Origin of the sequence: Aeromicrobium sp. JJY06 (genome assembly GCF_044069275.1) — a bacterium.
Taxonomy (GTDB): domain Bacteria; phylum Actinomycetota; class Actinomycetes; order Propionibacteriales; family Nocardioidaceae; genus Aeromicrobium; species Aeromicrobium tamlense.
This window is the reverse complement of the sequence record NZ_JBIMRD010000001.1, coordinates 553221-1002344: the sequence shown is the minus strand read 5'-3', so window position 1 is coordinate 1002344 and position 449124 is coordinate 553221. Positions and strand designations below refer to the sequence as shown.

Genomic DNA, 449124 nt, shown 5'->3' with positions numbered 1-449124 from the left:
TGGAGCGCCCCGAGCGCATCAGCCTGATCGACACCGAGACGGCGAAGCTGCGCCTCGTGGACCTCGGCACCAGCTACACGTTCCGGTCGCTCGGCCGCGGCCCGGCGGGCGAGGCGCTCGTGCTGGGCACGGACGGCGCCCTGCACGTGATCGACCCCGTGACGGGCAAGGTCGCCGACCGCATCGTCGTGATCGACCCGTGGCAGGAGCCCCTCGACTGGCAGCGTCCGCGGCCGACCCTCGAGGTCGACGGCGACACCGCGTGGATCACCGAGCCCGGCGCGTCCACGGTGCACGAGGTCGACCTCGCCGCCGGCCGGGTCACCCGCAGCGTCGAGCTGCCCGGCGTCCCGAACGAGATCGTCTCGGCCGGCGCGCACTGACGCGGGCCCCTTGAGTGAGCGGTCAGCTGTCAACCCTTCCCGGGGAGACCCGGTGCGTCATCAACGTCATGCGGTGGTGATGAGGTTGACGGCTGACCGCTTGGCCAGAATCCACAGGGGGGCAAGGGCTGAGCTCGCTGTCCACAGGGAATCGCCGGACCCGCGGCTGAGGGTCCTCGCCGCGACAGCGTGGAACGGTGCCTCGACCACCCGAGATCCCCGACCTGGCTCGCCGCGGACCGTTCAGCCGAGAACAGGCGCGCTCCGCCGGGGTCAGCGACCGTCGCCTGCAGGGCAGGCACTTCGAGCGACTCCATCCCGGCGTGTGGCGGTGGACGGGGTACGAGATGACGCCGCTCGACTGGCAGACGGCAGCGGCGCTCGCGATGCCGGACGGAGCGGCGCTGAGTCACGTGAGTCGGATCCAGCGGACGGGTCTGGACGTCGGACCTGTTCGACCGGTGCGCTTCACGATCGTCGGCGACCATCACCTCACGGTGACGGGGACCTTTCTGCACCGGACGGCGGTCATGCCACCGCGTGACGACGTCGGGGTGACGCCCGCGGCGGCGTTCGTCCAGTGCTGCGCCTCGATGAGGCTGCTCGACCTCATCGTGATCGGCGACCACCTGCTGCGTGAGGAGCTCGCGACGGTCGGCGAGATCGTGGACGTCTGCCGACTTCATCCGTGGCGGCCCGGCGCGAGCCAGGCGCCTGCCGTCCTCCCGTGGCTCCATGAACGGGCCTGGTCGCCGAAGGAGTCCGAGCTCCGCGCGTACGTCCACGCAGCGGGTCTGCCGCGACCGGAGGTGAACGCCGACGTCCTCGCCCTCGACGGGAGTCGGCTGGGCATCGGCGATCTGTGGTTCCCCCAGTGGCGTGTGGTGGCCGAGTACGAGGGTCGGCAGCACGCCGAGGACCCTCATCAGTTCCGCAAGGACATCGACCGCTACGCCGGATTCCGGGACAACGACGTCGCCTACGTCCAGATCACGGCTGCCATGACGGCCAACCCGGCGGGAGCCATGCAGCGGCTCTTCGCCGCGCTCGCTCGCAACGGGTACACCGGCCCGCCACCGACGTTCGCCGAGCGGTGGGGCTCCCTCTTTCGAACGATCCCTGGTGGGCGGTGAGCCATCAACCGCATGGGTGACCTATGCGGTTGACAGCTCACCGCCACCCGCGCGGAAGGGTTGACAGCTCACCGCTCCGGAGGCTCACCAGGAGGCGTGCAGCGGGCGGCCCTCGTCGTAGCCGGCGCTGGACTGCAGGCCCACGGTGGCGCGGTCGGCGAACTCGGCCAGCGTGCGGGCGCCGGCGTAGGTGAACGAGGAGCGGACGCCGGCGGTGATCTGGTCGACCAGGTCCTCCACGCCGGGGCGCTCGGGGTCGAGGTACATGCGCGAGGTGGAGATGCCCTCCTCGAACAGCGCCATGCGAGCGCGCTCGAAGCCGGCGGCGTCGCGGGTGCGGTTGGCCACGGCGCGCGAGGACGCCATGCCGAACGACTCCTTGTACTCGCGGCCGTCGGCGCCGAACTTCAGGTCGCCGGGGCTCTCGTGCGTGCCGGCGAACCACGAGCCGATCATGACGCTGCCGGCACCGGCGGCCAGCGCCAGCGCCACGTCGCGCGGCCAGCGGACGCCGCCGTCGGCCCACACGTGGGCGCCCAGCTCGGCGGCCGCCTCGGAGGCCTCGAGCACGGCCGAGAACTGCGGCCGGCCCACGCCGGTCATCATGCGGGTCGTGCACATCGCGCCGGGGCCCACGCCCACCTTGGCGATGTCGGCGCCGGCGGCGACGAGGTCGCGTACGCCCTCCGCCGACACCACGTTGCCCGCCGAGATCGGCAGGCGGCGACCCGTGGCGGCCTCGTGCGCGTCGCGGACCTCGCGCACGACCGGCAGCGCGTCGAACATCTTGGCCTGGTGACCGTGCGCGGTGTCGACGACGAGGACGTCGACGCCGATCTCGATGAGGGCCTGGGCCTTGCCCTTGACGTCGCCGTTGATGCCGATGGCACCGCCGACGACGAGGTGGCCGTCGGGATCGGTGGCGGGCGTGTAGATCGTGGAGCGCAGCGCGCCCTTGCGGGTGAGCACCCCGGCCAGCGCACCGCCGTCGACGACGGGGGCGAACGGCACGTGCTGCTCCGAGAGCAGGTTGAACATCTCGCGCACGTCGCCACCGGCGGGCAGGACGAACGGATCGGTCAGCATGACCTCACGGACCTGCGCGAAGCGGTCGATCTCGTGCGCCTGGTGCGGCGTGAAGATGCCGACGACCTTCAGCTCGGGACCGTGCAGCGACTCGACGACCACGGCGCCGCCGTGGGCGCGCTTCGGCACGAGGCTGAGCGCCTCGCCGACCGTCATGTTCGGGGTCAGCACGACGGGAGTGTCGTAGACCGGATGCGCGGCCTTCACGCGGGCGACCGTGTCGGCGACGATGTCGAGCGGGATGTCCTGCGGGAGGATCGCGATGCCGCCGCGGCGGGCGACGGTCTCGGCCATCCGGCGACCCGAGACGGCCGTCATGTTGGACACCACCAGCGGCAGGGTGGCACCGGTGCCGTCGCTCGTGGACAGGTCGACGTCGAAGCGCGACGCGACGTCCGAGCGTCCGGGGACCATGAAGACGTCGTTGTACGTCAGGTCGTGGCTGGGCTGCAGATCGTTGAGGAACCTCACCGGTCAAGTCTACGGATCGTCAGTCGACCGTGGTGGGAGTGAATTTCGGGACCCGCAGCGTCACCTTCGTGCCGAGGCCCGGCGCGGTCTCCACGACGAGGCCGTGGTCGTTGCCGTAGACGGTGCGCAGCCGCTCGTCCACGTTGGCCAGGCCCACCGACGGCGAGCTCGTGCGGCCCGCCAGTGCGGCCCGGACGGTCTCGGGGTCGGAGCCCACGCCGTCGTCCTCGATCGAGATGAGGCACTCGGTGCCGGCGTCCTCCGCGATCACCGTGAGCGTGCCGGGGCCGGGCTTGCGCTCCAGTCCGTGGCGCACCGCGTTCTCCACGAGCGGCTGCACGGTGAGGAAGGGGACGGTCAGGCTCAGCACCTCGGGCGCGACGCGGGTGACGACCCGCAGCCGGTCGCCGAAGCGCGCCTTCTCCAGCACGAGGTAGCGCTCGATCGACCGCAGCTCCTCGGCGAGCGTCGTGTAGTCGCCGTGCTGGCGGAAGGAGTAGCGCGTGAAGTCGGCGAACTCGAGCAGCAGCTCGCGGGCGCGCTCGGGGTCGGTGCGGACGAACGACGCGATCGCGCCGAGGGAGTTGTAGATGAAGTGGGGCGAGATCTGCGCCCGCAGGGCCCGCAGCTCGGCCTCCATGAGCGCGGTGCGCGAGGCCGAGAGCTCGGCGAGCTCGAGCTGGCTCGAGACCCAACCCGCGACCTCGGTGGCGGTGCGCGCGAGGCCCGCCGACGCGCTCTCGTCGACCACCACGATGCTGCCGACGACCCGGCCCTCCACCGAGAGCGGCGCGACGATGACGCGGTTCGAGGCCTGGGTGCGGCCGTGCTCGAGGGCGACCGCGACGAGCTCGGCCGTGTGCTCGGTCTCGTCCGTGCCGGCCCAGCCGAGAGGCCCGTGCGTGTCGGTGATGCCCACCGTCGGCGCGCCGATCAGCTGTCGCAGGTGGGGAAGGGCCTGCCGGACGCTCTCGGCGTCGAGGCCCGACCGCAGGGCCGGGGCGGCCAGCGCGGCGGTGTGCAGCGTCTCGTACGTGGCGCGGTCCTCGGCCGAGCCGAGACTGCGGCGGCGGCTCAGCAGCACCCAGCGCGTCAACAGGGCCAGCGCCACCAGCACGGCGACGACCGCCAGCGCGATCGCGGCGTCGAGGGGACCCACGTCAGTCCAGCGAGAGCAGGATCGCGTCCGGCGGATCGGGCTCGCCGGCCAGCGCGGACTTGTCGACGACGGCGCGGACGCAGCGCGTCTCGTGCCGCAGCCGGAGCTTCGCGGCGCCGGAGGCGTACTCGCGCCACAGGTCGTGCACGGCGCCGAGCGCGGACTCGGGCACCGAGGGACGCCGGGTCTGCTCGGCGAAGCGCAGCAGGTGCGGCAGGTCGAGCTCCTCCCACGCGTTGAAGACCTCGACCTCGGGCGGGCCGAACAGGCCGGAGGCCGAGAAGGTGTCGACGGCCGGCTCGGGCGCGTCGCGGTCGCCGGTGATCGTGCGCAACCGGCGCATCCACGGGATCGAGTCGTCGTAGCGACGGCTCATGCTGGACAGCAGTCCGCCGGGCACCAGGACGCGCGCGTACTCGGCCAGCGCGGCCGGCGACTCCTCGAGGAACGGCGTGATGACGACGTCGAAGGTGTTCGAGCGCAGCGGCAGCCGGTCGCCGCCGGAGCGGATGTAGGAGAGGTCGGGGTTGCGGACCTGCTCGACGTCGTCGCCGATGACCGTGACGTCGTGACCCTGCTCGGCCAGCTCGTACGCCAGGCCGCCGTCGCCGAGGTGCAGCACCGTGGCGAGGCGGTCGCCCACCATCCACTTGGCGGCGCGCGCAGCGGGGATGACGTCCACGCTCCGAGGCTACCGCCGGTCAGCCCGTGGCCCCGGAGGTGCGCTGGGTACGCTGCCTGCGTGTCCGATCCGTTCATCGCAGCCGCCTCCCTCGAGGGCGTTCCGTCGGCGTTCCGCGCCGCCCGCGACGGGATGGACGCCGTCCTGCGCGACCGCGGCCTGCGCCGCAGCACGCCCGACGACACGGCGCGCTCGCTGCTGATCGGCGCCTGGGCCACGGCCACGCTCGAGGGCTCCGAGATCGACCTCGACGAGCTGTCCTCGGGCGGCGGCGACGCCACCGCGCGGGCGGCGGTCCGGCTCTCCACCGAGCTGCTCGGCCTGCTGCCCACGTGGCAGCGGTCGCCGGTGCAGGCGATGGCGCGGATGCACGCGCTGGCGGCCGCGGGCTCGGCCCCCGACGACGACCTCGGCCGTCCCGTGAACCCCACCGGCACCGCCCGACTGACCCAGCTGGCGAAGCTGCTCGGCGCAAAGACCGAGGCGCCGGCCATGGTCGTGGCGGCGCTCGTGCACGCCGAGATCGCCTCCGCGGGGGCGTTCGTCTCGCACAACGGCGTGGTGGGGCGCGCGGCCGAGCGGCTCGTCCTGCTGGCGCGTGGCGTCGATCCCGCCTCGGTCACCGTGCCCGAGGCCGGCCACGTCGCCGCGGCGCCCGACTACTTCGCTGCACTCGAGGCCTACGGGACCGAGGAGACCGGCGTCCACCGCTGGCTGCTGTACGCCGCCGAGGCGTTCACGCGGGGCGCCGAGGCCTCGCCGCTGTCCTCGCGCTGAGCCGGCCGGCCCCGGCACAGGACGACGGCGTCGGGGCGGGCCCGACGCCGTCGTGGAAGTCCGCACCTTCAGCTACCAAGCGTGCCTTCGTCAATCATCGCCTCGGGTCCGGCGTCGTGAGACGGCGGTTGTCCCGTCTGCGATTGCCCTGTGGGACGGGAGATCGCCGCGTGGGTACCGGGGTGCGGACTGCTCTGGAGTTCTGGCTCCAGCGTGCCTCACGCGGCCTGGAACCACAAGGGTGAAGGGGGTTGTCAGGCGGGTCGCGACGTGCGGCGACGCACGGCCGCGGTGATCCCGAGCGCCAGCAGCGAGGCCGACGCCGCGATGCCGCCGAGAGCCATCGCCTTGCCCGTGGTGGACTCCGGCACGAGCCGCGAGCGCAGCGCCGTGGGTCGCTCGAACGTGAGGATCGGCCAACCCTCCTCGGTGGCCCGACGGCGCAGTCCCTTGTCGGGATTGACCGCGAACGGGTGGCCCACCGCCTCGAGCATCGGGATGTCGGTCTCGGAGTCGGAGTAGCCGAAGCTGCGCTCCAGGTCGTAGCCTTCGAGCTCGGCCAGCTCGCGCATCGCGGTGACCTTGTTCGGGCCGTAGGAGTAGTGCAGGACGCGGCCCGAGTAGCGACCGTCGACCTCCTCGAGGCGGGTGGCGATGGCGTGCGTCGCGCCGAGCATCTCGGCGATCGGCTCGACCATCTCGGTGCCGGAGGCCGACACGATGATGACGTCGTGGCCCGACTCGCGGTGCTCCTCGATGAGGTCGAGGGCCTCGGAGTAGACGAGCGGCTCGATCACGTCGTGCAGGGCCTCGCGCACGATCTGGCGCACGGTGACGGCGTCCCATCCGGTGACCATGGCGCTGATCTCGTCGCGCATCTTCTCGAGCATGTCGTGGTCGGCGCCGCCGGTGCTGAACACGAGCTGGGCGTAGGCGCTGCGCAGGACGGCGCGGCGGCTGAGCAGACCCTCGGCGAAGAGGGACTTGCTGAAGGCAAGCGTGCTGGACCTCGCGATGATGGTCTTGTCGAGGTCGAAGAAGGCGGCGGGGCGTCCCGCGGGAGTCGCCATGTCCTCCAGCGTAGGCGGTCCGCACCGACAGTCGGGGACATTCGTCCACACGCCTACGTCACACCCGTCGCGCCGTCCACAGGCTCGGCGCGACCCCTGTCGGTGCGTCTCGCACCTCGCGAGGGTGGGGGCATGGACCCACGCCCGCTCTCCTCAGTACCCCTGGTGGTCACCCGCGACGCGTCCTTCGCCGAGAGCGCCCGGCGCTGGTGCGCGGCGTCGTCCGTGCTGGTCGACTCCCGCAGTCTCGACGCGCTGCTGGCCGTCGACCTTCCGCGGCGCGACGAGGTGGTCGTGGTGGCGCCCGACCCGCGCGAGGCCTGGCGATCGGCACTCGACCTCGGGGCGCGTGACGTGCTGTCGGCCGACGAGGACGCCGCGATCGTCGGGGCGCTCGTGCGGGCCCTCGACGGCTCGGGCGAGGCGTGCGCGATCACCATCGTCGGTGCGTGCGGAGGTGTCGGAGCCTCCACGCTGGCGGCCGCCGCGGCGGGCCTGGCCGCCCGGCGCGACCTCGCGCCCGTCCTCGTCGACGGCGATCCGCTGGGCGGGGGACTCGATCTCGTCACGGGCGCCGAGGCCGTGGACGGCTCGCGCTGGAACGACCTCGACGGCGCCGTCGGTCACGTCGGCGCCGCCGAGCTGGTGGAGAGCCTGCCGGTGCACCGCGGGATCGCGCTGGTGTCCTTCGGGCGGTCCGGACGTCCGGTGCACGGCAGCGCACCCGTGATCGGCGCGGCGATGCGCGGCTTCGACGTGGTCGTGGCCGACGTGCCGCGCCACCTGGACGACCTCGGGCGCGAGCTGGTCTCCCGCTCGGTCCTCACGGTGGTCGTCGTGCCGCGGCGGCTGCGCGGGGTGGTCGCGGCGAGGGCCCTCGTCGAACGGCTGGGCTCGTGGTCCGGCTCGATCGCACTCGTCACGCGGTCGACGCCGTCGGGGATGCCCACGGCGGCTGTGGGGCGCGAGCTCGGGCTGCCGGTCCTGGCCGATGTCGGCTCCTCGCGACGCTTGGCGGCCGACCTCGAGCACGGCCTCGGCCCCTTGCGCGCACGGTCCGTGGTCGGCGCGGCGCGACGGGTGCTCGACACGGTCGGCCTGCGGTGACGGCCGTCCGTGCCGAGGTCGTCGAGCGGGTCCGACGACGATTGGCCGCGTCCGGTTCCGAGCCCACGCCGCACTCGGTCGCCGAGGCGCTGCGAGCCGAGGAGCAGCTGTGGGGCACCACCACGGTGCTCGCCATCGTCGAGCAGCTGCGCAGCGAGGTGCTGGGGGCCGGCGTCCTCCAGCCACTGCTCGACCTGCCGGGCGTCACCGACGTCCTGGTCAACGGTGCCGAGGGGGTCTACGTCGACGAAGGCGACGGCCTCGTGCCCCGGCCCGAGGTCGGCTTCGCCGACGAGGCCACCGTGCGACGGCTGGCCCAGCGCCTCGCGGCCACCGCGGGACGCCGGCTCGACGATGCATCACCGTGGGTCGACGGCCGTCTCGCCGACGGCACCCGGCTCCACGCCGTGCTCTCGCCGGTCGCCCGCACGGGCACCGCGATCTCCCTGCGCGTGCCGCCGCGACGGGCGATGACCCTGGCCGAGCTGGAGGCGGGAGGGTCCGTCGCACCGGCGATGGGCGCTGCGCTCCGGGACCTCGTCGCGGCCCGTCGCAGCTTCCTCGTCACCGGTGGCACCGGCTCGGGCAAGACCACCGTCCTCGCCGCGCTGCTGCATCTCGTCCCGGAGCCCGAGCGGATCGTCGTGGTCGAGGACTCCGACGAGCTGCGGCCTCGGCACCCGCACGTCGTCGGTCTCGTCGCCCGCCCGCCCAACGTGGAGGGTGCCGGAGCGGTGGGACTGCGCGACCTCGTGCGCCAGGCGCTGCGCATGCGTCCCGACCGGATCGTGGTGGGCGAGGTGCGTGGGGCCGAGGTGGTCGACCTGCTGGCCGCCCTCAACACCGGTCACGAGGGTGGCTGCGGCACCGTGCACGCCAACGCGCCGGACGACGTCCCCGCGCGAATGGAGGCACTCGGCATCGCCGCCGGCCTCACCCGCGACGCGGTCCACGCCCAGGTCGCGGCGGGCCTCGACGCCGTCGTGCACGTCGTGCGCCACGCCGACGGGGTGCGCGAGGTCGCGGCGCTCGCCGATGTCGCGGCCGATGCGTCCGGCCGGCTCGTCGTGCGGCCTCGGCTCGAGGTCCGCCGCGGCCGGGTCGTCGAGCCGTGAGGGAGGCGGCGGCCCTGCTGGGCGTGGCCGCCGTGCTGGTCTGGCGACCGCCCTGGAGCTGGATCCGCGTGCGGGTCCACCCCGTCACCTGGCCGCGGCCGGGGCGCCGCGAGCTCGTCCCGGCCGCCGTGCTCGCGTCCGGTGCGTCCCTGACGGTGCTGCCGGCCGCGCCGACGATCCTCGCCTGGACCGCGGCGGGGGTCGCGGTCGCCGCCGCCGTGCGCTGGCAGCGCGCCCGCGGGCGTCGGCGTCGGCTCGTGGTCCGCGACGAGTGCCAGGTGGTCATCGACGGACTCGTCGGCGAGCTCCGCAGCGGGGTGCCGCCGACCACCGCGCTTCAGCGGCTGGAGCTGGAGGCGCCCGTCCTTCGCGCCGCCGCGACCGCCGCGGCCACCGGCGGCGACGTGGCGACCGCGCTGCTCGAGCTGGGTCGCCGTCCGGGTGCCGAGGCCCTGAGGGGCGTGGGTCAGGCCTGGGCGGTCTCGCAGTCGTGCGGCGTGGCGCTCGTCGACACCCTCGAGCGTGTCCGCGAGGCCGCACGGGAGGACCGCGAGCTCGAGCGCGAGCTGGCCGCGGGCGTCGCCCCGGCCCGGGCCACCGCACTGCTGGTGATCGCGATGCCGCCCCTCGGACTCGGCTTGGGGACGGGCCTCGGGGTGGATCCGCTGGACGTCGTCCTCACCACCGTTCCCGGGGCCGCGTGCGTCGCCCTTGGCGTCGCCTTCGCGGTCGCGGGCGTGCTGTGGATCGAAGGGATCGCCGACCGACTCGAGGCGGGCGAATGATCGCGGGTCTGCTCGCTGCGGCAGCCGTCCTCGTGGCTCGCCCGGGGTACGCTCGGCGACGCCTCCGGAGGCTGAGGCGGACGACGACGCCCCGGCGCCTGGATCGGGCACTGCTCGTCGCGGCGTGCGCGCCGGTGGGCGGCTGGCTGCTGTTCGGCGCCATCGGCCTCGTGGTGGGCGCGGCGGCCGCACCGTTCGTCCACCGCCAGGCCGGCCGCTGGGAGTCGTCGCGCGACGTCAGACGGCGGGTCCAGCTGGTGCGGGGCGCGCCGCTCGCGCTCGACCTCGTCGCTGCGGTCCTCGAGGCAGGCCGCTCGCCGCACGAGGCGGTCCTGGCGGTCGCGGCACACGCGCCCGACCCGATCGGCCCCGAGCTCCAGGCGGTCGCCCTCCGCGTGCGCCTCGCCGCCGATCCGGCGACGGCGTGGAGGTCACTCGACGGCGACGTCCTCGAGCCGATCGGCCGCGCGTTCGCGCGGGCCGAGAGCTCCGGCGCCGCGATCGTCCCGCTGATCCGCGACACCGCCGACGACCTGCGCCGGGTCGACCGCGCGCAGCGGCGCGAGACGGTCGGTCGCGTCGGGGTCCGCACCACCGTGCCGATGGGCTTGTGCCTGCTGCCGGCCTTCGTGCTGGTGGGCGTCGCTCCCACGGTGATCGCGGTCGTGGGATCGGTCCGGATGTGACTCGTCCCCAGCCCGGCGCGCCGCGACGGGAGATCTCCACAGGCTTCCGCGAGGACCGCAGATCAGGGCGCCGGATCGCCATCTTCGGGTGTCACATCATCCGTTGGAAGGACACCCATGAAGTTGATCGCCACCCTGCGCCGCGTCGCCGACCGTGCCGACGAGCTCGGCATGAGCACCTCCGAGTACGCCGTGGGCACGCTCGGTGCCTGCACCATCGGCGGCGTGCTGGTGAAGATCGGCCAGTCCGACTGGTTCGGCGGCCTCGTCCGGGACGTGCTCGGCCGGATCCCCGACCTGCTGCCGTTCTGATCGCCCGCCGCGGCACCCGGGGCAGCCGGGTGCCGCGGCCCCACCCGAGGAGTCACGCCATGAAGAAGCTGAGTCGAGCCGAGCCGGGCCAGGTCACCGCCGAGTACGCCGTCGGTGGTGTCGCCGCCGTCACGGTCGCCGGGGCGATCCTCGGCGGTCCGGGCTCCGTGATGGGCCGGTGGGTCCTCGATCTCGTCACCGACCTCGTCGCCCGGGCGTTCACGACCACGCTGCCCGATCTGTTCCGGTGGCCGGGGTGAGGCGAGGTGAGCGGGGGATGGTCGCCGCCGAGACCGTGGTCGTCCTGCCGTTCGTCGTGCTGGTCGCGTGCGTGCTGGTCTGGGTGGTGTCGCTCGGCGTCGCCCAGATGCGCGTCGCCGACGCGTCGCGCGAGGCAGCCCGACTGCTGGCGCGGGGTCAGTCGACCGCAGAGGCGCGCGCGGCGGTCCGTGAGGCCGTGCCGGGCGCGCGCATGCGGGTGAGCCGCGAGGGCGACCGGGCCGGGGTCACCGTCCGCTACCGGGCGCGGCTGCCGCTCGTGCCGCGGGTCCACCTCGACCTGTCCAGCCGCTCGGTGGCGGTCGTCGAATGAGGAGCGCGGAGCGGGGATCGGCCACGGTGCAGGCCGCGGCGGTCGTCGCGCTGCTGAGCCTCGTCGCCTTCGTCTGCCTGCAGGTCGCGCTGGCGGTGTCGCTGCGCGAGCGGGCGGCGGCGGCCGCCGACCTCGCGGCGCTCGCGGCCTCGCGCGCCAGCGTGGAGGGGGCGGACCCCTGTGGGGTGGCGCGCCGGGTGGCCGGCGACAACGGTGCGCGCCTGCGGGACTGCCGGATGGACGCCGACGTCGCCACGGTCACGGCGCGCGCGGTGGGCCCGCGCTGGTCGATCGGCCGATGGGCCGCCGACCAGCGGGCCCGGGCCGCCCCCACCTGGTACCTCGAGTGAGGCGGCGGGGGCGGACGGGTTCAGCTCTTCGCGGACTTGTCGATGATCGCGTCGTCGCCGTCGACGACGGGACCGGTGGGATCGTCGGACGGGGCCTCCTCCACCACGAGGGCGAAGTCCTCGCCGTGGCGGTCGACACCGGCCAGCACCGCGCCCTCGACCAGGCTCTGGCCGAGGTCCTCGCGGACGATGATCGGGTCGGTGCTCAGGTCGCGGTAGAGCGACACGCACAGGACGACCATCACGCCCAGGAACGGCAGCGCAGCGACGATCGTCAGGGCCTGCAGCCCTTCGAGTGCGACGGGGTCGTCGGGATCGGCGATGAGCAGCATGATCGCCGCCACGGCCCCGGTCAACCCGCCCCAGAAGATCACCAGCCAGGTCTTCGGCTCGATCGAGCCACGCTGGGACAGGGTGCCCATGACGAGGGAGGCCGCGTCGGCGCCGGAGACGAAGAAGATGCCGACGAGGAGCATCACCACCACGGTCGTGACCGCGGGGATCGGGTACTGCTGCAGGAGGTCGAACAGCGCGTAGTTCGAGTCGACGGTGGTCTCGCCGCCCGAGATCGCCTCGGCCTCGCTGATGCCGGAGCCGCCGAAGATCGCGAACCAGACCAGGCTGACCATGCTCGGGACCAGCAGCACTCCGGTGACGAACTGACGGATCGTGCGGCCACGGCTGATGCGCGCGATGAACATGCCGACGAACGGCGTCCACGACACCCACCACGCCCAGTAGAAGATCGTCCAGGCGCCGAGCCAGTCGGCGACGGAGCCGCCTCGGGCATCGGTGCGTCCCGCCATCTGCGGGAGGTACTCCACGTAGTCCGCGATCGCCGTGGGCAGGAGGTTCAGCATCAGCAGGGTCGGGCCCGCGATGAAGACGAAGGCGGCCAGCACGAGCGCGAGCACCATGTTGATGTTCGAGAGCCACTGGATGCCGCGCGCGACGCCGGACACCGCCGACAGGATGAACAGGATCGTGAGGGTCACGATGATGAGGACGAGCAGGAGCTCGCCGACCGATTCGACCCAGCCGTTGTGCTCCAGGCCGGCGCCGATCTGCAGGGCGCCCAGGCCGAGCGACGCGGCCGAGCCGAACAGGGTGGCGAAGATGGCCATGATGTCGATGGCCTTGCCGATCGGTCCCTCCACCCGTCGACGTCCGAGGATCCTGGTGAAGACGGCCGAGATCAGCTGCGGCCGTCCCAGACGGAAGGTGCCGTAGCCGATCGCCAGGCCCACCACGGCGTAGATGGCCCACGGGTGCAAGGTCCAGTGGAACAGCGTCTGCGCCATCGCGGCCTGGACGGCCTCGTCGGTGGCCGCGTCGGCGGTGTTGGGCGGCGGTGCGAGGTAGAACGTCAGCGGCTCGGCGACGCCCCAGAACATCAGGCCGATGCCCATGCCCGCGCTGAACATCATCGCGATCCAGGAGGCGGTGCGGAACTCGGGCTTCTCGCCGTCACGCCCGAGCGGGATCTTGCCGTAGCGGCTCGCGGCCACCCAGATCGCGAAGACGACGAAGCCGGTGGTGGCCAGGACGAACAGCCAGCCGGTGTACTCGATCACCCACGACTGGGCCTCCGAGGCACGTGCGCCGAGGGAGGCTTGGTCGAGGATTCCCCAGAGGATGACCATGAGGGCCAGAGCGGCTGCGACCCCGAAGACGACCTTGTCGAGTCTCCCTTCTGGGCGTGGTTCCAGCTCGGGCTCGAATGCGTCGGCGGGTCGGTCGGTGCCGATGGCCATCGGAGAAATCACCTCGGGTCTCTGGTGTGTCTGTGGTTGCAAACCTTTCAACTCTCGCACCGTCGTCCCGGAATGGCCAATCGAACGGAGCCCGGAAACCCGGGGGAAACGGCTCGATCAGGCGGGTGCGGACGCCAGCACGGCGTCCAGCAGCAGCACCGCTCCGGCCTTGTCGAGCGGGTGGTTCCCGTTGCCGCACTTGGGCGAGACCACGCAGGACGGGCACCCGTCGCGGCACGAGCACTCGGCGATCGTGTGGCGCGTCATCCGCAGCCACGTGGCCATCTGCTCGTACCCGCGCTCGGCGAACCCGGCACCGCCGGCGTGGCCGTCGTGGACGAACACCGTGAGCTTCCCGGTGTCGGGATGCAGGGCGGTCGAGAGGCCGCCGATGTCCCACCGGTCGCACGTCGCCAGCAGCGGCAGGATGCCGATCGCGGCGTGCTCGGCGGCGTGCGCGGCACCGGGCAGCGCCTCGGGGTCCATCAGGCCGGTGGCGACGTCGGTGTCGAGGGTCCACCACACGGCCGCGGTGGGCAGCGTGCGCTCGGGCAGGTCGAGTGGCTCCTCGCCGATCACGCGGCCCGTGCTGCGGTCGCGGATCTGGTAGCCGATGACCTGGCTGGCCACCTCGACGTCACCGAAGGCGACCGTGGCGGGGCCCCACGTCACTCGGCGGCGCTCCTCGACGACGGTGACGGCCGTGGCCGAGCGTGCGCTGGTGGTGTGGTGCACGTCGGCACGGCGCACCACCGCCGCACCGTGGTCGGGGTCGTAGGACTCGACGAGGTGGTCCTCGCCGCGATGCACGTAGATCGCGCCCTCGTGGACCTCGGCGTCGGCGGATCCGGCGTCCACCGTGCCGACGAGACGCCCCGTGGTGCCCTCGACGATCTGCACGGGGTGGCCGCCGGCGGAGCGGATGTCGGCGAGGTCGGCCGCGCGCTCGCGGCTGGTCCAGAACCAGCCGGCCGCGCGGCGGCGGAGCATCCCCGCGGCCTCCAGCGCGGCGACGCCCTCGGCCGCGCGGGGGCCGAACGGGCCGAAGTCGGCCTCGGTGAGCGGCAGCTCCTGGGCCGCTGCCGCGAGGTGCGGGCCCAGCACGTAGGGGTTCTCCGGGTCGAACACGGTGGCCTCGACCGGCGCGCCGAGCACCGCCTCGGGATGGTGCACGAGGAACGAGTCGAGCGGGTCGTCGCGCGCGATCATCACGCCCACGCTGTCGATCCCGGCTCGCCCCGCGCGACCCCACTGCTGCCACAGGGCGGCCCGGGTGCCGGGGAACCCCACCGTCACCACGGCGTCGAGGCCCGCGATGTCGATGCCCAGCTCGAGCGCGTTCGTGCTGGCCAGACCGAGCAGGTCGCCGGAGCGCAGTCGCGCCTCCAGCTCGCGCCGCTCCTCGGGCAGGTAGCCGCCGCGGTAGGTGGCGACGCGCCCGGCCAGCTCCGGATCGACCTCGGCCAGCGCCCGCGACGTGCCCATCGCCAGCTGCTCGGCGCCGCGTCGCGAGCGGACGAAGACGAGGGTGCGGGTGCCGCCCACGACGAAGTCGGTGAGCAGGTCCGAGGCCTCGGAGCCGGCCGAGCGGCGCACCTCCACGCCGTCGCGCGCGGCCTGCAGCGGTGGCTGCCAGAACGCCACGGTGCGCGCCGCGTGGGGCGAGGCGTCCTCGGTGACCGCCGTGACCGGCGCCCCGATCAGCCGCTGGGCCGACGCGGCCGGCTCGGCCACCGTGGCCGACGACAGCACGAAGAGCGGATCGGCCCCGTAGTGCGCGCAGATCCGCCGCAGCCGTCGCAGGATCAGCGCCACGTGGGCGCCGAAGACGCCGCGGTAGTGGTGGCACTCGTCGATCACGACCACCCGCAGACCGGCCAGCAGGCGCGCCCACCGGTCGTGCTGCGGAAGGATCGTGCGGTGCAGGATGTCGGGATTCGCCAGCACCCAGTTCGCGTGGTCGCGCGCCCACGCCCGCTCCTCGCGGCTGTTGTCGCCGTCGACCGTGGCCGGGCGCAGGCCGGGCACGCCGGTGGGCAGCCGCCGCAGCTGGTCGGCGGCCAGGGCCTTGGTGGGCGCGAGGTAGAGCACCGACGGCCGCCGGGCGCCGGAGAGGCCGGACCCGCCGCGTCCCTCGCGCAGCGACTGCAGCGCGGCCGCCTGGTAGACGAGTGACTTGCCCGAGGCGGTGCCGGTGGCCACCACGACGTGCCGTCGGTCGTGCAGCGCCGCGAGCGCCTCGGCCTGGTGCCCCCACAGCACGTCGGCGCCCTCGGCCGCGAACAGCTCGCGGACCTCGGGGTCGATCCACTCGGGCCACGGCTCCACCACGGGCTCGACGGCGGGGTGGTGCTGCACGTGCACGAGTCGCTCCGCGTGGCGCGCGAGAACGGGGTGCAGGGGCATGGGGGAAGTCTCCCCCACTGCCCTGACGGCGCCGCGCGTGCGTTCAGGTGGGAAGACGTGCCGCCGGATGATTGAATTCGGACATGGACCTCACGCTCACCGAACGGGAGTCACCCCCGTTCCACGTGGTCGAGGTCGCGGGGGAGATCGATGTCTACACCGCGCCACGCCTACGTGAAGTCGTCGTCGGCGCGATCGACGACGGACACACCCGCCTGGTGATCGACATCGAGAACGTCGCCTTCCTCGACTCGACGGGCCTCGGCGTGCTCGTCGGGGCGCTGAAGCGCGTGCGGGCCGACAACGGCTCCCTCGACATCATCTGCACGAGCGAGCGGCTCCTGCGCATCTTCGCGATCACCGGTCTCGACAAGGTCTTCGGCCTGCACACCTCGATCGACGAGCTGGTCTCCTGACCGTGGCGACCCCCGACGTCGGCAGGCTCCGGGAGGCGATCGACGGCTTCACCGTCGACGCGGTGCACGGGGTCCTCGGCGACGCGGCGTGGCGCGCGCTGGCCCGCAACGAGACCGTGCCCGGGCTGCGCGCCACCGCCGATGGCTCGACCCTCTCGACGCTCATCCGGCTCTTCCAGCTGCAGGCCGCGGTGCCCCGTGCGAGCGCCGAGGCGGCCTTCGGCGACGCGTGGGAGACCGCGCTCGCGCTGGGCCTGGTCGAGCTCGACGGCGACGAGGCGCGGGCGCTGCTCGACCTGCGTCCCTACGGCGACGAGACGCACGACTGGTGGGTCGTGTGCGACCTGACCCCGGGCCTGGACGGCCGTGAGAACCCGCGCGACCCCTCGTACGTGCTGGGCATCAGCGAGGCCTCCTCGTCGCTCGCCCAGCTCACGGTGCGGCCGCAGGTGGATCGCGCGCTCGACCTCGGCACGGGCTGCGGCGTGCAGGCCCTGCACCTCGCCACCCACTCGCGTGACGTGGTCGCCACCGACGTCAACCGGCGCGCCACCGACCTCACCCGGCTCACCGCGGCGATCAACGGCGTCGACCTCGACGTCCGCGAGGGCAGCCTCTTCGAGCCCGTCGCGGGGGAGCGGTTCGACCTCATCTCCACCAACCCGCCATTCGTCGTCTCGCCGCCCGAGGGCGACCGCCTCGTCTACCGCGAGACGGGCTTCCCCGGCGACGACGTCGTGCGCCGCATCGTCACGCAGGCGCCCGACCACCTGAACGACGGCGGCTGGTGCCAGGTGCTCGCCGCGTGGATCCACGAGGACGGCGTCCCGTGGCAGGAGCGGCTCGCGTCGTGGATCGAGCCCACGGGGATGGACGCGTGGGTCGTGCAGCGCGAGCGGGTCGACCTGCCCGAGTACGCCGAGATGTGGCTCGCCGACGCCGGACTGCGGCACGCGCCCGGTCACCTCGAGCGCTACGACCGCTGGCTCTCGTGGTTCGCCGAGCAGCGCATCGAGGCCATGGGCTTCGGCTGGATCACCCTGCGAAAGGCCGGCCGCGCGACGCCTCAGGTGAGGATCGAGGAGTGGACCGGTCCCGTGGCACAGCCGGTGAGCTCCGAGTTCGCCGCCTGGGCCGGCCGCACGGACGCGCTCGACACGGGTGACCTGCTCGACCGCGCGTGGCGGGTGGGCGACGACGTCGTCCAGGAGACGGCGGGCCCCGTGGGCGCGCCCGACCCGGCCATCATCCGCGCCGTGCGGATGGGTGGCCTGCGCCCCACGCGCCAGCTCGACACGATCGAGGCGGGACTCGTCTCGGCCAGCGACGGCGACCTCACGGCGGGCCAGCTGCTCGACGCGATCGCCCAGCTGCTCGAGCAGGACGCCGCCGAGGTGCGCCGGACCTACGAGCCCGCGGTGCGCGAGCTCGTGGCCGACGGCTTCCTCGTCTAGCTACTCGGCCCGCACGGGCACGGGCCGGCGCTGACCGCCCAGCGACACGAGCGCGATGGCGACTGCGATCCCGCCTCCGGCCGCGAAGCCCGCCGCCGCGCCCCACTGGTCGATCGCGGCGCCGATGACCGGCGCGCCGGCGGCACCGCCGACCGTGAAGGCCGTGGCCTGCCAGCCCATCGCCTCGCCGCGACGGGACTCGTCGGTGAGCTTGGCGATGTACTCGCTGCACGCGGTCATGATCGGCGCGCACAGCAGCCCGGCGGGGATCGACGCGAGCGCCAGCGTCCACGGCGCGTGCGCGATGCCGACCGGCATCGTCAGCAGGCCCATCGCCAGCAGCAGGTAGGTGGGCCGGATCGACGCCGGGCGCGCTCCGTAGATGAGACCGCCGACCAGCGACGACAGGCCCCAGCCGAGGTACACGACGCCGACGAGCCCGACCGCGTCGAGCTCGCGCAGCACGGCGATGATCCCGAGGTCGGTCGACATCAGGGCCACCATCGCGCCGCCCGACACGAGGAAGAGGAACATCAGGTCGCGCGTGACCCAGTCGAAGCCGCGGGTCCGCTCGGCCGGGGCCTGGCCCTCGCTGCGGGTGGGCGGGTCGAGCCACCACAGGATGAGCAGCCCGAGCGCGACGGTGAAGCCCACCGCGAGCAGCGCGATCTCCGGCGAGGCGGCCACCACCAGCACGCCCGCAGCGGCCGGGCCGATGATGAACGAGGCCTCCGCGATGACCGAGTCCAGCGCGAAGGCGCTGCGGTGGTGGCTCGACGGCAGGTTCGCCGCCAGCGACACCCGCACGATGGAGTGCACGGGCGCGATGAACAGGCCCATGACGAACGCCAGCGGGAGCAGCCACAGGTAGGTCGCGGTGGCGGCGAGCGGGTAGACGACGAAGAGGACCGCGATCGAGGGGATCAGCGCGCGCCGCACGCCGAGTCCGTCGATCATCCGGCCGCGCCAGGGTGCACCGAGACCCGCGCCGATGGTCTCCACGGCGGCGATGATCCCGGCCTCGCCGTAGGAGGCGTCGAGCCCCTCGACGACCAGCAGGGTCAGCACGAGCGGGACCGCCATCATGGGGATTCGGGCGAGGAACGCCGCGATGTACAGCGGCACGGTTCCGGGTGACCGGAGCACCTGTCCGTAGGTCACCTTCTCCACTCGCCGGATTCTTCCACGGCTGACACCTGTGAGAAAAATGGTTGACAGGAGGCGCTACGGTGGGCCTCCATCGGCCTCTCTCCCCAACAGGCCCCCTCGGAGGAACCCAACGTGACATCACTGGTGATCGTCGAGTCGCCCAACAAGGTGCGCAGCATCGCGGCGTACCTCGGCGACGGCTACGTCGTGTCCTCCTCGGTGGGCCACATCCGCGACCTGCCGCAGGGCGCCGACCAGATCCCCGCGAAGTACAAGGGGGAGTCGTGGGCGCGTCTCGGCGTCGACATCGACAACCGGTTCGAGCCGGTCTACGTCGTCCCGGCCGAGAAGAAGAAGCAGATCGCCGAGCTGAAGAAGCTGCTCAAGGAGGCCGACGAGCTCGTGCTCGCGACCGATGAGGACCGCGAGGGCGAGGCCATCGCGTGGCACCTCTTCGACGAGCTGAAGCCGAAGGTCCCGGTCAAGCGCATCGCCTTCAACGAGATCACCAAGGAGGCGATCCAGCGCGCGATCGCCAACCCCCGCGACATCGACCAGGACCTCGTCGACGCGCAGGAGACCCGCCGCATCCTCGACCGCCTCTACGGCTACGAGATCAGCCCGGTCCTGTGGAAGAAGGTCATGAGCGGCCTGTCCGCCGGCCGCGTGCAGTCGGTGGCCACCCGCCTGGTCGTCGAGCGCGAGCGCGAGCGGATGGCCTTCCGCACCGCGTCGTACTGGGATCTCGAGGCCACGTTCGGCTGCGATCTCGAGCCCTCGCGCTTCCCGGCCAAGCTCGCCACGGTCGACGGCAAGCGCGTCGCCTCGGGCTCGAACTTCGACAGCAGCGGCTCCCTCAAGGGCAACGTCGTCCACCTCGACGAGCCGGCCGCGCAGGCGCTGTCCACCGCGCTCGAGGGCCGCGAGTTCACCGTGCGCTCGGTCGAGTCCAAGCCGTACACGCGTCGCCCCTACGCGCCGTTCCGCACCACCACGCTGCAGCAGGAGGGCTCGCGCAAGCACGGCTTCGGCGCCCAGCGCACGATGTCGATCGCCCAGAAGCTGTACGAGGGCGGCTACATCACCTACATGCGCACCGACTCGGTCACGCTGTCGCAGACCGCGCTGACTGCCGCGCGCTCGCAGGTCAAGGAGCTCTACGGCGCCGACTACCTGCCCGACAAGCCGCGGGTCTACAGCTCCAAGGTGAAGAACGCCCAGGAGGCGCACGAGGCGATCCGCCCCGCCGGCGAGACGTTCCGCACCCCCCAGCAGACCGGCCTGTCCGGCGACGAGCTCAAGCTCTACGAGCTGATCTGGAAGCGCACGATCGCCTCGCAGATGGCCGACGCGAAGGGCAACTCGGTCTCGATCCGCATCGGCGCGGCCACCGAGAACGGCCAGGACGTCGAGTTCGGCGCCTCGGGCCGCACCATCACGTTCCACGGCTTCCTCAAGGCGTACGTCGAGTCCACCGAGGACCCCGACGCCGAGGGCGACGACCAGCAGACCAAGCTGCCGAACCTCTCCGAGGGCGACGTCGTCACCGCGGTCGAGCTGGCCGCCGCCGGCCACCAGACCAAGCCGCCGGCGCGCTACACCGAGGCCTCGCTCATCAAGGAGCTGGAGGACCGCGAGATCGGTCGTCCCTCCACCTACGCCTCGATCGTCAACACGATCCAGAACCGCGGCTACGTCTACAAGAAGGGCACGGCGCTCGTGCCGGCCTGGGTCGCGTTCAGCGTGATCCGCCTGATGGAGCAGCACTTCCCGCGGCTCGTGCAGTACGAGTTCACCGCCGAGCTCGAGGGCGTCCTCGACGAGATCTCCCACGGTCGCGAGAACCGCGTCGCCGTCCTCGAGGGCTTCTGGTCCGGTGAGGGCGAGACCGACACCGGCCTCAAGCGCCTCGTCGACAACCTGCCCGAGATCGACGCCCGCGGCCTGGCCACGTTCGAGCTCGGCGAGGGCATCGCCGTGCGCGTCGGCCGCTACGGCCCTTACGTCGAGGGCCCGCCCATGGTCCCGGCCAAGGACGGCGGCGAGCAGCCCACCCGCGCCAACGTGCCCGAGGACCTGCCGCCGGACGAGCTCACGCTCGAGAAGGCCAAGGAGCTCCTCGCCACGCCCGCCGGCATGGAGAAGGTGCTCGGCACCCACCCCGAGACCGGCCTCGAGATCGTCGCGAAGAACGGCCGCTACGGCCCCTACGTCACCGAGTCCCTGCCCGAGGACGCCAAGAAGGGCGCCAAGCCCCGCACGGCGAGCCTGTTCAAGTCGATGGACCTCGACTCGATCGGCCTCGACGACGCGGTCCGCCTGCTGACGCTCCCGCGCGTCGTCGGCACCGACGTCGACGGCACCGAGATCACGGCGCAGAACGGCCGCTACGGGCCGTACCTCAAGAAGGGCACCGACTCGCGCTCGCTGGAGTCCGAGGAGCAGCTGCTCACGATCACCGAGGAGCAGGCGCGGGCGATCTACTCCCAGCCCAAGACCTACGGTCGTCGCGCTGCCGCCGCCCCGCTGAAGGAGCTCGGCGAGGACCCCACCAGCGGCAAGCCGATCGTCGCGAAGGACGGCCGCTTCGGCGCCTACGTCACCGACGGCGAGTACAACGCCACGCTGCGCAAGGACGACGACATCGAGACGCTGACGCACGAGCGCGCCGTCGAGCTGCTCGCCGAGCGCCGCGCGAAGGGGCCCGCGAAGAAGGGCGCCAAGAAGACAGCGAAGAAGGCCACCAAGAAGACGGCGGCCAAGAAGACCACCGCGAAGAAGGCCACGACCAAGAAGTCGGCCGCCAAGAAGTCCTGAGCCCGCCCCTGCGGAGGTCTCGCCCACGACCGCGTTCGTGCCCTACGGTGTAGGAACCCTTCGCAGTGGGACGGAGCACTCATGACCGAGGCACCCGAGTACACGATGGCCCAGCGGCTGGGCGCCGAGGCGCTCGGCACGTTCTGGCTGGTCTTCGGCGGCTGCGGCACGGCGATCTTCGCCGCCACCGCGATCCCCGTCGACGCGCAGATGGCGGTCGGGGTGGGCTGGCTGGGCGTCGCCCTCGCCTTCGGCCTCACCGTGCTGACCGGCGCGTACGCGTTCGGTCCGGTGTCGGGCGGGCACTTCAACCCGGCGGTCTCGGTGGGCCTCGCGGTCGCGAAGCGGTTCGCGTGGCGCGACCTGCCCGGCTACGTCGCGGCGCAGGTCGTCGGCGCCACGCTGGCCGGTGCGGTGCTGCTGATCATCGCGCGCGGGATCGAGGGCGGCTTCGACCCGGTCGAGACCGGCTTCGCCACCAACGGCTACGGCGACCGCTCGCCGATGGGCTACAGCCTCGCGTCGGTGGCGCTCATCGAGGTCGTGCTGACGGCGGTGTTCCTCTTCGTCATCCTCGGCACCACCGCGAAGCGCGCCGCGGTGGGCTTCGCGGGCCTGTCGATCGGTCTCGCGCTGACCCTGATCCACCTCATCAGCATCCCGGTGTCGAACACCTCGGTGAACCCGGCGCGCTCGCTGGGCGTCGCCTGGTTCGCCGGCGGCGACGCGATGATGCAGGTCTGGGTGTTCATCCTCGCGCCGGTGGTCGGCGCCGCGATCGCCGGCTTCTCGCACGACTTCCTGCTCGGCCGCGACCGCGATCCCGTCGCGTAGATCGCATCGTCCACAGGCGTGCTCGGCCGTGCGCGCCGGTGTCGGGCGCGCCGACTAGGCTCGCCCCATGCAGCCATCGGACGACCCCCTCGTCACCGAGGTCGGCGTCTTCGTCGCGTTCGAGGGCGGCGAGGGCTCGGGCAAGTCCACCCAGTCGCGACTGCTCGCGTCCTGGGTCGAGTCGCGCGGGCACACCGCGCTGCTCACGCGTGAGCCCGGCGGCACCGAGGTCGGCGCGCGGCTGCGCTCGATCCTCCTCGACCCGGCCACCGGCGACCTGTCACCGCGCACCGAGGCGCTCATCTACGCCGCCGACAAGGCCGAGCACGTCGACACGATGATCCTGCCGGCGCTCGCCGACGGCTCGGTCGTCATCACCGACCGCTACGTCGACTCCACGCTGGCCTACCAAGGCGCCGGGCGGGCCCTGCACGTCGGCGAGCTCGAACCGCTCGCCCGCTGGGCCACCGCCGACCTGCGCCCGCACCTCACCGTGGTCCTCGACGTCGACCCGCGCGTGGGCCTGGCCCGCGCGGGCGAGCCCGACCGCATCGAGGGCGAGCCGATCGAGTTCCACGACCGCGTCCGCCGGCACTTCCTCGACCTCGCCGACGCCGACCCCGAGCACTACGTCGTCCTCGACGCCGACGAGGCGCCCGAGGCGATTCACGAGCGCGTCCGTGCCGCGGTCCTGCCGTGGCTCCCGCAGGCGCGAGGGGCGCAGGCATGACCGCTCCCGTCTGGGACGAGCTCGTCGGCCAGGACGACGTCGTCGCCACGCTCGGGTCGGCCGTCGCCGGGCAGATGACCCACGCGTGGCTGTTCACCGGGCCGCCCGGCTCGGGTCGCTCCAACGCCGCCGTCGCGTTCGCCACCGCCCTGCAGTGCGAGCAGGGCGGCTGCACGACGTGCCACTCGTGCGTCACCGCCGCCGCGGGCAGCCACCCCGACATCGCCGTCATCAACACCGACGGCCTCAGCATCGGCGTCGACGCCGCACGCGACGCGGTCCGCCGCTCGGCCCTGCACCCGTCGATGGGGCGCTACCAGATCCTCGTGGTCGAGGACGCCGACCGCCTCACCGACCAGGCCGCCAACGCGCTGCTCAAGTCGATCGAGGAGCCCGCGCCCGGCACGGTCTGGCTGCTGTGCGCGCCAGCCGTCGAGGACGTCATCATGACGATCCGCTCGCGGTGTCGACCCGTTTTGCTGCGCACGCCGCCCGCCGCGGCCATCGCGCGGCTGCTGCACGAGCGCGACGGGATCGAGCTCGACGTCGCGCAGCGCGCCGCGGCCGCGGCCCAAGGGCACATCGGCCGCGCCCGCGGGCTGGCCCGCGACCCCGAGGCCCGTCGTCGTCGCGCCGAGATCCTCGCGCTGCCGGTCGGCCTGCGCGGACTCGGCGACTGCCTGCGCGCCGCGCAGCGGATCGACCAGGAGGCCACCGCCCGCGCCAAGGAGCGCTGCGACGTGCTCGACGCGCGCGAGCTGGGCAACCTGCAGGAGTCGTGGGGCGTCGAGGAACGGGGCCGCCGTCCGGCGGGCTACGCCGGCGCTCTCTCGTCGCTCACCAAGGAGCAGGAGCGCCGTCGCAAGCGCATGGCGCGCGACGCGATCGACGGCGTGCTGCTCGACCTCCTGTCGTTCCAGCGCGACGTGCTGGCGCAGCAGCTGGGCACCGGGGCGGCCGCCATCAATGCCGACGTCGCCGACGACATCGCCACGATGGCCGCCCGCTCCACGCCCGAGGGCACGCTCGCCTCGATCGACGCGATCGTCGGCTGCCGCGAGGCGCTCCAGGCCAACGCCGCGCCCCAGCTGGCGCTCGAGCACATGATGTCGAGGTTCCTCGGATGAAGCGCGTCACCGTCATCGCCCTGGTCTCGCTGCTGGTGGTCGCGCTGGTCGCCGGCGCCGTCAGCGCGCTCTTCCTCGTCGACCGGCCCGCGCCCGACCCCGAGCCCACCGGCGAGACGGCTCCGGCCGGCCTCGAGCGCTTCTACGACCAGGACGTCACGTGGCGCGACTGCCGTGACGACCGCTGCACCACGATCGAGGTGCCGGTCGACTACGAGGATCCCGACGGTGAGACCCTCCAGCTGGCCGTCCGCCGCGTCCCCGCCACCGGCAAGGGCGGGAAGGCGATCTTCGTCAACCCGGGAGGGCCGGGTGGATCCGCGGTCGGCTTCGTCGGCTACCTCGCCAGCGAGCTGCCCGACGACCTGCGCCGCACGCACGACGTGATCGGCATCGACCCGCGCGGCGTCGGCGAGAGCACCCCGCTGGAGTGCCTGTCCGACGAGCGGTTCGACGCGTTCATCGACACCGACCCCGATCCCGACGATGCCGACGGCGTCGCCGCGCTGACCCGGTCGGTGAAGGAGATGGGCACGGCCTGCCGCGAGAACTCCGGCGCCCTCGCCGAGCACGTCTCCACCGAGGAGGCCGCGCGCGACCACGACATCGCCCGCGCCGTGCTCGGCCAGGACGAGATGCGCTGGTTCGGCTTCTCCTACGGCACCCAGCTGGGCGCCACGTACGCCGACCTCTTCCCCGAGAAGGTCGACAAGATGGTGCTCGACGGCGCCGTCGACGTCACCCTCGACGCCGAGGGCCAGGGCCTGGGCCAGGCCACCGGCTTCCAGCAGGCGCTCGAGGCCTACCTCGCGTCCTGCATCGAGGGCGAGGCCTGCCCCGTGGGCGACTCGGTCCAGGAGGGCATGGACACGATCACCGCGCTCATGGCCAAGCTCAGCGACACCCCGCTGAAGGCGCCGGGCGGCCGTGAGCTCACCGAGGGCCGTGCCTTCTACGGCATCGCCGTGGCGCTGTACTCGGAGGAGTCCTGGCCGTACCTGACCACTGCGCTGCGCGGCCTCGTCAAGGGCGACCCGTCGGTCATGCTCGTCCTGAGCGACACGTACTTCGAGCGCGACCAGGACGGCTCCTTCGACAACAACTCCGGACAGGTCATCTATGCGGTCAACTGCCTCGACTCCGACGGCGCGCCCGACGCCGCGCAGACGCAGGACCTCATCCCGAAGTTCCGCGCGGTCTCGCCCGTGTTCGGCGCCGCGCTGGGCTGGGGCGTCATGGCCTGCCACGACTGGCCGATCAAGGGCGAGCACCCGCAGGAGGACGTCACCGCCGAGGGTGCGCCGCCGATCCTCGTCGTCGGCACCACGCGCGATCCCGCCACGCCGTACGAGTGGTCCGAGGCGATGGCCGAGCAGCTGGAATCCGGCGTCCTGCTCACCCGCGAGGGCGACGGCCACACGGCCTACACCTCGGGCAACGAGTGCATCCGCGACGCCGTCGACGCCTACTTCGGCGACGGCACGGTGCCGAAGGACGGCACCGTCTGCGAGGAGTGACCTGCCGGAAGCGCTGGGCGTGACGTTCGCGGGGAGAAATGCGGTGATCAAGCCCGCAAACGTCACTGCCAGGGCTCAGTCGCGGATGGCCTCGTGGTGCCGGATGACCTCGCTGATGATGAAGTTCAGGAACTTCTCCGCGAACGCGGGGTCGAGGTCGGCCTCGAGCGCCTTCTCGCGCAGCCGCTCGATCTGCCTGGCCTCGCGGGCGGGATCGGCGGGCGGCAGGTCGTGCTCGGCCTTCAGCCGGCCGACCCGCTTGGTGCACTTGAAGCGCTCCGCCAGGAGGTGAACGAGCGCCGCGTCGATGTTGTCGATGCTGGCGCGGATGTCGTCGAGCTCTGCCTGGGTCGGTGCGTCCACGCGGCCGATCATACGGACCGCCCCCGGGTTTTCCGCGTGCTGGCTCGACCCGGTATAGTTCACACTTGGTTCGGCGGGCGATCCTCGCCGAATCGCGCCGCCTTAGCTCAGTCGGTAGAGCATCTCACTCGTAATGAGAAGGTCGTCGGTTCGATTCCGACAGGCGGCTCCACGGAAAACGGCCATGCGACTAGCGTCCATGCTTGTTCCCTTCGCTGGAATCCTGCTCCGAGGCTACTCCTGCTCGCTCCCAACTATGCGACTTCGCGGGAGTTGCAGAAGCGCGGCCTTCGTTGCAGAAGCCCCCCGAGAGGATCGATGGGCTGGCAGACTTTTCGCCGTGCTTCTTTCCTTTGTGGACGAGTCGAATCACGGCGACTTTCACGGGTTCGCTGCGCTCGTTGCTGGTGCTGAAGCGACGCGGTCGATCACAAATCGTCTGAACTCGATCATGCTGCAGGTCAGCGTGGACTTCGGTATCCCTAAGAAGACGGAGATTCACGCTCACCCGGTGTTCCACGGGAAGGAAGCATGGAGTGCGCTCGGTGCTCGGGCCCGGGTCGGTCTCTTCGAGAAGGTGCTGGATGCGGTCGTCACGGAAGACATGCACATCGTTCTTCGATCGGTGAGTGAATCGCGACTCCGAGCCAGACAGTCGCAGGAGAACTACCCTGTGCAGTTTCCTCCGGAGCAGGTCTGCTTCCAGCACATCCTTCAGCGAGTGAATGGCATCGCGGCCAGGGAACGCACCTACGCGCTGATGATCGCTGACGAGCGCGGGGATCGCGAGCGACACCGGGACCGGTTTGCCACCTATCAGACTCAGGGAACGCCCGGCGTCTACATGCACACGACGCTTCCGAAACTCCTCGACACTGTTCACTTTGCACCTAGCCACCATTCGAGGATGCTTCAGGCGGTAGACGTTCTGGCCTTCGTATACAGACGACGTCAGACGGTTACCGAATCCGACCCGCGGGCGGCAGCCGCGATGGACCGTTTGTGGTCGAAGATCACCGCGACCGGGAGACTTTACGACTGCGGGCAGTGGCCGTAGATGCACGACAGCCCCGCTCGCGCGGGGCTGAAGGCGGTGCGGGCGGCACGACGTGCGGCCTGCAATCGAGACACTAGCACTGACCGCCGTCAAGAACTGGATCGCCGAAGAAGCCCGCCTGTGGCGTCTCACGGATGCCCCTCGTCTTCCCCGTGCTCCTTCGCGATAACCGTTGGTCGCTCCAGTCGAGCGACTCCCACGCGGTCAGCATCGGTTCCCAAGAACGTCACGTACATGTTCGTCGTCGTGATGTCCGCGTGACCAGCCCACTCCTTCGCCGTCGACACCGGCACGCCCGAGGCCAGCCACAGGCATACGGCAGTGTGCCGGAGGTCGTACAGCCGCCGCCCTTCGCTGAACTCATCCCACCCCGACGACGCTCGGAATCGATTGGCGTGAAGTGACCCGCCGCGATCAGTCGTCACGAGCAGGTCGTCCGGGTCTTTGCCCTCGGCCATGGCACGCACAATCTCAGCCACGTGCGACGGCACCGGAATGAATCGACTCTTGCCCGTCTTGGTCACCTTGACCTCGTGACCCTCAGGGCGGGCCCGCTCGACGCGCAGGCCGAACACGGGAACCTCGACCACGTCACGCACCCGCAGCTCGCGCGCCTCAGACGGACGCAGCCCGGTCCAACCCAGCAGAAGAACGATCTGCGCCAGCCGCACTCCACCACGCTCGGCCACCTTCGCCGCCACCTCGAGAAGTTCACGCTCACCGAGAGGACGCGGTTGCTTCGCCGGTTCGACCCGGCGCGGGACGCGAATGTTCTTGACCGGGTTCGATCCGATCGCACGGCACTCGACCACGAGCCACTCGAAGAACGCCGAGAGAGACGCACGACGACGCACGACCGAGTCCCGCCCGACCTGCTCGCCCCAGTCCCGCAGAAGCCGGGACACGTGCCCCGGAGTCACGTCCCGCACGATCACCCGACCGAACCACGGCGGGATCGCGTTCACGAGCAACTTGTCGGACACAAGCGTCTTGGGAGCAACCCGCCCCCGCCGCAGATCCAGCCACTGACTCAGCAGCGTGCGGACGTCAATTCGAGCCATTCCGGAATCGAGCCCACCGACCACGAGCGCCCGCCGTTGCTCGGCCTCCCACGTCTTCGCCTCGCGCAGCGTCGGGAACGTTCGCTCACCGGCGTAACCGTCGCGGCCAACCACGACGCGAGCGGTGAAGGTCACTCGTCCGTTCTTGCGGACGTTTCGACGGATGCTCATGACCGGTCCTTCACGAGCCCGGCGTCGGCAGCGCAGTAGCCGCACAACTCGCGCCCGAAGGGATCGACCCATCGGAACTGTTCGTTGAAGCCGTCGGCGTCCCAGCACGGACCGCCGCAGTGGTCACACGAGCGGTGCCCCAGCGCGGCGCAGGTCGGGCAGTCAGGCGCGCCCATCACGCGACTCCGTACTCTCGCCGCTTCACGGAGACTCTGTCCGCGAACGACACCCCGCGCACCCGCTCATCCCGCGCGACGAACGCGGGCAACTTCTCCCGAAATTCGGCTTCGTTACGGGCTCCGATGAGTGCCGCGAGCGATGACATGAATCCGATCGCCCCCGGCGTCAACTTGCGCAGGTCGCCCCGCAACTGCCCGGAACGCACCAACTCGTGACCAATTGCCGAGTCCCCGAACGTCGCCGCCTGGACGACCTCCCACACCGGGGAGACAGGCCACCGAGAGCGATTCGAATCCTCAGTCGGCACCCGCAGCGTCAGCCACTCGCCCGACAACTTCACCCACAGCCGGCCAGCAGCATCGAGCACCTCCTCAGGCGACGAGAGGCCCACGTCCTTGAGGTACGCACGATTGATCTCGAACTCCACCCGCCAGACCTGCTCACCCCGCCGGTACTCCGGCCCCCAGACGTCGGGCCACCAGTCCGTGCCCTTCGCCGCCGTCTCCTTCGTCTTGTCGTAGAGCCGCGCCAAGACCGGCTTGCCCGATCCGAAGTAGAGCGTTTCGAGGTCGTCGCCGTCCTCGAAGGTCTTGCGTCGCTTGCCCTTGCACACGAAATCCCACCGGGTCTCAGCGAACAGGTCGAGACCATGGAAGTCAGCGAACAGATCGACTCGCGACACCTTCCAGTCCACGACGAGCCCCATCGTCTCGACCACGTCGTAGACCCACGCCAATACGCCGCGCGCACCGACAGCATGGAGGAACTCGGCACGAGGCTGCACCCGGATATCAGGGAACGCCTCGCCCGACGACACAAGTCCGATCAGTGCACGTCCGGGGGCGTCGAGGCGGAACCGGTAGTTGTCCCAGCCGCCCCAGCCGACCGTGAACTCATGCGCACCCAACGCGACCGGATCGGCTGTGCCGCCGGAGCCACGCAGGGATGCCGAGCGATCACGCTCAGCAGCCAGCAGTTCCATCAGGTCGGACGGGATAGCCGCCGCGCCAGTCAGATAGAGAGCATCAATGCCCGACGCAAGCCGGGTCACGGAATCAGGAAAAGTCATTGTCAGCACCGAGAATCAGGAGAACGGAAACGGAAGGAACTGCCACTTGATCCGCGGCGGCAACTGCCTCTGTACGGATGCGCTGTTCTCCCGCCGCCATCGTTGGGCGATTCACGGGGCGCTGATGCAGGAATAGTAGACGGTCGACACCGTCCCGCAGGTGAAAAGCCCGCATGTATTCGTAGGGTCCTGTGTTACAAGCACCGGCCCCTACGAGCGCGGGCCGTTCGAGCGTCTCGGGCAGCGACCAGCGGTGCCCCGCGCGGTCGCGGGGGCCGCGTGCTCGGGGCTCCGCCGCCGTGCGCGCGCGTCCCCAGCGGCCCGTGCGGGGCGTCCGGTGCACCATTGCGCGAAGAGCGGCGAGGCAGCATCGCATGTCCAGAACAGGGCCCTCGGTCACTGAATGGCGCCCCTCCACCCATCCGGCGCAATTGCCCTGGGGGAGCCGTCGGCGCGACGTGAGCGCCGGATGCGCGGAGCCTCTGCGCCACCCCCCGAGCAACCAATCAGCGCCCGAGGGCCCACCCCGCAACCGACCGGGGTCCGTGGCTGAGGTCGGAGGCCCGAACGCCACTCGCACTACTCCCGCGCTACTCCGCTCCTGCCAATGACGGCGGAGTCGAACTTCTCCGTAACCCGAATCTCGGCGAGCCGACCCCGGCAAATACGACCCGACGCCGCTCGTAATGAGAAGGTCGTCGGTTCGATTCCGACAGGCGGCTCCACCAGAAGTTCCCCTCGGAGCGCGGAATCCCGCAGTCGCAGGATTCCGCGCTCTCGTCGTCTCCGGGCCGCTCAGGCCGTGCGGAGGTAGCGCTCGGTGATGCGGGACTGGACGAAGGTGGTCACCGGTCCGCCGAGTCTGGCCGGCAGTGTCGCGTGGCGGGAGAACGCCGTGATCGCCACCACCACGTCGCCGGACTCGTGCATCTCGACGACGAACGACTCCTCGCCGGACTCCGGGTGTCCCGGCAGGGTGCCGTAGGCGAAGCCCTGCCGACTCGGCTCGTGGATCACGTGGACCACGCGCACCGGCGCGTCCATCCCGAGCGGTCCCCATCCGACGCGCAGCACCGCGACCGCTCCCTCGACGACGCTCGGGCTGGACGCACGGACGCCTAGCCCCGCCCGGCGGTGCAGGTCCCAGCCGAGGACCGCGCGCGCGGCCTCCTCGAAGCGCTCCCGGCCGCGGCCGATGACGCGCCGCCGGGTCAGGGTCCGGTAGCCGCGGGGCAGGTCAGCGAGGGTCGCTCCGACGTCCGGGTACGTGAGCGCGGCCGTCGACAGCGCGCGGAGGTCCGTCCGGTCACGACGCATGGGGACAGGGTGGCACGGTCGAGCGGCTCGGCGGTCCACCTCGCGTATCGGCCGGGTGTGCCGCTGGTCCTTCCGGAGGGTTTCCGGACCAGAACATGAGACCCTCCTCACGTTCGCTCAGGCAGGCCCTGTAGGTTGGGCACATCGCTTCGTGCGCTTCGGCCGAAGCGGTGGCCGGAGCAGCACCGGCCTCTCGCCGCCCCGGCCCCCACATCGGAGGGTTGGGGCGGTCCTCTGTCTCAGCTGAAGACGCCGAACTCCTTGATCGAGTAGCCGTAGCGGGTGGCGCGCTCCACGCCCTGCATCCGCACGAACCGCGCGGACTGGGGCTGCTGAAACGTCACGGTGTCCAGACCGCCGTTGCCGTTGCCGACGATGGCGGCGTCGCGCCAGCGCTGGCCGTCGAGCGAGGTCTGCACGCGGTACTGGCGCGCGTAGGCGCTCTCCCACTCGATCGTCACCTTGCGGACCTGGCGCGGCGCGAGGAGCTCCACCTGGAACCACGCGTCGTCCTGGCCGTACTTGCTGGCCCAGCGCGTGGACAGCTTGCCGTCGACCGCGCGCCCCGGCTTGAGGTCGGTGAGCAGGCTCCACTCGGTGGAGCTCGCCGTGGCGATGGCACCCGTGGCGAGGTTGGCGCCCGGGGCGAAGTCCCTCGTCGCGCCCCACGTGCGCAGGTACGACTCGGAGCCGGCGGCGAGGTCGTCGACGATCTCGGACCCGGCCAGCGTGCGCAGGCTCTCGATCCAGTCCGGGACCAGACCGTAGTGCGGGACGCCCTCGTCGTTGTAGTCCCACGTGCGCTCGCCGGTGACCTGGCGGTCGAGGACCGTGCCGTCGCGCGCCGTGAACGGGTACTGGATCTTGCCGGACTCCTCCGGCGGGGCGGCGGTGCCGCCGAAGCCGTTCATGTCCGTGCCGTAGCCGTAGCCGACTCCGTACTTCTCGCGGACGGGCTTCGTCTCGCGCCACTGGGTGACGAACTCGCTCGCGGCGTGGCCGTACTGCGTGGCGAAGCCGCCCAGGGCGTAGAGGCGGTCCATGTAGTCGTTGGACAGCCAGTCGTGCGTGGACAGCGCGCCCGGGTAGGCCTCGGCCTCGAGGATGTCGAGCGCGCGGCCCGCGGCCTTGGCGCTCATGTGGTCCAGCTCGACCATCATGTTGCGCTTGATGAGGCCGCGCAGGGCGTACTCACCGAGCTCGGTCAGGCCGCGCGGGTTGCAGTGCGGGCCCTTCGGGTAGATCGGCAGCACGGCGGGCAGGCCCGGGACGCTGGCGATCTCGGGCGGCAGCACGCCGCCGATCACGGTGTTGTCGGCGACCTCGCCCTCCTTGCAGGTCTTGGGGTTCCACCACGTGCCGGTGGTGAGGAACTGGCCGGCGTTCACGAGCAGGCCGGCGGTCTCCTCGTCGTAGCGCACGCCGCACAGGGCGTTGTCGAACTTGTGGCACAGGAACATGCTCGAGACGCCCTTGGCCTTGAGCTCGTCGAGTCCCTTGTCGATGTCGGCCTTGGTGCACTGGGGCGCGCCGAGCACCTGCTTGCAGTTGAACGGCTCGGACACCTCGACGCCCAGGACGACCGCGAGCTTGCCCTGGGCGACGACGTCGCGCGCCTGCTTCGGGCTGGTGACGACGCGGTACCAGCCCTTGCCGGCGCCGCCGTACTGCTTGTCGATGAACGACTGGAGGTCGTAGGTGGCCTGGATCTGGCGTCGGACCGTGTCCATGTCGTTGCAGTTGTACTTGTTCGGCCCGGCGATCACGCCGAGGATCGGGCACAGGCCGGGGTTCGACACCATGTCGTTGACCATGATCCGCTGGCCGCCGCGCCACGCCCGCTCGACCCACTTGTAGTACATCTGCTGGTGCGTGAACGACGAGTAGGTGGGCCAGTCCTTGAACGTGGGCCAGCCGACGGTGTCGTGAGGGTCGAGGGGCCCGCGGCCGGCGCCGGAGTTCGTCAGGTTCTCCAGGAGCGAGACGCCGTGACGATCGCAGTCCTTGAGCGCGTCGGCGATGCCCTTCTCGCTGTACGTCGAGCCGCACACCGCGTTCCCGCCCATGCCGAGGTCCATGAACATGTGCGTGTGGGCGTCGATGTAGCCGGTGACCTCGCCGGCGGCGTTCGTGCCGCCCGAGGGCTCGCCGGTGGCGTTGACCTCGGACTCGGGGCTCGGTGTCGAGGTGGCGACCCACCATCCCGACTCGGCCGAGGCGCCGGCTCCCGCGGTGATCACCACCAGGGCGCCGAGCAGGGCCACCAGGATCGCCTTGAGCTGTCGTGACACGAGAGTCCCCCTCCGAGAGTGTCGTTGGCGTGACTCTAGGTGTGATCGGGGACACATGCAAACAGGAGTTGCACCGCGGGATCAGCGGGCTCGCAGGCGTGCGAGCCGCGTGACGGCCTCGTCGAGGACGGTCTCGCGCTTGCAGAACGCCCAGCGCACGAGCGTGCGTCCGGGGTTGGATCCGTCCGGGCGGTCGTCGTGGAACACCTGGTGCGGGATCGCGACGACGCCGGCGCGGCGGGGCAGCTCGCGGCAGAACTCCAGGCCGTCGTCGAAGCCCAGCGGCGCCACGTCGGTGGTGGCGAAGTAGGTGCCCTCGGGGACGAAGACGTCGAGTCCGAGGTCAGCGAGCCCGGCGCACAACAGGTCGCGCTTGTGCCGGAGGTCGTCGCGCAGCGCGACGTAGAACGCGTCGGGCAGGTCGAGCGCCGCGGCGACGGCGGGCTGGAACGGCGTGCCCGACGTGTAGGTCAGGAACTGCTTGGCGCCCATGAGCGCGTCGACGAGGTCGGCGGGTCCCGTGGCCCAGCCGACCTTCCAGCCCGTGAAGGAGAAGGTCTTGCCCGCGCTGCTGATCGTGAGGGTGCGCTCGGCCATGCCGGGCAGCGTCGCGATCGGCACGTGCGGCGTGGCGAAGCTCAGGTGCTCGTAGACCTCGTCGGAGATGACGACGAGGTCGTGCTCGATCGCGACCTCCGCGACGGCGGTCAGCTCCTCGCGCGTGAGCACCGCCCCGGTCGGGTTGTGCGGCGAGTTCAGCACGATCGCGGTGGTGCGCGGCGTGACGGCGGCGCGCAGCTCGTCGACCGGCAGTCGGAAGTCGGGCGCGCGCAGCGTGACGGCGCGGTGACGGGCGCCGACCATCTGGATCATCGCGCGGTACGAGTCGTAAAAGGGCTCCAGCACGAGGACGTCGTCGCCCGGGTTCACCAGGCCGAGCAGTGCCGCCGCGACGGCCTCGGTCGCGCCGGTCGTCACGACGACCTCGCGCCCGGGGTCGAGCTCGATGCCGTGGAATCGCTGCTGGTGACGCGCGATCGCCTCGCGCAGCAGCGGGATGCCGATGCCGGCGACGTACTGGTTGGGGCCGTCGGTGATCGCGGCGCGCGCGGCCTCCTTGACGACCTCGGGCCCGTCCTGGTCGGGGAAGCCCTGGCCGAGGTTGATCGCTCCGGTCTCGACCGCGAGCGCGCTCATCTCCGCGAAGATCGTGGTGCCGATGCCGTCGAGACGAGCGCTGCGCCTGCTCACGGCTCGACCCTAGCCGGGACGGCGGAGGAGGGAGGGGGGAGAAATAGGTCGGCCCGCCGTTCTCGGGGGGTGAAACGGCGGACCGACGGCAGATTCAGCGGCTCAAGAGCTCCCCGAACCTGCAACGCCAGAATACATGCGGGCACCTGACGGCGGTTGAAAATGATCAGATTCCTCATCGAGATCTCAGGCTGCCGCGCGGACGACGTGGTGCGCACCCGACAATGGGGAGGTGTCCGCCACTCCGACCCGCTCGCTCGCCTCGCGCCTCATGCTCGTCGCGGGCGTCGTCCTGCTGCTCGCCGGTGTGGGGATCCTGGGCTGGGTCGGCTGGCAGTACTTCGGCACCAACGTCGTCGCCCAGCGCGAGCACGAGCGCATCCGCGGCGAGATCTCCGAGGCCTGGAAGGCGGAGGAGGACCCGGTCACCGGCGCCGGCCTGCTGCGGGTGCCGCGGTTCGGTGCCGACTTCGAGGTGCCGATCCTCGACGGCGACGACGACGCCACCCTCGCGAAGGGGGTCGGTCGCGACACCGACGGCGCGCTGCCCGGCGAGGTCGGCAACCTCGTGCTCTCGGGCCACCGCGTGACGCACGGCGAGCCCTTCCGCGACTTCCTCAAGCTGCGCGCCGGCGACGAGGTCGTCGTCGAGACCCGCACGCACGTCTTCACCTACGAGCTGCGCCAGGACGGCGACCGGATCCGCGTGCCCTTCACGACCTCGTGGCCGCTGTGGCCCGTGCCCGACCCCGAGGCCGAGGGCGAGGAGGCCACCGAGGCCGTCGTCACCGTCGTGACCTGCTCCGAGCTCTTCCGCACCGACGACCGCAACGTCGTCGTCGGCGACCTCGTCTCCTCCGAGCGCAAGCCCGGCGCGTGACAGTTTCCCCGGTTAAGTGGGGAAACTGTCACTTCACGAGGTTCGCAAACCTCGTGAAGTGACAGAAAACCCACTTAACCGGGGAAACTGCGGGCGCCCTACGCTGGGCGGGTGCACGACTACCAGCGCCGGTTCATCGAGTTCGCCCTCGAGCACGAGGTGCTGCGGTTCGGGGAGTTCACCCTGAAGTCGGGGCGGACCTCGCCGTACTTCTTCAACGCGGGCGCGTTCGACACCGGGTCGCGGCTGGCGGCGCTGGGCGGCTTCTACGCCGACGCGATCGCCGGCGCGGGTCTGGAGTTCGACGTCCTGCTCGGTCCCGCCTACAAGGGCATCCCGCTCGCCGCCGCCACCGCGGTGCAGCTGGCCGACGCGCACGACCGCGACGTGCCGTGGTGCTTCAACCGCAAGGAGGCGAAGGACCACGGCGAGGGCGGCCTGTTCGTCGGCGCCGAGCCGCGCGGTCGCCTGCTGGTCATCGACGACGTCATCACCGCGGGCACCGCGATCCGCGAGGTCATCGCGCTGGTCGACCGCCTCGACGCCGAGGTCGCGGGCGTCATCGTCGCCGTCGACCGCCGCGAGCGCGGCACGGGCGAGCTCTCCGCCATCCAGGAGGTCGAGCGCGACCACGGCATCACCGTGACCTCCATCGTCAGCTTCGACGACATCATCGAGTACCTGGAGGAGACCGGCCGGCACGCCGAGCACCTCCCCGCGGTGCGCGCGTACCGCGAGCAGTACGGGGTGGCGTGACCGTCGGCCCGTGGGTGGGCCCGTGGCCCGACGACCCGCGGCTGGACCCCGACCTGCTGCGCGAGGGCGACACCCGCAACGTCGTCGACCGGTACCGCTACTGGACCGTGGAGGCGATCGTCGCCGACCTCGACCTGCGGCGGCACCGGCTGCACGTGGCCATCGAGAACTGGCAGCACGACTTCAACATCGGCTCGATCGTGCGCACCGCGAACGCGTTCAACGTGGGCGGCGTGCACATCATCGGCAAGCGCCGCTGGAACCGCCGCGGCGCGATGGTCACCGACCGCTACGTGCACGTGTACCACCACGAGGACGTCCCCGCGTTCGTCGCGTGGGCGCAGCAGGCGGGGGTCGCGGTGGTGGGCGTCGACAACCTGCCCGGCGCCGTCCCGCTCGAGACCACGTCGCTGCCGCTGGACGCCGTCCTCGTCTTCGGCCAGGAGGGCCCGGGCCTCACCGACGAGGCCGCGCAGGCGTGTGAGCAGATGGTCGCGATCGCCCAGTTCGGCTCGACGCGATCGATCAACGCGGGGGCCGCGGCGGCGATCACGATGCACGCCTGGATCCGTGAGCATGCCGACCTCGCGTCGGTGGAATACTGACCGCAACACGAGTTCCCACAGGAGGACCCATGCCCGTCGCCACTCCCGAGGTCTACGCCGAGATGCTGGACAAGGCGAAGAACGACTCCTTCGCGTACCCCGCGATCAACGTCTCGTCCTCCCAGACGCTGAACGCCGCCCTGGCCGGCTTCGCCGAGGCCGGCAGCGACGGCATCATCCAGGTCTCCACCGGCGGCGCCGAGTACTTCTCCGGCCCCACCGTCAAGGACATGGTCTCGGGCTCGCTGGCCTTCGCCGCGTTCGCGCAGGAGGTCGCCAAGAAGTACCCGATCAACGTCGCGCTGCACACCGACCACTGCCCCAAGGACAAGCTCGACGGCTTCGTCCGGCCGCTGCTCGACGCCTCCGCCGAGCGCGTGAAGGGCGGCGGCCTGCCGTACTTCCAGTCGCACATGTGGGACGGCTCGGCCGTGCCGCTGGCCGAGAACCTCGAGATCGCGCAGGAGCTGCTCGCCAAGGCGCACGCCGCGCACATCATCCTCGAGGTCGAGATCGGCGTCGTCGGCGGCGAGGAGGACGGCGTCGAGGCCGAGATCAACGACAAGCTCTACACCTCGCCCGAGGACGCGATCGCCACCGTGGAGGCCCTCGGCCTGGGCGAGAACGGCCGTTACCTCACGGCGCTGACCTTCGGCAACGTCCACGGCGTCTACAAGCCGGGCAACGTCAAGCTGCGCCCCGAGGTCCTCAAGGCCGCGCAGGAGGCCGTCGCCGCGAAGTTCGGCAAGGACCGCGCGTTCGACTTCGTGTTCCACGGCGGCTCGGGCTCGCTGCCCGAGGAGATCAGCGCGGCCGTCGACTACGGCGTCGTGAAGATGAACGTCGACACCGACACGCAGTACGCGTTCACCCGCCCGGTCGTGGGCCACATGTTCCAGAACTACGACGGCGTCCTGAAGGTCGACGGCGAGGTCGGCAACAAGAAGGCCTACGACCCGCGCGCCTGGGGCAAGGCCGCCGAGGCCGGCATGGCGGCGCGCGTCGTCGAGGCCTGCCAGAACCTGCGCAGCGCCGGCACGCACTGAGGCACCGAGCACCGACGGCGGGGACGAGGGATCGTCCCCGCCGTCGTCGCGTCCACGGGGTCTCGGTGACCGGGAACCGGACGTCCGGACCGCCTCCGGGAGCCCGACTCCCACTAGGGTCGAGGCAGGAGTCCGGGCAGCCTCGCCCGCGTGACGAAGGGAAACCCATGGCCAAGATCGTCCTCACCGGCGTCGACAACACCGCCCCCGCGGCCGCCGCGGCCCGCAAGGCCGCCGAGTTGGCTGCCGGACTCGGTGCCCGCCTGCACGTCCTGTCGGCGTACGGGAAGAACTTCGAGGCCGAGCGCATCGAGGTCGGCTCCGAGGAGATCCTCATCACGAACGAGCAGACGGCCAAGGACGTCGCCGGCGACGTCTTCAGCCAGATCCGCAAGGACTTCCCCGGCCTCGAGGTGACGTACGGCGCCGGCGAGGGCAAGCCGGCCGACGCGCTCGTGCGCGCCGCCGAGGAGCTCGACGCCGACGTCATCGTCGTGGGCAACAAGCGCGTCCAGGGCCTGACCCGCGTGCTCGGCAGCATCGCGCGCGACGTCGCCGCGCACGCTCCGTGCGACGTCTACATCGCGCACACGCACCAGCGGTAGCGGTCGGACCGCCGGTCTAGGCTGGCTCACCATGACCAACCTTCTGGGAGAACCGCCCGAGACGCTGCTGCCCGAGGACCCGGGCACGGCCCTGCTGGCCGAGGGCGCCGAGGCCGACGAGGTCGCCTCGCGCCACCCCGACTCGGTCGCCGCGTGGGCCCGCCTGGCCGACGCCGCGCTCGCCGACGGCCGCGACCTCGAGGGCTACGCGTTCGCGCGCACGGCCTACCACCGCTCCCTCGACTCGCTGCGCCGCAACGGCTGGCGCGGTCACGGCCCGGTGCCGTGGACGCACGAGGCGAACCGTGGCTTCCTGCACGCCCTGGCCGTCCTGGCCACCGCCAGCGAGCGGCTCGGTGACGACGCCGAGGCGCACCGCTGCCGCGAGTTCCTGCGCGAGTCCAGCCGCGAGGGCTACGAGGCGCTCGTCGGCTGACTCAGGCCGGCAGCCGCATCGCGAGGCCGTCGGCGAGCATCCGCCAGCCGTGCTCCGAGCGCGGATCGGTGAGCTCGCCGTCGGTCGTGCAGCGCACGGCGTCGCCGGTCACGCGCACCGACGTCGCCCGCGTGTAGTGCACGAAGTCGGCGTTCGGGTGCGTGCCGCGACGCAGGTGCAGCGCGTACGCGATCCGCTGCGGCAGCCGGGCGGCGAACGCCACGGCCACGTCCATCAGGCCGTCGTCGACCACGGCCTTCGGCAGCAGCTCGCCGCCGCCGCCCACGAAGCGGCCGTTGCCCACGGCCACCTGGGCCACCCGGCCGCTGAGCGTGCGGTCGTCGATCGTGACGCGCACGTCGGCGCTCGGGGTGAACAAGGTCGAGATCGCGCCCAGCACGTAGGCCAGGGGCCCGAGGGCGGGCTTCACCGGCTCGGCCCGGGCCGCGGCCTCCGCGCCGATGCCCACGTGCGCGGCGTTCACCACCACCGTGCCGGTGGAGTCCAGGACCAGGTCGATCGAGCGCACCGAGCCGGCGGCCAGGTCACGCGCGGCGTCGACGGGGTCCTCGGCCAGCTGCAGGGTGCGGGCGAAGTCGTTGCCCGTGCCCAGCGGCACCAGGCCCACGGGCGTGCCCGGCAGCCGACCCGCGTCGTGCAGCGCCTGGACCACGGCGTGCAGGCTGCCGTCGCCGCCCATCGAGACGACGAGGTCGACGTCCGGGTGCTCGGCCAGCGTGCGCGCCAGGTGGTCGGGATCCTCGGTGGCGACGTGCTCCACCTCGGCGGCCTCGCGCAGGATCTCGAGGACCTGGGCGATCACCGCCTCGTCGGAGGATCCCGCTTGGGCATTGCTGACCGCCAGCCAGGAGTTCACGGGCTCGACGTTAGCGCGTGAGGGCCCCGCGCAGGAGGTTCGAGGCGTACGTGAAGAACGCGTCGACGTTCGCCACGGCCGTGGGGGTCTGCGGGACGCTGCACATCACGTAGAGCTCGGTCGGCGTGCGGTTGATCCAGACGTTGACGTTGTCGTCGTACCCCTGGCCGGTCGTGCCGTGGAACCGGTCCTGGGCCCACTTCTCCTGGCCGGGGATCATCCGGCCGTCGAGGTAGGAGACGATCGCGGGCCGGTGGGTGTCCTCGAGCGAGAACCCGAAGGCCTCCTGGACGACCTCCATGACGCGCAGGGCGGGCACCGGCTCGCACACTCGCGCGTCGCGGAACTTCTGGCGCACGTCGCGCGCGACGTCGAACAGCGTGGCCTCGGGGGCGACCGGGATGTGGATCGGCAGGACGTTGATCATCCAGCCCATCGTCGGGAGCGTCTCGGGGGTGTGGCGCGTCGCGACGGGGTTGAAGAAGCGGTAGGCGCTCGCGCCGGCGAGGTCGCGTGCGGCCAGCGCGAACGCGGCGTAGACGACGGACGGGAACGTGGCCGACTCCTCCTTCGCGATCGCCTCGAGCCGGTCGCACTCGGCCGCCGTGAGGATGTCGTAGTCCATCGGGACGAGCCAGAACCGCTCGCCCTCGGCGATGCCGAGATCCATCGGGAAGCCGTCCTTGGCGCCGGCGCCGTCCATCGCGTAGTCGGCCCAGAACTGCATCGACGGGTGGTCGATGCCGTACTGCTGCGCGTCGGCGCGCTCCTCCTGCGCGTACGTCATGTAGCCCTTCACGGGAGGCATCTCGACCTGCTCGTCGCCGATCTCGTTGGCGTACAGCTGCGAGAGCTCCATGTAGGCGAGCAGGACGCTGAAGCCGTCGCCGTAGCAGTGGTCGAACCCGCAGAAGATCGTGGACCGGTCCTCGCCCGAGACTCCGGCGATCGCATAGCCGAAGTTGTCGATCGGGTCGACGGCGTCGCTGAAGTGCTTGAGCAGGACCTGGTTGACCTCGTCGCCCGCGTGCGACCCGAGCGGGGTCAGGCTGAGCGTCAGGCCCTCGGGCGCGATCGCGTGGCGGGTCAGCTCGCCGTCGGGATCGGCGGGGTCGTCCTTGAAGGTGCCCCACATGACCTCGTGCCGGCGGACCCACGCGGTGGCGGCGCGGTGCAGGGCGTCGACGTCGAGCGGGCCCTGGACGTCGAAGCACAGGCCCAGCCAGTTGGCGTCGGCCGAGCCCACCCGCTCCATGGCGCGTCGGAGCCGCAGGTGCTGGTCCTGCATGTAGGACGGCCGGTGCTCGTTCGCCGGGGCGGCGGCGAGCGCGGCGGCGGACTCCTCGGACGGGCGGAGGAGGAAGACGTCACCGTCGATGGTGTCGAGCTCCTCGATGCGGGTCATTCTCATGTCAGTGCCTCCATCGGGTCGTTGACCTCGCGCGTGACCGCCACCATCTGGTCGCGCATCCGGTTCATCACGCGGTCGAGCCATTCGGTGCAGGGCGGGGTGTCGGGGCTGCGGTGCAGCAGCTCGGTGCCGTAGGGCATCGAGTTGATCCACAGGTGCATCTCGTCACTGGGCTCGACCTCGCCGAGGAACACGGTGGAGTCCATCTCCTCCCAGCCGTCCCGGCCGGGGCAGTGGCGTGAGTCCAGGAACGACACGACCGCCGCGGGGCGCATCGTGGTGCCGAGGAGGTGGTTGGCCAGGGGCAGCGGGATCGTCTCGGCGGTGCGACCGAACTGCCACGCCTCGGCCGTGCGCCGCACGAGCTCGATCAGCGGCAGGTCGCGGCCGAGATCCACCGTCATCGGCACGATGCCCGAGAACCAGCCGATGGCCTGGTGCCACTCGGGGCGGTTGCGGTTGTGCGTGGACATCAGCACCGTGAGTCGTTCGTCGTCCTCCTCCGCGACCATGGCGCGCAGCAGCACGGCGGTGAACGCCAGGGCGGGTGGCACGTCGTGCCGGTCGCACCAGCGGTGGAACGCCCGGCTCAGCCGGGGGCCCGCGAAGGTGGGGTACCGCATCCGGTGCTGGATCCGGTCGCCGCGCCGGACGCCGGTGGCGCGCGGCAGGCCGGGCAGGTCGCCCGTGGCATCGGCCGCGCGGCGCCAGGGCTCGAGGGCCGGGCTGTCGGGGCTGATCGCGTCCTGGAGGGCGCGCTGCTCGACGGCGAAGTCGACGTAGCTGCCCACGGGGGCGGGCAAGGGCGCGTGGTTCAGCTCGGCCTCGAGGTGGTGCTTGAGCTCGCCCATCGTCAGGTAGGCGCTGTAGCCGTCGAAGGTCACGTGGTCGAAGGCGGCGAACACCGTGATGTCGCCGTTCGCGTCGGTGACGCTGACGACCGTGGCGGCGGGCCACGACAGCGGACCCGTGCGGTCGTCGAGCTCGGCCATGACCGCGTCGAACGCCTCGCCCGGGTCGGCATGGTGGCCGAGGTGGCGCGGCTGGAAGCCGATCAGCTCCGCGTCGATGATGCGTCGCTCGTAGCTGCCGTCGTCGCGGCGCACGAACATGCAGCGCAGGCTCTCGTGGCGGGCGCAGTAGCGGCGCAGCGTGCCCGCCAGGGAGGTGAGGTCGGCGCCGTGGAGGGTGGCGCGCAGGCCGATCCAGGGGTTGACCTCGTCGTCCACGGGGCGCGGGAGGCCGGCGACGTCGAGGCGCCGCTGCTGGTCGGGAGTGACCGGGCGGGGGTCGGGCGCGGCGGTCGCGAACGCCCGCAGCGTGGAGGACCGCGGCACCCAGAGGTGGACGTCTCCCGCGGGGACGAGGGTCAGGCGATGGGGGTGCAAGAGGGTTCCTCCTTCGAGTGCCGCGGGTCCGGGGGAGTCCCAATGCAACTCACCGTTACACGTGCAGTTACAGGAAGGCTACGGCACGTTCCAGTGATGTCCATCACTCCGCCTGAACTGGTGCGAATGTCTCCTTTTCGCCGTCCTTCCACGCCCGGCGACGAGCGCCGGTGGCTCCCACGCGGCGGGTTCTCGATAGGATTGACGAGCACGAGCCCCCGTAGCGGGGCTTTCCGTCTGGTGGAGGGGTGGCATTCCATGCCCGCAGTCGTGATCGTCGGAGCCCAGTGGGGTGACGAGGGCAAGGGCAAGGCAACGGACCTCCTGGGCAGCCGCGTCGACTACGTCGTGAAGTTCAACGGCGGCAACAACGCCGGCCACACCGTCGTCATCGGCGACGAGAAGTACGCCCTGCACCTGCTGCCCAGCGGCATCCTGACGCCCGGCTGCGTCCCGGTGATCGGCAACGGCGTCGTCATCGACCTCGACGTCCTGTTCCAGGAGATCGACGGCCTCAACGAGCGCGGCATCGACACGTCGCGCCTGCTGGTCAGCGCGAACGCGCACCTCATCGCCGACTACAACCGCACGCTCGACAAGGTCAACGAGCGCTTCCTCGGCAGCCGCAAGATCGGCACGACCGGCCGCGGCATCGGCCCCACCTACGCCGACAAGATGAACCGCCTCGGCATCCGCGTGCAGGACCTCTTCGACGAGAAGATCCTCCAGGCGAAGGTCGAGGGCGCGCTCGACCTCAAGAACCAGATCCTCACCAAGGTCTACAACCGCCGCGCGGTCGACGCCGACGAGATCGTCGAGTCGCTGCTGGGCCACGTCGACCGCCTGCGTCCGTACGTCGCCGACACCGCGCTCGTGCTGCACGAGGCGCTGCGCGACGACAAGACCGTGCTGCTCGAGGCCGGCCAGGCCACGCTGCTCGACGTCGACCACGGCACCTACCCGTTCGTCACCAGCTCGTCGGCCACCACGGGCGGCGCGTGCACGGGCTCGGGCATCGCCCCCACCGACATCACGCGCGTGATCGGCATCGTCAAGGCCTACGCCACCCGCGTGGGCGAGGGCCCGTTCCCCACCGAGCTGTTCGACGCCGACGGCGACCGCCTGCGCGAGAACGGCGGCGAGTTCGGCACCACGACCGGTCGCCCCCGTCGCTGCGGCTGGTACGACGCCCCGGTGGCGCGCTATGCCGCGCGCATCAACGGCGTCACCGACTTCGTGATGACCAAGCTCGACGTCCTCACCGGCTGGGAGCAGATCCCCGTGTGCGTGGCGTACGAGGTCGACGGCGAGCGCGTCGACGAGATGCCGATGACCCAGACGGGCTTCCACCACGCCAAGCCGATCTACGAGTTCTTCCCCGGCTGGACCGAGGACATCAGCGGTGCCCGCGAGCTGTCCGACCTGCCCGCGAACGCGCAGTCGTACGTGCGCGAGATCGAGGCGATGAGCGGTTCGCGCATCAGCGCCGTCGGCGTCGGTCCCGACCGCGAGGAGACGGTCGTCCTGCACGACCTGCTCTAGGATCTTCGAAGCACATTCACGGGGGAGACGGTGTGAGCGACGAGCAGAGGTACGAGTGGCGGTCCCACCGCCGGTCGTCATGGGGTCCGGTGCGCCTGGTGCGCCGCGCGGACGCGATCGAGGCCACGGTGGGCGACGCGACGGTGGCCCTCGACCTGACCGATCGACGCACCGCCGCCGAGCGGCAGGCGAACCCGTTCCGCGACGCCTACGACGACGGGGTCCCCGTGACGCTGAACGGCGAGCGCGTCGCCACGATCACCACCGAGGGGAAGCGCAGCGGCCTCGGACGGCGCCAGCGTCTCGCGGTCACCGGAGACCAGCGGTTCGCGCTCCCCGGCATGCAGCTCACCCACCGCGGCCTGCCGAAGCTGCTCACGCTGCGCAGCGAGGCCGGCGTGCTGGTCGCCTCGCGCCGGTGGGCCTCGCCGCTCAACATGGCCGTCGTCGAATGGTCGTTCGTGCGCGAGCACGACCTCGTCCCCCCGCGCGTGGCCGGCGGCACCCGCCCCGAGCACGTCGCGCTGTGGTTCGCCGTGAAGGAGGAGGTCACGCTATGACCGTCGAGATGGACTACGACAAGCTCACGCTGTCGGCCACCCGCGCGGAGGAGCTGGCGTCCAAGATCCGCACCAACGCCGCGTCCGCGCGCTCCGCCAGCCCGGTCGCGCTGCCGAGCCTGGAGAACATCGAGGCCAAGGCGACGTTCCTCGACGACGCGGCCGAGAAGCTCAACGGCCTGGCCGACATCGCGCTGCTGCTCGACGAGTCGGGCGAGGGCAAGGTCACGATGTCGCTCAGCGCCATCAACGACACCCTCAACGACCTGCTGGGGGAGTACCTCGGCGCCGAGTTCGGCAACATCTTCGGCAACGACGACGACTTCCCGCTCATCTCCATCGCCTCGGCGCTGGGCAAGATGAAGAAGATGGCCACGGGCGTCGCGCCCATCTTCCAGACCGGCCTCGTCGGCCGCAACATGCTGACCCGCATGGCCAACGCCGGCGGGCGCACGGGCGAGTGGGCGCGCTGGATGCTCTCGGGCGGCGGGCGCCACGCGGCCCCGCCCACCGCGCTGCTGAACAAGCTGCCCAAGTGGGCCGGACCGGGCACCCGCTTCCCGACCGCCGGCTGGGCCGACCCGCTGAGCCGCAACCCCGGAGGCCTGGGCCTCATGCGCGGCCTCGGCATCGTGGGTGGCGTCTACAGCACCGCCGTCGGCGTCAACAACCTGATCCAGCAGGGCAACCCGATCGACGCCTTCGAGCGCGAGGGCGCCGGCTACGTGGCCGACGTGGCCGAGACCGCCTTCAGCGCCTCCACCACGGCGTTCCTCATCGCGCCCAACCCGGTCACCGGCGCCATCGCCGTGGGCACCGGCCTGGTCTGGGCCGGCGCCGAGGTGGTGGACCACTGGGACGAGATCAGCGACGGCGCCTCGAAGGCCTGGGACACCGTCACCGACGGCGACACCTGGAAGGACGTCGGCGACAAGCTGACGTTCTGGGACTGACATGAACGACACCCCTGCGAACGCTGGAGCCACCGTGACGAGACTCGACGAGACCTTCCTGCAGCTCACCGTCGGCTACGACGACCTCATCAAGCTGGCCGAGGTGCACGCCGGCCGCGTGGCCCCGGCCGACGCGCCCACCCGCCTGCGCCAGGAGGGCCTCGTGACCTCCGCGGGCGTCCACCCCACGGCCGCGAGCCTGGTCGAGGTCGCGGTGGGTCCCGCGCGCAGCATCGTCGTCGAGCGCTTCGACGGCGCCACCCTCTCGCCCCTGTTCATCGGCTGGATGCCCGACGGCCGCGCCACCACGAGCGCGCCCGACACCGAGGGCGCCGTCGTCGTCACCGCCACCGAGCTCGGCCTGCTGCGCGACCAGCTGCGCCAGTGGCTGGCGATCTTCGACCGCGAGGTCCCGGCCGAGCGACCCACGGTCACGACGAACACCACCGTCATCGACGCGGCCATGACGCTCGAGGGCGTCGACCCCAGCGGCGACGCCGACCTCGACCCGGTCCTCGAGGGCTGGCGTCTGGCCTGGCGCGCCACCGGCAACTGGGCCGAGCGCGACGTCGATGCCACCGTCACGGTCGTCGACGCCGGTCCGCAGGGCTGGTACCGGGTCGAGCACGCCCCGCGCACGGGCACCGAGGAGGTCGAGGTCACCCTCGCGCCGCTGACGCTCGACGAGGTCGTCAGCGCCCTCGGCGACGTCGTCACGGGTCGCGGGTCCCGGGGGGCCGATGACTGACGTCCTTCCTCCGGCCGACCTGGTCTCGCGGCAGCAGGCGGCGCGCTTCACGCGGCTCCTGCGCGTGCTGGAGCGCCAGCACCGGCGCCCCGAGGCGATGGCGGGGTTCTTCGCGGCCATCGGCGCGGGCGGCGTCGTCTCGGCGCTGGCCACGATCGCGTTCGGACCACACCGCGAGGACATCACCGACTGGGACCGCCTGCCCGACCTGCTGCGCGACGGCCTGCACGCCGCCGCGTCGTGGCCCGAGTTCGACGCCGAGGGCTTCGGCGCCGACCTGGCCGAGCTGCTGCGCGAGGACGACGAGGCCCGGCGCGGCACGGTCTCGGCCGTCACGAGCTTCCTGCTCGCCTCGGGCCGCTACGACGAGCGCCTGCTGGCCGGCTGGACCCGCGCCTTCGACGACCTCGCACTGCCGGCGCCGCCGCCGCTGACGTGGTCCTCGTTCCTCACCGGCACCGACGGCCCGCGCCCGTGGGACGCGCTCGTGGCGTTCGCGCGCGAGATCGCCGCCGACATCACGCCATCCTGATCGATGCGGGAGCCCATGCGCACCGGCGATAGGCTCGACGGGTGAAGGTTCTCGTCATCGGCACCGGCGGCCGCGAGCACGCCCTGTCCCTGGCCCTCTCCCGCGACCCGCAGGTCACCGAGGTCCACGCCGCCCCGGGCAACCCGGGCATGGCCGACATCGCCACCCTGCACCCCGTCGACCCGCTCGACGGCGCCGCCGTGGCCGACCTCGCCACCCGCATCGGCGCCGGGCTCGTCGTCGTCGGACCCGAGGCCCCGCTCGTCGCGGGCGTCGCCGACGCGGTGCGCGATGCGGGCATCGCCTGCTTCGGTCCCAGCGCCGATGCCGCGCAGCTCGAGGGCTCGAAGGCGTTCGCGAAGCAGGTCATGGCCGCCGCCGAGGTGCCCACCGCGATGGCGCGCGTGTGTGAGACGCCCGAGCAGGTCGCCGACGCGCTCGACACCTTCGGCCCGCCCTACGTCGTCAAGGACGATGCCCTCGCGGCCGGCAAGGGCGTCGTCGTCACCGAGGACCGCCAGGCGGCCTACGACCACGGCGTCTCGTGCGATCGCGTCGTGATCGAGGAGTACCTCGACGGTCCCGAGGTGTCGCTGTTCGCGATCACCGACGGCTCCACCGTGCTGCCGCTGCAGCCGGCGCAGGACTTCAAGCGCGCCCTCGACGACGACGAGGGACCGAACACCGGCGGCATGGGTGCGTACACCCCGCTCGACTGGGCGCCCGACGACCTCGTGAGCGACGTGACCCAGCGGGTCCTGCTGCCCACCGTCAAGGAGATGGCCGCGCGCGGCACCCCGTTCCAGGGGCTGCTCTACGCCGGCCTCGCGCTCACCAGCCGCGGCACGCGCGTGGTCGAGTTCAACGCCCGCTTCGGCGACCCCGAGACCCAGGCGCTGCTGTCGCTGCTGAGGACGCCGCTGTCGGCGCTCCTGCACGGCGCCGCCACGGGCACGCTCGCCGAGGTCGGGCTGCCGCAGTGGCGCGACGGCGCCGCGCTCACCGTGGTGATCGCCTCGGAGCACTACCCCGAGTCGCCCGTCACCGGCGACCGCATCGAGGGACTCGACGAGGCCAACGCGGTCGAGGGGGTCGACGTGATCCACGCTGGCACGAAGATCGACGAGGACGGCAACCTGGTCACGGCCGGTGGCCGCGTGCTGTCGGTGACGGCCGTCGGCGACGACCTCGACCAGGCCCGGGCCCGCGCGTACGAGGCCGTCGACCTCATCCGCATCCGCGGGGCGCACCACCGGCGCGACATCGCGGCGAACCTGCCCGGCTGAGTCCCCGCCGACGCCACAGCGCGGTTCCGTCAGTCGGAGGGCCCTCGGCGGGCTGATCCGTCACCTGGGCGTGCGGTCGGACCGGCAACCCGTATTCTGGCCGCATGTACGCGTCGTCGCAGTCCCTGCCTGAGCTCCCCGAGGTCGACCTCGCGCTCGTGCACGCCCTGCAGGTCGCTCCCCGGGCCCCGTGGAGCGCCATCGGCCGCACGATCGGCGTCGACCCCGCCACCGCCGCCCGTCGCTGGGACCGTCTGGTCGCCGAGCGACTGGCCTGGTTCGTGGTGCGTCCCAGCGCCGAGCAGCTGGCGCCCGACCGCGATGCCGTGGTCCTCAAGCTGACCTGCCGTCCCGGTACCGACGTCCGGGTCGCCGAGCAGATCGCCCAGGCGGAGGAGGTCTACTCCGTCGACCTGCTGGCCGGCAAGGACGATGTCGCCATCATCCTCATCGGCCGCGGACTGGGTCAGATGCGGCAGGCGGTCGACACCTTCGTGGGCGACGATCCCGACATCGTCGGCACGCGCGCCTCGTTCATCGCCGGAGTGCACCGCGAGGACGCGCAGTGGCGACTCGGCGCGCTCAGCCCCGAGCAGGTCAGCGGGCTCGACCGCCGTGGCGACGGCACCGTCACGCCGCCCGACGCCGAGGTGCTCGCCCAGCTCACCGAGATCCTCATCGAGGACCCCCGCATGAGCGTGGCCGACATCGGGCGCCGGCTCGACCGTCCCGAGCCCACCGCGCGCCGCCTGCTGGAGCGGGCGCTGCGCTCGCGCGCGATCCGGCTGGGCTGCGACGTCGTGGCCTCCGCGGGCGGTGCGGGACGCGGCGTGATCCTCGAGGCCGAGGCGGACGACCCGCGCACGGCGGGCGACGTGATCGGCGACCTGCCCTGCGTCGTGCGGTGCGCGGCCGTCGTGGGCGCGTCCAACCTCGCGCTGGTGGTGCGGTTCAACGCCCTCGCCGAGCTGTTCGAGTTCGAGGGCACGGCAGCGGAGCGCGTGCCGGGATGGCGGGTCACCGACCGCGCCACGATCGTGCGCAGCGTCAAGCGTCAGGGCAAGCTGCTCGACGACGAGGGCCGCGTCCTGCTCTCCACGCCCTGACCGCGGACTGCGACAATGGGCCGGTGACCACTCCGAACGTCCTCGCCTCCCGCTACGCCTCCGCCGAGCTGGCCCGCATCTGGTCGCCCGAGCACAAGATCGTCCTCGAGCGGCAGCTGTGGATCGCGGTGCTGAAGGCCCAGCGCGACCTCGGGGTGGAGACCCCCGAAGGCGTCATCGAGGCGCACGAGGCCGTCGTCGACCAGGTCGACCTCGACTCGATCGCCGCGCGCGAGCGCGTCACCCGCCACGACGTCAAGGCGCGCATCGAGGAGTTCGCCGCGCTGGCCGGCAGCGAGCACATCCACAAGGGCATGACCTCGCGCGACCTCACCGAGAACGTCGAGCAGCTGCAGGTGCGCGCGTCGCTCGAGCTGGTGCGCGACCGCGCCGTCGCCGCGCTGGCTCGCCTCGGTCGCCTCGCGGGCGAGCACGCCGAGCTCGTCATGGCCGGTCGCAGCCACAACGTGGCCGCCCAGGCCACCACGCTGGGCAAGCGCTTCGCCACCACCGCCGACGAGCTGCTGGTGGGGATCGAGCGCGTCGAGCAGCTGATCGCGCGCTACCCGCTGCGCGGCATCAAGGGCCCGGTCGGCACCGGCCAGGACATGCTCGACCTCCTCGGCGGCGACGAGGCGAAGCTCGCCGACCTCGAGCAGCGCGTGGCCGCCCACCTCGGCTTCGAGCGCACCTTCACGAGCGTCGGCCAGGTCTACCCGCGCTCGCTGGACTTCGACGCGGTCAGCGCGCTCGTGCAGCTGGTCGCCGCGCCGTCGAGCCTGGCCCTCACGATCCGCCTCATGGCGGGCAACGAGCTGGTCACCGAGGGCTTCAAGCCCGGCCAGGTCGGCTCCTCGGCGATGCCGCACAAGATGAACACCCGCTCATGCGAGCGCGTCAACGGGCTGGCGGTCGTCCTGCGCGGCTACGCGTCGATGGTCGGCGAGCTCTCGGGCGACCAGTGGAACGAGGGCGACGTGTCGTGCTCGGTCGTGCGTCGCGTGGCGCTGCCCGACGCGTTCTACGCCGCCGACGGCCTGTTCGAGACCTTCCTGACCGTGCTCGACGAGTTCGGCGCCTTCCCGGCCGTGGTCCAGCGCGAGCTCGACCGGTACCTGCCGTTCCTGGCCACCACCAAGGTCCTCATGGCCGCGGTGCGCCACGGCGTCGGCCGCGAGTCGGCCCACGAGGCCATCAAGGAGCACGCGGTCGCCGTCGCGCTGGAGATGCGCGAGCAGGGCACGGCCGACAACGACCTCTTCGACCGCCTTGCCGCGGACGAGCGGCTCGGCCTCACGGCCGACGACCTGCAGCGCCTCGTCGCCGAGCCACTGGCCTTCACCGGCGCGGCCGTCTCGCAGGTCCAGCAGGTGCTCACGCAGGTCGAGGCCGTCCTGCAGCGCCACCCCGACGCCGCGGCCTACGCGCCCGGCGCCATCCTCTGACCCTCGCGTGACGAGATCTGCTCCAATTTCTACCTTTCAGCAGGTCTGAAACGTAGAAGAGGGAGCACATCTCGGGACGGGCGGTCAGGCGAGCCAGGCCAGGACCGCGGGGCCGGGGTGCTCGGCCCACGTGGCCGTGAGGATGCCCGAGGCCTCGGCGGGCGCGTGGGCGTCGACGACCCGCGCGACGTGCAGCTCGCCGTGGCCCGAGCCGCTGCCGTGCACGGCCGCGGTGAACCGGCGGCGCGGGATCGGCTCGCCCTCGGGCGTCAGCATCGTCACCTCGCCGCGACCCTCACGGATCACGGCGGCCGCCTCGGCGAGGTAGACCGGGTCGGTCGCGCCGTCGTAGACCCAGCGGCGACCCAGCGCCGAGTGGTCCATCTCGCCCACGAGCTCGGCGCCCTCGAGCGGGGCGGAGCGGTAGGTCAGCGGCACGTGCACGATGTCGTCGCCCACGGGGAGCAGGAACGACTCGATGCCGACCTCGCCCTCGGGGTCGTCGAAGCGGAAGTTCGCCTGAAAGGCGGGCACCTCCGCGCCCTGCGGCCACCAGTCGCGGCTCGGCAGCCAGGCTTCCAGCAGCTCGGCCTTGGTGGGGTTCAGCTCGGATCCGGGATGCACGACGCCCATGGCGTCATCGTGCCACGGGTCGGACGCTGGCGGCAGCCACGACGGCCGCCACGACCGAGAGGAGGGCGGCGCCGACGATCGGGGCGAGGTCGTTGAGGCCGTAGAGACCGGCGCCCAGCACCGGCCCGATCACATAGGTGAGACCCACGGTCGCCGAGAGCTGGCCCGCGACCGCGGCGTGCTCCGACGGCTCGACGACGAGCGTGGCGCCGGCGTTGTAGCCAGGGACGGCGAGCCCGAGTCCGGCCGCGATGACCATGAGGGCCGGCAGCAGCACGCCGAGCGTGGTGGCGACGATCGCGAGTGCGTAGCCGGCCGCGGCGACGAGGCTGCCGATCACGATGAGCGCGCGCGGCCCGCCGGGGACGCGGGGTGCGACGACGGCCTGCGTGAGGGCGAAGCCGATGCCGATCGCGACGCCCGCGACGGCGACGACGCCCGCGGTCTCGCTGTTCGTGAGGCCGAGGCGGTCCTGCACGAGGAAGCCGAGGATGATCTCGACGAGCGCCAGGCCGAGGAAGAGCGCGGCGCCCGCCGCGAGGTAGGGCAGCACACGCGGGTCGCCGAAGCCGAGTCGCTCGCGCTCGGGGCGCTCCTGCCGCTCGGGCGCGGGCAGCAGCCACACGGCGACGAGGGTCGCCCCGACGAGGACGGGCGCGAGGTGCACCGGCATCAGCAGCCCGCCGATCGCCGCGAGGCCGCCGATGGCGGGACCCACGACGAGCGAGATGCCCTGCACCGCTCCGAACGCGCCCATCGCCTGCGTGCGCGCGGTGGCGCCGTCGCTCGTGGAGGCGAGATAGGTCAGCGCCGCGACGGGGACGGCGGCGAAGCCGACGCCGTAGAGCACGCCCCGGGTGAGGGCGAACGCCGAGAGCACGAGCCACCGCGGCAGCTCCTGCCGGACGGCGACCTCGGTCATCACGGCGAAGCCAGCCGCACCGATCGTGGCGACCAGCAGGCCGCGCACGAGGACCGCGTGGACGCCGACCCGGTCGACCTCGCGACCCCACCACGGACCGGTCAGCACGAGCATCGCCGCGGACAGCGTCATGACGGCGCCGAGGTCGACCTCGCCGAGCCCGACCAGCCGGGTGACGGGCGCCAGCACCGGGACGAGCATCCCCTGGGCGCTGTAGACCACGAGGGCCGACACGAGCAGCGTCGTGGTCGTGGTCCGGGTCGATGGCACCGGCACAGCCTGCCACGGAAACGCGCCGACGGGCAGGCCACTAGCCTGATCCCATGCCGCTGGAGATTCCCGGAGCCACCCACCTGCACTCGGGCAAGGTCCGCGACCTGTACACGTACGGCGACCACCTGCTGATGGTCGCGTCGGACCGGGTCAGCGCCTACGACTTCCTGCTCGAGCCGGGGATCCCCGACAAGGGCGAGATCCTCACCCGGATGAGCCTGTGGTGGTTCGACCAGCTGGCCGACCTCGTGCCGCACCACGTCGTCAGCACCGACGTGCCCGACGAGGTGGCCGGCCGCGCGCTGGTCGTCGAGCGGCTCGACATGTTCCCGGTCGAGTGCGTCGCCCGCGGCTACCTCACCGGCTCGGGCCTGGCCGACTACCGCGAGACCGGCGCCGTGTGCGGCATCCCGCTGCCCGACGGGCTCGTCGACGGCTCGCGCCTCGACACCGCGATCTTCACCCCGGCCACGAAGGCCGATCTCGGCGAGCACGACGAGAACGTCTCGTTCGAGGCGGTCGTGGAGACCGTCGGCGCCGAGATGGCCGAGCGGCTGCGCGACCTCACCCTGGCCGTCTACGGCCGTGCCGAGGAGATCGCCCGTGAGCGCGGCATCATCCTGGCCGACACCAAGCTCGAGTTCGGCGCCCGTCCCGACGGCACGATCGTGCTGGCCGACGAGGTGCTCACGCCCGACTCGTCGCGCTTCTGGCCCGCCGACCGCTACGTGCCCGGCCAGGCGCAGCCCAGCTACGACAAGCAGTTCGTCCGCGACTGGCTGACGTCGGAGGAGTCCGGCTGGGACCGCGCGTCCGACACGCCCCCGCCGCGGCTGCCCGACGAGATCGTGGAGCGCACGCGCGACCGCTACATCGAGGCCTACGAGCGACTCACCGGCCTCACCTGGTGAGTCGCCGGTCGCCTCAGCCCAGGTACCAGGTGGTGACGGCGGCGGCGGCGAAGGCCACGGTCATCAGCAGGGCGACGAGCCAGGGCGGCACGGCCGTGCGCGTCGGATCCTCGCTCGACTCGAGCGCCTCGGCCAGCGCGGCCGCCGACGCCGGACGGCCCTCGCGCCGCACGGACAGCGCGGCGGCGACGACCGCGTCGACCCGCGGGCCGGCTCCGGTCGGCTCCAGCCGGTCGTTGGCGGTCCGTCCGAGCGGACCGTCGAACGGCAGCCGGCCGGCGATCAGCTCGTGCGCGAGGACCCCGAGGGCGTAGACGTCGGTGCGCGCGTCCAGCGGCTGCCCGTACGCCTGCTCGGGTGCCATGTAGGCGGGCGTTCCGGTGGTGACGGTGATCCCGCTCGCCTCGGCCAGTCGCTTCGCACTCCCGAGGTCGCTGATGAGGACCTCGTCGTCGCCGCTCACCAGCAGGTTGGAGGGCTTGACGTCGCGGTGCAGGACGTCGTGGTCGTGCAGCGCCTGCACGGCCCGGCACGCCGCCACGACCCACGCCACGGCGTCGTCGGTGCCGAGATCGCCGACCCGGTCGGCCAGCGTCCCGCCGGGCACGAAGTCCATCACGAAGTACGGCCGGTCGTCCTGGACGCCGACGTCGTGGACCCGCACGACGAGACGGTCGTGGATGCGGCGCAGCAGCCGGGCCTCCTCGAGGAATCGCTCGCGGACGTCGGGGTGGTGGGCCCAGTTGTCGGCCAGCACCTTCACCGCCACCGTGACGTCCAGATCGGGGTCGTGGCCGCGCCACACCGTCGCGAAGGCGCCGACCCCCTGCACGGAGTCGAGCCGGTAACGTCCGATCTGTCGCATCGTGACCAGTATCGGTGGGGAGGCCGGATGGACGTGCACCACGCCCTGGTCGCGCGCGCCCGCGCCGGCGATCGGGCGGCGCTCGAGGACCTGCTCGGACAGGTCCGACCCCTCGTGCAGCGGCGCTGCCGACGCGTCCTGCCCTACCCCCAGGACGCGGAGGAGGCCGCCCAGGACGCCCTGCTCACGATCGCCACGCGGCTCGACACCTGGGCGGCCCGGGGCTCGTTCGAGGCCTGGGCCGCGATGGTGGCGACCAACCAGGCGCGGATGACGTACCGGACGCTGAAGCGGCGATCCTTCGAGCGAGGCCTCGACGCGGCGCCGGAGACGGCCGACCCGGCGCGCACCAGCGTCGTCGCCGGCACGCGGCTCGACCTCCTCGACGCGATCGAGGCGCTCGAGGAGCGCCACCCCGAGACGGTGGAGGCACTCGTCCTGCGCGACCTCGGGGGACTGCCGTACGACGAGATCGCGACGATCCTCGGCGTCGCGCTCGGCACGGTGAAGGCGCGGATCCACACGGCGCGGCGCTTCGTCCGGGCGCAGCTCACGGCCGGTGCCGATGCGTGACAACTTTCCGTGCCCCGGCGGCATCAGGAGGGTGAGACCGTCACGGAGGCGGTCGGTGAGGACACCATGAACCGCAGCATCGCAGCATCCCTCGTCGCCGCCAGCGTGATCGCCGGCGTCGGCGCCGGCTTCGCCGCCCGCCAGCTGGACGGAGGATCGGCGTCGGCCGCCGACCCCGGCACCACCGTCACGTCGTCGCCCGCCCCGACGGCCACGTCCCCCGAGCCGAGCGCCACGGAGGATCCCGATCTCGCGGCGGCCCGCGCCGACCGGACGGGGCCCTCCTGGTCTCCCGCCGACCCGGTCGACGCCGAGGGACGCCCGATCACGGTGGGCGACGTGGTTCCCGGTGCGATCGAGCCGATCCGGGTCGGCACGCCGGTCGACGAGGCGATCGCGACCGGGCTGATCGAGCGGGACGACAGTGGACTGGTCTGCGAGGGCACCCGGTACCGCTGGACCGGCGACCTCGGCGACGGGTTCGACGTGCAGGTCCGGCAGGACGGCACGATCGCCACGCTGGGCCTGTTCAAGGACGGGGCCGAGACGGCGAAGGGCATCTCGGTGGGCAACAGCTATGGAGGCCTGCGCCGGGCCTACGGCGGGGCGCTGTCGGAGCCGGAGGAGGCCGGCTACTCGCAGACCGGCGCGTTCGTCCGTGAGGACACGCGCTGGATCGGCTTCCTCTTCGACGAGGCTCCGGACCGTCTCACGGACTCCTCGCGGATCACGATGGTCGAGGTCACCGACGGCAACCAGCCTGACCTGATGCGCGACGGCTGCTGAGTCGTCGGGAGGGGGTGTGGTCGCGACGCTTTGCTACAGGGGTCGCGGCACACTTTGTGCCGCGGTCGTTGGTTACAGTGACGATGTAACTGAGGCCACACCCCCCGAAAGAAGGCACCGTGACCAACCTCGCCGCGATCCTCGACGACACGACCGCGAAGTACCCCGAGCGCACCGCCATCGTCTTCGGTGACACGCGCCTGAACTACGCGCAGGTCAACGGCGCCGCCAACCAGGTCGCCAACCTGCTCGTCTCGCGGGGGATCAAGCCCGGCGACAAGGTCGCGATCTCGATCCCGAACCTGCCCTACTTCACGATCGCCTACTTCGGCATCCTCAAGGCCGGTGCCGTGGTCGTCCCGCTGAACGTCCTGCTGTCCGAGCGCGAGGTCGCCTACCACCTCGACGACTCCGGCGCCGTCGCCTTCATCGCCTTCGAGGGCACCCCCGACCTGCCGATCGGCGACCGCGCCTGGGCCGGCTTCAACGAGGTCGAGGCGTGCAAGGAGTTCTTCCTCATCAAGCTCGACTCGGCCGCGCCCGAGCCGATGGAGCCGCCGGAGTTCTACGGCCCGCTCGTGGCCCAGCAGTCGCCGGAGTTCACCACGGTCGAGCGCGACGACGACGACACCGCCGTGATCCTCTACACGTCGGGCACCACCGGACAGCCCAAGGGCGCCGAGCTGATGCACCGCAACCTGCGCGCCAACGCCGCCCTCGGCACCTCGCTGTTCGGCGCCGACGAGAACGACCCGGACACGTACCTCGCGGTGCTGCCGCTGTTCCACATCTTCGGCCAGACCGTCATCCAGAACGGCGCGTTCCTCTACGGCGGCACGGTCGTCTACCTGCCACGGTTCGAGCCCGAGGCCGCCCTGGCGCTCCTGCTGAAGGAGAAGATCACGTTCTTCGCCGGCGTGCCCACGATGTACTGGGGCCTGCTGCAGGCGCTCGCCGCGTCCGACGGCAGCATCGACGTCGAGGCCATCGCCAAGACCATCCGCACGGCGGCCGCCGGTGGCGCCGCGCTCCCGGCCGACATCCACCGTCAGTTCGAGGAGAAGTTCGGCATCGTCATCCAGGAGGGCTACGGCCTCTCCGAGACCTCGCCCGTCGCCTCGTTCGGCGTCCGCGGCGAGGAGGTCCGCGTGGGCTCCATCGGCCGTCCGGTCGAGGGCGTCGAGATGAAGCTCATCAACGACGACTGGAGCGACGTGCCGCACGACCCGGAGGCGATCGGCGAGATCGCGATCAAGGGTCACGGCATCATGAAGGGCTACTACAACCGCCCCGCCGCCACGGCCGAGGCGATCCAGGGCGAGTGGTTCCGCACGGGCGACCTCGCCCGCAAGGACGACGACGGCTACTACTACATCGTCGACCGCAGCAAGGACATGATCATCCGCGGCGGCTACAACGTCTACCCGCGTGAGCTCGAGGAGGTGCTGATGACGCACCCGGCGGTCTCGCTGGTCGCCGTCATCGGCGTCCCGCACGAGTCGCACGGCGAGGAGATCAAGGCGGTCGTGGTCAAGAACGCCGACGATCCCACCACCGAGGCCGAGCTGCGCGAGTGGGCCAAGGGTCAGTTCGCCCAGTACAAGTACCCGCGCATCGTGGAGTTCCGCGACGCGCTGCCGATGACCGCGACGGGCAAGATCCTCAAGCGCGAGATCGACTGACGCCGACACGACAGGGGCCCGCGGCCGGTGGTTGCGTGCCCCTGCTCTGTCGTGGGTGGGCGTGTCTCAGGCGCGGCGGCCCAGGGCGCGGTAGGTCCAGCCGGCGGCGCGCCAGCGGTCGGGGTCGACCGCGTTGCGCCCGTCGAGCAGCGCCCGGCGGTGCACCAGCGCGCCGACGGCCTCGGGATCGAGCTCGCGGTACTCGCGCCACTCGGTGAGCAGCAGGACGAGGTCGGCGCCGGTGAGCGCCTCCTCGGTGTCCTCCACGTAGAGCAGGTTCGGGTAGGACGACTTCGCGTTGCCCAGCGCGGCCGGGTCGGTGACGCGCACGTTCGCGCCCTGCAGCCGCAGCTGCTCGGCCACGTTGAGGGCGGGGGAGTCGCGGATGTCGTCGCTGTCGGGCTTGAACGAGGCGCCCAGCACCGCGACGGTGCGGCCCATGAGCGAGCCCCCGCACTCCTCGCGGGCGAGGTCGACCATGCGCACGCGGCGGCGGGTGTTGATCGCGTCGACCTCGGCCAGGAAGCTGAGGGTCTGGTCGGCGCCGAGCTCGCCGGCGCGCGCCATGAACGCGCGGATGTCCTTCGGCAGGCAGCCGCCGCCGAAGCCGAGGCCGGCGTTGAGGAACTTGCGCCCGATGCGGTCGTCGAGGCCGATCGCGTCGGCCAGCGCGGTGACGTCGGCGTCGGTGCGCTCGCACAGCTCGGCCATCGCGTTGATGAACGAGATCTTCGTGGCCAGGAACGAGTTCGCGGCGACCTTGACCAGCTGCGCGGTGGCCGGGTCCATCGTGAGGCGAGGCGTGCCCTCGGCGAGGATCGCGGCGTAGACCTCGTCGAGCAGCGCGGTGGCGCGCTCGCCGGCCTCGCCGTCGGGAACGCCGTAGACCAGACGGTCGGGGTGCAGCGTGTCCTTGACCGCGAAGCCCTCCCGCAGGAACTCGGGGTTCCACACGAGCATCGCGTCGGGCCGGACCTCGGCCAGCTGCGCCGCGAGCCGCTCGGCCGTGCCGACGGGCACGGTGGACTTGCCGGCGACGAGCGCGCCGGGCGCGATGACCTCCAGCAGGCTCGTGAACGCGCCGTCGACGTAGGCCAGGTCGGCCGCGTACTCGCCGCGCTTCTGCGGCGTGCCGACACACAGGAAGTGCACCTGCGCGTCGGCGACGTCGGCGAAGTCCGTGGTGAACGACAGCCGGCCGCTGGCCAGGGTGCGCTCGAGCAGCTCGGGCAGGTTCGGCTCGAAGAACGGGGCACGCCCGGCGGACAGGCTCTCGATCTTGGCCAGGTCGGTGTCGACGCCGACGACCTCGTGGCCCAGCTCCGCCATGCTCGCGGCGTGGACGGCGCCGAGGTAGCCACAGCCGATGACGCTGATCTTCATACCCGACACCGTAGCGACTGCGCGGCGGGACCGGGCCCGAAGAGACGAACGTCGCCGTCGGCCCGGCACGCATGGTGCGCAAGGGAAAACCGAGTGTGGGAAGGTCGTTCCCATGACGGTCGACATCACGCACAACGCGGCGGAGCAGCAGTACGAGATCGCGGTCGACGGCGAGCGCGCCGGCTTCACCGAGGCTCGTGAGGAGGGCGACGTCGTCGTCTTCCCGCACACGATCATCGACGAGCGCTTCGAGGGCCAGGGCCTGGCCAGCCAGCTCGTGACCTTCGCGCTCGACGACGTGCGGGCGCGCGGCAAGAAGGCCCGCATCCACTGCAGCTACATCAAGCGGTTCGTCGAGAAGCACCCCGAGTACCAGGATCTGCGGGTCGAGTGACCCAGGTCCTGCGGCGCCGGCTCACGCTGCTGGGGCCGGCGTTCGTCGCTGCCATCGCGTACGTCGATCCCGGCAACGTCGCCACGAACCTCACGGCCGGCGCGCAGTTCGGCTACACCCTCGTCTGGGTGATCGTGCTGGCCAACCTCATGGCCGTGCTCATCCAGTACCTCTCGGCCAAGCTCGGCCTGGTCACCTGCCGCTCGCTGGCGGGCCAGGTGGGCGACCGTCTGGGCGTCCGCGCGCGCTTCGCGTACTGGATGCAGGCCGAGGGGATCGCGATCGCCACCGACCTCGCCGAGGTCATCGGCGGCGCGATCGCGTTCCACCTGCTGTTCGGCGTGCCGTTGCCGCTCGGCGCGCTGCTGACCGCCCTGGTCGCGATGCTGGTGCTCGCGATCGGCGACCACCGTGGCCAGGGCGCGCTCGAGCGCGTCATCGTCGGCTTCCTGCTGCTGATCGCGGTGGGCTTCCTGGCCGGCCTCGTCGTCGGCCCGCCCGCCGCTGGCGAGGTCGTGCAGGGACTGGTGCCGCGGTTCGACGGTGCCGAGAGCGTGCTGCTGGCCTCGGGCATCGTCGGCGCCACCGTCATGCCGCACGCGGTCTACCTGCACTCGAGCCTCACGGCCGACCGTCTGGGCGTCCGGGGCGAGAGCTCGTCGGTGCGCGACCTGCTGGCCGCCACCCGGATCGACGTCGTGCTGGCGCTGATCCTCGCCGGCATGCTCAACCTCGGCCTGCTGCTCATGGCCGCGGCGAACCTGCAGGGCCTGCCCGGCACCGATACGATCGCCGGCGCGCACGAGCTCATCACGAGCGAGATCGGCGCGGGCGTGGCGCTGCTGTTCGCGGTCGCGCTGCTGGGCTCGGGCATCTCGTCGACCTCGGTCGGCAGCGCCGCGGGCGCCGAGGTCATGCGCGCCCTGACGCCGTGGTCGCTCAAGCCGGTCACCCGGCGCCTCATCACGCTCGTGCCGGCCGTGATCGTCCTGCTGCTCGGGATCGACCCCACGCGGGCCCTCGTGGTCTCGCAGGTCGTCCTGTCGATGGGCATCCCGTTCGCCGTCGTGCCGCTGGTCTGGCTGACCTCGCGGCACGCCATCATGGGCGAGTTCGTGAACCGGCGGCTCACCACCGTGCTCGCGACGCTCGCGGCCGCGGCGATCGTGGCGCTCAACCTGGTGCTGCTGTGGCTGACGTTCGTCGGCTGATCCTCGTACGCTGACGTCATGCCCGAGATGCCCGAGGTGGAGGCCCTCGTCCACTGGCTGCAGGCCCAGCTCGAGGGCGCGGTCGTGGTCGAGATCGAGCCGGCGTCGTTCGCGGTGCTCAAGACCTACGACCCGCCCGTGTCGTCGTTCGCGGGGCTCACCGTCAGCGGCGTCACGCGGCACGGCAAGTTCATCGACATCGACGTCGACGGGCTGCACCTCGTGATCCACCTGGCCAAGGCGGGCTGGCTGCGCTGGTCGGACCACTTCGGCGACAGCCGGGTCAAGATGGGTGGCCCGCTCGCCCTGCGGTTCCGCGTCGACCGGGGCTCGGGCCCGCACGAGGGCTTCGACCTCACCGAGGCCGGCACCCGCAAGGGCCTGGCTGTCTACGCCGTGCGGGACCCGCACGAGGTGCCCGGGATCGAGCGGCTCGGTCCCGACCCGCTCGCGCCGGGCTTCGAGCTGCGGCCGCTGCTGCAGCGCCGGATGCAGGTCAAGCGGCTGCTGCGCGACCAGACCGTGGTGGCGGGCATCGGCAACGCCTACAGCGACGAGATCCTGCACGCCGCGCGGCTCTCGCCCTTCGCGATCGCCGAGAAGCTCGAAGACGACGAGATCGCTCGCCTGGAGGAGGCGGTCACCTCGGTGCTCACCGAGGCCGTCGCGGCGGCCGACGGCAAGCCCGCGGCCGACCTCAAGGACGCCAAGCGCGAGCGGATGCGCGTGCACGGCCGGGCGGGCCAGACGTGCGAGGTCTGCGGCGACACGGTGGCCGAGGTGGTCTTCGCCGACTCCTCGCTGCAGTACTGCCCCACGTGCCAGACCGGCGGCACGATCCTCAAGGACCGCTCCACCTCGAAGTTCCTGAAGTAGCCGGACAGGCGAAGGGGCGAGAGCCTCGCGGCCCTCGCCCCTGCGTCACGCTGCGGGTGGCGTCACTTCTTGACGGTGACGACGACCTTCACCTTGGCGCTGCCGCCGTAGCCGTCGCGGACGGTCACGTAGAACGCCGTCTTGCCCTTGAAGCCCTTCTTCGGGACGAACGTGAACTTCGGGCCCTTGCCCCTGACCTTGCCGGCCTTCTTGCTGACCTTGCCGACCTTGTAGGTCAGGCGGTCGCCGTCGGCGTCACGGGCGCGCAGCACGAAGGCCTTGGCCTTCTTCTGCTTCGTGACGACCTTGACCGTCTTCTTGCTGACGACCGGTGCACGGTTGGGGACCTTGATCGAGCCGAGGGCCAGGTTGGACGGGCCGGTGCACGTGAGGCTCGACGGGACCGTGGACTCGTCGGCGCGGTAGATCGTGGCCGCGATCGTGAACGACTTCGGCACGCCGAGCGCGACGGTGTGCTTGGTGTTCGCGGGCGCCTTGATCGCCGGGACCGTGCCGGTGGCCGGGATGGTCCACTTGTCGCCGACGTTCTGCGGGACCGGGGTCCGCGGGGCGGCCAGGCTCGGGATCCGCACCGCGGTGCTGCGACCACCGGTGGTCAGGGTGAGCGAGGCGTCGGTGCTGGCGCCGGCGGCCTCGCGGCCCTGCAGCAGGCCGGCCGTGGCGGCGCGGAGGTCCTCGGGGAGCGTCAGCGTGATGTTCACGGGACGAGCCGGGATCGTCTGGCCGGCGCGGACCGAGGTGGGCACGGTGGTGGAGATGGCCACGCCGAGGTTGTGCCGACCGAGGTCGAGCGGGCCCGCGGTGACGCCGCAGTTGTAGGTGAACGTCTTCGACAGTCGGACGTCGGCGGCGTTCGCCGTGCCGGCGCCGGCCATCGTCAGCGCGCCGGCCATGCCGGCGATCAGCGTGGCGGAGAGGGGCACGGCCAGACGGCGTGCCACAGCAGGAGTACGGGTCACGATGAGCCTTTCGGAAGGACGAGCTCCGTGCGGGTGGGAGTGCACGGAACGGAACGGTGGTGCGTCATCGTAACAAGGTTTTAACTGTGAGTTAAGCCACTATTTTCACGGCCTCTCCACCCGCCCGAGTTTTGCTCCGTTTTCGACCTTTCAACCGGCTTGAAAGGTCGAGAACGGAGCAAAACTCGGGGCCTGCGGGGGTGCTCCCTAGGCTGGAGGCATGGGCATCGGCAGGACGGGACGACGGGTGAACGCGGCGGTCGGAGGCTTCGCGTCGCGGGTGGACGGCCAGACCGAGGTCGCGGCGGCGCGTGCGGCGCAGGCGCTGCGACTCGGCGTGCGGCTGCTGCGCTGGCCCAGCCTCGGGATCATGGTGGTGTCGTGGCCGTTCCTGGTGGGCCTGGCGATCGTCAGCCTCCTGGCCGACGACACCTGGCTGACCGTCGTCGCCGGCCTGATCGCGCTCGTCGGCGCCGCTCTCTCGGGGGCGTTCGCGTGGCGGCGCTCGCGCAGCATCGCGGCCGTCGAGGACGAGCAGCAGCTCGCCACCGAGCTCGGCATCGCCGTCGCGATGAGCGACGACGTGGGCGAGGCGCGCCTCGTGCTGGGCCAGCTGGCCGGCACCGCCGGCGGCCCGCGCGTGTTCTCGCGGCTCAAGGCGCTGGGGCGGGGCTTCGGCCTCGGTCCGGGTGTCCTCCAGGACGCGGCCGACCTGCCCCGCGCCCGCTGGTTCTTCCCGCCGAAGGTCGGCACGACGGTGACGCTCTTCTTCGGCGTGCTCTGGCTCGTGCCCGTCTCGTTCGTCAGCTGCCTGCTGCTCGCCATCGCGCTCGCCGCCCGCTGATCCCGCGCCACTCGCGACCCCGGTTTGCCACTCGGCGTCAGGGGGTGCGGCGGCGCAGGGTGAGCGAGGCCAGCGCGACCGAGCCGACGGCGAACCCGATCAGCACGACCAGGTCGGTGACCCGCTCCGAGGCCGCCTCGCCGGCCGCGAGGGAGGAGAACGCGTCGGTCGCGTAGGTCAGCGGCATGACGACCGCGAGCCACTGCAGCACCTCGGGCATCGCGTCCACCGGCACGAGCAGTCCGCACACGAGGATCTGCGGGATGATCACGAGCGGCATGAACTGCACGGCCTGGAACTCGGTGCGCGCGAACGCCGACGCCAGCAGCCCGAGCGCCGTGCCCACGACGGACCCCAGGATCGCGAAGACCAACGCCTCCCACGGCCGGTCGAGGCCGAGGTCCAGCAGCCACTGCGCCACCACGAGGCTGATCGCCGACTGCGCCAGCGCGACCAGACCGAACGCGACGCCGTAGCCGCCGATCAGCTCGCCGCGCCGCAGCGGCGTCGTCAGCAGCCGCTCGAGCGTCCCGGAGATCCGCTCGCGCACCATCGTCACGCTGGTGATGAGGAACATCAGGATGAAGGGGAACAGCGCCAGCATCTGCGGACCGACCCGCGCGAACACCTGCGGCTGCTGGTCGAACACGTAGCGGAACAGCGCCAGCAGGATCGACGGCAGGAACAGCAGCATGACGATGCTGCGGGGGTCGTGCCGCAGCTGCGCCAGCACCCGCTGGGCCGTGGCGGTCGCGCCCGTCACGCGGCACCCCCCTCGGCCAGGGCGAGGAAGGCCGACTCGATGTCGGCCGTCCCGGTCGCGGCGCGCAGCCCGGCGGGGGAGTCCTGCGCGATCATCCGGCCCTCGCGCATGAGCAGCACGACGTCGCACCGGTCGGCCTCGTCCATGACGTGGCTCGAGACCAGCAGGGTCACGCCCGACTCGGCCAGCCCGCCGAACAGCCGCCACAGGTCGCGCCGCAGGACGGGGTCGAGGCCGACGGTGGGCTCGTCGAGCAGGCACACCTCGGGCTCGGCGATCAGCGCCGCCGCCAGCGAGACCCGTGCCCGCTGCCCGCCCGAGAGCTCGCGGGTCAGGCTCCCGCGCTGCGCGCCGAGGTCGACGGCGGACAGCACCGCCTCCACGCGGTCACGTCCCACCGCGGACAGTCGTGCGAAGTAGGAGAGGTTCTGCTCGACGGTGAGGTCGGGATAGACCGAGCTCGCCTGGGTCATGTAGGCCACGCGCCGCCGGTTCACGGCCGAGCCGGCCGGCTCGCCGAGCACCGTCACCGAACCCGACCTCACCACCTGGACGCCGGCGATGGCCCGGATGAGCGTGGACTTGCCGCAGCCGCTCGGTCCGAGCAGCCCGGTGACGCGGCCGCGCAGGATCTCGAGGTCGAGGCCGTCCAGCACGGTGCGGCCGCCGCGCTCGACGACGAGTCCGCTCACCTCCACCGCGGGCGTGGTCATGCTCCGACGATGGCACCGGACCGCGCCGCGCACCAGCACCCACGCGGACCGATGCGCCCGGCGGGCCGGGCAGGACGGGCCGATAGGCTGGGTCGCGTGTCGCGCGACGTCGAACTCACCGTGGTCGAGGGCGGCAACGCCCTCTCCGCCTTCCGAGCCCAGGCCCTGCTGACCCGTCTGCAGGAGGTGGCCCCCGGGCTGACCGGCGTCCGCGCCCGGCACGTGCACTGGGTGGCCAGCGAGCGTCCCCTCGACGTGGCCACCACCGACACCGTCACGCGGATCCTCGACTACGGCGATCCGGTGCAGGACGGCCCTGACGGCACCCTGGTGGTGGTCGGACCGCGCCTCGGCACGATCTCGCCGTGGTCGAGCAAGGCCACCGACATCGTCCACAACTGCGGGCTGGACGTCCGCCGCGTCGAGCGGGTCACCGAGTACACGCTCGAGGGTGGCCGGCCGAGCCCCGATCAGCTCGCCGCGTGCGCCGACGTGCTGCACGACCGGATGACCGAGACCGCCCTGTACTCCCGCGAGGCCGCGGCCGAGCTCTTCGACGAGCGCGAGGCCGAGCCGATGCAGCGGATCGACGTGCTCGGCGGCGGCCGGGAGGCCCTCGAGCGGGCCGACGCCGAGTTCGGCCTGGCACTGTCGCCCGACGAGATCGACTACCTCGTCGACGCCTTCGTCGGCCTCGACCGCAACCCCACCGACGTCGAGCTGATGATGTTCGCCCAGGCGAACTCCGAGCACTGCCGCCACAAGATCTTCAACGCCGACTTCGTGGTCGACGGCGAGCCGCAGGACCGCTCGCTGTTCGCGATGATCCGCCACACCGAGGCGCTCCACGGCGCCGGCACGATCGTGGCCTACAAGGACAACGCCTCGATCATGGAGGGTGGCCCGGCCACGCGCTGGCTCCCCGAGTCGGCCGACCGACCCAGCCGCTACGCGCCGCGCGACGGCGACGTGCACGTGCTGATGAAGGTCGAGACGCACAACCACCCGACCGCGATCTCGCCCTTCCCGGGCGCCGCGACCGGTGCCGGCGGCGAGATCCGCGACGAGGGCGCCACGGGCCGCGGCTCGCAGCCGAAGGCGGGCCTGACCGGCTTCGTCGTGTCGAACCTGCACCTGCCCGGCACCGACGAGCCGTGGGAGACCGAGCAGTTCGGCCGCCCCGCGCACATCGCGAGCCCGCTCGACATCATGACCGAGGGTCCGATCGGCGCCGCCGCGTTCAACAACGAGTTCGGTCGCCCGGGCCTCGGCGGCTTCTTCCGCGTCTACGAGCAGACGGTCGACGGCGTCCGTCGCGGCTATCACAAGCCGATCATGAGCGCGGGCGGCCTCGGCTCGATCAGCGCCGAGATGACCGAGAAGATCCAGTTCCCGGCGGGCACGCTGCTGGTCCAGCTGGGCGGCCCCGGCATGCGCATCGGCATGGGCGGCGGCGCGGCGTCCTCCAAGGCCGCGGGCGCGAACGCCGCCGAGCTGGACTTCGACTCCGTCCAGCGCGGCAACCCCGAGATCGAGCGACGCGCGCAGGAGGTCATCAACCACTGCTGGTCGCTCGGCGAGGCGAACCCGATCCTGTCGATCCACGACGTGGGCGCGGGCGGCCTGTCCAACGCGTTCCCCGAGCTCGTGGACGACGCCGGCGTCGGCGCCACGTTCGAGCTGGGCTCCGTGCCGCTCGAGGAGAGTGGCCTGGCGCCCAAGGAGGCGTGGTGCAACGAGAGCCAGGAGCGCTACGTCCTGGCGATCGCGCCCGAGTCCCTGGGGCGGTTCGCCGCGCTCGCCGACCGTGAGCGCTGCCCGTTCGCCGTCGTGGGCGTGGCCCGCGACGACGCCCAGCTCGTGCTGGCGCCGGTCGATCCCGAGGACGAGGTCCCGATCGACATGCCGCTCGAGGTGCTGCTCGGCAAGCCCCCGAAGATGACGCGCGACGTCACCCGCGTCGCGCGCGCCTCCGACGAGCTCGACCTCGCCGACGTCGACGCGCGCGAGGTCGCGTACGACGTGCTGCGCCACCCGTCGGTGGCCTCGAAGCGCTTCCTCGTCACGATCGGCGACCGCACGGTCGGCGGCCTGACGCACCGCGACCAGATGGTCGGCCCGTGGCAGGTGCCCGTCTCCGACGTCGCGGTCACCCTGTCGGACCACGTCGGCTTCGCCGGCGAGGCGATGGCCAGCGGCGAGCGCACCCCGCTGGCGTCGGTCGACGCGCCGGCCTCCGGCCGGATGGCCGTGGGCGAGGCGATCACCAACCTGCTGGCCGCGCCGATCCACCTGCCGGGCGTCAAGCTCTCGTGCAACTGGATGGCCGCGTGCGGCGAGGACGGCGAGGACGCCGCCCTCTACGACACCGTGCACGCCGTGGCGATGGAGCTGTGCCCCGCGCTGGGCATCTCCGTCCCCGTCGGCAAGGACTCGCTGTCCATGCGCACGCGCTGGACCGAGGAGGACGGCACCGAGAAGCAGGTCATCGCGCCGGTCTCACTCGTCGTCACCGCGTTCGCGGCGCTGCCCGACGTGCGCGGCACCGCGACCCCCGAGCTGCCCGCCGGCGCGGCGCTGCTGCTCGCCGACCTCGGCGCCGGGGCGAACCGCCTCGGCGGCTCGATGCTGGCCCAGGTGCGCGGCGAGTTCGGCGGCACCGTCCCCGACCTCGACGACCCCGCCCGCCTCGTGTCGCTGGTCGACGGCGTCAACGCGCTGCGCGACGCCGGCCTGCTGCTGGCGTACCACGACCGCTCCGACGGCGGCCTGTGGGCGGCCGTGTGCGAGATGGCGTTCGCGGGCGGCGTGGGCGCCGACCTCGACGTCGCCGACCTCGCCGCGCTGTTCACCGAGGAGCTCGGCGCGGTGCTGGCCGTGCCCGCCGACCGCGCCGACGAGGCCCTCGCGCTGCTCGCCGAGCACGGCCTCGAGGACCTCGTGCGCCCAGTGGGCGCCTCCACCGAGGACCGCCACGTGCGCGTCCCGGCGCTCGGTCTCGACGAGCCGCTCCAGGGTCTGGCCCAGGCGTGGGACGAGGTCTCGTGGCGGATCTCGCGCCTGCGCGACAACCCGGAGTGCGCCGACGCCGAGCACGCCGCGATCGGTGCCGACGTCCCCGCGCTCACGGTCGCGCCGACGTTCGACCCCACCGACGACGTGGCCGCGCCCTACCTCGTCGGCCGGGCCCGCCCGAAGGTCGCGATCCTGCGCGAGCAGGGCGTGAACTCGCACGTCGAGACCGCGTTCGGCTTCGACCGCGCCGGCTTCGAGACCTACGACGTGCACATGACCGACCTGCAGTCCGGGCGCTTCGACCTCGCCGACGTGGTCGGCCTGGCCGCGTGTGGCGGGTTCTCCTACGGCGACACGCTCGGCGCCGGCGAGGGCTGGGCGCGCTCGGTGCTGTTCAACCCGGCGCTGACGGACGCGTTCGCCTCGTTCTTCGCCCGACCGGACACGTTCGGCATCGGCATCTGCAACGGCTGCCAGATGTTCGCGTCGCTCGCCGACATCATCCCCGGCGCCGACGCCTGGCCGCGCTTCACCCGCAACGCCTCCGAGCAGTACGAGGCGCGCCTGTCGCTCGTCGAGGTGCTCGACTCGCCGTCGATCTTCTTCTCCGGCATGGCCGGCTCGAAGGTGCCGATCGCGGTGGCGCACGGCGAGGGCTTCGCGAACTTCTCGGCCCGGGGCGACGCTGCCACCGTGCACCGCGCGGCCCGCTTCGTCGACGTGGACGGGCAGGTTGCGAGCGCGTACCCGGCCAACCCGAACGGGTCCCCGGACGGCCTCACCGCGGTCACGACGCCCGACGGCCGGTTCACCGCGATGATGCCGCACGCCGAGCGCGTCCAGCGCAACGTGCAGCTGTCCTGGACCTCGGGCGACGTGTCCGCCGAGAGCCCCTGGCTGCGCATGTTCCGCAACGCCCGCGTGTGGGTCGACTGACCCCCGGAACCGGGGTGTGGGCGTAGTCCGAACGGGCGGTTTTCCGTCCGGGACTTCGGTTACCGGCGCGTACCCGCGTACTCTCGGTATGTGGCCCTGTACCCCCCCGGCGAGCGCACGAGCGAGCCGCTCGACGATCGGCTGCGCGACGATGCCGCGCTGGCCGAGATCGAGCTGACCTCGCGGCTCATGATCGCGGCGTCGGGAGCCACCTCGCCACTGACCCAGTCGGAGATCGACGGCCTCCTGGGCGTCGACCCCGAAGCCTGACCGCCCTCGGTTGGCGGCGGCACTCGCCCAGCACCTACCATGGGCAGAGTCTGCCCGCCACATGCCGAGGAGTACCCGCGTGCGTTTTCGCATCCGACCGGTCGAGGCTTCGTTCTACGACCTCTTCACCGAGATGGCCAACCACTTGGTCACCGGCGCCGGGATCGTCGCCAGGGTCCTGGACCCCGAGGCCGACAAGACCGCACTCGCCGCGCAGATGAACGACGCCGAGCATGCCGCGGACGACACCACGCACGCGATCATCAAGCTCGTGAACAGCACGTTCATCACGCCGTTCGACCGTGAGGACATCTACGCGCTGGCCAGCGGCCTCGACGACGTCATGGACTACATGGAGGAGGTCGTCGACAGCGCGGCCCTCTACGGCGTCACGGAGTTCCCCGACGCCTTCGCGGCGCAGGTGCAGGTGCTCCAGCGCGCCTCCAACCTCACGGCCGAGGCCATGCCGCGGCTGCGCACGATGAAGGACCTCGACGAGTTCTGGATCGAGATCAACCGCCTCGAGAACGAGGGCGACCGGAACCACCGCCGCATGCTCGCTGACCTGTTCGACGGCAACTACAAGGCCATGCAGGTGCTGAAGCTCAAGGACATCGTCGAGGCCGTGGAGGCCGCGATCGACGCCCTCGAGTCGGTCGCCAACACGGTCGAGCAGATCGCCGTCAAGGAGTCCTGAGTGGACCTGGTCACGGTCATGGTGGTCACGGTCGTCGTGATCGCCCTCGTGTTCGACTACACGAACGGCTTCCACGACGCCGCCAACGCGATCGCCACCTCGGTGTCGACGCGGGCGCTGACCCCGCGGGTCGCGCTGGCGATGGCCGCCGTCCTGAACTTCGTCGGCGCCTGGCTGGGCGTCGAGGTCGCCAAGACGATCCAGGGGATCATCGACATCGACGGGGTCACCAGTCTGACCGACGCCGACCGGGCCCATGCGCTGACGATCGTGCTGGCGGCCCTGATCGGTGCCATCACCTGGAACCTCATCACCTGGTACTTCGGCATCCCGTCGTCGTCCTCGCACGCCCTCATCGGCGGCATCGTCGGCGCCGGCATCGCCTCGTCCACCGTGGTCCACTGGGACACGCTGGTCGACAAGGTCGCGATCCCGATGGTGCTGAGCCCCGCGCTGGGCTTCTTCCTGGCGTTCGGGCTGATGACCGCGATCATGTGGATCTTCCGTCGTGCCAAGCCCACGCGGGTCAACCGCGGCTTCCGCCACGCGCAGACCGTCTCGGCCGCCGGCATGGCGCTCGGCCACGGCCTGCAGGACGCCCAGAAGACGATGGGCATCATCGTGCTGGCGCTCGTCGCCGGCGGCTTCCACACCGGTGACGACGTGCCCCTGTGGGTCATCGTCGCGGCCGCCAGCGCGATCGCCGCGGGCACCTACTCGGGCGGCTGGCGCATCATGCGCACGCTCGGCCGCCGCATCATCGAGCTCGACCCGCCGAAGGGCTTCGCCGCCGAGGCCACTGCGGCCAGCGTCCTCTACGTGATGGCGATCGGCCTGCACGCGCCGGTCTCGACCACCCACACGATCACGTCGGCGATCATGGGCTCGGGCGCCACCAAGCGCTTCAGCGCCGTCCGCTGGGGCGTCGCGAAGAACATCGTCGTGGCCTGGGTCGTCACCATGCCCGCCGCCGCGGCCGTCGCCGCCGCGTTCTACTTCCTCGCGCGCCCCTTCCTCCCGTAAGAGGTGGTCGCTCAGCCGAACCGGCCCTGGATGTAGGCCTCGGTGGCCGGGTCGTCGGGGTTGGCGAACATCTTCTCGGTCGGGCCCAGCTCGACGAGGCGGCCCGGCTGGCCGACGCCCGCGAGGTTGAAGAAGGCCGTCTGGTCCGAGACGCGGGCGGCCTGCTGCATGTTGTGGGTGACGATCACGATCGTGTAGTCGTTCTTGAGCTCGTGGATGAGGTCCTCGATGACGCTCGTGGAGATCGGGTCGAGCGCCGAGCAGGGCTCGTCCATGAGCAGCACCTCGGGCTCCACGGCCACCGCGCGCGCGATGCACAGGCGCTGCTGCTGACCGCCGGAGAGGCCCGAGCCGGGTCGGTCGAGGCGGTCCTTGACCTCGGCCCAGAGCCCGGCGCGGCGCAGCGAGCGCTCCACGATGTCGTCGGCCTCGGACTTCTTCATCCGCTTGCTGTTGAGTCGCTGGCCCGCGAGCACGTTCTCCGAGATGGACATCGTCGGGAACGGGTTGGGCCGCTGGAACACCATGCCGATCTTGCGGCGGACGTTCACCGGGTCCATGTCCGAGGCGTAGAGGTCCTGGCCGTCGACCAGTACCTTGCCCTCCACGCGGGCGCCGCGGATGACCTCGTGCATGCGGTTCAGCGACCGCAGGAACGTGGACTTGCCGCAGCCCGAGGGGCCGATGAACGCGGTGACCGCGCGGGCGGGGACGGCGATGTTCACGCCCTCGACGGCGAGGAAGTCGCCGTAGTAGATGTTCAGGTCCGAGACGTCGATGCTCTTGGCCATGGGGTTTCCTTCCGGGTGGTTCAGCGCTCGCCCTGGGGCGAGAAGAAGTGGGAGACGAGGCGGGCGACGAGGTTCAGCAGCATCACGATGATCAGCAGCACGAGAGCGGCGCCCCAGGCGCGCTCGATGCTCGGCTCCGGCGGCACGCCGGGCTGCATGATGGAGGAGTAGGTGAAGACGGGCAGGGTCGCCATGCGCCCGTCGAACAGGTTGAAGTTGACCGAGTCGGTCGCGCCGGCGATCACCAGCAGCGGAGCGGTCTCGCCGATCACGCGGGCGATGGCCAGCGTGATGCCGGTGACGATGCCCGCCAGGGCGGTGGGCAGCACGACCTTGACGATCGTGCGCCACTTCGGCACGCCCAACGCGTAGGACGCCTCGCGCAGCTCGTTCGGGACGAGCTTGAGCATCTCCTCGCAGGAGCGGACGACGACCGGGATCATCAGCACCGACAGCGCGACCGCGCCGCCGATGCCCATGCGCACGCCGTCGCCGAAGAACACCACGAAGAGCGCGTAGGCGAACAGGCCGGCGACGATCGACGGGATGCCCGTCATGACGTCGACGAGGAAGCGGATCCACGTCGACAGGCGGCTGTCATCGCCGTACTCGATGAGGTAGATCGCCGTGAAGAGGCCGATCGGCACCGAGATGACGGTGGCGCCCGCGGTGATCAGCAGGGTGCCGACGATCGCGTGGTAGATGCCGCCGCCCTCGCCGACCACGTTGCGCATCGAGTAGGTGAAGAACTCCGAGCTCAGGACCGGCAGGCCCTTCTCGAGCACGCTCCACATGATGCTGCCGAGCGGGATGAGCGCGAGGCCGAAGGCCGACGCCACGAGCAGGGTCACGAGCCGGTCGACGGCCTTGCGGCGGCCCTCGACGAGGCGCGACCAGAGCGGGACGACCCAGGCGAGCGCGTAGCCCAGGACGGCGAGGCGCAGGTCGGTGAAGAGGCCGGCGACGACGAGGACGACGGCGAGCACGTGGATGGCCCGCGGTGCCGCCGCGGGCAGGCTGCGCGTGCGCAGGGAGTCCGCGAGGTCGTCCTGCTGCGGGGGAGGGGTGAGGGTCGTGGTCATGTCAGTTCGCTCCGGAGAATTCCTTGTTGCGGGCGACGATGGCGCGGGCGGCGAAGTTGACCGCGAAGGTGATGATGAACAGCACCAGGCCGGTCGCGATCAGCGCGTTGACCGTGAGGCCGCTGGCCTCGGGGAACGACTGCGCGATGTTCGCGGCGATCGTGTTGGGGTTGCCCGAGCTGATGACGTTGAAGGTGACGACGCCCGAGGCGCTCAGCACCATCGCGACGGCCATCGTCTCGCCGAGCGCTCGGCCCAGGGCCAGCATCGCCGCCGAGACCATGCCCGAGCGGGCGTAGGGGAAGACGGCCATCTTCGTCATCTCCCAGCGCGTGGCGCCGAGGGCGAGCGCGGCCTCCTCGTGCAGGCGCGGGGTCTGCAGGAAGATCTCGCGGCAGATCGCCGTCATGATCGGCAGCACCATGATCGCGAGCACGAGGGCGGCGGTCAGGATCGTGCGCCCCGTGGCCGAGGCGGGCCCGGCGAACAGCGGGATGAAGCCGAGGTTCTCCTCGAGCCAGACGTACAGCGGCTGGATCGCCGACGACAACGTGATGATGCCCCACGTGCCGTAGACGACGCTGGGCACGGCGGCCAGCAGGTCGATGAGGTAGCCGATCGGCTGGGCCAGGCGGCGCGGCGCGTAGTGCGAGATGAACAGCGCGACGCCGATCGCGACGGGGGTCGCGATGACGAGCGCGATCGTGGCCGCCCACAGCGTGCCGAAGACCAGGGGTCCGACGTACTGCAGGAAGCCCTCGCCGCTCTTGACCTCGTCGGGGGAGGCGGTGATGCCGGGGATGCCCTCGGCGGTCAGGAAGATCGCCACGCCGGCGAGCGTCGCCAGGATGACGACGGCCGCCCCGAGGGAGATGCCGCGGAAGACGCGGTCCCCGGGGCGGGTGGCCGCTCGCGGTTCGGTGGAAGTGCTCACGTGTGTCCTTGTCGGAGTTCGTCTGCTGCGCATGACCCGGGCGAGGGGTGCGGCCCTCGCCCGGACCAAGCGCATCAGCCGATCGTGTCGATGGCCGTCTTGACCTTGGCGGCGAAGTCGTCCGAGAGCGGGGCCGAGCCGGCGGCCTCGGCGGAGGCGTTCTGGCCCTCGGAGCCGGCGACGTAGGTCAGCCACTCCTTGACGAGCTCGGCCTCGGTGGCGTCCTCGTACTTCTGGCAGGCGATCTGGTACGAGACCAGGACGATCGGGTAGACGCCCGCGGCCTCGGTCTTGCGGTCGATCTCCAGGGCGAGGTCGGTGGCGGCGCGGCCCTCGACCTGCGTGGCGGCGTCGAGGACCTTGGCGGCGGCCTCGGGGGTCGGCGCGACGAACTCCTCGCCGACCTTGACCGCGACGGTGCTCAGCTCGCCGGCCTGGCTGGCGTCGGCGTAGCCGATCGTGCCCTGGCCGCCGGAGACGGCCTGGATCACGCCGGAGGTCTGCTGGGCGGCCTCGCCACCCTTGACCGGCCACTCCTCGACCTCACCGTGCGTCCAGGAGCCCTCGGAGGCGGCGTCCAGGTAGGCGGTGAAGTTCTCGGTGGTGCCCGAGGCGTCGCCGCGGTGGACGGGCGTGATGGTCGAGTCGGGCAGCTCGGCGTCCGGGTTGTCCGCCGCGATGGCCTTGTCGTTCCACTTCGTGACGTCGCCCGCGAAGATCGCGCCGATGGTCTGCGGCGAGAGCTGCAGGTCGTCGACGCCGTCCAGGTTGTAGACGACCGCGACGGGGCTGACGTAGACCGGGACGGTCACGACGTCGGAGCCGCAGCGGTCCTTGGCGGCCGCCACCTCCTCGTCGTCGAGGAAGGCGTCGGAGCCGGCGAAGGAGACGCCGCCCGCGATGAACTGCTCACGACCGCCGCCGGAGCCGATGGCGTCGTAGTTGACGGTGACATCCGCGTTGGCGGTCTGGAAGCCCTGCTTCCACGCGTTGACGGCGGACTGCTGCGAGCTCGCGCCGGCGCCGTTGAGGGTGCCGCTGAGCGAGCTCTCGGAGGAGTCGTCGGCCGAGGCGCTCTCGTTGGCGGCGCCGCAGGCGGACAGGCTGAACAACAGCGCGGAACCCGCCGCGGTGGCGGCCAGGGTGCGCATGGACTTGCGGTTCACTGTGTTCCCTCTCATGGAGCGTGTGTGTGAGGCGATCGCCCCGAACACCGTCACGCTAGGAATCGCAGGTGTATCGAACCTGCGGCGAGGGTGAACGACAGGTGAACTCAGGCGGAAGGCTGGGTGTGCGCGACGGCGTTCCGGCCCGTCACACCAGCTCGGACGCCAGCACCCGTCCCTTGCGGTGATGGATCACCAGGGCGTGCCCGGGCGACAGCACCGGACCGTCGATGCCCAAGGCCGTGTAGACGTCGCGCAGCGTCGGGCGGTGTGTGCAGGCGACCGTGGGGCGCTTCGTGCCGAGGAGTCCCTCGACGGCCCGCTCGACCTTCGCGGCCGAGGCGCCCTCGACGAGCCGGTCGTCGAGCTCGAGCAGCTCGTCGGTGGCGCCGACGTAGGGGTCCACGGTCTGCACGGTGCGGGTGGCGGGGCTGCTGACGATGCGCCGGGCGCCGAACGCGGTGAGCACCGGGACGAGCTCCTTGGCGCGGTCGTGGCCGGCGGGGGCGAGCGGCCGGTCGAGGTCGCCGCCGTCCCACGCGTCGCGCCCGACCGCCTTCGCGTGTCGCAGCACCACGAGCGTGCGCGCCTTGTGCGACTTGCGCGCCACGAGGTCCTCGAAGGCCTCCAGCAGGCGGCGGTCGTGCTCGTAGGTCAGCTTCTTGCGCGCGGCGCGGGGCGAGAGCCAGCGCACCTGGTCGACCTCGCGGTTGGGACGGAAGTCGGTCTCGTCGTCGACGGTGCGGGCGATCCAGTAGGCGACCTGCTTGAGCCCGCCGCGGACGCGGTAGGTCACCTCGGGCAGCGGGTGCACGAGGCGCACCCGGTAGCCGGTCTCCTCGGCGATCTCGCGCACCGCCGTGACGGGCAGCGGCTCGTCGGGATCGGTCTTGCCCTTGGGGAAGGTCCAGTCGTCGTAGCCGGGGCGGTGCACGAGCAGCACCTCGAGGCCGCCGGATCCCTTCGGGCCGGCCTTGCGCCACACGATGCCGCCCGCGGCGGTGATGACCTTGCTCGCCATGGTGACAGTGTGCGCCCTCAGGCCCGGGACCGACGAGAGCGTGCCCGGTCGATGAGCATCTCCTGGACGTTCGCCCCGGGCATCCTGGTCCAGGCGCCGTCGGCGCCCAGGTGCCACGAGAGCGTCTCGTCGGACGCCATCGTGTCGAGGAGGTCGGCCAGCTGGTCGCCGTGGGCGGCCGAAGGCACCCGCACGAGCACCTCGACGCGACGGTCGAGGTTGCGGTGCATGAGGTCGGACGAGCCGATCCACACCTCGCGGTCGTCGCCGGCGCCGAAGACGAACACCCGGCTGTGCTCGAGGAAGCGGCCCAGGATGCTGCGCACCCGGATGTTCTCGGACAGGCCCGGCACGCCGGGTCGCAGCGCGCAGATGCCGCGGATGATGAGGTCGATCCCGACGCCCGCGCGGGACGCCTCGTAGAGCTTGTCGATGATGGCCTCGTCGACGAGTGAGTTCAGCTTGATCGCGATGTGCGCCGGCTTGCCGGCGCGCTGCTTGTCGATCTCGCCGTCGATCCGCTCGATGAGGCCCGAGCGCAGCTCGCGCGGGGCGACCAGCAGCGAGTCGTAGTCGCTGGAGACCGCGAAGCCCGAGAGGCTGTTGAAGAGCTCGGTGAGGTCGTGCGTGATCTCGCGGTTGGAGGTCAGCAGGCCGAAGTCCTCGTAGTGCCGCGCGGTCTTCGGGTTGTAGTTGCCGGTGCCGATGTGGGCGTAGCGGCGCAGCCCGTCGGGCTCGTCGCGGATCACCAACGCCAGCTTGCAGTGGGTCTTGAGCCCCACGAGGCCGTAGACGACGTGGCAGCCGGCGCGCTCGAGCTTGCGGGCCCAGCGGATGTTCGCCTGCTCGTCGAAGCGCGCCTTGATCTCCACGAGGACCAGCACCTGCTTGCCCGAGCGGGCGGCGTCGACGAGCGAGTCGATGATCGGCGAGTCGCCCGACGTGCGGTAGAGCGTCTGCTTGATCGCGAGCACGTGCGGGTCGGCCGCGGCCTGCTCGATGAAGCGCTGCACGCTCGTGGCGAACGAGTCGTAGGGGTGGTGCACCAGCACGTCGCGCTTGCGCAGCGCGCTGAACATGTCGGCGGGGCTCGCGGTCTCGACCTCGGCCAGGTGCTCGTGGGTGCCGGGCACGAACGGCGGGAACTTCAGGTCGGGGCGGTCGTTGTCGGCGATCTCGTTGAGGCTGCGCAGGTCGAGCGGACCCCGCAGGCGGAAGACCTCCTCGTCCGAGACGCCCAGCTCGCTGACCAGCAGCTCGAGCACGGCGTCGGACATGGTCTCGTCGACCTCGAGCCGCACGGGCGGGCCGAAGCGGCGCCGCAGCAGCTCCTTCTCGAGGGCCTTCAGCAGGTTCTCGGCGTCGTCCTCCTCGACCTCGAGGTCCTCGTTGCGGGTGACGCGGAACGTGTGCTGGTCGATGATCTCCATGCCCGGGAAGAGGCTGTCGAGGTTCGCCGCGATGACGTCCTCGAGCGCCACGTAGCGGCCGTCGGAGGCCTTGATCCAACGCTGGATGACCGGCGGCACCTTCACGCGGGCGAAGTGCTCCTTGCCGGTGCGCGGATTGCGCATGACCAGCGCGATGTTCAGCGAGAGGCCGGAGATGTAGGGGAACGGGTGCGCGGGGTCGACCGCCAGCGGCGTCAGGACCGGGAACACGCGGTGGTGGTAGAACTCGGTGATCGTGCCGCGCTCCTCGTCGGTGAGCTCGTGCCAGCGCAGCAGGCAGATCCCCTCGTCGGTCAGCGCGGGCATGATCGCGTCGTGCAGGAGGTTGGCCTGGCGCTCCATCAGCACGCGACTGGCCTGCAGGCTCGAGCTGAGCACGTCGCGCGGGTTGAGGCCGCTGGCCGAGGGCACCGCCACGCCGGCGGCGATGCGCCGCTTTAGGCCGGCGATGCGCACCATGAAGAACTCGTCGAGGTTGCTGCCGAAGATGGCCAGGAACCGGGCTCGCTCCAGCAGTGGGAGCGTCTCGACCTCGGCGAGCTCCAGCACGCGGGCGTTGAACGCGATCCACGACAGCTCGCGGTCGAGGAAGCGGTCGTCGGGCAGCGCACCGTCGGTGGCGTCGTAGGGCGGATCGACGTCGAACTCGTCGGGGGACGAGGCGAGGGGCTCAGGGACCGTCAGGTCGGTGGTCTCCATGGACTCACCCTGCCACGGTCAGGTGAAGAGCAGGTGAACTCAGCCGAGCGCCCGCACCACCAGGTAGGCGCCACCGGCGAGGAGCGCCCACAGGGGGATCGAGAGCAGGACGAGCAGGGACATGGAGCGGCGGAACCCGGGGCGTGCCACCGGGGTCTCGCCCAGGGGCGCGGCCAGGTTGGGCTGAGGCTCGCTCTGGTCGACCTTGAACGCTTTCGCAGTGCCCATCGACTTTCCTCTCGTCGTGTACGAGACGTGGTGTCGTCCTCTCCATGATGCGCCATCCGGCAAGCAATTGCTCGCTTTGTGTCACAGAAGTGACGCGTGAGGCTGCTACGTTCGCGTCCATGAGCGTGTCAGGACGGGTTCGCAGGGCCGCCGTCGCCGCCGTCGGCGCGGCTCCCCGACCCGTGAAGCGGGCCATGTTCGGGGCGCCACGGCGCCACGGCGACCAGGTGCTGCACCCCGACATGCAGGCGCTGCTGGCGCTCATGCGGCTGGAGGCCCCCGACCCGGCCTCGACGCCCATCAGCCGCCAGCGTCGCGACCTCGCCCGCGCCGACCGCCTGCTCGGCGGCACCCAGCCGATCGGCGCCGTGACCGAGCGCCAGATCGCAGGTCCCGCCGGCCCGATCCGGCTGCGGTTCTACACGCCACGCGACCTGGTCGGCCCGTCGCCGGCCCTCGTCTGGCTGCACGGCGGCGGCTTCACGCTCGGCGACCTCGAGAGCCACGACGCCCTGTGCCGGTTCGTGGCGGAGCATGCGATGGTGCGCGTCGTCGCGGTCGACTACCGGCTGGCGCCCGAGCATCCGTTCCCGTCGGCGGTCCAGGACTGCGTCGCCGCGTGGACCTGGGTGTGCGAGAACGCCTCCGCGCTGGCGATCGACGCCGACCGGATCGCGGTGGGCGGCGACAGCGCCGGCGGCAACCTCGCCACCGTGGTGGCGCAGGAGATGGTGCGCTCCGGCGGACCCGTGCCGCGCCTCCAGCTGCTGGTCTACCCCGTCACCGACTTCACGACGATCCGCCAGAGCCGGCGCGACTTCGGCCGTGGCTACTTCCTCACCGAGGACCTCATGGAGGAGTTCACCGGCGCGTACCTCGTGCGCGACGAGGACCGCACCGACCCGCGGATCTCGCCGATCCGCGGCGACCTGCACGACCTGCCGCCGGCCCACGTGGTGACCGCGGCGTTCGACCCGCTGCGCGACGAGGGCGAGGCGTACGCCGAGGCGCTCCGCGAGGCCGGGGTCGGCGTCTCGCTCGTGCGCGAGCCGGGACTCATCCACGGCTTCGCCACGATGGTCGGCTTCGGCACGGCCGCGCCCGCGGCGGTGCGCCGCTTCGCGGCCGAGCTGCAGCGCGGCCTGGTCTGAGTCAGGCGCGCGCGGCGTACAGGACGTCTCGCGCCTTCTCGGTGAACCCGAGGCCGCGGTAGACGGCCAGGGCCGGGTCGTTGTCGCCCTCGACGTAGAGGTCGATCGCGGACACGCCCCGGCTCCACAGGTGGCGCAGGCCGATCGCGGTGAGCGCCTTGCCCAGTCCGCCGCCGTGCGCCGCGGGGTCGACGCCCACGACGTAGACCTCGCCCACGCCGTCCTCGACCTTGGTCCAGTGGAAGCCGACGACCTCATCGTCGCGCTCGGCCACGAACAGTCCCGCGGGGTCGAACCACTCCTGCGCGCGGCGGCGGTCGAAGCCGGCACGATCCATCGCGCCCTGCTCGGGGTGCGAGGCGAACGCGCGCCCGTTGACCGCGACGATCGCGTCGGCGTCCTCCTCGCGGAAGGAGCGCAGCGTGACGCCGGCCGGCGTCACGACCTCGGGCACGACCGCCTCGGCCGTGGTCAGGACGAGCAGCGTGCGCTCGGCGTGCAGGCCCGCGGCGGCGGCGAGCGCCTGCGCGCCGGGCAGGTCGCCGTGCGCCCAGAACCGGGTCTCGCCGCGCTCGACGAGGTCGTCGACGAGGGCTCGCCCGCGGCCCTGGCGCCGGTAGCGCGGGTGCACGACGAACTCGACGGGCGCGTCACCGACCGCGACCGCCCCGACGACCTCGTCGTAGCGCTCCAGCCGCAGCGGGCTGCCGTCGCGCAGCGCGATCGTGGTGGCCTCGTTGAACGGGGCGACGCCGTCGGCCTCGAGGGCGGACTCGGCCAGGTCCAGAAGGGTCATGGGCGTCCTCGCAGCTCTCGCAGGTGGTGGGCGACCTCGGCCGCGAGGGCGCGGGCGAAGGCCTCGGGATCGTCGCCCTCCGGCTCGGGCACCAGGTGGTGCACCGCGCCCGACTCGTACAGGTCGAACGCGCTGATCCGCTGCTCGGTGGCCAGCTGGGCGGCATGGTCGACGTCGCCGAAGACGATCGCGCTGGCGCCCTCGGGCGGCAGCGGCGACAGCCACGAGTTCTCTGCGGCGATCGTGCGCGAGGCGGGCAGCAGCGCGAGCGCCCCGCCGCCGCAGCCCTGGCCCAGCAGCACCGACACCGAGGGCACCCGCATCGTCGACATCGAGCTGATGCAGCGGGCGATCTCCCCGGCGATGGCGCCCTGCTCGGCGTCGGGCGAGAGCTCGGCGCCCGGGGTGTCGATGAACGACACGAGCGGCAGGCCCAGCTCGTTCGCCAGCTTCATGCCGCGGCGCGCCTCGCGCAGGGCCGCGGGGCCCATCGGCTTGATCCGGCTCTGGGTGGTGCGGTCCTGGCCGATCACGATGCACGGCTCGCCGTCGATGCGGGCCAGGGCGACGATCATCGCGGCGTCGCGCTCGCCGCGCTCGGTGCCCTGGAGCCGGATGATCTCGTCGGTGCCCCAGCGCAGCACCTCGCGGACGCCGGGACGGTCGGGCGTGCGGGTCAGCAGGACCGAGTCCCACGCGTCGTGGCGGCGCTCGGTGGCCGCGGGTCGTCGCTCGCGGCTGGACTCGCCGGGCGGGTCGATGAGGATCGACAGCGCCGTGTCGACCATGAACGGCAGCTCCTCGGGCATGACGACGGCGTCGATGATGCCGCGGTTCGCGAGGTTGTCCGAGGTCTGGATGCCGGGCGGGAACGGCGCGCCGTTGAGCAGCTCGTAGACCTTGGGGCCGAGGAAGCCGATGAGGGCGCCCGGCTCGGCGATCGTGATGTGGCCCAGCGAGCCCCACGACGCGAAGACGCCGCCGGTCGTGGGGTGGCGCAGGTAGATCAGGTACGGCAGGCCGGCGGCCTTGTGGTCCATGAGGGCGCGCGAGATGTCGACCATCCGGACGAACGCGGGCGTGCCCTCCTGCATGCGCGTGCCGCCCGAGGCGGTGGTGGCCAGCACGGGGATGCCCTCGGCGGTGGCGCGGCGCACCGCTCGCACGATGCGCTCGGCGGCCACCTGCCCGATCGAGCCGGCGAGGAACTTGAACTCGTTGACGAGCACCGCGACGGGCCGGCCGCGCATCAGGGCGCGCCCGGTGATCACCGACTCGTCGGTGCCGGCACGCTCGGCCGCGGCCAGCAGATCGGTGCGGTACGGCTCGGGGTGCACGGTGTGGTCCACGGGCTCGTCCCACGACTCCCACGAGTCGGGGTCGAGGACGAGGTCGATCAGCTCACGAGCGGTCAGGCGGGACACGGCACCCAGTATGGCCGGGATCGGGGGAGTCGACCGACCGCGAGGGGCGCGGCGGACCACTACAGTGACGGCCGTGTCCACCTTTCACGCCATCATTCCCGCTGGCGGGGCCGGGACGCGACTGTGGCCGCTGTCGCGGAAGGCGCGCCCGAAGTTCCTGCTCGACCTCGAGGGGACCGGGCGCACGCTGATCCAGCAGACGTGGGACCGGATGCTCCCGCTCGCCTCGCCGGAGCACGTGCACGTGGTGTCCGGAGCGGCCCACGCCGGCGCCATCGCGGCCCAGCTGCCCGAGCTGGTGAACCTGCTGCTCGAGCCGTCGCCGCGCGACTCGATGCCCGCCATCGGCCTGGCCGCCGCGATCATCGAGCGCGCCGATCCCGACGCGGTCGTGGGCTCGTTCGCCGCCGACCACCGCATCCCCGACCCCGACCGGTTCGCCGACGCCGTGCGCGAGGCGATCGCGGTGGCCGAGCAGGGCTACGTCGTCACGATCGGCATCGAGCCGACCGAGCCGTCCACGGCGTTCGGCTACATCGCCGCGGGCGAGTCGCTCGAGGACTTCGCGTCGGCACGCGCCGTGCGCACGTTCGTCGAGAAGCCCGACGAGGAGACCGCGCGCGGCTACCTGGCCTCGGGCGACTTCGTGTGGAACGCCGGGATGTTCGTCGCGCGCGCCTCGGTGCTGCTCGACTCGCTCGCGCGCTTCCAGCCCGACCTCGCGGCGGGCCTGCGCGCCATCGCGGCCGCGTGGGGCAGCCCGGCGTTCGTCGCCGAGCTGGAGCGCACCTGGCCCACCCTCACCACGATCGCGATCGACCACGCCGTGGCCGAGCCCGTCGCCGCCGAGGGCGGGATGGCCGTGGTGCCCGCCACCTTCGGCTGGGACGACCTCGGCGACTTCGCCTCGATCGCGCCGCTCGGGTCCTCGCCCGACGTGCTGTGGGTCGACGCCGACGGCGTGGCCCGCGGGCAGGACGGCGTGCAGATCGCCGTGCTCGGCGTGCGGAACGTGGCGGTCGTCCAGACCGACGACGCCGTGCTCGTGCTCGACCTCGCGCAGTCGCAGCGCGTGAAGGAGATCGTCGCGCAGCTGCCCGGACTCGACCGCGACGACCTGCTCTAGGAGGCGACGATGGCGCGATGGCCGCGGCAGGTCTACGGGACGGGCTCGGACCCCGACCCGCGGTTCACGCTGGCGAACGAGCGCACGTTCCTGGCCTGGATCCGCACGTCGGGCGCGCTGTTCGCGCTCGCGCTGGCGCTCGAGGTGCTCGACCTTGCCCTCACGCCGTGGGTCCGGGACGTGATCGTCGTGCTGCTGGCCGCAGGCTCGCTCTGGGGCGCCGTCGGCTCGTGGCTGAGCTGGGCGCGCACCGAGCGCGCGCTGCGCACGGACATGTCCCTCCCCGGTGGCGGGCCCTACCTCGTGCTCGCGGCCTTCCTCGTGCTCGCGGTCGCGCTGTTCCTGATCGACGTGGCGGTCATCCGGGGCTTCGGGTCGTGACCGAGCACCGCGAGCCCACCGAGCGCACGGTCCTGGCCTGGCAGCGCACGCTGCTCAGCCTCGTCGTGATGCTCGTGGTGACGGCGCGGATCGCGCTGGAGGGCGACCGGGCGTGGACGTTCGTGCTCGCGTCCGTCGCGGCGGTGCTGATGCTCGTGCTCTTCGTGCCCCTGCACCTGAGGTCACGACGCCTGCCGGAGCAGGCCCTGGTCCTGCGCGACGGCAAGGCGCCCTTGCTGCTCGCCGCCTCGCTCGCGCTGCCGGCCGCCGCCCTGCTGCTGCAGGTGGCCCTGCGCTGACCGAGATCTGCTCCATCTTCGACGTTTGGAACGGCGTGAAAGGTCGAAGATGGAGCACATCTCGGTATGGGCGGTCAGGGGATCGCGCGCACGGGCCGGTGGCCCACCAGGTCCTTGAGCTCGGAGTCGGGAGTGCCCGGCCCGGGCAGGTAGATCTGTGCGACCTCGCCGGTGCCCACGAGGGTCAGGTCGCCGTCCTCCGCGTCGGTGTAGACCGTCTCGCCGCGGCTGAGCGCCATCTTCTCGCCCTGCGCGTTGAGCAGCTGCACCGCGCCGCCGATGCACATGACGATCGAGTGGCTCGCCGCGATGATCGAGACGCCGTCGGGGTCGGCCGGCGAGACCTGCGTGACCGCGAGCGCGAACTCCTCGACCTCGGGGTGGTAGACCTCGGTCGAGAACGACGGGTAGCCCGGCTCGACGCGCGCGACGCGGGCCATGCCGGCCTCGAGGCAGCGGATCAGGCCCTCGGGGTCGAGCGCCTTGCGGGTGAGGCCCGCGCGCATGACGTTGTCGGAGTTCGCCATGGCCTCCAGGCACAGGCCCGACAGGTGCGCGTGGATGACGCCGGTGCCCAGGAACATCGCCTCGCCCGGCTGCAGCGTGAAGCGGTTGAGCAGCAGCGACACCACGATGCCGACGTCGTCGGGGTGGTGGCGGGCGATCATCGCGGCGGTGCTGTAGGCCCGCTTGATGTCGACGCCGTCGTGGACGAGCGCCTTGCACTGGATGACGACCTGGGCGATCTCCGCCGGCGGCGGGGGAGCGATCAGCAGGTTCTCCAGGACGCGAACGATCCCCTTGAAGCCCGTCTTGGCGCGCAGGGTCGCCGAGGCGGCGTTGATCGTGGGAGTGTCCAGCTGGGCGAACACGCGCAGGATCTCGGCGGTGGGCCGGAAGCCGACGAGGGTGTCGAACGTGCTGAGCGCGTAGACCATCTCGGGCTTGTGGTTCGGGTCCTTGAACACGCGCTGCGGGGAGTCGAGCGGGACGCCCGCGGCCTCCTCGCGCGCGAACCCCTCACGCGCCTCGGCCTGCCCGGGGTGCACCTGGATCGACAGCGGCTGCTCGGCCGCGAGGATCTTGAGCATGAACGGGACCTCGCCGGCGATGTCGGACAGCGGTCGCAAACCCTCGGCCGTCTCGACCTGCGAGGGGGCCAGCGGATGGGTGCCGAGCCACATCTCGGCGACCGGCTCGCCGGACACCGTCCGCCCCAGGAAACGCGGAATGTCGCTCGTGGAGCCCCAGTCGTACGCCTGGGTCATGTTGTGCAGACGGCGCATGTACTCAACAGTAGACTCCCTCGCGTGTCCGGACCCCGACTCGTCGCGTTCGATCTCGACGACACGCTCGCCCCGTCGAAGTGCGCGATCCCCGCGCCCATCGGCGAGCTGCTGATCCGGCTCGCCGAGCGGGTCGAGGTGGCGATCATCTCTGGCGGCCAGCTGGAGCAGTTCCGCAAGCAGGTCGTCGAGCAGCTGCCGCCGGCGCCCGCCGAGGTCCTCGAGCGGATCCACCTGCTGCCCACGTGCGGCACGCAGTACTACCGGCTGCGCGGCGAGGAGATCGTCACCGTCTACGCCCACCGGCTGACCGAGGACGAGCGCGACCGCGCCCTCGCCGCCGTCGAGCAGGAGGCGAGGCGGCTCGGCCTGTGGGAGTCGCAGACGTGGGGCGACATCCTGGAGGACCGCGGCTCGCAGATCACGTTCTCGGCGCTGGGCCAGAAGGCGCCCATCGACGCGAAGATGGCGTGGGACCCCGACGGTCGCAAGAAGGGCGCCCTGCGCGACGCCGTGGCGGCCGTGCTGCCCGACCTCGAGGTGCGCTCGGGCGGCTCGACCTCGGTGGACATCACCCACCGTGGCATCGACAAGGCCTACGGGATGCGGCAGCTGGCCGACGCCACCGGCATCGGCCTGGACGCCATGCTCTTCGTGGGCGACCGCCTCGACCCCGAGGGCAACGACTACCCGGTGCTCGCGCTCGGCGTCGAGTGCCACGCGGTCGAGGGCTGGCAGGACACCGTGGACTACCTCGAGGGCCTCATCCCCACCCTCGGCTGACGCCCGCTCGCGCTCCGCGTGAGCCAGATGTGTAGCGGTATCCACCCTTTTTCCGGTGCTTGACGCCGAAAATGGTGGACAGCGCTACAGATCTCGTTCGCCGGAGGCGAAGGTCAGGCGGAGCCGCCGGAGGCGAACGCTACGAGGAGGTCAGGCGCGGCCGGCGACCTGGCGGCGGGCCGACTCCTGGCGCTCGGCGGCGCGGTCCGCGGCGGCCTCGCCGGGCTCGCGGCGCGAGACGAAGCGGTAGCCGACGTTGCGGACGGTGCCGATGAGGGTCTCGTTCTCGGGGCCGAGCTTGGCGCGGAGACGACGCACGTGGACGTCGACGGTGCGGGTGCCGCCGAAGTAGTCGTAGCCCCACACCTCCTGCAAGAGCTGCTGGCGGGTGAACACGCGGCCGGGGTGCTGGGCGAGGAACTTCAGGAGCTCGAACTCCTTGAAGGTGAGGTCGAGGACGCGGCTGTCGAGCTTGGCCGTGTAGGTGACGTCGTCGACCACGAGGCCGCTGGCGCTGATGATGTGGCTGTCGTCCTCGGACTTGTCGCCGTCGGCGGCGACGCGGCCCATGCTCAGGCGCAGGCGGGCCTCGAGCTCGGCGGGGCCGGCGGTGGTGAGGATGACGTCGTCCATGCCCCAGTCGGCGGCGGCGACGGTGAGGCCGCCCTCGGTGAGGATGAGGATGAGCGGGCACTCGATGCCCGTCGTGCGCAGGACGCGGGTGAGGCTGCGGACCTGGGCGAGGTCATGGCGTCCGTCGACCAGGACGGCGTCGCACTGGGGCGCGTCGATGAGCGCGCTGGCCTCGGCGGGGAGGATCTTCACGTGGTGGGGGAGCAGCGCCAGTGACGGCAGCACCTCGACGGACGACTGGGTGCTCTTCGTCAGCAGCAGCAGGTGGGACACGGTCGGATGGCCTCCTATACACGTCGAGGCCCCGACGAACGAACCGCGTTCATCGAAGCCTCATTGCCCTGTCGACCATACTTCATGTGATGTGCCCGTGACGAGAGGTGCCGCGGGAATGCGAACCACGTCACATCGTTGACACATGGTGGACCGATCCAGGAGGAGAGCCGATGACCGGAGTGCAGGTGCTGCTGCTGGCCGTCGTGGTCGCAGGCGTCGGCGCGGCCGTCATGCGCTGGAAGAACGGCCGGTTCGCCACGACCACGACACGGGACGACGCCGAGCGGCTCGGCCCGGACGACCTCGGCGCCCCGCTCGGCGAGCGCGCCACGCTGGTCCAGTTCTCCAGTGCCTTCTGCGCCCCGTGCCGGGCGACGCGCCAGGTCCTGGGGCAGGTCACGGGTCTGGTGCCGGGCGTGACCGCCGTGGAGATCGACGCCGAGGCCGAGCTCGACCTCGTCCGCCGGCTCGGGGTGCTGCGCACGCCCACCGTGCTGGTGCTCGACGCGGGTGGCCGGATCGTCGAGCGGGCCTCCGGGGCGCCCACGCGCGACCAGGTGCTCGTGGCGCTCGACCGGGCGATCTCCGCCTGACCGTCTCTCATTGTGGACGTTCGTCTCACATGGCGGGATGTGGGCGCAGGGCGACGGGGTCGTGCCCCTACGCTGGAGGCATGTTCACGACACACCTGACCCGACGACGCGCGGTGGACAACTGCCGCACGCGCTCGGCGCTGTGTCGTCTGCGCTGACTCCCTCACCCGCACTGTCAGCCCTCACTCCTGTTCGGAGCACCCCGTCATGTCCCACGACACCCCCGTCGTCGATCCTCGCGCGCTGCGCTTCACCGCCGCCGTGACCAGCCTGGTCCTGGCGCTGGTGCTCGTGGCGCCCTCGCCCGTGCGCGAGGTGCTGCTCGGCGTCCAGGTGGCGATCTTCGCGCTGGGAGCGTTCGTCTCGCTGTCGGCCTCGCCGTGGGCGTGGCTGTTCCGCACCGTCGTGCGACCCCGCATCGGCGCGCCGCAGCGCACCGAGGACGCGCGCCCGCCGCGCTTCGCCCAGACCGTCGGCCTGGTGTTCACCGCGATCGGCCTGCTGGCCCTCGTGGCCGGACTCACCACGGTCGGCCTCGTCGCCGTGGGCCTGGCCTTCGTCGCCGCCCTGCTCAACGCCACCACGGGCTTCTGCCTGGGCTGCGAGCTCTACCTGACCACCCGACGCCTCGCCGGCCAGACGGCCTGAGGCCCCAGACCACCGCACGACTCCACCACTTCGCAGAGGAAAAGGAAGCACCATGAGCCGCGAGACCGCACTCGTCACCGCCGACTGGGTCGAGGACCACCTGAACGACGACGGCGTCGTCCTGATCGAGGTCGACGAGGACGTCGAGGCCTACGACAAGGGCCACATCCCCGGCGCGATCAAGCTGGACTGGAAGAAGGACCTGCAGGACGGCGTCCGTCACGACTTCGTCAGCAAGGAGCGCCTGGAGCAGCTGCTGAGCGAGAAGGGCGTGTCCAACGACGACACGGTCGTCTTCTACGGCGGCAACAACAACTGGTTCGCCGCGTACGCCTACTGGTACCTCACGTACTACGGCCACCAGAACCTGCGCCTGCTCGACGGCGGCCGCAAGAAGTGGGAGCTCGACAGCCGCGAGCTGACCGACGAGGTCCCCTCGCGCGCCGCCACCACCTACACCGCGCAGGAGCCGAACGAGGACATCCGCGCCTACCGCGACGAGGTCGTCGAGGCCATCGGCACGAAGAACCTCATCGACGTGCGCAGCCCCGACGAGTTCGCCGGCCGCCTGCTCGCCCCCGCGCACCTGCCGCAGGAGGCCGCGCAGATCGGTGGCCACATCCCCACCGCCGGCAACGTGCCGTGGAGCAAGGCCGCGAACGACGACGGCACCTTCCGCAAGGACGAGGAGCTGCAGTCGCTGTACGCAGACGCCGGCCTCGACCAGGGCAAGGACACCATCGCCTACTGCCGCATCGGCGAGCGCAGCTCGCACACGTGGTTCGTGCTCAGCGAGATCCTGGGCTACTCCAACGTCAAGAACTACGACGGCTCGTGGAGCGAGTACGGCTCGCTGCGCGGCGTGCCGGTCGCCGTCGGTGACGAGCCCGGGGAGGCCTGAGATGTGCGGAGCGATCAAGGGCGGGCCCAGCCTCGAGGGCGTCGACGTCGCGAACCAGGCCGTGATCCAGGGTGTCGTGCTGCGGGGCGAGCAGCCCGTGGGCAACGCCTACGTGCGCCTGCTCGACCGCAACGGTGAGTTCACCGCCGAGGTGCCCACCTCGGCCACGGGCCAGTTCCGGTTCTTCGCCGCGCCGGGCAACTGGACGCTGCGCACGCTCGCGCCGCGCGCCGAGGTCGTCGACTCGCAGGTCGTCGCCGCCAAGGGCTCGGTCGCCGAGGTGGCCGTCGCCATCTGAGCCAGACCGCACGAGGGCCCCGGGAGCGATCTCCCGGGGCCCTCGTCGTGCGTCCGGGGGTCGCCGAGGAGGTCCGTTCCGAGCGGTTCCGGCACGGGGAGGAACCGGTGCCGAACCGAGGATCGAGTGGGGATCTCGTGTGGAGATTCCGTGGATCTGGCCTCCGTAGCGTTCTTCTTGTCAACCCAGACGGGCCGCAGAGAGCGGCTCGAACAGCCAGGAGAAGAACATGCGCACCAAGAAGATCCTCGTCCCGCTCGCCACCCTGCTCGCCGCCGGCGCCATCGCCGTGGGCTCGGGTGCCACCTTCAGCTCGACCTCGGGCAACACGATCAGCGCCGCCACGTCGGGCACCCTGACGCAGAGCAACTCCAAGGCCGGCAAGGCCGTCTTCTCGCTGGACAACCTGAAGCCGGGCGACACGCTCAACGGCTCGCTCAAGCTCACGAACACCGGCTCGCTCGCCGCCGCCTTCTCCCTGACCGAGGTCTCCTCGACCAACGGCTTCGACGGCGAGAACCTCAAGCTCGTCATCAAGAACACGACGAAGAACACCACGGTCTACACCGGCACCTTCGGCGGCCTGGCCGACGGCACCAAGAACGCCCTCGGCACGTGGGCCCCGGGCGAGGCGAACGACTACACCTTCACGGTCACGCTCGACCAGGCCGCGCCCAACACGCAGCAGGGCAAGTCCGCGACCGCCACGTACACGTGGGACGCCGTCCAGCTGGACGGGACCACCACCAACCAGTGAGACCCCGCTCCGGGGAACTGGGTTGACGGCAGGGCGTCTCTCGGGCGCCCTGCCACCCCGGACCGGAGCACGCAGCACCCCCTCGATCCCCCCACCGACCGTCCCCAGGAGTTCCGATGAAGCACCTCACCCGCGCCGCCCGGCTGCTCGGGCGTGGAGTCTCCACGCTGGTCCTGGTCGCGGTCACCCTCGCCAGCATCGCGTACATCGCGCCCAGCCTCTTCGGCTTCGAGCGCTACGTGATCACCGGCGGCTCGATGTCCGGCACGTTCGAGAAGGGCTCGATCGCCTTCGAGCGCCCCGTGCCCGTGGCCGACCTCGCCGTCGGCGACGTCATCACCTACCTCCCGCCGGCCGACAGCGGCGTCGGCACGCTCGTGACGCACCGCATCACCGGGATCGAGCCGGCCGAGAACGGCGCCCGCCTCTTCACGACGCAGGGCGACGCCAACCCCGACCCCGACCCGTGGCAGTTCAGCCTGGTCGAGGGCACCCAGCCCGTCGTCGAGCACACCGTGCCGCACGTCGGCTACGTCTTCATGGCCCTGGCCGACCGCGAGACCCGCATGATGGTGATCGGCCTGCCGGCCGCCGCCATCGCGCTCCTCGCCCTGGTCGAGCTGGGCCGCGCCCTGCGTCCGCGCCGCGAGGAGGCCCCCGAGGCCGCGGACGCCCCCGTTGCCGCACCGACCGGGACCCTCCCCACTCCCGTCCCGGTGCTGGCACCGACGCTGCCGGTCGTCCCCGGCCGCCGCGTCGCCGTCTGACCGTCCCCGGTCAGGCGCCCCAGAAGTGTGGAGCTTCTGGGGAACTCGTGTGGATCAGCCGTGGAGCGACGCTCCGTAGCGTTGAGGACATGGACCAGAACACCCAGTCAGGAGAGTCGATGCGCACGTCCCCCGCGCGCCGTTCCCTCGGTCTGCTGGCAGTCCTGGCCCTCCTGTCCGTTGCTGCGCTCGTCGCTCCCGGCTTCTCCTCGGCCGCCTTCACCTCCACCACCGACAGCACCGCCACCGTCACGGCCTCGCCCGACTGGACGCCGCCCACGGTCACGGTCACGTCCCCCGGCACCGCGGTGCAGGGCACGGTCACCGTCGCCGCCGAGGCCTCGGACTCCGGTCTGGGCGTCAAGGACGTCACCCTCGAGTACAGCGTGGTCGGATCGGGTACCTGGACCGCGATGTGCACCGACACGACGGCCCCGTACTCCTGCGCGTGGAACACCGCCGCGCTCGCGGACGGCCGCTACGACCTGCGTGCGCGTGCCACCGACCTCGCCGGCTACGAGACGACCTCGGACGCGGTCCGCACGGCCGTGGCCAACAAGCTCCTCGTCGTCATGAACGACCCGGGCGACACCGTGCGCGGCACGGTCCAGCTCTCGGCCGCCGCGTTCAACACGGGCAGCCTGAGCCACACCGTCCGCATCCAGTACCGCCTCGCCGGAGCGTCCACGTGGTCCACCGCGTGCTCGAACCTGGCCGCCCCCTACACGTGCTCGTGGAGCTCCGCGGCCGTCACGTCCGGCGACTACGAGTTCCGTGCCGTGCTCACCGCCGGCACCACCACGACGACCTCCGAGATCGTCACGGACGTCACCGTCGACAACGTCGCCCCCACCGTGACGATGACCGACCCCGGCTCGCCGCTCAGCGGCACGCGCACCTTCGCCGCCACGGCCGCGGACGCTCACTCCGGCGTGGCCACGGTGGAGATCCAGTACGCCGCGTCGGGCACGTCCACGTGGAAGTCGCTCTGCACGGTCGAGGCCGAGCCGTGGTCCTGCCGCGCCGCCACGAACGACCTCGCCAACGGCACCTACTCCTTCCGTGCGATCGCCACCGACGAGGCCGGCAACGCCACCACGTCCGCCGCCGTCGCGAACCGCGTCGTCGACAACACCGTCTCCTCGGTCTCGCTCAACGACCCGGGCGTCCTGCTGAGCCGTACGGCCACGCTGTCGGCGGTCGCCAGCTCCACGGCCGGCGTGACCTCGGTGCGGATCCAGTACGCCCCCACCGGCGGCTCGACCTGGACCGACGTCTGCACCGACACGACCTCGCCGTACTCCTGCACGTGGGACACCACGAAGGTCGCCAGCGCGGTCTACGACCTGCGCGCGGTCCTGCTGGACGGCTCGGGCCGCACCACGATCTCGGCCCTGGAGACGGTCCCGGTCGACAACAGCCCGCTCGCCGGCGCCGACGTCCAGACCACCAACGGATCGGGCAGCATCGCGGGTCAGCCGGGTGCCAACGACACCGTCACGTTCACCTACACCGCGCAGGTCAACCCCGCGTCGATCATGGCCGGCTGGAACGGGACGAGCACGAACGTCCAGGTCCGCCTGCGCGACGGCAACGTGCCGGCCCTGCTGCGCGGCAGCAAGGGCGACACGCTCGACGTCATGAACGGCAGCACGGTGCTCGGCCTGGGCTCGGTGAACCTCAAGGGCGACTACGTCCGGTTCCTGCGCACCGTCAGCATCAACGCGACGATGACGGCCGGCACGGTCACCGTGAACGGGCTCGAGCGCACGGTCGTCACGCTCAAGCTGGGCACGTTCGCCAGCGGCAAGGCCGGCGACCTCAAGACCAGCACCACCGCGGCGGCCATGGTCTGGACGCCGAGCAGCGCGGCCACCGACCTCTCGGGCAACCGATGCTCCACCACCAACGTCACCGAGACCGGCACCGCCGACAAGGACTTCTGAGATGCGACGACTCCGCACCACCGCCTCCCGCTGGGCCGCGGTCGCGTGCCTGGCCATCGCGCTGATCTACCTGGTCCGGGTGGTCGACGCGCCCTCGGCGGCCTACCTGCTGGGCGAGATCGTCATGGGCGTGCTCGGGGTGGCGGCCGCCGTGAAGATGTGGCTGCACAACTGCTTCGAGTCCCACCTCGCGGCCGGCGCCCTCGTGGCCGCCACGTCCGGTGGCACCCTGCTGGCCGTCACGGCGGGGCTGCCGGGAGGCGGTGCGTCGGGCCTGACCCCGACCCGCGTCGCGCTGCTGGCGCTGAGCGCGGCGGTCGTGGTGCTGCTGGTGCAGGACGGTCGGGTGAGACGGGAGCATGCTCGTCGGGCGCGACGGCCGTATGCTCGGTGAGCGTGGCCACCCGTGTGCTGGTCGTCGAGGACGACGACAAGATCGCCCCGCCCCTCGTCCGCACGCTGGAGCGTGAGGGCTACGACGTCGAGCGCGTCGCGGAGGGCCTCGCGGCCGTCGACCGCATCGCCGTCGGGGACGTCGAGCTCGTGCTGCTCGACCTCGGCCTGCCGGACATCGACGGGCTCGAGGTCTGCCGTCGTGCCCGCGAGGGCGGGTACCACGGCGGCATCATCATCCTGACCGCCCGCGACGGCGAGCTCGACCGCGTCGTGGGTCTCGACGTGGGCGCCGACGACTACCTCGCGAAGCCGTTCGCGCTGGCCGAGCTGCTGGCTCGCGCGCGGGCGCTGCTGCGCCGCAGTGCCGCTCCGGTCGCGGCCGAGGCTGCGGCGCCCGCCGCCCCCGCCAGCTCCGGGCTCCGCGTCGACACCGCCGCGCGACGCACGTGGGTGGGCGGCGCCGAGGTCTCGATGACGTCCAAGGAGTTCGACGTCCTCGTCCTGCTCGACGAGGTGCGCGGCGCCGTCGTCACCCGCGAGCGCCTCACGAACGAGGTGTGGGACGAGAACTGGTTCGGCTCGACGAAGATGGTCGACGCGACGGTGGGCCGCCTGCGGCAGAAGCTCGAGGAGGCCGGCGCGCCGGTGCAGATCGCCAACGTGCGCGGCGTCGGATTCCGGCTGGAGGACCAGCCCGGTGCGTGAGCGGCTGATCGTGGCGCTGGTGGGCATGACCGCGGCGATGCTCGCGCTCTACGGCATTCCGCGCGCGTACATGCTCGCCGACCTCGTGACCACCTACGAGGAGCGCAAGATCGAGCGGGCTGCGGACCAGCTGGCCGTGGTGGTCGACGAGCGACGCAAGAACGAGTCGCCCGTCGACGAGGCGTTCCTCGGCGGCTTCCTCAGCGAGGCCGAGACGCTGACCTACGAGCCGGACGACGGCCCCACGGTCGTGGCGGGCCCGACGCCCGACCCGGCCGACGACATCGTCGAGGAGCGCGCCCTGGCCGACGGCGGCACGCTGACGCTCTCGCGGTCGCGCGACCTCATCGACCGACGGATCTCCGAGGCCCTCGTCCCGCTCATCCTCATCGGCCTGAGCCTGACCGTCGTCGCCGCGGGATTCGGCTACGTGCTGGCGCGCCGGCTCTCGCGCCCCTTCGGCGAGCTGGCCGAGGCCGCCGACCGGCTCGGCACCGGACGCTTCGACGTCGACCCGCCGCACTACTCGATCCCGGAGGCCGAGGCGATCGGCGACGCCCTGCGCAGCAGCTCGAAGCGGCTCGGCGAGCTCGTCCGGCGTGAGCGCGAGTTCGCCTCGAACGCCTCGCACCAGCTGCGCACCCCGATCACGGCGCTGCGGCTCGAGCTCGAGGACCTCGCGCTGTGGCCGCAGACGCCGCCCGAGGTGGCCGACGAGCTCAACCGCTACCTGCCCGAGCTCGACCGCCTCAGCAGCGCGATCGACGAGCTGCTGGGCCTGGCCCGTGGCCTGCGCCTGGGCGACGCCGTGGACGTCGACCTCAACGAGCTGGTGGCCGACGTGGTCGAGCGCTGGCAGCCGCAGGTGGAGGCCCTCGGTCACGACGTCAACCACGACGACCGCGGCCCCGTGCCGGCGCGGGTCGTCCCCGGCCCGGTCGTGCAGATCCTCGACGTGCTCATCGAGAACGCCGCGAGCCACGGCGTCGGCCCCATCACGGTGTCGGCCCGCGACGCGGGCGCGTACGTCGAGATCGTCGTCGGCGACAGCGGTCGCCGCACGTTCGGGAACGAGATCTTCAGCCGCGGCACCAGCCGCAAGGACGGCGACACCGGCGGCCTCGGCCTGACGATCGCGGCCGACCTCGCCACCACGATGGGCGGCTACCTCAAGCTGACCGAGGACGAGCTCACGACGTTCGAGCTCATGCTGCCCGGCCGCAACGACTGACCCTCAGGGCAGGTGGCGCCGCTCAGGTCAGGTCGCGGTAGTGGTCGAGCAGGCGCGAGAGGACGCCCAGCGCGTCCTGCATCTCCTCGATGTGCCCGGGATCGAGCACCCGCAGCATCTCCTTGAGGCCCGTCGTCGAGATGCCCTTCGTGCGGGGCAGGTACTCCACGCGGCACAGGTCGGACAGGTCGTCGAACTTGCCCGTCCAGTCGTCGCCCATCACGAACAGGTCGACGCCGTGCTCGACGATGTCGCTGCGCTTCTGCTCCCACGACTCCTCCGGCAGCACCTGGTCGACGCCCTTGATCGCACCGACGATCGCGGCCCGGTCGGCGTAGGGCACCACGGTGCTCTTGCCCTTGCCGGCGTTGAAGTCGTCGGTGGAGACCCCCACGACGAGCCGGTCGCCCATCGAGGAGAGGCGCTCCAGCAGCCGCAGGTGGCCGATGTGGAAGAGGTCGAAGGTTCCGTACGTCAGGACGGTCGTCACGCGATCAGGATACGGACCGGCCGGGCGCGGGGCGGCCGACCGGCGCGCGTCGGCGTCGGCGGCTACGGTCGGGGCATGACCTCGTGGCAGGATCCGGACGCCGTCTCGCTCATGCTCGACGACCTCGAGACGTGGGCCGTGGTGGGCTTGTCGACCAACACCTCGCGCACCGCGTACTCGATCGCGCAGCTGCTGCAGCGGCGGGGCAAGCGCATCGTGCCGATCCATCCCGACGCGCCCACGGTGCTGGGGGAGCAGGGCTACGCCACGCTCGCCGACGTGCCGTTCCCGATCGACGTGGTCGACGTGTTCCGCCGCTCCGAGGACGCCGGGCCGTTCGCCGCCCAGGCCGTCGAGGTCGGCGCCAAGGCCGTGTGGTTCCAGCTGGGCGTCGTCGACGAGACGGCGTTCGAGCGCACGATCGCGGCGGGCGTGCCGATGGTGATGGACACCTGCCCGGCGATCGAGTGGAACCGCCGAGCCCGCTAGCTCAGTTGACGTCCTCGGGGTCCGGCAGGACGTCGTCGGGGTACTTCTCGAGGTACTGGGCCATCCGGTCGCGGCTCAGTGCGGTGAACAGCTCGCTCATCTTGTCCTCCTGGAGGACGACGATGCTGCCGTAGGTGGGATCGGTGTCGGTGCCCTGCACCGGAGCCGTCATGAAGGTGACGTCGTCGGTGCGGACGCCGCGCAGCGACACCGCCAGCTTGGCCATCGCGGTGCCCGACCAGCCCTCGTCCACCGTGAGGTTCTCGGTGAGCGCGGTGACGGTCCGGGTGAGTCGCGTCGGGCTGGTGGTGACGCCCGAGCTGAGCATCTTGCCCATCAGCGAGCGCATGAAGTTCTGCTGGCGCTTGATGCGGTCGAAGTCGCCGCCGACGAGGCCGTAGCGGGTGCGCACGTATGCGAGGGCCTTCTTGCCCTCGAGCGTCTGCGTGCCGGCGTCCCACTGCACCTTCTGCTTGGGGTCGTAGAACGACTGGGGGATCGTCACCTCGACGCCGCCGACGGCCGACGAGAGGTCCTTGAAGCCCTCCCAGTCGATGATCGCCAGGTGGTCCATCTTCAGGCCGGTGAGGTTCTCCACCGTGTTGATCGCGCCGAGCGGGCCGCCGGCGCTGAACGCGGCGTTGATCTTCTCCGAGTGGGTCGTCTTGCCGTTCTCGTCGTAGATCGGCACGAACGAGTCGCGCGGCAGCGAGACGAGGTAGACCTTCTTCCGGTCGGCCGGGATGTGCACGACCATGAGCGTGTCGCTGCGGTACTTGCCGTTGGGCCAGTCGCCCGACGCGGCGTCCTCGGAGATCGTGGTGTTCTTCGACTGCCCCTCCTGCGGCTCGCCCTTGTCCGAGCCGAGCAGCAGGATGTTGAGCGCGCGACCCTCGTCGGGGTCGGGCTCGCTCTGGGGGTTCAGCTTCACGGTCTCGACGTCGTCGAGCTTGCGCTTGAGGTTGAAGGCGTAGGCGGCGCCGCCGACCAGCGGCAGCAGCACGATGAGCACGACCGACCAGACGACCATCGGATGGCGCTGGCGGAAGGAACGACGGTTCGACGCTCGCGATCCGGGTCGCCGGGTCGCGTCGGGGGCGTCGGTCACCGCATCCTCCTCATCGTCGTCGCATCAACCTTTCCAGTATGACGGGGGTTGCTGAGAGGGCCCTCAGGAATCCAGCACGATCGTCACGGGTCCGTCGTTGACCAGCTCGACCGCCATGTCGGCGCCGAAGATCCCGCGCGCCACGGGCACCCCCGCACGCTCGACCGCGTCGCAGAACGTCTCGTAGAGCGGCTCGGCCACGGGTCCCGGTGCGGCTGCGCCCCACGAGGGACGGCGGCCCTTGCGGGTGTCGGCGTAGAGCGTGAACTGGCTGATCGCCAGCACGCCGCCGCCCGTCTCGTCGACGGACTGCTCGCCGGCCATGATCCGCAGCCGCACGACCTTGGCGGCGAGACGCTCGGCGTCGGTGGCCGTGTCCTCGTGCGTGACCCCCAGCAGCACCACCAGTCCCGCACCGTCGAGGCGACCGACGACCTGCTCGTCGACCCGGACCTCGGCCCGGCTGACCCGCTGCACCACCGCACGCATGGCAGGAGCGTAGCGGCGACTTCTGCGGCGGCCGATAGCATGGAACCCATGGCCTTCGAGATCCCGAGTGACCTGCACCCCGACCTCATGCCGGTCGCGTGGCTGCTGGGGACCTGGCACGGCAACGGCCGCGGCGAGTACCCCACGATCGAGGCGTTCGGCTTCGAGCAGGACGTGGCGTTCGCGCACGACGGACGGCCGTTCCTGCACTACTTCAGCCGCACCTGGATCACCGACGATGCCGGCGAGCGCGTCCGCCCCGGCGCGCTCGAGACCGGCTTCCTGCGCCCGTCCGGCGAGGGCAAGCTTGAACTCGTGCTCGCGCACCCCACCGGCTACGCCGAGATCTGGTACGGCGAGGTCGAGGGCGCCCGCATCACGCTGGCCACCGACGTCGTGGCCCGCACCGTCACCGCCAAGGAGTACACCGCGGGACAGCGGATGTACGGACTCGTCGAGGGAGCGCTGATGTACGCCTACGACATGGCCGCCGAGGGCCAGCCGATGCAGTCCCACCTGTGGGGGAAGCTCGAGCGTGTCTAGCCCGCTGCTGGACCGGCCGGGCGCGGTCGAGGCCGAGGGCCTCGACGCGGGCGTCGCGGCGCACTACGGCTCCACCTTCGCCGCCGAGCAGCGCACGCTGCTCTCGGGCGACGGCTTCGTCGACCTCTCCCACCGCGACGTCCTGCGGATCACCGGTCCCGACCGGCTGACGTGGCTGCACTCGCTCACCACGCAGTTCCTGGAGGGGCTCGAGGCGGGCCGCTGGACCGACGTCCTGCTGCTCTCGCCGCAGGGCCGCATCGAGCACGACTTCACCGGCGTCGACGACGGCGAGACCTTCTGGGCGCACACCGAGCCCGGCGCGGGCGAGGCGCTCGTGCAGTTCCTCGACCGCATGCGCTTCATGTCGCGGGTCGAGGTCGTCGCGGTGGACGACCGCTTCGTCATCGGGCGCTGGGCCGACGGACTGGTCACCGAGCTCGTCCCCGACCTGTCCGCCGTCCCCGGCACGCCCGTGGGCGTGCTGGCGTGGGAGGCGCTGCGGATCGCCGCCGGGCGTCCCCGGTTCGGCTCCGACACCGACGACCGCACGATCCCCAACGAGGTCGGCCTGCTCGGCTCGGCCGTGCACCTCGACAAGGGCTGCTACCGGGGCCAGGAGACGGTCGCCCGCGTCCACAACCTCGGCCGGCCGCCCCGCCGGCTCACCCTGCTGCACCTCGACGGCTCCGTCGACCACCTCCCGGCGCACGGCACCGACGTCGTCCACGACGGCAAGGTCGTGGGTCAGGTCGGGAGCGCGGCGCGCCACCACGAGCTCGGGCCCATCGCGCTCGCACTGATCAAGCGGAACACCCCGGTCGACGTCACCCTCCTCGCCGACGGCGTCGCCGCCGCCCAGGAGTCCGTCGTCGACCCCGACGCAGGCCTGCACGTGCGGGCCGGATTGAACCTGTGATGACTGACGAAGCCTCCTTCGACGACCTCGGCCTCGACGACACGCTCGTCGCCGTGGTGCGCAGCCTCGGCTACGAGACCCCCAGCCCGATCCAGGCGCAGGCGATCCCCGCGCTGATCAAGGGCGGCGACGTCGTCGGCCTGGCCCAGACCGGCACCGGCAAGACGGCCGCCTTCGCGCTGCCGATGATCCAGCGCCTCGACCCGGGCTCGCCCAAGACCCAGGCCCTCGTGCTCGCGCCCACCCGCGAGCTGGCGCTGCAGGTCAGCGAGGCCATCTCCAGCTACTCGGCCGGGTCGAACCTCAAGGTCCTGCCGGTCTACGGCGGCCAGAGCTACGGCGCCCAGCTGCAGGGGCTCAAGCGCGGCGCGCAGGTCGTGGTGGGCACGCCCGGTCGCGTCATCGACCACCTCGACCGCGGCTCGCTCGACCTGTCGCACCTCGAGATGCTGGTGCTCGACGAGGCCGACGAGATGCTCAACATGGGCTTCGCCGAGGACGTCGAGCGCATCCTGGCCGACACGCCCGAGTACAAGCAGGTCGCGCTCTTCTCGGCCACCATGCCGCCGGCGATCCGCCGCCTGGCCAAGCGCTACCTGCACGACCCGCAGGACATCAGCACCCCGCAGGCCACGCGCAGCACCACCAACGTGCGCCAGCGCTGGATGCCGGTCTCGCACCACAACAAGCTCGACGCCCTGACGCGCGTGCTCGAGGTCGAGCAGGGCGACGGCATGATCATCTTCGTCCGCACGAAGCAGGCCACCGAGGAGCTCGCCGAGAAGCTGCGCAGCCGCGGCTACACGGCGGCCGCCCTGAACGGCGACCTCGTCCAGGCCCAGCGAGAGCGCACCGTCGGCGCGCTGAAGAGCGGCGCGATCGACATCGTGGTGGCCACCGACGTCGCCGCGCGCGGCCTCGACGTCGAGCGCATCACGCACGTGGTCAACTACGACATCCCGCACGACCCCGAGGCCTACGTGCACCGCATCGGCCGCACGGGCCGCGCCGGCCGCTCGGGCGACGCGATCGTCTTCGTCACCCCGCGCGAGCGCCGCATGCTCGAGTCCCTCGAGCGCGTCTCGGGTCGGCCCGTGGAGCAGATGCCGGTGCCGACCCCCGACGAGGTCAACGCCCGCCGTGCCGACCGCTTCGCCGGCTCGATCACGAACGCCATGGGCGACCCCCAGTTCAGCGTCTACCGCGGGCTCGTCGAGCAGTACGCGCAGGAGCACGACGTCGACATGACCGAGATCGCCGCGGCGCTCGCGGTGATGAGCCAGGACGACAAGGAGTTCTTCCTGCGTCCCGACCCGCCGCAGGAGAAGCGGGCCCCGCGCGAGCGCTCCGAGCGCACGCCGCGTCCGAGCTCCGACGGCCTGGCGCCCTACCGCATCGCGGTGGGCAAGCGGCACAAGATCCGCCCCTCGATGGTCGTCGGCGCGCTGGCGAACGAGGGCGGGCTGAAGCGGTCGGACTTCGGCAAGATCACGATCGGCATGGAGCACACGATCGTCGAGCTGCCGGCCGACCTGCCCGAGGCCGTGTTCGACGCGCTGTCCGGCACCCGGATCTCCGGTCGCAAGATCGACATCCAGCCCGACACGGGACGTCCGGGCGGCGATCGCAAGCGCCCGCCGTCGAAGTCGTACGCGAAGGGCTCGGGCAAGTCGTACGACAAGCCCAAGTCCTACGACAAGTCGAAGTCCTCCGGCGACAAGGACCGCAAGCCCCGCCACAAGAAGAGCTGAGGCCGGCGGGCGTGGGTCAGGAGACCTGCGCCCGCACCATCAGCGGGTGATGGTCCGAGGGCAGCGGTGCCACGAAGCGGCCGCCGGACATCTTGCCCACGTTGGCCCACTGGTGGACGCGCGAGCGGCCGGGGCGCACCCAGACCTTGTCCACGTGGTCGCCCCACGTCACGCCGACGATCGGCTGCGTGGACCACCGCGGGTTGGCGGTGTTGAAGTGCTGGCGCGACACCTTGAGCGCCTGCTCGTAGGCGTCGTAGAAGCCGTTGGCCTGCATCACGGTCTCGAGGCGGCTGTTGCCGGCGCGGCTGCGGTTGGTGTTGAAGTCGCCCAGCAGCACGACCGGCAGGTGGTGCAGGCGCTTGCCCCACCACGCCAGCTGGTTGCCCAGGTCGGTGAAGATCTGCGAGGTCTGGCGGGCGCGGACCGCGGCGTTGGAGCCGCCCTCGTCGACCTTGAGGTGGATGCCGACGAACACGACCGCCTGGCCGCTGGCCTTGTGGCGCAGCACCGACCAGGGCGCGTCCTTGCCCTCGGGCTCGGCCACCCCGTCGAGCGGCAGGATGCACGGCTCGACGCGGACCGGATCGCCCTCGTCGTCGCGGACGACCTTGCCGGTGCGGGGGTCGGTCTCCAGCGGGCACTCGGCCGACTGCTGGGTGGCGGAGAGCCGCTGCGTGACCTGCTCGAACGCGGCCGTGCGGTAGAAGATGCGGTTGTCCTTGCCGCCGAGCGTCTCGGTGTAGCCGGGGATCACGGCGTTCTTCCAGCGGCTGGCCTCCTGGACGGCCAGGACGTCGGGCCTGAGCCGCAGCACCTCGTTCACGACGAGCGGCTGGCGCGTCTCCCACTTGCTGCACGCGTTCGAGCAGACGTTGTAGCTCATGAGGCGATAGACGGGGTGGCGCTTCGACCACAGCTTCGCGGTGGCGGCGGGCGTCACGCGGGCGATGCGCGCCGAGCGCTTGCCCGCCTTCGAGCCGTTCACGGCGCGGACCTGGATCCAGTAGGTGCGGTTGCGCTTGAGCTTCGTGATGGTGGCCTTGCGCGACTTCACGGTGACGCGCGGCTTCTTGGCCTTGGCCACGCCGGCACGGCTGCCGGCGACGAAGACCTGGTACTTCTTGGCGCGCGTGGCCTTCGGCCACGAGATCGAGATCTTGGCGTACTTCTTGCCCGACGAGTCGTAGGGGGCGGCCCCGGTGACCGACACCAGCCCGACCGCGCCGGGCTTCTTGGAGGCCGCCTCGGCGGGGGTGCCGAGGATGGCGGCGGTCAGGACGGCGACCACCGCACAGGCCAGCAGACGAAGACGCATGGGCACGAGGGTAACTCGCCAGAGTCACATCAGTCACATCGTTTTCGCCGAAACGACGGGACCCGGGGTCAGTCGACGAGGCGGGGCGAGATGTCCGGGTCGAGCTCGGCGGGCACCGTGACGATCGCCGTGGGCTCCTTGACGAGCTCCTCCTCCTCGCGTGGGAGGGCGACGGTGGCGGCGATCATGTTGTGGTCGGAGAGCCACGGGCCGACGTAGGTGGTGCCGTTCAGGTTGGCGAACTGGCGCCAGGACGGGACCGCCCAGTCGTCGGAGACGTAGACGTGGTCGACGTGGTCGGCGGACATGATCGCCTTGTCACCGCGACGGCTGCCGGTGTTGACCTGGGCGTTCTCGGTCTCCTCGGCGACCTCGACCGAGTCGCGCAGGCCGTTCGCCCGCACGATCGGACCGACGGTGTCGCCGCGGCGGTGGGTGCCGGAGTTGAAGTCGCCCGCCATCACCACGGGGTCGCCGTCGGGGTTCACCGAGGCGAGGCTGCCCATGAGCGAGCGCATCTCGTCGGCGCGCTTGCCGGTGGCGTTGTGCCCGCTGAGCAGGTGCACGCTGACCACGACGAACGGCCGTTCGGTCTCCTGGTCGACCAGGCGGGCCCAGGTGGCCCAGCGGCCGTGGCCGATCGACCAGCGGCCGCCGGCGAGCTGCTCGAACTTCTGCGACGAGTAGAGGATGTAGCGCGAGTTGCCGCCGCCCTCGGCCATCACGAGCTCGTTCGGGCCGCCGCTGAAGGCGGCGCGGGTGGTGGGGCCGACGCGCTGGCCGCCGGCCTCCTGCAGGGTCATGATGTCGACCTTCGAGGCGTGCACCTGCGCGGCCTGGTCGCCCACGCGGCCGCCGAAGCCCTTGCAGGCCTCGGCGCAGATGTTCCACGAGCCGATCGAGAACTCCGACGCCACGGGCGGCGTGGTGATCTTCGTGGGCGGGCCGAACTCGCTCACGCCGGCGTCGCCGACGGCACGGACCCGCACGTAGTAGGTCTGCTCGGGCTTGAGCGAGGAGGTGGCGAACGCGGTGCCGCCCTTCGCGAGCCGGCGCACCTTGGTGGGGAGCTGGTTGCGCTTCTTGGACACGGCCACGTCGTAGGTGGTGGCGTAGTCCGCCTTGCGCCACTTCACGACCGCGCCGTCGGGCGCGGTGGCCTTGACCTTCGGCTTGCGCGGCACGTCGGGGAGCAGGGTGACGGTTCCCTCGACCGCGAGCTCGGTGGCGCCCTGGTCGACGGCCTCGACGCGGTAGCTCACGCGACCCTTCGGATCGGCCGCCTTCGGTGCGGGCAGCACGGCCTGCGGCTCGCTGGTGAGGATCGTGCGGTCGGGCCGGGCGAGGTCGTCGCCGAGGCTGACGCGGTACTGGGTCCCGTTGCCGGCCCACGCCAGCGAGACGGCACTCGGGTCGACGTCGACCGACGTGACCTTGAGGTACGGCGTCTCGAGCCCGGCGAACGCGACCACGGGACCGTTCCCCTCGGGATCGGTGGTGGCGGCCAGGAGTCCGGCGGCGGCGGTCAGCACCAAGCCCGCGCCGACGAGGCACGAGGTTCGGAAAAGACCGGGCACGAGGGCATCTTACGGGGTCCCGACGACCAGCCTCGCGACGACGGGATTGTGGTCGGACGGGAAGGGCATCGCGTACTCGCGGCCGTTCGTGGTCTCGATGAAGTTCGCGGGCATCGACCACGCCTCGACGGTGATTCCGGCGACCGGGACGAAGATCGCGTCGACGTGGTGACCGTTCGACTTGGGCACCGGAACTCCGCCGTTGGCGCTGTTCAGCTCGGCGTTCGACACCTGCGCCGCGCGGTCGAGGGAGTTGACGATCCCGTGCCGGGCGAAGCGCTGCTGGGGCGCGTCGAAGCCGCCCGGGTAGTTGCTCTGGTTGGCGTTCGACTCGTTGGAGTTGAAGTCACCGCCCCAGACCACGGGCAGGCGGTGGGGGTTGATCGCGTTGACCTTCGAGATGAGGCGCGCGGTCTGCTGCAGGCGCAGCTGGTCGCGGGCGGCGCCCTTGTGCGGCTCGAGGTGCGAGTTCGTGACGATGAACGCCGTGCCGGTGCGGCGGTCGCGCAGCAGGTTCCAGGTGGCGTAGCGCCCCGTCTTCGAGTCCAGTGTGAGGCCGCCCCCGTCGAGCGAGGTGAAGCGGGAGGACTTGAAGTAGATCGTCTTCGCGCTCTTGTAGGCGCCCTTGCGGAAGCCGGGCAGCTGCGTGTGGAACGCGGTCTTGGTGGCCGACTCCTGCGTCAGCACGATGTCGGGCGAGGCCGAGCGGACCACCGCGCCGGCGAGCGGCTTGCGCACCGACCACTTCGGCACGTTGCGCAGGAACCAGGCGCCGCTGTCGGAGGTGCGGCACTTGTCCTCTCCGCAGAGGTTGTAGGTCGCGACGGTGGCGCGGCTCGCGACGGCGGTCAGCTTGGTGCGGGTGGCCGGGCCCCACGGGCCCTTGACCGCGCCGTTGACGCCACGGACGCGGGCGAAGTAGGTCATGCCGCCGTTGAGGCCGGTGACCTTGGCGCCGAAGCCGCGGCGGCTGGCCGTGATGACCTGGCCGCGGAACGAGCGGTTGGTGGACAGCTGGACCTGGTAGCTGGAGGCGCTGGTGGCGCGGTTCCAGCGGAAGGTCAGGTAGTGCCCCTGGCCGCCGGTGACGCGGTGCGTCGGGCCCTTGCCGACCTTGAGGTTGGCCTTCTTCCAGCGGGTGGACGGGCCTTGGCGCTTCCCGCGGTAGGAGGTGAGGCGGTAGTAGAAGTCGGTGCCGGAGTTCGGGCGCAGCTTGCGGAAGGTCACCCCGGTCTTGCGGGTCGTGACCTTGCGGATGCACGACGTGGCGCGCGGGGAGGTCTTCACGCAGATCGCCACCTTCGTCGCCCGCGCGGGGCGCTTCCAGCGGATCGTCAGGGTGGAGGTGTAGGTCTTGGCGCGGACGACCGAGACCTTGGCGGGCTTCTTCGGGGCGGCCTCGGCGGCGGTGGAGGGGGCCAGCAGGAGGGTGCCGGTGACGGCGAGGGCGAGCAGGGCGCGCCGGAGCAGCGTGAAGTTCATGGAGATCTGACGGGTGTGAGAGAGGGAGGTGCGCCACCCGAGGGCACATCGGCCACCACAGGCTAACCCGAGTCACTCCCGTTTCTCGCATCGCGCCGTTCGTGTCCGGTGCATCACACTTGCTTGCATTCGCTAACTTTTGCAAGCACGCTGGAGTCATGGGGAAGTTGAACATGCCAGATGCCGTCGGCTCGGCCGTCGGGTCGCTCGGCGAGTACCTGCGTGACCAGCGGACCCAGGCGCAGATGTCACTGCGACAGCTGGCCGAGCTCGCGGACGTCTCGAATCCGTACCTCAGCCAGATCGAGCGTGGCCTGCGCAAACCGTCCGCCGAGGTGCTGCAGCAGATCGCGAAGGCACTGAGGATCTCGGCCGAGTCGCTCTACGTCCGTGCCGGCATCCTCGATGCCGAGCGCGCCGGGGAGACCTCGGTCGAGGACGCCATCGACCGCGACCCGCGGTTGACCGCGCGCCAGAAGTCGGCGCTGCGGGACATCTACCGTTCGTTCGTCGGAACAGCAGACCTCGAGGAGAGCTCATGAGCATCACCGACACCATCAACGCCCAGATCAAGTCCATCCTGGACGACATCGCCGCCCTGCCGTCGAGCGTCAAGGGCTTCGACGTCGCCACCCTGCAGAAGAAGGCCGAGACCCTCGCGCAGACCGCGCTCGGCTCCGCCACCGCCGCGTACTCCGACCTCGTGAAGAAGAGCGACGACCTGCGCACCCTGGCCAAGGGCCTGACCATCGACGACGTGAAGACGGCCGCCGACGACCTCGCCGCGCGCGCCGAGGTGTTCGTGTCCGAGCTCCGCGGCAAGGTCGAGGACGTCAAGGTCGACGACCTCAAGACCGCCGTCGACGACTTCCGCGAGAAGGCCGACGACCTGGTCGACGACCTCAAGGGCAAGGCCGAGGAGATCATCGACGAGCTCACCGCCAAGGCCGAGGACCTCACCGGCAAGGCCGCCGAGGCCGTCGAGGACGCCACCGAGTCCGCCGGCGCCGCTGCCGCCTCGTTCGCCAGCTCGGCCCGCATCCGCAAGGCCACCGCTCCCGCGTCGTCGGCCAAGCCGGCCGCCGCGAAGAAGAGCCCGGCGAAGTCCACCGCGACCAAGAAGTCGTCGTCAGCCGCCCAGACGGCCGCGAAGAAGGAGACGGCCGCCTCGAAGCCGACCACCGCCAAGAAGGCCCCGGCCAAGAAGGCGACCGGCTCGGGCACCGCCGCGAAGAAGACCGCGGCCAAGAAGACGACCGCGACCAAGAAGACCGCCGCGAAGAAGTCGGCTCCCGCCACGAAGACGGCGGCCAAGAAGACGGCCACGGGCACGTCCAGCACCGCCAAGAAGGCGCCGGCGAAGAAGTCGTCGACCACGTCGAACGGCTCGGGGACCTCCGCGTCCTGACGCCTGCATCCCACGGAATCAGCGGTGGGCACCACCTCAGGGTGGTGCCCACCGTAGTCTTCCCCCCATGGAATTGGCTCTCGTGACCCCGGCGATCTGGTGGCTGCTGCTGTGCACGAAGGTCTTCGCCCTGGTCGACTGCGTCCGCCGCAAGCCCTACGACTTCGAGATGGCCGGCACGCTGCCGAAGAACGTGTGGCTGATCATCCTGCCGCTGGCGATCTTCGTCGACATCATCTGGCGCAACCCCATCGGCATCCTGCCGCTGGCCGGCACGGTGGCCGCGCTCGTCTACCTCGCGCAGACGCGGGGCTCGGGCTACTGACCCTCGCCCCGCGCGCCGTCAGAGCCGGCTGGCGTGCAGCCGTGCCTTGCGGAACCCGTCGAACGCCTCCCAGGCGGTGACCAGTCCCACGCCGACCGCGATGCCCCGCAGGACCGTGTCGACGATCTCGGCGTCCCAGTCGAGGTGGGCGACCAGCTCGGGGTTGACGATCGACCCGTCGAGCAGCAGGACGATGGTGGGGATCGCGAACAGCAGCGCGAGGCCGAGGTTCGCCCAGGCCGCCGCCCACGTGTAGCCGGCGCGGTGGATCCACACGAGATGCACGAGCTCCAGTGCGAGCGTCACCAGGACGAGTGGCAGGTACCAGCTCCACAGCTCCGGGTCCGCCATCGGGATCCGCTCGCCGTCGTCGAAGAACGGCGAGCCGACGTGCTGCCAGATGAGCATCGCGGCGAACGCCGGCAGGAAGATCAGCCCGGCCACGAGGTCGGCGGTGCCCGTGCCGGTGTCGGGTTCGGGCAGCTGGTCGACCGACCAGGTCTCGACGCCGTCGATCGAGGTGCCCATCCAGTCCAGTACCGCGAACACGAGCGTGGTCCAGAAGACCAGGTGCACGACCATCTCGAGCAGCGTCCAGACGCCGCCGCCGATGATCGACCCGATCGAGTCGCCGTCGAAGGCTCCGACGATCACGGTGACGGCGGTGACGAGCGGGGCGACGATGGCGACGAGGATCGTCATGAGGCGCAGCCACGGGAAGAACAGGCGCGGTCCGATGAGCGCGGGCTCGCGGCCCGTGTAGTCGACCGCGACGCGCAGCGGGTCGCCGAGCTCCTCGAGCGTCTCGCGCTCGGCCTGCTCGCCGCCTCCGCGCGCGGCGACCGTGTCGCCGATGCGCTCGCGCAGCTCGGCGGCGACCTCCTCCTTCGTGCGTCCGGGCAGCCAGCGCGTGGCGGCGTGGACGTAGCGGTCGGTGAGCGTGGTGGTCATGCGGTTCCTCCGGTGGTGAGCCGCCCCAGGGCGGTGTCGATCTCGTGCCAGTCGGCCAGGAGAGCGGCGGCGAGCCGCTCGCCCTCGATGCTCGTGCGGTAGAACTTCCGCGGTCGCGCCTCCTCGGTGTTCCACTCGCTGGTGAGCAGGCCCTGCTTCTCGAGGCGCCGCAGCAGCGGGTAGAGGGTGTTGCCGTCCACGGCGATGCCGGCAGCGGCCAGCGACTCGAGCAGGCCGTAGCCGTACCCGGGCTCGCGCAGGCTCAGCAGCGAGGCCAGCACCACGGTTCCGCGGCGCAGCTCCTGCAGGTGTTGCTGGGTCAGCTCGTCCATGCGTCACACCATAGTGTGCGACGCACACTATGCGCAAGACGCACAGTTTGGTCCGCAAGCGTCGGTTTCCCCGGGAAACCGACGAACCCCTCCCCGGCGAGGCCGGAGAGGGGTTCGGAGGAGGCGCGGAGCGCCTACTTGCGCTTGCGGGCGGTGCGGGCGCGCTCGCCCGCGTCGAGGATCACCTTGCGGATGCGCACGTTGCTCGGCGTGACCTCGACACACTCGTCCTCGCGGCAGAACTCCAGGCACTGCTCGAGCGAGAGCTTCTTCGGCGGGATGACCTTCTCGAAGTTGTCCGAGGTGGCCGAGCGGATGTTGGTCTGCTTCTTCTCCTTGGTGATGTTGACGTCCATGTCGTCGTCACGGGAGTTCTCGCCGACGATCATGCCCTCGTAGACCTCGGTGGAGGGCTCGACGAACAGCGTGCCGCGCTCCTGCAGGTTGGTCATCGCGAAGGAGGTGACGGCGCCGGCGCGGTCGGCCACGAGCGAGCCCGAGGGGCGCGTCGAGATCTCGCCGAACCAGGGCTCGTAGCCCTCGGAGATGTGGTGGGCGATGCCGGTGCCGCGGGTGTCGGTGAGGAACTCGGTGCGGAAGCCGATCAGGCCGCGCGCCGGGACCAGGAACTCCATGCGGACCCAGCCGGTGCCGTGGTTGACCATCTGCTCCATGCGGCCCTTGCGCACGGCGAGCAGCTGGGTGATCGTGCCGAGGTACTCCTCGGGCGCGTCGATCGTCAGGCGCTCGACGGGCTCGTGCAGCTTGCCGTCGATCTCGCGGGTGACGACCTGCGGCTTGCCGACGGTGAGCTCGTAGCCCTCGCGGCGCATCTGCTCGACGAGGATCGCCAGCGCGAGCTCGCCGCGGCCCTGGACCTCCCACGCGTCGGGGCGGTCGGTGGGCAGCACGCGGATCGAGACGTTGCCGATGAGCTCGGCGTCGAGGCGGTCCTTGACGAGGCGGGCGGTGACCTTGGTGCCCTTCTCGCGGCCGGCGAGCGGCGACGTGTTGGTGCCGATGGTCATCGAGATCGCGGGCTCGTCGACGTGGATGAGCGGCAGCGCGATGGGGTTCTCGGGGTCGGCCAGCGTCTCGCCGATGTTGATCTCGCTGATGCCCGCGATGGCGACGATGTCGCCGGGGCCCGCGGACTCACCGGGCTTGCGGTCGAGCGCCTCGGTGACGAGCAGCTCGGTGATCTTGACCCGCTCGACCGAGCCGTCGCGCTTCATCCACGCGACCTGCTGGCCCTTCTTGAGCTCGCCCTCCTCGACGCGCACGAGCGCGAGGCGGCCCAGGAAGGGGGAGGAGTCGAGGTTCGTGACGTGCGCCTGCAGCGGCGCGCCCTCGGTGTACTTGGGGGCGGGAACGTGCTCCATGATCGTCTGGAACAGCGGGATCAGGTTGTCGCCGTCGGGCAGCGTGCCGTCCTCGGGCTTCTCCAGCGAGGCGACGCCGGCCTTGCCGGAGGCGTAGACGACGGGGAAGTCCAGCGCGTCGTCGGCGGCGTCCTCGGGCAGCAGGTCCATGAAGAGGTCGTAGGTCTCGTCGACGACCTCGGCGATGCGGGCGTCGGGTCGGTCGACCTTGTTGACCACGAGGATGACCGGCATCTTCGCCAGCAGCGCCTTGCGCAGCACGAAGCGGGTCTGGGGGAGCGGGCCCTCGGAGGCGTCGACCAGCAGCACGACCGCGTCGACCATCGACAGGCCGCGCTCGACCTCGCCACCGAAGTCGGCGTGGCCGGGGGTGTCGATGATGTTGATGGTGACGGTCTTGCCGGGGATGTCCTCGGTGCCGGGTCCGGAGTACTTCACGGCGGTGTTCTTCGCGAGGATCGTGATGCCCTTCTCGCGCTCGAGATCACCCGAGTCCATGACCCGTTCGGTCACTTCCTGGTGCTCGGCGTAGGCGCCCTGCTGCTGGAGCATCGCGTCGACGAGAGTGGTCTTGCCGTGGTCGACGTGGGCGACGATGGCGACATTGCGCAGATCAGAGCGTGTAGGCACTCGCCCAATCCTACGGCAGTGCGGGAAACTCCTTGTCCACGCGGGGCGTAACGAAGGTCACGGTTCCGCAATAGTTGCATGTGCGTTAGTATTTCCCGGTCATGACCCAGTCACCCCATGCCTGCGCGTTCGAAGCCGTCCGAGGATTCCTCGGGCGGGTGTTCACGACGGCCGAGGGCGAGTCGCTGGAGTCCGTGGCGGGACTCGACCTGTCGTTCACCCAGGCGCGACTCTCGTTCGTGCTCGCCCACTACGAGCACCCCGTCGCCATCGGTGACCTGGCCGAGTCGGTCGGGCTCTCGCCGGCGGCCGCGGGGCGGAACATCCAGCAGCTGGTGCGCAAGAAGCTCGTCGTGCGCACCGAGAACCCCGAGGACCGGCGGGTCAAGCTCGTCACCCTCACCGACCGTGGACGCAGCCTGGCGCAGAGCCACCTGAAGTCCAAGGAGGACGCCGTGCGCACGCTGCTCGGCACCCTCGACACCGATCAGTGCCTCGCGCTCGTCGAGGCCCTCAAGCCCCTTGCGAAAGAAGAATCAGATGTCAGCCAGTCCTCCTGAAGGAGTCACCGACGACGACCGGATCACTCCGGAGATCCTCAAGGTCGCCGGCGTGGTCGTGCTCGGCGCGATCATGTCGATCCTCGACGTCACCGTCGTCAACGTCGCCCTGCCGACGTTCCAGACCGAGCTGTCCACCGACGGCGAGCCGCTCAAGTACGCGACCGTCGCCTGGACCGCCACCGCCTACATGCTGGCCCTCGCGGCCGTCATCCCGCTGACGGGCTGGGCGGCCGACCGCTTCGGCACCAAGCGCCTCTACATGACCGCGATCGCGCTGTTCACCCTCGGCTCGGTGCTGTGCGCCGCGGCCTGGAACATCGAGTCGCTCATCGCCTTCCGCGTCCTGCAGGGACTCGGCGGCGGCATGCTCATGCCGCTGGGCATGACGATCATGACCCGCGCCGCGGGCCCGCACCGCATGGGCCGCCTCATGGCGATCCTGGGCATCCCGATGCTGCTGGGCCCGATCCTCGGCCCGATCATCGGCGGCATCCTCATCGACGCCGCGTCGTGGCACTGGGTGTTCCTCATCAACCTGCCCATCGGCATCATCGGCCTGGTCTACGCCGCGCGCGTGCTGCCCAAGGACGCCCCCGAGCCCAGCGAGTCCCTCGACGTCATCGGCATGCTGCTGATGTCGCCGGGCCTGGCGCTGCTGCTCTACGGCATCTCGTCCATCCCGGGCGAGGGCACCGCCATGGCGACCAAGGTGATCGTCCCCACCGTCATCGGCGTGCTGCTCATCGGCGCGTTCGTGGTGTGGTCGTTCCGCCCGAAGCACCCGCTGCTCGACCTGCGCCTGCTCGGCAACCGCAACCTGCGCGTGTCGCTCATCGTGATGTTCCTGTTCGCCGGCGCCTTCTTCGGCGCGCTGCTGCTGGTGCCCACGTACTTCCAGCAGGTCCACGGCGAGTCGGTCATGATGGCCGGCATCCTGGTGGCCCCGCAGGGCATCGGCGCGATGCTGACGATGCCGATCGCCGGCTCGCTCGTCGACCGGGTCCCGGTCGGCCGGATCGTCCCGTTCGGCTTCGCCGGCATCCTGATCGGCATGTTCGGCGTCGCGCAGAGCACCGAGCCCAGCACGCCGTACTGGCAGATCATCGCCTGGCTGTTCGTCATGGGCCTGGGCATGGGCGCCACGATGATGCCGATCTTCACGTCGGCGCTCAAGACGCTCACCTCGCACGAGGTCGCCCGCGGCTCGACGCTGCTCAACGTCGTGCAGCAGGTCGCCAGCGCCTCGGGCATCGCGGTCATCTCGGTCGTCCTGACCAACGGCATGCAGAAGGGCTCGATCATCCCGGGCTCGGAGGCGCTGCCGGGCGTCGACGAGGGCCTCACGCCCGCGCAGCTGGCCGCCGCGTCGCACACCGAGCAGGGCTCGCAGCTGGTCCAGATGCTCGGCGTCTCGCCCGAGCAGCTGCAGGCCGGGTTCAACGACCTGGCCCACGCGTTCGAGCAGTCCTACTGGGTCGCCTTCGCGGTGCTCCTGGTGACGCTGATCCCGGTCGCGTTCCTGCCGCGCAAGAGCGAGCCCGTGAAGCTGCTCGACGACCAGGGTCACCCCCCGGTCGTCATGCACTGACGGTCACTCCCGCACGACGGCCCACCCGGCTCCCGGGTGGGCCGTCGTCGTTCCCCGTGCGATCCCGCGGAGGACTACGCTTCAGCCGTGCCCGCCCTCGACCAGCTGCTCGCCTTCGCGCTCGCCTCGCTCGTGCTGATCCTCATCCCCGGTCCCAGTGTCCTGTTCGTGATCGGGCGATCGCTCGCGCACGGGCGTCGCGCCGGCATCCTCAGCGTGCTGGGCAACGGGCTCGGCGGGCTGCCGGTGGTCCTGGCGGTCTCGCTGGGCCTCGGCGCGATCGTGGCCGGCTCGGCGGTGCTGTTCACGATCGTGAAGGTGCTGGGCGCCGGCTACCTCGTCTACCTCGGCGTGCAGGCGATGCGCCACGCCTCGATCGCGGTCACCGCCGAGGTCGACGGCCCCGAGGAGTCGCCGTGGCGCGCCCTGGGGGAGGGGTTCGTGGTCGGCGCGACCAACCCCAAGACCATCGTCTTCTTCGTCGCCGTGCTGCCGCAGTTCGTGAGCTTCGAGTCCGGTGCCATCGGCTCGCAGATGGCCGTGCTCGGCGTGCTCTTCCTGCTCATCGCGATCGTGTGCGACTCGGGCTGGGCGCTGCTGGCCGGAACTGCGCGCCAGTGGTTCACGGGCTCGCCGCGGCGGCTGGCGGCCGTGCGGCGCTCCGGCGGCGCGATGCTGGTGGGCCTCGGCGGCATCCTGCTGACCACCAGCCGCACCTGAGTCAGCGGCGACCGCGCTGGAGCGCGTCCCACACCGCCTGGTCGGCGGTCTGGTAGGTCGGCAGTCCGACCGACTTGCGGTAGGTGCGCACGGCCGTGGTCGTGCGGGCGTCGTAGATGCCCGTCACGTCCACCTTCTGGCCCGCGGCCCGCAGTGACCGCTGCAGGCGGTGCACCGGCTCGCCGACCTTGCCCCGCTTGAGCGCGATCGGCGTCTTGCCGCGCGACAGCAGGGCCGTCCACACCGGTCGCGAGGCCGTGGAGGTCTGCGACCAGCCCAGCGACGCCCGGTAGGAGTTCACGGCCCTGGTCGTGCGGGCGTTCCAGCGACCGGTGACGGTGGCGCCATGGCCGGCGCGCTTGAGCAGGCACTGGAGCAGCTTCACGTCGCCGCCGCGCGAGCCCGCCTTCAGCGTGCGGTAGCGGTTGAGGGTGGGCTTGATGCCGCACACCTTCTGCTCCTTCTTGGCCTTCGAGCCGCCGCCCACGGTGAGGACGTTCTTGTCGATCAGCACCTTGCGTCCGCGGTAGGAGACGGTGACGTTGTTGTGGTACTGGTGCAGGCGGTCGCGCTTCCAGAACGTGTTCTGCAGGTAGGGGCGCCCGTTCGTGTTCGCCTTCCTGTTCGTCCAGGCGAACCACATCTGGTCGGGGAAGTCGAAGGTCTTCGAGCCGGCGTGACGCACCTCGTCGACGGCCTGGATCGCGGCGGACGCGCTGGAGTAGAGGCCGACCTTGTAGCCGCGCTGGTGCACCCGCTGGACGAACGCGTCGATGAAGCTCAGCACCGCGGCGTTGCAGCGTCGGTTGGCGCGGTCGTACCACTCGATGTCGAGGTAGACCGCGTTCTTCTTGGCGAAGCCGTAACGGGCCGCGGCGCGCACGGCCTCGTCGGCGTCGGCGCGCGCCTGGGCGCGGGCCTTCCCGCGGTCGTACGCCATGCGCTCCTTCGGGGACTTCGAGTCGAAGCAGGGCGCCTGGTAGCCGACGTGGATCGGCAGGAACAGCCAGCCGCGCGACGCCTGCCGCTGGACCCACGCGGGGCTCAGGTAGGGCTGCTTCGACTCGTCGCAGTAGCGCGAGTTGCCCGAGGTGTAGATGCCGACCACGGTGTACGGCGAGGCCACGTTCCACGCGTCCATGACGTCGTTCGAGGGGGCCACGCAGGTGTCGAAGGCGTAGCCGCCGAATCGCTTCGGCGAGCTCGGCTTCGCGGCGTGGGCGGGCGCCGCGAGCAGCGAGGCGGTGAGCAGCAGGCCGAGCACGACGGTGAGCCGGCGGGCGACCTGGAGGACGGTGGAGCGCATCGTTCCAGCGTAGGTCGATGCGACGCGGGCGTCGACACGCTTGCTGGAGAAAGCGAGAATCCCCGGTCGGTGACCGGGGATCTCGAGGCGGTGGCCAGGGCCGGGGTCGAACCGGCGACCTTCCGCTTTTCAGGCGGACGCTCGTACCAACTGAGCTACCTGGCCGTGCTCCGTGGAGCGACGTTCACCCTACCGCACGGCCGCCGCGCCGCCGAAATCGCCTCCGGCTGCGTATCAGCAGCGACGTCGGGTGCTCTCCGGTCGTGGGTGGCCGCGCCCGCGCGTGCCGCCCGCCGTCGCACCGCAGTCCCGAGAGAGAAGGCAGATGTCCCCCACCCCCTTGCTGCTGCCGGGCCAGGCCGCCGCGCCCGAAGGCCCCGCCGACATGACCATGATGTACGTCCTGCACCACGCGTTCCGGCGCGACCTGCGGGACTTCACCCGCGCCGCCGCGCACACCGCCACCGACGACACCCCGCGCTGGGTCCTGCTCGCCGAGCGCTGGTCGCTGTTCACGCACGAGCTGCACCAGCACCACACCAAGGAGGACGAGATCCTCTGGCCGCTGCTGCTCGAGCGCGTGCGCGCCGCCTCCGACGCCGAGTCCGAGCGCGTCCTGCACGAGATGGAGGCCGAGCACGCGGTCCTCGACCCGCTGCTGACCGCGGCGTCCGCCGCACTCGAGCGGCTCTCGGCCGGTGGCGACGTGCGGGCCCACGACCTGCTGTCCGACTCGCTGGAGGAGCTCGGCGAGGCGCTGGACCAGCACCTGGGTCACGAGGAGAGCGCGGCCATCCCGATCCTGCACCGCTACGTCGGCGGCAGCGAGTGGGAGGAGCTCGAGCGGACCCGGTTCCGGCCGAAGCAGTCGCTCGCGCAGGCGCGGCAGTTCGTGCCGTGGGCGCTCAAAGGTCTGCCGGCCGACGCGGAGCACCGGGTGCTGAACCTCGGCGGTCCCGCGCTGCGCATCATCAACGCCCTCGGGCGCCGGAGGTTCCAGGCGCAGGAGGCGGCGGCGTTCGGGGGCCGCCTGAGGCGCCCGACATGAGAGGAGCCCCGCCCTTACGGGCGGGGCTCTCAGCACTGGCGACCCCGACGGGACTCGAACCCGCGACCTCCGCCGTGACAGGGCGGCGCGCTAACCAACTGCGCCACGGGGCCTTGTGCGTTGCGGTTTCAACCGCGACCGCAAGACTACCCGACGGTTCTGCGAGTCTCCAAAACGGGGGTGGTCAGAACGTGACGATCCATGGCTCGCGGCTGATCTCCCGGGGGTCCAGCTCGGCGAGCAGGGCCTCGGGCGACCGTGCCGCGACGCCCAGGGACGTGCCGATCAGGTCCCAGGCGTGCTCGGGGGAGAGGTCGCGCAGGGTCACGTCGCCGTCGCGCTTGGCCAGGCGCCGGCCGTCGGCGTTGAGGGCCAGCGGGACGTGCGCATAGGCCGGCGCGGGGGCGCCCAGCTCGTGCGTCAGGTAGGCCTGCGCGGGGGCGGCGTCGAGGAGGTCGTCGCCCCGGACGACCTGGTCGACGTCCTGGTCGGCGTCGTCGACCACGACGGCGAGGTTGTAGGCATGGGCGCCGTCGCCGCGTCGCAGGACGAGATCGTCGACGTGGCCCTCGATCTCGCCGTGCAGCTCGTCGCGGATCGTCCACGTGCGCTCGCGGGCGCGCAGCCGGATCGCGGGGGAGCGCTCGGCGCGGCGCGCCTCGCGCTCGCTCTCGGTGAGGTCGCGGCATGTGCCGGGGTACGAGCCGGGCGGGCCATGCGGCGCGCTGACGGCCTCGGCGATCTCGCGGCGCGTGCAGAAGCACTCGAAGGTCAGCCCGGCCGCGGTGAGGCGCTCGAGCGCGGCGGCGTAGAGAGGGTCGCGCTCGGACTGGCGGACGACCGGGCCGTCCCAGGTCAGCCCGAGGGCGGCGAGGTCGGCCAGCTGGCTGGCCTCGAACTCGGCCCGCGAGCGCTGGCGGTCGAGATCCTCGACCCGCAGGAGGAACGGGCGCCCGTCGGCGCGTGCGAACAGCCACGCGAGGATCGCCGTGCGCAGGTTCCCCAGGTGCAGGTCGCCCGACGGCGACGGAGCGAAGCGGCCGGCCACGCTCCCGACCCTAGTGACCCTTCGGTAGCCCGGCGCACCAACCACTAGAGTCGCTGCCGTGACATCCCACGGCGCCGAGCCCGAAGACTTCATGGAGCTGGCCGCGCGCCGGCGCATGTCGTTCCAGCGCAGCCCGGCGGCCGTCAGCCCGCGCGGTCTCTTCGACGACGTCGAGCCGGCGGGGCGCTTCCGCTTCCTCGTGGCCGCCGTCGTGGCGTTTTCCGGCCGGGGCTTCCACGCCACGACGACCCGCGACATCGCGACCGTGGCCGAGGCGAGCCCCGCGAGCCTCTACACGTACTACGACACCAAGTCCGAGCTGCTCCACGAGATGTCGGCGATCACCTTCCGCTACGTGATCGACATGCTGCGCGAGATCGTCGACCGCGGCGCCCCGCCCGTGGAGACGATCTCGGTGATCGTGCGCGAGTACCTGCGGTTCCACGCCGAGGAGAAGATCGTCGTCCTCGTGGTCAACCGCGACTACCGCGCGCTCGGCCTGAGCCAGCTCGCCGAGCTGCTCGGGATGGCCGACGAGATCCACCAGATCGTCGAGTCCGTGGTCCGGGCCGGCATCGAGCAGGGCGACTTCAGCGTGCCCGACGTGCACACCGCGACGCGGGCGGTGCTGCGCCTCGCCGATGTGTCCCCGTGGTTCAACGAGCGCTCGTCACGCACGATCGACGAGCTGGCCGACCACCACGTCGGGCTGATCCTGCAGATGCTGGGGCACGTCAGCGCGGACTGACGATGCTGAGGCCTCCGTCGAGCGGGATCACGGTGCCGGTGAGGAAGGAGCCTCCCGGAGCCGCCAGCAGGATGGCCAGCGCTGCCGCGTCGTCGGGTCGCCCGATGCGGCCCAGGGGCGCGGCCCCCTCGAACTCGTCGCGCGACTCGGCCAGCACCGCCGCCATCATCTTGGACTCGAACGGTCCGGGGGCGATCGCGTTGACCGTGATGTTCCGCGGGCCGAGCTCGACGGCCAGCACGCGGGTGAGGTGGTGCAGCGCCGCCTTCGACGCCGTATAGGAATAGGTGGAGAGGGTCGGGACGCGCAGGCCGTCGATCGACCCGATGTTGACGATCCGCGAGGGAGCGTTCGGCGTGGCCGATGCCTCGAGCAGGGGCGCCAGCTCGCGGACGAGGAAGAACGGCGACTTGAGGTTGAGGTCGACCACCTTGTCCCACGCCGCGGAGTCGAACTCCTCCAGCGGAGCGCCCCACGTGGCGCCGGCGTTGTTCACCAGCACGTCGAGCCGTCCGGCGCCGCCGGCGAACTCGGAGGCGAACGTGGCACAGCCGCCCTCGCTCGAGAGGTCGGCGACCCAGGGTCGCAGGCCTGCCGCGCGCAGCTCCTCGACGTCGAGGCGCCGCGAGACCACGTGCACCTCGGCGCCCGCGGCCGCGAACCCGTCGGCGATCATCCGGCCGATGCCGCGCCCGCCGCCCGTCACCAGCACGGTGCGGCCGGCGACGTCGAACAGTCCGCTCACGCGGTCACCTCCGTGAGGGCCGGGCCGGCCGGCGCGAGGGCCTCGGCAAGACGCTCGCGGTAGAGCTCGATGTTGCGCAGCTTGATGTCCTCGTAGCCGCGGACGAGGTCGGGCAGCGTCGCGATGGCGGCCGCGCGCTCGACGCCCAGCTCGGGCAGGTCACGCGAGATCCGCCCGACGAGCTCGACGTACTCCTCGCGCAGCTGCCGCTCGGCGCGGCGCACCTTCGCCATGCCGAACGGATCGAGCGCGGTGCCCCGCAGGCGACGCATCGCGTAGAGCGCGCGGAAGGCCGGCTTGAACCAGGCGCCCAGCGCGATCTTGCGCTTCATGCCCAGCGCCCGCAGCATCGGCGGGTGCAGGCGGTACTGCGCCTTCGCGCCCGGGCCGAACTCCGCCTCGAGGGCCGCGTCGAGCGACGGGTCGATCGACAGGCGCGCGACCTCGTACTCGTCCTTGTACGCCATCACCTTGTGCAGGTGCTGCGCCACGGCGAGCGTCAGCTCGCTCGACCCGGGAGCCGTCGCGGCCTCCCGCTCGCGCACCTGCCCGACCACCTCGACGTAGCGGCGGGCGTAGGCCAGGCTCTGGTAGGACTCGAGGTCGGCCGCGCGCGACGTGACCAGCTCGGTGTCGGCGGCGCCCTCGGCGAAGCCTGCCTGCGCGACGAGCGAGCGGACCCGGTCGGAGACCGGCGCCAGCGCCGACGTCTCGGGGGCCTCGGCGGTCAGGTCGCTCAGCAGCGCCGCGCGGTCCGCGACGAACTGGCGACCACGGCGGAACGCCTGCACATTGCGCTCCACGGCCACGCCGTTCAGCTCGAGCGCCGTCTCGATGCTGGCCGCCCGGACCGGCAGGGCGCCGGCCTGGTGGGCCACGCCCAGCAGGAAGATGTTCGCGAACTGGTCGTCGTCGAACAGGTCGAGCGTCATCGCCCGGGCGTCGACGAAGCGGCTCTCGCTCTCGCGGGTCACCTGCTGGATGCGGCCGACCGTGCTCTCGGCCTCGGGGAACGAGACCGTCGTGTCGGTGACCATGGCGCCCGTCGGGACCTCGGCGGTCGAGACGATCGCGACGGTGCGCTCCTCGTGGGCGACCCCGAGGTAGGAGTCCTGCGCGGCGACGAGGACGTCGCAGCCGAGGTACAGGTCGGCCTGGCCGGACGCGATCTTGTTCGCACGGTCGACCGGGGTGGTGCTGAGCTTGACGTCCGAGACGACGGCGCCGCCCTTCTGGGCCAGGCCGGTCTGGTCGAGTCCGCGGACGAAGCGCCCGTCGATCTGCGCCGCGGTCGCGACGATCTGCGAGACCGTGACGACGCCCGTGCCGCCGATGCCGGTGATGCGCATCTCGAACGCGTCCGCCGAGACGACCGGCTCGGGCTCGGGGAGCACGTCCGCCGAGAGCGCGGGGACCACGCGCTTGGCCTTCGCCCCGCCCGGGGTGACGGTGAGGAAGGAGGGGCAGTCGCCGTCGAGGCAGGACAGGTCGATGTTGCAGGAGGCCTGGTGGATCTTGGTCTTGCGACCAAGCTCCGTGCTCACGGGCTGCACCGAGAGGCAGTTGGACTTGTCGCCGCAGTCGCCGCAGCCCTCGCAGACGCGCTGGTTGATGAACGCGCGCGTCGGGGGCGCCTCGACGATCTTGCGCTTGCGCTTGCGACGCAGCTCGGTGGCGCACTCCTGGTCGTTGACGAGGACGGTGACGCCGGGGGTGCGGCTGAACTCCTCCTGCGTGCGCATGAGCTCGTCGCGGTGGCGGACGTCGACGCCCTTCGGCAGCCGGCGGCGCCGGTAGCGGCGAGGCTCCTCGGTGGTGATGACGACCTTGGCCACGCCCTCGGCGAGCAGCTCCTCCACGATCTCGTCGACCGTCATGAGGCCGACGGCCTCCTGGCCGCCGGTCATCGCGACGGCGGAGTTGTAGAGGAGCTTGTAGGTGATGTTGGCGCCCGAGGCCACGGCCGCGCGGATCGCGAGCGAGCCGGAGTGGTGGAACGTGCCGTCGCCCATGTTCTGGAAGAGGTGGCCGCTCTCGACGAACGGGGACATGCCGATCCAGGTGGCGCCCTCGCCGCCCATCTGCGTCATCCCGATGACGTCGCCGACGCGCTCCTCCGGCATGAGCGAGACCATGCCCGAGCAGCCGATGCCGGCGCCGACGAGCGAGCCCTCGGGCACCTTGGTGGACCGGTTGTGGGGGCAGCCCGAGCAGAAGTAGGGCGTGCGGTTCGCCGTCAGCAGCGGCAGCTGGATGCGGGCCCGGCGTCGCGGACGGGTCGTGAGCTCGACCTCGACCTCGGGCAGCGAGACGTGCTCGGCCAGCCGCGCCCGCAGGACGTCGGCGATGATCTCGGGGGTCAGGTCGGCGTCCGCACGGAACAGCGGCAGGCCGGTCAGCGTGCGCTTGCCGCTGACGGACGGCGCCTCGAGGTGGCCGTAGAGGATCTCCTTGAGGGCCGACTCGACGAACGAGCGCTTCTCCTCGACGACGATGACCTCGCACAGGCCGATCGCGAAGTCCTTGATCTGCTCCGGGTCGAGCGGGTGCACGGCGCCGAGCTTGAGCAGCCGGATGCCGCTCGCCTCGAGGTCCTCGTCGTCGAGGCCGAGCCCCGCGAGCGCCTGGCGGACGTCGTAGTAGGTCCCGCCGGCCGCGACGATGCCGACGACGGCACCGTCCCCGGCGCCCTCGACCCGGTTGATGTCGTTGGCCACGATGTAGCGCCGGGCCAGCTCGATCCGCTCGGTGAACAGGCTGCGCTCGAGCTCGGCCAGCGTCGGCTGGAGGAAGCGCGCGCTGACGGTGTGGGTGAAGTCCCGACCCGCGATGCGGCGCGAGGGGATGACGGGAGCGAAGTCGGAGGACACGGTCGTGCTGGCGGTGCCGTCGGCGACGTTCGTCGCGATCTTGAGGCCGGTCCACAGGCCGCTGAAGCGCGACATCATCACGGCATGCAGGCCCAGCCGGAGGCACTCGGCCGGGTCGGCAGGCACGAGCACGGGCATGCCCAGCTCGGCGATCGCGATCTCGCTCGAGCTGGGGACGGTGGAGGACTTGGCGATCGAGTCGTCGCCGACGATGGCGACGGCGCCGCCCTCGTGGTGGGCGCCGCCGAGGTTCGCGTGGCGGAGTGCGTCGGAGGCCCGGTCGAGACCCGGCGCCTTGCCGTACCAGTACCCGACGATTCCGTCGTTGATCCGGTCCGTGGCGTTGCCGGCGAGCTGGCTGCCCTGGACGATGTTCGCCGCGAGCTCCTCGTTGAGTCCCGGCTTGAACTGGACGTCGGCGGCGTCGAGCAGCTGCTGCTGACGCGAGAGCTCGAGGTCGTAGCCGGCGAGCGGAGATCCCTCGTAGCCGGACACCAGCCCGGCGGTTCGACGACCCTCGCGACGGTCGAAGCGCGCGACGTCCAGCGGGAGGCGCACGAGCGCCTGCAAGCCGGACATGAAGACGGTTCCGTCCTCGACCGTGTAGCGATCCGAGAGCTTCATCGACGACCTCCTGTGACGTGGATCTCTGATTCAATCGGACCTGACTCGTGATATCACCGGTCAGAAGCACCAAATCCCGGCCAGAACGGGCTGGTCTTTGGTGGATTCCACAAAGGAGGGTCATGGACGACCACGAGAAGCGCCTCGCGACGGCCCTGTGCGCCCGGGTGGCGGCCGACCTCGACGAGCTGGGACCGCGCATCACGCGCAGCATCCGGCTCGCCCAGCCCGAGTACTCGCTCGTGCCCCTGGACGACCACGTCGAGCACGTCACCGAGCAGCAGCGGCTGCTGCTGATCGCGCTCGGGCGGCACGAGGTCGTGAGCGGCAGCCAGCGGGCACGCGCCGCGGACCTCGGCCGGCTGCGGGCCACCCAGGGCGTGAGCGTCGCGACCGTCATCGGGGCGTACCACGTGGGCAACCGCGAGCTGTGGCAGAACCTCGTCGCCTACGCGGACGAGGAGACCTCCTGCCTGCCGGGACTGGCGACGCTGCTGTGGCGCTCGATCGAGGTGATGACGGCCGAGATCGTCGCGGCCTACGAGACCACGGCCCGGGCGCGCCAGACCCACGCCCTGTCGCTGCGGCAGCGGCTCGTCGAGCTGCTCCAGCGCGACGAGCTGGCGGCCGAGGCGCACGACGTGGCCGTCACGCTCGGGCTCGACCCGGCCGGCGCGTTCGTCGGGGCGTGGGTCGGCCTCGAGGACGACCCGCTGGCGCAGGCCGCGAGCCTGACCTCCGGCCTGCGACGGGGCACGGCCTTCGCGGTCGGTCACCCTGCGGGCGTCCAGGTCCTGGCCCAGGGCTGCAGCGCCGACGAGCTCGAGCTCGCGATCCGCGCGGCGGAGCCCGACGTCCGGCTCGGGGTGGGTCTCGAGCGCGCCGGGCTCGAGGGCGCTCGCGACTCGTTGCTCGACGCCCGGCTGTGTCTCGAGATCGCCACCGACGCCCAGCCCACGCGCCGGTTCGAGGAGGACTGGCTGAGGGCGACGATCCGGTCCCAGGCCGACCGCCTGGACCCCATCGTGCGGGGGCTGCGGGACGTCGTCGAAGCCAATCCGCACCTCGTCGAGACGTTGGATGTGTACGTTGACACCGGCTTCTCGATCGCCGACACGGCGCGGGTCCTGCACCTGCATCCGAACAGCGTCGCGTACCGCTTGGACCGGTGGAATCGTCTCACTGGTTGGGACGCAAAGACCTTCCGAGGGCTGTCGCAGTCGTTGCTCGCCGCAGTGTTGTAACTAATTTTCCCTGCAATCTCGGCTTTTTACATTGCGGAAACGCAATGTTGACTAAGCGCTCGCTTGTGCCCCGCTATCTTCGGGTGTCATAGTGCTGCTCCTGTGATGGATGTCACGTGGAGCCGAGGTAGGGAGTCGAGCGCATGACCCAATCCGAATTCGATGTGATCGTCGTCGGCGGCGGGATCGCCGGCGTGTCGATCGCCAGCGAGCTGTCGAGCGACCGGTCGGTCTGCCTCGTCGAGATGGAGTCCTCGCTGGCCTTCCACACGACCGGCCGATCGGCCGCGACGTTCCTGGAGACCTACGGCGGACCGAACATCCGCGCGCTCACCACGGGCAGCCGCGAGTTCCTCACGAAGCCCCCCGCGGAGTTCGAGCAGATCCTCATGACGCCCCGGCCGCTGCTGCAGTTCGCGAAGCAGGGTCGCGAGAGCGTGATCGAGGAGCTGCACCGCGACGTGCTGCCCCTGGTCCCCGATGCCGAGCTGGTCGACGAGGCGCGGATGATGCAGCTGTTCCCGCTGCTGCGACCGGGCTTCTCGAACGTCGGCATGTACGAGCCCGGCGCCATGGAGCTCGACGTCCTGGCGATCCACGGCGGCTACGTCCGGACGGCTCGCCAGAACGGCGCCGAGATCCACAAGGGCGCCAAGGTCGAGCGCATCGAGCGCGAGGACGACGGCCGCTGGTCGGTCACCACGAGCGACGGGGAGACCCGGCGCGCGCCGCTGGTGGTCAACGCCGCCGGAGCCTGGGCAGACGTCGTGGCCGAGGCGGCCGGCGTGCGCCAGATCGGGCTGCGACCGCTGCTGCGGACGATCTTCATGGTCTCCTCGCCCGGCGGCGCCGGCACGAAGGACCTGCCCATCCTGGGCGACATCGACCAGGCGTTCTACGTCAAGCCGGAGGGGGAGCAGTTCCTGTGCTCGCCGGCCGACGAGACCCCCAGCGAGCCGAAGGACGCCAAGCCCGACTCGCTCGAGATCTCGCGGGCGATCGACGAGGTCAACGACGCGACCACGATCGGCGTGAAGGGCGTCTCCACCTCGTGGGGCGGCCTGCGCAGCTTCGTCCCCGACCGCAACTTCGTGGTCGGCGAGGACCCCGAGGCCGCCGGCTTCTTCTGGTTCGCCGGACAGGGTGGCTACGGCATCCAGACCGCGCCCGCGACGGCCCGCCTCGGCGCGGCGCTGGCCCGCGGGGAGCAGGCGCCCCAGGACCTGCTCGACCGTGGCCTCGACCCGCTCGCGCTCGTCCCGCACCGTCCCGGCATGCTCGTCGACGCAGGGCACTGAGGCCGCCATGGAGCTCCTGCAGCAGATCATCAACGGTCTGACCATCGGCAGCACGTACGCCCTCGTGGCGATCGGATTCTCGGTCGTCTACGGCGCGCTCGGGCTGGTCAACTTCGCCCACGGCGACATCCTCATGGCCGGCGCGTTCTCGACGTACGGGCTCTACACGCTCGGCGTCCCGCTGCCCCTGGCGTGCCTCGGCGGCATCGTCGTCGGCAGCCTGCTGGCGGTCGCGGTGGAGGAGGTCGCGGTACGGCCGGTCCTCACCCAGCATCTGCTCATCCCCATGATGACCACGCTCGGCGCCGGACTCATCATCCGGAACATCGTCGAGCGCATCTGGGGCAACGGCACGCTGCCGTTCCCGTCGTTCACCGGCGGCGGCTACGTCCACATCGGCGACCTGCAGATCTCGAAGTCGGCGGTGGTCACGCTGGTCGTGGCGTTCGTCGCGATGTTCGCCTTCCTGGCGTTCCTGAAGTTCACCAAGGCGGGCTTCGCGATCCGCGCGGTCGCGCAGGACATGACGGCCGCCCGCCTCATGGGCGTGCCGGTCAACCGCACGATCGCCGTCGTCTACCTGACCGGTGGCGCGATGGGCGTCGTCGGCGGCCTGCTCTACGCGAACACGCTCGAGGTCGTCTACCTCGGCATGGGCTTCGCGGTGCTGCTCAAGGGCTTCGCGGCCGCGATCGTCGGCGGCATCGGCAACCTGCAGGGCGCCATGATCGGCGGCCTGGTCATCGGCGTGCTGGAGTCCACCGTCGGCCCCGCGACCGGCTCCTACCGCGACGCGGTGGCGTTCGTCCTGCTGATCGCGATCCTCCTCGTCCGTCCCACCGGCCTGCTCGGTGCCCGCATCCAGGAGCGTGTCTGATGCTGCAGGTACTCCCCAAGAAGCTCCTCTGGGCCATCGGCGCGATCGCGCTGGTCGCCGCGGTCCTGCTGCCGAATCTCGTCGAGCCGTACACGGTGCGCGTCGCCGCGCTGATCCTCGTGTTCACGGTGTTCGCCACGGGTCTCAACATCATCCTCGGGTTCACCGGTCTGCTGAGCTTCGGCCACGCCGCCGTCTTCGGCGTCGGCGCCTACGTCTCGGCGCGGCTCCTGCTCGACACCGGCATGCCGCTGCTGCTCGTCATGGTCGCGGCCACCGTCGGGGCGGGCGTGGTGGGACTGCTGGTCGGCCTCACCTCATGGCGCGCGGGCGGCGACTACCTCGCCCTCGTGACGCTCGGCGTCGGCCAGATCTTCTACCTGTTCCTCATCAACGAGAAGGACCTGACGGGCGGCGCGACCGGCCTCCCGGGCATCCCCGCCGGCAACTTCTTCGGCTGGGACCTGGCGCCGCTGGAGAACACGTACCTGTTCATCCTCGCGGTCACCGTCGTCGTGATGGGCTTCGCCTGGGTCCTGGGACGGTCGTACTTCGGCCGGGCCATGCTCGCGGTGCGCGAGGACGAGATCATCGCCCGCGCCCACGGGATCAACGTGCCGCTGACCAAGGTCCTGTCGTTCGGCATCGGCAGCGCGATCGCCGGTCTCGCCGGCGTGCTGCAGGTGCTGCTGCTGGGCTTCGTCGGACCCGCGACGTTCAAGGTCGACCAGTCGATCCTCGTGGTCGAGATCGTCCTGATCGGCGGCATGGCCACGACGATCGGCCCGCTGCTCGGCTCGATCCTCGTCATCGGCTCGACCGAGTACCTGCGAGCCCTGGCCGACTACCGCTCGGCCGTGTTCGGCGTGCTGATGCTCGTGATCCTGCTCTGGCGTCCGGGCGGTCTCGCCCAGATCTTCGGGCTGAGCTCGCGGACGCCCAACGCGGTCCGGCTGCCCTTCATCGGGAGGATCGGCCGCCGCAAGGGCGCGCCGGCTGCGACGCCCGCGGCGGACGAGATCGAGGACGAGCACGAGAAGGAGGAGGTCAGCCGATGAGCACGACCCTGCTGAAGGCGACCGACGTCGGCTGCCGGTTCGGAGGCGTCATCGCCCTCGACCGTGTCGACTTCGAGGTCGCCGAGAACGAGATCGTCGGCCTGATCGGGCCGAACGGATCGGGCAAGACCACCCTGCTGAACGTGCTCTCGGGCATCTACAAGCCCACGTCCGGCTCGCTCACGATCGGCGGCAACGACGTCCGCTGGCCGTCCTCGCGGATCCTGAGCAAGCGGTACAAGCTGGCGCGGACGTTCCAGAACATCCGCCTGGCGCCCGGGCTCACCGTGCGGGACAACGTCCTCATCGGGATGCACTCGACGTTCCACTGGTACGACGCGCTGCGCCGTGGCAGGTCGTCCCGTGAGGCGTCGGCCCGCCAGGCCGCCGACGAGATCCTCGAGTTCGTCGGGATCGCGGACAAGGCCGACCACATCGCCACGGACCTCAGCTACGGCGACCAGCGCCGCGTGGAGATCTCGCGGGCGCTGGCGACCTCGCCGAAGCTGCTCCTGCTCGATGAGCCGGCTGCCGGCATGAACCCGCGCGAGGCCGCGTCGCTCGTGACCCTGATCCGCCAGATCCACGCCCAGCGAGACCTCTCGATCGTGGTCATCGAGCACAACATGAACGTCGTCATGAACACGGCGTCACGGGTCATGGTGCTCGACGCCGGACTCTGCATCGCCCACGGCGACCCGAAGACCGTGAGCTCCGACGAGCAGGTGCTCGAGGCGTATCTGGGAAAGAGGTTCCGCAATGCCTGACCTGCTGCTGCAAGCCAAGGACCTGTGCGTCCAGTACGGACCCGTCACCGCCCTCGACGGCGTCTCGATCGAGGTCAACCGCGGCGAGATCGTCGCGCTGGTCGGTGCGAACGGCGCCGGCAAGTCCACGCTGCTCAAGACGCTCTCAGGCCTGCTGCGGCCCGTGGCCGGGGAGGCCTCGTTCGACGGGACCGACCTCGCGCGCACCCCGGCGCACCGGATCGTCTCGGCCGGACTCGTGCACGTCCCGGAGGGCCGCCACGTGTTCCCCCGGTTCACGCTGCGCGAGAACCTCATGGCGGGCGCGTACACGGGCGACTTCCGCGCCGCGGCGAAGCGCGCCGACGAGATCATCGCGTCGACGCCGATCCTGGCGCGCCGCGCCGGCAGCACGGCCGGGCAGCTCTCCGGCGGCGAGCAGCAGTGGCTCGTCGTGGAGCGCGCGCTCATGGCGAATCCGACGATGATCATGCTCGACGAGCCGTCGATGGGCCTGTCGCCCGTGCTCGCCGACCAGATCCTCGAGCTCGTGAGCCAGCTGCGCGACCGCGGCGTCACGGTGCTGCTGGTCGAGCAGAACGCGCTCGGCGCGATGGAGATCGCCGACCGCGTCTACGCGCTCGGCTCGGGCTCGATCCTCTACTCCGGCACGTCCGAGGAGCTGCGCCACAACGAGCACTTCGCCGACCAGTTCCTGGGAGTCGTCTCGGCCGACGCCGAGGCGGCTGCCGCCACCAACCCCCCGCAAGAGAAGTAGGAGCAACACATGTTCAGCAAGCGCGTGGCCCTGGCCGCCGCACTCAGCACGGCCCTCCTGGCCAGTGCGTGTGGCGGCGGCTCCGGCAGCAGTGACTCCGACACCGTCGTCCTGGCGGTCGCCGGACCCATGACCGGCGACAGCGCCGAGTACGGCCAGCAGCAGCTGGCGGGCATCCAACTGGCCGTCGACCAGTACACCGAGGGCGGCGGCATCCCCGAGGGTCCGCTGAAGGGCAAGAAGATCAAGGTCGTCAAGTACGACGACGCGGGCGACCCGAACCAGGCCGCGTCGGTCGCGCAGAAGATCTGTGACGACACCGAGGTCATCGGCGTCTTCGGCCACGTCAACTCCTCCGCGACCCTGGCGGCCGAGCCGATCTACGAGCGCTGCGGCGTCCCGCTGATCGTCAGCTACTCCTCGAACCCCGAGATCACGGCCGAGCTGCACGAGAACCTGTTCCGCACGCTCGTCGACGACGCCAAGCTGGGCGCCGAGATGGCCAGCTTCGCCGCGGGCGAGCTGAAGGGCAAGAACGTCGGCGTCATCTCGTCGGACGACGACTACGGCGTCGGCCTGAAGGAGAACTTCGAGCCCGCCGCCGAGGAGCTCGGCCTCACGGTCGCCAAGAGCCTGGTCACCACGACCGGTCAGAAGGACTTCACCCCGCAGCTGACCGAGCTGAAGAACGCCGGCATCGACAGCCTCGTCCTGCTGAACCTCTACACGGACGCCGCGCTGCAGATCAAGCAGGCGAAGGCCCTCGGACTGGACGTGCCGATCCTGGTCACGGCCAGCGCCAACAACCCCGAGCTGGTCAACATCGCCGGTGCCGAGGCCGCCGAGGGCACGTACGTCTCGGCGATCTTCGACCCGGGCAGCAGCAACGAGGGCACCCAGGCGTTCGTCAAGGCGTTCAGCGACGCCAATGGTCGCGAGCCCAGCGAGGGCGCGGCCGTGGCCTACGACTCCGCGTGGGTCGTCTTCCGGGCCTTCGACGAGGGCGCGAAGGACCGCGAGTCGCTGATCAGCACGATCGACGGCATCGAGTCCTTCGACCTGCCGATCGTCGGGGAGTTCGTCTTCAACGACAAGCACGAGCCCACGGTCACGCCCGGCAAGCCCTCGCAGTCGCTGCTGCAGGTGCAGGGCGGCGAGATCAAGACGCGCCCCGGCGCGTGAGTCCCGGTCCGGCGGGTGCGGACTCCGCGCCCGCCGGGCACCACTTCCCCACCATCGCGGCGGCCGTCCGGTCGTGGCAGCAACTCCCAACCAACGAAAACCAGGAGTGACATGTCGAGGAAACAGCTGATGCTGGCCGCGCTGGCCGGTGGAGCGCTCATGCTGAGCGCCTGTGGGGGCGGTGACGAGGCCGGTGACAAGGACACGATCGTCGTGGCCGTCGCAGGACCGATGACCGGAGAGAACGCGATCTACGGCAAGAACCAGCTCGCGGGCGTCCAGTTCGCGGCGAAGCAGATCAACGACGCGGGCGGCGTCGAGTCCGGCCCGCTCAAGGGCGCGAAGATCGAGGTCAAGTCGTTCGACGACGTGGCCGACCCGAACCAGGGCGCCTCGGTGGCGCAGAAGATCTGCGACGACGACGACATCATGGCCGTCTTCGGGCACAGCAACTCGTCCGTGACCCTCGCGGCGATGCCGATCTACGAGCGCTGCGGCATCCCGCTGTTCGTCAGCTACTCGTCGAACCCGGAGATCACGGCCGAGCTGCACGAGAACCTCTTCCGCACGCTCATCGACGACGCCTCCATGGGTGCCGAGATGGCGTACCAGGCGGGTCGGGAGATCGGCGCCGAGAAGGTCGGCCTGATCGCCTCGGACGACGACTACGGCACCGGACTCGTGGAGTCCTTCGAGGAGACCGCGCCCGACGCGGGCCTCGAGGTGGTCGACTCGATCGCCACGACCACCGGACAGAAGGACTTCACGCCCCAGCTGACCACGCTGCGCAACCAGGGCGTCGACACGATCGTCCTGCTGAACACGTACACGGACGCCGCCCTGCAGATCAAGCAGGCCGACGCCCTGGGCTGGGACGACGTGAAGATCCTCGTCACGGCCGGCTCCAACACCCCCGAGCTGGTCAAGATCGCCGGCAAGGACGCCGTCGAGGGCGTGCTCGTGAACGCGGTCTTCGACCCGAACTCCTCGTCGGAGGGCGTGAAGTCCTTCGTGGACGCGTACTCCGCGGACAACGGCGAGGCGCCCGGTGAGGCCAACGCGGTCGCCTACGACTCGTTCTTCGTCTTCCTCGACGGGCTCGAGAACGGTGGCGAGGACCGCGAGTCGCTGATCTCGCAGGTCGCCGACACCGAGTCGTTCGAGCTGCCGATCCGCGGCACGTTCCGCTTCGACGAGAACCAGGGTGCGGCGGTCGACCCGGACTCCCCGGCGACGGCGCTGCTGGAGATCCAGGACGGCGCGTTCGCCTCGTTCACCCCGTGACCGGTCGGGGCGCCCCGCCCCTTCACGGGGCGCCCCGACCCTCCCGCCCACCCCCCTCACGTCTCGTCCTGCCAGGAGCTCCTCATGACCGATCCCCTCAAGAAGATGTCCGACTGGGCCGCCGGCCTGCGCTGGGAGGACGTCCCGAGCGCCGTCCGCGAGCGGGCCGCCGACGCCCTGAGTGACACCGTCTCGACGATGGTCGGGGGAGCCGTGACCGGCTCGGCCGGCATCGCCGCGAAGGTCACCGGCCGCACCGCGGGCCCGTCCCCGGTCGTCGGCCGCGGCCAGGGCTCGTCGCCCACCATGGCCGCCTTCGCCAACGGCGTCGCGGCCAGTGCCCTGGACTTCGACGACGGCCACTACCTGGCCGGCGCGATCCACCCCGGGTCGGTCATCGTGCCCGCCGTGCTCGCGGCGGCGACGAGCGGCACCACCGTGGCGGAGGCGCTCACGGCGCAGGTCGTCGGCTACGAGATCGGCCTGCGGGCCGCGCACCTGCTGTGGCCCAAGCACGACGGCGACCACTACCACTGCACGGGCTGCGCGGGCGCGATCGGCGCCGCCGCCGCGGCCGCCAAGGTCTCCGGAGCCGACGCCGACGAGATCGAGCGCGCCGTGAAGATCGGCTGGCTGCACGCCCCGATGGCCACGTTCGGCTCGCCCATGGTGAAGGAGTCGATCGGCTGGGGCGCCGCCACCGGCGTCATGGCCGCCGAGCTCGCGGCCGCCGGCTTCATGAGCCTGCCGGAGGGCTACGCGCTCGCCGACAACGACGTGCTCCCCGCGACCCCGTTCCACCAGCCCGGGGCGGCCGAGGACCCGTTCGTCACGAGCATCGGCGAGGTCTACGAGACGGGCAACACCTACTTCAAGTCGTTCGCGGCCTGCCGCTACACGCACGCCGCCGCCGCGGGCTTCCGCGGACTGCTCGCCGAGCACGCGATCACGCCCGAGCGGATCGCACGGGTGCGCGTGGGGACCCACCAGGCCGCCACGTTCCTCGACGAGCTCCGTCCCGGCACGATCGACTCCGCGCAGTACAGCTTCCCGTTCGTGCTGGCCTCGATCGCGCTGCACGGCGCCGCCGGTGCGGCCGAGATGGACGAGTCCGTCCTCGCCGAGCCCGAGCGGCTCGACCTCGCCTCGCGGGTCGTCCTCGAGCACGACGCCGACCTCGACCAGCACTACCCGGCGCGCTACCCGAGCCGCGTCACGATCGAGACCACCGACGGCGCCAGCGTCGACGGCGTCTTCCTCGACGCCCCGGGCGATCCCGGCACCGACTTCGGTCGCGCCGAGCTGCAGGAGAAGTGGCGTCTGCTGCTGACGCCGGCGCTGGGGGAGCAGTCCGACCGGGTCCTGGCGGGACTGCGGGACGACGACGCGCTCGTCCTCGACGCCTCGGCCCCTGCGTGGGAGGCATGGGCATGACGTCCGCCCACCTGCGCTCCCTCGTCGAGCCGCTGCGGCTCGGTCCGGTCACGCTGCGGAACCGCATCGTCGTCACGGCCCACGCGACGCACAACATCGACACCGAGCACCTGCCCAACGACGACGACGTCGCGTACTTCGCCGAGCGGGCGAAGGGCGGCGCGGCGATGGTCTCGATGGGCACGACCGCCGTGCACCCGAGCTCGCCCACGCCCTACGGGATCTACCACAACTTCGACGACCGGATCGTCGAGCGCTACGAGCGTCTCTCGGAGGCCGTGCACGCCCACGGCGCCGTGATCGTGCCCCAGCTGGGGCACATGGGCGGGCGCACCGACGGCGGCGACGGCGGCGTCTGGGCGCCTTCGGGATTCTCGCACCACCTCTACGGCTCGGTCCCGCGCGAGATGACGCGGCGCCAGGTCGACGAGATCGTCGAGGCCTTCGCCAGCGCGGCCGAGCGGGCCGTGCGCGGTGGGATGGACGGCGTCGAGATCGCCGTGGGTCACGGCCAGCTGGTCAACCTGTTCCTCTCGCCCCTGACGAACCGCCGCACCGACGAGTACGGCGGCAGCGACGAGGCGCGCTTCCTCTTCTGCCGGCGCGTGCTCGAGGCGGTGCGCGAGCGGATCGGCGGCGCCCTGCTGATGGTGCGCGTCAACGGGTCGGACGAGACCGAGGGGTCGCTGGACACCGCCGCCTGGCTCGACATCGACCAGCGGATCGACGAGCTCGGCATCGTCGACGGGATGAACGTCTCGGCGAACTTCAACGGCTCGGTCATCCCCACGATGGCGGTGCGCCGCGGCTGCTACCTGCACTACGCGCGTGCCGTGCGCGAGCGCGTCGGCCTGCCGGTCGGCGCGGTCGGGCGGATCACGGATCCCGCGATGGCCGCCGCGGCGATCGAGGCCGGCGACGCCGACTTCGTGGGCATGACGCGCGCCCACATCGCGGACCCCCACCTCGTCACGAAGATGCTCGAGGGGCGCGAGGACGAGATCCGGCCCTGCATCGGCTGCATCCAGATGTGCCAGGGCGAGCTGGGCCGTCACCGCAACGTGAAGTGCGTCTACAACCCCGTCACGGGACGCGAGCGCTTCCTCGGCGACATCGAGACCACGACCGCGCCCACCTCGCGCCGCGTCGTGGTGGTCGGCGGCGGGCCCGCCGGACTCGAGACGGCGCGGGTCAGCGCCCTGCGCGGGCACGACGTCACGCTGTTCGACGAGCGTCCCGACACCGGCGGCACCGTGAGGATCGCCGCGCGCACCGAGGGTCGCGACGGGCTGGTCGACGCCGTCGACTGGCTGGGCAACGAGGTCCGCCGCCTCGGCGTGGACCTGCGCCTGCGCCGGACCGCCGAGGGTCGCGACATCGCGGCGCTCGACCCCGACATCGTGGTCCTGGCCACCGGCGCTGCCGAGACCCTGCCGCAGTGGGCGGCGCGCGACCACCGGCGCCTCGTCGCCGCGGCCGACGTCGTCTCGGGGCACCCGGTCCTCTCGGGCCGAGTCGTCGTGGTGGACGAGCACCACCGCACCAACGCGATGTCGGCGGCCCTCGTCGCCGCGCGCGCCGGCTGCGAGGTGACCTTCGTGACCGCCACGCCGGGTCCCGCCGAGCTCGTGGAGCCCGAGGTCCGCGACGACTTCCTGACGCTCATGCACGAGGCCGGCATCGCGATCCGCTGCTCCACCAAGGTCACGGAGTTCGACCCGGACGGGCCGCGGCTGCTGTGCCACCACGGCGGCGACGAGGCGCTGACCTACCGCCACACCGACGACCACGGACGGCCGGTCGTCCGCCCCTCCGAGGTCGTCGAGCTCGAGGCCGACTGGGTCGTCCACACCTGGACCGAGCCGCGCTCCGAGCTGTTCGACGAGCTGCCCGACGACGTCACCGTGCACGCGGTCGGCGACGTCATGAACCCCCACCGCATCGAAGGTGCGGTCCACGCGGCCTTCCGACTCGCCGCGACCTTCTGACCTACCGAAAGGAACCACCCATGGCCACCTACCCCCTCCGCGCGAGCGTCAAGGCCGGCTCGCTGCTCTTCGTGTCCGGCCAGCTCGGCATCGTCGACGGCGCGCTCGTCGACGGCGCCAGCGACCAGACCGACCGCGCGCTGGCCAACTTCGAGGCCGTCGTGCGCGAGCACGGCGCCACGCTGGCCGACGTCGTGAAGACCACCGTCTTCATGTCGTCGATGGAGCACTACGCCGACATGAACGAGGTGTACGCGCGCTGGTTCCCGACCGACCCGCCGGCTCGCTCGGCCTTCGCGGTCCAGGAGCTGCCCCTCGGCGGTCTCGTCGAGATCGAGGGTGTCGTCCAGCTGCCGGAGGACCGATGACGACTCCCGTCGCCGTCGTCACCGGGGGCTCGCGCGGCATCGGTCGCGCGTTCGTGCTGGAGTGCGCGCGCCGCGACTACGCGGTCGTGCTCACCCACCGCGGGCGTGGCACCGACGCCGAGGAGACCGTGCGCGCGGTGGAGGAGATCGGCGGTCGTGCGGTCGCCGTCGTCGCCGACGTCACGACGGACGAGGGCGTCGCCGCCGTGAAGTCGGCCGCCGGCGACCTCGGTGCCGTGTCGCTGCTGGTGAACAACGCCGGCATCCTCGCGCACGGCGAGCTCGGCGAGACCACCGACGAGCTGTGGGACGACGCGTTCGCGATCCACGTGAAGGCGCCCATGAAGCTGACCCGGGCGCTGCGCGACGACCTCGCGGCGACCGGGGGAGCCGTGCTCAACCTGTCCTCGACCGGTGGTGTCGTGGGCTCGGTCCACGGCGTCTCCTACGGAGCGTCGAAGGCGGCGGTCATCGGGCTGACGAAGACCCTCGCCCGCGAGCTCGCCCCGCACGTGCGGGTCAACGCCGTGGCGCCCGGCCCGGTCGCCACCGACATGTACGCCTCGATCCCGGCCGACGAGCAGACCGCGGTGGAGGACGAGACCCCGCTCAAGCGGATCGCCGACCCCGCGGAGATCGCCCGCACCGGCCTCGACGTGAGCTCCTGGCCGAACGTCACGGGGCAGGTCATCGTCTCCGACGGTGGACGCGTCATGTGATCCCGTCACACCCTGAACATCACCCACATCTTCGAAAGGACCCTTCAATGGGACAGACACCCGGCAACGACGCGACCAAGGTCGGCACCGCCATCATCGGCGGCGGCATCGTCGGTGTCACGCTCGCCTTCTACCTGGCCGAGCTCGGTGAGAAGGACATCGTCGTGCTCGAGGGTCGCGAGCTGGCCAGCGGATGCACGGGCGGGTCGCTCGGTGGCGTGCGCCAGCAGTTCAGCACGGCGACGGAGATCGAGCTGGCCATCCGTGGCCGCCGGTTCTGGCAGACGTTCGAGGACGTCTTCGATCAGCCGTGCCAGTACCACCAGGACGGCTACCTCATGCTGACCGGCCGCGAGGAGCTCTTCGCGAAGCTCGCCGAGGCGGCCAAGACGCAGGCGACGCACGGCGCGCCGAACGTCGAGATGCTCACCGCGCGGGACCTCAAGGAGGTCGTGCCGTGGCTCGGCACCGACGGCCTCGTCGGCGGCTGCTGGACCCCCGAGGACGGCCGCGTCAACCCGACCGACGGCGTCTACGGCGTGGCCGCGGCCGCGCGCCGGCTCGGCGTGAAGATCCGCGAGCGCTTCGAGGTCGCCGACCTCACGCAGGTCGAGGGCGGCTGGCTCATCGCCGGGCCCGAGCCCGTCGTGGCGGAGCGCGTCGTCGTGGCCAGCGGCCTGGGGTCGCCCAAGCTCCTGGCGAAGTTCGGCCTCGACATGGACATCTTCCCGATGTGGGTGCACTACGGCTTCACGACGCCCGTCCTGGGCGACCAGCGCCTGCCGCTGACGATCGACCTCGAGACCGGCTGGTGCGTGGAGCGCGAGCAGGACGGCGCCATGGTGACGATCCTGAGCTCCACCCTGCCGGAGCGCTACGGCGTCAGCGACATGCTGGCCGAGTTCGCCGAGGCGTCCGAGACGCGCGCCCCGATCTTCGCCGAGGTCGGCATCCGCAGCACGATCAGCGCGGCCGCCGACGCGACCGGCGGCGACGGCCACCCGTTCATCGGCGAGGTCGAGTCGGGCCTGTGGACCATCACGGGCTTCGACGGCCACGGGACGATGATGGGCCCCGCCGCGTCGCAGCTGCTGGCCAAGCTCATGCTCGGCATGCCCGACCCGGTGCTGGACGTGAAGGCGTTCGACCCGCACCGCACGGCCACCGAGAACCTCGAGTGGCTGCGGGCGGCGCGCAAGTGAGCCGTCCGGTCGCGATCGTCACCGCGGCGAGCAGCGGCATCGGCGCGGGGATCGCCCGCACGCTGGCGTCGTCGCACGACCTCGTGCTGTTCGCCCGCTCCGAAGCCGTCGTCGAGCTTGCCAACGAGCTCGGAGCGGTCGCCGTGCGTGGCTCGCTGACGGACGCGGCCGACCGCGAGCACCTCGTGGCCACGACGATCGAGCGGTTCGGCCGCATCGACGCCGTGGCCGTGAACTCCGGCCACCCGCCGAAGGGCGACCTGCTGGAGCTCACCGACGAGGACTGGAGCACCGGCTTCGAGCTGCTGTTCACGAGCGTCGTCGACCTGGCCCGGCTGGTCACGCCGCACATGCAGGCGGCCGGTCGTGGAGCCTGGGCCGTGGTGACGAGCTACGCCTCGCTCCTGCCCGAGCCGGCGATGCCCGTCTCGAGCGTCGTCCGCGCGGCGGTGCAGAGCTGGGTGAAGCTCTACGCCACGCGGGTCGCGGCCGACGGCATCCGCGCCAACTGCGTCCTGCCGGGCTTCGTGCAGACCCACCCGGTCGACCGGGAGCGCCTGGCCACGATCCCGCAGCGTCGCTACGCCCAGCCCGACGAGATCGGCACGGTCGTGCGCTTCCTGCTCTCGGACGAGGCGTCGTTCGTCACCGGCCAGAACCATGTCGTCGACGGCGGCATGATCCCCCTTCCCTGAACCCGAGGAGCCTCCATGTCCCACCCCGTCCGCCTGGCGCCCTTCAACGCCGACTTCACCGCCCAGAACGGGCCGATCGACATCGAGCGCCGTTCGATGCCGAACGGCCTGTCCGAGCTGTCCGCCGGCATCGTGCGGTTCCCCGACGGAGGCCGCTCCGAGCCGTGGACCCTGCCGTACGAGGAGGCGTTCTACGTCATCGACGGCGAGCTCTCGCTGCACGTCGGCGACGAGACGATCGTGGTGCCGGCCGGCGAGGTCGTGACGCTCGAGAAGGGCTGCACGGTCGAGTACGAGGGCACGCCCGGGACGAACGCGTTCTTCTGCCTCGTGCCGGCCAACTGGCTGGAGACGATGGAGTCGTGATCGCGCTGACGGGCGCGTCGGGCAAGACCGGGCGCGACCTCGCGGCCCTGCTCGCGGAGCGCGGGATCGCGCACGTGCGGCTCTCGAGCCGCCCTGGCTGCGGCGACCGGGTCTTCGACTGGACCGACCGCGCCACGTGGGGTGCGGCCCTCGAGGGCGTCGGCTCTCTGTACCTGGTCAAGCCGCCCCACGGCACGGGCATGGCCGAGCTCGTCGCCGACCTGCTCGCGTCCGCGCCCGCGATCCGGCGCGTCGTCCTCCTCTCGGAGATGGGGCGGGGCGACAAGCCGGACGCCGACCCGGACCGAGCGGTCGAGCGCGTCCTGGAGCGGTGGGACGGCGAGTGGACGCTGCTGCGACCGAGCTGGTTCTTCCAGAACTTCTCGGCGGGCGGCGGCTTCCGCGCCGGCGTCGTCGACGGCACGATCGCGCTGCCCACCGGGGACGCGCCCGTGTCGTGGCTCGACACGCGCGACATCGCCGAGGCGGCGCTCGTGGCCCTCACCGAGGACGGCCACTGCTGCCGCGGCTACACGCTCACGGGTCCGGAGTCCTTCGGCGTGCCCGAGCTGGCCCGCCGGATCGGTGTGGTCACGGGACGCATCGTGGAGGCGGCCGACCCGCTGCGCGTCGAGGAGCTCGCGACGACCTACGACGACGGCACGGAGCGCGGCTCCTACTACGCCGAGCTGCTGGTCGACGTGCGCGAGGGGCGGTACGCCGACATCACGACGGACCTCGAGGACCTGACCGGACGCGCGCCCCGCACGTTCGACGACTTCGTGCGCGAGCACGCCGACGACTGGAAGTGAGAGGACGACGATGACGGTCTACGAAGCGCGCAAGGGCCAGGTGTCCTACGGCTACACGATCGGGATGCTGAGCGCCGAGTGGCACATCGCGTTCCCGCCCGGCGACATCGGCAACGCCTCGACGTTCGACTTCCCGATCCGCTACCTCGGCATCGAGGGCATGGACGGCTCGGCCGTCCTCAACGGCGCCGACCCGGACTCGACGGGTCGCGTCGTGGAGGCCGCCCTGCGGCTGCAGGACGAGGGCGTCCGCGCGATCACCAGCAACTGCGGCTTCATGGCGGCCTACCAGCCGGCCGTCGCCGAGGCGCTCGACATCCCGGTGTTCCTGTCGAGCCTGCAGCAGCTGCCGATGCTGACGACGATGCTGGGCTCGCACCGCAGGCTCGCGCTCGTCACCGCGAACGGCGCCAACATGACCCCCACCCTGCTGGAGGCCGCGGGCTTCACCGACCTCGACAGGCTGCACATCGTGGGCATGGAGGAGTACGAGCACTTCGTCGACGCGATCTTCCGCGAGAACGGCACGCTCGACACCGAGATCATGGAGCGCGACGTCGTCGACGCCGCCGTGCGCGCCACCCGCGAGGCGCCGATCGGCGGCATCTTCCTGGAGTGCAGCGACCTCCCGCCGTACACCTCCGCCGTGCATCGTGCGACGGGCCTGCCAGTGTGGGACTGGACCCAGTTCATCCGGTACGTCCACGCCGCGGTCGCCCCGCGGCCGTACACCGGCACCTTCTGACCATCGATTCGACCGCAACGTCCGAGGAGACACCCATGACCGAGACCACCTTCAAGGCCTACCGGGTCGACGCGCCCAAGCAGCCCGCCGAGCTGGTGACCTCGAACCGCGACGAGCTGACCGGCGGCGACCTGCTCGTCCGTGTCACGCACTCGTCGCTCAACTACAAGGACGGCCTCGCGATCCTGGGCAAGCCCGGCGTCGTGCGCTCGTTCCCGATGACCTGCGGGATCGACCTGGCCGGCGAGGTCGTCGAGGGCGGCGGGGACTTCGCCGAGGGCGACCAGGTCGTGCTCACCGGCGCGGAGCTGTCGGAGACCAAGGCCGGCGGCTACTCGCAGTACCAGCGGATCGAGTCGGACTCGGTCGTCGCCACCCCCGCCGGCCTCGGCCCGTGGGGCGCCATGGCCGTCGGCACCGGAGGCCTGACGGCGATGCTGTGCGTCCTGCGCCTGGAGGCCGCGGGCGTGACGCCCGAGGACGGCCCGGTCCTGGTGACCGGCGCGACGGGCGGCGTCGGCAGCTTCGCGGTGTCCACCCTCGCGCGCCTCGGCTACGAGGTCCACGCCGCGACGGGCAAGGACAGCGAGCACCAGTACCTCACGGACCTCGGTGCGTCGGAGATCATCGCGCGCGACGAGCTCTCGGGCGACCCGCGGCCGCTCGCGAAGGAGCGCTGGGCCGCTGCTGTCGACAGCGTCGGCGGCACCACGCTGGCCAACGTGCTCTCGCAGATCCGCTACGGCGGCGCGGTGGCCGCGTGCGGACTCGCCGGCGGCCACGGCCTGCCCGCCACCGTCATGCCGTTCATCCTGCGCAACGTCGCGCTGCTCGGCGTCGACAGCGTGCATGCGCCGCTCGAGGCGCGGAAGCAGGCGTGGTCGCGCCTCGACGAGCTGTTCTCCGAGGAGGACCTGCGCGCCGTGGCGGTGGACGCGGCCTTCACCGACCTGCCCGCGCTGAGCGAGAAGATCCTCTCGGGCGGCATCCGCGGCCGCGTCGTCATCGACGTCGCCGGCGCCTGACGCGCGTCAGCCGGCCGCGGGACGCTCGGTCAGTCGGATGACCGGGATCTCGCGGTCGGTCTTGTCGCCGTAGCCGGCGAAGTTCGGGGCGGCGGCGATGATCGCCGCGAGCGCCGCCTCGCGCTCGTGCCCGTGCAGCTGCTCGGCGGTGACCGCGATCCGGCGGTCGCCGATCTCGATCGTCGCGTCGTCCGGGTGCGCCGCGAGGTTGTGGTACCACGCGGGGTTCTTCGCGGCGCCGTTCGCCGAGGCCACGACCAGCCACGTGCCGTCGTCGCCGGGGAACCAGGCGAGCGGCGTCTCGCGGCGCTGGCCGCTCTTCGCGCCGGTCGTGGTGAGTGCGAGGATCCGCATGCGCCCGAGCGAGGCCGTCTCCGAGCGGCGGGCCTTGCGGACCATGAACCGGTTGACCAGTCGCATCAGGGGATTGCTCGTGCTCTTGCGTCCTCGGGTGCCGGTGGGTGTCTCGAAGCTCATGCCGTCCTCCTGGGTCGGGCCCTGCCTCGAACCTAGCGCGCGGAGTCGGCCGGGGGCGGGACCGTGGCGCGGTCGGCGGGGGTGCGCAGCCAGGTCCAGTAGATCCAGATGCCGATCGCGGAGCCGGCCGAGTTCAGCATCATGTCGGCCATCGTGTCGGCGTAGCCGCGCGAGTGGTGCGTGGCCTGCAGCTGGTCCGATGTCCACTCGCCGATCTCCCACAGCGAGCCGATGCCGAGCCACGACAGCCACAGGGCGACCAGCAGCAGCGCGGCGGACTCGGCGCGGTACTTGTGCAGCAGCAGCCGGGCGATGCCCATCGTGCTGACGAGCGAGAACGTGAAGTGGGCGAAGTCGTCGTACCACCAGATGCGGTCGTAGAAGTTCAGTCCCCAGCCGAGGACGGCACCCAGGATCACGACCGTCAGGCCCACCATGACCACCGGATCGCGCAGCGTCTGCCACAGCGCGATGCAGCCCATGACGCTCGCGGCCATCGTGAGGCGGGTGAAGTGGTCGCTCGCGGTGAGGCCGACGACCGCGGCGCTGAGCATGGTCGCGATCGTGAAGACGAGGGCGGCCCAGTGCAGGCGGGGCGTCTCCTCCGCGTCGGCGGTGGGAGGCAGGGTTCTCTGGGGCATGTGCAGCAGTTCGGCTCGGAAGGTGGGGGGCGCTGGCGGCATGCCAAGGCCCCACCACCCTACGTGGCCACGGCGCCGATCCCGGAATCCGCGGCCCGCGCCGGCCGCGGCTCTCGTCGAGTCACGGATAGTGACAAAGCGGAAAACAGCGCGTTGGGTCCGAAGATCCTTCCGCTCGCACGTCATGCCTCGGTCCGATTCGGGGTTGCCTTACCAGCATTCGCGGCGGCGTCGGGCATGCTCGCGGCTGCGCGCTCCACGCTAGCTCGGAGTTCGGGATGTGCGGCGATCATCGCCGGACCGGAGAGCGCTGAGGCCACGATTCGACCAACTGCAGCGAGCGTCTCTCGTAGACGCGGCGCGTAGGCAGGGTGGGACAGCAACGTCTGCAGCCTCGCCGGGACTCGATTCCAAGCCTGTCCGTAGTGCACGCCGCCTTCGACGACTGCGTAGTGCCTGATCAGGTCCTTGACGGTTACGGATCCGTCAGGTGATCGAGAGGACACTTCCCACGCCAGAAACTCCGCTTGATCACCCGTGCGGATAGCCACACTGATCGTGGGGTCCCGTTCGAAGAGGGCACGACCCACGCTTCGAAACAGATTCGCGTCCAGCAACGCGCCGGACACCTCGCCCATGTAGACGGATGCCCACTCGTACTTCGGATGGTCGAGGCCTAGTGCTTTGACTGCTTGAGGTGCGATTGCTGTGCCATCAATCAGCAGGCGTCGGAGAAGTCCCGATGCTTGCACTGCGTCGTATTCGGAGGCGGTGTAGCGGGATCGATTGCGTAGGTCCTCGACAGTACTGGCGAAGATGCTGGAAAGGTCCACGGGTCAGATTATGTCCGGAACGCTTGCAGTATGACTTCCCTCGATCATCGTCCGTCGCGCTCAGGTACTCGTCGCAGGGGCGAAGGAACGACGCACTGGTCTCGAACTCGCGGATGGTTGCTGGCGAGTGTGTCAACACGTTGATGCCACGAACTTGTGATCGCGTGGATTCTCCCAGAATTTCCAGGGTTGGTGGGCAAGTCGGGGCGTCTCCCAACTTCCGCGTGATCTGGTGGAAACTCAGCCCCATTCGTGGTCGGGGGTTGCGATCCTGTCGCTGAGTCGACGAGCTGGAGTGGTTCCTGGCTTCCGACTCCGAGATCCTGATTTGGGGCCGGCGGTCGTGACCTCGCTTGGGGGAGCTTTCCTCGTGGCGCCTTCAGCGTGTGGCTTTGTTGCGTGAGTGTGGAATCGCCAAGCTGTGGCGCACAATGTCAGTGGGCAGCGAGCTTCGCAGCAATCATCCGCACCAAGTCTTCGACGTCGCTGTGCATATCTGTGCGGGGGATGTTCTTCGCGAGTGCGTGGGCATTGACGGTCTTAGCTTTACGTGCCTGAAGTGCCGTGTTCAAACGTCTGATCACGGCCTTCGCATCGACGAGCGCGAGCCGACCTGACTCTGACTTCCAGCGCTCCGCGAACTCTTGATTTGATGCTTCCAGTACCGACTTCTCTGAGAGATGGCCCGTCTTACTGCCCTTCGCTCTTCGTTCGGCAAGACGCTGAGCCTGCAGGGTGGTCAGGGCCTCGCTATGTGACGCGTCGAGAGCCGAAGAGAGAAGGGCTTCAGCCTCGTCAATACTGACCCCAGACACCTTCGCTATTGAAGCAGCGCTCAGTAGATAGTTTTCGAGTTCTCGGCGCCTCCAGATATGGACGGCAGCGCCAGCCTTGACCAAGTCCGATCGGTCTGAGTCCAGCACATCTTGACTACGAAGATCCGAGTCAAGGACAACCACCGTCTGGACCTCGGCGCCTATAGCAGCGATCGCTTCAGCGAACGCACCCGCGACTGCATTCCGACTGAAGCCCCCCAAGGGAACAGTCGCGTAGAGATCGGATGACGCGACGGCCGACTCGCCGAGGTTACGGGCGAGCAACGCGATGATTGGCACATCATCGCCTTCAACGAACAAAGCGAGCCGGCTACGCAGGGCACGACCTATCCCGAGTTCGTATCCACTTCCGAGGCGTCGGCCGACAAGCCCGAGTGCGCCCCCAGCCCGAGGGCGCTCTGCTCGTCTACGCGACCGGTCAATCCACACGGCGCTACCGGGCTCCGCTTCGGCAAGGATCTCAATGCTATGGGTTGCGAGAATGGTCTGTTGCTCGTTGGAGAAGAGCGCGCGAGCGAGGCGGCGCTGCAAGTCCGGGTGCAGAAATACGTCAGGCTCGTCGAGGATAAGGACCGGAGATTCCTTCTGGCGCCAGATGTGGAACAGCGCCTGGATCCAAATCTGGATGCCGTCACCGGCCCATCCGATCTCGCGTTCGCGTCGTGTTCCCTCCTCTTCGAAGAAGAGATCGTAGTCGTCCTCGACGGTCCCAAGTGCTCTGTGTAGTCCGAGATTCGAGATCTCCGGGGTCCGCTCGTATACGAATGCACGGAACTCATCCCACTCGTCCTGGGTCAGGCGGTCCAGCGCATTGCGAAAATACCGACTAGACCGCTTACTCGTACGATGGCGTCGAAGCGTGTCATCAGAGATGTGAGCCTCTCTGTCGTCCAAAGGCGTGAGGGTGGGCACCACCGCGATGTCGGGAATACGGTCCTTTGCTACCTGCCTAGGCTGAAGTATCTTTCCGCCATCTGGTGGAAAGACAAAGAAGGTCCCTCCGGGGGCCGATTGATCGTCATCTAAGTCGCTCAGGTCCGGCCATGACGCCACCAAGCGGGCACCGTTGTTGACTGTAAGTTCGATTCGGGTTTCGTCCAACCGGAAGTCGTGGCGAATGTTCTCGTCCGAGAACGCGGACGCCTCGATGGCCTTGGCAGTGATCCGCCAGCCCTGCTGCACACGACCTTCGATCTGGCCGATCCCGTCCGGGCGCACGCTCCGTGCGCGCGGCAACATCGCGGCGAGAAGTCGAAGTGCGCCAAGCGCGGTCGACTTTCCTGAGTTGTTCGCTCCCACGAGGACATTCGTCTCTCGGAAGCTGATCGAGTGATTCCTAAAGCCCTTATAGTTGACGAGCTGTAACGATCTCAATCTCTGGCTCGGCAAAGTTGGGCTCCTTCATCTCCCGTGTTACGGAGTGAGGCTACCTCGGGTGGCGACTCCTAGAGTCGAATTCGTTGCTTGAGGGCTTCACCGACGACCCGGTGAAACGGCCTCTTGCAACGGAGGCCCGAGTTGACCGAGCGAGTACCCCCTACGGGATTCGAACCCGCGCTACCGCCTTGAAAGGGCGGCGTCCTAGGCCGCTAGACGAAGGGGGCCGGACAACCCGTCCAGCATAGGGCAACGCGCGACCTCCGCCCGAAGCGGTGGCGGTGACGTTCGCGGGCTCGATCCGCCCGAATGGCCCCGCGAACGTCACTGTCGGCGCTTCGGGGAGCCACCTAGACTCGGGGCGTGATCGACGTCGACCCGGACCGGTTCGAGGAGCTGGTGACCGCGGCCCTCGCCGACGTGCCCGCCGAGCTCGCCGACCGGCTCGACAACGTGGTGCTGTTCATCGAGGACGACGCACCGCCCGAGGACCCCCACCTGCTCGGCCTCTACGACGGCATCCCGCTCACCGAGCGCGACTCCACGTACGCCGGTGTCGTGCCCGACCGCATCTTCGTCTACCGCAACCCCACCCTCGCGATCTGCGAGACCGAGGAGGAGGTCGTCGAGGAGGTCCGCATCACCGTGGTCCACGAGATCGCCCACTTCTTCGGCATCGACGACGCGCGACTGCACGAGCTCGGCTATGCCTGACCGCGTCGTCCGCCGCTCCGCCGACCGCTACCGCACCGTCGCCGAGGGCACCGAGACGCTCCACTCGTTCTCGTACGGGCGGCACTACGACCCCGACAACGTCGCCTTCGGGCCGGTCGTGGCGATCAACGAGGAGCGCCTCGCCCCGGGTGTCGGCTACGACGACCACCGCCACGAGGACGCCGACATCGTCACGTGGGTGCTCGACGGCGTGCTCGCCCACGAGGACTCCACGGGCCAGCGCGGCGAGGTCGCGCCCGGCCTCGCCCAGCGGCTCAGCGCGGGCTCCGGCGTCACCCACGCCGAGCGCAACGCCAGCGCCACCGAGCCCCTCCGATTCGTCCAGATGATGCTGCGCAGCCGCAACTGGGACGCCCCCGAGTACGCCCAGGTCACGGTGCCCGACGGTCCCGGCCTGCACGAGACGGTGCCCGTCCACGCCGACGCCCGGCTGCTGGTCGCGCGACCGGCGGGGGAGCCGCTCGAGGTCGCCGCCCCGGCTGGAGCCCTGGTGCACGTGACCCGCGGACCCGTCACGGTCGACGGCATCACCCTCGCCGGCGGCGACGAGCTGCGGGTCCACGGCCCGGTCACGCTGAGACTCGCCGGAGAGAATGTGGAGACCTTGGTCTGGTTGCCGGACCATCCACGGGGATAGCCTGCGGAGTATGCAGGGTTGGACGCAGCACGAGCACGCCGTCGACACCCTCCTCGCCTCGTGGCGGGCGATCCCCGAGGGACGCCCCGTCCGACTCGCGAAGAAGACCTCCAACCTCTTTCGCCCCCGCGGCCGCACCGACGGCCCCGGCCTCGACGTCTCGGGACTCGACGGGGTCATCGAGATCGACCCCGTCAGCCACACCGCCGACGTCCAGGGCATGTGCACGTACGAGCGGCTCGTCGAGGAGACGCTCGCGCACGGCCTGGTGCCCACCGTGGTGCCACAGCTGCGCACCATCACCCTCGGCGGTGCCGTCACCGGACTCGGCATCGAGTCCACGTCGCTGCGCCTGGGCCTGCCGCACGAGGCCGTGCTCGAGATGGACGTGCTCACGGGCTCGGGCGAGATCGTCACCGCCACTCCCGACAACGAGCACGCCGAGCTGTTCGCGGCGTTCCCGAACTCCTACGGCAGCCTCGGCTACGCGGTGCGCCTCCGCATCCGACTGGAGCCCGTGCCCGCCCAGGCCCACCTGCGCCACGTGCGATTCGGCTCGGCCGTGGACGCCGCCAAGGCCATCGCCGAGATCGCCGAGACGGGCCGCTGGGAGGGGGTCGAGGTCGATGCCGTCGACGGCACCGCCTTCACTCCCGATGAGGTCTACCTCAGCCTCGCGCGCTTCGCCGACACCGACCTGCCCACGAGCGACTACACGGGCCAGCAGGTCTACTACCGCTCGATCCAGCAGCGCCGCGAGGACGTGCTGACGCTCGAGGACTACCTGTGGCGCTGGGACACCGACTGGTTCTGGTGCTCGGCCGCGTTCGGGGCGCAGCACCCGCTGGCCCGCCGGGTCTGGCCGCGCCGCTGGCGCCGCAGCGACGTCTACCACCGGCTCGTCGCGCTCGACTCCACCGTCGGCGTCAGCCGCGTGCTCGACCGCCTCAAGCACGTCCCGGGTCGCGAGCGCGTCATCCAGGACATCGAGGTCCCGCTCGAGCGGCTCGACGACTTCCTCGCCTGGTTCGACCGCGAGGTCGGCATGCGGCCGGTCTGGCTGTGCCCGCTGCGCACCACGCGCGCGTGGCCCACCTACCCGCTCGTGCCCGGCGAGGTCTACGTGAACGTCGGCTTCTGGGGCACCGTCGTCGTGCCCGAGGACTCCGAGCCGGGCACCGTGAACCGCCGGATCGAGGCCGAGGTGCACCGGCTCGGCGGCCACAAGTCGCTCTACTCCGAGGCCTTCTACGACCGCGAGACCTTCGACTCCCTCTACGACACCGCGGGGCTCGACCGGCTGCGAGACCGGTACGACCCGCAGGCTCGACTCCACTCTCTCTACGACAAGGCGGTGAGGAACTCATGAGCATCGCATCCGAGACGCGACTGACGATCGCGGAGGCCTTCGAACGGCTCCTGCGCGACGGCATGCCCATACGGTTCGAGGCGTTCGACGGCAGCTCGCTCGGGCCGGAGGACTCCCTCCTGCGCCTGCGCCTGGTCAACGAGCGCGGCCTGGCCTACCTCATGACCGCCCCGGGCGACCTCGGCTTCGCGCGCGCCTACGTGTCGGGCGACCTCGAGGTCGAGGGCGTCCACCCCGGCGACCCGTACGAGATCATGAAGGCGCTCATGAGCCGCCTCAAGTTCCGGGTCCCGAGCGCCCCCGAGATGCTGCAGATCGTCCGCAGCCTGGGCTTCGGCAACCTCCGACCGCCCACCCCGCCGGCCGAGGAGCACCTGCCGAAGTGGCGGCGCGCCCTGGAGGGCCTGCGGCACAGCAAGGGCCGCGACGCCGAGGCGATCCACCACCACTACGACGTCTCGAACCGGTTCTACGAGCTGGTCCTCGGCCCGTCGATGACCTACACGTGCGCCGTCTACCCCAAGCCCGACGCGAGCCTGGAGGAGGCCCAGGCCGAGAAGTACGACCTCGTCTGCCGCAAGCTCGACCTCAAGGCCGGCGACCGGCTGCTCGACCTCGGCTGCGGCTGGGGCGGGATGGTCCGGCACGCCGCGCAGCACTACGGGGTGCAGGCGCTCGGCGTCACGCTGTCGCGCGAGCAGGCCCAGTGGGCGCAGCAGGCCATCGAGCGCCAGGGCCTGTCCGGCCTCGCCGAGGTGCGCTTCAGCGACTACCGCGACGTCCCCGAGACCGACTTCGACGCGATCAGCTCGATCGGTCTCACGGAGCACATCGGCGTGCGCAACTACGCCGACTACTTCGCCTTCGCGCGGAGCAAGGTGAAGGTCGACGGCCGCATGCTCAACCACTGCATCACGCGCCGCGACAACACGGGACGCGCCACGGCCGGGCAGTTCATCGATCGCTACGTCTTCCCCGACGGCGAGCTCACGGGGTCGGGCACGATCGTGAGCGCGATGCAGGACGAGGGCTTCGAGGTCCGTCACGTCGAGAACCTGCGCGACCACTACGCGCTGACGCTCGCCGCGTGGTGCCAGAACCTGGTCGACCACTGGGACGAGGCGCTCGACGAGGTCACCGAGGGCCGGGCCAAGGTGTGGGGCCTCTACATGGCAGGATCGCGGTTGGCCTTCGAGAGGAACGAGATCCAGTTGACCCACGTGCTCGGCGTGAACACCCCCGCTGACGGACAGTCCTCCTACCCCCTGCGAGTCGACTTCTGATGCGCATCGCGACGTGGAACGTCAACTCGATCCGCAGCCGCATCGACCGCGTCGTCGGCTGGCTCGACCGGCACGACGTCGACGTCCTCGCGATCCAGGAGACCAAGTGCCGTGAGGACCAGTTCCCCGGCCTGGAGCTGTCGGCGCTGGGCTACGAGTACGCGCACGTCGGCGTCAACCAGTGGAACGGCGTCGCGATCATCTCGCGCGTGGGCCTCGAGGACGTCGAGCGCTCGTTCGGCGTCGACCAGCCGCAGTACGAGGACCTCCTCGAGCCGCGGGCCATCGGCGCCACGTGCGGTGGTGTGCGGATGTGGAGCCTCTACGTCCCGAACGGCCGGGAGCTCGACCACGCCCACTACGCCTACAAGCTCGAGTGGCTGGCGCGGCTGCGCGACGCGGGTCAGGCGTGGCTCGCGAAGGACCCCGAGGCGCAGATCGCACTGACGGGTGACTGGAACATCGCGCCGCAGGACGACGACGTGTGGGACATGGCGGTCTTCGCGGGTCGCACCCACGTCTCCGAGCCCGAGCGCGCCGCCTTCTCGGCCGTGGTCGACGCCGGCTTCACCGACGTCGTCCGCCCGCACACCCCCGGCCCGGGCGTCTACACGTACTGGGACTACACGCAGCTGAGCTTCCCGAAGAAGAAGGGCATGCGGATCGACTTCGTGCTCGGCTCGCCGGCTCTCGCGCAGCGCGTGGAGGGTGCGTTCATCGACCGCGAGGAGCGCAAGGGCAAGGGCGCCAGCGACCACGCGCCCGTCGTGGTCGACCTCGCCGACTGACTCAGGCGCCGCGGCGCTCGCGCGCGTTCTCCACGCCGGCCTTGACGAGGATGAACGGCAGCAGGAACGACGCGAGAGCAGCCGCGAGCCACACGATCACCGCGGCGATGAGCCAGGTGGCCAGGCCCGAGATCGTCAGTGCGTCGCCGAACAGGCTCGCCACCCACAGCGCCACGAGGGTGGACACGATGCCGACGCCGCCGAGGAACGCCTCGGCGTTGCGCTTCACGACCACGAGGATGAACGGTGCCAGGATTGCCTGGGCCAGCGCGAAGATGACGACGGTGAGGACGAAGCCGGAGGCGGTGACCTCGAGGTCGTCCAGCACGGCGTTGGCCACGAGCAGGCCGATGGCGGCGGAGACCAGGTTGATGGCCGCGCGGATGAGCAATCGGATCATGCCCGCACTCTAGGGCGCGCGAGGGGCGCTGCCCAGAGGGTCAGTCGCCCTCGTCCACCACGAGCCGGTCGCGGTCGACCTGGTCGGCGCGGAATGCGGCGCGTCCGACCATGTGCGCCGAGACGGGCGCCGTCAGCAGCTGGAACAGGGCCACGACGACCACCAGGGTCAGGTCGCTCAGGCTCTCGATCCGCAGCGCGAGCCCGGCCAGGATGAGCAGCAGGCCGAAGGTCTGCGGCTTCGTGGCGGCGTGCATGCGGGTGAGCACGTCGGGGAAGCGCACGACGCCGACCGCGGCGACGAACGCGAACGCTGCCCCCAGCACCAGGCAGGTGCCCGAGAGGATGTCGACGATCAGGCCCCAGCTCACTGGCCACCTCCTGCGGACTGCGCGGCGTACCGCGCGATGCTGACCGAGCCCAGGAAGGCCACCAGGGCCAGCGCGACGAGGATCGGCAGCGTGGTGTTGTGACGGCCGATCGCGGCCTCGACGCCGATCGCGCCCACGCAGGCCGCGACGAAGACGTCGGCCGCGACGGTGCGGTCGAGCATGGTCGGGCCGCGCACGATGCGCACCAGGCACAGCAGGCCGGTGAGGCCCAGCAGCACGGCACAGACGATTCCCACGACGGTCATGCGGCGTCCTCCCGGAGTCGTCGTTCGCTCTCGGCGACCTCGGCATCGGTGCCGATCGCCCTCAGCAGTCGGTGCTCCTGCATCCGGGCCTTGCGGCGAGCCTCGGCGATGCGCTCGGGCGTGCCGGCGTCGAGCACGTGCAGCCACAGGCGGTGGCCCTCGGAGTCGAGCTCGATGAGCAGCGAGCCGGGCACCAGGGAGATGAGCTCGCCGGTCAGGGTCTGGCGCAGCTCGGAGCCGCTCACCAGCTTGATCTCGAGCACCGCACTGGGCGGCGGGTCCTTCGGCCGCACGGCCAGCCAAGCGACGCCGAAGCTGGCGACCGCGAGGTCGGCCAGGAAGCGCGACAGCAGCACGATCGTGGCCCAGGGCCGGACCTTCGCCTCGACCGACACCCGCGGGAACGGGAACACCAGCACGATGATCGCGCTGACGAGCAGTCCGCCGACGAGGTTGATCCGGGTGACCTCGCCCCACAGCAGCAGCCAGACGATCGTCAGCCACGCGATGACGGGCAGGTGCCACAGGTGCAGCCCCCGGGTGCGGTCAGCCATCGCCGAGCACCGCCTCGATGTAGGGGGTGCGCTCGTGGAGCTCGTCGGCGGCGCGCTCGGCCACCGAGAACAGCGGAGCGGCGAACACGGTCAGCGCGACGGTGACGAGGCCGAGCGCGATCGTGGGCACCGCCATCCGGGAGGGCAGTCGCTCGCCCTCGGTGTCGGTCTTCCACGTGGTCTCGCGCTGGGTGGCGGTGGAGACGCCGCTGCGGCCGTGCAGCGAGCCACCCTGGACCTGCGGGTCGAACGGCACGGGGGTGTCGTCCTCGGGGTCGCCGGCCGGCTGCCAGAAGGCGCGGTTCCAGATCTTGGCGACCGCGTAGAGGGTCAGCAGGCTGGTGATGACCGAGGCGGCCACGGCGACGAGCGCGAGCCAGTCGGCCTCGTCGACGCCGGCCTCGAGCAGCGCCAGCTTGCCCAGGAAGCCCGAGAACGGCGGGATGCCGGCCAGGTTCATCGCCGGGACGAAGAACATCACGGCCAGGACCGGCGCCAGGCGGGCGAGGCCGCCGAGCCGGTCGAGGTTGGTCGTGCCCGATCTGTACTCCACCAGTCCGGCCACGAGGAACAGCGTGGTCTGCACGGTGATGTGGTGGACGATGTAGAAGATCGCTCCGGCGACGCCGAGCTCGGTGCCCAGCGCGATGCCGAAGAGCATGAAGCCGATGTGGCTGACCAGCGTGAACGACAGGACACGTTTGATGTCCGACTGCGCGACGGCGCCCAGGATGCCGACCACCATCGTGAGGATGGAGGCCCACAGCAGCATCGTGCGCAGCTCGTGGGTGGGGAACATCAGGGTCTGGGTGCGCAAGATGGCGTAGACGCCCACCTTGGTCAGCAGGCCGGCGAACACCGCCGTGACCGGGGCGGGCGCGGTGGGGTAGGAGTCGGGCAGCCAGGCCGACAGCGGGAAGACGGCCGCCTTCACCGCGAACGTCAGCAGCAGCATGAGCTGCAGCATCGTGGCGGTGGCATCGGGCAGCTCGGGGAGGCGCAGCGCCAGCTGGGCGAAGTTCACGGTGCCCGTGGCCGCGTAGACCGACGCGATGGCGATGAGGAACAGCGCCGACGACGCCAGGCTGACGATGATGTAGATCGTGCCCGATCGCACGCGGGCCTCGGTGCCGCCGAGCGTGATGAGCACGTAGGACGAGGCGAGCAGGATCTCGAAGCCCACGAACAGGTTGAACAGGTCGGCCGAGAGGAAGGCGTTGGAGACGCCGGCGCTCAGCACCAGGAACGTGGGGTAGAAGACCGACAGCGGTGAGTCTCGGCCGTACTCGACGATGCCCTGGCCGATCGAGTACAGCAGCACGCACAGCGTGACGAGGGTGGAGATCAGCAGCAGCAGCGAGCTGAGCCGGTCGGCCACGAGGCTGATGCCGAGCTCGGCCGGCCAGCCGCCCACGTTGAAGGACTGGGGTCCGTGCCGGTCGGCGCGCACCAGCAGCACGGCGGCGGACGCCACGACGGCCAGCAGCGTGATGATGCTGATGATGCGCTGGGGCGCGGCGAAGCGGCCGAACGCCAGGCACAGGCCCGCGCCCAGCAGCGGCAGGATCACCGGGGCCAGGACGAGCTGGTCGAGCAGGTCGTTCATCGGGGCACCTCGTCACCGGGCTCGAGGGTGGCGTCGCCCGCGTAGCCCTCGTCGGGCAGCTCGCTGTCGGCCTCGTCGAAGGTGGCCGAGACCTGGTCGGTCTCGGCGCGGCGGCGGATCAGGTCGTCCTCGAGGTCGTCCTGGACGTCGTCGGTGCCGGTGAGCTGCCAGGCGCGGTACGCCAGTGCGAGCCCGAAGGCGGTGGTGCCGAGGGTGATGACGATGGCGGTCAGCGCCATGGCCTGCGGGAGGGGATCGGCCATCGGGTCGCCCGAGAGGCCGAGGATGGGCGCGGCGCCGGCGGGACCGGAGACCACGAGGAACATGACGTTGAGGCCGTTGCCGATCAGCACGAAGCCCACGAGGATGCGGGTCAGGCTGCGCTCGAGCACGAGCGTGGTGCCGCAGGCCACCATCACGCCCACGACGATGATCAGGATCAGGTTCGCGGTCATCGCGCCACCTCGCTGGTCGCGACCTCGGCCGCGTCGTTCTCGTCGTCGATCTGGGCGTCGATGCCGCTGCCGAGGCTGCGCAGCACGTCGAGCGACAGGCCGACCACGACGAGGTAGACGCCGATGTCGAAGAACACCGAGGTCACCAGGTGCAGCTCCCCGAGCAGCGGCAGCGGGATGTCGACGATCGCGCTCTGCAGGACGCCGCCGCCCAGCAGCGTGGGCAGCAGGCCCGAGAGGGCGGCGGTGGCCAGGCCGAGGCCCAGCACGAACCCGGCGTCGACGGGGGCGGCGTTGTCGAGCTCCTCGCGGCCGCCGGCGAGGTAGCGGATCATCAGGGCCAGGCCCGCGATGAGGCCGCCGGCGAAGCCGCCGCCGGGGGAGTTGTGGCCCGAGATCATGAGGTAGATCGAGAACAGGATCACCGTGTGGAAGATCAGGCGGGTGATGATCTCGAACACGATCGAGCGGCGCTGGTCGTGCAGGTTGGCCGCCAGCCAGGCGTTGGAGTCCACCGTGACGATGCGCTTCGGGCGGATCTGGCGCATCGAGCGGTCGGTCAGCAGGAAGATGAGGCTCGCGATGCCGGTGGCCGCGACGACCAGGACGCTGAGCTCGCCGATCGTGTCCCACGCGCGGATGTCCACGAGGGCGACGTTGACGATGTTCTTGCCGCCGCCGTACTCGTAGGCGGGCTCGGCCCAACCAGCAGAGATCGGCGTGGACTGGCGGGCGTTGGTGGCCATGAACGCGAAGCCGGCCACCGTGATGCCGGTGGCGGTGCCCAGGCCGACGCGCCACCAGCGGGCGACGTTGAACGGGCGGTCGCTGAAGAACGGGGGGAGGCGGCGCAGGACGAGCACGAACGTGACCAGCAGGAACGTCTCGACGAGCACCTGGGTGAGGGCGAGGTCGGGGGCGCCGTGCGCGACGAACAGGATCGCCGTGCCGTAGCCGGTGACGCCGAGCAGCAGCACGGCGCGCAGGCGGCGGCGCGAGCGCACCGTGAGGATCGCGGCGGCCACCATGACGATGCCGACGACGATCTGCAGCGGGTTGTCCGAGAGGCGCACGTCGGGCGTCTCCCAGGCGCGCCACAGCGCGATGCCGGGGACGATCACGAGGGTGACCAGGATGATGCCGAGGTAGACCGGCAGCGAGCCTCGCTGGGTGCGACCGGTGACCTCGACGGCCAGGCGGTCGATCCCGCGCATGACGCCCTGGTAGGCCCGCTCGGCGTCGGGGAACGGCAGCCGGTCGACGATCGCGTGCTGGGTCGCGGCGACGGGGCGCCGCCACACGAACAGCGCGACGCCCGCGGCGATGGCCAGGACCGAGAGCCACAGCGCCGGCGTGAAGCCGTGCCAGAGCGTGAGGACGGCCTCGTGGGCGCCCTCGGGGAACTGGTCGGAGTACGTCGCCAGGCGCGGGGTCAGGAACGGGCCCGCGAGGCCGGCGACGAGGCTGAGCGCGGCCAGCGTGGCCGGCACGACGGTGAACCAGACCGAGAAGTCACGCGGGGTGCAGGGCTCGACGCCCGGCTTGTCGGCGAAGGTGCCCCACACGAAGCGCGCGCTGTAGGCGACCGTGAGGATCGAGCCGAGCACGATGCCGACGAGGGCGGCCAGGCCCCAACCGGGGTGGCCGAGGTCCTCGCCGAGGTCGACGAACGCGGCGAGCGCGGCCTCCTTGGCGGTGAAGCCGAACAGGACGGGCAGACCGGCCATCGAGGCGGTGGCGACGACGGTGGTGGCGAAGAGGAGGGGGCGCGCCCGGCGCAGTCCCGAGAGCTCGCGGAGGTCGCGGGTGCCGACGGAGCGGTCGATCACGCCGACCACGAGGAACAGCGCCGACTTGAACAGGCCGTGCGCGCACAGCAGCGCGAGCCCGGCGAACGCCGCCGAGCGGGTGCCCGCACCGACGACCGCCATGAGGAAGCCCAGCTGGCTGACCGTGCCGTAGGCGAGCAGCAGCTTGACGTCGTACTGGCGCAGCGCGCGCAGGCCGCCGAGCAGCATCGTGGCGATGCCGAAGCCGATGAGCACCGGGCGCCAGCCGGGCGTCTCGGCGAACACGGGGGCCAGCAGCGCGACGAGGTAGATGCCGGCCTTCACCATCGCCGCGGCGTGCAGGTAGGCGCTGACCGGGGTGGGCGCCGCCATCGCGCCGGGCAGCCAGAAGTGGAACGGCAGCAGCGCCGACTTCGACAGGGCGCCGACCAGCACGAGGGCGATCGAGGCCGTGACGGCGGTCCCGGCGGCGGGCGGGTCGGCCAGGATCGCGCTGATCCGCGGAGTGCCGCTCAGCAGGTGCAGGCCGATGAGGCCCACGAGCATGGCCAGGCCGCCGAAGGTCGTGACGATGAGGGCGTTGAGCGCGGCTCGACGGTTGGCGCGGCGCTCGGGGTTGTGGCCGATGAGCAGGAACGACAGGACCGTCGTGAGCTCCCAGAACACGTAGAGCACGTAGACGTTGTCGGCCAGGACCAGTCCGAGCATCGCGCCGGCGAAGCCGGTGAGGACGCCCGAGAACCGCCAGATCTCGGAGTCCTTGGGGCGGAAGTACCAGGCGCAGTAGACCAGCACGAGGGCGCCGACGCCCGTGACGAGCAGCGCCACGATGCCGCTGAGCGCGTTGACGCCGAAGTCGATGTCGAGCCCGATCTGCGGGATCCAGGCCCAGTGCTCGTACGTGGCCTCGCCGTCGGTGGTGGCCCGGCTGACGGGTCCCAGGAGCCACACGAACGAGGCCGCGGGGACGAGCGCGAGCACCAGGAACGCCTGGCGATCCAGCATGCGGACGAGCGCAGGGGAGGTCGCTGCAACGAGAAAGTGCAGCGTGACGAGGAAGACCATGGGCTCGGGTCAACCCTAGCGGGTGGCCCCCTGTGAACTGTCCGGCAGGAGTGTCAGAATGGGCGCCATGGCCGACCCCGCGAACTCCCGTTCCGCAGGTCTGTCATCGGAAGGTCCCGGGTCTCGGACCGGGGCAGAGATCTGGGTGCGACGCATCGTCGTGGTGCTCGTGCTCGTGGTGGTCGCCCTCGTCGTCTACGGTCTGCTGGCCGCGGCACTGCCGCGCTGGTGGGCCCAGCGCGTGGGCAACCAGGTCGACGGACGGATGACCGTCGGCATCTTCTGGGGTCTGTTCTACGGCTTCGTCTTCAGCTTCCTCCCGGTGCTCGTCGTGTGGCAGGTGCGACGCCCGTTCCTGAAGTGGCCGTGGAAGATCGCGGTGGTCCTCGTGGCGGTCACGCTGGCCGCGCCCAACTGGCTGACGCTGTCGATCAGCCTGGGCGACAACAGCGCGTCGGACGCGGGCTGGATCACCCTGGTGAACGAGGCTCCCGGATTCCAGTGGGCGACGCTGTTCGGGGCCATCGCGGGCGTGCTCGCGTCCTTGGCCCTGGTCGGCACACTGGCCTCGGCTCGGCGGCGCAAGTCCAAGGTCTCCGAGCTCGAAGGACGGTTGAGGGAACGGGACGCGGACACGCGCGCGGGGACGGACGAGTCGAACGATGAGCACCGAGAGGAACCGCCCCATGCCTGAAGCGTCCGCCCGCCCCACGTCTGAGCCGGATCGTCCCGGCCCGGGACGGCGCGCCAAGAACGTCCTGCCTCCGCGCGAGGACCCGAACGCCTGGTACCGCCGGCCGCTCGCCTCGCTCGACTTCGAGACCACCGGCATCGATCCGCGCGCCGACCGGATCCTCAGCTTCGCCGCGCTGTCCGACGTGGGCGGCGACCTCATGGGCATGGTCAACCCCGGGGTGCCGATCCCCGAGTCCTCGGCCGACATCCACGGCATCACCGCGTCCGACCTGGCGCGCGCGCCGATGTCCGCGCAGGCGCTGCGTCCCGTGCTGGCGTGGGTCCACGACCTCGTCCAGCGCCGCATCGGCCTGGTCGTCTACAACGCCTCGTTCGACCTCACGCTGCTGCGTGCCGAGGCCGAGCGCCATGGGCTGGACCAGCCCGACTGGGACCGCCTCCTCGTGGTCGACCCGTTCGTCATCGACTGGGGCGTCGACCGCGACCGCGACGGCCAGCGCCGCCTGTCCGACGTCGCCTCGCACTACGGCGTCCGGCTCGACAAGGCGCACGACGCGGCCCACGACGCCCGCGCGGCGCGCGAGATCGCGATCACGATGGGCACGGCCTACCCCGAGATCGTCGGCTCCAGCCTCACGATGCTCATGGCGCAGCAGCGCTACTGGATCGCCGCCCGGACGATGGACTGGAACAAGCGCGCCCACGAGCTGGGTCGCGGCCTGACCATCCCCGGCCTCGACTGGCCGTTCGCCTGACTCAGTCCGACGCCAGCGCCGCGTCGACCACCGACTTCGCCGCGGCCTGTACCTCGGCCAGGTGGTCGGGTCCGCGGAACGACTCCGCGTAGATCTTGTAGACGTCCTCGGTGCCCGAGGGGCGGGCGGCGAACCACGCCGACTCCGTCGTCACCTTGAGGCCGCCGATCGCGGCGCCGTTGCCCGGCGCCTCGGTCAGCACCGCGGTGATCGGCTCGCCCGCGAGCTCGGTCGCGGTCACGTCGTCGGCGCTCAGGCTGCCCAGGCGCGCCTTCTGCTGCCGGTCGGCGGGGGCGTCCACGCGGGCGTAGGCCGGGTCGCCGTGGCGCTCCACCAGCTCGCCGTAGAGCTGGCTGGGGGTCTTCCCGGTGGTGGCGATGATCTCCGACGCCAGCAGCGCGGCGGTGATGCCGTCCTTGTCGGTGGTCCACACGCCGCCGTCGCGGCGCAGGAACGACGCGCCGGCCGACTCCTCGCCGCCGAACCCGAACGAGCCGTCGATCAGGCCGGGCACGAACCACTTGAAGCCCACCGGGACCTCGACGAGCGGGCGGCCCACCTGCTCGGCCACGCGGTCGATCATCGAGGACGACACGAGGGTCTTGCCGATCTGGGCGCCGGCGGGCCAGTCGGGCCGCGCACCGCCGAAGAGGTGGGCGATCGCCACGGCGAGGAAGTGGTTGGGGTTCATCAGGCCGGCGTCGGGCGTGACGATGCCGTGGCGGTCGGCGTCGGCGTCGTTGCCGGTGGCGACGTCGAAGCGGTCACGCTGCTCGATGAGCGACGCCATCGCGTGCGGTGACGAGCAGTCCATGCGGATCTTGGTGTCCCAGTCCAGCGTCATGAACCGGAACGTCCCGTCGACGAGGGGGTTGACCACGGTGAGGTCGAGGCCGTGCCGGTCGGCGATCTCGGCCCAGTAGGCCACGCTGGCGCCGCCGAGCGGGTCGGCGCCGATGCGCACGCCCGCGGCCGCGATGGCCTCGACGTCGATCACGTGAGGCAGGTCGTCGACGTACGTGCCGAGGTAGTCGTAGGGCCGGCACGCGGCGCGCGCCCGCGTGAACGGCACACGCCGGACGCCGCCGAGGCCGGCCGCGATGAGCTCGTTGGCGCGGTCGGCGATGACCGACGTGGCGTCGCTGCCCGCCGGTCCGCCGTGGGGCGGGTTGTACTTGAAGCCGCCGTCAGCGGGCGGGTTGTGCGACGGCGTGACGACGATGCCGTCGGCCAGGCCGGTGGTGCGGCCGCGGTTGGCGCGCAGGATCGCGTGCGAGACGGCGGGTGTGGGCGTGTAGCCGTCGCGCGCGTCCACCAGGACCTCGACGTCGTTGCCGACCAGCACCTCGAGCGCCGTCGCCCAGGCGGGCTCGGACAGCGCGTGCGTGTCGCGGCCGATGAAGAGCGGACCGGTGATGCCCTCGTGGCTCCGGTAGTCGCAGATCGCCTGCGTCGTCGCCGCGATGTGGTCCTCGTTGAACGCGGTGTCGAGGCTCGAGCCGCGGTGCCCGCTGGTGCCGAACGCCACCCGCTGCTCCACCACGCCGGGGTCCGGCCGCAGCGTGTAGTACGCGGTCACGAGATGGGCCAGGTCGACGAGGTCCTCCGCCACGGCCGGTTGTCCTGCGCGCTCCGTCATGCGCCCATCATGCCGTTTCCGGCGCTGACAGTTTCCCCGGTCAAGCGGGGAAACTGTCACTTCACGAGGTTTGCAAACCTCGTGAAGTGACAGAAAACCCACTTAAGCGGGGAAACTGCGGACCCGGTCGAGGATCTCGGAGGCGAGCAGGTCGGGGTGCGTGTCGGGGAGCCAGTGGCCGCTGTCGACCTCGACGAAGCGGTAGTCGCCGGTGACGTGGTCGCCGCAGCGCTCGGCGCCGTAGCGGCCGATCGCGAGGTCGGTGGCGCCCCAGACGAACGTCGTCGGCACCGTGACCGAGGGCGTCGCCGAGAGCGCGGGGGTCATGGCGCGGTACCAGTTCAGCGTCGCCGTCAGCGCGCCCGGCTCGGACAGCCTCTCGACGTAGGCGTCCTCGTCCTCGGGCGGAACATCGCCGCCGTACATCGCGCGCAGTCGTGCCCCGTCGTCCTCCAGCAGGACCGTCTCGGCCTTGCCGGGACGACGCAGCAGGCCGATGTAGGCGCCACGCTCCTGCTGGTCGGGGTCGCCGGCCAGGGCCTCGTTGTAGGCGGCCAGGTGCGGCACCGAGACCGCGGTGAGCGTCAGCACGTGGGCGGCGTGACGCGTGGCCACGACCCACGAGACGGCCGCGCCCCAGTCGTGGCCGACGAGGTGGAACCGGTCGTGCCCGAGGGCCGCCGCGATCGCGACGACGTCGTCGGCCAGCACGTCGGCGTCGTAGTTCTCCACGCCCTCCGGGCGCGCGGTCGGGCTGTAGCCGCGCTGGTCGGGCACGATGACGCGCAGCCCCTCGTCCGCGAGGCGCTCGGCGACACCACGCCACGAGCGGCGGTCCTGCGGCCAGCCGTGCAGCAGCACGACAGGCGTGCCGTCCTCGGGTCCGAACAGGTCGACGTCGAAGGCCAGGCCCGAGGCCTCGACGGTGCTCACGCGGTCCCCGTCGGCAGCTTCGGCCAGCAGTCCGTGGGCCGCGTCGCATCGAGCCCCGTGGTGGCGGCCCGGCTGCGGGCCTCCTTCTGCACGATCGCGGTCGTCAGGAAGAACAGCGCCAGCGCGTAGGTCAGCATGACGACGAAGTTACCGAACGCCGACTCCTCGGGCACCCGGTCGGCGATGCGTGCCGCGATGAGGCCGTCGCTGAACAGGAAGAGCAGGGCACCGATCCCGGCCCGCAGGTCGACCGCCAGGGCCGTGGCCGCGGTGGAGGACAGCAGCAGTGCGTAGACGAGCACCGGCACCCGCAGCTCGGCGTCCAGCCCGGACCAGACCCACGCCAGCAGCGTGACCGCGGCGACCGCGAGCGCGAGCGGGATCCACGCCCGGCGGCGCAGCACGTCGAGGGCGCCGCGGCGGACGAAGAACGTCACGAAGCACACGTGCGCCGCCGCGAAGGACGCCATGCCGGCGAGGAAGAGGCCGTCGATCTCGAGGAACAGGTCGCCGCCGAGGCAGAGGACGAGCGCGAGCACGAGGATCCGTGGGCCCTGCTGCTCGATCACCCACCCGATGAGCAAGGGGGCGAGGAGGCACTTGGTGATGCTCTCCCACGGCTGGGCTTCGGCGAGCACGAGCGCCAGGTGCACCACGACGGCGAGGCCGAACGCGGCGAGCCAGGGGCTGCGGAGCGAGTTCATGGCCACACCGTAACGCTGGTCACGCGTGCACAATGGACTCATGAGCACCGGATCGATCCAGGAGTTGGACCAGGACGAGTGCCGTGAGCTGCTGAAGGTCGGTCGGTTCGCGCGGATCGCGTTCGACACCGGCGACCAGCTGGAGCTGCTGCCCGTCAACTACGCCTACGACGACGGCATCATCCTGATCCGTACGAGCGAGACCTCAGGACTGTCCACGATCGTCGACCGCCGGTTCGTCCTGGAGGCGGACCACCACGACGACACCTACCAGACCGGCTGGAGCGTCGTCGTGCGCGGAACGGCCACGCGGGCCACGAAGGAGCAGCTCGAGGAGTTCGGCACCCGGCTGCCGAACTCGTGGGTCGCCGCCGAGGGCGCGGCCGTCCACATCGCGATCACGATCGACGACGTCCGCGGCCGCCGCGTGCGCCAGTTCCCGGGCTGACTCAGTACGGCGACATGAACCCGAGGGTCGTGCGCGTGAGGCCCGGGAAGACCGTGCCGACGCCCACCTCGGGGAAGCGCGCGGCGAGGATCTCGGCCAGCACGCTGCGGTAGTCGGTGGTGACGGCGAGGTCGCCGTCGACCCGTCGGTCCGTGGCGAGCGTCGGCCAGTTCGCGTAGTAGCCGCCCCGCACTCCGGCGCCGAACGCGAATACGGCGTTGCCGTAGCCGTGGTCGAGACCCGCCGCGCCGTTCTGGCCGAGCCGGCGCCCGAACTCGCTGAGCGTCACGATCGTCACGCGCGACGCGTCGGGGCCGAGGTCGGTGAGGAACGCCGCGATCGACTTCGACATCTGCTCGACCTGCCGGCTGATCCGCCACGAGATGTCGACGTGGTGGTCCCAGCCGCCGAAGTCCACCGCGATCGCGCGCACGCCGACGCCCGCGCGGATGAGCGCGGCCGAGCTGGCCAGGGCGCGCGCGAGCTCGTGGTGCTCGGGGTAGACGGCGCCGTGCTGCGGGCCCTTCTTCTCCTCGGCGGCGATCGTGCCGGTGCGCCGGTCGAGGGCGAGGGCCTCCTGGCCGGCCTTGCCGATGACGGTGCCCGCGTCGCGGTACATCGCGGACAGGACCGAGCGGACCCGCGGACCGAGGCTGGCGTGGTCGGCCCACGGCGCCGAGAGCGAGGAGAAGTCCGAGGTCGCGAACGACGGCTCGGGCCCGATGAGCGAGGTCGGCATGACGGTGGAGCCCACCTGGATGCCGTCGAAGACGTCGTTCGAGATGAAGCAGCCGATGACGCGGTTGAGCCAGCCGATGCGCTCCGACGACCCGGGGTCGGCGTCCTCGACCAGCTCCATCGCCTCGAAGTGCGAGCGGTTCGGGGTCGGCAGGCCCACGGCGTGGATCGCGGCCATTCGTCCGCTGTCCCACAGCGACTCGAGCGGCTTGAAGGACGGGTGCAGGCCGAACGTGTGGTCGGGCCGGAGCAGGTCGGCCTTCTTCACCGCGATGTTCGGCCGCGCGGCGTAGTAGGCCGACTCGGCGTGCGGCACCATCATCGACATCCCGTCGGCCCCGCCGCGCAGCGAGAGGACGACCAGGATGTTGCCGTTCGTGGCGCCGTAGGCGGTGGACGTCAGGACGTCGCCGAACATCTTCGTGGAGACGCCCGCCATGCCGATCAGGCCGGCCGACCTCAGCAGGTTGCGGCGGGTCACGCCGTAGTCGGCGCAGGACGCGTCGTGTCCGTCGGTCATCGCAGCATCGCCTCCGGCGCGTTGAGGATCGCCGTCCGGATCAGCGTCAGCATCCAGGCGAGGTAGTCGGTCTCGCGCTCCCAGGACTTCGCGAAGACGTGGGTCGCGGGCTGGTCGATCAGCGTGGCGGCCCCGGCGACGGTCTCGGCGGTTGCCCGCCGGCCGGTCATCATCACCGACTGGTGGTGCACGAGGTCCTCCAGCGGCAGCGGCCACACGGGCGGGATCAGATCGCGCACGAGCGGACGGGTCGCCTGCTTGAGCGTGCCGTTCGTGCTGGCCATCCACGTGTGAACCGTCCACGTCCGCAGCATGCGCGCGGGGGAGAGGTAGGTGTCGGACTGCTCGGGGAACCCGTCGGGACGGGGCCACGAGAACAGGGCCTGACCGGTCCAGCTGCACTGCCAGCTGAACGAGTCGACATGGCTGCCCGAGCCTGCGCCGGTGGGCACGATGTCGCACGCGCGCTGGGTGGCCAGCACGTCCTCCACGGGCGTGCGCGCCTTGCGGAAGGCCGAGGCGCGGAATGCGTCGTGCCGCACGAGGGTGCGCAGGCACGCCCTGATGTCCGAGCCCGACTCGAGGTACGTGGCGCGGACCGCGTCGACCGCGCTCTGCGGCGGGTCGTCGCTGATGAACCGCACGCACAGCCGGCGCGCGATGCGCGTCGCCGTCTCGGGCCGCATCGCGAGCCACTCGAGGTAGGCGTCCAGCTGGGGCCGCCCGTCCGCCGCCGCGTTCTCGAACCGCTGGCCCAGCACCGACACGGCTCCGACGTGGTGGCGGGCCGGGTCGTAGCCGGCGGCGTAGTCCTTGCCGACCGCGACGGTGAAGCCGGTGAGCAGGCGGGCCGAGTCCTTCACGTCGTCCTCGGTGTACCCGGCCGTGCGCCCGACGGTGTAGAGCTCGAGCAGCTCGCGCCCGAGGTTCTCGTTGATCTGCGCCTTGGTGTTGCGGTGGTTGGACAGGTAGCCCGACATCGACGGGTGGGTCACGGCGGCCCGCAGCAGCGCCTTGTAGGTGCCCAGGGCATGCGGCCGGATCGCGTGCGTGTCGTAGTGCATCCGCCAGGGGAAGCTCGAGTCCTCGCCGGCCGGGATGTGCAGCAGGTTGGACCAGAAGTCCACCATCACCTCGTGCACCTGCCACGTCGACACCACGCGACGGCACAGCGAGTACCGAACGAGGTCGTTGCCGTACTGCCAGCCGCCGTAGGCGCCGCTGCGCGCGTTCTCCCACGCCGTGGCGGGGGAGTCGCGCAGGTGCGGGAACCACGCCAGCGTCGCGTCCTTGCCGGGTGACAGCTGCGCCTCGAACCACGCGTCGACCGATCCGAACCGCAGGACGTCGGCCTCGAGACGGCCGTTGTGGCCGTACGTGAACCGGCGGACGAGGTGCTGCGCGTACTCGGGCAGGCGCGGCTGCGTGCCGGGCAGGGCGACCATCAGCAGACCCCCGACGACTTCGTGGCGGCGGTGTCCGACGAGACGAGGACGGTGAGCCAGCGGGTCCCGCCGGCCGTGGTCGAGGCGATCCCGTACTCGAAGCCGCTCGCGTCGTGGCAGGCCGACAGCAGGCGGCCGGTCTCGCCGTAGGGAGAGGACAGCCAGGCGTCGACCGTCGTGCGGATCGCGTCGGCGGCACTCGCTCCGCCGACGGCGCGGGTGACGGCCGAGACGGTACGTCCGGGACAGTCCTTCGCGGGCAGGCTGCGGCCGGCGGCGCGGTGCTCCGCGGAGCCCGGATCGGCGGCGCGGCCCAGGCTCGCCATCCAGGCCGCATGACGTCGCGCGTACGTCGTGAGGCAGGCCTCCGCGCCGCGATCGGTGGCGGCCGTGACGGCGGGACGCGCGTAGGTGCCGCGGGCCTCGCGCACGGCGGCGAGGAGCGTCCTCTCCTCGGCCGTCAGGGTGGCGGGCCGCGACGGCACGGTGCGCTGCACGGCGCGCACGGCGACCTTGACCTGGCCCGAGCGGGCGAGCCGGTGCGTGTGCGCGGAGCCTCCGCTCCTGTGCCTCACGCGCGGCGCGATCGCGCGGTACGTGAACGTGCCGGTCCCGGGCTTCAGGCGAATGGAGGCGCTCCCGCGCACCGTGCGCTTCGCGATCGTGCGCCAGGCCTTGCGGGTCGAGTCGTAGCGCTGCAGGTGCACCGGCCGCGGGTGCTTCGTGGAGGTCTTCAGGCGGAACGTCACGACCTGTCCACGCTCGAGGCTGCGGGGCGTGGCGCCGAGCCTCAGCGCGGGCTTCTTCGCGGCCGGCTGCAGCGTCGTCCCGGACTGACGTTCGACCGCCGTGCGCTCCTGCGCCACCACGAGCGCGCCCCCGGCGAGGGCGGTCACGGTGACCGCGACGGCAGCCGCGGCTCCGATGTGACGAAAGTGACGCATGGGGAGAATGATGACTGACCGCAGGCCGAAAGAACAGTCCGTCGGTGGAACGAGAACGGCCCGCCCCAGCAGGGGCGGGCCGTGACGTGCTCGGTGCGGGTCAGCCGCGCTCGGAGGAGGTCTCGAAGAGCGAGCCCTGCTCCTCCTGCGGGGCCTCGCCCGTGAGGTTCGCCAGCGCGCGGCGGACGTTCGTCAGCTGCGCGTTGATGCTCTCGCGGCGGCGCTCGATCTCGGCGACCTCGCGCTCGGACTCGAGGCGGACGCGCTCGGCCTCCGCCTTGGCGTCCTCGACGATCGCGGCAGCCTTGCGGTGCGCCTCGTCGGCACGCTCGCGGTCGAGGCGGGCCGCCTCGGCCTGCTCGGCGTCGGCCTTCGCGCGACGGGCCGCGAGGTCCTGCTCGAACTCCGCGACCGACCGCTGGTGCTCGGCGGTGATGCGGTCGAGCTCGGCCTGGGCCGCCTCGGTGACCTTGGCGGCCTCGTCGAGCGCCTGCTTGCGCACGCGGTCGGCCTCGAGATCGGCCTCGCGACGGGTGGCCTCGGCGTACTCGTCGGCCTCGCGCCGCGTGGCGCCGGCGTACTCGTCGGCCTCGCGACGGGTGCTGACGTCGTAGGCGTCGGCCTCCTTGCGCAGCCTGCGGACCGCGTCGTTCGCGTCGGTGCGCTGGGTCTCGACCTCCTTGGCGGTGGCCTTGCGCAGCGCGGCCGCCTCCTCCTCGGCGAGGCTGAGGATCTGGCCCACGCGGTCGCCGAGGTGCCGGAAGTTCGGCTCGGTGACCGCGGCCAGCCGGTCCTCGCCCTCGGCGATCTGCTCGCGAAGGGCCTTCGCGTGCTCCTTGAGCGTGGCGATGTGCGCGTCGACCTCGCTGGGGTCGTAGCCGCGCATGACGGTGCGGAAGGACGAGTTCGGGCTGCTCATGGTGGGTCCAGTGTCTCAGAGGGGACAAGCACCTCGTAGGCCCTCAACAGACGGGTCTGGTGTCTCGCGTCACGTGGTGGTGTCGTCCCGGGGCGTGGCCGGCGACCCGGTGAGGGTGCTCAGCATCTGGCGCAGGTTCGCCAGCTGGTCGTTGATGCTGTCGCGTCGTTGCATCGCGGCGGCAACTTCTCGTTCGGACTCGGCCCGGATGCGGTCGGCCGTGGACTTGGCGTCGTGGACCAGGCCGTTCGCGCGGGACTGGGCCTCCTCGAGGATGCGGCGGGCGTCGCGCTCGGCGTCGGCACGCTCGGCCTCGGCGGCCGCGTGCTGCTCCTGCAGGCGGCGCTCCAACTCGTCGAGGCGCGAGCGGTGCTCGGCCTCGGACTCGGCGAACTGCTGCTCGGCGGCCTCGCGGCGCGAGGCCATCGCGACCTCGAAGTCGGCGTTGGCGGCGGCGGCCTTCGCGCGCTGGCGCTCGACCAGCGTCTCGGCCTCGTGCCGCCGGGTGGCCACCTCGCGCTCGGCGCTCTCGAGCAGGTCGGCGGCGGTGGTGCGGGCGTCCTCGACCGTGCGGGTCGCCTCGGCCTCGGCGTCGCCGCGCGTGGTGTCGGCGTGTACCTGGGCGTGCTCGCGCAGACGCGCGATCTCCTCGTCGGCGGCGCGGCGCGCCTCGGCGACCTCGGTGGCGGCGGACTCGCGCAGCGCCGCGGCCTCCTCGCGGGCCAGGGCCAGGATCTGCACGACGCGCTCGCCGAGGTGCTCGAAGGAGGCGGGCTCGGCCGGCCGCGGCTCCTCGTCGACCGGCGGGGCCTCGGGAACGGCGCGGAGGCGCTCGATCTCGTCCTCGAGCTCGGTGACGCGGGACTGGACCTGGACGGGGTCGAACCCGCGCAGGACGATGCGGAAGTCGGCGGTGGACTCGGTCATGCGGGTGGCTGCTCCTCGTTGCCGGAGTGGTCGGTGTCATGGCCCGAGAGCACCGTGATGACGTCGGAGAGTCGTGCGAGCTCGTCGGCGGCACGATCGCGCGCGGCCAGCAGGTCGTCGGCCTCGCCGCGAGCCTGCTCGAGCAGGGTGCGGGCCTCGTGGCGGGCCTGCGCCACGCGCTCGTGGGCCTCGGCGAGCAGGGCCGTGGCCTCGTCGCGGCGGGCCTTGCTCTCGCGCAGCGCGTCGCGCTGGGTGGTGAGCACCTCGTCGCTCACGCGCGAGCGCAGCAGGCGGGCGGCGGACTCGGCCTCGGCGAGGCGGCGCGACGCGCGCTCCTCGGTGGCCTCGGCCAGGGCCTCGGCCTGCGAGCGCAGGCGGGTGGCCTCGCGGCCGGCCTCGACGAGGATGCGCTCGGCGCGCACCTGGGCGTCGGAGAGGACGTCGTCGGCGGCCGACGCGAGGTCGGCGGCGGCCTCCTCGGCCTGCGCGATGTCGTCGGCCAGGCGGGCCCGGACGCGTGCCGCGATCCCGCCGGCCACGATGCGGGTGCGACGCAGCACCGACGCGGCGTCGCGGTGGCCCTGCTGGCGCATCCGCTCGGACTCGAGGCGTCCGTTGCCCAGCAGCAGGTCGATCGTGGCGCGGGTCTCGTCGAGCTCGGCGCGGGCGGCGGCGATGGTGCGCTCGGACTCGGCGCGCGCGTGCTCGACGCGGCTGTCGGCGTCCTGACGCGCGTGGGACAGCAGGCGCTCGGCCTCGACCTTGGCGCGATCGGCCTCGTCGATGGCGGACTCGACCACCATCTCGGCGTTGCGGGTCGCGGCCTGCGAGATCTCGAGGGTGTGCTGGTCGGCCTCGGCGACGATGCGCTCGACGTACTCCTCGGCCTCGGTGGTGCGGCGCTCGCTGTCGGCCTCGGCGGTGGCCAGGAGCGCGGCGGCGCGGGCCTCGGCGTCGCGGACCAGCCGGTCGGCCTTCTCGTGCGCCTCGGACAGCAGACGTCCGGCCTCGCCGGCGGCCTCGGTGAGCAGGGCCTCGGTGCGCTCGTGGGCGTCGGCGAAGGTCGCCTCGGCGTCGCGCTCGGCGACCTCGCGGCGCTGCTCGGCGTCGCGGACCAGCACGGTGGCCTGCTCGCTGGCGTCGGCGACGATCGTGGCGGCGTCCTCGGACGCCCGGGCGAGCTGCTCGGTGACGTTGACGAGGTGGGCGTCGGCGGTGTCGCGCACCTGGCGCGCGTCGTCGTAGAGGAGACGGGCCTCGGCCTCGAGCCGGCGCGCCTCGGTGGTGATCCGCTCGGCCTCGGCGGCGGCGGAGGCCTCGAGCTCGGCGGCCACCTCCTGGGCATGGCGCAACAGGTCGGCGACACCGCGGGCGTGGGCGGTGGCCGACCCGGATCCCTGCGTGTGATCAGCCGACATGGTCCGTCCAGTCTTCCACGGCCCCCCGTCGCGGATCGAGGGGTGAGACGTCCCTTTTCGGCCGGTGAGACACAGGTCATGTAACACTCGGGGGGCTTTGTGACATTCGTGGGCTCGAGACCCTCGCCGCCGACCGTCCGCTCGGCCTCGGCCACGATTCCACGCCGACATCTACGATGGCCCTGCCCGCCGATCGCTTCGACCCGGCCGGCACCACCGCCGCGACAGCGGCCACCGACCGTGAGGACGAGCATGACCACCACGACCCGCGAGATCCACCTCGCCCAGCGACCCACCGGACTGCCGGGACCGGAGACCTACCGCTTCGTCGAGCGCGAGCTGCGCGAGCTGCGCGAGGGCGACGTGCTGGTGGAGAACATCGTGCTGACGGTCGACCCGTACATGCGCCCGCGGATGAACGACGTGAAGTCGTACGTGCCGCCGTTCAAGCTCGACCACGCGCTCGACGGCGGTGCCGTGGGCGTCGTCGTCGAGTCGCGCTCCGAGAGCCTGCCCGTCGGCACGGTCGTCCGTCACGGCCTCGGCTGGCGCGAGCACGCGGTGCTGGCCGACCAGTACGCGACGAAGCTCGACCTCAACGGCCTGCCGACCTCGTACTTCCTCGGCGTGCTGGGCATGCCCGGCCACACGGCCTACGCGGGCCTGTTCGACGTCGCCGCGTTCCAGCCCGGCGACTCGGTGTTCGTGTCGGCGGCTGCCGGTGCCGTGGGCAGCCTCGTCGGCCAGTTCGCGCGCCTCGCCGGCGCCGAGCGCGTGGTGGGCAGCGCCGGCTCGGCCGAGAAGGTCGCGCTGCTGACCGACGAGCTGAAGTTCGACGCCGCGATCAACTACAAGGACGGCGACGTCATGGGCCAGGTCGGCCAGGCGTTCCCCGACGGCTTCGACGTCTACTTCGACAACGTGGGCGGCGACCACCTCGAGGCGGCGCTGGAGCACATCAACGAGCGCGGCCGGATGGCGCTGTGCGGCTCGATCTCGGGCTACAACGACCCGAAGGCCAGCGGTCCGCGCAACATGTTCAAGGCCGTGGGCAAGCGCCTCACGCTGCGCGGCTTCATCGTGAGCGACCACGAGTCCCTGCGCCCCGAGTTCGAGCAGAAGGTCGGCCAGTGGCTCCGCGACGGCGACCTCACCTACAACGAGACCACCTGGGACGGCCTCGACGCGATGCCCGACGCCTTCGCCGGCCTGCTCACCGGCGCCAACACCGGCAAGGCCATCGTCCGCCTTCGCGAGGACCCCACCGCCTGACCCGCTCCGCCCCGCCGCTCGCCCCCGCCTGAACCGCGAGTGGCGCGATTCCGCCCGCCACTCGCCGAGTGGCGGGCGGTTCTGCGCCGCTCGGGGATCCGGTGTGCGCCACTCGGCTCCACGGGGAGCGGGAGAGGGAGACGGTGCGGCCCGTTGAGCTCATCCTGCTGAAGGAGCTCGTCCACCGACCGATGGCAGCGTGAGCGCGTCGACCAGCCCGCGGTACAGCGCGCTCGAGGCCATCAGTTGCTCATGGGTCCCGCGGTCACTCACGCGGCCCGCCTCGACGACGACGATCTCGTCGGCGTCGACCACGGTCGAGAGCCGGTGCGCGACCGTCAGCACGACGCCGCGGCGCGCCTGACGACGGATGGCGTCGTGAATGGCCGCCTCGGTCGTGCCGTCCACCTGGGCGGTGGCCTCGTCGAGCAGCAGCACGTCGGGCTCGGCCAGCAGGGCCCGGGCGAAGGCGATCCGCTGACGCTGTCCGCCGGAGACCGAGACGTTCGACAGCGGGGTGTCCAGGCCCTGCGGCAGCCGGTCGACGAGGTCGTCGAGCCGCAGTTCGCGCAGCACGCGGTCGAGGTCGGCCTGGCTCGCGTCGGGGCGGGTGAAGAGCAGGTTCTCGCGGACCGTGCCCGGCACGACCGGGCTCTCCTGCTCCACGTAGGCCAGGCGCCGGCGGATCTGCGCGTGGTCGAGGTGCTCGTACGGCGTCGTGCCGGCCAGGACCTGCCCGGACTCGGGCTCGAGGAAGCCGAGCACCGTGAAGAGAATCGAGGTCTTCCCCGCGCCGGACGGTCCGACGAGTGCGACGTGGCCGCGCTCGGGCACCGTCAGCGACACGCCGTCGAGGACGCGCGGTCCGTCGGGCTCGTACCGGGCGGTCACGTCGCGCAGCACCACCGGACCGCCGACCGTGCCGCTGTCGAGGGAGTCGACGGTGTCGACGGCGACCTCGGCGGGCAGCGCGTCGATCTCGCGGATGCGACCCGCGGCGGCCACACCGGCCTGAAGGGCGGTCGCGTCCTGGCTCAGCGACAGCACGGGCCCCATCAGGCCGAAGGCGTAGAGCAGGAAGGCCACGAGCGTCGACGCCGCCAGGTCGCCCGACGCCACCCGCGCGGCACCGAACGCCAGGACGGCGACGATGGCTGCCTGCACGCCGGTCTGCGCGACGGTCCAGGCCAGCACCTCGCGGCGCGCGGCCACGACGCCATGGTCGCGGGCACGCTCGGCGTCGTCCAGCAGACGCACGCGCTGCCGGTCCTCCGCGACGGCGGCCTTCACGGTCTTGATCGCGCGCAGCGTGCCCTCCGTGCCGGCGCCGAGGTCGGCCAGTGACGACTGGGCGCGCTCCTGGGCCGTGGCGATCGCCGGCGCGAGCACGGCGAACAGCGTCCCGACGACGGCCAGCGCTCCGACGGTCACGCCGAACAGCGTCAGGTCCAGCCAGGCCATCAGCGCCAGGGTGCCCACCAGCACCACGCTGCCGTTGACGAGCCCGACGAGGCTCGACGAAGCGGCCTCGCGCAGCAGCACCGAGTCGCTCGTGACGCGGGTGACGAGCTCGCCGGTGGGTCGCGCGACCAACGGCAGGACCTTGGCGGAGAGGAAGCGGCCGACCATCGTGCGGCGCGCGTCGAGCACGATGTCCTCGGCGACCGTGCCGAGGAGCCGCCACTGCACGTAGCTGACGACCGCGCCGACCACGAGCAGCGCGAGGAGCGCCACGACGGGGAGCGTGATGGAGCCACCGGCCGTGAGCGCGTCCAGCACGGCCTTGGTGACCAGCGGCGTCGCGAGCTCCATGGAGGAGGCGACGAGACCCAGCACGAGGGCCCCGCCGATGACGCGGGCGTGGGGACGCGCGAAGGACCAGAGGATCGCGAGGCGTGGTGTGGAGCGATGGGACACTCCGCCAGTAAGACACATGTGTCCAAATGCAGTCATGAATGACGCATGATGGGAGCGCGATGCCCGGCAACCGAGTACGGTGGCCGCATGGACGAGCCGCTCACGCCTGCGCAGGACCGCACGCGACGCACGATCCTGCGCGCCGCCGTCCGGGTGCTGAGCGCCAACCGAAGTGCCGGCATCCGGGAGGTGGCCGAGGAGGCGGACGTCGCGCGCAGCACCGTGCACCGGTACTTCCCCGACCGTCCGGCGCTCGAGTCGGCGATCGACGCGTTCGTCGAGGCCGAGTACGCCGACGTGGCGGCCGGTGCCCGTCTCGACGAGGGCTCCGGGCTGGACGCGCTGCTCCGGTTCGGCTCGGAGCTGTTCGACGGGCTCGACGTCTTCGGCTGGTGGTTCCTGCTGCACCACGACGAGCCGGACGACGAGCCGCTGCTGCTCGGCGTCGCCCGGCGAGGCATCTCCGACGGATCCATCGACGGCGAGCAGCCGGCGTGGTGGGTGGCCGACACGCTCTGGTCGCTGCTGCACTCCTCGCACCTGGCCCTGCAGACCCGCGAGGTGAGTCGCGGCGAGGTGCGCGCGCTCCTGATGCACTCCCTGCGTCGCGCGGTCGCCGCGTCGGACTGACCGCGCCGCGACACCTCGGTGTCCACGAGCGGTAGGCCCCGTGGGACTCGAACCCACAACCCGCGGATTAAAAGTCCGCTGCTCTGCCAATTGAGCTAGAGGCCCGCGCCGAGGCGCGGGCTCCAGTCTGCCAGTCGGACCGTGCTCAGCGGTCCCACGCACCGCCGAGCAGGTCGCGGACGGCCGCGGCGACGGCCTCCGTCTCGGCCGCGCGCACGCCCGGCCGGCCGGCCACGTGCCCCAGATCGGACACGATCGGTCGCAACTCGGCGCCCGGCACCAGGCGCGCCTCGACCGCCGAGTCGGCGACCGTGAAGTACAGGTCGGTGGTCGACGGCATGACGATCGTGCGGGCGGTGATCGACGCCAGGGCATGCTGGTGGCCGTCGCGTCCGCGACCCACGTCGCCGGACTGCCACGTGTCCATCATCGCGAGCAGGTCGTTGGCGTCCCGGGCCGCGTGGTCCTGCGCCCAGTCCTCCAGGACCGCCTCCACCGACTCGTACCCGAGCTGGCGGTACGTCCCGTCGGCGAAGAACTCGCGCGAGTAGGCCCAACCGGCGTAGACCCGGCCGAAGGCCCGGAGGCCCGCCACGGGAGGAGCGTCGTATGCGCCCCCGGCGAACGCGGGGTCGGCGAGCAGCGCCGCTCGGACGCCCTCGAGGAAGACGTGGTTGTGCGGCGAGCATCGCGCGGCACCGCAGATCGGCAGCAGCGCGTCCACTCGGTCGGGGTGGCTCACGGCCCACTCGTATGCCTGCATCGCACCCATCGACCACCCCAGGACGAGGCGCAGCCGCTCGACGCCGAGGTGGTCCAGCAGCAGCCGCTGGGCCGTGACCTGGTCGCGCACGGTCACGAGCGGGAACGCGCCGCCGTTCGACGGCGACGTCGAGACGCCGTTGCCCAGCATGTTCACCACGACGACGAACCAGCGATTCGTGTCGAGCACGCCGCCCGCGCCGATCCACGGGCGGTAGCTGTCGTGCGTGCCCGTGTAGTACGAGGGCACCAGCACGACGTTGTCGCGCGTCGGCGACAGCGTGCCGTGCGTGACGTAGGCCAGCTCGGCCGACAGGCTCGCACCGGACTCCAAGGGAAGGGAGTCCAGCGCGAGCCGTTCGACGGTGGAGGTCGCAACCATCAGAAGAACGTCAGGTAGCGCTCGGTCTCCCACGAGGAGATGTGCGACTGGTAGGCCTGCCATTCGTCGCGCTTGAGGTCGATGAACGCGTTGTAGAGCGCCTCGCCGAACACCTCGCGCGAGAGCCCGTCGGCCTGGAACTCGTCGATCGCCTCGGACAGGTTGCGCGGCAGCACGTCGATGCCGAGCTCGGCGATCTGCGCGTCGGAGTACTCGTACATGTTCTCGCGGTGCGGGGCGCCGGGGTCGATGCGCTCGCGCACGCCCTCCAGGCCCGCGGCCAGGATCATCGCCGCGCCCAGGTACGGGTTGCAGCTGATGTCCGCGGCTCGGCACTCGACCCGACCGCCGGCCAGCGGCACGCGCAGCATGTTCGTGCGGTTGTTGTCGCCATAGCTCACGAACACGGGGGCCCACGTCGAGCCCGACGTGGAGCCCTTGCGGACGAGGCGCTTGTAGCTGTTGACCGTCGGCGCGATGACCGCGCTGATGGCCTTCGCGTGGCGCAGGATGCCGCCGATGAAGTGGTAGGCGATCTCCGAGACGCCGACGCCGTGCGTGTCGTCGCCCTCTTCGAAGAGGTTGGCGCCCGTCGCCAGGTCCTTGAGCGACATGTTGAAGTGCGCGCCCGAGCCCGTCCGGTCGGCGAACGGCTTGGGCATGAACGAGGCGAGGTGGCCGTGCTTGCGAGCGATCTCGCCGGCCATCAGCCGGAAGAAGGTCACGCGGTCGGCCATCGTGAGCGCGTCGGAGTAGGTGAAGTCGATCTCGAACTGGCCGCGGGCGTCCTCGTGGTCGAACGAGTAGACGTCCCAGCCGAGCTCGTCCATCGCCTCGACCAGCTCGGTGAGCCAGGCGAAGTTGTCCAGCGTCGTGCTCAGGTCGTAGCAGGGCTTCTCGGCCGTGTCGCGGTCCGAGACCTCCTCGAGGCCGTTCTCGCCCTGGCGCAGGACGAAGAACTCGGTCTCGATGCCCAGGTTGAAGCCCAGCCCGAGCTCGGCGGCGGCGGCCAGCTGGCGCTCCAGCACGTGGCGGGCACCGGCCTCGAACGGCTTGCCCTCGGTGAACAGGGTGGAGGGGAAGTAGACCACCTCGGGCTTCCAGGGCAGCCGGAAGCCGCGGCTCAGGTCGGGGTGCGCCGAGACCTCCTCGTCGTTGATGTCCTGGGGGACGCCGTCGACGGCGGCACCGGTGAACAGCTCCGAGCCGGCGGCCATCTGGGGGAGGTGGCCGATCGGCACGACCTTGCCCTTCAGGCGGCCGTGCACGTCGGTGAACCCGGCCATCGCGTAGCGGACGCCCGAGGCGGCGAGCTCGTGCTGCAGGGCGCTGACGTCCACGTCGGGGGCGGCCGTGGGGGTGGTGTCGGTGACGCTCATGGTGGTCCTCCTGCGATACGGTTTCAATGACTCATCGAAAGAATGCGTGGGCGATATTTCGATAGGTCATCGAAACTGTTGCCTGCGTGTTAACTCACAGGAGCCGCCATGACCGAGTCCCCTCCTGCTCGCTCCGTCGGACGCCCCCGACGCACGGGAGTCGCCGGCGGCGATCCGCGTCGCGAGATCCTCGAGGCTGCCTCGCGACTCTTCGCCGAGCGGGGCTACGCGCCGACCACGATGACGCAGGTCGCGCGCGAGGTGGGGCTGGGCCAGTCCTCCCTGTACTACTGGTTCCGCTCGAAGGAGGACCTGCTCAAGGCCCTCGTCAGCGCGAACCGCGAGTCGCTCGACGTCGCCGAGCGCCTGGCCGCCGGGGACGCTCCTGCGGCCGTGAGGCTCTACGCGGTCCTGTACGCCGACGTCCTGCAGATGTGCGAGGGGGCGCTCGACTTCTACGACCTCGAGCGCGCGGCTCGCGCACAGCCCGACGTGTTCGCCGAGGTGCTGGACGACTACGGCCGGCTGCGCGACGAGCTGGAACGGATCGTCGAGGCCGGCGCGGAGGAGGGAGCGCTCGTCGCGGCTGACGCCCCGCTGGCGGTGGTGGCCTGCCTCGCGCAGACCGAGGGAGTCCAGCACCGGTTGCGTACGCCGACTCCGGATGCGAGCGACCGGCCGAGCGCCCTGGCCTCGACGCGGGACGCAGCCCGTCTGGCGGCGACGACCGCCGTCCGTGGACTGCTGGCCGAACCCGCGCGGATCGACGAGGTCGAGCGGCTCGCGCTGGAGGCGCTGGGGGAGGATTAACCGGACGGAAACAGATTCGATGCGTCATTGAAAAGCGGTCGGCGGACTCTTTCGATGACGCATCGAATTGGCGGTGCGTCAGTCCACGTCCTGACTGACCGGAGGCGCCCGCCCATGGATCCCACGAACGCCGCCAACACCGCTTGGCTCCTGACCGCGATCATCGCGGTCATCCTGATGCTGCCCGGACTCGTGCTGTTCTACGGCGGCATGGTGTCGCGCCGGACGACCACGAACATGATGATGATGGTCTTCGGTTCGTTCGCCCTGACCGCCTTCATCTGGGTGGCCTTCGGCTACTCGGCCGTCTTCGGCGACTCGGTCGGCGGCCTCGGCCTCATCGGCAACCCGCTGGAGAGCGCCGGGCTGGGCGACCTGATGGTGGCGTCCGAGGGTGCGGCGCTGCCGCCGCTGGCGCTGGCCACGATCCACCTCGGCTTCGCCGGCCTGACGATCGGCATCGTCGCCGGAGCAGCAGCCGACCGGATGCGCTTCGGCGCCTGGATGATGTTCGCCGCCATCTGGGTCGTGCTCTGCTATCTCCCGGTGGCTCACTGGACCTTCGCCTTCGACGGGGAGGACACCACCGGCGGCTGGCTGGCCAACGTCCTGGGCGCGGTCGACTACGCGGGGTCCACGCCCATCCACGTCAACTCCGGCATCGCCGCGCTGGCCCTGGCCATCGTGCTGGGTCGCCGTCGCACGTGGCCCGTCCAGCCCAAGGCGCACAGTCTCCCGCTCGTGCTGGCGGGCGTGGGCCTGCTGCTGACCGGGTGGCTGGGCTTCGACGGCTCGGCGCTGGGTGCCGCCGACAACGACGCCGCCGTGGCGATCTTCAACACGCTGGTCGCGGCCTGCGCCGGTACGTGCGCGTGGCTCGTCGTGGAGAAGGTGCGCGACGGCCACGCCACGACGCTCGGGGCCTGCTCCGGTGCCATCGCCGCGCTGGTCGCGATCACGCCCTCGTGCGGCACGGTCTCCCCGATGGGCGCCCTCGGCGTCGGCGTGGTGGCGGGCATGGTCTGCTACTTCGCCGTCAACCTGAAGCGACGCTTCGGCTACGACGACGCGCTCGACGTCGTGGCGCTGCACCTCGTGGGCGGCATCGTCGGTGCGCTGCTGATCGGCCTCATCGGTCACCCGGACTCGCCGATCGGCGAGGCGGGCCTGCTGCACGGCGGTGGCGTCGGTCTCCTGGGCAAGCAGGCCCTGGCGCTGGCGGCCACCTGCGCGTGGACCTTCACGCTCACCTGGCTGATCGCGACGGTGCTGCACCGCACGATCGGCATCCGGGTCACCGACGAGCAGGAGCGCGAGGGCCTCGACGGGGCGCTGCACCGGGAGAACGCGTACGAGGACTTCGGCGAGATGGCGCACGAGCCGCGTGGCCACGCCGAGAAGCAGCACTACCTGGAGGTCTGAGCCTCCGACGAGGCGGCGCCTCGCACGCGAGTCGTGCGGGGCGCCGTCAGCTGCGGAAGAGCGCGCGCAGCCTGCGCGCGAGCCGCACGAGCAGGCCGCCGGGGGTGACGCGCTCGAGGCGGTCGATCCGCGCGGTCAGCTCGTCGATCCGCTGCTGCTGCCGCTTCGCCCGCTCGTCGCGCTGGTCGGCCAGACGGGCGTGGCGCGAGCCTGCGCCCTGGTAGGCCGGCGTGTCGAAGGGGTAGTCGTACCGCTTCGGGTGCCGCGTCATGTCGATGACCATCGCGTGCCGCAGCCAGTCCAGCCGGGCCGCGACCTCGCCGAGATCGGGGCGCGCGAGCGTGTGCACGGCCGGCGGGAACGAGGCCGCCTCGAGCCGGTCGTCGAACTGCGAGGCGTCGCGGCCGGGCTGCCAGCGGTGCTCGAGGCCGTTGCGCTCGAGGAAGGCGGCGTAGCGGTCGAAGCGCTCGGGCAGCGCCTCGTGGAACGGCGCGAGGTCGGTGGCCTCGAGGAGGTCCTCGACGCGGACCGGCTCGTCGAAGCGCGGCTGCAGCCGGTGCGGCATCCGGTGGTACTCGGCCAGCTCGAGGGTGCGCGAGTCGTGCGCCAGCATGAGCGCGGGCGTGCCCGCCAGCAGCGCGGCCACGTTGCCGTGGAAGCGGGTGCCGTAGACGAAGTCCTGCTGGGCGAGGAAGTCGTACCAGGACCACGTGTCGACGAAGAGCCGCATCCGGTCCTGCTGGTACAGCGGGTGCCGCAGGTGCGCCGGCACGAGCGGGTCGGTGACGTGCGGGTGCGGGACGCCCCACAGCAGCAGCCTCAGGTCGTGCTGGTCCTGGCCGACGTAGGTCAGGTTCGGGTGCCGGGCGCCCTGCTCGGTGGCGAAGGCGCCGATGCCCGGCACCTCGGGGGTCAGGTTGAGGCCGAGCGCGGCGTCCTCGGCGAGCGAGGCCGGGACGTCGCGGACCTTCAGGTCGGGTCCGTGCAGGAATAGCGAGGGGCAGCCGATGACGTCGATGGAGTCGCCGGGGAAGCCGAGGTCGACGAGGAAGTCGCGCGTGAACTCACCGCGGACACCGATCGACGCGGAGCGCTCGAGGACTGCCGCGACGAACCGCCGGGTCACGTCGCGCACGTCCGCGAGGGCGTCGAAGGAGCGGTCGGCGGGGGCCTGCGCGCCGATGCCGATCACGGTCACGGGGATCGTCAGCTGCTCGACCAGGGCCGCGAGGTTGTCGAGCTTGTCCGCGAAGTCGGCGCGGAACGAGTTCGCCATCGGCACGACGAAATGGTCGAACTCGTCGTTCATGCGTGCGGCGTCGTCGGCCGTGGCCGCGCGGCGCTCGCTCAGCGTGGAGTTCGCGACCAGCTCGTGCGGGGCCACGTCGAGCGCCTTCCACACGGAGTGCTGGAACAGGAAGTTCCCGCTGTTGGAGTTGAAGACGTCCTGCGTCAGGGTCGTCTCGGGTACGACCGCCGTGAACGGGTCCTTGCCCGCACGGATGAGGATCCGAGCCATGGCGCCAGTGTGGCAGAGCGACCCGCTCTCGCGGGGACGGACGATGAGGCCTTTCGCCCCTCTGCGGCACCCGCATGCCTCATCGTGCGTCCCACTGTGATCGTGGTCACCTCAGTGCACATGAGGCGGATCCGCGACGTAGACTGACGGCGTCACTTTGTCTGGTACCCGCTCCGGGACTGGAACGAAAGGCAAGATCCATGTCGCACCCCCGCGTGGGTGTGGTCGGCGCCGGCCGTGTCGGTGCCGTCCTCGCCGCCCGGCTCCAGCGAGCCGGCCACCGCCTCGTCGGCGTCAGCGGACGCTCAGACGCCTCCCGTCTCCGCGTGCAGACCCTGCTCGGCGGCGTCCCCGTGCTGGAGCCCGCCGAGGTCGTGCGCCGCGCCGAGATCGTCGTCCTGGCCGTGCCCGACGATGCCCTCGCCGGTGTCGTGGCCGATCTCGCCCCACACGTCGGTCCCGGCCGCCTGATCGCCCACACCAGCGGCCGCCACGGCCTCGCCGTCCTCGAGCCGCTCGCGCGCGCCGGCGCCCGCACCCTCGCGATGCACCCCGCCATGACCTTCACCGGCACCGAGGTCGACCTCGACCGCGGCTGCGTCTTCGGCGTCACCGCCGCGCCGGCCGACCGCGACGCCGCCGAGACCCTCGTCGCCGAGCTCGACGGCTCGGTCATGTGGGTCGACGAGGCCGACCGCGCGACCTACCACGCCTCCCTCGCCCACGGCGCGAACCACCTGACGACGATCGTCACCCAGGCCATGGACCTGCTGCGCCAGATCGGCGCCGAGGACCCCGCGGCCGTGCTGCGCCCGCTGCTCGAGGCCGCGCTCGACAACACGCTGGCCTACGGTGACGCCGCGCTGACCGGCCCCGTCGCCCGCGGCGACGTCGACACCGTCCGCGCCCACGTTGCCCAGCTGGCCGACCCGTCGGTGCGTCGCACCTACGCCGCCCTGGCCACCGCCACTGCCGACCGCGCCGAGTCCACCGGCCGTATCGACACCGACACGGCCGACGCCGTCCGCACGGCCGTCATCCGCGAGAAGGTCCGCTGATGCCCACCGTCGTCCGCACCGCGGCCGAGCTGCGCGCCGCCACGTCCGGCACCGTCGCCCTCGTGCCCACCATGGGCGCGCTGCACGACGGCCACGTGAGCCTCATGCGGCACGCGCGGCCGCTCGCCGAGACGCTCGTCGTCTCGATCTTCGTCAACCCCACGCAGTTCGCGCCGGGGGAGGACCTCGACGCCTACCCGCGCACGTTCGACGCCGACCTGGAGCACTGTGAGGCCGCCGGGGTCGACGTGGTCTTCGCGCCCACCGTCGACGAGATGTACCCGCACGGCCTCGACGGCGCGATCACGGTCGACCCGGGCCCGCTCGGCTCGATCCTCGAGGGCGACGCGCGCCCCACGCACTTCCGCGGCGTGCTCACGGTCGTCTCGAAGCTGTTCGGCCTCGTGCGTCCCGACGTCGCCGTGTTCGGTGAGAAGGACTACCAGCAGCTCACGCTGATCCGACTCATGGCGCGCGAGCTGTGCCTGGGCGTCGAGGTCGTCGGCTGCCCCACGGTCCGCGAGGCCGACGGACTCGCGATGAGCTCGCGCAACCGCTACCTGACCGCGTCCGAGCGCGAGCGTGCCGCCGCGATCTCGGCCGCGCTCCGCGCCGGCGTCGACGCCGGCCCCGACGGCCCCGACGCCGTCCTCCAAGCCGCCGGGAAGGTGCTGGCAGACGCCGGCATCGACCCGGACTATCTCGTGCTCACCAGCCCCGACCTCGGACCGGCCCAGCCCGGCCGGGAGTCGCGCCTGCTGGTGGCCGCCCGGGTGGGCCGACCGCGCCTGCTCGACAACTGCGCCGTCCCTCTCGGGGACGTCGCGAAGAGAGGGAAGTGACCCCATGCTGCGCACCATGATGAAGTCCAAGATCCACCGCGCCACCGTGACGCAGGCCGACCTGCACTACGTCGGCTCGGTCACCGTCGACGAGGACCTGCTCGACGCGTCCGACATCCTGCCGGGCGAGCTCGTGCACATCGTCGACGTCACCAACGGCGCCCGCCTGGAGACCTACACGATCGCCGGCCCCCGCGGCTCGGGCGTCATCGGCATCAACGGCGCTGCCGCGCACCTCGTGCACCCCGGCGACATCGTCATCCTCATCGCCTACGCGCAGGTCGAGGACGCCGAGGCCCGCGAGCTGCAGCCGAGCGTCGTGTTCGTCGACGCCGACAACTCGATCGTCACGCTGGGCCACGACGCCGCCGACGTCCCGGCCGACTCGGGCCTCAAGCGCGGAGACCTGGTGACCGTATGAGCGAGCGACGGGCATGACGCTGCTGGCGATCGACGCGGGCAACGCCGACACGAGCATCGGCCTGTTCGACGGCGACGAGCTGATCGCCGACTTCGTCGTCGCCTCCGACGAGCGCCGCACGTCCGACGAGTGGTTCCTCGTGGTGGAGGGCTTCCTGCGCCGCGCGGACCTGCCCGAGGTGGACGAGATCGCCATGTGCTGCACCGTTCCGGCGCTGCTGGTGGCCCTGCGGCGCACCTACCTGCGCTACTACGGCGACGTGCCGGCGTGGGTCGTCGGCCCGGGCGTCAAGACCGGCGTGCCGATCCACACCGACAACCCGCGCGAGGTGGGCACCGACCGCATCGTCAACGCGCTGGCCGCCAAGGAGCTGTACGGCGGCCCGGCGATCGTCGTCGACCTCACGGGGACGGCCACGGTCATCGACGCGATCGACGCGCAGGGCCGCTACCTCGGCGGCTCGATCGCGCCCGGCGTCGAGGTCTCGCTCGACGCGATCGTGCGCCGCAGCGCCCAGCTGCGCAGCGTCGAGATCACGACGCCGCGCGACGTCATCGGCAAGAACACGGTCGAGGCGCTGCAGTCGGGCATCGTGTTCGGCTTCGCGGGGCTCATCGACGCGATCGTCGAGCGGATGATCGACTCGCTCGGCGAGGAGCCCGAGGACGTCTCGGTGATCGCCACCGGCAGCCACGCCGCGGTCGTGCTCACCGAGTGCGAGACGATCACCGCCCGCGACCCGAAGCTCACGCTGCAGGGCCTGCGCCTCGTGGCCGCCAAGAACCGCTGACGGCCGCAAGCGAGATGTGCTCCGTTTTCGACCTTTGACTGACTGCCAAAGGTCGAAAACGGAGCACATCTCGTGAGAGGGCGGGCGAGTCAGACGAGCGCCGGGCGGGCGGCGGAGACGTCGTTCGTGGTGACCGAGTCGACCCCGAGGGCGCCGAGGCGCTCGACCTGCTGCGGGTCGTCCACGGTCCACGCCGTCAGGGTGCCGCCGGACTGGTGCACGCGCTCGACGAGCGCGCGGTCCACGCGGCGGGCGCTGACGTGGAACTCGTCGAAGCGCTCGAGGTCCTCGCGGCTCGGGCGGCTCCGGGTCACCAGGCCCACGGCATGGTGCACCGGCAGCGCGGCCTCGCAGATCGCACGGTCGAAGCTCATCAGCGTGGCGCGGCTGTGGCTGCCGAGCTCGTCGAGCACGGCGCGCACGTAGGAGCGCGGGTCCACCGGAGCGGGCTTCAGCTCGACGACGAGCCGCGCGTCGGTGCCGCGCAGCGCGTGCACGACGTCGCGCAGGGTGGGCACGGGCGTCCCGGCGAAGGTCGGCGACTTCCAGCTGCCGGCGTCGAGCTCGGCCAGCTCGGCCAGGGTGAACCGCTGGACCGACAGGCCCACCTTGGCGGTGCGCACGTGGCGCAGGTTCGTGGTGCGCAGCGGCGAGCGGTCGTGCATCAGCACGATCGAGCCGTCGGCCGTGGGCTGCACGTCGATCTCGAGGGCGTCGGCCCCCAGGCGCACCGCTTCGCGCAGTGCGGGGATGGTGTTCTCGGGGTGCGTCGCGCTCTGCCCCCGGTGGGCGGTGATCCGCGGTGCTGTCATGGCTCCACGCTGCCCGCCGCACCTGACCGTGAGGTGAACGCAGCCTGTGGATCGGCCGAACTTCCGCCGACGTGCGTCCGAGACCGCGGGTGGAGTCGTGCCGCGCTAGCCTCCGGGGATGAGGATCTTGCGCCTGGTCGCCGACGTGTACTGGTTCTTCAGCCGATGGACGTTCCGGTCGGAGCCCGCGCCGCAGCACTCGGGCATCCTGCTCGCGGCGCCCCACACCTCGAACTGGGACTTCGTCCTCATGCTGGGCGTCGCCTGGCGCGCCGGCTTCCGCCCGAAGTTCCTCGGCAAGAAGGAGCTCTTCCGCGGCCCGGCGGGCCCGATCATGCGCGCGCTCGGTGGCGTGGCCGTCGACCGCAAGAACCCGGCCGGACTCGTCGACGACCTCGTGAAGCAGGCCCGCTCGGGCGAGACCTTCCAGCTGGTCATCACGCCCGAGGGCACCCGCGGGAACGTGCCGCGCTGGAAGTCGGGCTTCTACCGCCTGGCCCGCGAGGCCGACCTGCCCGTCACGCTCGCGTACTGTGACCGCACCACCATGACGACCGGCATCGGCCCGACGATCCACCTCACGGGCGACGTGAAGGCCGACATGGACGTGATGCGCGCCTTCTTCGCCGACAAGGCCGGGGTGCGTCCCGAGCGTCGCGTGGAGCCCTACCTGGCCGAGGAGGGCCGCGCGGCCGAGTGACCGTGTCGGCCGCCCTCGAGCCGCCGACTAGACTCGTGCCTCGTGACCGAGACGCCTGAACTTCCCGAGGACGACCTGCCCGAGCAGATGCGGGTGCGCCGGGAGAAGCGCCAGCGCCTGCTGGACTCCGGCGTCGATCCGTACCCGCTGCTCGTCGAGCGCACGCACACGATCCGTGAGGTCGTCGAGGCCCACGACCCCGAGCAGCTCGGCGCCGACGCGCACACCGGCCAGGTCGTGTCGATCGCCGGCCGCGTCATCTTCCTGCGCAACACCGGCAAGCTGTGCTTCGTCCGGCTGCGCGAGGGCGACGGCTCCGAGATCCAGGCGATGCTGTCGCTGGCCGAGGTGGGCGAGGAGTCGCTCGCCGACTTCAAGGCGCTCGTCGACCTGGGCGACCACCTCGTCGTCACGGGCGAGGTCATCACCAGCCGTCGCGGCGAGCTCTCGGTCATGGCCACCCGCTGGCAGATCGCGGCCAAGACGCTCCGTCCCCTGCCCATCGAGCACAAGCCGCTCTCGGACGAGGCCCGCACCCGCATGCGCTACCTCGACCTGATCGTCCGCGAGGACGCGCGCCAGAACGTGCGCGTGAAGGCCTCCGTGCTGAAGTCGCTGCGCGCCACGCTCGATCGTCACGGCTACATCGAGGTCGAGACGCCGGTCCTGCAGCACACCAACGGCGGCGCCGCGGCCCGCCCGTTCCACACGCACCTCAACGCGTTCGACGAGCCGGTGCTGCTGCGCATCGCCCTCGAGCTGCACCTCAAGCGTGGCCTGGTGGGCGGCATCGACAAGGTCTACGAGATCGGCAAGACCTTCCGCAACGAGGGCGTCGACAACACCCACAACCCCGAGTTCATGATGCTCGAGGCGTACGAGGCGTACGGCTCCTACGACACGATGGCCGAGCTGGTCCGCGACCTCGTCGTCGACGCCGCGCGCGCGGTGGGCAAGACCGTGGTCCCGGGCCGTGACGGCACCGAGATCGACCTCGAGGCCCCGTGGCGCCGCGCCACGATCCACGAGCTGGTGGCCGAGGCCACGGGCGCCGCGATCGACGTGCACACGCCCGAGGCGAAGGTCCGCGAGGTCGCGCGCGACCACGGCGTCGCCCTGCAGGACGGCTGGGGCGCGGGCGAGGTCGTGCTCGAGCTCTTCGAGAAGCTCGTCGAGCACACGCTGATCCAGCCCACGTTCGTGTGCGACTACCCCGAGGCCGTGCGCCCGCTGGCGAAGAAGCACCGCACCACGCCGGGCCTGGTCGAGGCGTGGGACCTCATCATCAACGGCGTCGAGCTGGCGCCGGCGTACTCCGAGCTGAACGACCCGGTGATCCAGCGCGAGCGGCTGGAGGAGCAGGCGCGTCTCGCGGCCGCCGGCGACCCCGAGGCGATGGACGTCGACGAGGACTTCCTCCGCGCGCTCGAGTTCGGCATGCCGCCCGCCGGTGGCATCGGCCTGGGCGTCGACCGCCTCGTCATGCTGCTGCAGGGCATCGGCATCCGGGAGGCCATCCTCTTCCCGGTCCAGCGCCGCGAGTAGTCAGTCGCGGGCGAGGTTCCGCAGCAGGAGGGCCTCGGCGAGGACGACGCGCTCGAACTCCGCGAGATGCAGACCCTCGTTGGCGCCGTGCGCGCGGGTGTCGGGGTCCTCGACGCCCGTCACCAGCACGCTGGCCTGCGGGAACGTCTCGAGGAACTCCGCGATGAACGGGATCGAGCCGCCGATGCCCATGTCCACGGGCGCGGTGCCGTCCCAGGCCTCGGTGAAGGCGGCGCGCGCCGCGTCGTAGGCCGGGCCGGTGGCGTCGATCGAGGTCGCCTCGCCGGTGTCCACCACGGTGAAGCCGAGCTCGGCGCCCCACGGCACGTGCTGCTCGCAGTGACGGCGCAGGCACTCCAGCGCGTTCTCGGCGGTGTCGCCGGGCGCGATGCGCAGCGAGACCTTGGCCCGGGCAGAGGGGACGAGCGTGTTGCTCGCGCCGTCGACGGCGGGGGCGTCGAGGCCCGTGATCGACAGCGCGGGCTTCGTCCAGAGGCGCTCGACGACCGCGCCCGTGCCGATCCACTCCACGCCGGGGTTCGCACCGGACTCGGCCCGCAGCCGCTCCTCGGGGTACTCGACGTCGGCGGCGGGGCCGTGGTGCAGGCCCTCGATCACGAGGTCGCCCGCGTCGTCGTGGAACGAGGCGATCAGCCGGCTCAGCGCGATCAGGGCGTCGGGCACGAGTCCGCCCCACATGCCCGAGTGCACGGCATGGGTCAGGGTGCGGACCTCGACGTCGGCGCGGACGAGCCCGCGCAGGCTCGTGGTGAGGGCGGGCACGCCGATGTCCCAGTTGGCCGAGTCGGCGATGACGATGACGTCGGCCGCGAGCCGGTCGCGGTGCCGGCGCAGCAGCTCGGGCAGGGTGTCCGAGCCGACCTCCTCCTCGCCCTCGACGAACAGGGTGACGCTGACGGGCAGGTCGTCGCCGAAGACGCGCACGGCGCCGAGGTGCGCGGCGATGCCGGCCTTGTCGTCGGCCGCGCCGCGGGCGTAGAGCCGCCCGTCGCGCTCGGTCGGCTCGAACGGCGGCGAGTCCCACTCCGCGTGGTCGTTCTCGGGCTGCACGTCGTGGTGGGCGTAGAGCAGCACGGTGGGAGCGCCGGCCGGTCCGGCCTTGTGGGCGATGACGGCCGGGGCGCCGCCGTCCTCGCGTGCGCTGACGATGTCCACGCTGTCGAAGTCCTCGGCACGCAGCAGCTCCGCGACCGCCTCGGCGCTGCGGCGCACGTCGTCCGCCCGCGCCGGGTCGGCGCTCACCGAAGGGATGCGGACGAGGTCCTCGAGGTCCCGGCGGATCCCGGGGAGGAGCTGCTGGACCCTGGCGCGGATGTCGGCACTCATGGACCCAACCTAGGACGCGATCGGGTATCAGGTGCTCCGGGGCGGACCTCGTCAACGACGTCAGTCCGCCGGCACGCGCTCGGGGCGTCGGCGGCGGAGCTCTTCCACACCCCGGGGGTCCCCCATGAGAACCAAGACCGAACAGCTGGAGGCCCTGCGCGGCCGCTTCCGCACCGTCGAGCAGGCCGTGCCCGGCGACGAGGACCTCGGTCCGTTCAAGCTCCTGCCCGGCACCTGGTCCAACGAGCCCGACCTCGCCGGCCGGGGCTGGAACATGATCGCGCTGCCCTTCGGCCCGCCGCAGGGTGCGACGTTCCGGCCGCCGTACCGGCTGCTGATGAACCAGTACAACGAGAAGCTGACGTTCAGCCTCGTCGACAAGGCGGTGCCGAACCGCGGCATCGCCCCGGCGGCGGGTGGGCTCACGCCGAACGCCGACCAGCTGCTCGTCGCGCTCGACTACGAGCAGGGCATCAAGCAGATCGTCTCCGACGACTTCCCGTCGACGAGCCTGACCGGCGCGCCGGACACTGCGATCCACCACGAGCCGGGTCTCTTCCTGAGCATGACCGACCCGCTCGACGAGGACGTCGTGGACATCGCCCGGCTCGCCACGATCCCGCACGGCGACTCGGTGCTGGGCCTGGGCGTCGCGACGGTATCGGACGGTCCGCCGACGATCCCGGGCATCAACGCCCTGCCGCTGGGCGTCAACCAGGACGTCGACGCCAACCCGTACCTGCAGCCCTACAAGCACTTCCGCGACGCGCCGTTCCGCGGGCTGTTCAACCCCGTGGACTCGACCGCGCTGCTCAAGGCGGCGAACGAGGGCGTCGACATCGTGCGCACCACCCGGCTCGAGTTCGACAGCACCGTCGCCACCGGCGGCATCTCGAACATCCCGTTCATCGTGCGCCAAGCCAACGCCTCGGAGATGAAGTCGACCTTCTGGATCCAGGAGGTCCGCAACGCGGACGGCGGCATCGACCTGCGGCTGCAGTACGCCCAGGTCGTGCAGCTGGACTTCTTCGACCGCTTCGACGGCGGTCCGGGCCGCATCAAGTGGCCGCACGTCAGCATCAACACGCTCGCGAAGGTCGAGGACCCGCCGGCCCCCGGCCCCGGCGGCTACGACGTCATGCCGAGCTGAGCGCGTCCGGTGCCGGGTATCAGTCCCGGCACCGGGCGCCTCCCCGCCAGCACCCCCACCTCCCGACAGGACCACCGAGATGACCGACATCCGCTTCGAAGGCGACATCATCCACTTGGAGGGGCTCGTCGTGCGCGCCACGGCGAACGACCTCATCCTCGACGCGGCCGCGCGCCGCCGGACCAACACGCCATTCCGGCGGGCCCTCGTCCACGACTTCGACGACGGCCTGACCCTCAACTGGGACCACGACTACCCCGGCGGCGTCAGCGTCAACGCGTGCAAGCAGATCTCCGGCTTCGACAACCGGGACTGGCTGATCGTGCGCAGCCGTATCCACCAGCAGTTCGGCACCGACTTCATGCTCGACGGCGGCGCGGACCGTCGCGGGCGGATCTTCGGCTCGCTGCGGCGCAACCCGTTCCGGCGCGCGCTCGTCCACGGCTTCGGGGACACCCTGGTGCTGAACTGGGACCGCGACTACACCGGCGGCGTGGTCGTCAACGGGCGCGTGACGATGCCCGACGGCGCCGTCGTCGCCGGCCAGGACGTCGCGGCGACGCTGACGTCCCTGCAGGGCCAGGTGACCGCGCTGACGACCGAGCTCACCGCCGCCACCGCCGCGATCGCCGACCTCACGGCCCGCGTCACCGCGCTCGAGTCCGAGGTCACGCCATGAGCGTCCGCTCGGTGCGCCAGGCGATGAGTGCGATGGGCCTCGGCGGCACGGGCGACCTCTCGGTGATGCGCGACGTGCTCGGGTTCTGGCGCGGCACGCCGCCGCCCGACCCGGCCACGGGAACTCCGGTCCAGGTCACCCTGGGCGAGGCGTTCACCGCCCTGGAGCGCAAGCACGTCCACCTCAACCTGATCGAGGTCGGCTTCGATGCCGCGTCGGTCACCCTGGCGGAGGCGGACGAGCGCGTGGACTACGCCGTGCACCGGATCCGCCGCATCTACGCCGACGCCTCGCTCGGCCTCGGGCGCGTGCAGTACTTCTGGATCGACGTGCCCGCGGCCGACGGCTACGAGGACATCGGCAGCGAGTCCGAGGCCGACGACCTGTCCGACGACTGGAGCGTCCCGAACGACGGGATCGACATGTTCCTGGTCGCCAACATCAGCGACGACTTCGTCGGCATCTCGCCGGTGCCCGGCGACTGCGGCAAGGGCGGCAAGTCCGACGGTCTCGTCGGCGGCGAGGTCGGCCGCGCGGCGGAGGGCTTCTCGCGCACCGCCGCCCACGAGCTCGGCCACTTCCTCGACCTCTCCCACAACCACGGGGACGCCTGCCCGACGGCCACGTCGGCGCGGGAGAACCTCATGGCCCAGACGCGCTGCGCGGTGAGCGCCCGCAGCTCGGTCCTGCTGACGTCGGGCCAGGGCAGCACCGTGCGCGGCCGCTGCCAGACCCGCGCGGGCCAGTGAGCCCCGCTCCCGAAAGGACGCATCATGCCTGACCTCACTCCCTGGGACCAGCGCGGCGACGACGAGCTCGTCGAGCTGGCCCACCGCTCTCGCGGCGACATCGCGAAGGAGTCCCTGGCCGCCCTGGCCCGACGCGGCTCCGAGCGCGCCACCCCGGTGGCCGTCGAGCTGCTCACCGCCCATGCCGAGCCGCGGGTGCGTTCGCTCGCGGCCGTGACCTTGGGACGCCGGCGCGACCCCGAGGTCCCCGAGGCCCTCACGCGGGCGCTCGCCGACACCGATCCGACGGTCGTGCGCCGGGCTGCCCAGTCGCTGGCGCGGGTCGGCGACGAGTCGGCGCTGCCCGACCTCGCCCGGTCGCAGCCGCCGCTCGCGACGCCCGCCGGGCGCGCTGTCCTGACCGCACGGATGCTCATCGGCTACCGCGCCCACCGGCCCGAGGTGCTGGTCCCGGCCACCGCCGAGGTCACCGACTTCGGCCGCCGTCGCGGCGAGGAGATCACGTTCGGCGGGCGGGTCAGGGTGTCCCGCGCGACCGTGCTGGAGGCCGTCCGCGCCGAGGTGCCGGCGCTCGGGTTCCGGCCCAGCGACCTGCTGACGTTCACCTGCTCGGGCGCCGCCGGCGCCGTGGCCCTGGCCGAGGAGGTCGGCGAGGCCGACCTGTCGGTGCCGCAGATGCTCGGCGTGATGGTGCGCGAGCGCGTGTGCTCGGAGCGTTACTCGCTGGACTGCTACGTGCTCAGCGACGACCGCGACGCCACGGGCGGCACCCGGCCGTGGCTGTGGCTCGTGCGGCCCAGCGGCCGTGTCGTCCACGTGGGCCGGGCCGAACTCGAGGACGGGCGTGCCCGCTTCGAGGTCACCGGCTCGGTCGCGCCGTACGCCAACCCCGTGAAGGTGGTCGGCGAGCGCTCCGCGTCGGGCGGGCTCAGCATCGAGACCGCGCTCGTCGGCAAGCCGGCGGCCTCGGCGGCCCGTGCGGCGGCACCTCCGGCCCGGGACTCGCTCATGCGCTGAGCCGCCGCGGGAACGCCGCACTCCCGGCCCGATTCCGCCGACAGCGAACAGTGGAAGCCCGACGGGTGCATGACGGTTGAGTTAAGCAACTGGACACGGCGAGGCGGGTCACCCAGACCCGTCTATGCTGAAAAGACCAGTCCAGCAGAGGGGACCGACATGTTCGAAAGATTCACCGACCGGGCCCGACGAGTCGTGGTGCTCGCGCAGGAAGAAGCGCGCATGCTCAGCCACAACTACATCGGCACCGAGCACATCCTGCTGGGCCTCATCCACGAGGGTGAGGGCGTTGCCGCAAAGGCACTGGAAAGCCTTGACATCTCGCTCGAAGCCGTCCGCGGCCAGGTCGAGGACATCATCGGTCAGGGCCAGCAGGCACCCAGCGGGCACATCCCGTTCACTCCGCGCGCCAAGAAGGTGCTCGAGCTGAGCCTGCGCGAGGCGCTCCAGCTGGGCCACACCTACATCGGCACCGAGCACATCCTGCTCGGCCTGATCCGCGAGGGCGAGGGCGTCGCCGCCCAGGTCCTGGTGAAGCTGGGCGCCGATCTCAACCGCGTCCGCCAGCAGGTCATCCAGCTGGTCAGCGGCTTCCAGGGCAAGGAGTCCGAGGCCACCGGCTCGGCCCCCGAGGCCCCCGCCGCCTCCAGCGCCGTGCTCGACCAGTTCGGTCGCAACCTGACGCAGGCCGCCCGCGAGGGCAAGCTCGACCCGGTCATCGGCCGGGACGACGAGGCCGAGCGCGTCATGCAGACGCTGAGCCGTCGCACCAAGAACAACCCTGTCCTCGTGGGCGAGCCCGGCGTCGGCAAGACCGCCGTCGTCGAGTCCCTGGCGCAGGACATCGTGCGCGGCGACGTGCCCGAGACGCTCAAGGACAAGCAGATCTACACGCTTGACCTCGGCGCCCTCGTGGCCGGCTCGCGCTACCGCGGTGACTTCGAGGAGCGCCTCAAGAAGGTGCTCAAGGAGATCCGCACGCGCGGCGACATCATCTTGTTCATCGACGAGATCCACACCTTGGTGGGTGCGGGTGCCGCCGAGGGCGCGATCGACGCCGCCAGCATCCTCAAGCCGATGCTGGCCCGCGGCGAGCTGCAGACCATCGGCGCCACGACGCTCGACGAGTACCGCAAGCACTTCGAGAAGGACGCGGCCCTCAACCGCCGCTTCCAGCCGGTGCTGGTCAACGAGCCGTCCGTCGTCGACTCCATCGAGATCCTCAAGGGGCTGCGTGATCGCTACGAGGCCCACCACCGGGTCTCGATCACCGACGACGCGCTCGTCGCGGCGGCCACCATGGCCGACCGCTACGTGAGCGACCGGTTCCTGCCGGACAAGGCGATCGACCTGATCGACGAGGCCGGTGCGCGCCTGCGCATCCGTCGCGCCGCCGCTCCGCCGGAGTTCAAGGAGTTCGACGAGCAGATCGCCGACGTCCGCCGCCGCAAGGAGGGCGCGATCGACGCCCAGGACTTCGAGCTCGCCGCCAGCCTGCGCGACGAGGAGAAGAAGCTCATCGCCGCCAAGCACGAGCGTGAGCGCGCCTGGAAGTCCGGCGACCTCGACCAGGTCGCAGTCGTCGACGAGCACCTCATCGCCGAGGTCCTGGCCAAGGCGACCGGCATCCCGGTCGGCCAGCTCAGCGAGGAGGAGTCCAGCCGACTCCTGCACATGGAGGAGGAGCTGCACAAGCGCGTCATCGGTCAGGACGAGGCCATCAAGGCCCTGTCCCGGGCGATCCGCCGCACGCGTGCCGGCCTGAAGGACCCCCGCCGTCCCGGTGGATCGTTCATCTTCGCCGGCCCCTCGGGCGTCGGCAAGACGTGGCTGTCCAAGGCGCTGGCGAACTTCCTCTTCGGCGACGACGAGGCGCTGATCCAGCTCGACATGAGCGAGTTCAGCGAGAAGCACACGGTGTCGCGCCTGTTCGGCTCGCCTCCGGGCTACGTCGGCTACGAAGAGGGCGGCCAGCTCACCGAGAAGGTGCGCCGCAAGCCGTTCAGCGTGGTCCTGTTCGACGAGATCGAGAAGGCCCACCCGGACATCTTCAACTCGCTCCTGCAGATCCTCGAGGAGGGTCACCTCACCGACGGTCAGGGTCGCGTCGTCAACTTCAAGAACGCCGTGATCATCATGACCACCAACCTCGGTGCGCGTGAGATCTCCAAGGGCGTCAACCTGGGCTTCGCCCAGGCCGGAGACGCGGTCGGCACGTACGAGCGGATGAAGGAGCGCGTCTCGACGGAGCTCAAGCAGCACTTCCGTCCCGAGTTCCTCAACCGTGTCGACGAGGTCATCGTGTTCCCGCCGCTGACGCAGGACGAGATCCTGCAGATGGTCGACATGATGATCGGCTCGCTCGAGCAGCGCCTCGGCGAGAAGGACATCGACATCGAGCTCACGTCCGCGGCCAAGGAGCAGCTCGCCAAGGTCGGGTTCGACCCGGTCCTGGGCGCGCGTCCGCTGCGTCGCACCGTGCAGCGCGAGGTCGAGGACGCCCTGGCCGAGAAGCTCCTCTACGGGGATCTCCACGCCGGTCAGATCGTCCTGGTCGACTTCGTGGACGGTGAGTTCACCTTCACCGGCACGTCGAAGGCCGACCTCGAGCTGCCCGAGGTCCCGCCGGCCGTCGAGGCCGGCGCGAGCTCCGACGACTGAGCACCGCCTGAACGAAGGGCCTGGGTCACTTGACCCGGGCCCTTCGTCGTGCGCGGGGATGGAAGTTTCCCCGGTTAACCGGGGAAACTGTCACTTCACGAGGTTCGCGAACCTCGCGAAGTGACAGAAAACCTCGTGAAGTGAGCGGCTACGGTCGGTGGGTGGACCGCGAGAGGCTGCTGGACTTCAGCGAGGCGCCGGCGCCGGCCGGGGCGAGTCCGTGGGTCGAGGGGTTCGGGCCCGGGACCGACCTGACGATCGCCGAGCCGGATCCGCGGTGGGCGAGCGACTTCGAGGCGCTGCGTGCACTGATCGCCGGGGCGCTCGGTCCGTCGGTGGTGGTGGAGCACGTCGGCTCGACTTCGGTGCCGGGGCTGCCCGCGAAGCCGATCGCGGACGTCGACGTCATCGTCCCCGACCCCGACGACGAGGCGGCGTACGTGCCTGCGCTCGAGGCCGTCGGTCTGGTGCTGGCGGTACGGGAGCCGTGGTGGCAGGGGCACCGACTGCTGCGGTGCGCGGACCCCCGGGCCAACGTGCACGTGTTCGGGCCGGAGGCGACCGAGCCCGTCCGGCACCGCATCTTCCGTGACTGGCTGCGCACCCATCCCGACGACCGCGACCGCTACGCCGCCGCGAAGCTGGCCGCCTCCGCCGGCGGGGGGCACGTCATGGAGTACAACGCCCGCAAGCAGGACGTGCTGCGCGAGATCCTCGTCCGCGCCATCGAGGCCTCCGCCCCGTAGCTGCGGCCTCCGGTCGACCGCCGACGCCGAGTGGCGCCACTCGCGGAGGGGCAGGCGGGCGGGCCGGGGCAGGCGGGCGGGCCGGGGTCAGCCGGGGAGGGTGAGGCGGCCGTCGGGGGTGAGGTCGAGGAGCCCGTCGTCGAGGAGGGAGTCGAGGCAGCGCTCGCGCTGGGCGGCGTCCGACCAGGAGGCGGCGACGACCTCGGGTGCCACCGGACCGTCGGCGTCGCGGACCACGGCCATCAGGGCGCCGCGGCACTGGCGGTCGGTGCCGTGCCAGGCCTGGCCGCGTCGCGGCGGTCCGTCGTGCTCGGGGTAGCCGGCCGCGCGCCAGCGACACAGGTCGGCGACCGGGCAGGCCTCGCAGCGGGGCGAGCGCGCGGTGCACACCAGCGCGCCGAGCTCCATCGTCGCCGCGGCCCAGGCGGCCGCCCGGTCCTCGTCGTCGGGCAGCAGCGAGGTCGCGAGGTCGCGCTCGGCCCGCCGCACCGTGGGCGCCGGGTACTGCACGCCCTCGACCACCCGGGCGAACACCCGCCGCACGTTCGTGTCGAGGACGACCGCCCGCCGCCCGTACGCGAACGAGGCGATCGCGGCCGCCGTGTAGTCGCCGACGCCCGGCAGGGTCAGCAGCTCTTCATACGTGCTCGGCACCTCGCCGCCGTGGTCGGCGACGATCGCGGTGGCGGCGGCGTGCAGGCGCAGCGCGCGCCGCGGGTACCCCAGGCGACCCCAGGCGCGCACCGCCTCGCCCGAGGGCTCGGCCGCGAGATCCGCCGGGGTCGGCCAGCGCCCCATCCACGCCTCGAACACCGGCAGCACCCGCACGACGGGCGTCTGCTGGAGCATGAGCTCGGAGACCATGACGCGCCACGGCGCCGGGTCGTCGCGCCACGGCAGGCTCCGTCGATGGACGCCGAACCAGTCGATGATGCGCTCGTGCAGCTCGCGGGGCGGGGGAGTGGTGGCAGGCATGGCGCGTCGATCCTTTCACGCCGGGGCGGACGGATAACGTGGTGCGGTGAGCAACAGGTCGGTCGGACGCGACGTCTTCTGGCGTCGTCGGCTCCTCGTGCTGGCAGCCCTGCTCGCGCTCGCCTGGGGCGTCGTGAAGGTCGTCGAGCTGATGGGCGACGACGAGCCGAAGCCGGCCGCCGCCACGCAGCCCACGCCCACCCCGACCACTCCCAGCAGCCCGCCCACCACCGCGCCGCCCGCCGACCAGGTCTCCGTCGCGATCGAGACCGATGCGGCCCTGTGCGAGCCCGACAACGTGCGCATCGTCCCCTCCGTGCCGACCGGTCAGTTCGCCGGCGGTCCGGTCCGGATGGACCTCATGCTGACCGCGCTCGACGGCGCCGCCTGCACCTTCCGCCCCAGCGCGAGCGAGCTGCTCGCCGTGGTCGACACCGAACGCGCGCCCATCTACGACTCCTCGGTCTGCCGGGCAGCATTCTTCGACGAGGCCGTCGCGATCCCGGCCGGCTGGAGCACGGTCACGTCGGTCGAGTGGACCGGCCGCGGCTCCGGCGCGGGCTGCGGCACCAGCGAGGGCTTCGCGCCCCCGGGCACCTACACGCTCAAGATCGGCACGTACGGCGGCGAGCCCGGCGAGGTCACGTTCAAGCTCGCGCGGCGCGCTCCCGAGACGCCCGAGACACCCGAGACCAAGGCCACGACCCAGCCCACGACGGCGCCCACGAAGAAGCCGGCGTCGCAGCCGACACCGGCGCGGCCGACCGCCAGCTCGACCGCCGGCAACGACTGAGCACGGTCGGGCGCAGCGTCAGACGTAGCGCTCGAGGCGAGCCGCGAGCGACGTCCGGTGCAGCCAGATCCGTGATCCGACCGCTGAGCGTCAGACGTAGCGCTCGAGGATGCTGGACTCGGCGAGGCGCGAGAGGCCGTCGCGGACGCCGCGGGCGCGCAGGTCGCCCACGCCCTCCACGGCCTGCAGGTCGTCGAGGCTGGCGCCCAGCAGGCGCTGGAGCGTGCCGAAGTGCGTGATGAGGCGCTCCACCACCGAGCCGGGCAGGCGCGGGATGCGCGCCAGCAGCCGGTAGCCGTGCGGCGACACCGAGGCATCGAGCGAGTTGCCGTCGCCGATGTGCAGCGCCGAGGCGACGATGCCGAGGTCGAGGACCTCCTGGGACTCCAGCTCGGCCAGCGCGTCGAGAACCTTCGCGGCCTGCTCGTCCGAGCCCGGCGGCAGGTAGTCGCGGACCACGAGCGTGCGCTCGGCGTCGACGCCGCCCACGAGCTCGTTCAGCTGGAGCGAGAGCAAACGGCCGTCGGAGCCGAGCTCGAGCACGTACATCTCGATCTCGTCGGAGATGCGGCGCACCATCTCGAGGCGCTGGGCGACGGCGGTGACGTCGCGGACGGTGACGAGGTCCTCGACCTCGAGGGCCGACAGCGCGTCGGAGACCTCGTCGAGGCGCGTGCGGTAGCGCTCGAGTGTCTGGAGCGCCTGGTTCGCCCGGCTGACGACGACGGTGGGCTCCTCCAGCACGTAGCGCTGGTCGTCCTGGTAGAGCGCGATCGTGTGCATCGACGCCGAGACCGAGATGACCGGGACGCCGGTCTGGCGGGCCACGCGCTCGGCGGTGCGGTGGCGGGTGCCGGACTCGGTGGTCGGGATCGACGGGTCGGGCATGAGGTGCACGGCGGCGCGCATGATCCGGGTGGCCGAGGAGTCGAGGATGATCGCGCCGTCCATCTTCGCCAGCTCGCGGACGCCGGTGGCGGTGAACGGGACGTCGAGGGCGAAGCCGCCCGTGGAGATCGAGTCGACCACGCGGTCCTGACCGATCACGATCAGGGCGCCGGTGCGCCCTCGCATGATGCGCTCCAGACCCTCACGCAGCGCCGTTCCGGGCGCGACGGAGCTCAGGGTCGCCCGCAGGTCGGAAGCCGGCACGACGTCTCTCGCTCTCGCTCACGTAGTGGTCGGCCTCATCCTAGGGCAGCGCCCGGAGCGCAGCGGCGAGATCTCCGGTTCGCAGCACCTTCAGGCCGACGCGGTCGAGGCTCTCGGTGCCGGTGGGGACGATCGCGTGGGTGAAGCCGATGCGCGCGGCCTCGCGCAGGCGGGCCTCGAGCCCGCGTACGGGCCGGACCTCGCCGGCCAGTCCGACCTCGCCGATCGCGACGAGTCCGCCGGGCAGCGGCGAGCCCCCGGCGGCCGAGATCACGGCCAGCGCGACCGCGAGGTCGACGGCCGGCTCGTGCAGTCGGGCACCGCCGACCGAGGCGGTGTAGACGTCCTGGTTGCCCAGCGAGACGCCCGTCTTGCTCAGCACCGCGAGCAGCATCGAGACGCGCGAGGAGTCCAGGCCGCTGGACGAGCGCCGCGGCGACGGCGTGGTGGCCGCGACCGTGAGCGCCTGCACCTCGGCCAGCAGCGGCCGGCGGCCCTCCATCGTGACGGTGACGCACGTGCCCGCGACCGGCGACTCGTGGCGGGACACGAACAGGCCTGTGGGGTCGGGCACCTCGACGATGCCGGCGTCGACGAGGTCGAAGCAGCCGATCTCGTCGACCGGGCCGAAGCGGTTCTTGGTGGCGCGCAGCAGGCGCAGCCGGCTGGTGCGGTCGCCCTCGAACTGCAGCACGACGTCGACGAGGTGCTCGAGCACGCGCGGTCCGGCGACCGATCCGTCCTTCGTGACGTGGCCGACCAGCAGCGTGGCGATGCCCTCGGCCTTCGCGCGGCCGATGACCGTGGCGGCGACCTCGCGCACCTGGGTGACGCCGCCGGGCACGCCGTCGACCGACGCCGACCCGATGGTCTGGACCGAGTCGACGATCAGCAGGCTGGGCTTGACCGCGTCGATGTGCGTGAGCAGACCGCCGAGGTCGGTCTCGGCGGCGAGGAACAGCTCGTCGGCCAAGGCCCCCGTGCGCTCGGCCCGCAGGCGCACCTGGGCCGCGGACTCCTCGCCCGAGACGTAGAGGGTGCGGCGCCCGGCGCGCGCCCAGCGGGCCGCGACCTCGAGCAGCAGCGTGGACTTGCCGACGCCCGGCTCGCCCGCCATCAGCATGACCGCGCCGGGGACGACGCCACCGCCGAGCACGCGGTCGAGCTCGGGGATGCCCGAGCCCATCGCGGCCGCCTCGGTGGCGGTGACCTCGGCGATCGGGACGGCGGGGCTGGAGACCGGTCCGGCGCTGGTGCGGCCGGTGCGCGAGCTGCCGCCGGCGACGTCGACCGTGCCCCACGCATGGCACTCACCACAGCGGCCGACCCACTTCGCGGTGGTCCAGCCGCACTCGGAGCAGGCGAAGGCGGACGCGGTCTTGGGCGGCATGGAAGACAGCGTAGGAGGGGCCACCGACAAGCCGGCGACCCCGCGGCGATCAGACCCGGACGATGCCGTTCGGGGTGTCGAACTCGGCGGCGAGGATGCCCGGCGCGCCGTTCGGGGCGACCCAGCGGACCTCGATCTGCTCGAGCGCGCCGACGGCGGGCTCGCCGAGCCAGTCGGCCAGCCGCTCGGGGCTGCCGGCGATCTCCAGGGCCGTCAGCGTGACCTCGGACTCCGCCATCTGCGAGGGGTGCTCGTCCTCGGGGATGTCCCACGAGATGACGAACGGCAGCTGCGGATCGGCGCGCATGCCGTGGACGCCGATCTGCTTCCACGTGAGGTTGAGGCCGTCGGGACGGTGACGGTTGCCCGGCACGGCGTGACGGCCGATGCGGTGCTCCACCGGGGTGATGTCCTCGACCGAGACGCACCAGCCGAGCCAGCCGCCGCCGAGCTCGGAGCGGGCGCGCACGGCCTGGCCGAACGGAGCCTTGTCCGACGCGGGGTGCTCGAGCGCCTCGACGACCTCCAGGTACTGGTGGTTCCTCAGCGGCAGGATCATGTTGTTGGTGCCGAAGCGGGGGTGGATGCCACCCGCCTGGAACACGGCGCCGAACTTCTCGCTCAGCTCGGTCGTGGTCGCGATGAGGCCCGCGGGTCCGACGGCGAACGACAGGTGATCGAGGTGCATACGGCATTGTTGCCCGTCACGTGATCGCCGTCTCAGTCAGGGTCACCTTGGGTCGGCGGGGTGCGGCACCGGGCGACCCGCGGCGACGAAGCGCTCACAGTGACCCACCAGCTCGGCGTAGCCGGCCTCGCCCATGAGTGCCGTCAGCTCGGCGCGGCTGCCGAGGTAGACGGGCTCGGGCGCGACGTGCGCCTCGGTGTTCGACGAGCAGTACCAGTCGAGATCGGCACCACCCGGGCCCCAGCCCGTGCGGGTGTACTCGCCGATGCTGACCTCGGTGTAGTGCGAGCCGTCGCCGGGGTCGACCTCGCGGAACTCGCGGCGCAGCGGCAGCTGCCAGCACACGTCGGGCTTCGTGGTGTGCGGCTCGAGCCCCGTGGCGAGGGCGTGGGCGTGCAGGGCGCAGCCGTAGCCGCCGGGGAAGTCGCGCGAGTTGTGGAAGATGCAGGCGCCGTCCGCGACCCGCGTCTTGAGCTCGCCGTCGGCGTCGCGCTCGGTCCAGCCCTCGGCGCGGCCGAGGTCGTGCAGCTCCCACTCGGTGGGGTCGAGCTGCTCGACGAACCCGGCGACGCGGGCGTGGTCGTCCTCGTCGCTGAAGTGCGCGCCCAGGGTGCAGCAGCCCGAGTCGGGCGCGGAGGCGTAGATGCCCGCGCACCCCGCGCCGAAGATGCAGGTCCAGCGCGACGTGAGCCACGTGAGGTCGCAGCGGAAGACCTCGGTGGCGTCGTCGGGGTTCGCGAACTCCACGAACGAGCGGGGGAATCCCAGGTCGACCTCGGGCACGGAGTCAGGGTAGGTCACGTGGACCGGCCACGTAGGGTTGACGAACGTGACCGGGGGACGACTCACCACCGCGTGGTGCACGATCGCGGCCGCCGCGGCGGCCCTCTTCGTGCTCGGCGTGTACTGGCCCGGACGCCTTCCCGGGGCCGACGTCGCGGTCGAGGTCCTCCTGGTCGTGGCCGGCGCGCTGTTCGCCCAGGTCCTGCTCGTCGAGCGCGACCGTCCCCTCGCCAACGTGATCGGCACCGGCCTGCGGCTCCTCGTGTCGCCCCTGCTCGTGCTCGTCGCCACCGGCCTGGCCGTGCAGCGCTGGATGGACGTCCGTGACTGGGCGCCGCTCCTGCACGACGTCCGCGACGCCGCGCTCGCACTCACCAACGTGCGCACCGTCGCCGCCGACTCGCCCGTGGCCACCTTCTGGCTCGTCTCGCTGCTCGTGCAGTCCGCCGTCGTCGTGCTGGTCCTGCGCCTCGTCGCCGACCGGCTCGCCAGCGGGCTGAGCCTCATCGTCCTGGTCCTGTCCGCCGCCTCCTTCGTCTGGTGGGCGTTCGACCCGGCGCTGCACCTCGGCGCCCGGTTCTGGCCCGTGGGCCTCGGCGTCCTCGTGGCGCTCGCCCTGTCGCGGGCGGGCGACGCGGCGCTCGGGCGCCCGATGGCGCTCATCGCGTGGGGCACGGGGCTCGGCGTCGGAGCGGTCGCCGTGCTCGTGTCCGGAGACCTCCTGCTGACCGTGGTCGGCGCCATGGCCGGCGTCCTCCTGGCCGCGTCGGGACCCGCTCACGGTTCGCCCGCCACGTGGCTCGGCCCGCGGCTGTCCGGCTGGCTCGCCGCGATCGCCTGGGCCGGCCTCTGCTGGGCCGGCCCCGCCCTGCGATTCGCCCCCGAGATCGCCGGCCGTGAGATCGGGCTGCGCGACCGCGCGGAGCTCCTCCTGCTCGTCGGCCTGGCCGCGGTCGTCACGGTGGCGCTCGTCGCGGGCCTGCGCGCACTCGTCGACCACGGAGGCCTGTGGGTCACGGTCGCCGCCGCCGCGGTGCTGGCGGCGTTCCTCGTCACGGTGCCCGGGACGGACCGGGTCGAGGCCATCGAGAGCGACGTCTCGCGGGTCGAGGCGCTCATGACCGCCGACGAGCCGGACTGCTTCGGCGCGATGACGATGGCGGCCCTGACCGACGGGGAGTCGTGCGCGAACCCTGACCTGGACGGCGTGATCCGGCCCGACGTCAGCCGCGCCGGTCGGGACTTCGTGGCCTACCTCGAGTGCTGGTCCGATCCGGGCGACGCCAACCTCAACATCTGCGACCTGGCCCCCGGCGCGAAGCCGGCCGAGGACGCCCCGAAGATCCTCGTGCTGGGCGACTCGCATGCCCGCGTGCTGTTCGGCGCCTTCCGACGTCTCGCGGAGCAGGGCGTCGTCTCGGTGGACGCCGCGGCGAAGGCCAGCTGTGGCTGGAGCACCCTGCCGGTCGTCGACCGCAAGGACACCCAGCGTGGTCCGCTGTGCGACGAGTGGCGCGGCAAGCTCGCCGACTGGCTGGACGAGCACGCGACCGACTACGACGTCGTCGTGACCACCTCGTACAACGGCCGCATGAAGGGCCCGAAGGGCCGCCAGGTGGCCAGCCACGTCGAGGCGTGGGAGCCCGTCACGCGCGCCGGCGTGCCGATCGTGGCGCTGCGCGACAACCCGCGGATGCCGGACGACACCGTCGACTGCCTCGCCGCCCTCGGCTCCACGGACTGGTCGCAGTGCGACGTCCCGCTCGACGACGTCGTGCCCGAGTTCGACCCGTTCGGCCCCGCGGCCGAGCAGGTCGACGGCGCCCACTTCGTCGACACCGAGCCGCTGTTCTGCCACGACGACGTGTGCCCCGCGGTGATCGGCGGGGTCAACGTCTACCGCGACTACAACCACGTCTCGGCGTCCTACGCGGCCACGCTCGCGCCCGTGCTCTACCGCGAGATCGCGCGCACCGGAGTGTTCGAGCCGCCGCGCTCGCCTGCGCAGCCCGCCGCAGCGATGTCACACTGAGGCCCATGCGCATCGGCGTCCTCGACATCGGTTCCAACACCGGGCACCTGCTCATCGTCGACGCGTTCCGTGGCGGACCGCCGATCCCGGCCCACTCGTTCAGCGAGCCACTGCGCCTCGCCGAGAACCTCGACGCCGGCGGCCATCTCACGGCAGAAGGCACCGACCGACTCGTGAAGTACGTGACCGAGGCCGCCTCGCAGGCCGAGGACAAGGGCGCCGAGCGCGTGCTGGCGTTCGCGACCTCCGCCGTGCGCGACGCGGGCAACGCCGACGAGGTGATCGCGCGGGTCGCCGAGGCCAGTGGGACGCAGCTGCAGATCCTGCCCGGCGAGGACGAGGCGCGGCTGACCTTCCTGGCGGTGCGCCGCTGGTTCGGCTGGTCGTCGGGCCGCCTCGGCGTGTTCGACATCGGCGGCGGCTCGCTCGAGCTGGCCGTCGGCGCCGACGAGGAGCCCGAGACCGCCACGTCGCTGCCGCTGGGCGCCGGCCGGCTCACCCGCGAGTGGCTCGACCGCGGGATGGACCACGACGACCTGCGCCGCGAGGTGCGCCGGGAGATCGGCGCCGTCGCCGGCCCGCTGCTGCGCGGCGGTCCCTTCGACCGCGCCGTGGCCACCAGCAAGACCTTCCGCTCGCTGGCGCGCATGTGCGGCGCCGCGCCGTCGGGGGAGGGGCCCTACGTCCGGCGCACGCTCAAGCACCGCGATCTCGTGAGCCTGGGCCAGGAGCTGCGGGTCGCCACCGATGAGCAGATCGCCGCGATGCCGGGCGTCTCGGCGATGCGCGCGCACCAGATGCGCGCGGGTGCCGTGGTCGCCGAGGCCACCATGGAGCTGTTCGGCGTCGACGAGCTCCAGATCTGCCCGTGGGCCCTGCGCGAGGGCGTGCTGATCGAGTACCTGGACCACCTGTGACCAGTGCCGCCCTAGTCTGGAAGGCGTGAGTGTGAGCCAGCCGAGGGTCTCGCTGTCGACGTCGTCGGTCTATCCCGACGGCACGGCGGCGGGCTTCGCGACCGCGGCGCGCCTGGGCTACGACGGTGTCGAGGTCATGGTGGGCCTCGACGAGGTCAGTGCCGACACCACCGCGATCAAGGCGCTGGCCCAGGCGCACGACATCCCGGTCGTCTCGATCCACGCGCCGTGCCTGCTGGTGACGCAGCGCGTGTGGGGCACCGACCCATGGGGCAAGATCCACCGCAGCGCCGAGATGGCGCTCGACGTGGGCGCCGACACCGTGGTGGTGCATCCGCCGTTCCGGTGGCAGCGCGAGTACGCGCGCGGCTTCGTCGAGGGCATCGCCCGGCTCGAGGACGAGTACGACGTGGCCTTCGCCGTGGAGAACATGTATCCGTGGCGCTCGGGCAAGCGCGAGTTCCAGGCCTACGCGCCCGGCTGGGACCCGGTGCCGTTCGAGTACGAGAACGTCACGGTGGACTTCTCGCACAGCGCCACCTCGCGGATCGACTCGATGCAGCTGATCGACGACCTCGGCGACCGGCTGCGGCACATCCACCTCGCCGACGGGTCGGGCTCGATCAAGGACGAGCACCTCATCCCGGGCCGCGGCACGCAGGGCTGCGACCGCCTGCTGGGCCACCTCGCCGACCGCGGCTTCACGGGCCACGTCGTGGTGGAGGTCAACACCCGCAAGTCGGACGACCGCGATGCGGACCTGCTGGAGGCACTGGCGTACGCACGCCTGCACCTCGCGCCGACGCCGGTCTGAGCCGGCTCAGGACCGCTGCGCGACGCAGAACTCGTTACCGGCGGGATCGGTCAGCGTGACCCACCGGAAGCTCGCGTCGCCGCGCTCGGCCACGAGCCCCGCGCCGGCCTCGCGCAGCCGCGCGACCTCGGCATCGAGGTCGTCCGCGAGAACGTCGAGGTGCAGCCGGTTCTTGCCCGGCGTGGGGTCCTCGACCTTCTGGAACGCCAGCGTGGGGCTGTCGGGGACCGAGACGATGACGTACCAGCCGTCGTTCTCCTCGGTGATGGTGCCGCCGGTCTGCTCGGCCCACCAGGTGGCCAACGCCAGGGCGTCGGTCGTGTCGCACGTGATCATCGCGGGTGTGACAGTCATGGCTGCACGCTACGACCGTGCCCCGACAGTCCGGTGGCGACGATCGAGCCGACCACGAGCTGGAGCTGGTGGTAGACCATCAGCGGCAGGATCATGAGCGGGAACGTGGTGGCCGAGAACAGCACGCTGGCCATCGGCAGGCCCGCGGCGAGCGACTTGTTCGTGCCGCAGAAGTAGATCGCCACCTGCGCCCCGCGGCCGAACCGGCGCCCCGCCAGCCAGCACACGAGCGACGAGACGGCGAGCAGGCCCGCGCAGACCCCGGCGACGACGGCGCCGTCGCCCCAGTCCAGGACGTCCCACACGTCGGCGTTCGTGCCGCGGCTGAAGCCGGCGTAGACCACCAGCAGCACGGTGGACCGGTCGAAGCGGCGCAGTCCCACGTCGTGCCGCACGAGCCACGGTCGCAGCCAGCGCCGCGCCACCTGGCCCGCGAGGAACGGCAGCAGGAGCAGGCCGACGATGCGCAGGATCGCCTCCGCGTCCACCGTGACGTCGCCACCGAGGAGCAGGGCCACCAGCAGGGGCGTGAGGAACACGCCGAGCAGGCTGGAGGTCGAGGCCGCGACGACGGCGATCGCGCGGTCGCCGCCGGCGATCGACGTGAACGCCACCGACGACTGGACGGTCGAGGGGACCAGGCACAGGAACACGAGCGCGGTCAGCAGCTGCTGCGAGATCACCGAGGGCGCCAGCGGCGACAGCGCCAGGCCCAGCAGCGGGAAGACGACGAACGTGACCGCGACGATCAGGACGTGGACCCGCCACGCGGTCAGCCCGTGCACGACCTCGGCCGTCGACAGCCGCGCGCCGTAGAGGAAGAACAGCGCGACGATGCCGACCTGCACGAGCACGTTGACGACCTCGAGCACCTCGCCCTGCGCCGGCAGCACGATCCCGAGGCCGGCCAGGCCGAGGATCATCACGACGAAGGGGTCGATGCGCACCGGGCCACGATAGGCGCAGGCGGCGCGCCGTCATCGCGCGGTTGCCGGGCCGTCGCCGGGCGTTCGCCCCAGACTGGCACCGTGAGTGCCATGAGCGAGACCAGCATCGACGCCGTCTGCGTGTTCTGCGGCGCCCGCGACGGGGCCCGGCCCGAGTACCTCCGGGCCGCCGAGCAGCTCGGCACCGCCCTGGCCCGCGCGGGCGTGGACCTGGTGTTCGGCGGCGGCGGCATCGGCATCATGGGCGCGGCCTCCCGCGCCGCCCGCGAGCACGGCGGCCGCGTCGTCGGGGTCATCCCGCAGTCGCTGCTGGAGCGCGAGGGCGGCCGTACCGAGGACCCGGACATGCACGTCGTGGAGACGATGCACGAGCGCAAGGCCCTCATGCACGAGCTCTCCGACGCGTTCGTCGTCCTGCCCGGCGGGCTCGGAACCTACGAGGAGTTCTTCGAGATCCTCACGTGGCGCCAGCTCGGCTTCCACGACAAGCCGATCGTCGTGGTCGACACCGAGGGCTACTACGGCCCGCTGCGCGAGATCGTGTCGCACGGCGCGGCCGAGGGCTTCATCGGTCCGCGCGACGAGGAGCTGTTCACGATCGTGCAGTCCGTGGACGAGGCCCTCGCGGTCCTCGGCATCGACGCCTGAGAGACGCCCGTCACGCCCGCTGGCCGGGCCGGGCCCACCGCCAACTACCCTCGGTCCCATGAGGATCGCGGTCATCGGTGGCGGTGTCATGGGAGGCACGCTGGCCGAGGCGATGGCCCGCGCGGGCCGGGACGACATCGTCGTCGTGGAGCGCAGCGCCGAGCGGCGTGCCGAGCTGGAGGCCCGGGGCCACGAGACGTCGGACGACGTCGCCGCGGTCGCCGGGGCCGAGATGATCCTGCTGGTCGTGAAGCCGCAGGACGTGGCCTCGGTCCTGCCCGAGATCTCGGCGGTGGCCGGGGACGGCGCCACCGTGGTCTCGCTGGCCGCCGGAGTCCGCACCGCCACGATCGAGGCCGCGCTGCCCGAGGGCGTCGCCGTGGTCCGTGCGATGCCGAACACGCCCGCCGTCATCGGCCGCGGCATGTTCGGCGTCTCGCCCGGCAGCCGCGTCCCCGTCGAGAGGCTCGACGCGGTCGTCGACCTCCTCCGCTCCGGCGGCGAGGTCGTCGTGGTGGACGAGTCGCACCAGGACGCCGTCACGGCCGTCTCGGGCTCCGGCCCGGCCTACCTGTTCCACCTCGCCGAGCACATGATCGCCGCGGGCATCGAGGGAGGCCTCGACCCCGAGGCGGCGCGCGCGCTGACCGTGCAGACCCTCGTCGGGGCCTCCGAGCTGCTGGCCGGCTCGGACGAGTCGCCCGAGGAGCTGCGCCGCCGCGTCACCTCCCCGAACGGCACCACCCACGCGGCGATCACCACGTTCGACCAGCACGGCGTCGGCGAGGGGATCCGCGCTGGCGTTCTGGCCGCGATCGCCCGCTCCGCGGAACTAGGCTGACGACATGGACGATCGCGCCGCGGTGGTGTTCGACGAGCACCTCACCGACTACGACTTCGGGCCGTCGCACCCGATGGCGCCCGTCCGCGTGAAGCTGACGATGGCGCTCGCCGAGGAGCTGGGCGTCCTGGAGGACCTCGACGTCGTCGGCGCCCGTCCCGCCACCGAGAGCGAGCTGCTGAGCGTCCACACGCCCGACTACGTCGAGCGCGTCGTCAACCTGAGCAAGCACCCCACGCACTCCGACCCCGCGCACGGTCTCGGCACCGAGGACAACCCCGTGTTCCGCGGGATGCACGACGCCAGCGCGCTCATCGCCGGAGCCAGCCTCGAGGCCGCGCGCCTGGTCTGGACCGGTGAGCGCAAGCGGGCGATCAACGTCAGCGGCGGCCTGCACCATGCGATGCCCGGACGGGCGAGCGGCTTCTGCGTCTACAACGACGTGGCGATGGGCATCCAGTGGATGCTCGACCACGGTGCGAAGAAGATCGTCTACATCGACGTCGACGCCCATCACGGCGACGGCGTGCAGGCGATCTTCTACCACGACCCGCGGGTCCTGACGATCTCCCTGCACGAGTCCCCGCAGACCCTCTTCCCGGGCACGGGCTACTCCACCGAGGTGGGCGCCGAGGGCGCCGAGGGCTCGGCGGTCAACGTCCCGCTGCCGCCCGGCACGTCCGACGCGGGCTGGCTGCGCGCGTTCCACGCGGTCGTGCCGCCGATCGTGCGCGAGTTCGCGCCGGAGGTCATCGTCAGCCAGCACGGCTGCGACTCCCACATGGACGACCCGCTGACCAACCTCATGCTGAGCGTCGACGGCCAGCGCGCCTCGTACCTCGCCGTCCGCGACCTCGCCGAGGAGCTCACCGGCGGGCGCTGGCTGGCCACCGGTGGCGGCGGCTACGCCGTGGTCGACGTCGTGCCGCGCGCCTGGGGACACCTGCTGTCGATCGTCAGCGGCAACCCGCTGCCGCCCGAGACCGAGACGCCCGAGGCCTGGCGCCGGGCCGTGGAGCAGCTGCGCGGCCAGCCCGCCCCGACGCGGATGACCGATGGTCGCCGGGCCCTCTACCGCCGCTGGGAGGACGGCTACGACCCCGCGTCGTGGCTCGACCGCTCGATCCAGGCGACGCGCACCGAGAGTTTTCCGCTGAACGGCCTCGACCCGTCGTACTGACTGAAATTCCCGGTGAAACCACGAGTTTCGCGGTACGGCCGCGGTACACAAGGACGGCTGCGGCGGCCGAAGGTACGTGAGTTTCCTGAGAGTTTCAAGTTTTCCGTTCACAGGTGACTCACGTGCCACTACGCTTCCATCAAGCACGCGCGCTCACTCTCCGGTGGGGAAGCCGGAGAGCGCGCGTGCCCTGGGAGGATGGTGTGAGATGACTGAGGGAACCCGCTTCATGACCGTCGCCGAGGTCGCGGACCAGATCCGTGTCTCGAAGATGACGGTGTACCGACTCGTGCACTCGGGTGAGCTCGAGGCCGTGCGTGTCGGTCGCTCCTTCCGCGTGCCCGAGCACGCGGTCGAGGAGCTGCTGCAGAAGTCGTTCTACCAAGCCGGCTGACGCAACCTGGGGTCCGTGGGGGGCGGACCGACAGGACTTCGCCCCCGAGCGCCCACCGCGTGTGCGCCGACGGGGTGCGATCGCCTAGTGTTGGTCTGTCCTGTGTGAAAGATCAGATCGAGGTGAGTCGTGGGTTCTGTCATCAAGAAGCGCCGCAAGCGGATGTCGAAGAAGAAGCACCGCAAGATGCTCAAGCGCACGCGAGTGCAGCGCCGCCGTCTGGGCAAGTGACCGATGGCCGGGGTCGTCCTCGTCACGGGCGCGGCCACGCCGGGCGTGGCTCAGGCCGCCCGGCGCATCGCTGAAGCGGAGGATGTCAGGGTCGTCGCCGTCGACACGACCCTGCCCACCGACGATCTCGGGTCAGTCAAGTTCGTGCGTGCGGACATCCGCACGCCCGTCATCTCCAAGGTGCTCGCCGTCGAGGACGTCGACACCGTCGTCCACGCGGACCTGGCGCCGATGCGCTCACGCGCGGGCGGCAGCGCCACCAAGGAGATCAACGTCATCGGCACGATGCAGGTGCTCGCCGCCTGTCAGCGCTCCGAGACGGTCAAGCGCGTCGTCCTGGCCAGCAGTGCGGCCGTGTACGGCGCGTCCCCGCGCGACCCCGCGGTGTTCACCGAGTCCGCGACGGCGCGCGGCGGCACCAAGTCCGGGTTCGCCAAGGACATCGTCGAGGTCGAGGGCTACACGCGCGGCTTCGCGCGCCGCCGTCCCGACGTCTGCGTGACCACCCTGCGCATGGCGCAGTGGCTGTCGCCGCACTTCCCGACCGTGCTCGGGACGTACTTCTCCAACCCGGTCCTGCCGGTGCCGATGGGCTTCGACGCGCGCCTGCAGCTGCTGCACCCGCAGGACGCCCTCGAGGTCATCGCGATGGCCGCGCACGAGGACCACCCCGGCACCTTCAACGTGGCCGGCGACGGGATCCTCATGCTCAGCCAGGCTGCCCGGATCATGGGCAAGCCCACGCTCCCGCTGCTGCCGCTGGGCTTCGGCTCGGTGCTGCGCCGGATGGTGCACTACATGGGATCCGACGTGTCGCCGGGCGTGCACCGCCTGCTCACGTACGGCCGGGTGCTCGACACCACGGCGCTGCACGAGATCTTCGGCTACCGTCCCCGGCACACGACCCGCGAGACCTTCGAGTGGTACGCCGAGACGGCGCGCCCGGGCCTGCTGCACGCATGGGGGATCACCGGATGAAGGACGACCTGAAGGGCATCGGCATCTCCGGCCGGCCGGGACGGGGCAATGGCTCCACGTCCCCGTCGCGAGCCGCGCGCTCACTCGCCGGTCCGGCGGCCAGGAAGGCCACCGGCAAGTCCGCCGCGAAGAAGGCCGCGAAGACCTCGGGCACCAAGCCCACCTCGGCCGCCCAGGCCGACGCCGCGACCTCCGCCTCGGCCCGCTCGGCCGCGCCGAAGCAGGACGCGCCCCAGACCGCGAAGAAGACCGCCGCGAAGAAGACGGCGGCCAAGAAGGCCGCCGCGAAGACCACCACGACGAAGGCCGCCTCCGCCAAGAAGGCGGCACCGAAGAAGGCCACGCCGTCGCCGGTCGAGCCCGAGCAGCCCACCACCGGACGCACCCGCGAGCGTCACCTGCGCGCGGTGCCCGAGGACGAGGGGCAGGACCACCGCCAGGAGCCGCCGCGCGAGGCCACCGCCGACATCGACCCCGAGGACGTCGCCGCCGCCTTCGCCGAGGGCGCCCGCCGGCTCATGGGCACGGACTGGCAGGTCAAGGTGCTCGAGATCGTCGGCAGCCTGCGTCGCCGCCTCTCCGGCTCCTACGAGGTCGACGAGTTCGGCCTCGACCCCGAGGTGCTCGACCTGCTGTCGCACCTCGTCGAGCCGCTGGCCGAGAGCTGGTTCCGGCTCGAGGTGCGCGGCGTCGAGAACATCCCCACCGACGGCGGCGCGCTGCTGGTGGCCAACCACTCCGGCACCGTCCCGGTCGACGGCCTCATCACGGGCTACGCCGTGCGCAAGCACACCGGTCGCCCGATCCGGCCGCTCGGCGCCGACCTCGTCTTCCGGCTGCCCTACGTCGGCCAGGTCGCGCGCAAGATGGGCGCCACGCTCGCCTGCGCCGAGGACGCCGAGCGGCTGCTGACCTCCGGCGAGCTCGCCGCGGTGTGGCCCGAGGGGTTCAAGGGCATCGGCAAGCCGTTCAGCGAGCGCTACAAGCTCCAGCGGTTCGGACGCGGTGGCTTCGTGTCGTCCGCGATGCGGGCGCAGGTGCCGATCGTGCCGGTCTCGATCGTGGGCGCCGAGGAGATCTACCCGCTCGTGGGCAACATCCCGTCGCTCGCGCGGCTGCTCGGGGTGCCGTACATCCCCATCACGCCGTTCTTCCCGCTGTTCGGGCCGCTCGGCCTGATCCCGCTGCCGAGCAAGTGGATCATCGAGTTCGGCGAGCCGGTACGCACCGACGCCTACGCGCCCGAGTCGGCCGACGACCCGATGCTGCTGTTCAACGTGACCGACCAGGTCCGCGAGACCATCCAGCAGACGCTCTACAGCCTGCTCGTCGAGCGTGGCAATCCCTTCATCTGAGTCGAGGAGCCGACATGCCTGACCGACGGCCGGACCTGCGCCTCGACGCCCCCACGCTCGAGCCGTCCGACGACCTCGTGTTCCGCCTCGCGATGGCGGCGCGCAGCCACGCCTCGACGGCACCCACGCGCAGTCGTGGTCGGCGGCTGGCCCTCGTCGTGGGGTCCTTCCTCGGCGTCAGCGTCATCTCGGTGGGCGGCGCCTGGGCGGTCGGCGCGATCGACGTGCCGCTGCTGCCGCCCTCGCCACTGCGCGACGTCATCGTCACGCCCACTGAGCCGCCCCCGCGGGACCGTCAGGACGGCGGCTCCACATCGGGTGGCGGAGCCGACCTCGATCCCGCCGGAAAGGTCGTCACCCCTGCGGGTGCCGACCGTGGATCGGGCGCGGGCGACGTCTCCGACTCTGCCGACCGATCGCCGTCGGACCCCGCACCGAAGGACCCGGGTGACGACACCGCGGCGCCCGTCGACCAGCCCCCGGCCAAGGACCGCGGTCAGGGCGACACTCGCAGTCAGGACAAGGGCGACAACGGCCAGCACCGCGGGCAGGACAAGGACCCCTCGGGCCGGGGCTCGTCCGAGGAGGCTCGAGAGCGCGGCAACGGCAACGGCAACGGCGACGGCAACGGCTCCACCAAGCCGAAGCCCGAGAAGCCCTCGGCCAAGCCCGAGAAGGACAAGAACGCGCAGGCCGCCGATGACTGACGACGCCGTCATCAAGGCCGCCAAGTGCGGCGAGCCCGACGCGTGGCGCGAGCTCTACCGCGCCCACGCGGGCCGGCTCGTCACGTGGCTGCAGACCCGGCCCACCGGAGACACCGCCGCGTCGCCGGAGGACGTCGCCAGCGAGGCCTGGTACGTCGCCGCCACGAAGGTCTCGCAGTTCGAGGGCACCGCCGCCGACTTCGGCGGCTGGCTGTTCGGCATCGCCCGGCGGATCAGCGCGAACTCGCGCCGGACCTCGCAGCGACGCAACACCCTGCCGGTGGAGACCGACGAGCTCCACGAGGTCGTCCCCGACCACGGGCCCGAGGTGGAGGGTCAGGACTGGCTGCGATCGATGCTCGCTTCGCTGCCCCCGCGCGAGCGGGCTGCCGTGGGCCTGGTCGACGGGATGGGGATGGACCTCTCCACGGCGGCCGACGTCCTGGGCGTCAGCGCGGTGTCCGTACGCGTGGCGCGGCATCGGGGCCTGCGCAAGCTCGCCGGCCGCACCCCGGCGCGCTCGGTCGACGCGTCGCCTCGCGGCTGAGACCCCCTGACAGGAAGATGCCGGCCCGCCCCGGGGGTTGGGGCGGACCGGCCTCCCTCGTCCCGCGACGCGGGCGAGTCTGTGCCTCGCTCAGGCGGCGGGCTGGTTGGCCAGGCACTTGGCGAGGCGCGCCTTGGCCTTGGCGACGCGCTGGACCTGCGCCTTCTTGGTCTTGGCGACCTTGGTGCGGCGATCCTTCGCGACCTTGAGCTTCTTGACGGCCTTGCGCTTCTCCGAGGCGGTGTCGGCCTGGCGGACTTCCTTCTTCGCCTTCTTGACCTTCGCCTGCTGCTGGGCGAACACGGCGTTCACCTTGGCCAGCTGGGCCTCGGCGCGCTCGACCTGAGTGGTCTGGGTGGCGCAGGGCTCCGACGTGGTCGGGCGATCGGCGTGGGCGGCCGGGGCCGCGAGCGGGCCGAGGGCCAGGGCCAGGCCGGCGGCGAGCGCACCGATGCGAGCGCGGTGAGTCATGTGAATCTCCTCAGGTGGTGGGCAGTCCGAGAACTGCTGACACCCGAGACCTGTCACGACTCGCGTCCGGCGTTACATCCGGACGAGAAAAAGATCGCCGGCGGTGGCGTGCGGGGGACGACGACCCACGCACGCCACCGCCGAGCGGGTCAGGGCTGCTTGGCGCCGAGGCGCTTCAGCAGCTGGTCTCCCTCGATGTCGAGGTCGGGCAGCGCGCGATCGAGCCACTTCGGCAGTCGCCAGGCGCGGTCGCCGAACATCGCCATCAGCGCGGGCACGAGCGTCATGCGCACGAGGAACGCGTCGATCGCGATCGCGACGGCGAGGGCGAAGCCGATCTGCTTGATCATCGGGTCGCCGTTGAAGATGAAGCCGGCGAAGACGGCGGTCATGATCACGGCGGCCGCCACGACGACGCGGCTGGAGTGGCTGAAGCCGTCGATCACGGACTCGCGCCCGCTGTGGCCGTGCACCCACGACTCGCGCATCGAGGACACCAGGAACACCTGGTAGTCCATCGCCAGGCCGTACGCGATGCCCGTGACGAGGATCGGCAGCAGGGCCATCACCGGGCCCGTCGAGTCCAGGCCGAAGAGGCTGTTCAGCCAGCCCCACTGGAACACGGCGGTCGTGGCGCCGAGCGTGGCCAGGATCGTCAGCAGGAAGCCGGCGGTGGCCTTGAGCGGCACGATGATCGAGCGGAACACGATCGTCAGGACGATGAGCGACAGCACGATGACGATCGCGAGGTAGATCGGCATGACCTCGCTCATCTTCTCGGCGATGTCGATGCCCATGGCCGTCTGGCCGGTGACGCCGAGGTCGATGTCGTACTGCTGCGAGAACTCGCTCGAGCGGTCGCGCAGCTCGTGCACGAGCGTCTCGGTGGACGGGTCCGTCGGGCCCTCGCGCGGGATGACCGAGACCAGCACGGTGCGGCCGTCCTCGCTCATGCCGGCGGCGTTGGCCGAGGCCACGTCCTTCACCTGGCCGAGCTCGGCCAGGACCGCGCCGGCGGCCTGCTGGTCGACCGGCTGGTCGGTGCGCGACGACAGCACCACGAGCAGCGGGCCGTTGAGGCCCTCGCCGAACGCGTCGCTCACCGTCTCGTAGCTCTCGCGCTGGTCGGAGCCGGCGTTGTAGTTCTCGCTCGACGGCAGGCCGAGTCGCATGTCGAGCGCGGGGATGGCGATGACGAGCGTGGTGACCACGACGACGGCCGCGGCGACGAAGCGGTTCTTGGACAGGAACGTCGCCCAGCGGCGCGCCGTGGCGTGGTCGTTGCCCTCGGCCTCGCGCTCGGCGAACTGCGAGCGGGCCTTCTCCGACACGATCCGCTCACCGACCAGGCCGAGCAGGGCCGGCAGGGCGGTGAGGGCGACGAGCACGGCCACCGCGATCGTGGCGGCGGCGATGATCGCCATCGTGGTGAGCAGGCTGATGCCGATGACCACGAGGGCGGCGAGCGCGATGATCACGGTGGTGCCGGCGAAGAACACGGCGCTGCCGGCGGTGCCGACGGCGCGTCCGGTGGCCTCGTGGGCGCTGAGCCGCTCGCGCATGATGAGGCGGCGCTGGCGGTTGACGATGAAGAGCGCGTAGTCGATGCCGACGGCCAGGCCGAGCATGAGGCCCAGGACGACGCTCATCGAGCCGAGCTCGTAGAAGTGGCCGAGCGCGTACGCGCCGCCGACGCCCACGCCGACGCCGAGGATGGCGGTCAGCAGGGGCAGGCCGGCCGCGACGACCGAGCCGAGGACGAGGAACAGCACGACCGCGGCGATGACGATGCCGACGGCCTCGCCGATGCCCGCGACCTCGGGCAGCTCCTGCAGGGAGGCGCCGGGGAGCACCTGGATGTCAGCGGCCTCGACCGGCGCCTCGGCGGCCTCGAGGACGTCGTGGATCGTGCCCTCGGGCAGGTCGGTGGTCTGTTTCGTGAACTGGAACTGCGCCATCGCGACGGTGCCGTCGGGCGAGATCGTCACTCCCGGGACGAGCTGACCGCCCACGACGAGGGGCAGCGGCTGGTCGAGCTCCTGGCCGGCGCGCGCGGCGGCCGCGGCCTGCTCGGCGGCCTTCACCTGCGCGGCCATCTCCTGCTGGGCGGCGGCCTGCGCCTCGGCCGAGCCCGCGAGGTCGGCCGGGTTCACGACCGTGTCGTTCCCGTAGATCTCCTGCATCGACTGGGCGAGCAGCCCGGCGGACTGCTCGTCGAAGAAGCTGACGCCGTCCGGGGCGCGGTAGACGATCTGGCCCGCGCCACCCGCGGCGGCGGGCATCTCCTCCTCGAGCTGCTCCAGCACCTCCTGCGCGGCGACGCCGTTGATCGTCACCTCGCCGCTGAGCTTCGGTGCGTTGACGGCGATCGAGCCGACGATCACGGCCAGCAGGACCAGCCAGGCGCCGAGGAAGCGGAACGGGTGAGCGAAGGCGGACTTGCCCCAGCGGTACAGGAGTGTCGACACGGGTGTTCCTCACGAAGTGATAGGTGACTCTCACATCGTAGAATGGGGGGTGAAACGAGGCCAGAGGAGGTGAGGAGACGTATGTCACGACGTGACTCGCGCGAGAACGCCGAGCGCATCCTCGCCGCCGTGCAGCGGCTCTGGGCCGACGACGCCTCCCCGTCGATGGAGCGAATCGCCACCGAAGCCGGCGTCGGCGTCGCCACGGTCTACCGCCACTTCCCGAACCGCGCCGCGCTCGAGAGCGCAGCGTTCGGTCGGATCTTCGCCGAGGAGCTCATGCCGCTCGTCGACGGCGCCGAGGACGAGGACGCCGACCTGCTCGAGGTCGCCGAGCGCTTCGTCGAGGTCATCGGGCGCTACGCGCCGGTGCTGAGCGAGGTCGGCGCCAGCCACGTCACCGACGAGGCCCTCGAGGAGCTGGGCGAGCCCTTCGTCGATCTGCTCCGCCGCGGCCAGGTCACGGGCGTCCTGCGCGCCGACCTCGAGCCGGTCGACATCTACTGGCTGCTGCGGATGATCGTGCTGGGCCTGAACTCGCCCGTCGCCTCGCCCACGGTGCGCCGCCGCTACGTCGCGATGCTGCTGCCCGCCCTCGCGCCGGGCGACCACGACCCGCTGCCCCGGCTCTCCGACGAGGACTACGACCGCCTCGGCGTCCTGCCCGAGCACCGCCGACCCCCGGCGGACTAGAGGCGGCGGCGGAGCCGCTTGCCGACGAGGTAGGTGGCCGAGGCGGCGGCGCCCACGGCGCCGGCCTTCAGGCTGGCGGCGGCCACCTTGCGGCCCGTGCGGTAGTCGCGGACGAGCCAGCCGTTGGCCTTGGCGTGCGAGCGCAGGTGGCCGTCGGGGTTCACGGCGCAGGGGTGCCCGACGAGGGACAGCATCGGGATGTCGTTCGAGGAGTCGGAGTACGCGTAGCAGCGCTCGAGGTCGAGACCCTCGGACTCCGCGAGTGCCCGGACGGCCACGGACTTGCCCTCGCCGTGCAGCATGTCGCCGACGAGCCGGCCCGTGTAGACGCCGTCGACGTGCTCGGCGACGGTGCCCAGCCCGCCCGTGAGGCCGAGCCGGCGCGCGATGACCTGGGCGATCTCGACGGGCGCCGCGGTCATCAGCCACACGCGCTGCCCGCGGTCGAGGTGCCACTGGGCCATCGCGCGGGTGCCGGGCCAGATCTTCTCGGCCATGTACTCGTCGAAGACCTCCTCGCCGATCTCCTCGAGCTCGCGGACCTCGTGCCCGGCGATGAACTTGAGCGCGGCGCTGCGGGCCTGCTCGATGTGCTCGGGGTCCTCCACGCCGACGTACTTGAAGTAGGCCTGCTGCCAGGCGGCCCGGGCGATGTCGCGCGTGGTGAAGAACTGGCGCCGGTGCAGCCCGCGGGCGAGCAGGAAGATCGACGCGCCCTGCATGATCGTGTTGTCCACGTCGAAGAACGCCGCCGCGGTGGGGTCCACCGGCTGCGCGAGCGCCTGTTCGACCTCCGCGGCCGCCGCTGCGGCCTGGCCGGCCAGGATCGAGCGCGACTGCAGGTTCCGTGGTCCTTCGGGCGGTCGTCGCGGGGACATGGCGATCACTGTAACGGCGTTGTGCGGCCAGCAGGTGTGGTTGACTCGTCGGCATGACCGTCAACGTGAGTGACGATCTGCGTGAGACCGCGCGTCGCGACCCCGAGGGCATCGCCCTGATCGAGCCCCGCACCGACCGCCGGGTCACGTGGGCCGAGTTCGACCAGTGGGCCGATCGCGTGGCCCAGACCCTCCTCGCGCGCGGCGTCCTGGCCGGCCAGCGCGTCGCCCTCGTCATGTCCAACGGCATCGACCTCGCGGTCGCCTACTACGGCGTGCTCCGCGGCGGTCTCGTCGCCGTGCCGATCAACCCGCGCGCCACGCCCCGCGAGATCTCGCGCATGGTCGCGGCCTGCTCGCCCAAGATCGTCGTCGGCGACGCCCAGTCGATCACCCAGGTGCGCCAGGCCGACACCGGGGACTCCCTCATCGTGGTCCACCGGGCCGCCCCGCAGGAGGGCGAGCTGCGCTTCGGTGCCCTCCTCGACCAGGCCAGGGACGCCGCCCCCGTCGCGCCGCGCGACCCCGAGTCGCTCGCCGTCGTGCTCTTCACCTCCGGCGCCACCGGCCTGCCGCGCGGCGTGATGCTCACGCACCGCGCGCTGGCCGCCGACATCGACCAGCTGCTGCAGATCGAGTCCCCGCCCGTGATCACGTCCGACGACGTCGTCCTCGGACTGCTGCCGATGTTCCACGTCTACGGACTCAACTGCGTGCTCGCGCTGTCGGTCCGCGCGGGCGCCACCGTCGTGCTGATCGAGGAGTTCCACCCCGGTGCGCTGCTCGGCGACATCGTCGACCACGGCATCACCAACCTCCCCCTCGCGCCGCAGGTGATCCAGGCGCTCGTCGGACTCGAGGGCCTCGCCGAGGCGTTCGCGAACGTCCGGCTCATCGTCTCGGGCGCCTCCGCCCTCGACCCCGACCTGGCGCAGGCGTTCCACGCCCTGTCGGGCAAGCCGGTCGAGCAGGGCTACGGCCTCACCGAGACGTCGCCGGTCGTCACCACCACGGTCGGCGACGGTCGCGAGCCCGGCCAGCTGCCGCCCGCGGGCTCGGTGGGCCGTCCGCTGCCCGGTGTCGAGATCGCGCTGCGCGACTTCCTCGGCCAGCCGGCCGCCCCCGGCGACCCCGCCCAGGTCTTCGTCCGCGGCGCCAACCTGTTCTCCGGCTACTGGCCCGACGGCTCGGACGGCCCCGACGCCGACGGCTGGTGGGCCACGGGTGACATCGGCCTGCTGGACGACCAGGACAACCTCGTCCTCGTGGACCGGCTCAAGGAGACGATCAACGTCTCGGGCTTCAACGTGTACCCCTCCGAGATCGAGGAGGCGATCGTCGACGCGCCCGGCGTGGAGTCCGTCGCCGTGATCGGCGTGGAGGACGAGCGCACCGGCGAGGCCGTCGTCGCGTTCGTCGTGCCCGACGACCCCGAGGGAGACGCCGCCCCGGTCGAGGAGGCCGTCCGCACGATCGCCGCCGAGCGCCTGGCGCGCTTCAAGGTGCCGTCGCGCGTCATCGTGGTGGCCGCGCTGCCGCACTCGCCCACCGGCAAGGTCGCGAAGGGACGCCTGCGCGCCCTCGTGCGCTCGGAGCCGGCATGAGCGAGCACGAGCGAGCGAACATGCGGTCGGTCATGCCGGCACGCTCGTACTGTCGTCTTTCCGCGGGCGTGGCGGCATGACGATCGCGCACGCCGACGACGCTCGCGTCGTCGTCTACTCCCGTGAGGGCTGCCACCTGTGCGAGGCCGCCGAGCAGGTCGTCGCGCAGCTCGTGGCCGAGACCGGCGACGACTGGGTGCGGGTCGACATCGACACCGAGCCCGATCTGCAGGAGCGGTTCACCGAGCAGGTGCCGGTGACCTTCGTCGACGGACGCCAGCACGACTTCTGGCGCGTGGATCCCACGCGCCTGCGCGCGGCGCTCGCCCGCGGCTGAGCCGGGCCCGCGGCGGGGCGCATTAGCGTTCCTTGTCGCGGTCGGGGAAACTTCTAGGCGTGTCAGATCGCATCTACGTCCGCCGTTACGTCGATCCGCTGGACCCGCCGTCGATGAAGCGGTTCCGCGCCGGATGCGGCAAGAACTCCGGCAACCTCATCTTCGCCGCGTCCGCGCAGCGCTCGGTGATGGTGGACGGCGTCGACGTCGAGGCGAACAACCTCAACACGCTGATGCGCAGCGTCGATCGCCTCAACGAGGAGCAGCGGCACGTCGTCATCCCGCTGGCCAACGCGTTCCGCCGCGGCTACCTGCCCCAGCTCGGCGACCTGACCTCGGCGATCGAGCGCCTCAAGGTCCCGGTCACGATCCTCGGCGTCGGTGGCCAGTTCCAGCTGGACGGCACCCCCGAGCGCTCCGAGGAGGTCGACGCGGCCGCCCGGCGCTTCATGCGCGCGGTGCTGGCCCACGGCCCCTCGATCGGCGTGCGCGGCGAGCGCACCGCCGCCTACCTGTCCGACCTGGGCTTCTCCGAGGTCGACGTCATCGGCTGCCCGTCGATGTTCCTGCGCGGCCGCGACCTGCACGTCCGCGACACCGCGCCCACGTTCGACAAGAGCACCAAGGTCAGCCTGAACCTGACGCCGCACGTGCCGATCCCCGACGGCTGGGTCGCCGACGTCTTCAAGCGCCACCCCCGCGCCGAGTTCGTCGCGCAGGAGATCCGCGACCTCGACGCGATGCTCGGCGGCCCCGCGGTCAAGGCCGGCTCGCGCGAGTACCCCGGCTCGATGCGCCACGACGTCATCGCCGACAACAAGGCCGTGCTGCACTGCCACGCGCCCACGTGGATCGAGTCGATGGCCGCGCGCGACTTCACGGTCGGCCACCGCATCCACGGCAACATCTCGTCGCTGCTGGCGGGCACGCCGGCGCACGTGATCGTGCACGACAGCCGCACCCGCGAGCTGTGCGAGTACTTCGAGATCCCGCACACGCAGGTCACCGAGCACCGACTCGAGGACACGCCCGAGCGGATCTTCGAGCGCTCGGACTACGCGGCCCTCATCGGCAACCACCCCGAGCGCCTCGCCCGCTTCGCCGGCTTCCTGGAGAGGCACGGCCTGCGTCACGCGCTCGACCTGCCGGCGGGGGAGACCCCGTTCGACCGCGCGGTCGCGCAGGTCGAGGCGCGTCCCGGCCTGGTCGTCCGGCCCCGCTCCACCGAGCCCGAGCTGATGGACCTCCGCGTCTGGAACGCGGCGCGGGCCGCCCACCAGGGCATCGCGCAGGCCGAGGCGCGCGCGAAGAAGGCCGAGGCGCGCCTCAAGGCCCTCGAGGCGAACCAGGGCCTGAAGGGCCTGCTGCGGCGCGGCCGCTGACCTGATGCGTCCTGAGATCCAAGCCCTGAGGGCCGCCGCCGTCCTGGCGGTCGTCCTCTTCCACCTCTGGCCCGGCCGGCTGAGCGGCGGCTACATCGGCGTCGACGTCTTCTTCGTCATCTCCGGCTTCCTCATCACGAGCCACCTCATGCGCGAGGTCGAGCGCCGGGACCGCGTCGACCTGGCGCAGTTCTGGGCGCGGCGCGCGCGGCGTCTGCTGCCCGCGGCCTACCTCGTGCTGTTCGTCACCGCGATCGGCGTCCTCGTCTGGCTGCCGCCGGCGCAGTGGACGCAGAACTTCCGCGAGATCATCGGCTCGACGCTCTACGTCGAGAACTGGGTGCTGGCGATCGACTCGGTGGACTACCTCGCCGCCGACGGCGTCCCCTCGGCGGTCCAGCACTACTGGACCCTCTCGGTCGAGGAGCAGTTCTACCTCGTCTGGCCGCTGCTCATCGTGGGGGCCCTCGCCCTGGCCCGGCGCCGCGGCTGGGCGCGCGCGAAGGCCGTCCTGGTCGTCCTGTCGGTCGTCACGGTGACGTGCTTCCTGTTCTCGCTGTGGCTGACCTCGCAGCACCCGCAGCTGGCCTACTTCGCCACCCCCGCGCGGGCGTGGCAGTTCGGTGCCGGAGCGCTGTTCGCGGTCGCCCTCGTCGACCGGATCCGGTTGCCCAGACCCACGGCGATCGCGGCCTCCTGGCTCGGCTTCGGCGTCATCGCGGTGTGCGCCCTCGTCTACGACGAGAGCACCCCGTTCCCCGGCACGGCCGCCATCGCGCCCGTCCTGGCGACGCTGCTGGTGATCGCGGCGGGCACCCCGTCCGGCCGCCTCTCGCCGACGCCGATCATGGCGTGGCGGCCCGTGCAGGTCACGGGCGACCTCTCGTACTCGATGTACCTGTGGCACTGGCCGCCGATCATCCTGCTGCCCGAGATCCTGGGCGAGGAGTTGGGCCTGTGGCCACGGGTCGGCATCCTCCTCGGCACGTTCGTGTTGGCCTGGCTGACGATGAGGTTCGTGGAGAACCCGATCCGCTTCGGCACCCGGTTCGGCATCCGGCGCCCCCGGGTCACGGGGCTCGTGTCCGTGTTCGCCGCCGCCCTGGTGGTCGGCTTCTCCGTGTTCGGCTACCAGGCCGGTCAGGCCGAGGAGCAGCGTGCCGAGGAGTTCACCGCCCGGGTCAACGCCGACATGCCGAAGTGCTTCGGCGCGGCGTCGATGCCGCCCGCCGGCGACTGCGAGAACCCCGAGCTCGCGACCATGCGGGTGCCGGCCGGCCCCGACGTGAGCCGCGACTGGGGCGGCCGCAGCGAGTGCTGGGGCAAGAACGACCAGGTCGAGCTCAAGTCCTGCGACTTCGGCGAGCGCTCGGGCGACCGGCCCCACGTCGTGCTGCTGGGTGACTCCCACGCCCGCGCCCTGCTGCCGGGCTTCGTGCGTCTGGCCGAGCTCGACGAGCTCTCGCTCACCACGCAGCTCAAGGGTGGCTGCGCGTGGTCCACCGACCTGCCCGGTCGCACGGCCGTGCCCGAGGTCCTGCAGACCTGCCCCGCGTGGCGCGAGAACGTCCAGGAGTGGATCGAGCAGAACCAGGACGACATCGACCTCATCGTCACCACGGGCTACTCCCGCAACCTCGCCGGCTCGCAGGCGCAGCAGGCGAAGGCGCTCTCGGAGGCGTGGACGAAGGCGACGAAGCTGGGCATCCCGGTGGCCGCCGTCGTCGACAACCCCGACAACGGCACGCCGCCCGCGAAATGCCTCGACCGCGTCGACTCGTGGGACGAGACCACGTGCTCGGTGCCGCGCGACGAGGCCTTCCCGTACGGCGACGCGTTCGGCGAGGCCGCCCGGATGACCAAGGGAGCCGAGCGGATCGACATGACCGACTTCTACTGCCTCGAGGACGTCTGCCCGGCGATGATCGGCGGCGTGAACGTGTACCGCGACCGTCACCATTTCACCGCGACGTTCACGCGGACGCTGGCTCCGTTCCTGTGGAGCCGCATCACCGCGCAGGTCGACGGGCTCCCCACCAGTGACCGCTGAACGGGCCGCGTCGCCGTCGCCGATTTTGTGAAAGGGTTCCCAAACTCCTAGACTGGCGGCGCGCCACGGCCCAAAATTCCCGTCATTCCGCGGCGCAGGAGCATCGTGACCATTCTTCGCAGCCCCGCTGGGATCCCCGACGCGACCGTCGCCCGGCTCCCGCTGTACCTGCGGGCTCTCGATGAGCTCGCGGAGCGAGGAACCGACGTCTGCTCCTCCGAGCACCTGGCCACCGCGGCCGGCGTGAACTCCGCGATCGTCCGCAAGGACCTGTCGCACCTGGGCTCCTACGGCACCCGCGGCGTCGGCTACGACGTGCGCTTCCTGGCCGGCCACATCGCCGCCGTCGTGGGCCAGACCCAGCCGTGGCCCGTCGTCATCGTCGGCGCCGGTCACCTGGGCTCGGCGCTGGCCGCCTACCAGGGCTTCGGCGCCCGCGGCGTCAAGGTCGCCGCCGTCGTCGACGCCGACCCCGAGCTCATCGGCACCACCGTCGGCGGGCACGAGGTGCTCTCGATCGACGACCTTCCGGGGATCGTCGAGCGCGACGCCGTCTCGCTCGGCATCATCGCCACCCCGCCTGCCGCGGCGCAGAGCGTCGCCGACGCCCTCGTCGAGGCCGGCATCAGCAGCATCCTGAACTTCGCGCCCACGGCCCTGCGGGTCCCGGCCGAGGTCGACCTGCGCCAGGTCGACGTCGCCGCCGAGCTGCAGATCCTGGGCTACCACGCACACCGCCGCCAGGCGGGTTCCACCGAGGAGGCGGTGATCTCATGAGCGAGCGTCAGCGAGTGACCATGGGGCACCTCATGCCGGCACGTCCGTACCTTCGCTTTTCTACGGAGGTGACGGCATGAGCGTGCTCGTCGTGGGCCTGTCCCACCGCTCCGCTCCCGTCGACCTGCTCGAGCAGGCGTCCCTGGACACCGATGCGGCGGTCAAGCTGTCGCACCAGGCGCTCGACGTCCCCGCCGTGACCGAGTCGGCCGTCATCTCGACCTGCAACCGGGTCGAGGTCTACGTGGAGGCCGACCGCTTCCACGGCTCGGTCGAGGAGGTCACGCAGCTGCTCGCCGACCAGTCGGGCCTGCGCCGCGAGGCCTTGCTGCCGTACGTCTACGTGCACTACGACCAGGCCGCCGTCGCGCACCTCTTCCGCGTCGCCGCCGGCCTCGACTCGATGATCCTGGGTGAGAGCCAGATCCTCGGCCAGGTCCGCAGCACGCTGCACCAGGCGCAGGCCGAGTCCACCGCCGGCACGAGCCTCAACGCCCTGTTCCAGCAGGCGCTGCGCATCGGCAAGCGCGGTCACGCCGAGACCGGCATCGACCGCCTCGCGCCGTCGCTGGTCACCGCCGCGCTCGACGCCGCGGGCGACGCCGTGATCGGCGACCAGAAGCGCTTCCTCGTCGCCGGCGCGGGCACGATGAGCCTGCTCGCCGTGCGCACCCTGATCGAGCGCGGCGTCGACCCGTCGCGCATCTGGGTCGCCAACCGCACGTTCCAGCGCGCCTTCGAGCTCGTCGCCACGCACGGCGTCAGCGCCGTCCGCTGGGAGTCGCTCGACGTCGAGCTGTCCGCCGCCGACGTGCTCGTCACGTGCACCGGCGCCACGGGCGTCGTCTTCGACACGCCGCGCATCGAGCGCGCCACGGCCGACGGCCGCGAGCTCACCGTGATCGACCTCGCGCTGCCGCGCGACGTCGCCCACGAGGTCCGCGACCTGCCGGGCGTCGAGGTCATCGACATCGAGGTGCTCGCCGCCCGCGCCACCGCCGACTCGGTCGCCGAGGACGTCGAGCAGGTCCGCCGCATCGTGCAGTCCGAGGTCGACGCGTTCCTCGCCTCGCGTCAGCAGGCCAAGGTGACCCCCACCGTGGTCGCGCTGCGCAGCATGGCCACCGAGGTCGTCAGCGCCGAGACCGCGCGCCTGCAGTCCCGCCTGTCCGGCCTGGACGAGGCCCAGCTCGACGAGGTCCGCCGCGCGATGCGCCGGGTCGCCGAGAAGCTGATCCACCAGCCCACCGTGCGCGTCAAGGAGCTCGTCGAGGGCCCCGAGAACCTCACGTACGCCGATGCGCTGGCCCACCTGTTCCAGCTCGACCCGTCGGCGGTCACCGCCGTCACCGACCCCGGAGGAGACGCATGACCCTCCGACTCGGAACCCGCGCCAGCGCCCTGGCCACCACCCAGTCCGGCTGGGTGGCCGACCGCATCCGCGAGGCCCACGGCGTCGACGTCGAGCTCGTGATGATCTCCACCGAGGGCGACCGCTCCAGCGCGCCGCTCACGCAGATCGGCGGCACCGGCGTGTTCGTCGCCGCGGTCCGCGAGGCCGTGCTCGACGGCACGGTCGACTTCGCCGTGCACTCGCTCAAGGACCTGCCCACCGGCGACGCCGAGGGCCTGGCCCTGGCCGCCGTGCCGCAGCGCGAGGACCCCCGCGACGTGCTGATCGCCCGCGACGGGCTCACCCTCGGCGAGCTGCCCCGCGGCTCCCGCGTCGGCACCGGCAGCCCGCGCCGGGTCAGCCAGCTCAACGCGCTCGGCCTCGGCATCGAGATCGCCGAGCTGCGCGGCAACGTCGACACCCGGATCGGCAAGGTCACCGGCGGCCAGCTCGACGCGATCGTGCTCGCCCGCGCCGGACTGCTGCGGCTGGGCCGTGCCGACGAGGCCACCGAGGTCCTCGACCCCCTGCAGATGCTGCCGGCTCCCGGACAGGGAGCCCTCGCCGTCGAGTGCCGCGCCGATGACGACGCGACCCTCGACCTGCTCTCCGTGATCGACGATCCCGACACCCGGGCCGCCGTCACGGCCGAGCGCACCCTCCTCGCCACCCTCGAGGCCGGGTGCAGCGCGCCCGTCGGAGCTCTCGCCGACGTCGTCTGGGGGGACGACGGAGACGAGCTCTGGCTGCGCGCCGTCGTCGGAGACCTCTCCGGCAACCCCGTCATCCGACGGTCCGCCTCCGGTACTCCCACGGAAGCCGCCGCCCTCGGGCGCCGGCTCGCCGAGGAGCTGCTGGCCGAGGGCGCCGATCAGCTCATGGGCTCGGTGACCGCCCCATGAGCACCACCACGCAGCACGAGACTCCGCCACCGAACAAAGCAAGGAAGAGCGTGTCCACCACCTCCGCGATGCCCACGTCCCCCGCCACCACCGCGACCAGCACCCAGCCTGTGGGCCGGGTCAGCTTCGTCGGTGCCGGCCCCGGCGACGCCAGCCTGCTGACCGTGCGAGCCACCGAGGTGCTCGCCCAGGCCGACGTCGTGATCGTCGAGTCCCCCGAGCAGGAGGCGCTCGTCACCAACGGTGCCGAGATCGTCGACGGCGGCACGAACGCCTCGGGCGAGACCCTCACGCACGCCGCCCGCGGCAAGCTCGTCGTCAAGCACGCCAAGACCGGCGCCCACGTCGTGCGCCTCATGGTCGGCGACCCGTTCACGTACGCCACGGGCCCCGAGGAGGCGACGGCCTGCGCCAAGGCCGGCATCTCCTTCGAGGTCGTCCCGGGCGTCTCGTCGGTCTCCGCGGTTCCGGCGTACGCCGGCGTGCCGCTGACCGACAAGCAGCACCGCGAGTTCAAGGTCGTCAGCGTCGGCGACGCCTCGGTCGACTGGACCGAGGCCGCCCGCCACGAGACGCTCGTGCTGCTCTCGGCCGTGAACCGCATCGCCGAGGTCGCCTCCGGCCTGGTCGAGGCGGGCCGCTCGCCCGAGACGCCCGTCGCCATGACGCGCCTGGGCACCACCACCCGCCAGGAGACCGTGGTCTCCACGCTCGCCGGCATCGCCGACGCCGCGAAGGCCGCGCAGATGACCCCGCCGGCGATCGTCGTCGTGGGCGAGGTCGTCGCCCAGCGCGACGCGCTGTCGTGGTTCGAGACCAAGCCGCTCTACGGCTGGCGCGTGCTGGTGCCCCGCACGAAGGAGCAGTCGCAGTCGCTCGCGGCGCGACTGCGGATGTACGGCGCGGTCTCCGAGGAGGTCCCCACCATCTCGGTCGAGCCGCCGCGCAACCCGCAGCAGATGGACAAGGCCGTCCGCGGCCTCGTCGAGGGTCGCTACGAGTGGGTCGCCTTCACCAGCGTCAACGCCGTCAAGGCCGTCCGCGAGAAGTTCGAGGAGTACGGACTCGACGCGCGCGCCTTCTCGGGCCTGAAGATCGCCGCCGTCGGCGAGAAGACCGCCGAGGCCATCGAGACCTGGGGCATCCGTCCCGACCTCGTGCCCTCGGGCGAGCAGTCCGGTCGTGGCCTGCTCGAGGACTGGCCGCCGTTCGACGAGCTGCTCGACCCGATCAACCGCGTCTTCCTGCCGCGCGCCGACATCGCCACCGAGACCCTCGCGGCCGGCCTGGTCGAGCTGGGCTGGGAGGTCGACGACGTCACCGCCTACCGCACCGTCCGGGCCTCACCGCCGCCGGCGCCCACCCGCGAGGCGATCAAGTCGGGCAAGTTCGACGCCGTGCTGTTCACCTCGAGCTCGACCGTGCGCAACCTCGTCGGCATCGCCGGCAAGCCGCACGCGACGACGATCATCGCCTGCATCGGCCCCGCGACGGCGAAGACCGCCGAGGAGCACGGCCTGCGCGTCGACGTGATGGCCGAGAAGCCGTCCGCCGAGGAGCTGGCCGACGCCCTCGCGCAGTTCGGCGAGGCGCGCCGCCTGCAGTTCGTGGAGGCCGGCGAGCCGGTCCTGCGTCCCTCGCAGAAGAAGCCGTCCTCGCGCCGCAAGGCCTGAGACTGTCGGTTTCCCCGGTTAAGTGGGTTTCCTGTCACTGAACGAGGTTTGCGAACCCCGTTCAGTGACAGTTTCCCCGCTTAACCGGGGAAACTGCGCCCCGCCGAAGGAGAGGCAAGCATGATCGAGCGCCCCCGCAGGCTGCGGTCCACCGCGGCCGTGCGCCGCCTGGTGCGTGAGACGCACCTGGTGCCGTCGCAGCTGGTCCTGCCGATGTTCGTGGCCGAGGGGATCGACGAGCCGCGGCCGATCGCCAGCATGCCGGGCGTCGTCCAGCACTCGCGCGAGTCCGCCCGCCGCGCCTACGCCGAGGCGGTCGAACTCGGTCTCGGCGGCGTCATGCTGTTCGGCGTGCCCGAGCACAAGGACGCCGTGGGGTCGGGCGCGCTCGATCCCGAGGGCATCCTCAACACCGCGATCGCCGACGCGCGCGCCGAGGTCGGCGACGACCTGCTGGTGATGAGCGACCTGTGCCTCGACGAGTTCACCGACCACGGCCACTGCGGCGTGCTCGACGCGCAGGGCCGGGTAGACAACGACGCCACCGTGGAGATCTACGGCCGGATGGGCGTGGCGCAGGCGCAGGCCGGCGCCCACGTCGTCGGCCCCAGCGGCATGATGGACGGCCAGGTCGAGGTCATCCGCCGTGAGCTCGACGCCGTCGGCCACCAGGACGTCGTCATCCTCGCCTACGCCGCGAAGTACGCCTCGGCGTTCTACGGCCCCTTCCGCGAGGCGGTCGACTCGTCGCTGCAGGGCGACCGCCGCACCTACCAGCAGGACCCGGGCAACCGCCGCGAGTCACTGCGCGAGACCCTCCTCGACCTCGAGCAGGGCGCCGACATCGTCATGGTCAAGCCGGCCATGTCGTACCTCGACATCGTCTCCGACGTGCGCCTGGCCGTGGACGTGCCGGTCGCGGCCTACCAGGTGTCGGGGGAGTACGCGATGATCGAGGCCGCCGCCGCCAACGGGTGGATCGACCGCGACCGCGCGATCGACGAGTCGCTGCTCAGCATCCGCCGCGCGGGCGCCGACATCGTCCTGACCTACTGGGCGGCCGAGGTCGCCCGCCGCCTGACGCGCTGACCGTGACGTCCTCGCGGACATCACCGCAGCGCTCCCGAGAGGAGCACGCATGAGCACCACCGCATCCGAGGAGCTGTTCGCCCGCGCCCAGCAGGTGTCGCCCGGCGGGGTGAACTCGCCGGTCCGCGCCTTCCGGGCCGTGGGCGGCACGCCGCGGTTCATGGCCTCGGGCACGGGAGCGTGGCTGACCGACGCCGACGGCAACCGCTACGTCGACCTCGTCGGCTCGTGGGGCCCGATGCTGCTGGGCCACGCGCACCCCGAGGTCATCGAGGCCGTCACCGCTGCGGCGGCCCGCGGCACCAGCTTCGGCACCCCGGCCGAGCCCGAGGTCCTGCTGGCCGAGGAGATCGTCGGCCGCACGCCGGTCGAGCGCGTCCGCATGGTCTCTTCGGGCACCGAGGCCACGATGTCGGCCATCCGCCTCGCGCGCGGCTTCACCGGCCGCGACCGCATCGTGAAGTTCAGCGGCTGCTACCACGGCCACGTGGATGCGCTGCTGGCCGAGGCCGGCTCGGGCGTCGTCACCCTCGGCATCCCGGGCACGCCCGGCGTCCCGGCCCACGTCACCGCCGACACGATCGTGCTGCCCTACAACGACCCGGCCGCCGTCGACGCCGCCTTCGCCGAGTACGGCGACCAGATCGCCTGCGTCATCACCGAGGCCGCCGCGGGCAACATGGGCGTCGTGCCGCCCCACCCGGGCTTCAACGAGCACCTGGCCCGCACGTGCGCCGAGCACGGCGCGCTGTTCATCACCGACGAGGTGATGACCGGCTTCCGCGCCGCGCGCAGCGGCTACTGGGAGATCGACGGGAAGGTCGAGGGCTGGAAGCCCGACCTCATGACCTTCGGCAAGGTCATGGGCGGTGGCTTCCCGGCCGCGGCGTTCGGCGGGCGCGCCGACGTCATGGACCTGCTCGCGCCGGTCGGCCCGGTCTACCAGGCGGGCACGCTGTCGGGGAACCCCGTGGCCACCACCGCCGGCCTCACCACGCTGCGCTTGGCCACCCCGGAGGTCTACGACCGGCTGAACGCGACGTCCACGCAGGTGCAGTCGCTCGTCTCCGACGCCCTCGCCGAGGCGGGCGTCCCGCACACCCTGCAGACCGCCGGCACGATGTTCAGCGTCTTCTGGGGCGTCGCCGAGCCGGTGGCCGACTTCGCCGGCGCGCAGTCCCAGGACACCGCCGCCTACACGGCGTTCTTCCACGCCATGCTCGACGCCGGCGTCTACCTGCCGCCCAGCGCGTACGAGGCCTGGTTCCTCTCCGCGGCACACGACCCCGACGTCGACGCCGAGCCCCTCTCTAGACTGGCCGAAGCCCTCCCCGGCGCCGCCCGCGCGGCCGCCGCCGCGGCCCGCTGACACGAAGGAACCAGATGAGCACCCGCACGATCGTCCACCTGATGCGCCACGGTGAGGTCCACAACCCCGAGGGCGTCCTCTACGGCCGTCTCGCCGGCTACAACCTCTCCGACCTCGGCCACGAGATGGCCGCCACGGTCGCCGAGTCGCTGAAGTCCCACGACATCACGCACCTGGTCGCCTCGCCGCTGGAGCGCGCGCAGCAGACCGCGAAGCCGGTCGCGGACATCCTCAAGCTCGACATCCACACCGACGAGCGGGTCATCGAGGCGGGCAACAAGTTCGAGGGCCGCACCGTGGGCGTCGGACCGAAGGCGTTCCTGAACCCGCGCTTCTGGCCGTGGCTGTGGAACCCGTTCCGTCCGTCCTGGGGCGAGGCGTACGCGCACATCGCCGGCCGCATGCTGCTGGCGATCGACGACGCCCGCGAGGCCGCCCGCGGTCACGAGGCGCTCATCGTGTCGCACCAGCTGCCGGTGTGGATCGCGCGCAAGTCCTACGAGAAGAGCCGCTTCGCGCACGACCCGCGCAACCGCCAGTGCACGCTCGCCAGCCTCACGACGCTGACCTTCGAGGACGACACCTTCAAGGGCCTCGTCTACAGCGAGCCGGCCGGCCACCTCATCCCCGACGCCCTGCGCGGAAAGTTCGTCGGCGGAGCATGACGAACAGGCGGACCGCGCGACTCCTCGTGGTCGCGCTCATGGCGCTCGTCCTCTCGGCGTGCGTCGGCGGGGTCAAGGACACCGGCGACGACGGCTTCATCTCGGGCAACGGCGAGATCACCTTCATCGACCCGGGCAAGCGCCAGCCCGCGCCCGAGCTGAAGGGCACCGACCTCGACGGCAACGAGATCAGCTCGGCCGACTTCGCCGGGCAGGTCCTCGTCGTCAACCTGTGGGGCTCGTGGTGCGCGCCCTGCCGTGCCGAGGCGCCCGCGCTGCAGAAGGCCTCCAGTGAGCTGGCCGACGAGAAGGTGCAGTTCCTCGGCCTGCTGACCAAGGACAACCCGGCGCCGGCCAAGGCGTTCAACGCCGAGTTCGGCATCGACTACCCGAGCATCGACGACTCCGCGGGTCGCAACCAGGCCGCGTTCGCCGACTCGCTGCCGTCGGTCGCGATCCCCACGACGTGGGTCATCGACAAGAACGGCAAGGTCGCCGCCCGCGTCATGGGCGAGCTCACCGACGCGACGCTGCGTGGTCTGGTGGAGCAGACCAAGAAGAGCACGTCGTGATCTCTGGCGACATCACCGAGTGGTTCCTGGACACGGCTGCCTCGGGCAACCTCGTCCTCACGGTGCCCGTCGCCCTGCTCGCCGGCCTCGTCTCCTTCTTCAGCCCGTGCGTGGTCCCGCTGCTGCCGGGCTACCTGTCCTACGTCTCCGGCGTCGCCGTCACCGAGCTCGAGACCGCGCGACGCGGCCGGGTCGTGGCGGGCTCCCTGCTCTTCGTGCTGGGCTTCAGCGCGGTGTTCGTGGCCGGGGGAGCGCTGTTCGGCGCCGCCGGCCAGCAGCTGCTGCCGTACCAGCGTGAGATCTCGATCGTCGCCGGCATCCTGCTCGTGGTGATGGGCCTGGCGTTCCTGGGCTGGGTCCCGCTGCTCCAGCGCGACGTCCGCAAGCACGGCGTCCGCCGCGTCGGCCTCGTCGCCGCGCCGCTGCTGGGCGTCGTGTTCGGTGTCGGCTGGACCCCCTGCATCGGCCCCACGCTCACCGCCGTGCTGGCCCTCTCGGCGAACGAGGCCACGGCCGGGCGAGGCGCGTTCCTCGCGCTCGTCTACTGCCTGGGCCTCGGCCTGCCGTTCGTCGTCGCGGCCCTGTTCCTGAGCCGGTTCCTGCGCGTCACCGGGTGGGTGCGCCGCCACCAGCGCCTCGTCTCGGCCATCGGCGCCGCCCTGCTCATCGCCACCGGTGTCCTGCTGATCACCGGCTGGTGGCAGGACATGGTCATCGCCCTGCAGCACTGGATCAGTGGATTCGAGGTCCTGATGTGACTCCCCGCGACAAGCGCAACGAGGTCGCCTCCGAGCTGCGCCCGCTCGAGTTCGGTCGCTGGGCCTGGCGCCAGCTGACGTCGATGCGCACGGCCCTGCTGCTCCTGCTGCTGCTGGCGATCGCGGCCGTCCCCGGCTCGTTCATCCCGCAGCGTGGCGTCGACGCCCGCGCGGTCCAGGCGTACTACCTCGACCACCCGAAGCTGGCGCCCGCGCTCGAGAAGCTGGGCATGTTCAGCGTGTTCTCCTCGGTGTGGTTCAGCGCCATCTACCTGCTGCTGATGGTGTCGCTGATCGGCTGCATCCTGCCGCGCTGCAAGGTCTACGCCCAAGGCCTGAGGGCACGCCCGCCGAAGGCGCCGCGCAACTTCGGGCGGCTGCCCGCGAACGACCGCTTCGAGACCGAGAAGTCGGTCGCCGAGGTGCTCGAGGCCGGTCGCCGCGCGCTGCCGCGCGCCCGCATCGACGTGGTGCAGGAGAGCGACGACGCCGGCGAGCTGCGCGCCGAGAAGGGCTACCTGCGCGAGCTGGGCAACCTGGTCTTCCACATCTGCATCGTCGTCGCGCTGCTGGGCGTGGCCGCAGCCGCGCTGTGGGGCTACCGAGGCAACGTGATCGTGGTCGAGGGCGGCGGCTTCAGCAACACGCTCTCGCAGTACGACGAGTTCTCCTCGGGTGCGATGTTCGACGCCCAGACCGACCTCGACCCGTGGTCGATCCAGCTCGAGGACGTCCTGACCCGCTTCTACGTCGAGGGCAACCAGCGCGGCGCGCCCAAGCTCTTCCGCGCCACCGGCACGTACAACGAGGCCGGCAGCGACGACGACGGCGAGTTCTCGATCGAGGTCAACCACCCGCTCGCCGTGGGCGGCGAGGACGTCTTCCTCGTCGGCCAGGGCTACGCGCCGGTCATCCGCGTCACCGACTCGACCGGTCGGGTCGCGTTCGACGGCCCCGTGCCGTTCCTGCCGGCCGACTCCACCTACACGTCCACCGGTGTCGTGAAGGTGCCCGACGCCGACGGCGAGCAGCTCGGCTTCCAGGGCTTCTTCCTGCCGACCGCGTTCTCGTCCGACCCCGACAAGCCCTCGGTCTCGGTGTTCCCCGGCGCGCTCAACCCGCGCATCGGCATGAACCTGTGGACCGGCGACCTCGGCCTCGACGAGGGCGTCTCGCAGTCGGTCTACTCCCTCGACACCACGAACATGACGCAGGTGAAGGAGGGCGACGGGAACTTCCGCGTCGACCTCGGCCCGGGCGAGAGCCAGGACCTCCCCGGCGGCGGGACGATCGAGTTCGTCGAGCTGAAGCAGTTCGCGCGCTTCCAGATCGGTCACACGCCCGTCCCGTGGCTGCCGCTGTTCGGCGTGGGCGTTGGCATCCTGGGCCTCACGGCCTCGCTGATCGTCCGCCCGCGGCGCACCTGGATCCGAGCCCGCCGGGACGGATCACGTACCGTGGTGGAGGTGGCAGCGCTCGATCGCGTTCCGCGCGACGACCTCCCCGCAGAACTCGACGACCTGTTGACCCGGCTGCACGCGGAGCTGGGCGACGAGCACGCGAAGGAACCGGCATGACTCTCGACCAGTGGGCCCAGCTGTCCAACTACCTCACCGGTTCGGCATTCGCCGTCCTGTGCATCGCGTTCTTCTGCCATGTGGCCGAGTGGGTCTCGGCCCGCCGCCAGGCCCCGGTCGCCGTCGCCGCCGGCGCGTCCGAGGGCGCCGTCGCCACGGCCGACGCCGACGACGAGCCCGAGACGCCCGACCGCCTCGTCGGCATCGCCGTCTCGCTCACCGTGCTGGGCACCCTGCTGCTGATCGGCGGCTCGGTCACCCGCGCCCTGGCGACGCAGCGCGCCCCGTTCGGCAACATGTACGAGTTCGGCGTCACCGGCACGGCCATCGCGCTGACCGTCTACCTGATCATGGTGTGGCGCTCGCGCATCCAGTGGATGGGCGGCGTCGTCCTGGGGGTCAGCCTGTTCATCCTGGGCATGTCGATCTCCAGCTACACGCCCGCCGGCCCGCTCGTGCCCGCGCTCAACACGTTCTGGAAGTACATCCACGTCAGCTCGATCATGGTCGCCGCGGCGATGTTCATGGTCGGCGCCGCAGCCAGCGTGCTCTACCTCGTGAAGGTCCGCGCCGAGGAGCGCGGCACCGTCGGACCCGTCCTGGCCCGCTTCCCGACGTCCGCGCGGATCGACCAGGTCGCCTTCCGGATGAACGCCATCGGCTTCCCGATGTGGACCTTCGGCGCGCTGATCTCCGGCCCGATCTGGGCCCACCTGGCCTGGGGCCGCTACTGGGGCTGGGACCCCAAGGAGGTCTGGGCGCTCATCACCTGGATCGTCTACGCGGGCTACCTGCACGCGCGCGTCACGGCCGGCTGGAAGGGCAAGCGCGCCGCCTACCTCGCGCTGATCGGCTTCGTCACGTTCATCATCAGCTACTACGTGGTGAACCTGTTCGTCTCGGGCCAGCACAGCTACGCCTGAGCCGTCCGTTAGCCTCGCGCCCATGGGCGCACGCATCGAGGTCGCCGGCCTCACCAAGGTCTACGGCGACCTGACCGCCGTCGACGACCTGACCTTCACCGTCGAGCCGGGGGAGTTCTTCGGTCTCCTCGGACCCAACGGCGCGGGCAAGACCACCGCGCTGGAGATGATCGAGGGGCTGCGTCACCCCGACGCGGGCTCGGTCTCGATCGACGGCCACGACCCGTGGAAGCGCGACCCCGTGCTGCAGCGCCGCCTCGGCGTCCAACTGCAGTCCTCGGCGTTCTTCGAGCGCCTCACCGCCCGTGAGCAGCTGGCCACGTTCGCCGCGCTCTACGACGTGCCCGCGGCCCGCGCCGACGCCCTGCTCGAGCAGGTCGGGCTCGAGGAGAAGGCCGACTCGCGCGTCGAGGACCTCTCGGGCGGCCAGGCGCAGCGACTCTCGATCGCGTGCGCGCTCGTGCACGATCCCGAGGTGGTCTTCCTCGACGAGCCCACCGCCGCCCTCGACCCGCAGGCGCGACGCAACCTGTGGGACTTCCTGCGCGGCCTCAACGACTCCGGACGCACCGTCGTGCTGACGACGCACTACATGGAGGAGGCCGAGGTGCTGTGCGACCGGGTCGCGATCGTCGACCGCGGCCGGCTGCTGGAGCTCGACTCGCCCGCGGCGCTCGTGCGCGGCCTCGACGCGCCCACCCGGATCAGCCTCGCGCCCGATGCGATCGACGAGGCCGGTGCCCGCGCCATCCCCGGCGTCGAGGAGGTGCAGGTGCACCCCGACCGCACGATCCTGTCCACCCGCCGCCCCGCCGAGGTGCTCGCCGAGCTGGCCCGCCTCGACGCCCTCAACGGACTCACCGCCTCGGGCGCCACGCTCGAGGACGTGTTCCTGAGCCTGACCGGACGGAAGTACCGCTCGTGACCGCACTGCTCTCGCTCTCGCGCGCGATGTTCAAGGGCTTCGTCCGCGACCGCATGACCCTGTTCTGGGCGGTGCTGTTCCCGCTCATGTTCCTCGTGCTCTTCGGCGGCATCCTCACCGACCAGGGCGCCCCGCGGCTCGAGGTCGTCGAGGTGGGCACGGTCGCCGCGCTCGACGACATGCCCGCCGACGCACGCAAGGCGCTCGACGAGAGCGTGGAGATCACGAAGTCCTCCGACGAGGCGAAGGCGCTGCAGGAGGTCCGCGACGGCGACATCGCCGCCGTGGTCACCGAGGAGGGCGACCGGATGGTCGTGCACTTCTCGCAAGCGGACCAAGTCGCCGCGGCCCGCGTGCGCGGCACGTTCCAGGGCGTCGTCGACTCGGCCAACCTCGCGGCGGCGGGCGGCAACCCTGCGTTCACGCTCGAGCCGCGTCAGGTGGAGGACGAGTCCCTCGAGACGATCCAGTACGTCACCCCCGGCCTGCTGGGCTGGGCCATCGCCATGAGCGCCACGTTCGGCGCCGCGGTGAACCTCGTCGCCTGGCGCCAGTCCGGGCTGCTGCGGCGGCTGCGGCTCGCGCCGATCCCGACCTCGTCGGTGGTGCTCGCGCGCGTGGGCGTCAGCGTCTCGGTCGCGCTCGGCCAGACCGCGATCTTCCTCGGCCTCGCCGTCGGGGCGTTCGGTCTCGTGCTCACCGGCTCGTGGCCGCTCGTGATCCCGCTCGTCCTGGCGGGCACACTCGCCTTCCTCTCGATCGGCATGCTGGCCGGCTCGATCAGCAAGACCGAGGAGGGCGCCGTCGGTCTGGCGAACTTCATCGTGCTGCCGATGGCGTTCCTGTCGGGCTCGTTCTTCTCGCTGGAGGGGGCGCCGGACTGGCTGCAGGCCATCAGTCGGCTGCTGCCGCTGCGGCACCTCAACGACGCCATGCTCGACGTGATGGTGCGCGGTCAGGGCGTCGAGGCGATCATCGCGCCGATGGCGATCCTGCTCGGCTTCACCGCCGTGTGCGCGCTCATCTCCGCGCGCGTCTTCCGCTGGGACGCCTGACCCCTCAGGAGGCGGTGAGCTGTCAACCCTTCCCGGGGTGGGGCGGTGCGTCAGCAACCGCATGGGAGTCCCCATCGGTTGAGGACTCACCGGGCACCCGCGGGTTCGGTTGAGGACTCACCGCCCACCGAGGGGCAGCGGCTCAGAGGCCGCGCAGGAAGTCGGGGTCGTCGTCGGGGCCGAGGGGCCGCGGCGGACGCTTGCGCGGGCCACTGCCGGGGGAGCGGCCCTTGGCCACGCCGAAGATCAGCCACAGGGCGGCGCCGGCGTACGGCGCGAGGACGATCAGCAGGGCCCAGCCCCACTTCGGCAGGTGCTGCACGCGGTCCCGCGGCGTCGCCACGAGGTCGTAGAGGCTGTAGACCGTGAGGACCACGGCCGCCAGCACGAGGAACACCTTGCCCATGGCCAGAGCGTACCGACCCGGTTCCAGCCGCGCGCCCGGATGCGGCGGCCTCCCGCGCGTCCGGAGGCTCGGTCCCGGCGACTAGAATCCGGGGCATGAAGGCCTTCTGGACGTACACGCTCGCTCGACTCGGGGTCTTCCTCGTCACGTGGGCGGTGCTGTTCGGGATCTCCCGCCTCGTCTTCGACCCGACCGCGGTGCTCGACCTCTGGGTCCTGCTGCTCGCGCTCGTGGTGTCCTCGGTCATCGCGATGTTCACCCTGCGCGGCCTGCGCGACCAGGTGGCGGTGAAGCTGCAGGAGCGCGCCCAGGCCCTCAACGACCGCATCGAGGAGTCGCGGCGTGCCGAAGACGTCGACTGACGACCGCGCCTGGCTGGCCGACGCGGTCCGCCGCGTCGAGGCCGACGCCAACCGCAGCGCCGACACCCACCTGCACGCCCTGGACCTGCCGTTCCCGGGCGTGCAGATCTATCTCAAGGACGAGTCGGTCCACCCGACCGGCAGCCTGAAGCACCGCCTCGCGCGCTCGCTGTTCCTCTACGCCCTGTGCAACGGCTGGATCCACCGCGGGACCACGATCGTCGAGGCGTCCAGCGGCTCCACCGCGGTCTCGGAGGCCTACTTCGCACGGCTGCTGGGACTCCCGTTCGTGGCGGTCATGCCGCGCAGCACCAGCGCCGAGAAGATCTCCCTGATCGAGTGGTACGGCGGTCGCTGTCACTTCGTCGACGACGCCCGGCGGATGTACGCCGAGGCGCAGCGGCTGGCCGACGAGTGCGACGGCCACTACATGGACCAGTTCACCTACGCCGAGCGCGCCACCGACTGGCGCGGCAACAACAACATCGCGGAGTCGATCTTCGCCCAGCTGTCGGCCGAGCCGCACCCGATCCCGGAGTGGATCGTCGTCAGCGCGGGCACCGGCGGCACGTCGGCCACGATCGGCCGCTTCGTGCGCTACCGCCGCTTCGACACCCGGCTGCTGGTCGCCGACCCCGAGGGCTCGGCGTTCTACGACGGCTGGGACACCGACTCCTCCGACGTCACCACCGACCGGGCGCCGCGGATCGAGGGCATCGGCCGGCCGCGCGTCGAGCCGTCGTTCGTCGGCGGCGTCGTCGACGAGATGGTGCGGGTGCCCGACGCCGCCTCGATCGCCGCGATGCGCTGGACCTCCGACCTCATCGGCCGGCCCGTCGGCGGCTCCACCGGCACCAACATGTGGGCGGCGCTCGGCCTGGCCTCGCGGATGGTCGCGGAGGGATGCGAGGGCTCGATCGTCACGCTGCTGTGCGACGGCGGCGACCGCTACACGCACACCTACTTCGACGACCGATGGGTGGCCGAGCACGACCTCGACCCCACGCCCTACCTGCAGCAGCTGTCCGAGCTCACCCGGACGGGCACGTTCACACCGGACCGATGAACAGGCCCACGGTCAGGCCCACGGCGTAGACCAGCTCGGCGATGCCCGTCTCCTTGAGCACCGGGATCAGCGCCGGGCCCGTCGCGCCCGAGCGGACGGCCGAGGCGGCCCGGCCCGCGGTGGGCATGCCCAGCCAGGCCAGCAGCGCCCACGGGGTCTGGGTGGCGCACCAGGCGACGACGAGGACGAACGCCACGAGGACCAGGCCGACGTAGAGCCAGCGCGTGCGCCGGTCGCCCAGCACGACGGCCAGGGTGCGCTTGCCCGTCTCGGTGTCGGTGGGGATGTCGCGCAGGTTGTTGGCCACGAGGATCGCGCAGGCCAGCGAGCCGACGCCGATCGCGCCCGCGACGCTCACGCCGTTGATGCTGCCCAGCTGGACGTAGGTGGTGCCGAGGACGGCCACGAGGCCGAAGAACACGAACACGCTCACCTCGCCGAGCGCCCGGTAGCCGTACGGCTTCGAGCCACCGGTGTAGCCCCAGGCCGCGAGGATCGCGACGGCACCGACGGCGATCAGCCACCAGCCCGACGTGGCGGCGAGGACCAGTCCGAGGAGGGCGCCGAGGCCGAGGAACGCGAACGCCGCGCGCTTGACCTTCTCGGGCGCGACGAGGCCTGACCCGACGAGGCGCAGCGGGCCGACGCGGTTCTCGTCGGTGCCCTTCACGCCGTCGGAGTAGTCGTTGGCGTAGTTGACCCCGACCTGCAGCGCCAGCGAGACGCCGAGCGCCACGAGCGCCTTCCACCAGACGAATCCGTCGTCGTAGGCGGCGGCGCCGGTGCCGACGGCGACGGGGGCGATGGCGGCGGGCAGCGTGCGCAGCCGCGCGCCCTCGATCCACAGTTTCAGGCCGGTCGGGGAGGTCACCCCGTGAGTGTAGGAGGCACCTGTCGGCCTGGTCCTACAGTGGTCGGGTGGCTGCCTCCCTGTCTCCCGTCGCCGGTTCCGCACGCGAGGTGCTGGAGCTGCTGCGGCCCTGGGTGACGGGTGGCGGCGAGCCGCTGCTCATGCACACGTCGGGCAGCACCGGCGAGCCGAAGCCTCTCCGGCTGTCCCACGCGGCGGTCCTCGCGTCGGCGCACGCCGCACTGTCGCGGCTCGGCGGACCGGCGCAGTGGCTCTCGGCGCTGCCGCCGACCGGGGTGGGCGGGCTGCAGGTGCTCGTGCGCTCGATCGTCGCGGGCACCGAGCCGGTCTTCCTGGACGAGCACGCCGGCATCGCCTCGGCCGCCGCGGCGATGACGGGGTCGCGACGCTACGCCTCGCTCGTGCCCACCCAGCTGTTCCGGCTGGTGGAGTCCGGGCGGGCCGGCGACCTCGCCTCGTTCGACGCGGTGCTGCTCGGCGGTGCCGCCGCGCCGCGTGCCGTGCTGGAGCGTGCGGCCGAGGCGGGCGTGCGGATCGTGCGGACCTACGGCATGACCGAGACGTGCGGCGGCTGCGTGTACGACGGGATCCCACTCGACGGGGTACGGCTGCGGATCGAGGACGACGGCCGGGTGGCGATCGCGGGTGCCGTGCTGGCCGACGGCGTCGGCGGGTGGCTCGTGACGAACGACCTCGGCCGGATCGACGACGACGGTCGCCTGCACGTGCTGGGTCGCGCCGACCAGGTGGCGGTGAGCGGCGGGGTGAACGTGCCTTTGGCCGCGGTCGAGTCCACGCTGCGCGACGAGCCGGGCGTGCTGGACATCGTGGTCGTCGCGCGGCCCGACCCCGAGTGGGGACAGGCGGTGGTGGCGTTCGTCGTGGGCGATCTCGACCGCGCCCAGGCCGCGGCGGCCCTCGAACGCGCTGGCCACCCGCGCACCTGGACCCCTCGCGCCGTCCACCGCCTCGACGCCCTCCCGCTCCTGCCGAACGGCAAGCCCGACCGCGTCGCGCTGGCGGGTGACGGTTTCCCCGGTTAACCGGGGAAACTGTCACTTCACGAGGTTTGCGAACCACGCGAAGTGACAGGAAACCTCGTTCAGTCGAGGTGTCGGGGCCGAGCGAGGCACCTGCCGGGAAGCCCACGTCACCGGGAAGCCCACGTCACCGGGAAGCCCACGTCACCGGGGAAACCGTCAGACGGACATCAGAGCGAGGCGAGAGCGTCGGCGACGGGGGTGTCGCCGCCCACGACCTCGAACTGCTTCCCGATGGTGCTGTCGTCGGCGAGGACGGCCGCGAGGACGGCGGCCACGTCGGCGCGGGGGATCTCGCCGCGGTCGACGGTCTCGCCCACCTCGACCCGGCCCGTGCCGGCGTCGTCGGTGAGGGCGCCGGGGCGCACGATCGTCCAGTCGAGGCCGCTCTCGCGCAGGGCGGTGTCGGCGTCGCGCTTGGCCTCCACGTAGGCCTTCCACACCGGCTCGACGTCGTCTCCGGGGTCGGTGTCGACGCCCATCGCCGACAGCTGCACGAAGCGCTTGACGCCGAGCGACTTCGCGGCCTCGATCGACTTCAGCGAGCCCTCGAGGTCGACGCTCCTCTTCCGCTCGATCTTGCCGTCGGGCCCGCCGCCGGCCGCGAACACCACGGCGTGGCAGTCGGTGAAGACCGTCGCGAAGTCCTCGGCCGAGGCGTTCTCGATGTCGAGCAGCCGGATCGCCGCGCCGGGCAGGTCGGCGGCGTGGTCGGGGTTGCGGACGAGGGCGACCGGGAGGTCGCCGCGGTCGGTGAGCAGAGGGACGAGGAGGCGGGCCACCTGGCCGTGGCCTCCCACGATGGCGATGTCGGACATGACTCCACCGTAGGCAGGTCCGCGCGGGTCCGCCCGTCGCGAACTTCGAGGCGCAGTGGAACCTGAGCGCCTCACCGTGGATACTCTCGTGGGTGGAGTTCCGTACCTATTCGATCCCCATGCGCACGCGGTTCCGTGGACTCGAGAATCGTCAGGGGATGCTCGCCGAGGGCCCGGCCGGGTGGGCCGAGTTCAGCCCGTTCCCCGAGTACGACCACATCACCTCGCTGCCCTGGCTGCAGGCCGCCGTCGAGGCCGCGTGCAAGCCGTGGCCCGAGCCGGTGCGCGAGTGCGTCCCGATCAACGGCATCGTCCCCGCAGTCGGCGACGGCGCCACCGCCGCCCGCACCGCCGTCGAGAGCGGCTGCAAGACCATCAAGATCAAGGTCGCCGAGGCCGGCGAGACGATCGAGAACGACATCGAGCGCATCGCCGCCATCCGCGACGCCCTGCCCGGCGTGCTGATCCGCATCGACGCCAACGGCGCGTGGAGCGTCAAGGACGCGGTCAAGGCCATCAAGAAGCTCGACCACGTGGCCCGCGGCCTCGAGTACGTCGAGCAGCCGTGCGCCACCGTCGAGGAGCTCGCGCAGGTGCGCCGCAAGGTCGACGTCCCGATCGCGGCCGACGAGTCGATCCGCCGCGCCGCCGACCCGTTCCGCGTGCGCGACCTCGACGCCGCCGACATCGCGGTGCTCAAGGTGCAGCCGCTCGGCGGCGTCCGCGCGTGCCTGCGCATCGCCGAGCAGATCGACATGCCGATCAGCGTCTCCAGCGCGGTCGAGACCTCGATCGGGCTGGCCGCCAGCGTCGCGCTCGCCGCGGCCCTGCCGGATCTTCCGTACGCGTGCGGCATCGGCACGGCCCACCTCCTGACCAGCGACGTCGTCGCCGAGCCGCTCGAGCCGGTGGACGGCAGCCTGTGGCCCACGCGCCCCGTGCTCGACGAGGAGGCCTACGCCAAGGTCGCCGCCCCGGCCGAGGTCGACGAGCGCTGGCAGGCCCGCCTCGACCACGTACGGGAGTCGTTGTGACCGACGAGAGAGCCGTCGAGACCGCACGCCGGCTCGTCGCGACCCTCCTCGCGCAGGAGGTCTCCGACGCCGTCCTGTCTCCCGGCTCGCGCTCGGGTCCGATCGCGCTGGCGCTGCACGCCGCCGACGACCAGGGCCTCATCCGGCTGCACGTCCGCGTCGACGAGCGCGAGGCCGGCTTCCTGGCGCTCGGCCTGGCCAAGGCGTCCGGCCGCCTCACCCCCGTCATCACCACCTCCGGCACCGCCGTGGCCAACCTGCACCCCGCCCTGCTCGAGGCGCTGCACGCGAACGTGCCCGTCCTGGCCGTCACCGCCGACCGCCCGGGCGCCCTGCGCGGCACGGGCGCGAACCAGACCACCGTGCAGCCGGGCATGTTCCCCGGCATCACCTTCACCGACCGCATCACCGGCCTGGCCGGTGCGGTGCGCGGCGGCGGCCCGGTGCACCTCAACGTCGAGCTCGACGAGCCGCTCGTCGAGTCCGTCTCGTGGAAGTTCCCGCAGAACTCGTGGTCGATGAGCCAGCCCGTCGCGGGCCGCACCGAGGTGTTGGAGACCGGCCCCCGCACCCTCGTCGTCGCGGGCGACGGCGCCGACCCCACGCTCGCCGCCGCGGCGCAGCAGGCCGGCTGGCCGATCATCGCCGAGCCCTCGTCGGGACTGCGCGGCGCGCCCACCTCGGTGGCGTGCGGCCGCGTCGTGCTGGGCGGGCGGCTGATCGAGCGGATCGAGCGCATCGTCAGCGCCGGCCATCCCACGCTCTCGCGTCCCGTGACGAACCTGCTGACGAAGACGAACCTGCCCACGGTGCACGTCGGCGACGCGTCCACGTTCCCGGGCGTCCCCGGTGGCAACGTGACGTTCGCCGACCGCATCTCCGTGCGTGGCGGCGTGACCGACGAGTCCTGGCTGCGCAGCTGGCTGCAGGCGGGCGACCGCATCCAGAACGCCCTGCTGCAGGCCGAGCAGTTCACCGTCGCGGAGGCGGTCTGGAAGGCCGCCACCCGCGGGCTCCTCGTGCTCGGCTCGTCCAACACCGTCCGCGACGTCGACCTCGTCGCGCCCGTGCGCGCGCCGGGCCCGCGCGTCCTGGCGAACCGGGGCCTCGCCGGCATCGACGGCACCGTCTCGACCGCGGTCGGCGCCGCGCTCACCAGCTACGGCCGCGCGATCGCGCTGATGGGCGACCTCACGTTCCTGCACGGCGCCAACGGCCTGCTCATCGGCCCGATCGAACCGCGCCCCGACCTGACGATCGTCGTGCTCAACGACGACGGCGGTGGCATCTTCCACACGCTCGAGCAGGGATCGCCCGAGTACTCCCAGGCGTTCGAGCGCGTCTTCGGCACGCCCACGCGCACGAGGATCGACGCGCTGTGCGCCGCGCACGGGGTGAAGCACCGGCTCGTCGAGGCGAGCCAGCTGGCGGCCCACCTGTCGCGCGCGCCCGTCGGGATCGAGGTGCTCGAGGTGCAGGTCCAGCGCGCCGGACGCCGTGCCCTGCAATCGGTTGTCTCGGGTCTCGCCGCCGTCTAGGTTTGTGGCCAGCGTCACACCGGGTTGCGCTGGGCAGGAGCAGACATGGCCGACGAGGCGTTCGACCACATCGTCATCGGTGCGGGAAGTGCCGGTGGCGTGATCGCCGCGAGGCTGAGCGAGGACCGCGACCGGCGCGTCCTACTGCTCGAGGCGGGGCCCGCCGACGAGGACGACATGATCAAGATCCCGGCCGGCTTCAGCCAGCTGTTCAAGACCCGCTGGGACTGGAACTACGAGACCAGCGCGCAGAAGCACCTGGGCGGCCGTCGCGCCTACTGGCCGCGCGGCAGGACCCTCGGCGGCAGCTCCTCGATCAACGCGATGATCTACATCCGCGGCAACGCCGCCGACTACGACGAGTGGCGCGACGCGTACGGCGCCACCGGCTGGGGCTACGACGACGTGCTGCCCTACTTCGTGAAGTCGGAGGCCAACCAGCGTCTCGCCGGGCCGTACCACGGCACGCAGGGCCCGCTGGTCGTCGAGGACCGCCGCTTCACCCACGAGCTGACCTCGGCGTTCGTCGAGTCGGCCGTCGCGGCGGGTCTGAAGCAGAACGACGACTTCAACGGCGCCACGCAGGAGGGCGCCGGCGTCTACCAGGTCACGAACCGCCGCGGCGAGCGCTGGTCGGTGGCCGACGCCTACATCCGGCCCGCGATGGGTCGCCCGAACCTCACGGTGCGCACCGAGGCCTTCGTGACCCGCATCCTCATCGAGAACGGCCGCGCCACCGGCGTCGCCTACCGCAAGCACGGCCAGGAGCACGTGGTCCGGGCGGACGGCGAGGTCATCCTGTCCGGCGGCGCGATCAACAGCCCGCAGCTGCTCATGCTCTCGGGCGTCGGCCCCGGCGCGCACCTGCGCGAGGTCGGCATCGACGTGGTGGTGGACTCACCGGGCGTGGGCCAGAACCTCCAGGACCACCCGGTGGCCGGCAGCCTGGTCTACACGCGCAACACCACCGACCTCGCCGACGCGATCACCGTGGCGAACATGCTGCGGTGGAAGGCCACCAAGACGGGGCCGCTGGTGTCCAACATCGGCGAGGGCGGTGCGTTCTACGCCTCGCGCGACGACCTCGACCTGCCCGACATCCAGATCCACGTGGCGCCCAGCGGCTTCTACGACAACGGTCTGCACGAGCCCGTGCGCCGCTCGGTCACGGTGGCGCCGACGCTGGTCAACGTGCAGAGCCGCGGCCAGATCCGGCTCCGCTCGGCCGACCCGTCGTGGCACCCCGAGATCGACCCCGCGTACTTCGACGACCGCGCCGACCTCGACGCGATGCTCGGCGGCTACCGCCGGATGCTCGACATGATCTGGCAGGGCCCGATGGCGCGGATGCTCGACGAGCCGTGGGAGCCCGCCGTGCGCAACCCCACCGACGACCAGATCCTCGACGTCGTCTCGCGGCTGGGCCAGACGCTCTACCACCCGACGTCCACGTGTGCCATGGGTACCGTCGAGGGCAGCGTCGTCGATCCCGAGCTGAAGGTCCACGGCGTCGACGGCCTGCGGGTCGCCGACGCCTCGGTCATGCCGCGTGTCCCGCGTGGCAACACCAACGCACCCACCATCATGATCGGCGAGAAGGTCGCCGATCTCATCCGAGGAGCCTGACATGACCGCCACCATCGAGCCCTCCGTGGAGACCACCGAGGGTCCCCGGCCCACGTTCGACTCGCTGAACCCCGCCACGGGCGACGTCGTCGGCACCTTCCCGATCGACGGCCGGGCCGAGGTCGACGCCGCGGTGGCGGCCGCGCGCGAGGCCTCCGCCTGGTGGCGCGACCTGGGCTTCGACGGCCGCAAGGAGTACCTGCTCCAGTGGCGCAGCGTGCTGACCCGCCGGCTCAGCCAGCTCGCCGACCAGGTGCACCGCGAGGGCGGCAAGCCGCACGGCGACGCGCTGCTCGAGGCCGGCCTGGCGATCGACCACATCGCGTGGGCCGCCAAGTCCGCCGGCAAGGTGCTCGGCCGCCACAAGGTCGGCACCGGCCTGCTGATGTCCAACCAGACCGCCTACGTCGAGTACAAGCCGCTCGGCGTCGTCGGCGTGATCGGCCCGTGGAACTACCCGACCTTCACGCCGATGGGCTCGATCGCGTACGCGCTGGCCGCCGGCAACGCCGTGGTGTTCAAGCCCAGCGAGTACACGCCGGGCGTCGGCCGCTTCCTCGTGGACACGTTCACCGAGGTCGTGCACGGCCGCCCCGTCCTGAACCTCGTCACCGGCCTGGGCGAGACCGGCAACCACCTGTGCACCGCCGCCGTCGACAAGATCGCGTTCACCGGCTCGGCCGCCACGGGCAAGAAGGTGATGGCGGCCTGCGCCGAGAACCTCACGCCCGTCGTCATCGAGGCCGGCGGCAAGGACTCGCTCATCGTCGACGAAGACGCCGACCTGCAGTCGGCCGCCGAGGCGGCGCTGTGGGCGGGCATGTCGAACGCGGGCCAGACCTGCATCGGCACCGAGCGCGTCTACGTGCACGAGAAGGTCTTCGACCCGTTCATGGCCGAGCTGCTCAAGCAGGCCGAGGGCATCCGTCCCGGCTACGACGACGGCGGCGTCTACGGCCCCGCCACGATGCCCAAGCAGCTCGACGTCATCCGCAGCCACATCGACGACGCCCTCGCCCGCGGCGGCCAGGCGGTCCTGGGTGGCGCCGGTGCGGTCGGCGACAAGTACGTGCAGCCCACGATCATCACCCACGTGCCCGAGGACTCGCTCGCGGTCACCGAGGAGACCTTCGGCCCCACCCTCGTGGTCAACCCGGTCAAGGACATGGACGAGGCCGTCGAGCTGACCAACGCCACGAAGTACGGCCTGGCCGGCGCGGTGTTCGGCAAGAAGCGCGCCATGGACGTGGCCGCGCGGATCCGGTCGGGCATGACCTCGGTGAACTCGGTGATCTCCTTCGCCGCGATCCCGGGCCTGCCGTTCGGCGGCGTGGGCGACTCGGGCTTCGGCCGCATCCACGGCCCCGACGGCCTGCGCGAGTTCACCTACCCGAAGGCCATCACGAAGCAGCGGATGAAGCCCGTCCTCATGCTGCAGTCGCTCACCCGCGACGAGAAGACCGAGAGCCGGTTCCAGCAGATCCTCACCGTCATGCACGGCGGGTCCAGCACGCTGCCGAAGCGGCGCTGACACGCGACAGCACGCCCCGGGCCCTGAGGGTCCGGGGCGTGCTGCCGTTCGGGTGGCGATCACTTCCGCACGCGGAAGCTCTTCTTGGCCGCCGGGCCGAGACCCTTGCTGTTCTTCGCCTGCACGTAGACGGTGTTGACGCCGTTGCGCAGCTTCGAGCGCTTGATCTTCAGCGAGCGGCTCGAGCCGCTCACGTTGCGCTTGAGCAGGGTCTTGCCGCCCTTCTTCACCACGATCCGGTAGGACGTGATCTTCGCACCGCCGTTGGACGACGGAGCCTTCCAGACGACCTTGCGGACCTTCGAGGTGCGCTTGCCGCCGACCTTCAGCGACCGCACCTTGCCGGGCTTGGTGGCCGGCTTGGCGAACAGGCTCTTGAAGACCCGGTAGCGACCCTGGCCGAAGTCGGCCACGGCGAACGAGCCGCCGCCCAGGATCGTGAGGCCCGTCGACTGGCTCAGCGTCGAGGCGGGTCCGCCGAGGATCTTCAGCGCCGTGTCGTTCCCGTCCGCGTTCGGTGCGAACACGCGTACCGTGGCGGGGCTGAACGTCGCGACGTGGATGCGCCCGGCCGAGTCCGCGTCGAGTCCGTTGATCTCCGTGTTCGGCAGCGCGTTGTTGATCGACTGGATCGGCGTGGCGGCACCGTCCGCCGTGCGGGAGTACGCCCGCAGCTGCGTGCCGTTGGCGGTCCACACGCGAGGTCCGGAGACCACGATCGACCGGCCCTGGCCGAGCCCGGTGACCACGCGCTCGGTCGGCGCCGGGGACCCGGTCGCAGCGGGGGAGTAGACGTTGTACGCGTTCGTCTTGCGCACGTAGATCTCGCCCCCGGCGATGTCGATGCCCCAGGCGTTCCCCGCGCCGGTGCCGAAGGTCTTCGTCGGCGCGACGTTGCCGCTGGCGTTCGGCGCGAACACGCGCACGTCCCCGGCGAGGTTGACGACGTAGAGGAAGCCGTTCGCGTCGAGGGCGACGTCGCGGGGCGAGGCCAGCCCCGTGGCCGCGCCGCTGATCCGCCGCAGCGGAGCCGAGGCGCCCGAGGCGTTCGCCCGGTGCACCACGACGGCGTTGTTGTTCTGGGACGCCACGTAGACGTTCCCGGCCGCGTCGTCCTCGATGCCGATGGGGCCGGACAGCTCGCCGCTGACGGTCTTGGTGGGCGGTGCGTCCACGTTCACCGCGGCGCTCGCGGGCGCGGCGGCGATCAGTCCGGCGACCAGGGCGCCGGTGGTCCCGAGCGCCAGCGCGCGGGAGGTGGTCTTCACGAGGGGGGTCATCGGATTCTCCAATCTGGAAGGGAAGCGTCGTTCCCATGGCGATGGAGAGGCCGGGGACCGGGACTTGAGACGGCGCGTAGTCTCGGGAGGTGACTTTTGCGCGCTATGTGGCCCTGGGCGACTCGTTCACCGAAGGTGTCGGCGACGACGATCCGGCCCTGCCGAACGGCGTGCGGGGCTGGGCCGACCGGTTCGCCGCGGCCCTCGATCGGGCGCAGGGCGGCGGCCTCTCGTACGCCAATCTCGCGATCCGTGGACGCAAGCTGATGCCGATCGCGGCCGAGCAGCTGGAGCCCGCCCTGGCGCTGCGTCCCGACCTCGTCACGATCTACGCCGGCGCGAACGACATCATGCGGCCGAAGGTCGACCTCGACGCGATCCTGGCCGAGTACGACCGCGTCATCGCGCGCCTCGTCGCCTCGGGTGCGCGCGTCGTGATGTTCACCCCGGCCGACCCGGGCGGCTCGCGGATCTACGCCGTCGTGCGGGCCCGCTTCGTCCGCTACCGCGACGCCGTCCGCGAGATCGCCGAGCGCCACGGCGCGACGCTGGTGGACTACTGGAACCTCACCGACTACCGCGACGCGCGCCTGTGGGACACCGATCGGATGCACATGTCGCCCGCCGGCCACCAGCGCATGGCGATCGCCGTGCTCGACGCCCTCGGCGTGGACCACGACCTCGAGCCGCTCGTGCTGGCCGACCCGTCCCCGATGACGGTGCTCGAGCGCGTGAAGGCGCAGCTGCAGTGGGCCGTGGAGTACCTCGGCCCGTGGATCAAGCGCCGGGTCACCGGGCGGTCCAGCGGAGACGGTCTCGACCCGCGCTACCGCGAGCTGACCCCGCTCAGCGAATCAGCCGCGTAGCTCCTGCTCCACCGGGGTCCAGCGCCGGCCGCGTGCCTTGACCACGGTGCCCGCGAGGCGCCGGTCCAGGGCCTCGGCCTCCTGCTCGATCGCCTTCTCGGCGTCGGTGCCCACGTCGGCGAGCAGCCGCACGGCCACCGTGCCGTCGTCGCGGATGGCCCAGCCGCCGACGATCCGGCCGTCCTGCCAGACGGTGGGACCGGCGTTCCCCGTGGTGTCGAAGACCCGCGGACCGTGCTGCCCGAGGTACCAGGAGCGGTGCTTCCAGCCCATCGTGGTGGGGTCGAGCGCCGGCAGCAGCGCCACCCACGGGCCGGGATCCGGCGTGAGGTCGAGGTCGTCGGCCAGGACGAGTCCGGTGGCGTCGTCGAGCTCGACCTCGGCCGTGTCGAGGGTGGCGAGCGCGGCGGTGGTGTGGCCCTTGGTCCAGCCGGTCCACCACTGCAGGTCCTCGGGGCGGGCCGGACCGAAGCGCGCCAGCCAGCGACGGGCGACGAGCGAGCGAGAATCGGCCGCGTCGGGCAGGTCGCCCACGTCGGGCAGCCAGCGCCGCATCGACGCCCAGCGGAACTGGGTGGACGCCCACGTGCCGGTGGGCCGGGCGCGCACGACGTGGCCCTCGGCCGACATGACGGTGAGCAGCCGGCTGGCGATCGACTGCTGCGTGGCGTACTTGGTGCCGGCGCCGATCTCGATGCGCGTGGACAGCAGCGGGTCGGCGGCGGCGAGCTCGGCGCTGCTGAAGACCTCGAGCCGGTCGAACGCCGCGAGCGCGGCGGCGTGGGCCGAGGCCAGCCACTCGTCGGGCGCGTCGATGCCCGAGTCGGCGATCATCCCGCGCAGCTTGCGGTACTCGGGCCCCGCGACCGAATGCTGCGTGGAGGCGATGTAGGCGCGGGAGTCCGCGGTGGGCACCGCGAAGACGGTGCGGCGCATCGCCAGCACGCGCACGAGCGAGCGGTCCTCGTAGAGCGCCCGCTCGACCTCGGCGATGCTGGGCTCGCGCAGCCGCGCCAGGACCGACAGCACCATCGAGGCGGGATCGGTGCTGTGCAGGGCGGTGACCGCCGCGGTCACGTCCTCGGGTGAGTCGACCGGTGCCGCCAGCGCGTGCCTGACCGCGAGTCGGCGCCGCCGCTCGGCCTCGTCCATCCGCATGGGCCGACGCTACTGGCTCGCACCGACGGGGATGGGCCCCGTGGTGGACGTCGGCCATGATGGGGCCATGGTCGACGAGTCGAAGGAGCGCGCGTGATCTCGCGGGTCGGGGTGGTCAGGTACGTCACGCCGCTGCGTGAGGGCGGCAGCCTGCCCGGAGTGGTCGAGGGCGACGACCTCGGGACGTACGTCTGCAAGTTCTCCGGAGCCGGGCAGGGCGTCCGGGTGCTCGTCGCCGAGGTCATCGTGAGTGGACTGGCCACACGGCTGGGACTGCTCACGCCTCGCCTCGTCGCGCTCGAGCTCGACCAGGCCATCGCGCGCTACGAGGCGGACGAGGAGGTGCAGGACCTGCTGAACGCCAGCATCGGCCTCAACCTCGGCGTCGACTTCCTGCCGGGCTCCTTCGGGTTCGACGGCGACGTCGATGCCCGCGGCACCGATCACGGCATGATCCTGTGGCTCGACGCATTCTGCGCGAACGTGGACCGCAGCTGGCGCAATCCCAACCTGCTCGTGTGGCACGGCGACGTGTGGGTCATCGACCACGGCGCCTCGCTGTACTTCCACCACGCGTGGAGCCGCGGGGTCACCGACCCGGCCCGCTTCGCCGCTCAGCCCTGGGACTCCTCCGACCACGTGCTGCGCCCGCACCTCGCCGAGGTCGCGGAGGCTGACGTCCGGGCCCGGCGCGTCCTCTCGCGTGAGGTCTTCGAGGAGGTCGTGTCCGAGGTCCCGGACGAGTGGCTGACCACGACGCCCGACGTCACGCCCCAGATGCTGCGCGAGGCGTACGTCGAGTTCCTCACCGCGCGGCTCGACAGCACCGCCTGGCTCCCGGAGGTGGACGCATGAGCACCTACGCGTACCAGTACGTCGTCCTGCGCTGCGTGCCACGCCCCGAGCGGGAGGAGTTCGTGAACGTCGGCGTCGTCCTCTACTGCCAGGAGGCCGACTTCCTCGCCGTCGAGTGGGGGGTGGACCGGGAGCGGATCGCCGCGTTCGCTCCTGGCCTGGACCTGGATCGCGTCTGCGCCGCCCTGGAGTTCGTGAGCGGCGTGTGTGCCGGCGAGGCTCGGGGCGGCGAGGCCTCGGACCGCCCGCTGGGACAGCGCTTCGGCTTCCTCAAGGCGCCGAAGTCCACCGTCGTCCAGCCCGGACCCGTGCACGGCGGCGTCACGGAGGACCCCGCGGCGGAGTTGTCCCGCCTGAGGTCGCAGCTGGTGGGCTGACCGTCAGGCCAGGGCGTCGCGGACGGGGATCAGCTTGGCGTCGGCCTCGGCCAGCTCGTCGGCGGGGGAGGAGTCGGCCACGATGCCGCAGCCGGCGAACAGCCGCGCACCGCGGCCGTCGGGCGCCACCTGCGCCGAGCGCAGGCCGATGCCCCACTCGCCGTCGCCCGACGCACCGATCCAGCCCACCGGGCCGGCGTAGCGGCCGCGGTCGAGCTGCTCGATCTCGGCGATGACGCGAACGGCGTCGGCCGTGGGCGTGCCGCCCACCGCGGCCGACGGGTGCAGCGAGGCGACGAGCGCCAGCACGCCGGCGTCGTCACGCAGCACGCCGGTGACGTCGGTGGCCAGGTGCATGACGTTGGGCAGGTGCAGCACGAAGGGCGACTCGGGCACGTTCATGCCGGTGCAGTGCGGGGCCAGCGCGTCGGCGACGGACCGGACCGCGTACTCGTGCTCCTCGAGGTCCTTGCTGGAGCGGGCGAGCGAGGCCGCGAGCGAGAGGTCGCGGGCGTCGTCGCCGGTGCGGCGGATCGTGCCGGCGAGGACGCGCGACGTGACGAGGCCGCCCTGCAGCCGCACGAGCATCTCGGGGGTGGAGCCGAAGAAGCCGTCGACATGGAAGGTCCAGCAGCTCGGATAGGCCGAGGCGAGGCGGGCCAGCGGCGACCGGACGTCGAGCGGCTCCTCGAAGGCGGCGTCGACCGAGCGGGCCAGGACGACCTTGTCGAGCTCGCCGGACTGGATGCGCCGGACGGCGGCCTCGACCGTGGCCGCCCAGTCGTCGCGGCGGCCCGGCTCGTCGGCGAACAGGGTGCCGGAGGGATCGGTTGGCGTGGACGTGGAGAGCGCGGGGGACGGACCCAGTGAGAGGCCGATCGTGGTGACCCAGCAGCGGCCGTCACGGCGGCCCACGACGACTTCGGGCACGGTGAGCACCGAGCCGGGTCCGTCGGCGAACGTGAAGCTGCCGAACGCGACCAGTCCGCTGCCGGGCAGCTCGACCTCGTCGCGCACGACGGAGGCGTCGACGACCTCGGCCCACCAGTCGTCGGCGGCGTCGAAGCGGTCGTCCCCGTCGGGGGAGTAGGAGGCCGCACGGCCCCAGCCGACGATGCCGTCGCCGCCGTGCACCCAGGCCAGGGCGTCGGAGGTGGGCGGCAGCAGGGCCAGCAGCGCGCCGGGATCCTCGATCTCGCGGGACCGTACGACGAGTGGCTCGGGCCGTCCGTCGGTCGCCAGCGTGCTCACCCGATCCACCCTACTCGCGGCGCGATGAGGGCGTGCGCAGCACTGGGCGCGACGTTCGCGGGGCCGTGGGCGGCGATTGGGCCCGCAAACGTCACGCCCGGCGCTTCTCCGCGCCCCACGCGCGCGCCCGGCGAGGCCCACCGTGAGAAGGTGGCGCCATGAGAGCAGGGCTGGACAAGGATCCTCGCGACGTCGCGCGCATGTTCGACACGGTGGCGGCGCGGTACGACCTCACGAACGACGTCCTCTCCCTCGGCCAGGACCGTCGCTGGCGCAAGAAGGTCGTCGCCACCGTCGATCCCCAGCGCGGCGAGCGCATCCTCGACCTCGCCGCCGGCACCGGCACCTCCAGCGCCCCGTTCGCCGAGGCGGGCGCTCACGTCGTGCCGTGCGACTTCTCGATCGGCATGCTCGAGGTCGGCAAGCAGCAGTTCCCGGGCCTCGACTTCACCGCGGGCGACGGCATGGCGCTGCCCTTCGCCGACGGTGTGTTCGACGCCGTGACGATCTCCTTCGGCCTGCGCAACATCCACGACCCGCTCCAGGGCCTGCGTGAGCTGCTCCGCGTCACGCGCCCCGGCGGCCGCATCGTCGTGTGCGAGTTCTCCACCCCCACGTGGAAGCCCTTCGAGGCGCTCTACTCCAACTACCTCATGCGGGCGCTGCCGCCGATCGCGCGACGCGTCTCCTCGAACCCGGAGTCCTACGTCTATCTCGCCGAGTCGATCCGCTCGTGGCCCGACCAGCGCGGCCTCGCGGTGCGGATGACGGAGGCCGGATGGGGCCCCGTGACGTGGGAGAACCTCTCCGGCGGCATCGTCGCGGTGCACCGCGCCGAGCGCCCCGTCTGACCCCTCCACCTCGGCGTGACGGACGCCACGCCGCGTAAGTGTTACCTAACTCACATCGTGCCCCTCGGTGTTACTAGAGTGAGGTCCACTGAGCCTGTGAAGATCTTCACAAGGTTCGTCCGAGGGTGACTGGAGGTGCCGTGAACGAGTACATCCCGATCTTGGTGCTGGGTGGCATCGCGTTCGCGTTCGCGCTGTTCAGCGTCGGCATCGCGCCGTTCACCGGCCCGGCTCGCTACAACCGGGCCAAGATGGATCGCTACGAGTCCGGCATCGAGCCGAGCCCGCTGCCCGAGGGCGGCGGCAAGGTCTCCATCAAGTACTTCTTCACGGCGATGATGTTCATCGTCTTCGACATCGAGATCGTGTTCCTCTACCCGTTCGCCGTCGCCTTCGACGAGCTGAGCTGGTTCGCGTTCTTCGCCGTCATGCTCTTCCTGCTCAACATCACGATCGCGTACGTCTATGAGTGGCGTCGCGGGGGAATGGACTGGACCTGATGGGCCTCGAGGAAAAACTCCCCAGTGGCGTGCTGCTCTCGACCGTCGAGGGCCTCGCCGGCTACTTCCGCAAGGCGTCGTTCTGGCCGGCCACGTTCGGCCTGGCCTGCTGCGCCATCGAGATGATGACGTTCGGCGCGCCACGCTACGACTCCGGCCGCTTCGGCATGGAGGTCTTCCGGCCGTCGCCGCGCCAGGCCGACCTCATGATCGTCGCGGGTCGCGTGAGCCAGAAGATGGCTCCCGTCCTGCGCCAGATCTACGACCAGATGCCCGGCCCCAAGTGGGTGCTCGCGATGGGCGTCTGCGCCAGCTCGGGCGGCATGTTCAACAACTACGCGATCGTGCAGGGCGTCGACCACGTCGTCCCGGTCGACATGTACCTGCCGGGCTGCCCGCCGCGTCCCGAGATGCTCATCGACGCGATCTTCAAGCTGCGCGACTCGATCCAGCACACGCAGCTGGGCGCCGACCGCAACGCCGAGATCCGTGAGCAGGAGGCCGCCGCCCTGGCCGCCCTGCCCACCTCCTCGCAGACGGGACTTCTCCGATGAGCGATGAGACCCAGGACGCGTCCCACGAGACGCGGGCCGAGCTGCAGAAGAGCGACGCCACCGAGCTCGAGGTCATCGAGGTCCGTGAGGGCGCCTTCGGCGTCCACGGCACCGGCGACACCAGCGGCTTCGGCGGACTGCGCCGTCCCGTGGTCATGCCCGGCGCCTCGCAGCCGCCCTACGGCGGCTGGTTCGACGAGGTCGCCGAGCGGCTCGCGTCGGGCGAGGGCCTGCACGACGCGATCGAGAAGGTCGTCGTCCACCGCGGCGAGATCACCTTCTTCATCCGCCGCGAGTCGCTGCTCCAGGCCGCCTGGCACCTGCGCGACGACGCGGGCCTGCGCTTCGAGCTGTTCAGCGGCGTCAGCGGCGTGCACTACCCGGGCGACACCGGGCGCGAGCTGCACGCGGTCTACCACCTGCTCTCGATGACCCACAACCGCCGGATCCGGCTCGAGGTCACCGCGCCCGAGGAGGACCCCACGGTCCCCAGCGTGGTCGCGGTCTACCCCACGGCCGACTGGCACGAGCGCGAGGTGTGGGACATGTTCGGGATCGTCTTCGACGGTCACCCGCACCTGACCCGGATCCTCATGCCGGACGACTGGCCCGGCCACCCCCAGCGCAAGGACTACCCGCTGGGCGGCATCGACGTGGAGTTCAAGGGCGGGTTCATCCCCGCCCCGGACAACAGGAGGTCGTACAGCTGATGACCGAGACCACCACCGACCCGTACGCGGGCACGTCCGAGTCCACCTCCGGCCCCGTCTTCAACGTCACCGGCGGCGACTGGGACACGATCGAGGCCGACGCCCTCGAGGGCGACCGCCTCGTCATCAACATGGGCCCGCAGCACCCCTCTACGCACGGCGTGCTGCGCCTCATCCTCGAGATCGACGGCGAGCAGGTCCGCGACGCCCGCGCCGGCATCGGCTACCTGCACACCGGCATCGAGAAGAACATGGAGTTCCGCACCTGGACCCAGGGCGTGACCTTCTGCACCCGCATGGACTACGTCGCGCCGTTCTCCACCGAGGCCGCGTACGTCGGTGCGGTCGAGCGGCTGCTCGACATCGAGGACCAGATCCCCGAGCGCGCCACGGTCATCCGGGTGCTCATGCTCGAGCTGAACCGCATCTCCAGCCACCTCGTCGCGATCGCCACGGGCGGCATGGAGATCGGCGCCCTCACCGTGATGACGTGCGGCTTCCGCGACCGCGAGGAGATCCTCAAGGCGTTCGAGCTGATCACGGGCCTGCGCATGAACCACGCGTACTTCCGCCCCGGTGGCGTGGCCCAGGACCTGCCCGACGGCTCGATCCAGCACCTGCGCGACCTCGTCGCCCTGCTGAAGAAGCGCCTCCCCGAGTACGCGGCGCTCTGCAACGCCAACCCGATCTTCAAGGGCCGCCTCCAGAAGGTCGGCCGCCTCGACCTCGCCGGGGTGCTGGCGCTCGGCATCACCGGCCCGATCCTGCGCTCCACCGGCATGGACTGGGACCTGCGCCGTACGCAGCCCTACTGGGGCTACGACACCTACGAGTTCGACGTCGTCACCCGCGACGAGCCCGACGCCTACGGCCGGTTCATGATCCGCCAGCAGGAGATGTGGGAGTCGCTGCGGATCGTCGAGCAGTGCATCGACCGCCTCGCCGGCACCGAGGGCCAGCCCGTCATGGTCGCCGACCGCAAGATCGCGTGGCCGTCGCAGCTGTCGGTGGGCGCCGACGGCCAGGGCAACTCGCCGCAGCACATCCAGCACATCATGGGCGAGTCCATGGAGGCGCTGATCCACCACTTCAAGCTCGTCACCGAGGGCTTCCGGGTGCCGGCCGGCCAGGCCTACTTCCCGATCGAGTCCCCGAAGGGCGAGATCGCGTGCCACGCGGTGTCCGACGGAGGCACCCGGCCGTTCCGGGTCCACTTCCGCGAGCCGTCGTTCGTGAACCTGCAGGGCGTCTCGGCGATGAGCGAGGGCGGCATGCTCTCCGACGTCATCGTCGCGGTCGCCTCGATCGACCCCGTGATGGGAGGCGTTGACCGGTGACCGAGCAGATCTCCGAGACGCTGAGCGAGACCACGCTGGCCGAGCTCCGCGAGCTCGCGGCGCGCTACCCGCAGTCGCGCAGCGCGCTGCTGCCGATGCTGCACATCGTGCAGTCCGTGCAGGGTCGCGTGACCTCCGAGGGCATCGAGGCGTGCGGGCAGATCCTGGGCCTCACCGAGGCCGAGGTCAGCGCCGTCGCCACCTTCTACACGATGTACAAGCGCCGTCCGATGGGCACGCACCACGTCGGCGTCTGCACCAACACGCTGTGCGCCGTGATGGGCGGCGACGAGATCTTCGAGCGTCTCTGCGGCCACCTCGACGTCGGCAACGACGAGACCACCGAGGACGGACAGGTCACGCTCGAGCGCGTCGAGTGCAACGCGGCCTGCGACTTCGCCCCGGTGATGATGGTCAACTGGGAGTTCTTCGACAACCAGACCCCCGACTCCGCGATCGACGTCGTCGACCGGCTCCGCGCCGGCGAGACCGTGCAGTCCACACGCGGCGCCACGATCACCTCGTGGCGCGAGGCCGAGCGGGTCATCGGCGGCTTCGAGGACGGTCTGGTCGACGAGGGCCCCGCCGCGGGTCCCGCCTCGCTCGTGGGTCTCGAGATCGCCGACCAGCGCGGCTGGGCGGCCCCGCCGCTCGACGCGTCCGGCTCCGAGGCTCCGCCCGAGTCGGCCACCGAGGCCGTCGCCGAGGCGGACACGAGCCGCGCCGAGTCCGAGACCGTGGCCGACCAGACGGACACCGACGTCGAGGGTGGCGCCGACCTGCAGGAGAGCGAGGACACCGAATGACCGACGTGCTGACCCCGGTCCTCACCGCCAACTGGGCCGACGACCGCGCCTGGACGCTCGACGCCTACACGCAGCGCGGCGGCTACCGCGGCCTCGAGAAGGCCCTCACGATGGACCCCGACGCCATCATCGAGGAGGTCAAGGACGCCGGCCTGCGCGGTCGCGGCGGCGCCGGCTTCCCCACCGGCATGAAGTGGGGCTTCATCCCGCAGGACAACCCGAACCCGAAGTACCTCGTGGTCAATGCCGACGAGTCCGAGCCGGGCACCTGCAAGGACATCCCGCTCATGATGGCCAACCCCCACGTGCTCGTGGAGGGCGTCATCATCGCCTCGCGCGCGATCCGCGCCCACACCGCGTTCATCTACGTGCGCGGCGAGGTGCTGCACGTGATCCGCCGCCTGCGCGCCGCGGTGCGCGAGGCCTACGAGGCCGGCCACCTGGGCCGCGACATCCACGGCAGCGGCTACGACCTCGACCTCATCGTCCACGCCGGGGCCGGCGCCTACATCTGCGGTGAGGAGACGGCGCTGCTCGACTCGCTCGAGGGACGCCGCGGCCAGCCCCGCCTGCGTCCGCCGTTCCCCGCGGTGGCGGGCCTCTACGCCTCGCCCACCGTGGTCAACAACGTCGAGTCCGTCGCCTCGGTGCCGGGCATCATCGCCGGCGGCGCCGACTGGTTCGCCTCGATGGGCACCGAGAAGTCCAAGGGCCACGGCATCTTCAGCCTCTCGGGCCACGTCGCGAAGCCGGGCCAGTACGAGGCCCCGTTGGGCATCACGCTGCGCGAGCTGCTCGAGCTCGGCGGCGGCATGCGCGAGGGCTCGGAGCTGAAGTTCTGGACCCCCGGCGGCTCGTCCACGCCGCTGCTCACGGCCGAGCACCTCGACGTCCCGCTGGACTTCGAGGGCGTCGGCGCGGCCGGCTCGATGCTGGGCACCCGCGCGCTGCAGATCTTCGACCAGACCACGTCGGTCGTGCGCTGCGTCCTGCGCTGGACCGAGTTCTACAAGCACGAGTCCTGCGGCAAGTGCACCCCGTGCCGCGAGGGCACCTGGTGGCTCGTGCAGACGCTCCGCCGCATCGACGAGGGCAAGGGTCAGTCCGGCGACATCGAGCTGCTGCTCGACCTGTGCGACAACATCCTGGGCCGCGCGTTCTGCGCCCTCGGCGACGGCGCCACGAGCCCGATCACGTCGGCGATCCAGTACTTCCGCGAGGAGTTCGAGGCCGGCATGACCACGCCGAGCCGCGAGCTGTTCCCGCCCGCCGCCTCGACCCTGTTCGCGAAGGAGGCCGTCCGATGACCGTCACCGAGCCGAACCCGACCGACACGACGCCCGTCGACCTGGTCACGCTGTCGATCGACGACGTCGAGGTCAGCGTCCCCAAGGGCACGCTGGTGATCCGTGCGGCCGAGCTCATCGGCACCGAGATCCCGCGGTTCTGCGACCACCCGCTGCTCGCGCCCGTGGGCGCCTGCCGCCAGTGCCTCGTCGAGGTGCCCGACGCCGGCAACGGCCGCCCGATGCCGAAGCCGCAGGCCTCGTGCACGCTCGAGGTCGCGCCCGGCATGGTCGTGCGCACGCAGGTCACGTCGCCGGTCGCCGAGAAGGCCCAGGAGGGCATCCTCGAGTTCCTGCTGGCGAACCACCCGCTCGACTGCCCCGTCTGCGACAAGGGCGGCGAGTGCCCCCTGCAGAACCAGGCGCTGTCGCACGGCGCCTCGGAGTCGCGCTTCATCGAGACCAAGCGCCTGTTCCCCAAGCCCCTGCCGCTCTCGAGCAACGTCCTGCTCGACCGTGAGCGCTGCGTCCTGTGCCAGCGCTGCACCCGCTTCCAGTCCGAGATCGCGGGCGACCCGTTCATCGCGCTGCTCGAGCGCGGCGCCCAGCAGCAGATCGGCATCGCCGAGGACGTCCCGTTCGGCTCGTACTTCAGCGGCAACACGATCCAGATCTGCCCGGTGGGCGCGCTCACCAGCGCCGACTACCGCTTCCGCTCGCGCCCGTTCGACCTCATCAGCGTCCCGTCGGTCGCCGAGCACGACGCGTGCGGCTCGGCCATCCGCGTCGACCACCGCCGCGGCAAGGTCATGCGCCGCCTCGCCGGCGACGACCCCGAGGTCAACGAGGAGTGGATCACCGACAAGGACCGCTTCGCGTTCACGTGGTCGCGCCAGGCCGACCGGCTCACCACGCCGCTCGTGCGCAACCCCGAGACGGGCGAGCTCGAGCCCACGTCGTGGCCCGGAGCCCTCGCCGTCGCGGCGCGCGGACTCGCGGCCGCTGCCGGCAAGGCCGTCCTGACCGGCGGCCGCCTCACGGTCGAGGACGCGTACGCGTACGCCAAGTTCGCCCGGGTCGCGCTCGGCACGAACAACATCGACTTCCGCACGCGGGCCACCGCCAAGGAGGAGACCGAGTTCCTCGCCGCCAAGGTCGCCGGCACGCCTGCGAGCGTCCGCTTCGCCGACCTCGAGAAGGCGTCCACGGTCGTCCTGGTGGGCCTCGAGCCCGAGGACGAGGCCGGCGCGCTGTTCCTGCGCCTGCGCAAGGCCAGCCGCAAGGGCGTCAAGGTCGTCGCCCTCGGCACGCACACCACGCGGGGCCTGTCGAAGATGAGTGGCACGCTCGTCCCGACGATCCCCGGCCAGGAGCCCGCGGCGCTGGCCGAGCTGGCCCTCGAGCCCGGCGCGATCATCCTGGCCGGCGAGCGCCTCGCCACGGTCCCCGGCGGTCTCTCCGCCGTCGCCGCCAAGGCCACCGAGACCGGCGCCCGCTGGGCCTGGGTCCCGCGCCGCGCCGGCGACCGCTCGGCGCTCGACGCCGGCTGCCTGCCCACCCTGCTGCCCGGCGGTCGCCCGGTCGCCTCGGCCGAGGCGCGTGCCGACGTCGCCGCCGACTGGGGCGTCCCGAGCCTGCCCGACGAGGCCGGCCTCGACACCGACGCGATCATCGCGGCCGCGGCCGCCGGTGAGCTCGGCGCGCTCGTCGTGGGCGGCGTCGACCTCGACGACCTCGCCGATCCGTCGGCCGCCCGCGAGGCGCTGCGGGTCGTCGACTTCGTCGTCAGCCTCGAGGTCCGCGAGTCCGCCGTCACCGCGCTGGCCGACGTGGTCCTGCCCGTCGCGCCGCCGGTCGAGAAGGCCGGCACGTTCGTGAACTGGGAGGGTCGCCCGCGGCCCTTCGCGAAGGTCCTGATCGATTCGCCTGCTCTTCCCGACGTGCGGGTCCTGGCCGGCATCGCCGAGGAGCTGGGTCGCCCGATCGGCATCCGCACGGTCGACGAGGCCGCCGCCGAGTGGCACGAGCTCGGGCCGTGGGACGGCAAGCGCGCCGCCTTCCGCGCCCGCAAGCAGGCCGCCGCCAAGTCCACCGCGCAGAAGGTCGTGCTCGACACCTGGAAGCAGCTCGTCGACGACGGCCGCCTCCAGGACGGCGCCGACCACTACCGCCAGACCGCGCGCGTCCCGGTGCTGAGGGCCAGCGAGGCCACGCTGCTCGCTGCCGGCGTCGCCCCGGGCGCCGAGGCCACCCTGACCGGGCCCTCGGGCTCCGCCTCGTTCGTCGCGGAGGCCGCCTTCATGCCCGACGGCGTCGTCTGGGCGCCCACGAACTCCGGCGTCCACCTCGGCGCCGCCCTCGGAGCCGGGCACGGCGCCCGCGTCGTCCTCTCGGGAGGCACCGCATGAGCGAGCGCCAGCGAGCGAGCATGGGACACCTCATGCCGTCGCCGACCTATCGTCGTTTCTCTTGGGAGGTGGCGGCATGAGCGAGCTGTTCGGCAACGATCCCTGGTGGGTGGTGGCCCTCAAGGCCCTGCTGATCTTCGTGTTCCTGGTGCTCTACACGCTGTTCAACATCTGGTTCGAGCGCCGCGTCGTGGCCCGCATGCAGCACCGCATCGGCCCCAACGTGAACGGCCCCTTCGGCCTGCTGCAGAGCCTCGCCGACGGCGTGAAGCTGGGCCTCAAGGAGGAGATCTTCCCCAAGGCCGCCGACAAGGTCGTCTACTACGTCGCCCCGATCATCGCGGTGGTGCCGTCGTTCCTGGCCTGGGCGGTCATCCCGTTCGGCCCGGTCGTGAACTTCTTCGGCGAGGAGACGCCGCTGCAGCTGACCGACCTGCCCGTCGCGGTGCTCTACATCCTGGCCGTCACCTCGGTCGGCGTGTACGGCATCGTGCTGGCCGGCTGGTCCTCCGGCTCGATCTACGCCCTGCTCGGCGGCCTGCGCTCGAGCGCCCAGGTGATCAGCTACGAGGTGGCGATGGGCCTGTCGCTCGTCGCGGTGTTCATCTACGCCGGCTCGATGTCGACGTCGGAGATCGTGGCGGCGCAGGAGGACATCTGGTTCTTCATACCGCTGCTGCCGTCGTTCATCATCTACGTCATCGCGATGGTCGGCGAGACCAACCGCGCCCCCTTCGACCTGCCCGAGGCCGAGGGCGAGCTGGTCGGCGGCTTCCACACCGAGTACTCGTCGTTCAAGTTCGCGATGTTCTTCCTGGCCGAGTACATCAACATGGTCACCGTCGCGGCGCTGGCCACCACGATGTTCCTCGGCGGCTGGCGCGCCCCGTTCGGCATCGCCCGGATCTGGGAGGGCGCGAACGAGGGCTACTGGCCCGTCCTGTGGTTCTTCCTCAAGACGCTCGGCTTCATCTTCATGTACATCTGGCTGCGTGGCACCCTGCCCCGCATGCGCTACGACCAGTTCATGCACTTCGGCTGGAAGTGGCTCATCCCGATCGCGCTGGGCTGGATCGTCGCGCTGGCGTTCATCCGCAAGCTCCAGGTCGAGGACATGCTCGACCAGAACGCCATGCTGATCGCCGCGGCGGTCGCCGGCGCGCTGCTCATCGTCACCTTCTTCCTGCCCTCGCGGGACGACGAGGACGAGGAGCCCGAGCCGGAGCCCGCGGAGTTCGACGCCTTCGCCGGCGGCTACCCGGTGCCGCCGCTGCCCTCGCAGCGCGCCACCGCTTCCTCCGCACCGACCACCTCGCAACCCACCGATGGGGGAGTGTGACCATGACGACGCTCAAGGAGACGCTCTGGGACCCGATCGCCGGCTTCGGCGTGACGTTCCGGACGATGTTCAAGAAGCCCGTCACCGAGAAGTACCCGTTCGAGAAGGTGCCCACGGCGCCGCGCTTCCACGGACGTCACCAGCTCAACCGCTGGCCCGACGGCCTGGAGAAGTGCGTCGGCTGCGAGCTGTGCGCCTGGGCATGCCCCGCCGACGCGATCTACGTCGAGGGCGCCAGCAACACCGAGGACGAGCGCTTCAGCCCCGGTGAGCGGTACGGCCGCGTCTACCAGATCAACTACCTGCGCTGCATCCTGTGCGGCCTGTGCATCGAGGCCTGCCCCACGCGCGCGCTGACGATGACCAACGAGTACGAGCTGGCCGACGACAACCGCGCCGACCTGATCTACGAGAAGTCCGACCTGCTGGCGCCGCTGCTGCCCGGCATGGTCGAGCCGCCGCACGAGATGCTCATCAGCGACGACCACACGGACTACTACCGCGGGAAGTCGCTGCCGATCGTCGAGACCACGAGCGGCACGGAGGCGACCTCGTGACGGCGTTCTGGATCCTCGCCCCGGTCATGGTGCTGGCGGCGATGGGCCTGATCTTCGCGCGCAAGGCCGTGCACGCGGCGCTGTGCCTGGCGGTCGTCATGATCAGCCTCGCGATGCTCTACGCGGCGCAGGGCGCCCCGTTCCTGTTCGCGGTGCAGATCATCGTCTACACCGGCGCGATCATGATGCTGTTCCTGTTCGTGCTGATGCTCGTGGGCGTCGAGACCGCCGACTCGGTCGTCGAGACGATCAAGGGCCAGCGCGCGGCCGCCGTGGTCGTGGGCATCCTGTTCGCGCTCGTGCTGGCCCTCGCGGTCGCGCAGTCGGTCTCCTCGGCGGTCGTCGGCATCGGCGAGGCCAACGCGAACGGCAACGTGCACGGACTCGCCTCGCTGCTGTTCAGCAAGTACGTCATCGCCTTCGAGTTCACCGCGGCCCTGATGATCGTCGCGGTGCTGGGCGCCATGGTGCTGGCGCACCGCGAGCGCCTCGTCGACCCGCCCACGCAGGCCGAGCTGCAGGAGCGCCGGATGCGCGACTACGCCGAGTCCGGCAAGCACCCCGGCAACGCGCCCACGCCCGGCGTCTTCGCCCGCCACAACGCGGTCGACACCCCGGCCCTGCTGCCCGACGGCACGCCGCTGCCCGAGTCGGTGCCCGGCACGCTCGTGTCGCGCCACCAGTTCGAGGTGCACGGCGCCGAGGACGTCACCCACGTGGTCGGCGAGATCTCGGCCAGCGACATCGATCCCGACGAGCGTCCGCTGACCACCGAGAAGCCCGACACCCGAAAGCCCGACACTGACGACGATGAGGGGGTCACGCCATGACCGAGTACCTCACCCTGTCGATGCTGCTGTTCTCGATCGGCGCGATCGGCGTGCTCGTACGCCGCAACGCGATCGTCGTGTTCATGTGCGTCGAGCTCATGCTGAACGCCACGAACCTCGCGTTCGTCACCTTCGCGCGCCAGCACGGCAACCTCGACGGCCAGGTCGCGGCGTTCTTCGTCATGGTCGTCGCCGCCGCCGAGGTCACCATCGGCCTGGCCATCATCGTGTCCATCTACCGCACGCGTCGGACGACTTCGGTCGACGAGGCGAACCTGCTGAAGGCCTGAGGGAGACGCCGTGCTGGAACTTTCCTGGCTGCTCATCGCCATCCCCCTGGCGGGCGCAGCGCTGCTGCTGACGTGGGGCAAGGAGTCCGACCGCTTCGGTCACCTCATCGCCACCGCGTGCTCGGCCGCGTCGTTCGTGCTGGGCCTCGTGATGTTCATCGAGCTCGCCGGACGCGACTCCGGCGACCGCTCGGTCACCACCACCCTCGGCACGTGGATCGACGCGGGCCGCTTCCACGTGGACTTCTCGTTCACGTTCGACACGCTCTCGAGCCTGTTCGTCCTGCTGATCACCGGCGTCGGCACGCTCATCCACGTGTACTCGATCGGGTACATGGCGCACGACCCGCGCCGCCGCCGCTTCTTCGCCTTCCTGAACCTGTTCATCGCGGCGATGCTGACGCTCGTCCTGGCAGCGGACTACCTCGTGCTGTTCCTCGGCTGGGAGGGCGTCGGCCTGGCGTCCTACCTGCTCATCGGGTTCTGGCAGCACAAGCCGTCGGCCGCGGCCGCCGCGAAGAAGGCCTTCGTGCTCAATCGCGTCGGCGACCTCGGCATGGCCCTGGCGATCATGACGATGTTCGCCTGGTTCGGCACCAGCTCGATCGCCGCGGTGAACGCGCAGGTCCACTCGGTCTCGGGCAACGTCGCCACCGCGCTCGGCCTGCTCCTGCTGCTGGGCGCGTGCGGCAAGTCGGCGCAGTTCCCGCTGCAGGCCTGGCTGCTCGACGCGATGGAGGGCCCCACCCCGGTCTCGGCGCTCATCCACGCCGCCACCATGGTCACCGCCGGCGTCTACCTGGTGGTCCGCTCGCACGACGTCTTCGACGCCTCGGAGACCGCGCGCAGCTTCGTCATCGCGGTCGGCTTCATCACGCTGCTGGCCGGCGCCTGGATCGGCTGCACGAAGGACGACATCAAGAAGGCGCTCGCCGGCTCCACGATGAGCCAGATCGGCTACATGATGCTCGCCGCCGGCCTCGGCCCCGCGGGCTACGCCTTCGCGATCTTCCACCTGCTGACGCACGGCTTCTTCAAGGCCAACATGTTCCTCGGCGCCGGCTCGGTCATGCACGGCATGAACGACGACGTCGACATGCGCCACTACGGCGGCCTGCGCAAGGCCATGCCGATCACGTTCTACACGTTCGGCATCGGCTACCTGGCGATCCTGGGGTTCCCGGGCACCTCGGGCTTCTTCTCCAAGGACAAGATCATCGAGGCGGCCCTGGGCGAGAACATCTGGGTGGGCCTCGCCGCCCTGATCGGCGCCGGCATCACCGCGTTCTACATGACGCGCCTCATGCTGATGACCTTCTTCGGCGAGAAGCGCTGGCGCGAGGACGTGCACCCGCACGAGTCGCCCGCCGTGATGACCGTGCCGCTGATCGTGCTGGCGGCGCTCTCGCTGCTGGCCGGCGTGATGGCGTTCGGCGACTGGATCGAGAAGTGGCTCGAGCCGGCCACCGGCCACACCGAGCATCACGAGTTCGGGGTGCCGATCTTCGTCATCACACTCATCGTGCTGGCGGTCGTGGCGGCCGGCGTGGCGCTCGCGTGGGTCCTGTACGGACGCCGCGAGATCGCCGACACGGCGCCCGCCGACTCCGAGGTCTCGATCTTCACGCGGGCCGGTCGCGCCGAGCTGTACGGCAACAACGTGAACGATGCGCTGGTGGGCCGCCCCGCGACCCACCTCACCCGAGCCCTCGTCTGGGCCGACGCGAAGGTCATCGACGGCCTCGTGTCGGGGTCGGCCGACCGCATCGGTGAAGTCTCCGGCGAGCTGCGCAAGCCGCAGACCGGCTATGTCCGTTCCTATGCACTGATGGTGCTCGGAGGTGCTCTCGTGGTCCTGCTGGGCCTGCTGGCGGTGACGCTCGCATGATGCTGTCCCTGCTGATCGCCGTCCCGCTCATCGGCGCGCTCGTCGTGGCGCTGCTGCCGCGCACGGTCGACGCCGTCCTGCCGCGGTACGTCGCGGTCGCCGTGTCGCTGCTGACCCTCGTCATGTCGCTCGCGCTGCTCGCGCGGTTCGACATCGAGAGCGGCGGCTACCAGCTGACCGAGGAGTACGAGTGGATCGGTGCGATCGGCGCCCACTGGGCACTCGGCGTCAACGGCATCGGCCTGACGATGATCTTCCTGGTCACCGTCCTCGTGCCGATCGTGCTGCTGGCCTCGTGGCGCGACAAGGAGGACGACCCCGCGGGGACGAACTCGTACTTCGCGCTGATGCTGGTGCTGGAGGCGCTCGCGATCGGCGTGTTCGCCGCCACCGACGTCTTCACGTTCTACGTGCTGTTCGAGGCCACCCTGATCCCGATCTACTTCCTGATCGGTGGTCACGGCACGGGCCAGCGCAGCTACGCCGCGGTGAAGTTCCTCGTCTACAACCTCGTCGGCGGCCTGCTCATGCTGGCGTCGGTCGTGGGTCTGTACGTGCTCTCCACGCAGCAGGGCGGCCCGAGCTTCCTGCATGCCGACCTCATGAGCCTCGAGATGTCGCAGTCCACCGAGCGCCTGCTGTTCCTGGGCTTCTTCATCGCGTTCGCGATCAAGGCGCCGCTGTGGCCGCTGCACACGTGGCTGCCCGACGCGGCCGCCTCGGCGACGCCCGGCACCTCGGTGCTGATGGTCAGCGTGATCGACAAGATCGGCACGTTCGGCATGATCCGCTGGTGCCTCGAGCTGTTCCCGGGCGCCTCGGAGTGGGCCAGCCCGGTCGTGCTCGTCCTCGCGGTCATCAGCATCCTGTACGGCGCGCTGCTCGCGATCGGCCAGGACGACCTGCGCCGCCTCATCGCGCTCACGTCGGTGTCGCACTTCGGCTTCATCATCCTGGGCATCTTCGCCTTCACGTCGGTGTCGATGACCGGCTCGGTGCTCTACATGTTCAACCACGGTCTCTCCACCGCGGTGCTGTTCCTCGTCGCGGGCATGATGATCGCCCGCCGCGGCTCGGCGCGCATCAGCGACTACGGCGGCGTCCAGAAGGTCGCCCCGGTGCTCTCCGGCGTGCTGCTCGTGGGCGGCCTGTCGAGCCTCTCGCTGCCCGGCCTGGCGCCGTTCGTGTCGGAGTTCCTCGTGCTCGTCGGCACCTTCAGCCGCTCGATCCCGATCGCCACCGTGGCGACGCTGGGCATCGTGCTGGCCGCGGTCTACATCCTGCTCATGTACCAGCGCACGATGACCGGCCCGCTCAACGAGGGCACTGCCGGGTTCACCGACCTGTCGCGCCGCGAGGTGGGGGCGCTCGCGCCCGCGCTCGTGCTCATCATCGGCCTGGGCTTCGTGCCCCAGCCGCTGCTCGAGGTGATCGACCCGGCCGTCGAGCCGGTCGTGGCCACGGTGGGGGTCGGCGATCCGCCGCAGCGCGCGCCCATCGACCTCGCAGACCAGACGGAAGGAGCCCACGAATGATCGGCACGCTCGCGTCCGTCCTGCCCGGGTCCCTGGCCGCCGACGGCCCCGACATCCCCGCGGCCGACCTCGACTACGGCCAGCTGTCGCCGCTGATCGCGATCGCCGCGGTCGCGATGATCGGCCTCGTCGTGGAGGTCGTCGCGCCCCGCCGGGCGCGCTTCGTCGCCCAGACCGTCGTCGCGGTGCTCGGCTCGATCATCACGCTCGGCCTCACCGTGTGGGTCTACCTCGGGCTCGAGGAGGTGCCCGAGGGTCGCTGGGCGGCCCTGGGCTCCGTCGGGGGCGAGGGCGCCGTCGCGGTCGACGGTCCCGGCGTCCTCACGTGGGCGATGCTGCTCATCTTCGGCATCCTGTCGTTCCTGATGTTCGCCGAGCGCAGCCACGAGGGCGGCCTCAGCGACTTCATCGGCCGCGCCGCCGATGCCCCGGGCTCGCCCGGCGAGACCGAGGCCACCACGGCCCGCCTCGAGCACACCGAGGTCTTCCCGCTGGCGACGTTCGCGCTGGCCGGCATGATGCTGTTCGCGGTCTCGAACGACCTCATCACGATGTTCGTCGCCCTCGAGGTGCTGTCGCTGCCGCTGTACGTGCTGTGCGGCGTGGCGCGTCGTCGTCGCCTGCTCAGCCAGGAAGCGGCGATGAAGTACTTCCTGCTGGGTGCGTTCTCGTCGGCGTTCTTCCTCTACGGCGCGGCGCTGGCCTACGGCTACTCCGGCAGCCTCAACCTGACCGAGATCAACACGGCCGTCTCGGCGCGCGGCGACGAGACCGCGATCCTGCTCGCGGCCATCGGGCTGCTGCTGGTGGGCCTGCTGTTCAAGGTGGGCGCGGTGCCGTTCCACAGCTGGACCCCCGACGTCTACCAGGGCGCCCCGACGCCGGTCACGGCCTTCATGGCCGCGGCCACCAAGGCCGCCGCGTTCATCGCCATGATGCGCGTGCTCTTCGTGGCCTTCGGCGGAGCGTCGTGGGACTGGCGGCCCGTCCTGTGGGTCGTCGCGGTCCTCACGATGCTCGTCGGCTCGATCGTCGCGATCAGCCAGACCGACGTCAAGCGCATGCTGGCGTACTCGTCGATCGCGCACGCCGGCTTCCTCACGGTGGGCCTCTCGGGCGCCTACCTCGGCGACCAGGAGGGCCTGTCCATCACGTCGGTCTCCTCGGTGCTGTTCTACCTGCTGGCGTACGGCGTGGCCACGATCGGCGCGTTCGCCATCGTCACGGTCGTGCGCGACTCCGCGGGCGAGACCACCCACCTGTCGAAGTGGGCCGGACTCGGCAAGGAGTCGCCGTTCCTGGCGGGCTCGTTCGCCGTGTTCATGCTGTCGTTCGCGGGCATCCCGCTCACCGCGGGCTTCATCGGCAAGTGGGCCGTCTTCAGCGCGGCGTGGGGCGGTGGGGCCTGGCTCCTCGTCGTCATCGGCGTGCTGTGCAGCGCCGTCGCGGCCTACTTCTACGTCCGCGTGATCGTGCTGATGTTCTTCACCGACCCCGTCGGTGATGGGCCGACCGTGGCCGTCGCGGGCGTGACGACTACCGTGGTGATTGCCTTGGCCGTGATCACGACGGTCGTGCTCGGCCTCCTGCCGGGTCCGATGCTCGATCTGGCCCAGAACGCCGGCGCCTTCGTGCGCTAGCGGGCATGTCGTCGGCGGTCGTGGGAAGGAAGTGGGACGTGGCCAGCGTCGGGTCGTTCGCGGATGACGCGTTGGAGCAGCGGGTCTCGGCCGGTGTGCAGCAGGTCGAGGACCTGCTCGTCACCTCGGCCCACAGCCCCGAGCCCCTCGTCGCCGAGGCCTCCTCGCACCTGCTGCAGGCCGGTGGCAAGCGCTTCCGCCCCCTGCTCACGGTGCTGTGCGCCGAGTTCGGCGACCCCACCGCTCCGGACATCGTCCCGGCGGCCGTCGTGGTCGAGCTGACGCACCTCGCCACGCTGTACCACGACGACGTGATGGACGAGGCGTCCATGCGCCGCGGTGCTCCCAGCGCGAACGCGCGCTGGAACAACTCGGTCGCGATCCTGGTGGGCGACTTCCTGTTCGCGCGTGCCTCGTCCCTCGTGGCCGACCTCGGTCCCGAGGCCGTCCGCATCCAGGCCGAGACGTTCGCCCGTCTGGTGCACGGCCAGTTGCGCGAGACGCTCGGTCCCGGTCCCGACGACGACCCGCTCGAGCACTACCTCTCGGTGGTGGCCGACAAGACGGGCTCGCTGATCGCCACCGCCGCGCGCTTCGGCGCGATGATGTCCGGTGCGGGTGAGGACGTCGAGGCCACGCTGCTGGAGTTCGGCGAGCGCATCGGCGTCGCCTTCCAGCTGGCCGACGACATCATCGACGTCGCCAGTGACGCCGACGACTCGGGCAAGGTGCCCGGCACCGACCTGCGCGAGGGCGTGCCCACGCTGCCCACCCTGCTGGTGCAGGCCGCGCCGGTGGAGGGCGACGAGCGCCTGCGCGAGCTGCTCTCGGGCCCGATCGCCGACGAGGACGACGTCCAGTGGGTCATCCGCGCCCTGCGCGAGCACCCGGCGATGGACCGCGCCCGCGCCTACGTCCGTGCCGAGGCCGACGCGGCCCGCGCCCTGCTCGCGAAGCTCCCGGCCGGCCCGGCCCGCGACGCCCTCGACGACATCTGCACCCGCGCCACCGACCGCCTCGGCTGACCAGCCCTCCGCCGCCGGCCGGAACCGCGCACTCGCGGGGGAGGCGGTCAGATCGCGGTCGACTCAGCCGCGCACTCGTCGGCGGTGCGCTTGGCGCGACGCCGCGTGCGCATCGCGTCGTAGGTGAAGATCACCAGCGCCGCCCACACGATCACGAAGCCGATCCAGCGCGCCGTGCCCATGTGCTCGCCGAAGATCGTCAGCCCGAAGATGAACTGCAGGATCGGTCCGAGGTACTGCAGGATGCCGATGGTCGTGAGCGAGAGCCTGATCGCGGCGGCGCCGAACATCAGCAGCGGGATCGCGGTGACGATGCCGGTGCCCATCAGCAGCACCGTGTTGAGCGCGCCCTCGTGCCCGAACGCCAGCGTGCCGTTGACCCCGAGGAACACCAGGAAGGCGATGGCGAACGGGGTGAGGATCGTCGTCTCCACCGAGAGCGCCTCGATCGTGCCGAGGTTCGCGCGCTTCTTGAGGAATCCATAGGTCGCGAAGCTCGTGGCCAGCACGAGGGCGACCCACGGCGGGCGGCCGTAGTCCACGGTCAGCACGACCACCGCGAGGATGCCCAGCCCGACCGCGACCCACTGCAGGCGCCGCAGGCTCTCGCCCAGGACGAAGACGCCGAGCAGCACGGTCATGAGCGGGTTGATGAAGTAGCCGAGGCTTGTCTCGATGACGTGACCGTTGGTGACGCCCCAGATGAACGCACCCCAGTTGATGGTGATGACCACCGAGGCGAGCGCGAGCGGCACCATGAGCCGACGCTGGCCGATGATCGCGCGGAACGCGCCCCACTTGCGTGCGATGGTCAGCAGGCCGAGGCAGAAGACGAAGGTCCAGACGATGCGGTGCGCGAGCACCTCGTACGCCGACGCGGGCTCGAGCAGGGGCCAGTAGAGGGGGAAGAAGCCCCAGCACAGGTAGGCGGCCGTCCCGTAGATCAGCCCTGCCTTGGAGTCGGAATTGGTCGTCGCCACGTGCTGAGTCAACACCCTTTCCTGCCGCCGTCTTCCCCGCGGGTGGTCCTAGAGTCGTGGCATGGGGGTGAGAGGCCGGTTCCTGCTGCTGCTCGGGCTGCGCTGGCTGGCCACCGGGCTCCTCATGCCGGTGTCCCTGCTGCTGCCTTTGGAGCGCGGTCTGACGATCGCCGAGGTCGGCCTGGCGATGGCCGCGCAGGGCGTCGTCGTGCTGGTCATGGAGATCCCCAGCGGGGCGCTCGCGGACTCGTGGGGGCGTCGGCCGGTGTTCATCGCGTCGGGCGTCGCGGCGATCGCGGCCTACGGCCTCACGCTCGTGGCGCAGTCGGTGCTGGCGTTCGCGCTGGCGTGGGCCGTCAGCGGCCTGTTCAGGGCCCTCGACAGCGGGGCGCTCGAGTCGTGGTTCGTCGACGCCGAGAACGCCCGCGGCGCCTCGGACGAGGTGCCCTCCGCACTCGCCCTGGCCGGGGGTGTCATCAGCGGAGCCATCGCGGTCGGCTCGGTGCTCACCGCGGGTCTGCTCTACGTCGCCCCGTGGTCCGACGGGGTCGCGCTGGCCGTGCCCTACACGCTGTCGATCGCCATCGTCGTCGTGCAGATCGGGTGCGCGCGGCTGCTGATGGAGTCGGTCCAGCACACCGAGGAGGCCGCGCCCGGCTGGCGCGCGACGCTCGTCTCGGGCGTGCGGATCGCCTTCGGCCGCCGTCTGCGCCTGCTGACCGCCGCGATGCTGCTGTGCGGTGTTGCCGTCGCGGGGCTCGAGCTGCTGATGCCGGTGCGGCTCGCCGAGTTCTCGTCCGACACCAGCAGCGCGGGCACCGTGCTCGGCATCGTGTCGTCGATCGCGTGGGGCCTGGCGGCGCTCGGTGCCACGGTGGCCTCTCGGGTGCTGCGCGAGGTCGGGCCGGGAGTCCTCGCGCCGATCCTCGGCGCCGCCGAGGCGATCGGTCTCGCGATCATGGCGATCGCCGGCGGCCCGGTCGCGCTGATCGCGGGCTTCTGGCTCTGCTACCTCGTGCACACGTCGTTCGGCGCCGCGTACAACGCGCTCGTGCACGACCGTGTCACCGAGGCGAACCGCGCCACGGCGCTCTCGGTCACCTCGATGGCGTTCCTGGGCTCGGCCTCGGCCGGGGGAGTGGCGCTCGGGTTCGTCGCGGGCGAGCTCAGCGCCGCGTGGGCCCTCGTCACGGCCGCGGCGGTCATGCTGCTCGCCGCGGTCCTCGTGGCGGGCGCCGCCCGCCAGCGCGGCGTCACGGTTCAGCGGTAGTCGGGAGGTGTGCCCCGATGCCGTCCTCCCACCGGGCACCGGGGCCTTTCCCCCAGTGCGGGCGGTCTTCCCCAACGGCCCGCGCGTTCGAATGTAGTTCAATCCTCAACGAGTTTCCGGAGAATGCGGAGACTGCGCGACACGACGGGGAGCAGGCAGAGGCCCCAGGGAGGGAGTCACCTGGGGCCTCTTCAGTGATCCGCTGCCGGGGAAGAGCGGACCTCGGGGTCGGGGGTCCCCGTGGGGAGATTCTCTACACTGCCCGGAACATGCGCCAGTGCCCCGCCACGGGACGGACGAGTAACAAGCGAGAGGCGGCGGGCGCCGCGGCCGGGGATCAGCGGTAGTTGGTGAACTGCACCGCGAAGTCGAGGTCGGCGTTCTTGACCAGCGCGATGACCTCCTGCAGGTCGTCACGGGACTTGCTCGTGACGCGCAGCTCGTCGCCCTGGATCTGCACCTTCACGCCCTTGGGCCCCTCGTCGCGGATCAGCTTGCTGACCTTCTTGGCCTGCTCGGTGCTGATGCCCTCGCCGAAGGTGCCGTTGATCTTGACGTCCTTGCCCGACTGGCGCGGCTCGTCGGCCTCGAAGGCCTTGAGGCTGATGTTCCGCTTGACCAGCTTGGTCTGGAAGACGTCGAGGATGGCGCGGGCGCGCTCCTCGGCGTTCGCGGTGATCTCCACGCCCCACTCGCCCTTCCACTCGATGGAGGCGTTGGTGTTCTTGAAGTCGTAGCGCGTCGAGATCTCCTTGACCGCCTGGTTGAGGGCGTTGTCGGCCTCTTGGCGGTCGATCTTGCTGACGATGTCGAAGGAGGAGTCGGCCATGGGGCCACCCTACGGCCTGCCGCGCCGCGCGGGAGCGGTGCTCCGAGGCGGCCCTGATTTCGGGCCCGGCGGGACGCTGGGGTAATCTTGCAGACTGTCGCGGCAGGTTGCCCGAGCGGCCAAAGGGAGCTGACTGTAAATCAGCCGGCATTGCCTTCAGAGGTTCGAATCCTCTACCTGCCACGTGACGCGAGCCCCCGACCGGAGACGGTCGGGGGCTCGTCCCTTTCCCACCCCCACATCCGTCGGTGGTGGCCCCTATCGTCGGTGGCATGAGCGCCACCGACGACCGCCCGGGCGAGGACTGGACGCTGCACGCCCTCTACGACCTCGTGCCCGACGCGTACGAGCTCGACCTGCTCGAGGAGGCCGGTCGCCCCGCCGGGGGACACTCCCGTGCCGAGGTCGCGGCCGCTCTCGAGGACGCCCGCCGCGGGGCGATCGCCGCACTGGGCCACGACGTGGAGTCCGCGGCCGAGGTCGACGCCCCGGTGCCGTCGCCGGCCCAGGCGCGCTTCACGGTCGAGCGGCTGCTCGGCGGCGTGGTCGTCGACGGCGACCCCCGCTGACCCCACGAGTACGGTGAACGCGTGGCAGACACGTGGTTCGACCGGCGCACGTTCCGGCGTCCGTGGGACCTCGACGGGCTGCTCGACGCCAAGCGCGCGACGGGCACCCGCGTCAGCCTCGTGATCCCCGCGGTCAACGAGGCCGCCACGGTCGGCGACGTCGTGGGCCGGATCCACGACGCATTCGTCCGCGACTCCGACCTCGTCGACGAGCTCGTCGTCGTCGACGGCGGCTCGACCGACGACACGGCCCGGATCGCGGCGGAGGCAGGTGCCCGCGTCCACTCCCTCGCCGACATCCGCCCCGACCTCGGCCACCGTGCCGGCAAGGGCGAGTCCATCTGGAAGTCGCAGCTCGTCACCACGGGCGACGTCCTCGCGTTCGTCGACGCCGACCTCACCGAGTGGGACACGCACTTCGTCACCGGCCTGCTCGGCCCGCTGCTCACGGACCCGGGGGTCGCCCTCGTCAAGGGCTTCTACGAGCGGCCGTTCCGCGCGGGCGCCGCCGACGACCCGCAGGGCGGCGGTCGCGCCACCGAGCTCGTCGCCCGTCCGCTGCTCGCGCTGGCCCGACCGCACCTCGGCCGCGTGGTGCAGCCGCTCGCGGGGGAGTGGGCGGTGCGCCGTTCGGTCTATGAGACCCTCCACGTCCCGGTCGGCTACGGCGTCGACCTCGCGGCCCTCATCGACGTCTCCGACCGCCTCGGCCTCGACGCGGTCGCGCAGGTCGACCTCGGCCGCCGCGCCCACTCGCACCAGTCGCTGCAGGACCTCGGACCCATGGCGGTGCAGCTCACCGCGGCCGTGTTGTCGCGCTCCGACGCCCGCGTGGGGGAGGATCGCGTCGTGCTCCACCAGTTCCGCGGTCTCGAGGAGATCGCGCGCGAGGTCGACCTCTCCGAGCGCCCGCCGGCCGCGGAGGTCGCACGATGACCCTGCGCCTCGGCCGCCACACCTTCGCCGACGACGCCACGCTGATGATGGCGATCGTCAACCGCACCCCCGACTCGTTCTTCGACAAGGGCGCCACGTGGGCCGAGGACTCCGCGTTCGACCGCGTGCAGCAGGTCGTCGAGGAGGGCGCAGAGATCGTCGACATCGGCGGCATCAAGGCGGCACCCGGCGTAGAGATCGACGCGGACGAGGAGAAGCGCCGCGTCGTCGGCTTCGTCGAGCGCGTGCGATCGGCGTTCCCCGGCGTCGTGATCAGCGTCGACACGTGGCGTGCCGAAGTCGGCCGTGCCGTCTGCGAGGCCGGCGCCGACCTGCTCAACGACGCCTGGGGCGGTGCCGACCCTGGCCTGGCCGAGGTCGCCGCCGAGTTCGACGTCGCGATGGTCTGCACGCACACCGGCGGCGTCACGCCCCGCACCCGGCCGCACCGGCTGGAGTACGACGACGTGGTCGCCGACGCGATCGCCTCCACGGTGGCCCAGGCCGAGCGCGCCGTCTCGCTCGGCGTCGCCCGCGAGAGCCTCCTGATCGACCCGGCCCACGACTTCGGCAAGAACACGTTCCACTCGCTCGAGGTCACTCGACGGCTCGGCGAGATGGTCGACACCGGCTGGCCCGTGCTCGTCTCGCTGTCGAACAAGGACTTCGTCGGCGAGACGCTCGACGCGCCGGTCGGAGAGCGCCTGCTGGGCACGCTCGCGGCCACCGCCGTCGCCGCCACGGCCGGGGCGCGCGTCTACCGCGTGCACCAGGTGCCCGAGACGCGCCAGGTCGTCGACATGGCGTGGACGATCGCGGGGCGCCGTCCGCCCGCCCGGGCGATCCGAGGTCTCGCGTGATCCGCCGACTCGTCGTGCTGCCGCCCGTGCCCGCGCTGCTGCCGCGCTACGCGAGCCTCGAGGACCCCGTGGCCGAGCTCCGCGTCTCCGCCGTCGCGGCGGTGCAGGCGAGCACGCGCGGCGTCGAGGCGGTCTCGGTCGTCGGTGACGACCCCTTCGCCCCCGAGGTGGCGCGAGCCCTGCTCGACGCGGCCGGCTTCACGGGTCGGGTCGAGGACGGCGCCGAGGTGCTGCTCGTCATGGCCAACGGCACCGCGAAGCGCGGCGAGAAGGCACCCGGGCACTTCGACGAGCGCGCGCTGGACTTCGACGACACCGTCGACCTCGCGCTGCGCTCCGGCGACGGCTCGCGGCTCTCGGCGCTGGATCCGCAGCTCGGCGCCGAGCTCTGGGCGTCGGGGATCGAGCCGCTGGTGGACCTCGGCGAACAGCTGGGCGACGGCTGGCGGGTCTCCGTCCCCTACGCCGACGCTCCCTACGGCGTCCTCTGGTGGGTCGTCGCCTGGCTCCACTGACCTCCGGTCAGCCAGATCTGTAGCGGCATCCACTGGTTTCGGGCAGATCCGGCGCGAAAAGGGTGGACAGTGCCACAGATCTCGCGCACCGGAGGGGTGAGGTCGGCGGTGGCCTAGGGTGGTCGCCGTGGCCTACGACGCGCTCTTCGACACCGTCTTCGCCCGCATGGATCCCGAGCGGATCCACGAGCGTGCCTTCGCCGCGATCCGCGCAGGTCGCCCGCTGACCTCGTTGGCCTACCGCGTCGAGCCGAGCCCCGTCACCGTCATGGGCGTGGAGTTCCCGCACCGCTTCGGTCTCGCCGCCGGCTTCGACAAGAACGCGCGCGGCGTCCTGGGCCTGCTGGCGCTGGGCTTCGGCCACGTCGAGATCGGCACGGTCACCGCCCGCCCGCAGCCCGGCAACGAGCGCCCGCGCCTGTTCCGGCTCGTCGACGACCACGCGATCGTCAACCGCATGGGCTTCAACAACGACGGCGCGGCCCAGGTGGCCGCGCGCCTGCACCGCCTGCGCGGGACCGCCGCCGGGCAGCGGGCCGTCATCGGCGTCAACATCGGCAAGACGAAGGTCGTCCCCGCCGAGCGTGCCGCGCAGGACTACGTCGAGAGTGCGCGCCTGCTGTCGCCCTACGCGGACTACCTCGTCGTCAACGTCTCGAGCCCGAACACGCCCGGGCTGCGCGACCTGCAGGCCGTCGAGTCGCTCGAGCCGATCCTGGCTGCGGTCAAGGCCGTCGCTGACGGCAACCACGGCCGCCGCGTGCCATTGGTGGTGAAGATCGCGCCCGACCTCGCCGACGAGGACATCGACCAGGTCACCGACCTCGTCCTCGAGCTCGGTCTCGACGGCATCAGCGCCACCAACACGACGATCGCCCGGCCCGACGCGCTGCGCACGTCGCGCGAGGTGGTCGACGCCGCGGGCGCCGGTGGCCTGTCCGGGCCGATCCTCGCCGAGCGCGCCACCGAGGTGCTGCGCCGGATCCGCGCGCGGGCCGGTGAGGGACTCACGCTGATCGGCGTCGGCGGGGTCACCGGCGAGGCCGACGTGAGGACCCGGATCGAGGCCGGCGCCGACCTCGTCCAGGCGTACACGGGCTTCATCTACGGGGGCCCGTCGTGGCCCTCCCGACTCGCCCGAGCCGCCCGATAATCCCTGCGATCCCGGGGTCGCGCGACGACGTGCCCACCCCGATTTGGGAACCCGGCACCTGACCCGGTATCTTTACTTGTCGGCTTGCCCCTTTAGCTCAGTCGGCAGAGCGTTTCCATGGTAAGGAAAAGGTCTACGGTTCGATTCCGTAAAGGGGCTCTGAGGAGCGAGGCGACTCGCAACTCCGTGGCTGGGTAGCTCAGTTGGTCAGAGCGCACGACTCATAATCGTGAGGTCGCGGGTTCGAGCCCCGCCCCAGCTACCGAACCGGCAAGTCAGCATCACATCACCCGCCCGGGAACGGGCGGGGCACCGACCAGAAGAGGCACACCGTGGCCAGCAAGAGCTCCGACGTTCGTCCCAAGATCACCTTGGCCTGCACTGAGTGCAAGGAACGCAACTACATCACGAAGAAGAATCGTCGCAACGATCCCGACCGCCTCGAGGTCAAGAAGTACTGCCCGCGCTGCGACGCCCACCAGGCGCACCGCGAGACGCGCTGAACCCGACTTCCGACGACCCCCGTGCCCCTGGGCACGGGGGTCGTCGACGTTTGTCAGGCCTCCCGAAGCCGCCTGCTAGCGTCACCGGCATGCACTTGTCCGAGGTCACCACGCTGCGCCTGGGAGGCCCGGCCCGAGAGGTCGTGGAGGCCACCACCGAGGACGAGCTGATCGCCGCCGTCCGCTCGGCCGACGAGGCCGGCGAGCCCGTCCTGCTGGTCGGCGGCGGCAGCAACCTCGTCGTCGCGGACGACGGCTTCGAGGGCACCGTCGTGCTGATCCGCACGCGCGGGATCGAGGTCTCGGCCGACGCGTGCAGCGGCGCGATGGTCACCGTGGCCGCCGGCGAGAGCTGGGACGGGTTCGTCGCCCACGCCGTCGCGCAGGACTGGGAGGGCGTCGAGGCCCTCGCCGGCATCCCCGGCTCGGTCGGTGCCACCCCGATCCAGAACGTGGGCGCCTACGGCCAGGAGGTCGCCGACACGATCGTCAGCGTCCGCACGTGGGACCGCGTCGAGCAGCGCGTCCGCACGCTCATGTTCACCGACCTCGGCTTCGCCTACCGGCACAGCCGCTTCAAGGACGAGCCCGGCCGCTTCGTCGTGCTCACGGTCGCCTTCCAGCTGCGCTTCGCCGGCGCGCTCAGCGCCCCCGTGCGCTACGCCGAGCTGGCCCGCCACCTCGGCGTCGAGGTCGGCGCCAGGGCGCGCCTGGCGCAGGTCCGCGAGACGGTGCTGGCGCTGCGGCGGGGCAAGGGGATGGTGCTCGACGCCGACGACCACGACACGTGGAGCGCCGGGTCGTTCTTCACCAACCCGATCCTCTCGGCGCAGGAGGCCGCGGCGCTGCCCGAGGGCGCTCCGCGCTTCGAGCAGCCCGACGGGTCGGTCAAGACCAGTGCCGCATGGCTCATCGATCACGCGGGCTTCGAGAAGGGGTTCAGCCGGGGCCCCGTGGGCCTCTCCGGCAAGCACGTGCTGGCCCTCACCAATCGCGGGGGCGCCACCACGGCCGAGCTGCTCGACCTGGCGCGCGAGGTGCGCGACGGGGTGCAGCGGGAGTTCGGGATCCGGCTCGTCAACGAGCCGGTGCTCGTCGGCGCCGACCTGTAGCCGGCGCCGACGGCACTCAGGAGAACAGCGAGATCAGCGAGAGGTCGGAGTAGTCCGACGTGCTGGTCGAGGACGACGCGACGCCGATCATGATCAGCACGATCACGAAGACGAACACCACGACGCCGATGATCAGCAGGACGCTGCCGATGATGCCCAGGATGCGGCCGGCCTGCGCCTCGCCGCGACCGTCGTAGACGCCCGGGTTCGCATCGATCTCGGCGACGGCGCGGTTGCCCATCACCCAGGCGAAGGGCGCCAGGACGCCGCACACGATGAGGCCCAGGATGCCCAGGATGAGCACGAGGGTGGCCTTGGGGTGCTTGGGCGGGGGAGCGCCCCACTGCTGCTGGCCGGGCGCGCCCCACTGCTGCTGACCGGGGTACGGCTGGCCGGGCTGGGCGCCGTAGGGCTGCTGGCCGGGGTACGCGGGCTGTCCGGAGTGTCCGGGCTGCTCGGGGCCCGGGGTGGGGTCGTTCGGCTGCTGACCCGAGGAATCGCCGGGGTACGGCGGCTGGTTGTCGCTCATGGCGCCATCGTTCCACGTGCGTCGGTCAGCCAGGCCTCGACACCCGCGAGGGCGGAGGCGCGCAGGTCGTCCGGGGCGTGCGAGGCGCGCAGCGACCGCCGGGCCAGCTCGGCGAGCTCCTCGTCGCTGAAGTTCTGCGCGGCGCGCAGGAGGGCGTACTGGCCCGCGAGGCGGGTGCCGAACAGCAGGGGGTCGTCGGCGCCGAGGGCGACGTCGACCCCGGCCTCGAGCAGGTCGCGCACCGGGACCTCGTCGATCGTGGCGTAGACGCCGAGCGCGACGTTGGAGGCAGGGCACACCTCGAGGCCGATCCCGGCGTTCGCGATCGTCTCCAGCAGCCGGGGATCCTCGGCCGCCCGCACGCCGTGGCCCAGCCGGTGGGGCGCGAGGTGGGTGAGGCACTGGCGCACGTGGTCGGGCCCGCGCAGCTCGCCACCGTGGGGCGCCAGCACGAGTCCCGCGCGGTCGGCGATGCGGAACGCCGGGCCGAACGCGGCCGTGTCGCCCCGCCGCTCGTCGTTGGAGAGCCCGAATCCGTGCACTCCGCGGCCCGCGTACTGCGCCGCGAGGCGGGCCAGGGTGCGCGCGTCCATCGGGTGCCGCGTGCGGTTGGCCGCCACGATGAGGCTCATCCCCAGGCCGGTCGAGGCCGAGGCGTCACGCACCGCGTCCAGCACGAGGTCGGTGAACGCGGTGATGCCGCCGAAGCGCGCGGCGAAGCCGGAAGGGTCGACCTGGATCTCGGTCCACACGCAGCCGTCGGCGAGGTCGTCCTCGGCGGCCTCGCGCACGAGGCGGCGCACGTCGTCCTCCGTGCGCAGGACCGAGCGCGCCACGTCGTAGAGTCGCTGGAAGCGGAACCAGCCCTTCTCGTCGGCGGCGGAGAGCTGCGGCGGCCACTCCTCGACGAGCGCCGAGGGCAGGTGCACGCCGTCGCGCTCGGCCAGCTCGATGAGCGTGCCGTGACGCATCGACCCGGTGAAGTGCAGGTGCAGGTGAGCCTTGGGAAGAGTCGTCAGGGGCCGCACGCGGCCATCGTGTCACGGCCGTGGGAGAGGGGCTCGGGGGACACCGGGGAAGCCCGGTTTCGCATTCGTGGCCCGGCCGCGTACACTTGACGAAACCGGCGAAACTCACCCTGTTTCGTCATGCCCGGAACCGGGCGAAAGGGCACTGGCGCAACTGGCAGCGCATCGGTCTCCAAAACCGAAGGTTGGGGGTTCAAGTCCCTCGTGCCCTGCAAGGTCGGCGGTGAGCCGACACCGTTCGACGAAGGAGCACCGTGAGCGAGAATCACGAACTGGCCGGGACGCGCACCAAGCGCACGTCCCCGCTCACGTTCTACCGCCAGGTGGTCGCCGAGCTGCGCAAGGTGGTGTGGCCGACCCGTCCGCAGGTCGTCAACTACTTCTTCGTCGTGCTCGTCTTCGTGCTGATCATGATGGCGTTCGTCTCCGCACTGGACTACGCGTTCGGCAAGGCCGCGTTCGCCATCTTCGCCTAGACCAAGGACTGACATCTTGACCTCCGAATTCGACGAGACCGACGCGCCCGTGGACGAGACGTCCGCGCACGAGCCGTCGTCCGACGAGACCCCCGACGCCGAGGGCGCGGACGAGGCCGCCGACGCCGCGACCGAGACCTCCGAGGCCGACGCGGCCGACGAGGAGTCCGTCGACCCCCTGCAGGAGTTCCGCGACCGCCTCTGGAGCCAGCCCGGCGACTGGTACGTGATCCACACGTACGCCGGCATGGAGAAGCGCGTCCAGCAGAACCTCGAGAACCGCAAGGTCGCGCTCAACGCCGAGGACTACATCCACGAGATCGTCGTGCCGACCGAAGAGGTCGCCGAGATCAAGAACGGCCAGCGCAAGCTCGTCAAGCGCACCGTGCTCCCGGGCTACGTGCTCGTCCGCATGGACCTCACCGACGACTCGTGGGGCGTCGTGCGCCACACGCCGTCGGTCACCGGATTCGTCGGCAACGCGCACCAGCCGGTGCCGCTGAGCCTGTCCGAGGTCGAGAAGATGCTCGCCCCGGCCGTCGAGGCCGAGGTCGCCGCGGAGGCCACCGCCACCGCCGAGCCGCAGCAGAGCGCGCCCGCCAAGGTCGAGTTCAGCGACTTCGCCGCCGGCGACTCGGTCCTCGTCATCGACGGGCCGTTCGCCACGCTGCACGCGACGATCACCGAGATCAACCTCGAGGGCCAGAAGGTCAAGGGCCTCGTCGAGATCTTCGGTCGCGAGACCTCGGTCGAGCTGCCGTTCGACTACATCCAGAAGGTTTGATCGCCCCGCGATCAAAGGTCGGTCGCCGAGCCGTTCGAGCGGTGACCGACACAGAACGCACAACCAGTTAGAAGGACCCGAAATGCCTCCCAAGAAGAAGGTCGCAGCTGTCGTCAAGGTGCAGCTGCAGGCCGGCCAGGCCAACCCGGCGCCGCCCGTCGGCACCGCGCTCGGCCCGCACGGCGTCAACATCATGGACTTCTGCAAGGCGTACAACGCCCAGACCGAGTCCATGCGCGGCAACGTCGTCCCCGTCGAGATCACGATCTACGAGGACCGCTCGTTCACCTTCATCACGAAGACGCCGCCGGCCGCCGAGCTGATCAAGAAGGCCGCCGGCCTGTCGAAGGGCTCGTCCGTCCCGAACAAGGACAAGGTCGGCAAGCTCACCAAGGATCAGGTGCGCGAGATCGCCCAGACGAAGATGCCCGACATCAACGCCAACGACATCGACGGCGCCATGAAGATCGTCGAGGGAACCGCCCGCTCCATGGGCGTCACCATCGACGGCTGAACCACCCCGAACATCCCCCGTGGAAGGGCCAGCTGGGCCCGCACCACACCTGGTACAGAGAGAGAAGCCAGTCATGACACAGCGCAGCAAGGCGTACCGCGCCGTCGCCGAGAAGATCGACCGCGACGCGCTCTACACGCCGCTCCAGGCCACCACCCTGGCCAAGGAGTCCGGCTCCACCAAGTACGACTCGACCGTCGACGCCGTCGTGCGTCTCGGCGTCGATCCCCGCAAGGCGGACCAGATGGTGCGTGGCACCGTCAACCTGCCGCACGGGACCGGCAAGACCGCCCGGGTCCTGGTCTTCGCCACCGGCGCCAACGCCGATGCCGCTCGTGAGGCCGGTGCCGACTTCGTCGGTGCCGACGAGCTCGTCGACAAGATCAACGAGGGCTGGCTCGACTTCGACGCCGTCGTCGCCACGCCCGACATGATGGGCAAGGTCGGCCGCCTCGGTCGTGTCCTCGGCCCCCGCAACCTGATGCCGAACCCCAAGACCGGCACCGTCACCACCGACGTGGCCAAGGCCGTCGGCGACATCAAGGGCGGCAAGATCGAGTTCCGCGTGGACCGTCACGCCAACGTCCACTTCATCGTGGGCAAGGCGTCGTTCTCGGCCGAGCAGCTCGCCGAGAACTACGGCACCGCCATCGAGGAGATCCTGCGTCTCAAGCCGGCCAGCTCGAAGGGCCGCTACATCAAGCGCGCCACGATCTCCACCACGAACGGCCCCGGCATCCCGGTCGACCCCTCGCGCTCGCGCAACTGGGCGGTCGACGAGGAGGCCTGAGCCTTCACGTTCACCCGACGACGCCGTCCTCCTCGCGAGGGCGGCGTCGTCGCGTTCGCATGCAGGGCGGGTGGGGCCCGCCGGGTAGGGTCGGCGGCATGAGGAAGACGCTCGGGATCTCGCTCGCCGCCGGCCTGCTGGCACTCACCTCCGCCTGTGGCGGCTCCGGGGACGGTGACACCACGCCGGCCGCCTCCGACGGCCCCAGCGCCGCGGCCGCCGCGAAGGAGCCGGCCGCGGCTCCGGCCGAGGGCGAGCTCACGCAGGACAACTTCGTCGAGCGCCTCAGCGCGGCCCAGCTCGAGGCCGGCAGCGCTCACATGGAGATGACCTCCGGCATGGGCGGCCAGTCCATCACGATGAACGGCGACGTGCAGATGGCCGAGTCGGTCACCGACTCCGCCTCGCACCTCACGATGGACATGGGCGCGATGACGATGGACCTGCGCCTGGTCGAGGGCGTGATGTACCTCAAGATGGGCGAGATGACCGGCGGCAAGTACGCCAAGATCGACCTCACCGATCCCGACAGCCCGCTGGCGAGGCAGTACGGCTCGATGGCCGACCAGGCCGACCCCACGGCGCAGCTGGAGACCTTCAAGTCCGCGCTGGTCGAGTTCGACAACCAGGGCGACGGCGGCCAGGTCGACGGCGTCGACACGACGAGGATCGAGGTCGCGGTCGACACCGCCAAGGTGCTCGAGGAGCAGGGCCAGCAGCTGCCGAAGTCGATGCCGAAGGAGCTGCGCTACGTCATGCACGTCGGCGCCGACGACCTCCTGCGCAAGATGACGATGGACCTGGCCGGCACCGAGAGCACCATCACCTGGAGCAAGTGGGGTGAGCCCGTCGAGGTCGAGGCCCCGGCCAAGGACGAGATCTCGGACATGAAGGGCCTCGGCGCGTTCCCGACCGCCGACCCCACGCGCGAGGGCTGAGCGACCCCGATTTGGAGGAACCACCGGCGGCCGCCTAGACTGGACGAGCCGAAGACCGCCGGTGGTGTCTCCCACGAGTCACCCGAAGTGCCCGAGAGGGCGACCTGCGCAGGTGCAGATCAGGGTTCGTCCCTGCGTTCACACGAGCGTCCTGTGCCAGTGGCACGGGACGCTCTTCTCGTGCAGGTGGTCTTCGCATGACAGTGAAGGAGACCCATGGCACGCCCGGACAAGGCAGCAGCCGTCGCCGAGCTCGCGGACAGCTTCCGCGAGTCCAACGGCGCGGTGCTCACCGAGTACCGCGGCCTCAACGTCAAGCAGCTGCAGGATCTGCGGCGCGCGCTTGGCGATGCCGCGAGCTATGCCGTCGCCAAGAACACGCTGACCAAGATCGCCGCGAGGGATGCCGGCCTCGAGCTCGACGAGTCGTTGCTCACCGGTCCCACCGCGATCGCCTTCATCACGGGCGATCCGGTCGATGCGGCGAAGGGTCTGCGCGACTTCGCGAAGGCTAACCCCGCTCTCGTCCTGAAGGGCGGCTTCCTCGAGGGGAAGACGCTCTCCGCCGACGAGATCAACAAGCTGGCCGACCTCGAGTCGCGCGAGGTCCTCCTCGCCAAGCTCGCTGGTGGCCTCAAGGCCAACCTGGCCAAGGCCGCGGGGCTGTTCAACGCCCCGCTGTCGCAGGCGGCCCGCACCATCGCGGCGCTGCAGGCGAAGGCCGAAGCCGATCCGTCGGTCCTGGCTGCGGGTGCTCCCGCCGCCGAGACCGCCGAGCAGGCACCCGCCGACGAGGCCCCCGCGGCCGAGTCGGACACCGAGAACGTCGAGACCGACGTCACCGAGGGCTGAACCGCCCGATTCCCATCGGGACCCCCTCGGGGTCTCATTGCAGAAAGGACGCCAATCATGGCGAAGCTGAGCACCGACGAGCTGTTGGATGCCTTCAAGGAGATGACGCTGATCGAGCTCTCGGAGTTCGTGAAGCAGTTCGAGGAGACCTTCGAGGTCACCGCCGCCGCTCCGGTGGCCGTGGCTGCCGCGGGCGCTCCCGCCGCTGGTGGCGGCGACGCCGCCGCCGCTGAGGAGAAGGACGAGTTCGACGTCGTCCTCGAGTCGGCCGGCGACAAGAAGATCCAGGTCATCAAGGAGGTCCGTGGCCTCACGAGCCTGGGTCTGAAGGAGGCCAAGGACCTCGTCGAGGGCGCCCCCAAGGCCGTCCTCGAGGGTGTCAACAAGGAGACCGCCGACAAGGCCAAGGAGGCCCTCGAGGCCGCCGGCGCCACGATCACCCTCAAGTGATCTTCGGCTGACTGCTCGCGCGAAGGCGCTCGTTCCCCTCGGGGGACGGGCGTCTTCGCCGTTTCCGGGGGAGTGTCGAATTCGCCGGGAGCAAAGGGGAAACGAATGATCGTTCCCGATCATCGCGCCGATGTCAAGACCCGGGGTTGATATCGGAGTGTCGGCGCGATAGGCTTGAGGTTCGCGCCCACTTTGTCATGCCCTGGTTCCGTCCTGCTCGCTGTGTGCAGGACTTGACGGGGCTCCCGAAGCGTGCGCGCACACGGCACCAGCCGTGTGGTGGAGCGGCACGAGCCGCTCGACGACAACTGAAGAGTACAGAACCGCCACGTTCACCGCATGCGAGTTCCTTCGGAAGGACTTCTCTTGGCCGCCTCGCGTACCGCCGCACCCACGAACACCACCTCGCGCATCTCGTTCGCGAAGATCGCCGAACCGCTCGAGGTTCCTGAGCTTCTCTCCCTGCAGACCGACAGCTTCGACTGGCTGATCGGCAGCGATGCCTGGCGCGAGCGCGTCGAGGCCGATCTGGCCGCCGGGCGCAACGACGTCTCCGGCAAGTCCGGCCTGGAGGAGATCTTCGAGGAGATCAGCCCCATCGAGGACTTCTCCGAGACGATGAGCCTGTCCTTCCGCGACCACCGCTTCGAGCCCGCGAAGTACTCGGTCGAGGACTGCAAGGACCGCGACGTCACGTACGCCGCCCCCCTGTTCGTCACCGCCGAGTTCATGAACAACGAGACCGGCGAGATCAAGAGCCAGACCGTCTTCATGGGCGAGTTCCCGCTCATGACCGACAAGGGCACCTTCATCATCAACGGCACCGAGCGTGTCGTCGTCTCCCAGCTCGTCCGCTCGCCGGGCGTCTACTTCGAGCGCACCCCCGACAAGACGTCCGACAAGGACATCTTCACGGCGCGCGTCATCCCGTCGCGCGGTGCGTGGCTGGAGTTCGAGATCGACAAGCGCGACATCGTCGGCGTCCGTCTCGACCGCAAGCGCAAGCAGTCCGTCACGATGCTCCTCAAGGCCCTCGGGTTCACCGAGGAGCGCATCGTCGAGGAGTTCGGCCAGTACGAGTCGATCCGCATCACGATGGAGAAGGACTCCGTCCGCAGCGAGATCGTGCGCGAGGAGCTCGAGAAGAAGGCCCGCGACACCGCCGTCACCAACGAGATGGTCGACGCCGAGGTCACCCGCCGCTCGCTCATCGACATCTACCGCAAGCTGCGTCCGGGCGAGCCGCCGAGCGTCGAGGCCGCGCAGACCCTGCTGGAGAACTACTACTTCAACCCGAAGCGGTACGACACGGCCAAGGTCGGTCGCCACAAGATCAACAAGAAGCTCGGCACCGACGCCGCGTTCGACCAGCAGACGCTGACGCTCGACGACATCGTCGCCACGATCCGCTACGTCGTGGCCCTCCACGACGGCGCCACCGAGCTCGAGACCCCGGCCGGCACCGTCCCGGTCGAGGCCGACGACATCGACCACTTCGGCAACCGTCGCATGCGCACGGTCGGCGAGCTGATCCAGAACCAGCTCCGCACCGGCCTGGCCCGCATGGAGCGCGTCGTGCGCGAGCGGATGACGACCCAGGACGTCGAGGCGATCACGCCGCAGACCCTGATCAACATCCGTCCGATCACGGCGGCGCTGAAGGAGTTCTTCGGCACCAGCCAGCTGTCGCAGTTCATGGACCAGAACAACCCGCTCGCGGGCCTGACGCACAAGCGTCGTCTGTCGGCCCTCGGCCCGGGTGGTCTGTCGCGTGAGCGCGCCGGCTACGAGGTCCGCGACGTCCACCCGTCGCACTACGGCCGCATGTGCCCGATCGAGACGCCCGAGGGCCCGAACATCGGTCTGATCGGCTCGCTCGCGTCGTTCGGACGCATCAACCCGTTCGGCTTCGTCGAGACGCCGTACCGCCGCGTCGTCGACGGCAAGGTCAGCGACCAGATCGACTACCTGACCGCCACCGACGAGGACCGTTACATCGTCGCGCAGGCGAACTCGGTCCTCAACGAGGACGGCACGTTCGCCGAGGACGCCGTGCTGGTGCGCCAGCGTGGCGGCGAGGCCGAGCTCCGCCCGGCAGGCGAGGTCGACTACATGGACGTCTCGCCGCGCCAGATGGTGTCGGTCGCGACCGCGCTGATCCCGTTCCTCGAGCACGACGACGCGAACCGCGCGCTCATGGGCGCCAACATGCAGCGTCAGGCCGTGCCGCTGATCCGCAACGACGCGCCCCTGGTCGGCACCGGCATGGAGTTCCGTGCCGCCGTCGACGCCGGCGACGTCACCGTCGCCAAGAAGGCCGGCGTCGTCAAGGAGGTCTCCGCCGATCTCGTCGAGATCATGGAGGACGAGGGCACGTACACCACGTACCGCCTGGCGAAGTTCCGTCGCTCGAACCAGGGCACCTGCACGAACCAGCGTCCGCTGGTGCGCGAGGGCCAGCGGGTCGAGGTCGGCACGCCGCTGGCCGACGGTCCCTGCACCGACGAGGGCGAGATGGCGCTGGGCACCAACCTGCTCGTCGCCTTCATGCCCTGGCAGGGTCACAACTACGAGGACGCGATCATCCTGTCCCAGCGCGTCGTCCAGGACGACCTGCTGACCTCGATCCACATCGAGGAGCACGAGGTCGACGCCCGCGACACCAAGCTGGGCCCCGAGGAGATCACGCGCGACGTCCCGAACGTCAGCGAGGAGACCCTCGCGAACCTCGACGAGCGCGGCATCATCCGCATCGGCGCCGAGGTCGGCAACGGCGACATCCTCGTCGGCAAGGTCACGCCCAAGGGCGAGACCGAGCTGACCCCCGAGGAGCGCCTGCTCCGCGCGATCTTCGGCGAGAAGGCGCGCGAGGTGCGCGACACGTCGCTCAAGGTCCCGCACGGCGAGTCCGGCACCGTCATCGGCGTCCGCGTCTTCGACGCGTCCGAGGGTGACGAGCTGAGCCCCGGCGTGAACCAGCTGGTCCGCGTCTACGTGGCCCAGAAGCGCAAGATCAGCCACGGCGACAAGCTCGCCGGCCGCCACGGCAACAAGGGCGTCATCGCCAAGATCCTGCCCGTCGAGGACATGCCGTTCCTCGAGGACGGATCGCCGGTCGACATCGTCCTGAACCCGCTCGGCGTGCCCGGCCGCATGAACGTGGGCCAGGTCCTGGAGACCCACCTCGGGTGGATCGCCAAGGCCGGCTGGGAGGTCCCCGACTCCACCAAGGAGGAGTGGGCCGAGCGCCTGCGCAAGATCGGTGCCGACTCGGCCGACCCGAACACGAACATCGCCACCCCGGTGTTCGACGGTGCTCGCGAGGACGAGATCTCCGGTCTGCTGTCCAACACGCGTCCGAACCGCGACGGCGACCGCATGGTCGGCCCCGACGGCAAGGCGCGCCTGTTCGACGGTCGCACCGGCGAGCGGTTCCCGGATCCGATCAGCGTCGGCTACATGTACATGCTGAAGCTGCACCACCTGGTCGACGACAAGATCCACGCGCGCTCGACCGGCCCGTACTCGATGATCACCCAGCAGCCGCTCGGCGGTAAGGCCCAGTTCGGTGGCCAGCGCTTCGGTGAGATGGAGGTCTGGGCCCTCGAGGCCTACGGCGCCGCGTACGCGCTGCAGGAGCTGCTGACGATCAAGTCCGACGACATCGTCGGCCGCGTCAAGGTGTACGAAGCCATCGTGAAGGGCGAGAACGTTCCCGAGCCGGGCATCCCGGAGTCGTTCAAGGTTCTCGTCAAGGAGATGCAGTCGCTGTGTCTCAACGTCGAAGTGCTCTCGGCCGACGGCACCGCCGTCGAGATGAAGGACTCCGAGGAGGAGTTCTTCCGCGCCGCCGAGGAGCTCGGTATCGACCTGTCCCGCCGCGAGCCGTCGTCCGTCGACGAGCTCTGAGTCCGGACTCCACACACCTTTCGAAAGGGAAAGAAGACACCGTGCTCGACGTGAACTTCTTCGATCAGCTCAAGATCGGTCTCGCGACCGCCGACGACATCCGCAACTGGTCGTTCGGCGAGGTCAAGAAGCCGGAGACGATCAACTACCGCACGCTCAAGCCCGAGCGTGACGGACTCTTCTGCGAGAAGATCTTCGGTCCCACCCGGGACTGGGAGTGCTACTGCGGCAAGTACAAGCGCGTGCGCTTCAAGGGCATCATCTGTGAGCGCTGCGGCGTCGAGGTGACCCGCTCCAAGGTGCGCCGTGAGCGGATGGGCCACATCGAGCTCGCCGCCCCGGTCACGCACATCTGGTACTTCAAGGGCGTGCCGAGCCGGCTGGGCTACCTGCTGGACCTGGCCCCGAAGGACCTGGAGAAGGTCATCTACTTCGCGGCCTACATGATCACCTCGGTCGACGAGGACGCGCGTCACCGCGACCTCGACAGCCTCGAGGGTCGGATCCGTCAGGAGATCGACCAGATCGAGAACCGCAAGAACGACGCGATCAACACTCGGGCCGTCAAGCTCGAGGAGGACGTCGCGGCGCTCGAGGCCGAGGACGCCAAGGCGGCCGAGCTGCGCAAGGTCCGCGACGCGGCCGAGCGCGAGATGGGCCAGCTGCGCGACCGTCACGACCGTGAGATCGCGCGCATCCAGGAGGTCTGGGACCGGTTCAAGAACCTCAAGGTCCAGGACCTCGAGGGTGACGAGCTGCTCTTCCGCGAGATGCAGTACCGCTTCGGCAAGTACTTCGAGGGCTTCATGGGCGCCGCGGCGATCCAGAAGCGCCTCCAGGACTTCGACCTCCAGGCCGAGGCCGAGTCGCTGCGCGAGATCATCGCCACGGGCAAGGGCCAGCGCAAGACGCGTGCCCTCAAGCGCCTCAAGGTCGTCTCGGCCTTCATGGGCAGCGAGAACAACCCGGCGGGCATGGTCCTGGACGCCGTCCCGGTGATCCCGCCGGAGCTGCGCCCGATGGTCCAGCTCGACGGTGGCCGCTTCGCGACCTCCGACCTCAACGACCTGTACCGCCGCGTGATCAACCGCAACAACCGCCTCAAGCGACTGCTCGACCTCGGCGCGCCCGAGATCATCGTCAACAACGAGAAGCGGATGCTGCAGGAGGCCGTCGACTCGCTGTTCGACAACGGCCGTCGTGGCCGTCCCGTCACGGGTCCGGGCAACCGTCCGCTGAAGTCGATCTCCGACATGCTCAAGGGCAAGCAGGGTCGCTTCCGTCAGAACCTGCTCGGCAAGCGCGTCGACTACTCGGGCCGTTCGGTCATCGTCGTCGGCCCGCAGCTCAAGCTGCACCAGTGCGGTCTGCCCAAGCAGATGGCGCTCGAGCTGTTCAAGCCGTTCGTGATGAAGCGTCTGGTCGACCTGAACCACGCGCAGAACATCAAGAGCGCCAAGCGCATGGTCGAGCGGGCCCGCCCGGTCGTGTGGGACGTCCTCGAAGAGGTCATCACCGAGCACCCCGTGCTGCTGAACCGCGCGCCCACCCTGCACCGTCTGGGCATCCAGGCGTTCGAGCCGCAGCTCATCGAGGGCAAGGCCATCCAGATCCACCCGCTCGTCTGCTCGGCCTTCAACGCCGACTTCGACGGTGACCAGATGGCCGTGCACCTGCCGCTGAGCGCCGAGGCGCAGGCCGAGGCCCGCGTCCTGATGCTCTCGACGAACAACATCCTCAAGCCGTCGGACGGCCGTCCGGTGACCATGCCCACCCAGGACATGATCATCGGCCTGTACTTCCTGACCCTGGACCGTGACGGTCACGTGGGCGAGGGTCGTGCGTTCAGCTCGCCGGCCGAGGCGACGATGGCGTTCGAGCGTGGCGAGATCACGCTGCAGAGCAAGGTGAAGATCCGCATCGACGGCGAGATCCGCGAGACCACGCTCGGCCGCGCGATCTTCAACGACGCCCTGCCGCAGGACTACCCGTTCGTCAACTTCCAGGTCGGCAAGAAGGAGCTCGGCGTCATCGTCAACGACCTCGCCGAGCGCTACAGCAAGGTCGACGTGGCCGTCGCGCTGGACAACCTGAAGGACGCCGGCTTCCACTGGGCGACCCGCTCGGGCGTGACGATCTCGATGGACGACGTCGTCAGCCCCGAGGAGAAGGGCAAGATCCTCGAGAAGTACGAGGGTCAGGCCGCCAAGGTTCAGCAGCAGTTCGACCGCGGTCTCATCACCGAGGACGAGCGTCGCCAGGAGCTCATCGAGATCTGGACCCAGGCCACGGCCGAGGTCGCGGGCACGATGGAGGAGATGTTCAAGGCCAGCGGGGACAACCCGATCTGGATGATGGTCAACTCCGGTGCGCGAGGCAACATGATGCAGCTGCGTCAGATCGCCGCCATGCGAGGCCTGGTCGCCAACCCGAAGGGCGAGATCATCCCGCGCCCGATCAAGGCGAACTACCGCGAGGGCCTGTCGGTCGTCGAGTACTTCATCGCGACCCACGGTGCTCGCAAGGGCCTGGCCGACACCGCGCTGCGCACGGCCGACTCGGGCTACCTGACCCGTCGTCTGGTCGACGTCAGCCAGGACGTCATCATCCGCGAGGAGGACTGCGGCACCGAGCGTGGTCTGCCCAAGGTGATCGCGACGCGTCTCGACGACGGCACCCTCGTCGCCGCCGAGAACGTCGAGACGTCGGCCTACGCCCGCAACGCCGCGGTGGACATCGTCCACCCGGAGTCGGGCGAGGTCCTGGTCGGTGCGGGTGAGGACCTCGGCGACGTCGAGATCAACCACCTCATCGCATCGGGTGTGGAGACGATCAAGGTCCGCACGGTCCTGACCTGCGACGCCAAGACCGGCACCTGCGCCAAGTGCTACGGCCGTTCGCTGGCCACCGGCAAGCTCGTCGACATCGGCGAGGCCGTCGGCACCATCGCGGCCCAGTCGATCGGTGAGCCCGGCACCCAGCTGACGATGCGTACCTTCCACACCGGTGGTGTGGCCGGTGACGACATCACGCACGGTCTGCCGCGCGTCGTGGAGCTCTTCGAGGCCCGTCAGCCCAAGGGCAAGGCCCCGATCACCGAGGCCGCGGGCCGCATCACGATCGACGACACCGACAAGGGTCGCAAGATCGTGGTCACGCCCGACGACGGCGCCGAGCCGATGGAGTACCCGGTCACCAAGCGTGCGCGCCTGCTGGTCCAGGACAACGACTCCGTCGAGGTCGGTCAGCAGCTCACGCACGGTACGCCCGATCCGCAGGAGGTCCTGCGCATCCTGGGTGTCCGCAAGGCGCAGGAGCACCTCGTGGACGAGGTCCAGGAGGTCTACCGCAGCCAGGGCGTGGCGATCCACGACAAGCACATCGAGATCATCGTGCGCCAGATGCTCCGTCGCGTGACGGTCATCGAGCAGGGTGACGCCAAGCTCATCCCCGGCGATCTCGCGGACCGCGCGATCTTCGAGGAGGAGAACCGTCGCGTCGTGGCCGAGGGCGGCACCCCCGCCTCGGGCCGTCCTGTCCTGATGGGCATCACGAAGGCCTCGCTGGCCGTCGAGTCCTGGCTGTCGGCCGCCTCCTTCCAGGAGACGACCCGCGTCCTCACCGAGGCCGCGATCCAGGGCAAGTCGGACTCGCTGCGCGGTCTGAAGGAGAACATCATCATCGGCAAGCTGATCCCGGCCGGCACCGGCCTGGAGCGGTACCGCAACATCCGGGTCGAGCCCACCGAGGAGGCGCGTCAGAACGCCTACGCGGTCACGGGCTACGACAGCTTCGACTACCAGTTCGGAGCCTCGGACGCGGCGCCGGTGGCGTTGGACGACTACGACTTCAGCTTCGACAGCTGAGTCAACGCGAAGGGGCCCTGCCGATCGGCAGGGCCCCTTCGTCATGCCCGGGCGGAGGCGCCGGGCTCAGCGGAGGTGGTGGTGACTCGGCGGCCGGTGCGCACGGCGGGGGAGGGTGCGCTCGACGCCGCGGTCCCACACGTCGGGGTGATCGCCCGGGAGGTGCTGGGTGTCCTCGCTCGGGTCGCGGAACATCCACGTCAGTCGCGGCTCGAAGATCGGGCGGAACACCGTGGCGACCGGCTTCGTCATGAGCAGGTTGGCCACGATCGTCGCGGTGGCGATGCAGCCCAGCACGGCGGTGGCGCCGTAGGGCTCGATGCGCTGCCACAGGTCGAAGTGACGGTCGAGCCACAGGATGACGAAGCCGTGCAGCAGGTAGCAGTAGAAGGTGCGCCCGCCCATCGTCGTGGTCCACGAGCGGCCCCGCGGCACGAGCGAGAGGGCGGCCAGCGTGAGCACGAAGGCGATCACGAGCAGCAGCGCCCGGATCGCGATGCCCTCGAGCGGACCCGCGCCGAGCTCGTCGTAGCGGGCCTTCCACAGCAGCCACGTCGTGAGCGGCCAGCGGTCGGCCCAGGACTGCGCGAACGCCAGGCAGACGACGAAGGAGCCGCCCAGCAGCACCGCCGCGACGATGCGGTTGCGCGCGTGACCCAGCCACAGGAAGACCTCGCGGTCGAAGTGCAGCCCGATGACGTAGAACGGCAGCAGGCCGAGGACCTTCGGCAGCGCCAGCACGTTGGGGATCTCGATGAGGCCGGCGAGCAGGGAGATCAGCACGGCGGTGGTGATCGGGTACTTCAGGGCCCGCCAGATGGGAGTCGTCAGACGCCAGATGAACAGGGCGGCCAGGAACCAGCCGAGCCACTGCGGCGACAGGATCATGAAGTGCTCGGGCTCGCCGTCGTAGTGGCGGGTGATCAGCTGCAGGCCGGTCTCGACGATGAGGTACGGCACGATCAGGGTCGACACGATGCGCCGGATCTGGCGGAAGTCGCCCACGTAGTGACGAGCCGTGTAGCCCGAGATCAGCACGAAGAACGGCATGTGGAACAGGTAGATCCACGTGTAGACGCCGCGGGCGGAGTCCATCACCACCAGCTCGGTCAGGGAGTGGCCGATGACGACCAGGAGCATGACCCAGTACCGCGCGTTGTCGAGGTAGGCGACGCGCTCCTTGGGTGCAGAGGTGCTGACCGGCAGCGGATCGAGACGACTCATCGCGCCACCGCCTCACGAAGCGCAGGGTAGGCCGGAGGCGCGATTCGGGCCTCTGCATCGTTCACTCGCTGACGCTCGCTCATCGCCTCAACCCTAGAGGCTCAGCCGTCCCTCGACAGCCTGAGCGATCGAGGCCTCAGGACGCGGGGTTGAGGAACAGCGAGAGGTAGTTGCCGCGTGCCGACAGCGTGTGCACGGTGCGGACCTCGCGACCGTCGGCCCCGGTGCCCCACGTGGAGATGACGACCTCGTTGAGGTCGGCCATCACGTCGCGCTGGACGGTGCCCTCGATGCGCTCGCTGGTGAACCTCTCGGCGACCTCGGTGGCGATCGACGCCCGCAGCGTGGTCATCGTGGCGAACGGCGGGCGCTGCCCCGACAGCAGGACGGTGGCGCTGGACGGCGGCGAGAAGCCGTCGATGACGGGCTCGTCGACCGAGGCGTCCTCGTCCATCTTGGGCCAGATCCAGTCGGTCTTCTCGGCCGTGTCCTCGATGCGCGGCGGGTTGTCGAGGTCCTCGGGCGTCCGGTCCTCCTGGCCGGCGCGCGGGTCGCCGACGTAGGCGACGTCGAGGCGCATGACGGGGCGCTCGAGCGAGGCGAAGTTGCCGGTGCGGGTGGACACGTCGCCGGGATCGACACTCATCCGGACGCGCAGGTCGCGGCCGCCCGGCGTGGTGCCCGAGGCGTCGAGCGAGCAACCGGTGACGCGGCGGTCGCTGGCCTTGCAGTAGGCCGAGAGGTCGTCGGTGACGATGCCGGCCTCCGGCAGCAGCACCGACAGCTCGGCCAGCAGGCGGCGGACCACGAGCGTGGGGTTGCCGTCGATGCGCATGAGCGACACGAAGGTGTCGGGCTTCGGCGGGTCCTCGAGGTCCTCGAAGAAGTCGCCCTCGGGCCGGTTGTCGATCGTGGGGGTGGGGGTCGGCGTCTCGGTGGCCTCGGTGCCCTGCTCCTCGGCCTCCTCCGCCTCCTCCAGCGCCTGCTCGGCGCGCACGGCATCGAGCTCGGGCTTGTACGCCGCGATGAGGCGCTCGCTGCGGTAGCGGACGAGCGGGCCCAGCTGGGTGGCGCCGGCGGGCACGCTCAGGCCGTACGCGATCGGGCTGGCCGGGCCGGACTCGTGCGAGTCGATCTCCGGCGGCACGGTCGTCCGGTCGGCGCTGGGCACGCCGGCGTCGGTGGTGCAGCTCGACAGCGTCAGGATCGCCGCCGTCGCGGCGATGGCGGCGGTCAGACGGCGCATCGATCCCCTTGCCAGGTAGTAGGAGAAGTCAAGGGTAGCCGGTGCCGTCGTATGGTTCTGTCCATGCTCGACCCCACCCCGGCGCACCCAGGCCGGGTGTGACCGTGGACACCCGCACCACCGCCACCGACCGCGTCTTCGCCCTGCTGCGCGAGCGCATCGTCGGGGGAGAGCTGGCGGCGGGCTCCCAGCACTCGATCTACCGGCTGTCCGAGCAGCTCGACGTCTCGCGCACGCCGGTCCGCGAGGCGGTGCTGCGGCTGGCCGACCTGGGCCTGGTCGAGATCGAGCGCAACCGCGGGGTCCGCATCCGCGGCGTCACCGTCGCCGACGTGCGCGAGGTCTTCGAGCTGCGGCTGCTCCTGGAGGTCCCGGCCGCCGCGGCCGCCGCGCGGCTGGCCGACCGCGACCTGCGCGAGCGGCTCGCCGCCAACGTGGCAGCCACCCGCGACCACGCCGCCGCGGGCCGCGAGACCGACTTCAGCCGCGTCGACCGCGACTTCCACGCGCTCGTCGCCTCCGCGGCGCGGAACCCGCGGCTCGAGTCCGAGGTCACCCGGCTGCGCGACTCGATCCAGGCCCGGGGCGTCTCCACCTTCGGCCGCTCGCGTCCGCTCGCCGAGGTCGCGGCGGAGCACGAGCCCGTCGCGATCGCGATCGTGGACGGCGATCCCGAGGCCGCCGGACGGGCCATGGCCGCCCATCTCGAGCGCACCGGCAAACTGCTCATGCACCAGGTGGCCCGGGCGGGGGACGAGGTCGACGACGGCTGGGCCGGGGACGTCCGCGCCGCGGTCGAGGCAGCGGGCAGTAGCATGCTACTGACGGAACCCGCGGACGAAGGACAGTCATGACCACGCCTCCCCTCGAGCGGCTCGAGACCGGTCGCGACGTGCTGGCCCGGCTCGAGCAGTCGGGCGTGCGCGACGTCGACGCCTCGTCGCTGGCCCGCGCGCTCTACAGCTCCGACGCCTCGCTCTACCGCGTCGAGCCCCAGGTGGTCGTCCGGCCGCACGACCTCGACGAGGTCCACGCGGTCGTCGAGGCCTGCCGGGCGTCCGGCACCCCGCTGACCTCGCGCGGCGCGGGCACGTCCATCGCGGGCAACGCCATCGGCACCGGCGTGGTGCTCGACTTCTCGCGCCACATGAACCGCATCCTCGCGATCGACGAGGCCACCCGCACCGCCGAGGTCGAGCCGGGCGTCGTCCACGCGACGCTCCAGCGGGCCGCGGCCCCGGCGGGGCTGCGCTACGGACCCGACCCGTCCACCCACACGCGCTGCACCGTCGGCGGCATGATCGGCAACAACGCCTGCGGCAACCGCGCGCTCGGCTACGGCCGCAGCGCCGACAACGTCGCCGCGCTCGACCTGCTGACGATGGCGGGGGAGCGGTTCCAGGTGGGCCGCGACGTCGCCGTGACCTCGGAGCGGCTCGAGAGCCTGCGCTCGCTCGTCGGCGCGAACCTCTCGACGATCCGCACCGAGTTCGGCCGCTTCGGCCGCCAGGTCTCGGGCTACAGCCTCGAGCACCTGCTGCCCGAGAAGGGCTTCGACGTCGCCTCCTTCATGGCGGGCACCGAGGGCACGCTCGCGGTGATGCTGGGCGCCACCGTCGACCTCGTCGCCGACGCCCCGGTGCGCCACCTCGTCGTCCTGTCGTTCCCGTCGATGGCCGAGGCTGCCGACCACGTGCCGACGATCCTGCCCTTCGAGCCGATCGCGTGCGAGGGACTCGGTGGCCGCATCATCGAGGTCTACCGCGCCGCGCACGGTGCCTCGGCGGTGCCGGATCTGCCGCCGGGCGACGGCTACCTCTACGTCGAGCTGGCCGGCGACGACGCGGCCGAGCTGCAGGCGCGCGCCGACCGCGTGGTGCGCGAGTCCGGCGCGATGGGGCACCGCCACGTCACCTCGCCGATCGAGCAGTCGGTGCTGTGGCGGATCCGCGAGGAGGGCGCCGGCCTGGCGTCCCGCGCCTGGGACCGCCCGGCACTCGCCGGCTGGGAGGATGCCGCCGTCCCGCCCGAGCGGCTGGGGGAGTACCTCCGCGGCTTCGAGGCCCTGCTCGACCAGCACGGCCTGCACGGCACGCTGTTCGGCCACTTCGGCGACGGCTGCGTCCACGTGCGCATCGACTTCCCGCTCGACGCGCCCGACGGCCGCCGCGGGTTCCGCTCGTTCCTCACCGACGCCGCCACGCTGGCCGCGTCGCACGGCGGCTCGTTCTCCGGTGAGCACGGCGACGGCCGCGCGCGGTCCGAGCTGCTGCCCCTCATGTACTCGCCCGAGGCGGTCGGCCTGTTCGAGCAGGTCAAGCAGGTCTTCGACCCCGACGACCTCATGAACCCCGGCGTCCTCGTGCGTCCGCGTCCCCTCGACGAGGACCTCCGCGGGATGGGCGCCGGGTGGCCGGCCGGCATGCCCGAGCGGCGCCGCAGCCTGCGCCTGCTGCACGACGACGGGGACTTCGGCGCGGCGGTCCACCGCTGCACCGGGGTCGGCAAGTGCCTCGCGGCGCCGGGCGCCGGCGTCATGTGCCCCTCCTTCCAGGCCACTCGCCAGGAGAAGGACTCCACGCGCGGACGCGCGCGCGTGCTGCAGGAGATGGTGGACGGCCGGCTCGTCGACGGCGGCTGGAGCAGCCCCGAGGTCCACGAGGCACTCGACCTGTGCCTGTCGTGCAAGGGCTGCGCCGGCGACTGTCCCACGGGCGTCGACATGGCGACCTACAAGGCCGAGGTACTGCACCAGACGTACAAGGGCAGGATCCGGCCCCGGAGCCACTACGTCCTGGGGCGTCTGCCGATGTGGGCCCGGCTCACCGCGCCGGTGGCGCGGCTGGCGAACCTGGCCCTGCGCGTTCCCGGCCTGGCCCACGTCGCCCGGTGGGTCGCGGGCATCGACCAGCGCCGCAGCATCCCCACCTTCGCGACCCGCACGCTGTCGAAGGTGCTGTCCCGCGAGGAGCGGGCCACCGGGGGCGACCCGGTGCTGCTGTGGGCCGACTCCTTCACCGAGTACTTCTCCACCGACGCGGGCCGCGCCGCCGTGCGACTGCTGGAGTCGGCGGGCTACGAGATCCGCCTCCTCGAGCGCCAGCAGTGCTGCGGCCTGACCTGGATCTCCACCGGTCAGCTGGACAAGGCTGCCGAGCTGGCGGCGGCGGCCGTCGAGCAGCTGCACCCGTACGTCGAGGCCGGCATCCCGGTGGTGGGACTCGAGCCCTCGTGCCTGGCCGCCCTGCGCACCGACGCCCCCGAGCTCGTCGACGATCCCCGGGCGGCCGAGGTGGCGAAGGGCGTGTTCACCCTGGCCGAGCTGCTGGCCGACCGCGAGGAGCTCGAGGTTCCCGACCTGTCGGGCCGCACCCTCGTCGTGCAGCCGCACTGCCACCAGGCCTCGGTGATCGGGTTCGACGCCGACCTGCGCCTGCTGTCGCGCACCGGCGCCCACGTCGTGCGCGTCGGCGGCTGCTGCGGACTCGCCGGCAACTTCGGCGTCGAGAAGGGCCACTACGAGGTCTCCGTGGCGGTCGCGGAGCAGCAGCTCATGCCGGCCGTGCGGGAGGCCGGACCCGACGCGATCGTCGTCGCGGACGGCTTCAGCTGCCGCACCCAGCTCGACGACCTGGCCGACGTGCAGGCCGTCCACCTCGCTCAGCTGCTCGTCGGCGACCGGTAGGAAGGGCACCGTGGAAGATCCGCTGATCCTGCTGGGCCGCGAGATGGCCGGCGTCGCCTCCCTCGTCGGACGCATCGAGGGCGACGAGCCCGTGCCCGCCTGTCCCGGATGGACCACCGCCGACCTCGTGCGCCACCTCGGGTCGATCCACCGCTGGGCCGCGGCCATCGTGCTCTCGGGCCAGCGCATCGCCGAGGAGCCCGACGCGCGCGCCACCGAGCCGCTCGACGAGTGGTACGCCGGCACGGCCACGGCGCTGATCGCCGCGCTGCAGGCCATCGACCCCGACGAGCCCGTCCCCAACTTCGCCCGCATCGACGAGGTCGCCGGCTTCTGGCCGCGCCGCCAGCTGCACGAGACGTGCGTGCACCGGGTCGACCTCGCGCAGGCCCTCGGCGTCCCGGACCTCGCGTGGGACGTCGATCCGCAGGTCGCGGCCGACGGCATCTCCGAGGTCGTGCGCGTCTTCGGCCGTCGGATGACCGAGCGGGGGAGGCGGCCGCGCGTCGACGCGCCCGTCCGCCTCGTCGCCACCGATCTCGACCGCAGCTGGATCGTCGCGCCCGACGAGGACGACCCCGACGGACCTCCGCGACTCGTCCAGCGAGAGATCGACGTCGACGGCGAGGCGGTGGGCACGGCCACCGAGCTGTACCTCGCGCTGTGGGGTCGGATCCCGGCGGCCGCGGTCGCTCCGACGGGTGCCGCCGTCGCGTGGTTGGACGGACCGCGCGTCCCCTGACTCCGGGCTGCTGCCGGCGGCCCGAGGCGATTTGTTTCGACGTGGCGGGCTCGGGTAAGATGGGGAGCCGTGCCCGACGTGAGTCGGCGCGACGTTCGAACGGACAAGGGCCCCTGGCCCGATGATCCGTGATCACGGTGGCCGGATGCCGTCCGTGGTGGAGATCGAGGAAGACCCGCGAGGCCGCATGCGCGCCCGCGATCGAACGGGAGAATTCCCAGGAAGAGGCATAGTGCCCACCATCAACCAGCTTGTCCGCAAGGGCCGCCAGAGCAAGGTCGTCAAGACCAACACCCCGGCCCTCAAGGGTTCGCCCCAGCGGCGTGGCGTGTGCACCCGCGTGTACACCACGACCCCCAAGAAGCCGAACTCCGCGCTGCGGAAGGTCGCTCGTGTGCGTCTGTCCAGTGGCACCGAGGTGACCGCCTACATCCCCGGCGAGGGCCACAACCTCCAGGAGCACTCGATCGTGCTCGTCCGTGGTGGTCGTGTGAAGGACCTCCCCGGTGTTCGTTACAAGATCATTCGCGGCTCCCTCGACACCCAGGGTGTCAAGGGCCGCAAGCAGGCTCGCAGCCGTTACGGCGCGAAGAAGGAGAAGAGCTGATGCCTCGCAAGGGTCCCGCTCCGAAGCGTGCCATCGAGACCGATCCGGTCTACGGAAGCCAGCTGGTCACCCAGCTGATCAACAAGGTGCTGTTCGACGGCAAGAAGCAGGTCGCACAGCGCATCGTCTACACGGCCCTCGAGGGCACGCGTGAGAAGTCCGGCACCGATCCGGTCATCACCCTCAAGCGCGCGCTCGACAACGTCAAGCCCGCCCTCGAGGTCAAGAGCCGCCGCGTCGGCGGTGCGACCTACCAGGTTCCGGTCGACGTCCGTCCCGGCCGCCAGACCACCCTCGCGCTGCGCTGGCTCGTCAAGTACAGCTCCGAGCGTCGCGAGAAGACCATGGCCGAGCGCCTCATGAACGAGCTGCTCGACGCCAGCAACGGCCTCGGTGCCAGCGTGAAGAAGCGCGAGGACACCCACAAGATGGCCGAAGCCAACAAGGCGTTCGCCCACTACCGCTGGTGATCGTGAGCGCGACGACCTCGCGCTCCCACACCGACCCACACCTCCGTAAAGGCTGATCCTCACGTGGCAACCGACATCACCACCGACCTGACCAAGGTCCGCAACATCGGCATCATGGCGCACATCGATGCCGGCAAGACCACCACCACCGAGCGCATCCTGTTCTACACGGGCATCACCTACAAGATCGGTGAAGTCCACGAGGGCGGCGCCACGATGGACTGGATGGAGCAGGAGCAGGAGCGCGGCATCACGATCACGTCGGCCGCGACGACCTGCTGGTGGAAGAACCACCAGATCAACATCATCGACACCCCCGGTCACGTCGACTTCACCGTCGAGGTCGAGCGCTCGCTGCGCGTCCTCGACGGCGCGGTCGCGGTGTTCGACGGCGTCGCCGGTGTCGAGCCCCAGTCCGAGACGGTGTGGCGTCAGGCCGACAAGTACGGCGTGCCGCGCATGTGCTTCGTCAACAAGCTCGACCGCACGGGCGCCTCGTTCGACTTCTGCGTCAAGACGATCCGCGAGCGCCTCGGCGCGACCGCGCTCGTCCTGCAGCTGCCGATCGGCGCCGAGTCCGACTTCCTGGGCGTCGTCGACCTCGTCGGCATGCGCGCGCTGACGTGGCGCGGCGAGACGACGATCGGCGAGGACTACACGGTCGAGGAGATCCCGGCCGACCTGGCCGACGCCGCCGCCGAGGGTCGCGAGAACCTGCTCGAGACCCTGGCCGACGTCGACGACGAGATCGCCATGGCGTACCTCGAGGGCGAGGACATCTCGGTCGAGGACCTCAAGGCCGCGATCCGTCGCGCCACCCTGGCCGCGAAGCTCAACCCGGTCCTGTGCGGCACGGCGTTCAAGAACAAGGGCGTCCAGCCCCTGCTCGACGCGGTCGTCGACTTCCTCCCCAGCCCGATCGACGTCGGTGACATCGTCGGCCTGGACCCGAAGGACGAGTCGAAGAACGACACGCGTCCCCCGTCGGACGACGCGCCGTTCGCCGGCCTGGCCTTCAAGATCGCCACGGACCCGCACCTGGGCAAGCTGACCTTCGTGCGCGTCTACTCCGGTCGCCTCGAGGCGGGCACCCAGGTGCTCAACGTCACGAAGGGCCGCAAGGAGCGGATCGGCAAGGTCTACCAGATGCACGCCAACAAGCGTGAGGAGATCGCGTCGGTCGGCGCCGGCCAGATCGTGGCCGTCATGGGCCTCAAGGACACCACCACGGGCGAGACGCTGGCCGACTCGGCCAACCCGATCGTGCTGGAGTCGATGACCTTCCCGGATCCGGTGATCCAGGTCGCCATCGAGCCCAAGACGAAGAGCGACCAGGAGAAGCTCGGCGTCGCGATCCAGAAGCTCGCCGAGGAGGACCCGACGTTCCAGGTCCACACGGACGAGGAGACGGGTCAGACGATCATCGCCGGCATGGGCGAGCTCCACCTCGACATCCTCGTCGACCGCATGAAGCGCGAGTTCAAGGTCGAGGCCAACGTGGGCAAGCCCCAGGTCGCGTACCGCGAGACCATCCGCGGCACCATCACGGGTCACAGCTACACGCACAAGAAGCAGACCGGTGGCTCGGGTCAGTTCGCCAAGGTCGTCATCGGCCTGGCTCCCAACAGCCCCGAGGCCGGTGGCGAGGGTGGCTACGAGTTCGTCAACGAGGTCACGGGTGGTCGCGTCCCGCGCGAGTACATCCCCTCGGTCGACGCGGGCGCCCAGAGCGCCATGGAGTTCGGCGTCCTCGCCGGCTACCCCATGGTCGATGTCAAGTTCACCCTCGAGGACGGCGCCTACCACGACGTCGACTCCAGCGAGCTCGCCTTCAAGCTGGCCGGCAACCAGGCCTTCAAGGAGGCCGCTCGCAAGGCCAACCCGGTCCTCCTCGAGCCGATGTTCGCCGTCGAGGTCACGACGCCCGAGGACTACATGGGCGACGTGATCGGCGACCTCAACTCCCGCCGTGGACAGGTTCAGTCCATGGAGGAGGGCTACGGCGGCGCCAAGATGATCAAGGCGCTCGTGCCGTTGTCCGAGATGTTCGGGTACGTGGGCGACCTGCGGTCGAAGACCTCGGGACGCGCGTCGTACTCGATGCAGTTCGACTCCTACGCCGAGGTCCCCAAGGCCGTGGCCGAAGAGATCATCAAGAAGGCCCGGGGCGAGTGAGCTTCGGCCCCATCGCATAGGGTGGCCTGAGGTTCGCTCCACCGCGTTCCACACGGCGTTTCAGTCAACACAAGCTAGAGAAACCAAACCAGGAGGGCCCCAGTGGCTAAGGCGAAGTTCGAGCGGACCAAGCCGCACATGAACATCGGCACCATCGGTCACATCGACCACGGTAAGACGACGCTGACCGCGGCGATCACCAAGGTGCTGCACGACAAGTACCCCGATCTGAACGAGGCCTCGGCCTTCGACATGATCGACAAGGCTCCCGAGGAGCGCCAGCGCGGTATCACGATCTCGATCTCGCACGTCGAGTACCAGACCGAGAACCGTCACTACGCGCACGTCGACTGCCCCGGCCACGCCGACTACGTCAAGAACATGATCACCGGCGCGGCTCAGATGGACGGCGCGATCCTCGTGGTCGCCGCCACCGACGGCCCGATGCCGCAGACGCGTGAGCACGTGCTGCTCGCCCGCCAGGTCGGCGTGCCGGCCATGGTCGTGGCGCTCAACAAGTGCGACATGGTCGACGACGAGGAGATCCTGGAGCTCGTCGAGCTCGAGGTTCGCGAGCTGCTCAACGAGCAGGACTTCGACGGCGACAACGTCCCCGTCGTCAAGGTTGCGGCCCACCCGGCCCTGACCGGCGACGCCAAGTGGGGCGAGTCGATCCTCGAGCTCATGGCCGCGGTCGACGAGTACATCCCGCTGCCCCCGCGTGAGACGGACAAGCCGTTCCTCATGCCGGTCGAGGACGTCTTCACGATCACCGGTCGTGGCACCGTCATCACCGGTCGCATCGAGCGCGGCATCGTCAAGGTCAACGACACGGTCGACATCGTCGGCATCCGTGACGACAAGCAGACCACGACGGTCACCGGCATCGAGATGTTCCGCAAGCTGCTCGACGAGGGCCAGGCGGGCGAGAACGTCGGCCTCCTGCTCCGTGGCACGAAGCGCGAGGACGTCGAGCGCGGCATGGTCGTGATCGCGCCCGGTTCCACGACTCCCCACACGGAGTTCGAGGGCCAGGTGTACATCCTGTCCAAGGAGGAGGGTGGCCGTCACACGCCGTTCTTCAACAACTACCGCCCGCAGTTCTACTTCCGCACCACGGACGTCACCGGCGTCGTCACGCTGCCCGAGGGCACCGAGATGGTCATGCCCGGCGACAACACCGAGATGTCGGTCGTGCTGATCCAGCCGATCGCCATGGAGGAGGGCCTGCGCTTCGCCATCCGCGAGGGCGGCCGCACCGTCGGCGCCGGCCGTGTCACCAAGATCAACAAGTGAGCTGATCCGCTGACACGCACTGCGTGAGGAACCCCCGGGGCTTCGGCCCCGGGGGTTCTGTCATGTCCGGGGTGTAGACGGCGGCCGCATCGGTGCCGGGCGTCCGACGGGTAGCCTCGCGGTGTGGGACACGATCATGCGCACGGCGCCGGGGTGAGGCACCGGGGACGCCTCGTCCTCGTGCTGGCGCTCACCCTGTCGGTGCTCGTGGTCCAGGTGATCGTCGGCTGGCTGACCGGCTCGCTCGCGCTGCTGGCCGACGCCGGCCACATGCTCAGCGACTCGTTCGGCCTGGTCCTCGCGCTGGCCGCGATCGCGGTGGCGCAGCGACCCGGGGGAGCGCGCAGCACCTACGGCTGGCACCGCACCGAGGTGCTCGCAGCCGGGGCCAACGGGCTCATTCTGCTCGTGATCTGCGGGATCATCGTGCTCAGCGCCGTGGGACGGCTGTCCGAGCCGCCCGAGATCGCCGGCCTGCCGGTGCTCGTGGCCGGCGCGATCGGACTGGCCGTGAACGTGGTCGGCCTGCTGGTGCTGCGGGGAGGGGCCGAGGAGAGTCTCAACGTCCGCGGCGCGTACCTCGAGGTGCTCGGCGACGCCCTCGGCTCGGTCGCGGTCATCGCCTCCGCGGTCGTCATCCTGACCACGGGGTGGGCCCAGGCCGACCCCGTGGCCTCGCTCGTCATCGCGGCCCTCGTCGTCCCCCGCGCGATCTCACTGCTGCGCGACGTGGGGGAGGTGCTGCTGGAGAACAGCCCCCGCGACGTCGACCTCGACCAGGTCCGCGACCACATCCTCGGAGTCCGGGGCGTCGTCGACGTGCACGACCTGCACGTCTGGACGATCACCAGCGGCATGCCCGTGATGAGCGCCCACGTCGTGGTCGACGAGTCGGTCGTCGACATGGACGACGCCCACCACGTGCTGGACCACCTGTGCACGTGCCTGAGCCACCACTTCGACGTGGCCCACTCGACCTTCCAGCTCGAGCCGGCCGGGCACCTCGACACCGAGGGGCACGCCCACCGCTGACGCTCAGCGGAAGGCGGGAAGCCCGGTGAGGGCCTGGCCGATCACGAGCGTGTGCATCTCGACCGTCCCCTCGTAGGTCAGGACGGACTCGAGATTGTTCATGTGGCGGATCACGGGGTACTCCAGCGAGATGCCGTTCGCCGCGAGGATGGTGCGTGCGGTCCGGCAGACGTCGAGGGCCTCGCGGACGTTGTTGAGCTTTCCGAGACTCACCTGCTCGCTGCGCAGCGTCCCGGCGTCCTTGCGGCGTCCCAGGTGCAGAGCCAGCAGCTCTGCCTTGACGAGCTCGAGCGCCATGTCGGCCAGCTTCGCCTGCGTCAGCTGGAAGCCGGCGATGGGACGGCCGAACTGCTCGCGCTGCCCCGCGTAGTCCAGAGCGCTGGCCAGCGCCGAGCGCCCGGCGCCGACGGCGCCCCAGACGATTCCGAAGCGCGCCTCGTTGAGGCACGAGAGCGGACCCTTGAGGCCGCTGACCTCGGGCAGGACCGCCGACTCCGGGAGGCGGACGCCGTCCAGCACGATCTCGCCGGTGACCGAAGCGCGCAGCGACATCTTGTGCTTGATCTCGGGTGCCGAGAAGCCCGGCGTGTCGGTGGGGACGACGAAGCCGCGGACCTGGGAGGAGCTGTCGCCGGTCTGCGCCCAGACCACGGCGACGTCAGCCACAGGCGCGTTGGTGATCCACATCTTTCGGCCGTCGAGGACCCAGTCCGTGCCGTCCTTGCGTGCGCGTGTGCGCATGCTGCCGGGGTCGGAGCCGTGATCGGGCTCGGTCAGACCGAAGCAGCCGATCGCCTCGCCGGCGGCCATGCGTGGCAGCCACTGCTGCTTCTGCTCCTCGCTGCCCCAACGCCAGATCGCGAACATCGCCAGCGATCCCTGGACCGAGACCAGGGAGCGGATGCCCGAGTCGCAGGCTTCGAGCTCCAAGCACGCCAAGCCGTAGTCCACGGCGCTCATGCCGGCGCAGCCGTAGCCCTCGAGATGCATGCCGAGCACACCGAGACCACCCAGCTCGCGGGTCAGCCCGCGGACGTCGGGGATCTCGCCGGCCTCGAACCACTCGGCCACGTGCGGTTGGATCCTGTGCTCGACGAGGTGTCGGACGGTGTCGCGGATCGAGCGCTCCTCAGGCGACAGCAGGTCGTCGATGCCCGCGAGGTCGAGGGGGTTCGTACGGGTCTTGACGGCGGTGGTGCTCATGGGGTCCTCCGGTCCTCCGCCAGCCAGCGGCGGATCTGGTCGTTGTGCTCGCCCAGTCCGGGCGGAGCCGCGGGCGGGACCACCTGACTGTGCGAATAGGTGATGGGGTGCCGCACCTGCGGCGGGTGGCCCGCTCCGACCTCACGCGTCGGATCGAGGCCGAGTCGGTCCGCGAGCTCGAAGGCCGAGCCGATGTCGCCGACGACGCCTACGGGCACGTCCGCGGCGACGAGGAGCTGGTACCAGTGCTGGGCGTCCCGGGTCAACAGCACCTCCTCCAGGATCGCGACGAGGACGTCGCGGTGCTGGACCCGCACGGCGTTGGTGCAGAAGCGGACGTCGTCGGCCAGCTCGACGCGCCCCAGCGCCGCGGCCATCTTCCGAAACTGTCCGTCGTTCCCGCAGGCGACTGCGATCAGGCCGTCAGCGCAGTGCAGCGTCTCGTAGGGGGCGATCGACGGGTGGCGGTTCCCCAGCGGCGCCGGTGGCCGGCCGGTGGTCAGCCAGTTCGAGGCCTGGTTCGCCAGGGAGCCGAGCAGGCTCGTCAGCAGGGACACCTCGACGTGCTCGCCGACGCCTGTGCGCGCCCGGTGCGCGAGTGCCGCGAGGATGCCGATCGCGGCGTCCTTGCCGGTCAGGACGTCCACGAGGGCGACACCCACCTTGTGCGGGTGGTCGGCGTCCGGGCCCGTGATGCTCATGAGACCGCCGACGGCCTGGATCACGAAGTCGTAGCCGGGGAGCGAGGCACCCGCACCGCTGCCGTACCCGGTCAGCGAGCAGTAGACCAGCGCGGGATTGAGCGCGGCGGCCTGGTCCCAGCCGAGCCCGTAGCGGTCGAGGGTGCCGGTGCGGAAGTTCTCGACGAGCACGTCGGCCCTCCGGACGAGCTCATGGGCCAGCCGCAGGTCGTGGGCGTCGCGCAGGTCGAGCGTCACGCTGCGCTTGGTGCGGTTCGCCGACTCGAAGTACGCGCTCGTCGTCTCGGTCCACGGCGGTCCCCAAGCGCGGGTGTCGTCACCGGTACCGGGACGCTCGACCTTCACGACGGTCGCGCCGAGATCCGCCAGGAGGGCGGTGGCCATCGGGCCGGCCAGGACACGGCTGAAGTCCGCGACGAGGATGCCGTCGAGCGGCGCAGCCGTCACTGGTCGCCACCGCCCAGGTGCAGCACCCCGTCGATCCTGCGAGGAAGATGCCACGGGTTGGAGTCCTGAAGGGAAGGCGGTAGCGCGGGCTCGGGAACGCTCTGCAGGGCGAGCGGGCGCGTGAACCGGTCGAGGGCGGCCGCTCCGACCGAGGTCGCGCGCGCATCCGACGTGGCGGGCCACGGCCCGCCGTGGTGCTGGGCCCAGGTCCAGGCGACGCCCGTGGGCCAGTCGCCGACCGTGATGCGGCCGACGACCGGGCTGAGCAGGTCGATCACGGCGGACAGGTCGGGGTCGTCCCCGCCGGCGATGATCGTGCCGACCAAGGCCCCCTGCAGTCGGCCGAGCACGCCGGCCAACTCCTTGTCGTCGCGGTACTCCACGATGATCGCGACCGGGCCGAAGCACTCGGCGACCAGCGGACTGTCCGCGACGATCGCGTTGGCCTCGGCACGCAGCAGGACCGCGTCGACCCCGAAGCCCTCGGCGGGTCCGGTGGCGATCTGCAGGACCTCGGCGCCGGCCGCGACGAAGGCTGCCACGCCGGCACGGGCGTGCTCGGCGATCGGTCCGGTCAGGGCCCACCCCGACGGTCCGGAGTCGCGCAGGGCCTGGGCGACCGCGTCGGCGATGCCACGTCCCGCCGGTGCCAGCAGCAGCCCCGGCTTCGTGCAGAACTGACCCGAGCCGAGGGTGAAGGAGCCGACGAAGCCCGCGGCGAGCGAAGCGAGGTCGTCGGCGCCGGCTGCTGTGACCACGACCGGGTTCACGGTGCCCATCTCGGCGTAGACGGCGATCGGGACCGGGCGAGCGAGGGCACGGTCGCGCAGCGCCATGCCGCCGGACTGCGAGCCGGTGAAGGCGACCGCACTGATGGCCGGATCGTCGACCAGGCGGGTCCCGGCGGCGAAGCCGGTCACGAGCCCGAACGTCCCGTCGGGTGCCCCGGCGCGCGCCAGTGCCTCGATGGCGACGGCGGCGAGCAGACGACTGGTCTCGGGGTGCGCGGGGTGGCCCTTCGCGACCACCGGGCACCCGGCAGCGATGGCCGAGGCGGTGTCGTTGCCGAGGACGCCGAACGCGAACGGGAAGTTGCTCGCGCCGAAGACGGCCACGGGGCCGACCGGCACGTGGACCCTGCCCAGCCAGGGAGAGGACTCCGTCGCGCGATCGATCGTGGCGCCGAGGTAGGCGCCGTCGGCCGCGACCGTGCCATAGAAGCGCAGTTGCGACGCGGTGCGAGCGAGCTCGCCCGACAGCCGGACCGCTCCCAGCCCGGTCTCGCGGTCGGCGACGGCGACCAGGTGGTCGGCTGCCTCCTCGAGGGACGCGGCGACCGCGCTCAACCACGTCCGTCGCGCCGCGGGGGAAGAGGCGGCGACGCGGCGGGCGCAGGACTCCGCGCGGGCGGTCGCGAGGTCGACGTCCTGGTCGGTGCTGGTGGGAAACACGGCATGCGCGCGTCCCGTCCGCGGCTCGAGGCTCGGCTCCTCGTGCTGCGGTTCGGGGTGAGGAACGTCAGGGCGCCGCGGCGTCCCGGTCATCGGGCGCCGCCTTGGTGAGTGACGGTGCGGACGAGCTCCTCGGTCGCGCGAGCGACGGGTCGTGTCGTCATGGTTCCTCCGGGGATGGCGGGACGGTGCCCGTCGTTGTCGTGGCCTGTCCTCGAGCCTAGGAAGACTTCGGGACCGAAGGGGAGGGACGAAGCGTCAGGCGCAGCACCGTCCGCGCGACGTTGTGTCGAACCGGGGACGAGGGCGTCGTCGTGGATCGGGGTCACGCCGCCGCCCGGACGACGCGCGCCGCGCGCTCGCCGCTGGCGAGGGCCCCGTTCATCGTGCTGGCGAGGGGGCCCGCGGTGTGCTCGCCAGCGAGGACGACGCGACCGACCCTGCGCTGCAGCGCCTGGGCCGCCGCCGGATCCCACCCGACCTTGGCGAACGAGTACGCGCCTCGGGCCCACGGCTCGCTGCGCCACGCCGTCACCACGTGGTCGGCCGGGTCCAGTGCCAGGTCATGCCGCGAGGCCACGAGGGTCGACAGCCAGTCGTCCGCGCCGTGGACGGCACCCAGCTCGGTGACCTGCTCGGCGGTGCCGGCGAAGCAGGACACGCCGGCCGAGCCGAGGGAGCGGTCGGCGGGGGAGGCCGAGTTCCAGCTCCACCAGCGACGCCCCGGCCCGGCGACGGCCTGGGGCGCGGCGGGCTCGGCGACGGCGACGGACAGCTTGGCGGCGTCGCCGAACCCGAGCTGCGCGGCGCCTGTCGCCCACTCGTGAGGTAGGCCACTGTCCCATTGGAGGCGGTGGAGCAAGGGCAACGGGAGGGCGAGGACGAGGGCATCGGCAGCCGACTCGCTTCCATCCGCGGTCGTCACCACCACGTGACCGTCGCTGTCGGAGACGGCTTCCACCGGTGTGCCCAGTCGGACTCGGTCGGCGAGCGTCCGGGCCAGCTCCCGGGCGATCCGGTCGTTGCCCCCGAGCACGCGGGAGGCGTGGTCGATCTGCGGAGGCTCGAACGACGACAGGACGGCGCGGGCGCTCAACGCTCCGGCATCGCCCGCGCACGACGTCTCGATCCGGTCGAGGATCGCGTGGGGCTGCGAGCCGAACACGTCGTGGAAGAGCGTACGGACGCTCACGTCCTCGTCGAGCTGCTGCGCGGCACGGCTCAGCCGGGTCATCGTCGTATGGAGCTCCTCGATGCTCGGCGTCGTCCCGTCCGGCTGGCGTCGGCGGAAGAAGTTCACGGCGTGGGGGATGAGCGGCAGGCCCAGCTCGGCGCAGAAGCGGCGGATCACGTGCTGCTCGGGATCGATGAACTCGCCACCGCGCTCGACCGTGACGCCATTGGCCAACGTGGTCGAGCGGCACCTCCCGCCGACGCGGTCGCCGGCTTCGAGGACCTGCACCTCCTCGCCGGCCTGCACCAGACGATGGGCCGCGGCCAGTCCGGCCAGGCCCGCTCCCACGACGATGACCTTCATCCCCGCTCCTCTCGACACTCACGAGTCTCGGAGGTGGGGCGGGGGTCAGGTGGTGTGACAATCGGACACCCGAGCGGGGTCGTCACTCCACAGTGGACAGGCCACGGGAGCCGGGGCGGGCACTCCGCGTCCGCAGGTCAGAACGGGCGCAGGTACACCGTCTTGAGACGCGTGTAGAACTCCTTGGCCGAGGACCCCTGCTCGCGCGGGCCGAAGCCGCTGTCGCCGTCGCCGCCGAAGGGGACGTGGGGGTCGGCCCCGGTCGTCTCGGAGTTCACGTGCAGGATGCCGACCTTCAAGCGGCGCCGGGCGTCGGCGATCACCTTGAGGTCGTGGGTGAAGACCGAGGCGGTCAGTCCGTAGGGACCGGTGTTCGCGAACTCGAGTGCCTCCTGCCAGCTCTCCACCCGGATGATCGACAGGACCGGGCCGCAGACGTCGGTGTTCCAGACCGGTGATCTGTCGTCCTTGAGCTCGAGGATGGTGGGCTGGACGAAGTAGCCGGAGGCGCGCGACGGCGTGTCCACGTCGTCGTCCCCCGTGAGGATGTTGGCTCCCTCGGTGAGGGCCTCGGTGACGACGCCGGTGACCCGGTCGCGAGCGGGGCCCGAGACGAGGGGGCCCATGTCGGTGGAGCCGATCAGCGGATCGCCGACCCTCCAGTTGGCGACCTGCTCGATCAGCTCGTCGATGAAGCGGTCGGCGATCCCGCTGTGCAGCAGCAGGCGCGAGGTCGAGCTGCACTTCTGGCCGGTGGCGCCGAAGGCCCCGAGGATGACCCGCGCGGCCGCGTCCTGGAGGTCGGCGTCCGGCAGGACGATCGCCGGGTTCACGCCTCCCATGCCTGCCTGGATCGGCTTGGCGTAGGCGCCGCACCGCGCGATGACCTCGCGCCCGACCGCGGTCGAGCCGGTGAAGCTCACCGCGTTCACGTCGTCGTGCGAGACGAGCATCTGGCCCACGTCGGCGTCGCCGTAGACGAGGTTCAGGACCGCAGGCGGCAGTCCCGCCTCCAGCAGGGCCGCGACCAGCCGACGTGACGTCGCCGGCACACTCCCGGCGGGCTTCCAGACGACGGCGTTGCCGTAGGCCAGGGCGGGCCCGATCTTCCAGGCCGGGATCGCCAGGGGGAAGTTGAACGGGGTGATGATGCTGACGACCCCCACGGGCGAGCGTGAGGTCATGATCGTCTCGCCTGGCCGGAACGACTCGTACGTCTCGCCGTTCGGCTGCAGGGCCGAGCTGGCCACGTAGCGCAGGATGTCGCTCGCGCGGTGGACCTCGTCGAGGCTGTCACGGATCGTCTTGCCGACCTCGCGGGCGATGCCGAGCGCGAGATCGTCCGCCTCGCCCGCGATGATCTCGGCGGCCCGGCGCAGGATCTCGGCTCGCTCCTGGGGGGCGGTCGCCGACCAGGAGGCGAGTGCTGCCGCTCCCGACTCGACCGCCGCCGAGACCTCGTCCGGCGCCGCAGCGTGGGTGACCCCCAGCGGGGCGGACAGGTCGGAGGGGTTCTCGTCGGTCACCGCGGGTCCCGAGCCCGGGGTCCATTCCCCGGCGATCAGCTGGGGGATGACGCCGGGAACGGGGGCAGACGTCGCGGAGGTGTCGTCATGGCTCACGGACACGGTGCAGTCCTCCTACTCGCTCACGAGGCGGCTCAGTTCCTCGGCCTTCAGTGCCAGCCACAGCTCGGTCCGGTCGTGTGCCGAGGCCAGGTTCCGGCCCGTGATCTCCTCGACGCGGCGCATCCGGTTGCGCAGGGTGTGGCGGTGCACCCCGAGGGCGGCCGCCGCGGGCACCCACTGGGCGTTGTTGGACAGGTACGCCTCGAGGGAGCGCAGCAGCTCGCCGCCGAACGAATCGTCGGCCTTGGTTAGGGAGGCGAGCGCGGCACTGGCGATCATGGCCAGCGACTCCGAGGACTGGCTGGACAGCAGCAGGGCGTAGGTCGACAGCTCGTCGAAGCGGCGATGGGTCGCGGACTCGGCCTGTGCCGCCTTCACCGCGAAGCGCGCCTGCTGGACCGCGACGGTGAGGTCGTCCGTGGAGCTCGGCAGCGAGCCGCCGAGGTTCACCCGACGTGGCATGTGCGCGCTGAGGTCGGCGTGCAGCGCCTCCAGGTCGGGGAGGTCGCCCTTGAGCACGACCACGACCTCGGTGCCGAGGATGCACGACAGGAAGTTGACGCCACGGCCGACGAGGGTCTGGCGGACCGCGCGCATGCGATCGGCCGGGCTGGCCGTGGAGGTCACGATCACCACGGAGAGCGTGTCGTCCTTGGTCATGTTGAGGTCCGCCAACTGGCGCCGGGCGCCGTCGCCGGTGAGGGTTCCGGTCAGGATCGAACGCAGGATGTCCGAGCGCAGCTTGTGCTCGGCGGCGATGAGCTCGGTCCGCTTCGCCAGCTCGAGCGCGATGAGCGCCTCGGCGTGCGTGAGGATCAGGCGCTGCTCGGCGCTCATCGACGAGGGGAAGCGCGTGCCGAGGTACCCCAGGGTGAGTCGCCGGACGCCGATGGCCTCCACCACGAGATGCGCGCCGTCGCGTTGGCGGCTGCCGATGCTGAAGGGCAGCTGGTTCGGCTTGGCGACCGCGGCGTGCTCGGTCGTGCCCTCGATGAGGGAGCGGAGCTCGGGGCGGTGATCGATCATCGGGCTGCCGCCGGGAGCCAGGAGCGCGACTTCGCAGCCGGCATGGACCTCGAGGCCCCGGACGATGCCGTCGATCCCCTCGGTGAGTCCGCGCTGGGTGAGGTCCTGCTGGGCCTCCACGACCAGACGCAGGTCCCGGCGCAGCTCCTCGGCGCGGCGCTCCGCGACGAGCCGGGTGATCGAGACCAGGGGCGTGGACGCCGGCACCTCCAGCAGAGGCAGGCCGAGGCTCTCGCAGGCCGCGATGATCGGGGCGGGGATGCAGTCGAACTTCGGGCCCACGGCGAAGGCCAGGCCCGCGGCTCCGGTGGACGCGACGTCGCGGACGTAGTCGTACTGTCCGTCGTCGGACTCGGGCAGGAGGAAGCCCGCCGTCATGAGGAGCTCATCTGGCGTCAGCCAGGCCACCGGGTCGGGCCGTTCGGCCGAGTGGGCGACGGAGACCTCGTTCTCGCGGTGCGGCTCACCCGCGACGAGGGTCAGGCCCAAGGTCCCCGAGCTGGCCAGCTGGTCGATGGTGACGGTCATGGCTCCTCCTTCCCGACGATCCTCCTGCGCGGACGAGTCTCGCACGGCTGTGCTCCGCGTCACACGGCGGCCGAGCCGCTGTCCAGTTTGTACAGCCGGGACCGGCGAGGACGCCCCCTACGTTGATCCCACAGGAAGTCTCGCCGGAAGGAACAGGATCGTGCCGAAGGTCGTCGTCGTCGGAGCGGGTGCCGCAGGAATGGCCACCGCGCGCAAGTTGGATCAGCTCGGACTGGATCCGGTCGTGGTGGAGGCCAGGGCCCGGCTGGGTGGTCGCACCTGGTCCGAGACGTTGGCCAACGGCCACGTCGCGGAGCGCGGCGGTGAGTACTTCCACTCCGGCACCACGGAGGTGCACGAGCTCGTCGCGGAGCTCGGTCTGCACATGACGCCGCAGGGCTTCGACCCCAGCGACCGCATGGTCACCGACCCCGACGGACCGTCCCTGGCCGAGCTCGAGGAGGGTGCCAAGGTCGTCACCGAGCACTGGGCGAGCCTCGGTGACGAGATCTCCGACGACACCAGCATCTTCGACGTGTTCTCCGGCGCCCCGGTGGATCCCGTCATCCGCGCCGCGATCGTCGCGCGCATCTCGTCGGGCATGGCCACCCACGTCCGTCGCGTGTCGGCACGGTTCTCCTCGAACGACTGGGCCCTGGTGAGCCACGAGAACAACACCCGCATCGCCGAGGGCAACCAGAGCCTGGCCGAGCGGATGGCCGACGAGCTCGGTCGGCACCGGGTCCGGACACGCTGGCCGGTCAGCGCCGTGCGCCAGGTGGGGAACGGCTACGAGGTCGCCAACGTCCACGGCGAGGTCATCGCGGCCGACGCCGTCGTGATCGCGGTCCCGGTCAGCATCCTGGACCGGATCGAGATCGACCTGTCCGAGGCCACCCGGACCGCGGTGGACAAGATCGGGTTCGGCCAGGCCACCAAGCTGCACCTGATCGTCGAGGGCGACCTCGAGCCGACCGTGAAGCAGGACGTCGCCACCCCCTTCTCCACCTGGGCCACGCAGGGCATCGGCATGGACGGCGCCTCGTTCGTGACCGGCTTCGGCTCGACCCACGAGACGCAGGACACCTTCCAGTTCCGCGACCGCGGAGCCCGCCTGTTCCGTCCGGCTCTCGAGGCCGCCTGGGAGGGCACGAAGTTCTCCGGTGACGAGCTCTTCACGTACTGGGGTGGCGACCCGTGGGCCCGCGGCTCCTACAGCTTCCGTCCGACCGGGTGGACCGACGTCGACGAGGCAGCCCTCGCCGCCCCGCACGAGGGGGTCTTCTTCGCCGGTGAGCACACCGCCGACCTGCACCGCGGCTCGATCTGCGGCGCGCTGCGCAGCGGGTACCGCGCGGCAGGCGAAGTCGCCGAACGCCTCGCCTGAGCATATCTAGCGTTCGCCGGGACGCCCTCGGGGCCGGCGCCGACGGGAAACGGAGCATCGCATGACCTCGGCATCGTCGTCCTCGCCGGCCCGGTCCACCGCGGACCGCGGTCCGCGGTGAACGCCGGGAGGCAGCCGGGCCACGTCGTGTCGCCCGGCCGCGCCGGCGCGCGGCGGGCACGGTGGGAGCCGGTTCCGCTGACCCTCGGCATCGCGGGCGTCTCGGTGGCCGTCTCGTTCACCTACTACGCGGTCGGGACCACCTTGCCCGTCGCCGTGCGCGACCTGGGTCGTCCCGAGGCGTTCGGGTGGACCGTCGCGATGTTCATGGGCGGCAACGTCTTCGGCGTGTGCGTCGCCCGCTGGCTGGTCGCGCGGCTGCGGCCGTGGTCCACCGAGGCGATCGGCATCGGCGTGTTCCTGTGCGGACTGGTGACCGCGGTGGCCGCCCCCTCCATCGAGGTGCTCGTCCTGGCCCGGGTGCTCCAGGGCATCGGGTCCGGGATGGACATCGTCGTGGTCTTCCTGCTGATCGGCAGCGCCTACCGGCCGGACCAGCGACCGTCGATGGTCGCGCTGGCCAACTACTGCCTGGTGATTCCCGGCATGGTCGGTCCCGCGCTCGCCGGGTGGGTCGCCACGGAGCTCGGCTGGCGCATCGTCTTCATGGCCCTGACCGTCATGCTCGTCGTGGCCGGGACCGTACTGGTGGTCAACATGCGCCGGATCGACCTACCGGTCGACGGGGTCCCCTTGAGCTACCCGGCGATGGGCCTGGTCCTGATCGGCGGGCTGGTGCTGCTGCAACTGGGGGGATCGGTCGCGCTGGGCCCGGCGGTGCTCCTCGTCGTCGGTGGCCTGGCGATCGTCATCGTGGCCGGACGGGTGCTGCTGCCGCGACCGCTGCTGCGATTCGGCTCGGGGCACCCGGGGCAGTTCGGGATGTACGGGCTGCTGTCCGCCTGCTACTTCGGTGGCCAGCTCTGGCTGCCGTTGATGCTCATCGAGGTGCGCGACCTGAGTGCGGCGACGGCCGGGCTGGCGCTGCTGGGGGCTCCGCTGGGGTGGGGGATCGGGTCGGCCCTCCAGACGCGCGCGGCCGTCGGTGCGGACGGGCTCGCCGTCCGGCGTCGTCACGTGGCCCTCGGCGCGGGGTGCACGGCGATGGGCATGGGGGCCCTGATCCTGGCCGCGCGGACCGATCTGCATCTGCTGTTCGTCCTGGTGATCTGGACCATCGCCGCCACCGGCATGGGTCTGGCCGTCAGCTCGCTCACCGTGATGCTCCTCGATGCAGAGAACCGGGCCGACGCCGCTGCGACGAGCGCCTGGATGCAGCTGGTCAACGGCGTCAGCGTCGCCGTGGCCCTCGCGCTGGGCACGGTCGTGCACGCCGGGGCGACCGACGGAGGCATGAGCGGGGCCACCGTCTTCACGCTCATCTTCGGCGCCTGCATCGCACTGTGCGCCGTGGCCGTCATTGCTGCACCGGCCCTGAGACACGGGAGTCCGGCCGATCTTGAGAGGACTGCTTGAAGTGCTTGCCGTCATCCTGGCCCTGTGCTCCGCCGCCTGCGGGGGAGCGGCCGACTTCGTGGGAGGCACCGCCTCCAAGAGGCTCTCGGCCTTCCTCGTGGTGCTGGGCAACCAGTTCATCGGACTGGTCCTGATCGTGGGATTCATCATCGCGATCGGGGCGTGGCCCGGCGAGTGGGACTTCCTCTGGTGGGCCGTGGGCGCGGGCGTGACCGCCCTGGTCGGGCTCGTCGCCTTCTACCAGGCGCTAGCCACCGGGAAGATGTCCGTCGTGGCGCCGATCGCCGCGCTCGGCGCAGTCGTGCCCGTGGCCTGGGGGCTGCTCACCGGCGACGAGCCCGCGATGTTCCAGGTCGTCGGCATCCTGATCGCGCTGGTCGGCATCGTCCTGGCCAGCGGACCCGAGCTCGAGGGCGGGACCGGTATGAGGCCGCTCATGCTGGCGGTGCTCGCAGCCGTGGGCTTCGGATCGCACATGGCACTGCTCGGCGAGGCCGCCGAGGTCTCGGCACTCGGCACGATCATGGTGATGAAGGCGTCGATGGTGATCCCGCTGCTGGTGCTGGTTACGCTGGTCGGCCGGATCGCCACGGGACTGGTCCTGAACCGTTCGACGGTCGCCCTCTTCGTGGGACTGGCCCTGCTGGACCTGGGCGCGAACGCGTTCTTCACCGCGGCCATCCAGCAGGGGATGCTCAGCATCGTCGCGGTGCTCGGTTCGCTCTACCCGGTCTTCACCGTGCTGCTGGCTCGAGCCATCCACGGGGAGCGCCTCGTCGGTCCGCAGCCCTTCGGCGTCGGTGCCGCGCTGGCCGGTGTGGCGCTGATCGCCGCTGCCGGCTGAGACCGCGAGGCGGGCCCTCCCCCGAAGGAAGGGCCCGCCTCGCGGTGAGGGCGTCAGTGCCCCATCAGGCGTCCGATGGCCCGGGCACGCTTGGTCGGTCGACCGGTGCGGGCCTCCTTGCGATCGACGCCGGCCATCGCATGCAGCGACGCGTTGATGCCGATCCAGCGGGCGGGCTCGATCTCCCACTGGGGGGATCGGTGGTTCGCCCACGGGAGCGCGGTGAGCTCGGTCCCGCGTCCGGTGATCAGGTCGGCCAGCGTCTGGCCCGCGAGGTTGGCCGCGGTCACGCCACCGCCGGCGTAGCCGCCGGCCCAGGCGAGACGCTGCGTCCTGTCGTACCCGGCTGAGGGATGCCAGTCGCGCGACGAGGCGAAGACGCCGCCCCACGTGTGGGTGACGGTGGCCTTCTCGACCTCCGGGAACAGCTCGACGAGCGACGCGCGCAGCTTCGGGAAGAAGTCCTGGGCGGTCTCGTACTGGCGACGGATGCTCGAGCCGAAGTAGTACGGAGCGCCGCGGCCGCCGAAGGCGAACCGGTTGTCCGCGGTCCGCTGGCCGTAGATGATCAGGTGCCGGTAGTCGCCGAAGGACTCCCGGTGGTGGAGTCCGGCGCGCGACCAGAAGTCGTCGCTCAGCGGCTCGGTGGCCAGCATCATCGAGTACAGCGGGGTCAGTGCCCGCTTGTGGCCCTTGAGCAGCGCGGTGTATCCCTCCAGGGCCCGGACGACGACCTGGGCGCGCACGGTGCCGCCCGGCGTCTCGACCACGCCGCTGTCGATGGAGGTGGCGGGTGTCTGCTCGTAGATCGTGACCCCCAGCGACTCCACCAGACGGGCGACGCCGCGGGCCAGCTTTGCGGGGTGCGCGGTGGCCGCCTTGGGGGAGAACGTGCCGCCCAGCACGCCGGTCGCGCCGATCCTCTCGCTCATCTCCTGCTGGGACAGCAGCTGCACGTCGTCCTCGCCGAAGCCCCACGTCCGGCGATGGTTGACGTCGGCCCGCGCGGTCTCCAGCTGCAGGGGCGTCCGCGCCATGGCCAGGGATCCGCTGGACACCCAGTCGCAGTCGATGCCGTTCTCGGCGACGACCTTCTCGATCGAGTGGAACGCCATGTCCATCGCGCGGTACTGCGCCAGGGCGGCGTCACGACCGGACTCCTTCGCCAGCCGATCGAGCGACATCGCGTAGCGCGCCCCCGAGATGTTGCCGCCGTTGCGACCCGAGGCGCCGAAGCCGGCGATGTGCTTCTCCAGCACCGCGATGCGCAGGGACGGATCGGCCTGGGCGAGGTAGTACGCCGTCCACAGGCCGGTGAAGCCACCTCCCACGACGGCCACGTCGACGTCCAGGTCCGCGTCGAGTCGGGGCCGTGGCTGCAACGACTCACCACTGGTGTCGTGCCAGAAGCTCAGCTGCCGGAAGTCCGTGCCGCTGAACTCTGGACTCTCTGCCACGGGGCGTCCCGTCATGGTGAACAACCTTTCACGCGTTGGCGCCCACGGGTGCGGGCGGGTGAATCCGACCGTACGGAGGGTGGGAGTCGGCCTCGACGGTGCCAAATGGCGTCTGGGCGAAGGCCGGTTGTCCAGTATGGCGTGACGCAGGTCACGCGCGGTCGACACAGGATGTGTGCAGCGAAGGAGCAGCGGCCGTGAAGCGCTGCTGGAACGAATGTGAAGCTGTGCTACCCATGTGGTGCCCGTCACCCCGGGGGTCACGAGAGAGGAGGCGGGAGCCATGACGACGAAGGTTGACGACATCGACCAGCGCGCGATCCTCGGTGCCCGCATCCACCAGATCCGCCACCAGCGCCGGCTCTCCCTGCGCGAGGTCGGGCAGCAGGCCGACGTGAGCGCCTCGTTCCTGAGTCAGGTCGAGCGCGGCCAGTCCGGTGCCAGCGTGGCGACGCTGATGAAGATCGCCTCCGCGCTCGGCGTCTCGATCCCCGACCTCTTCTCCAGCGGGACGACCCCCGCCGCCACGGTCGTGCGTCGCGCCGACCGCCCGGTCATCGACGCGGGGACCGGCTTTCGCAAGACGCTCGTGTCCCAGCGGCCGATCCGCCACATCGAGGCGTGCGTCGGCGAGTTCGAGCCCGGTGGCACCACCGGCGAGCTTTACCAGCACGGCGACTCCCAGGAGATCGTGCTCGTCCTCGAGGGCGACGTCGCGGTGTTCCTGGCCGACCAGACCTACTCCCTGTCGCGCGGCGACAGCCTGGAGTACCAGACGTCGACCCCTCACGGGATCGCGAACACGGGCCCTGACACGGCCGAGGTGCTGTACATCGTCAGCCCCTCGACCAGCTCCGGTTCCCACCAGAACGGTGCGGGGGCACCACACGCTCACGCGAGATCCCCACGGGTCAAGCGCGTCTAGCACAAGCGGCCAGCGGTGGGAATCTCCGCGCACGGCCGGACAAGAAGCCCTGATCGTCCGAAAAGGGTCCACCGATGGAGGTCAAAGATGACGCAGATTCAGGTTGGTCGCCGTGCGGCCGGCATCGCTCTCGCGAGCGTGACATCGCTGGCGCTGCTCGCGGCATGCGGTGGCGGGGGAGATGACACCGAGGCCGCGGCCGGCACCGGTCCCGGCGGCAAGGCCGTGGTCGGCGAGGTCGCCGAGGACGCCTTCCCCGGAGTCCCGCTGACGTTCGTCTCGTACGGCGGCATGTTCCAGGAGGGACAGGAGGCCGCGATCAAGGACTTCGGCAAGATCACCGGCGCCGAGCTCCTCTCCGACGGTCCCACGCTGCCGGCCAAGCTCAAGGCCATGGTGGACGCGGACAACGTCACGTGGGACGTCGTCGACACCGGCGCCTCCGAGGCCACCAAGAACTGCGGCACGCTGTTCATGCCGCTGGACTTCGAGAAGATCGACATCTCCAAGACGCCCGAGGGAACGACGGGTGAGTGCTTCGTGCCGGCGATGAGCCTGGCCGAGGTGCTGATCTACGACCCGAAGCGCTTCGACTCCGCGCCCGAGACGTGGGCCGACTTCTTCGACACCGACAAGTTCCCGGGCAAGCGCGGCATCTCCGGACTGCCGGGCGCGAACGCCGGTCCGATCATGGCGGCCCTGCTGGCCGACGGCGTGGCGCCGGAGGACCTGTACCCCCTGGACATTGACCGGGCGATCACGAAGCTCGAGACGATCAAGGACGACCTCGTCTTCTGGAAGACCGGCGCCGAGCTCCAGCAGATGCTGGAGTCCGGTGAGGTCCCGATGGCCTACTCGTGGTCCGGTCGCGGCAAGGAGTCGGAGAAGAACGGCGCCAACCTCGAGCCCGCGTGGGGTGCCTCCCTGCACATGGGCGACTCCCTGGCGATCCCGATGGGCGTCAAGAACCCCGATGCGGCCCATGCGCTGATCAACTTCTACCTGGGCAAGGACCAGCAGGAGATCATGACCGAGAAGACCTCGTACTCGCCGGTCAACGTCGACGCACAGCCCGAGGTCGACGAGCTCACCGAGAAGTGGATGAACACCCAGCCGGAGAAGCTGGAAGCGGGCGTGGCGTTCAACTACGCCGAGATCACGAAGCAGTACGACGAGATCTCCGCCGCCTGGACGAAGTTCATGGGTGAGTGAGTGAGGTGAGCACCCAACTCGCGCAGCGCGGGCCCGGCGGACAGACGTCCGCCGGGCCGGCGCCCTCGTCATGGCAACGCCTCGTCGACGGCGTGACCTCCAACAAGCGGCTGACCGCCTGGCTGCTGCTGGTCCCGGCACTGGGTCTGATGGCCGCCGTCCTGGGCTACCCCCTCCTCGAGGTCGTCGTCCGCAGCTTCACCGATCCGACGGTCGGCCTGGACAACTACAGGTGGTTCTTCACCACGGACATCAACATCGCCCTGCTGGTCCGGACCTTCATGACCGCGGCGCTCGTCACCCTGGCGTGTGTCGTCCTGGGGGTTCCGTACGTCTTCTTCATGACGGTGGCCTCCCGCCGGACGACCGTCATCATGCTGCTGCTGATCATGGTCCCGTTCTGGACCAGCACGATCGTGCGCAACTTCGCCTGGGTGGTGCTGCTGCAGGAGCAGGGCTTCGTCAACGAGGTGCTGACCACGGCGGGGCTGCCGAAGATGACCCTGATCCGTACGACCGCCGGCGTGATCGTCGCGATGTCGCAGGTGCTGATCCCGTTCATGGTCCTGCCGCTCTTCGGCACGATGAGCAAGATCGACCTGCGCCTCGTGCAGGCCGCCAAGAGCCTCGGTGCGCGCCCCGTGGTGGCGTTCTGGAAGGTCTACTTCCCGCTCGCCCGGCCGGGCATCCTGGCCGGCGCCATCTTGGTCTTCGTGCTCTCGCTGGGCTTCTACATCACGCCCGCGATGGTCGGCTCGAACAAGAACACCCTGATCTCCGGTGAGATCTACCTGCAGATCAACGAGCAGCTCGCATGGGGCCACGGTGCCGCGATGGGCGTGGTGCTGCTGGTGGTCACGCTCGCGATCCTCGCCGCGGGCGCGCTGCTGTTCAAGGCCAAGTCGCCGCTCCAGGGAGGTTCCCGATGATCAGCAAGACCACGCACCGGCTGCTGGCCGCGTTCTCGATCCTCGTCGCGGTCTGGCTGGTCGCCCCGACCCTGATCGTCATCCCGATCTCGTTCACCGACAAGGCCTCGCTGGTCTTCCCGGTGACCGGCTGGTCCACGCGGTGGTACGAGAACTTCTTCACGAACCCCACCTGGGTCGGGTCGTTGGTGAACTCGTTCCGGATCGCGGCCGTCGTCGCCGTCGTCGCGACGGTCATCGGCACGGCAGCCGCCGTGGCCCTGCACCGGCGCGCCGGCGCCCGCTCGAACACGCCGCTGCAGGGCCTGCTCATGGCGCCGATGATCGTCCCGGGCATCGTCCTGGCGGTCGGCGTCTACGCCGTGTTCCTGCGGATCGGCCTGACCGGCACGTTCCTGGGCTTCGTCCTGGCGCACACCGTGATGGCCCTGCCGTTCGTCGTGGTGGCGGTCGGCGCGAGCCTGGCGTCCTTCGACAACTCGCTGCTCGCGGCCTCGGCCAGCCTGGGAGCCAATCCGTGGACCACGTTCCTGCGGGTCACCCTTCCGTCGATCATGCCCGGCGTGATCTCGGGCTTCCTCTTCGCGTTCATCGCCTCGTTCGACGAGGTGATCCTCGCGCTGTTCATCCAGAGTCCGTACCTGCGGACCCTGCCCGTCAAGATGTTCACCAGCGTCACACGTGACACCGATCCCACGGTGGCAGCGGCGTCGACCCTGATCCTGTGCATCACCAGTTTCATGATCGTCGTGGGCGTCCTGCTCACGAACAAGAACAGGAGGCGTCATGCCGACGACCAGTGAGTTCGCCACGAAGACCGGCGCCAGGATCGACCTGCGGGGTCTGACCAAGCTGTACGGAGATGCGGCCGCGGTCGACCACATCGACCTGAACGTCGAGCCCGGGGAGTTCGTGAGCCTGCTCGGGCCCAGCGGCTCGGGCAAGACCACGACGTTGAATCTCATCGCGGGGTTCGACGAGGTCACCGAGGGCGAGATCCTCGTCGACGGCAAGCCGATGATGCGCACCCCGGCGCACAAGCGCGGGGTCGGAGTCGTGTTCCAGCACTACTCCCTGTTCCCGCACATGACGGTCAAGGAGAACATCGAGTTCCCCCTGCGCCAGCGCAAGATCCCCCAGGCGCAACGCGACAAGATGATCGCCGCCGTGCTGGAGACGGTGCGCCTCGAGGGGTACGGCCGCCGCTATCCCAAGGAGCTCTCGGGCGGGCAGCAGCAGCGCGTGGCCCTGGCTCGGGCCGTCGTCTTCAGTCCCTCGGTCCTGTTGATGGACGAGCCGCTGGGTGCGCTCGACCGCAAGCTGCGCGACTGGCTCCACCTCGAGTTGAAGCGGATCCACCGTGAGCTCGGGAGCACCTTCGTCTACGTGACGCACGACCAGGAGGAGGCGTTGGTCCTGTCGGACCGCGTGGCCGTGTTCAACAACGGCCGAATCGAGCAGGTCGGCACGGGCGACGAGCTGTACCAGCGTCCGCGCACCCTCTTCGTGGGCCGCTTCATCGGCGAGTCCACGCTCCTGCGCGGCGACCTGAAGCAGCACGGCGGGGGCAGTGAACTCAACTTCGCCGGGCGCGGGCTCGTCGTCGACGGACGTCTTGCCGAGGGGAAGCAGGGCGTGGTGCTGATCAGGCCGGAGTGTCTACGGCTGGCGTGCAGCGAAGACGACGTACCCAGCGGGCACAACGTCGTCGACGCCGTGGTGAAGGAGACCATCTTTCTCGGCCCGGCGCGGCGGTACTCCGTGGAGTTTGCGGACGGCTCTGGTGGCATGGTTCGCATGGCGACCGCGTCCAGCCTCGACGTTGAGCACGGGGACCGCGTCGTCGCCCACTGGGCCCCGTCCGACGGTGTCCTGCTCGAGGACGATGTCGAGGCGGAGCGCACGATGACCTAACCGGCCACGAACGAGGTGTCCCATCCGAGCAGCGCACGGATGGGACACCTCCTTCTTACGGGGCGCGCAGTGGGCCTAGAGGGAAGCCAAGGCCTCCTGTGCCGCCCGGTAGCCGCTGCGGATGGCTCCGTTGATCCCGCTGGCGTTCTCGCCGGCGGTGTGCTCGCCCGCGAAGAAGATGCGTCCGCTGGGCCTGGCGAGGTACTCCTGATCCTCCTCGGTCCAGCCGAGCGGGCGGTAGCTATAGGCGCCGCGGGCCCACGGGTCTCCGCCCCAGTAGGTGAGGAGGGCATAGTCGCCGAAGCGGTACCCGGGCCACTGGGCCTCCAGCTGGGGCCGGAACACCGACGGTCCGTGCTCGACCGCGAGCTTGGTCTGCGTCTCGTGCGTGGAACCGAACCCGGTGACGAAAGCCGCCTGGTCGGAGTCAACGCCCGCCGTGGCCCAGGTCGAGAACGGAGTCGACACCTCCTGGAGCATGCCCGGTCGTCCGCCGTCGAGCACGACCAGGTGGAGCTTGGTCGCCTGTCCGAAGCCGATCCGGTCGATCGCGCGGGTGGTGCGCGGGTCGAGGCCCTCGATCTCGATCCGGGAGGCGATGCTGGCGGGGACGGCCACCACGACGAGGTCGGCCTTCAACTGCTCACCCCGCACGTTCGTCACCACGTACCGCTGCCCCTCGTGCGTGACCGACGCGACGGGCCACCGCCGCAGGATGTGCTCGTAGCCCAGCTCCTCGGCCATGCGCTCGGACAGGCTCTGGTTGCCCTCACGGATACGCTTACTGATCTCGTGGTTGACGCGCGGGCGGTCCGAGCCGCCGCTGACCCACTTGGCGGACACGCGCGCCACGCTGGCGGCCATGCCGCTGGAGAGGCGGGCCGCGACGATCTCGGCGACGCGCGCATCGACGGGGGCCGCGTCGATGACCTGCTTGATGCTCACCGACTCGTGCACGTCGCCCAGGCTCGCCCAGTGGTCGGCGATCTGGTCGGCACCCTTCTCGAGCTCGTCGAGGCTGGGGTCGTCGGGATGGATCGTGGGCCGGACGTCCGGGCTGAAGCCCTGGCTGACCCACGAGAGGCCCAGCTCCTCGACCAGCGCGTGCACCTCGAGCTGCGTCGAGGAGAAGTACTCCCCGCCGCGCTCGACGATGGTGCCGTCGACCATGGTCTCGGACCAGGTGCGCCCGCCCAGTCGGGGTCGCGCCTCGACGACGGTGACGCCGACTCCGCTCTGGGACAGCCGGCGCGCCGCGGACATCCCGGCGCTTCCTCCGCCGATGACGATCGCTGTGGTCATGCGGTTCTCGCTCTCATGTGGTGCTCCTCACGTCGATGGTGCTGTCGACGCTAGGAGTCGGGTGGCCGCCGCCCGCCTGTACGAAGTGGACACCCGGAACCGCCTCGTTCCCTCCTGAGGAGTGGAGCAGGCGGTGGGCCCGCCAGAACGTACAGCGCAGGGGTCCCGTCGCCGTGGCGAGCATGGGGCCATGGCAGGCGGACGCGACCGATGGCGGTGAGCACTCAGCAGGCGGCGATGGTCAGGTCCGCAGCCCTCCTCGGCTCGGTGATCTTCGTGGCCTGGTCGACGATCAACGCCTTCAACTCGGTGCTGGCGAAGGTTCTGCTGACCGCGGGCATGAGCTCGCTGGACCTCGTGACCGTCCGCACGATCGGCTGCGCCACCGTGTTCGCCGTCGTCCTGGCCTTCACCGCGCGTCGGCTCATGCCGTTGCCCGTGACCGCCTGGCCGAGCGTGGCGGCGTACGGCGTCATCGGCATCGCTCTGACCTCGGGCGCCTACTTCTTCGCGATCTCGCGCATCCCGATCGGGATCGCCCTGCTGCTGCAGTACACGGCGCCGCTGCTCGTGGCTCTTTGGGTCCGCTTCGTGCGGGGGACGCGGCTACCGCGCCAGGTGTGGGTGGGCCACGCGCTGTGCCTCCTGGGACTCAGCCTGACGGCACAGCCGAGCCTCACCGGCGAGCTCGACGTGTGGGGCGTGCTCGCCGCGCTGGCCTCCGGCGCCGGCTTCGCGGCATCGTTCCTGCTGATCGAGCACGGGATGGCGACCCGCCACCCCTTCACGCAGATCCTGTGGGGCTATGCCTTCGGTGGTGTGGCCTTCGCCGTGGTCAATCCGCCTCACACGATGCCGTGGTCGGCCCTCACCGGGACCTCGCGACTTCCCGAGGTCTTCGGCTCCTTCGCGGTGCCCACCCTGGGTGTCCTGATCGGCCTGGTCCTGATCGGCGCCCTGACGTCCGCGCTGATGGTGTTCGGCGTGCGCCTCGTCGGCTCGGCGCGCGCGGGGATCCTGGGAGTCACCGAGCCGGTCATCTCGATCGCCGTCGCGTGGCTCGTCCTGGCCGAGGTTCTCTCGACGATCCAGCTGGCCGGGGTGGCGCTGGCCCTGGGTGGGATCGTGATCGCCGAGGCCGCGGCCCTCCCGCGTCGCCGGCGGCAGCCGGTCGGCCCTCCCGTCTCGCTGGGGCCTCCGCGGTGACGGCCGCACGCGACGCCGAGGACCGTGCCCGCAATGCCGCGCGGCGGCGGGGACGACGCGGGCGGCGCAGGGCTGGGTCGCGGCCCGAACGGCTCCCGGCCACCTTCTGGTGGCTGTGGTTCAGTCACTTCCTCTACTGGGCCGCGCGCTTCACGATGATCTTCCTGTCGCTGTTCCTGACCGTCGAGATGGGGCTGTCCCCGTCCAGCATGGGCATCCACCTGGCCGTGTTCGGCCTGGGTGGCGTCCTCTCGGTCCTGGCCGGGGGAGCAGTCGCCGATGCGGTCGGCCGCCGGCCGGCCCTGCTGGGCAGCCTGGGCTGCAGCGCCGTGCTCACCGCCTTGTTGGCCGTTGCCCGACCCGGGCCGGGGCTGCTGGTGGTGCTGTTCGGGCTCGGTCTGGCCAGCTTCGCGGCCAAGCCGGTCTTCGAGACCTTCATCGCCGACGTCGTGGACGCGAGCCAGCGGCACCGCGCGTACTCGTTGAACTTCGTCGCGATCAACTCGGGATTCATCGTCGCGCCGCAGGTCGCCGCCCTCTTGATCGAGCTCTCATACGCCGCGATGCTCGCGGTCGAGGCGGTCGCGCTCCTCGTGGTCTGCCTGCTGGTGGCCGTGAGCGTCCCCTCGGACCGCCGGCCTCGCGCGCAGACGCCCGGGACGCTGCCCGGGAGGGGACTGGGGCCGGTCTTCGCCGACCGGACGTTCATGGCGTTCGTCGCGCTGAACCTCGTGTTCATGGTCGTGCTCATGCAGAACACCCTGAGCCTGCCGATCTTCATGGCGAAGGAGGGCTACTCGACGAGCCAGTTCGCGTGGCTGCTGACGCTCAACGGCGTGATCCTCATCCTCTTCCAGATGCCCGTGAGCACCCGCGTCCTGCAGTACCGCGCTTCCACGACTCTGGTCGTGGCGTCGGCTCTCATGGCGCTCGGGTACGCGATCTACCCGTTCGCGGACGCCTGGTGGATCCTGGCCGTCGGCGTCACGGTCTGGACCGCGGGAGAGCTGATCAACATGCCGACGGCGGCGTGGATCACGAGCCGTTTCGCCACGGTGCGCTTTCGTGGGCGGTATCTCGGCGTGTTCGGCCTGACTTCGGCCCTGGCGTTCCTCGTCGGCCCGCTCCTGAGCGGAATCCTGCTGGAGTGGGCCGGCCCGCAGGCGCTGTGGTGGGCCTGCGCTGGCCTCATGGCGGCGTCAGCCGTCGCGAGGTGGCTGCTCGTGCCCTTCCAGGAGGAGCGAATCCGCCACCATCGGTGAGTCGCGACCCGGCGTGGCCGAACGCACATCGGGCGCGACGGACCCGATTTGTGTTCGTCGGGCGAAGTCTGTCAGAATGGTCAGGTTGCCCCGGCATGTTCGCGGTGGCGCCAGCGGTTGGGAACTCACGCCCAGCTCAACGCTCGCGCCGAGCCCGAGACCATGTTGTCCGGCCAGTCGCACCGCAGCAGCGGGGCGGAGCCGGTCCAACCACCTAACTCGAGAAGTGTGCGTTTCCTTGTGCGCGTCAGCGCTCGCGACACGCCCGACCTCGGGGTACGGAGACGGGGGGCATGCCTACCCCGAACCCGGGGGCTGGCGAAGACGAACGTAAAGGACGAGCGAGAGCATGGCGGGACAGAAGATCCGTATCCGGCTCAAGGCCTACGACCACGAGGTCATTGACTCCTCGGCGAAGAAGATCGTCGACACCGTGACCCGCACCGGCGCCAAGGTTGCCGGCCCCGTGCCGCTGCCGACGGAGAAGAACGTGTACTGCGTCATCCGTTCGCCGCACAAGTACAAGGACAGCCGCGAGCACTTCGAGATGCGCACCCACAAGCGGCTCATCGACATCATCGACCCGACGCCCAAGACCGTCGACTCGCTCATGCGACTCGACCTGCCGGCCGGCGTCGACATCGAGATCAAGCTCTGAGGGAGGGACGCACACCATGAGCAGCACACTCACCGCGCGCGGCCTCCTCGGTCGCAAGCTCGGGATGACGCAGGTCTGGGACGAGAACAACCGGGTCATCCCGGTCACCGTCCTCGAGGCCTCCACCAACATCGTCACCCAGATCCGCACCCGCGAGAACGACGGCTACAGCGCCGTCCAGCTCGGCTTCGGCGAGACCGACGGCCGCAAGCTGAACAAGCCGCAGGCCGGTCACTTCGCGAAGGCCGGCGTCACGCCGCGCCGCCACGTCGTGGAGATCCGCACCGAGGCCGTCGCCGACTACACCCTCGGCCAGGAGATCTCGCCCGAGATCTTCGCCGCCGGTGACAAGGTCGACGTGACCGCCACCAGCAAGGGCAAGGGCTTCGCCGGCGTCATGAAGCGTCACGGCTTCGCCGGCGTCTCCGCCTCGCACGGCGCGCACCGCAACCACCGCAAGCCCGGGTCCATCGGCGGCTGCGCCACCCCCGGTCGCGTGTTCAAGGGCCTGCGCATGGCCGGCCACATGGGTACCGACACGGTCACTACCCAGAACCTCACCGTCCACGCGATCGACACCGAGCGCGGCCTGATCCTGGTCAAGGGCGCCGTGCCCGGAGCCAAGGGCGCCCTCGTCGTCATCCGCTCCGCCGCGAAGGGAGCCTGACCGACATGGCACAGACCATCGACGTCGACCTGCCCGTCGACATCTTCGACGCCCGCGTCAGCATTCCGCTGATGCACCAGGTCGTCACCGCACAGCTCGCCGCCGCCCGCCAGGGCACGCACGACGTCAAGTCGCGCGGCGAGGTCCGCGGCGGCGGCAAGAAGCCGTACCGCCAGAAGGGCACCGGCCGCGCTCGTCAGGGCTCGATCCGCGCTCCCCAGTACGCCGGTGGTGGCATCGTGCACGGCCCCACGCCGCGCTCGTACGACCAGCGCACGCCCAAGAAGATGAAGGCCGCCGCCCTGCGCGGTGCCCTCACCGACCGGGCGCGCAGCGGTCGCCTGCACGTCATCGAGTCGTTCGTCTCCGGTGACGCGCCGTCCACCAAGGTCGCGCTGGCCGCCGTCCGCGAGCTCACGGGCCGCGCCCGCGTCCTCGTGGTCGTCGATCGCGACGACGCGCTGACGGTCAAGAGCCTGCGCAACGCCGCGTTCATCGCGACGCTGTCCTTCGACCAGCTCAACACGTACGACGTGCTGCTGGCCGACGACGTGATCTTCACGAAGGCCGCGTTCGACGCCTTCGTGGCGGCGCGCTCGGCCGAGGGCACCGACACGGTCAAGCTGAGCCAGGCGGTCGTCGAGGCCGACGCCCCCGCCGCGAAGCCGGCCAAGAAGGCCGCCCCGAAGACCGAGGCCAAGGCCGAGGTCGCCGACGAGGACGTCAAGGCGAACGCCACGAAGACCCAGCCGTACGGTCCGGGCTCGAAGGCTCCGCTCGCCAGCGGCAACGCGCCCAAGGGCCACGAGGTCAAGGCCGTCGAGGCCGACAAGACCTTCGTCGCTCCCGGCGCCGCCGCGTACGACGACACGGAGGCCACGGTCTGGTTCGACAGCGCCGAGACCGCTGAGGCCGCCGGGTTCACCGCCCAGGAGGAGAACTGATGTCCAACCACGGAACCTTCGCACGGGACGTCCTGATCGCCCCCGTGGTCAGCGAGAAGAGCTACGGCCTGCTCGACGACAACAAGTACACGTTCCTGGTCCACCCGGACGCCAACAAGACCCAGATCAAGATCGCCGTCGAGGAGATCTTCGGGGTCAAGGTCACCGGCGTGAACACGATCAACCGCAAGGGCAAGGCCCGTCGCACCCGCACCGGCACCGGCAAGCGCAAGGACACCAAGCGCGCCGTCGTCAGTGTGGCCGCGGGTCAGAGCATCGACATCTTCTCGAGCCCGAGCTGAAGGACTGACTGAGACATGGCTATTCGCAAGTACAAGCCCACCACGCCGGGCCGTCGCGGCTCGAGCGTGGCGGACTTCGCCGAGATCACGCGTACGACGCCCGAGAAGTCGCTGGTCGAGCCGCTGCCCAAGAAGGGCGGCCGCAACAACCAGGGCCGGATCACCACCCGTCACCAGGGTGGCGGCCACAAGCGCGCCTACCGCGTGATCGACTTCAAGCGCTACGACAAGGACGGCGTGCCGGCCAAGGTCGCTCACATCGAGTACGACCCCAACCGCACCGCCCGCATCGCGCTGCTGCACTACGCCGATGGCGAGAAGCGCTACATCATCGCGCCCGAGGGCCTGAAGCAGGGCATGGCGGTCGAGGCCGGAACCGGCGCCGACATCAAGCCCGGCAACAACCTGCCGCTGCGCAACATCCCGGTCGGCACCACGATCCACGCGATCGAGCTCCGTCCCGGTGGCGGCGCGAAGATGGGCCGCTCGGCCGGCGCCAAGGTGCAGCTCGTCGCCAAGGAGGGCTCGAAGGCGCAGCTGCGTCTGCCCTCCGGCGAGATGCGCTACGTCGACGTCCGCTGCCGCGCCACGATCGGCGAGGTCGGCAACGCCGAGCAGTCGAACATCAACTGGGGCAAGGCCGGCCGCAACCGCTGGAAGGGCAAGCGCCCGACCGTCCGTGGTGTCGCCATGAACCCGATCGACCACCCGCACGGTGGCGGTGAGGGCAAGACCTCCGGTGGCCGTCACCCGGTCAGCCCGTGGGGCAAGCCCGAGGGCCGTACGCGCAAGCGCAAGGCCAGCGACCAGATGATCGTCCGCCGTCGCAAGAGCGGCCGCTGAGAGAGGACCTGGAGAAAAAGATGCCTCGTAGTTTGAAGAAGGGTCCCTTCGTCGACGGCCACCTCGAGAAGAAGGTGGACGCCCAGAACGCAGCCGAGACCCACAACGTGATCAAGACGTGGTCGCGTCGCTCGATGATCCTGCCGTCCTTCATCGGACACACGATCGCCGTGCACGACGGCCGCAAGCACGTTCCCGTGTTCATCACCGACTCGATGGTCGGCCACAAGCTGGGTGAGTTCGCTCCCACCCGCACGTTCAAGGGCCACGAGAAGGACGACCGGAAGGCGAAGCGCCGATGAGTGCCACCACCCGTGACAACACGAGCGAGCGCCGCGAGCGGCTCCTGGGCGATCGCCCCGGCGCCTTCGCCGTCGCCCGCTACGTCCGCGTCACCGCGCAGAAGTCGCGCCGTGTCGCCGACCTGATCCGCGGCGCCCGCGTCGAGGACGCGCTGACCATGCTGAAGTTCCAGCCGCAGGCCGTGGCCGAGAACTTCTACAAGCTGGTCGACTCCGCTGCCGCGAACGCCGAGACCACCGAGGGCCTCGACCGCTCGACCCTGGTCATCACGACCGTCATGGTCGACGAGGGCCCGACGATGAAGCGCTGGCGCCCGCGCGCCAAGGGTGCGGCCAACCGCATCCTCAAGCGCACCAGCCACCTGACGGTGGTCGTCGAACCCGCAACCGACCAGAAGAAGGGTGGCAACTGACATGGGTCAGAAGATCAACCCGCACGGTTTCCGCCTGGGCATCTCCACGGACCACAAGAGCCGTTGGTACGCCGACAAGCTGTACTCCAGCTACGTCGGTGAGGACGTCAAGATCCGCCGCCTGCTCACCAAGGGCATGGACCGCGCCGGCATCAGCCGCGTCGAGATCGAGCGCACCCGCGACCGCGTCCGCGTGGACATCCACACGGCGCGTCCGGGCATCGTCATCGGTCGCCGTGGCGCCGAGGCCGACCGCATCCGTGGCGACCTGGAGAAGCTGACCGGCAAGCAGGTCCAGCTGAACATCCTCGAGGTCAAGCAGCCCGAGATGGACGCGCAGCTCGTCGCGCAGGGCGTGGCCGAGCAGCTGTCCGGCCGTGTCCAGTTCCGTCGCGCCATGCGCAAGGCGATGCAGAGCACGATGCGCTCCGGTGCCAAGGGCATCCGGATCCAGTGCTCGGGTCGTCTCGGCGGCGCGGAGATGAGCCGCTCGGAGTTCTACCGCGAGGGTCGCGTCCCGCTGCACACGCTGCGCGCCGACGTCGACTACGGCTTCTACGAGGCCAAGACGACCTTCGGCCGCATCGGCGTGAAGGTCTGGATCTACAAGGGCGAGGTCGCCGGCACCCGGGCCGAGCGCGAGGCCGAGCAGGCCCGTCGCGCGGCCGCTCCGGGCAGCCGTCGTCCCGGCCGTGGTGAGCGTGGCGGTCGCCGCCCCGCTCGTGACGCCGCTCCCGCCGCTGCGCCGGCCGCCGCCGAGGCGGCTCCCGCAGCCGCTCCTGCGGCCACCGAAGGAGTTGAGTCCTGATGTTGATGCCTCGTCGCGTCAAGTACCGCAAGCAGCACCACCCCAAGCGGCGTGGCGTTGCCAAGGGTGGCACCGAGCTGGCCTTCGGCGAGTTCGGCATCCAGGCGGTCGAGGGTCACTACGTGACCAACCGTCAGATCGAGTCCGCTCGTATCGCCATGACCCGTCACATCAAGCGTGGCGGCAAGGTCTGGATCAACATCTACCCGGACCGCCCGCTGACCAAGAAGCCCGCCGAGACCCGCATGGGCTCCGGCAAGGGCTCGCCCGAGTGGTGGGTGGCGAACGTCAAGCCCGGCCGCGTCATGTTCGAGCTCTCCGGTGTGTCCGAAGAGGTCGCCCGTGAGGCGATGCGCCGTGCGATCCACAAGCTGCCGATGAAGGCACGCTTCATCACCCGTGAGACAGGAGACCTGTGATGGCAAGCAACACCGCAGAGCTCCGCGACCTCAACGCCGATGACCTGGCCGCGAAGCTGAAGGAGGCCAAGGAGGAGCTGTTCAACCTGCGCTTCCAGAACGCCACCGGTCAGCTCGACAACACCGCGCGTCTGCGCACGGTCCGCAAGGACATCGCGCGCATCTACACGGTCATCCGTGAGCGCGAGCTCGGCATCATCGAGGAGGTTCAGGCATGAGCACGAAGGACACCACCGAAGTGAGCAACGAGCGCTCGTCGCGCAAGACCCGTGAGGGTCTGGTCGTCAGCGACAAGATGGACAAGACCGTCGTCGTCAGCATCGAGGAGCGCTTCAAGCACCCGCTGTACGGCAAGGTGCTGCGCCGCAACATCAAGCTGAAGGCTCACGACGAGGCCAACGAGGCTGGCATCGGCGACCGCGTTCTCCTGTCGGAGACGCGTCCGCTGTCCGCCACCAAGCGCTGGCGCGTCGTCGAGGTCCTCGAGAAGGCGAAGTGAGAGACAGATGATTCAGCAGGAGTCGCGACTCAAGGTCGCCGACAACACGGGTGCCAAGGAGATCCTCTGCATCCGCGTGCTCGGTGGCTCCGGTCGTCGCTACGCCGGTATCGGCGACACGATCGTCGCCACCGTCAAGGACGCGATCCCCGGAGGCAACGTCAAGAAGGGCGATGTCGTCAAGGCGGTCGTCGTGCGCACCACCAAGGAGCGCCGTCGTCCGGACGGCTCGTACATCAAGTTCGACGAGAACGCCGCCGTCATCCTCAAGACCGACGGCGATCCGCGCGGAACCCGCATCTTCGGCCCCGTGGGCCGCGAGCTGCGCGACAAGAAGTTCATGCGCATCATCTCGCTCGCTCCGGAGGTGCTCTGAGATGGCTCGAATTCGCAAGGGTGACCAGGTCAAGGTCATCGCCGGCAAGGACAAGGGCGTCGAGGGCAAGATCATCGGTGTCCTCGAGAACGACCGCGTCCTCGTCGAGGGCGTGAACCGCGTCCAGAAGCACACCCGCGCCGGACAGACCGGGACCGAGGGCGGCATCATCACCGCCGAGGCCCCGATCCACGTCTCGAACGTCATGCTCGTGGTCGACGCCGATGGCGGCAAGACCACGACCAAGGTCGGCTCGGGCGTCGTCGACGGCAAGAAGACCCGTATCAGCCGCAAGACCGGAAAGGAGATCTGAGATGGCCACCACCACCGCGCCCCGCCTCAAGGCGAAGTACCGCGAGGAGATCGTGACCGCGCTGCGCGAGCAGTTCGACTACGACAACGTCATGCAGGTCCCCGGCCTCACCAAGATCGTCGTCAACATGGGCGTCGGCGAGGCTGCCCGCGACGGCAAGCTCATCGAGGGTGCCATCGCGGACCTCACGGCCATCACCGGCCAGAAGCCGCAGGTCACCAAGGCCCGCAAGTCCATCGCGCAGTTCAAGCTGCGTGAGGGCATGCCGATCGGCGCGCACGTCACGCTGCGCGGCGACCGCATGTGGGAGTTCCTCGATCGTCTGCTGACGCTCGCGCTGCCGCGCATCCGCGACTTCCGCGGACTGTCGGCCAAGCAGTTCGACGGCCGGGGCAACTACACGTTCGGCCTGACCGAGCAGGTCATGTTCCACGAGATCGATCAGGACAAGATCGATCGCAGCCGGGGCATGGACATCACGGTCGTCACCACGGCCACCAACGACGATGAGGGCCGCGCTCTGCTCAAGCTGCTCGGCTTCCCGTACAAGGAGAACTGACATGGCGAAGACCGGTCTGAAGGTCAAGCAGTCCCGCACGCCGAAGTTCGGCGTCCGTGGCTACACGCGCTGCCAGCGCTGCGGCCGTCCCCGCTCCGTCTACCGCAAGTTCGGCCTGTGCCGCATCTGCCTGCGAGAGATGGCGCACCGCGGCGAGCTGCCCGGCGTGACCAAGAGCTCCTGGTAATCACCACCACCAACCCGCAGCAGGTCCCCTCCCACGGCGTCACGCCGGACGAGACGGAAACCGCGGCGAGAAACGGAACACACTGAAATGACGATGACCGATCCGATCGCGGACATGCTCACGCGTGTCCGCAACGGCAACCAGGCGTACCACGACGCCGTCACGATGCCGCACTCCAAGCTGAAGGAGGGCGTCGCCGCCATCCTGAAGCAGGAGGGCTACATCACCGACTACTCCGTGGCCGAGCCGTCCGAGGGTGAGGTCGGCAAGTCGCTGACGATCACGCTCAAGTACGGACCGCACCGTGAGCGCTCGATCGCCGGCATCCGCCGCATCAGCAAGCCGGGCCTGCGCGTGTACGCCAAGTCCAACAACCTTCCGAAGGTCCTCGGCGGCCTGGGCGTGGCGATCATCTCCACGAGCCAGGGTCTGCAGACCGACCGTCAGGCCAACAACAACGGAGTGGGTGGGGAAGTCCTCGCCTACGTCTGGTGACGAGAGGAGACTGAACATGTCGCGCATCGGCAAGCTCCCCGTCGCCGTCCCCTCCGGCGTCGAGGTCAACATCGACGGCCAGACCGTCACCGTCAAGGGCCCCAAGGGCCAGCTCTCGCACACCGTTGCCGAGCCCATCACCGTCCGCAAGGACGATGACGGCGCGCTGGCGGTCGAGCGCCCCAACGACGAGCGTCGCAGCAAGGCCCTCCACGGCCTGTCCCGCACGCTGGTCAACAACATGGTCATCGGTGTCACCGACGGCTACGAGAAGAAGCTCGAGATCGTCGGCGTCGGCTACCGCGTGCTCTCCAAGGGCCCGTCGGAGATCGAGCTGAACCTCGGCTTCAGCCACCCGGTGCCGTTCCTGGCGCCCGAGGGCATCACGTTCACCGTCGAGGGTCCGACCAAGCTGACCGTCTCGGGCATCGACAAGCAGGTCGTGGGCGAGGTCGCCGCCAACATCCGCAAGATCCGCAAGCCGGAGCCCTACAAGGGCAAGGGCGTGCGTTACGCCGGAGAGCGCATCCTGCGCAAGGCCGGAAAGGCTGGTAAGTAAGCCATGGCAATCTCGATCAAGCACGCCAAGCACACCGCGGGCCGGGTCGCGTCGCGTCAGCGCCGCCAGATCCGTGGCCGCAAGAAGATCCAGGGTTCGGCCGAGCGTCCTCGCCTCGTCGTCACCCGTTCGAGCAAGCACATCGTCGCCCAGGTCGTCAACGACCTCGAGGGCCACACGCTGGCGTCGGCCTCCACCATGGAGGCGGACCTGCGCTCGTTCGACGGCGACAAGACGGCCAAGGCGAAGAAGGTCGGCGAGCTGCTCGCCGATCGCGCCAAGGCCGCCGGCATCGGCGCCGTGGTCTTCGACCGCGCCGGCAACAAGTACGCCGGTCGCGTCGCGGCTCTGGCCGACGGCGCCCGCGAGGGCGGACTGGAGTTCTGATGACCATCACGACGAACAAGGGGAGTGCCGCATGAGCACGCGCCGACAGGGTGGCGAGCGTCGCGGAGGCCGCGGCGACCGCAACGCCGACAAGTCCAACTACATCGAGAAGGTCGTCACGATCAACCGTGTGGCGAAGGTCGTCAAGGGCGGCCGCCGCTTCTCCTTCACCGCGCTGGTGATCGTCGGTGACGGCGACGGCCAGGTCGGTGTCGGCTACGGCAAGGCCAAGGAAGTTCCCACGGCCATCGCCAAGGGTGTCGAGGAGGCGAAGAAGAGCTTCTTCCGCGTCCCGCGCATCCAGGGCACCATCCCGCACCCGGTGCAGGGTGAGAAGGCGGCCGGTGTCGTCTTCCTGCGCCCCGCGTCCCCCGGTACCGGCGTCATCGCCGGTGGCCCGGTCCGCGCCGTGCTGGAGGCTGCTGGCATCCATGACGTCCTGAGCAAGTCCCTCGGCTCCTCGAACGCGATCAACATCGTCCACGCGACGGTCGAGGCGCTGCGTTCGCTCGAGTCCCCCGAGGACGTGGCCGGCCGTCGTGGCCTGGCCGTCGAGGACGTCGCCCCCGCCGCCCTGCTGAAGGCCGGCAAGGAGAAGGCGCCCAGCGCCGCGGAGGTGACCGTCTGATGGCGAAGCTCGAAGTCACCCAGGTCCGTTCGGGCATCGGTCGTGAGCAGAACCAGCGCAACACGCTGCGTTCGCTCGGGCTCAAGCGCATCGGCGACGTCAAGGTCGTCGAGGATCGTCCCGAAATCCGCGGCATGGTCAACACCATTCCGCATCTCGTCACCGTGAAGGAGGTCGACTGATCATGGCGATCAAGTTGCACCACCTGCGTCCCGCCCCGGGCGCCAAGACCGCCAAGACCCGCGTGGGTCGCGGTGAGGGCTCCAAGGGCAAGACCGCCGGTCGCGGCACCAAGGGCACCAAGGCCCGCTACCAGGTGTCGGCCGGCTTCGAGGGCGGCCAGATCCCGCTCCACATGCGCCTGCCGAAGCTCAAGGGCTTCACGAACCCGTTCCGGGTCGAGTACCAGGTCGTCAACGTGGGCCGGATCGCCGAGCTCTTCGCCGAGGGCGGCACGGTCGACGTGCCCTCGCTCGTCGAGAAGGGCGCGGTCCGCAAGGGCCAGCCCGTCAAGGTGCTCGGAGGCGGCGACATCGACGTGGCGGTCCAGGTGACCGTCGACAAGGTGTCCGCCTCGGCCCAGGCCAAGATCGAGGCCGCCGGCGGTTCCGTCTCCGCGTCCTGACGCGGTCGTTCGGAGTCGTTCAGCGAACATCGGGCGGGTTCTCCCCATCGGGAGGGCCCGCCCGTTTCGCTCACTGTTAAAGTCAGACGGCATCGTGCCGTGAAGCTGGAGGAAGTTCGTGCTCAAAGTCTTCGTGAACGCGTTCAGGACACCTGAACTGCGTCGCAAGATCCTCTTCGTGCTGGGGATCGTCGTGCTCTTCCGGCTCGGCTCGATGCTGCCCGCGCCCGGGGTCAACGTCGCCAACGTGCGCGAGTGCGTCGACCTGGCGGCGGGCGGCGAGAACGCCGGCCTGTTCGCCCTGATCAACGTCTTCTCCGGCGGCGCGCTGCTGCAGTTGACCGTGTTCGCGCTGGGCATCATGCCCTACATCACCGCGAGCATCATCCTGCAGCTGCTCGTCGTGGTCATCCCGCGACTGGAGGCCCTCAAGAAGGAGGGTCAGTCCGGTCAGGCGAAGATCACGCAGTACACCCGCTACCTCACGGTCGGTCTCGCGATCCTGCAGGCCGCCGGCATCGTGGCCCTCGCCCGCAGCGGCGACCTCTTCCAGGGCGCCTGCAACCTGCCGCTGCTCTACAGCCCCGACAGCATGCTGTCGTACCTGCTCATCGTCACCGTCATGGTCGCCGGCACCACCGTCATCATGTGGTTCGGCGAGCTCATCACCGACCGCGGCGTCGGCAACGGCATGTCGATCCTGATCTTCACGCAGGTCGTCGCCACGTTCCCCGGCGCGATGTGGAACATCCGCCAGACGAACGGCTGGGCCACCTTCTCGGTCGTCGTGGCCGTCGGCCTCGCGGTCGTCGCGCTGGTCATCTTCATCGAGCAGGCTCAGCGCCGCATCCCGGTGCAGTACGCCAAGCGCATGGTCGGACGCCGCATGTTCGGCGGCTCGTCCACCTACATCCCGCTCAAGGTGAACCAGGCCGGCATCATCCCGGTCATCTTCGCCTCGTCGTTGATGTACCTGCCGGTCCTGTGGGTCAACTTCAACTCCGACTCCGGTGCCGCGAGCTGGATCCAGGACCACTTCGTCCAGGGCGATCACCCGTACTACATGATCACCTTCTTCGCGCTGATCGTGTTCTTCACGTACTTCTACGTGTCGATCACCTTCAACCCCGAGGAGGTCGCCGACAACATGAAGAAGTACGGCGGCTTCATCCCGGGCATCCGCGCCGGCAAGCCCACCCAGGACTACCTGGGCTACGTCCTCTCGCGCATCACCGCTCCGGGCGCCCTGTACCTGGGTCTGATCTCGCTCATCCCGATGCTCGCGATCGCGTTGGTCGGGGCCAACCAGAACTTCCCGTTCGGCGGCACGACGATCCTCATCATCGTGGGCGTCGGCCTGGACACGGTGAAGCAGATCGAAAGCCAGTTGCAGCAGCGCAACTACGAAGGGTTCCTCAAGTGACGCGACTCCTCATCATGGGTCCTCCCGGCGCGGGCAAGGGCACGCAGGCCGTGGCGCTCGCCGAGCGCATCAACGGTGCGCACATCTCCACCGGCGACATCTTCCGCGCCAACGTGGCGCAGCAGACCGAGCTGGGCAAGACGGCGCAGCGCTACATGGACGCCGGCGAGTACGTGCCCGACGAGGTCACCAACGCGATGGTCGCCGACCGTCTCGCGCAGGACGACGCCCGTGAGGCGTTCCTGCTCGACGGCTACCCGCGCACCCTCGACCAGGTCGCGAAGCTCGACCAGATCCTGTCCGACCTCGGCTCCGAGCTCGACGGCGTCGTCGCGCTCACCGTGGTCGAGGACGAGCTGATCGGTCGTCTGCTCGAGCGGGCGAAGGTCAGCGGCCGGTCGGACGACACCGAAGAGGTCATCCGGCACCGCCAGGACGTCTACCGCAACGAGACCGAGCCGCTGCTCGCGGTGTACCGCGACCGTGGCCTGCTCATCGAGGTCGACGGCATGGGCACCCCGGACGAGGTCGGCTCCCGCATCGCCGACGCGCTGTCCACGCTCGCCTGACGGACGGATCCACCATGTTCGGTGAGTCGATCGAGCTGAAGACGCCCGAGCAGCTGGCCTCGATGCGCCAGGCCGGCCTGGTCGTGGGCCGCACCCTGGAGGTGCTGCGCGCTGCCGTCGCTCCCGGCGTCAGCACCGACGACCTCGACGCGTTGGCCCGTGAGCGGCTGGCCGCCGAGGGTGCCACGTCGAACTTCCTGGGCTACCACGGGTTCACGGGCGTCATCTGCGCCTCGGTCAACGACGAGATCGTCCACGGCATCCCGGGCGACCGGGTGCTGGCCGAGGGCGACCTGATCTCGATCGACTTCGGTGCCGTCGTCGACGGCTGGCACGGCGACGCCGCGATCAGCGTGCCGGTCGGCGAGGTCGCGCCCGAGGTCGCCGAGCTGAACCGGGTCACCGAGGAGTCGCTGTGGCGCGGCATCGCCGCGGCACGCATCGGCGGCCGGGTCGGCGACATCTCGCACGCGATCGAGTCCTACGTCCGCAGCCAGGGCCGCTACGGCATCACCGAGGGCTTCACCGGGCACGGCATCGGCTCGGAGATGCACATGGCCCCCGACGTGCCCAACAGCGGCCGTCGTGGCAAGGGTCCCAAGCTGCAGCTGGGCATGGCGCTCGCGATCGAGCCGATGATCACACTCGGCACCTCGCGCGCCGCGATCCTCGAGGACGACTGGACGGCCGTCACCACCGACGGCACGTGGGCCGCGCACCACGAGCACTCGATCACCGTCACCACGGAGGGCGTGTGGGTGCTCACCGCGCTCGACGGCGGCGCAGCGCGCCTCGCCGCGCTTGGCGTCCCCTGTGCCGAGCCCACCTCCTGACCATGCGGCCGAACGACCGTGCGGGGTTTCCCTGCACCTTGCGTGGGACGTTTCCCCCGCAAGGTGACGGATTCCCCTGTTGACAGGGGAATCCTCGTCAGCCACGGCTCGGGTTGGCCGCGGGGGCAGACTGGAGGCATGCGCACCTCGTGGGTCGTCCCGTTCCTGATGGTGGTCGCCCTGCTCGGCGGCTGCGGCGGGGGCGCGTACGACTCGGGGGACGGCAGCGGTGACGGCTACGGTGCGTCGCCCGGCGAGACCGCAGCGCAGGACGCCGAGCGCGCCCTGCGCCGGTACCTGATGGCATCCGACGAGGGCGACTGCGAGGCCGTGAAGGAGACCGTCCTGGTCCCGGAGGACCTCGAGTGCGGCGACGTCCGCGACCAGGAGGGTCAGTGGACCGCCGACGGCGCCGATCTCGAGGAGGTGCCGATGACCGCCGAGGTGGTCGACGACAGCGCCACCGTCACGGTGCAGTGGCCCGGCGGCCTCGAGGACACCTGGGACCTCCAGCGCGAGGGCGACACCTGGTACGTCCTCACCGCGGACTCCGGCGACGGCGTCTGACCCTCGACCCTCCCGACCGCGCCTCCGGCGCGCGAGATGTGCAGCGCTGTCCACCCTTTTGACGGCCGATCCACGGGAAAGCGGTGGATACCGCTACAGATCTCGCTGACCGGAGGTCAGGCGCGGGGCTCGGCGGCGAACTCGCCGGGGGTCAGGCCGGTGACCGCGCGGAAGTCGCGGCCGAAGTGCGCCTGGTCGGCGTAGCCGAGGTCGGCCGCCACGCGGGCGAGGTCGGGTCGAGGCGCGTCGCGCAACCGCTCGGCCGCCTCGTGCAGCCGGCGCCGCTGGATCAGCCACTTCGGCGGGAGTCCGATCCGGCGGGCGGTGAGCCGCTGCAGGGTGCGCTCCGTGATCGCGAACTTCTCGCAGACCTGTCGCACGCGCTGGACCTCGGGATCGCCCTCGACGTACTCGACGATCGCGTTGACCAGCAGGCCCTCCTCGTCGACGGGCAGCAGGCGCTTCAGCGACTCCTCCATCGCAGCCACGGCGGCCCGCTGCCGCTCGGGATCGTCCGGGGCTTCGCCGGCCGCGGCGCGGATGCGGGAGACGAGATTGTCGTCCCCGAGCGGCACCGCGCGGTCGGTCAGACCCTCGACGGGGCCGCCGGCCAGCGCGATGCCCGCCGCGGGCTGCAGCATCGTGCCGAGGGCCCAGCCGCTCCCACCCAGCTCGGTGGTGGACAGGCCGCTGCTCGGGCCGACCAGCCGCGCGTACTCGTGGGAGACGACGATCAGGCAGACCGGGTACTGGAGCACGCGCTGGACCGTGACGTGGCCGTCGGGCAGGGACCAGACGGGCATCCAGTACCGACGCACCACGGACGCGAGCGTGGGGGAGGGGGCGAACCGGTGGATGGGCGGCGTGTAGCCCGACGCGTCGAGCAGGTGTGCCCGCTCGGTCGGGTCGATGCGCCGGACGTCGTCTCCACCGGTCATGTGTCGGATTCTTTCAAGAGTCGAGGCCGTCCCGCGACCACGCTGGAGTCATGAGCATCTACCTCGACGCGGCCGACCGCTTCAGCGACGTCGTCGCCGCCACCACCGACTGGTCCGCGGAGTCCCCCTGCGAGGGGTGGACCGCCGCCGACGTCGTCGACCACGTGATCGACACCGAGCGCGAGTTCCTCGCCCGGCACGAGATCGACGCGGGACCGCGGCCCTCCGGCGCTCCCGCGCAGGCGTGGGCCGAGCACCTCGCCGCCATCCGGCCCCTCGCCACGGACGACGCGGTCACATCGCGCGAGTTCGACGGCGTCTTCGGCCGCACCACGATCGGCGCGACCCTCGACGCGTTCTACGGCTTCGACCTCGTCGTGCACGGCTGGGACCTCGGCACGTCGAACGGCCGGCCCACGACCTTCACCGAGGCCGACATGGACGCGATGGAGGCCGCCTTCGAGGGCTTCGGCGACCACGCCTACGACGACGGGGTCTTCCGGTCCCCGGTCGAGGTGCCGCAGGACGCCGATCGCCAGACGCGCCTGCTCGCGCGGATGGGCCGCCGCGCGCCCGTCACCGCCTGAGCGTCAGCGGTGCAGCTCGGCGGTGCAGCACTTCACGCTGCCGCCGCCCTTGACGAACTCCGAGAGCTCGACGGGCACCGGCTCGTAGCCTCGCTCGCGCAGGGACGCGGCGAGTCCGGTGGCCTCGGCCGGCAGCACGACGTTCCGGCCGTCGCTGACGAAGTTCAGCCCGAAGGCGAGCGCGTCGGCCTCGAAGCACTCGAGGGCGCCGGGGAACATCCGTCGCAGGGTGCGGCGCGCCGCGGGGCTGAAGGCGGCGGGGAACCAGGCGATGTCGGCCGGGCCGTCACCGTGGCCGTCGTCGAGCACGCCCAGGGCGACGTCGAGGTGGTAGAACCGCGGGTCGACGAGCTCGAGCGAGACCACCGGACGCCCGAGGGCGGCCTCGGCCTCGCGGTGCGCGTCGGTCGTGGTGCGGAAGCCGTGGCCGGCGAGCACCACGTCGCGCAGGACGAGGAAGTCGCCCTCGCCCTCGTTCGTGTGGGCCGGGCGATGGACCTCGCGGCCGGCGGCGCGCAGGAAGTCGACGTGCGCGTGGGCCTCCGCCTGGCGCTGCGGGAACGCGAAGGCGGCACCGTACGTGCGGTCGGCCACCGAGACGGCACCGTTGGCCGCGAACACCATGTCGGGCAGTCCGGCGACGGGCTCGAGCAGGTCGATGCGGTGCCCGAGACCCGCGTACACGTCCTGCAGCGCCTGCCACTGGGCGCGCGCGAGCTCGCGGTCGACCGCGGTGGAGGGGTCCATCCACGGGTTGATCGAGTAGACCACGTCGAACTCGGTGGGCGGGCACATCACGTAGTGGCGCGTGCGCGCACTGCGGACGGGGGCGACCAGGGGCGTGGTCAGGATCTGCGTCATGGAGCTCCTCGGGGGACGATGACACGAGCCTAGGGAGCGTGCGATGCCACAACCAGTAGTTTTTCGCGCGCGTGGCAGGCGCTTTCTTGCGCATTCGCGGTCCTCGCACTTGATAAGTTGCGCGCATGAGTCTGGACCAGATCGACCGCTCCCTGCTGGACGCCCTGACCGAGGACGGCCGGGCCAGCTACGCCGCACTCGGCTCGCGCGTGGGCCTGTCCGCGCCAGCCGTGAAGCGCCGCGTCGACCGCCTCGTCGAGTCCGGCGTCATCAGCGGCTTCACCGTGGTGGTCGACCCGCACCACCGCGGCTGGACCACCGAGGCCTACGTCGAGGTGCACTGCCAGGGGACGATCTCGCCGCACGTCCTGCGCGAGGCGTTCCTGCAGGTACCGCAGGTCCACGCGGCGGCCACGGTCTCGGGCGCCGCCGACGCGATCCTGCACCTGGTCGCCGAGGACGTGCGCGACCTCGAGCAGGCGCTCGAGCAGATCCGCATCGGTGCGGCCAGCGTGAGCCAGACCGAGACCTCGATCGTGCTGTCGCGGCTCATCCACGACCGCCACGGCGTCGAGGGCTGAGCGACCTCGGCGGTCCCGCCCCGGACGGCGAGCGCGGGGTCTAGCCTGTGGCGATGGAACGAACGCGCGCGGCCTCGGTCGGAGCCGGACTCGTCGGCGCTCTCGTGTTCGTCGAGTTCGTCAGCGGGTTCCTTCAGGGGTACTACACGCCGCTGGCCAGCGACATCGCGCGCCACCTCCACGTCAACGACGCCGACGTCAACTGGTTCGAGGCGGCCCAGCTGCTGCTCTCGGCGCTGTGCGTCCCACCGCTGTCGAAGCTCGGTGACCTGATCGGGCACCAGAAGGTGCTGGTGTGGTCGGCCGTGCTGACCGCGATCGCCACGTGCGGCATCGCCTTCGCCACCACCTTCGAGGCCTACCTGGTGTTCTGGGCGCTGCAGGGCGTGTTCACGGTCTGGCTGCCCCTCGAGGTCGCGCTGATCTACCGGCGCAGCGCCGGGATGGACCAGCGCGCCGCCGCCACCCGGCGCGCGACGGGCGTCATCGTCGCGGCCCTCCAGGCCGGCGCGATCGCCGGCGCCCTGTCGGCGGGTGCGACGTCCGCCGTGTTCGACTCGCTGTGGATGGTGCTGGCGGTGCCGGGGCTGCTCACCGTCGGCGTCGTCTTCGTCATCATCGGCTTCGTCCCCGACGTCCACGAGCGCCAGTCGGGATCGCTCGACGGCGTCGGGCTGGTCCTGTTGAGCTCGAGCCTGCTGCTCGTGACCGGCGGCCTGTCCCTGGTGCGGGTGCTCGGCGTCGGCTCGCCGTGGCCCTGGATCGCGATCGCCCTCGGCGCGCTGGTCCTGGTGCCGTTCGTCGCGTACGAGCTGCAGACCGGCGACCCGATCATCGACCTGCGCGTGATGCGTCGCGCCTCGATGTGGCCGGTGCAGTTCACCGCCCTGCTGTTCGGCGTGAGCGTGCTCGGCGCGCAGATCCCGCTGTCGACCTTCGCCCAGACCGACCCCGACGTGCACGGCTACGGACTCGGCCTCAACTCCTCGACGGTGGCTCCGATCATCGGCGGCTACGTGCTCTCGATGCTGATCGGCGCCCTCGTCTTCGCCCGGGTGAGCCAGCGGTTCACGCCGCGGGCCTGCCTCATCGGCGCGGCGACCCTCGTGGGGGTCGGCTACGCCTCGCTCGTGCCGCTGCACCACTCCGTCGCCCAGATGGCGGCGTGCATGGTGGTGGCGGGGCTGGGCTCCGGCGCGCTGGTCGCCGCGCTGCCCGCCGCCGCCGCGGCCGCGGCGCCCGAGGGCCGGACCGCCGTCGCGACCGGCCTCACCAACACCACCAAGACCATCGGCGGGTCGTTCGCGTCCTGCGTCTTCGGCGTCGCCCTCGCGACGGGCGCCACGCACGCGACCGCTGCGTCCATGTCCGGCTACTACACCGTCTGGATCGTCTGCTCGGTCACGGCGTTCGTGGCCGCGATCGGACTGACGTTCGTGCCGCGGCTGGCGTTCGCCGACCCGGCCGGCATCGAGGAGGAGATCGGTCGATGAACGCCGCCGCACGCTTGGCCGAGCTGATCGCGTGTCGCACCGTCTCGGCGCCCGACGAGCGGGACGAGGCCGAGTTCGTCGCGTTCCGCGAGACGTTCGCCCGGCTCTACCCGAGCCTGCACGCGGCTCTCGAGCTGACGCAGTTCGAGGGAGGCACGCTGCTGTTCCGCTGGCCCGGACGCTCCACCGAGCGCCCCCTCGTGCTGATGGCGCACTACGACGTGGTGCCCGCCCCCGCCGAGCAATGGGAGCGCGACCCGTTCTCGGGCGCCATCGAGGACGGCTTCGTCCACGGTCGCGGCGCCCTCGACGACAAGGGCCCGCTGGTCTGCATCGCCGAGGCGGTCGAGTCGCTGCTGGCCGAGGGGTTCGAGCCCGCCCGCGACGTCTACCTCTCCTTCGGCTCCGACGAGGAGGTCTTCGGGCACGGCGCGGCCGAGGTCGTCGACCACCTCGACTCGATGGGCGTGCGCCCGTGGCTCGTCTCGGACGAGGGCGGCGCGATCGTCGACGACGGCCTGCCGGGCGTCTCGGCCACCACCGCGATGGTCGCCATCGTCGAGAAGGGCACCGTCGACGTCGGCCTGCTGGCGCGCGGCGGGGGAGGGCACGCGTCCACCCCGTCGAAGAACAGCGCCACGGCGCGCCTGGCCCGGGCCATCGTGCGGATCGACCGGCACCCGGCCACGCCGCACCTGTCCGAGCCGGTCCTGCAGATGCTCGAGGCCCTCGCCGGCCTGGTGCCCAAGCCCGTGGCGCCCGTGCTCGCGCACGCCCGCCGCGCGAACCGTCCCGTGGCCGAGCTGCTGGCCCGGCTGGGCAAGGAGACCGGCGCGATGGTCCGCACGACGATGGCGGTGACCCAGCTCAGCGGCAGCCCGGCGCGCAACGTGCTGGCCACCGAGGCGCGCGCCAACGTCAACGTGCGGCTGGCCGTGGGGGACACCCGCGAGCAGCTGCGCGCCCGCCTCGAGAGGCTGTTCCGCGGTCTCGACGTCGAGGTGGAGCGGATGGACGGCGAGGACCCGCCTCCGGTGTCGCGCACCGACAACGACGCCTGGCGCGCGCTGGGGGAGGCCGTGAAGGCCCTCGGTTCCGACATCGCCGTCGTCCCGTACGTGCAGACCGGCGGCACCGACTCCCGGCACTTCACGCGGATCAGCGACTCGGTCTACCGGTTCGCGCCGCTGCACATGACCCGGGCGCAGCGCGACTCGATCCACGCGCCGAACGAGAAGGTCGCGATCGACACGCTCGAGCGGGGCGCGGCCTTCCACCGCGCGCTCATCACCGGGATGGACTGAAGCCGCTAGGGTCGCGTCATGGCCGTCGATCCCACCGGTTCCGACCTCAAGCGGTTCCTCGCCGAGGACCCCGGAGGTCCTGTCGTGATGCTCAACCTGCTGCAGTTCCGCGAGGACGGCGTCGCCTCCTACCGCGAGTACACGACGCGCATCGGGCCGTTCCTGGAGAGGGTCGGCGGCGAGGTCGTCTACGCCGGCGACCTCGCGACGGCGCTGGTCGCACCCGAGGGCTGGGCGTGGGACGCGGTGCTGCTCGTGCGCTACCCGTCGCGCGCCGCGTTCAGCCAGATGGTGGCCGATCCGGAGTACCAGCAGATCACCGGCCTGCGCACCGCGGCGCTCGACGAGGCCGTCCTGCAGGCGGGCCTTCCCTGGCCGATTTGAGTCCGCCACCCCTTTCGACGTAGACTTGTGTGTCGGCCTTGTCGGGCCGTATCCCCATGCCCTCCGGCAGCCCTTGAACGGGCGGGGAGACGTGCGTGCCAGGTCGAACAGTCGATACGAAGAAGTTGAGGTGTATGGCGAAAAAAGAAGGCGTCATCGAGATGGAGGGTGCGGTCGTCGAGGCCCTGCCCAACGCGATGTTCCGAGTCGAGCTGGCCAACGGCCACAAGGTCCTCGCGCACATCAGCGGCAAGATGCGCCAGCACTACATCCGGATCCTCCCCGAGGACCGTGTCGTGGTGGAACTCTCGCCGTACGACCTCAGCCGCGGACGCATCGTCTACCGCTACAAGTGACAACTACACATCCCCCACGTTCAGTTCGTACCGAAGAGAGAGCTTCTCGATGAAGGTCAACCCGAGCGTGAAGAAGATCTGTGACAAGTGCAAGGTGATCCGTCGCCACGGCCGCGTCATGGTGATCTGCGAGAACCCGCGCCACAAGCAGCGCCAGGGCTGAGCAGCAACCTTCTTCAACGCAGCACCCTGAACATCTGACGGCTCATCCGGGCCCCGCCACCAGGCGGAGTCCCCGGGTGTCACCTCCGGCGCAGAGGCCGGAGCTCGATCGAGGCGATCGAGGTGCCCCAGGTGACGACACCTCTGCTTAACCGAAAGGAACTGCCAGCACATGGCACGCCTCGTCGGAGTGGATCTGCCGCGCGAAAAGCGCGTGGTGATCGGACTCACGTACATCTTCGGGATCGGCCGCACGCGTGCGGTCGAGGCCCTCGCCGCCACCGGCATCGACCCCAACACCCGCGTTCACGAGCTGAACGACGACCAGCTCGTCGCGCTCCGTGACCACATCGAGGCGAACTACCAGGTCGAGGGTGACCTGCGCCGCGAGGTCACCGCGGACATCCGCCGCAAGATGGAGATCGGCTCCTACCAGGGCCGCCGTCACCGTGCGCACCTGCCCGTTCGCGGCCAGCGCACCAAGACCAACGCGCGCACCCGCAAGGGCCCCAAGCGCACCGTCGCCGGAAAGAAGAAGTGAGGTAGCCGATGCCCCCCAAGAACTCCGGTGCCAAGAAGGTGCGCCGCAAGGAGAAGAAGAACGTCGTTCAGGGCGAGGCCCACATCAAGAGCACGTTCAACAACACGCACGTGACGATCACCGACCCCAGCGGTGCGGTGATCGCGTGGGCCTCCGGCGGAACCGTCGGCTTCAAGGGCTCGCGCAAGTCGACTCCGTACGCCGCCGGCATGGCCGCCGAGGCCGCCGGACGTCAGGCGATGGACCACGGCATGAAGAAGGTCGACGTCTTCGTCAAGGGCCCCGGCTCGGGACGCGAGACGGCGATCCGGTCGCTCAGCGGCGTCGGCCTCGAGGTCGGCACCATCTCTGACGTGACCCCCAGCCCGCACAACGGCTGCCGTCCGCCCAAGCACCGTCGTCTCTGACGCGTCGTCGACTTTTCTTCAAGGAGTAATCAACCATGGCCCGTTACACCGGACCTCTCACCAAGAAGTCGCGCCGCTACGGCGTCGACCTCGTCGGTGGGGACAAGGCCTTCGAGCGCCGTCCGTACGCGCCCGGCCAGCACGGCCGCACCCGCGTCAAGGAGTCGGAGTACCGCACCCAGCTGCAGGAGAAGCAGAAGGCGCGCTACACCTACGGCGTCCTCGAGAAGCAGTTCCGCAAGTACTACGAGCTGGCCTCGCGCCGTCCCGGCAAGACCGGTGACAACCTGCTCAGCCTGCTCGAGAGCCGTCTCGACAACGTCGTCTACCGTGCCGGCCTGGCCCGCACGCGTCGTCACGCCCGCCAGCTGGTGACCCACGGTCACTTCCTGGTCAACGGCGTCAAGACGAACATCCCGTCCTTCCAGGTCAGCAAGCACGACATCATCGATGTCAAGGCCAAGAGCCTGGAGACGACGCCGTTCATCGTGGCGCGCGAGACGCACGACTCCGACACCGTGCCCGGCTGGCTCGACGTGTCGCCCGAGCGTGGCCGCATCCTGGTTCACCAGAACCCGGTCCGCGAGCAGATCACCGTTCCGATCCAGGAGCAGCTGATCGTCGAGTTCTACTCGAAGATCTGATCCTCCACCTCTGTCCACCAACCCGGCCCTCATATAGCGGTGGGTCCGGAAAGGAAGAAACACCATGCTGATCGCCCAGCGCCCCGTCCTGTCCGAAGAGGTCGTCGACGAGTTCCGTTCGCGGTTCGTCATCGAGCCCCTCGAGCCCGGCTTCGGCTACACCCTCGGCAACTCGCTGCGTCGCACGCTGCTGTCGTCGATCCCGGGTGCGGCCGTCACCTCGATCAAGATCGACGGTGTCCTCCACGAGTTCTCGACCATCGAGGGCGTCACCGAGGACGTCACCGAGATCATCCTCAACCTGAAGAACCTCGTGGTCTCCTCGACCATCGACGAGCCCGTCGTGATGTACCTGCGCGCCGATGAGGCCGGTGACGTCACCGCCGCCGCCATCACGCCGCCGGCCGGTGTGGAGGTCCACAACCCGGACCTGCACGTCGCCACCCTGAACGACAAGGGCCGCCTCGAGATCGAGCTGGTCGTCGAGCGTGGCCGCGGCTACGTCTCGGCCGTCCAGAACAAGACCGGCGACGAGGAGATCGGCCGCATGCCGGTCGACTCGATCTACAGCCCGGTCCTGAAGGTCACCTACAAGGTCGAGGCCACTCGAGTCGAGCAGCGCACCGACTTCGACAAGCTGATCATCGACGTCGAGACCAAGGCCTCGATCCTGCCGCGCGACGCGATCGCGTCGGCCGGGTCCACCCTGGTCGAGCTGTTCGGTCTGGCCCGTGAGCTCAACGTCGAGGCCGAGGGCATCGACATCGGCCCGTCGCCGGTCGACGAGCAGCTGGCCGCCGACCTGGCGCTGGCGATCGAGGACCTGGACTTCACGGTTCGCTCGTACAACTGCCTCAAGCGCGAGGGCATCCACACCGTGGGTGAGCTCATCACGCGCAGCGAGCAGGACCTGCTGGACATCCGCAACTTCGGTTCGAAGTCGATCGACGAGGTCAAGGCCAAGCTCGCCGAGCTCGGTCTGTCGCTCAAGGACAGCCCGTCGGGCTTCGATCCCTCCGCCGTCATCGACAACTTCGACGAGGACGCCGGTTTCGCCGAGGACGAGCAGTACTGAGCTGCTCTGACACCACTGATTCAGGAGTAACGACATGCCCACCCCCACCAAGGGTCCTCGCCTCGGCGGCAGCCCCTCGCACCAGCGGCTGATCCTGGCCAACCTGGCCCAGAGCCTGTTCGAGCACGGCCGCATCACGACGACCGAGGCCAAGGCCAAGCGTCTGCGCCCGTACGCCGAGCACCTCATCACGAAGGCCAAGACCGACACGGTGGCCAACCGCCGCCAGGTCGTCAAGGTCATCCGTGACAAGGGCGTTCTGCACACGCTCTTCACCGAGATCGGCCCGGCCATGGCCACCCGCCCGGGCGGCTACACGCGCATCACGAAGATCGGTCCGCGCAAGGGCGACAACGCCCCCATGGCCGTCATCGAGATCGTGGAGACCAAGGAGTTCGACGCCAGCGCGCCGAAGGCCCCGCGTGCCGAGGCCGCCCCGGCGGTCGAGGAGGCCCCGGTCGAGGAGACCGCGACCGACGAGGCCACCGAGGCTCCGGCCGAGGAGACCACCGAGGCTCCCGCCGACGAGGCCGTCGCCGAGGAGGCCCCCGAGGCCTCCGAGGACGAGACCAAGTAACACCTCCGCACGAAGCGCCCACCCCGCACGGGGTGGGCGCTTCGTCGTTCCCGGGAGCCTGCGGGGCGGTGAGCTGTCAACCGAACCTGCTGGGGCCCGGTGAGCCATCAACCGCATCGAGGGTTCATGCGGTTGACAGCTCACCGCCTCCGCGCGGGAAGGGTTGACCACTCACCGCTCTGCCAGCCCGCCGATGCCGGGGAGGCGGGGGTTTCGGGATATGCTCGCGCGTGGCCCCTCGCGCATGAGGTGGCTCATTGCTTTCGGGGAAGGTCCATCCATGACGCTGCGTCTGCGCCGTCCACTCACTCTCGTCGTCCCGGTCGTGACGTCGCTCGCCCTCGCCGGCGGCGCGCTGGCAACAACGGGCGAGACGGACGGTCCCGTGTTGGAGGCGCCGCTGCATACGACGGAAAAGACCACGATCGCGGCAGGCATCATCGTGAAGTCGGCGGATGGTTCCGAGGTGACCCCGTCGGAGCTGGCAGCAGAAGTGTCGGCAGAGCTGCCTGGAGGAGTGAGTGTCGACGCAGTGCAGGCCGGTCCTGACGGCCTCGGGGTCGTCATCTTGTCCGGCGAGACGGACGAAGATGCTCTGGACGAGGCGCTAGAACGGTTGGAAGACCTGCCTGGTGTCGAGTGGGCTGTACCGAATGGCGTCCGATTCCCGTCCGCATCGGCCAGCGAGCCGCTCTTCGGCAATGGCTCCCTCTGGAATCTGAACGGGCCGTGGGGTGTCGAGGCGGATAAGGCATGGGACACGACAACCGGATCCACGAACGTGCGGGTGGCTGTCTTGGACACGGGGCGTGTGACGGGCCACCCCGACTTCGGTGGAGCTTTCGTCGCAGGGCGTGACTTCATTGGGCGCGACCTCTCCGAGTGCTACGACGCGCGGTGCCGCCGTGGAAGCGGACCAGGAACTTTCCGGGGCGCCGGCGATGGCGACGGCTGGGACCGCTATCCGACAGACGTCGGCGACTGGAGGAACAGCAGGACCTGCGCTCACATGGGTGTCCGCGACTCCAAGTTCAGTTCTTGGCACGGTACGCACGTTGCCGGCATCGTGGCTGCGCGTCGGAATGGCTCGGGTGCCGTCGGTGTTGCACCGAGAGCAAAGGTGCAGCCGATCCGGGTGCTCGGCCGGTGTGGTGGTACTGATTGGGACATCGCGATGGGCATCCTTTGGGCCAGCGGTATCGACGTCAACGGGTACGAAAAGCGCTATGGGAAGATCCCCAAGAACAGGACGCCCTCGAAGGTCATCAATCTGTCCCTTGGAGCTTTCGACTCACTGGGCCGTGTGCGCACGGCATGCAAGTTCTACGGGTCAATCGCCTCGAAGGCGCGCTCCCGGGGTGCGATCCTCATCGCGGCGGCAGGCAACGAAGGTGTGGACCAACGCTACAACGTCCCTTCCTCTTGCCCGGGCTACGTATCCGTCGCGGCGACGACGCGAAGCGGAGCAGCCGCGAGCTATTCAAACTACGGTTCCGGGATCGATCTGGCTGCGCCTGGCGGCCAAGCGGGACGCGGAGTCCCGGCGGAAGAGGGCGTCCTTTCAACCCTTTTCACCGGCTTCTACACCAACCCTGGTTCGCCCGCGTTGGCATGGATGGCGGGGACGAGCATGGCGGCTCCTGCAGTCTCAGGCGTCGCGGCTCTTGCGCACTCGGTCGGCATCAGGAACCCGGACGTCATCGAGCGAGTCATGAAGGCAACGGCCCGTCGCTCACCGAATTGCAGTGCGGCGAGGTGTGGCGCGGGCATCGTGAGCGCATACGGTGTCGTCAACGCAAAAGCGCCTACCAGTGCTCCTCGCATCTCGGGTTCCGCGCGTCCTGGCGGAGTAATCCGGGCGACTACGGGCTCATGGCGCAACGGTGCTGATGTGCTGTTGACGTGGCGCCGTGGAAGCACCGTGCTCGCCAGGGGGACGACGTACCGACCGACGAAGTCGGACCTTGGGCGCCGTCTGGTCGTGCGTGCAACGGCCACGAACGGCCACCCGTCGATCTTCGATCAGTCCACCGTCGTGGTGAAGTCGAAGCCGAAGATGGCGTTCTCGATGCCGTCGAAGTTCAGCAAGTCCAAGAAGGTCAAGCTGCGGGTCAAGATCAAGGCCCCCTACGTGCGCGCCACCGGCACGATCCGGGTCTACGACGGCAACAAGCGCATCGCCGTCAAGAAGATCTACTCCAAGAACAAGGGCAAGGTCACGATCACGCTGCCCAAGATCAAGAAGAAGGGCAAGCACCGCATCCGGGTGATCTACTCCGGCAGCACGAAGGTGAGCGCCACGAAGAAGAGCAAGGTCGTGCGCGTCCGCTGATCCTCGTGTGATGAGAGGGGATGGTGTGACGCATGGGCCCTGCCCTATCCTGCTGAGGTCGTTCCCGTCGGGGGGAACCACCTCGAGACAGGACACCCTGTGCGTCGCACCCTCGCCCTCACCGCCCTGCCCCTGCTCCTGGTCGCCTCGGCGCTCGTGAGCACGGCGGCCTCCGCCCAGCCATCCGAGCCGGCGGGGGTCGAGAGCCCCGCGGCGAAGCAGCCGCCGCGCGTCGCGCGCGGCCTGATCGTCAAGGCCACGACCGCCACGACGGCGCGCCGGTCGTCGCTCGCGCGGTCGGCCGAGGCTCGCCTGCCCGGTGCCGACATCGGCTCGACGCGCGCCGCGCCGGCCGGTCTGTCGGTGCTGGAGCTCGATCAGCCGGTGCCCGTCGAGGATCTCGGCCCGGCCATCGACGCGCTCTCGGCCCGCGCCGACGTCGAGTGGGTCGCGCCCGACACGTTGCGCACGATCTCGAGCGCACCGCCCGTCTCCGTGAACGACCCGGACTTCCTCACGCAGGGCAACCTCTGGGACACCACGCGGGACGACGGCGGCTACACGACGAAGGCGCCGTCGCTCTGGCGCGCGACCCGTGGCAGTGCCTCCACCGTCGTCGCCGTCGTCGACACCGGCCTCGCGGCGCACCCCGACCTGGCCGGCCAGACGGTCGCCGGGTACGACTTCGTCGACGACGAGTGCACGCCGGACGAGCTCGGCGACTGCTACTACGACGGCACCTACATCAACGCCGGCGACGGTGACGGCTGGGACGCCGACCCCTCCGACCCCGGCGACTGGCTGGACGAGGACCTCGTCGCCGCCTGCTACGGCGACTCGATCGGCGACGACGACCCGGCCTGGTACACGCAGGACAGCACGTGGCACGGCACGCACGTGGCCGGCACGGTCGCCGCCAAGGCCGACAACGGCATCGGCGTGGCCGGCCTGGCGCCGGGCGTGAAGGTGCAGCCGGTCCGTGTGCTGGGGCACTGCGGTGGCTGGGACACCGACATCCTCTTCGGCATCCTGTGGGCGGCGGGCTACGACCTGAGCGAGTACGACGTGCCGGTCAACCGCACGCCGGCGCAGGTCATCAACCTCTCGCTCGGCGGCGAGTACGAGGACTCCGCGGAAGTGGAGGCGGTCTGCGCGGTCTACAGCGAGGTCGCCGGTCTCGCCCGGGACGCCGGCGCCACGCTGGTGGCCGCCGCGGGCAACACGTCCGGTCCGACGATCTTCCCCGTCTCGCAGAGCGTGCCGGCTGCGTGCGACGGCTACGTGAGCGTCGTCGCCACGAGCGACACCGGACACCGCGCCTGGTACTCCACGGCCGGCGTCGGCTCGGACCTCGCGGCCGCCGGCGGCGACCAGAACATCCTGCCGTCGCGTGAGGACCGCGGCATCCGCTCGACGCTCAACGACGGTGAGAAGGAGCCGGGCGAGCCCTCGTACGGCTGGTACCAGGGCACGAGCATGGCCGCCCCGGCGGTCTCGGCCGGCGCGGCGCTGCTCTACTCGCTCGGCGTCACTGATCCCGCTCGGGTCGAGGCGCAGCTGAAGGCGGCGGTGCAGCCGTTCTCCGACGTCCCGCAGGAGCCGAAGATCCTCCTCGGCGGTGTCGAGCGCACCGTGGCCTCAGTCAACTGCGAGTCCTCGAGCGAGGACGCGGGCTACTGCGGCGCGGGCATCCTCGACCTGTCGAAGGTCACGGCACCGCTCGGCGCGCCGCTGCTCTCGGGCACGCGGGCGCCCGGGGGAGTGCTGCGCGCGACCTCGCGCGGCCTGACGAACTCCGGCGGCACGTCGGCGATCTCGTGGTGGCGCGGGTCCACGCGCGTGGGCACGGGCGCGACGTACCGGATCACGGCGGCCGACCTCGGCCGCACCCTGACGGTGCGTGACACGGTCGCGTCGGGCAGCTTCGCCGGGATCTTCCGGACGGCCACCGTCTCGGTGCCCGCGACGAAGGCCCGCTCGCGGGTGGCGATGTCGGTGGCGTCGAGCCTCAAGCGCACGAAGCGTGCGCGCCTCGTCGTGCGGGTGTCCGCGCCGCTGGTGCGGCCCACCGGCACGATCCGGGTCTACGACGGCCGCAAGCGGATCGCGACGAAGCGCCTGTACGCCTCGAGCGGCGGCAAGGTCGCGATCCTGCTGCCGAAGATCACGAAGAAGGGCAAGCACCGGATCCGCGTGGTCTACTCCGGCGACGCCCAGGTGACGTCGGGCCAGGTCAGCAAGGTCGTGCGGGTCCGCTGACCCTCAGGCGAAGCGGTCGCCCCGTCCGATGCGGACGGGGCCCTTCGCGGTGTTCGCCGACACCGGCTCGCCGCGCTGGGTGACCACGACGACGCCGTCCTCGGCGAGGTCGTCCGCGAGGCGACGGACCGCGTCCATGCGGTCGCGCCACTGCTCTCCGCCGACCACGCGGGCGACGTCGCTGGGACAGATCGTCGAGCCGCCACGCTTGCGGAGCAGGGCGCGCATCGCGGCGGTCGAGCGGGCGGCGATCGAGTGGTCGGTGGGCTCCTCCCACCACGGCCGGCCCCGTTCGCCGAGGGCGACCTTGGCGTCGCCGACCCGGTCGCGGGCGTCGGGCTCGCCGGCCTTCACCGCCCGTCGCGCGCTCATCAGCTCGTCGACCAGCTCCTGGCGCAGCGCATCGGGGATCTGCGGATCCGTGGCGCGCCACTTCCGCCCACCGATGACCAGGAAGTGGCCGTCGGGGGTGCGCTCCGACTCGGTGTCTCTCGGCATGGGCGTCCTCCCGTCGCCTCGACGCTAGTCGAGCCCACGGGGTGACGCAGGGTGGTCAGCGGACAGGGTGGTCAGCGGACAGGGTGGTCAGCGGACGCCGAGGGGACCGGCGAGAGGGAGCGACCACGGCAGCGCCGCGTGCTCGTCACGCAGGAACTCCAGCGGCTTGACCATGTCGTCGGGCATCGGCGTCGTGCGGCGGGTGCTGAGGTCGACGTGCAGCTCGAGGAACTCCAGCGTGTTGGCCACGGTGCCGCGGGAGCGGTTCGCCAGGATCGTCTGGCCGTGGACCGTCTTCGGACCCACGCCGAGGATCCGCAGGTGCACCGAGAGCACGTCGCCGACGAGGGACTCGTCGAGGAACCGGACGTGGTGCTCGACGCTGAAGACGCTGTGACCCGTGCGGTGGCGGTAGTCGTCGTCGAAGCCCAGCTCGCGGAACGCCAGGTCCGAGCCCTCCATGTGGAGCCGGTAGTAGTGGCAGACGTTGACGTGCCCGTTGCCGTCCTCGAACTCCGGCGGGGCGACGAGGCGCATCGCGGTGCCGAGGGCGTCGAGGTCGTCCACGGTGGGCCGTGCGGGGGTGGTCATGGCGGTCACTCTAACCAGAGCCGGATTCCGGATCAGACGCTCGCCCCATGGAACGGGGGTGGTCCGGACGATGCCTGCCGGGCTATCGTGTTTAAATCTGAAACCAAGTTCACCTTGTGATGCAGGACCATGAGCCGCATCACAGCCGAGGCAATCGAAGGACACGCATGGTCAACATCGTTTCGCGGATCTGGGCCCACGCCGACTCCGAGCCGGACCGGGTCGCGCTCCGTTCGCCGCGCACCGTGACGTACGCGGAGCTGCGCGAGACGAACCGCCGCGTCGCGGGCGCCGTGCGCGCCGCCGGGCTCGCGCCGCTGGACCGCGTGCTGTTCATCGCGCCGACGATCACCGAGTTCCCCGAGGTCTACTACGGCCTCCACGCCGCCGGCGTGACCGTGACGACGATGAACGTCATGTCGACGTCCCCCGAGATCGGCTACGTCCTCGACGACTCCGAGGCCTCGCTGGTCATCGCCTGGCACGAGTGCGCCGACGCGGCGCGCGAGGCCGCCGCCGACCGCGGCGTGGAGTTCTGGCAGCTCGAGCCCGGCCTGGCCTTCGACGCCGAGCCGCTGCAGGACGCGCACGACCACGCACCCGACGACACCGCGATCATCCTCTACACCTCGGGAACGACCGGCCGTCCCAAGGGCGCCGAGCTGACCGCGCTCAACCTCGACGCCACGGTCGACTCGTTCCTGCCCGTGCTCGAGCTCACCGCCGACGACCGCTTCGGCACGGCGCTCCCGCTGTTCCACGTCTTCGGCCAGGCGGTCTGCATGAACACGGCGCTCGCGATCGGCGCCTCCTTCTCGCTGCTGTCGCCGTTCAGCGCCGAGAGGATGCTCGACATGGTCAAGAGCGACCAGCTGACCACCGTCTCGGGCGTTCCGACGATGTGGAACGCGATGCTGCACGCGCAGGGCGACTACACGCCCGAGGACTTCGCCTCGCTGCGGATGGCCTCGTCGGGCGGCGCCTCGCTGCCGGTGGAGATCATCCGCGCCTTCACCGAGCGCTTCGGCTGCACGATCCTCGAGGGCTACGGCCTCACCGAGACCACCGGTGCGGCGACCTTCAATGACATCCACCGCGAGCAGCGGACGGGCACCACCGGCCCGACCCTGCCCGGCACGCAGGTCGAGATCCGCGACTCGGAGGGCCGCGTGCTGGCACCTGGCGAGGTCGGCGAGGTCTTCATCAAGGGCCCGACGGTCATGAAGGGCTACTGGAACCGTCCTGACGTCAACGCGAAGGAGCTCGTCGACGGCTGGCTGAAGTCCGGCGACCTCGGCTCGGTCGACGCCGACGGCTACCTGACGATCGTCGACCGCGTGAAGGACCTCGTGATCCGCGGCGGCTACAACGTGTACCCGCGCGAGGTCGAGGAGGTGCTGTACGAGCACCCCGGCATCGTCGAGGTGGCGGTCGTCGGCATCCCCGACGACCACTACGGCGAGGAGATCGCCGCGGTGATCGCGTCGGCTCCCGGCCACGAGCTGAACGGCGACGAGATCCGCACGTGGGCCAAGCAGCGCCTCTCGGCGTACAAGGTGCCGCGCATCTACTCCTTCGTCGACGCGCTGCCCAAGGGCGCGACCGGCAAGATCCTCAAGCGCTCGATCGACAAGAGCGCGCTGCGCGAGCTCGCCGAGTCGGCGGCTCGCGCGCGATGAGCGACGTCGAGGTCGTCGCGTCGGCCGAGACGCCGCGCGCCGTGCTGTTCGACTTCGGGGGAGTGCTCACCGCGAGCGTCTTCGCCTCGTTCGAGCGGTTCAGTCGTGAGGCCTGCGCCGGCGACCCGCACGCCGTCGTCAACGCGCTGTCGCACGACGAGGCCGCGCAGGCCGCGCTGGTCGACCACGAGTGCGGCCGCGTGGAGGACGAGGTCTTCGAGGAGGCGCTCGCGGGCGCCCTGGCGGCTCAGGGCCACACGGTCGAGGCCGCGGGCCTGATCGCGCGAATGCAGCAGGACCTGCACCCCGACCACGCGATGACGGCGCTCGTCCGTCGCCTCAAGGAGGAGGGTGTCGCGGTCGCGCTGGTGTCGAACTCGCTCGGTCGCGACTGCTACACCGGCCACGGCCTGGACGAGCTGTTCGAGGTCCAGGCGATCTCGGGCCGCGAGGGCGTGCGCAAGCCGTCGCGCCGGCTCTACGAGGTCGCCTGCGAGCGGCTGGGCGTGCGTCCGGCCGAGGCGATCATGATCGACGACCTCGCGATGAACATCCGCGCGGCCCAGACGCTGGGCATGGGCGGCATCGTCCACAGCGACGCCGCGCGCACGATCCCGGCGCTGGCCGGACTGCTCGGACTGGACCCGGGGACGCTGGGCGCGGAGCCCGTGACGACCGGGACTTGAACTTGAGTCCGAATTCAGATTAGGGTGTGAAGCACGTCACGGTCCCCCTCGCGGACCCGCACCGCGGGCCCCGGACCGTCCCCACTCGGAGGAGCACCATGGACATCCACGGCAAGGTCGCCGTCGTCACCGGAGCCGGTGGCGGCATCGGAGCCGCCCTCGCGGACGCGCTGGTCGCGGCCGGCGCGAAGGTCGTCGTCGCGGACCTCAAGTCCGACGGCGTCGAGGCCGTCGCGGCCCGTCTCAACGAGGCCACGCCCGGCTCGGCCGTCGCGGTCGCGGGCGACGTCTCGCAGACCGCCCAGATCGAGCGCCTGATCGCCGCCGCCGAGGAGTCCTTCGGCCCGGTCGACCTCTACTTCGCCAACGCCGGCGTCGGCGGGGGAGTGACACTGGAGGCCTCGGAGGAGGACTGGGACCTCGCCCACCAGGTCAACGTCATGGCGCACGTGCGCGCCGCCAAGCTGCTCGTCCCCGGCTGGATCGAGCGCGGCCAGGGCTACTTCGTGTCCACCGCGTCGGCCGCCGGCCTGCTGACGCAGATCGGCTCGGCCACCTACTCGGTCAGCAAGCACGGCGCCGTCGCGTTCGCCGAGTGGCTCGCGATCACCTACGGCGACCAGGGCGTGGCCGTCAGCTGCCTGTGCCCCATGGGCGTCAACACCGACATGCTCACCGGCGGCGCCCCGATCACCAACGAGACGCAGCGCCGTGCCGCCCAGGCCGTCACCGACGCCGGTGGCGTGCTCGAGGCCGACGAGGTCGCCGCGATCGTGCTGAAGGCGATGGAGTCCGAGGAGTTCCTGATCCTGCCGCACCCCGAGGTCAAGGTCTTCCAGTCCCGCAAGGCCGGAGACATCGACCGCTGGATCGCCGGCATGCGCCGCTACCAGGCCTCGCTGGCCTGACCCCCGACCCCACCCACAGCCAGCAAGGAGCTGACATGCATTTCGAACTCTCGGACACCGCCAAGGAGTACCAGGCGAAGCTGCTCGCCTTCATGGACGAGCACGTGTACCCGGCCGAGGCCGTCTACCACCAGCAGATGGCGGAGTCGGGCAACCCGAACTTCCACCCGCCGATCCTCGAGGAGCTCAAGGCCGAGGCGAAGAGCCGCGGCCTGTGGAACCTGTTCCACCCCCACAAGGACGAGGCCTGGGGCTCGCCCGGCCTGAGCAACCTCGACTACGCGCCGCTGGCCGAGATCACGGGTCGCAGCCCGTACATCGCGCCCGAGGCGATCAACTGCAACGCTCCCGACACCGGCAACATGGAGGTCCTCCAGCTGTTCGGCACCGAGGAGCACAAGGAGAAGTACCTCAAGCCGCTGCTGGCGGGCGAGATGGCCTCGGCGTTCTGCATGACCGAGCCCGCGGTCGCCAGCTCGGACGCCACCAACGTCGAGCTCAGCATGACCCCCGACGGCGACGAGTACGTCCTCAACGGCCGCAAGTGGTTCGCCTCGAACGCCCTGCACGCCAACTGCAAGGTGCTCATCGTCATGGGCAAGACCAACTTCGAGGCCGAGACGCACCGTCAGCAGTCGATGATGGTCGTCCCGATCGACACCCCCGGCGTCACGGTCGTCCGCGGCCTGCCGGTCTTCGGCTACATGGACCGCGAGGGCCACGCCGAGATCCTCTTCGAGGACGTCCGCGTGCCCAAGACCGCGCTGCTCGCCGGCGAGGGCGACGGCTTCATGATCAGCCAGGCCCGCCTCGGCCCCGGCCGCATCCACCACTGCATGCGCTCCATCGGCATGGCCGAGCGCGCCCTCGACCTGATGATCGCGCGCGCCCAGAGCCGCACGACGTTCGGCGAGCCCGTCGCGAACCGCTCGAACGTCCAGGACTGGATCGCCGAGGCCCGCATCGAGATCGAGATGATCCGCCTGCTGGTGTTCAAGACGGCGTACCTGATGGACACCGTGGGCAACCAGAAGGCCCGCACCGAGATCGCGGCCATCAAGGTGGCTGCCCCGGAGATCGCGCTCAAGATCATCGACCGCGCGATCCAGGTGCACGGCGGCGGCGGCGTCACCGACGACTTCCCGCTCGCCAGCTTCTACGCCCACCAGCGCACCCTGCGCATCGCCGACGGCCCCGACGAGGTGCACAAGCGCACCATCGCGCGGGTCGAGCTGCGCCGCATGGAGCGCGAGCTCTCGCGCGCCTGACGCCGGACCGCACGGGCGGCGGGATACTCCTCTGTCCCGCCGCCCGCGTCCACGGGTCGGACCCCGACCTGAACTTGAGTTCGACTATGACTTAGGCTGTGACGAGCAGCACAAGCAGTGCCCGCGAGCCGCCCTCGGCGCCCCGCGAAATCCCCCGAATCCCAGGAAAGATCCGACCTATGCTGATGGAGACGATGTGACATGAAATGGCGTCGGTTCCTGGTGTCCCGGCTCGTCCGGCTCGCCTTCGTGCTGGTGGCGATCACCACCCTCACGTTCCTCATGATGCACCTGGCCCCGGGCGATCCCGCCCGGCTCGTGGCCGGCATGGACGCGGACGAGCAGGCCGTGCAGGTCGCCCGCGAGCGCCTCGGCCTCGACCAGCCCATGTACAAGCAGTTCCTCGACTACATCGGCGGTCTCTTCCGCGGTGACATGGGCACGTCGTTCGCGACGAGCCAGCCCGTCACCGACGAGATCGCCCAGAAGATCGGCCCCACGGCCCAGCTGGCCGTCTTCGGCATGCTGATCATCCTGCTCGTCGGCCTGCCGATGGGCATCATCGGCGCGGTGCTGACCCGCAACGGCCACCGCGCGTTCGAGATCATGTTCAGCAGCTCCACCGGTGCGATGGCCTCGATCCCGCAGTACCTGATCGCGACCTTCCTGGCGTTCTTCTTCGCGGTGACGTGGCAGATCTTCCCCGTGGCGGGCTCCGGCTCGCTCAACGCCGCGGTGCTGCCCGCGATCGCCATCGCGATCCGCCCGGCGGCCTCGATCGCGCGCCTCGTGCGCGTCCGCACCCTCGAGGTGCTCGAGTCGCCCTACGTGCGCACCGCCCGCAGCAAGCGGCTGCCGACGCGCAAGCTCTACCTCGCGCACGTGTTCCCCAACTCGATCACGACCATGCTCGCGATGGGCGGCGTGACCTTCGCCAGCCTCATCGGCGGCGCCGTCATCGTCGAGCAGGTCTTCGCCCGGCTCGGCCTGGGCACCACCCTCGTCCACAGCGTCCTCGTCGGCGACTACCCGGTCGTCCAGGGCATCGTGCTGCTGCTCGGCTTCTCGGTCGTGCTGGTGAACGCGCTGGTGGACATCATCCTCGGGATCGTCGATCCCCGGACCATGGAGGCCGGCCGATGAAGAAGCACGAGCGCCGCAGCAGCGCGCGTCAGATGTTCGGCGCGTTCCTGGCCACGCCCACGGGCATCGTCTCGGGCCTGATCCTGCTGGGTCTCACGGTCCTGGTGATCATGGGCCCGAACGGCTTCGGCGACCAGGCCGTCGTCAGCGACATGTCCCGCTCGAGCGAGGGTCCGTCCGCGGACTACCGCTTCGGCACCGACGCCCTGGGCCGCGACATCCTCACCCGCACCCTGGCGGCGACCCGGCTCTCGATCCTCTACGCGTCGGCCGCCGTGCTGTTCGCGATGGTGGTCGGCGGCCTGATCGGCGGTCTCATCGCCGCCGGCGGCCCCCGCGTCCGCAAGGTCGGCGGCGCCGTCATCGACTCGATGATGGGCTTCGGCGACATCCTGCTCGCCGTCGTGGTCGTCGCGATCGTCGGCGTCGGCGCGAAGGGCGCGGTGCTGGCCATCGGCGTCGCCTTCACGCCGCACTTCGCCCGCTTCACGTACAGCCTCGTGGACTCGGTGATGGTGCGGGACTACATGTCGGCCGCGCGCGTCGTGGGCGTCAACAAGTCCGGCATCGGCACGCGGTACGTCGGTCGCAACGTCGCTGACAGCCTCGTGATCGTCACGTTCACGACCGTCGCCGAGGGCATCATGGCGATGTCCTCGCTCAGCTTCCTGGGCCTGGGTATCCAGTCGCCGCAGTTCGACTGGGGCCAGATGCTCACCGACGGCGTCAAGAACTTCTACCTCAACCCGTACGCGGCGCTCGTGCCCGCGACGCTCATCCTCATCACCGGCCTCGCGGTCAACCTCTTCGGCGATGCCGTGGCCCGCGCGGTCAACCCGGTGCTGTGGAACGAGCGGCCGAGCCTGTTCCGCTCGAAGCTGCGCCGCAACGGCGCGAAGGCGCTGGCGGCCGAGCCCGAGATCACCCTCGATCCCGGCATGGAGACCGAGACCAGGAAGGGACGCCCATGAACGACGACACCCTGCTCGACGTGCGCAACCTCTCGATCAGCATCGAGGGCCGGGACGACGTCCCGCCGCTGGTGCGCGACGTCTCCTTCTCGCTCAAGCGCGGTGAGATCGTCGGCATCGTCGGCGAGTCCGGCAGCGGCAAGACGCTGACCTCGCTGGCCGTGTCGCGACTGCTGCCCAAGGGCCTGTCGATGACCGCCGACCGGATCGACTTCGACGGTCACGACCTGGTGAACGGCTCCGACCGCGAGCTGCGCACCGTCCTCGGCACGAACCTGGCGATGGTGTTCCAGGATCCGATGTCGTCGCTGAACCCCGCGCGCAAGATCGGGGCGCAGATGATCGAGACGGTGCGCGAGCACAAGGGCCTGTCCAAGAAGGAGGCGCGCGACCTCGCGATCCGCAGCCTCGAGGACGTGCACATCACCGAGCCCGCCAAGCGGCTCAAGCAGTACCCGCACGAGCTCTCGGGCGGCATGCGCCAGCGCACCATGATCGCGATGGGACTCATGGGCGAGCCGAGCCTGATCCTGGCCGACGAGCCCACCACGGCGCTCGACGTCACGGTGCAGGCGCAGGTCATGCAGCTGCTGTGCGACCTCAACGACCGCAAGGGCAGCGCCGTGCTGCTGATCTCGCACAACATCTCGCTGCTGTCGGAGGTCTGCGACCGCGTGATCGTGATGTTCCGCGGCGAGATCGTCGAGGACCTCACCACGGCGAAGCTGCTCTCCGGGCCTGATCACCCGTACACGCGGGGCCTGATCCGCGCGGTCCCGGATCTCAACACGGATCGGAACGAGGACCTCGTGACGATCGAGGACGGACAGTTCGACGTCGAACGGGAGATGAACCATGCTTGAGCTGGAGAACGTCGAGGTCACCTACCCCGGACCGCCCCCGTTCACGGCGGTGAAGGGGATCAACCTCTCGGTGCCCAAGGGCTCCACCGTCGGCCTGGTCGGCGAGTCGGGATCGGGCAAGTCGTCCATCGCGCGCGCGGCCATCGGCCTGACGCCCGTGACGAGCGGCCGGATCACGCTCGAGGGCGTGGACATCACCAACCCCAAGGGCAAGGCGCTGCGCCACCTGCGCAGCCAGGCCCAGCTGGTGTTCCAGGACCCGCACGCGTCGCTGAACCCGCGCATGGAGATCGCCATGGCGGTGCAGGAGGCCGTCAGCGTCGCCACGGGCAAGCGCGTCACGTCGCAGTCGTGCGCCGCGACCGCGCTCGACCTGCTCGACAAGGTCGGCGTGCCGAAGGCGGCCGTGCGCCGCTACCCGCACCAGCTGTCCGGCGGTCAGCTCCAGCGCGTCTCGATCGCGCGGGCCCTGGCGCTCTCGCCGTCGCTGATGATCCTCGACGAGGTCACGGCGTCGCTCGACGTCTCGGTGCAGGCGCGCATCCTCAACCTGCTGCGCCAGCTGCAGCGCGAGCTCGACGTCTCGATGCTCTACATCTCGCACGACCTGTCGGTGATCCGCTACCTGGCCGATCACGTGTACGTCATGCGCCACGGCGAGATGGTCGAGGCCGGAACGGCCGACGCCGTCTTCGACGCGCCGCAGCAGGAGTACACGAAGGCGCTGCTCTCCGCCGTGCCCACGCTCGGCGGCAGCCGCTGGCGCTCGCGCCGCGATCCCGTCGCCGTCAGCTGACCCGCATCCCGTCCCGACCCGCTCCGTCCGGAGCGAGAGGAGTCCTGTCATGAACGCCGTCGACCGCCTGTGGGAGCACGCCCGGAACGCCCCCGACAGCATCGCCCTGCGGGTGGGGGAGCAGTCCTGGACCTACGGCCAGGTGCGCGACCTCGTCGCCGCCTGGGCGCAGCGCCTGACCGACGCCGGCATCGAGCCCGGTGACCGCGTCCTGCTCGTCGCCCCGACCTCGCAGGAGTTCGCCGTCGTGCACCAGGCGATCCTCGCCGTGGGCGCGATCGGCGTGACCGTGAACTCGGCCTCGACCTCGGTCGAGCTGGAGTACTTCCTGACCGACGCCGAGTGCTCGCTCGCGATCGCCTGGCACGAGACGGTCGACGTCGCGCAGCAGGCCGCCACCGCCACCGGCATCGACCTGTGGACCCTCGAGGCCGGCGACATCGAGACCGGCCCCGGTGCCGACCTCGACCTGCCGCGCTCGATGCAGCCGGACGACACCGGCGTGCTGCTCTACACCTCGGGCACCACCGGCAAGCCGAAGGGCGCCGAGCTGACCCACGGCAACATCGTGGCCTGCGCCGAGATCGTGTCCGGCACGCTCGAGAGCGACAGCTCCGACCGCGTGGGCACGGCGCTGCCGCTCTTCCACGTGTTCGGCCAGATCTGCGTCATGGTCGCCACCTTCCAGGTGGGCGCGAGCCTGTCGCTGCTGCGTCCGTTCAGCGGCGAGGGCCTGCTGCGGATGGCCGCGGCGCACCGGCTCACCGTGCTGGCCGGCGTCCCGACGATGTGGAACGCGATGCTGCACGCCGACGTCGAGGTCTCGCGCGACGACCTCGCCGGCCTGACCCACGCCCTGTCCGGCGGCGCGGCCCTGCCGCTGGCCGTGGCAGACGCCTTCCGCGAGCGCTTCGGCTGCCGCGTCCTCGACGGCTACGGCCTCAGCGAGACCACCGGCGCCGGCACCTCCGCGAAGCTCAGCCCGCGTCGCAAGGAGGGCTCGGTCGGCCCCGCGCTGAACCGTCTCGAGGCGTGCGTCGTGGACTCCGAGGGCAACCCCGTGCCGTTCGGCGAGCGCGGCGAGGTGGCCCTCGCCGGACCGGTCATCATGAAGGGCTACTGGCGCCGTCCCGAGGCCACGGCCGAGGTCATGCGTGGCAAGTGGTTCCTCACCGGCGACATCGGCAAGCAGGACGAGGACGGCGACATCTGGATCCTCGACCGCAAGAAGGACCTCGTCATCCGCGGCGGCTACAACGTCTACCCGCGCGAGATCGAGGAGGTGCTCTACACGCACCCCGACCTGCGCGAGGTCGCCGTGATCGGCGTCCCCGACGACCGCCTCGGCGAGGAGGTCGCCGCCGTCTACGCCCCGCACCCGGGCCGCGTCGTCGAGAGCTCGGCGCTGCGCGCGTGGCTGGAGGAGCGGCTGGCCCAGTACAAGGTCCCGCGGATCTACCACGAGGTCGCCGAGCTGCCCAAGGGCTCGACCGGCAAGATCCTCAAGCGCCAGCTGGACCGTGGCAGCGTGCTCGAGCACGGCATGAAGGTGACGCGGGACAGGAGCGCCTCGTGACGCAGCTGATCGAGACCGGACCCATCGCGGCCTGGATCGAGACCCTCGGCATCGACGCCGTCGGCCCGATCGAGTTCACGCGCGTCGGCGCCGGCCAGTCGAACCTCACGTTCCTGGTCACCGACGCCGCGGACCACCGCTGGATCCTGCGCCGCCCGCCGTTGGGCACGCTGCTGGCCTCGGCGCACGACGTCGAGCGCGAGCACCGCATCATGTCCGGCCTCCAGGGCACGGGCGTGCCGGTGCCGACGATCCACGGGTTCACGAAGGACCCGTCCGTCACCGACGCGCCGATCATGCTCATGGACTTCGTCGACGGCCGCGTGCTGGACACGATCGAGGCGGTCGAGTCGGTGCCTGAGGAGACGCGCCGGGAGATCGGCCTGTCGCTGGCGGCGACGCTCGGCGAGGTGCACGCCGTGGACCTCGAGAAGGCGGGACTGGTCGACCTGGCCAGCCACAAGCCCTACGCCGAGCGCCAGCTCAAGCGCTGGCACCGTCAGTGGGAGCAGTCGCGCACGCGCGACCTGCCGATCGTGGACGACCTCGCGGCGCGACTGTCCGCGAACGTCCCGCAGCACCAGGACCTCGCTCTCGTCCACGGCGACTTCCACTTGATGAACGTCATCACCGATCCCTCGGCCGGCCGCGTCACCGCGGTGCTGGACTGGGAGCTCTCGACCCTCGGCGACCCGCTGGCCGACCTGGGCGGGCTGCTGGCCTACTGGCCGCAGGCCGACGACGAGATCATCACGGGCTTCCGTGGGCCGACGATGCCCGGATTCCCGAGCCGGGCCGAGCTCGTGGAGGAGTACGCCCGCGCGACCGGACGCGACGTCTCGGCGATCGGCTTCTGGTACGTGCTGGGCCTGTGGAAGATCGCGATCATCGCCGAGGGCGTCCTGCGCCGCTCGATCGACGACCCGCGGAACACCGCCGTGACCGGCCAGATCTCCAGCGATCTCATCGACGAGCTGATGCAGCGGGCCGATCTCGAGGCACGTGACGCAGGTCTATGACGCAGGGCACCCCCTGTAGGTAAACCTGAAATCAAGTTCATATAGAATCGTGGCAGTGCCGCGACCCCCGCCGGCACGTAGCGAGTCTGTGAGAGGTCGAGCATGAAGTTGAACTACCGAGGAGGCTCCGGTCGTCCGTCCGCGCTGCGTCGCGGACTGGGATCGGCGGCCGTCGTGGCCCTGGCCGCGTCGCTCCTGGCGGCGTGCGGCGGCGGGTCGGACTCGTCCGCCGGCACGTCCGGCGAGGCGCCCGACCAGGCCACGCTGGTGCTCCGCAACGACGTGGACACCTTCGACCCGATGCTGACGGCCGCCGAGCAGGGCGCCGTGCAGATGTACGAGGCGCTCTACGACACGCTCGTGCGCCGCAACTGGAAGACGGGCGAGTACGAGCCCGCGATGGCCACGAAGTGGGAGGCCACGCCCACCAAGATCGACTTCGAGCTCAAGACGGGCCTGAAGTGCAGCGATGGCACGGACCTCAAGCCGACCGACATCGCCAACTCCCTCAAGCGCCTCGCCGATCCCAAGACGGGCTCGATCTACACGGGCCGCTTCTTCGGCGCCGGTGGCGTGAAGGAGATCGTCGGCGACGACGCCGCGAACACCGTCTCGGTCGAGGTCAACGAGCCGCACTCGGACCTCATCGACAGCATGGCCACCGCCTTCATCGTGTGCCCGAAGGGCCTCGAGGACACCGAGAAGCTGGCCACCGAGCCGCAGGGCTCCGGCCCCTACCGCCTCGCCTCGATGAAGCGCGGCGACACGTACGAGCTCGAGGCGTGGGACTCCCCGGCGCTGGAGGATCCCGACAGCGTCCCGGCGAAGCTGACCTACCGCGTCGTGACGTCGGACTCGACCCGCGCGAACCTGGTCGACACGGGCGACGCCGACATCGTCAGCGTCGTGGGCCGTGACTCCAAGCGCCTCGAGTCGGTCGTCGAGCCGATCCAGGGCAAGGCGTTCCAGTCCGACTCGGTCGTGTTCAACCAGCGCGACGGCGCTCCGTTCGCCGACGAGGCGCTGCGCCGCGTGGTGGCCCAGGCCCTCGACGCCGAGAGCTACACGAAGGCCGCGTCCTTCGACGTGGGCGAGGCGATCGACACCCTCGCGACGCCGAACATGGACTGCTACGTCGAGAGCAACGGCGACCTCAAGCCGAAGTTCGACAAGGACCAGGCCAAGGCCGACCTCGAGGCCGCCGGCTACGGCGAGGGCGGCAAGGAGCTGACCGTCCGTCTGCTGGGCTACGACCTGCAGAACTCGGGCCCCGAGTACGTCGCCGACGCCCTGCGCGAGCTGGGCATCACGGTCGAGATCACCAACGGCACGCTGGCCCAGGCGGCCGGCATCGTCTACGGCGACTCCGGCGAGTGGGACCTGCTGGTCTTCCCGATGAACGCGCCCGCGCCGCACCTGTACCCGGCCGTGACGAAGATGAGCTCGAACCTCGGTGAGGGCGGCTCGTACAACTTCGGTCGCGTCACGAACCCCGAGTTCGACAAGTTCGCCAAGCTGGCGCCCGCGTCGACCGGTGACGAGCGGTGCGAGAACTGGAGCAAGGCCGAGGCGGCCCTGCTCGAGCGCGTCGACGTCGTGCCGATGATGTGGCCGATCGCCAACTACTTCTCGAAGGACCTGACCTTCGAGACGGGCTACCGCACGACGGACCTGCGCACCATCCGCGTCAAGGGCTGAGCCAGCGCGGAGCCTGCGCTCCGTGCGTCCGGACGGGCCGGTTCTCCTCGGGTTCCCTCAACCCGACGGGGGACCGGCCCTTCGGTCTAAATGAAACTGAATTCAGTATTGATCTTTGTGGTGACCTCGGTCACACTCTTTGCAGAAACTGAATTCGGTTTCAGACTTCCCGACGAAGGATTGACCCCATGATCTCTCCCCGAACCCGTCCCTGGCGGCGCACCGTCGGCCTGGCCGGCGCCCTCGTGTTGTCGACCTCGATCCTCGCCGCGTGCGGTGGCTCGTCCGACGAGGGCGACCGCGTCGCCGGCGAGGCTCCCGACAGTGTCGTGATGGACCTGCGCAACGACCCGGACACGTTCGACCCGTTCCTGACCGCCGCCGACCAGGGCGCGGTGCAGATGTACGAGGCCATCTACGACACCCCGGTCCGCCGTGACATGAAGACGGGGGAGTACGTGCCCGCGATGGCGACGGAGTGGGAGGTCACGACGACGAAGATCGACATGACCTTCAAGGAGGGGCTGACCTGCGCGGACGGCACGAAGCTGACCGCCACGGACATCGCGAACTCGATGAAGCGCCTGGCCGACCCGAAGACGGGCTCGATCTACACCGGCCGTCTCTTCGGCGCCGGCGGCGTGAAGGAGATCGTCGCGGACGACGCGGCCAACACCGTCTCGATCGAGGTCAACGACCCGCACTCGGACCTGCTCGACAGCATGTCGACCGCGTTCGTCATCTGCCCCAAGGGTCTGCAGGACACCGAGAAGCTGGCCACCGAGCCGCAGGGCTCGGGCCCCTACAAGATCACCTCGCTCAAGCGCGGCGACACGTACGAGCTCGAGGCGTGGGGCTCCCCGGCGCTGGAGGACCCCGCGAGCGTCCCGGACAAGATCACGTTCCGGGTCATCACGAACGACGCCACCCGCGCGAACCTCTTCGAGACCGGTGAGACCGACATCGCCGGCATCCTGGGCCGCGACTCCGAGCGCCTCGAGGGCAGCCACGAGTTCATCCAGGGCAAGGCCTTCGAGGCCGACTCCCTGACGTTCAACCAGCGCCCCGAGGCGCCCATGTCCGACGAGCGCCTGCGCCGGGTCGTCGCCCAGGCGATCGACGCGGCGGCGTACACGAAGGCCGCGTCCTTCGGCGTCGGCGAGCCGGCCAACACGGTCGTCACGCCGAACATGGACTGCTACACCGAGTCCAACGGCGAGCTCGGCCTCAAGTACGACCCCGACCAGGCCAAGGCCGACCTCGAGGCCGCGGGCTACGGCCCCGGCGGCAAGAAGCTGACCGTGCGCCTGCTGGGCTACGACGTGCAGAACTCCGGCCCCGACTACGTCGCCGACGCGCTGCGCAAGATCGGCATCGACGTGAAGGTCACCAACGGCACGCAGGCCCAGGCCGGCGCGATCGTGTACGGCGACGAGGGCGACTGGGACGTCATCGTGTTCCCGTACCTCAGCGCCGCGCCGCACCCGTACCCGCTCGTGACGAAGATGAGCTCGAACCTCGGCGAGGGCGGCTCGTACAACTTCGGCCGCACCCGCAACGACGACTTCGACAAGTTCTCGGCCGTCGCGACCAGCTCGCTGGGTGAGGAGCGCTGCGAGAACTGGGGCAAGGCCGAGGCCGCGCTGCTCGAGCAGACGAACCTCGTCCCGCTGCTGTGGCCGATCGCCAACTACTACGCGGACGGACTCACGTTCAACGCGACGTACCGCACGGTCGACCTGCGGACCATCCGCGGGACCGAGTGAGACCCGGTGGGCGCCCCGCACGGTCGGGGCGCCCACCGGCCCCACGCCCCCGAACCAGCCCGCCACCGGCGGGCCCAGCAAAGGAGAGTCATGTCAGTCGTACTCACGGAGAAGGTCCTGGACGACCGGGCCCTGCTGATCACCCTGAACCGTCCCGACGCCCGCAACGCCGTCAACGGCCAGGTGGCGCGCGAGATGGCCGCGATCCTCGACGAGCTCGACGCCGACCCCTCGCTGGTCGTCGGCATCATCCGCGGCGAGGGCCGCGGCTTCAGTGCCGGCATGGACCTCAAGGCGTTCCTCGAGGGCGACGTCCCGATGTTCGAGGACCGCGGCTTCGGCGGCTTCGCCCAGCGCGGCCCCAAGACCCCGCTGATCGCCGCGATCGAGGGCTTCGCCGTCGCCGGCGGCCTCGAGATGGCGCTGGCCTGCGACCTCATCGTCGCCGCCTCCGACGCCAAGCTCGGCCTCCCCGAGGTCAAGCGCTCGCTCATCGCCGCGGGCGGCGGACTGCTCCGCCTCGCCCAGCGCATCCCGTACCACGTGGCCGCCGAGATCGCCCTGACCGGCGACCACGTCCCCGTCGAGCGGCTGTACCAGGTCGGCCTGGTCAACCGCGTCGCCGAGCCGGGCCGCGCCCTCGAGGTCGCCCTCGAGCTGGCCGGCCAGCTGGTCGACAACGCCCCGCTGGCCCTCGAGGGCTCCAAGTACGTCCTCGAGAATGCCGCCGACTGGGGCATGGAGGAGGGCTGGAAGCAGCAGGACCCGGTCATGCTGCGCGTCAACCAGTCCGAGGACGCCCGCGAGGGCGCCACCGCGTTCGCCGAGCGTCGCGCGCCCGTGTGGCGCGGACGCTGACCCCGAGATTTCCCACCCACCCACGAAGGACAGAACCTTGACCGACACCACCCAGCTGCCCGTCCGTCCCCAGAACGTCGCCGACCTCGAAGCCCTCGTCGGGAAGGTCATCGGCCCCACCGCATGGCACGAGGTCACCCAGGAGAAGGTGAACGCGTTCGCCGACGCGACCGGTGACCACCAGTGGATCCACGTCGACCCCGAGCGGGCCGCCGAGAGCCCGCTCGGCACGACGATCGCCCACGGCCTGTACAGCCTCTCGCTGGGCCCGGCGTTCTCGTACTCGCTCATCTCGTTCGAGGCGTTCGCGCACAGCCTGAACTACGGCTACGAGAAGGTGCGCTTCCCCGCGCCGCTGCCGATCGGCTCGCGCGTGCGCATGACGACCGAGGTCATCTCGATCGATCACGTGCCCGGTGGCGTGCAGCTGCGCGCCCGCCAGGTCTTCGAGCGCGAGGGCTCCGAGAAGCCCGTGGCGGTCGCCGAGTCCCTCGGCCGGCTTGTAGAAGCCGAGTAACAACGCGTGCTGCCACGCCGTGCAGAGCCGAACCTGACGTCACCTTCCCTCTAGGATGACGGCATGAGCAGCTCCCCAGAGAACGCGACGCGCCACCGTCGCTCGGCCGGGTTCGCCGGTCCGGCGACGGAGCGCGAGCTGCCCACGACGCCTCGTGGGCTGCGCACGCGCGCCAACCTGATCGACGCGGCGCGCGTCGTGTTCGAGCGCGACGGCTTCCTCGATGCCCGCCTCGTGGACATCACCACCGAGGCGGGCATCTCGGCCGGCTCCTTCTACACGTACTTCGACAGCAAGGAGGAGATCTTCTCCGCCGTGCAGGCCGAGGTCGAGGAGGAGATGCTCCACCCGGACGTCCGCGCCGTCGACGCGGTCGGTGACGACCCCATCGCGCAGGTCCGCGCGGCCAACCGGGCCTACCTTGAGTCCTACGAGCGCTACGCGCCGTTCATGCGCCTGCTCGAGCAGGTCGCCAGCATCGACGAGGACTTCCGCGAGCAGCGCCGCAAGCGCGGCGAGGCGTTCGTGCAGCGCAACGCGCGCAGCATCAAGCAGCTCCAGGACCGCGGCGTCGCCGGGGCCGACATCGACCCGCAGCTGGCGTCCTACTTCCTCTCGGGCATGGTCGCCCGCGCCGCCTACTCGCGCTTCGTGCTGGGCGAGGACTGGACGATTGACCAGATGGTCGACTCCCTGACCCAGCTGTGGGTCAACGCGCTGCAGATCTCGCCGTCGGCCGACTGAGGCGGCTCAGCGGTTCGAGGGCTCCCGGCTGGGGGCCGGCTCCTCCGCGGCATGCGCCGAGCGCCGCGGGATGCCGACGAGCGTGATGACGATGCTGAGCGCCATGCTCGCGGCGCCGATCGCGAAGGCGATCGTGAACACCGACTCGCGCGGGTGCTGGTCGGCCATGAGGTGGCTCGCGATGAGCGCGACCATCAGGGCGCTGCCGAGCGCGCTGCCGGCCGAGCGGGTGATCGAGGCCATCGCGTTCGCGAGAGCGGTCTCCTGCGGCCGCACGACTGAGGTCACCACGGCGGGGACGGCGGCGAAGCCCATGCTGAAGGCGCCGTTCGTGATGACGCCGCCGAGGATGACCAGCCACGCGTGCTGGTGGAACGCCAGCAGCTGCAGGTAGCCGAGCAGGCCGATGGCCGAGGCGATGAGCAGGGTGGCCCGCCCGCCGAAGCGACCCACCCACATGCCGCCCAGGGGAGAGGCGACGATGCCGATGCTCGCCGCGGGCAGGAGGTAGACCAGGCTCGTCTCCAGCACGCTGGCCGAGAAGCCGTGGCCGTGGCTGGAGGGCACCTGGACGAGGGCGGTGATGCCCAGGAACACCAGGAACATCCCGAAGCCGATGAAGAAGCCGAGCGCGTTGGCCGACGCGAGCGTGCGGTCGCGCAGCATCGAGATCGGGACGAGCGGCTCGGTGACCCGCTTCTCCACCGCGAGCCAGGCCGCGAACGTGACGATCGACCCGGCGAACGAGGCCGTGGTGGCGACGCTCGTCCAGCCCCACGCGTTGCCCTGCGTCATCGCGAGCAGCAGCAGCACGAGAGCCAGGCCGAGCAGGAAGCCGCCGAGCCAGTCCACGCGGCCGGTGCTGTGGGGGCGGTCCTTCGGGATGACGATCACCGACAGGACGAGCAGGACCAGGGCCACGCAGAGGGTGAACCAGAAGATGTTCCGGTAGTCGCGGTCACCGTGCGTCAGGACGCCGGTCAGGACCAGGCCCGCACCGGCGCCGACGCTGATCGCGCCGGTGAGGAAGGACAGGCCGAGCGGCAGCCGCTTGAGCTCGAGGTGGTCGCGCAGGATCCCGACCGACAGGGGGAAGAGGCAGAACGAGGCGCCCTGGATCGCGCGGGCGAACAGCAGCATCCAGTACGAGGACGTGGCGGCCGCGAGCAGCGAGCCGGCGGCCACGGCGCCGATGACGATCAGCACCACGCGTCGCCGTCCGTGCAGGTCGCCGGACTTGCTGAAGATCGGGGTGAGCACGGCCGCGGCCAGCAGGTTGATCGTGACGACCCAGCCGATCGCGGCGGTGGAGACGTCGAGGTCGCGGCTCATCTTGCCCAGGACGGGGACGGCCATGGTCTGCAGCAGCGCCGTGACGGTGGACAGCAGCGAGAGGACGATCACGAGGGCGGCACCGGAGGTCTGCCGCGGTCGGGCGCGGCGCCCGGTGCTCCCTGACATGCGTGTGGATCCTTCCCTGCGTCCGGCGCCTGTTGACATCAGGGGGCGGAGCGTCCAGAGTTGAAACTGAAGTAAGATTCATGTTAGCCGTTCTTCGCCGTCGGCGTAAGGACTTGGAACCCACGACTTTCGAAGGAACGCCCATGAGAGAGGCCGTTGTCGTCTCGACCGCCCGCACCCCGATCGGCAAGGCCTACCGCGGTGCGTTCAACAACACCCAGGCCCAGGAGCTCGCCGGCCACGCCATCGCCGAGGCCGTGAAGCGCGCCGGCATCGAGGGCGCGGAGGTCGACGACGTCGTCTTCGGCGCCGCGATGCAGCAGGGCAGCACGGGCTTCAACGTGGCCCGCCAGGCCGCGCTCCGCGCCGGTCTGCCCACCTCGGTCGCCGGCATGTCGGTCGACCGCCAGTGCGCGTCGGGCCTGATGGCCATCGCCACGGCCGCCAAGCAGATCGTCGCCGACGGCATGGACATCACGATCGGCGGCGGCGTCGAGTCGATCTCGCTGGTGCAGAACGAGCACATGAACGGCCACCGCGCCAACGACCCGTGGCTCGAGGAGCACCGCCCCGACCTCTACATGCCGATGCTCCAGACGGCCGAGATCGTCGCCGAGCGCTACAACGTCAGCCGCGACGCGCAGGACGAGTTCGCCCTGCTCTCGCAGCAGCGCACCGCCGCCGCGCAGGAGGCCGGCCGCTTCGACGACGAGATCGTCCCGTTCGAGTCGGTCCAGCTGGTCCAGGACCGCGAGACCAAGCAGATCAGCGAGCAGCGCGTGACGCTCAGCAAGGACGAGGGCAACCGCCCGTCGACCACGCTGGAGTCGCTCTCGGGCCTGTCGCCCGTGCTGCCCGACGGTCAGGTCGTCAAGGCCTCGAGCGTCACCGCCGGCAACGCCTCGCAGCTGTCGGACGGCGCCTCGGCGTCGGTCCTCATGGAGCGCAAGGTCGCCGAGCAGCGCGGCGCGAACGTGCTGGGCGTCTACCGCGGCATGGCCGTCGCGGGCTGCGACCCGGACGAGATGGGCATCGGCCCGGTCTTCGCCATCCCGAAGCTGCTGAAGCAGCACGGCCTCAGCGTCGACGACATCGGCCTGTGGGAGCTCAACGAGGCCTTCGCGTCGCAGGCGCTGTACTGCCGCGAGGAGCTCAAGATCGATCCCGAGCGCTACAACGTCAACGGCGGCGCGATCTCGGTCGGCCACCCGTACGGCATGACCGGCGCCCGCCTCGTCGGCCACTCCCTCATCGAGGGCAAGCGTCGCGGCGTGCAGTACGTCGTGATCTCCATGTGCATCGGCGGCGGCATGGGTGCCGCCGGCCTGTTCGAAGTCGCCTGAGGGGCGCCATGCTGATCAACGGCACGAGCACCGAGGACGACGTCTACGGAGACGTCGAGGACGGCATCGGCACGATCACCCTGAACCGTCCGGACCGCCGCAACGCGCTGTCCGACGCGATGGTCGCGGGCATCGAGTCGCTGGTGGACGCGATGCAGGACTCCGACGAGGTCGGCGTCATCGTCATCACGGGCGCCGGCAAGGCGTTCTGCTCCGGCGGCGACGTCCAGGACTTCGACGCCAAGGGCGGTGAGGGCGGCGGCGCCGACGAGATCGACGCCGACGCGGTCGAGGCCCAGCGGAAGGCGCAGCGCGCCACCGTCGGCAAGCTCTACCGCAGCCGCAAGCCCGTGATCGCCGCGATCCCGGGCGCCGCGGCCGGCGCCGGCCTGGGCCTGGCCCTGGCGGCGGACTTCCGCATCGGCAGCGAGCGCGCGGTCTTCGCGACGGCGTTCGGCGCGGTCGGCCTGTCGGGTGACTTCGGCGTGGCCTGGCTGCTCAACGACATCGTCGGCCCCGTCAAGGCCCGCGAGCTCATGCTGCTGAACCCGCGCGTCCGCGCGGAGGAGGCGCGCGAGCTGGGCCTGCTCAACGAGGTCGTGCCCGAGGAGCAGTTCGAGGCGCGGGTGCGCGAGCTGGCCGAGCAGCTGGCGAACGGTCCGGCGCAGGCCTACGCGAGCATGCTCGACAACCTCGACCGCGCTCCGCGTGAGAGCCTCGAGGAGAGCATGGACGCCGAGGTTCCGCTGCACAAGGCGACGGGCCTGACCGATGACCACATCGGTGCCGTGCGCGCGTTCGTCGAGAAGCGGACGCCCGTCTTCGGCCGTCGTCGCATCGCCGAGACCGGAGGAGACCGATGATCAACGTGACCGCCGCTGTGACCGTACGTGAGGGCGCCGCCGAGGAGTTCGAGAAGGCCGTCGCGGCCGCCCGTCCGGGCATGCTCGCGGACGAGGGCTGCACCCGCTGGGACCTGCAGCGCGTCAGCGGGAGCCAGGTGGACTACGTGCTCCTCGAGGAGTACGCCGACGGCGAGGCGCTGAAGCGTCACGCCGCGGCGCCCGAGTTCGAGGCGTTCGGCGCGGTCCTGAAGGACCTGGTCGCGGGCGCTCCCGTCATCTCGGTCCTCAGGCCTGTCGGTGAGCAAGCCAAGTAGGCCCCAGGGTGACGCGGTCCCCGGGTCCCTCGTCGACGAGAGCCGCCTGCGGTCTCTCCCGGTGACGGCCCGGGGCCTGCGCACCCGTGAGTCCCTCGTCAGTGCCGCCCGTCGGGTCTTCGAGCGCGACGGGTTCATCAACTCCCGGCTGACCGACATCGCCCGCGAGGCGAACACGTCGATCGGCACCTTCTACACGTACTTCGACAGCAAGGACGAGATCTTCACGGCCGTCCTGCAGGTCGCGCAGGACGACATGATGCATCCGGGCCTGCCGCGCGTCGAGGAGGATCCCGAGAACATCGCCGCGGTCCTGGAGGCCAGCAACCGCGCGTACTTCGAGGCGTACGGGCGCAACGCCAAGCTCATGGTGCTGCTCGAGCAGGTCGCCACGATCAACCCCGAGTTCCGGGCGCTGCGCGTCCGCCGCTCGCAGCTGTTCACCGATCGCGTCGCGCGCTGGATCGAGTCCGCGCAGGAGTCCGGCCTGGCCGACCCGACGCTCGATCCGCTGATGACGGCGCGCGCCCTGGCCAGCATGGTGAGCCGGCTGGCGTACTACTCCATCGCGCTGGGGGAGAGCTGGGACGTCGACGCGATGGTCGAGACGTCGACGAGGCTGTGGTTCAACGCGCTGGGCATGACGCTGCCGCAGCCCGCCGGTGTCTGACGACCCCGGAGACCATTGCCAGAGCGACCCCTCACGCGCTACTCTGAGTTGAATCTGAATTCAAGTTTGGAGAATTGCCGTGGAATTCGCATACGACTCGACCACCCAAGACCTCATCGAGCGCCTCAACGCGTTCATGGAGGAGTTCGTGTACCCCGCCGAGGCGACGTTCTGGGAGCAGCTCGAGTCCGCTCCGGACGTCTGGTCGCCGCCGCCGGTCATCGAGCCGCTCAAGGCCGAGGCGAGGAAGCGCGGCCTGTGGAACCTCTTCCACCCCGGCGCCGAGGGCGCGGGCCTGACCAACCTCCAGTACGCGCCGCTGTGCGAGATCATGGGCCGCAGCCTCCACATCGCGCCCACCGTGACGAACTGCGCCGCGCCCGACACGGGCAACATGGAGGTGCTGAGCATGTTCGGCACCGAGCAGCAGAAGAAGGAGTGGCTCGAGCCGCTCCTCGAGGGCGAGATCCGCTCCGCCTTCGCGATGACCGAGCCGGCCGTGGCCAGCTCGGACGCCACGAACATCGAGACCCGCATCGAGCGTGACGGCGACGAGTACGTCATCAACGGCCGCAAGTGGTTCATCTCGGGCGCCATGAACCCGAACGCCAAGATCATGATCGTGATGGGCAAGACCGACCCCAACGCGTCGCGTCACCGCCAGCAGTCGCAGATCCTCGTGCCCCGCGACACTCCCGGCATCGAGATCAAGCGCGGCATGCGCGTCTTCGGCTACGACGACCGCGACCACGGCGGCCACGCCGAGGTCATCTTCACCGACGTGCGCGTCCCGGCCTCGAACCTCATCGCCGGCGAGGGCGAGGGCTTCGCCATCGCCCAGGCCCGCCTCGGGCCCGGCCGCATCCACCACTGCATGCGCCTCATCGGCATCGCCGAGCGCAGCCTCGAGCTGATGATCGCCCGCGCCAACGAGCGCGTCGCCTTCGGCAAGCCGCTGAGCGAGCAGGGCGTCGTGCGCGACTGGATCGCCGAGTCGCGCGTGAAGATCGAGCAGATCCGTCTGCTGACCCTCAAGGCCGCCTGGCTCATGGACACCGTGGGCAACAAGGGGGCGCACACCGAGATCCAGGCGATCAAGATCGCCGCTCCGCGCACGGTGGAGTGGATCGTCGACAAGGCCATCCAGGTCCACGGCGGTGGCGGCCTGAGCCAGGACTTCCCGATCGCCGAGTGGTTCGCCCAGGTGCGCACGCTGCGGTTCGCCGATGGCCCGGACGAGGTGCACAAGAACGCCCTCGCGCGTCACGAGCTGCGCAAGCAGGCCCAGCGTGACTGATGTCCGCGCCGCGGTCGCCGAGCTGGTCGGCCGCTTCGACCTCGCCACGGTCGACCCCGTCGAGTTCCTCGGCGCCCGGTTCGACGCCGGCCTGGCCTGGGTGCACTTCCCGGTCGGGCGCGGCGGCCTGGACCGTCCGCGCGAGGAGCAGCAGGTCGTCGAGCAGCTGCTGGCCGAGGCGGGCGCCCCGGCGCCCGACCTCGGGCTCAACAGCATCGGCCTGGGCATGGCGGCGCCGACGCTCATCGCGTTCGGCACCCCCGAGCAGCAGGACCGCTACCTGCGCCCGCTGTTCACGTGCGAGGAGGTCTGGTGCCAGCTCTTCAGCGAGCCCGGCGCCGGGTCCGACCTCGCGGGCGTGACCACCAAGGCCGTCCTCGACGGTGACACCTGGACCGTCAACGGCCAGAAGGTCTGGACCTCGGGCGCGCAGAACGCGCAGCGTGCGATCCTCGTCGCCCGCACCGACCCGACGGTCGTCAAGCACGCGGGCCTGTCGTACTTCGTGGTCGACATGAGCGACCCCGGCGTAGACGTGCGCCCGCTGCGCCAGATCACCGGCGAGGCCGAGTTCAACGAGGTCTTCCTGACCGACGTCCGCGTGCCCGACACCGACCGCGTCGGCGAGGTGGGCCAGGGCTGGCGCGTCGCGACGACCACGCTCAACAACGAGCGCGTCGCGATCGGCAGCGGTGCCGACCGCGAGGCCGGCCAGATCGGCATCGTCACCGAGCGGTGGCGCAGCGACCCGTCGGTCCGCTCGGCCGCCGAGCACGACCGCCTCATGTCGTGGTGGGTCGAGACCGAGGTGACCCGCCTCGCGGGCGAGCGCCTGCGTCAGCAGCTGGCCGTCGGCCAGCCCGGTCCGGAGAGCTCCGCCATGAAGCTGGCCTTCGCCAAGCAGGCCCAGCAGATCTCGGGCTTCGCGCTCGAGCTCGATCCCGACGCCGGCCTGCAGTACGACGACTGGACGATGGTGCGCACCGCGTCGGCGAGCTTCCTGGGCCGTGGCCCGGGGTTCCGCTACCTGCGTGCCAAGGGCAACTCGATCGAGGGCGGCACGTCCGAGATCATGCGCAACGTCGTGTCCGAGCGCGTCCTGGGCCTGCCCGCCGACCACCGCCCCGACAAGGGCGTCCCCTTCAACGAGGTGCCCCGATGAGCGATCTCTTGTACTCCGATGTCGAGGAGTCGCTGCGGTCGAGCGTGCGTGGCGCGCTGGGTCGCACGACGGACTCCGATCGCGTGGCGGCGCTCTACGACGCGCCCGACACCGACGTGTCCGGCGTGTGGTCGGCGCTCGCGGGCGACCTCGGCCTGGCCGGTCTGCTGGTCCCCGAGGAGTGGGGCGGCGTCGGCGCGGGTGCGCGCGAGGCCGCCGTGGTCCTGGAGGAGCTGGGGCGCACCGTCGCCCCGGTGCCGTTCCTCGAGAGCGCCGTCGTGGCCACCACCGCGCTGGTCGCCCTCGGAGCCGAGGACGTCCTGCCGCAGCTGGCCGCCGGCGAGCGCCGTGCGGTGCTGGTGCTGCCGTGGTCGGCGCGGTCCGGATCCTGGTCGGCGCCCGAGCGTGGTGCGGTCGCCCCTGTGGCGGGGGCGCGGGGCGCCGACCTGTTCCTGGTCCCGACGCTCGTCGACGGCACCGTGCGGCTCGCGCTGCACGAGTCGGCCGAGGTCGAGCCGCTCACGACGCTCGACATGAGCCGCCCGCTCGCGTCGGTCACGCCGACGGGGGAGGGCCGCGTGCTCGCCGAGGGCGAGGCCGCCGTGGCGGCGATCGATGCCGCCCTCGCGGCCGGTGCCGCCCTGCTCGCCTCCGAGCAGGTGGGCCTGGCGCAGTGGTGCCTGGAGACGACCGTCGAGTACGCCAAGACGCGCGTCCAGTTTGCCCGGCCGATCGGCTCGTTCCAGGCGATCAAGCACCGTCTGGCCGACCTCTACCTCGAGGTCGCCCAGGCGCAGGCCGCGGCACGCTACGCCGCCGACACGCTCGCGACGGACGACGCCGACGCGCCCGTGGCGCAGGCCGTGGCCCAGTCGTACTGCTCCGACGTCGCGGTGCACGCGGCCGAGGAGGCGCTGCAGCTGCACGGCGGCATCGGCATGACGTGGGAGCATGCGATTCACCTGTACCTGAAGCGCGCCAAGTCCGACCAGCTCGCGCTCGGCACGCCCGCGGCGCACCGCAGCGACCTGGCCGCACTCGTCGACCTTCCGCAGCACTGACCCGACCGTCCAACCATTCGGAGGTTTCATCCATGGACACCACCTCGCTGTTCAGCCTCGAGGGCCGCACGGCCCTCGTCACCGGCGGCTCGCGCGGCATCGGCCGCATGATCGCCGAGGGCTTCCTCAAGCAGGGCGCCCGCGTCTACATCTCGGCCCGCAAGGCCGAGGCGTGCGACGCCACCGCGAAGGAGCTCTCGGAGTTCGGCACGTGCGTGTCGCTGCCGGCCGACGTCTCGACGCTCGACGGCATCAACGACCTCGTCGCCCGCTACCGCGAGCACGAGTCGAGCCTGGACATCCTGGTCAACAACGCCGGTGCCGCCTGGGGTGCCCCGTTCGACGAGTTCCCCGAGTCGGGCTGGGACAAGGTCATGGACCTCAACGTGAAGTCCCTGTTCTTCCTGACGCAGGCGCTGAAGTCCGACCTCGTCGCGGCCACGGGCGACCACCTCGCGAAGGTCATCAACATCGCCTCGATCGACGGCATCAGCCTGAACCCGCAGGAGACGTACTCGTACCACGCGAGCAAGGCCGGGGTCATCCAGCTGACGCGTCGCATGGCGATCCGCCTGATCCAGGACGACATCGCCGTCAGCGGCATCGCGCCGGGCGCGTTCGCCTCGAACATGAACAAGGACGCCCGCGATCACGGCGACGAGATCAAGGGCTCGATCCCCTCGGGCCGCATCGGCACGCCGGAGGACATGGCCGCCGCCGCGATCTACCTGGCCGCCCGTTCGGGCGACTACGTGGTGGGCTCGACCATCACCGTCGACGGGGGCGTGACGCACGCTCGCTGAGTCGAGATGGGTACAGGGAGGGGCCGCGCGGAGCATCCGCGCGGCCCCTTCCATGTCCTCGTGTCCAGCATGTAGTTAAACCTGAATTCAACATTGACTTTGCTCGTCGAGCCCATCAGGATGACGGGAACGTTGTGAGGACGATCACACGCTCATCGGAGGGAAGGCTGTTCATGTCGAGACGAATTCAGGCATCGGCACTCGTGGCCGTCGCGGCGCTCACGCTCGCGGCGTGCGGCGGTGAGTCCGGAGGCTCCGAGGGCAAGGCGGGGGAGGTTCCCGACAGCATCGTGATGGACCTGCGCAACGACGTGGACACCTTCGACCCCGCGATCTCCGCGTCCGACCAGGGTGCGATGCAGATGTTCGAGGCCGTCTACGACACCCCGGTGCGCCAGGACCACCAGACCGGCGGCGTCGCCCCGGCGATGGCCGAGAAGTGGGAGGTCACCCCCACGAAGGTCGTCTTCCACCTGCGTCCCGACCTGAAGTGCAGCGACGGCTCCGACCTGCTGCCGTCGGACGTCGCGAAGAACATGGAGCGCCTGGCCGACCCCGAGTCGGGCTCGCCGTTCCGCGGCCGCCTGTTCGGCTCGGGCGGCGCCAAGTCGATCGTCGGCGACGACGAGGCCGACACCCTGACCATCGAGGTCAACGAGCCACACACCGACATGCTCGAGTCGATGACCAACGCGTTCATCGTGTGCCCGAAGGGCTTGGAGGACGTCGAGGGCCTCGCGACCGCGCCGCAGGGCTCGGGCCCGTACAAGATCACGACGCTCAAGCGCGGCGAGGAGTACGTGCTGGAGGCGTGGGACTCGCCCGGCCTGGCCGACGACGAGGAGATCCCGCAGAAGATCACGATGCGCGTGGTCACTGCGGACTCGACTCGTGCCAACCTCTTCGAGACCGGCGCCACTGACATCGCGGCCGTCCTGGGCCGTGACTCCGAGCGCCTCGAGCGGGAGCACAAGCCCATTCAGGGCAAGGCGTTCGGCGCCGACTCGGTGTCGTTCAACGAGCGCGAGGGCCGCCCGTTCGCGGACGAGCGCCTGCGCAAGGTCGTGGCGCACGCGCTGGACCCGGCCGGGTACGCCAAGGCGGCCTCGTTCGGCGTCGCCGAGCCCGCGCGCACGGTGATCACCGACAACATGAACTGCTACACGCCGGAGAACGAGAAGTTCGTGCCCGAGCTGAGCATGGACAAGGCGAAGGCCGAGCTGGAGGCTGCGGGGTACGGCCCCGGCGGCAAGAAGCTGAAGATCGAGCTGCTGGGCTACGACGTGCAGAACTCGGGCCCGGACTACATCGCCGACACCCTGCGCCAGCTGGGCATCGAGGTCGAGGTCACGAACGGCACCCTTGCGCAGGGCGCGGGCATCATCTACGGCGACGGCTCGGGCTGGGACATCTTCGTCTACCCGTACCAGACCGCGATCCGCACGCCGTACCCGATGGCGACGAAGATGAGCTCGGTGTTCGGCGAGGGCGGCGCCATGAACTGGGGCCGCGTGAAGAACGAGACCTTCGACGACCTGATCAAGAACAGCGTGTCGAGCCTCGAGGGTGACGAGCGCTGCCAGCGCTGGGGCGAGGCCGAGGCCGCGCTCCTCGAGCGAGCCGACTTCGTCCCGCTCATGACCCCGGTGGCGAACTACTTCACGAACGGGCTGACCTTCCAGGCCGGCTACCGCGTCGTGAACCTCCGCAGCATCCGCAACGCGGGCTGACGCCCTCGACCCAGCAGCCCCGCCGGATTCCTCCCCGGCGGGGCTGCTGTCGTCAGTGGGTCAGCCGGTGACGAGCGAGCGCACGGTCTCGATCGTGTCGGCTTCGGCCGGCGTCTTGTCGTCGCGGTAGCGAACGACGCGAGCGAAGCGCAGCGCCAGCCCACCGGCATACCGCGTGGACCGCTGCAATCCGTCGAATGCGATCTCGACCACCTGCTCGGGACGGACGTGCACGACGTGACCCTCTCGATGCGTCTCGAGTGAGAGGAACCGCTCGGTCTGCCACGCGAGCATCTCGTCGGTCATCCCCTTGAACGTCTTGCCCAGCATCACGAACCCGGTGGGGGAGGACTCGTCGCGCGCACCGAGGTGGATGTTGGAGAGCCAGCCCTGGCGCCGACCGGAGCCCCACTCGACAGCAAGGACGACGAGGTCGAGCGTGTGCACCGGCTTGACCTTGACCCAGGCCGCACCGCGACGCCCGGCCGCGTAGGGAGCCGAGAGGTCCTTGAGGACGACACCCTCGTGACCCGCAGCGACGGTCTCGGCGGCGAAGGCGTCGGCGGCCGCGGCGTCGGACGTGAGGAGTCGGCGGACGCGGTGACGCTCGGGCACGAGCGCGTCGAGCGCGGCCAACCGTTCATGTCCGGGAGCGTCGAGCAGGTCGCGACCGTCGACGTGGAGGACGTCGAAGAAGTGGGGCGTGATGGCGACGCCCTCGGCCTGGGCGGTGCGGCTGGCGGTGTCCTGGAAGGCCATGGGCCGGCCGTCGTCGGACAGCGCGAGCGCCTCGCCGTCGAGCACGAACCGCGAGGCGGGCAGCGATCGGGCGACCGCGACCACCTCGGGAAGCCGCGTGGTGATGTCGTCGAGGCTGCGGGTGACCACGAGGACGTTGTCACCGTCGCGGTGGACCTGGATGCGGATGCCGTCGAGCTTCGCGTCGACCGCGACCTCGGTGGTGCCATCGGGGGAGAGGCCGGCCATGGCGGCGGCCACGTCGGGCGCGCTCGACGCGAGCATCGGCATGACCGGACGGCCGACCTCGAGCCCGATCGCGGCCAGCGCGTCCTCGCCCTCGAAGGCGGCACGGGCGGCGGCGACGGTACTGCCGGCGAGCATCGCGGCCCGGCGCACGGCAGTGACCGGCACGGCGGCGACCTGCGCGACCGCCTCCTGCGTGACGGCGTCGAGCGCGCCCTGGCGCAGGTTGCCGGTGACGATCGCGCGCAGCCACGCCTGCTCGGCGGCGGTGGCTCGCCCGAACAGGTCGGCGACGGCCTCGCGGCGCGCGCCCTGCGAGCCCGAGCCGGAGAGTCGTGCCATGGCCGCGAAGGCGGCGTCGACCTCGAGGACGCTCAGCGAGGGCTCGGCCGCGGGAGGCGCGGGAGCGCTCACGCCACGCCAGCCCAGGCCGGTGCGGCGCTGGCGCAGCGCACCGCCGAGGTAGGACACGACGACCTCGAGCTCGTCGGGCTTGACACGGCCGAGCAGGCCGGCGAGCAACGCGACCTTCGCCTTGCGGGAGCGGGTGGCGGCGACCTCCTCGGAGGTGGCGACGAGCTCGGCGAGCAGCATGAGCCCATCCTGCCGCTCGACACTGACAGGCGCTCGTGTCCCGAGCGGGCAGGATGGTCACGTGAGGGCCGGACGGATCAGGGAGCGCTTCGAGGGCCGGATCGCCGGCGTCGGCAGTACGAGCGGGGTCCGCGTGGTCGTGGGCCGCTGGGACGCCTCGCCGTGGGGCGCGTTTGCGGACGTGATGATCGAGGACGCCGCGGGGCATCGGGTCCTGCTCGCTCCGTCTGAACGGGTGCGGGACTTCGTCGCGGCGACCTACTCGTTCGACGAGGTCGTCATCGAGCCGGTGTCGGTGGTCGACACCGCCGACGGGTGGGAGGTTCGGACGCCGTCCCTGTCGCTGCGGCTCGTGATCGGAGGCCGCACGCCACTGGGCGCGCTGCTCAGCCTCGTGCCCACGCGCCTCGCGACCGCACCCGCCTGGTGCGGAGCGATCGACCCGATCGCGCGCGTCGTGATGAAAGGCGTGCGCACCCGCGGAACCGCCGGCAACGACCGCCGCGAGTGGTACGGCGCGACCTCGGTCGTCTCGGTCGACGCGATTGCCGGCACCTGGCGCGGTGAGGACCTCGGAGAGCTTCGACCTGTGGACCCGCCCTGCCGTTTCGGCTTCTCCAGCACCCCGGCCCGCCCCACGGTCACCGCAGTCGTGACCACGATCGAGCGTCTCGCTTAGCCCCATGGGAACTCGGGGGTCTCGGTGCGTCGTTTGCTCCAAGCGTGTCCCTGGGCCGCCTCCGAAATCACGAGGAGGCGTCCGACAGCTCGACTCCGCCATCGCGGCATTTCGCCCAGAAAGGGCGGAGTCCGCCACGCTGCCGAGTTTTTAGACCCATCTGCACACGGCGCCGTGCCGCAATGTAGGGAATCCACCGAACCGCTGAACTCACTAGCACTTCAGCCAATACTCTGAAAAGTGATGGCGATTCGCGCAAAGATGCACCACGAAACAGACACCCGGTCATCAAAGGGTCTAGGAGATACGTCAACTCGGGGAGAGTGGGAACCATGGTCGAGTTCGACCCTGCAGCATCCAAGAGCGACCATGAGGCGACGCTTGAGGCCTACCTCCTGGAACAGGATCCGCTGTTCGGAGCGATCCTGGCCCCCTTCCTAAGATTCGATCGGCTGGAGCAGATCTCGGACACAGACCGTCGGTCGATCCGAGCGCAAGTCAAGGCTGAGGTTCGAGAGGCTCTGGACGAGGGACGAACTCCGTGAGCCGCTATTTCCTCACTCGGGTCAAGATCGAGGGCTTTAGAGGGATCAACAACGAGGATCAGCCGCTGGAGCTCCGTTTCAAACCGGAGTCCGTCAACTCTGTATTCGCGGCCAACGCCTCTGGCAAGAGCTCTATTTTTGAAGCGCTGTGTTTCGCGATCAAGGGTCACGTTCCCAAGCTGCGACTCCTGCAAGCGGGAGAAGACCCAGATAGGTACGTCGCGAACCTCTTCCATTCAAGGAAGACAGCAGTCGTCGAGCTTGAGATTCAGGACGAAGGCGGGGTCCAATCCTTGATTCGCGTGACTCGGACCCCTGCCGGCGCCCGGGTGGTTGACAGCCCCTCAGGACTAGGTGACCCAGACCGTGTTCTGAGAAGCCTCAATGAGGACTTCACCTTGCTGGACTACGAAGAGTTCACCCGGTTCATCGACAGGACTCCGCTCGAGCGCGGACGCTCGTTCGCTTCACTACTTGGACTCTCGGCGTACTCGCAGCTCCGCCAGGTGCTAGGCACGCTGAGTCACACAGGGAATCTGAACTCGGACTTCGATTTACCCGTGCTTGAAACACAGGCCCGTGGTTTCGAACGCAGCGCTTCAGAGGCGTTCGCCCGGTTCCGTGTGGCATACGAAGACCTAACAGGGAAGAGTCCAAGCGATAAGTCTGACGTGGCGCATTGGGGTGCGCACATTCGTCAGTCATTGATCAATATCGAGCTTCTCCGTCCGATCATCGGTGAGCGGCGTCTCTCGGAACTTGACTTCAACTCCCTGAGAGAGGCAGTGAAGAGTGAGGAAGGCGGTGCCAAGCGCGACGAACTCGCGGGACTCGTCGAGCTGGGTCTCCGCCTTGGCACGCTCACATTCGAGCCTTTAGAGCGTGCAGCGAAGCAAGCGGAAGAACTGATCGAGGCGTTACGGCAGCGTTCCGACCTTTTGGTCGTAACTCCGGGCAACCTCTACAAGCGCGTGCATGAGGCTGCGCTGCACTTGTACCAGTCGGGTGAGTGGCACGAGCCCAATGTTTGTGTCGTTTGTCGATCGACGTTTAAGGAGCCGTTGCTTCCAACGATCCAAGCCGAGGCTGCCCGGTTCGAGCGTGTTAGAAGCCAAGAAGAACTGATCCGAGGACTGACGGCACGCCTGCCCTGGTTGCAGGACCTCCACCGGCTGGAGGGTCTCGGCGAACTCGCTGTTCCTGCCAGCGAGAGGACATGGGAGCCGTTGACGGACGCCGCCCATCGGGGTACCGCAAGCTCCGACATGGTTGCTGCGGCACTGAGTCAGTACGAGAAATTGCTAGAGCGGTTTAATGCTCGCATTGCAGAGATTGCGAAGCGCCGTGCTGATCTCGAACGGGAGCTGCCGCCGTCCCTTGTCGCGGTCACAACTCAAATCGAGCACGCCTCGCAGGCGCGCGATGCATTGACCGCCTACTGGCGAGCCACAAACGCCCAGACGACCACGCGGGCTCGTCTCGCGAAGTACGAAGCCTGGGCAACATACATTCGCCGCGTGTCGGAGGACCTAAACGAGGCCGAGGCCAATCTGACTGCGGCGCGATTGGACGCGATGGGAGATCAGTACAAGGATCTGTTCCACAAGATCATGGGCGTCGGGGACGTGATCCCAACGCTGTCCAGATCCGACCGAGGCGAGCAACTTGACGTTCGACTCGAGGACTTCCATGGGATGCCTGGCCTGTCTGCACGGGCGCTTCTTTCTGAGAGTTACCGAAATGCACTAGCGATATCCGTGTTCCTCAGCGCCGCCGCCCAGCAAAAGACAGCCTCACGGTTCGTGGTCCTCGACGACGTGACGTCCAGTTTCGATGCTGGACACCAGTGGCGACTTATGGACGAGATCCGTCTCCGACTCCAACACCGGCCCAATGCTGACGGCTTGCAGTTCATCCTCCTGAGCCATGACGGGTTGCTCGAGAAGTACTTCGACAAGCTCTCAGGGGGGAGCGATTGGCACCATCAGCGATTACAGGGTTGGCCTCCGCTGGGCGCCGTCTGGACCGTGGGGCAGGACGCCAACCGAGTGCGACAGACCGCCGCGGGGTTCCTTGCTGCGGGCCAGGTCAAGGAGGCTGAACCACTCATTCGGCAGTACTTGGAGTTCTCGCTGGAGAGAGTGATCCGGAAGGTCAACATCCCCGTCCCGTTTGACTTTGCCATCCGGGATCACATGCGCATGGTCGGGAACTCGCTCGACGCAATTATGGCGGCCGTCAAGCTCCAGCGGCTTGCGGGCGGTCTGGTCCTTAGCGCCAACCAAGTCGCGGACTTGGAGACCAGGCACGTGCCCGCTCTGGTCGCGAACTGGGTTAGTCACTATTCCACTGCAGTGTCGGCAAGCCTGAGCCCGCCTGTTCTGCAAGGCGTGCTTCAGGCGGCTGACGACCTTTCAGAGTGCTTCAAGTATGACGACCACAGCGGCACGACCGTCGTACGACGCTGGTACCGGTCACTGACATCCCGATAGGTGCTGCTGGCCCCGGAGTCTTCGGGCTACCCGTTCTGAAGTCGGGTCCGCAGTTGCGACTCCGCCGAAGTGTCATTTCACCGCGTCGACCGAGGATCCTGGTCGATTCCCAGTCCTTACGACAGGAGGCTCTGCCCCTGCCGGATCCTCAAGGGAGCGGCTCGAAGTGGAACTCCACGCCAAACATCGACCCGGCTTCGTTGTAGGTGTTTACGTTGGGATCCGTCGAATACACCAAGAGCACAGACGGCGGTTCGGCAGGCACGGCAGTCGCAGGCCACGAGTTGAAGGGCGTGGCCGCAGGGTTCCGTAGCAGGCTGAGTTCCCTGCGGACTCCAAGGACCGCACGGGCCATACTTTTCTTGAAGCCCGTGTTTTTGCACTCAACGCCGATGACTACGTCATCGTGGCTCGGGTACCCGTCGACCCCATCCTGCACAATCACTATGTCCAACTCGTGGCGATGAGCCTGTCCCGGCTTGCCCAACTTCCCGGACCTCGAAAAGCTTAAAGTCGCGAACTCGACGTCCGTCCATACTCTGTAGTCCGGTCCCCCGGGTCGGGACAAGGTGAAGTGCGGATACCCAGTGTTGATTGGGCCGGGCGAGGACTTGAGATGCACCTTTGTGCCACCCGTAAGTGCAACTTTGAAGCCCTCGATTTGCTCAAGTCGATCCAGCACCAGCGTGAGAATCCACGCCTCATACACCTTTCCGGCTTTCCAGTCATTGCCAACCAAGTCCTCCGCTGCCGAAGCCAAATCGTACGCGGCGAAGATCCCGTTTACCTTATTGATGACCTCGTCAAGTGTGAGACTCACGGAGCGTCATCCTCGCGCAACTGTCTGATCAAGTCATCGATCTCGCGCACGGCTCGGTCGAGTTGCGGACTTCCTACGAGGTCGACCTCGTTGACACCGAACGCGTCTCGGTCCTCGTCATTGATGTCCACGACGATCCCTTCGATGGGACTTCCTGAGTCTGTTGGAATTCTGCGCAGGCGCCGCATGGACTCTCGAACTACGGTCTCTCCGCCCAGTGACATCTCGTCACGCAGCCCTCTTAGGTATCCCAAGACTGCGTCCTGGGTGCCTTCAGCGTCGGCTACACGCGAGTTCATCAACAGGCCGTCGAGGTCCGAACGGCCGCTGGCCAGAGTTCGCCGTCTGAGTGCTTGGAGCAGTGCTCCGTAGTCTTGTTCGTTCACGAACCGAGTGTGCCGTGACCGGAGATCGACGTCGACCATGATTGTTTGGTAGACGCTCGTCTGCATTCCCCAGGCATGCACCGCCCAGGGCGTCACTGCGCCGCGGATGCGCAAAGGAACTTGGTGAAGCCAGCACGTCGGTGGAGGTTTGGATGGGACGATCGCGATGTGACCAATGCAGAGATCGTCCGAGTCGATGAGCGCGACGGCTCCTGGGAGGATCACGCAGCCTTTCAAACCGAGCCCTTCGCCGCGAACAGGAAGCCCTGATTAGGTCGACGACCAAGCGATGCACTTAGTCGTCCATAAGAAGTGGACGGAATGGCACAACGATTGGCGCCCGATGCCAACGAACTCTCGAACCATGCGCTGTTGGCCGCGGTAGGTTCTAGCCATGGATGGGGAAACGCGTGGCTAGAGAACCGAAGCGCGTCACGATGGAACCGCTCAGTCCATTCAAAAGAGGCATTGCGTCAGCCATTTCACTTGGCGGCCTTGCGGGCGGAACTTTCGGCGTGTTCGAGAGCGGAAACCAGGCCGGCACGGTGGCGCTGCTGACCATCGGAGCGTTCTCAGGCGCCTTCGCGATGGTCGGAAAGATCCCTCTTCGCTGGGTGGTCGCAGGCACCGAGGTAGACATGTCGTACGAAGAATCCCGGGACACAGCAGATGCTTTGGCGCAGTTCTTGACGGCGGAGCAACTCGCCATCGTCACCAAACAGATCCTCGAACTGGCCGGTCAACAGCCACCGTCGGCGAACCAATTGCAGTTGGCCGCGAGCCTTTCGCGAGCGTCATCTGCGGAGGTCGAAGGACATAGCCGTATGAGGCGCTTCGCCACTCTTACGGAGGGTTGGACTTATGAGCCAGCGACGGAGGGTATCGGCGCGGACGGGATGATGAAGACCCCAGACGGCGAATTGATCGCCGTAGATTTTAAGTCTTGGGGAGAAGGCGCGAGCCGGCAACGATGGCATCAGCGTGTTCAGCTGCTGAATAATCGGCTGCCCGATGTGCTTGAACGTACCGGCGCGAAGGGCTTGCTCGTCCTGGTGGACGCCACCATCGCTACTCCGGAGATCGGTGAGTTTCCTAGTGCTCTTCGTCGCCCGATGCGCATCGCGACCTTCGCCGATAGCTATCAATTCTTGCTGGAGAAGTTCGAGGAGCTTCGTGTGTGGAAGTCGTCTGATTCGGCCTAGGACGATCCCTCTCCGTGGAGAAATGCCGAGGCGTCCTCAAATCTTGACGACTCTGGAGGTACGTCTTTCCGCCGCGAAGGCAGCGTTCTTTCCAACGCTTTCGACAACCTCCTACTGGCACTACGCTGACGCCGTGATTCGGGACCTTATGCGCGACAAATCCAAGACGCTTCCGGCAGATCCTGACGCTGCCCTTGTCCAAGCTCTGCGCGTCTGGCACTGCAAATACGCGTCACTCACATCAATCGGGCAGCACTACCGAAATCTCGAAACCCTGGTCGTCGCCTCTTACCCGGACCGCGATCTGGAGCCGATCGGCTCACTCTCCAGGTTGAAGTACCTCAGCGTCCTCCACATGCCCGGTGTCACTGACCTGGCGCCCTTGGGGCGACTGACCAACCTCCGCACCTTGCGCTTATCCACGCTGCCGAGTTGGGACTCGTCCGGGAAGGTCACGGAGGTCATCTCACTTCGACCCCTGGCACTGCCGCCGAACCTCAAACACTTGGAGTTGTTCGGTATCCGGCCCGCGAGCAAGTCCCTGCACGAGCTCGAGGAAGCGCCAGCGCTTGTCAGCGTTCGATTGTCGAAGTACCCGAAGGCAGAGGTAACGAGGTACTACGATTGCTCAGGCGTAAGCGACGGTTCTGCCCCATCTCCAGGTATCGCTGACTGGAGTTAGACGCCGTCCGGCGCGTTCCAGGCACGGTGCTTCAAGGCGCGTAGCGCGCGTCCTTTCGCCGTCTATGGCGACGAGACCTGCACGCGGGAGGGCGTCGCATCGACAGCCGAATCAAAGTTCCCAGTCGTACTCGGACGCCACGAATGCCTCTAAGTCTTCAGCGGTTGGCATAAACGTGGCAATCGGCCACGGCGGTGCTTCTTGCTTAGCGCTCCACGTGAGGTGAACAACGGCGACCCGGTCCCCGCATCCAACGACTATGTCGTCGTTCGGCAGAGGTCGGGCTAGGACTCGCCACGTCCCGTTATAGAGAACGTGTCCCGGGGCGATCTCTCGATTCGGTTCAGTCGCTAACGCATCTGCTTGGTCGGCCTTGAGTGCACGAAGCGGTGCACGGAAGTCGTACTCATCAGTCCAAGGCACCCCGAGATGCTACGTGAACAGTGAACACCCATCTCTTCCCACCGTCATGGGAGGTGAGTCATTCCGCCGCGAATGAACCAATCGGTTAGACCCCGACGGCGTGCTGACAACGTGCAGCCAGCATTTCTAGAGGTCGCTTCGTTGTGGGGAGATCGATGCCTTCGTCAACTCTCTCGGGGCCCTTCATGCGTCCCAAACATCCACCCACACGCGGTCGGCCGAAGGGGAGTCCTCCTTTGCCGACAGAACGCGGAGCGTCGATGACTCCGTGAGGCCTGTCATGACGACCTCATGGTCCGCGTCACCGATCCAGAGCTGGCGTGTAGGGGTGGATATCGAGCCTTCGAATATGACGCTGCGATCTGGGTCGATCGCGGGCGCGCTTGGCCAGTGGCGAACAATCACCGATGCTTCGGCCCAAGCGAAGTCTCCGTTGAGTGTCTCGACGTCCTGTGCGTGCCTGATCAGGACCACGACACCCTTGTCGTTCGCCGAGACCCGAGACTCGGGCACGACCTCTGGAATCTCTCCCCCCAGGCTTGGGTCGGAGAGGATCGCGATGCCCCAATGCCAAGGTCGGGTCACAGCAACGGTGGTCAGAGCTTGCATGTCGCCACATTAAGAGAAGTGCTAGATGGGGTCGTCCAACACGCAGCGGTCATGGGTCGGAGCTTGCAAGTCCGCCGCGTGCCGGGTCAGACGAAAGTGCGGGGGAGGTCTCTCGCTGATGCCGGGAGCTGTTGTCGTTGTTCCCCGTGTGCTGCACCGACGATCCCATCAGCCGCGTGGGGGTGGAAGCTGTCGGCGCCGCAGCGAACCGTGTGGCGGTCCAGGGCGTGAGCCGCACCAGGCCGGCGCAAGCCCTTGGTTCCGGTTGCCGGATGACGAGGTCGAGCTAAGGGTCATCCGGTCAAGCGGGTAGCGAAGTCTGGGTGGTCATCGCTATGGCCGAGACGCCCCGCGCGGCTTTCGGTTACCAGCCGCCGGTCTTGATCGTTGCTAGACGAGACGTGATCTCGATACAGCGTCTCGCTTCGCTCGCCACCACTCGATCACCGGGTTGACCGTTGTTCAGTAGGTCCCGGGGAACTACCGACGTATCCAGATGACTTCTCGCTCCTAGGCTCACCAGGTGTCGACGAAGCGGTGCGAGCCCTCGCCCTGCCAGTCGCCGAGGGTGGCGACGATCCAGCGGCGGGTGTCGGCGGGGTCGATGACCTCGTCGAGCTCGAGCTTCATGGCGCCGTTGATGGCCTTGCCGGCCTCGTAGTGCTGCGCGACGAGCTCCTCGTAGCGCGCGGCGCGGGCCTGCTCGTCCTCGATCGCGGCGAGCTCCTTGGAGAAGCCGAGTCGCACGGCGCCCTCGAGGCCCATGCCGCCGATCTCGCCCGTCGGCCACGAGATGGTGGCCGTGGTCTCGGCGAAGCCGCCCGCCGCCATCGCCTGCGCGCCGAGCCCGTAGGCCTTGCGCAGCACGATCGTCGTCATCGGCACGCTCAGGTGCGCGGCGATGACGAACAGGCGGCTGAAGTGGCGGACCGTGGCGGTCTGCTCGCTCTCGGGGCCGACCATGAAGCCCGGGGTGTCGCACAGCGAGACCACCGGCAGGCCGTGCGAGTCGCACAGCTGGAGGAAGCGCGCCATCTTGTCGGCCGCGTCGGCGTCGATCGCGCCGCCCAGGTGGGCCGGGTTGTTCGCGACGAGACCGTACGGACGGCCCTCGATCCGGACGAGCGCGGTGATCGCGCCGGTGCCGAACTCGCGACGCAGCTCCAGCACGCTGTCGGTGTCGACGAGCGACTCGATGACCGTGCGGATGTCGTAGACCTGCTTGCGGTTCTCGCCGATGACGTGGCGCAGGCGGCGCTGGTCGGCGGCGGTCCACTCGGGCTGCGCGCCCTGGAAGTAGGAGAGGTAGCGCTGGGCCACGCTGATCGCCTCGGCGTCGTCGGCCACGACGATGTCCACCACGCCGTTCGGCCCCTGCACCGACATTGGGCCGATCTGCTCGGGCGTGAAGACGCCCAGGCCGCCGCCCTCGATCATCGCGGGGCCGGCCATGCCGAGGTTCGCGTCCTCGGTGCCGATGATGACGTCGCAGCAGCCGAGCAGCGCGGCGTTGCCCGCGAAGCAGCGGCCCGTCACGATGCCGACCGTCGGCACGACGCCGCTGAGCGAGCCCATCGTGGCGAACGTGCGCACGTTGAGGCCGGCGGCCAGCAGGTCGGCGGTGTCGGTGTCGCCGGGGCGACCGCCGCCGCCCTCGGCGAACAGCACCACCGGCAGCTTCCGGTCGCGCGCCAGCTCGAGCAGGCGGTCGGTCTTCTTGTGGTTGAAGTAGCCCTGCGTGCCGGCGAGCACCGTGTAGTCGTAGGCCAGCACGGCGCAGCGGCTGGACGCCTCGGACGTCGCGCCGTTGATCGTGCCGAGGCCCGTGATGATGCCGTCGGCGGGCGTGTTCGCCATGAGGTCCTCGAGGCTGCGGCGCTGCCGCTGGGCCGCGACCGTCAACGCGCCGTACTCGGTGAACGTGCCCTCGTCCACGAGCAGGTCCACCCACTCGCGGGCGGTGAGGTGCCCTCGGGCGTGCCGCTTCGCGACGGCCTCGGTGCGGGCGTCGTCGCGGGTGCGGGCGATCCGATCGTGCAGCTCGGCCAGGTCGGGACGGATGTGGTCGAGGTCGACGTCCTCGTCCTCGGCATGGTCGTGCTCGATCGAGTCGTCGGGCGCGACGACGGCCACCGTCTGGCCGGCCGCGACCTGGTCGCCCTCGGCGACGAGGACCTCGGTGACCGTGCCGGCGAAGCCCGCCGTGACCGGGTGCTCCATCTTCATCGACTCGAGCGTCGCCAGCGGGGTGCGCGGGCCGACGGTGTCGCCGACCTTCACCGACACCGCCAGGACGGTGCCGCTCATGACCGACGCCACGGTGCCGGACGCGTCGGTCGAGCGCTCGGACTCGGCGCGCTCGGCGAGCAGGCCGTCGAGCCACGCGGTGGTGACGTCGCCGCGGCGGACGACGTCGGAGATCAGCAGCTCCCGGAGCAGCGGCACGTTCGTGCGCACGCCCTCGACCCGCAGCGCGGCCACGGCCTCGGCGGCGTCGGCGCACGCGGCCGCGTGGTCGCCCTCGGTGACCGTGATGACCTTCGCGAGCAGGGAGTCGAACGTGCCGTCGACGACGGCGCCGGGCGCGATGCCCGTGTCGACGCGGACGCCCTCGGGCGCGGTGAACTCGGTGACGGTGCCGGTGGTCGCGACGACCGTGCCGCCGACGACCTCCTCGGCGTTGACGCGCGACTGGATCGCGACCAGGCCGGGGCGCGGGCGGACGTCGCCGGACAGGCCGACCTCGTCCAGGGACTGTCCGGAGGCGACGAGCAGCTGCGACCTCACGAGGTCGACGCCGGTGACCTCTTCGGTCACGGTGTGCTCGACCTGCAGGCGCGGGTTGACCTCGATGAAGACGGCGTCGAGCGGGCCGCCGCGGTGCAGCAGCTCGGCGTTGACGAGGAACTCCACGGTGGCCAGGCCGCGGTAGCCGAGGGGAGCGGTGAGGTCCTTGGCCCACGCGACCAGGCGCTCGCGGTGGGCGTCGGTGAGCGAGGGGCTCGGCGCGGTCTCGATGACCTTCTGGTGACGGCGCTGCACCGAGCACTCGCGCTCGCCGAGCGTGACGACGGCCGAGCCGTCGCCGAGGACCTGGACCTCGATGTGCTTGGCGCTGGGCAGCAGCCGCTCGGCGTAGACGGCCGAGCTGCCGAAGGCGCGCTCGGCCTCGGAGCGGCAGCGGTCGTAGGCCTCGGCGAGGTCGGCCGGGTCGGTGACGGGACGCATGCCGCGCCCGCCGCCGCCGGAGACGGCCTTGATCATGATGCCGCCGGGGTGGCGCTCGAGGAGCGCGGCGACGTCGGCGAGGCTCGCGTCGCGCTCGGTCGCGTCGAGGACGGGGACGCCCTGGGCGAGGGCGTGCTCGCGGGCGCGGCCCTTGTCGCCGAAGAGCTTCAGCGTCGACGGCTCGGGGCCGACGAACGTCAGGCCGGAGGCCTCGCAGGCCCGGGCCAGCTCGGCGCTCTCGCTGAGGAAGCCGTAGCCGGGGTGCACGAGGTCCGAGCCGGTGAGCACGGCGGCGGCGACGATCGCCTCGACGTCGAGATAGCCCGCGACGCCGGCCCGGGGGAGCGGGTGGCTGTCGGGACCGGCGGTGCCGGCCTCCTCGGCGGTGTGGACGTGCTGCGCCGTCCAGCCGAGCGCGAGCACCGCGCGTTCGATCCGCGCGGCGATCTCGCCGCGGTTGGCGATCAGGACCTTCATCGTGTCTCCCGACGTTGACAGGGGTGTCAATGCCTATCCTCGCGACTGTTGACACCTGTGTCAATGGTCACGCTAGGGTAAGGGCCATGACACAGGGCTGGGCGGTCCGCGAGGACCACGACCGCGCCGACGCCAGGCGCCACGGCGAGCTGCTCGTCGCCGCGCGCGAGGCGTTCGAGGAGCTCGGCTACGGCGCCACCACTATCGCCGAGATCACGCGCCGCGCGGGCGTCAGCCGAGCCACCTTCTACGTCTACTTCGCCTCGAAGGAGCAGGTCTTCGCGGTGCTCGCCGAGCAGGTCCGCGACCGCTTCCTGCGCGCGCAGGACCTCTCCGACCTCGACCGCGACGACGTCGACGGCGTCCTGCGCCGCACGATCGAGACCACGCTCGAGGCCACCGTGGAGAACCTCGCGCTGATGACGGTGCTCAACCACCAGGCCGTGGCCGATCCCGAGCTGCGGGCGCTGTGGAGCCAGATCCAGCGCGAGGCCGTGCACCGCACCGCCGTCTACGTCGGCCAGCACGCGAAGTCGGGTCGGGTGAACCCGGTCGCCGACCCCGAGGCGCTCGGCCTCATGGGCGCCGGCATGAACGACCGCTATGCGCCCCTCGTCGTCGCCGGCGAGACCACCGTGGCCGCGGCGGTCGAGGAGATGCACCGCATCTGGATGGCCTGCCTCGGCCGCTGAGTCCACAGGCGGCCACGACCCTCTGGCGTGGCGATCGGCAAGCCGCCACCATGTGCGGATGCCCACCACCATGCACGCGCTCGGAGTGGTCCTTCTTGCGCTCCTCCCCGGCGCGCTCCACTCATGGGCCTTCGAGCGGATCGTGGGCCGGTGGGGCTCGGGGGCCAGCGATCGCCTGTTCCGGTTCGTCGGCTGCTCTGCAGTCCTTCACGCCCTCTTCGCCCCGGCTACCTGGTGGCTGTGGTCGACTCACCTTCCGCTGGCTCGGGACGACCCGCCGTCCTGGTGGGCCTGGCCGGCCGTCCTGATCTACGTCGCCATCCCGCTGATGGCGGGAACTGCCGTCGGTTGGGGGACGCGGTCGCGCCAGCGTTGGGCGCTCGCGATCACCGGGCCGGACCCTGCCCCTCGAGCCTGGGACCATCTCTTCCAGGGCCCGCGGAACGGATGGGTCAGACTGAGGCTGAAGTCCGGCACGTGGGTGGGCGGTGCGTATGCCAGCAGTGGGGAGCTCAAGTCGTACGTCTCCGGATATCCCGAGCCGGAGGACCTCTTCCTTGCTGCAGCCGCTGAGCTCGACCCGGTCACCGGTGAGTTCGAGTTGGGCGCCTCGGCTCGACCCATCCTCGGTCGCGGACTGCTCGTGCGCTTCCAGGAGGTCGAGTACCTTGAGTTCATCGATGCCTGAGGGGGCGTGACCGTGATGAAGAAGAGCTCCGATTCCGCAGCACGGCGCGTCAGCAGGAGCCGACCGAAGCGTGGAGGCTACGAGTCCTCCAAGGATGTCTCGGACCTGAGGCCTCCGCCACCAGGTCCGGCGCTCGGTGGTGCGGTTCGGCCCTCGCCGCCCCGGTCCGCCTGAGCTGCGCGCCTTCCCGAGTCAGGACGGGCGCGAGGTGCCGAGCCGGTGGCTCGACGGCAGCGACCACGGCAGGGCCGCGTGCTCGGCCAGGAGGGCGTCGATGCGCTCGGCGATTTCGGGGGCGAACTCCGTCGCGCGCCGCGTCGTGAGGTCGACGTAGGCCTCGACGAACTCCAGGGTGCTGGCGATCTCGCCCGTGGTGCGGTTGGCCACGACCGTGACCGCGTGGACCGTCTTGGGGGCGCGCCCCAGGATCCGCAGGTACGCCGACACCTCGTGACCCACGAGGATCTCGTGGTGGAACTGCACGTGGTGGGCAATGCTGAACGAGCTTTCCCCGGTGCGGTCGAGGAAGGCCTGGTCGAGGCCCACCTGGCGTTCCCAGGACTCCTCGGCCGCGTCCATGTGCAGGTCGTAGTGCCCGCGCACGTTCACGTGGCCGTTGAGGTCGCGGTACCGCTCGGGCACCTCGCGCACGAACAGCGGGCCGAGCGCGTCGACCTCGGCGAGTGAGGGGAGTGCGCTCACGACGAGACCTTGGCGTTGAGCGCGGCCGCGTCGTCGGCGAGCTCGTTCTTGCGCACCTTGCCCGTCGCGGTCAGCGGCAGCGAGCCGAGCACCTTGACGAGCGGCACCTTGTAGGTGGCCATGTTGCCGCGGGCCCACGTCACGAGCTCCTCGGACGTGACGTCGCTGTCAGCGCGCGGGACGACGAAGGCGACCGGACGCTGGCCGGTGTCGGGATCGTCGGTGGGCACGACCGCGACCGAGTCGACCGCGGGGTGCTGTGCCAGCAGCATCTCGACGTCGGCGGGGAAGACGCTCATGCCGTTGACCTTGATCATTTCCTTGCGACGACCGAGGTAGTGCAGGAAGCCCTGCTCGTCGATGCGGCCGTTGTCGCCGGTGTGGATCCAGCCGTCGACCAGCTGGTCGCGGGTGGCCTCCTCGTTGCGCCAGTAGCCGTCGGTGACCGAGGGGCTGCGGACGATGATCTCGCCGACCTCGCCCAGTGGGACGGGGGTCTGCGTGCCCAGCTCGACGACCGCGATGTCGGTGCCGGGCACGGGGATGCCGCAGAACACCGGCTCGGAGAGCAGGTCGAAGTCGTTCTCGGCGAAGCCGTAGGGCACGCAGTCGATCGTGTGCGTCTCGGTCATGCCGTACGAGGACTCGCGCAGGGTGGAGCCGGGAACGAGCTCGGCCCAGCGGCGGCGGACCTCGGGGGTCATCTTGCGGATGAACGAGACGGCCTGGGGGTCCTCCAGCGAGCTGAGGTCGCGGGTCGTCAGGTCCTGCGTCTCCATCAGCTCGAGGTAGTTCTCGACCGTGCCGGTCATCAGGGTGACCCGCTCGCGCTCGATCGTGTCGACCACCTCGGCCGCGTTCCAGCGGGCCATGAGGATGCTGGTGCCGCCGAGGACGAACGGGATGAGGATGCCCAGGTCCTCGCCGGCGATCCAGAAGATCGGCAGGTAGCAGAGCGAGACGTAGCTGCCGTCGGCCGGCATCGCGGTGGCGGTGGCGGCGCTGGCCACGGTGTAGAGCATGTGGCGCTGGCTGTGCTGGCAGCCCTTCGGCATGCCGGTGGTGCCGCCGGTGTAGTTCAGGGCCGCGAGCGAGTCGAGGTCGCCGTCGTCGCCGGCGTACGGCTCGGCCGCGATCGCGGACTCCCAGCCGAACTCGCCCGTGCCGTCGGTCAGCAGGACGGGGATCGCGGGCACGCGGTCGGCGCAGGCCTCGAGCGTGGGGGAGAGTGCCTGGTTCGTGACGACGAGGACGGGCTCGCTGTCGAGCAGCTCGTAGGCGAGCTCGGCCGGCTGGAACATCGGGTTCACCGGCACGTGCACGGCGCCCAGGCGCAGCACGGCGAGGAAGGCGATGACGAACTCGGTGGAGTTGCCGAGGTAGATCGCGACGCGGTCGCCGCGGCCGACGCCGTGCGCGGACATCCACGTGGCGACGCGGCGGTGCGCGTCGTCGAGCTCGGCGTACGTGAAGCGGGTGTCACCCAGGGCGAGCGCGACCTGCTCGGGACGCTCGGCGGCCCAGTGCGAGACGTGGGCCGGGATCGTGATCTCGCGGGCGGGGTAGTGCACCTCGGCCGGGATCCCGGCGGGACGGAGGTCGGCCTGGAGCCGGCGGACGGTCTCCACGTACTGGTCGAGGGTCTGCGGGGTCGTCATGGGACGGCTGCCTCCGGGGGATCGAGGGAGACCGCGCGGTGGTGACGGCGGTCTCATTGACGTCGGTGTCAACCGAGTGAAGCGGACTTTGACGTTCGTGTCAACAGGTCGCTCGCGGGCGTGGGCGGCAGGGTCAGCGGGGCACGTCGGTCGCGCCGACGAGGGTCATCGCCAGGTCCGCGTACTGGAACCCGATCTCGGCCGGCGTGCGGCGCGAACCGTGCCGGTACCAGCGCGAGACGTCGATCGCGGCCGAGAAGATCATGATCCGGGCCCACTCGGGATCCGCCACGGTGAACGCACCCTGCGCCACGCCGGTGTTGATGATCTCCAGCAGGTGCTCGTCGACGTTGCGGCGCAGGGTCCAGATGTCGGCGAACTCCGGACCGCGGTGCAGGCGGATCTCGTACTCGATCGAGCGCGAGAGCAGGTTCATCTCGGCGTTCCACATCGCGAACGACGCGATGCCGAGCTTGAGCTGGGTGAGCGGGTCGCTGGCGCGGCGCGCGGGCTCGCTGAAGGAGCCGGTCGAGGCCCGGTGGCCCTCGAGCGCGATGTGGTGGAAGAGCTCCTGCTTGGACTCGAAGTGGATGTAGACCGCGGCCGGGCTCATGCCGGCGCGGTTGGCGATCTCGCGGGTCGACGCGCCGTGGTAGCCGAGGTCGGCGAAGGCCAGCGTGGCACCGCGCAGGATGCGGCGCGAGGCGCCCGTGGCGCGCTCGTCCCAGAACTCCTCGATGCGCCGCTCGGCGCGCTCGCGGTCGATCAGGTAGGCCGGGGACACGGCCTGCTCCCGGCCCTGGCTGGTCGTCTCGGTCACCGTCGCGCTCCATCCTTCGGGAGGCGTGATCCGTCAGGCCTCTTTCCGAATCCCAGCATAAGCGTATGCTTAGTTTCCATCCAAGCCCTGAGGACTGTCGAAAGGTACTTTCATGACCGATGTGCGAGCCGAGCTGACGGCTTCGGTGTTCAAGGTGGAGGTCGCCGTCGGCGATGAGGTCGAGGAGGGTCAGCCCCTGGTGATCCTCGAGTCGATGAAGATGGAGATCCCGGTGATCTCCACGCGCGCCGGTCGCATCGAAGAACTGCTGTTCTCCGAGGGAGATATCGTCGAGGAGGGCGCCGTCGTGGCGCGCCTGGCCGACTGATCCTGCCGCCTTCCCCTCCTGCCCGAGCCGGTTCGTCCGGCTCGGGCAGTGTCGTTCCGCGATGTGAAACTGAATTCAAGTTACCCATTGCCTTTGTGACGCCGATCACCTACGTTGGCATTCTGCACGACCTAAGCGAGTGCTTAGGTCGCGCGTGAACGAAGGCGGCACGAGCCGCCACCGACGACGTGAGGGGCACCAGTGAGCCACGTGTGGTCCGACGAGATCGACGAGATCTCGCGCCGGAAGCAGCTGGCCGAATTGCTCGGCGGCGAGGACAAGATCCGTCGCCAGCACGAGGCCGGGCGCAGCACCGTGCGCGAGCGGATCACCGATCTGCTCGACGCCGACTCCTTCGAGGAGATCGGCGGCATGGCCGGCTTCGCGACGTACGCCGAGGACGGCTCGACCGTTGCGGTGATGCCCGCGAACTTCCTCTTCGGCCTGGGTGAGATCGACGGCCGGCGCGTCGCGCTCGGCGCCGACGACTTCACGATCCGCGGCGGCGCCGCCGACGCGTCGATCATGGCGAAGCAGGTCGACTCCGAGCGCCTCGCGGGCGCGCTGCGCGTGCCGCTGGTCCGCCTCGTCGAGGGCACGGGCGGCGGTGGCAGCGTCCGGATGATCGAGGACGCCGGCTACACCTACGTGCCCGCGAACCCGGGCTGGGACGCGCTGGTCGACAACCTCTCGCTGGTCCCCATCGTGGCCGCGTGCATGGGCCCCGTCGCGGGCCTGGGCGCCGGCCGTGTGGCGATGAGCCACTTCAGCGTCCTCATCGAGGGCATCTCGCAGATGTTCGTGGCCGGCCCGCCGGTCGTGAAGCACGCCACCGGCGAGAACCTCACCAAGGAGGAGCTCGGCGGCGCCGACGTGCACCGCCGCAGCGGCGCGATCGACCGGATCGTCCCCGACGAGAAGGCCGCGCTGCAGGCCGTCCGCGACTTCCTGTCCTACCTGCCGTCGAGCGTGCACGGACTGCCGCCGGTCGTCGAGGCCGTCGCCCCCGCGACAGGCGCCGAGGGCCTGGCCGACGTCGTGCCGCGCAACCGTCGCCAGCCCTACCGCCTGCGCACGATCCTCGACGCGATCTTCGACGGCGGCTCGAACTTCGAGTACGCCGGCTACGGCGCCTCGGTCTACACGGGCCTGGCCCGGCTCGACGGACACCCGGTCGGTGTCGTCGCCACCGACCCGTACAAGGGCGCCACCATGACGCCCAACGGCGCCGACGCGCTGACCCGCCTGATCGACCTGTGCGAGACGTTCCACCTGCCGATCGTCAGCCTCACCGACCAGGCCGGCATGATGATCGGCCTGCAGGCCGAGAAGTCGGCCTCGATCCGTCGCGGCGCCCGCGCCGTGGTCGCGGCCTACCAGGCCCGCGTGCCGATGGCCGAGATCATCGTGCGCCGGGTGTTCGGCGTCGGCGGCGCCGGCCAGATCAACCGTCACCGCTTCAACCGCCAGTGGGCCTGGCCCTCGGGTGACTGGGGCTCGCTGCCCGTCGAGGGCGGCGTCGAGGCCGCCTACCGCGCCGATCTCGAGGCCTCGGACGACCCCGAGGCGCTCATGGCCGACATCCACCAGCGACTCGAGGCCGCCCGCTCGCCGTTCCGCACGGCCGAGCGCTACGGCGTCGCCGACCTCATCGACCCGCGCCGCTCGCGCGAGGTGCTCACCCGCTGGGTGCGCGACGCCTACCGAGTGATCCCCGAGCAGGTCGGTCCGCCGTCCTTCGGAACGAGGCCCTGACATGGCTCCGTACCAGTCCGCCGCCGAGCTCGAGTCGCGCCTGGAGTTCGACTTCGCCACGGCCGTGGACGCCCTCGACCACCACGCGGAGCACGACGCCGACCGCCTCGCCGTCCTGTACGGCGAGACCGGCGAGCGCTTCACCTACGCCGAGTTCGCCGAGATCACCGACCACGCCGCCGGCAACCTCGCCGCGCTCGGCGTGCAGCCGGGGGAGCGCGTCAGCATCCTGACGACCCAGCCCCTGGTGTCGGCCGTGCTGATGTACGCGCTGTGGAAGGCCGGTGCCGTCTACGCCCCGGTGAACTTCCAGTACACCGGCGACCTGCTGGCGTACCAGCTCAACGACACCGCGCCCGCCGTGCTGTTCGTCGACCGCGCGATGCACGAGCGCGTCACGTCCCTCGGCGACCGACTGGGCTGCGCGCCGAAGGTCGTCGTCATCGACGGCCTGCGCGACGGCGAGCTGGGCGAGCTGGTCAAGCCGGCACCACGACCGGCCGTCCACGTCGAGTTCGACGACCCGGCCAACGTCATCTACACGTCGGGCACCACGGGTCCCTCGAAGGGCGTCGTCCAGTCGCACCGCTGGGTCAACCAGTACTGCTGGGTCGGCCGCCGGACCCTGACGCGCGACGACGTCGTCTACAACGACCTGCCGATGTACCACGTCGGCGGCGCGCACTTCAACGTCGTGCGGGCGCTGTGGACCGGTGCCTCGGTGAGCCTGTGGGACCGCTTCAGCCCCAACGACTTCTGGCGCCGCGTCAAGGAGACCGGGTGCACCACCGCGGTGCTGCTCGACGTCATGACGCCGTGGCTGCTCAACGCCGAGCCGCGCGACGACGACCGTCGCAACCCGCTCAACAAGGTGCACATGCAGCCGCTGCCGGCCAACCATCACGACTTCGCGCTGCGATTCGGCATCGACTTCGTGACGTCCGGGTTCGGGCAGTCCGAGTCGGGCAACCCGCTCGTGACCCTGACCGAGCAGACCGGCCCGGGGGAGGGCACCCCGGACGACCTCTACCGGGGGCTGACGCACGCCGAGCTGCGGCAGGTGTTCGAGGACGACGGCCTGCTCGTCCTGCAGGGCACCGACCCGATGCCGAAGGGGATCATGGGCAAGCCCACCCCCTTCCTCGAGGTCGCGATCCTCGACGAGCGCGACCGCATCTGCGCCGACGGCGTGGTCGGCCAGCTGGCGATGCGTCCGCGGCTGCCCTCGCTCATCCACGAGGAGTACCTCGCCAAGCCCGAGGCGACCGTCAAGGCCTGGCGGAACCTGTGGTTCCACACCGGCGACGCGGCCGTGCGCGACCAGGACGGCGTCTTCACGTACATCGACCGCATGGGCGACCGCATCCGCGTCCGCGGCGAGAACATCTCGGGATTCCACATCGAGGAGATGCTCGTGAAGCACCCCTCGCTCGCCCTGGCCGCGGTCATCGCCGTGCCCAGCGGCGAGGGCGAGGAGGACGACGTCGTCGCCTTCGTGGAGGTGGCCGAAGGCCACACGTTCGATCGCGCCGCGATCGAGCAGCACTGTCTCGACACGATGCCGAAGTTCATGCGGCCGCGTGACGTGATCCCGGTGGAGCAGATCCCCCGGACCCCCACCAACAAGATCGAGAAGTACAAGCTGCGCAAGCAGTGGACGGAAGGACAGGCATCATGAAGATTCGATCCCTCGGAGGAGCCGTCGTCGCGACGCTGCTCCTCTCCTTCGTCGCCGCCTGCGGTGGCGGAGGCGACGACTCCGGCGACTCCGACCGCGCGCTGCGCGTGGCCGCGGTGTCCGACGCGTCGTCGCTCGACCCGATCCGTGGCAACGCGGGCACGGACCACGTGCTGATCTACCCCCTGTACGACACGCTCATCTCGTACGACAAGGGCCTCGAGGCCCAGCCCGGCCTGGCCGAGTCGTGGGAGCAGAAGTCCCCGACCGAGCTCACGCTGAAGCTGCGCGAGGGCGTCACGTTCCACGACGGCGAGCCGTTCAACGCCGAGGCCGTCGTCTACAACTTCGAGCGCGCGAAGGGCGAGGGCTCCAACATCCAGGCCGACCTCGCCTCGGTCGACTCGGTCACCGCGGACGACGAGTACACGGTCACCTACAAGCTCAACGGCCCCGACGCCTCGCTGCTGCTCGTGCTGGCCGACCGCGCCGGCATGATGGTCTCGCCCAAGGCGGCCGAGGCCGCCGGTGGCGACCTCAGCACCAAGCCCGTCGGTGCCGGCGGCTGGGAGTTCGTCGAGTGGAAGCGCGGCTCCGTCATCAAGGTGAAGCGCTACGAGGACTACTGGGACAAGGACGCCGAGCGCGTCACGGCGATCAACTTCAACATCATGCCGGACCCCAAGACCCGTGTGACCTCGCTGCGCTCGGGCCAGCAGGACGTCGTCATGGACGTCTCGCCCTCGGACGCCGACGGCCTCGAGAAGGCCAACAACGTCGAGGTCAGCGACACCCCGCGCGTCAACGTCAACCAGGTGTACCTGAACCGCGACTCCGAGGAGCTCGGCGACCCGAACGTCCGCAAGGCCCTCTCGCTGGCCATCGACCGTGAGGCCCTCCTCAAGAGCGCCTACTTCGGTCGTGGCTCGGTCGCCGACGGCGCCCTGCCGAGCGACTACTGGGCGGCTCCGCCGGAGTCGGTGAAGTCCGAGTACGACCCGGACGAGGCCAAGAAGCTGCTCGCCGCGGCCGGCAAGACCGACCTGTCGTTCCCGATGATCGTCAACGCCGACTCCGCCACGGTGCGCGTCGCCGAGATCCTCAAGCAGCAGTGGTCCGAGGTCGGCGTCAACGTCGACATCCAGCCGCTCGAGGTCGTCCAGGGCACGAGCGACTACTTCAACGACCGGAAGACGCCCGCCTACCTGTCGCAGTGGACGGGTCGCCCCGACCCGGCCATGACGTACCGCCTGCTGTTCTCGGCCGACGGCTACTTCAACACGTCGGACCAGTGGACCCCGGGTCTCGAGGCCGCGCTGAAGAAGGCTGACGAGTCCACCGAGCCCGCCGAGCGCAAGCCCGGCCTCGACGAGGCCGCCGAGGCGGTCTTCGCCGACACGTCGTTCTTCCCGCTCGTGTTCGGCAACTCCATCGTCGGTCTGAGCGACGACGTCAAGGGCTTCGAGGGCAACCTGCTCGGCAAGCCGAAGTTCATCGGGGTCACCCTCGGCTGAGCCGAGGACATCAAGGAGGTGACGGTCATGCCCTTGCTCGAGGTCGAAGGACTCCAGGTCCATTTCGGTCGTGACGACATCCGCGTCCAAGCCCTGCACGACGTCGATCTGACGATCGAACAGGGCGAGATCGTGGGACTGGTCGGCGAGAGCGGAAGTGGCAAGACCGTCACCTCCCTGGCCCTGATGGGCCTGCTCGACCCCAAGACCGCCCACATCACGGGGCGGGCGGTCCTGGACGGCAAGCCGCTGTGGGACGAGGACGGGAAGCGGCGCACCCCGCGCAGCGACGTCCCCATGGCGATGGTGTTCCAGGAGCCCATGACGGCGCTGGACCCCGTCTTCACGGTCGGGAGCCAGCTCATGGAGACCCTGCGGATCCGCCGCGGGATGGCCAAGTCGGCCGCCCGGGCCGAGGCGCTCTCGCTGCTCGACGCAGTGGGCATCTCGGACCCCAAGGCGCGCCTGCGCGCCTACCCGCACGAGCTGTCCGGTGGCATGCGCCAGCGCGTGATGATCGCGATCGCGCTGGCGTGCGACCCGAAGCTGCTCATCGCCGACGAGCCCACCACGGCCGTCGACGTCACGATCCAGGCCCAGCTGCTGGACCTGATCAAGTCGCTCGCGAAGGAGCGCGGCATGTCCGTGCTCTTCGTGACGCACGACCTCGGGGTCGTCTCCGAGACGTGCGACCGGATGATCACGATGTACGCCGGCCGGATCGTCGAGCGCGGTCCGGTCGACCAGGTGCTCAAGTCGCCCGGCCACCCCTACACGGCGGGCCTGCTCGCCGCGCTGCCCTCCACGGAGTCGCGCGGCGGGCGCCTGGCCACGATTCCCGGACGTGTCCCTCCGCCCGGGGAGCGTGTCGAGGGCTGCGTGTTCCGGCCGCGGTGCCCGTACGCCCGCGAGGAGTGCACGCAGCCGCAGGAGCTCATTCCCCTGACCGACCTGCGCGAGGTGCGCTGCATCCGTTCCCCCGAGCTCGACTTCGAAGGAGTCGCCTCATGACCACACCACTGCTGTCCCTCGAGGACGTCTCGGTCCGGTTCCCCGTGGGCCGCCGGCGTCACGTCACCGCCGTCGATGGCGTGACGCTGGAGCTGCGGGAGGGCGAGACGCTCGGCCTCATCGGCGAGAGCGGCTCGGGCAAGTCCACCGTGGCGCGCGCCGCGATGGGCCTCGTGCCGATCAGCGGCGGCACGGTGCGCTGGCGCGGCGAGGACGTCTCGACGTACAACGCCAAGCAGCGCCGGGCGTTCTCGGAGTCGGTGCAGATGGTCTTCCAGGACCCGCACAGCGCGCTCGACCCGCGCCGCACGATCCTGCAGAGCGTGCGCGAGCCGATGGACGTCATGGGCCGCGGCGACAAGAAGGACCGCGAGCAGGTCGCCGCGAAGGCCCTCGATGACGTCGGCCTGCCGTCGCAGATGCTCAAGCGCTACCCGCACCAGCTCAGCGGCGGCCAGAAGCAGCGCGCGAACATCGCGCGGGCCCTGGTCACCGATCCCAAGGTGCTCGTGTGCGACGAGTCCGTCGCCGCGCTCGACGTGGCCCTGCAGGCCGAGATCCTCAACCTGCTGCAGGACCTCAAGGCCGAGTACGAGCTCACCGTCCTGTTCATCAGCCACGACCTGTCGGTGGTCAGCTACCTGGCCGACCGCATCAACGTCATGTACCTGGGCAACATCGTCGAGAACGCCTCGACCGAGTCGCTCGTCGGCCAGGCGCTGCACCCCTACAGCGAGGCGCTGCTCTCGGCCCAGCCGCTCGTGCACGACTCGTCGGTCGGGCGCCGCATCACGCTGCAGGGCGACATCCCCAGCCCGCTCAACCCGCCGCCGGGCTGCCGCTTCAACACGCGCTGCCAGTTCGCGCAGGACCGCTGCCGCGAGACCAAGCCCGACCTGCTGCCGGTGCTGCCCGGTCACTCGTCGGCCTGCCTGCGCGTGGACGAGCTCTACGGCGAGCGCATCGGGAAGACGGTGTCGGCATGAGGATCCTGCGCGTGGTGGGCACCTGTCTCCTCTCGGCGATCCCCACCCTCATCCTGGCTACGCTGATCGTCTTCATGCTCCAGCGGCTCATCCCCGGCGACCCCGCCGTGGCGATCGCGGGCGAGTACGCGACCCCCGAGAACCTCGAGCGCATCCGCCAGGACCTCGGTCTCGACCAGTCGCTCATCACGCAGTACCTGACGTGGATCGGTGGCGCCTTCACCGGCGACCTCGGCACCTCGTACCAGACGGGCGAGTCGATCTCGGCACTCGTGATGCAGCGGCTGCCGCTGACCCTGATCCTCACGACGATGGCGCTCTTCGTGGCCGTGGCCGTGGGCCTCCCGTCCGGCGTCTGGGCCGCGCAGAAGGTCGACACGACCTTCGACCGCTTCCTCACCACCGGCGCCACGTTCGGCATCGCGATCCCGAACTTCTGGCTCGGCATGATGCTCATCATCGTCTTCGCGCTGAACCTGGGGTGGTTCCCCGGCCCGGGCGGCGTGAGTCTGCAGGACGATCCCGCCCAGGCGCTCAAGGGGCTGGTGCTGCCGGCGCTCGCCCTGGGCCTGGTCGGTGGCGCCGAGATCTGTCGCCAGGTGCGCAGCGCGATGGTCGAGAGCCTCTCGACCGACTACGTGCGCACCCACCGCGCGAAGGGCTTGTCCAACCGCAGCATCGTGTGGAAGCACGCGCTGAAGAACTCGAGCCTGCCGTTCGCCACGATCATCGGCCTGCAGGTGTCGCGACTCATCGGTGGCGCCGTCGTCGTCGAGGCCGTGTTCGGCCTGTCCGGCATCGGCTCCCTCGCCGTCGAGGCGACCAACCAGCGTGACTACGGCGTGATCCAGGCGGTCGTCTTCGTCGCCGCCGTGATCGTCCTGTTGACGAACCTCATCGTCGACGTCTCGTACCGTCTGCTCGACCCGAGGATCTCCTGATGACCGCTGTCGACACCACCGCCAACCTGGCCGCGGGCAACCCCACGCCCACGCGCCGGGCCCGCAAGGCCGGCCGCCTCTCGGTCGGCGTGAGCTACGCGATCCTGCTGCTCGTCCTGATCGTCGTGCTGTTCGCCAACTTCCTGGCGCCCTACGACCCGAACAAGCAGGACCTCAACGCGATCCTGCTGCCGATGAGCGGCGACCACTGGCTCGGCACCGACGACCTCGGCCGTGACGTGTTCAGCCGGATGCTCTACGGCACCCGCGTCTCGGTGCTGGCGGCGCTCCTCGCCGTCGCGATCTCGGTCGTGATCGGCCTGCCGCTGGGCATCGCCGCCGGCTGGCTCAGCGGAGCCACCGACCTCATCGTCATGCGCGTCGTCGACGCGGTCATGTCCTTCCCGGCGATCGTGCTGGCGATCGGCATCACCGCGACCATGGGTCCCGACATCACCACCGCGATGATCTCCGTCGGCATCGTGATGTCACCGGCGATCCTCAGGCTCGCGAGAGCCCAGACCATGGCGATCCGGTCCGAGACCTACATCGAGGCCGCGAAGTCGTTCGGTGCGCGCGGACTGCGACGCATGGTGCTGCCGCACGTGCTGCCCAACATCATCCAGCCGATCCTCGTCCAGGTCGCGGTGCTCATGGGCTTCGCCCTGATCGCCGAGGCCAGCCTGAGCTTCCTGCAGCTGGGCGTGCAGCCGCCGACCGCCTCGTGGGGCGCCGTGCTCTCGCGCGCCTACACGTTCCTGGACCAGGCGCCGATGCAGATCTTCATCCCCGGCATCGCCATCGCCGCCACGGTGTTCGCGTTCAACATCATCGGCGACGAGATCCAGCGACTCCTCGACCCGAAGCGGAAGTGAGCTCATGTCCGTCGTGTTCATCGCCAACCGCGGCGAGATCGCCGCGCGCATCCTGCGCACGGTCCGCGAGCAGGGCCACCGGGGCGCGGTCGCGTTCCCCGAGGTCGACGCCGACCTGCCCTACGTGGGCGCTGCCGACATCACGGTGGAGCTGTCCGGGCCTCGCGACTTCGGCGACGTCGAGGCGATGGTCGCGGCAGCACGCTCGGCCGGCGCCGAACTGGTGCACCCGGGCTACGGCTTCCTGTCGGAGAACGCGGCGTTCGCCCGAGCCGTGGAGGCCGCTGGCATGGTCTTCGTCGGTCCGTCGCCCGACGTCATCGAGCTGATGGGCGACAAGGCCGGCGCCCGCGCCGCCGCGGTGCGGGCCGGCCTGTCGGTCGCCCCCGGCTCGGACGGCGCGGTCGAGACCGTGGAGGAGGCCCGCGCGGCCGCCGACGCGGCGGGATACCCCGTGATGCTCAAGGCCGTCGCCGGTGGCGGCGGCATCGGCATGGCCGTCGTGCGCGACGCGGATGCCCTCGACGCCGCGTTCGAGACCGTGACGAGCCGCGCCGGGTCCGTGTTCGGCGACCGGCGGGTCATCGTCGAGCGCTACCTCGAGCGCTCGCGCCACATCGAGGTGCAGGTCATGGGCCTGCCCGACGGGCGCGCCGTCGCCCTGTCCGAGCGCGACTGCTCGGTGCAGCGCCGCCACCAGAAGGTGGTCGAGGAGGCGCCCTCCCCGGCGCTCGACGCGGCGTCCCGCGCGAGCCTGCTGGAGCGGGCCGCTGCGCTGACCGAGGCCGTCGGCTACGTCGGCGCCGGCACGATCGAGTTCATCCACGACCTCGACTCGGGCGAGTCCTACTTCCTCGAGATGAACACGCGTCTGCAGGTGGAGCACCCCGTGACCGAGGCGGTCCACGACGTCGACCTCGTGGCTTGGCAGCTGCGCATCGCGGCGGGCGACTCCACGGTGCCGGCGTTCCACGCCGAGCCGCGCGGCCACGCGATCGAGGTGAGGCTGTACGCCGAGGACTCCGAGCGCTTCCTGCCGCGCCCCGGCGCGATCGAGACGTGGGAGATGCCCTCGGGCGAGGGAGTCCGCGTGGACTCCGGCTACGCGCCCGGCACGAAGGTGACGCCCTTCTTCGACCCGCTGCTGGCCAAGGTCATCGTCTGGGGTCGCGACCGCGACGAGGCGCTCGAGCGGGCCCGCGACGCGATGGACCGCACGACGATCGTCGGGCCGGGCTCGAACGTGGAGTTCCTGCGCCGGGTCCTGGCCGAGCCGGAGTTCGTCGGGGCGACGCACGACACCGGCATCGTCGGCCGGATGACCTCGGCCGCCGTGCGCTGAGTCTCGATCGGCGCCGTCAGCCGCGGACGGACAGGACGCGGAAGCCCTTGCTGCTGGCGACGCGCTCGGTGGGATGACCGTGCTCGGTGAGCCAGCGCTGGAGCGAGTCGGCGCCGAGGTTCCTGCCGACGACGAGGCGCGCCTCGCCGCCGGGGCGCAGCCGCGGCAGCCACGTGAGCAGCAGCTCGTGCAGGGCCTCCTTGCCGATGCGGATCGGCGGGTTCGACCAGATCGCGTCGAACGTGAGGTCGGCCGGCACGTCCTCGGGCAGGGCCGGGTGCACCTCGAAGCCGCGCGCGTTCTCGGCCGTGAGCGCGAGCGCCCGCTCGTTCACGTCGACGGCCCACACGGTGCTGCCCTCGGCCGCCAGCGAGCACGCGATCGGGCCCCAGCCGCAGCCGAGGTCGAGCACCGTGGAGCCCGTCGGCGGCGGATCGCTCTCGGCCAGCAGGATCGCGGTGGCCTTGTCGAGGGAGTCGCCCGAGAAGACGCCCGTGGAGGTCACGAAGTCACGGCGGCGACCCCAGACCTCGACCGAGATCGTCCGCCGCTCGTCGTCGGTGACGGGCGCGCGGTCGAAGTAATGGGTCACTCCTGATCCTCCTGCTCGGCGAGCCAGGCCTTCAGGACCGTGGGCTTCGCGGTGGCCCGCCACGCCTCGGTGAGCAGCTCGCGCAGCTCGGCCGGGTCGGCCTCGCCGGGGCGCACCAGCACGGCGTTCGTGTCGAACTTCCGGAAGTGCTCGATCGTGAAGTAGGGCGTGGACTCGTCCTCGACCAGCGCCTCGAGCTCGTCGCGATCGACCTTGAACGCCAGGGCGCCGGGGGAGTCGTCGCGGTCGCGCCACCACGCCACCAGCTTGCCGCCGGTCTTCACCCCGGGCATGCCCCACGAGAGGCTCGCCTCGGTGTCGGGGAACTCCAGCAGGAACGCCTCGACCTCGTCCCAGTCCATGGGGCCACGGTACGCCCGCGGGCGGACAGCGGAGGGTCGGGTGAGCGAGGGCATTCAGTCGGGCAGGCGGTCGAGGAAGGCGGCCTGGGCGGCGACGACGAGCTCGGCGGCCTCGTCGAGGCCGAACCACTGGACGCGATCGAGCTCGGGGAACGCCTGCATCGTGCCGGAGCCGGGCGGCCACTCGAGGTCGAACGTTCCGGGCACGACCGTCGCGGGGTCGAGGTCGGCCTCGACGGCCCACACGAGGACGTCCTTGCGGGACTGCCGCACGCTGCCGAGGTCCGTCCAAGGACCCTCGGGCACGGGGACGCCGAGCTCCTCGAGGAACTCGCGTCGGGCGGCCTCCTCGGGCGACTCGCCCTCCTCGAGGACGCCCTTCGGGATCGACCAGGCACGCTCGTGGCGCTTCGCCCAGAACGGCCCGCCGAGGTGTCCGAGCAGGACCTCGCGGCGGCCGTCGCGCACCCGGTGCAGCAACAGTCCGGCGCTGGTCAGGCGGGCCATCACTCGTCCCGGCGGCGGCGCGACTCCTCGACGCGGGCCGCGAGCTGGTCGTCGGCGGGGTAGACGACCTCCTCCAGCACCAGGCCGTGGGCCGGCATGACCTTGACGCGCGGGTCGCGCTCCTGCGCGGAGAGGATCTCGGCGGCGAACTCGGGCGCGTACCGGCGCTCGCCGACGGCCACGAGGCAGCCCATGAGCGAGCGGACCATCGAGTGGCAGAAGGCGTCGGCGCGCACCGTGGTGGCGATCGTCTCGCCGCCGCGGACGGTGCGGAGCGTGAGCAGGTTGCGGATCGTCGTGGCGCCCTCGCGCTGCTTGCAGAACGAGGCGAAGTCGTGCTCGCCGAGCAGGTGCTGCGCGGCCTGGTTCATGAGGTCGACGTCGAGCGGGCGCGGTGCCGCGGCGACCATGCGCCGCTGCATCGGGTCGGGCCCGGCGGGGTGGTCGGTCATCCGGTAGACGTAGCGGCGCTCGATCGCCGCGAACCGGGCGTCGAAGTGCTCGGGCGCCTCGGTGACGCGCAGGATGCGGATGTCGTCGGGCACGATGCGGCGCAGCCGCCGCTCGAGGACGCCCGGGTGGCTGTCGACGTCGACGTGGGCCACCTGGCCGCGCGCGTGGACGCCGGCGTCGGTGCGACCCGCGACGGTCAGCCGCGGCGGCTCGGGCAGCCGCAGGACCGTGCCGAGCGCGGACTCGAGCTCGCCCTGCACCGTGCGCAGCCCCGGCTGGGTCGCCCAGCCCCTGAACTCGGTTCCGTCGTAGGCCAGGTCGATCCGCATGCGCACCCCACCACGGTAGCGGGGCGTCGTCCACCACCCGGCCCGGCTGTCGTCCCGGCGGAAAGCGCCTACCGTGGAGGAGTGCGCATCGTGACCGCGTTCGTCGCGGCCGCACTGGCGACGTCGGTGCTGCCGGCGGTCCCCGTGGCCTCCGCCGCGAGCTCGGGGATCCATCGGCTCCTGCTCACCCCCACCGCCGACCCGTCGCGATCGCAGTACGTGTCGTGGAGCCGGCCCGTCGCCGCGAGCGGCCAGCGGGTGATCGCGGTCGGGCCCGACGGGATCACGCGCACCGTGCCCGCGCGGCGCAAGCTCGGCACGACCGAGCGCACGGCCGGCAGCCGCCAGTACCGCTACGTCGTGGCGCTCTCGGGCCTCGAGCCGTCCACGCGCTACCGCTACCGGGTGGTCGGCCGGGGCGTCGCGACCCGCTGGCGCGCGTTCACCACCGCGGGTCCCGCGAACCGCGCGTTCCGGATGCTGCAGTTCGGCGACACGCAGATCGACAACGACGGGCCGCCCGACCGCATCATCGAGGCCGCGACCGAGCGCTTCCCCGACGCGCGGCTGCTGCTCCAGGCCGGCGACGTCGTGAACAAGCCCTGGGTCGGGCGTGAGTGGAGCGAGCTGCACGAGGCCCTCTCCCCGGCGGGGCAGTGGCGCAGCTGGGTCTCGTCGATCGGCAACCACGAGCAGTGCCGGGTGAGGTCCTCGTGCCGGTCCGGAGCGGGCCGCGGCTTCCGCTCCTACTTCCAGTTCCCGTCGAACGGCTTCCCCGACCAGCGCCGCACCTGGTTCTTCCTCGACCAGGGCCCGGCGCGGATCATCGTGCTGGACACGTTCGGGTCCGACCTGCGGCGCCAGCGGTCGTTCCTGGCGCACGCGCTGCGCACGAACGACCGGCCGTGGTCGATCGTCCTCATGCACTCGGGCCCGTTCGCGTCGGTGGGCGACCGGAGGAACACCGAGATGCGGAAGTGGTTCCTGCCGACGCTGGAGCGGTACGACGCCGACCTCGTGCTCTCCGGCCACGACCACTCCTACGCTCGCGGACGCAAGGCCGGAGTCACCTACCTCGCGTCCGTCAGCGGACCGAAGTACTACGACTCCTCGATCCGGGACTGGAGGGCCGGCGGCGCCACGCGCGTGAAGGCGGCCTACCGGACCTCGACCTACCAGGTGATCAGCGTGTCGCCGACGCAGCTGAAGGTGCGCGCGGTCGTGGGCCACCGTGGGAAGGGCGCGCGCCCCGCGATCAAGGTCGGGAGGACCCTCGACGGGTTCACCCTCACCCGCTGACTCAGGACCCGACGAACTTCAGGGCGAGGGCGGAGTACTGCAGGCCGATCGAGGACGGCGACCGCTCGCCACCCTCGACGTACCAGCGGCACACGTCGATGCACGCCGACATGAGCAGCCGCCGCGTTCCGGGCAGGTCGGCGATGGAGAAGACGCCCTGCTCGATCCCGGCCTCGAGGATCTCGTCGAGCACCGCGATCGTGGCGCGACGGACGTCGACGACCTTCTGGAAGTGGTCGTCGGTCAGCACCTGCAGGTCGTGGTGGACCGGGCGCGCGATGACGCTCCACTCGGCGTGCCAGGACGCGTAGGCGGCCATGAAGAGGCGCAGTCGCTCGGCCGGGTCGGAGCCGAGCGCGACCGCCTGCGTCAGCGACTCCAGCGACGCGGCGTGGCTGTCCAGGACGATCCGGAAGAACAGGTCCTCCTTGTTCGCGAAGTGCGTGTAGATGGTGCCGGGGCTCAGCTGAGCGCGCTGGGCGATCGCACGGGTGGACGCACCGTGGTAGCCCAGCTCGTGGAACGACAGGCAGGCGCCGACGAGGATCCGGTGCGTTGCGCCCTGCGCCCGCGGCTGCCAGAAGGCCGCCACCCGCATCGCGTCGTGGGTGGGGTCGCCGGTGGCTCGCGTGGTCAATCGTCACTCCGTCTCGGTCGCGTCACGGGGACCGAGGACGCGTGCAGGAATGCTAGGCGTCCGCTCGGCGGGGTGACAAACGCGTGCGGCTCAGGAGGGCGTGGCGTCGGCACGGAGCTCGGCCAGGACCTCCTCGTCGTGCTCGCCCACGCGGGGCACGCGGAGCCGCCGTGGCCCGTCGGCGAGGCCGACCGTCGTGAGCGGTCCCGGCACGGCGACGGTGCGGCCGGCAGGGGAGGTGACCCGCACGACGCTCTCGTCCTCGCGCTCGTCGAGGTGGCGCACCGCCTCGGTCAGTCCGCGCACCGGCCCGCAGGGGATCCCGAGCTCGCGCATCTGCGCCAGGATCTCGTCGCGCTCGCGGTCGCGGCACCACGCTCCGACGACCTCGTCGACCTCGTCGCGCGCGACCAGCACCGCGTCCTCGTACGAGAGCGACTCGGCCCAGTCCGCGCGGCCGATGGCGCGACAGAACCGCGGCCACTTCTCGTCGCCGACGGGGGAGAGGTGGACGTGGCCGCCGCGGGCGGCCCACGTGTTGGAGATCGACACCGGCACCCGGTTGCCGTCGCGCTGGTAGGGGCGTCCCTCGAGCGACTCGTCCACGTCGTGCGCGAGCACGCCCATGTAGGAGGAGAGCATGTTGACGTCGACGAACTGGGCCTCGGGGTGGACGTCGCGCACCCGCAGCGCCATGAGGATCGACATCGTGGACCGGTAGGCGGCCAGGTGGTCGGCGACGAACGGCGCCACGAAGGTGGGCTCGCCGTCGGCGGGACCCGTCATCTGGGGGATTCCGCTCATGCCCTGGATGATGCCGTCGAAGGCGAGCAGGTCACGGTCGGGGCTCGCCGTCCCGAAGCCCGTGATGTGCACCATGATGATCGACGGGTTGACGGCCTTGAGCGCCTCGAAGCCCCAGCCGAGTCGCTCGGGCACCCTCGCGCTGTAGTTGGTGAGGACGACGTCGGACGTCTCGACGAGCCGGAGGAAGGTCGCCAGGCCGTCCGGGTCCTTCAGGTCGAGCACGATGCTGCGCTTCCCGCGGTTCTGCGCGGCGAAGTACGTGCTGTCGCCGTCGACCGACGGCATCGCGTCGCGGGCCAGCTCGCCACCGGGCGGCTCGACCTTGATGACGTCGGCGCCGTGGTCGGCGAGGATCTGGCCGGTCTGTGGGCCGGCGATGGCGTGCGTGAGCTCGAGGACGCGGATCCCCGACAGGGCGGCGGGCGTGGTCATCGCGCTCAGTGGGCCGGGACCGCGGCGGCCAGCTTCTCCAGCCCGACCTTCGACACCTTGCCGGTGGGCGCGAGCGGCATCTGGTCGATGATCTCCACGCGCGGGATCTTGTAGGTGGCCATGTGGTCACGGCACCACGCCAGCATCTCGTCGGCGGTCGCCTCGGCGCCCGGCACGAGCTGGAGGTACGCCACGGGCACCTGGCCCTTCCTCGCGTCGGGCACGCCGATCACGCCGGCGGCCGCGACCTTCGGGTGCCGGCTGAAGAGGTGCTCGAGCTCGGACGGGAAGACGCTCATGCCGTTGACCTTCAGCATCTCCTTCGTGCGCCCGAGGTAGTGCAGTGCGCCGGTCTCGTCGATCGTGCCGATGTCGCCGGTGTGGAGCCAGCCGTCGCGCAGCGTGGTCGCGGTCGCCTCGGCCCGGTGGTGGTACCCGCGCATCATGCTGGGGGAGCGCACGATGATCTGGCCCTCCTCGCCCACGGGCAGCAGCTCGCCCGTGTCGAAGCCGACGATCGCGACGTCGGTGCCGGGCATGGGCAGTCCGGTGAAGCCCGGGCGGCCCGTGAGGTCGGCGTCGTCCTTCTGCAGCCCGAGCGTGAACGTGTCCAGCGTGTGGTCCTCGGTCATGCCGTAGGAGCTCTCGCGGATGACGCCGGGCGCCCCGGTCTCGCGGGCCCAGCGCTCGCGGATCTCGACCGTCAGCTTCGTGACGAACGACATCGTGACCGGCGCCCGCAGTGAGGACAGCGAATACTCGGAGTCCCGGGCCTTGTCGAGCAGCTCGAGGTAGCTGTCCACGGTTCCCGCCATCGCGGTGACGCGGTGCTCGTGGATCGACCGCAGCACCTCGTCGGCGTCCCACCGGTAGTGCAGGACGCACGTGCCACCGGTCATCAGCGAGACCAGGAAGGCGTCCTCGCCGGCGATCCAGAACACGGGGACGAAGACCAGGCTCACGGTGTCGGGACCACCGCCGAACCCGAGCTGGCCGCCGCTCATCGCGGTGTAGAGCATGTCGAACTGGGTGTGCTCGCAGCCCTTCGGCATGCCGGTGGTGCCGCCCGTGTAGTTCAGCGCGGCGAGCGCGTGCGGATCGTCGGGATCGGTGGGCACCGGCAGGTCGTCCCGCTCGAGGATCGTGGTGAACCGCGTGGTGCCCTCGGCGACCGGCACGTCCGCGGCCATGCCGCGGGGGAGCGCGGCGCCGTCGGGGAGGAAGTCGGTGTGCGCCGAGGCGATGGTCTCGCCGACGGCGCTGCCCTCGGCGCCGGTCCGGAACTCGTCGGCGACCTCGTCGAGGACGAACGCGACCGTGGCCCCGGAGTCGAGCAGCTCGTAGTTGATCTCCTCGCGCCGGAACATCGGGTTGACGGGCACGTGGACGCCGCCGGACTTCAGGATCGCGAAGAAGGCGATGATGAACTGCGGGCAGTTCGGCATCATCACGGCGGCCCGGTCGCCGGGTGCGAAGCCGCGGTGGACGAGGTACGCGGCGACCCGGTCGCTGGCCGCGTCCAGCTCGGCGTAGGTGACGGTGCGGCCGTGGTGGACGATCGCCGCGTGGTCGGGCTGGCTCGCGGCCCAGGAGCGCAGGTAGTGCGTGACGGTCGACTCGCCGAACGGGTAGTCGATGGTCGGCTCGCCGACCTCCGGCCAGGCCTCGCGCCGGCGCTGCCGCAGGGCGTCCAGGTAGTCGTCGATCTCCCGGTGGAACTGCTCCGACATGGTCACGGGACATGCACCTCTCGTCGTGCTGCGCACTTGAACTTGACGCAAGTTTCATCTCGACGATATGACGTAGGTCACGTCCGGTCAACCGCTGGGCCGTCCCTTGGAATCACCGGGCAAACGCAGTGAACGATCGTTCAGTCCTGAGGGCTGGCAGGAGGAGGCGGGAGCGGTCCGATCGCGAAATGTGCCCTTGCTCAATGTGATTTCCGTCTCTAGGGTCGTCGGCACACAGCCTGAACGCGCGATCAGAAGGAGCCAGCTCATGAGGATGTCGTCCCGGATCAGGGTGGGCCTGGCGGCCGCCATGCTCGTCGCGGTCAGTGCCTGTGGAGGCGGAGGATCGGACGGGGGAGACGGCGGGACGCTGCGCGTCGCGACCCAGGCGGACATCTCCTCGATGGACCCGATCCGCGGCAACTCCGGCGGCGACCACCAGATGCTCTACCCGCTCTACGACACCCTCGTCTCGTTCGACAAGGACCTGCAGCCGCAGCCCGGGCTGGCCGAGTCGTGGGAGTACGAGACGCCGACCGCGCTGGTCCTCAAGCTGCGCGAGGGCGTGACCTTCCACGACGGAGCGCCGCTGGACGCCGAGGCGGTCAAGTACAACCTGGAGCGGGCCGCGGCCGAGGGCTCGAACATCGCCGCCGACGTCGAGTCGATCGAGTCCGTGGAGGTCGTCGACGACCTGACGGTGAAGCTCAACCTGACCCAGCCGAACTCGGCGCTCGTCATGACGCTGGCCGATCGCGCCGGGATGATGGTCTCGCCCCAGGCCGCCGAGGCCGCCGGCGGCGACCTCAGCACGAACCCCGTGGGCGCGGGCGGCTGGAAGTTCGTCGACTGGAAGCGCGGCACGTCGATGACCTACGAGAAGTTCGACGACTACTGGGACGAGGACGTGGAGCGCGTCGACAAGGTCGTCATCCGGGTGATGCCCGAGCCCAAGACCCGCGCGACCTCGCTGCGCTCCGGCCAGCAGGACATCGCCTGGGACATCGTGCCGGCGGACGCCGAGTCGATCCAGGACGACGACAAGCTCACGCTGCACGAGCAGCCGCGGATGTGGACCTGGATGATCTACACGAACCGCGCCTCCGAGGAGCTCGGCGACCCGCGCGTGCGCCGTGCCCTGAGCCTGGCGATGGACCGTGACCAGCTGCTCAAGAGCGCGTACTTCGGCCTCGGCACCAAGCCGCGCGGCTTCCTGCCCGACGGCTACTGGGCCGAGCCCTCGGAGAAGGCGCAGCTCGACTACGACGTGGACGAGGCGAAGAAGCTGATCGCCGAGGCCGGCGCCGAGGGACTGTCGTTCGACATGCTGCTCTACGCCGACTCGACCTCGACCCGCGTCGGGGAGATCCTCAAGCAGCAGTGGTCCGAGATCGGCGTGACCGCCAACCTGGTCCCGCGCGAGGTCAACCAGGCCAACAGCGACTACTTCAACGACGTGAAGACGCCGGCGTTCTTCGCGGCGTGGACGGGCCGCCCCGACCCGGCGCTGACGTACCGGCTGATGTTCACGAAGGAGGCGTACTTCAACACCTCGAAGCAGTCGACGCCCGGCATCGAGGAGGCGCTCGCCGAGGACGCCGTGGCCACGACGCAGGAGGACCGCAAGAAGGCGCTCGACAAGGCCTCCGAGGCGGTCGTCGAGGACATGCCGATCATCCCGATCGTGTTCCAGCACTCCCTCACGGGTCTCGGCGAGAACGTCGAGGGCTTCGAGAGCAACCTCCTGGGCAAGCCGAAGCTGCTGGGCGTCACGTTGAAGTGAGGTTGGGCGCCGCCGGGGAGTCACTCCTCGGCGGCGACCTCCGCCAGGTCGATGCTGGTGCCGCGGAGGTCCTCGCCGCAGTGGTCGCACACGAGGACGCCGTGGAAGACCGAACCGCACGCGCGGTGGGTCTGCACGAGAGCCGGGCCCTCGCCGGTGTCGAACCAGCGCTCGGCCCAGCCGATCGTCATGGCGATGACGGGGAAGAACGCCAGGCCCTTCTTCGTCAGGCGGTACTCGGGACGCTCGGCGGAGTCGCCCGTGACCTGCTCGAGGATGCCGTGCTCGCGCAGCGTGCTGAGCCGGCCCGAGAGCAGCGACGGCGGCAGGCCGAGGGCCGACTCGAACTCGCCGAAGCGGCGGACGCCGAGCAGCGCCGCACCCATCAGCGCCCACGACCAGCGGTTGCCGAAGATCGCCATCGTGTCGGGGTAGAACGTGTGCCCCACGGCGGTGCCGCGGGTGGAGGAGCGGCGCCGCGTGGCGACCTCGGGGACCGAGCTGCGCCAGCCGCCCGAGGGCCCCCACGCCGTGTCGAGGTCCTGGACCGTGACGGGCTGGTGGCACTCGCGGCAGGCCAGGACGGGGGTGATCTCGTTCCCGCACGTGATGTGCCGCATCGGCGGGGTCTCGTAGGAGTGCTGGTCGACCCACGTGCGCTCCCAGCCCCAGATCGCCGCGAGGATCGGCCACGTCGCGCGGCCGGAGTCGGTCAGCACGTACTCGGCCCGCGGTGGGCGCTGCTGGTACTCGTGCCGCTCCATCAGCCCGGCGCGGACCAGCGCGTCGAGGCGACCGCTCAGCACGGCGTGCGAGATCGGCATCCGGCTCGAGAACTCGGTGTACCGGCGACAGCCCAGGAGGGCGAAGCGCAGCAGGAAGAGGGTCCACTCGTCCCCGAGCACGCCGAAGCCGCGGGACAGGGCGTTGGGCGCACCGGTCCACTCGGGCTCGGCGGGGGAGTAGCCACGGATGGTCACCCGGGCATCCTAGGCGCGCTCGGACGAGATGGCGCACCTTCGTGGCTTGAGTCACTCTGGTTAATGGAGTAACGTCCCGAGCGTGCTCGCGCCGGGCGGCACGATCAGGGACAGGTGGGTGCGATGACCGAGGCCTTCGTCTACGAGGCGGTGAGGACGCCGCGTGGCCGCGTGCGTCGCGACGGCGGAACGCTCGCCGAGGTGCCCGCCCACGAGCTGGCGGCCCAGCTGCTGCGCGAGATCGAGTCCCGTGGCGTGCCCGCCGACGCGGTCCAGGACGTCGTCCTCGGCGTCAGCACGGCCCACGGCGAGCAGGCGGCCGACCTCGCCCGCGTCGCCGTGATGGCGGCCGGCTGGCCCGACTCCACGCCCGCCGGCGTCGTCTCGCGGATGTGCTGCTCGGGCCTCGACGCGCTCGCGACGGCCTCGGCGCAGGTCCGGTCGGGGATGCTCGACGTCGTCGTGGCCGGCGGCGCCGAGTCGATGTCGCGCGTGCCGATGATGAGCGACCGGCCCGCCTTCGCGTTCGATCCCGGCGTCGGCGCGACCACCGGCTTCGTCACGATCGGCGTCTCGGCCGACCTCACCGCCGCGCAGCACGGCTTCTCCCGCGCCGATCTCGACGCGTGGGCGGTCCGCTCGCACCAGCGCTCGGCCGCGGCCTCGTGGGACTCGATCGTCCCCGTCACCGTGGACGGCGAGACGATCCTCAAGGCCGACGAGGGCGCGCGGAGCGACACCACCGCCGAGTCCCTCGGTGCGCTCGCGCCGCTGTTCGGCGAGGACCCGCTGTGGTCGCGCGTCGAGGACCGGTTCCCCGGCTTCACCCGTCCCGCCGAGGGCCTGCACACCGTCGGCACCGCGCCGCAGCTGTGCGACGGCGCCTCCGCCGCGGTGATCGGCTCGGCCTCCGCGCAGGACGTGCTGGGTCGCGCGCCCCGTGGCCGCATCGCCTCGTGGGCGCACACGGCCGTGCGCTCGCCCGGCCTCGACGGCACCGTGGCCGCCGCGCGCCTCGCCCTCGAGCGTGCCGGCATCGGCGTCGAGGACGTCGCGGTCGCGGAGTTCAACGAGTCCTTCTCGGTCACCCCCCTGCTGCTGACCCGCGAGCTCGGCATCGACCCCGAGCGGGTCAACGTCCAGGGCGGCGCCGTCTCGGTGGGCCACCCGCTCGCCGCGAGCGGCGGCATCCTGCTGGCCAACGCTCTCGACCTGCTCGAGCGCCGCGGCGGCGGGTACGCGCTGCTCGTCATCCCCGCCGCCCTCGGCGTCTCGATGGCCCTCGTCGTGGAGGGCCTGGCATGACCTACCGGGTGGTGCAGTGGGCGACCGGCGCCATGGGCACCGCGATCCTGCGGACGATGCTCGACCACCCGGGCATCGACGTCGTGGGCACGTACGTCTACGGCGAGGCGAAGGCCGGCCGCGACGTGGGCGACCTCGCCCGCCGTGACGCGACCGGCGTGCTGGCGACCTCCGACGTCGACGAGATCCTCGCGCTCGACGCCGACGTCGTGGTCCACGCCGGCCGGATCGGGCCCTACGGCTCGCACGACGACGACATCGTCGCCCTGCTCGAGTCGGGCAAGAACGTGCTGAGCATCAACGGCTACACCGACCCGCTCGTCCACGCCGGCGAGCGGCTCGACCGGCTGCGCAAGGCCGCCGAGCGCGGCGGCGCGACGCTCATGGGCGTCGGCCTGAATCCGGGCTTCATCGGCGAGCAGGTCGCGGTCCTGGCCACGGGCGTGTGCGCGTCGGTGGACCACGTCGAGGTCGTCGAGATGGCCGACGCGCGCCTGGTGCAGGACCCCGAGTACCTCTTCGGCTCGCTCGGCTTCGGCGCCGAGCTGGGTGCGCACGACCCGAACGACCCCTCGTGGGGGCCCGTCGGCTCGCTCAACGGGATGTTCGAGGAGGTCGTCGGGGCGATGGCCCACCACCTCGGCCTGGAGCTGGACGAGGTCGTCAGCGACCACGTCTGCCACCCGGCCCAGTCCGACCTCGAGATCGCCGCCGGCGTGATCCCGCAGGGGACCGTCGGGCACACGAACTGGCGCTGGCACGGGATCGTCGCCGGCGAGCGACGGATCACGATGTCGATCCACTGGTTCGTGGAGACCGCGTTCCTGCCCGAGCCCGAGCCGCCGCTGTGGCGCGTGACCGTCACGGGCCATCCCGGCGTGAGGATCGCGATGGAGGTGGAGAAGCACCCCGACGACCGCAGTCGCATGGGCGCCGAGCAGTACGCCGTCGCCGGCCAGGTGATCAATGCGGTGCCGCACGTCGTGGCGGCAGAGCCGGGCGTCATGATCCGGCCGATCGCGACGCCGTGGCGCGCCGATTACGGGACGGTCGCGCCGAACTGACCTCCGAGACGGGATTCTTCCCGCTTCCCCAGCAACTCTGATAAGTGTAGTATCGTGAACGACGCGTGAGCGCGCGTGGAAGAAGAGGTGGATCATGTCCAAGCCGTCGAACGTCTGGATCCTCGGTGGGTACCAGACCGACTTCGCCCGCAACCTGACCCGCGAGGGCAAGGACTTCGCCGATCTCGCGACCGAGGTCGTCGACGGCACCCTGGCCGCCTCGGGCGTCGACGCCGAGGAGATCGGCGTCGTTCACGTGGGCAACGCCTTCGGCCAGCTGTTCGCCGGACAGGGCCAGCTCGGCGCGATGCCGGCCACGGTCAACGACGGCCTGTGGGGCGTCCCCTCCTCGCGTCACGAGGCAGCCTGCGCCTCGGGCAGCATCGCCGTCCTGGCCGCGATGGCCGACCTGCGCGCCGGCAACTACGACTCGGCGCTCGTCGTCGGCGTCGAGCTGGAGAAGACGGTCAGCGGCGACCAGGCCGCCCATCACCTCGGTGCCGCCGCCTGGGCCGGCCACGAGGGCGACGACGCCACCTTCATGTGGCCCTACATGTTCAGCAAGGTCGCCGACGAGTACGACCGCCGCTACGGCATCGACCAGCAGCACCTGAGCCGCATCGCCGAGATCAACTTCGCGAACGCCAAGCTCAACCCCAACGCACAGACGCGCGGCTGGGACGTGCCCGACCTCGGTCCGGCCGGCGACCCCGCGCTCAACCCGCCGGTCGACGGCCGCGTGCGCCGCTTCGACTGCAGCCAGATCACCGACGGCGGCTCGGGCATCGTGCTCGTCTCCGACGCGTTCCTCGTGCGCCACCCCGACCTGCGCCCGCTGGCGCGGATGGCCGGCTGGGGTCACCAGACCGTGGGCCTGGGCCTGCAGCAGAAGCTCGACCGCGCCGCCGACCAGCCCTACGTCATGCCGCACCTGCGCCGCGCCGTGCACGACGCGTTCGACCGTGCCCAGATCGGACTGGACGACCTCGACGCGCTCGAGACCCACGACTGCTTCACCCCGAGCGAGTACATCGCGATCGACCACATCGGCCTGACCGAGCCGGGCGAGTCCTGGAAGGCGATCGAGAACGGCGACATCGAGATCGGCGGACGACTGCCGATCAACCCCAGTGGCGGCCTCATCGGCGGCGGCCACCCCGTGGGCGCGTCGGGCATCCGCATGGTGCTCGACGCGACCAAGCAGGTCTCCGGAACGGCCGGCGACTACCAGGTCGAGGGTGCCGACACCGTGGGCACGCTCAACTTCGGCGGCAGCACCGCCACCACCGTCAGCTTCGTCGTGACGGCCAGCTGACCCACGCAGGACTGAGAGGACTCTTCATGGATCTGGAACTCGTGGGCAAGCTGCTCTCCACGCTGCCCGAGGACGACGACCACCCCTACCGCACCGGACCCTGGCGCCCGCAGACGAACGAGTGGGTCGCCGACGACCTCGAGGTCGTCGAGGGCGAGGTCCCCGCCGACCTCGACGGCGTCTACCTGCGCAACACCGAGAACCCGGTGCACGCGTCGCTGAAGAACTATCACCCGTTCGACGGCGACGGCATGATCCACGTGGTGGGCTTCCGCGACGGCAAGGCCTTCTACCGCAACCGGATGATCCGCACCGACGGCTACCTCGCCGAGCAGGAGGCCGGGCACGCGCTGTGGGCCGGCCTGGCCGAGCGCCCGCAGATCGCGCTGCGCGAGGACGGCTGGGGCGCCCGCCGCCAGATGAAGGACGCGTCGAGCACCGACGTGATCGTCCACCGCGGTGTCGCGCTGACCAGCTTCTACCAGTGCGGCGACCTGTACCGGGTCGACCCGTTCTCCGCCCAGACGCTGGGCAAGGAGAGCTGGAACGGTCACTTCCCGTTCGACTGGGGCGTCTCGGCGCACCCGAAGGTCGACGACCGCACCGGCGAGATGATGTTCTTCAACTACAGCAAGGAGGCGCCGTACATGAAGTACGGCGTCGTCGACGAGAACAACGACCTCGTCCACTACGTCGACATCCCGCTGCCCGGCCCGCGCCTGCCGCACGACATGGCGTTCACCGAGAACTACGCGATCCTCAACGACATGCCGCTGTTCTGGGACCCCGAGGCGCTCAAGCAGAACGCGCACGTGGCCCGCTGGCACCGCGACATGCCCGCGCGCTTCGCCGTCATCCCGCGCCGTGGGCAGACCTCGGACATCCAGTGGTTCGAGGCCGAGTCGACCTACGTCCTGCACTTCACGAACGCGTTCGAGGAGGGCGACGAGGTCGTCCTGGAGGGCTACTTCCAGACCGATCCCGAGCCCGCCGACAACGGCACCGGCACGCAGTGGGAGCGGGCCTTCCGCTTCCTCGCGCAGGACCGGATGGAGACCCGACTGCACCGCTGGCGCTTCAACCTCAAGACGGGACAGACGAAGGAGGAGCGGCTCACCGACACCGTCTCCGAGTTCGGCATGATCAACGGCTCGTTCGGCGGCGTGAAGCACCGCTACTCGTACTCGGCGACGAACAAGCCGGGCTGGTTCCTGTTCAACGGCCTGGTCAAGCACGACTCGTGGACGGGTGCCGAGGAGACGTTCGCCTTCGGCGACGGCGTCTACGGCAGCGAGACCGCGATGGCGCCCCGCGTGGGCTCGTCCTCGGAGGACGACGGCTACCTGGTGACGCTGATCTCGGACATGAACGACGACGCGTCGTACGCCGTGGTCTTCGACGCCGCACGGCTCTCGGACGGCCCGGTGTGCAAGCTCAAGCTGCCCGAGCGCATCTCGAGCGGCACCCACTCCACGTGGTGCGCCGGCGAGGAGCTGCGCCGCTGGCGCACGGAGGAGTCCGCCGCGACGGCCGTGGGGCTCTGAGCCAGACTGGACCCAGGAAGCCCGCCACCTTGCGAGAGGGTGGCGGGCTTCCGTCTGTCCTGGCTCGGGCCTCACCGTCCCGGGAGGCGGGCTCAGCGGGTCGCGAGGGCGAGGCGGGTGAAGCGCTCGCTCGCGGCGCGGTACTCCTGCTCGAGACGGTCGACCACCGTGGCGGTCGGCTCGACCGCGTGGATGGTCTGCAGGCCCTGGCCCGCGGCCCACAGGTCCTTCCAGCGGCGACCCGCGCCACCGGTGGAGTCGTAGTCGCGCTCGGCGGGGCCGGTCATCGCGTCCGGGTCGTAGCCGTTCGCGACGAGGCTCGGCCGCAGCCACGAGGCGGGGGTGCCGGTGACGCCCGCGGTGACCACGAGGTCGTCCGGGCCGTGGTCGACGACCATCTGCTTGTACTCGTCCTGGGCGAGGCTCTCGCTGGTCGCGAGGAACCGCGTGCCCATGTAGACGAGGTCGGCGCCCGCGGCGACGGCTCCGGCCACGCCGGCGCCGTCGGTGATGCCGCCGCCGACCGTGACGATGCCGTCGAACTCCTCGCGCACGGCGGAGATGAACGCGAACGGCGAGAGGTGGCCCGTGTGGCCGCCCGCGCCGGCCGAGACGCACGCCAGTCCGTCGACGCCGGCCGCGATCGCCTTGCGCGCGAGCTTCATGGACACGACGTCGGCGATGACGAGGCCGCCGTAGGACTTCACGACCTCCATGACCGGCAGCGGCGAGCCGAGCGCCGTGATGACGATGTCGGGCTGGTGCTCGGCGACGAGGGCGAGGTCCTCGGGCAGGCGCGCGTTGCTGCGGTGCGTCACGAGGTTGAGCGCCCACGGCGCGGCGCCGGGCGAGCCGGCGAGACGGTCGCGGATCGTGCCCATCCACGTGTCGAGCTCGGCCGCCGTGCGGCAGTTCGGGCTGGGGAAGGAGCCCACGACCCCGGCCTCGCAGGCCGCGACCACGAGGTCGGGACCGGAGATCAGGAACATGGGCGCCGCCACCACGGGCAGGCGGAGGCGGTCGAGCACGGTGTCGGGCATGGGGGTCACTCTTCTCGCGTTGCGGGGAACCAGTCCCGGGTCAGAGGGGGGAATCGTGGGGGTCGCCGCTCCAGCAGGCTGGCCAGGCCCTCACGGAAGTCGGGCGAGGACAGCACGGCGTCGAGCGTGGCGTCCACGCTCTCGACGTCGTCGCGCACCCGGTCGAGCCAGGGTGCGACGAGGCGGTGCTTGATGGTGGCCAGGGAGGACGGCGCGCAGGTCGCGGCGAGCTGCTCGGCCAGGTCGAGCGCCCGAGCGAGCGGGTCGGGGTCGGTCGCGTTCACCACGCCGAGGCGCAGGGCCTCGGTGCCGTCGAACGTGCGGGCGGTGAGAAGGAGGTCGGCCGCGGCCGCGTCGCCGGCGGCGCGGGCCAGCAGGGGACCCATGCCGTGCATGGGCGGCAGGGCGCGCTTCGCGAAGGCCGTGGTGAGTCGCGTGTCCGGCGCGGCGATCCGCAGGTCGCACAGGAGGGCCTGGGCCAGCCCGACGCCGGCGCACATCCCGGAGATCGCGGCGACGATCGGCTTCGGGACGAGCAGCGGGAACCACTCGGGCTGCTCGATCGTCGCCATCGCGGGGTTGGTCGTGCCGGTGTCGCTGTAGGTCTGGAGGGCCTCGGTGTCGGCCCCGGGGCAGAACGTGCCGCCCGCTCCGGTCACCACGATCGCCCGCACGTCGGGGTCCGCGACCAGGTCCTCGAGGGCGCGGAAGTAGGCCCGTTGCAGCGGAACGGTCCAGGCGTTGCGGCGCGCGGGACGGTTGAGGGTGACCGTGGCGGTGCCGGGCCGATCGCGCGTCACGACGACGATGTCGGGCTGGTCCGTCATCGTTCCCTCCTCCCGATACGTGGCTTTCGCAATTGACCTTACATCCAAACGACGCCTAGAAGTCCAGTGCATAGGCGATTTATCGTGACTTCCTATCTAGTAGTTTCTGTGGGACTCGTCTAGGATCACGGCCATGGAACTGTTCGACGAGGAGCAGCGCGCCGCCTTCGCGGCCGGCGGCTGGTGGACCGGGCGCACCTGGTCGGGACTGTTCGACGCGGCCGTCGCGGCCCGGCCCGACGGGCTCGCCCTCGTCGACCCGCTCGACCGCGCCACGGTCATGGGCGGGCCGGTCCGGTCGCTCACGTGGCGCGAGGCCGCGGACGAGGTTCGCCGCGTCAGCGCCGCCCTGCACGGCCTCGGCGTGCGGCGCGGCGACGTGGTGGGAGTCCAGCTGCCGAACGTGGTCGAGCTGCCGCTGACGCTCGTCGCCATCGCCCGCCTCGGGGCGGTCGCGTGCCCCTTCCCCATCCAGTACCGCAGCCACGAGCTGGTCCGCATGAGCGAGATGGCGGGGCTCGGCGTCTTCGTCACCACGACGTCGGCCCTGGGCCGCGATCTCGCCGCCGAGGCCGCCGACTTCCGTGAGCGGGTCCCGGGCCTGCGCGCCGTCGCCGCGTTCGGCGATCCCGCCTCCGACCCCCGGCTCGCCGCACTCGACGCCACCGACGACCAGGTGGCGGCCGCCGACGCGTACGTCGCGAGCCTCGACCTGGGCTCGGCCGACCCCGTCACGATCGTGTGGACCTCGGGCACCGAGGGCTTCCCCAAGGGCGTGCCCCGCGCCTACGGCGAGTGGGAGGTGCTCGGCACGGCGTGCACCGAGTCGCCGCGGCTGACCGCCGACGACGTCCTGCTCAACCCGTTCCCCATGGTCAACGGCGGCGGCCTGGCCGGCATGTTCGTGCCGTGGCTGCTGAACGGCTGCACGCTCGTGCAGCACCACCCGTTCGACCTCGAGCGGTTCTGCGAGCAGATCGAGCGCCACCGCGTCACCTACACGTGCGCGCCGCCGCCGGTGCTCAACGCCGTCGTCTCGGGCCGCGGCCCCGACCGCGACCTGTCGTCGCTGCGCGCCGTGTCGTCCGGGTCCGCCCCGTTGGCCGGCTGGATGATCGACGCGTGGGAGAGCGGCCGCGGGGTCGAGGTGCTCAACCTGTTCGGCTCGAACGAGGGCGGCATGCTGTTCGCCGAGCCCGAGACGGTGCCCGATCCCGCGCAGCGCGGCCGGCTGTTCCCGCGCTACGGCCGCCCCGGCCTGGCGTACCGCACGCGCGTCGCGTCGGCGATGTCCGCGCGCCTCGTCGACCTGTCCGACGGCACCGAGATCGACGCGCCGGGCCGTCCCGGCGAGCTGCGCCTCAAGGGCCCGGCGATCTTCTCGGGCTACCTCGGCCGCGGCCGCGAGGGCTTCGACGAGGACGGCTGGTTCTGCACCGGCGACGTCTTCGAGATCAGCGCCGAGAACGAGGACCTGCTGGTCCACGTCGATCGCGCGAAGGACCTCATCGTCCGTGGCGGCTACAAGATCTCGGCCGCCGAGATCGAAGCGATCGTCACGGCCGACCCCCGCGTGGCCGAGGCCGCCGCGGTCGCCATGCCCGACCCCGACCTGGGGGAGCGGCTGTGCCTGTTCGTGGTCCCGTCCTCGGCCGACGAGCCGGTCGGTCTCGACGAGGTCGTCGGGATCGTCAAGGCCGCCGACGTCGCCAAGTTCAAGTGGCCCGAGCGGCTGGAAGTGGTCCCCGCCCTGCCCCGCAACCCCGTGGGGAAGGTGCTCAAGCGCGAGCTGCGCGAGCAGCTGCGCGCGTCCGACTCGACTGGAGGTCGATGATGTCCCTGCCCCGGATCCGCCAGGTCGTGCTGATCACCGACGATCTCGCCGCCGCCTCCGCGCAGGCGCGCGAGCTGTTCGGCTTCACCGGAGGCGTGAGCCTCGACGAGGAGATGGCGAAGCTCGGCTTCGAGCACGTCATCTTCAGCTTCGCAGACACGTTCGTCGAGATCGTCTCGCCGCTGGACCCCGCGTCGCCGCACGGCCGGATGCTGGAGAAGAACGGACCGGGCGGCTACATGGTGGTCGTACAGGTCGACGACGTGCCGGCTCTGGTCGACCGCGCCGCCGGCCTGGGCTTCGGGCCGATCATGAACGAGGACTACCACGGCGCCCCGCTCACGCAGTGGCACCCGAAGCACCTCGGCACCCTCGCCGAGATCGACCAGGTGAGCCCGCCCGAGAGCTGGCACTTCGCCCCGGCGGTCTTCGAGCAGTGCTCGCCCGACGTGGCCCGTGACATCGTCGCCGCGTCCCTCGTGGCCGACGACCCGGACGGGCTCGCGTCGACGTGGGCCCAGCTGCTGGTCCGCGAGGCCCCGCAGGACGGCGTCGTGCGCCTGGCCCGCGGCGAGACCCTGACCATCCTCCCCGCCGACGGCGGACCCCGTGGACTCCGGTCCGTGGACGTGGTCGCCGCGGATCCCGCGCGCGTCGGCGACGCGGTCGAGCTGTGCGGCGTGACCTTCCGGTTCGTCGCCCCGAGCCCCCAGGAGCAGTCATGACCAGCCCGCACGTCCACTACGAGGTCGAGGACGGCGTCGCGACCATCACGATCGACCGCCCGGAGAAGCGCAACGCGCTGAACTACGCGATGTACGACGCGATCCGCGACCACACGCTGGAGGCGGACGCCGACCCGGCGGTGCGGGCGATCATCCTGACCGGCGTCCCGGGTCAGTTCTGCGCCGGCACCGACCTGACCGAGCTGCGTCCGGTCGAGGAGGGCACGAGCGCGCACGACCGCGACGGGCACACCGACGGACGGCACTGGTACTTCTGGGAGGCCACGACGCCGGTCATCGTCGCCGTCGACGGCCCGGCGGCGGGCCTCGGCGTCGAGCTGTCCACGCAGGCCGACTTCCGCATCGCGTCCACGCGGGCCAAGTTCTCGTGGATCTTCGTCCAGCGCGGACTGATCCCCGACACCGGCGCCGGCACCTGGCTGCTGCCCGACCTCGTGGGACCGCAGCAGGCCAAGCGCCTGGTGTTCTCCGGTGAGTTCATCGACGCGGAGGAGGCGCGACGGATCGGCTTCGTCATGGACGTCGTCGAGCCCGAGGACCTCCTGGCCGCCGCGCGCGAGCTCGCCGCGAAGGTCTCCACGGGCTCGCCGTTCGCGATCGCCCGCGCCAAGTCGCTGCTGAACTGGTCGACCTCGCGCACCCGCGACGAGCACCTCGAGCACCACATCGAGGCGCTCACCGAGTGTCAGCTGTCGCAGGACCACGCGGAGGGCGTCGCGGCCTTCCTCGAGCGCCGTCCCGCGCACTTCACGGGCAGGTAGATCACGGGGAAGTAGAGCACCGGAAGCCAGAGGGGCGCGCCGGTCGCCGGGTCACAGCTCGGCGATCGGCCCCTCGAACCGGATGTTCGTGCGGGTGAGCACGGCGTTGCACGCGTTGCAGGTGAACTGCGGGACGAGGTCGGACTCGCACGGGACGTGCGTGAGGTTGAGGCCCGAGCGGCCGTCCTGCGTGAGCCAGCGCTGCGCCCAGCCGTTGATCGTGGTGGTGACGTCGAAGAAGTCGAGGGCCTTGGAGGTCAGGCGGTACTCCTGGCGCTTGCCGCCGGCGACCTCCTCGCGCGACATCAGGCCGGCCTCGACGAACAGGTGCAGGCGCTGGGTCAGCGTGACCGGGGAGATGCCCAGGTTTTCCTGGAAGTCGTTGAACCGGCGGGTGCCGGTGAACGCGTCGGAGAGCAGGAAGGTCGACCAGCGGTCGCCGAGCACGCCCGACGCGTCGATCGGCGTGGTCATGGTGGGGGAGCGGCGCGAGCGGCGCTGCACGCTGTCGAGCAGCAGGCGGTCGTCGACCGAGCCGGTCACGTCGCGTGCACCGACGCCGATGGCGCCGCACGCGCCGCAGCCGAAGACGGGGCGCGTCAGGTGACCGCAGTCGAGGTGGCGCAGGCGTGTCTGCGCGTCGCGGTGCAGGTGGCCCGCCCAGCGGCGGTCCCACACCCACATCGCGACGAGGACCTGCCACAGGTCGAGGCCGGCGTCGGTGAGCACGTACTCGCGCCGCGGGGGATTGGTCTGGTACTCGCGGGCCGTGAGGATGCCGTCGTCCACGAGCGAGCTCAGCCGGCGCGACAGCACGGGGTCCGAGATCGCGAGCGCGTTGCGCAGGTCCTGGAAGCGGCGCTTGCCGTTGAACACCCACATGACGATCCGCAGGGTCCACATGTCACCCAGCAGGATCAGGGCGCGGCCGAGGGGCGACGCACCGTTCTCGTCGGTCTCCGCGGCAGTCATTCCCCGAGCCTTTCGACGTCATAGTTTCTTGTCGGTAACCAGCGTGGGACCTGCCGAGTGCCGAGTCAAGTACCGTGGGATTCCCGCTCCTCGTCGTTGACAGGTAACTATGTTAGATGTAGTAACAGAGCAGACGATCCCGGAGGAGAACCATGAGGCTGCACCCGCCCGCACGCGTGGCCGAGTACGAGGCACTGGGGGTCTGGGGTGTTCCCACGTGGCCCGAGCGCGTGAGCGAGCACGTCGCGCAGGCCCCTGATCGTACGGCCCTCGTCGACGCACCGAACCTCACCTCGCTGATGGGCCTGGACTCGCAGCGGCACACGTGGCGCCAGGTGCAGGAGCGTGCCCGCGACCTCGCCTCGCTGCTGCTCGCGGCCGGCGTGGGCCCGGGCGACGTCGTCGGCCTGCAGCTGCCCAACTGCGCCGACCTCGCCGTCTCCTACGTGGCGCTCTCGTCGATCGGCGCGATCGCGACGCCCTTCCCGATGCAGTACCGCGAGTACGAGCTGACCCAGATGTGCGAGCTGGCAGGCGCGACCGCCTTCGTCGGCGCCGCGGAGTTCCAGGGGACACCGCTCGACGAGCGGCTGGCCGCGCTCGCCGCGCTGCCCTCGGTGCACACCGTGCTGACCTTCGGCCCGCGAGCCGTGGTCGACCACGTCGACCTCACGGCCGCGCTCGCCGCGCCGGTGGACCGCGCTCCGCTGGACCGCCTCGAGGTCGACCTCGACCCGAACGACGCCGTCACGATCTGCTGGACCTCGGGGACCGAGGCCACCCCGAAGGGCGTGCCGCGCTGCGCGAACGACTGGGAGCCGATGGGCCTGACCAGCGTCGACGCGATGGGCCTGACGGGGCAGGACGTCGTCCTCAACCCGTTCCCGATGGTCAACATGGCCGGCATCGGCGGGATGCTCGTGCCGTGGCTGCTGACCGGTGCCACCCTCGTGCTCCACCACCCGTTCGACGCGCCGGTGTTCTTCGGCCAGATCCGCGAGGAGCAGGTCTCCTACACCGTCGTGCCGCCGGCGCTGCTCGTGCGCGCCCTCGACCTGCCGTTCATGACGCCCGAGGGGATGCGCAGCCTGCGCCACATCGGCTCCGGGTCGGCGCCCCTGCCGCCCCCGATGATCCGCGCCTACCGCGAGCGGTTCGGCATCGACATCGTGAACTGCTTCGGCTCGAACGAGGGCCTCAACCTGGTCGGCGACCCCGAGACCGTGCCGGACCCCGAGCACCGCTCGCACCTGTTCCCGCGGTTCGGCTCGCCCGATCACAGCTGGTCGAACCGCGGTCCTCGCGGGTACGAGACGCGACTGGTCGACCCGGGCAGCGGCGCCGAGATCGCCGAGGAGGGCCTGCCCGGCGAGCTGCTCGTGAAGGGTCCCGGCGTGATCGCCGGCTACCTGCCCGGGACCACCAGCTCGGACCCGTTCACCGAGGACGGCTTCTACCGCAGCGGCGACCTGTTCATGTACGTCGCGGACGCGGACGGCGACCTGCGCTACCTCCAGTACGTCGACCGGGCGAAGGACATGATCGTGCGCGGCGGGATGAACATCTCGCCCGCCGAGCTGGAGACGCTGCTCGCGGGCCACGAGGACGTCGAGGAGGTCGCGGTCGTCGGCGTCCCCGATCCGGCGCTCGGGGAGCGCACCCGGGCCGTGGTGGTCCCGCGCGCCGGCGCCGAGGTGACGCTGTCGTCGCTGGTCGACTTCCTGAGGGAGCGGCACATCGCCAGCTACAAGCTCCCCGAGAGCCTGCTCGTGGTGGACGAGCTGCCGCGCAACCCGGTCGGGAAGGTCCTCAAGCGCTCGCTCAGGCACGTCGAGGCCTCCTGACCCACCCCTTCGCAGACCACGGCGCGCCGGCTTCCGGCGCGCCGTTCTGCTTTGTCTAGAGCAGTCTCGACGCATCAATGAGAAAAGACACTTCAAAACACAGAGTTTCTCTTGACCTGCCCCGTTTAAGGCCGTTATAAAGTGACGAGGGCCCCGGTATCGTGACTCGGGTCACAGGATATGCTCCTCCGGTCAGTCATTGAACTTCGCTAGCGAAAGGCTCCTGATGCTTCAGGTTTCGGACGTCGTTCTCCGCTTCGGCGGAGTGACCGCGCTCGACCGGGTGGGATTCGAGGTCGCGGACGGTGAGATCTGCGGACTCATCGGCCCGAACGGCGCGGGCAAGACCTCGCTGTTCAACTGCGTCACCCGCGTCTACCAGCCCGCCGAGGGCACGATCCGCTACGGCGACGTCGACGTGCTCGGTCTGCGCCGCCACCAGGTCATCCGCGCCGGTGTCGCGCGCACCTTCCAGAACCTCGCGCTGTGGCCCGAGATGACGGTCCTGCAGAACACGGTCGTCGGCGCCCACGGCGTGCAGACGCCCCACCTGCTGCCGTCGCTCGTCGGCTGGCCCGGGTCGCGCAAGGCGACCAAGCAGGTCGAGCGCGACGCCTGGGCCCTGCTCGAGCGCCTCGACCTCACCGAGGTCGCCCACCTGCCCGCCGCGGGCCTGCCCTTCGGCACCCTCAAGCGCGTCGAGCTGGCCCGCGCCCTCATCAGCCGCCCGTCGCTGCTGCTGCTCGACGAGCCCGCCGGCGGACTCACCCATTCGGAGGTCTCCGAGCTCGGTGACCTGATCCGCTCGCTGCGGGACGAGTTCGGCTTCAGCGTGCTGCTCGTCGAGCACCACATGGGCCTGGTCATGGGCGTGTGCGACCACGTCGTCGCGATGGACTTCGGCCGCACGATCGCCGACGGCCGTCCCGCCGAGGTGCAGCGGCACCCCGAGGTCGTCGCCGCCTACCTGGGGAGGTCCGCATGACCGCGCTGCTCGAGGCCACGGGCCTCACCGCCGGCTACGGCGGTGCCACCGTCCTGCGCGACGTCTCGGTGCACGTCGACGAGCACGAGGCCGTCGTCGTCCTGGGCGCGAACGGCGCCGGCAAGTCCACGCTGCTGAGCGTGCTGTCGGGCCAGCTGCCCTACCAGGGCTCGCTCAAGATCGACGGCCGCGAGGTCGCCAAGGCCCGCCCCGACACGATCCTGGCGCAGGGCGTCAGCCTCGTGCCGCAGGGACGCGGCACGCTGACCGCGATGTCCGTGCTGGACAACCTGCGCGTCGGCGCGGTCACCCGCAAGGACCGCATGGCCGTCGAGGACGACATCGAGCGCTGGTTCTCGGTGTTCCCGCGCCTGGCCGAGCGCAGCGATCAGGTGGCCGGCACCCTGTCGGGCGGCGAGCAGCAGATGCTCGCGATCGCCCGGGCGCTCATGAGCCGCCCCCGCCTGCTGATGTGCGACGAGGTCAGCCTCGGTCTCGCGCCGGTGATCGTGCAGGGCCTGTTCGACACGCTGCGCGACATCAACCGCGACTCGGGCACCGCCCTGCTGATGGTCGAGCAGAACGCCGAGCTGGCGATGGACATCGCCTCGCGGGTGTACCTGCTCGAGGTCGGCGAGGTCTCCGCCAGCGGGTCCGCGGAGGAGTTCCGCGCCGACGACAGCATCCGAGCCGCCTACTTGGGCTACTGAGGAGCACTCCATGGACATCCTGCTTTCCCGCGTCTTCGCGGGCGCCACGAGCGGCTCGGTCTACATCCTGATCGCGCTGTGCCTCGTCATCGTCTTCCGCAGCTCGTCGACGATCAACTTCGCCCAGGGCGAGTTCGCGCTGTTCACCGCCTACATCACGTGGTGGCTGACCGAGCGCGGCCTCAACCCGTGGGTCGCCATCATCCCGGCCATCCTCATCGGCTTCGCGATGGGCGCCCTCGCCGAGCGCTGGCTCATCAGGCCGGTGGCCAGACGCGACGAGACAGCCGTCCTGATCGTGGCCCTGGCGCTGTTCACCGGCCTGAACGGTCTCGACGGCTGGATCTGGGGATCGGACGACAAGGTCTTCCCGCGGATGCTGCCCAGCGGCGAGAACGACTTCGTCGAGATCGCCGGCGCCCGCCTCTACTACGACTCGATGGCGATCTGGGCCATCACGGCCGCCATCGTGTTCGGCCTCTACCTGTTCTTCACCTACACGAGCATGGGCCTGCAGATGCGGGCCGTGGCCACCAACCGGCAGTCGGCGGCGCTCTCGGGCGTCCGCGTCGGCCGGGTGCTGACCCTCTCGTGGGGCCTGTCGAGCGCGATCTCCGCCTTCGCCGGCGCCCTGCTCATCCCGATGGTCCCACCGGGCCAGCTGGGCCTCACCGGCATGTTCCACGTCCTGATCTTCGCGACGGCCGCCGCCCTGCTGGGCGGACTGGACAGCGTGAAGGGTGCCGTCGTGGGCGGTCTGGGGCTGGGCATCGGCCTGGCACTGGTGAACGGGTACGCGACGTTCCTGGGCGGCTCGATGTCGCTCACCGTCGCCCTCGTCGTGATCGTGGTCATCCTGCTGGTTCGCCCCACCGGACTGTTCGGGGCCCGACGTCTGGAGCGTGTGTGAGCACCCAAGCCAAGAAGCCCCGCGTCATCGAGCGCGGGACGCCCGTCCACCGCGCGCTCGTCGGCGCCGGGCTGGTCCTGCTGGTCGCCTCGACCCTGTGGCTCGGCGGCCTCGCGCCGTTCGAGATCGGCCAGGTCACCCGCGTCATGATCTTCGCGATCGCGATCGCCGGCCTGAACCTCGCGACCGGCTACGTCGGCCTGCTGTCGGTGGGTCACTCGGCCTTCTTCGGCATCGGCGCCTACACGACCGGCATCCTCATGGTGAAGGAGGGCTGGGAGGGCTGGGCGACCATCCCCGTGGCCTTCGCGATCAGCCTCGTCGTCGGCCTGCTGGTCGGCCTGCCGGCCCTGCGGATCCGCGGCCTGTACCTGGCGATGGTCACGCTGGCCTTCGCCGTCGCGTTCCCCGAGCTCGTGGCCCGCTTCTCCGGGCTGACCGGCGGCGCGAGCGGCATGACGATCCCGCGCACCGCGATGCGGCCGCCGGAGTGGACCGGGCTCGGCCTGGGCGAGAAGTACGTCTGGCTCTTCTGGCTCTCTGTCGCGGTCATGGCCATCACCTTCTACGTGTGCTGGTGCCTGACGCGCAGCCGCTACGGCATGGCGATGTCGGCGGTGCGCCAGAACGAGATCGCCGCCTCGGCGTCCGGCGTCGACATCGCCGTCGTCAAGGTCGCGAGCTTCGGCCTCTCGGGCGCGATCACCGGTGCCGCCGGCTCGCTGTTCGCCCTCTACATGGGCAGCCTCTACGCCGAGGGCTCCTTCACCCTGATGGCGGGCATCACGCTGCTGATCGGCCTGGTCATCGGCGGTGAGCGGACCGTCCTCGGGCCGATCGCCGGCGGTCTCGCCGTGGTCTACGTGCCGTACTACACGGCCGACATCGGCAGCGGGCAGTCGTCGGCGGTGCTGTTCGCCCTCGTCCTGCTGTTCGTCATCTTCGTGGCCCCCGCCGGCATCGTCGGCTCGCTGGCCCAACTGATTCGACGCCGTGTCGTCGTCCGGGACCCGCGCCCGGTCGTCGCCACCGACGCGGCGTCCGCGGTGCCGGAAACGACCCCGCAGCCCGAGCACCAGCTCGACCGCACCTCCACCCCCATCGAAAGGTCCCGAACATGACCGCATCCACCACCATGCGCCGGCTCCGCCGGACGGCGGTGCTCCCGGCCGCGCTGCTGGCGAGCTTCACCCTCGTCGCCTGCGGCTCCTCCAGCGACGACGGCGACTCGAGCTCCTCGGGCGGCTTCGAGCTGAGCCTCGACGACTGCGAGGATCCCGACGCGGCGGCCAAGGAGATCACGGACACGATCAAGGTGGGCTACAGCGCCCCCCTGTCCGGCCCGATCGCCGGCGCGGCCGAGCTCGCCATCCAGGGCTACGACGCGCGCCTCAAGGCGGCCAACGACGCCGGCGGCATCGACGGCATGAAGATCGAGGTCAGCTACAAGGACGACGCCTTCGCGCCGGACAAGGCCAAGGCGAACGCCACCGAGTTCCTCCAGAAGGACAAGGTCGACCTCATCACGACGTTCGGCGCCGGTCAGGTCGCGGCGATCGCCGACGACCAGAACGCCGCCTGCGTCCCGATGCTGTACCCCAGCTCGAGCGACGTCCGGTTCACCGACATCGAGGCGTACCCGTGGACGCTGCAGTTCCTGCCCTCGGCCGACATCGAGACGAAGTTCATCGTCGACTTCATGAAGTCGAAGGTCGATGACATCACGCTGGGCATCGCCGAGAACGCCACCGGCAGTGGCGTGGCGATGGCCGAGGCGTTCAAGAAGTCGGCCGACGCCGGCGGGCTGGAGATCGCGGCCGAGACCGAGGACACCGACCCCGCGGCCGCCGCGACCAAGCTGAAGGCCGCCGGCGTCAACGTGCTCTACCACGGTGGCGTCACGGGCACCTGCGGCGTCCTGGACACCGCGATGGCCCGCGTCGACTTCAAGCCCGAGCTCGTCGTCAAGGCCAGCAACTGCGCCAACGCGGCGGAGTACCTCGCGGCCGGCCAGGCCGCCGACGGCGCGGTCGTGCCGAAGTACCTCAAGGAGCCGGCCGACCCGGAGGTCGCCGACGACCAGGGCATCAAGGACTACCTGGCGCAGGTTCCCGACGTCACCGACCCGAACAACACGATCACCGTGAGCGGCTGGATGGCCGCCGACCTGCTGGTCAACACCCTCCAGCAGGCCGCCGAGTCCGAGGACGGCCTGACCCGCGAGAGCATCATGAAGGCCTCGCGCGACCAGGACTACGCGTCCCCGGTGCTGCTCGACGGCGTGACGTGGAAGAGCACGGCGGATCGCTCCGGCGGCGTCAGCGGCTTCGGCCCGTTCGCCTGGTCCGCCAAGGACAAGCGGTTCGTCTCGGCGGGTGACGTGATCAGCGTCGACTGATCTCGCACACCACCACGCAGCGGGCCCGTTTCCCTCGACCGGGCCCGCTGTCGTGCGTGGGGTCAGAGGCCGAGGACGCCCGACGCGACGATGCCACGCTGGATCTCACTCGACCCGCCGTAGATCGTCACCTTGCGCAGGTTGAGGTGGGCGGCCGCGGCGCGGCGGGCCCAGCGGGTGACGCCGGGCGCGGTGCCTGCGGCCAGGAGCGCGTCCGCGCCGGCCAGGTCGAGCACGAGCTCGGCCACGCGCTGCTGCAGCTCGGTGCCGCGCAGCTTCAGGACGGACGAGGCCGGCTCGGGGCGCCCGTCGGCGGACTCCGCGGCCACCCGCAGGGACGTCAGCTCGACGGCCAGCAGCTCGCTCTCGAGCGTGACGAACCGGGCGCGGACCGCGGGGTCGTCCCAGCGGCCGTGCTCGCGGGCGTACCGCTTCGCCTGCGCGAGGCGCAGCTTCGTCTGGCCGACCTGGGCCACGCCGACGCGCTCGTTGCCGAGCAGGAACCGCGCGTACTCCCAACCGCGGTTCACCTCGCCGACGAGCTGGTCGGCGGGCACGCGCACGTCCTCGAGGAAGACCTCGTTGACCTCCGCCTCGCCGTCGATCATCTCGATCGGACGGATCGTCACGCCGGGGGAGTCGAGGTCGATCAGCAGCATCGAGATCCCGGCCTGGCGGCGCGGCGCGTCCGGGTCGGTGCGCACGAGGCAGAACATCCAGTCGGCCCAGTGCGCCAGGCTCGTCCACGTCTTCTGCCCGTTGACGACCCACGCGTCGCCGTCGCGCACCGCGGTGGTGCGCAGCGACGCCAGGTCGGACCCGGCCTCGGGCTCGGAGAACCCCTGGCACCAGAACAGGTCCAGCGCGGCGGTCGGCGGCAGGAAGCGGCGCTTGAGGTCGGCGCTGCCGAATGCGGCCAGCACCGGGCCCACGAGTCCCACGTTCGGGCTCAGCGGCGGGAAGACGCCCGCGAGATGCAGCTCCTCGCTCCACAGGTGGCGCTGCAGCGGCGACCAGTCCCGGCCGCCCCACTCCACCGGCCAGCCCGGCACGGCGAGGCCGGCGCGGTGCAGGATCCGGTGGGTGTCGACGATGACGTCGCGGTCCAGCGGGGCCGCCTCGATCACGGGCTCGCGCAGGTGCCACGGGACCTCGGTCGTGAAGAAGTCACGCAGGCGTAGGCGGAACTCGGTGAGCTCGGGGGTGAGGGACAGCCGCACGGTCAGTCGATCCGCTCGACCAGCATGGCCATGCCCATGCCGCCGCCGATGCACATCGTCGCGATGCCGTGCTGCTGGTCGCGTTCGCGCAGGCCGTGCAGGAGCGTCGTCATCATCCGGGCGCCGGTCATCCCGAACGGGTGGCCCAGCGCGATCGCCCCGCCGTAGGGGTTGAGCTGCTCCGTGATGTCGATCCTCAGCGCGTCCGTGACGGCCAGCACCTGGGCCGCGAAGGCCTCGTTCAGCTCGACGACGTCGATGTCGCCGATCGTCATCCCGGCGCGGTCGAGGACCTTCCGGACGGCCTCGATCGGGCCGACGCCCATGTACTCGGGCTCCAGGCCCGAGACGGCGGAGGCGACGATGCGCGCGAGCGGCCGGTGGCCCAGCTCGCGGGCGCGCTGCTCGGACATGACGACCACCGCGGCGGCGCCGTCGTTGAGCGGGCACGCGTTGCCGGCGGTGACCCGGCCCTCGGGGCCGAGGACGGCGGGCAGCGAGGCGAGGGACTCGACCGTGGTGCCGGGGCGCGGCCCGTCGTCCTGCGTGACGACCGTGCCGTCGGCCAGGGTCACGGGCACGATCTCGGCGTCGAAGAAGCCGGACTCCTGCGCGGCCACGGCGCGGGACTGCGACAGCGCGGCGAACTCGTCCATCCGCTCGCGCGAGACGTCGTGCCGACGGGCCACGTTCTCTGCCGTCTGCAGCATCGACTGGAAGAGGTCGGCGACGTAGTCCTCGCGGGACGGGTCGGTGAACCGGGGGTTGAGGTCGTCGTAGCCGCTCGGCGCGGGGACCTGCGAGACGCTCTCGACGCCGCCCGCCACGAAGACGTCGCCCTCGCCGGCGGCCACGGCGTGCGCGGCCGAGCGGATCGCCTGCAGCGACGACGCGCACGCCCGGCTCACGGTGAGGCCGGGCACGGTGTTCGGCAGCCCGGCGAGCAGTCCCACGGTGCGCGCGATGCCGAAGCCCTGCTGGCCCTCCGGGACCGCGCAGCCCAGCACGAGGTCCTCGACGGACTCCGGCGCGAGGCCCGGGACGGCCTCCAGCGCGGCCCGCACGGCGACGGCGCCGAGGTCGTCGGCGCGGACCGAGGACAGCGACCCCTTCCGGGCGCGTCCGATGGGGGTGCGGGCAGTGGAGACGATGACCGCCTCGGGCATGGGGACCTCCTGGATAGTGACTTGTCACAACGTATCGAAACGGAAGCACGTGGAACATCGTGCGACGCGAAATGCAGACGATCGGCTCCGTAAATCAGCGCATTCAAGGCGCGAGACAAAGCCTGTCATGGTCCGTCGAGTCACTGTTACAGTGAAAGCATGAGCGATGCAGACGTGATCGACGCCGAGGTGGCGGCCGACGACACCATCAGTTTCAGCCGGATCGGCTACGAGCGGCGCCGGCCCACGTGGGACGACGCCGACATGCAGGACGTCGCGGGGCGCACCGTGGTCGTCTCCGGCGGCACCGCCGGCGTGGGCCTGGGCGCCTCGACGAGCCTCGCGGCCCTGGGCGCGCACGTCGTGATGCTGGGCCGCAGCGCCGACCGCGGCGAGGCCGCCGTGAAGGAGGTCGTGGCCGCGACCGGCAACCAGCGCGTGGAGTGGGTGCGCCTCGACCTGTCCTCCCTGGAGTCGGTGCGCGCCACCGCGGCCGAGCTGCTCGAGCGGCTGCCGCGCATCCACGTGCTGATCAACAACGCCGGGGGCATGTGGGACGAGTGGGAGACGTCGGTCGACGGCATCGAGATGAGCTGGGCGACGAACGTCGTCGGTCCGTACCTGCTCACCGAGCTGCTGCTCGACCGCCTGGCTGAGTCCGCTCCCGCGCGCATCGTCGAGATGACGTCGGGCGGCGCCTACAGCCAGCGCCTCACCCTGGGCGAGCTGCGCGGCGAGGCCGACGCGTTCGACCCGAAGGCGACCTACTCGCGCACCAAGCGCGCGCAGATCGTGCTGACCGAGCTGCGGGCCGCCGAGCTGGCCGACCGCGGGATCGTCGTCCACGTGACGCACCCGGGCTGGACCGACTCGCCGGGCCTGCGTGAGTCCGGCGCCATGCAGGGCTTCATCCGGCGCTTCGAGTCGGACTTCCGCACGCCGGAGCAGGGCGCCGACACGGCCGTCTGGCTGTCCTCGGCGCGGGAGCCCGGCGCGACCTCGGGCCTGTTCTGGCACGACCGGCGCCCGCGCGAGACGCACCGCGTCGACGCCACCCGCGAGACCGAGCAGGACCGTCGCGAGCTCGTCGAGCTGCTGCGCCGCCTCACCGGACTGGCCTGACCGCCGCCGAGCACGCGACCGCCCCGGACCCCTCAGGGTCCGGGGCGGTCGTCCGTGCGGGGACTCAGCCGCTGAAGCGGGCGGCCTCGGCGGAGTCGATGTACTCGTCGAGGCGCGCGATCCGGCCGTCCTCGTTGACGGTGACGACGACGCAGGCGTGCAGCTCGACGGGCTCGCCCGAGCGCACGTTCGTGCCGCGCAGGACGTGCTGCTGCACGACGCCGCCGTCGAACAGCTGGATCCGGCGATCGGTGTAGCGCCGGTCGGTGACGCGCTTGGCGATGCCCGTGAGCACCCGGGCGTTCTCCTCGACGGTCTGCTCGACGCCGTCGTGGTTGTGCCAGATCACGCCGTCCGGGGCGTAGATCTCGGCCAGGTCGGTCGGGTCGCCGGCCTCGGCGGCCGCGATGATGCGGTCGAGCAGCTGGACGTGGGGATGACGGTCGTTCATGGCTCTCCTCAGAGGGTGACGGGACGGCGGAGCTCGCGCTTGAGCACCTTGCCGACGGGGTTGCGCGGCAGCTCGTCACGGATCTCGAGACGCTCCGGCAGCTTGTAGGACGCGATCTTGGCCTCGCGCAGGAAGGCGACGAGCTCCTCCAGCGTCAGCGTGGCGCCGGGGTTGAGGGTGACGACCGCGGCGACGCGCTCGCCCATCTGCTCGTCGGGGTCGCCCACCACGGCCACGTCGGCCACCGCGGGGTGCTCGCCGACGAGGGCCTCCATCTCGGCCGGCGCGATGTTCATGCCGCCGCGGATGACGAGGTCCTTCGCCCGGTCGAGGTAGTGCAGGAACTGGTTCCGGTCGCCGGCGATCTCGAAGATGTCGCCGGTCATCAGCAGGCCGTCCTCGTCGAACGGGTTCGCCCGTGTCTCGGGGTTGAGGTAGCCGGCGAAGATCGTCGGGCCCCCGATGCGCAGCTCGCCGGGGACGCCGGGCTCGGTGACCTCCTCGCCCGTGACGGGGTCGACGAGCTTGATCTGGACCCAGTCGGCGACCTCGGAGGACCACGTGACGCCCGGCGCGCCGTAGCGCGGGAAGTACTGCGCGCGGTCGTCGGGATCGGGGAAGTCCTCGAGGCTCGACAGCAGGGCGATGCCCTCGTTCGAGCCGAAGAAGTTGATGACGCCGATGCCCAGCTTCTCCTGCCAGCCGCGCACCATGACGGGTTGCAGCGGCGCCGAGCCCGAGCCGATGCGGGTGAGGCTCGACAGGTCGATCTGGCCCAGCAGGTCGTCGTTGTGCAGCAGCATCCACAGCAGCGCTGGGGGAGCGACCGTGTAGGTGGCGCGCTCGACGGCGATCTGGCCGAGGAACGTCTTGAGGTCGAACGGGTGGTGCTGCACGAGCACGCCGCCGGTGCGCAGCCACGGCAGGAACATGCCGTTGATGCCGGCCATGTTGACCATGGGGAACGGGTTGAGCAGGACGTCGTCGGCCGTCACGCGCGGGGCGTCCACGGTGGCGGTGCTGATGGCGGCCCACTCGAGGTGCGCCCGGGGGACGCCCTTCGGCTCGCTCTCGGTGCCCGAGGTCCAGCAGATCGTCGCGCAGTCGTTCGCGTCGTTCGGGTCGGCGGCCCGGCGGGCCTCGATGCGGGCACGCTGGTCGCTCGTGGCGACGGTGGGCGTCCAGGCGTCGATGCCCTCGGGCAGGCCCTCCAGCTCCGTGGCGTCGCCGAACGCGACGACGCGCTCGAGGGTCGGCACGCGGTCGCGCAGTGCGGCGGCCTCCTCGGCGGGACGGCGGCCCGCGAACGCGGCTGCGGTGACGAAGGCGCGGAAGCCGGCCTGGTTCGCCATGCCGACGATCTCGTGCTCTCGGTACTGCATGGGAAGTGGCGAGACGACGATGCCGAGGAGCCACGCGGCGAGGTAGACCTCGGCCAGCTCGATGGTGTTCGGCAGCTGCACGCCGAGCACGTCCCCGCGCTCCAGGCCGAGGTCGTCGAGGCGGGCGGCGACCGCGAGGACCTCGTCGTCGAGCTCGCTCCATGTCAGCCGGCGCGGCGCCGATCCCAGCAGGTCAGCGCGGTTCGCGGGGTCGACGATGGCCAGGTGTGCGCCGCGCTCGGCCACCTGCTGGAGGTAGAACCCGTCGAGGGTCTCCTCGGTCCACCATCCCTTCGACTGGTACGCGCTGACCTTGGCCTGCGGATGCAAGCCCCGTGCGATCGCCATGGCTCTCCTCGTGACACTTCAGTTGACGGTGTGATACAGATTACTACATTAAACGTAGTGAGTAGCGCGAGGGAAGGGGTTGCCATGACACCGATGTCGGGACGTCCGGGAGCGACGCAGGGGAGCCGGCGATGAGCCGCGGTCGCAGGACGCCGATCGCGGGCGCCACGCTCGTGGTGACCGGAGCCAACCGAGGCATCGGTCTGGCGTTCGTCCAGGAGGCGCTCGCCGCCGGGGCCGCCAAGGTCTACGCCGGCGTGCGCGACGTGGACGACGTGACGCCCGAGCTCGCGGACACGGGCGCCGAGCCCGTCGCGCTCGAGGTCACCGACCGCGAGCAGGTCGCCGCCGCCGCGCGCCACTGCGCCGACGCCACCGTGCTGATCAACAACGCGGGCCTCCACGCCGGCGACCGCCTCGTGCAGGCGACCGATCCCGACGCCGCGCGCCGCGAGATGGAGGTCAACTACTTCGGCCCGCTCGAGACCACCCGTGCGTTCGCGCCCGTGATCGCCGGCAACGGCGGTGGAGCGATCGTCAACGTCCTCTCGGTCGCGGCCATCGCGCCCACGGCCTTCATGGGCGGCTACTCGCCGTCGAAGGCCGCCGCGCTCTACCTCGGCGGCATCGCGCGCGCCGAGCTCGAGCCGCTCGACGTCGGCGTCACCTCGCTGATCGTCGGCTCGGTCGACACCCGGATGGCCGCGCACGTCGACGGCCAGAAGGAGGACCCGCGCGACGTCGCGCGCGTCGGCCTCAAGGCGATGGCGCGTGGCGACTGGACGTGCGACACGGACCGCATGGCGATCGAGTCGCGCGCGCGCATGGCCCTCGACCCGATCCGCTACGAGCGCGGCCTGGGCCGGCTGCTGTTCGTCGACCAGCTCGTGACGAAGCCGTGAGCACGCGCGCCATCGACCTGGAGACCCACGGCGACGGCACCACGTTCCGTCGCCTCGAGGACGTGATCCGCCGCAGCGCGGCCCACGACCCCCAGGGCGTCGCGCTCGTTCAGCCCGGACGGCAGGTGACGTTCGCCGAGCTGGACGCGTCGACGAGCCGGTTCGCGCAGGCCCTCCTCGCCGAGGGCGTGCAGCCGGGCGACCGCGTGTGCCACGTCGGGGAGAACAGCGTCGCGTTCTTCGACGCGCTGTACGGCAGCGGCAAGGCCGGCGCGATCCCCGTGCCGATCAACTTCCGGCTGGCGCCGGCCGAGGTCCTGCAGATCGTCGAGGACGTCGAGCCGCGCGTGGTCGTCCTGGGCGCCGGGATGGAGCACCACGCCGAGGCGCTTGCCGCGGTGCCCGGCGTGGCCCGCGTCGTCACGGTGGAGCCCGTCGAGGGCCTGACCGACCTCGTCGCGTGGGCGGGTGCGCAGTCGGGCGAGGACCCGGGCATCGCCCGCGATCCCGAGGACACGGCGGTCATGTTCTACACGTCCGGCACGACGGGCCGACCGAAGGGCATCGAGCTCGCCGGACGGAACCTCAGCTCGGCGCTCGCCGGCCCCCTCAAGGTGGTCCGCTTCGACGCGGACTCGGTGGCGCTGGCGCCCGTGCCGTTCTTCCACGTGACGGGCTTCGGCCTGGCGCTGATGGCGAACCTCAAGGGCGCGGCCGTGCTCATGATCAACCCGCAGGGCCCGGCCGACCTGCTGGACGTGCTCCAGCGGTACCGCGTCAGCCACTCGGTCATGGTGCCCACGGTCATCCAGTTCCTGCTCGGCCTGCCCGAGACGCGCGCCGGCGACTGGTCGGCGCTGCGCTGGATGATGTACGGCGGCGCCCCGATGCCCGAGCCCGTCCTGCGCGAGGCCACCGAGGTCTTCGGCTGCGACTTCTACCAGGGCTACGGCCTCACGGAGTCCACCGGCGGCGTCTCGTTCCTCGGCCCCGAGGACCACCGCGTCACGCCCGAGACGGTGCACCGGCTGCGGTCCGTCGGCCAGGTACGCGGCAACAACGAGGTCCGGATCATCGATCCGGCGACGGGCCAGGACGTGCCCGCCGGCGAGCGTGGTGAGGTCCTCATCCGTGGCGGCAACGTCATGAAGGGCTACTGGCGTCGCCCCGAGGAGACGGCGGCCACGGTCGACGCCGACGGCTGGCTGCACACCGGCGACGGCGGCCGCCTCGACGCGGAGGGCTACCTCTACCTCGGCGACCGGCTCAAGGACATGATCGTGTCGGGTGGGGAGAACGTGTATCCCGCCGAGGTCGAGAGCGTGCTGACGGGCCACCCGGGCGTCGCGCAGGTCGCCGTCATCGGCGTCCCGTCCGACCGGTGGGGCGAGTCGCCCATGGCCGTCGTGGTCCGCGCCGCGGGCGACGCCGGCGAGCAGCTGACCGCCGAGGACCTGATCGGCTGGGCGCGCGAGCGCCTGGCCCACTACAAGTGCCCCGTGGACGTGGCCTTCGTGAGCGAGCTGCCGCTGAACGCCAGCGGCAAGCTGCTGAAGGTCCGGCTGCGTGAGGAGTTCGCCCGGCGGTGAGGGCGACGGTCGCCGGATCCCTCCTCCCCGGCGACGCGACAGGGGCGGGACCGCGTCGGTCCCGCCCCTGTCGTTCGTCCCGGCTCAGTCCTTGAGGACGCGCAGCGTGACCTGGCCGAGGTCGATCTCCTCGGGCAGGCCGGCGCCGGCGGGCGTGGCGTGCACGTCGATGGCGCTCATCCGCGGCCGCTCGTCCTGGACGAAGCGCACGGTCCGCGAGCCGAGCTCGACGATCGGCACGCCGTCCTTCTCCAGCACGGGCACGCGGAACACCGCGGCCCACCGCTCGGCCCGCGCCTGCGGGTCGGGCGTGGCGAGGTCGACCGCGACGACGTCGTCGATGTACGGGTCGGGCGACGGCGGGTGCTCGAGGTGGTCCCAGAACCACTCGTCGGCGTCGGGGATCTCGTCCAGCTCGAGGAGCAGGCCCATGTCGCCCGGGTGCAGCTGGACGATGCGACGCCCGTACGCCTCGGCCTGGATGGCCAGGCGGACGCCGGCGGCCTCGATGGCCTCGAGGTGCGGGTCGAGGTCGGGGACCTGCACCGAGACGCAGTAGCCCGCGGTGCCGCCCACGCGGTCGAGCCACGCGTTGATGGACGCCTGCTCGTTCAGCGGGCCGACCAGCTCGAGGTGGGCCTGCGGCCCGACCGGGATGGTCTCGTCGGCCAGGTGCATCTCCTCCAGCAGCGGGTCGGGGAACCCGGGCTCGAGGTGGAACGCCTCGCGCAGCTCGCGGCTGGTCGCCTCGAGGTCGCGGGCGCCGATGACGACCTGGCGCAGGATCGGGAAGGGGTGGGTCATCCGATGGTCCTTTCGGCCGCGGCCCAGTGCGGGGCGCGCAGCTCTCGCTTGAGGATCTTCCCCGACGGGTTGCGGGGGAGCATGTCGATGACCTCCACGGAGGTCGGGCACTTGTAGTGGGCGAGGTGCTCGCGACAGAACGCCACGATCTCGTCGCTCGTCACGGTCTGGCCCTGCTTCGTCACGACGACGGCGTGCGGCGTCTCGCCCCAGCGCTCGGAGGGGACGCCGATGACGGCGACCTCCTGCACGGCCGGGTGCGCCATGAGGACGTTCTCGACCTCGGCCGGGTACACGTTCTCGCCGCCGGACACGATCATGTCCTTGAGCCGGTCCTTGAGGAACAGGTAGCCGTCCTCGTCGAGGTAGCCGGCGTCGCCCGTGCGGAACCAGTCACCGTCGAAGAACGCGCCCTCGGTGGCATCGGGGCGGCGCCAGTAGGAGCGCGTGACGTTCGCGCCGCGGACGACGACCTCGCCGACCTCGCCGGACGCGACGTCCTTGCCCTCCTCGTCGACGACGCGGACCTCGGTGCCGGGCACGGCGCGGCCGGCCGACTGCAGCTTGCTGTCGGCGCCCGTGACGTGGTCCTCGGGACGCAGGATCGTGGTGACGCCGATCGTCTCGGTCAGGCCGTAGCTCTGCGAGAGCTTCGCGCCGAAGATCTCCTGCGAGCGCAGCATGACGGTCTCGGAGATCGGCGAGCCACCGTAGACGAGGTGCTCGACGCTGGAGTAGTCCGCCGCGGCGGCCGCGGGGTTGGAGATCACCATCTGCATCACGGTCGGGACCATGATCACGTGGGTGGCGCGGTGCCCGACGAGCAGCCCGAGCATGCTCTGCGGGGTCACCTCCACGAACTGGATGATCTGGCCGCCGTGGGCCAGCGAGATGAGCGACCAGCCGCCCGCCGCGATGTGGTAGTACGGCGTCGGCACGAGGCTGACGGTGTCGGGGCCCACCTCGAACTGCGCGGAGAACGCCTCGACGGCGGCCAGCATCGCGTCCGACGTCGTGGTGACGCCCTTGGGCTTGCCCGTGGTGCCGGACGAGTACATGAGGGAGAGCAGGTCGTCGCCCGCCACGTCCTGGTGCGGGTCCTCGGTGGGCTGCGCCGCGAGCCACGCCTCGTAGGCCTGCCAGCCCTCGGGCACGGTCGGCTCGCCCTCCTGGGAGAACACCAGCCGCAGCCCGTCGAAGTCGGCCGGGACGAGTGAGGTCAGGTGGTCCTCGACCACGAGGACCGTGGGCTCGGCGTCCGAGAGGATCCACGCGATCTCGTCCGCCGCGAGGCGGAAGTTCAGCGGGACCACCGCGGGCCCGGCCTTCGCCGTCCCGAAGAACAGCTCCCAGAACTCGGTGCCGTTGCGGGCGAGGTAGGCGACGCGGTCGCCGCGCTCCAGTCCGTGGGCCAGGAGCCCCGCGGCGACCTGGTTGGTGCGGGTGTCGAGGTCGCCGTACGTGACGGTCCGTCCCTCGCCCACGATCGCGGGCGAGTCGCGGTGCGACCGGCTGCTCGCGCGGAGGAGGTCCGCGACGGTGCGTGCTCCGTTCATGCTGTTCCTTCTTCGGGTGTGGTCCGGTCCTCGGTGACCGGGACGATCGTGATGGTGCCCGTGACCAGCGGCTGACGGCACTGGTCGCAGGCGAGGTGCGCGACGAAGTCCTCGCCGCACGCCGTGTGGGTCTGGACGAGCGCGGGACCCTCGGGCGAGACGAACCACTTCTCGGCCCAGTGCAGCGAGAGCGCGGTGACGGGGAAGAAGGCGCGACCCTTGTCGGTCAGGTGGTACTCGGGCCGGCCGGGGTGCCGGGCGTGCTGGCGGGACTCCAGCACCCCGAGTCCGACGAACGCGCGCAGGCGCTCGGCGATGAGGGTCGGGGGAGCGCCGAGCGCGGTCTCGAACTGGCTGAACCGGACCATGCCGCGGAACGCCGCGCCGATCAGGGCGGAGGACCACCGGTTCCCGAACAGCTCCAGGGTCTGGGGGTACTGCAGCGAGTCCTGGACCGAGTCGGGTCGCCGGCGCGTGGCCGACGCCGGGACCGAGCGCTCCCAGCTGCCGCTGGGTCCCCAGGCGGCGCGGATGTCCCGGGCCTCGACCGGGTCCCCGCACGCCCGACATGTCAGCAGGGGCGCGAACTCGGCGCCGCACGTGTCGTGGCGCCGGCGGGGGAGGGCCTCCCCGGCGGGTCCGGTCCAGCGGCGCTCCCACTCCCAGATGGCCAGCATCATCGGCCACAGGGTGCGGCTGCGGGCGGTCGGCAGGTACTCGGCGCGCAGGGGATTGGTCCGGTAGATGCGCCGCTCGAGCAGGCCGTGCTCGCTCAGCTGCGTCAGGCGGTGGGTCAGCACGGAGTTCGAGATGGGCATCGCCCGGCGGAACTCGCCGTAGCGGGTCAGCCCTCGGGAGGACTGGCCGAGGATCAGCAGCGACCACTCGTCGCCGAGCAGGCCCAGCATCCTCCCCACGGAGTTCGTGCCGCCCGGCTCGAGCAGCGTGGGTCCCCCGTCGGTCATCGGCCATCCCTCGAAGTCGTGCGGCTCCCCGCGTGGGGACTTGTCATCTGCGTCACACCGTACTACAACTAACGGAGTATCTCTATCAATCGAAGTGAGGATCCATGAGTCGAGCCCTGGACGGCCGCGTCGCTGTCGTCACCGGAGGCGGCAAGGGCCTGGGACGCGCGTTCGCGCTGCACCTGGCCGAGGCGGGAGCCGCCGTCGTCGTCAACAACCGCAACCGTCAGGTCGACGAGAACGGCCTCGGCCCGGCCGACCACGTGGTCGCGGAGATCCTCGCGAGCGGAGGGCGCGCCGTGGCCAACCACGACGACGTGGCCGACCCCGCGATCGGCGAGAGGCTGGTGGCCGACGCGCTCGAGCACTTCGGGCGGCTCGACGTCCTCGTCACGAGCGCCGCGGTCAGCGCGCCGCAGATGGCGCACAAGACCAGCGCCGAGAACTTCGGGCAGGTCATGGCGATCAACGTCACCGGCACCGTCCTGCCCGCGTCGGCCGCGATGGCCCACATGCGCCAGGCCGGCTTCGGCCGCGTCGTGCTGATCGCGTCCACCGCCGGACTGCACGGCGAGACCACCGTCTCGGCCTACGCCGCGAGCAAGGGCGCCGTCATCGCCTTCGGTCGCACCGCCGCCGTCGAGGGCGCGGGCAAGAACGTGCTCACGAACGTCGTGCTGCCGTACGCCACGACGCAGATGACCGAGGCGGGCATGGACCCGCGCCACGCCGACCGCATGCGCTCCGACCTCGTCGCGCCGCTCGTCACCGCGCTGTCCTCGCCCGAGAGCACGATCAACGGCCAGGTCGTCGTCGCCGCCGGCTCCGCGCTGCGCGCCGCCGACGCCGTCGAGTGGGGCACGGTCGGCTACGACGCCGACGAGCCCCTCGACCCGGCCGCCCTCGAGCAGCTGCTGGCACGGTCCCGCGAGGGCGAGCCGCACACGTTCACCCACGCCCAGGACGCCTTCCAGAGCCTCGCCGCGGACCTCGCCGCGAGCCCGACCCCGTAAGAAGAGGACGCATGTTCGACTACCCGTGGGGCGACTTCGCCCTCAACCTGCTCGTCACCGCCGGTGCCGTGGTGGTGTTCTTCGCGATCGTCATGGCGATCGCCCAGCTGGTGAACGACCACTCCATCATCGACATCACGTGGGGCCCGTCCTTCGTGGTCATCGCGGCCGTGTCGTGGCTGATGTCCGCCGGATCCGACGGCGACGACACCCGTCGCCTCATCGTCTTCGCGCTCACCGCGATCTGGGGCCTGCGACTGGGCCTCTACATCGGCAAGCGCAACATCGGCAAGGGCGAGGACCCGCGCTACACGGCACTGCTCCGCTCGCGCAAGGGCCGTCCGCTGATCCCGTTCCTCGTGAAGAAGATCTACGGCATGCAGGCCGTGCTCGCGTGGGTCGTGTCGATCCCCGTGCAGTTCGCGGTCTACGTCTCGCGCGGCGTCGACGCCCTCGTGATCGTCGCGATCGCGATCTGGACGATCGGCTTCCTCTTCGAGGCCGTCGGCGACTGGCAGCTCTCGCGCTTCAAGGCCGACCCGGCCAACGCCGGCAGGATCATGGACCGCGGCCTGTGGGCCTGGACGCGCCACCCGAACTACTTCGGC

At 70.8% G+C, this 449124-nt stretch carries 438 protein-coding genes and 9 tRNA genes (2 of these 447 running past the window's edge); 309 read left to right on the top strand and 138 right to left on the bottom strand.

The annotated features are described in order from the left end of the window. Together ACGWYL_RS05060 and ACGWYL_RS05055 are read left to right on the top strand one after the other, a co-directional pair. Window positions 1-383, top strand: the 3' end of a protein-coding gene (locus ACGWYL_RS05060; protein ID WP_395486590.1) for a hypothetical protein. Its footprint begins 826 nt before the window's first position; the window shows 383 of its 1209 coding nt (coding positions 827-1209); its start codon lies beyond the left edge, outside the window; it ends in the stop codon at window positions 381-383. 197 nt (window positions 384-580) lie between these two features. Then, entirely contained in the window at window positions 581-1516 is a 936-nt protein-coding gene (locus ACGWYL_RS05055) for a hypothetical protein (RefSeq protein ID WP_395486589.1), read from the top strand. An 84-nt stretch (window positions 1517-1600) separates the two neighbouring features. Here ACGWYL_RS05055 and ACGWYL_RS05050 read toward each other — a convergent pair whose 3' ends face one another. From ACGWYL_RS05050 to ACGWYL_RS05040, 3 genes are read right to left on the bottom strand one after another with little or no spacing between them, the layout of a single operon-like run. Then, complete coding sequence (locus ACGWYL_RS05050) at window positions 1601-3073, bottom strand: GuaB1 family IMP dehydrogenase-related protein (RefSeq protein ID WP_179427676.1); 1473 nt, start codon at window positions 3071-3073, stop codon at window positions 1601-1603. 19 nt (window positions 3074-3092) lie between these two features. Continuing rightward, window positions 3093-4232, bottom strand: a complete 1140-nt coding sequence (locus tag ACGWYL_RS05045; RefSeq protein WP_331283461.1) for a histidine kinase — start codon at window positions 4230-4232, stop codon at window positions 3093-3095. Between the two features lies 1 nt (window position 4233). Then, on the bottom strand, window positions 4234-4914 hold the full coding sequence (locus ACGWYL_RS05040; RefSeq protein WP_179427678.1) for a class I SAM-dependent methyltransferase: 681 nt from the start codon (window positions 4912-4914) through the stop codon (window positions 4234-4236). Window positions 4915-4974: 60 nt separating this feature from the next. Between ACGWYL_RS05040 and ACGWYL_RS05035 the strand changes: the two genes are divergently transcribed. After that, window positions 4975-5691 carry an oxidoreductase gene (locus tag ACGWYL_RS05035; RefSeq protein WP_395486588.1) on the top strand — a complete coding sequence of 239 codons (717 nt, stop codon included), beginning with the start codon at window positions 4975-4977 and terminating at the stop codon, window positions 5689-5691. Window positions 5692-5945: 254 nt separating this feature from the next. On the opposite strand, the gene ACGWYL_RS05030 is transcribed toward ACGWYL_RS05035, so the two are convergent. Then, window positions 5946-6761, bottom strand: a complete 816-nt coding sequence (locus tag ACGWYL_RS05030) for an HAD family hydrolase (protein ID WP_395486587.1) — start codon at window positions 6759-6761, stop codon at window positions 5946-5948. Window positions 6762-6893: 132 nt separating this feature from the next. On the opposite strand from ACGWYL_RS05030, the gene ssd reads away from it, so the two are divergent. From ssd to ACGWYL_RS04990, 8 genes are all read left to right on the top strand, one after another. Continuing rightward, the gene (gene ssd, locus ACGWYL_RS05025; protein ID WP_395486586.1) at window positions 6894-7868 is read left to right on the top strand and encodes a septum site-determining protein Ssd; all 975 of its coding nucleotides are present in this window, start codon (window positions 6894-6896) and stop codon (window positions 7866-7868) included. Beyond that, window positions 7865-8983: a TadA family conjugal transfer-associated ATPase gene (locus ACGWYL_RS05020; RefSeq protein ID WP_179427686.1), complete on the top strand. Its 1119-nt coding sequence runs from the start codon at window positions 7865-7867 to the stop codon at window positions 8981-8983. The genes ssd and ACGWYL_RS05020 overlap by 4 nt, the downstream gene beginning before the upstream one ends. Then, window positions 8980-9768: a type II secretion system F family protein gene (locus ACGWYL_RS05015; RefSeq protein ID WP_395486585.1), complete on the top strand. Its 789-nt coding sequence runs from the start codon at window positions 8980-8982 to the stop codon at window positions 9766-9768. The genes ACGWYL_RS05020 and ACGWYL_RS05015 overlap by 4 nt, the downstream gene beginning before the upstream one ends. Further along, complete coding sequence (locus ACGWYL_RS05010; RefSeq protein WP_395486584.1) at window positions 9765-10454, top strand: type II secretion system F family protein; 690 nt, start codon at window positions 9765-9767, stop codon at window positions 10452-10454. The genes ACGWYL_RS05015 and ACGWYL_RS05010 overlap by 4 nt, the downstream gene beginning before the upstream one ends. A gap of 117 nt (window positions 10455-10571) precedes the next feature. Further along, window positions 10572-10766, top strand: coding sequence for a DUF4244 domain-containing protein (locus ACGWYL_RS05005; protein WP_179427692.1), 195 nt, complete (start codon window positions 10572-10574; stop codon window positions 10764-10766). A 59-nt stretch (window positions 10767-10825) separates the two neighbouring features. Then, window positions 10826-11026 carry a DUF4244 domain-containing protein gene (locus ACGWYL_RS05000; protein WP_395486583.1) on the top strand — a complete coding sequence of 67 codons (201 nt, stop codon included), beginning with the start codon at window positions 10826-10828 and terminating at the stop codon, window positions 11024-11026. Window positions 11027-11043: 17 nt separating this feature from the next. After that, window positions 11044-11358, top strand: coding sequence for a TadE family type IV pilus minor pilin (locus tag ACGWYL_RS04995; protein WP_395486582.1), 315 nt, complete (start codon window positions 11044-11046; stop codon window positions 11356-11358). Continuing rightward, on the top strand, window positions 11355-11708 hold the full coding sequence (locus ACGWYL_RS04990; RefSeq protein WP_395486581.1) for an Rv3654c family TadE-like protein: 354 nt from the start codon (window positions 11355-11357) through the stop codon (window positions 11706-11708). The genes ACGWYL_RS04995 and ACGWYL_RS04990 overlap by 4 nt, the downstream gene beginning before the upstream one ends. Window positions 11709-11728: 20 nt before the next feature. Here ACGWYL_RS04990 and ACGWYL_RS04985 read toward each other — a convergent pair whose 3' ends face one another. Next, complete coding sequence (locus ACGWYL_RS04985) at window positions 11729-13462, bottom strand: BCCT family transporter (RefSeq protein ID WP_179427700.1); 1734 nt, start codon at window positions 13460-13462, stop codon at window positions 11729-11731. A 117-nt stretch (window positions 13463-13579) separates the two neighbouring features. Next, entirely contained in the window at window positions 13580-15868 is a 2289-nt protein-coding gene (locus ACGWYL_RS04980; protein ID WP_395486580.1) for a DEAD/DEAH box helicase, read from the bottom strand. Window positions 15869-15951: 83 nt separating this feature from the next. Between ACGWYL_RS04980 and ACGWYL_RS04975 the strand changes: the two genes are divergently transcribed. Then, window positions 15952-16284, top strand: coding sequence for an STAS domain-containing protein (locus ACGWYL_RS04975; protein WP_078699459.1), 333 nt, complete (start codon window positions 15952-15954; stop codon window positions 16282-16284). Window positions 16285-16286: 2 nt separating this feature from the next. Next, a complete protein-coding gene (locus ACGWYL_RS04970; protein ID WP_395486579.1) occupies window positions 16287-17738 on the top strand; it encodes a methyltransferase in 1452 nt (483 codons plus the stop codon). Here the strand turns inward: ACGWYL_RS04970 and ACGWYL_RS04965 are convergent, their stop codons facing one another. After that, window positions 17739-18908, bottom strand: a complete 1170-nt coding sequence (locus ACGWYL_RS04965; RefSeq protein ID WP_179427704.1) for an MFS transporter — start codon at window positions 18906-18908, stop codon at window positions 17739-17741. It abuts the gene before it with no gap. Between the two features lie 111 nt (window positions 18909-19019). On the opposite strand from ACGWYL_RS04965, the gene topA reads away from it, so the two are divergent. The 5 genes from topA (at window position 19020) to ACGWYL_RS04940 (ending at window position 25912) form a co-directional block, all read left to right on the top strand. Then, the gene (gene topA / locus ACGWYL_RS04960; protein ID WP_179427706.1) at window positions 19020-21704 is read left to right on the top strand and encodes a type I DNA topoisomerase; all 2685 of its coding nucleotides are present in this window, start codon (window positions 19020-19022) and stop codon (window positions 21702-21704) included. Between the two features lie 81 nt (window positions 21705-21785). After that, a complete protein-coding gene (gene aqpZ, locus ACGWYL_RS04955; RefSeq protein ID WP_218845978.1) occupies window positions 21786-22538 on the top strand; it encodes an aquaporin Z in 753 nt (250 codons plus the stop codon). A 67-nt stretch (window positions 22539-22605) separates the two neighbouring features. Beyond that, entirely contained in the window at window positions 22606-23268 is a 663-nt protein-coding gene (gene tmk, locus ACGWYL_RS04950; protein WP_269304097.1) for a dTMP kinase, read from the top strand. Further along, on the top strand, window positions 23265-24395 hold the full coding sequence (locus tag ACGWYL_RS04945; protein WP_395486578.1) for a DNA polymerase III subunit delta': 1131 nt from the start codon (window positions 23265-23267) through the stop codon (window positions 24393-24395). The genes tmk and ACGWYL_RS04945 overlap by 4 nt, the downstream gene beginning before the upstream one ends. Beyond that, on the top strand, window positions 24392-25912 hold the full coding sequence (locus tag ACGWYL_RS04940) for an alpha/beta hydrolase (RefSeq protein WP_269304093.1): 1521 nt from the start codon (window positions 24392-24394) through the stop codon (window positions 25910-25912). The genes ACGWYL_RS04945 and ACGWYL_RS04940 overlap by 4 nt, the downstream gene beginning before the upstream one ends. 75 nt (window positions 25913-25987) lie before the next feature. Here the strand turns inward: ACGWYL_RS04940 and ACGWYL_RS04935 are convergent, their stop codons facing one another. Then, window positions 25988-26287 carry a chorismate mutase gene (locus ACGWYL_RS04935; protein ID WP_179427714.1) on the bottom strand — a complete coding sequence of 100 codons (300 nt, stop codon included), beginning with the start codon at window positions 26285-26287 and terminating at the stop codon, window positions 25988-25990. Window positions 26288-26371: 84 nt separating this feature from the next. On the opposite strand from ACGWYL_RS04935, the gene ACGWYL_RS04930 reads away from it, so the two are divergent. Beyond that, window positions 26372-26447 (top strand) — tRNA-Thr (locus ACGWYL_RS04930). Window positions 26448-26615: 168 nt separating this feature from the next. Next, the gene (locus tag ACGWYL_RS04925) at window positions 26616-27332 is read left to right on the top strand and encodes a DUF3800 domain-containing protein (protein WP_395486577.1); all 717 of its coding nucleotides are present in this window, start codon (window positions 26616-26618) and stop codon (window positions 27330-27332) included. A 128-nt stretch (window positions 27333-27460) separates the two neighbouring features. Here ACGWYL_RS04925 and xerC read toward each other — a convergent pair whose 3' ends face one another. The 5 genes from xerC to ACGWYL_RS04900 form a co-directional block, all read right to left on the bottom strand. Further along, a complete protein-coding gene (xerC, locus tag ACGWYL_RS04920) occupies window positions 27461-28564 on the bottom strand; it encodes a tyrosine recombinase XerC (RefSeq protein ID WP_395486576.1) in 1104 nt (367 codons plus the stop codon). Window positions 28565-28739: 175 nt separating this feature from the next. Then, entirely contained in the window at window positions 28740-29795 is a 1056-nt protein-coding gene (locus ACGWYL_RS04915) for a hypothetical protein (RefSeq protein ID WP_395486575.1), read from the bottom strand. A gap of 813 nt (window positions 29796-30608) precedes the next feature. Further along, window positions 30609-31130, bottom strand: a complete 522-nt coding sequence (locus ACGWYL_RS04910) for a DUF1990 family protein (protein ID WP_395486574.1) — start codon at window positions 31128-31130, stop codon at window positions 30609-30611. Window positions 31131-31369: 239 nt separating this feature from the next. Next, window positions 31370-33421: a discoidin domain-containing protein gene (locus ACGWYL_RS04905; RefSeq protein WP_395486573.1), complete on the bottom strand. Its 2052-nt coding sequence runs from the start codon at window positions 33419-33421 to the stop codon at window positions 31370-31372. An 81-nt stretch (window positions 33422-33502) separates the two neighbouring features. Then, window positions 33503-34672, bottom strand: a complete 1170-nt coding sequence (locus ACGWYL_RS04900) for a pyridoxal phosphate-dependent aminotransferase (RefSeq protein ID WP_395486572.1) — start codon at window positions 34670-34672, stop codon at window positions 33503-33505. Between the two features lie 232 nt (window positions 34673-34904). On the opposite strand from ACGWYL_RS04900, the gene ACGWYL_RS04895 reads away from it, so the two are divergent. From ACGWYL_RS04895 to ACGWYL_RS04870, 6 genes are all read left to right on the top strand, one after another. After that, window positions 34905-35552 (top strand): sortase, encoded by a 648-nt coding sequence (locus ACGWYL_RS04895; protein ID WP_395486571.1) that lies wholly within the window; start codon window positions 34905-34907, stop codon window positions 35550-35552. A gap of 111 nt (window positions 35553-35663) precedes the next feature. Then, window positions 35664-36308 (top strand): orotate phosphoribosyltransferase, encoded by a 645-nt coding sequence (pyrE, locus tag ACGWYL_RS04890; RefSeq protein WP_395486570.1) that lies wholly within the window; start codon window positions 35664-35666, stop codon window positions 36306-36308. Next, the gene (locus ACGWYL_RS04885; RefSeq protein WP_269304082.1) at window positions 36305-36913 is read left to right on the top strand and encodes an RNA methyltransferase; all 609 of its coding nucleotides are present in this window, start codon (window positions 36305-36307) and stop codon (window positions 36911-36913) included. Before pyrE ends, ACGWYL_RS04885 begins: the two co-directional genes overlap by 4 nt. A 29-nt stretch (window positions 36914-36942) precedes the next feature. Further along, on the top strand, window positions 36943-37959 hold the full coding sequence (gene fbaA, locus ACGWYL_RS04880) for a class II fructose-bisphosphate aldolase (protein ID WP_179427727.1): 1017 nt from the start codon (window positions 36943-36945) through the stop codon (window positions 37957-37959). Window positions 37960-38126: 167 nt separating this feature from the next. Continuing rightward, a complete protein-coding gene (locus ACGWYL_RS04875; protein ID WP_179427729.1) occupies window positions 38127-38564 on the top strand; it encodes a universal stress protein in 438 nt (145 codons plus the stop codon). Window positions 38565-38595: 31 nt separating this feature from the next. Then, window positions 38596-39000, top strand: a complete 405-nt coding sequence (locus tag ACGWYL_RS04870) for a DUF3151 domain-containing protein (RefSeq protein WP_179427731.1) — start codon at window positions 38596-38598, stop codon at window positions 38998-39000. Between the two features lies 1 nt (window position 39001). Here ACGWYL_RS04870 and ACGWYL_RS04865 read toward each other — a convergent pair whose 3' ends face one another. From ACGWYL_RS04865 to ACGWYL_RS04855, 3 genes are read right to left on the bottom strand one after another with little or no spacing between them, the layout of a single operon-like run. Then, complete coding sequence (locus ACGWYL_RS04865; RefSeq protein WP_179427733.1) at window positions 39002-39877, bottom strand: diacylglycerol kinase family protein; 876 nt, start codon at window positions 39875-39877, stop codon at window positions 39002-39004. 10 nt (window positions 39878-39887) lie between these two features. Continuing rightward, window positions 39888-41288 (bottom strand): condensation domain-containing protein, encoded by a 1401-nt coding sequence (locus ACGWYL_RS04860; protein WP_395486569.1) that lies wholly within the window; start codon window positions 41286-41288, stop codon window positions 39888-39890. Next, window positions 41285-42676, bottom strand: coding sequence for a condensation domain-containing protein (locus ACGWYL_RS04855; RefSeq protein WP_179427737.1), 1392 nt, complete (start codon window positions 42674-42676; stop codon window positions 41285-41287). The genes ACGWYL_RS04860 and ACGWYL_RS04855 overlap by 4 nt, the downstream gene beginning before the upstream one ends. Window positions 42677-42934: 258 nt before the next feature. On the opposite strand from ACGWYL_RS04855, the gene ACGWYL_RS04850 reads away from it, so the two are divergent. The 8 genes from ACGWYL_RS04850 (at window position 42935) to purB (ending at window position 50848) form a co-directional block, all read left to right on the top strand. Next, window positions 42935-44218 (top strand): adenylosuccinate synthase, encoded by a 1284-nt coding sequence (locus ACGWYL_RS04850; protein ID WP_179427739.1) that lies wholly within the window; start codon window positions 42935-42937, stop codon window positions 44216-44218. Window positions 44219-44250: 32 nt separating this feature from the next. Then, window positions 44251-44778, top strand: coding sequence for a hypothetical protein (locus tag ACGWYL_RS04845; protein ID WP_395486568.1), 528 nt, complete (start codon window positions 44251-44253; stop codon window positions 44776-44778). After that, a complete protein-coding gene (locus tag ACGWYL_RS04840) occupies window positions 44775-45731 on the top strand; it encodes a hypothetical protein (RefSeq protein ID WP_179427743.1) in 957 nt (318 codons plus the stop codon). The genes ACGWYL_RS04845 and ACGWYL_RS04840 overlap by 4 nt, the downstream gene beginning before the upstream one ends. A 34-nt stretch (window positions 45732-45765) precedes the next feature. Further along, entirely contained in the window at window positions 45766-46479 is a 714-nt protein-coding gene (locus ACGWYL_RS04835) for a hypothetical protein (RefSeq protein WP_395486567.1), read from the top strand. After that, window positions 46472-47011 carry a hypothetical protein gene (locus tag ACGWYL_RS04830; protein ID WP_179427747.1) on the top strand — a complete coding sequence of 180 codons (540 nt, stop codon included), beginning with the start codon at window positions 46472-46474 and terminating at the stop codon, window positions 47009-47011. Before ACGWYL_RS04835 ends, ACGWYL_RS04830 begins: the two co-directional genes overlap by 8 nt. Window positions 47012-47052: 41 nt before the next feature. Continuing rightward, window positions 47053-48297 (top strand): phosphoribosylamine--glycine ligase, encoded by a 1245-nt coding sequence (purD, locus tag ACGWYL_RS04825; protein WP_395486566.1) that lies wholly within the window; start codon window positions 47053-47055, stop codon window positions 48295-48297. Between the two features lie 104 nt (window positions 48298-48401). After that, the gene (locus tag ACGWYL_RS04820; protein WP_395486565.1) at window positions 48402-49403 is read left to right on the top strand and encodes an Lrp/AsnC family transcriptional regulator; all 1002 of its coding nucleotides are present in this window, start codon (window positions 48402-48404) and stop codon (window positions 49401-49403) included. A 23-nt stretch (window positions 49404-49426) separates the two neighbouring features. Next, window positions 49427-50848 (top strand): adenylosuccinate lyase, encoded by a 1422-nt coding sequence (purB, locus tag ACGWYL_RS04815; protein ID WP_395486564.1) that lies wholly within the window; start codon window positions 49427-49429, stop codon window positions 50846-50848. Window positions 50849-50932: 84 nt separating this feature from the next. Here the strand turns inward: purB and ACGWYL_RS04810 are convergent, their stop codons facing one another. Together ACGWYL_RS04810 and ACGWYL_RS04805 are read right to left on the bottom strand one after the other, a co-directional pair. Further along, entirely contained in the window at window positions 50933-51481 is a 549-nt protein-coding gene (locus ACGWYL_RS04810; protein WP_269304065.1) for a hypothetical protein, read from the bottom strand. Window positions 51482-51485: 4 nt separating this feature from the next. Continuing rightward, window positions 51486-52673 (bottom strand): MFS transporter, encoded by a 1188-nt coding sequence (locus ACGWYL_RS04805; protein WP_395486563.1) that lies wholly within the window; start codon window positions 52671-52673, stop codon window positions 51486-51488. 53 nt (window positions 52674-52726) lie between these two features. Between ACGWYL_RS04805 and ACGWYL_RS04800 the strand changes: the two genes are divergently transcribed. Beyond that, on the top strand, window positions 52727-53587 hold the full coding sequence (locus tag ACGWYL_RS04800) for a phosphoribosylaminoimidazolesuccinocarboxamide synthase (protein ID WP_179427760.1): 861 nt from the start codon (window positions 52727-52729) through the stop codon (window positions 53585-53587). 13 nt (window positions 53588-53600) lie between these two features. On the opposite strand, the gene ACGWYL_RS04795 is transcribed toward ACGWYL_RS04800, so the two are convergent. Then, complete coding sequence (locus ACGWYL_RS04795) at window positions 53601-54452, bottom strand: serine/threonine-protein kinase (protein WP_395486562.1); 852 nt, start codon at window positions 54450-54452, stop codon at window positions 53601-53603. Window positions 54453-54479: 27 nt separating this feature from the next. On the opposite strand from ACGWYL_RS04795, the gene ACGWYL_RS04790 reads away from it, so the two are divergent. The 3 genes from ACGWYL_RS04790 to ACGWYL_RS04780 all read left to right on the top strand — a co-directional run bounded on the left by ACGWYL_RS04790 (window position 54480) and on the right by ACGWYL_RS04780 (window position 57493). After that, on the top strand, window positions 54480-55025 hold the full coding sequence (locus ACGWYL_RS04790; protein WP_395486561.1) for an RNA polymerase sigma factor: 546 nt from the start codon (window positions 54480-54482) through the stop codon (window positions 55023-55025). Window positions 55026-55091: 66 nt separating this feature from the next. Beyond that, a complete protein-coding gene (locus ACGWYL_RS04785) occupies window positions 55092-55811 on the top strand; it encodes a hypothetical protein (protein ID WP_395486560.1) in 720 nt (239 codons plus the stop codon). Window positions 55812-55930: 119 nt separating this feature from the next. After that, a complete protein-coding gene (locus tag ACGWYL_RS04780; protein ID WP_179427768.1) occupies window positions 55931-57493 on the top strand; it encodes a long-chain fatty acid--CoA ligase in 1563 nt (520 codons plus the stop codon). 66 nt (window positions 57494-57559) lie between these two features. Here the strand turns inward: ACGWYL_RS04780 and ACGWYL_RS04775 are convergent, their stop codons facing one another. Beyond that, window positions 57560-58876, bottom strand: coding sequence for a UDP-glucose/GDP-mannose dehydrogenase family protein (locus tag ACGWYL_RS04775; RefSeq protein ID WP_179427770.1), 1317 nt, complete (start codon window positions 58874-58876; stop codon window positions 57560-57562). A 112-nt stretch (window positions 58877-58988) separates the two neighbouring features. Between ACGWYL_RS04775 and ACGWYL_RS04770 the strand changes: the two genes are divergently transcribed. Genes ACGWYL_RS04770 through ACGWYL_RS04760 form a run of 3 tightly spaced genes read left to right on the top strand, consistent with a single transcriptional unit; the run spans window position 58989 to window position 61357 of the window. Next, window positions 58989-59270, top strand: a complete 282-nt coding sequence (locus tag ACGWYL_RS04770; protein ID WP_179427772.1) for a GNAT family N-acetyltransferase — start codon at window positions 58989-58991, stop codon at window positions 59268-59270. Beyond that, complete coding sequence (locus tag ACGWYL_RS04765) at window positions 59267-60481, top strand: Nramp family divalent metal transporter (RefSeq protein ID WP_395486559.1); 1215 nt, start codon at window positions 59267-59269, stop codon at window positions 60479-60481. Before ACGWYL_RS04770 ends, ACGWYL_RS04765 begins: the two co-directional genes overlap by 4 nt. Before the next feature lie 18 nt (window positions 60482-60499). Then, window positions 60500-61357, top strand: coding sequence for an Fpg/Nei family DNA glycosylase (locus ACGWYL_RS04760; protein WP_395486558.1), 858 nt, complete (start codon window positions 60500-60502; stop codon window positions 61355-61357). A 62-nt stretch (window positions 61358-61419) separates the two neighbouring features. On the opposite strand, the gene ACGWYL_RS04755 is transcribed toward ACGWYL_RS04760, so the two are convergent. After that, the gene (locus tag ACGWYL_RS04755) at window positions 61420-62319 is read right to left on the bottom strand and encodes a DUF6801 domain-containing protein (RefSeq protein ID WP_179427778.1); all 900 of its coding nucleotides are present in this window, start codon (window positions 62317-62319) and stop codon (window positions 61420-61422) included. Between the two features lie 238 nt (window positions 62320-62557). On the opposite strand from ACGWYL_RS04755, the gene ACGWYL_RS04750 reads away from it, so the two are divergent. Continuing rightward, on the top strand, window positions 62558-63181 hold the full coding sequence (locus ACGWYL_RS04750; RefSeq protein ID WP_395486557.1) for a hypothetical protein: 624 nt from the start codon (window positions 62558-62560) through the stop codon (window positions 63179-63181). A gap of 37 nt (window positions 63182-63218) precedes the next feature. Here the strand turns inward: ACGWYL_RS04750 and ACGWYL_RS04745 are convergent, their stop codons facing one another. Together ACGWYL_RS04745 and ACGWYL_RS04740 are read right to left on the bottom strand one after the other, a co-directional pair. Continuing rightward, window positions 63219-63944 (bottom strand): ABC transporter permease, encoded by a 726-nt coding sequence (locus tag ACGWYL_RS04745; RefSeq protein WP_395486556.1) that lies wholly within the window; start codon window positions 63942-63944, stop codon window positions 63219-63221. Further along, window positions 63941-64657, bottom strand: coding sequence for an ABC transporter ATP-binding protein (locus ACGWYL_RS04740; protein ID WP_179427784.1), 717 nt, complete (start codon window positions 64655-64657; stop codon window positions 63941-63943). Before ACGWYL_RS04740 ends, ACGWYL_RS04745 begins: the two co-directional genes overlap by 4 nt. Window positions 64658-64753: 96 nt before the next feature. Here ACGWYL_RS04740 and purL point away from each other — a divergent pair, with 96 nt between their 5' ends. The 4 genes from purL (at window position 64754) to ACGWYL_RS04720 (ending at window position 70598) form a co-directional block, all read left to right on the top strand. Further along, entirely contained in the window at window positions 64754-68608 is a 3855-nt protein-coding gene (purL, locus tag ACGWYL_RS04735; RefSeq protein ID WP_395486555.1) for a phosphoribosylformylglycinamidine synthase, read from the top strand. Window positions 68609-68698: 90 nt separating this feature from the next. Beyond that, a complete protein-coding gene (locus ACGWYL_RS04730; protein ID WP_179422414.1) occupies window positions 68699-68878 on the top strand; it encodes a hypothetical protein in 180 nt (59 codons plus the stop codon). 79 nt (window positions 68879-68957) lie between these two features. Beyond that, window positions 68958-69575, top strand: coding sequence for a DUF47 domain-containing protein (locus ACGWYL_RS04725; RefSeq protein WP_179427786.1), 618 nt, complete (start codon window positions 68958-68960; stop codon window positions 69573-69575). Then, window positions 69576-70598, top strand: a complete 1023-nt coding sequence (locus ACGWYL_RS04720; protein ID WP_269304038.1) for an inorganic phosphate transporter — start codon at window positions 69576-69578, stop codon at window positions 70596-70598. It abuts the gene before it with no gap. 11 nt (window positions 70599-70609) lie between these two features. On the opposite strand, the gene pstB is transcribed toward ACGWYL_RS04720, so the two are convergent. From pstB to ACGWYL_RS04685, 7 genes are all read right to left on the bottom strand, one after another. Further along, a complete protein-coding gene (gene pstB, locus ACGWYL_RS04715; protein WP_179427788.1) occupies window positions 70610-71389 on the bottom strand; it encodes a phosphate ABC transporter ATP-binding protein PstB in 780 nt (259 codons plus the stop codon). A 20-nt stretch (window positions 71390-71409) separates the two neighbouring features. Next, window positions 71410-72471, bottom strand: coding sequence for a phosphate ABC transporter permease PstA (gene pstA, locus ACGWYL_RS04710; RefSeq protein WP_179427790.1), 1062 nt, complete (start codon window positions 72469-72471; stop codon window positions 71410-71412). Window position 72472: 1 nt separating this feature from the next. Further along, window positions 72473-73405: a phosphate ABC transporter permease subunit PstC gene (gene pstC, locus ACGWYL_RS04705; RefSeq protein ID WP_269304030.1), complete on the bottom strand. Its 933-nt coding sequence runs from the start codon at window positions 73403-73405 to the stop codon at window positions 72473-72475. A 74-nt stretch (window positions 73406-73479) separates the two neighbouring features. Next, window positions 73480-74586: a phosphate ABC transporter substrate-binding protein PstS gene (gene pstS / locus ACGWYL_RS04700; protein WP_179427791.1), complete on the bottom strand. Its 1107-nt coding sequence runs from the start codon at window positions 74584-74586 to the stop codon at window positions 73480-73482. Window positions 74587-74719: 133 nt separating this feature from the next. After that, window positions 74720-75592 carry a bifunctional NUDIX hydrolase/histidine phosphatase family protein gene (locus tag ACGWYL_RS04695; protein ID WP_179427792.1) on the bottom strand — a complete coding sequence of 291 codons (873 nt, stop codon included), beginning with the start codon at window positions 75590-75592 and terminating at the stop codon, window positions 74720-74722. Window positions 75593-75609: 17 nt separating this feature from the next. After that, window positions 75610-77742, bottom strand: a complete 2133-nt coding sequence (locus ACGWYL_RS04690; protein ID WP_395486554.1) for an RNA degradosome polyphosphate kinase — start codon at window positions 77740-77742, stop codon at window positions 75610-75612. Between the two features lie 39 nt (window positions 77743-77781). Beyond that, window positions 77782-77970: a hypothetical protein gene (locus ACGWYL_RS04685; RefSeq protein WP_179427794.1), complete on the bottom strand. Its 189-nt coding sequence runs from the start codon at window positions 77968-77970 to the stop codon at window positions 77782-77784. Between the two features lie 119 nt (window positions 77971-78089). Here ACGWYL_RS04685 and ACGWYL_RS04680 point away from each other — a divergent pair, with 119 nt between their 5' ends. After that, window positions 78090-79121 (top strand): alpha/beta hydrolase, encoded by a 1032-nt coding sequence (locus tag ACGWYL_RS04680; RefSeq protein WP_395486553.1) that lies wholly within the window; start codon window positions 78090-78092, stop codon window positions 79119-79121. 1 nt (window position 79122) lies between these two features. On the opposite strand, the gene mshD is transcribed toward ACGWYL_RS04680, so the two are convergent. Both mshD and ACGWYL_RS04670 read right to left on the bottom strand, forming a co-directional pair. Continuing rightward, on the bottom strand, window positions 79123-79917 hold the full coding sequence (mshD, locus tag ACGWYL_RS04675) for a mycothiol synthase (protein ID WP_395486552.1): 795 nt from the start codon (window positions 79915-79917) through the stop codon (window positions 79123-79125). After that, window positions 79914-81341, bottom strand: a complete 1428-nt coding sequence (locus tag ACGWYL_RS04670) for a carboxyl transferase domain-containing protein (RefSeq protein ID WP_269304021.1) — start codon at window positions 81339-81341, stop codon at window positions 79914-79916. Before ACGWYL_RS04670 ends, mshD begins: the two co-directional genes overlap by 4 nt. Before the next feature lie 73 nt (window positions 81342-81414). On the opposite strand from ACGWYL_RS04670, the gene ACGWYL_RS04665 reads away from it, so the two are divergent. Genes ACGWYL_RS04665 through ACGWYL_RS04655 form a run of 3 tightly spaced genes read left to right on the top strand, consistent with a single transcriptional unit; the run spans window position 81415 to window position 83147 of the window. Beyond that, entirely contained in the window at window positions 81415-82467 is a 1053-nt protein-coding gene (locus ACGWYL_RS04665) for a mannose-1-phosphate guanylyltransferase (RefSeq protein WP_395486551.1), read from the top strand. A gap of 9 nt (window positions 82468-82476) precedes the next feature. Further along, window positions 82477-82848: a YidH family protein gene (locus ACGWYL_RS04660; RefSeq protein ID WP_395486550.1), complete on the top strand. Its 372-nt coding sequence runs from the start codon at window positions 82477-82479 to the stop codon at window positions 82846-82848. Next, window positions 82845-83147 (top strand): DUF202 domain-containing protein, encoded by a 303-nt coding sequence (locus ACGWYL_RS04655; RefSeq protein ID WP_395486549.1) that lies wholly within the window; start codon window positions 82845-82847, stop codon window positions 83145-83147. Before ACGWYL_RS04660 ends, ACGWYL_RS04655 begins: the two co-directional genes overlap by 4 nt. Before the next feature lie 74 nt (window positions 83148-83221). Here the strand turns inward: ACGWYL_RS04655 and manA are convergent, their stop codons facing one another. Next, the gene (manA, locus tag ACGWYL_RS04650; protein WP_179427806.1) at window positions 83222-84433 is read right to left on the bottom strand and encodes a mannose-6-phosphate isomerase, class I; all 1212 of its coding nucleotides are present in this window, start codon (window positions 84431-84433) and stop codon (window positions 83222-83224) included. A gap of 24 nt (window positions 84434-84457) precedes the next feature. Between manA and ACGWYL_RS04645 the strand changes: the two genes are divergently transcribed. Further along, window positions 84458-85216, top strand: coding sequence for an HAD-IIB family hydrolase (locus tag ACGWYL_RS04645; RefSeq protein ID WP_395486548.1), 759 nt, complete (start codon window positions 84458-84460; stop codon window positions 85214-85216). 150 nt (window positions 85217-85366) lie between these two features. On the opposite strand, the gene ACGWYL_RS04640 is transcribed toward ACGWYL_RS04645, so the two are convergent. Then, on the bottom strand, window positions 85367-86122 hold the full coding sequence (locus tag ACGWYL_RS04640; protein WP_179427810.1) for a response regulator transcription factor: 756 nt from the start codon (window positions 86120-86122) through the stop codon (window positions 85367-85369). Between the two features lie 173 nt (window positions 86123-86295). Between ACGWYL_RS04640 and ACGWYL_RS04635 the strand changes: the two genes are divergently transcribed. The 10 genes from ACGWYL_RS04635 (at window position 86296) to ACGWYL_RS04590 (ending at window position 94367) form a co-directional block, all read left to right on the top strand. After that, window positions 86296-86718: a thioredoxin family protein gene (locus ACGWYL_RS04635; protein WP_395486547.1), complete on the top strand. Its 423-nt coding sequence runs from the start codon at window positions 86296-86298 to the stop codon at window positions 86716-86718. Between the two features lie 207 nt (window positions 86719-86925). Then, window positions 86926-87366, top strand: a complete 441-nt coding sequence (locus ACGWYL_RS04630) for a DUF4395 domain-containing protein (RefSeq protein ID WP_269304010.1) — start codon at window positions 86926-86928, stop codon at window positions 87364-87366. Window positions 87367-87418: 52 nt separating this feature from the next. Beyond that, the gene (locus tag ACGWYL_RS04625) at window positions 87419-88267 is read left to right on the top strand and encodes a sulfurtransferase (protein WP_395486546.1); all 849 of its coding nucleotides are present in this window, start codon (window positions 87419-87421) and stop codon (window positions 88265-88267) included. Window position 88268: 1 nt separating this feature from the next. After that, window positions 88269-88565 (top strand): DUF1416 domain-containing protein, encoded by a 297-nt coding sequence (locus ACGWYL_RS04620; protein WP_179427818.1) that lies wholly within the window; start codon window positions 88269-88271, stop codon window positions 88563-88565. A 229-nt stretch (window positions 88566-88794) separates the two neighbouring features. Next, window positions 88795-89322, top strand: coding sequence for a TasA family protein (locus ACGWYL_RS04615; RefSeq protein ID WP_179427820.1), 528 nt, complete (start codon window positions 88795-88797; stop codon window positions 89320-89322). A gap of 116 nt (window positions 89323-89438) precedes the next feature. Continuing rightward, window positions 89439-90089, top strand: a complete 651-nt coding sequence (locus ACGWYL_RS04610; protein ID WP_179427822.1) for a signal peptidase I — start codon at window positions 89439-89441, stop codon at window positions 90087-90089. An 89-nt stretch (window positions 90090-90178) separates the two neighbouring features. Further along, complete coding sequence (locus tag ACGWYL_RS04605; protein WP_395486545.1) at window positions 90179-92035, top strand: Ig-like domain-containing protein; 1857 nt, start codon at window positions 90179-90181, stop codon at window positions 92033-92035. A 1-nt stretch (window position 92036) separates the two neighbouring features. Continuing rightward, a complete protein-coding gene (locus tag ACGWYL_RS04600; RefSeq protein WP_395486544.1) occupies window positions 92037-92429 on the top strand; it encodes a hypothetical protein in 393 nt (130 codons plus the stop codon). Window positions 92430-92431: 2 nt separating this feature from the next. Then, entirely contained in the window at window positions 92432-93136 is a 705-nt protein-coding gene (locus tag ACGWYL_RS04595; protein WP_395486543.1) for a response regulator transcription factor, read from the top strand. Beyond that, a complete protein-coding gene (locus ACGWYL_RS04590; protein ID WP_395486542.1) occupies window positions 93129-94367 on the top strand; it encodes a histidine kinase dimerization/phospho-acceptor domain-containing protein in 1239 nt (412 codons plus the stop codon). Before ACGWYL_RS04595 ends, ACGWYL_RS04590 begins: the two co-directional genes overlap by 8 nt. A gap of 22 nt (window positions 94368-94389) precedes the next feature. Here the strand turns inward: ACGWYL_RS04590 and ACGWYL_RS04585 are convergent, their stop codons facing one another. Further along, window positions 94390-94857, bottom strand: coding sequence for an adenylyltransferase/cytidyltransferase family protein (locus tag ACGWYL_RS04585; RefSeq protein WP_179427830.1), 468 nt, complete (start codon window positions 94855-94857; stop codon window positions 94390-94392). Window positions 94858-94932: 75 nt separating this feature from the next. Between ACGWYL_RS04585 and ACGWYL_RS04580 the strand changes: the two genes are divergently transcribed. Next, the gene (locus ACGWYL_RS04580; protein WP_395486541.1) at window positions 94933-95346 is read left to right on the top strand and encodes a CoA-binding protein; all 414 of its coding nucleotides are present in this window, start codon (window positions 94933-94935) and stop codon (window positions 95344-95346) included. A gap of 1 nt (window position 95347) precedes the next feature. Here the strand turns inward: ACGWYL_RS04580 and ACGWYL_RS04575 are convergent, their stop codons facing one another. Both ACGWYL_RS04575 and dtd read right to left on the bottom strand, forming a co-directional pair. Further along, the gene (locus ACGWYL_RS04575; RefSeq protein WP_395486540.1) at window positions 95348-96454 is read right to left on the bottom strand and encodes an LCP family protein; all 1107 of its coding nucleotides are present in this window, start codon (window positions 96452-96454) and stop codon (window positions 95348-95350) included. A 63-nt stretch (window positions 96455-96517) separates the two neighbouring features. After that, window positions 96518-96943, bottom strand: a complete 426-nt coding sequence (gene dtd, locus ACGWYL_RS04570) for a D-aminoacyl-tRNA deacylase (protein WP_395486539.1) — start codon at window positions 96941-96943, stop codon at window positions 96518-96520. A gap of 48 nt (window positions 96944-96991) precedes the next feature. On the opposite strand from dtd, the gene ACGWYL_RS04565 reads away from it, so the two are divergent. The 3 genes from ACGWYL_RS04565 to ACGWYL_RS04555 are packed head-to-tail and all read left to right on the top strand — an operon-like array spanning window position 96992 to window position 100156. Then, window positions 96992-97486: an FABP family protein gene (locus ACGWYL_RS04565; RefSeq protein ID WP_395486538.1), complete on the top strand. Its 495-nt coding sequence runs from the start codon at window positions 96992-96994 to the stop codon at window positions 97484-97486. Continuing rightward, window positions 97479-98405, top strand: coding sequence for a folate-binding protein YgfZ (locus tag ACGWYL_RS04560; RefSeq protein WP_269303994.1), 927 nt, complete (start codon window positions 97479-97481; stop codon window positions 98403-98405). Before ACGWYL_RS04565 ends, ACGWYL_RS04560 begins: the two co-directional genes overlap by 8 nt. Beyond that, entirely contained in the window at window positions 98405-100156 is a 1752-nt protein-coding gene (locus tag ACGWYL_RS04555) for a DEAD/DEAH box helicase (protein WP_395486537.1), read from the top strand. Before ACGWYL_RS04560 ends, ACGWYL_RS04555 begins: the two co-directional genes overlap by 1 nt. Before the next feature lie 16 nt (window positions 100157-100172). Here the strand turns inward: ACGWYL_RS04555 and ACGWYL_RS04550 are convergent, their stop codons facing one another. The 3 genes from ACGWYL_RS04550 to ACGWYL_RS04540 all read right to left on the bottom strand — a co-directional run bounded on the left by ACGWYL_RS04550 (window position 100173) and on the right by ACGWYL_RS04540 (window position 104533). Further along, window positions 100173-101474 (bottom strand): endonuclease/exonuclease/phosphatase family protein, encoded by a 1302-nt coding sequence (locus ACGWYL_RS04550; RefSeq protein WP_395486536.1) that lies wholly within the window; start codon window positions 101472-101474, stop codon window positions 100173-100175. A 68-nt stretch (window positions 101475-101542) separates the two neighbouring features. After that, window positions 101543-103051: an endonuclease/exonuclease/phosphatase family protein gene (locus ACGWYL_RS04545; RefSeq protein ID WP_395486535.1), complete on the bottom strand. Its 1509-nt coding sequence runs from the start codon at window positions 103049-103051 to the stop codon at window positions 101543-101545. 9 nt (window positions 103052-103060) lie between these two features. Beyond that, window positions 103061-104533 (bottom strand): endonuclease/exonuclease/phosphatase family protein, encoded by a 1473-nt coding sequence (locus ACGWYL_RS04540; RefSeq protein WP_269303991.1) that lies wholly within the window; start codon window positions 104531-104533, stop codon window positions 103061-103063. 158 nt (window positions 104534-104691) lie between these two features. Here ACGWYL_RS04540 and ACGWYL_RS04535 point away from each other — a divergent pair, with 158 nt between their 5' ends. The 3 genes from ACGWYL_RS04535 to ACGWYL_RS04525 all read left to right on the top strand — a co-directional run bounded on the left by ACGWYL_RS04535 (window position 104692) and on the right by ACGWYL_RS04525 (window position 106266). Further along, window positions 104692-105075 (top strand): helix-turn-helix domain-containing protein, encoded by a 384-nt coding sequence (locus ACGWYL_RS04535; protein ID WP_179427852.1) that lies wholly within the window; start codon window positions 104692-104694, stop codon window positions 105073-105075. Next, window positions 105072-105941 carry a hypothetical protein gene (locus ACGWYL_RS04530; RefSeq protein ID WP_269303988.1) on the top strand — a complete coding sequence of 290 codons (870 nt, stop codon included), beginning with the start codon at window positions 105072-105074 and terminating at the stop codon, window positions 105939-105941. Before ACGWYL_RS04535 ends, ACGWYL_RS04530 begins: the two co-directional genes overlap by 4 nt. 67 nt (window positions 105942-106008) lie before the next feature. Next, window positions 106009-106266, top strand: a complete 258-nt coding sequence (locus tag ACGWYL_RS04525; RefSeq protein ID WP_179427855.1) for a DUF2516 family protein — start codon at window positions 106009-106011, stop codon at window positions 106264-106266. An 18-nt stretch (window positions 106267-106284) separates the two neighbouring features. On the opposite strand, the gene ACGWYL_RS04520 is transcribed toward ACGWYL_RS04525, so the two are convergent. The 3 genes from ACGWYL_RS04520 to typA form a co-directional block, all read right to left on the bottom strand. After that, complete coding sequence (locus tag ACGWYL_RS04520) at window positions 106285-107217, bottom strand: hypothetical protein (protein ID WP_395486534.1); 933 nt, start codon at window positions 107215-107217, stop codon at window positions 106285-106287. Continuing rightward, a complete protein-coding gene (locus ACGWYL_RS04515; RefSeq protein WP_179427859.1) occupies window positions 107214-107549 on the bottom strand; it encodes a PadR family transcriptional regulator in 336 nt (111 codons plus the stop codon). Before ACGWYL_RS04515 ends, ACGWYL_RS04520 begins: the two co-directional genes overlap by 4 nt. 134 nt (window positions 107550-107683) lie before the next feature. Further along, entirely contained in the window at window positions 107684-109561 is a 1878-nt protein-coding gene (gene typA / locus ACGWYL_RS04510) for a translational GTPase TypA (protein WP_395486533.1), read from the bottom strand. 101 nt (window positions 109562-109662) lie between these two features. Here typA and ACGWYL_RS04505 point away from each other — a divergent pair, with 101 nt between their 5' ends. The 3 genes from ACGWYL_RS04505 (at window position 109663) to ACGWYL_RS04495 (ending at window position 112432) form a co-directional block, all read left to right on the top strand. Beyond that, window positions 109663-110121: a MarR family winged helix-turn-helix transcriptional regulator gene (locus ACGWYL_RS04505; protein WP_269303982.1), complete on the top strand. Its 459-nt coding sequence runs from the start codon at window positions 109663-109665 to the stop codon at window positions 110119-110121. Continuing rightward, window positions 110102-111712 carry a DHA2 family efflux MFS transporter permease subunit gene (locus tag ACGWYL_RS04500; RefSeq protein ID WP_269303980.1) on the top strand — a complete coding sequence of 537 codons (1611 nt, stop codon included), beginning with the start codon at window positions 110102-110104 and terminating at the stop codon, window positions 111710-111712. Before ACGWYL_RS04505 ends, ACGWYL_RS04500 begins: the two co-directional genes overlap by 20 nt. Window positions 111713-111799: 87 nt before the next feature. Next, window positions 111800-112432 (top strand): LysE family translocator, encoded by a 633-nt coding sequence (locus tag ACGWYL_RS04495; RefSeq protein WP_179427869.1) that lies wholly within the window; start codon window positions 111800-111802, stop codon window positions 112430-112432. A gap of 1 nt (window position 112433) precedes the next feature. Here ACGWYL_RS04495 and ACGWYL_RS04490 read toward each other — a convergent pair whose 3' ends face one another. After that, window positions 112434-113738 carry a glycoside hydrolase domain-containing protein gene (locus ACGWYL_RS04490; protein WP_395486532.1) on the bottom strand — a complete coding sequence of 435 codons (1305 nt, stop codon included), beginning with the start codon at window positions 113736-113738 and terminating at the stop codon, window positions 112434-112436. A gap of 91 nt (window positions 113739-113829) precedes the next feature. Continuing rightward, a tRNA-Phe gene (locus tag ACGWYL_RS04485) sits at window positions 113830-113903 on the bottom strand. A gap of 160 nt (window positions 113904-114063) precedes the next feature. Here ACGWYL_RS04485 and ACGWYL_RS04480 point away from each other — a divergent pair. Continuing rightward, window positions 114064-114786, top strand: coding sequence for a hemerythrin domain-containing protein (locus tag ACGWYL_RS04480; protein ID WP_395486531.1), 723 nt, complete (start codon window positions 114064-114066; stop codon window positions 114784-114786). 36 nt (window positions 114787-114822) lie between these two features. Here ACGWYL_RS04480 and ACGWYL_RS04475 read toward each other — a convergent pair. Further along, window positions 114823-114899: transfer RNA gene (locus ACGWYL_RS04475), tRNA-Asp, on the bottom strand. A gap of 71 nt (window positions 114900-114970) precedes the next feature. Beyond that, window positions 114971-115834, bottom strand: coding sequence for a tRNA glutamyl-Q(34) synthetase GluQRS (gluQRS, locus tag ACGWYL_RS04470; RefSeq protein WP_395486530.1), 864 nt, complete (start codon window positions 115832-115834; stop codon window positions 114971-114973). Window positions 115835-115892: 58 nt separating this feature from the next. On the opposite strand from gluQRS, the gene ACGWYL_RS04465 reads away from it, so the two are divergent. Beyond that, on the top strand, window positions 115893-116582 hold the full coding sequence (locus tag ACGWYL_RS04465; RefSeq protein ID WP_179427879.1) for a TetR/AcrR family transcriptional regulator: 690 nt from the start codon (window positions 115893-115895) through the stop codon (window positions 116580-116582). On the opposite strand, the gene ACGWYL_RS04460 is transcribed toward ACGWYL_RS04465, so the two are convergent. Both ACGWYL_RS04460 and ACGWYL_RS04455 read right to left on the bottom strand, forming a co-directional pair. Further along, window positions 116569-117327, bottom strand: a complete 759-nt coding sequence (locus ACGWYL_RS04460) for an SDR family oxidoreductase (RefSeq protein ID WP_395486529.1) — start codon at window positions 117325-117327, stop codon at window positions 116569-116571. The genes ACGWYL_RS04465 and ACGWYL_RS04460 overlap by 14 nt on opposite strands. After that, on the bottom strand, window positions 117324-120851 hold the full coding sequence (locus ACGWYL_RS04455) for an indolepyruvate ferredoxin oxidoreductase family protein (RefSeq protein WP_395487234.1): 3528 nt from the start codon (window positions 120849-120851) through the stop codon (window positions 117324-117326). The genes ACGWYL_RS04460 and ACGWYL_RS04455 overlap by 4 nt, the downstream gene beginning before the upstream one ends. Before the next feature lie 92 nt (window positions 120852-120943). On the opposite strand from ACGWYL_RS04455, the gene ACGWYL_RS04450 reads away from it, so the two are divergent. From ACGWYL_RS04450 to ACGWYL_RS04365, 18 genes are all read left to right on the top strand, one after another. Continuing rightward, window positions 120944-122065: a CdaR family transcriptional regulator gene (locus ACGWYL_RS04450; protein ID WP_269303968.1), complete on the top strand. Its 1122-nt coding sequence runs from the start codon at window positions 120944-120946 to the stop codon at window positions 122063-122065. 143 nt (window positions 122066-122208) lie between these two features. Further along, window positions 122209-123363 carry an FAD-binding oxidoreductase gene (locus tag ACGWYL_RS04445; RefSeq protein WP_269303966.1) on the top strand — a complete coding sequence of 385 codons (1155 nt, stop codon included), beginning with the start codon at window positions 122209-122211 and terminating at the stop codon, window positions 123361-123363. Between the two features lie 7 nt (window positions 123364-123370). After that, a complete protein-coding gene (locus ACGWYL_RS04440) occupies window positions 123371-124240 on the top strand; it encodes a branched-chain amino acid ABC transporter permease (protein ID WP_179427889.1) in 870 nt (289 codons plus the stop codon). Then, a complete protein-coding gene (locus ACGWYL_RS04435) occupies window positions 124240-125298 on the top strand; it encodes a branched-chain amino acid ABC transporter permease (protein ID WP_179427891.1) in 1059 nt (352 codons plus the stop codon). Before ACGWYL_RS04440 ends, ACGWYL_RS04435 begins: the two co-directional genes overlap by 1 nt. Beyond that, entirely contained in the window at window positions 125295-126065 is a 771-nt protein-coding gene (locus ACGWYL_RS04430) for an ABC transporter ATP-binding protein (protein ID WP_179427893.1), read from the top strand. The genes ACGWYL_RS04435 and ACGWYL_RS04430 overlap by 4 nt, the downstream gene beginning before the upstream one ends. After that, complete coding sequence (locus ACGWYL_RS04425) at window positions 126058-126822, top strand: ABC transporter ATP-binding protein (protein WP_395486528.1); 765 nt, start codon at window positions 126058-126060, stop codon at window positions 126820-126822. Before ACGWYL_RS04430 ends, ACGWYL_RS04425 begins: the two co-directional genes overlap by 8 nt. A gap of 9 nt (window positions 126823-126831) precedes the next feature. Continuing rightward, window positions 126832-128004, top strand: coding sequence for an ABC transporter substrate-binding protein (locus tag ACGWYL_RS04420; protein WP_190263501.1), 1173 nt, complete (start codon window positions 126832-126834; stop codon window positions 128002-128004). Window positions 128005-128115: 111 nt separating this feature from the next. Continuing rightward, entirely contained in the window at window positions 128116-129288 is a 1173-nt protein-coding gene (locus ACGWYL_RS04415) for an ABC transporter substrate-binding protein (protein WP_395486527.1), read from the top strand. Window positions 129289-129372: 84 nt separating this feature from the next. Then, entirely contained in the window at window positions 129373-130722 is a 1350-nt protein-coding gene (locus tag ACGWYL_RS04410; RefSeq protein ID WP_179422420.1) for an MmgE/PrpD family protein, read from the top strand. After that, entirely contained in the window at window positions 130719-132710 is a 1992-nt protein-coding gene (locus ACGWYL_RS04405) for an FAD-dependent oxidoreductase (RefSeq protein ID WP_395486526.1), read from the top strand. The genes ACGWYL_RS04410 and ACGWYL_RS04405 overlap by 4 nt, the downstream gene beginning before the upstream one ends. 20 nt (window positions 132711-132730) lie before the next feature. Next, complete coding sequence (locus ACGWYL_RS04400; protein WP_179422424.1) at window positions 132731-133078, top strand: RidA family protein; 348 nt, start codon at window positions 132731-132733, stop codon at window positions 133076-133078. Beyond that, window positions 133075-133797 (top strand): SDR family NAD(P)-dependent oxidoreductase, encoded by a 723-nt coding sequence (locus ACGWYL_RS04395; RefSeq protein WP_395486525.1) that lies wholly within the window; start codon window positions 133075-133077, stop codon window positions 133795-133797. Before ACGWYL_RS04400 ends, ACGWYL_RS04395 begins: the two co-directional genes overlap by 4 nt. Before the next feature lie 47 nt (window positions 133798-133844). Next, complete coding sequence (locus ACGWYL_RS04390; RefSeq protein WP_179422428.1) at window positions 133845-134999, top strand: FAD-binding oxidoreductase; 1155 nt, start codon at window positions 133845-133847, stop codon at window positions 134997-134999. After that, complete coding sequence (locus tag ACGWYL_RS04385) at window positions 134996-135694, top strand: SDR family oxidoreductase (protein ID WP_395486524.1); 699 nt, start codon at window positions 134996-134998, stop codon at window positions 135692-135694. Before ACGWYL_RS04390 ends, ACGWYL_RS04385 begins: the two co-directional genes overlap by 4 nt. A gap of 15 nt (window positions 135695-135709) precedes the next feature. Then, a complete protein-coding gene (locus ACGWYL_RS04380) occupies window positions 135710-136060 on the top strand; it encodes a cupin domain-containing protein (RefSeq protein ID WP_179422432.1) in 351 nt (116 codons plus the stop codon). Then, window positions 136057-136872, top strand: coding sequence for a hypothetical protein (locus ACGWYL_RS04375; RefSeq protein ID WP_395486523.1), 816 nt, complete (start codon window positions 136057-136059; stop codon window positions 136870-136872). The genes ACGWYL_RS04380 and ACGWYL_RS04375 overlap by 4 nt, the downstream gene beginning before the upstream one ends. Window positions 136873-136882: 10 nt before the next feature. Continuing rightward, complete coding sequence (locus ACGWYL_RS04370) at window positions 136883-137617, top strand: aspartate/glutamate racemase family protein (RefSeq protein ID WP_179422436.1); 735 nt, start codon at window positions 136883-136885, stop codon at window positions 137615-137617. Window positions 137618-137652: 35 nt separating this feature from the next. Continuing rightward, on the top strand, window positions 137653-138642 hold the full coding sequence (locus ACGWYL_RS04365) for an MDR family oxidoreductase (RefSeq protein ID WP_395486522.1): 990 nt from the start codon (window positions 137653-137655) through the stop codon (window positions 138640-138642). Window positions 138643-138648: 6 nt separating this feature from the next. Here the strand turns inward: ACGWYL_RS04365 and ACGWYL_RS04360 are convergent, their stop codons facing one another. The 5 genes from ACGWYL_RS04360 to ACGWYL_RS04340 form a co-directional block, all read right to left on the bottom strand. Then, window positions 138649-139119 carry a nitroreductase/quinone reductase family protein gene (locus tag ACGWYL_RS04360; protein WP_269303943.1) on the bottom strand — a complete coding sequence of 157 codons (471 nt, stop codon included), beginning with the start codon at window positions 139117-139119 and terminating at the stop codon, window positions 138649-138651. A 32-nt stretch (window positions 139120-139151) separates the two neighbouring features. Continuing rightward, the gene (locus ACGWYL_RS04355) at window positions 139152-139760 is read right to left on the bottom strand and encodes a hypothetical protein (protein WP_395486521.1); all 609 of its coding nucleotides are present in this window, start codon (window positions 139758-139760) and stop codon (window positions 139152-139154) included. A gap of 182 nt (window positions 139761-139942) precedes the next feature. Further along, window positions 139943-140593, bottom strand: a complete 651-nt coding sequence (locus ACGWYL_RS04350) for a hypothetical protein (RefSeq protein WP_395486520.1) — start codon at window positions 140591-140593, stop codon at window positions 139943-139945. Between the two features lie 434 nt (window positions 140594-141027). Next, window positions 141028-142803 (bottom strand): ATP-dependent nuclease, encoded by a 1776-nt coding sequence (locus tag ACGWYL_RS04345; protein WP_395487233.1) that lies wholly within the window; start codon window positions 142801-142803, stop codon window positions 141028-141030. Window positions 142804-142960: 157 nt separating this feature from the next. Further along, window positions 142961-143033, bottom strand: a tRNA-Glu gene (locus tag ACGWYL_RS04340). A gap of 136 nt (window positions 143034-143169) precedes the next feature. Here ACGWYL_RS04340 and ACGWYL_RS04335 point away from each other — a divergent pair. Genes ACGWYL_RS04335 through ACGWYL_RS04315 form a run of 5 tightly spaced genes read left to right on the top strand, consistent with a single transcriptional unit; the run spans window position 143170 to window position 147618 of the window. After that, window positions 143170-143520 carry a metallopeptidase family protein gene (locus ACGWYL_RS04335; RefSeq protein WP_179422450.1) on the top strand — a complete coding sequence of 117 codons (351 nt, stop codon included), beginning with the start codon at window positions 143170-143172 and terminating at the stop codon, window positions 143518-143520. Beyond that, on the top strand, window positions 143513-144178 hold the full coding sequence (locus ACGWYL_RS04330) for a pirin family protein (RefSeq protein WP_395486519.1): 666 nt from the start codon (window positions 143513-143515) through the stop codon (window positions 144176-144178). The genes ACGWYL_RS04335 and ACGWYL_RS04330 overlap by 8 nt, the downstream gene beginning before the upstream one ends. A gap of 10 nt (window positions 144179-144188) precedes the next feature. Continuing rightward, window positions 144189-145547 (top strand): FAD-dependent oxidoreductase, encoded by a 1359-nt coding sequence (locus tag ACGWYL_RS04325; protein ID WP_395486518.1) that lies wholly within the window; start codon window positions 144189-144191, stop codon window positions 145545-145547. Continuing rightward, entirely contained in the window at window positions 145544-146830 is a 1287-nt protein-coding gene (locus tag ACGWYL_RS04320; RefSeq protein WP_395486517.1) for a class I SAM-dependent methyltransferase, read from the top strand. The genes ACGWYL_RS04325 and ACGWYL_RS04320 overlap by 4 nt, the downstream gene beginning before the upstream one ends. After that, window positions 146830-147618 carry an exodeoxyribonuclease III gene (locus tag ACGWYL_RS04315; RefSeq protein ID WP_395486516.1) on the top strand — a complete coding sequence of 263 codons (789 nt, stop codon included), beginning with the start codon at window positions 146830-146832 and terminating at the stop codon, window positions 147616-147618. The genes ACGWYL_RS04320 and ACGWYL_RS04315 overlap by 1 nt, the downstream gene beginning before the upstream one ends. A gap of 1 nt (window position 147619) precedes the next feature. Here the strand turns inward: ACGWYL_RS04315 and ACGWYL_RS04310 are convergent, their stop codons facing one another. Genes ACGWYL_RS04310 through ACGWYL_RS04280 form a run of 7 tightly spaced genes read right to left on the bottom strand, consistent with a single transcriptional unit; the run spans window position 147620 to window position 154124 of the window. Beyond that, on the bottom strand, window positions 147620-148018 hold the full coding sequence (locus tag ACGWYL_RS04310) for a phage holin family protein (RefSeq protein WP_179422458.1): 399 nt from the start codon (window positions 148016-148018) through the stop codon (window positions 147620-147622). Window positions 148019-148058: 40 nt separating this feature from the next. Then, window positions 148059-148388: a monovalent cation/H(+) antiporter subunit G gene (gene mnhG, locus ACGWYL_RS04305; RefSeq protein ID WP_179422460.1), complete on the bottom strand. Its 330-nt coding sequence runs from the start codon at window positions 148386-148388 to the stop codon at window positions 148059-148061. Next, the gene (locus ACGWYL_RS04300; protein WP_179422462.1) at window positions 148385-148654 is read right to left on the bottom strand and encodes a monovalent cation/H+ antiporter complex subunit F; all 270 of its coding nucleotides are present in this window, start codon (window positions 148652-148654) and stop codon (window positions 148385-148387) included. Before ACGWYL_RS04300 ends, mnhG begins: the two co-directional genes overlap by 4 nt. Further along, window positions 148651-149208, bottom strand: a complete 558-nt coding sequence (locus ACGWYL_RS04295) for a Na+/H+ antiporter subunit E (RefSeq protein ID WP_269303928.1) — start codon at window positions 149206-149208, stop codon at window positions 148651-148653. The genes ACGWYL_RS04300 and ACGWYL_RS04295 overlap by 4 nt, the downstream gene beginning before the upstream one ends. Then, the gene (locus tag ACGWYL_RS04290) at window positions 149201-150814 is read right to left on the bottom strand and encodes a Na+/H+ antiporter subunit D (protein ID WP_179422466.1); all 1614 of its coding nucleotides are present in this window, start codon (window positions 150812-150814) and stop codon (window positions 149201-149203) included. Before ACGWYL_RS04290 ends, ACGWYL_RS04295 begins: the two co-directional genes overlap by 8 nt. After that, complete coding sequence (locus tag ACGWYL_RS04285) at window positions 150811-151269, bottom strand: Na(+)/H(+) antiporter subunit C (protein WP_179422468.1); 459 nt, start codon at window positions 151267-151269, stop codon at window positions 150811-150813. Before ACGWYL_RS04285 ends, ACGWYL_RS04290 begins: the two co-directional genes overlap by 4 nt. Beyond that, window positions 151266-154124 carry a Na+/H+ antiporter subunit A gene (locus ACGWYL_RS04280; protein ID WP_395486515.1) on the bottom strand — a complete coding sequence of 953 codons (2859 nt, stop codon included), beginning with the start codon at window positions 154122-154124 and terminating at the stop codon, window positions 151266-151268. Before ACGWYL_RS04280 ends, ACGWYL_RS04285 begins: the two co-directional genes overlap by 4 nt. 145 nt (window positions 154125-154269) lie before the next feature. On the opposite strand from ACGWYL_RS04280, the gene ACGWYL_RS04275 reads away from it, so the two are divergent. Together ACGWYL_RS04275 and ACGWYL_RS04270 are read left to right on the top strand one after the other, a co-directional pair. Beyond that, entirely contained in the window at window positions 154270-154818 is a 549-nt protein-coding gene (locus tag ACGWYL_RS04275) for a hypothetical protein (protein WP_395486514.1), read from the top strand. After that, window positions 154811-155575: an exonuclease domain-containing protein gene (locus ACGWYL_RS04270; protein WP_395486513.1), complete on the top strand. Its 765-nt coding sequence runs from the start codon at window positions 154811-154813 to the stop codon at window positions 155573-155575. The genes ACGWYL_RS04275 and ACGWYL_RS04270 overlap by 8 nt, the downstream gene beginning before the upstream one ends. Window position 155576: 1 nt before the next feature. On the opposite strand, the gene pgm is transcribed toward ACGWYL_RS04270, so the two are convergent. The 3 genes from pgm to ACGWYL_RS04255 form a co-directional block, all read right to left on the bottom strand. Further along, window positions 155577-157214, bottom strand: coding sequence for a phosphoglucomutase (alpha-D-glucose-1,6-bisphosphate-dependent) (pgm, locus tag ACGWYL_RS04265; protein ID WP_269303918.1), 1638 nt, complete (start codon window positions 157212-157214; stop codon window positions 155577-155579). Window positions 157215-157316: 102 nt separating this feature from the next. Beyond that, a complete protein-coding gene (locus tag ACGWYL_RS04260) occupies window positions 157317-158147 on the bottom strand; it encodes an alpha/beta fold hydrolase (RefSeq protein ID WP_395486512.1) in 831 nt (276 codons plus the stop codon). Beyond that, window positions 158144-158851 (bottom strand): lysoplasmalogenase, encoded by a 708-nt coding sequence (locus tag ACGWYL_RS04255; RefSeq protein WP_395486511.1) that lies wholly within the window; start codon window positions 158849-158851, stop codon window positions 158144-158146. Before ACGWYL_RS04255 ends, ACGWYL_RS04260 begins: the two co-directional genes overlap by 4 nt. Window positions 158852-158891: 40 nt before the next feature. Here ACGWYL_RS04255 and ACGWYL_RS04250 point away from each other — a divergent pair, with 40 nt between their 5' ends. Beyond that, window positions 158892-159299 (top strand): pyridoxamine 5'-phosphate oxidase family protein, encoded by a 408-nt coding sequence (locus ACGWYL_RS04250; RefSeq protein ID WP_179422482.1) that lies wholly within the window; start codon window positions 158892-158894, stop codon window positions 159297-159299. A 1-nt stretch (window position 159300) separates the two neighbouring features. Here the strand turns inward: ACGWYL_RS04250 and ACGWYL_RS04245 are convergent, their stop codons facing one another. From ACGWYL_RS04245 to ACGWYL_RS04220, 6 genes are all read right to left on the bottom strand, one after another. Continuing rightward, on the bottom strand, window positions 159301-160557 hold the full coding sequence (locus tag ACGWYL_RS04245; RefSeq protein ID WP_395486510.1) for a DUF1501 domain-containing protein: 1257 nt from the start codon (window positions 160555-160557) through the stop codon (window positions 159301-159303). Continuing rightward, window positions 160554-162002, bottom strand: coding sequence for a DUF1800 domain-containing protein (locus tag ACGWYL_RS04240; protein WP_395486509.1), 1449 nt, complete (start codon window positions 162000-162002; stop codon window positions 160554-160556). Before ACGWYL_RS04240 ends, ACGWYL_RS04245 begins: the two co-directional genes overlap by 4 nt. Next, window positions 162002-162946, bottom strand: a complete 945-nt coding sequence (locus ACGWYL_RS04235) for a hypothetical protein (RefSeq protein ID WP_395486508.1) — start codon at window positions 162944-162946, stop codon at window positions 162002-162004. Before ACGWYL_RS04235 ends, ACGWYL_RS04240 begins: the two co-directional genes overlap by 1 nt. Window positions 162947-163046: 100 nt before the next feature. Next, a complete protein-coding gene (locus ACGWYL_RS04230) occupies window positions 163047-163865 on the bottom strand; it encodes a DivIVA domain-containing protein (RefSeq protein ID WP_395486507.1) in 819 nt (272 codons plus the stop codon). A gap of 69 nt (window positions 163866-163934) precedes the next feature. Beyond that, entirely contained in the window at window positions 163935-164792 is an 858-nt protein-coding gene (locus tag ACGWYL_RS04225) for a hypothetical protein (RefSeq protein WP_395486506.1), read from the bottom strand. Beyond that, window positions 164789-166210, bottom strand: a complete 1422-nt coding sequence (locus tag ACGWYL_RS04220) for a hypothetical protein (protein ID WP_179422494.1) — start codon at window positions 166208-166210, stop codon at window positions 164789-164791. Before ACGWYL_RS04220 ends, ACGWYL_RS04225 begins: the two co-directional genes overlap by 4 nt. A gap of 240 nt (window positions 166211-166450) precedes the next feature. On the opposite strand from ACGWYL_RS04220, the gene ACGWYL_RS04215 reads away from it, so the two are divergent. Continuing rightward, window positions 166451-167482: an NADP-dependent oxidoreductase gene (locus ACGWYL_RS04215; RefSeq protein ID WP_395486505.1), complete on the top strand. Its 1032-nt coding sequence runs from the start codon at window positions 166451-166453 to the stop codon at window positions 167480-167482. Between the two features lie 159 nt (window positions 167483-167641). Here the strand turns inward: ACGWYL_RS04215 and ACGWYL_RS04210 are convergent, their stop codons facing one another. Next, window positions 167642-169399: an ABC transporter ATP-binding protein gene (locus tag ACGWYL_RS04210; protein ID WP_395486504.1), complete on the bottom strand. Its 1758-nt coding sequence runs from the start codon at window positions 169397-169399 to the stop codon at window positions 167642-167644. An 87-nt stretch (window positions 169400-169486) separates the two neighbouring features. Here ACGWYL_RS04210 and ACGWYL_RS04205 point away from each other — a divergent pair, with 87 nt between their 5' ends. Next, window positions 169487-170029: a TetR/AcrR family transcriptional regulator gene (locus ACGWYL_RS04205; protein WP_269303898.1), complete on the top strand. Its 543-nt coding sequence runs from the start codon at window positions 169487-169489 to the stop codon at window positions 170027-170029. Window positions 170030-170061: 32 nt separating this feature from the next. Here the strand turns inward: ACGWYL_RS04205 and ACGWYL_RS04200 are convergent. The 3 genes from ACGWYL_RS04200 to glnT form a co-directional block, all read right to left on the bottom strand. After that, window positions 170062-170134, bottom strand: a tRNA-Lys gene (locus ACGWYL_RS04200). Window positions 170135-170174: 40 nt separating this feature from the next. Next, complete coding sequence (locus ACGWYL_RS04195) at window positions 170175-171173, bottom strand: alpha/beta fold hydrolase (RefSeq protein WP_269303896.1); 999 nt, start codon at window positions 171171-171173, stop codon at window positions 170175-170177. Beyond that, entirely contained in the window at window positions 171173-172552 is a 1380-nt protein-coding gene (gene glnT / locus ACGWYL_RS04190; RefSeq protein WP_179422500.1) for a type III glutamate--ammonia ligase, read from the bottom strand. The genes ACGWYL_RS04195 and glnT overlap by 1 nt, the downstream gene beginning before the upstream one ends. Window positions 172553-172660: 108 nt before the next feature. On the opposite strand from glnT, the gene ACGWYL_RS04185 reads away from it, so the two are divergent. Together ACGWYL_RS04185 and ACGWYL_RS04180 are read left to right on the top strand one after the other, a co-directional pair. Then, on the top strand, window positions 172661-173362 hold the full coding sequence (locus ACGWYL_RS04185) for a TetR/AcrR family transcriptional regulator (protein WP_395486503.1): 702 nt from the start codon (window positions 172661-172663) through the stop codon (window positions 173360-173362). A 114-nt stretch (window positions 173363-173476) separates the two neighbouring features. After that, window positions 173477-174784: an ammonium transporter gene (locus ACGWYL_RS04180; RefSeq protein WP_269303890.1), complete on the top strand. Its 1308-nt coding sequence runs from the start codon at window positions 173477-173479 to the stop codon at window positions 174782-174784. A 46-nt stretch (window positions 174785-174830) separates the two neighbouring features. On the opposite strand, the gene ACGWYL_RS04175 is transcribed toward ACGWYL_RS04180, so the two are convergent. Then, the gene (locus ACGWYL_RS04175) at window positions 174831-176303 is read right to left on the bottom strand and encodes a polysaccharide pyruvyl transferase family protein (protein WP_269303888.1); all 1473 of its coding nucleotides are present in this window, start codon (window positions 176301-176303) and stop codon (window positions 174831-174833) included. Between the two features lie 200 nt (window positions 176304-176503). On the opposite strand from ACGWYL_RS04175, the gene ACGWYL_RS04170 reads away from it, so the two are divergent. The 4 genes from ACGWYL_RS04170 to ACGWYL_RS04155 are packed head-to-tail and all read left to right on the top strand — an operon-like array spanning window position 176504 to window position 179414. Next, window positions 176504-177361: a Rossmann-like and DUF2520 domain-containing protein gene (locus tag ACGWYL_RS04170; RefSeq protein WP_395486502.1), complete on the top strand. Its 858-nt coding sequence runs from the start codon at window positions 176504-176506 to the stop codon at window positions 177359-177361. Next, window positions 177361-178203, top strand: coding sequence for a pantoate--beta-alanine ligase (gene panC / locus ACGWYL_RS04165; protein WP_395486501.1), 843 nt, complete (start codon window positions 177361-177363; stop codon window positions 178201-178203). Before ACGWYL_RS04170 ends, panC begins: the two co-directional genes overlap by 1 nt. A 4-nt stretch (window positions 178204-178207) precedes the next feature. After that, entirely contained in the window at window positions 178208-178624 is a 417-nt protein-coding gene (panD, locus tag ACGWYL_RS04160; RefSeq protein WP_179422512.1) for an aspartate 1-decarboxylase, read from the top strand. A gap of 13 nt (window positions 178625-178637) precedes the next feature. After that, window positions 178638-179414, top strand: a complete 777-nt coding sequence (locus ACGWYL_RS04155; RefSeq protein WP_395486500.1) for a type III pantothenate kinase — start codon at window positions 178638-178640, stop codon at window positions 179412-179414. An 89-nt stretch (window positions 179415-179503) separates the two neighbouring features. Here ACGWYL_RS04155 and ACGWYL_RS04150 read toward each other — a convergent pair whose 3' ends face one another. Beyond that, window positions 179504-180226 carry a glycerophosphodiester phosphodiesterase family protein gene (locus ACGWYL_RS04150; protein ID WP_269303883.1) on the bottom strand — a complete coding sequence of 241 codons (723 nt, stop codon included), beginning with the start codon at window positions 180224-180226 and terminating at the stop codon, window positions 179504-179506. Window positions 180227-180344: 118 nt separating this feature from the next. Between ACGWYL_RS04150 and ACGWYL_RS04145 the strand changes: the two genes are divergently transcribed. Together ACGWYL_RS04145 and lysS are read left to right on the top strand one after the other, a co-directional pair. Continuing rightward, on the top strand, window positions 180345-180926 hold the full coding sequence (locus ACGWYL_RS04145) for a 1-acyl-sn-glycerol-3-phosphate acyltransferase (protein ID WP_269303881.1): 582 nt from the start codon (window positions 180345-180347) through the stop codon (window positions 180924-180926). An 87-nt stretch (window positions 180927-181013) separates the two neighbouring features. After that, window positions 181014-182471 (top strand): lysine--tRNA ligase, encoded by a 1458-nt coding sequence (lysS, locus tag ACGWYL_RS04140; RefSeq protein WP_179427899.1) that lies wholly within the window; start codon window positions 181014-181016, stop codon window positions 182469-182471. Here the strand turns inward: lysS and ACGWYL_RS04135 are convergent, their stop codons facing one another. Further along, window positions 182472-183818 carry a dipeptidase gene (locus ACGWYL_RS04135; protein ID WP_395486499.1) on the bottom strand — a complete coding sequence of 449 codons (1347 nt, stop codon included), beginning with the start codon at window positions 183816-183818 and terminating at the stop codon, window positions 182472-182474. It lies immediately after the preceding gene. A 124-nt stretch (window positions 183819-183942) separates the two neighbouring features. Between ACGWYL_RS04135 and ACGWYL_RS04130 the strand changes: the two genes are divergently transcribed. The 6 genes from ACGWYL_RS04130 (at window position 183943) to ACGWYL_RS04105 (ending at window position 190820) form a co-directional block, all read left to right on the top strand. Beyond that, entirely contained in the window at window positions 183943-184968 is a 1026-nt protein-coding gene (locus ACGWYL_RS04130) for a heme-binding protein (RefSeq protein WP_395486498.1), read from the top strand. A gap of 79 nt (window positions 184969-185047) precedes the next feature. After that, window positions 185048-185647, top strand: coding sequence for a hypothetical protein (locus tag ACGWYL_RS04125; RefSeq protein WP_179422534.1), 600 nt, complete (start codon window positions 185048-185050; stop codon window positions 185645-185647). Then, window positions 185644-186396: a hypothetical protein gene (locus tag ACGWYL_RS04120; RefSeq protein WP_395486497.1), complete on the top strand. Its 753-nt coding sequence runs from the start codon at window positions 185644-185646 to the stop codon at window positions 186394-186396. The genes ACGWYL_RS04125 and ACGWYL_RS04120 overlap by 4 nt, the downstream gene beginning before the upstream one ends. Before the next feature lie 24 nt (window positions 186397-186420). Beyond that, entirely contained in the window at window positions 186421-187413 is a 993-nt protein-coding gene (locus ACGWYL_RS04115) for a HEAT repeat domain-containing protein (protein ID WP_395486496.1), read from the top strand. A gap of 159 nt (window positions 187414-187572) precedes the next feature. Next, on the top strand, window positions 187573-190074 hold the full coding sequence (locus tag ACGWYL_RS04110) for an ATP-dependent Clp protease ATP-binding subunit (RefSeq protein ID WP_179422540.1): 2502 nt from the start codon (window positions 187573-187575) through the stop codon (window positions 190072-190074). A 161-nt stretch (window positions 190075-190235) separates the two neighbouring features. Continuing rightward, the gene (locus ACGWYL_RS04105) at window positions 190236-190820 is read left to right on the top strand and encodes a GrpB family protein (RefSeq protein WP_395486495.1); all 585 of its coding nucleotides are present in this window, start codon (window positions 190236-190238) and stop codon (window positions 190818-190820) included. Between the two features lie 87 nt (window positions 190821-190907). Here ACGWYL_RS04105 and ACGWYL_RS04100 read toward each other — a convergent pair whose 3' ends face one another. Next, window positions 190908-191795, bottom strand: coding sequence for an A/G-specific adenine glycosylase (locus ACGWYL_RS04100; protein WP_395486494.1), 888 nt, complete (start codon window positions 191793-191795; stop codon window positions 190908-190910). Window positions 191796-191841: 46 nt separating this feature from the next. On the opposite strand from ACGWYL_RS04100, the gene ACGWYL_RS04095 reads away from it, so the two are divergent. Further along, window positions 191842-192588, top strand: a complete 747-nt coding sequence (locus ACGWYL_RS04095; protein ID WP_395486493.1) for a hypothetical protein — start codon at window positions 191842-191844, stop codon at window positions 192586-192588. Between the two features lie 90 nt (window positions 192589-192678). On the opposite strand, the gene disA is transcribed toward ACGWYL_RS04095, so the two are convergent. From disA to ACGWYL_RS04075, 4 genes are read right to left on the bottom strand one after another with little or no spacing between them, the layout of a single operon-like run. Next, window positions 192679-193740 carry a DNA integrity scanning diadenylate cyclase DisA gene (disA, locus tag ACGWYL_RS04090; protein WP_179422546.1) on the bottom strand — a complete coding sequence of 354 codons (1062 nt, stop codon included), beginning with the start codon at window positions 193738-193740 and terminating at the stop codon, window positions 192679-192681. Between the two features lie 40 nt (window positions 193741-193780). After that, window positions 193781-195130 carry a DNA repair protein RadA gene (gene radA, locus ACGWYL_RS04085; RefSeq protein WP_179422548.1) on the bottom strand — a complete coding sequence of 450 codons (1350 nt, stop codon included), beginning with the start codon at window positions 195128-195130 and terminating at the stop codon, window positions 193781-193783. Between the two features lie 49 nt (window positions 195131-195179). Then, window positions 195180-195818, bottom strand: coding sequence for a VOC family protein (locus ACGWYL_RS04080; protein WP_179422550.1), 639 nt, complete (start codon window positions 195816-195818; stop codon window positions 195180-195182). A 42-nt stretch (window positions 195819-195860) separates the two neighbouring features. Beyond that, window positions 195861-196601, bottom strand: coding sequence for a hypothetical protein (locus ACGWYL_RS04075; protein WP_269303863.1), 741 nt, complete (start codon window positions 196599-196601; stop codon window positions 195861-195863). Between the two features lie 46 nt (window positions 196602-196647). Between ACGWYL_RS04075 and ACGWYL_RS04070 the strand changes: the two genes are divergently transcribed. From ACGWYL_RS04070 to ACGWYL_RS04060, 3 genes are read left to right on the top strand one after another with little or no spacing between them, the layout of a single operon-like run. Next, window positions 196648-198633, top strand: a complete 1986-nt coding sequence (locus ACGWYL_RS04070; protein ID WP_269303861.1) for an SGNH hydrolase domain-containing protein — start codon at window positions 196648-196650, stop codon at window positions 198631-198633. A 5-nt stretch (window positions 198634-198638) separates the two neighbouring features. Beyond that, complete coding sequence (locus tag ACGWYL_RS04065; protein WP_179422556.1) at window positions 198639-199550, top strand: Ppx/GppA phosphatase family protein; 912 nt, start codon at window positions 198639-198641, stop codon at window positions 199548-199550. Between the two features lie 25 nt (window positions 199551-199575). Beyond that, window positions 199576-200364 (top strand): sugar phosphate isomerase/epimerase, encoded by a 789-nt coding sequence (locus ACGWYL_RS04060; RefSeq protein ID WP_331283450.1) that lies wholly within the window; start codon window positions 199576-199578, stop codon window positions 200362-200364. 6 nt (window positions 200365-200370) lie between these two features. On the opposite strand, the gene ACGWYL_RS04055 is transcribed toward ACGWYL_RS04060, so the two are convergent. Next, a complete protein-coding gene (locus tag ACGWYL_RS04055) occupies window positions 200371-200718 on the bottom strand; it encodes a VOC family protein (protein ID WP_179422558.1) in 348 nt (115 codons plus the stop codon). Beyond that, complete coding sequence (locus tag ACGWYL_RS04050; protein ID WP_395486492.1) at window positions 200715-201665, bottom strand: bile acid:sodium symporter family protein; 951 nt, start codon at window positions 201663-201665, stop codon at window positions 200715-200717. Before ACGWYL_RS04050 ends, ACGWYL_RS04055 begins: the two co-directional genes overlap by 4 nt. Before the next feature lie 90 nt (window positions 201666-201755). Between ACGWYL_RS04050 and ACGWYL_RS04045 the strand changes: the two genes are divergently transcribed. The 9 genes from ACGWYL_RS04045 to ACGWYL_RS04005 all read left to right on the top strand — a co-directional run bounded on the left by ACGWYL_RS04045 (window position 201756) and on the right by ACGWYL_RS04005 (window position 208546). Further along, window positions 201756-202313: a TIGR00730 family Rossman fold protein gene (locus tag ACGWYL_RS04045; protein ID WP_269303856.1), complete on the top strand. Its 558-nt coding sequence runs from the start codon at window positions 201756-201758 to the stop codon at window positions 202311-202313. Window positions 202314-202371: 58 nt separating this feature from the next. Next, the gene (gene proC / locus ACGWYL_RS04040; protein WP_179422562.1) at window positions 202372-203154 is read left to right on the top strand and encodes a pyrroline-5-carboxylate reductase; all 783 of its coding nucleotides are present in this window, start codon (window positions 202372-202374) and stop codon (window positions 203152-203154) included. Between the two features lie 4 nt (window positions 203155-203158). Continuing rightward, window positions 203159-204334, top strand: coding sequence for an acetoin utilization protein AcuC (locus ACGWYL_RS04035; protein ID WP_269303854.1), 1176 nt, complete (start codon window positions 203159-203161; stop codon window positions 204332-204334). A gap of 208 nt (window positions 204335-204542) precedes the next feature. Then, window positions 204543-204728 (top strand): helix-turn-helix domain-containing protein, encoded by a 186-nt coding sequence (locus ACGWYL_RS04030; RefSeq protein WP_179422566.1) that lies wholly within the window; start codon window positions 204543-204545, stop codon window positions 204726-204728. A 129-nt stretch (window positions 204729-204857) separates the two neighbouring features. Beyond that, entirely contained in the window at window positions 204858-204959 is a 102-nt protein-coding gene (locus ACGWYL_RS04025) for a 30S ribosomal protein bS22 (protein WP_019143756.1), read from the top strand. A gap of 3 nt (window positions 204960-204962) precedes the next feature. After that, a complete protein-coding gene (locus ACGWYL_RS04020) occupies window positions 204963-205937 on the top strand; it encodes an NAD-dependent epimerase/dehydratase family protein (protein WP_179422568.1) in 975 nt (324 codons plus the stop codon). Continuing rightward, window positions 205934-207292, top strand: a complete 1359-nt coding sequence (locus tag ACGWYL_RS04015) for a lysophospholipid acyltransferase family protein (protein ID WP_269303847.1) — start codon at window positions 205934-205936, stop codon at window positions 207290-207292. The genes ACGWYL_RS04020 and ACGWYL_RS04015 overlap by 4 nt, the downstream gene beginning before the upstream one ends. A gap of 14 nt (window positions 207293-207306) precedes the next feature. After that, window positions 207307-207999: a hypothetical protein gene (locus ACGWYL_RS04010; protein WP_269303845.1), complete on the top strand. Its 693-nt coding sequence runs from the start codon at window positions 207307-207309 to the stop codon at window positions 207997-207999. After that, window positions 207992-208546, top strand: a complete 555-nt coding sequence (locus tag ACGWYL_RS04005; protein WP_179422574.1) for an RNA polymerase sigma factor — start codon at window positions 207992-207994, stop codon at window positions 208544-208546. The genes ACGWYL_RS04010 and ACGWYL_RS04005 overlap by 8 nt, the downstream gene beginning before the upstream one ends. Window positions 208547-208636: 90 nt before the next feature. Here ACGWYL_RS04005 and ACGWYL_RS04000 read toward each other — a convergent pair whose 3' ends face one another. Both ACGWYL_RS04000 and ACGWYL_RS03995 read right to left on the bottom strand, forming a co-directional pair. Further along, window positions 208637-209017 carry a hypothetical protein gene (locus ACGWYL_RS04000; RefSeq protein ID WP_269303842.1) on the bottom strand — a complete coding sequence of 127 codons (381 nt, stop codon included), beginning with the start codon at window positions 209015-209017 and terminating at the stop codon, window positions 208637-208639. A 149-nt stretch (window positions 209018-209166) separates the two neighbouring features. Next, window positions 209167-211485, bottom strand: a complete 2319-nt coding sequence (locus ACGWYL_RS03995) for an MMPL family transporter (protein ID WP_395486491.1) — start codon at window positions 211483-211485, stop codon at window positions 209167-209169. Between the two features lie 81 nt (window positions 211486-211566). Here ACGWYL_RS03995 and ACGWYL_RS03990 point away from each other — a divergent pair, with 81 nt between their 5' ends. Continuing rightward, entirely contained in the window at window positions 211567-212178 is a 612-nt protein-coding gene (locus ACGWYL_RS03990) for a TetR/AcrR family transcriptional regulator (RefSeq protein ID WP_179422580.1), read from the top strand. Here the strand turns inward: ACGWYL_RS03990 and ACGWYL_RS03985 are convergent. Next, on the bottom strand, window positions 212175-213056 hold the full coding sequence (locus tag ACGWYL_RS03985) for an HAD family phosphatase (RefSeq protein WP_179422582.1): 882 nt from the start codon (window positions 213054-213056) through the stop codon (window positions 212175-212177). The two genes, ACGWYL_RS03990 and ACGWYL_RS03985, sit on opposite strands and share 4 nt — an antisense overlap. A 53-nt stretch (window positions 213057-213109) precedes the next feature. On the opposite strand from ACGWYL_RS03985, the gene ACGWYL_RS03980 reads away from it, so the two are divergent. The 17 genes from ACGWYL_RS03980 (at window position 213110) to ACGWYL_RS03900 (ending at window position 232107) form a co-directional block, all read left to right on the top strand. Next, a complete protein-coding gene (locus ACGWYL_RS03980; RefSeq protein WP_179422584.1) occupies window positions 213110-214660 on the top strand; it encodes a class I adenylate-forming enzyme family protein in 1551 nt (516 codons plus the stop codon). Between the two features lie 76 nt (window positions 214661-214736). Further along, window positions 214737-214997, top strand: a complete 261-nt coding sequence (locus tag ACGWYL_RS03975) for a glutaredoxin family protein (protein ID WP_179422586.1) — start codon at window positions 214737-214739, stop codon at window positions 214995-214997. Between the two features lie 59 nt (window positions 214998-215056). Then, the gene (locus tag ACGWYL_RS03970) at window positions 215057-216379 is read left to right on the top strand and encodes a polysaccharide pyruvyl transferase family protein (protein WP_395486490.1); all 1323 of its coding nucleotides are present in this window, start codon (window positions 215057-215059) and stop codon (window positions 216377-216379) included. Window positions 216380-216383: 4 nt separating this feature from the next. Further along, window positions 216384-218429 carry an acyltransferase family protein gene (locus tag ACGWYL_RS03965; RefSeq protein ID WP_269303837.1) on the top strand — a complete coding sequence of 682 codons (2046 nt, stop codon included), beginning with the start codon at window positions 216384-216386 and terminating at the stop codon, window positions 218427-218429. 105 nt (window positions 218430-218534) lie between these two features. After that, window positions 218535-219206 carry a redox-sensing transcriptional repressor Rex gene (locus ACGWYL_RS03960; protein ID WP_269303835.1) on the top strand — a complete coding sequence of 224 codons (672 nt, stop codon included), beginning with the start codon at window positions 218535-218537 and terminating at the stop codon, window positions 219204-219206. Window positions 219207-219282: 76 nt separating this feature from the next. Further along, entirely contained in the window at window positions 219283-220578 is a 1296-nt protein-coding gene (locus ACGWYL_RS03955; RefSeq protein WP_179422594.1) for a glutamyl-tRNA reductase, read from the top strand. Next, on the top strand, window positions 220575-221501 hold the full coding sequence (gene hemC, locus ACGWYL_RS03950; protein WP_179422596.1) for a hydroxymethylbilane synthase: 927 nt from the start codon (window positions 220575-220577) through the stop codon (window positions 221499-221501). The genes ACGWYL_RS03955 and hemC overlap by 4 nt, the downstream gene beginning before the upstream one ends. A 68-nt stretch (window positions 221502-221569) precedes the next feature. Further along, entirely contained in the window at window positions 221570-223174 is a 1605-nt protein-coding gene (locus ACGWYL_RS03945) for a uroporphyrinogen-III synthase (RefSeq protein WP_179427907.1), read from the top strand. Between the two features lie 120 nt (window positions 223175-223294). Then, window positions 223295-224263 carry a porphobilinogen synthase gene (gene hemB / locus ACGWYL_RS03940; protein WP_395486489.1) on the top strand — a complete coding sequence of 323 codons (969 nt, stop codon included), beginning with the start codon at window positions 223295-223297 and terminating at the stop codon, window positions 224261-224263. Between the two features lie 49 nt (window positions 224264-224312). Continuing rightward, window positions 224313-225632, top strand: coding sequence for a glutamate-1-semialdehyde 2,1-aminomutase (gene hemL, locus ACGWYL_RS03935; RefSeq protein WP_395486488.1), 1320 nt, complete (start codon window positions 224313-224315; stop codon window positions 225630-225632). Between the two features lie 14 nt (window positions 225633-225646). Next, entirely contained in the window at window positions 225647-226297 is a 651-nt protein-coding gene (locus tag ACGWYL_RS03930) for a histidine phosphatase family protein (RefSeq protein ID WP_395486487.1), read from the top strand. Beyond that, a complete protein-coding gene (locus ACGWYL_RS03925; RefSeq protein WP_395486486.1) occupies window positions 226294-226869 on the top strand; it encodes a TlpA family protein disulfide reductase in 576 nt (191 codons plus the stop codon). The genes ACGWYL_RS03930 and ACGWYL_RS03925 overlap by 4 nt, the downstream gene beginning before the upstream one ends. Next, complete coding sequence (locus ACGWYL_RS03920) at window positions 226866-227627, top strand: cytochrome c biogenesis CcdA family protein (protein WP_269303824.1); 762 nt, start codon at window positions 226866-226868, stop codon at window positions 227625-227627. The genes ACGWYL_RS03925 and ACGWYL_RS03920 overlap by 4 nt, the downstream gene beginning before the upstream one ends. Further along, window positions 227624-229204 carry a cytochrome c biogenesis protein ResB gene (locus ACGWYL_RS03915; RefSeq protein WP_269303822.1) on the top strand — a complete coding sequence of 527 codons (1581 nt, stop codon included), beginning with the start codon at window positions 227624-227626 and terminating at the stop codon, window positions 229202-229204. Before ACGWYL_RS03920 ends, ACGWYL_RS03915 begins: the two co-directional genes overlap by 4 nt. Further along, window positions 229201-230127 (top strand): c-type cytochrome biogenesis protein CcsB, encoded by a 927-nt coding sequence (gene ccsB, locus ACGWYL_RS03910; RefSeq protein WP_395486485.1) that lies wholly within the window; start codon window positions 229201-229203, stop codon window positions 230125-230127. The genes ACGWYL_RS03915 and ccsB overlap by 4 nt, the downstream gene beginning before the upstream one ends. A gap of 22 nt (window positions 230128-230149) precedes the next feature. Then, window positions 230150-231052 (top strand): ABC transporter ATP-binding protein, encoded by a 903-nt coding sequence (locus ACGWYL_RS03905; RefSeq protein WP_179422610.1) that lies wholly within the window; start codon window positions 230150-230152, stop codon window positions 231050-231052. Further along, on the top strand, window positions 231049-232107 hold the full coding sequence (locus tag ACGWYL_RS03900) for an ABC transporter permease (protein WP_395486484.1): 1059 nt from the start codon (window positions 231049-231051) through the stop codon (window positions 232105-232107). The genes ACGWYL_RS03905 and ACGWYL_RS03900 overlap by 4 nt, the downstream gene beginning before the upstream one ends. Before the next feature lie 142 nt (window positions 232108-232249). On the opposite strand, the gene ACGWYL_RS03895 is transcribed toward ACGWYL_RS03900, so the two are convergent. Further along, on the bottom strand, window positions 232250-232513 hold the full coding sequence (locus tag ACGWYL_RS03895; protein ID WP_179422612.1) for a PLD nuclease N-terminal domain-containing protein: 264 nt from the start codon (window positions 232511-232513) through the stop codon (window positions 232250-232252). Window positions 232514-232608: 95 nt separating this feature from the next. On the opposite strand from ACGWYL_RS03895, the gene ACGWYL_RS03890 reads away from it, so the two are divergent. Together ACGWYL_RS03890 and ACGWYL_RS03885 are read left to right on the top strand one after the other, a co-directional pair. Then, a complete protein-coding gene (locus tag ACGWYL_RS03890) occupies window positions 232609-232875 on the top strand; it encodes a DUF4229 domain-containing protein (protein ID WP_179422614.1) in 267 nt (88 codons plus the stop codon). Continuing rightward, a complete protein-coding gene (locus ACGWYL_RS03885) occupies window positions 232856-233941 on the top strand; it encodes a PLP-dependent cysteine synthase family protein (protein ID WP_179422616.1) in 1086 nt (361 codons plus the stop codon). Before ACGWYL_RS03890 ends, ACGWYL_RS03885 begins: the two co-directional genes overlap by 20 nt. Here ACGWYL_RS03885 and ACGWYL_RS03880 read toward each other — a convergent pair. Beyond that, a complete protein-coding gene (locus tag ACGWYL_RS03880; RefSeq protein ID WP_269303820.1) occupies window positions 233925-234812 on the bottom strand; it encodes a 1,4-dihydroxy-2-naphthoate polyprenyltransferase in 888 nt (295 codons plus the stop codon). The genes ACGWYL_RS03885 and ACGWYL_RS03880 overlap by 17 nt on opposite strands. A 47-nt stretch (window positions 234813-234859) precedes the next feature. Between ACGWYL_RS03880 and ACGWYL_RS03875 the strand changes: the two genes are divergently transcribed. Then, entirely contained in the window at window positions 234860-235855 is a 996-nt protein-coding gene (locus ACGWYL_RS03875) for an AMP-binding protein (protein WP_395486483.1), read from the top strand. A gap of 167 nt (window positions 235856-236022) precedes the next feature. Here the strand turns inward: ACGWYL_RS03875 and ACGWYL_RS03870 are convergent, their stop codons facing one another. Beyond that, window positions 236023-236670: an SDR family oxidoreductase gene (locus ACGWYL_RS03870; RefSeq protein ID WP_395486482.1), complete on the bottom strand. Its 648-nt coding sequence runs from the start codon at window positions 236668-236670 to the stop codon at window positions 236023-236025. Between the two features lie 92 nt (window positions 236671-236762). Here ACGWYL_RS03870 and ACGWYL_RS03865 point away from each other — a divergent pair, with 92 nt between their 5' ends. From ACGWYL_RS03865 to ACGWYL_RS03850, 4 genes are read left to right on the top strand one after another with little or no spacing between them, the layout of a single operon-like run. Continuing rightward, a complete protein-coding gene (locus ACGWYL_RS03865; RefSeq protein WP_179422620.1) occupies window positions 236763-237704 on the top strand; it encodes an o-succinylbenzoate synthase in 942 nt (313 codons plus the stop codon). After that, on the top strand, window positions 237701-239242 hold the full coding sequence (gene menD, locus ACGWYL_RS03860) for a 2-succinyl-5-enolpyruvyl-6-hydroxy-3-cyclohexene-1-carboxylic-acid synthase (protein ID WP_179422622.1): 1542 nt from the start codon (window positions 237701-237703) through the stop codon (window positions 239240-239242). The genes ACGWYL_RS03865 and menD overlap by 4 nt, the downstream gene beginning before the upstream one ends. A gap of 45 nt (window positions 239243-239287) precedes the next feature. Continuing rightward, window positions 239288-240868 carry a GMC family oxidoreductase gene (locus ACGWYL_RS03855; RefSeq protein WP_179422624.1) on the top strand — a complete coding sequence of 527 codons (1581 nt, stop codon included), beginning with the start codon at window positions 239288-239290 and terminating at the stop codon, window positions 240866-240868. A gap of 1 nt (window position 240869) precedes the next feature. Then, window positions 240870-242399, top strand: a complete 1530-nt coding sequence (locus ACGWYL_RS03850; RefSeq protein WP_179422626.1) for an aldehyde dehydrogenase family protein — start codon at window positions 240870-240872, stop codon at window positions 242397-242399. Window positions 242400-242458: 59 nt separating this feature from the next. Here ACGWYL_RS03850 and ACGWYL_RS03845 read toward each other — a convergent pair whose 3' ends face one another. Next, entirely contained in the window at window positions 242459-243679 is a 1221-nt protein-coding gene (locus tag ACGWYL_RS03845; RefSeq protein ID WP_395486481.1) for a hypothetical protein, read from the bottom strand. 89 nt (window positions 243680-243768) lie between these two features. Here ACGWYL_RS03845 and ACGWYL_RS03840 point away from each other — a divergent pair, with 89 nt between their 5' ends. After that, window positions 243769-244545 (top strand): SGNH/GDSL hydrolase family protein, encoded by a 777-nt coding sequence (locus ACGWYL_RS03840; RefSeq protein WP_395486480.1) that lies wholly within the window; start codon window positions 243769-243771, stop codon window positions 244543-244545. Here ACGWYL_RS03840 and ACGWYL_RS03835 read toward each other — a convergent pair. After that, entirely contained in the window at window positions 244534-245703 is a 1170-nt protein-coding gene (locus tag ACGWYL_RS03835) for a winged helix DNA-binding domain-containing protein (protein WP_395486479.1), read from the bottom strand. The genes ACGWYL_RS03840 and ACGWYL_RS03835 overlap by 12 nt on opposite strands. 93 nt (window positions 245704-245796) lie before the next feature. On the opposite strand from ACGWYL_RS03835, the gene ACGWYL_RS03830 reads away from it, so the two are divergent. Together ACGWYL_RS03830 and ACGWYL_RS03825 are read left to right on the top strand one after the other, a co-directional pair. Continuing rightward, complete coding sequence (locus tag ACGWYL_RS03830) at window positions 245797-246558, top strand: HipA family kinase (protein ID WP_269303803.1); 762 nt, start codon at window positions 245797-245799, stop codon at window positions 246556-246558. Continuing rightward, window positions 246555-246935 (top strand): DUF3037 domain-containing protein, encoded by a 381-nt coding sequence (locus tag ACGWYL_RS03825; RefSeq protein WP_395486478.1) that lies wholly within the window; start codon window positions 246555-246557, stop codon window positions 246933-246935. The genes ACGWYL_RS03830 and ACGWYL_RS03825 overlap by 4 nt, the downstream gene beginning before the upstream one ends. 3 nt (window positions 246936-246938) lie before the next feature. Here ACGWYL_RS03825 and ACGWYL_RS03820 read toward each other — a convergent pair whose 3' ends face one another. Continuing rightward, on the bottom strand, window positions 246939-248186 hold the full coding sequence (locus tag ACGWYL_RS03820) for an isochorismate synthase MenF (RefSeq protein ID WP_395486477.1): 1248 nt from the start codon (window positions 248184-248186) through the stop codon (window positions 246939-246941). A 158-nt stretch (window positions 248187-248344) separates the two neighbouring features. On the opposite strand from ACGWYL_RS03820, the gene ACGWYL_RS03815 reads away from it, so the two are divergent. From ACGWYL_RS03815 to ACGWYL_RS03740, 16 genes are all read left to right on the top strand, one after another. Continuing rightward, window positions 248345-249037: a demethylmenaquinone methyltransferase gene (locus ACGWYL_RS03815; protein WP_179422638.1), complete on the top strand. Its 693-nt coding sequence runs from the start codon at window positions 248345-248347 to the stop codon at window positions 249035-249037. Between the two features lie 140 nt (window positions 249038-249177). Continuing rightward, window positions 249178-249537: an NADH-quinone oxidoreductase subunit A gene (locus tag ACGWYL_RS03810; RefSeq protein WP_179422640.1), complete on the top strand. Its 360-nt coding sequence runs from the start codon at window positions 249178-249180 to the stop codon at window positions 249535-249537. Continuing rightward, on the top strand, window positions 249537-250091 hold the full coding sequence (locus ACGWYL_RS03805; protein ID WP_179422642.1) for an NADH-quinone oxidoreductase subunit B family protein: 555 nt from the start codon (window positions 249537-249539) through the stop codon (window positions 250089-250091). Before ACGWYL_RS03810 ends, ACGWYL_RS03805 begins: the two co-directional genes overlap by 1 nt. Then, window positions 250088-250801 (top strand): NADH-quinone oxidoreductase subunit C, encoded by a 714-nt coding sequence (locus ACGWYL_RS03800; RefSeq protein WP_395486476.1) that lies wholly within the window; start codon window positions 250088-250090, stop codon window positions 250799-250801. Before ACGWYL_RS03805 ends, ACGWYL_RS03800 begins: the two co-directional genes overlap by 4 nt. After that, window positions 250801-252138, top strand: a complete 1338-nt coding sequence (locus ACGWYL_RS03795; protein WP_269303795.1) for an NADH-quinone oxidoreductase subunit D — start codon at window positions 250801-250803, stop codon at window positions 252136-252138. Before ACGWYL_RS03800 ends, ACGWYL_RS03795 begins: the two co-directional genes overlap by 1 nt. Further along, window positions 252135-252944 carry an NADH-quinone oxidoreductase subunit NuoE gene (gene nuoE / locus ACGWYL_RS03790; protein ID WP_269303793.1) on the top strand — a complete coding sequence of 270 codons (810 nt, stop codon included), beginning with the start codon at window positions 252135-252137 and terminating at the stop codon, window positions 252942-252944. Before ACGWYL_RS03795 ends, nuoE begins: the two co-directional genes overlap by 4 nt. After that, window positions 252941-254251 carry an NADH-quinone oxidoreductase subunit NuoF gene (gene nuoF, locus ACGWYL_RS03785; RefSeq protein WP_179422650.1) on the top strand — a complete coding sequence of 437 codons (1311 nt, stop codon included), beginning with the start codon at window positions 252941-252943 and terminating at the stop codon, window positions 254249-254251. The genes nuoE and nuoF overlap by 4 nt, the downstream gene beginning before the upstream one ends. Further along, window positions 254248-256638, top strand: coding sequence for an NADH-quinone oxidoreductase subunit G (locus ACGWYL_RS03780; protein WP_179422652.1), 2391 nt, complete (start codon window positions 254248-254250; stop codon window positions 256636-256638). Before nuoF ends, ACGWYL_RS03780 begins: the two co-directional genes overlap by 4 nt. Before the next feature lie 76 nt (window positions 256639-256714). Beyond that, the gene (gene nuoH, locus ACGWYL_RS03775; RefSeq protein WP_395486475.1) at window positions 256715-257977 is read left to right on the top strand and encodes an NADH-quinone oxidoreductase subunit NuoH; all 1263 of its coding nucleotides are present in this window, start codon (window positions 256715-256717) and stop codon (window positions 257975-257977) included. A gap of 2 nt (window positions 257978-257979) precedes the next feature. Beyond that, the gene (gene nuoI / locus ACGWYL_RS03770; protein WP_179422656.1) at window positions 257980-258534 is read left to right on the top strand and encodes an NADH-quinone oxidoreductase subunit NuoI; all 555 of its coding nucleotides are present in this window, start codon (window positions 257980-257982) and stop codon (window positions 258532-258534) included. Then, window positions 258531-259364, top strand: a complete 834-nt coding sequence (locus ACGWYL_RS03765) for an NADH-quinone oxidoreductase subunit J (protein ID WP_331283449.1) — start codon at window positions 258531-258533, stop codon at window positions 259362-259364. The genes nuoI and ACGWYL_RS03765 overlap by 4 nt, the downstream gene beginning before the upstream one ends. Continuing rightward, the gene (gene nuoK, locus ACGWYL_RS03760) at window positions 259361-259654 is read left to right on the top strand and encodes an NADH-quinone oxidoreductase subunit NuoK (protein WP_179422660.1); all 294 of its coding nucleotides are present in this window, start codon (window positions 259361-259363) and stop codon (window positions 259652-259654) included. Before ACGWYL_RS03765 ends, nuoK begins: the two co-directional genes overlap by 4 nt. A gap of 10 nt (window positions 259655-259664) precedes the next feature. Beyond that, the gene (gene nuoL, locus ACGWYL_RS03755; protein ID WP_395486474.1) at window positions 259665-261542 is read left to right on the top strand and encodes an NADH-quinone oxidoreductase subunit L; all 1878 of its coding nucleotides are present in this window, start codon (window positions 259665-259667) and stop codon (window positions 261540-261542) included. Beyond that, the gene (locus ACGWYL_RS03750) at window positions 261539-263077 is read left to right on the top strand and encodes an NADH-quinone oxidoreductase subunit M (RefSeq protein WP_179422664.1); all 1539 of its coding nucleotides are present in this window, start codon (window positions 261539-261541) and stop codon (window positions 263075-263077) included. Before nuoL ends, ACGWYL_RS03750 begins: the two co-directional genes overlap by 4 nt. Then, window positions 263074-264717 (top strand): NADH-quinone oxidoreductase subunit NuoN, encoded by a 1644-nt coding sequence (nuoN, locus tag ACGWYL_RS03745; RefSeq protein ID WP_395486473.1) that lies wholly within the window; start codon window positions 263074-263076, stop codon window positions 264715-264717. The genes ACGWYL_RS03750 and nuoN overlap by 4 nt, the downstream gene beginning before the upstream one ends. Before the next feature lie 38 nt (window positions 264718-264755). Next, window positions 264756-265742: a polyprenyl synthetase family protein gene (locus tag ACGWYL_RS03740; RefSeq protein WP_395486472.1), complete on the top strand. Its 987-nt coding sequence runs from the start codon at window positions 264756-264758 to the stop codon at window positions 265740-265742. 47 nt (window positions 265743-265789) lie between these two features. Here the strand turns inward: ACGWYL_RS03740 and rarD are convergent, their stop codons facing one another. Further along, window positions 265790-266722, bottom strand: coding sequence for an EamA family transporter RarD (rarD, locus tag ACGWYL_RS03735; protein ID WP_179422670.1), 933 nt, complete (start codon window positions 266720-266722; stop codon window positions 265790-265792). Between the two features lie 61 nt (window positions 266723-266783). Here rarD and ACGWYL_RS03730 point away from each other — a divergent pair, with 61 nt between their 5' ends. Further along, on the top strand, window positions 266784-267992 hold the full coding sequence (locus ACGWYL_RS03730; protein ID WP_395486471.1) for an MFS transporter: 1209 nt from the start codon (window positions 266784-266786) through the stop codon (window positions 267990-267992). 337 nt (window positions 267993-268329) lie between these two features. Here the strand turns inward: ACGWYL_RS03730 and ACGWYL_RS03725 are convergent, their stop codons facing one another. Beyond that, on the bottom strand, window positions 268330-268821 hold the full coding sequence (locus ACGWYL_RS03725) for a YajQ family cyclic di-GMP-binding protein (RefSeq protein WP_179422674.1): 492 nt from the start codon (window positions 268819-268821) through the stop codon (window positions 268330-268332). Window positions 268822-268922: 101 nt separating this feature from the next. Between ACGWYL_RS03725 and ACGWYL_RS03720 the strand changes: the two genes are divergently transcribed. The 10 genes from ACGWYL_RS03720 (at window position 268923) to ACGWYL_RS03675 (ending at window position 274469) form a co-directional block, all read left to right on the top strand. Then, window positions 268923-269004, top strand: a tRNA-Tyr gene (locus ACGWYL_RS03720). 89 nt (window positions 269005-269093) lie between these two features. Next, window positions 269094-269390, top strand: a complete 297-nt coding sequence (locus ACGWYL_RS03715) for a hypothetical protein (protein ID WP_395486470.1) — start codon at window positions 269094-269096, stop codon at window positions 269388-269390. Window positions 269391-269411: 21 nt separating this feature from the next. Next, window positions 269412-270326 (top strand): glucosyl-3-phosphoglycerate synthase, encoded by a 915-nt coding sequence (locus ACGWYL_RS03710; RefSeq protein WP_395486469.1) that lies wholly within the window; start codon window positions 269412-269414, stop codon window positions 270324-270326. Next, on the top strand, window positions 270323-271186 hold the full coding sequence (folP, locus tag ACGWYL_RS03705; RefSeq protein WP_179422681.1) for a dihydropteroate synthase: 864 nt from the start codon (window positions 270323-270325) through the stop codon (window positions 271184-271186). The genes ACGWYL_RS03710 and folP overlap by 4 nt, the downstream gene beginning before the upstream one ends. Next, window positions 271183-271701, top strand: coding sequence for a hypothetical protein (locus ACGWYL_RS03700; RefSeq protein ID WP_395486468.1), 519 nt, complete (start codon window positions 271183-271185; stop codon window positions 271699-271701). Before folP ends, ACGWYL_RS03700 begins: the two co-directional genes overlap by 4 nt. A 127-nt stretch (window positions 271702-271828) precedes the next feature. Continuing rightward, complete coding sequence (locus tag ACGWYL_RS03695) at window positions 271829-272854, top strand: quinone-dependent dihydroorotate dehydrogenase (protein ID WP_395486467.1); 1026 nt, start codon at window positions 271829-271831, stop codon at window positions 272852-272854. An 86-nt stretch (window positions 272855-272940) separates the two neighbouring features. After that, window positions 272941-273013 (top strand) — tRNA-Thr (locus tag ACGWYL_RS03690). 29 nt (window positions 273014-273042) lie between these two features. Beyond that, window positions 273043-273116 (top strand) — tRNA-Met (locus ACGWYL_RS03685). A gap of 70 nt (window positions 273117-273186) precedes the next feature. After that, complete coding sequence (rpmG, locus tag ACGWYL_RS03680) at window positions 273187-273357, top strand: 50S ribosomal protein L33 (RefSeq protein ID WP_179422685.1); 171 nt, start codon at window positions 273187-273189, stop codon at window positions 273355-273357. A gap of 89 nt (window positions 273358-273446) precedes the next feature. Beyond that, the gene (locus ACGWYL_RS03675; protein WP_179422687.1) at window positions 273447-274469 is read left to right on the top strand and encodes a UDP-N-acetylmuramate dehydrogenase; all 1023 of its coding nucleotides are present in this window, start codon (window positions 273447-273449) and stop codon (window positions 274467-274469) included. A gap of 16 nt (window positions 274470-274485) precedes the next feature. Here ACGWYL_RS03675 and ACGWYL_RS03670 read toward each other — a convergent pair whose 3' ends face one another. Both ACGWYL_RS03670 and ACGWYL_RS03665 read right to left on the bottom strand, forming a co-directional pair. Continuing rightward, window positions 274486-274998: a DUF4190 domain-containing protein gene (locus ACGWYL_RS03670; RefSeq protein ID WP_179422689.1), complete on the bottom strand. Its 513-nt coding sequence runs from the start codon at window positions 274996-274998 to the stop codon at window positions 274486-274488. Continuing rightward, window positions 274995-276026 carry an adenosine deaminase gene (locus ACGWYL_RS03665; RefSeq protein WP_179422691.1) on the bottom strand — a complete coding sequence of 344 codons (1032 nt, stop codon included), beginning with the start codon at window positions 276024-276026 and terminating at the stop codon, window positions 274995-274997. Before ACGWYL_RS03665 ends, ACGWYL_RS03670 begins: the two co-directional genes overlap by 4 nt. A 139-nt stretch (window positions 276027-276165) precedes the next feature. Between ACGWYL_RS03665 and ACGWYL_RS03660 the strand changes: the two genes are divergently transcribed. The 10 genes from ACGWYL_RS03660 to ACGWYL_RS03615 all read left to right on the top strand — a co-directional run bounded on the left by ACGWYL_RS03660 (window position 276166) and on the right by ACGWYL_RS03615 (window position 288605). After that, a tRNA-Trp gene (locus tag ACGWYL_RS03660) sits at window positions 276166-276238 on the top strand. Between the two features lie 42 nt (window positions 276239-276280). Then, on the top strand, window positions 276281-276502 hold the full coding sequence (gene secE, locus ACGWYL_RS03655; protein WP_179422693.1) for a preprotein translocase subunit SecE: 222 nt from the start codon (window positions 276281-276283) through the stop codon (window positions 276500-276502). A 16-nt stretch (window positions 276503-276518) separates the two neighbouring features. Continuing rightward, window positions 276519-277286 carry a transcription termination/antitermination protein NusG gene (gene nusG, locus ACGWYL_RS03650; protein ID WP_395486466.1) on the top strand — a complete coding sequence of 256 codons (768 nt, stop codon included), beginning with the start codon at window positions 276519-276521 and terminating at the stop codon, window positions 277284-277286. Between the two features lie 82 nt (window positions 277287-277368). Then, a complete protein-coding gene (rplK, locus tag ACGWYL_RS03645) occupies window positions 277369-277800 on the top strand; it encodes a 50S ribosomal protein L11 (protein ID WP_179422695.1) in 432 nt (143 codons plus the stop codon). A 73-nt stretch (window positions 277801-277873) separates the two neighbouring features. After that, a complete protein-coding gene (gene rplA / locus ACGWYL_RS03640; protein ID WP_179422697.1) occupies window positions 277874-278590 on the top strand; it encodes a 50S ribosomal protein L1 in 717 nt (238 codons plus the stop codon). 98 nt (window positions 278591-278688) lie between these two features. Beyond that, window positions 278689-279528, top strand: coding sequence for a hypothetical protein (locus ACGWYL_RS03635; RefSeq protein ID WP_269303761.1), 840 nt, complete (start codon window positions 278689-278691; stop codon window positions 279526-279528). A 216-nt stretch (window positions 279529-279744) separates the two neighbouring features. Next, window positions 279745-280380 (top strand): 50S ribosomal protein L10, encoded by a 636-nt coding sequence (gene rplJ, locus ACGWYL_RS03630; RefSeq protein WP_179422701.1) that lies wholly within the window; start codon window positions 279745-279747, stop codon window positions 280378-280380. 57 nt (window positions 280381-280437) lie between these two features. Next, complete coding sequence (rplL, locus tag ACGWYL_RS03625; RefSeq protein ID WP_179422703.1) at window positions 280438-280830, top strand: 50S ribosomal protein L7/L12; 393 nt, start codon at window positions 280438-280440, stop codon at window positions 280828-280830. 366 nt (window positions 280831-281196) lie between these two features. Continuing rightward, window positions 281197-284739, top strand: a complete 3543-nt coding sequence (locus ACGWYL_RS03620; protein WP_179422705.1) for a DNA-directed RNA polymerase subunit beta — start codon at window positions 281197-281199, stop codon at window positions 284737-284739. Between the two features lie 41 nt (window positions 284740-284780). Continuing rightward, entirely contained in the window at window positions 284781-288605 is a 3825-nt protein-coding gene (locus ACGWYL_RS03615; protein ID WP_269303758.1) for a DNA-directed RNA polymerase subunit beta', read from the top strand. A 66-nt stretch (window positions 288606-288671) separates the two neighbouring features. Here ACGWYL_RS03615 and ACGWYL_RS03610 read toward each other — a convergent pair whose 3' ends face one another. Beyond that, window positions 288672-289829, bottom strand: coding sequence for an acyltransferase family protein (locus ACGWYL_RS03610; RefSeq protein WP_395486465.1), 1158 nt, complete (start codon window positions 289827-289829; stop codon window positions 288672-288674). A gap of 136 nt (window positions 289830-289965) precedes the next feature. Further along, the gene (locus ACGWYL_RS03605; protein ID WP_395486464.1) at window positions 289966-291075 is read right to left on the bottom strand and encodes a hypothetical protein; all 1110 of its coding nucleotides are present in this window, start codon (window positions 291073-291075) and stop codon (window positions 289966-289968) included. Between the two features lie 104 nt (window positions 291076-291179). On the opposite strand from ACGWYL_RS03605, the gene ACGWYL_RS03600 reads away from it, so the two are divergent. The 8 genes from ACGWYL_RS03600 to ACGWYL_RS03565 all read left to right on the top strand — a co-directional run bounded on the left by ACGWYL_RS03600 (window position 291180) and on the right by ACGWYL_RS03565 (window position 301082). Further along, window positions 291180-291929, top strand: coding sequence for a GntR family transcriptional regulator (locus ACGWYL_RS03600; RefSeq protein WP_395486463.1), 750 nt, complete (start codon window positions 291180-291182; stop codon window positions 291927-291929). Beyond that, a complete protein-coding gene (locus tag ACGWYL_RS03595) occupies window positions 291926-294760 on the top strand; it encodes an FAD-binding and (Fe-S)-binding domain-containing protein (protein WP_395486462.1) in 2835 nt (944 codons plus the stop codon). The genes ACGWYL_RS03600 and ACGWYL_RS03595 overlap by 4 nt, the downstream gene beginning before the upstream one ends. 10 nt (window positions 294761-294770) lie before the next feature. After that, complete coding sequence (locus ACGWYL_RS03590) at window positions 294771-295502, top strand: maleylpyruvate isomerase family mycothiol-dependent enzyme (RefSeq protein WP_395486461.1); 732 nt, start codon at window positions 294771-294773, stop codon at window positions 295500-295502. Between the two features lie 232 nt (window positions 295503-295734). Beyond that, window positions 295735-296109 carry a 30S ribosomal protein S12 gene (rpsL, locus tag ACGWYL_RS03585; RefSeq protein ID WP_019143662.1) on the top strand — a complete coding sequence of 125 codons (375 nt, stop codon included), beginning with the start codon at window positions 295735-295737 and terminating at the stop codon, window positions 296107-296109. Beyond that, on the top strand, window positions 296109-296579 hold the full coding sequence (gene rpsG / locus ACGWYL_RS03580) for a 30S ribosomal protein S7 (RefSeq protein ID WP_179422719.1): 471 nt from the start codon (window positions 296109-296111) through the stop codon (window positions 296577-296579). Before rpsL ends, rpsG begins: the two co-directional genes overlap by 1 nt. Before the next feature lie 63 nt (window positions 296580-296642). Next, complete coding sequence (gene fusA / locus ACGWYL_RS03575; protein ID WP_179422721.1) at window positions 296643-298754, top strand: elongation factor G; 2112 nt, start codon at window positions 296643-296645, stop codon at window positions 298752-298754. Window positions 298755-298856: 102 nt separating this feature from the next. Next, window positions 298857-300050, top strand: a complete 1194-nt coding sequence (tuf, locus tag ACGWYL_RS03570; RefSeq protein ID WP_179422723.1) for an elongation factor Tu — start codon at window positions 298857-298859, stop codon at window positions 300048-300050. A gap of 123 nt (window positions 300051-300173) precedes the next feature. After that, window positions 300174-301082 (top strand): cation diffusion facilitator family transporter, encoded by a 909-nt coding sequence (locus ACGWYL_RS03565; protein WP_395486460.1) that lies wholly within the window; start codon window positions 300174-300176, stop codon window positions 301080-301082. A 3-nt stretch (window positions 301083-301085) separates the two neighbouring features. Here ACGWYL_RS03565 and ACGWYL_RS03560 read toward each other — a convergent pair whose 3' ends face one another. The 6 genes from ACGWYL_RS03560 to ACGWYL_RS03535 all read right to left on the bottom strand — a co-directional run bounded on the left by ACGWYL_RS03560 (window position 301086) and on the right by ACGWYL_RS03535 (window position 309603). Continuing rightward, complete coding sequence (locus ACGWYL_RS03560) at window positions 301086-302285, bottom strand: acyl-CoA dehydrogenase family protein (RefSeq protein ID WP_395486459.1); 1200 nt, start codon at window positions 302283-302285, stop codon at window positions 301086-301088. Further along, entirely contained in the window at window positions 302282-303433 is a 1152-nt protein-coding gene (locus tag ACGWYL_RS03555; protein WP_395486458.1) for a CaiB/BaiF CoA transferase family protein, read from the bottom strand. Before ACGWYL_RS03555 ends, ACGWYL_RS03560 begins: the two co-directional genes overlap by 4 nt. After that, window positions 303430-304977: an aldehyde dehydrogenase family protein gene (locus ACGWYL_RS03550; RefSeq protein ID WP_395486457.1), complete on the bottom strand. Its 1548-nt coding sequence runs from the start codon at window positions 304975-304977 to the stop codon at window positions 303430-303432. Before ACGWYL_RS03550 ends, ACGWYL_RS03555 begins: the two co-directional genes overlap by 4 nt. Window positions 304978-305209: 232 nt before the next feature. Next, entirely contained in the window at window positions 305210-306421 is a 1212-nt protein-coding gene (locus ACGWYL_RS03545) for a flavin monoamine oxidase family protein (protein ID WP_395486456.1), read from the bottom strand. A gap of 137 nt (window positions 306422-306558) precedes the next feature. After that, window positions 306559-308049: an aldehyde dehydrogenase family protein gene (locus ACGWYL_RS03540; protein WP_395486455.1), complete on the bottom strand. Its 1491-nt coding sequence runs from the start codon at window positions 308047-308049 to the stop codon at window positions 306559-306561. 12 nt (window positions 308050-308061) lie between these two features. Beyond that, window positions 308062-309603, bottom strand: coding sequence for a PucR family transcriptional regulator (locus tag ACGWYL_RS03535; RefSeq protein ID WP_395486454.1), 1542 nt, complete (start codon window positions 309601-309603; stop codon window positions 308062-308064). A 160-nt stretch (window positions 309604-309763) separates the two neighbouring features. On the opposite strand from ACGWYL_RS03535, the gene ACGWYL_RS03530 reads away from it, so the two are divergent. From ACGWYL_RS03530 to ACGWYL_RS03520, 3 genes are all read left to right on the top strand, one after another. Then, window positions 309764-310990 (top strand): flavin monoamine oxidase family protein, encoded by a 1227-nt coding sequence (locus ACGWYL_RS03530; RefSeq protein WP_395486453.1) that lies wholly within the window; start codon window positions 309764-309766, stop codon window positions 310988-310990. A gap of 117 nt (window positions 310991-311107) precedes the next feature. Continuing rightward, window positions 311108-312526 (top strand): MFS transporter, encoded by a 1419-nt coding sequence (locus ACGWYL_RS03525; protein ID WP_395486452.1) that lies wholly within the window; start codon window positions 311108-311110, stop codon window positions 312524-312526. Window position 312527: 1 nt separating this feature from the next. Then, window positions 312528-313370: an EamA family transporter gene (locus ACGWYL_RS03520; protein WP_395486451.1), complete on the top strand. Its 843-nt coding sequence runs from the start codon at window positions 312528-312530 to the stop codon at window positions 313368-313370. Between the two features lie 53 nt (window positions 313371-313423). Here ACGWYL_RS03520 and ACGWYL_RS03515 read toward each other — a convergent pair whose 3' ends face one another. Then, window positions 313424-314842: an NAD(P)/FAD-dependent oxidoreductase gene (locus ACGWYL_RS03515; RefSeq protein ID WP_395486450.1), complete on the bottom strand. Its 1419-nt coding sequence runs from the start codon at window positions 314840-314842 to the stop codon at window positions 313424-313426. A gap of 268 nt (window positions 314843-315110) precedes the next feature. On the opposite strand from ACGWYL_RS03515, the gene ACGWYL_RS03510 reads away from it, so the two are divergent. The 5 genes from ACGWYL_RS03510 (at window position 315111) to ACGWYL_RS03490 (ending at window position 319807) form a co-directional block, all read left to right on the top strand. Then, window positions 315111-315752 (top strand): cupin domain-containing protein, encoded by a 642-nt coding sequence (locus ACGWYL_RS03510; RefSeq protein ID WP_395486449.1) that lies wholly within the window; start codon window positions 315111-315113, stop codon window positions 315750-315752. 87 nt (window positions 315753-315839) lie between these two features. Beyond that, a complete protein-coding gene (locus tag ACGWYL_RS03505) occupies window positions 315840-316964 on the top strand; it encodes an extracellular solute-binding protein (RefSeq protein WP_395486448.1) in 1125 nt (374 codons plus the stop codon). Window positions 316965-316969: 5 nt separating this feature from the next. After that, the gene (locus tag ACGWYL_RS03500; RefSeq protein WP_395486447.1) at window positions 316970-317893 is read left to right on the top strand and encodes an ABC transporter permease; all 924 of its coding nucleotides are present in this window, start codon (window positions 316970-316972) and stop codon (window positions 317891-317893) included. Next, window positions 317890-318696 carry an ABC transporter permease gene (locus tag ACGWYL_RS03495; RefSeq protein WP_395486446.1) on the top strand — a complete coding sequence of 269 codons (807 nt, stop codon included), beginning with the start codon at window positions 317890-317892 and terminating at the stop codon, window positions 318694-318696. The genes ACGWYL_RS03500 and ACGWYL_RS03495 overlap by 4 nt, the downstream gene beginning before the upstream one ends. Next, window positions 318680-319807 carry an ABC transporter ATP-binding protein gene (locus tag ACGWYL_RS03490; RefSeq protein ID WP_395486445.1) on the top strand — a complete coding sequence of 376 codons (1128 nt, stop codon included), beginning with the start codon at window positions 318680-318682 and terminating at the stop codon, window positions 319805-319807. Before ACGWYL_RS03495 ends, ACGWYL_RS03490 begins: the two co-directional genes overlap by 17 nt. A 75-nt stretch (window positions 319808-319882) precedes the next feature. On the opposite strand, the gene ACGWYL_RS03485 is transcribed toward ACGWYL_RS03490, so the two are convergent. Continuing rightward, window positions 319883-321109, bottom strand: coding sequence for a flavin monoamine oxidase family protein (locus ACGWYL_RS03485; protein ID WP_395486444.1), 1227 nt, complete (start codon window positions 321107-321109; stop codon window positions 319883-319885). A gap of 210 nt (window positions 321110-321319) precedes the next feature. On the opposite strand from ACGWYL_RS03485, the gene ACGWYL_RS03480 reads away from it, so the two are divergent. The 27 genes from ACGWYL_RS03480 (at window position 321320) to ACGWYL_RS03350 (ending at window position 336953) form a co-directional block, all read left to right on the top strand. After that, window positions 321320-322315: an EamA family transporter gene (locus tag ACGWYL_RS03480; protein WP_395486443.1), complete on the top strand. Its 996-nt coding sequence runs from the start codon at window positions 321320-321322 to the stop codon at window positions 322313-322315. Next, complete coding sequence (locus ACGWYL_RS03475) at window positions 322312-323577, top strand: MFS transporter (RefSeq protein WP_395486442.1); 1266 nt, start codon at window positions 322312-322314, stop codon at window positions 323575-323577. The genes ACGWYL_RS03480 and ACGWYL_RS03475 overlap by 4 nt, the downstream gene beginning before the upstream one ends. A gap of 349 nt (window positions 323578-323926) precedes the next feature. Beyond that, window positions 323927-324235, top strand: a complete 309-nt coding sequence (gene rpsJ / locus ACGWYL_RS03470; RefSeq protein ID WP_078699131.1) for a 30S ribosomal protein S10 — start codon at window positions 323927-323929, stop codon at window positions 324233-324235. 16 nt (window positions 324236-324251) lie between these two features. After that, window positions 324252-324902, top strand: coding sequence for a 50S ribosomal protein L3 (rplC, locus tag ACGWYL_RS03465; RefSeq protein ID WP_179422727.1), 651 nt, complete (start codon window positions 324252-324254; stop codon window positions 324900-324902). Between the two features lie 5 nt (window positions 324903-324907). Further along, window positions 324908-325846, top strand: a complete 939-nt coding sequence (gene rplD, locus ACGWYL_RS03460; RefSeq protein ID WP_179422729.1) for a 50S ribosomal protein L4 — start codon at window positions 324908-324910, stop codon at window positions 325844-325846. After that, on the top strand, window positions 325846-326148 hold the full coding sequence (gene rplW, locus ACGWYL_RS03455) for a 50S ribosomal protein L23 (protein ID WP_179422731.1): 303 nt from the start codon (window positions 325846-325848) through the stop codon (window positions 326146-326148). The genes rplD and rplW overlap by 1 nt, the downstream gene beginning before the upstream one ends. A 15-nt stretch (window positions 326149-326163) precedes the next feature. Continuing rightward, entirely contained in the window at window positions 326164-326991 is an 828-nt protein-coding gene (gene rplB, locus ACGWYL_RS03450; protein WP_179422733.1) for a 50S ribosomal protein L2, read from the top strand. Window positions 326992-327011: 20 nt separating this feature from the next. Next, window positions 327012-327293 (top strand): 30S ribosomal protein S19, encoded by a 282-nt coding sequence (rpsS, locus tag ACGWYL_RS03445; RefSeq protein ID WP_078699126.1) that lies wholly within the window; start codon window positions 327012-327014, stop codon window positions 327291-327293. Next, complete coding sequence (rplV, locus tag ACGWYL_RS03440) at window positions 327290-327706, top strand: 50S ribosomal protein L22 (protein ID WP_179422735.1); 417 nt, start codon at window positions 327290-327292, stop codon at window positions 327704-327706. The genes rpsS and rplV overlap by 4 nt, the downstream gene beginning before the upstream one ends. Window position 327707: 1 nt before the next feature. Continuing rightward, window positions 327708-328514 carry a 30S ribosomal protein S3 gene (gene rpsC, locus ACGWYL_RS03435; protein WP_179422737.1) on the top strand — a complete coding sequence of 269 codons (807 nt, stop codon included), beginning with the start codon at window positions 327708-327710 and terminating at the stop codon, window positions 328512-328514. Then, window positions 328514-328933 (top strand): 50S ribosomal protein L16, encoded by a 420-nt coding sequence (rplP, locus tag ACGWYL_RS03430; RefSeq protein WP_179422739.1) that lies wholly within the window; start codon window positions 328514-328516, stop codon window positions 328931-328933. Before rpsC ends, rplP begins: the two co-directional genes overlap by 1 nt. Further along, entirely contained in the window at window positions 328933-329151 is a 219-nt protein-coding gene (gene rpmC, locus ACGWYL_RS03425) for a 50S ribosomal protein L29 (protein WP_179422741.1), read from the top strand. The genes rplP and rpmC overlap by 1 nt, the downstream gene beginning before the upstream one ends. Next, window positions 329148-329432: a 30S ribosomal protein S17 gene (gene rpsQ / locus ACGWYL_RS03420; RefSeq protein ID WP_179422743.1), complete on the top strand. Its 285-nt coding sequence runs from the start codon at window positions 329148-329150 to the stop codon at window positions 329430-329432. The genes rpmC and rpsQ overlap by 4 nt, the downstream gene beginning before the upstream one ends. Window positions 329433-329439: 7 nt before the next feature. Further along, a complete protein-coding gene (rplN, locus tag ACGWYL_RS03415; RefSeq protein ID WP_179422745.1) occupies window positions 329440-329808 on the top strand; it encodes a 50S ribosomal protein L14 in 369 nt (122 codons plus the stop codon). A gap of 1 nt (window position 329809) precedes the next feature. Continuing rightward, the gene (gene rplX / locus ACGWYL_RS03410) at window positions 329810-330121 is read left to right on the top strand and encodes a 50S ribosomal protein L24 (RefSeq protein ID WP_179422747.1); all 312 of its coding nucleotides are present in this window, start codon (window positions 329810-329812) and stop codon (window positions 330119-330121) included. A 1-nt stretch (window position 330122) separates the two neighbouring features. Continuing rightward, window positions 330123-330680 carry a 50S ribosomal protein L5 gene (rplE, locus tag ACGWYL_RS03405; protein WP_179422749.1) on the top strand — a complete coding sequence of 186 codons (558 nt, stop codon included), beginning with the start codon at window positions 330123-330125 and terminating at the stop codon, window positions 330678-330680. Window position 330681: 1 nt separating this feature from the next. Then, window positions 330682-330867 (top strand): type Z 30S ribosomal protein S14, encoded by a 186-nt coding sequence (locus tag ACGWYL_RS03400; protein ID WP_078699117.1) that lies wholly within the window; start codon window positions 330682-330684, stop codon window positions 330865-330867. 87 nt (window positions 330868-330954) lie between these two features. After that, entirely contained in the window at window positions 330955-331362 is a 408-nt protein-coding gene (gene rpsH, locus ACGWYL_RS03395) for a 30S ribosomal protein S8 (protein WP_179422751.1), read from the top strand. Between the two features lie 16 nt (window positions 331363-331378). Next, the gene (gene rplF / locus ACGWYL_RS03390; RefSeq protein WP_179422753.1) at window positions 331379-331921 is read left to right on the top strand and encodes a 50S ribosomal protein L6; all 543 of its coding nucleotides are present in this window, start codon (window positions 331379-331381) and stop codon (window positions 331919-331921) included. 3 nt (window positions 331922-331924) lie between these two features. Continuing rightward, window positions 331925-332308, top strand: coding sequence for a 50S ribosomal protein L18 (rplR, locus tag ACGWYL_RS03385; protein ID WP_179422755.1), 384 nt, complete (start codon window positions 331925-331927; stop codon window positions 332306-332308). Between the two features lie 31 nt (window positions 332309-332339). Beyond that, window positions 332340-332936, top strand: coding sequence for a 30S ribosomal protein S5 (gene rpsE, locus ACGWYL_RS03380; protein ID WP_179422757.1), 597 nt, complete (start codon window positions 332340-332342; stop codon window positions 332934-332936). Further along, window positions 332936-333118: a 50S ribosomal protein L30 gene (gene rpmD / locus ACGWYL_RS03375; protein WP_179422759.1), complete on the top strand. Its 183-nt coding sequence runs from the start codon at window positions 332936-332938 to the stop codon at window positions 333116-333118. The genes rpsE and rpmD overlap by 1 nt, the downstream gene beginning before the upstream one ends. A gap of 2 nt (window positions 333119-333120) precedes the next feature. Further along, entirely contained in the window at window positions 333121-333561 is a 441-nt protein-coding gene (gene rplO, locus ACGWYL_RS03370; RefSeq protein WP_179422761.1) for a 50S ribosomal protein L15, read from the top strand. A gap of 118 nt (window positions 333562-333679) precedes the next feature. Next, entirely contained in the window at window positions 333680-334984 is a 1305-nt protein-coding gene (gene secY, locus ACGWYL_RS03365) for a preprotein translocase subunit SecY (RefSeq protein WP_179422763.1), read from the top strand. Continuing rightward, entirely contained in the window at window positions 334981-335553 is a 573-nt protein-coding gene (locus ACGWYL_RS03360; RefSeq protein ID WP_269303726.1) for an adenylate kinase, read from the top strand. The genes secY and ACGWYL_RS03360 overlap by 4 nt, the downstream gene beginning before the upstream one ends. A 14-nt stretch (window positions 335554-335567) precedes the next feature. After that, complete coding sequence (gene map, locus ACGWYL_RS03355) at window positions 335568-336386, top strand: type I methionyl aminopeptidase (protein ID WP_395486441.1); 819 nt, start codon at window positions 335568-335570, stop codon at window positions 336384-336386. A 138-nt stretch (window positions 336387-336524) separates the two neighbouring features. Beyond that, window positions 336525-336953 carry a hypothetical protein gene (locus tag ACGWYL_RS03350; protein WP_395486440.1) on the top strand — a complete coding sequence of 143 codons (429 nt, stop codon included), beginning with the start codon at window positions 336525-336527 and terminating at the stop codon, window positions 336951-336953. Window positions 336954-337069: 116 nt separating this feature from the next. On the opposite strand, the gene ACGWYL_RS03345 is transcribed toward ACGWYL_RS03350, so the two are convergent. After that, window positions 337070-337891, bottom strand: coding sequence for a helix-turn-helix domain-containing protein (locus tag ACGWYL_RS03345; RefSeq protein ID WP_395486439.1), 822 nt, complete (start codon window positions 337889-337891; stop codon window positions 337070-337072). Between the two features lie 50 nt (window positions 337892-337941). On the opposite strand from ACGWYL_RS03345, the gene ACGWYL_RS03340 reads away from it, so the two are divergent. Continuing rightward, the gene (locus ACGWYL_RS03340) at window positions 337942-338478 is read left to right on the top strand and encodes a maleylpyruvate isomerase family mycothiol-dependent enzyme (protein WP_179422771.1); all 537 of its coding nucleotides are present in this window, start codon (window positions 337942-337944) and stop codon (window positions 338476-338478) included. A gap of 3 nt (window positions 338479-338481) precedes the next feature. On the opposite strand, the gene ddaH is transcribed toward ACGWYL_RS03340, so the two are convergent. After that, on the bottom strand, window positions 338482-339339 hold the full coding sequence (gene ddaH / locus ACGWYL_RS03335) for a dimethylargininase (RefSeq protein ID WP_179422773.1): 858 nt from the start codon (window positions 339337-339339) through the stop codon (window positions 338482-338484). A 125-nt stretch (window positions 339340-339464) separates the two neighbouring features. On the opposite strand from ddaH, the gene ACGWYL_RS03330 reads away from it, so the two are divergent. The 13 genes from ACGWYL_RS03330 (at window position 339465) to ACGWYL_RS03270 (ending at window position 351454) form a co-directional block, all read left to right on the top strand. Further along, on the top strand, window positions 339465-339920 hold the full coding sequence (locus tag ACGWYL_RS03330; protein ID WP_179422774.1) for an Lrp/AsnC family transcriptional regulator: 456 nt from the start codon (window positions 339465-339467) through the stop codon (window positions 339918-339920). A gap of 53 nt (window positions 339921-339973) precedes the next feature. After that, a complete protein-coding gene (locus ACGWYL_RS03325) occupies window positions 339974-341413 on the top strand; it encodes an MFS transporter (RefSeq protein WP_395486438.1) in 1440 nt (479 codons plus the stop codon). Further along, the gene (locus ACGWYL_RS03320) at window positions 341410-342717 is read left to right on the top strand and encodes a M20/M25/M40 family metallo-hydrolase (RefSeq protein ID WP_395486437.1); all 1308 of its coding nucleotides are present in this window, start codon (window positions 341410-341412) and stop codon (window positions 342715-342717) included. The genes ACGWYL_RS03325 and ACGWYL_RS03320 overlap by 4 nt, the downstream gene beginning before the upstream one ends. 18 nt (window positions 342718-342735) lie before the next feature. Then, complete coding sequence (locus ACGWYL_RS03315; RefSeq protein WP_395486436.1) at window positions 342736-343101, top strand: DUF1330 domain-containing protein; 366 nt, start codon at window positions 342736-342738, stop codon at window positions 343099-343101. Window positions 343102-343235: 134 nt separating this feature from the next. Continuing rightward, window positions 343236-343457: a translation initiation factor IF-1 gene (gene infA, locus ACGWYL_RS03310; RefSeq protein ID WP_007078610.1), complete on the top strand. Its 222-nt coding sequence runs from the start codon at window positions 343236-343238 to the stop codon at window positions 343455-343457. Window positions 343458-343506: 49 nt separating this feature from the next. Next, on the top strand, window positions 343507-343620 hold the full coding sequence (gene rpmJ, locus ACGWYL_RS03305) for a 50S ribosomal protein L36 (RefSeq protein WP_008361054.1): 114 nt from the start codon (window positions 343507-343509) through the stop codon (window positions 343618-343620). Between the two features lie 171 nt (window positions 343621-343791). Further along, entirely contained in the window at window positions 343792-344160 is a 369-nt protein-coding gene (gene rpsM, locus ACGWYL_RS03300) for a 30S ribosomal protein S13 (RefSeq protein WP_179422782.1), read from the top strand. Between the two features lie 8 nt (window positions 344161-344168). After that, window positions 344169-344567, top strand: coding sequence for a 30S ribosomal protein S11 (gene rpsK / locus ACGWYL_RS03295; RefSeq protein ID WP_078699099.1), 399 nt, complete (start codon window positions 344169-344171; stop codon window positions 344565-344567). Between the two features lie 35 nt (window positions 344568-344602). Continuing rightward, window positions 344603-345211 carry a 30S ribosomal protein S4 gene (rpsD, locus tag ACGWYL_RS03290; protein WP_179422784.1) on the top strand — a complete coding sequence of 203 codons (609 nt, stop codon included), beginning with the start codon at window positions 344603-344605 and terminating at the stop codon, window positions 345209-345211. 64 nt (window positions 345212-345275) lie between these two features. Further along, on the top strand, window positions 345276-346286 hold the full coding sequence (locus ACGWYL_RS03285; protein ID WP_179422786.1) for a DNA-directed RNA polymerase subunit alpha: 1011 nt from the start codon (window positions 345276-345278) through the stop codon (window positions 346284-346286). Between the two features lie 34 nt (window positions 346287-346320). Beyond that, entirely contained in the window at window positions 346321-346863 is a 543-nt protein-coding gene (gene rplQ, locus ACGWYL_RS03280) for a 50S ribosomal protein L17 (protein ID WP_395486435.1), read from the top strand. A 280-nt stretch (window positions 346864-347143) separates the two neighbouring features. Then, window positions 347144-349195 carry a S8 family serine peptidase gene (locus ACGWYL_RS03275; RefSeq protein ID WP_395486434.1) on the top strand — a complete coding sequence of 684 codons (2052 nt, stop codon included), beginning with the start codon at window positions 347144-347146 and terminating at the stop codon, window positions 349193-349195. A 99-nt stretch (window positions 349196-349294) separates the two neighbouring features. Continuing rightward, window positions 349295-351454, top strand: a complete 2160-nt coding sequence (locus ACGWYL_RS03270; RefSeq protein ID WP_395486433.1) for a S8 family serine peptidase — start codon at window positions 349295-349297, stop codon at window positions 351452-351454. Between the two features lie 3 nt (window positions 351455-351457). Here ACGWYL_RS03270 and ACGWYL_RS03265 read toward each other — a convergent pair whose 3' ends face one another. Further along, complete coding sequence (locus ACGWYL_RS03265; RefSeq protein ID WP_395486432.1) at window positions 351458-351952, bottom strand: DUF3253 domain-containing protein; 495 nt, start codon at window positions 351950-351952, stop codon at window positions 351458-351460. Window positions 351953-352039: 87 nt separating this feature from the next. After that, entirely contained in the window at window positions 352040-352543 is a 504-nt protein-coding gene (locus tag ACGWYL_RS03260; protein WP_395486431.1) for a thioesterase family protein, read from the bottom strand. A 167-nt stretch (window positions 352544-352710) separates the two neighbouring features. On the opposite strand from ACGWYL_RS03260, the gene ACGWYL_RS03255 reads away from it, so the two are divergent. From ACGWYL_RS03255 to ACGWYL_RS03185, 15 genes are all read left to right on the top strand, one after another. Beyond that, window positions 352711-354222, top strand: a complete 1512-nt coding sequence (locus ACGWYL_RS03255) for an AMP-binding protein (protein ID WP_395486430.1) — start codon at window positions 352711-352713, stop codon at window positions 354220-354222. Further along, window positions 354219-354908, top strand: coding sequence for an HAD-IA family hydrolase (locus ACGWYL_RS03250; protein ID WP_395486428.1), 690 nt, complete (start codon window positions 354219-354221; stop codon window positions 354906-354908). Before ACGWYL_RS03255 ends, ACGWYL_RS03250 begins: the two co-directional genes overlap by 4 nt. 98 nt (window positions 354909-355006) lie before the next feature. Further along, complete coding sequence (locus ACGWYL_RS03245) at window positions 355007-355816, top strand: SDR family oxidoreductase (protein ID WP_395486427.1); 810 nt, start codon at window positions 355007-355009, stop codon at window positions 355814-355816. 35 nt (window positions 355817-355851) lie between these two features. Further along, on the top strand, window positions 355852-357084 hold the full coding sequence (locus ACGWYL_RS03240) for an acyl-CoA dehydrogenase family protein (protein WP_179422804.1): 1233 nt from the start codon (window positions 355852-355854) through the stop codon (window positions 357082-357084). Window positions 357085-357285: 201 nt separating this feature from the next. Then, window positions 357286-358227: an ABC transporter permease gene (locus ACGWYL_RS03235; protein WP_179422806.1), complete on the top strand. Its 942-nt coding sequence runs from the start codon at window positions 357286-357288 to the stop codon at window positions 358225-358227. Next, entirely contained in the window at window positions 358224-359198 is a 975-nt protein-coding gene (locus ACGWYL_RS03230; RefSeq protein ID WP_179422808.1) for an ABC transporter permease, read from the top strand. The genes ACGWYL_RS03235 and ACGWYL_RS03230 overlap by 4 nt, the downstream gene beginning before the upstream one ends. Then, on the top strand, window positions 359195-360061 hold the full coding sequence (locus tag ACGWYL_RS03225; RefSeq protein WP_179422810.1) for an ABC transporter ATP-binding protein: 867 nt from the start codon (window positions 359195-359197) through the stop codon (window positions 360059-360061). Before ACGWYL_RS03230 ends, ACGWYL_RS03225 begins: the two co-directional genes overlap by 4 nt. Beyond that, window positions 360054-360857, top strand: coding sequence for an ABC transporter ATP-binding protein (locus ACGWYL_RS03220; RefSeq protein WP_179422812.1), 804 nt, complete (start codon window positions 360054-360056; stop codon window positions 360855-360857). Before ACGWYL_RS03225 ends, ACGWYL_RS03220 begins: the two co-directional genes overlap by 8 nt. Before the next feature lie 49 nt (window positions 360858-360906). Further along, window positions 360907-362433 carry a class I adenylate-forming enzyme family protein gene (locus ACGWYL_RS03215; RefSeq protein ID WP_179422814.1) on the top strand — a complete coding sequence of 509 codons (1527 nt, stop codon included), beginning with the start codon at window positions 360907-360909 and terminating at the stop codon, window positions 362431-362433. Continuing rightward, window positions 362430-363452: a phosphotransferase family protein gene (locus tag ACGWYL_RS03210; RefSeq protein ID WP_395486424.1), complete on the top strand. Its 1023-nt coding sequence runs from the start codon at window positions 362430-362432 to the stop codon at window positions 363450-363452. Before ACGWYL_RS03215 ends, ACGWYL_RS03210 begins: the two co-directional genes overlap by 4 nt. Window positions 363453-363554: 102 nt before the next feature. Next, window positions 363555-365150: an ABC transporter substrate-binding protein gene (locus tag ACGWYL_RS03205; protein WP_179422816.1), complete on the top strand. Its 1596-nt coding sequence runs from the start codon at window positions 363555-363557 to the stop codon at window positions 365148-365150. A 188-nt stretch (window positions 365151-365338) separates the two neighbouring features. Further along, window positions 365339-366916 carry an ABC transporter substrate-binding protein gene (locus ACGWYL_RS03200; protein WP_395486423.1) on the top strand — a complete coding sequence of 526 codons (1578 nt, stop codon included), beginning with the start codon at window positions 365339-365341 and terminating at the stop codon, window positions 366914-366916. Between the two features lie 90 nt (window positions 366917-367006). Beyond that, complete coding sequence (locus ACGWYL_RS03195) at window positions 367007-367774, top strand: crotonase/enoyl-CoA hydratase family protein (protein ID WP_179422820.1); 768 nt, start codon at window positions 367007-367009, stop codon at window positions 367772-367774. 37 nt (window positions 367775-367811) lie between these two features. After that, the gene (locus ACGWYL_RS03190; protein WP_395486422.1) at window positions 367812-368291 is read left to right on the top strand and encodes a MaoC family dehydratase; all 480 of its coding nucleotides are present in this window, start codon (window positions 367812-367814) and stop codon (window positions 368289-368291) included. A 63-nt stretch (window positions 368292-368354) separates the two neighbouring features. Then, window positions 368355-369035: a TetR/AcrR family transcriptional regulator gene (locus tag ACGWYL_RS03185; RefSeq protein ID WP_179422824.1), complete on the top strand. Its 681-nt coding sequence runs from the start codon at window positions 368355-368357 to the stop codon at window positions 369033-369035. Window positions 369036-369041: 6 nt separating this feature from the next. Here the strand turns inward: ACGWYL_RS03185 and ACGWYL_RS03180 are convergent, their stop codons facing one another. Then, window positions 369042-370496, bottom strand: a complete 1455-nt coding sequence (locus tag ACGWYL_RS03180; RefSeq protein WP_395486421.1) for an MFS transporter — start codon at window positions 370494-370496, stop codon at window positions 369042-369044. A 143-nt stretch (window positions 370497-370639) separates the two neighbouring features. On the opposite strand from ACGWYL_RS03180, the gene ACGWYL_RS03175 reads away from it, so the two are divergent. From ACGWYL_RS03175 to ACGWYL_RS03135, 9 genes are all read left to right on the top strand, one after another. Next, window positions 370640-371839 carry an acetyl-CoA C-acyltransferase gene (locus ACGWYL_RS03175; RefSeq protein ID WP_179422828.1) on the top strand — a complete coding sequence of 400 codons (1200 nt, stop codon included), beginning with the start codon at window positions 370640-370642 and terminating at the stop codon, window positions 371837-371839. Between the two features lie 8 nt (window positions 371840-371847). After that, entirely contained in the window at window positions 371848-372702 is an 855-nt protein-coding gene (locus tag ACGWYL_RS03170) for an enoyl-CoA hydratase-related protein (protein ID WP_179422830.1), read from the top strand. Beyond that, a complete protein-coding gene (locus ACGWYL_RS03165; RefSeq protein WP_179422832.1) occupies window positions 372699-372998 on the top strand; it encodes a putative quinol monooxygenase in 300 nt (99 codons plus the stop codon). The genes ACGWYL_RS03170 and ACGWYL_RS03165 overlap by 4 nt, the downstream gene beginning before the upstream one ends. Window positions 372999-373059: 61 nt before the next feature. Beyond that, a complete protein-coding gene (locus ACGWYL_RS03160) occupies window positions 373060-373668 on the top strand; it encodes a TetR/AcrR family transcriptional regulator (RefSeq protein ID WP_269303678.1) in 609 nt (202 codons plus the stop codon). A gap of 79 nt (window positions 373669-373747) precedes the next feature. Beyond that, window positions 373748-374965, top strand: a complete 1218-nt coding sequence (locus tag ACGWYL_RS03155; RefSeq protein WP_395486420.1) for an acyl-CoA dehydrogenase family protein — start codon at window positions 373748-373750, stop codon at window positions 374963-374965. Continuing rightward, window positions 374958-376127, top strand: coding sequence for an acyl-CoA dehydrogenase family protein (locus ACGWYL_RS03150; RefSeq protein WP_395486419.1), 1170 nt, complete (start codon window positions 374958-374960; stop codon window positions 376125-376127). The genes ACGWYL_RS03155 and ACGWYL_RS03150 overlap by 8 nt, the downstream gene beginning before the upstream one ends. Beyond that, window positions 376124-377188: an acyl-CoA dehydrogenase family protein gene (locus ACGWYL_RS03145; RefSeq protein WP_395486418.1), complete on the top strand. Its 1065-nt coding sequence runs from the start codon at window positions 376124-376126 to the stop codon at window positions 377186-377188. The genes ACGWYL_RS03150 and ACGWYL_RS03145 overlap by 4 nt, the downstream gene beginning before the upstream one ends. Window positions 377189-377220: 32 nt before the next feature. Further along, window positions 377221-377991 carry an SDR family oxidoreductase gene (locus ACGWYL_RS03140; RefSeq protein ID WP_179422842.1) on the top strand — a complete coding sequence of 257 codons (771 nt, stop codon included), beginning with the start codon at window positions 377221-377223 and terminating at the stop codon, window positions 377989-377991. 173 nt (window positions 377992-378164) lie between these two features. Then, window positions 378165-379721 carry an ABC transporter substrate-binding protein gene (locus tag ACGWYL_RS03135; protein WP_395486417.1) on the top strand — a complete coding sequence of 519 codons (1557 nt, stop codon included), beginning with the start codon at window positions 378165-378167 and terminating at the stop codon, window positions 379719-379721. 60 nt (window positions 379722-379781) lie between these two features. On the opposite strand, the gene ACGWYL_RS03130 is transcribed toward ACGWYL_RS03135, so the two are convergent. Then, window positions 379782-381299: an ATP-dependent DNA ligase gene (locus tag ACGWYL_RS03130; RefSeq protein WP_395486415.1), complete on the bottom strand. Its 1518-nt coding sequence runs from the start codon at window positions 381297-381299 to the stop codon at window positions 379782-379784. A 61-nt stretch (window positions 381300-381360) separates the two neighbouring features. Between ACGWYL_RS03130 and ACGWYL_RS03125 the strand changes: the two genes are divergently transcribed. From ACGWYL_RS03125 to ACGWYL_RS03115, 3 genes are all read left to right on the top strand, one after another. Further along, the gene (locus ACGWYL_RS03125; RefSeq protein ID WP_395486414.1) at window positions 381361-381978 is read left to right on the top strand and encodes a hypothetical protein; all 618 of its coding nucleotides are present in this window, start codon (window positions 381361-381363) and stop codon (window positions 381976-381978) included. Window positions 381979-382310: 332 nt separating this feature from the next. Next, entirely contained in the window at window positions 382311-382523 is a 213-nt protein-coding gene (locus ACGWYL_RS03120; protein ID WP_395486413.1) for a hypothetical protein, read from the top strand. Continuing rightward, the gene (locus ACGWYL_RS03115) at window positions 382520-385015 is read left to right on the top strand and encodes an AAA family ATPase (RefSeq protein ID WP_395486412.1); all 2496 of its coding nucleotides are present in this window, start codon (window positions 382520-382522) and stop codon (window positions 385013-385015) included. Before ACGWYL_RS03120 ends, ACGWYL_RS03115 begins: the two co-directional genes overlap by 4 nt. Window positions 385016-385163: 148 nt before the next feature. On the opposite strand, the gene ACGWYL_RS03110 is transcribed toward ACGWYL_RS03115, so the two are convergent. Then, a complete protein-coding gene (locus ACGWYL_RS03110; protein WP_395486411.1) occupies window positions 385164-385835 on the bottom strand; it encodes a hypothetical protein in 672 nt (223 codons plus the stop codon). After that, on the bottom strand, window positions 385832-386221 hold the full coding sequence (locus tag ACGWYL_RS03105) for a hypothetical protein (RefSeq protein WP_395486410.1): 390 nt from the start codon (window positions 386219-386221) through the stop codon (window positions 385832-385834). Before ACGWYL_RS03105 ends, ACGWYL_RS03110 begins: the two co-directional genes overlap by 4 nt. Before the next feature lie 437 nt (window positions 386222-386658). Between ACGWYL_RS03105 and ACGWYL_RS03100 the strand changes: the two genes are divergently transcribed. Next, window positions 386659-387423 carry a hypothetical protein gene (locus tag ACGWYL_RS03100; protein ID WP_395486408.1) on the top strand — a complete coding sequence of 255 codons (765 nt, stop codon included), beginning with the start codon at window positions 386659-386661 and terminating at the stop codon, window positions 387421-387423. A 1288-nt stretch (window positions 387424-388711) separates the two neighbouring features. Here ACGWYL_RS03100 and ACGWYL_RS03095 read toward each other — a convergent pair. After that, entirely contained in the window at window positions 388712-389137 is a 426-nt protein-coding gene (locus tag ACGWYL_RS03095; RefSeq protein ID WP_395486407.1) for a hypothetical protein, read from the bottom strand. Window positions 389138-389653: 516 nt separating this feature from the next. Then, the gene (locus tag ACGWYL_RS03090) at window positions 389654-392842 is read right to left on the bottom strand and encodes a carboxyl transferase domain-containing protein (protein ID WP_395486406.1); all 3189 of its coding nucleotides are present in this window, start codon (window positions 392840-392842) and stop codon (window positions 389654-389656) included. A gap of 86 nt (window positions 392843-392928) precedes the next feature. Here ACGWYL_RS03090 and ACGWYL_RS03085 point away from each other — a divergent pair, with 86 nt between their 5' ends. Together ACGWYL_RS03085 and ACGWYL_RS03080 are read left to right on the top strand one after the other, a co-directional pair. Next, window positions 392929-393534 (top strand): TetR/AcrR family transcriptional regulator, encoded by a 606-nt coding sequence (locus ACGWYL_RS03085; RefSeq protein ID WP_395486404.1) that lies wholly within the window; start codon window positions 392929-392931, stop codon window positions 393532-393534. 58 nt (window positions 393535-393592) lie between these two features. Then, entirely contained in the window at window positions 393593-394222 is a 630-nt protein-coding gene (locus ACGWYL_RS03080; protein WP_395486403.1) for a DUF6338 family protein, read from the top strand. 192 nt (window positions 394223-394414) lie between these two features. Here the strand turns inward: ACGWYL_RS03080 and ACGWYL_RS03075 are convergent, their stop codons facing one another. The 3 genes from ACGWYL_RS03075 to ACGWYL_RS03065 all read right to left on the bottom strand — a co-directional run bounded on the left by ACGWYL_RS03075 (window position 394415) and on the right by ACGWYL_RS03065 (window position 397402). Then, complete coding sequence (locus tag ACGWYL_RS03075; RefSeq protein WP_395486402.1) at window positions 394415-394924, bottom strand: acyl-CoA thioesterase; 510 nt, start codon at window positions 394922-394924, stop codon at window positions 394415-394417. After that, window positions 394921-396582: an AMP-binding protein gene (locus ACGWYL_RS03070; protein WP_395486401.1), complete on the bottom strand. Its 1662-nt coding sequence runs from the start codon at window positions 396580-396582 to the stop codon at window positions 394921-394923. Before ACGWYL_RS03070 ends, ACGWYL_RS03075 begins: the two co-directional genes overlap by 4 nt. 133 nt (window positions 396583-396715) lie before the next feature. Next, on the bottom strand, window positions 396716-397402 hold the full coding sequence (locus ACGWYL_RS03065) for a TetR/AcrR family transcriptional regulator (protein ID WP_269303647.1): 687 nt from the start codon (window positions 397400-397402) through the stop codon (window positions 396716-396718). A 112-nt stretch (window positions 397403-397514) separates the two neighbouring features. Between ACGWYL_RS03065 and ACGWYL_RS03060 the strand changes: the two genes are divergently transcribed. The 9 genes from ACGWYL_RS03060 (at window position 397515) to ACGWYL_RS03020 (ending at window position 407832) form a co-directional block, all read left to right on the top strand. Continuing rightward, window positions 397515-397730, top strand: coding sequence for a biotin/lipoyl-binding carrier protein (locus ACGWYL_RS03060; protein ID WP_395486400.1), 216 nt, complete (start codon window positions 397515-397517; stop codon window positions 397728-397730). A gap of 201 nt (window positions 397731-397931) precedes the next feature. Beyond that, window positions 397932-399485: an acyl-CoA carboxylase subunit beta gene (locus ACGWYL_RS03055; protein ID WP_269303644.1), complete on the top strand. Its 1554-nt coding sequence runs from the start codon at window positions 397932-397934 to the stop codon at window positions 399483-399485. A gap of 1 nt (window position 399486) precedes the next feature. Continuing rightward, the gene (locus tag ACGWYL_RS03050; RefSeq protein ID WP_179422880.1) at window positions 399487-401163 is read left to right on the top strand and encodes a class I adenylate-forming enzyme family protein; all 1677 of its coding nucleotides are present in this window, start codon (window positions 399487-399489) and stop codon (window positions 401161-401163) included. Continuing rightward, window positions 401160-402677, top strand: a complete 1518-nt coding sequence (locus tag ACGWYL_RS03045; protein ID WP_395486399.1) for an ABC transporter substrate-binding protein — start codon at window positions 401160-401162, stop codon at window positions 402675-402677. Before ACGWYL_RS03050 ends, ACGWYL_RS03045 begins: the two co-directional genes overlap by 4 nt. A 27-nt stretch (window positions 402678-402704) precedes the next feature. Further along, entirely contained in the window at window positions 402705-403688 is a 984-nt protein-coding gene (locus ACGWYL_RS03040; protein WP_179422884.1) for an ABC transporter ATP-binding protein, read from the top strand. Beyond that, window positions 403685-404674: an ABC transporter ATP-binding protein gene (locus ACGWYL_RS03035; protein WP_179422886.1), complete on the top strand. Its 990-nt coding sequence runs from the start codon at window positions 403685-403687 to the stop codon at window positions 404672-404674. The genes ACGWYL_RS03040 and ACGWYL_RS03035 overlap by 4 nt, the downstream gene beginning before the upstream one ends. Further along, window positions 404671-405615 (top strand): ABC transporter permease, encoded by a 945-nt coding sequence (locus ACGWYL_RS03030; protein WP_179422888.1) that lies wholly within the window; start codon window positions 404671-404673, stop codon window positions 405613-405615. The genes ACGWYL_RS03035 and ACGWYL_RS03030 overlap by 4 nt, the downstream gene beginning before the upstream one ends. After that, window positions 405615-406490 (top strand): ABC transporter permease, encoded by an 876-nt coding sequence (locus ACGWYL_RS03025; protein WP_179422890.1) that lies wholly within the window; start codon window positions 405615-405617, stop codon window positions 406488-406490. Before ACGWYL_RS03030 ends, ACGWYL_RS03025 begins: the two co-directional genes overlap by 1 nt. Window positions 406491-406494: 4 nt before the next feature. Continuing rightward, window positions 406495-407832, top strand: coding sequence for an acetyl/propionyl/methylcrotonyl-CoA carboxylase subunit alpha (locus tag ACGWYL_RS03020; protein ID WP_395486398.1), 1338 nt, complete (start codon window positions 406495-406497; stop codon window positions 407830-407832). A 16-nt stretch (window positions 407833-407848) separates the two neighbouring features. Here the strand turns inward: ACGWYL_RS03020 and ACGWYL_RS03015 are convergent, their stop codons facing one another. The 4 genes from ACGWYL_RS03015 to truA are packed head-to-tail and all read right to left on the bottom strand — an operon-like array spanning window position 407849 to window position 410075. Beyond that, window positions 407849-408424 (bottom strand): class I SAM-dependent methyltransferase, encoded by a 576-nt coding sequence (locus ACGWYL_RS03015; RefSeq protein ID WP_395486397.1) that lies wholly within the window; start codon window positions 408422-408424, stop codon window positions 407849-407851. Then, window positions 408421-408786 carry an MmcQ/YjbR family DNA-binding protein gene (locus ACGWYL_RS03010; RefSeq protein WP_395486396.1) on the bottom strand — a complete coding sequence of 122 codons (366 nt, stop codon included), beginning with the start codon at window positions 408784-408786 and terminating at the stop codon, window positions 408421-408423. The genes ACGWYL_RS03015 and ACGWYL_RS03010 overlap by 4 nt, the downstream gene beginning before the upstream one ends. Window positions 408787-408840: 54 nt before the next feature. Continuing rightward, entirely contained in the window at window positions 408841-409293 is a 453-nt protein-coding gene (locus ACGWYL_RS03005; RefSeq protein WP_395486395.1) for an NUDIX domain-containing protein, read from the bottom strand. Next, entirely contained in the window at window positions 409293-410075 is a 783-nt protein-coding gene (gene truA / locus ACGWYL_RS03000; protein WP_395487232.1) for a tRNA pseudouridine(38-40) synthase TruA, read from the bottom strand. Before truA ends, ACGWYL_RS03005 begins: the two co-directional genes overlap by 1 nt. An 81-nt stretch (window positions 410076-410156) precedes the next feature. On the opposite strand from truA, the gene ACGWYL_RS02995 reads away from it, so the two are divergent. Beyond that, window positions 410157-411374, top strand: coding sequence for a metallophosphoesterase (locus ACGWYL_RS02995; protein WP_395486394.1), 1218 nt, complete (start codon window positions 410157-410159; stop codon window positions 411372-411374). A gap of 1 nt (window position 411375) precedes the next feature. Here ACGWYL_RS02995 and ACGWYL_RS02990 read toward each other — a convergent pair whose 3' ends face one another. The 3 genes from ACGWYL_RS02990 to ACGWYL_RS02980 all read right to left on the bottom strand — a co-directional run bounded on the left by ACGWYL_RS02990 (window position 411376) and on the right by ACGWYL_RS02980 (window position 414980). Continuing rightward, window positions 411376-412011: a TetR/AcrR family transcriptional regulator gene (locus tag ACGWYL_RS02990; RefSeq protein ID WP_395486393.1), complete on the bottom strand. Its 636-nt coding sequence runs from the start codon at window positions 412009-412011 to the stop codon at window positions 411376-411378. Window positions 412012-412101: 90 nt separating this feature from the next. Next, window positions 412102-413250, bottom strand: a complete 1149-nt coding sequence (locus ACGWYL_RS02985) for a CaiB/BaiF CoA transferase family protein (RefSeq protein ID WP_395486392.1) — start codon at window positions 413248-413250, stop codon at window positions 412102-412104. Between the two features lie 5 nt (window positions 413251-413255). Then, window positions 413256-414980, bottom strand: coding sequence for an AMP-binding protein (locus tag ACGWYL_RS02980; RefSeq protein WP_269307068.1), 1725 nt, complete (start codon window positions 414978-414980; stop codon window positions 413256-413258). A gap of 268 nt (window positions 414981-415248) precedes the next feature. On the opposite strand from ACGWYL_RS02980, the gene ACGWYL_RS02975 reads away from it, so the two are divergent. Further along, a complete protein-coding gene (locus ACGWYL_RS02975) occupies window positions 415249-416763 on the top strand; it encodes an ABC transporter substrate-binding protein (protein WP_395486391.1) in 1515 nt (504 codons plus the stop codon). A gap of 20 nt (window positions 416764-416783) precedes the next feature. On the opposite strand, the gene ACGWYL_RS02970 is transcribed toward ACGWYL_RS02975, so the two are convergent. Further along, the gene (locus tag ACGWYL_RS02970; RefSeq protein ID WP_218845701.1) at window positions 416784-417743 is read right to left on the bottom strand and encodes a helix-turn-helix domain-containing protein; all 960 of its coding nucleotides are present in this window, start codon (window positions 417741-417743) and stop codon (window positions 416784-416786) included. A gap of 123 nt (window positions 417744-417866) precedes the next feature. Between ACGWYL_RS02970 and ACGWYL_RS02965 the strand changes: the two genes are divergently transcribed. The 4 genes from ACGWYL_RS02965 (at window position 417867) to ACGWYL_RS02950 (ending at window position 422971) form a co-directional block, all read left to right on the top strand. Next, complete coding sequence (locus ACGWYL_RS02965; protein WP_395486390.1) at window positions 417867-419048, top strand: thiolase family protein; 1182 nt, start codon at window positions 417867-417869, stop codon at window positions 419046-419048. Further along, complete coding sequence (locus ACGWYL_RS02960) at window positions 419045-420112, top strand: dihydrodipicolinate reductase (protein ID WP_395486389.1); 1068 nt, start codon at window positions 419045-419047, stop codon at window positions 420110-420112. The genes ACGWYL_RS02965 and ACGWYL_RS02960 overlap by 4 nt, the downstream gene beginning before the upstream one ends. 94 nt (window positions 420113-420206) lie before the next feature. Beyond that, window positions 420207-421427, top strand: a complete 1221-nt coding sequence (locus ACGWYL_RS02955) for an acetyl-CoA acetyltransferase (RefSeq protein WP_179422911.1) — start codon at window positions 420207-420209, stop codon at window positions 421425-421427. A gap of 26 nt (window positions 421428-421453) precedes the next feature. After that, entirely contained in the window at window positions 421454-422971 is a 1518-nt protein-coding gene (locus tag ACGWYL_RS02950) for a carotenoid oxygenase family protein (protein WP_179422913.1), read from the top strand. Between the two features lie 92 nt (window positions 422972-423063). Here the strand turns inward: ACGWYL_RS02950 and ACGWYL_RS02945 are convergent, their stop codons facing one another. Both ACGWYL_RS02945 and ACGWYL_RS02940 read right to left on the bottom strand, forming a co-directional pair. Continuing rightward, window positions 423064-424011 carry an NAD(P)H-dependent flavin oxidoreductase gene (locus tag ACGWYL_RS02945; RefSeq protein ID WP_395486388.1) on the bottom strand — a complete coding sequence of 316 codons (948 nt, stop codon included), beginning with the start codon at window positions 424009-424011 and terminating at the stop codon, window positions 423064-423066. A gap of 5 nt (window positions 424012-424016) precedes the next feature. Then, the gene (locus ACGWYL_RS02940) at window positions 424017-424838 is read right to left on the bottom strand and encodes an enoyl-CoA hydratase-related protein (protein ID WP_395486387.1); all 822 of its coding nucleotides are present in this window, start codon (window positions 424836-424838) and stop codon (window positions 424017-424019) included. A 133-nt stretch (window positions 424839-424971) separates the two neighbouring features. Here ACGWYL_RS02940 and ACGWYL_RS02935 point away from each other — a divergent pair, with 133 nt between their 5' ends. From ACGWYL_RS02935 to ACGWYL_RS02925, 3 genes are read left to right on the top strand one after another with little or no spacing between them, the layout of a single operon-like run. Then, window positions 424972-426672, top strand: a complete 1701-nt coding sequence (locus ACGWYL_RS02935; RefSeq protein ID WP_395486386.1) for a class I adenylate-forming enzyme family protein — start codon at window positions 424972-424974, stop codon at window positions 426670-426672. Beyond that, on the top strand, window positions 426669-427397 hold the full coding sequence (locus ACGWYL_RS02930; RefSeq protein ID WP_395486385.1) for a VOC family protein: 729 nt from the start codon (window positions 426669-426671) through the stop codon (window positions 427395-427397). Before ACGWYL_RS02935 ends, ACGWYL_RS02930 begins: the two co-directional genes overlap by 4 nt. Continuing rightward, a complete protein-coding gene (locus ACGWYL_RS02925) occupies window positions 427394-428179 on the top strand; it encodes an enoyl-CoA hydratase/isomerase family protein (protein WP_395486384.1) in 786 nt (261 codons plus the stop codon). Before ACGWYL_RS02930 ends, ACGWYL_RS02925 begins: the two co-directional genes overlap by 4 nt. 51 nt (window positions 428180-428230) lie before the next feature. Here the strand turns inward: ACGWYL_RS02925 and ACGWYL_RS02920 are convergent, their stop codons facing one another. Continuing rightward, window positions 428231-429151 carry a helix-turn-helix domain-containing protein gene (locus tag ACGWYL_RS02920; RefSeq protein ID WP_179422925.1) on the bottom strand — a complete coding sequence of 307 codons (921 nt, stop codon included), beginning with the start codon at window positions 429149-429151 and terminating at the stop codon, window positions 428231-428233. Between the two features lie 152 nt (window positions 429152-429303). Here ACGWYL_RS02920 and ACGWYL_RS02915 point away from each other — a divergent pair, with 152 nt between their 5' ends. From ACGWYL_RS02915 to ACGWYL_RS02890, 6 genes are all read left to right on the top strand, one after another. After that, window positions 429304-430995 carry a class I adenylate-forming enzyme family protein gene (locus ACGWYL_RS02915; RefSeq protein WP_395486383.1) on the top strand — a complete coding sequence of 564 codons (1692 nt, stop codon included), beginning with the start codon at window positions 429304-429306 and terminating at the stop codon, window positions 430993-430995. A 226-nt stretch (window positions 430996-431221) separates the two neighbouring features. Continuing rightward, a complete protein-coding gene (locus ACGWYL_RS02910) occupies window positions 431222-431980 on the top strand; it encodes an ABC transporter ATP-binding protein (RefSeq protein ID WP_179422929.1) in 759 nt (252 codons plus the stop codon). Then, window positions 431977-432690: an ABC transporter ATP-binding protein gene (locus ACGWYL_RS02905; protein WP_179422931.1), complete on the top strand. Its 714-nt coding sequence runs from the start codon at window positions 431977-431979 to the stop codon at window positions 432688-432690. The genes ACGWYL_RS02910 and ACGWYL_RS02905 overlap by 4 nt, the downstream gene beginning before the upstream one ends. A 10-nt stretch (window positions 432691-432700) precedes the next feature. Beyond that, a complete protein-coding gene (locus ACGWYL_RS02900; protein WP_179422933.1) occupies window positions 432701-433600 on the top strand; it encodes a branched-chain amino acid ABC transporter permease in 900 nt (299 codons plus the stop codon). Beyond that, window positions 433597-434721, top strand: a complete 1125-nt coding sequence (locus ACGWYL_RS02895) for a branched-chain amino acid ABC transporter permease (protein ID WP_179422935.1) — start codon at window positions 433597-433599, stop codon at window positions 434719-434721. The genes ACGWYL_RS02900 and ACGWYL_RS02895 overlap by 4 nt, the downstream gene beginning before the upstream one ends. Then, the gene (locus ACGWYL_RS02890; protein WP_179422937.1) at window positions 434718-435998 is read left to right on the top strand and encodes an ABC transporter substrate-binding protein; all 1281 of its coding nucleotides are present in this window, start codon (window positions 434718-434720) and stop codon (window positions 435996-435998) included. The genes ACGWYL_RS02895 and ACGWYL_RS02890 overlap by 4 nt, the downstream gene beginning before the upstream one ends. 62 nt (window positions 435999-436060) lie before the next feature. Here ACGWYL_RS02890 and ACGWYL_RS02885 read toward each other — a convergent pair whose 3' ends face one another. Then, window positions 436061-437218: an acyl-CoA dehydrogenase family protein gene (locus ACGWYL_RS02885; protein ID WP_395486382.1), complete on the bottom strand. Its 1158-nt coding sequence runs from the start codon at window positions 437216-437218 to the stop codon at window positions 436061-436063. Window positions 437219-437220: 2 nt separating this feature from the next. Beyond that, the gene (locus tag ACGWYL_RS02880; protein WP_395486381.1) at window positions 437221-438384 is read right to left on the bottom strand and encodes an acetyl-CoA C-acyltransferase; all 1164 of its coding nucleotides are present in this window, start codon (window positions 438382-438384) and stop codon (window positions 437221-437223) included. A gap of 159 nt (window positions 438385-438543) precedes the next feature. Between ACGWYL_RS02880 and ACGWYL_RS02875 the strand changes: the two genes are divergently transcribed. Continuing rightward, window positions 438544-439506: an SDR family NAD(P)-dependent oxidoreductase gene (locus ACGWYL_RS02875; protein WP_395486380.1), complete on the top strand. Its 963-nt coding sequence runs from the start codon at window positions 438544-438546 to the stop codon at window positions 439504-439506. A 64-nt stretch (window positions 439507-439570) separates the two neighbouring features. Here the strand turns inward: ACGWYL_RS02875 and ACGWYL_RS02870 are convergent, their stop codons facing one another. Beyond that, on the bottom strand, window positions 439571-439957 hold the full coding sequence (locus ACGWYL_RS02870; RefSeq protein WP_179422945.1) for a nuclear transport factor 2 family protein: 387 nt from the start codon (window positions 439955-439957) through the stop codon (window positions 439571-439573). Between the two features lie 8 nt (window positions 439958-439965). Further along, window positions 439966-441687 (bottom strand): class I adenylate-forming enzyme family protein, encoded by a 1722-nt coding sequence (locus ACGWYL_RS02865; protein WP_395486379.1) that lies wholly within the window; start codon window positions 441685-441687, stop codon window positions 439966-439968. 131 nt (window positions 441688-441818) lie between these two features. Here ACGWYL_RS02865 and ACGWYL_RS02860 point away from each other — a divergent pair, with 131 nt between their 5' ends. After that, window positions 441819-442589: an SDR family oxidoreductase gene (locus ACGWYL_RS02860; protein WP_179422949.1), complete on the top strand. Its 771-nt coding sequence runs from the start codon at window positions 441819-441821 to the stop codon at window positions 442587-442589. Continuing rightward, window positions 442586-444178, top strand: coding sequence for a long-chain-fatty-acid--CoA ligase (locus tag ACGWYL_RS02855; RefSeq protein ID WP_395486378.1), 1593 nt, complete (start codon window positions 442586-442588; stop codon window positions 444176-444178). Before ACGWYL_RS02860 ends, ACGWYL_RS02855 begins: the two co-directional genes overlap by 4 nt. An 84-nt stretch (window positions 444179-444262) precedes the next feature. On the opposite strand, the gene ACGWYL_RS02850 is transcribed toward ACGWYL_RS02855, so the two are convergent. The 3 genes from ACGWYL_RS02850 to ACGWYL_RS02840 are packed head-to-tail and all read right to left on the bottom strand — an operon-like array spanning window position 444263 to window position 447503. Next, a complete protein-coding gene (locus ACGWYL_RS02850; RefSeq protein ID WP_395486377.1) occupies window positions 444263-444982 on the bottom strand; it encodes a hypothetical protein in 720 nt (239 codons plus the stop codon). Continuing rightward, window positions 444979-446538: a long-chain-fatty-acid--CoA ligase gene (locus tag ACGWYL_RS02845; RefSeq protein WP_395486376.1), complete on the bottom strand. Its 1560-nt coding sequence runs from the start codon at window positions 446536-446538 to the stop codon at window positions 444979-444981. The genes ACGWYL_RS02850 and ACGWYL_RS02845 overlap by 4 nt, the downstream gene beginning before the upstream one ends. Beyond that, a complete protein-coding gene (locus ACGWYL_RS02840; protein ID WP_269303567.1) occupies window positions 446535-447503 on the bottom strand; it encodes a helix-turn-helix domain-containing protein in 969 nt (322 codons plus the stop codon). The genes ACGWYL_RS02845 and ACGWYL_RS02840 overlap by 4 nt, the downstream gene beginning before the upstream one ends. A 104-nt stretch (window positions 447504-447607) precedes the next feature. Between ACGWYL_RS02840 and ACGWYL_RS02835 the strand changes: the two genes are divergently transcribed. Both ACGWYL_RS02835 and ACGWYL_RS02830 read left to right on the top strand, forming a co-directional pair. Further along, window positions 447608-448516, top strand: coding sequence for an SDR family NAD(P)-dependent oxidoreductase (locus ACGWYL_RS02835; protein WP_395486375.1), 909 nt, complete (start codon window positions 447608-447610; stop codon window positions 448514-448516). An 11-nt stretch (window positions 448517-448527) separates the two neighbouring features. Next, window positions 448528-449124, top strand: the 5' portion of a protein-coding gene (locus ACGWYL_RS02830) for a DUF1295 domain-containing protein (protein ID WP_395486374.1). 234 nt of this gene lie beyond the right edge of the window; only the first 597 of its 831 coding nucleotides appear in the window; the start codon lies at window positions 448528-448530; the stop codon falls past the right edge of the window.

Coding starts and splice junctions, on each gene's coding strand:
- ACGWYL_RS03725 (WP_179422674.1), bottom strand. CDS start 268,821: ATGGCCGACTCCTCCTTCGACATCGTCAGCAAGATCGACCGCCAAGAG.
- map (WP_395486441.1), top strand. CDS start 335,568: ATGTTCGGTGAGTCGATCGAGCTGAAGACGCCCGAGCAGCTGGCCTCG.
- xerC (WP_395486576.1), bottom strand. CDS start 28,564: ATGAGCATCCGTCGAAACGTCCGCAAGAACGGACGAGTGACCTTCACC.
- ACGWYL_RS04660 (WP_395486550.1), top strand. CDS start 82,477: ATGGCGCGATGGCCGCGGCAGGTCTACGGGACGGGCTCGGACCCCGAC.
- ACGWYL_RS03895 (WP_179422612.1), bottom strand. CDS start 232,513: ATGGGCAAGGTGTTCCTCGTGCTGGCGGCCGTGGTCCTCACGGTCTAC.
- ACGWYL_RS04030 (WP_179422566.1), top strand. CDS start 204,543: ATGACTGAGGGAACCCGCTTCATGACCGTCGCCGAGGTCGCGGACCAG.
- ACGWYL_RS04280 (WP_395486515.1), bottom strand. CDS start 154,124: ATGGTCTTCCTCGTCACGCTGCACTTTCTCGTTGCAGCGACCTCCCCT.
- ACGWYL_RS04860 (WP_395486569.1), bottom strand. CDS start 41,288: ATGAGAATGACCCGCATCGAGGAGCTCGACACCATCGACGGTGACGTC.
- ACGWYL_RS04020 (WP_179422568.1), top strand. CDS start 204,963: ATGGCCGGGGTCGTCCTCGTCACGGGCGCGGCCACGCCGGGCGTGGCT.
- rplD (WP_179422729.1), top strand. CDS start 324,908: ATGGCACAGACCATCGACGTCGACCTGCCCGTCGACATCTTCGACGCC.
- ACGWYL_RS03265 (WP_395486432.1), bottom strand. CDS start 351,952: ATGCCGAGAGACACCGAGTCGGAGCGCACCCCCGACGGCCACTTCCTG.
- ACGWYL_RS04065 (WP_179422556.1), top strand. CDS start 198,639: ATGCGCATCGGCGTCCTCGACATCGGTTCCAACACCGGGCACCTGCTC.
- ACGWYL_RS04000 (WP_269303842.1), bottom strand. CDS start 209,017: ATGACTCACCGCGCTCGCATCGGTGCGCTCGCCGCCGGCCTGGCCCTG.
- ACGWYL_RS03550 (WP_395486457.1), bottom strand. CDS start 304,977: ATGACCGGGACGCCGCGGCGCCCTGACGTTCCTCACCCCGAACCGCAG.
- ACGWYL_RS02960 (WP_395486389.1), top strand. CDS start 419,045: ATGACCTACCGGGTGGTGCAGTGGGCGACCGGCGCCATGGGCACCGCG.
- radA (WP_179422548.1), bottom strand. CDS start 195,130: ATGCCGCCCAAGACCGCGTCCGCCTTCGCCTGCTCCGAGTGCGGCTGG.
- ACGWYL_RS04940 (WP_269304093.1), top strand. CDS start 24,392: ATGAAGCGCGTCACCGTCATCGCCCTGGTCTCGCTGCTGGTGGTCGCG.
- ACGWYL_RS03330 (WP_179422774.1), top strand. CDS start 339,465: ATGAGTCTGGACCAGATCGACCGCTCCCTGCTGGACGCCCTGACCGAG.
- ACGWYL_RS02880 (WP_395486381.1), bottom strand. CDS start 438,384: ATGCCCGAGGCGGTCATCGTCTCCACTGCCCGCACCCCCATCGGACGC.
- ACGWYL_RS02955 (WP_179422911.1), top strand. CDS start 420,207: ATGTCCAAGCCGTCGAACGTCTGGATCCTCGGTGGGTACCAGACCGAC.
- ACGWYL_RS04505 (WP_269303982.1), top strand. CDS start 109,663: ATGACCCAGTCACCCCATGCCTGCGCGTTCGAAGCCGTCCGAGGATTC.
- ACGWYL_RS02930 (WP_395486385.1), top strand. CDS start 426,669: ATGATGTCCCTGCCCCGGATCCGCCAGGTCGTGCTGATCACCGACGAT.
- ACGWYL_RS03200 (WP_395486423.1), top strand. CDS start 365,339: ATGATCTCTCCCCGAACCCGTCCCTGGCGGCGCACCGTCGGCCTGGCC.
- ACGWYL_RS04500 (WP_269303980.1), top strand. CDS start 110,102: ATGTCAGCCAGTCCTCCTGAAGGAGTCACCGACGACGACCGGATCACT.
- ACGWYL_RS04255 (WP_395486511.1), bottom strand. CDS start 158,851: ATGAACTCGCTCCGCAGCCCCTGGCTCGCCGCGTTCGGCCTCGCCGTC.
- ACGWYL_RS02835 (WP_395486375.1), top strand. CDS start 447,608: ATGAGTCGAGCCCTGGACGGCCGCGTCGCTGTCGTCACCGGAGGCGGC.
- ACGWYL_RS03985 (WP_179422582.1), bottom strand. CDS start 213,056: ATGTCCCCGCGACGACCGCCCGAAGGACCACGGAACCTGCAGTCGCGC.
- ACGWYL_RS04760 (WP_395486558.1), top strand. CDS start 60,500: ATGCCCGAGATGCCCGAGGTGGAGGCCCTCGTCCACTGGCTGCAGGCC.
- ACGWYL_RS03030 (WP_179422888.1), top strand. CDS start 404,671: ATGAGGATCCTGCGCGTGGTGGGCACCTGTCTCCTCTCGGCGATCCCC.
- ACGWYL_RS04370 (WP_179422436.1), top strand. CDS start 136,883: ATGACGGTCTACGAAGCGCGCAAGGGCCAGGTGTCCTACGGCTACACG.
- ddaH (WP_179422773.1), bottom strand. CDS start 339,339: ATGACGCAGATCCTGACCACGCCCCTGGTCGCCCCCGTCCGCAGTGCG.
- ACGWYL_RS03090 (WP_395486406.1), bottom strand. CDS start 392,842: ATGAAGGTCCTGATCGCCAACCGCGGCGAGATCGCCGCGCGGATCGAA.
- ACGWYL_RS04520 (WP_395486534.1), bottom strand. CDS start 107,217: ATGACCACCACGCTCACCGACCGCTACGTCCACGCCGCCACGCGCTGG.
- ACGWYL_RS04680 (WP_395486553.1), top strand. CDS start 78,090: ATGAGCGTGTCAGGACGGGTTCGCAGGGCCGCCGTCGCCGCCGTCGGC.
- ACGWYL_RS03260 (WP_395486431.1), bottom strand. CDS start 352,543: ATGACCACCCCCGCACGGCCCACCGTGGACGACCTCGACGCCCTCGGC.
- ACGWYL_RS02910 (WP_179422929.1), top strand. CDS start 431,222: ATGCTTCAGGTTTCGGACGTCGTTCTCCGCTTCGGCGGAGTGACCGCG.
- ACGWYL_RS03070 (WP_395486401.1), bottom strand. CDS start 396,582: ATGACGACCCCGCAGACCCTCGACCAGTACGTGGAGACCGTCCGCCGG.
- ACGWYL_RS04690 (WP_395486554.1), bottom strand. CDS start 77,742: ATGGAGACCACCGACCTGACGGTCCCTGAGCCCCTCGCCTCGTCCCCC.
- ACGWYL_RS04770 (WP_179427772.1), top strand. CDS start 58,989: ATGACGGTCGACATCACGCACAACGCGGCGGAGCAGCAGTACGAGATC.
- ACGWYL_RS03040 (WP_179422884.1), top strand. CDS start 402,705: ATGCCCTTGCTCGAGGTCGAAGGACTCCAGGTCCATTTCGGTCGTGAC.
- ACGWYL_RS04295 (WP_269303928.1), bottom strand. CDS start 149,208: ATGGCTGACCGCACCCGGGGGCTGCACCTGTGGCACCTGCCCGTCATC.
- ACGWYL_RS04810 (WP_269304065.1), bottom strand. CDS start 51,481: ATGGGCGTCGTGCATCCCGGATCCGAGCTGAACCCCACCAAGGCCGAG.
- ACGWYL_RS04740 (WP_179427784.1), bottom strand. CDS start 64,657: ATGACCACGCCCGCGGTGGAGGTGAGCGGACTCGTCGTCGAGCGCGGC.
- ACGWYL_RS03490 (WP_395486445.1), top strand. CDS start 318,680: ATGCCGACGACCAGTGAGTTCGCCACGAAGACCGGCGCCAGGATCGAC.
- ACGWYL_RS04175 (WP_269303888.1), bottom strand. CDS start 176,303: ATGGCTCGGATCCTCATCCGTGCGGGCAAGGACCCGTTCACGGCGGTC.
- ACGWYL_RS04980 (WP_395486580.1), bottom strand. CDS start 15,868: ATGCCCCTGCACCCCGTTCTCGCGCGCCACGCGGAGCGACTCGTGCAC.
- ACGWYL_RS04525 (WP_179427855.1), top strand. CDS start 106,009: ATGGAATTGGCTCTCGTGACCCCGGCGATCTGGTGGCTGCTGCTGTGC.
- ACGWYL_RS04450 (WP_269303968.1), top strand. CDS start 120,944: ATGGACGACCACGAGAAGCGCCTCGCGACGGCCCTGTGCGCCCGGGTG.
- ACGWYL_RS03085 (WP_395486404.1), top strand. CDS start 392,929: ATGACACAGGGCTGGGCGGTCCGCGAGGACCACGACCGCGCCGACGCC.
- ACGWYL_RS03205 (WP_179422816.1), top strand. CDS start 363,555: ATGAAGTTGAACTACCGAGGAGGCTCCGGTCGTCCGTCCGCGCTGCGT.
- ACGWYL_RS03050 (WP_179422880.1), top strand. CDS start 399,487: ATGGCTCCGTACCAGTCCGCCGCCGAGCTCGAGTCGCGCCTGGAGTTC.
- ACGWYL_RS03800 (WP_395486476.1), top strand. CDS start 250,088: ATGAGCGATGAGACCCAGGACGCGTCCCACGAGACGCGGGCCGAGCTG.
- dtd (WP_395486539.1), bottom strand. CDS start 96,943: ATGCGTGCGGTGGTGCAGCGGGTCAGCCGGGCCGAGGTCCGGGTCGAC.
- ACGWYL_RS03255 (WP_395486430.1), top strand. CDS start 352,711: ATGGTCAACATCGTTTCGCGGATCTGGGCCCACGCCGACTCCGAGCCG.
- ACGWYL_RS03595 (WP_395486462.1), top strand. CDS start 291,926: ATGACCACGCCTCCCCTCGAGCGGCTCGAGACCGGTCGCGACGTGCTG.
- ACGWYL_RS03145 (WP_395486418.1), top strand. CDS start 376,124: ATGAGCGATCTCTTGTACTCCGATGTCGAGGAGTCGCTGCGGTCGAGC.
- ACGWYL_RS04005 (WP_179422574.1), top strand. CDS start 207,992: ATGACTGACGACGCCGTCATCAAGGCCGCCAAGTGCGGCGAGCCCGAC.
- nuoF (WP_179422650.1), top strand. CDS start 252,941: ATGACCGACGTGCTGACCCCGGTCCTCACCGCCAACTGGGCCGACGAC.
- ACGWYL_RS02920 (WP_179422925.1), bottom strand. CDS start 429,151: ATGACTGCCGCGGAGACCGACGAGAACGGTGCGTCGCCCCTCGGCCGC.
- aqpZ (WP_218845978.1), top strand. CDS start 21,786: ATGACCGAGGCACCCGAGTACACGATGGCCCAGCGGCTGGGCGCCGAG.
- pstS (WP_179427791.1), bottom strand. CDS start 74,586: ATGAGAGGGAACACAGTGAACCGCAAGTCCATGCGCACCCTGGCCGCC.
- ACGWYL_RS04620 (WP_179427818.1), top strand. CDS start 88,269: ATGTGCGGAGCGATCAAGGGCGGGCCCAGCCTCGAGGGCGTCGACGTC.
- ACGWYL_RS04840 (WP_179427743.1), top strand. CDS start 44,775: ATGACCGTCGAGATGGACTACGACAAGCTCACGCTGTCGGCCACCCGC.
- ACGWYL_RS04205 (WP_269303898.1), top strand. CDS start 169,487: ATGGACGAGCCGCTCACGCCTGCGCAGGACCGCACGCGACGCACGATC.
- rplB (WP_179422733.1), top strand. CDS start 326,164: ATGGCTATTCGCAAGTACAAGCCCACCACGCCGGGCCGTCGCGGCTCG.
- ACGWYL_RS04360 (WP_269303943.1), bottom strand. CDS start 139,119: ATGAGCTTCGAGACACCCACCGGCACCCGAGGACGCAAGAGCACGAGC.
- ACGWYL_RS03185 (WP_179422824.1), top strand. CDS start 368,355: ATGAGCAGCTCCCCAGAGAACGCGACGCGCCACCGTCGCTCGGCCGGG.
- rpsE (WP_179422757.1), top strand. CDS start 332,340: ATGAGCACGCGCCGACAGGGTGGCGAGCGTCGCGGAGGCCGCGGCGAC.
- ACGWYL_RS04790 (WP_395486561.1), top strand. CDS start 54,480: ATGGACGTGCACCACGCCCTGGTCGCGCGCGCCCGCGCCGGCGATCGG.
- ACGWYL_RS04135 (WP_395486499.1), bottom strand. CDS start 183,818: ATGAGTGCCGACATCCGCGCCAGGGTCCAGCAGCTCCTCCCCGGGATC.
- ACGWYL_RS02975 (WP_395486391.1), top strand. CDS start 415,249: ATGAGGATGTCGTCCCGGATCAGGGTGGGCCTGGCGGCCGCCATGCTC.
- ACGWYL_RS03340 (WP_179422771.1), top strand. CDS start 337,942: ATGAGCATCTACCTCGACGCGGCCGACCGCTTCAGCGACGTCGTCGCC.
- ACGWYL_RS04395 (WP_395486525.1), top strand. CDS start 133,075: ATGACGACTCCCGTCGCCGTCGTCACCGGGGGCTCGCGCGGCATCGGT.
- rpsM (WP_179422782.1), top strand. CDS start 343,792: ATGGCACGCCTCGTCGGAGTGGATCTGCCGCGCGAAAAGCGCGTGGTG.
- ACGWYL_RS03795 (WP_269303795.1), top strand. CDS start 250,801: ATGACCGAGACCACCACCGACCCGTACGCGGGCACGTCCGAGTCCACC.
- rpsS (WP_078699126.1), top strand. CDS start 327,012: ATGCCTCGTAGTTTGAAGAAGGGTCCCTTCGTCGACGGCCACCTCGAG.
- ACGWYL_RS02950 (WP_179422913.1), top strand. CDS start 421,454: ATGGATCTGGAACTCGTGGGCAAGCTGCTCTCCACGCTGCCCGAGGAC.
- ACGWYL_RS04610 (WP_179427822.1), top strand. CDS start 89,439: ATGAAGCACCTCACCCGCGCCGCCCGGCTGCTCGGGCGTGGAGTCTCC.
- ACGWYL_RS04430 (WP_179427893.1), top strand. CDS start 125,295: ATGAGCACGACCCTGCTGAAGGCGACCGACGTCGGCTGCCGGTTCGGA.
- ACGWYL_RS03175 (WP_179422828.1), top strand. CDS start 370,640: ATGAGAGAGGCCGTTGTCGTCTCGACCGCCCGCACCCCGATCGGCAAG.
- ACGWYL_RS03130 (WP_395486415.1), bottom strand. CDS start 381,299: ATGCTGCTCGCCGAGCTCGTCGCCACCTCCGAGGAGGTCGCCGCCACC.
- ACGWYL_RS04250 (WP_179422482.1), top strand. CDS start 158,892: ATGAGCACCGGATCGATCCAGGAGTTGGACCAGGACGAGTGCCGTGAG.
- ACGWYL_RS04750 (WP_395486557.1), top strand. CDS start 62,558: ATGGGCATCGGCAGGACGGGACGACGGGTGAACGCGGCGGTCGGAGGC.
- nuoK (WP_179422660.1), top strand. CDS start 259,361: ATGACCGAGTACCTCACCCTGTCGATGCTGCTGTTCTCGATCGGCGCG.
- rplK (WP_179422695.1), top strand. CDS start 277,369: ATGCCTCCCAAGAAGAAGGTCGCAGCTGTCGTCAAGGTGCAGCTGCAG.
- ACGWYL_RS03670 (WP_179422689.1), bottom strand. CDS start 274,998: ATGAGCGACAACCAGCCGCCGTACCCCGGCGATTCCTCGGGTCAGCAG.
- ACGWYL_RS05010 (WP_395486584.1), top strand. CDS start 9,765: ATGATCGCGGGTCTGCTCGCTGCGGCAGCCGTCCTCGTGGCTCGCCCG.
- ACGWYL_RS04170 (WP_395486502.1), top strand. CDS start 176,504: ATGTCGCACCCCCGCGTGGGTGTGGTCGGCGCCGGCCGTGTCGGTGCC.
- ACGWYL_RS04530 (WP_269303988.1), top strand. CDS start 105,072: ATGAGCATCACCGACACCATCAACGCCCAGATCAAGTCCATCCTGGAC.
- ACGWYL_RS05030 (WP_395486587.1), bottom strand. CDS start 6,761: ATGGCGACTCCCGCGGGACGCCCCGCCGCCTTCTTCGACCTCGACAAG.
- pstB (WP_179427788.1), bottom strand. CDS start 71,389: ATGGCCAAGAGCATCGACGTCTCGGACCTGAACATCTACTACGGCGAC.
- ACGWYL_RS03315 (WP_395486436.1), top strand. CDS start 342,736: ATGGCCGTCGATCCCACCGGTTCCGACCTCAAGCGGTTCCTCGCCGAG.
- nuoI (WP_179422656.1), top strand. CDS start 257,980: ATGACGACGCTCAAGGAGACGCTCTGGGACCCGATCGCCGGCTTCGGC.
- ACGWYL_RS02875 (WP_395486380.1), top strand. CDS start 438,544: ATGAGCGATGCAGACGTGATCGACGCCGAGGTGGCGGCCGACGACACC.
- ACGWYL_RS04775 (WP_179427770.1), bottom strand. CDS start 58,876: ATGAAGATCAGCGTCATCGGCTGTGGCTACCTCGGCGCCGTCCACGCC.
- ACGWYL_RS03010 (WP_395486396.1), bottom strand. CDS start 408,786: ATGGACTGGGACGAGGTCGAGGCGTTCCTGCTGGAGTTCCCCGACACC.
- ACGWYL_RS03505 (WP_395486448.1), top strand. CDS start 315,840: ATGACGCAGATTCAGGTTGGTCGCCGTGCGGCCGGCATCGCTCTCGCG.
- ACGWYL_RS04410 (WP_179422420.1), top strand. CDS start 129,373: ATGACCGATCCCCTCAAGAAGATGTCCGACTGGGCCGCCGGCCTGCGC.
- ACGWYL_RS05000 (WP_395486583.1), top strand. CDS start 10,826: ATGAAGAAGCTGAGTCGAGCCGAGCCGGGCCAGGTCACCGCCGAGTAC.
- rpsG (WP_179422719.1), top strand. CDS start 296,109: ATGCCTCGCAAGGGTCCCGCTCCGAAGCGTGCCATCGAGACCGATCCG.
- ACGWYL_RS03485 (WP_395486444.1), bottom strand. CDS start 321,109: ATGACCACAGCGATCGTCATCGGCGGAGGAAGCGCCGGGATGTCCGCG.
- ACGWYL_RS03165 (WP_179422832.1), top strand. CDS start 372,699: ATGATCAACGTGACCGCCGCTGTGACCGTACGTGAGGGCGCCGCCGAG.
- ACGWYL_RS03120 (WP_395486413.1), top strand. CDS start 382,311: ATGGTCGAGTTCGACCCTGCAGCATCCAAGAGCGACCATGAGGCGACG.
- ACGWYL_RS04480 (WP_395486531.1), top strand. CDS start 114,064: ATGTCCCCCACCCCCTTGCTGCTGCCGGGCCAGGCCGCCGCGCCCGAA.
- fbaA (WP_179427727.1), top strand. CDS start 36,943: ATGCCCGTCGCCACTCCCGAGGTCTACGCCGAGATGCTGGACAAGGCG.
- ACGWYL_RS02980 (WP_269307068.1), bottom strand. CDS start 414,980: ATGTCGGAGCAGTTCCACCGGGAGATCGACGACTACCTGGACGCCCTG.
- ACGWYL_RS02965 (WP_395486390.1), top strand. CDS start 417,867: ATGACCGAGGCCTTCGTCTACGAGGCGGTGAGGACGCCGCGTGGCCGC.
- ACGWYL_RS02850 (WP_395486377.1), bottom strand. CDS start 444,982: ATGACCCACCCCTTCCCGATCCTGCGCCAGGTCGTCATCGGCGCCCGC.
- ACGWYL_RS02925 (WP_395486384.1), top strand. CDS start 427,394: ATGACCAGCCCGCACGTCCACTACGAGGTCGAGGACGGCGTCGCGACC.
- ACGWYL_RS03835 (WP_395486479.1), bottom strand. CDS start 245,703: ATGCGGATGGACGAGGCCGAGCGGCGGCGCCGACTCGCGGTCAGGCAC.
- ACGWYL_RS04150 (WP_269303883.1), bottom strand. CDS start 180,226: ATGACAGCACCGCGGATCACCGCCCACCGGGGGCAGAGCGCGACGCAC.
- ACGWYL_RS02900 (WP_179422933.1), top strand. CDS start 432,701: ATGGACATCCTGCTTTCCCGCGTCTTCGCGGGCGCCACGAGCGGCTCG.
- rpsC (WP_179422737.1), top strand. CDS start 327,708: ATGGGTCAGAAGATCAACCCGCACGGTTTCCGCCTGGGCATCTCCACG.
- ACGWYL_RS04685 (WP_179427794.1), bottom strand. CDS start 77,970: ATGGGCACTGCGAAAGCGTTCAAGGTCGACCAGAGCGAGCCTCAGCCC.
- ACGWYL_RS03325 (WP_395486438.1), top strand. CDS start 339,974: ATGGAACGAACGCGCGCGGCCTCGGTCGGAGCCGGACTCGTCGGCGCT.
- ACGWYL_RS04490 (WP_395486532.1), bottom strand. CDS start 113,738: ATGCGCTCCACCGTCCTCCAGGTCGCCCGCCGGCTCACCGTCGTGCTC.
- ACGWYL_RS03345 (WP_395486439.1), bottom strand. CDS start 337,891: ATGACCGGTGGAGACGACGTCCGGCGCATCGACCCGACCGAGCGGGCA.
- ACGWYL_RS04330 (WP_395486519.1), top strand. CDS start 143,513: ATGCCTGACCGCGTCGTCCGCCGCTCCGCCGACCGCTACCGCACCGTC.
- ACGWYL_RS03805 (WP_179422642.1), top strand. CDS start 249,537: ATGGGCCTCGAGGAAAAACTCCCCAGTGGCGTGCTGCTCTCGACCGTC.
- ACGWYL_RS04220 (WP_179422494.1), bottom strand. CDS start 166,210: ATGTCGGCTGATCACACGCAGGGATCCGGGTCGGCCACCGCCCACGCC.
- ACGWYL_RS04010 (WP_269303845.1), top strand. CDS start 207,307: ATGCCTGACCGACGGCCGGACCTGCGCCTCGACGCCCCCACGCTCGAG.
- ACGWYL_RS04795 (WP_395486562.1), bottom strand. CDS start 54,452: ATGCGACAGATCGGACGTTACCGGCTCGACTCCGTGCAGGGGGTCGGC.
- ACGWYL_RS04315 (WP_395486516.1), top strand. CDS start 146,830: ATGCGCATCGCGACGTGGAACGTCAACTCGATCCGCAGCCGCATCGAC.
- ACGWYL_RS04230 (WP_395486507.1), bottom strand. CDS start 163,865: ATGAGCAGCCCGAACTCGTCCTTCCGCACCGTCATGCGCGGCTACGAC.
- ACGWYL_RS03495 (WP_395486446.1), top strand. CDS start 317,890: ATGATCAGCAAGACCACGCACCGGCTGCTGGCCGCGTTCTCGATCCTC.
- ACGWYL_RS03140 (WP_179422842.1), top strand. CDS start 377,221: ATGGACACCACCTCGCTGTTCAGCCTCGAGGGCCGCACGGCCCTCGTC.
- ACGWYL_RS03890 (WP_179422614.1), top strand. CDS start 232,609: ATGAAGGCCTTCTGGACGTACACGCTCGCTCGACTCGGGGTCTTCCTC.
- manA (WP_179427806.1), bottom strand. CDS start 84,433: ATGCGCCGTCTGCACAACATGACCCAGGCGTACGACTGGGGCTCCACG.
- ACGWYL_RS04325 (WP_395486518.1), top strand. CDS start 144,189: ATGCAGGGTTGGACGCAGCACGAGCACGCCGTCGACACCCTCCTCGCC.
- truA (WP_395487232.1), bottom strand. CDS start 410,075: ATGCGGATCGACCTGGCCTACGACGGAACCGAGTTCAGGGGCTGGGCG.
- ACGWYL_RS03080 (WP_395486403.1), top strand. CDS start 393,593: ATGCCCACCACCATGCACGCGCTCGGAGTGGTCCTTCTTGCGCTCCTC.
- ACGWYL_RS03730 (WP_395486471.1), top strand. CDS start 266,784: ATGGGGGTGAGAGGCCGGTTCCTGCTGCTGCTCGGGCTGCGCTGGCTG.
- rplJ (WP_179422701.1), top strand. CDS start 279,745: ATGGCACGCCCGGACAAGGCAGCAGCCGTCGCCGAGCTCGCGGACAGC.
- rpmC (WP_179422741.1), top strand. CDS start 328,933: ATGGCAAGCAACACCGCAGAGCTCCGCGACCTCAACGCCGATGACCTG.
- rpsH (WP_179422751.1), top strand. CDS start 330,955: ATGACGATGACCGATCCGATCGCGGACATGCTCACGCGTGTCCGCAAC.
- ACGWYL_RS04185 (WP_395486503.1), top strand. CDS start 172,661: ATGACCGAGTCCCCTCCTGCTCGCTCCGTCGGACGCCCCCGACGCACG.
- ACGWYL_RS04785 (WP_395486560.1), top strand. CDS start 55,092: ATGAACCGCAGCATCGCAGCATCCCTCGTCGCCGCCAGCGTGATCGCC.
- ACGWYL_RS03635 (WP_269303761.1), top strand. CDS start 278,689: ATGAGGAAGACGCTCGGGATCTCGCTCGCCGCCGGCCTGCTGGCACTC.
- ACGWYL_RS03275 (WP_395486434.1), top strand. CDS start 347,144: ATGACGCTGCGTCTGCGCCGTCCACTCACTCTCGTCGTCCCGGTCGTG.
- ACGWYL_RS04535 (WP_179427852.1), top strand. CDS start 104,692: ATGGGGAAGTTGAACATGCCAGATGCCGTCGGCTCGGCCGTCGGGTCG.
- ACGWYL_RS03930 (WP_395486487.1), top strand. CDS start 225,647: ATGAGCACCCGCACGATCGTCCACCTGATGCGCCACGGTGAGGTCCAC.
- ACGWYL_RS03235 (WP_179422806.1), top strand. CDS start 357,286: ATGAAATGGCGTCGGTTCCTGGTGTCCCGGCTCGTCCGGCTCGCCTTC.
- ACGWYL_RS04975 (WP_078699459.1), top strand. CDS start 15,952: ATGGACCTCACGCTCACCGAACGGGAGTCACCCCCGTTCCACGTGGTC.
- hemC (WP_179422596.1), top strand. CDS start 220,575: ATGACCCTCCGACTCGGAACCCGCGCCAGCGCCCTGGCCACCACCCAG.
- ACGWYL_RS04290 (WP_179422466.1), bottom strand. CDS start 150,814: ATGAACGACCTGCTCGACCAGCTCGTCCTGGCCCCGGTGATCCTGCCG.
- ACGWYL_RS04550 (WP_395486536.1), bottom strand. CDS start 101,474: ATGCGTCTTCGTCTGCTGGCCTGTGCGGTGGTCGCCGTCCTGACCGCC.
- ACGWYL_RS04445 (WP_269303966.1), top strand. CDS start 122,209: ATGACCCAATCCGAATTCGATGTGATCGTCGTCGGCGGCGGGATCGCC.
- ACGWYL_RS04365 (WP_395486522.1), top strand. CDS start 137,653: ATGACCGAGACCACCTTCAAGGCCTACCGGGTCGACGCGCCCAAGCAG.
- ACGWYL_RS03510 (WP_395486449.1), top strand. CDS start 315,111: ATGACGACGAAGGTTGACGACATCGACCAGCGCGCGATCCTCGGTGCC.
- ACGWYL_RS03990 (WP_179422580.1), top strand. CDS start 211,567: ATGTCACGACGTGACTCGCGCGAGAACGCCGAGCGCATCCTCGCCGCC.
- ACGWYL_RS02945 (WP_395486388.1), bottom strand. CDS start 424,011: ATGCCCGACACCGTGCTCGACCGCCTCCGCCTGCCCGTGGTGGCGGCG.
- pgm (WP_269303918.1), bottom strand. CDS start 157,214: ATGACGGAGCGCGCAGGACAACCGGCCGTGGCGGAGGACCTCGTCGAC.
- ACGWYL_RS04115 (WP_395486496.1), top strand. CDS start 186,421: ATGCCTGACCTCACTCCCTGGGACCAGCGCGGCGACGACGAGCTCGTC.
- ACGWYL_RS02935 (WP_395486386.1), top strand. CDS start 424,972: ATGGAACTGTTCGACGAGGAGCAGCGCGCCGCCTTCGCGGCCGGCGGC.
- mshD (WP_395486552.1), bottom strand. CDS start 79,917: ATGACCCTTCTGGACCTGGCCGAGTCCGCCCTCGAGGCCGACGGCGTC.
- nuoH (WP_395486475.1), top strand. CDS start 256,715: ATGAGCGAGCTGTTCGGCAACGATCCCTGGTGGGTGGTGGCCCTCAAG.
- ACGWYL_RS03535 (WP_395486454.1), bottom strand. CDS start 309,603: ATGACCGTCACCATCGACCAGCTGGCCAGCTCGGGGACCTTGGGCCTG.
- ACGWYL_RS03180 (WP_395486421.1), bottom strand. CDS start 370,496: ATGTCAGGGAGCACCGGGCGCCGCGCCCGACCGCGGCAGACCTCCGGT.
- ACGWYL_RS03220 (WP_179422812.1), top strand. CDS start 360,054: ATGCTTGAGCTGGAGAACGTCGAGGTCACCTACCCCGGACCGCCCCCG.
- ACGWYL_RS04155 (WP_395486500.1), top strand. CDS start 178,638: ATGACGCTGCTGGCGATCGACGCGGGCAACGCCGACACGAGCATCGGC.
- ACGWYL_RS03955 (WP_179422594.1), top strand. CDS start 219,283: ATGAGCGTGCTCGTCGTGGGCCTGTCCCACCGCTCCGCTCCCGTCGAC.
- ACGWYL_RS03675 (WP_179422687.1), top strand. CDS start 273,447: ATGCACTTGTCCGAGGTCACCACGCTGCGCCTGGGAGGCCCGGCCCGA.
- rplO (WP_179422761.1), top strand. CDS start 333,121: ATGGCGATCAAGTTGCACCACCTGCGTCCCGCCCCGGGCGCCAAGACC.
- folP (WP_179422681.1), top strand. CDS start 270,323: ATGACCCTGCGCCTCGGCCGCCACACCTTCGCCGACGACGCCACGCTG.
- ACGWYL_RS04390 (WP_179422428.1), top strand. CDS start 133,845: ATGGGACAGACACCCGGCAACGACGCGACCAAGGTCGGCACCGCCATC.
- ccsB (WP_395486485.1), top strand. CDS start 229,201: ATGACTCTCGACCAGTGGGCCCAGCTGTCCAACTACCTCACCGGTTCG.
- ACGWYL_RS03545 (WP_395486456.1), bottom strand. CDS start 306,421: ATGAAGGTCATCGTCGTGGGAGCGGGCCTGGCCGGACTGGCCGCGGCC.
- ACGWYL_RS04695 (WP_179427792.1), bottom strand. CDS start 75,592: ATGGCGAGCAAGGTCATCACCGCCGCGGGCGGCATCGTGTGGCGCAAG.
- ACGWYL_RS04990 (WP_395486581.1), top strand. CDS start 11,355: ATGAGGAGCGCGGAGCGGGGATCGGCCACGGTGCAGGCCGCGGCGGTC.
- rplQ (WP_395486435.1), top strand. CDS start 346,321: ATGCCCACCCCCACCAAGGGTCCTCGCCTCGGCGGCAGCCCCTCGCAC.
- ACGWYL_RS04145 (WP_269303881.1), top strand. CDS start 180,345: ATGAGGATCTTGCGCCTGGTCGCCGACGTGTACTGGTTCTTCAGCCGA.
- ACGWYL_RS03100 (WP_395486408.1), top strand. CDS start 386,659: ATGGAACCGCTCAGTCCATTCAAAAGAGGCATTGCGTCAGCCATTTCA.
- ACGWYL_RS04540 (WP_269303991.1), bottom strand. CDS start 104,533: ATGAACTTCACGCTGCTCCGGCGCGCCCTGCTCGCCCTCGCCGTCACC.
- ACGWYL_RS04565 (WP_395486538.1), top strand. CDS start 96,992: ATGGCCTTCGAGATCCCGAGTGACCTGCACCCCGACCTCATGCCGGTC.
- panC (WP_395486501.1), top strand. CDS start 177,361: ATGCCCACCGTCGTCCGCACCGCGGCCGAGCTGCGCGCCGCCACGTCC.
- ACGWYL_RS04985 (WP_179427700.1), bottom strand. CDS start 13,462: ATGGCCATCGGCACCGACCGACCCGCCGACGCATTCGAGCCCGAGCTG.
- ACGWYL_RS02870 (WP_179422945.1), bottom strand. CDS start 439,957: ATGAACGACCGTCATCCCCACGTCCAGCTGCTCGACCGCATCATCGCG.
- ACGWYL_RS04635 (WP_395486547.1), top strand. CDS start 86,296: ATGACCGGAGTGCAGGTGCTGCTGCTGGCCGTCGTGGTCGCAGGCGTC.
- ACGWYL_RS04420 (WP_190263501.1), top strand. CDS start 126,832: ATGTTCAGCAAGCGCGTGGCCCTGGCCGCCGCACTCAGCACGGCCCTC.
- ACGWYL_RS04600 (WP_395486544.1), top strand. CDS start 92,037: ATGCGACGACTCCGCACCACCGCCTCCCGCTGGGCCGCGGTCGCGTGC.
- ACGWYL_RS02845 (WP_395486376.1), bottom strand. CDS start 446,538: ATGAACGGAGCACGCACCGTCGCGGACCTCCTCCGCGCGAGCAGCCGG.
- ACGWYL_RS03715 (WP_395486470.1), top strand. CDS start 269,094: ATGAGCGCCACCGACGACCGCCCGGGCGAGGACTGGACGCTGCACGCC.
- rplA (WP_179422697.1), top strand. CDS start 277,874: ATGACACAGCGCAGCAAGGCGTACCGCGCCGTCGCCGAGAAGATCGAC.
- ACGWYL_RS03240 (WP_179422804.1), top strand. CDS start 355,852: ATGCATTTCGAACTCTCGGACACCGCCAAGGAGTACCAGGCGAAGCTG.
- ACGWYL_RS04120 (WP_395486497.1), top strand. CDS start 185,644: ATGAGCGTCCGCTCGGTGCGCCAGGCGATGAGTGCGATGGGCCTCGGC.
- ACGWYL_RS03230 (WP_179422808.1), top strand. CDS start 358,224: ATGAAGAAGCACGAGCGCCGCAGCAGCGCGCGTCAGATGTTCGGCGCG.
- ACGWYL_RS04580 (WP_395486541.1), top strand. CDS start 94,933: ATGACCTCGTGGCAGGATCCGGACGCCGTCTCGCTCATGCTCGACGAC.
- panD (WP_179422512.1), top strand. CDS start 178,208: ATGCTGCGCACCATGATGAAGTCCAAGATCCACCGCGCCACCGTGACG.
- ACGWYL_RS04625 (WP_395486546.1), top strand. CDS start 87,419: ATGAGCCGCGAGACCGCACTCGTCACCGCCGACTGGGTCGAGGACCAC.
- ACGWYL_RS04225 (WP_395486506.1), bottom strand. CDS start 164,792: ATGACCGAGTCCACCGCCGACTTCCGCATCGTCCTGCGCGGGTTCGAC.
- ACGWYL_RS04195 (WP_269303896.1), bottom strand. CDS start 171,173: ATGGTTGCGACCTCCACCGTCGAACGGCTCGCGCTGGACTCCCTTCCC.
- ACGWYL_RS04820 (WP_395486565.1), top strand. CDS start 48,402: ATGTACGCGTCGTCGCAGTCCCTGCCTGAGCTCCCCGAGGTCGACCTC.
- ACGWYL_RS04240 (WP_395486509.1), bottom strand. CDS start 162,002: ATGGTCGCCCTGCCCGGCACGCAGCCGCGCCTGCCCGAGTACGCGCAG.
- ACGWYL_RS02840 (WP_269303567.1), bottom strand. CDS start 447,503: ATGACCGACGGGGGACCCACGCTGCTCGAGCCGGGCGGCACGAACTCC.
- ACGWYL_RS03025 (WP_179422890.1), top strand. CDS start 405,615: ATGACCGCTGTCGACACCACCGCCAACCTGGCCGCGGGCAACCCCACG.
- ACGWYL_RS03815 (WP_179422638.1), top strand. CDS start 248,345: ATGAGAGCAGGGCTGGACAAGGATCCTCGCGACGTCGCGCGCATGTTC.
- glnT (WP_179422500.1), bottom strand. CDS start 172,552: ATGAGCGTCACCGACACCACCCCCACGGCCGCCCCCGACGTGGACGTC.
- ssd (WP_395486586.1), top strand. CDS start 6,894: ATGGACCCACGCCCGCTCTCCTCAGTACCCCTGGTGGTCACCCGCGAC.
- ACGWYL_RS03515 (WP_395486450.1), bottom strand. CDS start 314,842: ATGACGGGACGCCCCGTGGCAGAGAGTCCAGAGTTCAGCGGCACGGAC.
- ACGWYL_RS04300 (WP_179422462.1), bottom strand. CDS start 148,654: ATGACCGTCGTGGGAATCGTCTGTGCCGTGCTGCTGGGCCTCACCGGC.
- ACGWYL_RS03005 (WP_395486395.1), bottom strand. CDS start 409,293: ATGGCCCGCCTGACCAGCGCCGGACTGTTGCTGCACCGGGTGCGCGAC.
- rplP (WP_179422739.1), top strand. CDS start 328,514: ATGTTGATGCCTCGTCGCGTCAAGTACCGCAAGCAGCACCACCCCAAG.
- ACGWYL_RS02940 (WP_395486387.1), bottom strand. CDS start 424,838: ATGACGGACCAGCCCGACATCGTCGTCGTGACGCGCGATCGGCCCGGC.
- ACGWYL_RS03870 (WP_395486482.1), bottom strand. CDS start 236,670: ATGTCCGACATCGCCATCGTGGGAGGCCACGGCCAGGTGGCCCGCCTC.
- ACGWYL_RS04870 (WP_179427731.1), top strand. CDS start 38,596: ATGACCAACCTTCTGGGAGAACCGCCCGAGACGCTGCTGCCCGAGGAC.
- ACGWYL_RS02905 (WP_179422931.1), top strand. CDS start 431,977: ATGACCGCGCTGCTCGAGGCCACGGGCCTCACCGCCGGCTACGGCGGT.
- ACGWYL_RS03975 (WP_179422586.1), top strand. CDS start 214,737: ATGACGATCGCGCACGCCGACGACGCTCGCGTCGTCGTCTACTCCCGT.
- ACGWYL_RS03560 (WP_395486459.1), bottom strand. CDS start 302,285: ATGAGCACCACCGCCGTCAAGACCCGTACGAACCCCCTCGACCTCGCG.
- ACGWYL_RS03060 (WP_395486400.1), top strand. CDS start 397,515: ATGACCGATGTGCGAGCCGAGCTGACGGCTTCGGTGTTCAAGGTGGAG.
- rpmD (WP_179422759.1), top strand. CDS start 332,936: ATGGCGAAGCTCGAAGTCACCCAGGTCCGTTCGGGCATCGGTCGTGAG.
- rplX (WP_179422747.1), top strand. CDS start 329,810: ATGGCTCGAATTCGCAAGGGTGACCAGGTCAAGGTCATCGCCGGCAAG.
- ACGWYL_RS03170 (WP_179422830.1), top strand. CDS start 371,848: ATGCTGATCAACGGCACGAGCACCGAGGACGACGTCTACGGAGACGTC.
- proC (WP_179422562.1), top strand. CDS start 202,372: ATGAGGATCGCGGTCATCGGTGGCGGTGTCATGGGAGGCACGCTGGCC.
- rplL (WP_179422703.1), top strand. CDS start 280,438: ATGGCGAAGCTGAGCACCGACGAGCTGTTGGATGCCTTCAAGGAGATG.
- ACGWYL_RS04995 (WP_395486582.1), top strand. CDS start 11,044: ATGGTCGCCGCCGAGACCGTGGTCGTCCTGCCGTTCGTCGTGCTGGTC.
- ACGWYL_RS04800 (WP_179427760.1), top strand. CDS start 52,727: ATGCCGCTGGAGATTCCCGGAGCCACCCACCTGCACTCGGGCAAGGTC.
- ACGWYL_RS03945 (WP_179427907.1), top strand. CDS start 221,570: ATGCCCACGTCCCCCGCCACCACCGCGACCAGCACCCAGCCTGTGGGC.
- ACGWYL_RS03320 (WP_395486437.1), top strand. CDS start 341,410: ATGAACGCCGCCGCACGCTTGGCCGAGCTGATCGCGTGTCGCACCGTC.
- ACGWYL_RS04945 (WP_395486578.1), top strand. CDS start 23,265: ATGACCGCTCCCGTCTGGGACGAGCTCGTCGGCCAGGACGACGTCGTC.
- ACGWYL_RS03605 (WP_395486464.1), bottom strand. CDS start 291,075: ATGCGCCGTCTGACCGCCGCCATCGCCGCGACGGCGGCGATCCTGACG.
- rplF (WP_179422753.1), top strand. CDS start 331,379: ATGTCGCGCATCGGCAAGCTCCCCGTCGCCGTCCCCTCCGGCGTCGAG.
- ACGWYL_RS04235 (WP_395486508.1), bottom strand. CDS start 162,946: ATGCGTCACTTTCGTCACATCGGAGCCGCGGCTGCCGTCGCGGTCACC.
- infA (WP_007078610.1), top strand. CDS start 343,236: ATGGCGAAAAAAGAAGGCGTCATCGAGATGGAGGGTGCGGTCGTCGAG.
- rplE (WP_179422749.1), top strand. CDS start 330,123: ATGGCCACCACCACCGCGCCCCGCCTCAAGGCGAAGTACCGCGAGGAG.
- ACGWYL_RS04440 (WP_179427889.1), top strand. CDS start 123,371: ATGGAGCTCCTGCAGCAGATCATCAACGGTCTGACCATCGGCAGCACG.
- rpsD (WP_179422784.1), top strand. CDS start 344,603: ATGGCCCGTTACACCGGACCTCTCACCAAGAAGTCGCGCCGCTACGGC.
- hemL (WP_395486488.1), top strand. CDS start 224,313: ATGAGCACCACCGCATCCGAGGAGCTGTTCGCCCGCGCCCAGCAGGTG.
- ACGWYL_RS03825 (WP_395486478.1), top strand. CDS start 246,555: ATGAGCACCTACGCGTACCAGTACGTCGTCCTGCGCTGCGTGCCACGC.
- ACGWYL_RS04555 (WP_395486537.1), top strand. CDS start 98,405: ATGACTGACGAAGCCTCCTTCGACGACCTCGGCCTCGACGACACGCTC.
- ACGWYL_RS04830 (WP_179427747.1), top strand. CDS start 46,472: ATGACTGACGTCCTTCCTCCGGCCGACCTGGTCTCGCGGCAGCAGGCG.
- ACGWYL_RS04435 (WP_179427891.1), top strand. CDS start 124,240: ATGCTGCAGGTACTCCCCAAGAAGCTCCTCTGGGCCATCGGCGCGATC.
- ACGWYL_RS04080 (WP_179422550.1), bottom strand. CDS start 195,818: ATGCACCTCGATCACCTGTCGTTCGCCGTCGGACCCGCGGGCCTCATC.
- ACGWYL_RS03225 (WP_179422810.1), top strand. CDS start 359,195: ATGAACGACGACACCCTGCTCGACGTGCGCAACCTCTCGATCAGCATC.
- ACGWYL_RS04125 (WP_179422534.1), top strand. CDS start 185,048: ATGACCGACATCCGCTTCGAAGGCGACATCATCCACTTGGAGGGGCTC.
- ACGWYL_RS04310 (WP_179422458.1), bottom strand. CDS start 148,018: ATGATCCGATTGCTCATCCGCGCGGCCATCAACCTGGTCTCCGCCGCC.
- ACGWYL_RS04415 (WP_395486527.1), top strand. CDS start 128,116: ATGTCGAGGAAACAGCTGATGCTGGCCGCGCTGGCCGGTGGAGCGCTC.
- ACGWYL_RS04425 (WP_395486528.1), top strand. CDS start 126,058: ATGCCTGACCTGCTGCTGCAAGCCAAGGACCTGTGCGTCCAGTACGGA.
- ACGWYL_RS03400 (WP_078699117.1), top strand. CDS start 330,682: ATGGCGAAGACCGGTCTGAAGGTCAAGCAGTCCCGCACGCCGAAGTTC.
- ACGWYL_RS04045 (WP_269303856.1), top strand. CDS start 201,756: ATGAGCGAGACCAGCATCGACGCCGTCTGCGTGTTCTGCGGCGCCCGC.
- ACGWYL_RS04875 (WP_179427729.1), top strand. CDS start 38,127: ATGGCCAAGATCGTCCTCACCGGCGTCGACAACACCGCCCCCGCGGCC.
- rplC (WP_179422727.1), top strand. CDS start 324,252: ATGAGCAGCACACTCACCGCGCGCGGCCTCCTCGGTCGCAAGCTCGGG.
- ACGWYL_RS03350 (WP_395486440.1), top strand. CDS start 336,525: ATGCGCACCTCGTGGGTCGTCCCGTTCCTGATGGTGGTCGCCCTGCTC.
- ACGWYL_RS04320 (WP_395486517.1), top strand. CDS start 145,544: ATGAGCATCGCATCCGAGACGCGACTGACGATCGCGGAGGCCTTCGAA.
- rplW (WP_179422731.1), top strand. CDS start 325,846: ATGTCCAACCACGGAACCTTCGCACGGGACGTCCTGATCGCCCCCGTG.
- lysS (WP_179427899.1), top strand. CDS start 181,014: ATGCGGGTGCGCCGGGAGAAGCGCCAGCGCCTGCTGGACTCCGGCGTC.
- ACGWYL_RS03095 (WP_395486407.1), bottom strand. CDS start 389,137: ATGCAAGCTCTGACCACCGTTGCTGTGACCCGACCTTGGCATTGGGGC.
- rplR (WP_179422755.1), top strand. CDS start 331,925: ATGGCAATCTCGATCAAGCACGCCAAGCACACCGCGGGCCGGGTCGCG.
- ACGWYL_RS04035 (WP_269303854.1), top strand. CDS start 203,159: ATGGACGATCGCGCCGCGGTGGTGTTCGACGAGCACCTCACCGACTAC.
- ACGWYL_RS03245 (WP_395486427.1), top strand. CDS start 355,007: ATGGACATCCACGGCAAGGTCGCCGTCGTCACCGGAGCCGGTGGCGGC.
- ACGWYL_RS03215 (WP_179422814.1), top strand. CDS start 360,907: ATGAACGCCGTCGACCGCCTGTGGGAGCACGCCCGGAACGCCCCCGAC.
- ACGWYL_RS04935 (WP_179427714.1), bottom strand. CDS start 26,287: ATGATCGGCCGCGTGGACGCACCGACCCAGGCAGAGCTCGACGACATC.
- ACGWYL_RS03045 (WP_395486399.1), top strand. CDS start 401,160: ATGAAGATTCGATCCCTCGGAGGAGCCGTCGTCGCGACGCTGCTCCTC.
- ACGWYL_RS04055 (WP_179422558.1), bottom strand. CDS start 200,718: ATGACTGTCACACCCGCGATGATCACGTGCGACACGACCGACGCCCTG.
- ACGWYL_RS02860 (WP_179422949.1), top strand. CDS start 441,819: ATGAGCCGCGGTCGCAGGACGCCGATCGCGGGCGCCACGCTCGTGGTG.
- pstA (WP_179427790.1), bottom strand. CDS start 72,471: ATGACCACGACCCTCACCCCTCCCCCGCAGCAGGACGACCTCGCGGAC.
- ACGWYL_RS04100 (WP_395486494.1), bottom strand. CDS start 191,795: ATGCCTGCCACCACTCCCCCGCCCCGCGAGCTGCACGAGCGCATCATC.
- ACGWYL_RS04910 (WP_395486574.1), bottom strand. CDS start 31,130: ATGCGTCGTGACCGGACGGACCTCCGCGCGCTGTCGACGGCCGCGCTC.
- ACGWYL_RS03035 (WP_179422886.1), top strand. CDS start 403,685: ATGACCACACCACTGCTGTCCCTCGAGGACGTCTCGGTCCGGTTCCCC.
- ACGWYL_RS03195 (WP_179422820.1), top strand. CDS start 367,007: ATGTCAGTCGTACTCACGGAGAAGGTCCTGGACGACCGGGCCCTGCTG.
- rpsJ (WP_078699131.1), top strand. CDS start 323,927: ATGGCGGGACAGAAGATCCGTATCCGGCTCAAGGCCTACGACCACGAG.
- tmk (WP_269304097.1), top strand. CDS start 22,606: ATGCAGCCATCGGACGACCCCCTCGTCACCGAGGTCGGCGTCTTCGTC.
- rplN (WP_179422745.1), top strand. CDS start 329,440: ATGATTCAGCAGGAGTCGCGACTCAAGGTCGCCGACAACACGGGTGCC.
- rplV (WP_179422735.1), top strand. CDS start 327,290: ATGAGTGCCACCACCCGTGACAACACGAGCGAGCGCCGCGAGCGGCTC.
- ACGWYL_RS04515 (WP_179427859.1), bottom strand. CDS start 107,549: ATGGACGAGCTGACCCAGCAACACCTGCAGGAGCTGCGCCGCGGAACC.
- ACGWYL_RS04630 (WP_269304010.1), top strand. CDS start 86,926: ATGTCCCACGACACCCCCGTCGTCGATCCTCGCGCGCTGCGCTTCACC.
- ACGWYL_RS03855 (WP_179422624.1), top strand. CDS start 239,288: ATGGCCGACGAGGCGTTCGACCACATCGTCATCGGTGCGGGAAGTGCC.
- ACGWYL_RS03980 (WP_179422584.1), top strand. CDS start 213,110: ATGACCGTCAACGTGAGTGACGATCTGCGTGAGACCGCGCGTCGCGAC.
- ACGWYL_RS03135 (WP_395486417.1), top strand. CDS start 378,165: ATGTCGAGACGAATTCAGGCATCGGCACTCGTGGCCGTCGCGGCGCTC.
- ACGWYL_RS04130 (WP_395486498.1), top strand. CDS start 183,943: ATGAGAACCAAGACCGAACAGCTGGAGGCCCTGCGCGGCCGCTTCCGC.
- ACGWYL_RS04400 (WP_179422424.1), top strand. CDS start 132,731: ATGGCCACCTACCCCCTCCGCGCGAGCGTCAAGGCCGGCTCGCTGCTC.
- ACGWYL_RS03965 (WP_269303837.1), top strand. CDS start 216,384: ATGCGTCCTGAGATCCAAGCCCTGAGGGCCGCCGCCGTCCTGGCGGTC.
- ACGWYL_RS02865 (WP_395486379.1), bottom strand. CDS start 441,687: ATGGCGATCGCACGGGGCTTGCATCCGCAGGCCAAGGTCAGCGCGTAC.
- nuoN (WP_395486473.1), top strand. CDS start 263,074: ATGATCGGCACGCTCGCGTCCGTCCTGCCCGGGTCCCTGGCCGCCGAC.
- rpsK (WP_078699099.1), top strand. CDS start 344,169: ATGCCCCCCAAGAACTCCGGTGCCAAGAAGGTGCGCCGCAAGGAGAAG.
- ACGWYL_RS04015 (WP_269303847.1), top strand. CDS start 205,934: ATGAAGGACGACCTGAAGGGCATCGGCATCTCCGGCCGGCCGGGACGG.
- ACGWYL_RS04615 (WP_179427820.1), top strand. CDS start 88,795: ATGCGCACCAAGAAGATCCTCGTCCCGCTCGCCACCCTGCTCGCCGCC.
- ACGWYL_RS04850 (WP_179427739.1), top strand. CDS start 42,935: ATGCCCGCAGTCGTGATCGTCGGAGCCCAGTGGGGTGACGAGGGCAAG.
- ACGWYL_RS04180 (WP_269303890.1), top strand. CDS start 173,477: ATGGATCCCACGAACGCCGCCAACACCGCTTGGCTCCTGACCGCGATC.
- ACGWYL_RS04355 (WP_395486521.1), bottom strand. CDS start 139,760: ATGCCCCAGAGAACCCTGCCTCCCACCGCCGACGCGGAGGAGACGCCC.
- ACGWYL_RS04405 (WP_395486526.1), top strand. CDS start 130,719: ATGACGTCCGCCCACCTGCGCTCCCTCGTCGAGCCGCTGCGGCTCGGT.
- rpsQ (WP_179422743.1), top strand. CDS start 329,148: ATGAGCACGAAGGACACCACCGAAGTGAGCAACGAGCGCTCGTCGCGC.
- hemB (WP_395486489.1), top strand. CDS start 223,295: ATGATCGAGCGCCCCCGCAGGCTGCGGTCCACCGCGGCCGTGCGCCGC.
- ACGWYL_RS05005 (WP_179427692.1), top strand. CDS start 10,572: ATGAAGTTGATCGCCACCCTGCGCCGCGTCGCCGACCGTGCCGACGAG.
- ACGWYL_RS03250 (WP_395486428.1), top strand. CDS start 354,219: ATGAGCGACGTCGAGGTCGTCGCGTCGGCCGAGACGCCGCGCGCCGTG.
- ACGWYL_RS02890 (WP_179422937.1), top strand. CDS start 434,718: ATGACCGCATCCACCACCATGCGCCGGCTCCGCCGGACGGCGGTGCTC.
- ACGWYL_RS03780 (WP_179422652.1), top strand. CDS start 254,248: ATGACCGTCACCGAGCCGAACCCGACCGACACGACGCCCGTCGACCTG.
- ACGWYL_RS03610 (WP_395486465.1), bottom strand. CDS start 289,829: ATGAGTCGTCTCGATCCGCTGCCGGTCAGCACCTCTGCACCCAAGGAG.
- ACGWYL_RS03850 (WP_179422626.1), top strand. CDS start 240,870: ATGACCGCCACCATCGAGCCCTCCGTGGAGACCACCGAGGGTCCCCGG.
- ACGWYL_RS03750 (WP_179422664.1), top strand. CDS start 261,539: ATGATGCTGTCCCTGCTGATCGCCGTCCCGCTCATCGGCGCGCTCGTC.
- ACGWYL_RS03020 (WP_395486398.1), top strand. CDS start 406,495: ATGTCCGTCGTGTTCATCGCCAACCGCGGCGAGATCGCCGCGCGCATC.
- ACGWYL_RS04270 (WP_395486513.1), top strand. CDS start 154,811: ATGCCTGAAGCGTCCGCCCGCCCCACGTCTGAGCCGGATCGTCCCGGC.
- rpmJ (WP_008361054.1), top strand. CDS start 343,507: ATGAAGGTCAACCCGAGCGTGAAGAAGATCTGTGACAAGTGCAAGGTG.
- ACGWYL_RS04380 (WP_179422432.1), top strand. CDS start 135,710: ATGTCCCACCCCGTCCGCCTGGCGCCCTTCAACGCCGACTTCACCGCC.
- ACGWYL_RS04245 (WP_395486510.1), bottom strand. CDS start 160,557: ATGACCGACGGACACGACGCGTCCTGCGCCGACTACGGCGTGACCCGC.
- ACGWYL_RS03925 (WP_395486486.1), top strand. CDS start 226,294: ATGACGAACAGGCGGACCGCGCGACTCCTCGTGGTCGCGCTCATGGCG.
- ACGWYL_RS04605 (WP_395486545.1), top strand. CDS start 90,179: ATGGACCAGAACACCCAGTCAGGAGAGTCGATGCGCACGTCCCCCGCG.
- ACGWYL_RS03480 (WP_395486443.1), top strand. CDS start 321,320: ATGGCGGTGAGCACTCAGCAGGCGGCGATGGTCAGGTCCGCAGCCCTC.
- ACGWYL_RS02915 (WP_395486383.1), top strand. CDS start 429,304: ATGAGGCTGCACCCGCCCGCACGCGTGGCCGAGTACGAGGCACTGGGG.
- ACGWYL_RS03905 (WP_179422610.1), top strand. CDS start 230,150: ATGGGCGCACGCATCGAGGTCGCCGGCCTCACCAAGGTCTACGGCGAC.
- ACGWYL_RS03845 (WP_395486481.1), bottom strand. CDS start 243,679: ATGACCCCCCTCGTGAAGACCACCTCCCGCGCGCTGGCGCTCGGGACC.
- ACGWYL_RS04285 (WP_179422468.1), bottom strand. CDS start 151,269: ATGACCGCGAACCTGATCCTGATCATCGTCGTGGGCGTGATGGTGGCC.
- ACGWYL_RS02985 (WP_395486392.1), bottom strand. CDS start 413,250: ATGACCACGCCCGCCGCCCTGTCGGGGATCCGCGTCCTCGAGCTCACG.
- ACGWYL_RS03285 (WP_179422786.1), top strand. CDS start 345,276: ATGCTGATCGCCCAGCGCCCCGTCCTGTCCGAAGAGGTCGTCGACGAG.
- ACGWYL_RS04110 (WP_179422540.1), top strand. CDS start 187,573: ATGTTCGAAAGATTCACCGACCGGGCCCGACGAGTCGTGGTGCTCGCG.